The 461,373-nt window shown below is 48.4% G+C and carries 375 protein-coding genes, 27 tRNA genes, 3 rRNA genes, 2 pseudogenes, 1 riboswitch and 1 other annotated feature (2 of these 409 running past the window's edge); of the genes and pseudogenes, 143 read left to right on the top strand and 264 right to left on the bottom strand.

Going from position 1 to position 461,373, the window contains the following annotated elements:
* The 10 genes from SHEWANA3_RS08550 to uvrY all read right to left on the bottom strand — a co-directional run.
* Window positions 1–1,839: the 5' portion of a S8 family serine peptidase gene (locus SHEWANA3_RS08550; RefSeq protein WP_011716650.1), read on the bottom strand. It extends 144 nt beyond the left edge of the window; only the first 1,839 of its 1,983 coding nucleotides appear in the window; the start codon lies at window positions 1,837–1,839; the stop codon falls past the left edge of the window.
* A gap of 59 nt (window positions 1,840–1,898) precedes the next feature.
* Complete coding sequence (locus SHEWANA3_RS08545; RefSeq protein ID WP_011716649.1) at window positions 1,899–3,767, bottom strand: hypothetical protein; 1,869 nt, start codon at window positions 3,765–3,767, stop codon at window positions 1,899–1,901.
* Window positions 3,768–4,330: 563 nt separating this feature from the next.
* The gene (locus SHEWANA3_RS08540) at window positions 4,331–4,609 is read right to left on the bottom strand and encodes a hypothetical protein (RefSeq protein ID WP_011716648.1); all 279 of its coding nucleotides are present in this window, start codon (window positions 4,607–4,609) and stop codon (window positions 4,331–4,333) included.
* A 928-nt stretch (window positions 4,610–5,537) separates the two neighbouring features.
* Window positions 5,538–5,624, bottom strand: a tRNA-Leu gene (locus SHEWANA3_RS08535).
* A gap of 131 nt (window positions 5,625–5,755) precedes the next feature.
* Window positions 5,756–5,842, bottom strand: a tRNA-Leu gene (locus tag SHEWANA3_RS08530).
* Between the two features lie 48 nt (window positions 5,843–5,890).
* Window positions 5,891–5,964 (bottom strand) — tRNA-Cys (locus tag SHEWANA3_RS08525).
* Between the two features lie 20 nt (window positions 5,965–5,984).
* Window positions 5,985–6,060 (bottom strand) — tRNA-Gly (locus tag SHEWANA3_RS08520).
* A 210-nt stretch (window positions 6,061–6,270) separates the two neighbouring features.
* Window positions 6,271–6,819: a CDP-diacylglycerol--glycerol-3-phosphate 3-phosphatidyltransferase gene (gene pgsA, locus SHEWANA3_RS08515; protein ID WP_011625896.1), complete on the bottom strand. Its 549-nt coding sequence runs from the start codon at window positions 6,817–6,819 to the stop codon at window positions 6,271–6,273.
* Window positions 6,820–6,866: 47 nt separating this feature from the next.
* Window positions 6,867–8,696, bottom strand: a complete 1,830-nt coding sequence (uvrC, locus tag SHEWANA3_RS08510; protein WP_011716647.1) for an excinuclease ABC subunit UvrC — start codon at window positions 8,694–8,696, stop codon at window positions 6,867–6,869.
* A 109-nt stretch (window positions 8,697–8,805) separates the two neighbouring features.
* Entirely contained in the window at window positions 8,806–9,450 is a 645-nt protein-coding gene (gene uvrY, locus SHEWANA3_RS08505) for a UvrY/SirA/GacA family response regulator transcription factor (protein ID WP_011622328.1), read from the bottom strand.
* 231 nt (window positions 9,451–9,681) lie between these two features.
* On the opposite strand from uvrY, the gene SHEWANA3_RS23565 reads away from it, so the two are divergent.
* On the top strand, window positions 9,682–9,852 hold the full coding sequence (locus SHEWANA3_RS23565) for a hypothetical protein (protein WP_166485345.1): 171 nt from the start codon (window positions 9,682–9,684) through the stop codon (window positions 9,850–9,852).
* A gap of 110 nt (window positions 9,853–9,962) precedes the next feature.
* On the opposite strand, the gene SHEWANA3_RS08500 is transcribed toward SHEWANA3_RS23565, so the two are convergent.
* Together SHEWANA3_RS08500 and SHEWANA3_RS08495 are read right to left on the bottom strand one after the other, a co-directional pair.
* Window positions 9,963–10,053 (bottom strand) — tRNA-Ser (locus SHEWANA3_RS08500).
* A 669-nt stretch (window positions 10,054–10,722) separates the two neighbouring features.
* A tRNA-Ser gene (locus tag SHEWANA3_RS08495) sits at window positions 10,723–10,813 on the bottom strand.
* 221 nt (window positions 10,814–11,034) lie between these two features.
* Between SHEWANA3_RS08495 and SHEWANA3_RS08490 the strand changes: the two genes are divergently transcribed.
* Both SHEWANA3_RS08490 and fabA read left to right on the top strand, forming a co-directional pair.
* Window positions 11,035–12,768: an AAA family ATPase gene (locus SHEWANA3_RS08490; protein ID WP_041412597.1), complete on the top strand. Its 1,734-nt coding sequence runs from the start codon at window positions 11,035–11,037 to the stop codon at window positions 12,766–12,768.
* 74 nt (window positions 12,769–12,842) lie between these two features.
* A complete protein-coding gene (gene fabA / locus SHEWANA3_RS08485) occupies window positions 12,843–13,358 on the top strand; it encodes a bifunctional 3-hydroxydecanoyl-ACP dehydratase/trans-2-decenoyl-ACP isomerase (protein WP_011625892.1) in 516 nt (171 codons plus the stop codon).
* A gap of 107 nt (window positions 13,359–13,465) precedes the next feature.
* Here fabA and rmf read toward each other — a convergent pair whose 3' ends face one another.
* From rmf to rlmKL, 5 genes are all read right to left on the bottom strand, one after another.
* Window positions 13,466–13,642 carry a ribosome modulation factor gene (gene rmf / locus SHEWANA3_RS08480; RefSeq protein WP_011071969.1) on the bottom strand — a complete coding sequence of 59 codons (177 nt, stop codon included), beginning with the start codon at window positions 13,640–13,642 and terminating at the stop codon, window positions 13,466–13,468.
* A 187-nt stretch (window positions 13,643–13,829) separates the two neighbouring features.
* On the bottom strand, window positions 13,830–15,653 hold the full coding sequence (locus tag SHEWANA3_RS08475) for a DUF3466 family protein (RefSeq protein WP_011716645.1): 1,824 nt from the start codon (window positions 15,651–15,653) through the stop codon (window positions 13,830–13,832).
* Between the two features lie 27 nt (window positions 15,654–15,680).
* Entirely contained in the window at window positions 15,681–17,603 is a 1,923-nt protein-coding gene (locus SHEWANA3_RS08470) for an ABC transporter ATP-binding protein (protein WP_011716644.1), read from the bottom strand.
* A gap of 1 nt (window position 17,604) precedes the next feature.
* Window positions 17,605–17,844: a glutaredoxin family protein gene (locus SHEWANA3_RS08465; protein WP_011716643.1), complete on the bottom strand. Its 240-nt coding sequence runs from the start codon at window positions 17,842–17,844 to the stop codon at window positions 17,605–17,607.
* The gene (gene rlmKL / locus SHEWANA3_RS08460; protein WP_011716642.1) at window positions 17,837–19,978 is read right to left on the bottom strand and encodes a bifunctional 23S rRNA (guanine(2069)-N(7))-methyltransferase RlmK/23S rRNA (guanine(2445)-N(2))-methyltransferase RlmL; all 2,142 of its coding nucleotides are present in this window, start codon (window positions 19,976–19,978) and stop codon (window positions 17,837–17,839) included. The genes SHEWANA3_RS08465 and rlmKL overlap by 8 nt, the downstream gene beginning before the upstream one ends.
* A 257-nt stretch (window positions 19,979–20,235) precedes the next feature.
* Here rlmKL and SHEWANA3_RS08455 point away from each other — a divergent pair.
* The 7 genes from SHEWANA3_RS08455 to SHEWANA3_RS08425 all read left to right on the top strand — a co-directional run bounded on the left by SHEWANA3_RS08455 (window position 20,236) and on the right by SHEWANA3_RS08425 (window position 23,615).
* Window positions 20,236–20,312 (top strand) — tRNA-Met (locus SHEWANA3_RS08455).
* Between the two features lie 62 nt (window positions 20,313–20,374).
* A tRNA-Met gene (locus SHEWANA3_RS08450) sits at window positions 20,375–20,451 on the top strand.
* Between the two features lie 33 nt (window positions 20,452–20,484).
* Window positions 20,485–20,561 (top strand) — tRNA-Met (locus SHEWANA3_RS08445).
* A gap of 429 nt (window positions 20,562–20,990) precedes the next feature.
* Window positions 20,991–21,275 (top strand): J domain-containing protein, encoded by a 285-nt coding sequence (locus SHEWANA3_RS08440; protein ID WP_011622321.1) that lies wholly within the window; start codon window positions 20,991–20,993, stop codon window positions 21,273–21,275.
* Window positions 21,276–21,416: 141 nt separating this feature from the next.
* Window positions 21,417–21,950, top strand: coding sequence for a hypothetical protein (locus tag SHEWANA3_RS08435; RefSeq protein WP_041412985.1), 534 nt, complete (start codon window positions 21,417–21,419; stop codon window positions 21,948–21,950).
* Window positions 21,950–22,708: a hypothetical protein gene (locus SHEWANA3_RS08430; protein WP_011716641.1), complete on the top strand. Its 759-nt coding sequence runs from the start codon at window positions 21,950–21,952 to the stop codon at window positions 22,706–22,708. The genes SHEWANA3_RS08435 and SHEWANA3_RS08430 overlap by 1 nt, the downstream gene beginning before the upstream one ends.
* Window positions 22,709–22,718: 10 nt before the next feature.
* Window positions 22,719–23,615, top strand: a complete 897-nt coding sequence (locus SHEWANA3_RS08425) for a hypothetical protein (RefSeq protein ID WP_011716640.1) — start codon at window positions 22,719–22,721, stop codon at window positions 23,613–23,615.
* A gap of 58 nt (window positions 23,616–23,673) precedes the next feature.
* Here SHEWANA3_RS08425 and SHEWANA3_RS08420 read toward each other — a convergent pair whose 3' ends face one another.
* The 11 genes from SHEWANA3_RS08420 to SHEWANA3_RS08370 all read right to left on the bottom strand — a co-directional run bounded on the left by SHEWANA3_RS08420 (window position 23,674) and on the right by SHEWANA3_RS08370 (window position 35,989).
* A complete protein-coding gene (locus SHEWANA3_RS08420) occupies window positions 23,674–24,102 on the bottom strand; it encodes a DUF6678 family protein (RefSeq protein WP_011716639.1) in 429 nt (142 codons plus the stop codon).
* 231 nt (window positions 24,103–24,333) lie between these two features.
* Window positions 24,334–27,180, bottom strand: a complete 2,847-nt coding sequence (locus tag SHEWANA3_RS08415; RefSeq protein WP_011716638.1) for an ExeM/NucH family extracellular endonuclease — start codon at window positions 27,178–27,180, stop codon at window positions 24,334–24,336.
* Between the two features lie 239 nt (window positions 27,181–27,419).
* A complete protein-coding gene (locus SHEWANA3_RS08410) occupies window positions 27,420–27,935 on the bottom strand; it encodes a GDYXXLXY domain-containing protein (protein WP_011716637.1) in 516 nt (171 codons plus the stop codon).
* A complete protein-coding gene (locus SHEWANA3_RS08405; protein WP_011716636.1) occupies window positions 27,935–29,059 on the bottom strand; it encodes a DUF4401 domain-containing protein in 1,125 nt (374 codons plus the stop codon). The genes SHEWANA3_RS08410 and SHEWANA3_RS08405 overlap by 1 nt, the downstream gene beginning before the upstream one ends.
* The gene (locus SHEWANA3_RS08400) at window positions 29,052–30,116 is read right to left on the bottom strand and encodes a DUF2157 domain-containing protein (protein ID WP_011716635.1); all 1,065 of its coding nucleotides are present in this window, start codon (window positions 30,114–30,116) and stop codon (window positions 29,052–29,054) included. Before SHEWANA3_RS08400 ends, SHEWANA3_RS08405 begins: the two co-directional genes overlap by 8 nt.
* A gap of 235 nt (window positions 30,117–30,351) precedes the next feature.
* Window positions 30,352–30,738: a hypothetical protein gene (locus SHEWANA3_RS08395; RefSeq protein WP_011716634.1), complete on the bottom strand. Its 387-nt coding sequence runs from the start codon at window positions 30,736–30,738 to the stop codon at window positions 30,352–30,354.
* A 261-nt stretch (window positions 30,739–30,999) separates the two neighbouring features.
* Window positions 31,000–31,395: a hypothetical protein gene (locus SHEWANA3_RS08390; protein WP_011625878.1), complete on the bottom strand. Its 396-nt coding sequence runs from the start codon at window positions 31,393–31,395 to the stop codon at window positions 31,000–31,002.
* Between the two features lie 34 nt (window positions 31,396–31,429).
* Complete coding sequence (locus SHEWANA3_RS08385) at window positions 31,430–31,894, bottom strand: GNAT family N-acetyltransferase (RefSeq protein WP_011716633.1); 465 nt, start codon at window positions 31,892–31,894, stop codon at window positions 31,430–31,432.
* Window positions 31,895–31,976: 82 nt separating this feature from the next.
* Window positions 31,977–32,579, bottom strand: coding sequence for a GNAT family protein (locus SHEWANA3_RS08380; RefSeq protein WP_011716632.1), 603 nt, complete (start codon window positions 32,577–32,579; stop codon window positions 31,977–31,979).
* Between the two features lie 413 nt (window positions 32,580–32,992).
* On the bottom strand, window positions 32,993–33,616 hold the full coding sequence (locus tag SHEWANA3_RS08375) for a 2OG-Fe(II) oxygenase (protein WP_011716631.1): 624 nt from the start codon (window positions 33,614–33,616) through the stop codon (window positions 32,993–32,995).
* A gap of 225 nt (window positions 33,617–33,841) precedes the next feature.
* Complete coding sequence (locus SHEWANA3_RS08370) at window positions 33,842–35,989, bottom strand: M3 family metallopeptidase (RefSeq protein ID WP_011716630.1); 2,148 nt, start codon at window positions 35,987–35,989, stop codon at window positions 33,842–33,844.
* A 691-nt stretch (window positions 35,990–36,680) separates the two neighbouring features.
* On the opposite strand from SHEWANA3_RS08370, the gene SHEWANA3_RS08365 reads away from it, so the two are divergent.
* Both SHEWANA3_RS08365 and SHEWANA3_RS08360 read left to right on the top strand, forming a co-directional pair.
* Window positions 36,681–38,738, top strand: a complete 2,058-nt coding sequence (locus SHEWANA3_RS08365) for a bifunctional 2',3'-cyclic-nucleotide 2'-phosphodiesterase/3'-nucleotidase (protein ID WP_011716629.1) — start codon at window positions 36,681–36,683, stop codon at window positions 38,736–38,738.
* 226 nt (window positions 38,739–38,964) lie between these two features.
* Window positions 38,965–39,681 carry a DUF2057 domain-containing protein gene (locus SHEWANA3_RS08360; RefSeq protein ID WP_011716628.1) on the top strand — a complete coding sequence of 239 codons (717 nt, stop codon included), beginning with the start codon at window positions 38,965–38,967 and terminating at the stop codon, window positions 39,679–39,681.
* A gap of 262 nt (window positions 39,682–39,943) precedes the next feature.
* Here the strand turns inward: SHEWANA3_RS08360 and rrf are convergent.
* The 6 genes from rrf to gmhB form a co-directional block, all read right to left on the bottom strand.
* A 5S ribosomal RNA gene (rrf, locus tag SHEWANA3_RS08355) occupies window positions 39,944–40,059 on the bottom strand.
* A 177-nt stretch (window positions 40,060–40,236) separates the two neighbouring features.
* Window positions 40,237–43,129 (bottom strand): 23S ribosomal RNA (locus SHEWANA3_RS08350).
* A gap of 273 nt (window positions 43,130–43,402) precedes the next feature.
* Window positions 43,403–43,478, bottom strand: a tRNA-Ala gene (locus SHEWANA3_RS08345).
* Window positions 43,479–43,523: 45 nt separating this feature from the next.
* Window positions 43,524–43,600 (bottom strand) — tRNA-Ile (locus SHEWANA3_RS08340).
* 70 nt (window positions 43,601–43,670) lie between these two features.
* Window positions 43,671–45,213: ribosomal RNA gene (locus SHEWANA3_RS08335) — 16S ribosomal RNA — on the bottom strand.
* Together the 16S, 23S and 5S rRNA genes with 2 tRNA genes alongside form the textbook arrangement of a ribosomal RNA operon.
* Window positions 45,214–45,755: 542 nt before the next feature.
* Entirely contained in the window at window positions 45,756–46,307 is a 552-nt protein-coding gene (gmhB, locus tag SHEWANA3_RS08330) for a D-glycero-beta-D-manno-heptose 1,7-bisphosphate 7-phosphatase (protein WP_011716627.1), read from the bottom strand.
* 316 nt (window positions 46,308–46,623) lie between these two features.
* On the opposite strand from gmhB, the gene SHEWANA3_RS08325 reads away from it, so the two are divergent.
* Together SHEWANA3_RS08325 and SHEWANA3_RS08320 are read left to right on the top strand one after the other, a co-directional pair.
* On the top strand, window positions 46,624–47,295 hold the full coding sequence (locus SHEWANA3_RS08325) for a GntR family transcriptional regulator (protein ID WP_011716626.1): 672 nt from the start codon (window positions 46,624–46,626) through the stop codon (window positions 47,293–47,295).
* A gap of 92 nt (window positions 47,296–47,387) precedes the next feature.
* Window positions 47,388–48,452, top strand: coding sequence for a ketoacyl-ACP synthase III (locus SHEWANA3_RS08320; RefSeq protein ID WP_011716625.1), 1,065 nt, complete (start codon window positions 47,388–47,390; stop codon window positions 48,450–48,452).
* A gap of 42 nt (window positions 48,453–48,494) precedes the next feature.
* Here SHEWANA3_RS08320 and SHEWANA3_RS08315 read toward each other — a convergent pair whose 3' ends face one another.
* Window positions 48,495–49,094 carry a lecithin retinol acyltransferase family protein gene (locus tag SHEWANA3_RS08315; protein ID WP_011716624.1) on the bottom strand — a complete coding sequence of 200 codons (600 nt, stop codon included), beginning with the start codon at window positions 49,092–49,094 and terminating at the stop codon, window positions 48,495–48,497.
* A 578-nt stretch (window positions 49,095–49,672) separates the two neighbouring features.
* Entirely contained in the window at window positions 49,673–50,668 is a 996-nt protein-coding gene (locus tag SHEWANA3_RS08310; protein ID WP_011716623.1) for an NADP-dependent oxidoreductase, read from the bottom strand.
* A 236-nt stretch (window positions 50,669–50,904) separates the two neighbouring features.
* Between SHEWANA3_RS08310 and SHEWANA3_RS08305 the strand changes: the two genes are divergently transcribed.
* Window positions 50,905–51,330, top strand: coding sequence for a MarR family transcriptional regulator (locus SHEWANA3_RS08305; protein ID WP_011716622.1), 426 nt, complete (start codon window positions 50,905–50,907; stop codon window positions 51,328–51,330).
* Between the two features lie 142 nt (window positions 51,331–51,472).
* Here SHEWANA3_RS08305 and SHEWANA3_RS08300 read toward each other — a convergent pair whose 3' ends face one another.
* The 11 genes from SHEWANA3_RS08300 to smc form a co-directional block, all read right to left on the bottom strand.
* Window positions 51,473–52,159 carry an exonuclease domain-containing protein gene (locus SHEWANA3_RS08300; protein ID WP_011716621.1) on the bottom strand — a complete coding sequence of 229 codons (687 nt, stop codon included), beginning with the start codon at window positions 52,157–52,159 and terminating at the stop codon, window positions 51,473–51,475.
* Window positions 52,159–54,021, bottom strand: coding sequence for a DUF294 nucleotidyltransferase-like domain-containing protein (locus tag SHEWANA3_RS08295; protein ID WP_011716620.1), 1,863 nt, complete (start codon window positions 54,019–54,021; stop codon window positions 52,159–52,161). The genes SHEWANA3_RS08300 and SHEWANA3_RS08295 overlap by 1 nt, the downstream gene beginning before the upstream one ends.
* Before the next feature lie 162 nt (window positions 54,022–54,183).
* The gene (locus SHEWANA3_RS08290) at window positions 54,184–55,920 is read right to left on the bottom strand and encodes a sodium:solute symporter family protein (protein ID WP_011716619.1); all 1,737 of its coding nucleotides are present in this window, start codon (window positions 55,918–55,920) and stop codon (window positions 54,184–54,186) included.
* Between the two features lie 11 nt (window positions 55,921–55,931).
* Window positions 55,932–56,198 carry a DUF4212 domain-containing protein gene (locus SHEWANA3_RS08285; RefSeq protein ID WP_011622295.1) on the bottom strand — a complete coding sequence of 89 codons (267 nt, stop codon included), beginning with the start codon at window positions 56,196–56,198 and terminating at the stop codon, window positions 55,932–55,934.
* A gap of 712 nt (window positions 56,199–56,910) precedes the next feature.
* Window positions 56,911–57,534 (bottom strand): thiol:disulfide interchange protein DsbA/DsbL, encoded by a 624-nt coding sequence (locus tag SHEWANA3_RS08280; protein WP_041412596.1) that lies wholly within the window; start codon window positions 57,532–57,534, stop codon window positions 56,911–56,913.
* 130 nt (window positions 57,535–57,664) lie between these two features.
* Window positions 57,665–58,516: an SDR family oxidoreductase gene (locus tag SHEWANA3_RS08275; RefSeq protein ID WP_049795943.1), complete on the bottom strand. Its 852-nt coding sequence runs from the start codon at window positions 58,514–58,516 to the stop codon at window positions 57,665–57,667.
* 62 nt (window positions 58,517–58,578) lie between these two features.
* The gene (locus tag SHEWANA3_RS08270) at window positions 58,579–59,784 is read right to left on the bottom strand and encodes an HD-GYP domain-containing protein (protein ID WP_011716616.1); all 1,206 of its coding nucleotides are present in this window, start codon (window positions 59,782–59,784) and stop codon (window positions 58,579–58,581) included.
* A gap of 210 nt (window positions 59,785–59,994) precedes the next feature.
* The gene (locus tag SHEWANA3_RS08265) at window positions 59,995–60,483 is read right to left on the bottom strand and encodes a DUF2919 domain-containing protein (RefSeq protein ID WP_041412595.1); all 489 of its coding nucleotides are present in this window, start codon (window positions 60,481–60,483) and stop codon (window positions 59,995–59,997) included.
* Between the two features lie 231 nt (window positions 60,484–60,714).
* A complete protein-coding gene (ligA, locus tag SHEWANA3_RS08260) occupies window positions 60,715–62,784 on the bottom strand; it encodes an NAD-dependent DNA ligase LigA (protein ID WP_041412983.1) in 2,070 nt (689 codons plus the stop codon).
* A gap of 98 nt (window positions 62,785–62,882) precedes the next feature.
* Entirely contained in the window at window positions 62,883–63,923 is a 1,041-nt protein-coding gene (gene zipA / locus SHEWANA3_RS08255; RefSeq protein ID WP_011716613.1) for a cell division protein ZipA, read from the bottom strand.
* A 26-nt stretch (window positions 63,924–63,949) separates the two neighbouring features.
* Window positions 63,950–67,378, bottom strand: a complete 3,429-nt coding sequence (smc, locus tag SHEWANA3_RS08250) for a chromosome segregation protein SMC (RefSeq protein ID WP_011716612.1) — start codon at window positions 67,376–67,378, stop codon at window positions 63,950–63,952.
* Between the two features lie 241 nt (window positions 67,379–67,619).
* On the opposite strand from smc, the gene cysZ reads away from it, so the two are divergent.
* Together cysZ and SHEWANA3_RS08240 are read left to right on the top strand one after the other, a co-directional pair.
* A complete protein-coding gene (gene cysZ / locus SHEWANA3_RS08245; protein ID WP_011716611.1) occupies window positions 67,620–68,399 on the top strand; it encodes a sulfate transporter CysZ in 780 nt (259 codons plus the stop codon).
* A 128-nt stretch (window positions 68,400–68,527) separates the two neighbouring features.
* The gene (locus SHEWANA3_RS08240; protein WP_011716610.1) at window positions 68,528–70,927 is read left to right on the top strand and encodes a carbohydrate binding family 9 domain-containing protein; all 2,400 of its coding nucleotides are present in this window, start codon (window positions 68,528–68,530) and stop codon (window positions 70,925–70,927) included.
* Window positions 70,928–70,986: 59 nt separating this feature from the next.
* Here SHEWANA3_RS08240 and SHEWANA3_RS08235 read toward each other — a convergent pair whose 3' ends face one another.
* From SHEWANA3_RS08235 to SHEWANA3_RS08225, 3 genes are all read right to left on the bottom strand, one after another.
* Window positions 70,987–71,436, bottom strand: coding sequence for a hypothetical protein (locus SHEWANA3_RS08235; protein ID WP_011716609.1), 450 nt, complete (start codon window positions 71,434–71,436; stop codon window positions 70,987–70,989).
* Between the two features lie 170 nt (window positions 71,437–71,606).
* Window positions 71,607–72,734 (bottom strand): beta-ketoacyl-ACP synthase III, encoded by a 1,128-nt coding sequence (locus SHEWANA3_RS08230; protein WP_011716608.1) that lies wholly within the window; start codon window positions 72,732–72,734, stop codon window positions 71,607–71,609.
* Complete coding sequence (locus tag SHEWANA3_RS08225) at window positions 72,731–74,080, bottom strand: RDD family protein (RefSeq protein ID WP_011716607.1); 1,350 nt, start codon at window positions 74,078–74,080, stop codon at window positions 72,731–72,733. The genes SHEWANA3_RS08230 and SHEWANA3_RS08225 overlap by 4 nt, the downstream gene beginning before the upstream one ends.
* A gap of 245 nt (window positions 74,081–74,325) precedes the next feature.
* Between SHEWANA3_RS08225 and cysK the strand changes: the two genes are divergently transcribed.
* From cysK to SHEWANA3_RS08205, 4 genes are all read left to right on the top strand, one after another.
* Window positions 74,326–75,294 carry a cysteine synthase A gene (gene cysK, locus SHEWANA3_RS08220; protein ID WP_011622282.1) on the top strand — a complete coding sequence of 323 codons (969 nt, stop codon included), beginning with the start codon at window positions 74,326–74,328 and terminating at the stop codon, window positions 75,292–75,294.
* 213 nt (window positions 75,295–75,507) lie between these two features.
* Window positions 75,508–76,581 (top strand): methyltransferase, encoded by a 1,074-nt coding sequence (locus SHEWANA3_RS08215; protein ID WP_011716606.1) that lies wholly within the window; start codon window positions 75,508–75,510, stop codon window positions 76,579–76,581.
* 122 nt (window positions 76,582–76,703) lie between these two features.
* Window positions 76,704–77,693: a TDT family transporter gene (locus SHEWANA3_RS08210; RefSeq protein WP_011716605.1), complete on the top strand. Its 990-nt coding sequence runs from the start codon at window positions 76,704–76,706 to the stop codon at window positions 77,691–77,693.
* Window positions 77,694–78,358: 665 nt separating this feature from the next.
* Complete coding sequence (locus SHEWANA3_RS08205; protein WP_011716604.1) at window positions 78,359–81,010, top strand: TonB-dependent receptor; 2,652 nt, start codon at window positions 78,359–78,361, stop codon at window positions 81,008–81,010.
* Window positions 81,011–81,179: 169 nt separating this feature from the next.
* Here the strand turns inward: SHEWANA3_RS08205 and yfcC are convergent, their stop codons facing one another.
* Both yfcC and focA read right to left on the bottom strand, forming a co-directional pair.
* Window positions 81,180–82,748 carry a putative basic amino acid antiporter YfcC gene (gene yfcC / locus SHEWANA3_RS08200; RefSeq protein WP_011716603.1) on the bottom strand — a complete coding sequence of 523 codons (1,569 nt, stop codon included), beginning with the start codon at window positions 82,746–82,748 and terminating at the stop codon, window positions 81,180–81,182.
* Window positions 82,749–83,001: 253 nt separating this feature from the next.
* A complete protein-coding gene (gene focA, locus SHEWANA3_RS08195) occupies window positions 83,002–83,976 on the bottom strand; it encodes a formate transporter FocA (protein ID WP_011716602.1) in 975 nt (324 codons plus the stop codon).
* A gap of 1,017 nt (window positions 83,977–84,993) precedes the next feature.
* Here focA and pflB point away from each other — a divergent pair.
* Together pflB and pflA are read left to right on the top strand one after the other, a co-directional pair.
* Window positions 84,994–87,276: a formate C-acetyltransferase gene (gene pflB / locus SHEWANA3_RS08190; protein ID WP_011716601.1), complete on the top strand. Its 2,283-nt coding sequence runs from the start codon at window positions 84,994–84,996 to the stop codon at window positions 87,274–87,276.
* 63 nt (window positions 87,277–87,339) lie between these two features.
* Window positions 87,340–88,080: a pyruvate formate lyase 1-activating protein gene (gene pflA / locus SHEWANA3_RS08185; protein ID WP_011716600.1), complete on the top strand. Its 741-nt coding sequence runs from the start codon at window positions 87,340–87,342 to the stop codon at window positions 88,078–88,080.
* Window positions 88,081–88,095: 15 nt separating this feature from the next.
* On the opposite strand, the gene yfbV is transcribed toward pflA, so the two are convergent.
* Window positions 88,096–88,539, bottom strand: a complete 444-nt coding sequence (yfbV, locus tag SHEWANA3_RS08180; RefSeq protein ID WP_083757889.1) for a terminus macrodomain insulation protein YfbV — start codon at window positions 88,537–88,539, stop codon at window positions 88,096–88,098.
* Window positions 88,540–88,680: 141 nt separating this feature from the next.
* On the opposite strand from yfbV, the gene ackA reads away from it, so the two are divergent.
* Together ackA and pta are read left to right on the top strand one after the other, a co-directional pair.
* Entirely contained in the window at window positions 88,681–89,880 is a 1,200-nt protein-coding gene (gene ackA, locus SHEWANA3_RS08175; RefSeq protein WP_011716599.1) for an acetate kinase, read from the top strand.
* Window positions 89,881–90,002: 122 nt separating this feature from the next.
* A complete protein-coding gene (pta, locus tag SHEWANA3_RS08170; RefSeq protein WP_011716598.1) occupies window positions 90,003–92,156 on the top strand; it encodes a phosphate acetyltransferase in 2,154 nt (717 codons plus the stop codon).
* Between the two features lie 56 nt (window positions 92,157–92,212).
* Here pta and SHEWANA3_RS23150 read toward each other — a convergent pair.
* A protein-coding gene (locus SHEWANA3_RS23150) for an IS3 family transposase (RefSeq protein ID WP_086017233.1) occupies window positions 92,213–93,441 on the bottom strand; the annotation gives its coding sequence in 2 pieces (ribosomal slippage) (window positions 92,213–93,090 and window positions 93,090–93,441; 1,230 coding nt in all).
* A 486-nt stretch (window positions 93,442–93,927) separates the two neighbouring features.
* Between SHEWANA3_RS23150 and SHEWANA3_RS08155 the strand changes: the two genes are divergently transcribed.
* Window positions 93,928–94,362, top strand: coding sequence for a hypothetical protein (locus tag SHEWANA3_RS08155; RefSeq protein ID WP_011622271.1), 435 nt, complete (start codon window positions 93,928–93,930; stop codon window positions 94,360–94,362).
* 546 nt (window positions 94,363–94,908) lie between these two features.
* Entirely contained in the window at window positions 94,909–95,133 is a 225-nt protein-coding gene (locus SHEWANA3_RS08145; RefSeq protein ID WP_011622269.1) for a hypothetical protein, read from the top strand.
* Window positions 95,134–95,263: 130 nt separating this feature from the next.
* Here the strand turns inward: SHEWANA3_RS08145 and SHEWANA3_RS08140 are convergent, their stop codons facing one another.
* Together SHEWANA3_RS08140 and SHEWANA3_RS08135 are read right to left on the bottom strand one after the other, a co-directional pair.
* Complete coding sequence (locus SHEWANA3_RS08140) at window positions 95,264–96,175, bottom strand: class I SAM-dependent methyltransferase (protein WP_011716597.1); 912 nt, start codon at window positions 96,173–96,175, stop codon at window positions 95,264–95,266.
* Window positions 96,176–96,181: 6 nt separating this feature from the next.
* On the bottom strand, window positions 96,182–97,288 hold the full coding sequence (locus SHEWANA3_RS08135; protein WP_011716596.1) for an AI-2E family transporter: 1,107 nt from the start codon (window positions 97,286–97,288) through the stop codon (window positions 96,182–96,184).
* 97 nt (window positions 97,289–97,385) lie between these two features.
* Between SHEWANA3_RS08135 and folX the strand changes: the two genes are divergently transcribed.
* The 3 genes from folX (at window position 97,386) to gltS (ending at window position 100,504) form a co-directional block, all read left to right on the top strand.
* Window positions 97,386–97,751, top strand: coding sequence for a dihydroneopterin triphosphate 2'-epimerase (gene folX / locus SHEWANA3_RS08130; protein WP_011716595.1), 366 nt, complete (start codon window positions 97,386–97,388; stop codon window positions 97,749–97,751).
* Window positions 97,752–97,824: 73 nt separating this feature from the next.
* A complete protein-coding gene (locus SHEWANA3_RS08125; protein ID WP_011716594.1) occupies window positions 97,825–98,715 on the top strand; it encodes a TIGR01777 family oxidoreductase in 891 nt (296 codons plus the stop codon).
* Between the two features lie 565 nt (window positions 98,716–99,280).
* A complete protein-coding gene (gene gltS / locus SHEWANA3_RS08120) occupies window positions 99,281–100,504 on the top strand; it encodes a sodium/glutamate symporter (RefSeq protein ID WP_011716593.1) in 1,224 nt (407 codons plus the stop codon).
* 86 nt (window positions 100,505–100,590) lie between these two features.
* Here the strand turns inward: gltS and lepB are convergent, their stop codons facing one another.
* The 3 genes from lepB to SHEWANA3_RS08105 form a co-directional block, all read right to left on the bottom strand.
* Window positions 100,591–101,253 carry a signal peptidase I gene (lepB, locus tag SHEWANA3_RS08115; RefSeq protein ID WP_011716592.1) on the bottom strand — a complete coding sequence of 221 codons (663 nt, stop codon included), beginning with the start codon at window positions 101,251–101,253 and terminating at the stop codon, window positions 100,591–100,593.
* Between the two features lie 280 nt (window positions 101,254–101,533).
* On the bottom strand, window positions 101,534–104,035 hold the full coding sequence (locus SHEWANA3_RS08110; protein WP_011716591.1) for an FtsX-like permease family protein: 2,502 nt from the start codon (window positions 104,033–104,035) through the stop codon (window positions 101,534–101,536).
* 3 nt (window positions 104,036–104,038) lie between these two features.
* Entirely contained in the window at window positions 104,039–104,788 is a 750-nt protein-coding gene (locus SHEWANA3_RS08105; protein WP_011716590.1) for an ABC transporter ATP-binding protein, read from the bottom strand.
* A 52-nt stretch (window positions 104,789–104,840) separates the two neighbouring features.
* Here SHEWANA3_RS08105 and SHEWANA3_RS08100 point away from each other — a divergent pair, with 52 nt between their 5' ends.
* Window positions 104,841–105,440: an arylesterase gene (locus SHEWANA3_RS08100; RefSeq protein ID WP_011716589.1), complete on the top strand. Its 600-nt coding sequence runs from the start codon at window positions 104,841–104,843 to the stop codon at window positions 105,438–105,440.
* 144 nt (window positions 105,441–105,584) lie between these two features.
* Window positions 105,585–106,652 (top strand): DUF3083 family protein, encoded by a 1,068-nt coding sequence (locus tag SHEWANA3_RS08095; protein ID WP_011716588.1) that lies wholly within the window; start codon window positions 105,585–105,587, stop codon window positions 106,650–106,652.
* A 90-nt stretch (window positions 106,653–106,742) separates the two neighbouring features.
* Here SHEWANA3_RS08095 and SHEWANA3_RS08090 read toward each other — a convergent pair whose 3' ends face one another.
* Together SHEWANA3_RS08090 and mprF are read right to left on the bottom strand one after the other, a co-directional pair.
* Window positions 106,743–107,474 (bottom strand): AcvB/VirJ family lysyl-phosphatidylglycerol hydrolase, encoded by a 732-nt coding sequence (locus tag SHEWANA3_RS08090; protein WP_011716587.1) that lies wholly within the window; start codon window positions 107,472–107,474, stop codon window positions 106,743–106,745.
* A 7-nt stretch (window positions 107,475–107,481) separates the two neighbouring features.
* A complete protein-coding gene (gene mprF / locus SHEWANA3_RS08085; protein WP_011716586.1) occupies window positions 107,482–110,034 on the bottom strand; it encodes a bifunctional lysylphosphatidylglycerol flippase/synthetase MprF in 2,553 nt (850 codons plus the stop codon).
* A gap of 438 nt (window positions 110,035–110,472) precedes the next feature.
* Between mprF and SHEWANA3_RS08080 the strand changes: the two genes are divergently transcribed.
* The gene (locus tag SHEWANA3_RS08080; protein ID WP_011716585.1) at window positions 110,473–113,208 is read left to right on the top strand and encodes an SO2930 family diheme c-type cytochrome; all 2,736 of its coding nucleotides are present in this window, start codon (window positions 110,473–110,475) and stop codon (window positions 113,206–113,208) included.
* A gap of 138 nt (window positions 113,209–113,346) precedes the next feature.
* The gene (locus tag SHEWANA3_RS08075; protein WP_011716584.1) at window positions 113,347–114,531 is read left to right on the top strand and encodes an SO2930 family diheme c-type cytochrome; all 1,185 of its coding nucleotides are present in this window, start codon (window positions 113,347–113,349) and stop codon (window positions 114,529–114,531) included.
* Between the two features lie 140 nt (window positions 114,532–114,671).
* On the opposite strand, the gene SHEWANA3_RS08070 is transcribed toward SHEWANA3_RS08075, so the two are convergent.
* From SHEWANA3_RS08070 to SHEWANA3_RS08060, 3 genes are all read right to left on the bottom strand, one after another.
* Window positions 114,672–115,703 (bottom strand): AraC family transcriptional regulator, encoded by a 1,032-nt coding sequence (locus tag SHEWANA3_RS08070; protein WP_011716583.1) that lies wholly within the window; start codon window positions 115,701–115,703, stop codon window positions 114,672–114,674.
* A gap of 193 nt (window positions 115,704–115,896) precedes the next feature.
* Window positions 115,897–116,913 carry a protease SohB gene (sohB, locus tag SHEWANA3_RS08065; RefSeq protein ID WP_011716582.1) on the bottom strand — a complete coding sequence of 339 codons (1,017 nt, stop codon included), beginning with the start codon at window positions 116,911–116,913 and terminating at the stop codon, window positions 115,897–115,899.
* 112 nt (window positions 116,914–117,025) lie between these two features.
* Window positions 117,026–119,512, bottom strand: a complete 2,487-nt coding sequence (locus tag SHEWANA3_RS08060) for a VolA/Pla-1 family phospholipase (RefSeq protein ID WP_011716581.1) — start codon at window positions 119,510–119,512, stop codon at window positions 117,026–117,028.
* Between the two features lie 261 nt (window positions 119,513–119,773).
* Here SHEWANA3_RS08060 and SHEWANA3_RS08055 point away from each other — a divergent pair, with 261 nt between their 5' ends.
* Window positions 119,774–120,511, top strand: a complete 738-nt coding sequence (locus SHEWANA3_RS08055; RefSeq protein ID WP_011716580.1) for a YciK family oxidoreductase — start codon at window positions 119,774–119,776, stop codon at window positions 120,509–120,511.
* 97 nt (window positions 120,512–120,608) lie between these two features.
* On the opposite strand, the gene tnpA is transcribed toward SHEWANA3_RS08055, so the two are convergent.
* From tnpA to SHEWANA3_RS08020, 7 genes are all read right to left on the bottom strand, one after another.
* On the bottom strand, window positions 120,609–121,046 hold the full coding sequence (gene tnpA, locus SHEWANA3_RS08050; RefSeq protein WP_011716579.1) for an IS200/IS605-like element ISShes4 family transposase: 438 nt from the start codon (window positions 121,044–121,046) through the stop codon (window positions 120,609–120,611).
* Between the two features lie 151 nt (window positions 121,047–121,197).
* On the bottom strand, window positions 121,198–122,160 hold the full coding sequence (locus tag SHEWANA3_RS08045) for a hypothetical protein (protein WP_011716578.1): 963 nt from the start codon (window positions 122,158–122,160) through the stop codon (window positions 121,198–121,200).
* Window positions 122,161–122,273: 113 nt separating this feature from the next.
* A complete protein-coding gene (rluB, locus tag SHEWANA3_RS08040) occupies window positions 122,274–123,149 on the bottom strand; it encodes a 23S rRNA pseudouridine(2605) synthase RluB (protein WP_011716577.1) in 876 nt (291 codons plus the stop codon).
* Entirely contained in the window at window positions 123,142–123,738 is a 597-nt protein-coding gene (gene scpB, locus SHEWANA3_RS08035; protein ID WP_011622248.1) for an SMC-Scp complex subunit ScpB, read from the bottom strand. Before scpB ends, rluB begins: the two co-directional genes overlap by 8 nt.
* A gap of 3 nt (window positions 123,739–123,741) precedes the next feature.
* A complete protein-coding gene (locus SHEWANA3_RS08030) occupies window positions 123,742–124,530 on the bottom strand; it encodes a ScpA family protein (RefSeq protein ID WP_011716576.1) in 789 nt (262 codons plus the stop codon).
* Between the two features lie 189 nt (window positions 124,531–124,719).
* Window positions 124,720–125,340, bottom strand: a complete 621-nt coding sequence (locus tag SHEWANA3_RS08025; RefSeq protein ID WP_011716575.1) for an L-threonylcarbamoyladenylate synthase — start codon at window positions 125,338–125,340, stop codon at window positions 124,720–124,722.
* Window positions 125,337–126,197, bottom strand: coding sequence for a PHP domain-containing protein (locus tag SHEWANA3_RS08020; protein WP_011716574.1), 861 nt, complete (start codon window positions 126,195–126,197; stop codon window positions 125,337–125,339). The genes SHEWANA3_RS08025 and SHEWANA3_RS08020 overlap by 4 nt, the downstream gene beginning before the upstream one ends.
* A 210-nt stretch (window positions 126,198–126,407) precedes the next feature.
* Window positions 126,408–126,515 (top strand) — a sequence feature (Trp leader region).
* Window positions 126,516–126,566: 51 nt separating this feature from the next.
* Here SHEWANA3_RS08020 and SHEWANA3_RS08015 point away from each other — a divergent pair.
* The 6 genes from SHEWANA3_RS08015 to trpA all read left to right on the top strand — a co-directional run bounded on the left by SHEWANA3_RS08015 (window position 126,567) and on the right by trpA (window position 133,548).
* Window positions 126,567–128,258, top strand: coding sequence for an anthranilate synthase component 1 (locus SHEWANA3_RS08015; RefSeq protein WP_011716573.1), 1,692 nt, complete (start codon window positions 126,567–126,569; stop codon window positions 128,256–128,258).
* 10 nt (window positions 128,259–128,268) lie between these two features.
* Window positions 128,269–128,877 (top strand): aminodeoxychorismate/anthranilate synthase component II, encoded by a 609-nt coding sequence (locus SHEWANA3_RS08010; RefSeq protein WP_011716572.1) that lies wholly within the window; start codon window positions 128,269–128,271, stop codon window positions 128,875–128,877.
* Window positions 128,877–129,920 carry an anthranilate phosphoribosyltransferase gene (gene trpD, locus SHEWANA3_RS08005; RefSeq protein WP_011716571.1) on the top strand — a complete coding sequence of 348 codons (1,044 nt, stop codon included), beginning with the start codon at window positions 128,877–128,879 and terminating at the stop codon, window positions 129,918–129,920. The genes SHEWANA3_RS08010 and trpD overlap by 1 nt, the downstream gene beginning before the upstream one ends.
* Window positions 129,921–129,997: 77 nt before the next feature.
* The gene (trpCF, locus tag SHEWANA3_RS08000; protein ID WP_244096614.1) at window positions 129,998–131,407 is read left to right on the top strand and encodes a bifunctional indole-3-glycerol-phosphate synthase TrpC/phosphoribosylanthranilate isomerase TrpF; all 1,410 of its coding nucleotides are present in this window, start codon (window positions 129,998–130,000) and stop codon (window positions 131,405–131,407) included.
* 108 nt (window positions 131,408–131,515) lie between these two features.
* Window positions 131,516–132,706, top strand: a complete 1,191-nt coding sequence (trpB, locus tag SHEWANA3_RS07995; RefSeq protein ID WP_011622240.1) for a tryptophan synthase subunit beta — start codon at window positions 131,516–131,518, stop codon at window positions 132,704–132,706.
* A 5-nt stretch (window positions 132,707–132,711) separates the two neighbouring features.
* Window positions 132,712–133,548, top strand: a complete 837-nt coding sequence (gene trpA / locus SHEWANA3_RS07990; protein ID WP_011716569.1) for a tryptophan synthase subunit alpha — start codon at window positions 132,712–132,714, stop codon at window positions 133,546–133,548.
* A gap of 96 nt (window positions 133,549–133,644) precedes the next feature.
* Here the strand turns inward: trpA and SHEWANA3_RS07985 are convergent, their stop codons facing one another.
* Window positions 133,645–134,700, bottom strand: a complete 1,056-nt coding sequence (locus SHEWANA3_RS07985) for an alpha/beta hydrolase-fold protein (protein ID WP_011716568.1) — start codon at window positions 134,698–134,700, stop codon at window positions 133,645–133,647.
* 289 nt (window positions 134,701–134,989) lie between these two features.
* Between SHEWANA3_RS07985 and SHEWANA3_RS07980 the strand changes: the two genes are divergently transcribed.
* The 11 genes from SHEWANA3_RS07980 (at window position 134,990) to xthA (ending at window position 147,902) form a co-directional block, all read left to right on the top strand.
* The gene (locus tag SHEWANA3_RS07980; RefSeq protein ID WP_041412979.1) at window positions 134,990–136,918 is read left to right on the top strand and encodes a TonB-dependent receptor; all 1,929 of its coding nucleotides are present in this window, start codon (window positions 134,990–134,992) and stop codon (window positions 136,916–136,918) included.
* Between the two features lie 230 nt (window positions 136,919–137,148).
* Complete coding sequence (locus SHEWANA3_RS07975; protein ID WP_041412593.1) at window positions 137,149–137,574, top strand: hypothetical protein; 426 nt, start codon at window positions 137,149–137,151, stop codon at window positions 137,572–137,574.
* A 181-nt stretch (window positions 137,575–137,755) separates the two neighbouring features.
* Entirely contained in the window at window positions 137,756–138,037 is a 282-nt protein-coding gene (locus tag SHEWANA3_RS07970; RefSeq protein ID WP_011716565.1) for a DUF2798 domain-containing protein, read from the top strand.
* A gap of 579 nt (window positions 138,038–138,616) precedes the next feature.
* Window positions 138,617–140,107 carry a SidA/IucD/PvdA family monooxygenase gene (locus SHEWANA3_RS07965; protein ID WP_011716564.1) on the top strand — a complete coding sequence of 497 codons (1,491 nt, stop codon included), beginning with the start codon at window positions 138,617–138,619 and terminating at the stop codon, window positions 140,105–140,107.
* Entirely contained in the window at window positions 140,107–140,772 is a 666-nt protein-coding gene (locus tag SHEWANA3_RS07960; protein ID WP_011716563.1) for a GNAT family N-acetyltransferase, read from the top strand. Before SHEWANA3_RS07965 ends, SHEWANA3_RS07960 begins: the two co-directional genes overlap by 1 nt.
* On the top strand, window positions 140,769–142,664 hold the full coding sequence (locus SHEWANA3_RS07955; protein ID WP_011716562.1) for an IucA/IucC family siderophore biosynthesis protein: 1,896 nt from the start codon (window positions 140,769–140,771) through the stop codon (window positions 142,662–142,664). Before SHEWANA3_RS07960 ends, SHEWANA3_RS07955 begins: the two co-directional genes overlap by 4 nt.
* 84 nt (window positions 142,665–142,748) lie before the next feature.
* Window positions 142,749–144,962 (top strand): TonB-dependent siderophore receptor, encoded by a 2,214-nt coding sequence (locus SHEWANA3_RS07950; RefSeq protein WP_011716561.1) that lies wholly within the window; start codon window positions 142,749–142,751, stop codon window positions 144,960–144,962.
* Window positions 144,963–145,050: 88 nt separating this feature from the next.
* A complete protein-coding gene (gene fhuF, locus SHEWANA3_RS07945) occupies window positions 145,051–146,085 on the top strand; it encodes a siderophore-iron reductase FhuF (protein ID WP_011716560.1) in 1,035 nt (344 codons plus the stop codon).
* A 160-nt stretch (window positions 146,086–146,245) separates the two neighbouring features.
* Complete coding sequence (locus SHEWANA3_RS07940; protein ID WP_011716559.1) at window positions 146,246–146,791, top strand: septation protein A; 546 nt, start codon at window positions 146,246–146,248, stop codon at window positions 146,789–146,791.
* Window positions 146,791–147,090 carry a YciI family protein gene (locus tag SHEWANA3_RS07935; protein ID WP_011072939.1) on the top strand — a complete coding sequence of 100 codons (300 nt, stop codon included), beginning with the start codon at window positions 146,791–146,793 and terminating at the stop codon, window positions 147,088–147,090. The genes SHEWANA3_RS07940 and SHEWANA3_RS07935 overlap by 1 nt, the downstream gene beginning before the upstream one ends.
* On the top strand, window positions 147,090–147,902 hold the full coding sequence (xthA, locus tag SHEWANA3_RS07930; protein WP_011716558.1) for an exodeoxyribonuclease III: 813 nt from the start codon (window positions 147,090–147,092) through the stop codon (window positions 147,900–147,902). The genes SHEWANA3_RS07935 and xthA overlap by 1 nt, the downstream gene beginning before the upstream one ends.
* Window positions 147,903–148,141: 239 nt before the next feature.
* Here the strand turns inward: xthA and SHEWANA3_RS07925 are convergent, their stop codons facing one another.
* The 10 genes from SHEWANA3_RS07925 to SHEWANA3_RS07880 all read right to left on the bottom strand — a co-directional run bounded on the left by SHEWANA3_RS07925 (window position 148,142) and on the right by SHEWANA3_RS07880 (window position 158,039).
* Window positions 148,142–148,573, bottom strand: coding sequence for a nuclear transport factor 2 family protein (locus SHEWANA3_RS07925; RefSeq protein ID WP_011716557.1), 432 nt, complete (start codon window positions 148,571–148,573; stop codon window positions 148,142–148,144).
* A gap of 128 nt (window positions 148,574–148,701) precedes the next feature.
* A complete protein-coding gene (locus SHEWANA3_RS07920; RefSeq protein ID WP_011716556.1) occupies window positions 148,702–149,244 on the bottom strand; it encodes a GNAT family N-acetyltransferase in 543 nt (180 codons plus the stop codon).
* Window positions 149,245–149,456: 212 nt separating this feature from the next.
* Window positions 149,457–149,864: a hypothetical protein gene (locus SHEWANA3_RS07915; protein ID WP_011716555.1), complete on the bottom strand. Its 408-nt coding sequence runs from the start codon at window positions 149,862–149,864 to the stop codon at window positions 149,457–149,459.
* Between the two features lie 407 nt (window positions 149,865–150,271).
* Window positions 150,272–151,726 carry a methyl-accepting chemotaxis protein gene (locus SHEWANA3_RS07910; protein ID WP_011716554.1) on the bottom strand — a complete coding sequence of 485 codons (1,455 nt, stop codon included), beginning with the start codon at window positions 151,724–151,726 and terminating at the stop codon, window positions 150,272–150,274.
* A gap of 114 nt (window positions 151,727–151,840) precedes the next feature.
* Window positions 151,841–152,332: a DUF1097 domain-containing protein gene (locus SHEWANA3_RS07905; protein ID WP_011622224.1), complete on the bottom strand. Its 492-nt coding sequence runs from the start codon at window positions 152,330–152,332 to the stop codon at window positions 151,841–151,843.
* Between the two features lie 370 nt (window positions 152,333–152,702).
* Window positions 152,703–154,949 (bottom strand): molybdopterin cofactor-binding domain-containing protein, encoded by a 2,247-nt coding sequence (locus SHEWANA3_RS07900; RefSeq protein WP_011716553.1) that lies wholly within the window; start codon window positions 154,947–154,949, stop codon window positions 152,703–152,705.
* Window position 154,950: 1 nt separating this feature from the next.
* Complete coding sequence (locus SHEWANA3_RS07895) at window positions 154,951–155,448, bottom strand: (2Fe-2S)-binding protein (RefSeq protein ID WP_011625802.1); 498 nt, start codon at window positions 155,446–155,448, stop codon at window positions 154,951–154,953.
* A gap of 3 nt (window positions 155,449–155,451) precedes the next feature.
* Window positions 155,452–156,186 (bottom strand): nucleotidyltransferase family protein, encoded by a 735-nt coding sequence (locus SHEWANA3_RS07890; RefSeq protein WP_049795940.1) that lies wholly within the window; start codon window positions 156,184–156,186, stop codon window positions 155,452–155,454.
* Window positions 156,156–157,169 (bottom strand): XdhC/CoxI family protein, encoded by a 1,014-nt coding sequence (locus SHEWANA3_RS07885; RefSeq protein ID WP_011716551.1) that lies wholly within the window; start codon window positions 157,167–157,169, stop codon window positions 156,156–156,158. Before SHEWANA3_RS07885 ends, SHEWANA3_RS07890 begins: the two co-directional genes overlap by 31 nt.
* Window positions 157,170–157,394: 225 nt before the next feature.
* Entirely contained in the window at window positions 157,395–158,039 is a 645-nt protein-coding gene (locus tag SHEWANA3_RS07880; RefSeq protein ID WP_011716550.1) for an MBL fold metallo-hydrolase, read from the bottom strand.
* Window positions 158,040–158,218: 179 nt separating this feature from the next.
* Between SHEWANA3_RS07880 and SHEWANA3_RS07875 the strand changes: the two genes are divergently transcribed.
* Window positions 158,219–159,508 carry an alpha/beta fold hydrolase gene (locus SHEWANA3_RS07875; RefSeq protein WP_011716549.1) on the top strand — a complete coding sequence of 430 codons (1,290 nt, stop codon included), beginning with the start codon at window positions 158,219–158,221 and terminating at the stop codon, window positions 159,506–159,508.
* Between the two features lie 221 nt (window positions 159,509–159,729).
* Here the strand turns inward: SHEWANA3_RS07875 and SHEWANA3_RS07870 are convergent, their stop codons facing one another.
* Genes SHEWANA3_RS07870 through SHEWANA3_RS07860 form a run of 3 tightly spaced genes read right to left on the bottom strand, consistent with a single transcriptional unit; the run spans window position 159,730 to window position 163,382 of the window.
* A complete protein-coding gene (locus SHEWANA3_RS07870) occupies window positions 159,730–160,113 on the bottom strand; it encodes a cytochrome c3 family protein (protein WP_011716548.1) in 384 nt (127 codons plus the stop codon).
* A gap of 41 nt (window positions 160,114–160,154) precedes the next feature.
* Window positions 160,155–161,792: an aromatic amino acid ammonia-lyase gene (locus SHEWANA3_RS07865; RefSeq protein WP_011716547.1), complete on the bottom strand. Its 1,638-nt coding sequence runs from the start codon at window positions 161,790–161,792 to the stop codon at window positions 160,155–160,157.
* Between the two features lie 36 nt (window positions 161,793–161,828).
* Window positions 161,829–163,382 (bottom strand): flavocytochrome c, encoded by a 1,554-nt coding sequence (locus SHEWANA3_RS07860; RefSeq protein ID WP_011716546.1) that lies wholly within the window; start codon window positions 163,380–163,382, stop codon window positions 161,829–161,831.
* A gap of 165 nt (window positions 163,383–163,547) precedes the next feature.
* On the opposite strand from SHEWANA3_RS07860, the gene SHEWANA3_RS07855 reads away from it, so the two are divergent.
* The gene (locus tag SHEWANA3_RS07855) at window positions 163,548–165,074 is read left to right on the top strand and encodes a sigma-54 dependent transcriptional regulator (RefSeq protein ID WP_011716545.1); all 1,527 of its coding nucleotides are present in this window, start codon (window positions 163,548–163,550) and stop codon (window positions 165,072–165,074) included.
* Between the two features lie 89 nt (window positions 165,075–165,163).
* On the opposite strand, the gene SHEWANA3_RS07850 is transcribed toward SHEWANA3_RS07855, so the two are convergent.
* Both SHEWANA3_RS07850 and SHEWANA3_RS07845 read right to left on the bottom strand, forming a co-directional pair.
* Complete coding sequence (locus SHEWANA3_RS07850; protein WP_011716544.1) at window positions 165,164–166,333, bottom strand: porin; 1,170 nt, start codon at window positions 166,331–166,333, stop codon at window positions 165,164–165,166.
* A gap of 249 nt (window positions 166,334–166,582) precedes the next feature.
* Window positions 166,583–168,697 (bottom strand): DNA topoisomerase III, encoded by a 2,115-nt coding sequence (locus SHEWANA3_RS07845; RefSeq protein ID WP_011716543.1) that lies wholly within the window; start codon window positions 168,695–168,697, stop codon window positions 166,583–166,585.
* Between the two features lie 851 nt (window positions 168,698–169,548).
* Between SHEWANA3_RS07845 and SHEWANA3_RS07835 the strand changes: the two genes are divergently transcribed.
* A complete protein-coding gene (locus SHEWANA3_RS07835; protein WP_011716541.1) occupies window positions 169,549–171,033 on the top strand; it encodes an alanine/glycine:cation symporter family protein in 1,485 nt (494 codons plus the stop codon).
* A gap of 127 nt (window positions 171,034–171,160) precedes the next feature.
* On the opposite strand, the gene purF is transcribed toward SHEWANA3_RS07835, so the two are convergent.
* The 10 genes from purF to fabB form a co-directional block, all read right to left on the bottom strand.
* Window positions 171,161–172,675 carry an amidophosphoribosyltransferase gene (gene purF / locus SHEWANA3_RS07830; RefSeq protein WP_011716540.1) on the bottom strand — a complete coding sequence of 505 codons (1,515 nt, stop codon included), beginning with the start codon at window positions 172,673–172,675 and terminating at the stop codon, window positions 171,161–171,163.
* 180 nt (window positions 172,676–172,855) lie between these two features.
* Window positions 172,856–173,344 carry a CvpA family protein gene (locus tag SHEWANA3_RS07825; RefSeq protein ID WP_011716539.1) on the bottom strand — a complete coding sequence of 163 codons (489 nt, stop codon included), beginning with the start codon at window positions 173,342–173,344 and terminating at the stop codon, window positions 172,856–172,858.
* Window positions 173,345–173,454: 110 nt separating this feature from the next.
* On the bottom strand, window positions 173,455–174,279 hold the full coding sequence (gene dedD, locus SHEWANA3_RS07820) for a cell division protein DedD (protein ID WP_011716538.1): 825 nt from the start codon (window positions 174,277–174,279) through the stop codon (window positions 173,455–173,457).
* Window positions 174,272–175,570, bottom strand: coding sequence for a bifunctional tetrahydrofolate synthase/dihydrofolate synthase (gene folC, locus SHEWANA3_RS07815; protein ID WP_011716537.1), 1,299 nt, complete (start codon window positions 175,568–175,570; stop codon window positions 174,272–174,274). Before folC ends, dedD begins: the two co-directional genes overlap by 8 nt.
* Window positions 175,571–175,621: 51 nt before the next feature.
* Window positions 175,622–176,407 (bottom strand): tRNA pseudouridine(38-40) synthase TruA, encoded by a 786-nt coding sequence (gene truA, locus SHEWANA3_RS07810; protein ID WP_011716536.1) that lies wholly within the window; start codon window positions 176,405–176,407, stop codon window positions 175,622–175,624.
* 103 nt (window positions 176,408–176,510) lie between these two features.
* Complete coding sequence (locus tag SHEWANA3_RS07805; protein WP_011716535.1) at window positions 176,511–179,858, bottom strand: FimV/HubP family polar landmark protein; 3,348 nt, start codon at window positions 179,856–179,858, stop codon at window positions 176,511–176,513.
* Window positions 179,859–180,037: 179 nt separating this feature from the next.
* Complete coding sequence (locus tag SHEWANA3_RS07800) at window positions 180,038–181,054, bottom strand: aspartate-semialdehyde dehydrogenase (RefSeq protein ID WP_011716534.1); 1,017 nt, start codon at window positions 181,052–181,054, stop codon at window positions 180,038–180,040.
* A gap of 2 nt (window positions 181,055–181,056) precedes the next feature.
* A complete protein-coding gene (locus tag SHEWANA3_RS07795) occupies window positions 181,057–182,187 on the bottom strand; it encodes a 4-phosphoerythronate dehydrogenase (protein ID WP_011716533.1) in 1,131 nt (376 codons plus the stop codon).
* Window positions 182,184–182,402, bottom strand: a complete 219-nt coding sequence (locus SHEWANA3_RS23740) for a hypothetical protein (protein ID WP_244096613.1) — start codon at window positions 182,400–182,402, stop codon at window positions 182,184–182,186. Before SHEWANA3_RS23740 ends, SHEWANA3_RS07795 begins: the two co-directional genes overlap by 4 nt.
* A 215-nt stretch (window positions 182,403–182,617) precedes the next feature.
* Window positions 182,618–183,829, bottom strand: coding sequence for a beta-ketoacyl-ACP synthase I (gene fabB, locus SHEWANA3_RS07790; protein ID WP_041412592.1), 1,212 nt, complete (start codon window positions 183,827–183,829; stop codon window positions 182,618–182,620).
* A 138-nt stretch (window positions 183,830–183,967) separates the two neighbouring features.
* Here fabB and SHEWANA3_RS07785 point away from each other — a divergent pair, with 138 nt between their 5' ends.
* Window positions 183,968–186,061, top strand: coding sequence for a bifunctional tRNA (5-methylaminomethyl-2-thiouridine)(34)-methyltransferase MnmD/FAD-dependent 5-carboxymethylaminomethyl-2-thiouridine(34) oxidoreductase MnmC (locus SHEWANA3_RS07785; protein ID WP_041412591.1), 2,094 nt, complete (start codon window positions 183,968–183,970; stop codon window positions 186,059–186,061).
* Window positions 186,062–186,264: 203 nt separating this feature from the next.
* On the opposite strand, the gene SHEWANA3_RS07780 is transcribed toward SHEWANA3_RS07785, so the two are convergent.
* The 6 genes from SHEWANA3_RS07780 to prmB all read right to left on the bottom strand — a co-directional run bounded on the left by SHEWANA3_RS07780 (window position 186,265) and on the right by prmB (window position 191,813).
* Window positions 186,265–186,873 carry an RNA methyltransferase gene (locus SHEWANA3_RS07780; RefSeq protein WP_011716530.1) on the bottom strand — a complete coding sequence of 203 codons (609 nt, stop codon included), beginning with the start codon at window positions 186,871–186,873 and terminating at the stop codon, window positions 186,265–186,267.
* Between the two features lie 3 nt (window positions 186,874–186,876).
* On the bottom strand, window positions 186,877–187,158 hold the full coding sequence (locus SHEWANA3_RS07775; RefSeq protein WP_011716529.1) for a YfcL family protein: 282 nt from the start codon (window positions 187,156–187,158) through the stop codon (window positions 186,877–186,879).
* A gap of 55 nt (window positions 187,159–187,213) precedes the next feature.
* Window positions 187,214–188,356 (bottom strand): ATP-NAD kinase family protein, encoded by a 1,143-nt coding sequence (locus tag SHEWANA3_RS07770; protein WP_011716528.1) that lies wholly within the window; start codon window positions 188,354–188,356, stop codon window positions 187,214–187,216.
* Between the two features lie 64 nt (window positions 188,357–188,420).
* Window positions 188,421–189,590 carry an MFS transporter gene (locus tag SHEWANA3_RS07765; RefSeq protein ID WP_011716527.1) on the bottom strand — a complete coding sequence of 390 codons (1,170 nt, stop codon included), beginning with the start codon at window positions 189,588–189,590 and terminating at the stop codon, window positions 188,421–188,423.
* Window positions 189,591–189,659: 69 nt separating this feature from the next.
* On the bottom strand, window positions 189,660–190,754 hold the full coding sequence (aroC, locus tag SHEWANA3_RS07760; protein ID WP_011716526.1) for a chorismate synthase: 1,095 nt from the start codon (window positions 190,752–190,754) through the stop codon (window positions 189,660–189,662).
* A gap of 114 nt (window positions 190,755–190,868) precedes the next feature.
* Window positions 190,869–191,813, bottom strand: a complete 945-nt coding sequence (gene prmB / locus SHEWANA3_RS07755; RefSeq protein WP_011716525.1) for a 50S ribosomal protein L3 N(5)-glutamine methyltransferase — start codon at window positions 191,811–191,813, stop codon at window positions 190,869–190,871.
* Between the two features lie 80 nt (window positions 191,814–191,893).
* Here prmB and smrB point away from each other — a divergent pair, with 80 nt between their 5' ends.
* Entirely contained in the window at window positions 191,894–192,424 is a 531-nt protein-coding gene (gene smrB / locus SHEWANA3_RS07750) for an endonuclease SmrB (protein WP_011716524.1), read from the top strand.
* 65 nt (window positions 192,425–192,489) lie between these two features.
* Here smrB and sixA read toward each other — a convergent pair whose 3' ends face one another.
* Window positions 192,490–192,960: a phosphohistidine phosphatase SixA gene (gene sixA, locus SHEWANA3_RS07745; RefSeq protein ID WP_011625784.1), complete on the bottom strand. Its 471-nt coding sequence runs from the start codon at window positions 192,958–192,960 to the stop codon at window positions 192,490–192,492.
* A gap of 169 nt (window positions 192,961–193,129) precedes the next feature.
* Here sixA and SHEWANA3_RS07740 point away from each other — a divergent pair, with 169 nt between their 5' ends.
* The 4 genes from SHEWANA3_RS07740 (at window position 193,130) to SHEWANA3_RS07730 (ending at window position 201,168) form a co-directional block, all read left to right on the top strand.
* The gene (locus tag SHEWANA3_RS07740) at window positions 193,130–195,919 is read left to right on the top strand and encodes an insulinase family protein (protein WP_011716523.1); all 2,790 of its coding nucleotides are present in this window, start codon (window positions 193,130–193,132) and stop codon (window positions 195,917–195,919) included.
* A 34-nt stretch (window positions 195,920–195,953) separates the two neighbouring features.
* Complete coding sequence (locus SHEWANA3_RS23895; RefSeq protein ID WP_276207209.1) at window positions 195,954–196,082, top strand: hypothetical protein; 129 nt, start codon at window positions 195,954–195,956, stop codon at window positions 196,080–196,082.
* Window positions 196,083–196,205: 123 nt separating this feature from the next.
* On the top strand, window positions 196,206–200,474 hold the full coding sequence (locus SHEWANA3_RS07735) for an EAL domain-containing protein (protein ID WP_041412590.1): 4,269 nt from the start codon (window positions 196,206–196,208) through the stop codon (window positions 200,472–200,474).
* 106 nt (window positions 200,475–200,580) lie between these two features.
* Window positions 200,581–201,168, top strand: coding sequence for a hypothetical protein (locus tag SHEWANA3_RS07730; RefSeq protein ID WP_011716521.1), 588 nt, complete (start codon window positions 200,581–200,583; stop codon window positions 201,166–201,168).
* Window positions 201,169–201,914: 746 nt separating this feature from the next.
* Here SHEWANA3_RS07730 and fadJ read toward each other — a convergent pair.
* On the bottom strand, window positions 201,915–204,044 hold the full coding sequence (fadJ, locus tag SHEWANA3_RS07715) for a fatty acid oxidation complex subunit alpha FadJ (RefSeq protein ID WP_011716519.1): 2,130 nt from the start codon (window positions 204,042–204,044) through the stop codon (window positions 201,915–201,917).
* A gap of 5 nt (window positions 204,045–204,049) precedes the next feature.
* Window positions 204,050–205,360 (bottom strand): acetyl-CoA C-acyltransferase FadI, encoded by a 1,311-nt coding sequence (gene fadI, locus SHEWANA3_RS07710; RefSeq protein ID WP_011622190.1) that lies wholly within the window; start codon window positions 205,358–205,360, stop codon window positions 204,050–204,052.
* Between the two features lie 273 nt (window positions 205,361–205,633).
* Here fadI and SHEWANA3_RS07705 point away from each other — a divergent pair, with 273 nt between their 5' ends.
* The 17 genes from SHEWANA3_RS07705 to SHEWANA3_RS07625 all read left to right on the top strand — a co-directional run bounded on the left by SHEWANA3_RS07705 (window position 205,634) and on the right by SHEWANA3_RS07625 (window position 227,147).
* Entirely contained in the window at window positions 205,634–206,590 is a 957-nt protein-coding gene (locus SHEWANA3_RS07705) for a MoxR family ATPase (RefSeq protein ID WP_011622189.1), read from the top strand.
* A 72-nt stretch (window positions 206,591–206,662) separates the two neighbouring features.
* Window positions 206,663–207,631 carry a DUF58 domain-containing protein gene (locus SHEWANA3_RS07700; RefSeq protein ID WP_011716518.1) on the top strand — a complete coding sequence of 323 codons (969 nt, stop codon included), beginning with the start codon at window positions 206,663–206,665 and terminating at the stop codon, window positions 207,629–207,631.
* A 63-nt stretch (window positions 207,632–207,694) separates the two neighbouring features.
* A complete protein-coding gene (locus SHEWANA3_RS07695; protein WP_011716517.1) occupies window positions 207,695–208,288 on the top strand; it encodes a DUF4381 domain-containing protein in 594 nt (197 codons plus the stop codon).
* On the top strand, window positions 208,282–209,298 hold the full coding sequence (locus SHEWANA3_RS07690) for a VWA domain-containing protein (RefSeq protein ID WP_011716516.1): 1,017 nt from the start codon (window positions 208,282–208,284) through the stop codon (window positions 209,296–209,298). The genes SHEWANA3_RS07695 and SHEWANA3_RS07690 overlap by 7 nt, the downstream gene beginning before the upstream one ends.
* Window positions 209,298–211,370, top strand: coding sequence for a VWA domain-containing protein (locus SHEWANA3_RS07685; RefSeq protein WP_011716515.1), 2,073 nt, complete (start codon window positions 209,298–209,300; stop codon window positions 211,368–211,370). The genes SHEWANA3_RS07690 and SHEWANA3_RS07685 overlap by 1 nt, the downstream gene beginning before the upstream one ends.
* A complete protein-coding gene (locus SHEWANA3_RS07680) occupies window positions 211,364–213,025 on the top strand; it encodes a BatD family protein (RefSeq protein ID WP_011716514.1) in 1,662 nt (553 codons plus the stop codon). Before SHEWANA3_RS07685 ends, SHEWANA3_RS07680 begins: the two co-directional genes overlap by 7 nt.
* 93 nt (window positions 213,026–213,118) lie before the next feature.
* Window positions 213,119–213,682, top strand: coding sequence for a sigma-70 family RNA polymerase sigma factor (locus tag SHEWANA3_RS07675; RefSeq protein WP_011716513.1), 564 nt, complete (start codon window positions 213,119–213,121; stop codon window positions 213,680–213,682).
* Window positions 213,675–214,379: a DUF3379 domain-containing protein gene (locus SHEWANA3_RS07670; RefSeq protein WP_011716512.1), complete on the top strand. Its 705-nt coding sequence runs from the start codon at window positions 213,675–213,677 to the stop codon at window positions 214,377–214,379. The genes SHEWANA3_RS07675 and SHEWANA3_RS07670 overlap by 8 nt, the downstream gene beginning before the upstream one ends.
* A 158-nt stretch (window positions 214,380–214,537) precedes the next feature.
* Complete coding sequence (putP, locus tag SHEWANA3_RS07665) at window positions 214,538–215,989, top strand: sodium/proline symporter PutP (protein WP_011716511.1); 1,452 nt, start codon at window positions 214,538–214,540, stop codon at window positions 215,987–215,989.
* Window positions 215,990–216,329: 340 nt separating this feature from the next.
* The gene (locus SHEWANA3_RS07660) at window positions 216,330–217,616 is read left to right on the top strand and encodes an OmpP1/FadL family transporter (protein ID WP_011716510.1); all 1,287 of its coding nucleotides are present in this window, start codon (window positions 216,330–216,332) and stop codon (window positions 217,614–217,616) included.
* A 100-nt stretch (window positions 217,617–217,716) separates the two neighbouring features.
* Window positions 217,717–218,103, top strand: coding sequence for a VOC family protein (locus SHEWANA3_RS07655; RefSeq protein ID WP_011716509.1), 387 nt, complete (start codon window positions 217,717–217,719; stop codon window positions 218,101–218,103).
* A gap of 157 nt (window positions 218,104–218,260) precedes the next feature.
* A complete protein-coding gene (locus tag SHEWANA3_RS07650; RefSeq protein WP_041412588.1) occupies window positions 218,261–218,977 on the top strand; it encodes an SIMPL domain-containing protein in 717 nt (238 codons plus the stop codon).
* 182 nt (window positions 218,978–219,159) lie between these two features.
* Window positions 219,160–220,173, top strand: a complete 1,014-nt coding sequence (locus SHEWANA3_RS07645; RefSeq protein WP_011716507.1) for an efflux RND transporter periplasmic adaptor subunit — start codon at window positions 219,160–219,162, stop codon at window positions 220,171–220,173.
* Window positions 220,174–220,207: 34 nt separating this feature from the next.
* A complete protein-coding gene (locus SHEWANA3_RS07640; RefSeq protein ID WP_011716506.1) occupies window positions 220,208–223,438 on the top strand; it encodes an efflux RND transporter permease subunit in 3,231 nt (1,076 codons plus the stop codon).
* Between the two features lie 58 nt (window positions 223,439–223,496).
* Window positions 223,497–223,709: a DUF2892 domain-containing protein gene (locus SHEWANA3_RS07635; RefSeq protein WP_011716505.1), complete on the top strand. Its 213-nt coding sequence runs from the start codon at window positions 223,497–223,499 to the stop codon at window positions 223,707–223,709.
* A 25-nt stretch (window positions 223,710–223,734) separates the two neighbouring features.
* Window positions 223,735–224,133 carry a rhodanese-like domain-containing protein gene (locus SHEWANA3_RS07630; protein WP_011716504.1) on the top strand — a complete coding sequence of 133 codons (399 nt, stop codon included), beginning with the start codon at window positions 223,735–223,737 and terminating at the stop codon, window positions 224,131–224,133.
* A 584-nt stretch (window positions 224,134–224,717) separates the two neighbouring features.
* Window positions 224,718–227,147, top strand: a complete 2,430-nt coding sequence (locus SHEWANA3_RS07625) for a S8 family serine peptidase (RefSeq protein ID WP_011716503.1) — start codon at window positions 224,718–224,720, stop codon at window positions 227,145–227,147.
* 40 nt (window positions 227,148–227,187) lie between these two features.
* Here the strand turns inward: SHEWANA3_RS07625 and SHEWANA3_RS07620 are convergent, their stop codons facing one another.
* The 10 genes from SHEWANA3_RS07620 to SHEWANA3_RS07575 all read right to left on the bottom strand — a co-directional run bounded on the left by SHEWANA3_RS07620 (window position 227,188) and on the right by SHEWANA3_RS07575 (window position 235,747).
* Window positions 227,188–227,733 carry a YaeQ family protein gene (locus tag SHEWANA3_RS07620; RefSeq protein WP_011622172.1) on the bottom strand — a complete coding sequence of 182 codons (546 nt, stop codon included), beginning with the start codon at window positions 227,731–227,733 and terminating at the stop codon, window positions 227,188–227,190.
* Between the two features lie 86 nt (window positions 227,734–227,819).
* The gene (locus SHEWANA3_RS07615; RefSeq protein ID WP_011716502.1) at window positions 227,820–228,731 is read right to left on the bottom strand and encodes a bifunctional precorrin-2 dehydrogenase/sirohydrochlorin ferrochelatase; all 912 of its coding nucleotides are present in this window, start codon (window positions 228,729–228,731) and stop codon (window positions 227,820–227,822) included.
* A gap of 34 nt (window positions 228,732–228,765) precedes the next feature.
* A complete protein-coding gene (locus tag SHEWANA3_RS07610) occupies window positions 228,766–229,125 on the bottom strand; it encodes a rhodanese-like domain-containing protein (protein ID WP_011716501.1) in 360 nt (119 codons plus the stop codon).
* A gap of 269 nt (window positions 229,126–229,394) precedes the next feature.
* Window positions 229,395–229,712 carry a DUF2007 domain-containing protein gene (locus tag SHEWANA3_RS07605; protein ID WP_011622169.1) on the bottom strand — a complete coding sequence of 106 codons (318 nt, stop codon included), beginning with the start codon at window positions 229,710–229,712 and terminating at the stop codon, window positions 229,395–229,397.
* Window positions 229,713–229,968: 256 nt separating this feature from the next.
* The gene (secF, locus tag SHEWANA3_RS07600; protein ID WP_011622168.1) at window positions 229,969–230,916 is read right to left on the bottom strand and encodes a protein translocase subunit SecF; all 948 of its coding nucleotides are present in this window, start codon (window positions 230,914–230,916) and stop codon (window positions 229,969–229,971) included.
* A 12-nt stretch (window positions 230,917–230,928) separates the two neighbouring features.
* Window positions 230,929–232,779: a protein translocase subunit SecD gene (gene secD / locus SHEWANA3_RS07595; protein ID WP_011716500.1), complete on the bottom strand. Its 1,851-nt coding sequence runs from the start codon at window positions 232,777–232,779 to the stop codon at window positions 230,929–230,931.
* Window positions 232,780–232,796: 17 nt separating this feature from the next.
* Window positions 232,797–233,129: a preprotein translocase subunit YajC gene (gene yajC, locus SHEWANA3_RS07590; RefSeq protein ID WP_011622166.1), complete on the bottom strand. Its 333-nt coding sequence runs from the start codon at window positions 233,127–233,129 to the stop codon at window positions 232,797–232,799.
* 26 nt (window positions 233,130–233,155) lie between these two features.
* On the bottom strand, window positions 233,156–234,280 hold the full coding sequence (tgt, locus tag SHEWANA3_RS07585; protein WP_011622165.1) for a tRNA guanosine(34) transglycosylase Tgt: 1,125 nt from the start codon (window positions 234,278–234,280) through the stop codon (window positions 233,156–233,158).
* 161 nt (window positions 234,281–234,441) lie between these two features.
* Window positions 234,442–235,479, bottom strand: coding sequence for a tRNA preQ1(34) S-adenosylmethionine ribosyltransferase-isomerase QueA (gene queA, locus SHEWANA3_RS07580; protein WP_011716499.1), 1,038 nt, complete (start codon window positions 235,477–235,479; stop codon window positions 234,442–234,444).
* Window positions 235,480–235,543: 64 nt separating this feature from the next.
* Complete coding sequence (locus tag SHEWANA3_RS07575; protein WP_011622163.1) at window positions 235,544–235,747, bottom strand: hypothetical protein; 204 nt, start codon at window positions 235,745–235,747, stop codon at window positions 235,544–235,546.
* Between the two features lie 182 nt (window positions 235,748–235,929).
* On the opposite strand from SHEWANA3_RS07575, the gene SHEWANA3_RS07570 reads away from it, so the two are divergent.
* The 3 genes from SHEWANA3_RS07570 to SHEWANA3_RS07560 all read left to right on the top strand — a co-directional run bounded on the left by SHEWANA3_RS07570 (window position 235,930) and on the right by SHEWANA3_RS07560 (window position 238,041).
* The gene (locus tag SHEWANA3_RS07570) at window positions 235,930–236,556 is read left to right on the top strand and encodes an acyl carrier protein phosphodiesterase (RefSeq protein ID WP_011716498.1); all 627 of its coding nucleotides are present in this window, start codon (window positions 235,930–235,932) and stop codon (window positions 236,554–236,556) included.
* 145 nt (window positions 236,557–236,701) lie between these two features.
* On the top strand, window positions 236,702–237,256 hold the full coding sequence (locus SHEWANA3_RS07565; RefSeq protein ID WP_011716497.1) for a protein disulfide oxidoreductase: 555 nt from the start codon (window positions 236,702–236,704) through the stop codon (window positions 237,254–237,256).
* 113 nt (window positions 237,257–237,369) lie between these two features.
* A complete protein-coding gene (locus tag SHEWANA3_RS07560) occupies window positions 237,370–238,041 on the top strand; it encodes an RluA family pseudouridine synthase (RefSeq protein ID WP_011716496.1) in 672 nt (223 codons plus the stop codon).
* Window positions 238,042–238,152: 111 nt separating this feature from the next.
* Here the strand turns inward: SHEWANA3_RS07560 and SHEWANA3_RS07555 are convergent, their stop codons facing one another.
* Complete coding sequence (locus SHEWANA3_RS07555) at window positions 238,153–238,587, bottom strand: hypothetical protein (protein WP_011625756.1); 435 nt, start codon at window positions 238,585–238,587, stop codon at window positions 238,153–238,155.
* Window positions 238,588–238,923: 336 nt separating this feature from the next.
* Between SHEWANA3_RS07555 and SHEWANA3_RS07550 the strand changes: the two genes are divergently transcribed.
* A complete protein-coding gene (locus SHEWANA3_RS07550; RefSeq protein WP_011716495.1) occupies window positions 238,924–240,303 on the top strand; it encodes a Gfo/Idh/MocA family oxidoreductase in 1,380 nt (459 codons plus the stop codon).
* A 52-nt stretch (window positions 240,304–240,355) separates the two neighbouring features.
* Here the strand turns inward: SHEWANA3_RS07550 and SHEWANA3_RS07545 are convergent, their stop codons facing one another.
* The 8 genes from SHEWANA3_RS07545 to SHEWANA3_RS07510 all read right to left on the bottom strand — a co-directional run bounded on the left by SHEWANA3_RS07545 (window position 240,356) and on the right by SHEWANA3_RS07510 (window position 249,196).
* Window positions 240,356–240,880, bottom strand: a complete 525-nt coding sequence (locus SHEWANA3_RS07545; protein WP_011716494.1) for a CIA30 family protein — start codon at window positions 240,878–240,880, stop codon at window positions 240,356–240,358.
* A gap of 76 nt (window positions 240,881–240,956) precedes the next feature.
* Window positions 240,957–242,183: a serine/threonine transporter SstT gene (sstT, locus tag SHEWANA3_RS07540; RefSeq protein WP_011716493.1), complete on the bottom strand. Its 1,227-nt coding sequence runs from the start codon at window positions 242,181–242,183 to the stop codon at window positions 240,957–240,959.
* A 172-nt stretch (window positions 242,184–242,355) separates the two neighbouring features.
* On the bottom strand, window positions 242,356–243,255 hold the full coding sequence (locus SHEWANA3_RS07535; RefSeq protein ID WP_011716492.1) for a chemotaxis protein CheV: 900 nt from the start codon (window positions 243,253–243,255) through the stop codon (window positions 242,356–242,358).
* A gap of 91 nt (window positions 243,256–243,346) precedes the next feature.
* Window positions 243,347–244,981: a phospholipase D family protein gene (locus tag SHEWANA3_RS07530; protein WP_011716491.1), complete on the bottom strand. Its 1,635-nt coding sequence runs from the start codon at window positions 244,979–244,981 to the stop codon at window positions 243,347–243,349.
* Between the two features lie 34 nt (window positions 244,982–245,015).
* Complete coding sequence (locus SHEWANA3_RS07525; RefSeq protein ID WP_011716490.1) at window positions 245,016–245,486, bottom strand: dual specificity protein phosphatase family protein; 471 nt, start codon at window positions 245,484–245,486, stop codon at window positions 245,016–245,018.
* A gap of 65 nt (window positions 245,487–245,551) precedes the next feature.
* Window positions 245,552–246,835 carry a DEAD/DEAH box helicase gene (locus tag SHEWANA3_RS07520; RefSeq protein WP_011716489.1) on the bottom strand — a complete coding sequence of 428 codons (1,284 nt, stop codon included), beginning with the start codon at window positions 246,833–246,835 and terminating at the stop codon, window positions 245,552–245,554.
* A 37-nt stretch (window positions 246,836–246,872) separates the two neighbouring features.
* Complete coding sequence (locus SHEWANA3_RS07515) at window positions 246,873–247,439, bottom strand: methylated-DNA--[protein]-cysteine S-methyltransferase (RefSeq protein ID WP_011716488.1); 567 nt, start codon at window positions 247,437–247,439, stop codon at window positions 246,873–246,875.
* Between the two features lie 128 nt (window positions 247,440–247,567).
* On the bottom strand, window positions 247,568–249,196 hold the full coding sequence (locus SHEWANA3_RS07510; protein WP_011716487.1) for an AlkA N-terminal domain-containing protein: 1,629 nt from the start codon (window positions 249,194–249,196) through the stop codon (window positions 247,568–247,570).
* A 181-nt stretch (window positions 249,197–249,377) separates the two neighbouring features.
* Between SHEWANA3_RS07510 and SHEWANA3_RS07505 the strand changes: the two genes are divergently transcribed.
* Complete coding sequence (locus SHEWANA3_RS07505) at window positions 249,378–251,207, top strand: ABC transporter ATP-binding protein (RefSeq protein ID WP_011716486.1); 1,830 nt, start codon at window positions 249,378–249,380, stop codon at window positions 251,205–251,207.
* Between the two features lie 521 nt (window positions 251,208–251,728).
* Here SHEWANA3_RS07505 and SHEWANA3_RS07500 read toward each other — a convergent pair.
* The 10 genes from SHEWANA3_RS07500 to gltX all read right to left on the bottom strand — a co-directional run bounded on the left by SHEWANA3_RS07500 (window position 251,729) and on the right by gltX (window position 254,739).
* A tRNA-Glu gene (locus tag SHEWANA3_RS07500) sits at window positions 251,729–251,804 on the bottom strand.
* Between the two features lie 98 nt (window positions 251,805–251,902).
* Window positions 251,903–251,978 (bottom strand) — tRNA-Glu (locus tag SHEWANA3_RS07495).
* Between the two features lie 99 nt (window positions 251,979–252,077).
* Window positions 252,078–252,153: transfer RNA gene (locus SHEWANA3_RS07490), tRNA-Glu, on the bottom strand.
* 99 nt (window positions 252,154–252,252) lie between these two features.
* Window positions 252,253–252,328 (bottom strand) — tRNA-Glu (locus SHEWANA3_RS07485).
* Between the two features lie 99 nt (window positions 252,329–252,427).
* Window positions 252,428–252,503 (bottom strand) — tRNA-Glu (locus SHEWANA3_RS07480).
* 180 nt (window positions 252,504–252,683) lie between these two features.
* Window positions 252,684–252,759: transfer RNA gene (locus SHEWANA3_RS07475), tRNA-Glu, on the bottom strand.
* Window positions 252,760–252,823: 64 nt separating this feature from the next.
* Window positions 252,824–252,899: transfer RNA gene (locus tag SHEWANA3_RS07470), tRNA-Ala, on the bottom strand.
* A gap of 107 nt (window positions 252,900–253,006) precedes the next feature.
* Window positions 253,007–253,082: transfer RNA gene (locus tag SHEWANA3_RS07465), tRNA-Glu, on the bottom strand.
* 67 nt (window positions 253,083–253,149) lie between these two features.
* Window positions 253,150–253,225 (bottom strand) — tRNA-Ala (locus SHEWANA3_RS07460).
* A gap of 104 nt (window positions 253,226–253,329) precedes the next feature.
* The gene (gltX, locus tag SHEWANA3_RS07455) at window positions 253,330–254,739 is read right to left on the bottom strand and encodes a glutamate--tRNA ligase (RefSeq protein WP_011625747.1); all 1,410 of its coding nucleotides are present in this window, start codon (window positions 254,737–254,739) and stop codon (window positions 253,330–253,332) included.
* Window positions 254,740–255,327: 588 nt separating this feature from the next.
* Here gltX and SHEWANA3_RS07450 point away from each other — a divergent pair.
* The 12 genes from SHEWANA3_RS07450 to SHEWANA3_RS07395 all read left to right on the top strand — a co-directional run bounded on the left by SHEWANA3_RS07450 (window position 255,328) and on the right by SHEWANA3_RS07395 (window position 263,135).
* A tRNA-Val gene (locus SHEWANA3_RS07450) sits at window positions 255,328–255,403 on the top strand.
* Between the two features lie 48 nt (window positions 255,404–255,451).
* Window positions 255,452–255,527 (top strand) — tRNA-Val (locus tag SHEWANA3_RS07445).
* Between the two features lie 32 nt (window positions 255,528–255,559).
* Window positions 255,560–255,635, top strand: a tRNA-Val gene (locus SHEWANA3_RS07440).
* Window positions 255,636–255,676: 41 nt separating this feature from the next.
* A tRNA-Val gene (locus SHEWANA3_RS07435) sits at window positions 255,677–255,752 on the top strand.
* 25 nt (window positions 255,753–255,777) lie between these two features.
* Window positions 255,778–255,853 (top strand) — tRNA-Val (locus SHEWANA3_RS07430).
* 25 nt (window positions 255,854–255,878) lie between these two features.
* A tRNA-Val gene (locus tag SHEWANA3_RS07425) sits at window positions 255,879–255,954 on the top strand.
* 143 nt (window positions 255,955–256,097) lie between these two features.
* Window positions 256,098–256,328: a hypothetical protein gene (locus tag SHEWANA3_RS07420; protein ID WP_011716485.1), complete on the top strand. Its 231-nt coding sequence runs from the start codon at window positions 256,098–256,100 to the stop codon at window positions 256,326–256,328.
* 394 nt (window positions 256,329–256,722) lie between these two features.
* Window positions 256,723–257,745, top strand: a complete 1,023-nt coding sequence (locus SHEWANA3_RS07415; RefSeq protein WP_011716484.1) for a TRAP transporter substrate-binding protein — start codon at window positions 256,723–256,725, stop codon at window positions 257,743–257,745.
* A gap of 62 nt (window positions 257,746–257,807) precedes the next feature.
* A complete protein-coding gene (locus SHEWANA3_RS07410) occupies window positions 257,808–258,452 on the top strand; it encodes a TRAP transporter small permease (RefSeq protein ID WP_011716483.1) in 645 nt (214 codons plus the stop codon).
* A complete protein-coding gene (locus SHEWANA3_RS07405; RefSeq protein ID WP_011716482.1) occupies window positions 258,452–259,849 on the top strand; it encodes a TRAP transporter large permease subunit in 1,398 nt (465 codons plus the stop codon). Before SHEWANA3_RS07410 ends, SHEWANA3_RS07405 begins: the two co-directional genes overlap by 1 nt.
* 98 nt (window positions 259,850–259,947) lie before the next feature.
* The gene (locus tag SHEWANA3_RS07400) at window positions 259,948–261,759 is read left to right on the top strand and encodes an ATP-binding protein (protein WP_011716481.1); all 1,812 of its coding nucleotides are present in this window, start codon (window positions 259,948–259,950) and stop codon (window positions 261,757–261,759) included.
* Complete coding sequence (locus SHEWANA3_RS07395) at window positions 261,756–263,135, top strand: sigma-54 dependent transcriptional regulator (protein WP_011716480.1); 1,380 nt, start codon at window positions 261,756–261,758, stop codon at window positions 263,133–263,135. The genes SHEWANA3_RS07400 and SHEWANA3_RS07395 overlap by 4 nt, the downstream gene beginning before the upstream one ends.
* Before the next feature lie 125 nt (window positions 263,136–263,260).
* Here SHEWANA3_RS07395 and SHEWANA3_RS07390 read toward each other — a convergent pair whose 3' ends face one another.
* Together SHEWANA3_RS07390 and SHEWANA3_RS07385 are read right to left on the bottom strand one after the other, a co-directional pair.
* Window positions 263,261–266,332 carry a transglycosylase domain-containing protein gene (locus SHEWANA3_RS07390; protein WP_011716479.1) on the bottom strand — a complete coding sequence of 1,024 codons (3,072 nt, stop codon included), beginning with the start codon at window positions 266,330–266,332 and terminating at the stop codon, window positions 263,261–263,263.
* Between the two features lie 287 nt (window positions 266,333–266,619).
* Complete coding sequence (locus SHEWANA3_RS07385) at window positions 266,620–267,198, bottom strand: thymidine kinase (protein WP_011716478.1); 579 nt, start codon at window positions 267,196–267,198, stop codon at window positions 266,620–266,622.
* Window positions 267,199–267,737: 539 nt separating this feature from the next.
* On the opposite strand from SHEWANA3_RS07385, the gene SHEWANA3_RS07380 reads away from it, so the two are divergent.
* Together SHEWANA3_RS07380 and SHEWANA3_RS07375 are read left to right on the top strand one after the other, a co-directional pair.
* Window positions 267,738–269,828, top strand: a complete 2,091-nt coding sequence (locus SHEWANA3_RS07380; protein WP_011716477.1) for a cytochrome c3 family protein — start codon at window positions 267,738–267,740, stop codon at window positions 269,826–269,828.
* Between the two features lie 171 nt (window positions 269,829–269,999).
* The gene (locus tag SHEWANA3_RS07375; protein ID WP_011716476.1) at window positions 270,000–272,150 is read left to right on the top strand and encodes a M3 family metallopeptidase; all 2,151 of its coding nucleotides are present in this window, start codon (window positions 270,000–270,002) and stop codon (window positions 272,148–272,150) included.
* Window positions 272,151–272,265: 115 nt separating this feature from the next.
* Here the strand turns inward: SHEWANA3_RS07375 and SHEWANA3_RS07370 are convergent, their stop codons facing one another.
* The 3 genes from SHEWANA3_RS07370 to SHEWANA3_RS07360 form a co-directional block, all read right to left on the bottom strand.
* A complete protein-coding gene (locus tag SHEWANA3_RS07370) occupies window positions 272,266–273,834 on the bottom strand; it encodes a Na+/H+ antiporter NhaC family protein (protein WP_011716475.1) in 1,569 nt (522 codons plus the stop codon).
* 79 nt (window positions 273,835–273,913) lie between these two features.
* Window positions 273,914–274,110: riboswitch (Lysine riboswitch) on the bottom strand.
* 95 nt (window positions 274,111–274,205) lie between these two features.
* Complete coding sequence (locus SHEWANA3_RS07365) at window positions 274,206–275,132, bottom strand: FAD-binding protein (RefSeq protein WP_011716474.1); 927 nt, start codon at window positions 275,130–275,132, stop codon at window positions 274,206–274,208.
* Window positions 275,133–275,882: an electron transfer flavoprotein subunit beta/FixA family protein gene (locus SHEWANA3_RS07360; RefSeq protein ID WP_011716473.1), complete on the bottom strand. Its 750-nt coding sequence runs from the start codon at window positions 275,880–275,882 to the stop codon at window positions 275,133–275,135. It abuts the gene before it with no gap.
* Window positions 275,883–276,192: 310 nt separating this feature from the next.
* Here SHEWANA3_RS07360 and SHEWANA3_RS07355 point away from each other — a divergent pair, with 310 nt between their 5' ends.
* The 12 genes from SHEWANA3_RS07355 (at window position 276,193) to SHEWANA3_RS07300 (ending at window position 290,920) form a co-directional block, all read left to right on the top strand.
* Window positions 276,193–276,585, top strand: coding sequence for an H-NS family nucleoid-associated regulatory protein (locus SHEWANA3_RS07355; RefSeq protein ID WP_011716472.1), 393 nt, complete (start codon window positions 276,193–276,195; stop codon window positions 276,583–276,585).
* Window positions 276,586–276,784: 199 nt separating this feature from the next.
* Window positions 276,785–279,859 carry an amidohydrolase family protein gene (locus SHEWANA3_RS07350; protein WP_011716471.1) on the top strand — a complete coding sequence of 1,025 codons (3,075 nt, stop codon included), beginning with the start codon at window positions 276,785–276,787 and terminating at the stop codon, window positions 279,857–279,859.
* Window positions 279,859–281,148: an amidohydrolase family protein gene (locus SHEWANA3_RS07345; protein WP_011716470.1), complete on the top strand. Its 1,290-nt coding sequence runs from the start codon at window positions 279,859–279,861 to the stop codon at window positions 281,146–281,148. The genes SHEWANA3_RS07350 and SHEWANA3_RS07345 overlap by 1 nt, the downstream gene beginning before the upstream one ends.
* 77 nt (window positions 281,149–281,225) lie before the next feature.
* A complete protein-coding gene (gene rcsF, locus SHEWANA3_RS07340) occupies window positions 281,226–281,606 on the top strand; it encodes an Rcs stress response system protein RcsF (RefSeq protein WP_011716469.1) in 381 nt (126 codons plus the stop codon).
* Window positions 281,607–281,700: 94 nt separating this feature from the next.
* Entirely contained in the window at window positions 281,701–282,435 is a 735-nt protein-coding gene (tsaA, locus tag SHEWANA3_RS07335; protein ID WP_011716468.1) for a tRNA (N6-threonylcarbamoyladenosine(37)-N6)-methyltransferase TrmO, read from the top strand.
* Complete coding sequence (locus tag SHEWANA3_RS07330) at window positions 282,436–283,065, top strand: acyltransferase (protein WP_011716467.1); 630 nt, start codon at window positions 282,436–282,438, stop codon at window positions 283,063–283,065.
* Window positions 283,066–283,263: 198 nt separating this feature from the next.
* The gene (locus SHEWANA3_RS07325; protein WP_011716466.1) at window positions 283,264–284,976 is read left to right on the top strand and encodes a proline--tRNA ligase; all 1,713 of its coding nucleotides are present in this window, start codon (window positions 283,264–283,266) and stop codon (window positions 284,974–284,976) included.
* A gap of 263 nt (window positions 284,977–285,239) precedes the next feature.
* Window positions 285,240–286,364 (top strand): patatin-like phospholipase family protein, encoded by a 1,125-nt coding sequence (locus SHEWANA3_RS07320; protein ID WP_011716465.1) that lies wholly within the window; start codon window positions 285,240–285,242, stop codon window positions 286,362–286,364.
* A gap of 271 nt (window positions 286,365–286,635) precedes the next feature.
* Entirely contained in the window at window positions 286,636–286,884 is a 249-nt protein-coding gene (locus SHEWANA3_RS07315; RefSeq protein WP_011716464.1) for a hypothetical protein, read from the top strand.
* 151 nt (window positions 286,885–287,035) lie between these two features.
* Window positions 287,036–287,746, top strand: a complete 711-nt coding sequence (locus SHEWANA3_RS07310) for a YjbF family lipoprotein (protein ID WP_011716463.1) — start codon at window positions 287,036–287,038, stop codon at window positions 287,744–287,746.
* A 10-nt stretch (window positions 287,747–287,756) separates the two neighbouring features.
* Window positions 287,757–288,545: a capsule biosynthesis GfcC family protein gene (locus SHEWANA3_RS07305; RefSeq protein WP_011716462.1), complete on the top strand. Its 789-nt coding sequence runs from the start codon at window positions 287,757–287,759 to the stop codon at window positions 288,543–288,545.
* Complete coding sequence (locus SHEWANA3_RS07300) at window positions 288,545–290,920, top strand: YjbH domain-containing protein (protein WP_011716461.1); 2,376 nt, start codon at window positions 288,545–288,547, stop codon at window positions 290,918–290,920. The genes SHEWANA3_RS07305 and SHEWANA3_RS07300 overlap by 1 nt, the downstream gene beginning before the upstream one ends.
* 24 nt (window positions 290,921–290,944) lie before the next feature.
* Here the strand turns inward: SHEWANA3_RS07300 and rfbC (SHEWANA3_RS07295) are convergent, their stop codons facing one another.
* The 3 genes from rfbC (SHEWANA3_RS07295) to SHEWANA3_RS07285 all read right to left on the bottom strand — a co-directional run bounded on the left by rfbC (SHEWANA3_RS07295) (window position 290,945) and on the right by SHEWANA3_RS07285 (window position 293,840).
* A complete protein-coding gene (gene rfbC / locus SHEWANA3_RS07295; protein WP_011716460.1) occupies window positions 290,945–291,481 on the bottom strand; it encodes a dTDP-4-dehydrorhamnose 3,5-epimerase in 537 nt (178 codons plus the stop codon).
* A complete protein-coding gene (gene rfbA / locus SHEWANA3_RS07290) occupies window positions 291,468–292,358 on the bottom strand; it encodes a glucose-1-phosphate thymidylyltransferase RfbA (RefSeq protein ID WP_041412976.1) in 891 nt (296 codons plus the stop codon). The genes rfbC (SHEWANA3_RS07295) and rfbA (SHEWANA3_RS07290) overlap by 14 nt, the downstream gene beginning before the upstream one ends.
* Window positions 292,359–292,478: 120 nt before the next feature.
* A complete protein-coding gene (locus SHEWANA3_RS07285) occupies window positions 292,479–293,840 on the bottom strand; it encodes a GAF domain-containing sensor histidine kinase (protein WP_011716458.1) in 1,362 nt (453 codons plus the stop codon).
* Window positions 293,841–294,204: 364 nt separating this feature from the next.
* Between SHEWANA3_RS07285 and SHEWANA3_RS07280 the strand changes: the two genes are divergently transcribed.
* Both SHEWANA3_RS07280 and SHEWANA3_RS07275 read left to right on the top strand, forming a co-directional pair.
* Complete coding sequence (locus tag SHEWANA3_RS07280; RefSeq protein ID WP_041412975.1) at window positions 294,205–294,657, top strand: copper resistance protein NlpE; 453 nt, start codon at window positions 294,205–294,207, stop codon at window positions 294,655–294,657.
* Window positions 294,658–294,752: 95 nt separating this feature from the next.
* Complete coding sequence (locus tag SHEWANA3_RS07275; protein ID WP_011716456.1) at window positions 294,753–295,514, top strand: HutD family protein; 762 nt, start codon at window positions 294,753–294,755, stop codon at window positions 295,512–295,514.
* A 162-nt stretch (window positions 295,515–295,676) separates the two neighbouring features.
* On the opposite strand, the gene SHEWANA3_RS07270 is transcribed toward SHEWANA3_RS07275, so the two are convergent.
* The 14 genes from SHEWANA3_RS07270 to rfaH form a co-directional block, all read right to left on the bottom strand.
* Window positions 295,677–296,843 (bottom strand): nucleotide sugar dehydrogenase, encoded by a 1,167-nt coding sequence (locus SHEWANA3_RS07270; RefSeq protein WP_011716455.1) that lies wholly within the window; start codon window positions 296,841–296,843, stop codon window positions 295,677–295,679.
* Between the two features lie 42 nt (window positions 296,844–296,885).
* Complete coding sequence (locus SHEWANA3_RS07265) at window positions 296,886–297,656, bottom strand: alpha-1,2-fucosyltransferase (protein WP_011716454.1); 771 nt, start codon at window positions 297,654–297,656, stop codon at window positions 296,886–296,888.
* On the bottom strand, window positions 297,653–298,333 hold the full coding sequence (locus SHEWANA3_RS07260; protein WP_041412586.1) for a DUF2837 family protein: 681 nt from the start codon (window positions 298,331–298,333) through the stop codon (window positions 297,653–297,655). Before SHEWANA3_RS07260 ends, SHEWANA3_RS07265 begins: the two co-directional genes overlap by 4 nt.
* Window positions 298,327–299,082 (bottom strand): hypothetical protein, encoded by a 756-nt coding sequence (locus SHEWANA3_RS07255; RefSeq protein WP_011716452.1) that lies wholly within the window; start codon window positions 299,080–299,082, stop codon window positions 298,327–298,329. The genes SHEWANA3_RS07260 and SHEWANA3_RS07255 overlap by 7 nt, the downstream gene beginning before the upstream one ends.
* Before the next feature lie 94 nt (window positions 299,083–299,176).
* Window positions 299,177–300,421 carry an O-antigen polymerase gene (locus SHEWANA3_RS07250; RefSeq protein WP_011716451.1) on the bottom strand — a complete coding sequence of 415 codons (1,245 nt, stop codon included), beginning with the start codon at window positions 300,419–300,421 and terminating at the stop codon, window positions 299,177–299,179.
* Between the two features lie 117 nt (window positions 300,422–300,538).
* On the bottom strand, window positions 300,539–301,090 hold the full coding sequence (gene rfbC, locus SHEWANA3_RS07245) for a dTDP-4-dehydrorhamnose 3,5-epimerase (protein WP_011716450.1): 552 nt from the start codon (window positions 301,088–301,090) through the stop codon (window positions 300,539–300,541).
* Window positions 301,091–301,170: 80 nt separating this feature from the next.
* Window positions 301,171–302,046: a dTDP-4-dehydrorhamnose reductase gene (gene rfbD / locus SHEWANA3_RS07240; RefSeq protein WP_011716449.1), complete on the bottom strand. Its 876-nt coding sequence runs from the start codon at window positions 302,044–302,046 to the stop codon at window positions 301,171–301,173.
* Window positions 302,047–302,144: 98 nt separating this feature from the next.
* A complete protein-coding gene (rfbA, locus tag SHEWANA3_RS07235) occupies window positions 302,145–303,005 on the bottom strand; it encodes a glucose-1-phosphate thymidylyltransferase RfbA (protein ID WP_011716448.1) in 861 nt (286 codons plus the stop codon).
* A 70-nt stretch (window positions 303,006–303,075) separates the two neighbouring features.
* Window positions 303,076–304,155 (bottom strand): dTDP-glucose 4,6-dehydratase, encoded by a 1,080-nt coding sequence (rfbB, locus tag SHEWANA3_RS07230; protein WP_011716447.1) that lies wholly within the window; start codon window positions 304,153–304,155, stop codon window positions 303,076–303,078.
* Between the two features lie 12 nt (window positions 304,156–304,167).
* Window positions 304,168–304,917: a glycosyltransferase family 2 protein gene (locus SHEWANA3_RS07225; protein WP_011716446.1), complete on the bottom strand. Its 750-nt coding sequence runs from the start codon at window positions 304,915–304,917 to the stop codon at window positions 304,168–304,170.
* On the bottom strand, window positions 304,918–305,907 hold the full coding sequence (locus tag SHEWANA3_RS07220) for an exopolysaccharide biosynthesis polyprenyl glycosylphosphotransferase (RefSeq protein ID WP_011716445.1): 990 nt from the start codon (window positions 305,905–305,907) through the stop codon (window positions 304,918–304,920).
* 39 nt (window positions 305,908–305,946) lie between these two features.
* Window positions 305,947–306,903, bottom strand: a complete 957-nt coding sequence (locus SHEWANA3_RS07215; RefSeq protein WP_011716444.1) for a Wzz/FepE/Etk N-terminal domain-containing protein — start codon at window positions 306,901–306,903, stop codon at window positions 305,947–305,949.
* A gap of 240 nt (window positions 306,904–307,143) precedes the next feature.
* Entirely contained in the window at window positions 307,144–309,657 is a 2,514-nt protein-coding gene (locus SHEWANA3_RS07210; RefSeq protein WP_011716443.1) for an SLBB domain-containing protein, read from the bottom strand.
* Window positions 309,658–310,307: 650 nt separating this feature from the next.
* Window positions 310,308–310,808: a transcription/translation regulatory transformer protein RfaH gene (gene rfaH, locus SHEWANA3_RS07205; RefSeq protein WP_011716442.1), complete on the bottom strand. Its 501-nt coding sequence runs from the start codon at window positions 310,806–310,808 to the stop codon at window positions 310,308–310,310.
* A gap of 474 nt (window positions 310,809–311,282) precedes the next feature.
* On the opposite strand from rfaH, the gene SHEWANA3_RS07200 reads away from it, so the two are divergent.
* On the top strand, window positions 311,283–312,752 hold the full coding sequence (locus SHEWANA3_RS07200; RefSeq protein ID WP_011716441.1) for a peptide MFS transporter: 1,470 nt from the start codon (window positions 311,283–311,285) through the stop codon (window positions 312,750–312,752).
* A 191-nt stretch (window positions 312,753–312,943) separates the two neighbouring features.
* Here SHEWANA3_RS07200 and SHEWANA3_RS07195 read toward each other — a convergent pair whose 3' ends face one another.
* Window positions 312,944–314,047, bottom strand: coding sequence for a response regulator (locus SHEWANA3_RS07195; RefSeq protein ID WP_011716440.1), 1,104 nt, complete (start codon window positions 314,045–314,047; stop codon window positions 312,944–312,946).
* Between the two features lie 122 nt (window positions 314,048–314,169).
* On the bottom strand, window positions 314,170–314,955 hold the full coding sequence (locus tag SHEWANA3_RS07190; protein WP_011716439.1) for a VacJ family lipoprotein: 786 nt from the start codon (window positions 314,953–314,955) through the stop codon (window positions 314,170–314,172).
* 221 nt (window positions 314,956–315,176) lie between these two features.
* Between SHEWANA3_RS07190 and SHEWANA3_RS07185 the strand changes: the two genes are divergently transcribed.
* Both SHEWANA3_RS07185 and SHEWANA3_RS07180 read left to right on the top strand, forming a co-directional pair.
* Window positions 315,177–317,228 (top strand): flagellar hook-length control protein FliK, encoded by a 2,052-nt coding sequence (locus SHEWANA3_RS07185; RefSeq protein ID WP_011716438.1) that lies wholly within the window; start codon window positions 315,177–315,179, stop codon window positions 317,226–317,228.
* Window positions 317,229–317,243: 15 nt separating this feature from the next.
* Window positions 317,244–317,552 (top strand): EscU/YscU/HrcU family type III secretion system export apparatus switch protein, encoded by a 309-nt coding sequence (locus tag SHEWANA3_RS07180; RefSeq protein WP_041412974.1) that lies wholly within the window; start codon window positions 317,244–317,246, stop codon window positions 317,550–317,552.
* Between the two features lie 27 nt (window positions 317,553–317,579).
* On the opposite strand, the gene SHEWANA3_RS07175 is transcribed toward SHEWANA3_RS07180, so the two are convergent.
* The 50 genes from SHEWANA3_RS07175 to SHEWANA3_RS06930 form a co-directional block, all read right to left on the bottom strand.
* Window positions 317,580–317,978 (bottom strand): DUF2802 domain-containing protein, encoded by a 399-nt coding sequence (locus SHEWANA3_RS07175; RefSeq protein ID WP_011622093.1) that lies wholly within the window; start codon window positions 317,976–317,978, stop codon window positions 317,580–317,582.
* 154 nt (window positions 317,979–318,132) lie between these two features.
* Window positions 318,133–318,627: a chemotaxis protein CheW gene (locus tag SHEWANA3_RS07170; RefSeq protein ID WP_011073088.1), complete on the bottom strand. Its 495-nt coding sequence runs from the start codon at window positions 318,625–318,627 to the stop codon at window positions 318,133–318,135.
* A 7-nt stretch (window positions 318,628–318,634) separates the two neighbouring features.
* Window positions 318,635–319,642, bottom strand: coding sequence for a chemotaxis protein CheW (locus SHEWANA3_RS07165; RefSeq protein ID WP_011716436.1), 1,008 nt, complete (start codon window positions 319,640–319,642; stop codon window positions 318,635–318,637).
* Window positions 319,626–320,417, bottom strand: a complete 792-nt coding sequence (locus SHEWANA3_RS07160; RefSeq protein WP_011716435.1) for a ParA family protein — start codon at window positions 320,415–320,417, stop codon at window positions 319,626–319,628. The genes SHEWANA3_RS07165 and SHEWANA3_RS07160 overlap by 17 nt, the downstream gene beginning before the upstream one ends.
* Before the next feature lie 64 nt (window positions 320,418–320,481).
* Entirely contained in the window at window positions 320,482–320,997 is a 516-nt protein-coding gene (locus SHEWANA3_RS07155) for a hypothetical protein (RefSeq protein WP_041412972.1), read from the bottom strand.
* Window positions 320,998–321,010: 13 nt separating this feature from the next.
* On the bottom strand, window positions 321,011–322,135 hold the full coding sequence (locus SHEWANA3_RS07150; protein WP_011716433.1) for a chemotaxis response regulator protein-glutamate methylesterase: 1,125 nt from the start codon (window positions 322,133–322,135) through the stop codon (window positions 321,011–321,013).
* Between the two features lie 18 nt (window positions 322,136–322,153).
* Window positions 322,154–324,442: a chemotaxis protein CheA gene (locus tag SHEWANA3_RS07145; RefSeq protein WP_011716432.1), complete on the bottom strand. Its 2,289-nt coding sequence runs from the start codon at window positions 324,440–324,442 to the stop codon at window positions 322,154–322,156.
* Between the two features lie 15 nt (window positions 324,443–324,457).
* On the bottom strand, window positions 324,458–325,195 hold the full coding sequence (locus SHEWANA3_RS07140; RefSeq protein WP_011622087.1) for a protein phosphatase CheZ: 738 nt from the start codon (window positions 325,193–325,195) through the stop codon (window positions 324,458–324,460).
* 13 nt (window positions 325,196–325,208) lie between these two features.
* Complete coding sequence (cheY, locus tag SHEWANA3_RS07135; RefSeq protein ID WP_007649667.1) at window positions 325,209–325,592, bottom strand: chemotaxis response regulator CheY; 384 nt, start codon at window positions 325,590–325,592, stop codon at window positions 325,209–325,211.
* 47 nt (window positions 325,593–325,639) lie between these two features.
* On the bottom strand, window positions 325,640–326,353 hold the full coding sequence (locus SHEWANA3_RS07130) for an RNA polymerase sigma factor FliA (protein ID WP_011716431.1): 714 nt from the start codon (window positions 326,351–326,353) through the stop codon (window positions 325,640–325,642).
* Complete coding sequence (locus SHEWANA3_RS07125; RefSeq protein WP_011622085.1) at window positions 326,346–327,227, bottom strand: MinD/ParA family protein; 882 nt, start codon at window positions 327,225–327,227, stop codon at window positions 326,346–326,348. The genes SHEWANA3_RS07130 and SHEWANA3_RS07125 overlap by 8 nt, the downstream gene beginning before the upstream one ends.
* Before the next feature lie 4 nt (window positions 327,228–327,231).
* Window positions 327,232–328,608 carry a flagellar biosynthesis protein FlhF gene (gene flhF, locus SHEWANA3_RS07120; RefSeq protein WP_011716430.1) on the bottom strand — a complete coding sequence of 459 codons (1,377 nt, stop codon included), beginning with the start codon at window positions 328,606–328,608 and terminating at the stop codon, window positions 327,232–327,234.
* A gap of 11 nt (window positions 328,609–328,619) precedes the next feature.
* Window positions 328,620–330,719 carry a flagellar biosynthesis protein FlhA gene (gene flhA / locus SHEWANA3_RS07115; protein WP_011716429.1) on the bottom strand — a complete coding sequence of 700 codons (2,100 nt, stop codon included), beginning with the start codon at window positions 330,717–330,719 and terminating at the stop codon, window positions 328,620–328,622.
* Window positions 330,720–330,837: 118 nt separating this feature from the next.
* Window positions 330,838–331,968: a flagellar biosynthesis protein FlhB gene (flhB, locus tag SHEWANA3_RS07110; protein WP_011716428.1), complete on the bottom strand. Its 1,131-nt coding sequence runs from the start codon at window positions 331,966–331,968 to the stop codon at window positions 330,838–330,840.
* Between the two features lie 17 nt (window positions 331,969–331,985).
* On the bottom strand, window positions 331,986–332,783 hold the full coding sequence (gene fliR, locus SHEWANA3_RS07105; protein ID WP_011716427.1) for a flagellar biosynthetic protein FliR: 798 nt from the start codon (window positions 332,781–332,783) through the stop codon (window positions 331,986–331,988).
* Between the two features lie 4 nt (window positions 332,784–332,787).
* On the bottom strand, window positions 332,788–333,057 hold the full coding sequence (fliQ, locus tag SHEWANA3_RS07100) for a flagellar biosynthesis protein FliQ (protein ID WP_011622080.1): 270 nt from the start codon (window positions 333,055–333,057) through the stop codon (window positions 332,788–332,790).
* A 17-nt stretch (window positions 333,058–333,074) separates the two neighbouring features.
* Window positions 333,075–333,818, bottom strand: coding sequence for a flagellar type III secretion system pore protein FliP (gene fliP, locus SHEWANA3_RS07095; RefSeq protein WP_244096612.1), 744 nt, complete (start codon window positions 333,816–333,818; stop codon window positions 333,075–333,077).
* Window positions 333,818–334,225 carry a flagellar biosynthetic protein FliO gene (fliO, locus tag SHEWANA3_RS07090; RefSeq protein ID WP_011716425.1) on the bottom strand — a complete coding sequence of 136 codons (408 nt, stop codon included), beginning with the start codon at window positions 334,223–334,225 and terminating at the stop codon, window positions 333,818–333,820. The genes fliP and fliO overlap by 1 nt, the downstream gene beginning before the upstream one ends.
* A 33-nt stretch (window positions 334,226–334,258) precedes the next feature.
* Complete coding sequence (fliN, locus tag SHEWANA3_RS07085; protein WP_011716424.1) at window positions 334,259–334,633, bottom strand: flagellar motor switch protein FliN; 375 nt, start codon at window positions 334,631–334,633, stop codon at window positions 334,259–334,261.
* A 12-nt stretch (window positions 334,634–334,645) separates the two neighbouring features.
* Window positions 334,646–335,677, bottom strand: a complete 1,032-nt coding sequence (gene fliM, locus SHEWANA3_RS07080) for a flagellar motor switch protein FliM (protein ID WP_011716423.1) — start codon at window positions 335,675–335,677, stop codon at window positions 334,646–334,648.
* Between the two features lie 40 nt (window positions 335,678–335,717).
* Window positions 335,718–336,242, bottom strand: coding sequence for a flagellar basal body-associated protein FliL (gene fliL / locus SHEWANA3_RS07075; protein ID WP_011716422.1), 525 nt, complete (start codon window positions 336,240–336,242; stop codon window positions 335,718–335,720).
* A gap of 82 nt (window positions 336,243–336,324) precedes the next feature.
* Window positions 336,325–338,064, bottom strand: coding sequence for a flagellar hook-length control protein FliK (locus SHEWANA3_RS07070; protein WP_011716421.1), 1,740 nt, complete (start codon window positions 338,062–338,064; stop codon window positions 336,325–336,327).
* Window positions 338,065–338,223: 159 nt separating this feature from the next.
* Window positions 338,224–338,670, bottom strand: coding sequence for a flagellar export protein FliJ (fliJ, locus tag SHEWANA3_RS07065; RefSeq protein WP_011716420.1), 447 nt, complete (start codon window positions 338,668–338,670; stop codon window positions 338,224–338,226).
* Window positions 338,671–338,681: 11 nt separating this feature from the next.
* Window positions 338,682–340,019 carry a flagellar protein export ATPase FliI gene (gene fliI, locus SHEWANA3_RS07060; RefSeq protein ID WP_011716419.1) on the bottom strand — a complete coding sequence of 446 codons (1,338 nt, stop codon included), beginning with the start codon at window positions 340,017–340,019 and terminating at the stop codon, window positions 338,682–338,684.
* Window positions 339,988–340,950 (bottom strand): flagellar assembly protein FliH, encoded by a 963-nt coding sequence (fliH, locus tag SHEWANA3_RS07055; protein WP_011716418.1) that lies wholly within the window; start codon window positions 340,948–340,950, stop codon window positions 339,988–339,990. Before fliH ends, fliI begins: the two co-directional genes overlap by 32 nt.
* The gene (gene fliG, locus SHEWANA3_RS07050; protein WP_011716417.1) at window positions 340,937–341,983 is read right to left on the bottom strand and encodes a flagellar motor switch protein FliG; all 1,047 of its coding nucleotides are present in this window, start codon (window positions 341,981–341,983) and stop codon (window positions 340,937–340,939) included. Before fliG ends, fliH begins: the two co-directional genes overlap by 14 nt.
* Window positions 341,976–343,661, bottom strand: coding sequence for a flagellar basal-body MS-ring/collar protein FliF (fliF, locus tag SHEWANA3_RS07045; protein ID WP_011716416.1), 1,686 nt, complete (start codon window positions 343,659–343,661; stop codon window positions 341,976–341,978). Before fliF ends, fliG begins: the two co-directional genes overlap by 8 nt.
* Before the next feature lie 44 nt (window positions 343,662–343,705).
* Window positions 343,706–344,044 carry a flagellar hook-basal body complex protein FliE gene (fliE, locus tag SHEWANA3_RS07040; RefSeq protein ID WP_011716415.1) on the bottom strand — a complete coding sequence of 113 codons (339 nt, stop codon included), beginning with the start codon at window positions 344,042–344,044 and terminating at the stop codon, window positions 343,706–343,708.
* A gap of 175 nt (window positions 344,045–344,219) precedes the next feature.
* Window positions 344,220–345,560, bottom strand: coding sequence for a sigma-54 dependent transcriptional regulator (locus SHEWANA3_RS07035; RefSeq protein WP_011716414.1), 1,341 nt, complete (start codon window positions 345,558–345,560; stop codon window positions 344,220–344,222).
* Window positions 345,553–346,635 (bottom strand): ATP-binding protein, encoded by a 1,083-nt coding sequence (locus SHEWANA3_RS07030; RefSeq protein WP_011716413.1) that lies wholly within the window; start codon window positions 346,633–346,635, stop codon window positions 345,553–345,555. The genes SHEWANA3_RS07035 and SHEWANA3_RS07030 overlap by 8 nt, the downstream gene beginning before the upstream one ends.
* 108 nt (window positions 346,636–346,743) lie before the next feature.
* A complete protein-coding gene (locus tag SHEWANA3_RS07025) occupies window positions 346,744–348,177 on the bottom strand; it encodes a sigma-54 dependent transcriptional regulator (RefSeq protein ID WP_011716412.1) in 1,434 nt (477 codons plus the stop codon).
* A 286-nt stretch (window positions 348,178–348,463) separates the two neighbouring features.
* Window positions 348,464–348,877 carry a flagellar export chaperone FliS gene (gene fliS / locus SHEWANA3_RS07020; RefSeq protein WP_011716411.1) on the bottom strand — a complete coding sequence of 138 codons (414 nt, stop codon included), beginning with the start codon at window positions 348,875–348,877 and terminating at the stop codon, window positions 348,464–348,466.
* A gap of 6 nt (window positions 348,878–348,883) precedes the next feature.
* Window positions 348,884–349,213, bottom strand: a complete 330-nt coding sequence (locus tag SHEWANA3_RS07015) for a hypothetical protein (RefSeq protein ID WP_011716410.1) — start codon at window positions 349,211–349,213, stop codon at window positions 348,884–348,886.
* Between the two features lie 18 nt (window positions 349,214–349,231).
* Window positions 349,232–350,602 carry a flagellar filament capping protein FliD gene (fliD, locus tag SHEWANA3_RS07010; RefSeq protein ID WP_011716409.1) on the bottom strand — a complete coding sequence of 457 codons (1,371 nt, stop codon included), beginning with the start codon at window positions 350,600–350,602 and terminating at the stop codon, window positions 349,232–349,234.
* Between the two features lie 44 nt (window positions 350,603–350,646).
* Entirely contained in the window at window positions 350,647–351,033 is a 387-nt protein-coding gene (locus SHEWANA3_RS07005; protein WP_011716408.1) for a flagellar protein FlaG, read from the bottom strand.
* 130 nt (window positions 351,034–351,163) lie between these two features.
* Window positions 351,164–351,976, bottom strand: a complete 813-nt coding sequence (locus SHEWANA3_RS07000) for a flagellin (protein WP_011716407.1) — start codon at window positions 351,974–351,976, stop codon at window positions 351,164–351,166.
* Window positions 351,977–352,233: 257 nt separating this feature from the next.
* Entirely contained in the window at window positions 352,234–353,055 is an 822-nt protein-coding gene (locus SHEWANA3_RS06995) for a flagellin (protein WP_011716406.1), read from the bottom strand.
* A gap of 102 nt (window positions 353,056–353,157) precedes the next feature.
* On the bottom strand, window positions 353,158–354,369 hold the full coding sequence (gene flgL, locus SHEWANA3_RS06990; protein WP_011716405.1) for a flagellar hook-associated protein FlgL: 1,212 nt from the start codon (window positions 354,367–354,369) through the stop codon (window positions 353,158–353,160).
* Window positions 354,370–354,380: 11 nt separating this feature from the next.
* Window positions 354,381–356,306 (bottom strand): flagellar hook-associated protein FlgK, encoded by a 1,926-nt coding sequence (flgK, locus tag SHEWANA3_RS06985; RefSeq protein WP_011716404.1) that lies wholly within the window; start codon window positions 356,304–356,306, stop codon window positions 354,381–354,383.
* Window positions 356,307–356,346: 40 nt separating this feature from the next.
* Window positions 356,347–357,516, bottom strand: a complete 1,170-nt coding sequence (locus SHEWANA3_RS06980) for a flagellar assembly peptidoglycan hydrolase FlgJ (protein ID WP_011716403.1) — start codon at window positions 357,514–357,516, stop codon at window positions 356,347–356,349.
* 17 nt (window positions 357,517–357,533) lie between these two features.
* Entirely contained in the window at window positions 357,534–358,625 is a 1,092-nt protein-coding gene (locus SHEWANA3_RS06975; RefSeq protein ID WP_011716402.1) for a flagellar basal body P-ring protein FlgI, read from the bottom strand.
* Between the two features lie 11 nt (window positions 358,626–358,636).
* Complete coding sequence (flgH, locus tag SHEWANA3_RS06970) at window positions 358,637–359,311, bottom strand: flagellar basal body L-ring protein FlgH (protein ID WP_011716401.1); 675 nt, start codon at window positions 359,309–359,311, stop codon at window positions 358,637–358,639.
* Window positions 359,312–359,323: 12 nt separating this feature from the next.
* Window positions 359,324–360,112, bottom strand: coding sequence for a flagellar basal-body rod protein FlgG (flgG, locus tag SHEWANA3_RS06965; protein WP_011716400.1), 789 nt, complete (start codon window positions 360,110–360,112; stop codon window positions 359,324–359,326).
* Window positions 360,113–360,122: 10 nt separating this feature from the next.
* Window positions 360,123–360,866, bottom strand: coding sequence for a flagellar basal-body rod protein FlgF (gene flgF, locus SHEWANA3_RS06960; RefSeq protein WP_011716399.1), 744 nt, complete (start codon window positions 360,864–360,866; stop codon window positions 360,123–360,125).
* A gap of 171 nt (window positions 360,867–361,037) precedes the next feature.
* Window positions 361,038–362,399: a flagellar hook protein FlgE gene (gene flgE, locus SHEWANA3_RS06955; RefSeq protein WP_011716398.1), complete on the bottom strand. Its 1,362-nt coding sequence runs from the start codon at window positions 362,397–362,399 to the stop codon at window positions 361,038–361,040.
* A gap of 69 nt (window positions 362,400–362,468) precedes the next feature.
* Entirely contained in the window at window positions 362,469–363,248 is a 780-nt protein-coding gene (flgD, locus tag SHEWANA3_RS06950; protein WP_011716397.1) for a flagellar hook assembly protein FlgD, read from the bottom strand.
* Between the two features lie 24 nt (window positions 363,249–363,272).
* Entirely contained in the window at window positions 363,273–363,689 is a 417-nt protein-coding gene (gene flgC, locus SHEWANA3_RS06945) for a flagellar basal body rod protein FlgC (protein ID WP_011716396.1), read from the bottom strand.
* 2 nt (window positions 363,690–363,691) lie between these two features.
* Entirely contained in the window at window positions 363,692–364,096 is a 405-nt protein-coding gene (gene flgB / locus SHEWANA3_RS06940) for a flagellar basal body rod protein FlgB (protein WP_011716395.1), read from the bottom strand.
* 144 nt (window positions 364,097–364,240) lie between these two features.
* Window positions 364,241–365,080 carry a protein-glutamate O-methyltransferase CheR gene (locus tag SHEWANA3_RS06935; RefSeq protein ID WP_011716394.1) on the bottom strand — a complete coding sequence of 280 codons (840 nt, stop codon included), beginning with the start codon at window positions 365,078–365,080 and terminating at the stop codon, window positions 364,241–364,243.
* Between the two features lie 101 nt (window positions 365,081–365,181).
* Window positions 365,182–366,102: a chemotaxis protein CheV gene (locus tag SHEWANA3_RS06930; RefSeq protein WP_011716393.1), complete on the bottom strand. Its 921-nt coding sequence runs from the start codon at window positions 366,100–366,102 to the stop codon at window positions 365,182–365,184.
* Window positions 366,103–366,307: 205 nt separating this feature from the next.
* On the opposite strand from SHEWANA3_RS06930, the gene flgA reads away from it, so the two are divergent.
* From flgA to SHEWANA3_RS06915, 3 genes are all read left to right on the top strand, one after another.
* On the top strand, window positions 366,308–367,015 hold the full coding sequence (flgA, locus tag SHEWANA3_RS06925; protein ID WP_011716392.1) for a flagellar basal body P-ring formation chaperone FlgA: 708 nt from the start codon (window positions 366,308–366,310) through the stop codon (window positions 367,013–367,015).
* Between the two features lie 75 nt (window positions 367,016–367,090).
* Window positions 367,091–367,417: a flagellar biosynthesis anti-sigma factor FlgM gene (flgM, locus tag SHEWANA3_RS06920; RefSeq protein WP_011622043.1), complete on the top strand. Its 327-nt coding sequence runs from the start codon at window positions 367,091–367,093 to the stop codon at window positions 367,415–367,417.
* Window positions 367,418–367,419: 2 nt separating this feature from the next.
* The gene (locus SHEWANA3_RS06915) at window positions 367,420–367,845 is read left to right on the top strand and encodes a flagellar protein FlgN (protein WP_011716391.1); all 426 of its coding nucleotides are present in this window, start codon (window positions 367,420–367,422) and stop codon (window positions 367,843–367,845) included.
* Window positions 367,846–367,947: 102 nt separating this feature from the next.
* On the opposite strand, the gene SHEWANA3_RS06910 is transcribed toward SHEWANA3_RS06915, so the two are convergent.
* Window positions 367,948–368,397 (bottom strand): LPP20 family lipoprotein, encoded by a 450-nt coding sequence (locus SHEWANA3_RS06910; RefSeq protein WP_011625672.1) that lies wholly within the window; start codon window positions 368,395–368,397, stop codon window positions 367,948–367,950.
* Window positions 368,394–369,026, bottom strand: coding sequence for a FlgO family outer membrane protein (locus SHEWANA3_RS06905; RefSeq protein WP_011716390.1), 633 nt, complete (start codon window positions 369,024–369,026; stop codon window positions 368,394–368,396). Before SHEWANA3_RS06905 ends, SHEWANA3_RS06910 begins: the two co-directional genes overlap by 4 nt.
* Window positions 369,027–369,265: 239 nt before the next feature.
* On the opposite strand from SHEWANA3_RS06905, the gene SHEWANA3_RS06900 reads away from it, so the two are divergent.
* The 10 genes from SHEWANA3_RS06900 to pseI all read left to right on the top strand — a co-directional run bounded on the left by SHEWANA3_RS06900 (window position 369,266) and on the right by pseI (window position 379,563).
* A complete protein-coding gene (locus SHEWANA3_RS06900; protein WP_011716389.1) occupies window positions 369,266–370,432 on the top strand; it encodes a flagellar assembly protein FlgT in 1,167 nt (388 codons plus the stop codon).
* Window positions 370,433–370,487: 55 nt separating this feature from the next.
* Window positions 370,488–370,563, top strand: a tRNA-Arg gene (locus SHEWANA3_RS06895).
* Between the two features lie 1,571 nt (window positions 370,564–372,134).
* Entirely contained in the window at window positions 372,135–373,430 is a 1,296-nt protein-coding gene (locus tag SHEWANA3_RS06890; protein WP_011716387.1) for a 6-hydroxymethylpterin diphosphokinase MptE-like protein, read from the top strand.
* Window positions 373,427–373,705, top strand: coding sequence for a hypothetical protein (locus SHEWANA3_RS06885; protein WP_011716386.1), 279 nt, complete (start codon window positions 373,427–373,429; stop codon window positions 373,703–373,705). Before SHEWANA3_RS06890 ends, SHEWANA3_RS06885 begins: the two co-directional genes overlap by 4 nt.
* Before the next feature lie 36 nt (window positions 373,706–373,741).
* On the top strand, window positions 373,742–374,458 hold the full coding sequence (pseF, locus tag SHEWANA3_RS06880) for a pseudaminic acid cytidylyltransferase (protein WP_011716385.1): 717 nt from the start codon (window positions 373,742–373,744) through the stop codon (window positions 374,456–374,458).
* A gap of 5 nt (window positions 374,459–374,463) precedes the next feature.
* Complete coding sequence (pseG, locus tag SHEWANA3_RS23000; protein ID WP_011716384.1) at window positions 374,464–376,041, top strand: UDP-2,4-diacetamido-2,4,6-trideoxy-beta-L-altropyranose hydrolase; 1,578 nt, start codon at window positions 374,464–374,466, stop codon at window positions 376,039–376,041.
* Window positions 376,038–376,739, top strand: coding sequence for a WbqC family protein (locus SHEWANA3_RS06870; RefSeq protein ID WP_011716383.1), 702 nt, complete (start codon window positions 376,038–376,040; stop codon window positions 376,737–376,739). The genes pseG and SHEWANA3_RS06870 overlap by 4 nt, the downstream gene beginning before the upstream one ends.
* A 2-nt stretch (window positions 376,740–376,741) precedes the next feature.
* Complete coding sequence (locus SHEWANA3_RS06865; RefSeq protein ID WP_011716382.1) at window positions 376,742–377,635, top strand: class I SAM-dependent methyltransferase; 894 nt, start codon at window positions 376,742–376,744, stop codon at window positions 377,633–377,635.
* A gap of 1 nt (window position 377,636) precedes the next feature.
* On the top strand, window positions 377,637–378,449 hold the full coding sequence (locus tag SHEWANA3_RS06860; protein ID WP_011716381.1) for a phytanoyl-CoA dioxygenase family protein: 813 nt from the start codon (window positions 377,637–377,639) through the stop codon (window positions 378,447–378,449).
* A gap of 61 nt (window positions 378,450–378,510) precedes the next feature.
* The gene (pseI, locus tag SHEWANA3_RS06855) at window positions 378,511–379,563 is read left to right on the top strand and encodes a pseudaminic acid synthase (protein WP_011716380.1); all 1,053 of its coding nucleotides are present in this window, start codon (window positions 378,511–378,513) and stop codon (window positions 379,561–379,563) included.
* Between the two features lie 15 nt (window positions 379,564–379,578).
* Here the strand turns inward: pseI and pseC are convergent, their stop codons facing one another.
* Both pseC and pseB read right to left on the bottom strand, forming a co-directional pair.
* Window positions 379,579–380,721 (bottom strand): UDP-4-amino-4,6-dideoxy-N-acetyl-beta-L-altrosamine transaminase, encoded by a 1,143-nt coding sequence (gene pseC / locus SHEWANA3_RS06850; protein WP_011716379.1) that lies wholly within the window; start codon window positions 380,719–380,721, stop codon window positions 379,579–379,581.
* Entirely contained in the window at window positions 380,718–381,713 is a 996-nt protein-coding gene (gene pseB, locus SHEWANA3_RS06845; protein WP_011716378.1) for a UDP-N-acetylglucosamine 4,6-dehydratase (inverting), read from the bottom strand. The genes pseC and pseB overlap by 4 nt, the downstream gene beginning before the upstream one ends.
* Window positions 381,714–382,062: 349 nt before the next feature.
* Here pseB and SHEWANA3_RS06840 point away from each other — a divergent pair, with 349 nt between their 5' ends.
* The 3 genes from SHEWANA3_RS06840 to SHEWANA3_RS06830 all read left to right on the top strand — a co-directional run bounded on the left by SHEWANA3_RS06840 (window position 382,063) and on the right by SHEWANA3_RS06830 (window position 385,925).
* The gene (locus SHEWANA3_RS06840; protein WP_011716377.1) at window positions 382,063–384,534 is read left to right on the top strand and encodes a 6-hydroxymethylpterin diphosphokinase MptE-like protein; all 2,472 of its coding nucleotides are present in this window, start codon (window positions 382,063–382,065) and stop codon (window positions 384,532–384,534) included.
* A gap of 105 nt (window positions 384,535–384,639) precedes the next feature.
* Window positions 384,640–385,119: a DUF2947 domain-containing protein gene (locus tag SHEWANA3_RS06835; protein ID WP_011716376.1), complete on the top strand. Its 480-nt coding sequence runs from the start codon at window positions 384,640–384,642 to the stop codon at window positions 385,117–385,119.
* A gap of 245 nt (window positions 385,120–385,364) precedes the next feature.
* Complete coding sequence (locus SHEWANA3_RS06830) at window positions 385,365–385,925, top strand: chalcone isomerase family protein (RefSeq protein ID WP_011716375.1); 561 nt, start codon at window positions 385,365–385,367, stop codon at window positions 385,923–385,925.
* Here the strand turns inward: SHEWANA3_RS06830 and SHEWANA3_RS06825 are convergent, their stop codons facing one another.
* Both SHEWANA3_RS06825 and SHEWANA3_RS06820 read right to left on the bottom strand, forming a co-directional pair.
* Window positions 385,926–386,828 (bottom strand): DUF6268 family outer membrane beta-barrel protein, encoded by a 903-nt coding sequence (locus tag SHEWANA3_RS06825; RefSeq protein ID WP_049796048.1) that lies wholly within the window; start codon window positions 386,826–386,828, stop codon window positions 385,926–385,928.
* A 158-nt stretch (window positions 386,829–386,986) separates the two neighbouring features.
* Window positions 386,987–387,607 (bottom strand): TetR/AcrR family transcriptional regulator, encoded by a 621-nt coding sequence (locus SHEWANA3_RS06820; protein WP_011716373.1) that lies wholly within the window; start codon window positions 387,605–387,607, stop codon window positions 386,987–386,989.
* 137 nt (window positions 387,608–387,744) lie between these two features.
* On the opposite strand from SHEWANA3_RS06820, the gene SHEWANA3_RS06815 reads away from it, so the two are divergent.
* Together SHEWANA3_RS06815 and SHEWANA3_RS06810 are read left to right on the top strand one after the other, a co-directional pair.
* On the top strand, window positions 387,745–388,866 hold the full coding sequence (locus SHEWANA3_RS06815) for an efflux RND transporter periplasmic adaptor subunit (RefSeq protein ID WP_011716372.1): 1,122 nt from the start codon (window positions 387,745–387,747) through the stop codon (window positions 388,864–388,866).
* 2 nt (window positions 388,867–388,868) lie between these two features.
* Window positions 388,869–391,949: an efflux RND transporter permease subunit gene (locus SHEWANA3_RS06810; RefSeq protein WP_011716371.1), complete on the top strand. Its 3,081-nt coding sequence runs from the start codon at window positions 388,869–388,871 to the stop codon at window positions 391,947–391,949.
* Here the strand turns inward: SHEWANA3_RS06810 and SHEWANA3_RS06805 are convergent.
* Window positions 391,934–392,179, bottom strand: coding sequence for a YdcH family protein (locus SHEWANA3_RS06805; RefSeq protein WP_011716370.1), 246 nt, complete (start codon window positions 392,177–392,179; stop codon window positions 391,934–391,936). The genes SHEWANA3_RS06810 and SHEWANA3_RS06805 overlap by 16 nt on opposite strands.
* Window positions 392,180–392,438: 259 nt before the next feature.
* Here SHEWANA3_RS06805 and SHEWANA3_RS06800 point away from each other — a divergent pair, with 259 nt between their 5' ends.
* The gene (locus tag SHEWANA3_RS06800; protein WP_011716369.1) at window positions 392,439–394,442 is read left to right on the top strand and encodes a methyl-accepting chemotaxis protein; all 2,004 of its coding nucleotides are present in this window, start codon (window positions 392,439–392,441) and stop codon (window positions 394,440–394,442) included.
* A 735-nt stretch (window positions 394,443–395,177) separates the two neighbouring features.
* Here the strand turns inward: SHEWANA3_RS06800 and SHEWANA3_RS06795 are convergent.
* The 22 genes and pseudogenes from SHEWANA3_RS06795 to SHEWANA3_RS06690 form a co-directional block, all read right to left on the bottom strand.
* Window positions 395,178–395,423: a DUF2274 domain-containing protein gene (locus SHEWANA3_RS06795; RefSeq protein ID WP_011716368.1), complete on the bottom strand. Its 246-nt coding sequence runs from the start codon at window positions 395,421–395,423 to the stop codon at window positions 395,178–395,180.
* Complete coding sequence (locus SHEWANA3_RS06790) at window positions 395,420–396,700, bottom strand: TrbI/VirB10 family protein (protein WP_011716367.1); 1,281 nt, start codon at window positions 396,698–396,700, stop codon at window positions 395,420–395,422. Before SHEWANA3_RS06790 ends, SHEWANA3_RS06795 begins: the two co-directional genes overlap by 4 nt.
* Before the next feature lie 2 nt (window positions 396,701–396,702).
* Window positions 396,703–397,695: a P-type conjugative transfer protein TrbG gene (gene trbG / locus SHEWANA3_RS06785; protein ID WP_011716366.1), complete on the bottom strand. Its 993-nt coding sequence runs from the start codon at window positions 397,693–397,695 to the stop codon at window positions 396,703–396,705.
* Window positions 397,692–398,396, bottom strand: coding sequence for a conjugal transfer protein TrbF (gene trbF / locus SHEWANA3_RS06780; RefSeq protein ID WP_011716365.1), 705 nt, complete (start codon window positions 398,394–398,396; stop codon window positions 397,692–397,694). Before trbF ends, trbG begins: the two co-directional genes overlap by 4 nt.
* Before the next feature lie 18 nt (window positions 398,397–398,414).
* Window positions 398,415–399,797: a P-type conjugative transfer protein TrbL gene (gene trbL, locus SHEWANA3_RS06775; protein WP_011716364.1), complete on the bottom strand. Its 1,383-nt coding sequence runs from the start codon at window positions 399,795–399,797 to the stop codon at window positions 398,415–398,417.
* Window positions 399,794–400,111, bottom strand: a complete 318-nt coding sequence (locus SHEWANA3_RS06770; RefSeq protein WP_011716363.1) for a hypothetical protein — start codon at window positions 400,109–400,111, stop codon at window positions 399,794–399,796. The genes trbL and SHEWANA3_RS06770 overlap by 4 nt, the downstream gene beginning before the upstream one ends.
* Window positions 400,112–400,123: 12 nt before the next feature.
* Window positions 400,124–400,867, bottom strand: a complete 744-nt coding sequence (gene trbJ, locus SHEWANA3_RS06765; RefSeq protein WP_011716362.1) for a P-type conjugative transfer protein TrbJ — start codon at window positions 400,865–400,867, stop codon at window positions 400,124–400,126.
* On the bottom strand, window positions 400,864–403,314 hold the full coding sequence (gene trbE, locus SHEWANA3_RS06760; RefSeq protein WP_011716361.1) for a conjugal transfer protein TrbE: 2,451 nt from the start codon (window positions 403,312–403,314) through the stop codon (window positions 400,864–400,866). The genes trbJ and trbE overlap by 4 nt, the downstream gene beginning before the upstream one ends.
* 10 nt (window positions 403,315–403,324) lie before the next feature.
* Entirely contained in the window at window positions 403,325–403,594 is a 270-nt protein-coding gene (locus SHEWANA3_RS06755; protein WP_011716360.1) for a VirB3 family type IV secretion system protein, read from the bottom strand.
* Entirely contained in the window at window positions 403,591–403,977 is a 387-nt protein-coding gene (locus SHEWANA3_RS06750) for a TrbC/VirB2 family protein (protein ID WP_011716359.1), read from the bottom strand. The genes SHEWANA3_RS06755 and SHEWANA3_RS06750 overlap by 4 nt, the downstream gene beginning before the upstream one ends.
* Window positions 403,974–405,044: a P-type conjugative transfer ATPase TrbB gene (trbB, locus tag SHEWANA3_RS06745; RefSeq protein ID WP_011716358.1), complete on the bottom strand. Its 1,071-nt coding sequence runs from the start codon at window positions 405,042–405,044 to the stop codon at window positions 403,974–403,976. The genes SHEWANA3_RS06750 and trbB overlap by 4 nt, the downstream gene beginning before the upstream one ends.
* Entirely contained in the window at window positions 405,041–405,505 is a 465-nt protein-coding gene (locus SHEWANA3_RS06740) for a CopG family transcriptional regulator (RefSeq protein WP_011716357.1), read from the bottom strand. The genes trbB and SHEWANA3_RS06740 overlap by 4 nt, the downstream gene beginning before the upstream one ends.
* Window positions 405,502–407,499 (bottom strand): conjugal transfer protein TraG, encoded by a 1,998-nt coding sequence (locus SHEWANA3_RS06735; protein WP_011716356.1) that lies wholly within the window; start codon window positions 407,497–407,499, stop codon window positions 405,502–405,504. Before SHEWANA3_RS06735 ends, SHEWANA3_RS06740 begins: the two co-directional genes overlap by 4 nt.
* 233 nt (window positions 407,500–407,732) lie before the next feature.
* Window positions 407,733–407,996, bottom strand: coding sequence for an EexN family lipoprotein (locus SHEWANA3_RS06730; protein WP_011716355.1), 264 nt, complete (start codon window positions 407,994–407,996; stop codon window positions 407,733–407,735).
* A complete protein-coding gene (locus SHEWANA3_RS06725; RefSeq protein WP_011716354.1) occupies window positions 407,993–408,934 on the bottom strand; it encodes a LysR substrate-binding domain-containing protein in 942 nt (313 codons plus the stop codon). The genes SHEWANA3_RS06730 and SHEWANA3_RS06725 overlap by 4 nt, the downstream gene beginning before the upstream one ends.
* 9 nt (window positions 408,935–408,943) lie before the next feature.
* Complete coding sequence (locus SHEWANA3_RS06720; protein ID WP_049795906.1) at window positions 408,944–409,237, bottom strand: putative quinol monooxygenase; 294 nt, start codon at window positions 409,235–409,237, stop codon at window positions 408,944–408,946.
* The gene (locus tag SHEWANA3_RS06715; protein WP_011716353.1) at window positions 409,224–410,447 is read right to left on the bottom strand and encodes an MFS transporter; all 1,224 of its coding nucleotides are present in this window, start codon (window positions 410,445–410,447) and stop codon (window positions 409,224–409,226) included. The genes SHEWANA3_RS06720 and SHEWANA3_RS06715 overlap by 14 nt, the downstream gene beginning before the upstream one ends.
* Window positions 410,444–410,851 carry a heme-binding protein gene (locus tag SHEWANA3_RS06710; RefSeq protein WP_011716352.1) on the bottom strand — a complete coding sequence of 136 codons (408 nt, stop codon included), beginning with the start codon at window positions 410,849–410,851 and terminating at the stop codon, window positions 410,444–410,446. Before SHEWANA3_RS06710 ends, SHEWANA3_RS06715 begins: the two co-directional genes overlap by 4 nt.
* 84 nt (window positions 410,852–410,935) lie before the next feature.
* Window positions 410,936–411,655: an IclR family transcriptional regulator gene (locus tag SHEWANA3_RS06705; protein ID WP_041412585.1), complete on the bottom strand. Its 720-nt coding sequence runs from the start codon at window positions 411,653–411,655 to the stop codon at window positions 410,936–410,938.
* 315 nt (window positions 411,656–411,970) lie between these two features.
* Window positions 411,971–412,854, bottom strand: a pseudogene (locus tag SHEWANA3_RS06700) (SMP-30/gluconolactonase/LRE family protein).
* A 99-nt stretch (window positions 412,855–412,953) separates the two neighbouring features.
* Window positions 412,954–413,166: pseudogene (locus tag SHEWANA3_RS06695) on the bottom strand (LysR family transcriptional regulator); the annotation flags it as partial.
* Between the two features lie 14 nt (window positions 413,167–413,180).
* Complete coding sequence (locus SHEWANA3_RS06690; RefSeq protein ID WP_041412584.1) at window positions 413,181–414,635, bottom strand: MFS transporter; 1,455 nt, start codon at window positions 414,633–414,635, stop codon at window positions 413,181–413,183.
* 98 nt (window positions 414,636–414,733) lie between these two features.
* Between SHEWANA3_RS06690 and SHEWANA3_RS06685 the strand changes: the two genes are divergently transcribed.
* The gene (locus SHEWANA3_RS06685; protein WP_011716345.1) at window positions 414,734–415,528 is read left to right on the top strand and encodes a helix-turn-helix transcriptional regulator; all 795 of its coding nucleotides are present in this window, start codon (window positions 414,734–414,736) and stop codon (window positions 415,526–415,528) included.
* Here the strand turns inward: SHEWANA3_RS06685 and SHEWANA3_RS06680 are convergent.
* From SHEWANA3_RS06680 to SHEWANA3_RS06635, 9 genes are all read right to left on the bottom strand, one after another.
* Window positions 415,525–417,498, bottom strand: a complete 1,974-nt coding sequence (locus tag SHEWANA3_RS06680; protein ID WP_011716344.1) for a relaxase/mobilization nuclease and DUF3363 domain-containing protein — start codon at window positions 417,496–417,498, stop codon at window positions 415,525–415,527. The genes SHEWANA3_RS06685 and SHEWANA3_RS06680 overlap by 4 nt on opposite strands.
* Window positions 417,499–417,910: 412 nt before the next feature.
* Window positions 417,911–418,498, bottom strand: coding sequence for a S26 family signal peptidase (locus SHEWANA3_RS06670; RefSeq protein WP_011716343.1), 588 nt, complete (start codon window positions 418,496–418,498; stop codon window positions 417,911–417,913).
* Window positions 418,495–419,028, bottom strand: coding sequence for a DUF2840 domain-containing protein (locus SHEWANA3_RS06665; RefSeq protein WP_011716342.1), 534 nt, complete (start codon window positions 419,026–419,028; stop codon window positions 418,495–418,497). The genes SHEWANA3_RS06670 and SHEWANA3_RS06665 overlap by 4 nt, the downstream gene beginning before the upstream one ends.
* The gene (locus tag SHEWANA3_RS06660) at window positions 419,025–419,276 is read right to left on the bottom strand and encodes a hypothetical protein (RefSeq protein WP_011716341.1); all 252 of its coding nucleotides are present in this window, start codon (window positions 419,274–419,276) and stop codon (window positions 419,025–419,027) included. The genes SHEWANA3_RS06665 and SHEWANA3_RS06660 overlap by 4 nt, the downstream gene beginning before the upstream one ends.
* Window positions 419,273–419,911 (bottom strand): ParA family partition ATPase, encoded by a 639-nt coding sequence (gene parA, locus SHEWANA3_RS06655; protein ID WP_011716340.1) that lies wholly within the window; start codon window positions 419,909–419,911, stop codon window positions 419,273–419,275. Before parA ends, SHEWANA3_RS06660 begins: the two co-directional genes overlap by 4 nt.
* A 286-nt stretch (window positions 419,912–420,197) precedes the next feature.
* The gene (locus SHEWANA3_RS06650; RefSeq protein ID WP_011716339.1) at window positions 420,198–421,055 is read right to left on the bottom strand and encodes a replication initiator protein A; all 858 of its coding nucleotides are present in this window, start codon (window positions 421,053–421,055) and stop codon (window positions 420,198–420,200) included.
* Between the two features lie 26 nt (window positions 421,056–421,081).
* A complete protein-coding gene (locus SHEWANA3_RS06645) occupies window positions 421,082–421,366 on the bottom strand; it encodes a helix-turn-helix domain-containing protein (RefSeq protein ID WP_011716338.1) in 285 nt (94 codons plus the stop codon).
* Between the two features lie 83 nt (window positions 421,367–421,449).
* Window positions 421,450–422,247 (bottom strand): DUF2285 domain-containing protein, encoded by a 798-nt coding sequence (locus SHEWANA3_RS06640; RefSeq protein WP_011716337.1) that lies wholly within the window; start codon window positions 422,245–422,247, stop codon window positions 421,450–421,452.
* 322 nt (window positions 422,248–422,569) lie between these two features.
* Complete coding sequence (locus SHEWANA3_RS06635) at window positions 422,570–422,899, bottom strand: DUF2958 domain-containing protein (protein ID WP_011716336.1); 330 nt, start codon at window positions 422,897–422,899, stop codon at window positions 422,570–422,572.
* A gap of 285 nt (window positions 422,900–423,184) precedes the next feature.
* Here SHEWANA3_RS06635 and SHEWANA3_RS06625 point away from each other — a divergent pair, with 285 nt between their 5' ends.
* The 6 genes from SHEWANA3_RS06625 to SHEWANA3_RS06600 all read left to right on the top strand — a co-directional run bounded on the left by SHEWANA3_RS06625 (window position 423,185) and on the right by SHEWANA3_RS06600 (window position 431,470).
* Window positions 423,185–423,475, top strand: coding sequence for a helix-turn-helix transcriptional regulator (locus tag SHEWANA3_RS06625; RefSeq protein WP_011716335.1), 291 nt, complete (start codon window positions 423,185–423,187; stop codon window positions 423,473–423,475).
* The gene (locus SHEWANA3_RS06620; protein WP_011716334.1) at window positions 423,472–424,434 is read left to right on the top strand and encodes a patatin-like phospholipase family protein; all 963 of its coding nucleotides are present in this window, start codon (window positions 423,472–423,474) and stop codon (window positions 424,432–424,434) included. Before SHEWANA3_RS06625 ends, SHEWANA3_RS06620 begins: the two co-directional genes overlap by 4 nt.
* Window positions 424,435–424,446: 12 nt before the next feature.
* Complete coding sequence (locus SHEWANA3_RS06615; protein WP_011716333.1) at window positions 424,447–425,340, top strand: nucleotidyltransferase; 894 nt, start codon at window positions 424,447–424,449, stop codon at window positions 425,338–425,340.
* A 64-nt stretch (window positions 425,341–425,404) separates the two neighbouring features.
* On the top strand, window positions 425,405–427,150 hold the full coding sequence (locus tag SHEWANA3_RS06610) for a hypothetical protein (protein ID WP_011716332.1): 1,746 nt from the start codon (window positions 425,405–425,407) through the stop codon (window positions 427,148–427,150).
* A 75-nt stretch (window positions 427,151–427,225) separates the two neighbouring features.
* Complete coding sequence (locus SHEWANA3_RS06605; RefSeq protein WP_011716331.1) at window positions 427,226–430,510, top strand: AAA domain-containing protein; 3,285 nt, start codon at window positions 427,226–427,228, stop codon at window positions 430,508–430,510.
* A gap of 150 nt (window positions 430,511–430,660) precedes the next feature.
* The gene (locus tag SHEWANA3_RS06600; protein WP_011716330.1) at window positions 430,661–431,470 is read left to right on the top strand and encodes a hypothetical protein; all 810 of its coding nucleotides are present in this window, start codon (window positions 430,661–430,663) and stop codon (window positions 431,468–431,470) included.
* Window positions 431,471–431,513: 43 nt separating this feature from the next.
* Here SHEWANA3_RS06600 and radC read toward each other — a convergent pair whose 3' ends face one another.
* The 3 genes from radC to istA all read right to left on the bottom strand — a co-directional run bounded on the left by radC (window position 431,514) and on the right by istA (window position 434,639).
* Window positions 431,514–432,023 carry a DNA repair protein RadC gene (radC, locus tag SHEWANA3_RS06595; protein WP_011716329.1) on the bottom strand — a complete coding sequence of 170 codons (510 nt, stop codon included), beginning with the start codon at window positions 432,021–432,023 and terminating at the stop codon, window positions 431,514–431,516.
* A 304-nt stretch (window positions 432,024–432,327) separates the two neighbouring features.
* Window positions 432,328–433,083, bottom strand: a complete 756-nt coding sequence (gene istB / locus SHEWANA3_RS06590; RefSeq protein WP_000194037.1) for an IS21-like element ISAs29 family helper ATPase IstB — start codon at window positions 433,081–433,083, stop codon at window positions 432,328–432,330.
* 14 nt (window positions 433,084–433,097) lie between these two features.
* Window positions 433,098–434,639: an IS21-like element ISAs29 family transposase gene (istA, locus tag SHEWANA3_RS06585; protein WP_001274811.1), complete on the bottom strand. Its 1,542-nt coding sequence runs from the start codon at window positions 434,637–434,639 to the stop codon at window positions 433,098–433,100.
* 405 nt (window positions 434,640–435,044) lie between these two features.
* Between istA and SHEWANA3_RS06580 the strand changes: the two genes are divergently transcribed.
* On the top strand, window positions 435,045–435,611 hold the full coding sequence (locus SHEWANA3_RS06580) for an AAA family ATPase (RefSeq protein WP_041412581.1): 567 nt from the start codon (window positions 435,045–435,047) through the stop codon (window positions 435,609–435,611).
* Between the two features lie 165 nt (window positions 435,612–435,776).
* On the opposite strand, the gene SHEWANA3_RS06575 is transcribed toward SHEWANA3_RS06580, so the two are convergent.
* The 9 genes from SHEWANA3_RS06575 to purL all read right to left on the bottom strand — a co-directional run bounded on the left by SHEWANA3_RS06575 (window position 435,777) and on the right by purL (window position 448,148).
* The gene (locus SHEWANA3_RS06575; protein WP_011716327.1) at window positions 435,777–437,060 is read right to left on the bottom strand and encodes a hypothetical protein; all 1,284 of its coding nucleotides are present in this window, start codon (window positions 437,058–437,060) and stop codon (window positions 435,777–435,779) included.
* Between the two features lie 13 nt (window positions 437,061–437,073).
* The gene (locus tag SHEWANA3_RS06570) at window positions 437,074–437,892 is read right to left on the bottom strand and encodes a TIGR02391 family protein (protein WP_011716326.1); all 819 of its coding nucleotides are present in this window, start codon (window positions 437,890–437,892) and stop codon (window positions 437,074–437,076) included.
* 25 nt (window positions 437,893–437,917) lie between these two features.
* Window positions 437,918–438,223: a DNA-binding transcriptional regulator gene (locus tag SHEWANA3_RS06565; protein ID WP_011716325.1), complete on the bottom strand. Its 306-nt coding sequence runs from the start codon at window positions 438,221–438,223 to the stop codon at window positions 437,918–437,920.
* The gene (locus SHEWANA3_RS06560; RefSeq protein WP_011716324.1) at window positions 438,204–438,587 is read right to left on the bottom strand and encodes a type II toxin-antitoxin system RelE/ParE family toxin; all 384 of its coding nucleotides are present in this window, start codon (window positions 438,585–438,587) and stop codon (window positions 438,204–438,206) included. Before SHEWANA3_RS06560 ends, SHEWANA3_RS06565 begins: the two co-directional genes overlap by 20 nt.
* 160 nt (window positions 438,588–438,747) lie before the next feature.
* Window positions 438,748–439,947: a site-specific integrase gene (locus tag SHEWANA3_RS06555; protein ID WP_011716323.1), complete on the bottom strand. Its 1,200-nt coding sequence runs from the start codon at window positions 439,945–439,947 to the stop codon at window positions 438,748–438,750.
* A 231-nt stretch (window positions 439,948–440,178) separates the two neighbouring features.
* Window positions 440,179–440,295, bottom strand: coding sequence for a cytochrome bd-I oxidase subunit CydX (cydX, locus tag SHEWANA3_RS06550; RefSeq protein WP_011622029.1), 117 nt, complete (start codon window positions 440,293–440,295; stop codon window positions 440,179–440,181).
* Window positions 440,296–440,313: 18 nt separating this feature from the next.
* Window positions 440,314–441,453: a cytochrome d ubiquinol oxidase subunit II gene (cydB, locus tag SHEWANA3_RS06545; protein WP_011622028.1), complete on the bottom strand. Its 1,140-nt coding sequence runs from the start codon at window positions 441,451–441,453 to the stop codon at window positions 440,314–440,316.
* A gap of 15 nt (window positions 441,454–441,468) precedes the next feature.
* The gene (locus SHEWANA3_RS06540) at window positions 441,469–443,025 is read right to left on the bottom strand and encodes a cytochrome ubiquinol oxidase subunit I (RefSeq protein ID WP_011716322.1); all 1,557 of its coding nucleotides are present in this window, start codon (window positions 443,023–443,025) and stop codon (window positions 441,469–441,471) included.
* 1,241 nt (window positions 443,026–444,266) lie between these two features.
* Window positions 444,267–448,148 (bottom strand): phosphoribosylformylglycinamidine synthase, encoded by a 3,882-nt coding sequence (purL, locus tag SHEWANA3_RS06535; RefSeq protein ID WP_011716321.1) that lies wholly within the window; start codon window positions 448,146–448,148, stop codon window positions 444,267–444,269.
* Window positions 448,149–448,427: 279 nt separating this feature from the next.
* Here purL and mltF point away from each other — a divergent pair, with 279 nt between their 5' ends.
* Window positions 448,428–449,864: a membrane-bound lytic murein transglycosylase MltF gene (gene mltF, locus SHEWANA3_RS06530; RefSeq protein WP_011716320.1), complete on the top strand. Its 1,437-nt coding sequence runs from the start codon at window positions 448,428–448,430 to the stop codon at window positions 449,862–449,864.
* Between the two features lie 439 nt (window positions 449,865–450,303).
* Here mltF and tadA read toward each other — a convergent pair whose 3' ends face one another.
* The 4 genes from tadA to guaB form a co-directional block, all read right to left on the bottom strand.
* Window positions 450,304–450,972: a tRNA adenosine(34) deaminase TadA gene (gene tadA, locus SHEWANA3_RS06525; RefSeq protein WP_011716319.1), complete on the bottom strand. Its 669-nt coding sequence runs from the start codon at window positions 450,970–450,972 to the stop codon at window positions 450,304–450,306.
* 173 nt (window positions 450,973–451,145) lie between these two features.
* Window positions 451,146–454,946, bottom strand: a complete 3,801-nt coding sequence (locus SHEWANA3_RS06520; RefSeq protein WP_011716318.1) for a hypothetical protein — start codon at window positions 454,944–454,946, stop codon at window positions 451,146–451,148.
* A 362-nt stretch (window positions 454,947–455,308) separates the two neighbouring features.
* Entirely contained in the window at window positions 455,309–456,886 is a 1,578-nt protein-coding gene (gene guaA / locus SHEWANA3_RS06515) for a glutamine-hydrolyzing GMP synthase (protein WP_011622023.1), read from the bottom strand.
* Window positions 456,887–457,003: 117 nt separating this feature from the next.
* Complete coding sequence (gene guaB, locus SHEWANA3_RS06510; RefSeq protein WP_011716317.1) at window positions 457,004–458,470, bottom strand: IMP dehydrogenase; 1,467 nt, start codon at window positions 458,468–458,470, stop codon at window positions 457,004–457,006.
* A 122-nt stretch (window positions 458,471–458,592) separates the two neighbouring features.
* Here guaB and xseA point away from each other — a divergent pair, with 122 nt between their 5' ends.
* On the top strand, window positions 458,593–459,939 hold the full coding sequence (gene xseA / locus SHEWANA3_RS06505) for an exodeoxyribonuclease VII large subunit (RefSeq protein ID WP_011716316.1): 1,347 nt from the start codon (window positions 458,593–458,595) through the stop codon (window positions 459,937–459,939).
* Window positions 459,940–460,088: 149 nt separating this feature from the next.
* On the opposite strand, the gene der is transcribed toward xseA, so the two are convergent.
* Window positions 460,089–461,373 carry the 3' portion of a ribosome biogenesis GTPase Der gene (der, locus tag SHEWANA3_RS06500; protein ID WP_011622020.1) on the bottom strand. The gene runs 182 nt beyond the window's last position, so 1,285 of the gene's 1,467 nt are visible here — the last part of the coding sequence; its start codon lies beyond the right edge, outside the window; the stop codon is at window positions 460,089–460,091.

Here is a 461,373-nt window from a genome sequence, read left to right as displayed (position 1 = left end):
ATCAGTTTCAATTAAAGTTGAATTTGAAACTGTCATTGCTTCTGCAGCATTTGTTCCATATACTTCAAAATCAACACCTTTTGAATTTGATTGATAAACATCTTGCCAATCAAGTTTATACGTTGAACAAACATTATCCTTTCCATGTGAGCTGATCATTTTCTGAACATATTTATCACTTGCTCCATTCATTGAATGAGAAACAGTAGTTTTACCAACATGTAAAGTTTCATTATCAGCAGCTAACAAAGCTTCTTTAAAATTGATAATTCTGTTTTCTGGTGCATTTCTAAACATGTTAGTGGAATTACCCGCCTCATTCACATGAAATTTATTGCCAGAGTCATAAATAACATTGAAAATTTCATCAGGGTTTAAACTAGGGTTTTGCATCAACACCATAGAAACTAAACCAGATACAATAGGTGCTGAGTAACTCGTTCCTTGTCCTGTAGCATAGCAAGATTCAATACTACCTTGACAGTTTGTATCAATAAAATTTCTGTCAATATACGTTGTAGTTGTTACCTTGGGCAACGTCATATCTTCACCAATTGTTGACAATGTTCTTTTATCACTTAGGTAACTTGAGAAATATGATAGTTGTCCATGTACGTTATTTGACGACACAGGAATAACACCGTTACATGTTGCTGGCGTAAATATATCACCAGATACACCATCGTTACCTAATGCTGCAACAACCACAATACCTTTCTGTTTTGCATAATCTACAGCATCAGCAAAAGCATTGTATCCAACTTCACAAAGCTCATTTTTATTTGAGCCTAAGCTTAAATTGATCACATCAACAGGTTCAGAAATTGGTTCCAATCCTTCAAATGTGTCATCACTTTTAGCAGCCCAATAGATAGCTTTAATTAAATCAGATGTTAAAGCCGAACCTGTACAAGAATCGATAACTTTAACTGGTACAATATCAATATTTTCTGAACCTACTGCTGAGGCAATGCCTTTACCATTGTTTTGAATAGCAGCAATAGATGACGCTACACTAAGTCCATGACCGTTAATACAGATTTTATATTCTGTAGGATCATTTAGTTTTGTTTGTTCATTGTAAACAAATTTAGATGGCTTCCATGATTTATCTAATGCATTATTAGTTTGATCTCCAAGTGTTACAATGTTTGAAGCATCACACGTAGCATCCAATCCTGAGTTTGTGGGATCTTGCGTTAAACAATTCAAGGCTAAATTATACGCATAATTCCCTTCTGGAAAATAGTACATTGCTGATTTAATGAATTTTGCTTGTTCTTTTGGCGTTTCCATATCTTCATGTGGAAAATAACCAGAATCTAACACAGCTACTCTTGCTTTCCTGCCAAGATTATTTTTAAAAACTGATTTTGCTTCTAACGCTGAAGTTGCACCATTTGTAAAATCTTTTTGCGCATCATGGTAATATTCATTTTCAACAAGAGGATCTTTAAATTTATTCAAATCAATTGAATAAGTTATTGGATTCTTGGGCTTTAGAACAATGTTAGCTTGATTTAATTTTACAGGAATTGTAGTTTCATTTTTTTCAAAATGAATTTTAGTATTTTCCACAACAGAGGCAAATAATCCACTATCAGTTAATCTTGAAATCGTTAAATCAACATTATCTTCAACAACAATTACAGAATAACCTCCAAATGTTGTTCTTTCGAAAAATTTTACTTTTACATTGTTAACAAAAGAATCATCTTTCATTGAGTTTAATTGAGAAACATCATTCCACTTAACAATATAACTTGTGTCAGCAAATGTTGATGTTGATGCTATCAGTGAAGATAAAATCAAAATTTTCATCAGTTTTGATTTTTTCATTTTTTATCCCTTACTATATTATTCAACATTAAAACTATAAATCATATTTAAATTAACATCTAATGCATCAAAATATCATTTAAAAAATCATACTGTGTAGAGAAAATCCATTTCCCACTTACTTCATAAGAACCATAAGCAGTGTTACCAATAAATCTTGAGTATGAGCCATCACTTAACAACACTAATTTTTCTTGATTAAATAGATACATTGATGGATAAACATCATTAACCAATTCATTTAGAACGCCAATTGATTCAAATGGATCATCAATTCTAGCCTCAACCTCTAAGCTATTGTAGTTTATTATTTCATTAAATTCAGCTTCAATTTCTTTATCTTTTTGAAGTAAACCATTAAGAACAAAATGATATCTGTTTTCTAAAAAAGCAATCTTCTTAGTAATCATTTCATCATCAGATAATTGAATTTTTCTTTTATTACTTAAATAAATATCACTGTTGATTTTTTTAGAAAAAAACAATTCATCATTAAAATAGCTTGCTATTTTTTCATACTCAGCTGAGGCGTTAGCCAACTTTTTAAGTTCTTGTATTTTAGTATTCCAAACTGATTCAATGCTTCCTGAATTAATTGGTTTAATAAAAGTCGAAAATTGTGATGTTAGACCAGTTGAATCTTCAAATGAAATATTAATGGCAACCAATTCATTAGCAACACTAGGTATAGGTGTTACAGAAAAGCTATTTTTAGTTAAATCTTTAATACCTAAAGGATTCGTTGTGTTATATTCTGGAATAGAATACGAAACTTTTATAGCACTATTGATTTCATTGCCTCTACTAACAAAATATGTATTAATCAGAGATTCTTCACCGACTAATGGATATTTATTAGAAAGATCGTCTAAATATGAAACTGATGATTTGCTTGAAAAAGCTAAGAAAAGTTCTTTAGAAGATGATTCATTAGATTTTTCATCAACAACATTTAAAGTTACTGCAATTTGAATTTTTCCGTAAGTAGAATTAGGAATTCGCATTCTTGCTACACCAGAAACTTTATCGATATCAATAGAGAATTTTTTAATGATACTTGATTTATCAGTATCATTTAACGATGTCAAAAATCTTAATTTGTATGTAATATTTAACTGAGAAATATCACTATCTTCATCAGAAACAGTAAACACAAAATCTTCCATTGTCATTTCGTTAACGCTGAATGTAGGCGTATCCCCATACTCTGATGACCATGCAATAACTGGAGCTTTTGTTGGTTCAGGCGGTTGAACCACTGGTTTATCCATGACTGTTAATATAAATTCTTTTGTTGATGCCAATTTCCCATCACTTGCCGTCAGCGAAATAGTTACTGATATATCTCGTGTGATTTCTCCTGCTATCAACAATATCTGAGAATTTCCATTGTAACTAATAGTAATTATGGGATCAGACGAGGCTGTAGATAATGTAATTTCATCACCTTCCGTATCAGTTACAGTGAAGGGGAGTAGGATCTGTGCGTTTTCCTCCATTTGATATGTATCAGAGAGACCACTAATGACTGGTGCATTATTTTTTGTAATATTTAGGATAAACGACTTGCTAGAACTGGTTTGACCATCGCTAGCCGACAAGGTGACCGTGGTCGAAGTATTCTGATTTATATCTGCTGTAACCAACAGCAACTTTTGACCACTGAGGCTGGCTGTTACTGCTGCATTAGACGATATAACTGATAGTGTAATAGTATCTCCCTCTGCATCAGTCACACTGAAGGGAATGGTTAATTCTGCCCTCTCCATCATTCGATAAACGTCTGATAAGCCACTGATCACAGGCGCCGTATTCGAAGCAGATGGGGGCGTGGTATTATCGCCGTTATTATCGGAAGAATCGCCACCACCACATGCAGTGAGGACGAGCGCTAACAGCATGGATATATAAAAGTCTGTACGCTTCATAGACTATACTCTCAGATATGTTGTAGGTTTTGCTCTTAAATACTCAGTCACCACAGAAGGAACTTGAGTTTTCCATGCTTTCCGTATACGCCGTTGTCAAAGCAGGTTAAGCGCTTTTTAATCAATCATTGCAATTGGTTACATGGGTTCTAACTGCCTACAATGAGTAATTCAGTTGCTGTTTTCAAGCTACGAAGTTTGTTGAAAAAAGCGTAACGGCCGTGCCGAAATTTGAGAAGTGCATCAGAATTAACAGGTTTATTTCTCGACGGCAGGTTACCGACTACTTATCTATATGGAGTTACCAGTGAGTTAATCACCAGAAAAATCAGACGACTGTCGCCCCTGTTCAGGTCGACCTAGTTTGGTTGTGCGATACAGATTGCCTTGACTTCAGCCAAGGCAATAGGACACTTTGCTATTAATGTTAAAAGCATTACAGCATTTCACCGAATCGAGCGGATTGTGTGATGCAATGACATAATAATTTGGAAGTTAAACCCAAAATCTCCAGCAAATAATTGAAATACGATGCTCAATGGTTTTTTGATGAGTGAAATGAATCAACTTTCTTGACTTTCAGCTTTTCTAATTACTTCATTATTGAATGCAATTACGCCTTTATACCCCCAATACATTGAAAGTACATAGAGTATAAATGCTATAGGACTGGCAACAATAGTTATAGCAAGTATCACTACCAAGACAAAATTAATAATTCCGTATCCCACACTACCAGCGTACATCTGGCCTGCACCCGGTATTAAGAAACCCAGTACTAAAGCCGTGGTTGAGTTTTTCATCTCATTTTGTAACCGCGCAAGCTTAATTGCGTCATTCATTTGCTACTCTCCCATGATTGCATTGTATATCGTTTTATAAATTGCCATTTTATCTACATAACTTATTTTTAATTCATCTTGTAACAACAACCACTTACGATTTTTTGGTTCGAACATACATAATGAGAACTTTTGCATGCGGCCAGAAATAGTAAAAGATACGTATTTTTATAGATTTTCCGTAATGTGGTTTAGTGAAAAACTGGTGAATTTTCGTCAATGACTATTTTAACACTCGTTCTTGATGCCTTTATTCGTGTAACTCAAAGAAGGGACATACAGTCGAAAACAGTGGGGAGCTCCTCATTGCTTTCACAGATCGTCTACTCGATTCTGATTGCTGATCTGCGAAAGTCTAAGGCTAAAAAATGGCAGTGAGAAACTGCTGATGAGCCGCAAACCTCCTAGGCTTTACAGCAATTGCTTAGAATGGAGCAGGTATTGAAGAAACCGTTACTTGGCTATCATCATCAAGCATCTGTTTTCATAGAATATTTTATTTCGGCTCGTTGAAAGATATTTCCAACATATTAGGTATTTCGGAATCTTCGGCCGACAAAGACCTCTTTTTATTAAGAAATGCTTATCTGTACACCTTAACGATTAAACCTGATGGGGCCAGAATGGCTTCTCTTTACGAACATTATTCGCACATATTGGAACTTGCATTTGCCGAACAAGAGAGCTATCTGCAACCAATGAAGTGAGATGACAACGACTTTTATCAGCGTCTGCGTATTAGGCTTAATAAACACTAAATTAATGCAACCCATTTATTTTAGGCAGATCTTGAATAAGCTTCGGAGTAAATAAACCGATCCATTTTATTCCAACAGCATTTCCAAACAAACCTAGAAACAATCGCGTGCTGCAAATGCAAAAAAGCCCCGACTGATGTCGAGGCTTATTTACTATTCACTAAGAATAATGGTACCCGAGGCCAGACTTGAACTGGCACGCTGTTACCAGCGAGGGATTTTAAATCCCTTGTGTCTACCGATTCCACCACTCGGGCAAACTCTGAATATCGCAAGCACAGCTATTGATATTGTTAACTCTTTGCTTCGTTATTTTACTTATATTTCAAAAATATAATTAACGAAGTTTAACGCTTCAGCTCGCTTTGAGCCGTCACCATTATAATAATGGTACCCGAGGCCAGACTTGAACTGGCACGCTGTTACCAGCGAGGGATTTTAAATCCCTTGTGTCTACCGATTCCACCACTCGGGCAAACTCTTTATATTAACGACGGGAATCGTGTCATTAATATCTTGATTATGGAGGCGCGACCCGGAGTCGAACCGAGATCGACGGATTTGCAATCCGCAGCATAGCCATTCTGCCATCGCGCCATCTTTCCAATCATTTAGATTGGAGCGACATATCGGGTTCGAACCGATGACCTATACCTTGGCAAGGTATCGCTCTACCAACTGAGCTAATGTCGCATTTCGATTTCACACTCACTCAAAAAACAAGGCATCGTATTCACCTTATCAACTGAGCTTATGTTGCATCTCGTAGAGTTAAGATTTTGTTTTCACTTCGTCTCTCGTCTACGGGGAGGCATTCTACCTATTTACCATGCAGTGTCAACCGCTGTTTTATCGATAACTTACTGCTTGCGCACTAAATAATCTCTTTGATCTTTTATTGTGCTATTCAGCCGTTAAATCTTTCCAAGCGGCTAAAATGTAGCTCATCATTGACCAGAAGGTTAACACGGCAGCGATATATAACAGCACAAATGCCGCGGTGATCATGAGTGGGTTGTATTGCCAGATCAGGCCAATAATCGCCACCATCTGCGCCGCCGTTTTATATTTGCCGATCCAAGAAACCGCAACCGTCCCGCGCTTACCTAATTCAGCCATCCATTCACGTAGGGCTGAAATCACAATTTCGCGACCAATCATAAACAGTGCCGGCAACGTTAACCAAATATCGGCATATTGCTCCACCAGCAACACCAGCGCGGTGATCACCATTAGTTTATCGGCAACGGGATCGAGAAAAGCCCCAAAACGCGTGAGTTGCTTGAGTTTACGGGCGGCATAGCCATCCAAGGCATCGGTAATGGCGGCAAGCCAAAACACAAATGCAGCCACGAAGGGAGTCCAACTGTACGGCAGATAAAAGAGCACCACGAAGATGGGCAGTAAAAAAAGCCTAAAAAGGGTTAATGCTATAGGTAAGTTAAACGGCATGATCAAACCAGTTAGTCAAAAGCAGCGCCAATCTTGCCTTAAATTTATCACCCTCGCAATGCATCATGAATGGTTTGTGCCATTTCTATGCTAATACCGGGTACTTTCGCTAACTCGGCCACACTCGCGCCCTTCACTTCCTGTAAACCACCAAGATGTTGCAATAACGCCTTGCGCCGCTTAGGACCAATGCCAGGAATCGACTCGAGCGTCGAGGTGTTACGGGTTTTCTGGCGACGATTGCGATGGCCTGTAATCGCAAAGCGGTGGGACTCATCGCGAATATGTTGAATAAGGTGCAGCGCTGGCGAGTCATCCTCAAGGGAAAAGCTCGTTTCTGTGTCGCCGAAGATTAAGGTTTCAAGCCCGGGTTTACGGCTCTCCCCCTTTGCCACCCCAATCAGTTGCGGCGCTTTATCTAAATTGACGAATTTCTCATCCACTATTTGCTGGGCGATACGCAGCTGGCCCAAGCCACCGTCGATAAATAAGATGTCAGGAATTTTGCCGCTGGCATCGATTTTATCAAATCGGCGACTAATAGCTTGTTTCATCGCAGCATAATCATCGCCAGGTGTAATCCCTTCAATATTGTAGCGGCGGTATTCGGCCTTATGGGGCCCCTCGCGGTTAAACACCACGCAGGAGGCTACCGTGCTCTCCCCCATGGTATGGCTGATATCGAAACACTCCATCCGCTGAATTGGCGCATTAAGCTCGAGGATTTCCTCCAGCAAGACAAAACGCTGTTCAACGGTGTTTTTATGGGACAAACGCGTCATCACCGCATTGGTGGCATTGGTCAGCGCGAGGCGCAAAAAGCTTGCCCTGTCGGCGCGCACATTGGTTTTGATGCTGAACTTTTTATTTAACGCCTCAGAGACGGCCGCTTCTAACTCATGCAATTCTTCAAAGTGATGGCTTATCACCACTTCCTTAGGAATTGTGCGTTGAATATCGGCATTTAAATAAAACTGTAATAGGAAGGAACGTAAGACTTCTTCGATATCTGTTTGCGCGGGCACCGTTGGATAATAGCTGCGGCTACCAAAAATTTTACCTTCGCGGATAAATAATAGGTGAAAACACGCGATGCCCGAAGCGTAGTGCACACCGATAACATCCATATCCCCAGTATTACCTGAGACTTCTTGCTGCTCGGCCACCCGGCGTAGCGCCATAATTTGATCGCGAAAGCGCGCAGCTTGCTCATAGGCTTGCTGCCCGGCGGCCTCTTCCATCTTTGCCACAAGTTCACTGATGACTTGCTTATCTTTTCCCTTAAGGAACAAACTGGCGAGTTTAACCTGCTCGTCATACTCCGCATTACTGACCTTACCGACGCAAGGTGCACTGCAACGGGATAACTGGTACTGCAGGCAGGGACGAGTGCGGGATTTATAATAGAGATCATCACACTGGCGGATAGGAAACAGCTTTTGCATCAAGTGCAAACTTTCACGCACCGCGCCGCCATTAGGATAAGGCCCAAAGTAATAGCCCTTTTCCCGCTGCGGTCCGCGATGGTATGCGAGGCGTGGATGCTCGTGTTGGCTCAAGAAAATATAAGGGTATGACTTATCGTCCCGCAGTAACACATTGTATTTGGGCATGTACTGCTTGATATAGTCATTCTCAAGCAGCAGCGCATCGGTCTCGCTGTGGGTCAGCGTCACATCGATATGATGGATATGGGACACCAGCGCTTGGGTTTTCACATTCCCAAGGTTTTTACGGAAATAGGAGGATAAGCGCTTCTTAAGATCTTTGGCTTTACCCACATAGATGACGTCACCTTTGACGTCATACATGCGATAAACCCCAGCAGAGGATGAGACCATGCGTAAAAAACTCTGGGCGTTAAAACCTGTCGACATCGTTATAAACCCACTCTTTTACTCACGGTCTTCAACACAACTTGATAAATCGTCTTCACACTCACTGCTAACACTTAATTAATGCTAGATTCATTGACACAAGCGGCCACTAGAAATGGCCAGCGTCTAACATTTTATAACGGATCGCTAAACGGGTCAGCTCCACATCACCACTGATCCCAAGCTTCGCAAATAAGCGATAACGGTAGCTGTTAACGGTTTTGGGGCTTAAGTTGAGCTGCTCAGAAATATCATTGACCTTTTCACCATTGGTGATCATCAACATAATTTGCAGCTCACGCTCGGACAAGGCTTTAAACGGATTCTCATCGGCGGGATTGAATTGGCTCAATGCCATTTGTTGGGCAATTTCTGGAGATAAATAACGCTGACCACGGGAAACCTGACGTATCGCTTGCAGTACTTCGGGAGGTGTCGCCCCTTTGGTTAAATAACCAGACGCGCCCGCCTGCATCACTTTGCTGGGGAAAGGATCTTCAGTATGCACAGTTAACACAATAATCTTGGCATGGGGCTGATAACGTAAAATCTTACGCGTGGCTTCAAGCCCGCCCATCCCTGGCATATTCATGTCCATTAAGATGACATCGGCTTCATTTTGTCTCGCCCACTGTACCGCGGTTTCGCCATCAGGCGCTTCTCCCACGACTTTGATCCCACGTTCATCTTCTAAGATGCGGCGGATCCCAGTTCTTACAAGCTCATGGTCGTCAACTAAATATATCGATATCAACTTTTATCCACCTTTAACCAATGTCGACTAACACAGTGTAGTCAAATCAGAATACCGCAACCGGAATATAGGTTATCAGGGTAATTTAGCCCAACAATGGCATTTCGCAAAGCATAAAATGAATATTGTTAACTAGATGATATTTAAAGGAACAACGGACTCATTAACCCAGTTTAAATTCTGCACTTAAGGCGCTGCTGGTTTCGGTATTCACGGCAAATAACCAAGAGTATGCTCAACGCCGCAAGTTTTAAACACAATAGAATGGAAGGCCAAAATGCAAAAGACCGCGAATTGGTTAGCGGTCTTTGGATTGCATTTGACGGAGAAGCAGCGCTTAACATGATGAATCCAGCAGGGCAAATGGCAAAAATAAAAAAGCCATCATTGTTGATGGTTTAACTGTGGAATATTGCGGAGGCGCTGCGCTGAGAATAAGAAACCAGAGGGTTCAACTTCCGAAATGCCAAAAACAAAAAAGCCATCATTGCTGATGGCTTTTCCGTAGAATATGGCGGAGGAGCAGGGATTTGAACCCTGGGTGGGCTATAAACCCACGCCGGTTTTCAAGACCGGTGCATTAAACCACTCTGCCACCCCTCCGAACGAGCGAGATAATAGCTATCTCCCCTCTGGTTGTAAACCTAAATTTATTATTAATTGAATTGATTGGCGATTTGATACTCAGTCGTCGATAAAACCATCGCATAACGCCTATTCTTCAATCAAAAGCCGTGTTATCCCTAAATTAAGGTTGTACTTATAGCTACTTAGGCCAAAACACGCTGCGCTCAATACACTCGCCTCCTTTAACTCCTTTAACTCCTTTAACTCCTTTAACTCCTTTAATGCGACAGCACCTTAAAGTAGCCACTTTATATAGTCGAAATAAAAACTCGATAAAAAGTCACTCAAATCAAAGCGCGCTAAAGGCTTGTGAAGGCAAATTGCCGATGCTGATGACTGCACTCAGAAGTGGCTAAGAAGGTAGATATAAACCCTCAAGGCAAATATAAGTTCACTAAAAAATGCCGGGGGGACTTAAGCGAATGCTCCACATATAAGCCAAGGAAGTACTCAAGCAGGCTCTGCTCAGATGCAATATTAAATACAGAACAGAAAACTTGTGTGGACTTGAATGCAAAAAGGCCGCTAATGACTTAGCGGCCTTTCTAACAAATATGGCGTAGGAGCTGCACTTAGAATGAAGAACCCGGGTTCAAATTGTACAAACAAAAAAGCCATCATTGCTGATGGCTTTTCCGTAAAATATGGCGGAGGAGCAGGGATTTGAACCCTGGGTGGGCTATAAACCCACGCCGGTTTTCAAGACCGGTGCATTAAACCACTCTGCCACCCCTCCGAATGGCGCAAATAATATAAGCATCATCGGTGCTTGTAAACAGCAATTTTTCAATATTGTGTCAAATGCTCATCTTATGCTCACCAAGATGTTTTTTCAGGCAAATAGCCAACAAGTTTTCAGCAATATCTGAGTAAACCAACGCAAAAACACCTATACAGTAAGAGACTTGCTGTCTTGGTATGGTAAAATCGCGGTAACTTTTCATGGTAAATGCTTATATGAATTCACTCTTGATACCATCATCCTCACTCGCGCCTGAATTTAACCTTCCTACCCTGCCGCAATCGGCCACAGGGTTAAAAGCCCTGCTTTTAGGGCAAGAACGTGTATTGGATGCCTTTAAGTTACATAACGCCATTGCCGATCAACAGCTCTACCTCGCCGATTTTCCGGGCATCGACCGACAATTAATCATGCAAGCCCTAATGGAAACCGTCGAGCCCTTATCCAGTGCTTATTTAGTGGCGGCTCGGCCTGTAGAAAAAGCCATTCAGTTCCAATGGCAGTATGAAGCGCCGCTCGATAATCAAGGCGCCATTGCCGAGAAAAATGTCAGTTACCGTTACCTGAGTGGCAATATCCGCCGTGCCGATCTTCTTGGTCGCATGGTGCAATCGGCAAATGGCAGCAAATATCAACCCGGTGCACTGGCCCAGTGCCACTATGTGTTTATCTGCGCCGAATCACTGTGGAAACGCGAAGGCCTGTGGGATCTGGTCATGCAAATTCTGACGCAAAAATCCTATCAGATAAGCAACCACCTAAGCCCTATTCCGCTAAATTGTAAAATCATTCTGATTGGCGCAGGCTTAATCTACAGCCAAGTCCGCTCAGAAGACTGGCAATTTCAGCGCCACTTTAGTTTGCTGGCAGAGCTGGCAAGTGAACTCGATCTGACCCGCTTTAAAGAAGTGCAATATGCCAATTGGTTACAAGCCGTGGCTCAGAGTGTTGAGGTTGGTTTAGAGCAATCAAGCCTTGCGCCACTGTTTAGATACAGTTCGAGGTTGACCGAACATCAACGCCGTTTAAGCCTATCTATGCTCGATTTCGCCCAATTAATGGCTCAGGCTAAGGTTTATCGCGGCAAAGCCACTATCAATGCCGCCAGTGTTGAGCACGCACTCGAGCAAGCCAATTATCGCCATAACAGCTCTGAAGAATTTTCAGGGCAAAGTTTTGATGACAATTTCATAAATCTGCCAACTGAAGGCGCTATGGTAGGACAGATTAATGGCCTGACGGTGATCGATGCGATTGACCATAGTTATGGTGAACCCGCGCGGATCACTGCAACCGTGCATTATGGTGATGGCGAAGTAGCGGACATTGAAAGGAAGTCCGAGCTGGGTGGCAATATCCACGCCAAGGGCATGATGATCCTTTCTGCCTGTTTGTATCGTATCTTTGGTCGCGATGCTCCGCTACACCTTAATGCCAACATCGTATTCGAGCAGTCCTATCAAGAGATCGATGGTGATAGCGCCTCGCTCGCCGAGTATTGCTGTTTGATGTCGGCGATTGCCGAGCAGCCGATTATCCAGTCGCTCGCGATTACCGGCGCCTTAGATCAATTCGGCAATGTGCAAGCCATTGGCGGCATTAATGAGAAAATTGAAGGCTTCTTTAATCTTTGTGAGCGTCGCGGCTTAACTGGCGAACAGGGCGTGATTATGCCGAAGTCGAACGTTCTACAACTTAACCTCGCCCCAAAAGTGATAACAGCTGTAGGCAAAGGACAATTCCATATCTATGCGATTGAGCATATGGACGAAGCGGTGGAGCTGCTGATGCAGATGCCCGCAGGGGTTGCCAATGAAGATAATGACTTCCCAGAAGACTCCTTATACGGCTTAGTGCAAGAACGGCTCGATAAGTTGGCAGGAAATGGCGAGGAGGAGATTAGCTTAATGACGAGATTACTCGCAAAACTGGGATTATTTCGCCATTAATTAGCTGATCGGAGTTGTTTAGCTTACACGTGTTCGCTAATCTTGGCGGCTCTTATTGCTGGAGTAGTAAAACAATGAATAAAGCAAACAGTTTCAATAAAGAAGAACTCATCGCCTGTGGCCATGGGAATTTATTTGGTCCAAACTCGCCTCGCTTACCCGTCGATAATATGTTGATGATCGACCGGATCATTACCATTAACGATAACGGCGGTGAATTTGGCAAAGGTGAAATTGTTGCTGAACTCGATATTAATCCAGACCTATGGTTCTTTGGCTGCCACTTTATCAGCGATCCAGTGATGCCAGGTTGTTTAGGCTTAGACGCCATGTGGCAGTTAGTGGGTTTTTACCTCGGTTGGGAAGGCGCTGAGGGTAAAGGCCGCGCGCTGGGCGTAGGTGAAGTGAAATTTACCGGACAAGTTTTACCCGGTGCGAAAAAAGTGACCTATAAGCTAAATATCAAGCGTACTATTCATCGTAAGTTAGTCATGGGTATTGCCGATGCCATCCTTGAAGTGGATGGTCGTCAAATCTATAGCGCGACCGATTTAAAAGTTGGCGTGTTTAGCGATACATCGACCTTCTAATCACTGCTGTACCCTACACGACTCGATACAAAAATGCCCTCATCTGAGGGCAATTATGCTGCATTACTCTGTCTGTTCTGGGCTATTTAATCCACGAGAAACACTCGTTATTTATTAAATAGCCCATTAACTCGGCCATCCACACCTTCACGCCAGCCACCTAACCACTGTGACCGCGAATCAAGATTTGCATAAGGACAAAGCTCTTTAGAGCGGCCCCCAATACCAGCCTGGAATCCTTTGGAAAAAGCTCTGTCTAAACGATCTCGTTTTTGTCTTTTCATGCAAGCGTCCTCTGTTCTACGTGAAATAGAAGCAACAGCTTCATCCATAGAGATAGTGCTTTTCAGCCTCGAGATCAATCAAAAAATCGTCCATTTTATCGACTATTTATTAAACTATTGAGATCATGATTAAAAAAAATCGAGGCATTTTGCCTCGATTTTTTGAGTCTGAATTCAAGCTGAAAAATTAGCGAGTGCGGCGACGTAACCAGACTAAAGGTAACGCTAATAACCAAGCAAGAGAAGCGGCGCCTTTACGTTCGTAATTGCCTGTGTCAGTGCTGTCATCCACAGTACAAGCTTCACCATTAGTAGATGGCTTTAGCACCACCATACGCGGGATATAGGCTGTTACTGGGTCACCACTACCGCTAAGTTCAAACAGGGGAAGACCATTCTCACCTACGATAATATTGCCATCTGAGTCAAACTGGTAGGAAGGTTTACGAATAAAGGCAGTACCTACGATAGTGCCATCTTCATTAATGCTTGCGGCTTCAACAACGAGAATATCACTGTTGTAGCTTAGCACCTTACCAGTCCCATCCTGCACTTCGACCTGATGGCGAGTCCAATTACCATCAGAGCCCTTTTCAAAACCCTTAGACTCACAGGTCAGCAAGTTATTGAGGTTACTGAACTCCCCAGTAGATTTCTCATACAGGAAGCCCGCCTTAGGACGTGGTTTTTCCTTATCATAGGTGGTTTCAATATAACCAACAACTTGACCTTTATTATTGATATCTTTGGGTTTGCTAGATAGGTCCGTGGTAGTTGATGCAAAGTCATTTGGCGTAACATAAGCCACTTCAGGCGTATTGGTATCAAAGTAGAAGAACTTATCACGTAAATATCCTTGGATATAACTACGATAACTACCAACAAGAATACCGCTATCGTTCACATCATAGGCGATGGAGCTTGAAATAGAATCACCCATCGGGATCCAATGGTATTGATAGTTACCCTCGGCATCTTTGCTCCAATAAGCCGCATCTTGGCGTAATCTATCGGTATTGCCGTTACGGTACACGTGCGAGCGTCCGGCGACCACACCTTCATTATTTACACCCAACGCTTGGGCGGTAAAGGTCAGTGAATTGTCACTGGCTGGGGTTAACCCTAAAGGTAGAGCTGTACCCGTTGCAACACCATTGTCCAGTTGCCATACATAAGCACGGGTTTGGTACTGAATATTGCGCGTACCTTGAGTATTAGGGTATTGCTCGCGTTGAATACACACATCTAACGGTAACGTATTATCTGTGCCTAAACAGTAGGCTACGCGATCGCCACCGTATTTGCTGATATCGGTACTGGCATAACCAACAACCAAATTATTGTTGTTAACCGCCGTCGCCGCCGACCAGCCGCCTAACTCAACCGTTTTATCATCCTTCACATACTGAGTGTAAGGTGGCGGTAATGGGATTTCGCTATCGCCTACTTTGGCAACACCGCGATACTCATAATCTCGGTAATACCAGTAATCGGTCGTATCATCTGTAGTCGTATTTTCCGTTTTCTTTTCAGGGGCCGTCATGCTGCCCACTTTCACGCCAGCATCGTTGATGCCGTAGTAAAAGGTATCAACAGAGTTAACTACCGAAATATCGCTGGGTGCTGTAGTGCCATTGATACTATCGAAGGTCGGTAACCATGCACCAGCGGCACCATTTTGCGCGGCAACAAAAGCAAAGTTATTGGCAACAATAGCTGCCGTAATGGAGTAAGTAATGGTTTCCTCAGGGGCAATACCATCTTCAACGTCGATAACCCCACCTTCCACATCAGAAGTACTGAGTTTTTTCTTACCTTTAGCGATACCGACTAACTCATCGTTGGCATTCACGCCCAAGGCATAACCGTTTCGAGTGCCTTCGAGCGTACCTTGCAGATCATAATTATCAAGATTAACAATTTCATATACGGGTGCGGCATGGGCACTGTGTAATACGCCAAGGACACCTAAGGCAACCAAGGAGAGGGCTTTATCCAACTTTGACTTCATTAATTCTATTCCCATTTTATTATTGGTTTACTTCAGTGACTCAAGCTCTTCCCATCGCTCGAAGCAAACTTCCAATTGCTTTTCTTTATCCGCCAACAGGTTCAATACCGAATTGATTTTATCCTGTGTTTGGCTATAAAAATCTGGGCTTGCCACTGTGGTTTGCAATTCGAGGATTTCTGCCTCTAATGTTTCCATCAACTCAGGCATGGCCTCTAATTCACGCTGTAACTTATAGGACAGTTTTTTCGCGGCTTTGGCGGGCTCGGCCACTTTTACCTCAGCGGTTTTTACTGTCGCAGGAGCTTCGACCGTGTTTGGCTGACTAGGTTCCTCTGAATAAAACTTTGCCCCTTGATCAATTGCGTCTTGATAACCACCGACATACTCGCTCCAATGCCCATTACCCGCATACCACCAGCTGCTGGTGACAGTGTTATCGATAAAAGCCCTATCATGGCTCACAAGCAACAGTGTGCCTTGATACTCAGTCAGCAGCGACTCTAGCAATTCTAGGGTCTCAATATCAAGATCGTTTGTCGGTTCGTCGAGGATAATCAGGTTAGCCGGACGAATAAGTAACTTAGCCAGTAATAACCGATTCTTCTCACCGCCAGATAATGCCTTCACCGGCGTACGGGCGCGCATCGGCGAAAATAGGAAATCCTGCAGATAACTTAAGATATGACGGTCTTGACCATTAATGGTGATGGTCTTTTTACCCTCACCCACGTTGTCTTCAACGGTTTGCTCTGGATCCAGCGCCTCACGGTATTGGTCGAAATAGGCAATCTCTAACTTAGTGCCGACTTTCACCTCACCCGATTGGGGTTGTAACTTCTCAATCAACAGCTTGATAAGGGTCGATTTACCACAACCGTTCGGACCGATAAGTGCGATACGATCGCCTCGAAGTACCGTGGTATTAAAGTTTTTAACCAGATTTTTATCGGGCAGATTGTAGTTTAAGTCCTTCACATCAAAGACCAACTTACCCGAACGCTCGGTATCGGCCACCGCCATCTTGGCATTGCCCTGACGATTCAATCGCTCACTGCGTTCTTGACGCAGCGCCTTGAGTGCACGCACGCGGCCTTCGTTACGGGTACGACGAGCCTTAACCCCTTGGCGGATCCAGACTTCTTCTTCGGCTAATCGCTTATCGAATAAGGCGTTTTTCTCGGCTTCAACCCTTAACCATTCCTGCTTACCATCAAGATAAGCTTGGTAATTACCAGGCCATGAGGTCACCACGCCGCGGTCTAAATCGACGATGCGGGTCGCCATGCGGGCAATAAAGCCCCTATCGTGGCTGATAAACACGATAGCGCCTTGGAAATCCAGCAGGAATTTCTCCAGCCATTCGATGGTATCGATATCTAAATGGTTAGTCGGTTCATCGAGCAGCAATAAATCCGGCTCACTGACGAGGGCACGGGCAAGCGCTACTTTACGCTGCCAACCACCGGATAACTCACTTAAGGATTTATCGGGATCGAGGCCTAATAACTCACAGTTTTGTTTGATGCGCGAGTCAAGCTGCCAGCCATTGTGATGATCTAACGTTTCCTGCAGCTTTTGCATTTGATTAAGCATGCGCTCCATCAGCTCAGGTTCGGCATAAGCCACATCGTGGGACAGTTGATGGTATTGCTCTAACGCTTCACCGACTTCCTTTAAGCCTGCAGCGATATAAGAGTAAACCGAGCCCTGCTCCGCCTTTGGTGGATCTTGCTGCAAACGGCTGACTGTGACGCTGCCATCAATGTTGAATTCCCCTTCATCGAGCAGCACATCGCCGGATAAAATCTTCAATAGACTCGACTTGCCCGCACCGTTGCGGCCAACAATACACACTCGCTCGCCGCGCTCGATAGTAAAATCGGCATTTTGCAGCAGCGGAGTATAACCATAGGCTAACGAGCCATTATTGATACGAACCAGACTCAAACTAAGCTCCTAAAAATTCTTGTAATTGGGTAGCGTCAAAGGGCCAAAACAGGCAACGCTCATCCTCGGCCTTCACCACGGGAATACACACGCCATAACGTTCAGCTAAGGCTTCATCATCGCAAATATCGATGGCCGTAAAAGGCACCTCGGCGGCATTAAGCAATGCCGCAGCCTGTTCACATAAGTGACAGCCTTCGGTGTGGTATAGTATGTAACCCGCTTGCGGTACATTATGCATGGGTGATTAACCAAGTATTATGGATATGGGGATTGCGCTTGTAATCCATAGGCAAGGTCAGATCATCGATGTTTTCCACCTTGATTTTCATCTTGACCAAGGTGTCGGTGTCCATCTTAAACTTGCGTTTGTTGTTGGAGAACACTATCTCCCCATTTGGACTTAACAGCTTGATAAGCATGCCTAGTAAATTCACATGGTCACGCTGTACATCGAAGGAATCTTCCATCCGCTTAGAGTTAGAGAAGGTCGGCGGATCGATAAAAATCAAATCGTATTGCGCGGATTTATCGTGCGCACTATCGCGGATCCATTGCAAACAATCGGCCTGCACAAACTCATACTGCTTGCCACTGAGATCGTTTAACGCAAAGTTTTCCTTTGCCCACGCAAGATAAGTGTTGGACATATCAACCGTCGTGACCGACTTAGCACCGCCTAATGCGGCATGCACAGAGGCAGAACCTGTGTAGGAGAACAGGTTCAATACCCGGCGACCTTTCGATTTTTGTCCCACTAAACGGCGGGTTAATCTGTGATCGAGGAACAAGCCAGTATCCAAATAGCCTGTCAGGTTCAGCTTAAACTTAGCGCCATATTCGGTGGTGATAAGCTCAAGCTTACGCTCATCGAGCTTTTGATATTGATTGGTGCCCTTTTGACGCTCACGGGTCTTCATAGTGATCTTGTGCGGATCGACACCAATCGCAGCAGGCAGCGCCAAGAGCACATCGCTTAAACGACGTTTTGTCACGGCCTCAGGAATGCTGGCCGGCGCCATATATTCCTGCACCACGATATGATCTAAGTAGCGGTCGACCGCCACGTTATATTCGGGAATGTCGGCATCATATAAACGGTAGCTATCGATACCTTCTTTTTTCGCCCACTTTTCTAATTGCTTGGCGTTTTTCTTAATACGGTTAGCAAATGCTGGCGCGATATCGGCAATGTCTACTCCTTCCGGCAATACTGGCGTATCTCGGCGAGTGCTTTGCGCGTGCAAGGTATACAGGTTAAAGGCACACTCCAGCGCACCATTAAACATCTTCATCTGTTTATCGGCTTTGAGTTTCAGCGCCGAAATCAGCTCAATATCGCTACAGAGCATAGCCACTTTCCAGCCGCCAAACTCCTTTTTAAACTTGTCGCCTAATTGGTAATACAGCTGCAATAGCTCAGAAACACTGCCTAAACGCTCACCGTAGGGAGGGTTAGTAATCAGGTAACCTTCGGCGGCGGGCGGCTCGACATTGAGCGCATTAGCGACTTTAAAGTCAATCAGCTCAAATACACCGGCGTTTTGCGCATTGCGTTTTGCTAGGGCCACTAAGCGCGAATCGATATCCGAGCCGTAGAACTTCACGTCACAACGCTTTACACCTAAGGATGCGCGCGCCTTGGCCTCTTCTAAAATCTCATGCCATGTCGCTTTATCATGGCGGCGCCAATGCTCAAAACCAAAACGGCTGCGCTGCAACCCTGGAGCAATATCGGCAGCCATTAATGCGGCCTCAATCAGTACAGTACCACTGCCGCAGAAAGGATCGAGTAAGGTCGTTGGCGCGGCTTTCCAGCCACTGCGCACTAGCATGTTGGCGGCGAGGTTTTCTTTTAACGGTGCTTCACCGGTCGTAGAGCGATAACCGCGTTGATGCAAAGAAGGTCCCGAGAAGTTCATCGCAATGGTAATCACCCCATTACGGAAATGGGCGTCGATTTTAATGTCGGCATCGATACGGGCGACGTTTGGACGGGCATCACCGTCATCACGGAAACGGTCAACAATCGCATCTTTAATCTTTAACGCACCAAACTGGGTGTTGTTGATAAAGCCGCCAGTGCCGTGAAAATCGATACTAAAGGTGTTGCGATTGGAGAAATGAGCTGACCAATCAATACAATAAGCTGCGTTATATAATTGCTCCGCCGACTCACAGGGGCCCTTATAGATCACCAGCACGATACGGCTGGCCAAACGCGTCCACAGGGTAATACGGTAGGCTAAGGCAAGCGGCGCGGTAAAATAGACACCGGCAACACTCTCTTTAATCTCAGTCGCACCAAATTCTGTCAGTTCTTGGGCTAAGCTATATTCAAAGCCCTTAGGGGCGGCAGCAAAAAAATTAAGCATGGGATAATCAATACGCAGTCAAAATCAAAGCGACATTATACCTGTGAAGCGACATAAAAGATAAACAGTTATTAGCCGAAACTCGATTTAGTCAGGCAGTTACCACTCTCTTTACGACAGATAAGCGGGCCATATTGCCCAGATTGTCCGAAATTCCCCCATTACGATTCATAATTAAGCACTCGTTCATTTTTTTGAAATTCCTCCTTGCAATGCCACAGCACTGCCGTTATAGTTCGCCCCGCTTTAGAGACGGACGCGGGATGGAGCAGCTTGGTAGCTCGTCGGGCTCATAACCCGAAGGTCGTTGGTTCAAATCCAGCTCCCGCAACCAATTTAAAGCCAAGGTTATGATATTCAAAAGGATATCCAATCTTGTAAATCCTCAATATCGGACGCGGGATGGAGCAGCTTGGTAGCTCGTCGGGCTCATAACCCGAAGGTCGTTGGTTCAAATCCAGCTCCCGCAACCAATTGATGGATAACAAATAGAAGTAATAATCGGACGCGGGATGGAGCAGCTTGGTAGCTCGTCGGGCTCATAACCCGAAGGTCGTTGGTTCAAATCCAGCTCCCGCAACCAATTATCGACTTATTATCACTAGGCCAGCATTAAGCTGGTTTTTTTATGCCTAAAATTCACTTCTTGTGTATCTGATTCGTTTCAGCCAATGGTAACGACTCGCTCGTCGGGCTCTACTATCTATAAGCAACAGACGAAGTGGCTGGTTTAAATCCAGCACAAGTTGCTAGCCATCAACTCACTCAGTTTACTTATCTTTTCCCCCGCCCCTGTTTGGCTTTATATACCTTATCTCCAAAAGCGCCGGCGATTTTTATCAAGCCTAATAAATGCCACGATTTCAGTCATAAATGCCAACAGAGTCGTTTGCCGCCTAATGCGCATTTCTGCTATGATCCATCGCTGACTAATCATAATTCCACAAATTGACAGATAATCAGCACTTAGCTTTTATCTTGCGATACCAACCCATCGCCTGCAGGTACAAATATGATTAACCACTTTAGTGTGCTCGGTATCAAACCTAGCGCCAAAGAAGACGACATTAAAAAAGCCTATCGCCGGCTCTCAAATAAATACCATCCCGATAAGTTGTTAGGTGCCTCTGATGAAGAAAAAGAGCAAGCATCACAACAACTTGAGCGCGTTAAAAAAGCTTATGAAGTGCTCTCAGATCCCAAGCTTAGAAATGCGTTTATCCGAGACTTCAACAATGTGATCGTGACCGATCCCAATGGCGCGATGCGCGAATTGTGGGATCAATTTTACCCTTAAGCGGGTTATTTCCAGTGCAACACTGGGAGTGCCAAATTAATGAGCTTAGTTTGCCAAGCCCCTTAATTTGGACCTTTTATTGCAACACGGTTTATTTTGAGAAGCTGTTTGTTTGATAGCTTTTTATTTCGAGACATGCCCATGGCCAAAAAACTGAATATCTCACGCATTAATGAGCTTAAGACCAATGCCTACGACAATATCGAGTCCTATGATGACCCGGATACGCCCAAGGCACTAGAGCAATTTACCAGTCAAATCAAAAAAGTATTACAGGCTGACCCTAAAATGCTCGAGTCGGTACCCGAGTATCTGCCTGTAGCACTCTATGGCCGAGTAAAATTTCCAAGTGATGCCAAGCTCAAGTGGGCTCACTGGATTAATACCGCAACGCAGCCCGAGTGGGACGAGTTCAAGGTCACTATTGGCTTTAACAATGCCGATGTCCCCTTAGTGCAGGCGGTGCGCGCCTATTCAGAAGATTTATTGATTGAAAGCTGCGCCGTACTCTATTTACTGGAAAACCAAGGCAAAAGTGCACCAGCGCCTAAACGCAGCGCTGATGATGATTTTGAAGACGAAGACAGTGATTACGCCGACTATTCCGATGACGACGATGATGACGGCGAAGAGGAAGATGGCTACTACGATCACTACGATGATGAGGACCGCTAATGAACACTAGTCTCATTGAAATAACCGTTGCCGAGATTAAAGAACTCGCCGATGTCGAGCCAAAACAGGCCAGTAAACGTTTCGAACTCATCGCCACCACAATGAACGATGAGCAATTAGTCGAAGTCATTGAAAAAATGGATATTGTGACCCTGACGCAAATCAACAGTCACCACGATATCTCCTGCCCGTCAATTATGTCGGAGCTGATGACCCCTGAACAAATTCGCGACATCGTCTGTCAGCAACCTTTGTATTGGGAAGAAAAAATCAAGAATAATGCCGAAGAACTCATTCAGCATACCTTTGATTTTTTAACTTATTTAATTCGCATCCAAGACAGCGAAGAAAAACAAACCGCTATTTTAGAGTGCATTGCCGAAGATCCCGCAGGCCTCTTCTATCTGTCTATACCCTTTATCGAGATGATGTTGGGTGAGCGCCACGACGATGAAGACCACTTCAACGATTATTACGACGACGAGGAAGATACCGACACCGTCGGCTATGACAGTCGTGTCGACAGTGAAGAAGCCCATAGTTTAAGCCTAGATGACCCACGTAGTCTGATGGCGTTAATCCATGAGCTGGCACCCGATGTAGAAAAAGCCATTAAAAACCTGCTGCATAACGAAAGCTCTGGTTGGGAGATAATCATTAACAAGTTCGTCAATGAACTGGTTATCCAAGCGAAAGAGAAAAACCAAGTCACGGACGAATACGCAGAAGTGGATGATATGTTTAGCTTTTTAGATTAAGGATCCCTAGATGCAACTGGTACTGCGTGATTTAGACCAAGGCCCATACCTGAGCAAGGTGTTGGCCAAAGGCCAAGCAGACGACACCCTTAGTGGTGAGCAGCTCGCACAAATCAAATCTAAAGCCATTTTGATGAGCCTCAAATTGGCGGATAAGTTCTACAACAAGTACAAGATGCACTTACTGGAACAGGCGGCGCACGATGTGATTGGCGTCGTCAGTCTCGGATTAATGGAACTGTCTGATCAGGACCAACAGCAAGCGGTGCGTTTATTGCTCACCGCCGATGGCGTGGTCAAATGCTTCCAAAAGGGTTGGAGCATGCTCAGCGTCGTCAGCAAACATAAACTGGTGAATGGTAAGTCGCTCTATGGTGACGTGGATAAATTCCTGCTGGAACAAGTCTCTACGCCGCCAGACGCCGAAGAGTGGCTGGGGTATGAGGCCTACCAAGATGCATTGGCCGAGCACCAACGTCAGCAATCGATTGCGGCGCTAATGGCACAGTTTTATGCCCAAACCAGCTACGATCCTTTGGATTTCTTAAATCTAGAGAGCGTATTGGCCGAAGCCGTGTTGTATCGGATGTTGTTTGATAATGCCAAAGTCAGACAAGATTTGAAAAAGCGCATTGCTAAAATCAGCTTGCAGGACGAATGGTTTAGCCTCGAGTATATCGAGCAGCAAACCCAAAAAGCCCTGGCGGAACTCCCCGCAGAGCTGGCCGAGACCATCGGTAAAGATCTGGGTAAAAACTTTGCACCAGCATTGCTGCGTACATTGAATTTTGCGAAAAGCTACCGCGAACTGCTGCTGAGCGACGCCTCCCCTGAGCGTTTAGAAAGATTCGAACATAAAGAAGGACTCGTCGGCCTACTCGGCTGGCCGCTTTATATCGTGCTTTAATCCTTAGCGGGGCGCTAATCAATTAGCGCCCCGCTTTTTATCTACCATCAGAAGTTGCTTACGCTTCCTTTATCGTCTCGCCACCAGCTGCAATACAAAATACTGGCATAGCCGCATCGGGGCGAAGATAGCCCCAAATCCGGATCCCTTGAGCTTCTTTGCTGTAGGGGAGCCGATACTTGTGCAGTTGCGCCTCGATATAATCAGTAAAATCCGTAGTTTTTTCAGGTAGCAATCTGCCGCGGTGTTCTCTTTTGAGCGGATCAATCTCAAGCCATTCAATCCTCTCGCAAATTGCGAGTAACTCATCCCACCACACTGGCGTAAAACCTGGATTTGGCCCTTCATCTTCCAGTAGCTTGTAACGCACATGGGACACAAAATCCGGCTCTTCATGGAGTGCCTGCTCAAGCTGACGCCATTTAGTGAGGTTCATCACTGAGGTTAATTGATGCTGATTGAGGTACGTCAAGGTGTCTGCATTCATTGCAATGCGTCTGCTCCCTGTGAGTAAAAATCCATAAGTGGCGTCATCTTAGCTCAAGCGAATAGATACTTAAATCGACTTAGCTTGAATTTAAAGCACGCGATAGTCCGTTAATATAGGTTCGTTAATATAGTCAGTTAATATAGTCATTAAGTAAGTGATGAAGTAAGTGAATCAAAGTAAAAAAGCCTGCAATGCAGGCTTTTGATATTTAAAGAAAGAGGCTAACGCTTAACGGAACGTCAGTGACGTGGTATCCGTTAATTTATCATTGTCTTTCACGGTTAACTCGACCGTATGCAGCCCGCGGCGTGCTTGGCGAAACACAACAGGACCACTTGCACGGCTACCGTTATCAAACTTCCATTTATGCTGTTTAATCACGCCGTCAGTGTCATAGCTGGTCGAAATAAACATATCGACTAACCATAAATTGATGTGCTGAATTTGCGCCACGGGTGGCTTTTTCACGTTCTCAACCACCACAGACACCATTTGTGAGCTGCTATGGCTTAAACCGTCATTATCGGTCACTGTTAACGTCACTAGATAATCACCAGTTTGCGCATAGGTGTGGGATACCGACTCGCCCATGGCTTGGCTATTATCGCCAAAGTCCCACTCAGTAGAAACAATTTGGCCGTCGCTATCAATGGAGGTTGAAGTCAATTGCACACTCGCACCATTCACAAGCTGAGTGAAGCTGGCTTCAGGAGCCACGTTTTCCGCTTCGAGCAGGAGTGAAATCACCACAGGATCATGATCCGATGAGCGATAAGCATCACTGGCATAAAGGTCTTGCACCTGCGCAGCCGTCTTAAACTCTTCGTTGTAATCTAACACCCGTGGCTCGTCGGTATTGATATGCCACTCGGTCACATCCACGACTTTATCCACTAACGCGGTATTGGCCAGCGCATGGTCTAACTGCCCAGATTCACCCGAGAATACATAGGAATAAGGATTGGCTTTTTCAAGTTTTGCAAACAACTCGCTAAAGCCAGCGTTAGCCAATGCGCTTAGCGGATCTTCCTTGGCATAGGAGTTTAAGTCGCCGATCAGCAGTACGCCTTGCTCTGGATACTGCTCTGCAATCCACTGCCCCGCCGCCGTTGCTGCGCGGGTACGGGTAATATTGCAGTTACCTTGACCATCGTTCATATCTGGATCGCCAGCACACTCACTACCCTTAGATTTCAAGTGATTAACCGCAACGACTACACTCTCCTCACTGCCGTTTAGCACGAAGGCTTGAGTCAACATAGGGCGGTTTTTGCTGTCGTCGAATAGTGGCTGCCCGGCGTCATCTAAGGGAGAGTTCGCGCTGGATAAAATACGCGCGTCACCCTGAGGGCTCACTTTGTCACTGCGATAGATGAGACCGACGGTAATCGCATCCGTACCGATCGCACTTAAGTTGCTACCATTGACCTTTGGAATAACATAGGCATAGCGATTTTCACCCACGGCGGCATTGAGGCCCGCCACGAGATCGGCAATCGCCGAGTTGGCGCCAAAGCCATCGTTCTCGATTTCCATCAGACCAAACACATCGGCACTGGTCCCTACCATGGCGCTGACAATCTTCGCTTTTTGACGCTCAAACTCACTCAGGGTATTGGCACCGCGCGCAGTAGGGAAACCGCTGCCCTGTCCATCGCCATTAAAGTAGTTCAGTACGTTAAAGCTAGCGACTTTCAGGTTGCCGCCTTCGGCAAGCACTGGCGATTGTGGACGAGGGTTTTCTGCCACAAAATTAACTGGCTCAGTCGGCATAATGCGATAAAGATTAAAGCCATAGTGCATAACGCCCGTCAGACTCGTTGCTTTATCGCCCACACGCACAGTGTTTGAAGCGCTTAAACCTGGCGCCGGGAAAATCACAGGATCAGGGTTCTGCGCCGTTAAGCCATCGTCGAGTAAAATACTGTCTTTGAGATTGGCAGCAGTGACGGCTAAGGCATCTGTGCCTGGCGCGGCCACTTGCGTCCCAATAAAGTGACGGCTGCTACCGAGTGAAATTTCACCATAGCGGCCCAAGTTGTAGACTTCGTTCACCACCAGGTCTTGGCTAAAGCGGACGCGCATGCCTTCAAAGGGTTCAAAGTCATCGCTCGAATTCACAGGTAAGGTCACCACGGCGGCTGTCGGTAGGGTCTGACCTGCGGCGCACAGTTTATGATCGGCAACGGTAGTCAGTTCCGTTAAGCCTTGATATTCAGTGACTTTAGCTTTTAAGCGTACACGGTCGCCCGCCACATAACCCGTTGGCGCATTACCGGTATAAACAAACACCCCTTCCGAGGTTTGTGGATCGTTATCGGCTTCGTTATCGGCCATTTGCACGAAGATGCCCTTGAGGCCAGCTTCTTGGTTACTCACCACAATGGCTTCTACCACTAAGGTTTGTCCGTTTAACGGACTGACATTGGTCGAACCTTGCAGGGCATGGATAGGCGTTGAGGCTTCACCACAGGCTAGTGAACTCGGTGGCGGCTCAACAGGATCGGTGGGGGTGCCTGCGCTGAATTTGCCCAGATCCGAGATATCGTCTTTGGCAAAACCTAACCATGTATTAAAGGTGACAACATCATCAATAATGGTATCGGCGATTAGCTGTTCGGGATTGCGGCGCAGGGTATTGTCCTGCGTCGATAAATCACCACTGCCCCACTCACTGCCGGGATCTACGCCCACTTGGCCTAAGCTATCAATCACTTGGTCTTGATAGGTCAGCACAATGGCATCGTCACCATTGAAAAAACTCGCGCTGCTTTGTTGATTCGTCACCGCCAGAATATCGGCCGATGCATCATTATCAGCAACCACATGAGTCGCCCCTGCGGCTAAGGTGCCGGTCAGGGCGATAGTCGTGCCCACCGTTGTGCTACCATTAAAATAGAAGCGCAATTGATACTGGCTTAAATCGATGCTGCTGGCGGTTGGGTTGTATAACTCAATGGCTTTGTTGTTGCTGCTGCCTTCAACATATTCAGTAATAATCAGATTATCGGCAGCATGGGCAAACCCACACACGCCACTGATGGCTAACGCCAACAGCGTTTTGTTATTAAACATAATGACCCCTAATAAGTATCTTTTTTATATTGGTATTGAAGTTAAAGACTTACGATTTCACGAAGCGCTTAGCCTCGAAAACTGACGATACTATAGGGAATTAAGGTTACAAATTAGTTGCACGCAAGTTGCAACTTAAGACGGATATTTAGGCGGCGATTTAGCGGATTGGACTAGGAAAAATAGCGAAGATGGCGGGCATGGCTCACCATCTTGTTAAAGATCATCAGAGTAGCCCGTTATAGCGGCTGCAACTGCGCATCGAGTAGGCTGACTAACAACAATTCTCCCTTATCGCTAACTCTAAACTCGCCATACTTTGCTTGGCTGAAGTGGTCAGCTTGGCCCTCTTCGAAGAAGAAACTATTTGAGGCAAGCTTTACTCTATGATTACGCAGACGAAAATCTACCGTGAGTTGCTCAGCCGTTTTGGGTTGATCACGGTAAATACCAACAAAGTGCGCCACTTTTTGCGAGTCGAGCGTCAACAGCAGTTGCCCCTGCGTCATCCCTTCAGGCAGTGCGGCGCGCACCTCCTGCGCAATGGCATACTCCAAGGCCATGTAATCCCCCTGCATAATCGAGCGAGGATCCACTGGCGCTAAGGCAAAACGTACCACTTGGCCATCTTGTAATAACTGCTCAAACTGGGCTATTCGCCAGTTGATGCTTATCAGCAGTGCTGCGGCGGTAAACACCACTAAGACTAAGGCGCGCTTATGGAAACGGCTAAATGCTAAGGTCGCTTTATCCATTATGCTTGCTCCTTATGCTCAACCTGCACTTGCGTGATCGGAAAAAAGCGCCACATCAATAGCCTCGCGATAATAAGCACTCCGCCTAATCCCATTAAATACAGAGATTTAAGCATCAAAGTGGTCTCGAGGGAATAATAATAGCCCGCCGCAAACACTAGCCCGGAGGCGATACCCATCCCCTTAAGCCACGCCTCGTGCCCGTAGTGCCCCAACAATATCAGCAGCACTGCCGTTGATAAGCCCTCCATGGGGAAAGACAGTGCAGTAATGAGCACTAATCCTAAAAACGCAAATAATATGGCGGGATGGGTGAATGGAGTCTGCCATTGTTTACAAAGACTCAGGAGTAAAAAGCTGCAGATGGCAAACACGACCAGTAAATGAACTGCGGTTATCCCCGATTGCCAATCCACGGCATACAACTGCGAAAACTCGCTATCCAGACTAAACACATGCATAAGTTGAATGGTGAGCAGATTTGCACTGGTGGCAAAAATCCACATCCTCGCCCTTTGATAGTGGTGCCCAGTGCGGTGAAGATTGAGTAGCATAATGCTCGATAGCAATAGCCACAGCGTCGGCGTAAACGATAACAGATGCCACTCGGCCAACAGGCCGGTGACACAGACACTACAACCAAATGCAAATACCCACTGAGCCACAGCGTGCTTGATAATCCCCCAAAGCAGAAAAAACAATGCCGCCATGCTCAGATACCAAGCAAGATTGAACGCTTCGCCGAGTAAATCAAACAGCCCCCAAGCTAGAGCAAGCGTGCCGCTTAAACAGGAGGCAAAGGCAAACTGCTGCAAAAAGTGTTGTTGGCGCCCGCCCCAATATAAGGCAAGCCCTAAGCCTAAATAGCTGCCACCGATAAAAAGTGCCGTGCCCCCTTCGAATCGCCCCCACAGGCTATCGAAAAGTGACACCATAAAACCTAATAAGAACCAAGCGGCTATCCAGGCCGCACCAGCTTGCATCAGGGCGATATACCAGGGCATATCTTGGGATTCGGGCAACTCTGGGGTATTCACTGCGCCCTTGGCATATAAACTCTGCCACAAGGTTTGTACCTCAGATACGCCGCTTGTTTGCAGCGACTCATTAGGGTGCTTATTCATGGCTTAGCTCCTCATTCTCACTGGGAGTCTGCGTAGGCGAGATGCCCGCTTTAGCTTGCCGATGCAATCGCCTTAACACAGTGCTTAAGCCTGTGCTCGCTAAAATGATGTAAAGCCCAATCAACAAAAAGCCGCCAATGGGATCGCTATTGCGAAACAGCAGTTCGGTGAATAACGCCGCGCCGACGCTGATCAAGCTAAAACCACCCAATGCCAAGGGATAAACCTGCAATCGTTTGTGCCTGAACCACCAGAATCCAAACAATAGATGGCCAAAATAACCAACCCACACCGCAACCAGCAGCGGCTTAGTGTCGCTCGGCTCAAAAATCATCCAACACACCAGTAAGGTAAAGCACCCCATGGCCGTCAATGAACTCGCATACTCTACGAATGGCGCATGCCAACGTCTGCTGGTACTGCCGAGAAACACAAAACCGTAGTAGATGGTCAGATTAAGGACCACAAAGAGACATAACCACAACTGTTCATCCAGCCAGAGCAAAGTCGTATCGGCATACAACCCAAGGCTTAAATTAACTAGCCCCACCAGCAGTAACCATAGGCCATCAAAGCCTGCCACCCATGCGAAGGGCAAAATCGCAAGCGCCCAAATGGCGAACAGCTGCCAAGGATCGGCGCCAGTTTGATAAGTTTGCCCAACGAGGGCGAGCAGCCCACCCACTAACATGCTCACCACCAGCAGCGCAGCATTGGCAAGGGTTGCTCCGAACAGACAATGAGAAGGGTCAACGAGCTGCTTCGCTGCGCTGTGATAATACAACCAGACAAAGCTGACAAGGCTAATTAATAGCGCCGCTTCAATCAGCGCAAACTTGCTCATTCGCGCGAGCGACTGCCAGTTATAGGCAAAAAAGAAAATCACCCCGCAGGCAAAGCTTAACGCCCCCGCCCATTGTAAAAGCTGCGCTAATAAGCTGCGCCAACTGGCGGCATTGGGTGGTACGGATAACTGTCGATAGAGTTCATTTGCCTCGGTTGGCGTGATATGTCCCTGTTCCAACCATTCATAGACGTGCGAGGTAAGATGGCGCAATCTAAAATCTCCCTATTATTACCTGACGTTGACAGCGCAACTATCACTAAAAGCTACCACTAAGTGCTATCACTAAGTGCGCGACAAACCTACCAAGCAAATTTTCAAAGATAGTCCCTATTGTATTGATCAATAGAGCAAATAGATAAGTGAATCTTCAGCCTTATCCATAAATCAACCAAAGGGATATAGGTACTGTCTATTGGCTGGGGAAATCCTAGTTCAACGAACGCGTTTATACCTGCAGTGGACTCAGCACCGCAAGCAAGGCTATCAATAAAAAGACTAAGGATTGCAAACGGAGTCGCAGGCTGGCTTGAGGTGGGGATAACAACGCCACGTAAAACAGCCAAATGGCATACATACCGTAGTTAAGCCCCAAAAACAGCAATAGGCTATAGCCATACATTTCAGGAAGGAGTTTGAGCGCACACACCAAAAACACCGCGGTAGTGGATACATAGAATACCGATTGGCAATAAAATAGCGCGCTGAACCACTGCTTATCTGGCTCAGATAATGGCGCACTCATCAGCTTCGGCAGCCGCTTTTGTTTCCCCTCCAGTAAGTGGTAAACGCACACACCTGCGCTCAGGATTGATGCTATCGCCAAACTGATCATTGGTTATCTCTCGCCCTTATTCGCGGCCATTAGGCCCATGTTCATCTAGGGAGTAAGACCTGCCAAAGCGACGCTCTCTTACAACAGCCTTACTCTTAATGACAAAAGCTGTACGCTATTACACATAGCATGTGCCATGACACAGGTATCGGCGGAATCACATTCATAAAGACTAAATCATGCTAAACCACAGTAAATCTAAAAATAGACTTCAGATAACACAAAGGAGCCTCAGGCTCCTTTGTTTAACGCAGGCAAGGCTTACATGGTGGCCATGGTCCAGTAATCGAGGCGCTTTTGCGGATCGGCTAACAGGTTTTTACACTCTTCTTTGTATTTGCCCATTAGCGCACCTAAGTTACTTGAGCCGCCTAAACTCTGGATCTGGCGCGCTTTAGCGTCGGCCACCGCTTGAGTAACTTCGGCTTCTGACTGATACTTCTTCGCCAGATTTTCAGCCTCGACTTTAGAGGTTTTTAAGCGCTCACCCACAGCTTGCATTTGCGGGGCATTCATGGCACCAATGGCCTCGGAACTGATTTGATAATAAGCAGCACATTCAATGGCTTCTTTACTAAAGGCCTTTTCTGCCTCATCGGCGACTACGCTATGGCTCACGGTTAACATTAAGCCAGCAACGGCAAACGCTTTAAACATCTTGTTGTCCTTTTTATTAGCAATTAAGCATAAACTACTTAAGCAATGAGTGGATCTCAAGCTCGTAAGTTAAAAATTTCTGATCCCGCACAAACCCTAAGGCCTCATACAATCCCTGCGCGCGGACATTCTCCTTTTGGGTCTCCAGCACTAAGGCGCGAGCGCCTTGGGCTTTGGCATATTCCGCCGCCTGTTGCACCAACGCCCGACCGATGCCAACACAACGCGCATGCTGGGTGACAAACACATCGTTTAGGATAAAAATCGGCGCTAAACGCAGTGATGAAAAACTGGGATACAACTGCACAAACCCCAGCCCCATTCCCTCGGGGGAGCGCGCCATAAACACCACGGACGAGGCATCCTGCAAACGCGCACGAATAAACTGCTCCGCCGCGAGGACATCATCCTTACAGCCGTAAAACTGCCGATACTCATTAAATAACAGGGCAACCTCATGACTATGGGATACGTCAGCGCGAGAAATAATGTTTGCCATCGGCCTTTCCAACCTCAAATCTACATGCGTGTTGCGAGTCCAAATAGCGAATGACCATCGCCATTTGAAGCAGCAATCCGCCCTACTCTACTGGTCGCTGTTGTAAGCGAAATGCTAAGTTGTGTTTCACTGTGGCCCATTCGGAATCGATAATGGAATACACCACGGTATCGCGGATCGTGCCATCCTTGAGGATCTTATTGTTGCGCAGCACGCCATCTTGCTTGGCGCCGAGGCGGGCAATGGCTTGGCGAGAAGCCTGATTATGCCAATGGGTGCGAAACTCGACGGCAATGGCATCGAGGGTTTCGAATGCAAAGGTCAGCAGTAATAACTTGGATTCGGTATTGATCCCCGTGCGCTGGGCGCGCTTGGCATACCAAGTGTAACCAATCTCCAAATGGCGATGCTCGCTCTCCCAATGGCTGATACGGGTGCAGCCGACAATCTCACCTGAGAGACGGTCGCGCACCGCAAATGGGAAACTCTCTCCGCGTGCTTTCTCATCCAAGGCTTTAGTCACATAGGCTTTCATCTCGCTTGGCTCTGGCACGCTGGTAAACCATAAACGCCACAACTCGCCATCTGTCACAGCTAAACTCAAGGCGGCAACATGGGATAAAGAGAGGGGTTCTAGCACTACATGTTCACCCGTTAAACAACCTAAAAGATCGCGTTCGCCCACAGTATCGCCTCCATTAGCTGACTAAAAAGTGTGTCCTTGCGCACATTTTTTACTAGCCTAACATTAATCTAAAATAAAAAAACCTCTCTTTTCAATGTGATTTGATAATTTCATTCTAGGTGCTGACGCTAAGATTTTCTTAAGCTTCGCCTTAGAAAATGACATGTTAATGAATCGAATGAGACTGGTTCTGATGCCGCTAAATAACGCAGGGATCGAAAGAGTTCGGATAGTGATGCCCCTTTTAGCCTAGCGTCAGCGCAAACTAGCAAAAGAGAACGACTTAGGTATCGATTTGCCGGATGTCGATAACACCCCTTTAAGATCAAAAAAGCGCAGTGTTTACTTAGAAACACTGCGCCTTGAAATCATATTAAGCATTTCAGCAGCATCAAGCCTTTACGGCCCAATCATTAAAACCCGTGCACGCTATTACTCACCCTAAACCAACCAGCAATACTGTTGCGCTGGGCTAAGGTTCTACTCACCTCATGGGGGAAGCGCTCGCTTAAGAAAATCACAAAGTGACCCATCTTAGGCGCGATGCGTTCAATCTCATTATCGGTTTCATCGTAAATAATCAGCTCGCCGCAATCTGCTGGCGTCCAATCGGGATTTAAGAAAAACACCGTGGTTAAGATACGGTTTTGACTGCCTTTTAGCGCATCCACATGCTTCTTATAAAAGGCGCCGGGTTGGTACACGGCATAATGGCTTTCGTAGTCGAATAACCCCATAAATAATCGACGATTTAGGCCATCCTTTAACTGCGTCATCAAGTCTAAATAGAGGCTATCAGGTTCACTCTGCTCCTCCAGCCACTGGATCCTATCGCGGCGGATATCGGGGTTAAGCTGCTGCTCAGCGCCACGTCCAATCGAGGCCGCTTTGAGCTCATGTATTTCTGTTGCTTGGATTTTTTCCAATAATACTTGGCTAATGGGTTGAGGAATTAACTCGGGTAAAAAAATATAGCCTTTGTCTACCAAGGCGTCAGCGATCACATCCAGCACTGCTTCACTTAATTGCGAAACCATTAATGCTACATCCAATAATAAAAGGCTACGCTTTAGCTGTACTCAAGGGCTCAAAGGAGGGGGAACTGAGCCTGATTTTCGAGGGGCGTCGATACGGGATAAAGAAGCTATCCCACAGTCAAATTTGGCGGGATTTTAGAGTAAAGATTATCGAAAAACAATAGCGTAAAAAAAGGCTTGATAGGTTGCCCTACCAAGCCTTTGGCCCTTTTTACAATGAATCGTTTAATCGACTAAACCACGGCGCTTTAATAAGGCATCGGTCGTGGGTTTTTGACCGGTAAAGTGGATGTAATCCTGCATCAGATCTTCGCTGTTGCCTTTAGACAATACCGCATCACGGAACTTATCGCCGTTTTCGGCTTTTAAGCCACCATGTTGGCCCATATAGGCAAAGGCATCGGCGGCAAACACTTCCGTCCACAGGTAAGCGTAATAACCGGCAGAATAGCCACCCGAGAAGGCATGGCTAAAATAGCTCGACTTATAACGCGGTGGAATTGGCGCGAAATCGAGGCCGTGTTTGGCTAACACTTGATGCTCAAACTGTTCCACATCCTTATTTTGGGTGTCAGCACCAATCGAGTGCCATTCCATATCCAGTAATGCGGCCGCTAAATACTCAACAGTATCAAAACCTTGACCAAATTTATTCGATGCTAAGATTTTATCGAGTAAAGCTTTAGGAATAGGCTCACCAGTTTGGTAGTGCTTGGCGTAATTGGCAATGACCGCAGGGTCAATGTTCCAATCTTCGTTAACTTGAGACGGAAACTCCACAAAATCGCGCGCGGTAGAGGTACCTGCCACACTCGGGTATTTCACCTTGGAGAATAAACCGTGCACCGCATGACCAAATTCATGGAACATAGTGGTCACTTCATCGAAGGTCATCAAGGTTGGACCGTCGGCAGGTTTCGGGATATTCAGTGCGTTATACACCACAGGCTTAGTGCCTAGCAGGCCGCTTTGAGTGACAAACTCATCCATCCAAGCGCCGCCGCCCTTACCTTCACGGGCATAAGGGTCAAGATAGAACAGACCAATAGAGCTGTTGTCTTTATCGAAAACCTCAAAGGCGAGGACATCGCTATTCCATACTGGTAAATCGGTGCGCGGTTTAACGCTGATGCCGTAGAGTTTGTGCATCGCGAAGAACAAGCCATCCTTCAGCACAGAGTTAAATTCAAAGTAGGGTTTGATGCTGCTCTCATCGAGGGCGTACTTTTGCTGACGCACTTTCTCGGCGTAATAAGCCCAATCCCAAGGTTGTAATTCAAAATTACCGCCAGCCTTTTTGATTTCAGCTTGGATATCCGCCGCATCGGCCTTAGCGTGAGCCAACGCCTTAGGCGCCAAGTCATCTAAAATTTCATACACGGCGCTTGGCGTTTTAGCCATTTGGTCGGCCACGGCGTAGGCTGCCCAAGTATCAAAGCCGAGTAAATTGGCTTTCTTGGCGCGCAGCTGCGCCATCTTCACGATTAAAGGGCCATTACTGGCAACGGCGCGGTGAGCCGAGGTTTCCCAGACTTTTTGGCGCAGTTCGCGGTTATTTAAACTGGCTAAAATAGGCTGACGAGTCGTGTTCACTAAGGTAATCAGGTAACCCGTTTTACCCGCTGCCTGCGCTGCGGCCGCTAAGGTCGCGATTTCGCTGTCAGATAGACCGTCCAGTTGTGCCTTGTCGGTCACAACAATCACATCGTCTTTAAATGACTTTAAGCTGTTTTGGGAAAACTCAGTCGCAAGGGTCGCTAACTCAGCGTTAAAGTCTCGCATTTTGGCTTTATCGGCATCGGATAATTTGGCCCCTGCACGTACAAACTGCTCGTAATAAAACTCGACCAAGCGTTTATCTTCGGCATTTAACCCGGCACGTTGCTGATATACGGTTTCAACACGGGCAAATAAACTTGGATCTAAGTAAATGTTATCGCGGTGAGCCGATAGCTTAGGCGCTAAATCCGCCTCGGTCTTTTGAAAATCATCGTCGGAGATTAACCCCGCCAGATTGAAGAAGGTGCGTGACACTCGAGTTAACAACTCACCCGAGGTTTCCATGGCTAAAATCGTATTATCGAAGGTGGGCGCCTGTTTATTGGCAATAATGGCGGCAATTTCAGCTTCATGTTCTTTTATGCCCTGCGCAAACGCGGGGGCATAATCCGAACTCTTGATCAGATTAAACTGTGGAGCTTGATCCTGCAGTGGACTCTTACTCAATAACACATTGGTTGCATCAGCTTGAGTCGATGCAGCAGCTTGCGTCGCGACCGCATTGGCGGCCTCGGTATTGGCTGCCGGTTTTTCTGAGCAAGCGCCCAATAACAATGCCGCGGCCACGGCAGTAGTAATAACAGACTTACGCATAGGAACTCCCTAGAGTGTTACTGCCCTGTCTTTATATTTTTTAAGTGAAAGGTGCGAGTAACGGATTTTGGCTTCTCTTCCAACTGACGCATGCTTTGGGCGCCCGTTTTCAACGCACAACCTTAGCAAGTTAAGCGACCTTCGGCCAAGTTTTCGAAGCCAGGGATCGAGGGGAATTTGTATCTCTTTATGTGTGACTGCCGTCAAACTACGCAATCAAGGGCATTTGGTCTGCGATTGTGCGACGAGCGGCCATAGGTAAGGCGCAGAAACAATCAAGGTTTTAAATGATAGAATTTATTTTATAAATAAAAACTTAGGCGAAAACACTTCATAAAAATCGTCAACATTATCTCAAAGACTCATCGAATATCAGCACAGGCGAAATTCAATCAGCTAACAAATATTAATTATTCTTAATAAATAGCTGGCAACATCGAATTAACCAGCCGATGAATAAAAATACCGCAGCCATGGTGCACAAATTAATCAATCAAGCGCCTAGTCACAATTTGAAACAGCTTTTATCCAATTAATGTCACATTCAGATCATCAAATCTCTTTATAATCCCCGTCCGTTAACTGAATGACGCGACAACCTAACAGTTCTTTCGTTATGAATTAACAGGATGATGGGCATGTTCTCAAAAGAACATGTATTAGGGTCAAATAAATATAAATAGAGAAAACGATGTTAAATAAAAAACTACTCGCAGTGATGATCACTGCCGCCTTAGGCGTAAGCGCCTGTGGCTCGGATGATGAGCAAATCGTTCAAGCAGATTTACGTGTATTAGAAACCACGGATCTGCACACAAATATCATGGATTTCAACTACTACAGTGGTAAAGAAGACCCAACAATTGGTCTAGCTCGTACCGCAAGCCTTATCCATGCCGCCCGTAAAGAAGCCAAAAACAGTGTACTCGTAGATAACGGCGACCTGCTTCAAGGTAGCCCTATGGGTGACTACATGGCTAAAGTAGGCCTGCAAATGGGCGATGTTCACCCCGCCTATAAAGCGATGAATCTATTAGATTACGAAGTAGGTAATATCGGTAACCACGAATTTAACTATGGTTTAGATTTTTTAAATAAATCACTTCATGGTGCAGAATTCCCTTATATTAACGCCAACGTCTATTGTACCGACGATAATGGCTGCTGGAATGATGTGAAAAAAGGTGAGCATTTATTCACCCCTTATATCATTAAAGAAAAACAAATTGTCGATAGCGAAGGAAATAACCAAACCATTAAGATTGGTTATATTGGTTTTGTGCCACCACAAATCTTATTGTGGGATAAACAAAATCTGACCGGCAAAGTAACGGTTGAAGATATTGTGGCGACTGCCAAAAAATATGTGCCTGAAATGAAAGCAAAAGGCGCTGATTTGATTATCGCAATTCCACACTCTGGTATTGGTTCGACCGAAAATCCTGGCGATCCTATGGCAGAGAACGCAACCTATGCCTTGACCTATGTCGACGGTATTAATGCCATCCTCTTTGGTCACAGCCACTCTATTTTCCCCGATGCCAAATATGCCGACTTACCTAACACAGACGTGACTAAAGGCCTGTTAAATGGTGTGCCAGCCGTCATGCCTGGACGCTGGGGTGACAACTTAGGTGTGGTCGACTTTAAACTCGAGCGTAAAGACGGTAAGTGGTCTGTGCTTAGTGCCACCACTAAGGCACGTCCTATCTATGATGGTGCAACTAAAACACCATTAGTCGAAGCCGACGCCGCCATCCATGATGCTGTCGCTGCCGAGCACCAAGGAACACTCGCCTTCGTGGACGAGCCAATTGGGGTTGCTGCCGCCGATATGTATAGCTTCTTGACCTTAGTGCAAGACGATCCAACCGTACAAATCGTTTCTGACGCGCAAATTGCTAACGTTAAAGCCAAACTCCCCGAGGCATTAAAAGACCTGCCAGTTTTATCGGCTTCTGCACCATTCAAAGCCGGTGGTCGCCACGGTACAACCAGCGATGCAGACCAATATGTACAAGTGGATAAAGGCGCATTGACCTTTAAAAACGCCGCCGATCTTTACCTCTACCCCAACACTATGGTGGCGGTCAAAGCGACAGGTGCTGAATTGAAAGATTGGCTGGAGTGCTCGGTTAACCAATTCAATCAAATCGATCCAACCAAGACTACGCCGCAGGAATTAATCAACTGGGATGGTCACCCAACCTACAACTTCGACGTGCTCGATGGCTTGACCTACAAGATTGATGTGACTCAACCAAGCAAGTTCGACCGCGACTGCGCCGTCGTTAATGCCAATGCTAACCGTATCGTCGATTTAAGCTACACAGATACCAACGGTAAAGTCTTCACTGGCGAAGAGTTTGCGGCCAAAGAATTTATCGTGGCCTCAAATAACTACCGCGCCTTTGGTGGCAAGTTTGCCGGTACAGGCAGTGATCATGTGGTACTCGAACTGCCAGATACTAACCGTGAAGCCTTAGCGGCCTACATCACAGCGCAATCTAAGTTCAACGAAACCACAGGCAAGTATGAAGGCATGGTCAACCCAAGTGCTGACTACAACTGGGATTTCAAAACCATCAGCACCAATGTTGCGTTAGATATTCGCTTCCAGACCCAAGATAGCGATAAAGCCGCTGCCTTTATCGAAGCCAATAAACAACGCGAAATGACCAAGATTAGTAAAGATGAACTCGGTTTTGCCGTGTACCGCATCAACCTAAGCCAAGATAAAGCGAAGTAATTTGCGTTATTACACTTAGGTTAAGCCAATATCAGGCTAAACTCAGTCTCGTACTTAGACAAGAAAGGGCTCCCAGTGAGCCTTTTCTTTATTCAAGATCCCAACCAAATATCGATGAATGTATAGTGCTTTGAGTGTCCTTTGTGATCATCGGCTTAGCTCTCCACTTTGTGTTAACGGCTATCTCACTTATCATTAGTGCGTGATATCAACCAAGAGAAAGCCTATGAAATCCCCCTCTATCCTGTGCGCATCCGCCATACTGCTTGCCAGCCTGCAACCCGTTAGTGCCGAAGTTCTCCTGCAGCTACCAAGTGATGTCGAGCTGTTAACCGTGAATGGACAAAAGCCATTAAGCACCTCGCCAGTCACGCTGAGTGATGGATTGAACCAAATCGCGTTTCGCTACAATGCCCAGTACCGCAAACAGGCTAATTCGGTACGCTACCAATCGGACGTACTGATCATCCGCTTTAATGAAACCGACCAAGCATTACAGCTCAAACTGCCCAATATCGACTCGGCTAAAGCCGCAAAGCAGTTCGATGAGTCACCGTCAATCACGCTGTTAGATAAGCACAATCAAGCGATTAGCTTTGACCAAGACAGATTAGTGAAAAACGGGCTTCAGATAGGCCGAAACTTCGAGCAGGAAATCTTTCAATACAATCAAGGCCAACATCCCGCCTCGATAACGCTTGCTGCGGTGCAAAGCCAGCCTCAAGTATCAGCGACAACGAGAGCACCAACTCTGCAAGCCGCCACTTCAGCGCCATCAACAGCCGTAACCGCCAGTGCAGCCGCATCAACAGCTGCAGTAACACAAGACACAGCACCTGACTCGCCGACCCAAGCTGAAATCAGCCATATGCTGGATTATTGGTATCACCTCGCCGATGACGCCACCAAAGCAAAATTCAAGGCCAAAATTAACGAGCAATAAGCGTATTCGTAAGGTTTTGGCAGTAACAAGCGAGCAAGACACCTATCCAATACAGAAAGAGCAGCCTAGGTTGCTCTTTTTATTGGATCGAACAAAGCTCTTGGAACCACTATTTATCGTTCAAATCGATAAGCAGGCAATGAATGTGGTCTTCGCAGAGGCGAATAAAAGGAAGGAATAGAACATTGAAATGGAAACAGCACAAACAAAAAAGCCAGCTTATGCAGCTGGCTTTCTGCTCTCTTTACGAGAATATTTAGGTGCTTGGCGATGACCTACTCTCACATGGGGAGACCCCACACTACCATCGGCGCGATTGCGTTTCACTTCTGAGTTCGGGATGGGATCAGGTGGGACCACAATGCTATTGTCACCAAGCAAATTTGTTATTCACTACCCGTCTTATCTTGATGCAGGCAGTAAATTAAATTCGGAAAGCTGTTTGAGTTCACTTCTTAAGTGTTTGTATTCAAGCTAAGTACTGTACGACCTCCAGGGAAGGAGGAAGTACTGGAAAATGTCTGGAACATTTTCAGTAAAACCCATCTGGGTTGTATGGTTAAGCCTCTCGAGTCATTAGTATCAGTTAGCTCAACGCCTCACAACGCTTACACACCTGACCTATCAACGTCCTAGTCTCGAACGGCTCTTTAGTGGACTTAAAGTCCAAGGGATGACTCATCTTGGGGCTCGCTTCCCGCTTAGATGCTTTCAGCGGTTATCGATTCCGAACATAGCTACCGGGCAATGCCATTGGCATGACAACCCGAACACCAGCGGTTCGTTCACTCCGGTCCTCTCGTACTAGGAGCAACTCCCCTCAATCATCCAACGCCCACGGCAGATAGGGACCGAACTGTCTCACGACGTTCTGAACCCAGCTCGCGTACCACTTTAAATGGCGAACAGCCATACCCTTGGGACCGACTTCAGCCCCAGGATGTGATGAGCCGACATCGAGGTGCCAAACACCGCCGTCGATATGAACTCTTGGGCGGTATCAGCCTGTTATCCCCGGAGTACCTTTTATCCGTTGAGCGATGGCCCTTCCATTCAGAACCACCGGATCACTATGACCTACTTTCGTACCTGCTCGACGTGTCTGTCTCGCAGTTAAGCTGGCTTATGCCATTGCACTAACCGTACGATGTCCGACCGTACTTAGCCAACCTTCGTGCTCCTCCGTTACTCTTTGGGAGGAGACCGCCCCAGTCAAACTACCCACCAGGCACTGTCCTTAACCCCGATTAGGGGCCCAAGTTAGAACATCAACACTACAAGGGTGGTATTTCAAGGACGACTCCACGAGAACTAGCGTTCCCGCTTCAAAGTCTCCCACCTATCCTACACATGTAGGGTCAATGTTCAGTGCCAAGCTATAGTAAAGGTTCACGGGGTCTTTCCGTCTAGCCGCGGGTATACGGCATCTTCACCGCAATTTCAACTTCACTGAGTCTCGGCTGGAGACAGCGTGGCCATCATTACGCCATTCGTGCAGGTCGGAACTTACCCGACAAGGAATTTCGCTACCTTAGGACCGTTATAGTTACGGCCGCCGTTTACCGGGGCTTCGATCATGAGCTTCTCTTGCGATAACCCAATCAATTAACCTTCCGGCACCGGGCAGGCGTCACACCGTATACGTCATCTTGCGATTTTGCACAGTGCTGTGTTTTTGATAAACAGTTGCAGCCACCTGGTATCTGCGACTGCCGTCAGCTTAGGGAGCAAGTCCCATCACCAACAGCAGCGTACCTTCTCCCGAAGTTACGGTACCATTTTGCCTAGTTCCTTCAGCCGAGTTCTCTCAAGCGCCTTGGTATTCTCTACCCGACCACCTGTGTCGGTTTGGGGTACGATTCCCGCTAACCTGAAGCTTAGAAGATTTTCCTGGAAGCATGGCATCAACTACTTCATCCCCTTGGGGACTCGTCATCAGCTCTCAGTGTATAGTGACCCGGATTTGCCTAAGTCACCCACCTACCACCTTAAACGCGGACTACCAACGCCGCGCTAGCCTAGCCTTCTCCGTCTCTCCATCGCAGTTAGCGGAAGTACAGAAATATTAATCTGTTTCCCATCGACTACGCCTTTCGGCCTCGCCTTAGGGGTCGACTCACCCTGCCCCGATTAACGTTGGACAGGAACCCTTGGTCTTTCGGCGAGGGGGTTTTTCACCCCCTTTATCGTTACTCATGTCAGCATTCGCACTTCTGATACCTCCAGTGTGGGTTACCCCTTCACCTTCAACGGCTTACAGAACGCTCCTCTACCGCGCAACCCTAATGGATTGCACCCGTAGCTTCGGTGGTATGTTTAGCCCCGTTACATCTTCCGCGCAGGCCGACTCGACTAGTGAGCTATTACGCTTTCTTTAAATGATGGCTGCTTCTAAGCCAACATCCTAGCTGTCTAAGCCTTCCCACATCGTTTCCCACTTAACATACACTTTGGGACCTTAGCTGACGGTCTGGGTTGTTTCCCTTTTGACGACGGACGTTAGCACCCGCCGTCTGTCTCCCGGATAGCACTCTTTGGTATTCGGAGTTTGCAAAGGGTTGGTAAGTCGGGATGACCCCCTAGCCTTAACAGTGCTCTACCCCCAAAGGTGTTCGTCCGAGGCGCTACCTAAATAGCTTTCGAGGAGAACCAGATATCTCCCGGTTTGATTGGCCTTTCACCCCCAGCCACAAGTCATCCGCTAATTTTTCAACATTAGTCGGTTCGGTCCTCCAGTTGATGTTACTCAACCTTCAACCTGCCCATGGCTAGATCACCGGGTTTCGGGTCTACGCCTTGCAACTAAACGCGCAGTTAACACTCGGTTTCCCTACGGCTCCGCTATTCGCTTAACCTCGCTACAAAACGTAAGTCGCTGACCCATTATACAAAAGGTACGCAGTCACGGTCTCAAGAACCGCTCCCACTGCTTGTACGTATACGGTTTCAGGTTCTATTTCACTCCCCTCACAGGGGTTCTTTTCGCCTTTCCCTCACGGTACTGGTTCACTATCGGTCAGTCAGGAGTATTTAGCCTTGGAGGATGGTCCCCCCATATTCAAACAGGATATCACGTGTCCCGCCTTACTCGTTTTCATCAAAGGTTAGTTTTCGTGTACGGGGCTATCACCCTGTGCCGCTGGACTTTCCAGACCATTCCACTAACACCCCTCTGACTTAAGGGCTAATCCCCGTTCGCTCGCCGCTACTAGGGGAATCTCGGTTGATTTCTTTTCCTAAGGGTACTTAGATGTTTCAGTTCCCCTCGTTTGCCTCATGTAGCTATGTATTCACTACATGATGACCGCTTATGCGGCCGGGTTCCCCCATTCGGACATCGTTAGCTCAAATGCTTGTTACTAGCTCGCCAACGCTTTTCGCAAGTTACTACGTCCTTCATCGCCTCTGACTGCCAAGGCATCCACCGTATACGCTTAGTCGCTTAACCATACAACCCAAATGAGTTTCACATCACTTGCGTCGTTGCGACCAGCTGGTTTTACTTGTCTCATCTTCGACCAAGAAGATGGACTCGCCTTAGACTTGAATATTCAAGACACTTAAAAAGTGTTTTAAGAACTCAATTTTTTCGTATTAACACAACGACAGACATCATTGTATTAATTACTATCAGCTTTCCAAATTGTTAAAGAGCGGGCTTAAAAAAGCCAAAGATAATTTTTCAGTTTATCTTTGGCATCTCTAACCAGATTGCAGTAAATGGTGGAGCTATGCGGGATCGAACCGCAGACCTCCTGCGTGCAAGGCAGGCGCTCTCCCAGCTGAGCTATAGCCCCATTTACATGCAGTGCGAGTATCAGATGTCCCAACCCTCAAAGGATTGGTGGGTCAGAGTGGACTTGAACCACCGACCTCACCCTTATCAGGGGTGCGCTCTAACCAGCTGAGCTACAGACCCATCGTTTACTCTATCTTCTATCAAGCAAATCTGTGTGAACACTCAACAAACATCAAGTTAGTCGTATAGGTAAGGAGGTGATCCAGCCCCAGGTTCCCCTAGGGCTACCTTGTTACGACTTCACCCCAGTCATGAACCACAAAGTGGTGAGCGCCCTCCCGAAGGTTAAGCTACCCACTTCTTTTGCAGCCCACTCCCATGGTGTGACGGGCGGTGTGTACAAGGCCCGGGAACGTATTCACCGTGGCATTCTGATCCACGATTACTAGCGATTCCGACTTCATGGAGTCGAGTTGCAGACTCCAATCCGGACTACGACGAGCTTTGTGAGATTAGCTCCACCTCGCGGCTTTGCAACCCTCTGTACTCGCCATTGTAGCACGTGTGTAGCCCTACTCGTAAGGGCCATGATGACTTGACGTCGTCCCCACCTTCCTCCGGTTTATCACCGGCAGTCTCCCTAGAGTTCCCACCATTACGTGCTGGCAAATAAGGATAGGGGTTGCGCTCGTTGCGGGACTTAACCCAACATTTCACAACACGAGCTGACGACAGCCATGCAGCACCTGTCTCAGAGTTCCCGAAGGCACTAAGCTATCTCTAGCGAATTCTCTGGATGTCAAGAGTAGGTAAGGTTCTTCGCGTTGCATCGAATTAAACCACATGCTCCACCGCTTGTGCGGGCCCCCGTCAATTCATTTGAGTTTTAACCTTGCGGCCGTACTCCCCAGGCGGTCTACTTAATGCGTTAGCTTGAGAGCCCAGTGTTCAAGACACCAAACTCCGAGTAGACATCGTTTACGGCGTGGACTACCAGGGTATCTAATCCTGTTTGCTCCCCACGCTTTCGTGCCTGAGCGTCAGTCTTTGTCCAGGGGGCCGCCTTCGCCACCGGTATTCCTCCAGATCTCTACGCATTTCACCGCTACACCTGGAATTCTACCCCCCTCTACAAGACTCTAGTTTGCCAGTTCGAAATGCAATTCCCAGGTTGAGCCCGGGGCTTTCACATCTCGCTTAACAAACCGCCTGCGCACGCTTTACGCCCAGTAATTCCGATTAACGCTTGGACCCTCCGTATTACCGCGGCTGCTGGCACGGAGTTAGCCGGTCCTTCTTCTGTAGGTAACGTCACAGCTAGCAGGTATTAACTACTAACCTTTCCTCCCTACTGAAAGTGCTTTACAACCCGAAGGCCTTCTTCACACACGCGGCATGGCTGCATCAGGGTTTCCCCCATTGTGCAATATTCCCCACTGCTGCCTCCCGTAGGAGTCTGGGCCGTGTCTCAGTCCCAGTGTGGCTGATCATCCTCTCAGAACAGCTAGGGATCGTCGCCTTGGTGAGCCATTACCTCACCAACTAGCTAATCCCACCTAGGTTCATCCAATCGCGGAAGGCCCGAAGGTCCCCTCCTTTCCCCCGTAGGGCGTATGCGGTATTAGCAGTCGTTTCCAACTGTTATCCCCCACGACTGGGCAGATCCCTAGGCATTACTCACCCGTCCGCCGCTCGCCACCTCAGGAGTAAACTCCCTTGTGCTGCCGCTCGACTTGCATGTGTTAGGCCTGCCGCCAGCGTTCAATCTGAGCCATGATCAAACTCTTCAATTAAAAGTTTTGTGAACCCGAAGGTTCGGCTCAATGAATTCTGAATCGACTTAACTTAATAAGTCGTTGTACATATTGCTATGAACACTCATTCATTGATTTAAATTTTGATTACTCGCCAAACGGCAGAGTAATTTCGATTAACTCAACACCTGTGAGTGTCCACACAGATTTGCTTGATAAATTGTTAAAGAGCATGGTTATTTACCTTAAGCATTTAGCGCTTTTGGCTTTCACCGTTGACCCCGCTGGGCCAGTGGATGCGCATTATAGGGATGTCAGATTTTACCGCAACCCCTTAAGGCAAAATAATTAGAAAAAGCGAAGTGAGTGCGCATTTTTTAAACCAAACGTCGGTTTTAGCGCCTAAGTCGCTGTAATTTTCATCACTTTGACTATATCTATCACCTAGCTAACGCCGTTAGCATCGCTCACAAAGCAAAACGATAAAGCCAATACCGCACTTTTTTCTTGTTTAGCTCGCGCCTCAAGTTCAATCTTACAATTCGAATAGATTGATGCGCGCTTTAAGTAGCAAGGATAGGCTACTTCTTTAAAAATCCTGGCACATCGACAATGCTATCGAGCACCACAGAAGCCTCGCTATCATCAGCAATGGCTTTACCTGTACGGACGAGGATACGTGTCGGCACCCCTGCCGCTTTGGCCGCAAGCATATCGTCTGCTTTATCGCCCACCATCACCGACTGCGACAAATCGATTTTCAGGAATTTTGCCGCATCGAGTAGCATGCCTGGTTTTGGCTTACGGCAATCGCAATCGACTTTATATTCACCGAGACCTTTTTCATTATGGTGTGGGCAATAATAGATACCATCGAGGTCGACACCTTTATCGGCAAAGTTCCAATCCATCCATTCAGTGAGACTGTGGAATTGATCTTCGGTATACATGCCACGGGCAATCCCCGACTGATTGGTGACCACCACCAATTTGTATCCCATTTGCTTTAATGCAAGGCAAGCTTCAAACACACCTTCTATATATTCAAAGTCATCCACCTGATGCACATAACCATGATCTTTGTTGATCACACCATCACGGTCTAAAAATACGGCTCGATTGACTGTACCCACAGTACTACTCCACTCACTAAAAACGGCGCTTAATACGTAATTTCCCTATTATTCCATCCATTGCAAGAAATTGCACCGCGAAGTTGTCAGCGACATGACGTAGTTTGAACAAGTTCCGGCTTATCTCGCCCCAAGCGGGCGTTAAACAGTATTAAATCGTACTTATCCCGATGCATTTCGCCGATAAAATCGGCCGATAATGCTTTTTTAGGCTTAAGGGATGCGGTATTCAATCGAGCTTTTCCCTTTATTTGTGCTGTTTTTAACGGTAATCTTGCACGGATAACAATAAAACACCTAAAAATAGACGGTCATAATGAGTCGAACTACGCCTATAGTCCATAAAACCCGCACCCAATTAGTTGTAGAAGTGCTCAGAGAGAAAATTCTTTCGGGTGATATAGCCGCAGGAGAACCACTCAGACAAAGCGCCTTAGCCGAAGCCTTACATGTAAGCCGCATTCCCGTGAGAGAAGCCTTACTACAACTGGAGGCGGAGGGGCTGGTGAAGTTCGAACCCCATAAAGGGGCGACCGCGACCGAATTATCCGTTGAACAAGTGACTGAGCTTTTTGAATTACGCGCCATGATCGAAACCGATCTGCTCGCCAAAGCCATACCACGACTTCAAGAAGACGATTTAATACAAGCAGAACGCGTATTGGAGCAATTGGAATCGGCCTTTAAGCATGAAGATGCCGTCGCCAGTTGGAGTGAGCTAAATACACAGTTTCATACCTGTTTATATCAAGCCGCCAATCGTCCACATACGCTAGAGGTTGTCCACGGCCTCAATACTAACTGCGATAGATATATCCGTTTGCAATTGCTGCTCGCAGGAGGTATTCCCGCAGCAGAGCACGAGCACCGCGAACTGCTCAACTATTGCAAACAAAGAGAAACAGAGAAAGCCACGGCGTTGCTGCGACATCATATTTTGCATGCCGCAATGACAATTCGGGATCTCGTCGCCAAACAGGTGGTCTAGATCACGGACTGTCATTCGTTATACCGATAAGCTTTGTTGTCGATTTGAGGCAGCACTTCAGGTTCTGCCTTTTTTATTTGAGAGAAAACACCATGCAGTACGCCACTATCACTGGCTGGGGAAAATGTGTTCCTCCCGCCACTTTGACTAACGATGATCTTGCTACTTTTATCGAAACTTCCGATGAATGGATTAAAAGCCGTACCGGGATCAGCCAGCGTCATATCAGCCATGTGAATACCTCTGAGTTAGCATCGGTTGCCGCTAAACGCGCCCTTGCTGCGGCGGGCATTGACGGCAGCGAAATTGATATGATCATTTTAGCCAGCGCCAGCCCAGATACCTTGATCCCGAATATTGCCTCCACAGTACAGGCGAATATTGGTGCAAGTTGCGCAGCTTTCGATATCAACGCGGCCTGCAGTGGCTTTTTGTATGGCTTAGGCTTAGCCAGCTCACAGATCAAGAGTGGCCAATGCAAAAAAGTACTAGTAGTCGGTGCAGAGCGTTTATCTTTCTACCTCGATTGGTCACGCCGTGAAACCGCAGTACTGTTTGGTGATGGCGCGGGCGCGGTTGTTGTGGAAGCGACCGATGTGCCAGGCGGTGTGTTAGGCTATGAGCTGAATAACGACCCTGACGGTCGCGATATCCTAAAAGCCGGTTTTGGTACTGCGATGGATAGATTCTCCGCCGAATCCTTAGATTTTTATATTCAATTCGATGGCCAAGAAATCTTTAAACGTGCCATCAATGGTATGAATAAGTTAAGCACTCAAGTGCTGGAAAAATGTGGCGTCGATAAGGATGAAGTCGACTTAGTGATCCCACACCAAGCGAACGAGCGCATTATCGATACCCTCGTTAGCCGCATGAAGATCCCTAAAGAAAAAGCCTTCGTGAACATTGCTAACTATGGTAATACCTCTGCGGCCACTATTCCCATTGCCATCTGCGATGCATTGGAGAAAGGTTTAATTAAGCCAAATCAAACTATTTTGTCATGTGCCTTCGGTGCGGGGTTAACCTCAGCAGCGCTGCTATTGCAATGGGGCGAACGCGTAACACCAGTTCAAGTGAGCGATGCCCAGCTGCCACCTTGCGAGTTGAGTGGCATTGAGCTGGTTAAACGTGCAGTGGATTATTTCTGTAAGTAATAAATCCCGAACACAGATAAAAGGCCATCTTGGGATGGCCTTTTACATTTTTATCTCTTCAGGCACTCGACGCATTTCATCCCAGTAAATCCCCTGCTTAAAATAGCCTGCGAGTTTTTGATTTAATTCGTTAAAACTTTTTATGGCCACCTCCTCACCACACAAGCATGACCAGACGAATCGATGGCAGTTGTTGTCGAACAAATCGTATTCGCGGTATTGATAAATGGCCCGCTGGGCGCGGCTCACCATATCACTGGCAATCAGTGGTTGATGTTGATGATTACAGGCAATATAGATTTGGCTACCAGTGCGCCCCGCTAAAAAGCGCTTTACCGATACCGCCCTTATCAGCCCTGAGCCATGTAGCTCGACGAGGCAATCATCCGCCAACCAAATGCCCGTATGTTCAATGACCCCAAACACATAGCAGCAGACAATACTGCCTGGCTGCGGCGAGACTTGTTTAAAGCCCTTTTGCCACTGACTTGGCGCTGCGACCATGGCTTGGCTGCCCGTCGTTTGCCGTGGAGCCTTGCCTAATAAGCGGTCACGCTCAAGCTGCAGGCGCTTTTCACGCTCATCGGCGAGCAACAACGCCCCCATAGCCGCGCTGCCTAGCCAAAGTAACGGTAATGGCATCATCATCCCCTTATGGCATCACTTATCTGTAAAAGGCATCATTAAGAAATAGTAGGTTATGAAATAGCAGGTTAAGTAAGTCGGATGGAATTTGCGCCCCCTCATGCGCTCACCTTTGTTTAAGGCCTCATTCTTTAAACCCACCTTTCTTTAAACCGATAGTTCTAAAGAACTATCGTTCGGTCAGTATGCCTTAGCCTTTGAATTCTCACTAATAAGAGTGAAGTACAGTTTCACTTAATTGCCAAGTTTTCCGTAAAGCTCCCCAAGCAAGATACGGGGAACTTACCTTTTATCGGGTTACTGGTCGTTCAAAGACCTGTGGCTTTTTGCAGTGTAATGGGATAAGCGTGAATTAAAGATGAAATCGCTAGCCGGAGCACAAACTCAGCCGACTTGATTGTGAATAGAAAAACTGAAGCCCGAGTAACACAGGCTTCAGCTCAAACGGTAACTCTATTTGCGACAGCAAGTGGCATGCGCCGCAGCATGACTCACGCTTGACATGATCCACGACATCAAGGTGCATCGGATTTCACCTTTGCACCTCAATGGTTAGTCATAAAAGCCTAGCAAGATTAGAGTTTAACGAGCATTTTGCCTTTGTTTTTGCCTTCAAACAGGCCGATAAACGCCTCAGCAGCTTGGTCTAAACCATGATAAACGGTTTCTTGCGATTTCACTTTACCCGCTTGCAGCCACTGCGCCATTTGAGCGATGAATTCTTCAAACTGATCGAAGTAGTCCATCACAATAAAGCCCTGCATGGTTAACTTTTTAGTGTTGATGGCTAACAGATTACTTGGCCCCGAGACTGGTGCCTGCGCATTGTAATCGGCAATCATCCCACATACAGGAATGCGGCCATATTCGTTTAACACATTCAACGCGGCTTCAAGATGAGCGCCGCCGACATTCTCAAAATACACATCAATGCCATTAGGCGCCGCGTCGCGCAAAGCCTGAGTTAAATCAGTGACTTTTTTATAGTTAATCACGGCATCCACGCCCAAACTTTGAACCAATTCGGCCTTCTCATCCGAGCCAACCGAAGCAATCACTTTACAGCCATTAAGCTTAGCGATTTGACAGACAACCATACCGACAGCACCCGATGCGGCTGAAACAAATACAGTATCCGTTGGTTTTAACTTAGCGATTTGCATCAGCCCCACCCAAGCAGTTAATCCGGGCATGCCGATAACACCTAAAAAGTATTGCTCAGGAATATTCACCGCAGGCAATAAGGTGAGATCCTGCCCATCACTAATAAAGGCGCTGCGCCAACCGCTGATATGGCTCACTTTTGAACCTACTGGGAATTGTGGATTGAGTGACTCAATCACTTCGCCTATTGCCCCGCCGTCCATAACCGCATCAATCTGGAAGGGTGGAATGTAGGAATCCCTATCCATCATACGACCACGCATATAGGGATCGACCGACATCCAGGTGTTTTTAACCAACACTTCACCGGCTTTTAATGCGGGCAACGTCACCTCGACCTGTTTAAAGTTTGCCAGCGTCGGCATACCAACAGGGCGTGATGCTAAATGAATTTGACTGCTTATCATGGGATTAACCTCTATTACGTCGAACACACAGCAAACAGGGAGTGGAGTTATGTGTTGTCGACAATGAACCAATTTATTAGCTTGCAAATAGTTTGCGCACAAACTGTTTGCCAATAAACTACCCACAAGTGATACACAAATCAACCATTACGCCTAAAAATATTTTGCACACAAACTATTTTTACAGGGTGGAATTTGTTAACATCAGCCTTCATTGTTTATTCTGGGTACGCTTTATGGCTCAAAAATTATCAGACAACGTATGCTTTGCACTGTATTCGGCGACCAACTCATTAGTGCGAGCCTTTCGTCCCATCCTTGACGAGTATGATCTCACCTACCCCCAGTACATAGTGATGCACTCACTTTGGTACGTGAACGACGTCAGCCTCAAAGAATTGTCTAACGACACGCGTTTAGATCCCAGCACCTTAACGCCAATCGTTAAACGCTTGGAGTCAAAAGGATTACTCACCCGTAATTTATCCGAGTTGGATGAACGTAAAAAGGTCATTTCCCTCACCGATAAGGGCCGACAATTACAGGAAGAAGCGACTCAACTTACGGAGAAATTGGTGGCTCGCTCCAATATGAATGCTGAGCGTATCGAGGAATTACGTCGCTTATGTCTTGAATTAGAAGCAGATTTATCGAAAGACTAGCGAGCCGAATTAGCACGCTTTTAAAGCCTCCTTTTGTGAGCTCTCAATTCTAACGACATGCATCAGATTTAGAAATTCAATCTAAGAAGAGATTTCGGCGTAGAGGCGATCAAACGCAGCCTTTAGTGCGCTAACACACCGTTTAGCGTGAGTAAGCTAACAATTCCCCCACCTTTAGCTCATCGGCGCCGCCCATGCTTGCCACCTGCGCCAATAACAGTTCGCCGCAGGCCAGTGCGTCAGTCAGGGCGCTGTGGGCGCCATATATCGGCAATCCATACCGTTCTCGGCATGCCCCAAGCCTTAAGCTGCCTTCTTTAAGCACTGAGTGTTCGCGTAGCAAACGGTGTTTTTCCAGCAGTAGAGTATCAATCGCAGGCAGTACAATCGCTTGATGATAAATCGACAAGATATCTTGCTGTAAGAAACGGCAATCGAGGGGGGAATGGTGCGCGACCAATACATGACCACGGGTTTGAGCCACAAACCATGCCATCGCCTCTTCAATCGTCACCGCCTCGGTTAAATGATTATCGAGGATCCCATGGATGGTCGCACTCTGCCCTACACTACCCTGTATTTGCACCAGTTTTTGCTGCGCGCCCATCAAGGGAATCGCCCCATTTTCAATCGGCACTAGCCCAATACTTAAGATTTGGTCCTGTAAAGGGTTGAGGCCTGTCATCTCCAAATCCATCGCAATTAAGGGCGCCCGACTAATGGGTAACTCCAACAGCGGCACTAAGGATTGGTAATAATCCTTAAATAGCCGATGCTGGCAGCGTAGCGCACGCCAGCGCAGCTTAACGTTCACCCACCAAGGCCCCATTAAAAGCTCCGCATAAATTTCATCTTCATCCCCGACTGGGCATCATGGACCACCTTAAACGCATCCCGCAGTTGATGCCTCACCAAAGAAGATAGATGGCCGGGTAACAAATAATTGCTGATCTTAAGCCCCTGCGTATGTTGGTAGCCTTGATTCGATAAACGCATATGGGCAATAAATTCATGGGCATCGGCCAAATTAAGCGCATCCTTACGATTGAGAATATTGGCGTCCATCAGCGCCCGAATTCGTTTGGCGGTATTCACTTCCTTAATCCCAGCCGACAACGCATACACGCGGGCGATATCGTTGATTAACGCATTTCCTTTATGTTTTAAATCAATGCCTTTTACCTCACTGCCATCGCGCTCTAACACAAATTTTCGAAAAAAGCCTAAGGGCGGCGACTCGACGAGGGAATTGCCCGTCATCCCCGCAAGGAAAATATCATTGTCTTTGGTTTGTGCCAGCACTTTGTCCTGTAGGGCATCGAACAGGGATTGCGGGCCAAAGACTGAACGCATATCGAAGAAAATACTGGCATGCATCAATGCCTTAGGTTCTGGCGTGACCACCCACTTTTCAAAGACCTGCTGCCATTCGTTGAGTGACATCCGCCACAGGGGGTTTTGCGCCATGATATTACCGGGACAAAAAGCATAACCGCATTGATCCAGCCCTGCGCAAACTGCATGGGTCAAGGCATCGAAATAGCCTTTGGCGTAGTCGTCCATTTCTTCGGCCACCAGCAAGCCGTTATCTTGATCCGAACAAGCAGCTTGGTCTTGTCGCCCTTGCGAGCCAAAGGCTAACCAGCAAAACGCCATCGGCGCCTCACCGAGAATTTGCTGATTTAACACAATCAAGCGCCGCGTTAGTGCATCGGTGACCGAGGTCAATACCCGACCAATCTCCTCCGCTCTGGCATCGGCACTGATTAAATTTTGCAATAACAAGGGAATTTGTTTACTGACGCTAATGAGGCTGGCGAGATCACGCTGCCGCTCGATTTCACCAATCAGCAGCAGGGGCTGCGAACCTTGACCGCGCAAAATGTCGGTACTGGTCACCATGCCAATGGCTTTTACTTCCTCAGTATTTTGCTCATCGATGATCGGCAAGTGATGAATGTTATGCTCACTCATCAATAACATCGCCTCGAAAATCAATGCATTGGATGAAATCGAAATCGGCGATGTGGTCATAGCTTGATGCACGGCAATTCGGCCATCAAGCCCCGCGGCGAGCACCCGGTTACGCAGATCTTTATCGGTTAAAATCCCCACCAGCTTATGATTGTCCGTGACCAATAAGGACGAAACCCGCGAGTTACGCATCAAGAGCGCGGCTTGCGTGACGCTGGCATGGGCGTCGATCATAATTGGCGAAGATGACATTAAGGTACTGATACGACTAGTGGTTGTCAGATCTTTCGCCTTAAACCTCGCCTCGTGACGTAAACGCTTGGCAAAGGCACGGGTAAAAAATTTATCAAAGTGCCGACTCTCGCTTCGCAGTTGGTCAAACAATGCCTGCGGTAGGTGATACACCAAACTGTCTTCGAGAATAGCGACCCGGTTAACCACTTTCTCCCCAGACAATAGCGTCGAAAAGCCAAAAAACTCCCCTTCAGCGACCCTGTCCACTAGCACCCCTTCGGGATCCCGCACCTCAAAGGCGCCGCTGCGAACCAGATACAATTTCGGCGCATCGGCATCAAATTTCACAAACCCCGAGGCTTTACTGTAGTAACCAACGGTCACCGACTTAGCGCAACGCAGAATGGTCTCGTTGGGCAAAGTGTCGAAGGGAGCTGTGGATGTTAAAAACTGCACAACGGGTTGTAATTCGCTGGCGTTCATAGCAACACCTTATTTTAGGTGAATTTTATCCCACTATAGCGCGCCCAATTGTTGGGCCATATACGACTAAAGTCAGCCTTAAGCTTGCGCTGACCCCATTAAAACAAAAGGACGCTAATGCGTCCTTTTATCTTAATTTAGCTTAGCTAAACCCAGCAGTGATTAATGGCTGCTCGCTTCTCCCGCCCCTTTAGGGAAACGGATAGATTCAACCATATCTTGTACATGGGCAGGTGCCGCTGCGGTCACCTTACAGACGATAGCCGCCACCGCAAAGTTCACCACCATACCGACCATACCGATACCTTCTGGCGAAATACCGAGGAACCAGTTAGCCGCCACGTTAGCTGTTGGGTCCACAAACTTGAAGTAGATGATGTAACCCGCAGTGAACAGTAGACCGATAACCATACCTGCGATTGCACCTTCTTTGTTCATCGTCTTAGAGAAGATACCCATGATGATGGCTGGGAACAGAGAGGATGCCGCCAGACCAAAGGCGAACGCCACTACCGCTGCCACGAATCCTGGTGGGTTAACCCCGAAGTAACCCGCAATCACGATGCCGATACCGGCTGCCAGTCGAGCGTACATCAGCTCTTTCTTGTCAGAGATATTTGGCATCAGGTTCTTCTTCAGTAAGTCGTGTGATACTGAAGTCGAGATAACCAGTAACAGACCCGCAGAGGTAGATAACGCCGCTGCTAAACCACCCGCAGCTACCAGTGCGATAACCCAAGCTGGCAGATTCGCGATTTCTGGCGTTGCTAATACGATGATGTCGTTGTCGATCTTCATTTCGTTAGGGCTAGCAGCATCTTCCATTTTGCCTTTGGCATAGTAGATTTTGCCGTCGCCGTTTTTGTCATCCCATTTGATCAGACCGGTTTTTTCCCAGTTTTTGATCCAATCTGGCGCAGTTTCATAGGCAACACCCTTTTGATCTGGACCGTTAATGGTTTCGATCATATTGACGCGAGAGAATGCCGCCAATGCAGGAACTGTGGTGTACATGATGGCGATAAACACCAGCGCCCAACCGGCTGATACACGCGCATCTTTCACTTTAGGAACAGTAAAGAAACGCACGATAACGTGGGGTAAGCCCGCAGTACCCACCATCAAAGCGCCAGTAATACAGAACACGTCGATCATGCTCTTAGAGCCATCGGTATAAGGAGCAAAGCCTAAATCCACAGACAGATTGTTCAGTTTCTCTAACAGATAAACGCCAGAGTTATTCCCCGCAGCATCAAGTAACTGAGCACCGAAACCAATTTGAGGAATGATATGACCCGTCATCATCACAGATAAGAAGATTGCTGGCACCATAAAGGCGAAAATCAGTACGCAGTATTGGGCAACCTGAGTATAGGTAATACCCTTCATACCGCCGAGCACCGCGTAGAAGAACACCACAGCCATACCGATATACACGCCAGTGTCCACATCCACTTCGAGGAAGCGCGAGAAAACCACGCCCACACCGCGCATTTGGCCCGCGATGTAAGTAAAGCAGATGAAGATAGCGCAAATAACCGCGACCGTACGCGCCGCTTGCGAGTAGTAACGCTCACCCACGAAATCAGGCACAGTGAACTTACCAAATTTACGTAAGTACGGCGCCATACACAGGGCTAATAATACGTAACCGCCCGTCCAGCCCATCAGGTACACACTGCCGTCGTAACCGACGAAAGAGACAATACCCGCTAACGAAATAAAGGATGCTGCTGACATCCAGTCGGCTGCAGTCGCCATACCGTTCACTACAGGGTGAACACCGCCACCCGCAACATAAAACTCTTTAGTCGAACCCGCACGGGACCAAATCGCGATCCCAATGTAGAGCGCGAACGACAGCCCCACAATCAGATAAGTTAATCCTTGTACACCCATTTCCGTTCTCCTTAGTCTTCTTGTACGTTATATTTTTTATCTAAGGCGTTGGCTTTTGCCGCGTAGACAAAAATAAGCGCAACAAAGACATACATAGATCCCTGTTGAGCAAACCAGAAACCTAACTTGAAGCCCATGAAATGGATTTCATTGAGTACATCAACCAATAGAATGCCACATCCGAATGAGACTGCGGCCCAAATAGCCAATAGGCCTAAAACGAGACGTAAATTCTCATTCCAGTAACCTTTTGCTTTATCGTTGTTTTCAAATGCCATAGCGACTCCCCTGTGCTGTTTTATTTTTAAGTCTTGTTAAATCTAGCAACAGCTGGAGTGACCACAATCAAGACCTTAGTCTAATTTGCGAAGCGGCTCACATCCGGAAAAATCGAATAGCATTTAAAATCATAAAGTTAACAATGACTTTACATCTTGATGCAAAAGTTATTTTTTAAGCGGCTTAGACCAATGTCGAAGATCCTAAGGCTAGAAACCGACAAAATGACGTGCTAGATGACAGTAAGATACGACGATAGGTAACAGTAACTGGCTGTGATATAAACAAAATATCGTACTGCATTGGGGTTAATTGGTTGTCATAAACCCAATTGCTACAGCTCAGATGCCTCAGCAAAATGGCAAAAATAACCCAGCATAGCTGGGTTATTGGAAAACAGATCGGCGGGTAATACCAATCGTATTAAATATCTGTTCATTCAGCGGGAGTTAAACGGGCTTTAGACAAGGCGAAGGCTTGAAGGCATAGTGGCGCTCTGTCGAAAGCCTTAAACGCAGTATAAAGCCCGTTCAACCCCGCCCTTCGGGAGCCTCACAGGCATCTCACTCCCGTGTTACATTGACTTAAAAGGGAATAACCATTTCTTCGTCAATGCGCCTTGGATTGAGATGCCTGTGAGGCCCTGAACTGATTAGATATTTAATGTGATTGGTATAAGTTTACGCAGCCATAAACACAGTGATTAGCCTTTTATTTGGCGGCTAAGAATTTGACCAGCTCGGCCAATTCTTCAGGTGTATGCACCTTAGACGTCACTAAATAGCGGCCATTGACTAATAATGATGGCACGCCCTTAATACCCGATAATTCCGCCTGCGAGTCGTAATTCATCATAGTAAACTTCGCATCGACAGAGTTCATCGCCGCATCGACATCATCGGCCTTCGCGCCCTGAGCCACAAAGAAAGCTTTTACCTGTTCAGGGCGAGTAAATTGTTCACCCTTTTCATGGATTTGTTTAAAAATCGCTTCGTGCACTTGCTTGGTCATTTTCAGCTTTTGTGCAACAAAATAGGCTAATTGACTCAACTCCCACGCCGGACGTCCCGCGCCCACCGGCGTGCGCTCGAAGACCACATCCTTGCCTAAGAGTTTTACCGTGGAAGCGACAAAGGGTTCCTGCTTGTAGCAATGCGGGCAGTTATAGGAGAAGAACTCACGCAGCACAGGCTTTTGTGCTTCGTTGATCCCAGCGACAGTGACATAATCCTTCCCTTCTTCAAAACTCGCCGCCTGCAGTGCAAAGCTCGCACTTAACACCAATCCACAGGCCAGCGCCGCCAAAGGTCGAACAAAATTAGTTAGGCTTTTCATATTTTCTCTTCTTATTAGTAACTGCATCATTTAATCGTAAGTCGTTTGCGACACGCACAGGCCATTAAGATACCTCAAAATATGGCTAAGGTTCTTAAACATTTGTTAACAATAGGTGCTAAATCACCCACTAACAGGCCGTCAGCATTGCAAGGGGCGAAACAAACTGATACTCAAACCCCAGCTCGCGGACTATCGCATCTCCTAGAATGACTTTGCTGGCTTGTACCTGCTCATTAAATTGCGGCGCCACTAATCCCAAGGACTCGGCGGCAGCCACATAAAATTCACTTCTGGAAGGATGCTCTGGCGCACAAAGATTATAGATAGCAGCAACCTTCTCTCCCTTCGCCTTTGCAGCAATAATCAAGCTCACCGCCGTCACGCAGTCCTGCAAATGCACCAGATTGACCGCAACATTGCCGCCCGACACATCGGTTTTACCGGCAAAGAAGCGACCAGGATGACGTTTAGGTCCAACCAAGCCGGCAAAACGTACAATGCAACTATTCGGCTGGCGAGCAAATAAGGCTTCGGCATCCAATAACACCTGTGATGAAGCCGATTCCGCCTGCGCATCCGCTTCGGTCATCGACTTATCGAGGGAAGGGTAAACGCCTGTGGTGCTGATAAACACTATGCCTTGATAGTGCCAGCCCTGGGTTAGCGCAATTAACTGCTGTAATTCTTGAAGATAGGCACTATTGCCATGTTTTAGGCGCGGAGGAATATTGACGACAAGAAAGTCTGTCTGAAACAAGGCTTTTAAAGCCTGCGCATCTGGGAGTACATCGGCTTCATCCCCGAGTTGCAGTTGGAATCCATGGATCCCCGCCTCAGTGAGAGGTGCTAACTCCTCTGCGTGGCGTTTAGCACCAGTGACTCGGTAACCCGCTTGCACTAACTGCTTAGCGAGGGCAAAACCAAACCAACCACAACCGACAACCGCAACACTTTTTTGATCTGCCACTCTTAGCTCCATTTCCATTGACCGACAACCCAAGGTATTTCGGCCAATAGCATACGGAACTCAGGTGGCGTGATTCAAGCTTGGAACGAGCTAAAATAAAAACTAATGCCTTTATCCATTTGCAAGGTGCGGATCGCGCCCTCGGTTAACTCTTCCGCGCGAATGGTTTTTTGTACCGTCACCCCTTCATCACTTAAAAAGCGTAACGAGGCCTCGCTGCCATCTTCCTTACAGGCCCACACCTGCGGCTGACTCACCTCTTTGGTGGTCATGATCACCTTAGCAACAGTGTCGTCGGATAACTTGACGATAGTACCCGGCGGATAGATACCTAAAATCTTAACCAACACCGCAATTAAGGATTCGGCATGTTTACTCGCACGATTTTTAAATAAATAACCTAAAGCCACCTGCGGTGAAGACGCCTGCTCACCACTGAGCTGCTGATCGTAATCGTTCGCCAGACTCACTATTTGAGTGGTAATGGGGATTTTGGCCCCTGAGAGTCCATCGGGAAAACCTGAACCATCAATAAACTCATGGTGATGCAATACAATATTCAGCACTTCCTTTGGGAAAAGTCCCGAGCGATTCAGCATGTCATAACCAAAGTTCGGGTGCATTTGCAGGTAATTGGCCTCATGGGGAGTTAATGCGCCCCGTTTACGGCGGATCACATCCGGGACTTTGAGTTTGCCTATATCGTGGAACAGGCTCCCCAAGGCAATATCGCGCAGATCCCGCGCCGGCAAGTCGAGTGCCTGACCTATCATCATGGCTAATACTGCTACCGAGATGCCGTGTTGAGTCACACTGACATCTTTTTCATCCATTCCGACCAAAGTGAGGAAAGGTTTCTCGACCTCTTGCAGGTGGCTGAGTAAATCTTCTACTAAGGCGGCCGACAAGCGATAAGCGCCTTCTGGGTCGCTCACCACTTTGCCATACACATTGCGGCACTGGTTAACGCTCTCTAAAAAACGCCTCTGGCTAAAACGCATCGCCTTACGGGTATCGGCCTTTAAGTCGCGCTCCGGTGGTGCTTCTTCAATCTCCTCGACATTTTCCTCTTCATCCGTCGATTCGAGTTCATCACTACTGCCTGAGATCAGATACACATAGGGCACACCGAGTCCGCGGATCATCTCAATGTGAGCCGGACTACTGATATCCACACGGTTAAATAAAAAAGGGTGATTCGTCCATGACAAAGGCAACTTGACCCTCATGCCAAGTTGAAGTTCGGAAAGTAATAGTTTTCGTTGGGCTGCTTTTGCCACGCAATATGACTCCTTTCATGTACGCAAGACGCATCAAATTTTCGCTTCTTCGGTCGCACATTTAAGCTAAGTACATATAACTATAGATGATTCAACAAAATCAGTAAGCTATAAGTGAAAAAATGCTTATCAAACTGAGGGATAGTACACACAAATTATCCCTCAGTGATTAGATATTAGATAAAAAGCTGAAATTACAACGAGATGACCTTAGTCTTCTTTTACCGACGTCACAGTCTCTTTCGGCCAATCGGCGAGGTAATAGCTGAGACGTTTTGACTTGTAGACATACAAACCTGACCAGAACAACACTAAGGCGTCGAGGGCTAAACTCCAATGGAATAAAAATTGCCCATGGATTAATCGCTGCGCGAGTAAGGTCGCATCGAGTAATAATAAAATCCACAATCCCCATTTAAGCTGGACAAACACCGGGCGTAGCCAAGAGGGCGAGCGGCGACGCTCCGCCAGCACCACAACATAGAGCACCACAGCGCCCAGCCCCGCCGCGAGTGCGAGTAAAAAGTCAGACTTTTCGGGATAGAAGAGCCTGACTAATTCTGATCTATCACTGGCTTGGGTCAGAGAGGCAATAAAAATACACCAGCCACGGGCGAGAAAAGCCAAGATGGCATATAAAAAAATCGGTGGTTTGATATGGCCTTTATCATCGAGCCAAGTGATGTGACTAAAATTCAATCGCAATCCATTTAGTAAAAACTAAAGCAATATAAACAAGATGGTGGCGTAACGGCTAAATTCAATGGCTGGTGTGAATAATTCGTGCAAGCTTGTTACGTTTAAGTGTCACGCTCAAGTTTGCTAGGCTCAAGTTGTGTTATGCCAAGTTCACCACACAAACCACGGCCCCATATCTTAGCCATAAAAAAGCCCCGCAAGGCAGGGCTTTATCAATGAAGCGGCAGCGTGTTAGCTATTTGCTGCTAGAAGAGCCAACAACTCATCTTCACCAATCACTTTCACGCCAAGCTCCTGCGCTTTGGCAAGCTTAGAACCCGCCGCTTCACCCGCAACTAAGCAATCGGTATTTTTCGATACACTGCCCGCCACTTTGGCGCCTAAGGCCTGTAGTTGCGCCTTAGCATCGTTACGGTTGAGTTGATTTAAGGTGCCGGTTAGCACCCAAGTCTGCCCCTTCAACGGCTGCTCATCGGCGCTTGGTGCTGCAATCGCAGGCCAGTTGACGCCAGCCGCAATCAAGGCATCGATCACCTCTAGGTTATGGGGCTGGGCAAAGAAATGCGCCACATGCTGGGCAACCACTTCACCAATATCTTCAACTTGAATAAGTTGCTCAATAGTAGCTACACGCAGCGCCTCTAGGCTGCCAAAGTGAGTCGCCAGGTTCGCCGCCGTGGTCTCCCCCACCTCTCGAATGCCTAAGGCATAAAGGAAACGTGGCAAGGTGGTGGTTTTAGCCGCTTCAATCGCCAGCGCAAGATTGGTGGCCGACTTAATTCCCATACGGTCGAGCATGGTCATCATCGAGGCGGTGAGTTTAAATAAGTCCGCCGGGCTTTGAACCAGCTCCTTATCAATCAACTGCTCGACAATTTTATCGCCCATGCCGTCGATATCTAATGCCTTGCGGGAGGCAAAATGCTTGATCGCCTCTTTACGCTGCGCCTCACAGAATAAGCCGCCGCTACAACGGGCCACGGCTTCACCTTCTAATCGCTCAACCAAACTGCCGCAAACGGGGCAATGTTGCGGGAAGGCAATCGCCTTAGCATCTTCTGGGCGACGCTCGGGCACTATGGCGACAATTTGCGGGATCACATCACCGGCGCGGCGGATAATCACAGTATCACCCACCATTACACCTAAACGAGCGATTTCATCGGCATTGTGTAAGGTGGCGTTCGATACCGTCACGCCGCCGACAAACACAGGTTTTAAGCGCGCGACTGGAGTCACTGCGCCAGTGCGGCCGACCTGAAAATCTACGCCTTCGAGCAGGGTCATTTCTTCCTGTGCGGGGAACTTATAGGCAATCGCCCAACGGGGAGATTTGGCCACAAACCCTAAAGTTTGCTGCTGGGCGATATCGTTCACCTTCATCACCACGCCATCGATCTCAAAGGGTAAGTCGGCGCGGCGAGTCAATATATCTTGATAGTAGGCAAAGACTTGGCTGAGTTCGTCGCAGACTTTGATCTCGCTGCTGACTGGCAGCCCCCAAGATTTTAGTTGCTGCAATTGCTCGTAGTGCGTCTTAGCTAGCTCATGGGAAGTCGGCTCCACCACGCCTAAGGCATAGGCATAAAAAGACAGCGCCCGTGACGCGGTAATTTTACTGTCGAGCTGACGTAAGCTGCCCGCCGCCGCATTACGCGGATTGACGAACAGTTTTTCATCCTTTAAGCGTGCACGCTCATTTAGCGCCTCAAACGCCGCCTTGGGCATAAAGGCTTCGCCGCGCACTTCGACCAATTCGGGATAGTTGTCACCGCGCAGTTTGAGCGGAATCGACTTAATGGTTTTAACGTTTTCGGTAATATCTTCGCCCACGGTACCATCACCCCGAGTCGCAGCGCGCTCAAGCACACCATTGCGATACAAAATACTCACCGCCAAACCATCGAGTTTCGGCTCACAACAAAAACTCACTTCGCCAACTCTGTCGCTGACACGTTTATGAAACGCGCTAAAGTCTGCCTCATCGAAGGCATTATCGAGACTTAACATAGGTTTAAGGTGAGTGATTTGCTCAAACTTGGCCAGTGCCATACCGCCCACTCTTTGGGTGGGCGAGTCGGCAGCAACAAACTGAGGATACTCGGCCTCAAGCTGTTTCAGACGCTGCATTAATCTGTCGTATTCGGAGTCGGTAATGCTTGGCGCATCATCGACATAGTAACGAATATTGTGTTCATTCAGAGATTGGCAGAGCGCCTGCATTATTGGCTGCGCATTGTGTGGCGTGACAGCTTGAGAAAGCAGTTCAGATAGGCGTTTATCGAGTTGAATGTCTTGCATATTCATTATCCAGAATTCTTAAGCATCAAAAAGTTGCAAAAAATGAGGCCGCATTTAGCGGCCCCATCTGTCTATCACCGCGGTCTCGCGGCGTTGCATTAAGCGTTTGCGCGAATGCGATGTAAATAATCTTGCTTAGTAAACTCACCCCAAGGTTGACGCTGACCATCGAGCACCACCGCATCGATATCATCCGCCAATTGGCGCGCCGAGTTAAGCATGATGGAGAAGTTCATTAGCGCATCACCGTAGCAAGGTAAGGTCATAAAGAACACCACACCTTGGGTGCTGAATTGTTCCATATTATCTGGGTCAAAAAACCCAGGCTTTACCATATTTGCAATGGAGAACAACACCTTACCATTACCCGCATTATCCACATGGCGGTGGAAAATATTCATATCGCCATATTTAAAATTAAGGGTTAAGAAGCAAGGTAACAATTCGGCGCCATTAAGCTGCTGACCTTCCTTTGCCACTACGTGCAGCACTAATACATCGCGAGGCTCGCCTAAATCATCATCTGGCTGTTCAACGACTTGAGGTTGCTCTTCTTCATACGCCTCTTCCTCATCGAACAGGGCGGTTTGGGTAGGCATTTGCACCTGCGCACGTTGTTCTTCGGCGGCTTTTTGCGCCACCATGGCCGCATGGGATTGCCCTACATGGGCTTGAGCTAAATTGGCAGAATGGCCTGGTAATACGGGCTCTTGGCGTGATGCTTTAGGACCGCGGTGTTGCTCTTTGGCCGTGGGCGATTGCAGACTAAAATCAGGCTGCGCCATGCTTGGCTCTTGCTTAAATAGCGGCTTAGGTTCAACTTGCACGGGTTCAACGGGTTGCGGTTGTGCTTTGGCTTCTTGCTTTAAGTAAGGGTTAAACGCAGGTGCCTCTGGGGTATGGGCTTCATTCGCTTTACGGACTCTGACGGCACCTATCCCATCGGCGTCGAAACCATCGGCATCGACACGCTTAGGCGCACCCTCGCCTCGTTCGGCCTGCTTTTTATAGAAATTGCCCATTGGACTATCTTTCAATGACTTAGGTTGTTGTCTTCTGATAGACCAAAATCCATGCACCAGCACAGCAACTATGGCTATGGCGCCTAAAACGAACAATACTAGTTGCAAATCTTCCATTGGTTACCCTGTCTTTCTTCTAGTTATCAAGCGTCGGCCATTGCCACCGCTTGCTCTAAATCTACTGCGACTATACGGGATACACCCGGCTCATGCATAGTCACACCGATAAGTTGATCAGCCATCTCCATCGTAATTTTGTTATGGCTGATATAGATAAACTGTACGCTCTGCGACATTTCCTTCAATAATCGACAGAATCGTTCTACGTTGGCATCGTCTAAGGGCGCATCCACTTCGTCTAACATACAGAAGGGAGCTGGATTCAACCTGAAAATCGCGAATACCAATGATAAAGCCGTTAGGGCTTTTTCACCACCGGAAAGAAGATGGATTGTACTGTTCTTCTTACCTGGCGGCTGGGCCATGATGGTCACGCCCGTTTCTAATAAATCGTCTTCCGTCAGCGCTAAATACGCGCGTCCGCCACCGAATACCTTAGGGAATAAACGCCCTAGATCTTCGTTTACCGCATCAAATGTGGTCTTAAAGCGAGTGCGGGTCTCCTTATCGATTTTCCGAATGGCTTCCTCTAGGGTGGCCAGACCGTTATTTAGATCTTCATCTTGATGATCCAAATAGGATTTTCGCTCACTTTGTTGTTCGAATTCTTCGATCGCCGCGAGGTTTATCGCCCCTAAGCGGATAATTTTTTGGCGGATCTGATCCAAATCACGCTGCCACTTGTCGGGATGCCCATCCGCAGGCAGGGAATCGACAATCTGGGCGAGCACAATTTGTTGCTCTGACAGTGCAGCCAATTGGCTATCAGCCTGCCCTTTTAATCCCTCACGACGTAACTTTAACGTGCTGAGGCTTTGAGTCAAGCCCTCAAGCTTACCAAGCTCTTGTTTTTGCTTTAATCCTATACTGTTTAGCGTTTCAGTGAGCGAACTTTGTTGCGACCTGAGGCTTTTAAGTGCCTGTTGCTGACCCTGCTGTTGATTGAGTAACTGCGCCAGTTGTTCGCTGAGCTGTACCGTTTGCTGATCGCCCTCTTGTGCCGCTACGTTGGCAAGTTGGGCTGACAGTGTTTCCTTTGAGTGGACTAATTCACTGACACGTACCCGCTGTAATTCAATTTGTTCTGTGCTCACCGCCATCCGAGTGGTGACCGATTGCAGACTAGCATTGAGACTCGCTAAACGGCGCTCCGCATCACCAATTTGAGCCTTCAGGGCTTGATGGCGGGCCATATCCCCTTGCGCATCTTGGCTTTGTTGCTGTTGCTGCTCAAGGCTTACCTCTAGCGCCTCTGCCAGCTCATCCTCTTGCTCCGCAAGCAGCATTAACTGCTCAGCAAGCTCGGCTAACTCGGCCTGGGTTCGGGCAACGGTTTCAGCTAGTTGCCCCCGTTTAGCTTCACGCTGTTTGGCCTGAGCTTCTGCGTTATTAAGCTGGGTAGATTTGGTGGCTTTATCCAGCTGTAACTGGTGTAAGCGCTTGGTGCCTTGGCTTAAGCTGTCACGCACTTGAGTTAATTGCTGCGCTAATTCATCGAGCTTTGCCTGCTGTATGGCCTTCGCCTGCTCACACTCAGCGATGGCCTCGCTCAGCTGGGTTTGCTCTTTACTCAATTGCACCAAAGATTGGCTATTGTCTTGTTTAGCAATCAAAAAACCTTTGCCGAGCAAGTAACCGTCGGCGGTCACGATTCGCTCATCGGCCGCCAAGCTCGGCAGCTGTGCTTGCGCGCTGGCGAGATTATCGGCCCATTTGAGTCCCTTAAGCCAAGGGGCAAGGTTCAATTTAGCATCTAAGATGGGAGAGCCATCGAGATGCACATCCGCCGACAAGGCCGCATCGGCATAAAACCCTATCTCGTTGGCGTTAACACCCACGGGCAGCGTCATCAATCCCTGCAGCGCCAGTTCGGCTGCGGCTTCCCAGCCGTTTTCGACTTGAATGCTTTGCCACAGCTGCGGCTTATCACTTAACTCTTCTTGTTTCGCGAGCCATTGTTCAACCAGTTCGAAGCGTGCCCGCATCGAGGTTAAACGCTGTGATAATTGCTCAAACTCACCGCGTGCTACATCTAACGTGTGAGTAACGGCAGCCAAGGTTGATTCAAACCCTTGATTGATTTCAACTTGTTCAGCTAATGCTTGCTCTAACTGGGTAATCTCGTCATTAAGTGATGCGCTGTTATCTTCGAGGGCATGCGCATTAAGCGAGGCCAACTCTTGTTGTTGCTCTTGGTGGAGCTGGGTTTTATGGGCATTTAATTGCTGCTGATGAGCCAGTTTGCTGCGATGTAATTCTAATTGCAGCTTATGCTGAGCGACGGCCGCCGCCAGCACTCTGGCGCTTTCACTTTGCGCCTCACTGCGCGAAACACTCATCTCCCACTGGGCTTGCAGTTCATCCATCATTTCTTGCTGCAACTCATGTTGCGGCGCTAGTTGGCTAAGCTCCGCCTCAAGCGCTTGAAAGCTGGCTTGGTAAGCGGCTAATTTGGCTTGGTTTTGAATGATTTGCTCACTCAACTGCTCAAGCTGATTATGCAGCTGGGCGTCGCGCTGCTTTTGGCTCTGTAACTGTTGCTCAAGCTTGGCGATTTCGGTACCGGTCAGGTAATAGGCTTCGACCGCCTGCTGCTCCTGCTCGGCTAACTGCGAAAGTTTAAGTTGCAGCTCGGTGCTTTCTAACTCGCCGGTTTGCGCTAAGGACTGGGCAGCAGCTTGTTGCAGCTCGAGCGAGCTAATCTGCTCCGATAGACTCGCCATTTGGCTCTGCAGTTCTTGATAACGCATCACCAGCAGCTCGGCATGGGTTTTACGCTCAGCTTGTTTCAGCTCACGATATTGTTTTGCCGCCTTGGCCTGCTGACTGAGTTTTTCCAGTTGTTTAGCTAACTCGCTGCGAATATCCCCTAAACGCTCCAAGTTTTCACGGGTATGGCGGATACGGTTTTCCGTTTCACGCCGACGCTCTTTATAGCGAGAAATTCCCGCCGCTTCTTCAATAAAAGTACGTAAATCTTGGGGTTTAGATTCGATTAAACGTGAAATAGTGCCCTGTTCGATAATGGCGTAACTGCGCGGCCCAAGCCCAGTGCCCATAAATAGATCTGTGATGTCTTTACGGCGGCACTTTTGGCCATTGAGAAAATACCAAGACTCGCCGTCACGGCTCACCTGACGTTTTACCGAGATTTCTTCATAACTGGCGTATTGGCCCGCAAGGCGGCCCTCTTTATTTTCAAACACCAGCTCAACGCCCGCCACAGACACAGGTTTACGGGCGCTGGAGCCGTTAAAAATCACGTCACTCATGGAGTCGCCACGCAAATGTTTTGCCGAACTTTCGCCTAGCACCCAACGCACGGCGTCAATCACGTTGGACTTACCGCAGCCATTTGGGCCAATAATGGCGCTTAATGCCTGCAAAAACGGAATTTTGGTGGGATCGACAAACGACTTAAAGCCGGCAAGTTTTATTTGTTTTAATCTCATGGTGCCAGTTAGCGCGTCTCAGTATAAAAAGCCATCAGGGCGATGACTAATAGGGATGCAGGCCAATATTAGCCCGAGTCGTGTCATAGAATTCTGAGGCCAACTTTAGCAAAGCAGGCAGTATTTTGTAACGCTTTTTATTGAATTCATATGGCTTTTAGCTTGTCATCTCGTGACGAGTTGATCACAATCGCACTTATCTGTATCTCACGCTGTATCTCAACTTTTTTGGAATGACGATATGACACAGAAATCCTCCTCCCCTTCACAGGGTAAAAGTGGTGTGAATTATTTTCTCGATGGCTTTGGTTTAATCAAACGTAAAGGCCTGCGCACCTTTGTATTTATTCCCTTAATGATCAACTTAGTGCTGTTTGCGGCGGTTATCTATGTGGCGATTGGGCAGCTCGATGTGCTCTTCACTTGGATGAATGCCCAGCTTCCCGAATACTTAAGTTGGCTTAACTTTTTGCTCTGGCCGTTAGCGGTGACCACTATGTTGGTGATGCTGGCGTTTGTCTTTAGTTCGGTAATGAACTGGCTGGCCGCGCCCTTTAATGGTTTGCTGGCCGAAAAGGTCGAGCAGTTATTGACCGGCAAGCCGATGAATACGGGCTCGGGCATGGACGTCGTCAAAGACTTACCACGCATTCTTGGCCGTGAATGGATCAAACTCAAATACTATTTGCCCCGGGCGCTAGTATTTTTGCTGCTGTTTTTAGTGCCCATGGTGGGGCAAACCTTAGCGCCAATTTTGTGGTTTTTATTCAGCGCTTGGATGATGGCGATTCAATACTGCGACTATCCCTTCGATAACCACAAGGTGAGCTTCAAAGATATGCGCTTTGCCCTTAATCAAACCCGTGGCACCAGCTTTACCTTTGGTGCGACTGTGACCCTGTTTTCGATGATCCCTGTGGTGAACTTTATCGTGATGCCAGTGGCGATTTGTGGTGCCACCGCCATGTGGGTCGATAAATACCGCGAAGCTTACCGTAATCCTGTGGTTTCTCCCGAATAATCCCCCAAAGCACTGGATGCTCGCCATCCAGTGCCACCTGAGTTTTCAGCTATTTTAAATACAATTCTTGTAACAATTGCCCACTCTTGTTAACGCGCAATTTCTGGCACACTGCGCGCCATTTCAGAATGATTTGGGCCTTGTTGTTGAAGACGTTTCTCCCCTTAGTGTTATCGAGCGCAGTATTTCTCAGTTCGCCAAGCTTGGCGGGCTCTGCCAGCCAATTTCAATTAACGATTCCGACCTTAGAAGATGCCGCCAATATCGATGGCGAATTTGATGAGGCGGTGTGGCAGCACGCAGCGCAGGCAAAGCTAGGCTATGAGACTCAGCCTGGCGAAAACACGGCGGCACCCGTTTACACCGAGGCCAGAATCTATGCGACCCAAACCAGCCTATTTGTGGCCTTTACCGCCAAAGACAGTCAATCACAACATATTCGCGCCACACTCAAGGACAGGGATAATCTCTGGGGCGACGATCTGGTGGGGATCAAACTCGATACCTTTAACAATGCGCGTTTGGCCTATCAGTTTTTTATTAACCCACTGGGCGTGCAACTAGACTCGATAGAGAATGAGCTCACGGGCGAAGAGAGCGAAGCTTGGGATGGCATTTGGAAAACCGCCGGAAAAATCACCGCCGAGGGTTACCAAGTTGAAGTCGAGCTGCCATTACGGCTATTTAACTTTGACGATAAAAAGCCTATTCAAGAATGGGGATTTGAGCTGATCCGCTACTATCCACGCAATGAAAATCATCGCATCTCTACCCATAGAATCGATCGCAACATCAGTTGCCAGCTCTGTCAGCTCGGCGTCGCTACAGGCTTAGCCTCCGCCAAGCAAGGACAAGATCTGCAAATTACCCCGTCCTTTGTCGCCAATCGCAATGAACAAAAAAGCGCAAATGGTTGGCAAGCGGAGAGTAACTATGAGCCTGGGCTCGATTTGCGCTGGGGCATTAACTCGCGCACCTTGCTAAATGCCACCATAAATCCCGATTTCTCCCAGGTGGAGTCCGATGCTGGCCAGCTCGATATCAACAGCACTTTTGCGCTGTTTTTTGATGAGAAACGCCCCTTCTTCCTCGACAATAAAGACTACTTCGATACCCAAGTGAATCTGCTGCATACCCGCAATATTGTATCGCCGGACTATGGGCTAAAACTCACCAGCCAAACCGAGCAACACACTTGGGCATTGCTGGCCGCCAATGACAGCCAGACCACTTTTTTGATGCCGGGGAATTTAAGTTCTGAGGTTACCTCCTTAGCGGAGGAAAGCCTTAACTTGGCGGCGCGATACCGCTTCGACATGGATAAAACCTTCTCCTTTGGTGGGCTTATCACGGCCAAGAGCAGTGCAGACAATCAACTAACAGAATTTGCCGCGCAAAATGATTACCACAATTATGTCATGAGCTTAGATGCGAAATACCAACCGACAGCTCAGGATATTTTTACCGCTCAAGTCGCCCATTCGCAGACACGTTACCCTACGGCCCTGCACCAACAATTTTGTGGCAATGTGGAAGGAGAACTGACAGAAGGGCTACTCTGCGGCCAAACGCCGTTAAGCTGTGAGCTTGGCCAATGCCAAGTGAATGAGCAAGTGTTACGTAGCCAATCGGATCGGGATTTCAGTGGCGCCCTGTATCAACTGACCTATGAACACAACGCCCGCGATTGGTTCGCCTACGGCGAGTACCACGATGTGTCTCCCGATTTTCGCGCCGATTTAGGCTTTGTGGAAAAAATTGATTACCGCACCTTTATGGCCGGTGGTGGCTTAATTTGGTATCCCGAAACCGTATTTAACAAGATTAAATTCGGTGGCGACTGGGATATCACCCACAATCAAGCCGGGGAGCAGCTCGAGCAAGAGTTTGAAATTTTTTGGGAAATGTATGGCGCGCTGCAGAGTGAGCTATCCTTTGGGATAGAAACCCGTGAACGCGTCGGCCCACGCCATGACAGCGCGCAACTGGCGGTGTTAGATAACAGCAATCAATACCAAGAAACCCAAGGCTGGCTTTACGGCGCGATTACGCCCACCTCAGCCCTCAGCCTTGAGCTGGAGATCCACTATGGCGATGAGATTGATTTCCTTAACGATCGCTTAGGCACAAAAACCTTAATCAATCCGATGTTCAAATGGAAAATTGCCAACGGCCTGTCGGTGGATGTTTCCCATCAATATCAACATATGGAAATCGAGCAGGATAAACTCTTTACCGCAAATCTCTCGGATGTGCGCCTGCACTGGCAATTGAGTCTGCACAGCTTTATTCGCCTATCGAGCATTTACACCCAAATCGAGCGTAACCTTGCGCAGTATTTGTATTCGACACCCGATAGCGAAGCGGCACACTTAGGGAATGAAATCCTCTATGGCTACAAGCTCAATCCCCAGAGCGTGTTCTATTTGGGCTATTCCGACAGTTTAATCTCGGATGATGAGCTCACGCGGCTCACTCGGGATGAGAAGAGCTATTTTATGAAGCTAAGCTACGCCTGGTTGCTCTAGGCTGAAAGATTTTGCATAAAGCCCACAATAAGGCTTGTGGGCTTAAATCGAGATTCTAACTAAGACTCATAAATACCCAATAAGCTTGGGCTGGGAAGTGCAATCCCCATTGCGGTAAGCTCCATTCCCCAATGTCGCAGCAGCGCAAGATATGCCTGCTCAAAGGGATAGCGTGGCTTAAGGAATGCCCACTCAGAGGGAAAACACCATTCCTCCTCGCTCTCATCAATCGCTAAATAGGCGGCGAAATCATGCTTTGTCTCACTCAGCGCGGCGATTAGATTTGTCGCCATTGCAGCCCTGTGGGCTGAGGTAAATCCCGACTGTTCACCAAACTCATCAAACACATAAGCATCGTACAGCCCTTGCAGCTGCGCGGGATCTAAAGGATCGTAGCGATTGAGTGTTTCCCCGAGCGTTTCCTCACGGTCATAACAATTAAAGGCGCCAAGAAACCAGCCAGGATTGGGATGAAACGGAATATCCGAATCAGGGTAAAGAAGCGTCATGGTGACAGGTTCTCGTATCGGATCTGAGGCTTTAAAAAAGTGTTTTTTAGACAGCTAACTGCCTTGTTTGATTAAAGGCATTTTCGGCTAAGGTACCGCATCGAGCCGTTTAATCAATGTGCTGATATAAAAGCTCAGGCCCCATTGCTTGCAATGGGGCCTGAGTCGATTTAGCGTTTTTGCAAAATCACGCTACCGATGGAGTAACCCGCGCCAAAGGAACTTAATAGCCCTAAATCGCCCGCGTTAAAGTCAGCGGAATATTTATGGAAGGCAATCACAGAGCCAGCGGAGGCGGTATTGGCATACTCGTCGAGCACCACAGGTGCTTGCTCTGGCGTTACCTCATCCCCTAGCAGTTTTTTCACCACGAATTGGTTCATGTTGATGTTGGCTTGATGCAACCACAAACGTTTAAAGGACTGTGGTGTGAGGGATTGCTCGGCCAGATGCTCGTCTAAATGCTGATAAATCATCGGCAACAGCTCTTTAAAGACTTTGCGTCCCTGTTGGTGGAATAACTTATCCGCCTGATGCGCCGAGCTTGGGTCGCAGCGATTTAAAAAGCCGAAATTACTGCGAATATTGTTCGAGTAGTCAGTAAAACAACGGCTTGAAACAATGTTAAAGCCCTTATTGGCGGCCACTAGGCTTTGCTCTTCAAGCACCATAGCAGTCGCTACATCCCCGAAGATAAAGTGACTGTCACGGTCACGGTAGTTAACCTGCGCCGAACAAATTTCGGGGTTAATCACTAACACCCGTGACGCCGAGCCCGTCGCAATCGCATTGGCGGCGGCCACAATGGCAAAGGTGGCCGAAGAACAGGCAACCTGCATATCATAGCCATAGCCATAGCCACGGGTACCGAGTGCGCGCTGGATTTCAATCGCCATCGCAGGATAAGCGCGCTGCGTATAAGCACAGGCAACGATCACTAAATCGATTTGCTCGGCCTTCACATCCGCTTGCTTGAGCGCCATCACTGCCGCCTCAACCCCAATTTCGGCCTGCATAGATAACTCGTCACTGCTACGCTCAGGAATAAGCGGCATCATGATTTCAGGATCGAGAATACCGTCTTTAACCATCACATATCTGTGCTTGATGCCCGAGGCCTTCTCGATAAACTCACTGGAGGAATAAGACAGCGGCTCAACATGGCCCTGCTCAATTAACCCTGCATTTTCAAGGTTAAACATATCCACATAGGCGTTGAAGCTCTCCACCAAAGCTTCATTAGAAATACTGTGTGGCGGCGTAAATAAACCGCTGCCAGAAATAACGACCTGTTTCATAGGTGCTCCGAACGGGTGCTTGTTGTAAGGTGAGCAGACGTCGCATTATTCTGTGTTGGCACGGCGGCCAATGCGTGTTCAGCCTGCGCCTGTTGCTGCTCTATTTGTTGCTTTTTATGCATTTGCGCTAAGTCTATCACGACTGTGGAAGATATTTTATCTTGGATCCCCTGCCGATTGGCATCCCAAAATATCTGCATAAAGCCCAGTAAACCCGTCGTGAAGCCCGCCGCATAACCACCATAACGGCCAAATGCCCCCCAAAGGCTGATTTTAGCGCCATCGAGTTGGATAACGCGGATGCCTAAGAGTTTCTTCCCTAAGGTCTGACCATCAAATTTGGCAGTAAACACGGTGAAGTAAAATGCAGCCCAGCCAAAGCCTAAGCCCATATCGCTCATAAAGCCTTTGATCCACGCCAGCACACTGCGGGTGTCACTCTCTTCCTCGTCGGCGATGTCACTGTTGCGGCCTTCGGTTTTATGCGCAGGAATCAGATTGGCGTCTGGAGCTGAGGGAGCGTTTTCCATGGCCCCTCGAATATCGGTTTGAACGTTAGCTAATCCATCGGTTTGCGGTTCAGATACGGGAACTGCGTCAAGCTTGCCATCGGTCGATTGATTTACGAGCGACTGATTTGGCTGTGGCGGCTGTGATAATGTGCTTGAATCCTTGGTTGAATTTTTAGCTAAGCCCTTGGTGGAGTCTAGGGTGACTTCAAGCCCTTTCACCTCGGGCCAGAGGCTGCCCGCCATAATTTCATCACGTAACTGTGCTTTATCTGCATCGGATAAATCCGTGCTTGCTAAAGTCTCTAATACCATATCGCGGCGCTCAACTGCCGACATTCCCTCCATAGGCACATTCTCGAGCGTCTGAGTGTCGAGCGTCTGTTGCAAAGAATGGATCTGTTCACGGGCACAATCGGTATTTTCACAGAGTCCGAGGGAGACAAGACCTGGAATCGCCTTAACAACAGCATTGATATCTTGAGGGGCAGAGACCTTTTCGCGGGAAGTTTTACTCGATTGATGGAAATTCCACAAATTCCCCGCCGAGCTAAAGAGCATTAACCCCAGCATGGCCGCATACAGGCCCCATTTGAGTAAGCGGCCAAACTGACGACTGCGTTTCTCGATATAAATAATCCCCACCACCAGCAGAACAAACAGCCAATCCATTTGTTCGGCTAAAATAGTGATAAATAAACCGTCGATTAACATCGCCAATGCCCGCTTAAATGGCGTAGCTAACGGGGTATAAAGTACCGATTCGGCAATAGTGAATGCCTTAGGGGTGACCATAGTTCTTGGATCTTTGCCCAAGTCCGTTTGTTGTTGCTTCATAGTGTGGCAATCCGATTCCGATAGACGTTTTATAAGTGAAACATCAAGTGGTTATTCTTATTTACAGGTTATTTTTTATTGATGTTAGCAAGAGGTTAACACAGTTAAACCCACTGCCAATTGGGCTTTGCGAATAACAGGATTACCTTTAATAACCAAATCGAATAAAGAAGAACAAACAATCACTTCTAAATGCGCCACAGGCGATTATGATTCAATAGTGCAAACATAGGAGCAAGCAATCCATGAGCAAAATTTTCGAAGACAATTCATATACTATTGGCAATACTCCGTTAGTGCGTTTAAACCGCGTAAGCCAAGGTAAAGTGCTGGCAAAGGTCGAAGCACGTAATCCAAGTTTCAGTGTCAAATGCCGTATCGGTGCCAATATGATTTGGGATGCCGAGAAAAAAGGCCTGCTCACCAAAGATCACGAACTGATTGAGCCTACCTCTGGTAATACAGGGATTGCCTTAGCCTATGTGGCGGCCGCCCGTGGTTATAAACTGACGTTAACTATGCCAAATACTATGAGCTTAGAGCGTCGTAAACTGCTGAAAGCCTTAGGTGCAAACCTAGTGCTGACCGAAGGCGCAAAAGGCATGAAAGGTGCTATCGATAAAGCGGAAGAAATCCGTCAATCGGCGCCTGAAAAATACATTATGCTGCAGCAGTTTAATAACCCAGCAAACCCTGAAATCCATGAAAAAACCACTGGTCCAGAGATTTGGAACGATACCGATGGTGCAGTGGATGTGTTTGTTGCAGGCGTGGGTACTGGCGGTACTATCACAGGTGTAAGCCGTTACCTGAAGAAAGTCGCTGGCAAAGCCATTACTTCTGTCGCGGTAGAACCTGCTGATTCACCAGTTATCACCCAAACCTTAGCGGGATTACCAGTGCAACCTGGTCCACACAAAATTCAAGGTATTGGCGCAGGTTTTATCCCTGGTAACTTAGATCTTGAGTTAATCGATCGCGTTGAAACCGTCACCAACGATGAAGCCATCGACATGGCGCGCCGCTTAATGCAAGAAGAAGGCATTTTAGTCGGTATTTCTTCTGGCGCTGCTGTGGTTGCGGCGAACCGCATCGCGGCTCTGCCTGAATTTGCGGATAAAAACATTGTGGTTATCCTGCCTTCGGCTGCCGAGCGTTACTTATCTTCTGTACTGTTCCAAGGCCAGTTTGGCGACGAAGAGAACATTCAGTAATAAGTCGATTCGTCCGGCTAAAAATACCCAGCATTGTCTGGGTATTTTTATGGCCGAAATTGATGGGCAAACACGATTAACACCACTTCCCTCTCCTCCAAATCCGCATTTATTCACTAAGTTGGAGCTAGTTCATAGTTTTCCACCGCCGCTCTGACTTTTGCCGTTAACTTCGCTATAAAGATTGTATTCCTTTGTAAACTCAGCCAATTTATGTCCTTCTACCACACCCCAAAAGCCTTAAGCGCCTTCGATGCCAAATTTGAGGCGCAAAAAATCGCCTTTGGCCCCATTAGTTTTCAGGTTGCCCATTGCCTGCTGAAATTTGAAGTATTAGCCACCATTGACCAAGCAGGCGAACAAGGGCTGAGCATCGCCCAACTTGCGCAAACCAATGTGTTAAACGAGTATGCCCTTGGCGTCTTACTCGATATGGGACTGAGCATGGGGCTGGTATGGCTCAATGGTGATGCCTATGTGCTCGATAAAACAGGCTATTTTTTACTGCACGATGATATGGCGGCCATTAACCTCAACTTTGTGCAGGACGTGTGTTACCAGGGACTGTTTCAACTCGATAAGGCGCTAGTCGCGGGTAAACCCTCTGGCTTAGCGGTATTTGGCGATTGGCAAACGATTTACCCCGCCCTTAAGGATTTACCTGCTGAGGCTAAGGCCAGTTGGTTTGCCTTCGATCACTACTATTCTGATCACGCCTTTCCACAGATTTTACCCTTAGTATTTGCCCATTCTCCCAAACACTTAGTCGATATAGGCGGAAATACGGGTAAATGGGCACTAAGCTGCTGCGAGTTTAATCCAGAGGTTGAAGTCACCCTGATGGACTTCCCCGGCCAATTAGCCGTAGCCAAAGACAATGCCACCAAGCATGGCTTTGCCGAGCGGATCCACACCTTTGCCACCGATTTGCTCGATGAATCACGCCCCTTTGTCGAAGGCGCCGATACCTATTGGATGAGCCAGTTCCTCGATTGCTTCTCTCAAGAGCAAATCCTCAGCATCTTGCAACGCACCGCTCAGGCGATGACGCCGAACAGCCAGTTATTCATTGTCGAAACCTTCTGGGACAGACAACCCTCTGCAGCCTCAGCCTATTGCGTCAATGCGACAAGCTTGTACTTTACTGCGATGGCCAACGGTAATAGCCGTATGTACCACTCTAAGGACTTGATAAAGTTACTACATCAAGCGGGTTTATACGTCGATGAAGACACTGACAACCTTGGTCTTGGGCATACTTTGCTGCGTTGTAAACGCAAACCCTAAAGATTAATAAAATTTGAATCTCTGAATAAAATTAATCAATTTTATTTACCACACTCTCAGTCATACACTGGCATTAACAGACAGACACATCGAATTAATGTCAGTGTTGAGAGGTAACAAACATGACTTCAAAACGTAAACGTTGGACAGCACAGGCAGCAAAATTACCCAGCCCTATGGGCGGCCTCGCCCTCGCGATTGCAAGCTTGGGTTGGACTTGGGAGAGTGTGATGCCCTCACTCAATGGTTGGGGCCAACTGATGGGGGCTGTCATAGCCTCAGTCTTACTCATGCTGCTGGCTGCAAAATTTGTACTGCATCCCTCAGTGCTGAAGAACGAACTCAGCCATCCGGTTGTCGGTAGCGTGATCCCAACATTCGCCATGGCGTTAATGGTGGTTTCGAACCTACTCGGCCACTATTCCCCCCATGCAGGCTTAACCCTGTGGCTAGCGGCCATTGTTATCCATGTCCTCTTTTTAGGCGCCTTTATCTATTACCGCGCTATCGACTTCAAGCTCGAACATATGGTACCTAGCTGGTTTGTGCCACCCATTGGCATCATAGTGGCGGCAGTATCCTTCCCCAGTAATGGCGCGCCATGGTTAGTGAACTTGATCCTAGCCTTCGGCATGCTCACATATTTAGTCATGCTGCCATTGATGCTCTACCGATTAATCTTCTGTCAGGCAGTGCCCGATGCGGCTAAACCCACCATTGCCATCCTCGCCGCGCCAGCCAGTCTATCCTTAGCAGGCTACTTAACTGTGTGCGAGCAACCTTCGGTTGCCTTGGTAGCCGTATTGGCCAGCATTGCGGTATTGATGACTGCAGTGATTTATCTCGCTTTTTTCCATCTGCTCAAATTGCCCTTTAGCCCAGGCTATGCCGCTTTCACCTTTCCCATGGTGATCGGCGCGACAGCACTGTTTAAAACCGCCCACTGGCTCGCGCAATTTAGTCAAATGAGCGACCTCACTCAGTGGGTAAGGTTACTTGCGGACTTCGAACTCGGTGTTGCAACCATAGTCGTTTGTTATGTCGCACTCAGGTATTTAACTCATTATCTACCTAATCCTGCTCACATAATAGATAACACCACTACAGCTTAACCTACTCATAAGTATTAAAAACGCTTAGCATCGGGTGTCTATAACACATTCAAATCTCATGTCATAAAATATTTGCATGACAAAAGAAGTGAATTTAAATTCACTTCTTTTGTCTAGTTAAGTGCATTTTGCTAAAAAATCCCCATAAAATAGTTAGCTTAAATTAAAAACACAGAATACTTAAAATCCACTGAATAAAAGATATTCAACAACTAGTCAATAACCGTACAGCATCTACTGATTTAAGCTATTTTTAATACGGCACCAATAAAAATACAGTATTCAAAACCGTATAAACACCGAGGTTAAATAAAAATCTAAATATACAAAAAAAGTATGATTATTTTATTCTTACAAAAACTTTCAATTTTTACAAAATAAGAACAATTTATTAATATATATTCAAATTTAATGCTGATTTTATTGCCAAAATTGGTTTTAAACTTCTAAAAACCGCTAACACACTCACAAATAAAACCAACAAAAAACATTTAATTAACAATTAATGGTTAGGCATTGCAACTTACGCAAATTTACACTGTTGCACTTGTTATTTTCTTGTGGTTATATCTTGAGCCTAATTAAATAGGGCTCTATTTCTTAAAACGTTCCGTATTTAATTAAAATAACAATTAAACAAATAACAAGTGTTAAGGGAGAATGATATGCGCGCTAATTCGACATTAGCCAAAGCGGTTCGCTTTGCGTTAATTGGTGGTGCCACAACAGCAGCTTTATCTAGTACTGTTGTTTATGCTGCAGAGGATAACGCTAAGGTAGAACGTATTGAAGTAACAGGTTCCCGTATTCAAAGAACTGATATGGAATCAGCGTTACCTGTTACTGTTTTATCGGCCGAAGATATTGCCAAAACAGGTTTAAGTGATGTTTCTGCTGTTTTAGCACAAATGCCATTTAACACTGCTGGTAGTTTTATTAGTGATGCAGGTAGCTCTGCAAGTAACCATGCCAGTTCTGGTATGCGTGGTTTAGGTTCAAACCGTACGTTAACCCTGATCAACGGTCGCCGTATTGCGCCATCTGCAACCTTTGGTGGCGATTCAACGAACCTCAACTTAATCCCTATGGATGCAATCGAGCGTATTGAAATTTTACGTGACGGTGCATCAGCAATTTACGGTTCAGATGCTATCGGTGGTGTAATTAACATCATCCTGAAAAAAACCTTTGACGGTTTAGCATTCGACGCTAAGTTTGGTAGCCCAACTCAAGGTGGTAGAGATGAGAAATCAGCTTCTGTCACTTTCGGTAATACTAGCGATAAAAGCAGCAGCTTAGTGATCATCGAACACAAGCAATTTGATCCACTACAAGGTGGTCAACGTCCTCACTTAACGGCTAACTGGGATAAAAAATACGGTCGTAGTGGTTTATATGCGCCAGAAGGCACATATCGTCCAGTTGAATCTCGCCCGGTAAAAGGTGCTGATGGTACTTTCGGCACTCCTGTTTATACAGGTTTGCAAGTTCCAGGTAAGGACTGTCCAGCGGATCGTATTGTTACCAGCAAAGACGGTTCTGCTTGTGGTTTTAACCAATTTGATGGCACTGATTACCTACCAGATCAGACAAAAGACTCTGTATTCTCGAATATGACTTATCGCATTACCGATGAATTAGAGTGGTTTGGTCAAGCTATCGTTATGCGTGATAAATCCATCACCTCTTCAACTGCGCTATGGACTCCTAACTTATACATGGCAGCAGATAACCCATTAAACCCAACATTCGGTACCGCTAATGCATCTGAAGTGCAAGCCTATCACCGTTTGAAAGGGGTTGCAGACCGTAAAACAGAATTCGATTCAAACGTAGTTGATATCGTAACGGGTCTAAACCTTGAATTAGATGCAGGCTCTCTAAGCTGGTACGTACAATACTCAGATCAAATCGTGAACATTGAAACTGACTCTTACGTATTCGAAGATAAGTTACAAGAAGCAGTAGATAAAGGCTTGTACAACCCATTCGTTGAGGGTGGTAACGCAACCCAAGACACGTTAGACACCTTCTTACACACAGCTACTCGTAAAGCGACATCTAACACAACAGGTACTGGTATATCTTGGGCTGCACTGGCTCCAATTTCATTACCTGGTGGTGACTTAGGTTACGCAGTGGGTATGGAATACCAAAAAATCGAATACAAAGATACCCGTGATGCTCAACAAGCAGCAGGTAACGTATTAGGTACTTACGGCGGTGATTCTGCTGGTGATAGAAGCTATAAAGCAGCATTCGTTGAGTTGGAACTGCCAGTATTAGATCACTTAAACGTGAAACTAGCGAGCCGTTACGACCAATATAGCTTGCCAGATGTTGGTCAGCTTTCAAGCTCTGTAAACGTACGTTACGAAGCATTAGATAACCTAGTGTTACGTGCATCTTACGGCCAAGGCTTTAGAGCACCATCACTGGATGACTTGTTAGGCAAGCCAGCAACCAGTTATGACAGAATCACTGACACCACTCTGTGTCAAAGTCTGCCTGCTGATCAGAAAGACGGCAACCCAGCTTGTGAAGATAACCAATACCTACGTAAGAGTTCAGGTAACACAGAGCTAGATCCTGAGAAATCTGCTCAGTACTCTTTCGGTGCCGTATGGAATATCACTGAAAACATCGACTTAGTTGTTGATTATTACAACATCGAAATCACAGACCAAGTCAGCTACATCGATGCACAAACAATTGTGGATTTAGAAGCGATTGGTGGCTTAGGTGCTTATGACCCTAACTACATCTACGTCAAACGTAAAGCTGACGGTACCATCGATGAAATTGGCGCTGGCAACATCAACATGGATGGCGTACAAACATCAGGTCTTGACGTGTCATTCACCTCAAACTTCGATTTTGCTGAATTTGGTGCATTTAAGTTTGCGGTTGAAGGAACCTATGCTCTTGAATATACAGAGCAAGCAAGCCCGATTGCAAAACGTTATGACGTATTAGGCACTAAGGGTTATCCACCACTACGTTTCAATACAACATTTAGCTACGCCATTGATGACTTCTCAGCATCTTTGATTGCTAAATACATTGATTCTTATGATGGTGAAACTCCACAACAACAAGAAGTTGGCACAAATAAACAAGACTTCTCATCGTTCACTACGTGGGATCTGACATTGAACTACGACTTCGACAGCTATGGCAAAGTTACTGTTGGTGCTCGTAACTTGTTCGATGCGATGCCAACAGTTAACTACAGCTTAGGTTACCCTGGATACGATACTGACACCCATAACATCGTGGGCCGTGTAGTGTTTGCAGGATATAAAGTGAAATTCTAATTTCCCTATAGGAAGATAGAAAACCACACAAAAACGGCATCCTCGGATGCCGTTTTTTTATCTACTATTTAACCAAATAACTAAGTTAGCCTTTAGCGCCTATTTACCCGCAGCTTAAGATAAACCCCAGCGCCCAGCTAAATCCGCGCACCTAGTTAAATCCCCGTACCTAGTTAAATCCAAGATAGTGCGCGCCAATCACCAGCACGCTTGAGACCAACATCAGCAGCAACATAAAACGCCACACAAATTTCAGCCAGTTGCCCCAATCGACGCGGCATACGCCAAGGGTCGCCATTAAAGACGCTGAGGTGGGCACTATGATATTGGTGAGGCCATCGCCTAGCTGAAAGGCCAATACCGCCACTTGGCGCGTCACACCGACGATATCAGAGAGAGGTGCCATCAGTGGCATAGTCAATGCGGCCTGCCCTGAACCCGAGGTCACAAAAAAGTTGAATACGGATTGAAACAACAACATAAACCACGCCGAAAGTGCATCCGGCAGATGACCAATCACCCCGCCAGCGCTGTTCAGAATCGAATTAAGCACACTCGGTTCAGTCGGTGTACCGCCGCCAAGGAGCAGTAAAATCCCCGAGGCACATCCCACTAAAAGGGCTGGCTCTAACATGGTTTTAGCGCCATCCTTAAAACTCTGCGCGACCTTGTTAAGCGTTAAGCCATTGAGCTTAAACACGCAGCCAATAACGCCGGCCACCATACCCATGGTAAAAAACTGGCTGGCGATCTCAGGGATAAACCACGCTTTTGCCACAACGCCCCAAATCACCCACACCATAGTTAACACTAACAACAACAGCACCAACACATCCCCAAGATTAAAGCGGCTCTCGAGCTTCGTATTAGCATGGTGCTCACGGAAATAAGCATCGGACTGATAGCTATGGGAAATACTTGGTTGCTGTTGAATGCGATGGGCGTAACGCATGGTAAAAACGATGCCAAGCAATGTGAATCCGAGCCACATAGGGAAGCGAAACTCACTGCCTGAAAGAACCGGGATCCCCGCAATGCCCTGCGCAATTGCCACACTGAAAGGATTCATCCAAGAACTAGCGAAACCAATTTGGGTCGCCACATAGGTCACCATCACAGTGGTGATGCCGTCGTACCCTAAACGGATCATGAGTGGGCAGATGATAATCGCGAAGGCAATGGCCTCTTCTCCCATGCCAAACACGGCGCCGCCGAGGGAAAACAGCGTAAATATCACCGGAATGAATAACTTTTCATTGCCACGGGTTTTATCGATTAACTTTAAGATGCCGTTATCTATGGTGCCTGTGGCCATCACCACCCCGAAGGAGCCACCAATCACTAGCATAAACATGATCACGCCAATCGCGCTGCCCCATTTAGAACCCGAGGTTAAGCCCTCAAAGGCGAAGTTAAAAAAGCCAACCCCGCCCTCGCCTTTAAACAGTGCCACTGGTTGCAGCTTAGGCTCGCCCGCATCATCCAATTGATAGGCAAATGAATTAGGGTCGACTACTGTCCTCGCTTTATCGACACCTTCGGCCAGATAATGCACCTCTTGGGTTTGAAACGACCCAATCGGAATAAAGTAAGTCATTAATCCCGCAAGTAATGCCACAAAAAAGATGATCACTAAGGTATCGGGCATTTGAAAGGATGAGGGAGCGTGTGAAGCGGATGGTGCCATAGCAGTCTGAGCTGCTTCTGTTGGCTGAGTCGTCGAGGGTGGAGTCGTCATAGATGCGCCATTTTATGTCAAACGGAAAAGGCCGCACTATAAACTAAAGCGCTGTAAATCAGTACATAAAATCTTCATTCGCTTGCATGAATACGCAAAATGCTTACATCTATCACACCCAAGCAATCCACATAAAAATGTCAGCTACGGCGAATACAGCAAAAAAAGCCCAGTAACACTGGGCATTTTTTATAAGCCTAAGGCAAACAGTCACTCAAGGAACAATTATCACAAACCTAAGTAACTGACTCTCTTACTTACTTTCTTGGCTATTTTTCGCCTTTTCAGTATGCAGAGGCGATGCAAAAAAATGAGGTTGATGGGATTTTTGCGGATCGGGTAAGGCAATTTGACCTTGCTCAATCCACCAATAGCCAAGGCCAACGATCACGCCGCCACCGACAATGTTCCCTAAGGTAACGGGAATTAAGTTATTAAATACAAAGTTTGCCACGGTTAAATCGGCAAATTGCTCTTGGGTCACGCCTAAAGAAGCAAAAAACTCAGGGCTGGCGACCGACTGAATAGTGATCCCAAGCGGCACCATAAAAAGGTTTGCAATACTGTGCTCAAAGCCACTGCTGACAAACATGGCTACAGGGAGGATCAGTAAAATCGCTTTGGTTAGGGATTCGCGGCTGGCGAAGGTCATCCAAATACCCAGACACACCAACATGTTACATAAAATACCTAAGCTGAATGCCTGCACCCAAGTATGATGCAGCTTATGTTGCGACACTTTTAGCGCGTTTAAGCCCCAGTTACCGCCATCGAGCTCATACAAGCCCGCCGCCATGATCAAGCCAACCATTAACATGGCGCCGACGAAGTTGCCGATATACACGCGGCTCCAGCATTTGAGCAATTCACTGGTGGTCACCTGTTTTTGCGCCCATGCAACGCTGCTCAGCACCGAACTGGTAAACAGCTCGCCACCGCAAATCACCACCAAAATTAAACCTAAGCTGAAGGCAATCCCGCCCACCAGGCGCACTAAACCCCAGGCGCTATCACCGGCACCCGTAGTGACTGTCAGATAAAACACAAAGGCTAAGGCAATAAAAGCGCCAGCAAATACCGCTAAACCAAAGGATTGCCAAGGCGCCTTAACCACTTTGCTTTTGCCGTAAATTTCGGCTTGGTGATAACAACTAAAGTGTGAAGAAACCTGTATTGGCTCATGGCCAGTCGAGGATGTTTGTGGAGCGTTAGCATGTGAGTCTTTCATAACTGTACTCCCAAAACCGATAAACAAACGCGAACTTCCAACATAGGTCTCTCCTACAGCGCCCAGGCGCAGATCAAACCAATCAAAATTTACATTAAGACTTGCTTAAATGATGACTCACTAAAGTCACGCTTTGTAACATACAAATCGCATTGGCCGTGAAGCAGAGTTTGCCAAAGCGTGATGCTATTCACAGGTAAAATGTAAAATTTTTGAAGCCATAAACACAAAAGGTTAATTGGTCATACCAATTTTAGTCAGTTTTCACCTTTTTGCTATGGCGCTTTTAAAGCGCATTTTTAGGTAAGATTAAGCAGATTTAACCTTACAGAAGGCAGAGTTTCCATAATCTAGATGACGACTTGGTGACGAGCTCCTGTTCGCGCGGCATTCATTTAAGTAAAAACAATCATGTTTTCCATCCACTCAAATGAAACAATTTTATGTCGGCTTATTTCTATCAAACGCCCTACTACCGCCCAGCATTCCGTATAAACAAGCCTTTTGCGATAGCGGTTTTATCAGGCCAAAGGCCGCCTAAATCGTAAACAATCAAAATCAATCGATACGGTGATAGCTTTCGTCGGTTAAAAGCGCGACAGTCAATCAAATAAGCGATGACATTGGCCCATAATCGGCCAGCAAAAGCGTGCTTTAAACCTTATTGTGCTAAAAAAATGCTACCTTGCTAGCAAATTTGCGATTAACCGGGCACAAACTCGCCCGTTTAAGATGCGAGAGTATAAGAGCTATGTTAATATGCTCATGGATAATTGGTCTTACCAATTTATAAAGAGTTATCGATAACCGATAATCCAAGTTAAACGAATATTTGTCATCTTATCGGGTATCAATAGACAGACACTTGGCGCGATAAACATCCCCAAGTTCCAGTTCCCATCATAGGGCGTCATCTTGAAGGGAGCTTTAATCAGGAAATAGCGATTGGCCTATACTCAACATGGTTTGCCCCATGAGCGCCAATGACCTTTATCTCAACCAAAAGGTATTAGTACGATGACCGACAAAACTGAACTGTTTTCCAACGCATGGGAAGGTTTTACCCCTGGCGATTGGAAATCTGAAGTCAATGTACGTGACTTTATTCAACAAAACTATGCTCCCTATGAAGGTGACGAGTCATTCCTAGCCGGTGCCACCGAAGCCACAACTCAGTTGTGGGACAAAGTGATGGAAGGCATCAAGCAAGAAAACCGCACCCACGCGCCAGTTGATTTCGATACTAAGATGGTCTCTACCATCACTTCCCATGACGCGGGTTATATCAATAAAGATTTAGAAACTATCGTTGGTTTACAAACCGATGCGCCGCTCAAGCGCGCTATGTTACCTAACGGTGGTATTCGCATGGTTGAAGGCTCATGTGCCGCTTACAACCGCGAACTCGACGCCGATGTAAAATACATCTACTCAGAACTGCGTAAAACACACAACCAAGGCGTATTCGACGTCTACACCCCAGAAATCATGGCGTGCCGTAAATCCGGCGTATTAACTGGTTTACCCGATGCCTATGGTCGTGGTCGTATTATCGGTGACTATCGCCGCGTAGCGCTCTACGGTATCGACTTCTTAATGAAGGATAAATTTGCCCAGTTCAGCTCACTGCAAGCGCAGTTCGAAGCCGGCGAAGATTTATCTAACGTTATCCAACTGCGTGAAGAAATTGCCGAGCAGCACCGCGCTCTAGGTCAAATGAAGACCATGGCGGCTAAATACGGTTTCGATATTTCTCGCCCAGCCGCTAACGCCAAAGAAGCGATTCAATGGACATATTTTGGCTACTTAGCTGCGGTTAAGAGCCAAAACGGCGCAGCTATGTCTTTAGGCCGTACCTCATCTTTCCTCGATATCTACATCGAGCGCGATCTGAAAAACGGCACCATCACAGAGCAACAAGCTCAAGAAATGATTGACCATTTCGTGATGAAACTGCGTATGGTGCGTTTCCTACGTACTCCAGAATACGATGAGTTATTCTCAGGCGATCCTATTTGGGCAACTGAATCTATCGGCGGTATGGGCTTAGATGGCCGTACACTAGTGACCAAATCCAGCTTCCGTTTCTTAAACACCTTATACACTATGGGCCCAAGCCCAGAGCCAAACATCACTGTGCTCTGGTCTGACAAACTGCCTGTAGGCTTTAAAAAGTACTGCGCGAAAGTGTCTATCGACACCAGCTCTATCCAGTACGAAAACGATGACTTAATGCGCCCAGATTTCCAATCTGACGATTACGCTATCGCTTGCTGCGTGAGCCCAATGGTTGTGGGTAAACACATGCAGTTCTTCGGCGCCCGTGCAAACTTGGCAAAAACCATGTTGTATGCGATCAACGGCGGTGTTGACGAAAAACTGAAAATCCAAATCGCGCCAAAAGCCGCCCCAATCACCGACGAAGTGTTGAACTTCGATGACGTGATGAATCGTTTAGACGGCCTGATGGATTGGTTAGCGACGCAATATGTCACTGCGCTGAACTCTATTCACTACATGCACGACAAGTACTCCTACGAAGCTGCGCTAATGGCGCTGCACGACAGAGACGTTCGTCGTACCATGGCTTGTGGTATCGCAGGGCTTTCAATCGCGGCCGACTCACTGTCTGCCATCAAGTACGCTCAAGTTAAACCTGTGCGTGATGAAAACGGCATTGCCGTCGACTTTGAGATCAGCGGTGATTATCCAAAATTTGGTAACAACGACCCACGCGTCGACGATATCGCCTGTGACTTAGTTGAACGTTTTATGTCGAAGATCCGCGACCGTAAAATGTACCGCAACGCTATCCCAACTCAGTCAATTCTGACCATTACCTCTAACGTGGTTTATGGTAAGAAAACCGGTAACACGCCAGACGGTCGCCGTTCAGGTGCGCCATTTGCACCGGGTGCAAACCCAATGCACGGCCGTGATGAGAAAGGTGCGATTGCCTCGTTAACCTCAGTGGCAAAACTGCCTTTTGCCCACGCACAGGACGGTATCTCATACACCTTCTCCATCGTGCCTAATGCCTTAGGTAAAGATGAAGACGGTCGCCGTACTAACCTCGCGGCGTTGATGGACGGATATTTCGCCCACAACGAAGGACACGAAGGCGGTCAACACTTGAACGTTAACGTGATGAACCGTGAAATGCTTGAGGATGCGGTCGTTAACCCTGACAAGTATCCGCAACTGACCATCCGGGTATCGGGTTACGCAGTGCGCTTTAACTCTTTGACCCCAGAGCAGCAGCAAGACGTGATCACACGTACTTTCACAAAAGGTCTGTAAGCTAAATTAGGTAAGGCTGTAGTACAATGTGCTACAGCCTCACTTATTTCAACAGGAGTCACAATGGCAGTTACCGGTCGGATCCACTCAGTGGAATCCTTTGGCACAGTGGATGGTCCAGGCATACGGTTTATCACCTTTATGCAGGGCTGTTTAATGCGCTGTCAGTATTGTCATAACCGTGATACTTGGGATCTTGATGGTGGCAAGGAAGTACAGGTCGACGAGTTAATGAGCCAAATCATTAGCTACCGTCCCTTCCTAGATGCCAGCAACGGCGGTGTGACCGCCAGCGGTGGCGAAGCCATATTACAGGCGGAGTTTGTCGCCGAACTCTTTAAAGCCTGTAAAAAAGAAGGCATTCATACCTGTTTAGATACCAACGGCTTTGTGCGTAAGTACACGCCAGTGATTGATGAGCTACTCGATAATACCGATCTGGTGTTGCTCGATATCAAACAAATGAATGACGATAAACACATTGAACTGACTAAGGTCAGTAACCACAGAACGCTGCAATTTGCCGAGTATCTCGCCAAACGCAATCAGCCTACCTGGATACGTTATGTGGTCGTGGGTGGATTTACTGACGATGAAGCTTCGGCATTACAGCTGGCCGAATTTATCAAGCCCATGAAGAATATTGAAAAAGTTGAACTCCTGCCCTACCACGAACTGGGTAAACATAAGTGGGAAGCGATGGGAGAAACCTATCAACTCGATGGCGTTGCACCACCGAGTCGCGACACAATGGAAAAAATTAAAGCCGTGTTTAGCTCACAGGGGATTAATGCGGTGTATTAAGACGCCAAGGGAGGCTTAAAGCTCCTCCCAATAACTGGCATCTAAGCGCTCAAAGGCTATTTTTAAGATGAGCGCCATATCAAGGTAACACGCCTTAGCGCCCAAGGATTGGCAATGAATGCCCATGGCAGACAATTTCGCACTCAACTGATTACTCCAGTCGAACAGCGATAAAGGTAATGGATGGCGCGCACGCCAGCCTAACCACAATAAGCCCTGCAACGGCAGGCTAATAAAGAACAACGCGATTGTGAGAGCTTGGGGTAAAAACGCCCAACCATAGGTATAAATCTGACTCACACTCGCCAAAATCGCCAGCACTGGCATCACCAGAATGGCAAGCTGAGTGGCGCGTACCACCCGATACTCAGGAAAATATAAACCCAGTTGTCTAACCATAGGCCACGTCTTCATATAGCGACGACCATCACCTAAGGTTTTGAGAATATTGATACTCAATTTTAGACACCTACAACAGAGGAACACTGCTTTTACCATAGCACAATCTGGCACTGCGCCCCAAGACTGTGATGGCAAATTACGCAAGCGTTCCCAAGATTTTGAATCGTTAACTTAAACACAATGGCAAAAGGTTTACACATGTCTAATAAACTGGTTTTAGTACTCAATTGCGGTAGCTCTTCACTCAAATTTGCCGTCATTGACGCGCAAACAGGTGACGATCAGATCTCTGGCCTAGCCGAGTGTTTTGGCTTAGAAGACTCGCGCATTAAATGGAAAATCAACGGTGAAAAGCATGAATCCTCTTTAGGTGCATTTACCGCTCACCGCGAAGCCGTTGAATTTATTGTCAATAAAATCCTTGCTGGTCAACCTGAATTAGCCGCGCAGATCCAAGCCGTGGGTCACCGTATCGTACACGGCGGTGAGAAGTTCACTCGCTCTGTGATCATCGACGAGCATGTGATCAAAGGTATTGAAGAATGTTCTTCACTGGCGCCACTGCATAACCCAGCACACCTTATCGGTATTCGCGCGGCCATTGCATCTTTCCCTAAACTGCCACAAGTGGCGGTATTCGATACTGCATTCCACCAAAGCATGCCTGAGCGCGCGTACATCTACGCTCTACCATACAAGCTGTACCGTGAGCATGGTATTCGCCGTTATGGTATGCACGGCACTAGCCACCTGTTTGTGAGTCGTGAAGCCGCTAAAGTGTTGAACAAACCTTTAGAAGAAACCAATGTGATCTGCGCGCATTTAGGTAACGGCGCCTCGGTGACTGCGGTTAAAGGCGGTAAGAGCGTTGATACCTCAATGGGACTGACGCCGCTTGAAGGTTTAGTCATGGGTACTCGCTGTGGCGATCTCGACCCCTCTATCATCTACCACTTAGTGCACCAACTGGGTTACACACTGGAAGAAGTCAACAACCTGATGAACAAGCAAAGTGGTCTGCTAGGGATTTCTGAGCTGACCAACGATTGCCGTGGCATCGAAGAAGGTTATGCCGATGGTCACAAAGGCGCGACCTTAGCACTGGAAATCTTCTGCTACCGTCTGGCGAAATATATCGCGTCTTACACTGTGCCGCTCGGTCGTTTAGATGCCGTAGTCTTTACCGGTGGTATCGGCGAAAACTCCGACATCATCCGCGAGAAAGTGCTCAACATGCTGCAAATCTTCAATTTCCATGTGGATAGCGAGCGTAACAAAGCGGCCCGCTTCGGCAAGAAAGGCATCATCACCACTGACAACAGTACCGTTGCCATGGTCATCCCGACCAACGAAGAGTGGGTTATCGCCGAAGATTCGATTAAACTCATTACAAAATAATAAGATGATTCAAGCCGTTTGCTCAGCCAAACGGCTTTATTATTAGCGACCTACAGCTAAATAAACACAAGCAAAGCAGAGACGACTCACTCTGCCAAAAACCATCGAACTTAGAGGTTTTTATGTCTCGAAATATCATGTTAATCCCCATAGGCACTGGAGTTGGCCTGACCTCCTTAAGCCTAGGTATGGTGCGCGCGTTAGAGCGCCACGGGGTAAAAGTCCAATTCTTTAAACCCATTTCCCAGCTGCGTCCTAATGATAATGGCCCAGAGCGCTCAACCACGATTTTAAGCAAATCGCCCACGGTCAATCCGTTAGAGCCCTTCGACATGGCCCATGCCGAAGCACTGATCCGTGCCGATCAAACCGATGTGCTAATGGAGCAAATCATTGCCCGCGCCGCAGAATGCGCCAGCAATACCGAAACCCTGATTGTTGAAGGCCTAGTGCCAACCCGTAACCATCCCTTTGCCGACGATGTGAACTACGCCATCGCCAAGGCAATGGATGCGGACGTGATTTTCATTGCCACCCCCGGCAGCGACACCCCAACCGGCCTGATGAACCGCCTCGAAATTGCCTACAACTCGTGGGGCGGCAAAAACAACAAACGTCTTATTGGTGCCGTGATCAACAAGATTGGCGCACCGGTAGACGATGAAGGTCGCGCTCGCCCAGACTTATCGGAAGTGTTCGATCATCAAGGCGTACAACGCTCAGATGCGTCCATCATGTTCCAAATGCCAGGTAAGAGCCCACTGCGCATCTTAGGTAGCGTGCCTTACAACCTCGATTTGGTTGCGCCACGCGCATCGGATCTGGCGAAGCATTTACGTGCCCGCATTCTCAATGCCGGCGAGATGAACACCCGCCGTCTGCGTAAAGTCACCTTCTGCGCCCGCAGCTTGCCCAATATGGTCAACCACATTAAGACAGACTCACTGCTGGTGACCTCTGGCGATCGCTCCGATGTGATTGTGTCAGCGTGTCTCGCCGCCATGAACGGCGTGAAGATTGGTGCCCTACTGCTCACTGGTAGCTACGAGCCAGAGCCTGAAATTCTGAAACTGTGTGAACAGGCCTTCGAGACAGGTTTACCGGTATTCCTCATCGATACTAACACTTGGCAGACGTCATTAAATATCCAACGCTTCGACCACGAAGTGCCAGTGGATGATGCGGTACGTATCGATTTAGTCCAAGAGTACGTTGCCAGCCATATCGATCAGAGCTGGATTGAAAGCGTGACCAAAAACTCTCCAAGGGAACATCGTTTATCACCTCCCGCGTTCCGTTATAAGCTCACCGAACTTGCGCGCGCCGCCCACAAAACTGTGGTACTGCCTGAGGGTGATGAGCCACGTACCATCAAGGCCGCCGCGATATGTGCCGAACGGGGTATTGCGCGTTGCGTGCTGTTAGGTAAAAAAGATGAAATTCAACGTATTGCAGCACAGCAAGACGTTGTTCTGGGCGAAGGCGTTGTGATTGTCGACCCCGATGAAGTTCGCGATCGCTATGTTGAACCAATGCTCGATCTGCGTCGCAACAAAGGTTTGACTGAAGTCGTTGCCAAAGAACAATTAGAAGACAACATGGTGCTCGGCACTATGATGCTGGCGCAAAACGAAGTCGATGGTATCGTCTCTGGCGCGGTAAACACTACGGCCAATACGATTCGTCCGCCGCTGCAACTGATCAAAACCGCACCGGGTTCTAGCCTTGTTTCTTCCATCTTCTTTATGTTGATGCCAGACCAAGTGCTGGTTTACGGTGACTGTGCGATTAACCCCGATCCTAACGCTGAACAACTGGCCGATATCGCGATTCAATCGGCAGAATCTGCCAAGGCCTTCGGCATAGAACCAAGAGTGGCGATGATCAGCTACTCAACCGGTAACTCAGGTACTGGTTCAGATGTGGATAAAGTGCGTGAAGCGACCCGTATCGCGAAAGAAAAACGTCCTGATCTAGTAATCGACGGTCCACTGCAATACGATGCGGCCGTCATGCCAAACGTGGCTCGCTCTAAGGCGCCTAACAGCCCTGTTGCAGGTCAAGCGACTGTATTCGTGTTCCCAGATCTCAACACGGGTAACACCACTTACAAAGCTGTACAGCGTAGTGCTGACCTCATCAGTATTGGCCCCATGCTGCAAGGCATGCGTAAGCCTGTGAACGACTTATCCCGCGGCGCCTTAGTGGACGATATCGTCTACACTATCGCACTGACGGCGATTCAAGCGTCACAAAACGATGCCAGCAAAGCCTAATGTAGGCTGCTAAGGCTTAACAAAAGCTGTCTCGTCCTAAGATAGGTTGACAGTTTTTAGGCCAGCTCCAGTAGCTGGCCTTTTCTATTGTGCACCTGATTAGGGGAGTCCATATTCAAACTCAGATGCGGTCTCATATTGTTGTATATTGCTATCGATTCTCTAACAAGTATCTTCAGCTCCGCAAATGTCCTACATCGGTGCAGTAAAAACTCCTGCTTCAGTATGCCATTTACTCTTTCTGCTAATGCATTTTGGTAGCAATCATAACCATCCGTCATTGACGGCTGGATTTGGCTCGCCTGAAGCGCATTCTGATAAACGGCTGAGCAGTACTGTAAGCCTCTGTCTGAGTGATGCACCGCGTTGCCGATATAGCGCTTATCTTTGATGGCCATTTTTAACGCTTTCACCACACTCTCGGCTTTCATGTCTTTACTCACGTGATGACCGACTATTTTACGAGAACTGGCATCGGTGACCAGTGACAGGTAGTGCACACCTTGGTCTGACTCAAGATAGGTGATATCGCTGACCAGTACATGCCCTGCATCGTGCAGTCCCTCCTCTTTCAGCAGATTAGGATGCTTCTTCATCCAGTGTTTGCTGAACGTGGTTTTTGTGTAGCTTTTCTTCGGTTTAACCAGTAAACCTTCACTTCTCAAATAGGTAAAGAACCCATCTCGCCCGAGTTTAATATTGTGCTCAACCAACTTGGATTTTATCAACGTGTAGAGCTTACGGGCCCCTAACCTTGGCATATATTTACGCCAGTACTGGACCCAGTCTTTGATAACCGATAGCTCAGCTCTACGACTTTCCATTCGAGCAACTGCCTGATAAATACCTTGCCTCGACATACCCGCAGCACGACATGCGGCAGCGAGGTTTATTTCTCCGTTGCCTTTTGCTTGCCAGACGTACCGGATAAGTACTTTTTTCTGAGGCCAGCTCCATATTCATTGTCCATGATATCAACCATGCCATTGAGGATTTGGTTACGCAGTTTCTCTTCTGCTAACTCACGTTCAAGGCGCTTGATCGTTTCGGCAGGGGTTTCTTTTGATTTAGGCATAAGGGGATGTTGAAAAGGTTTCGACCAATCGAGTCTACCATGTTTTCTAAGCCAAACGAGAACCGTTGAACGGCCTTGAATACCAAAATGGGTTTGGGCTTGTTTGTACGTCATTTCGCCTTTTTCAACACGCTCTACAACGCCTAATTTAAAGGCTAAGGTGTAATCTCGTTGTGTGCGCTTACGGCTTGAGTTAATTAATGTTGTCATAAAGAAATCCTCTTTATGTCAACGTATTTCAGGACGGGACAAGCATTATCAAAAAAGCACTGAGCTCCTCAGTGCTTTTTTATTTCCGAAGGGAAAAGCTCACAAAACGGGTAGCATTAAACGCTTAAAATATCCTCAAAAGGTCATAAAAATGCTGTTTTGGGAAATTCACACGCTGTGAATAGACTGGGAAAATCTAAGAAAATATCCACAAGGAAATGCCTGGATAACGGCGTCACAGAAAAGCGTCACTTTTTAACCAGCAAATAAATCGATATACAATCAGCAACTTAAAAATTATCCCTCTAGTCTTCAACATAGTTGTCCACAGATTCTGTGGATAACCTAATGAAGTCATCCTTTCAGATATGCCACAGGCGGCCGATCCGAGTCAAGTCATTTTCGGCAGTGACCGCCATTATTACAAAACTTGAACATAGCCGCTAAAATCGCGATACTCATGACAAATTCCTATAACGAAAAGCCATGAGAACCTTATTTTTCCTTTCACTATTGTTTTTGTTTGGTTGTGGCGATGCTGGAGACAAAGAGCAGCACGTGCTCACTCCCGAAGAGGTAAGTCTCGGCTTTTTTAGCGCCATTTACGTTGACCGAGATGTGGAGAAAGCCAAGTTATATGTCGATGCTCCACTCAAAGAAGTCTTAACCCACTATTACATCGCCGCAGCGGTACAGCGTAATATGCTCGGCCTGTCGATGACCAATGTCGAAATGGAAATTGATGATATCGATATCGACTTTTTCCGTAAGTTCACCAAAGACGTCATGGTCGTTGTTAAAATGAAGGGCTTAAAGGGTGGACAGCCTTGGATTGATGACAGAACCATTCGCCTGCATAAAATTGGCGGCAAATGGATTATCGTTGAGTTCATGCCAGAAAAACGTAAGGTGAATGGCTAAACGGTTTTCCCCACTCTGCTTGCACTCCCACAACGGATAAAAAAATAGCAACCCTAGGGTTGCTATTTTCATGTGCTTGTATTTGTTACTTCAGACTCAGAATTCGCACTGTAAACCTTAGGTTTACAAGACTTAGACCGCTTCTTCTTCGCTCTGTGCAGGTAAAGACGTCATCACGTCGTCTTTAACTTGGTAGTAAGCGTTTTCGTATTCATGAACTTCCATAACAACTCCTGCTCGATTTTGTAAGGTCGCAAAGGCATGCCGTTCTATGCTGACATTTTGCCCATGAGGAAAGGGAATTTCCGTGGCGCTGAGTATACCAAAGCCAGATTAATAATTACAGAAAACTTTCAGTTTTGTTTCGATTTAAAAGATAAAAACGGTTTTTAACGCTTAAAAAAGCCGCAAAAACGTATCTCGAAATGAAAGCCTTTCAGCTGATATAGCCTAATGCACTAAAGGGCGCGTGCTTACAAACAAAGAATCTAGGAAGACGGGCACAAACTGCTATCAATTAAATAATGATGCGAGTAGGAGGTCGATATGAATGCCATCATTGAGTTTGAAGCCGCAAAACTCACTACCTTATTCAGCCACGGCGATATCTTGGGGATCCATATGTTTATGGATCAAATGAATATCCCGCTCGATGTACAGGATAAGCTCTATGCTGAAATTTCGGCGCTTAAGCACTTAGACCCACACAATGTCAGTCTCGCCATTGAACATCATGGACAATCGCAACTCTCAGAGCGACTAAGCTATTAACAGGCCAGTTAAGTAAAGATGAAATAAGGCGCGAAGCGACATCATTCGACGCCATCATAAAGCCTCTCAAGGGCTTATGATGGCATTTCATGACGGCGTTGTATGACAGCGTTTAATGAGACCAGAGGGCTTACGCCTTTAAGCGGTAGCGCAGCACCTTTAATGATTTCTCCTCAGAAACATCAACAAATGCGGCGGGATTGGGTAAGCGCTCAAGGAATTCGAGCGCGGGCGCTGCGTCTTCGACCTGCTGGCGCAAAAATTGAGTATCGAGTTCCGGTGCATTTAAGCAGAGTAGCACCTCGGCATTCTCGGCTAACAACTCGGGTAAATGCCTGATCAAACGCACGTAATCCTTAGTCGCCACGAAACTGCCCTTTTGATTACTCGGCGGATCGGCAACAACTATGTCATAGGGGCCTAACTTGCGTAACTTACCCCATGACTTAAAAATATCGTGCCCTAAGAAACGTGCGCCCGCGCTAAAGCCATTGAGAAGATGATTCTGCTTGCCTATGGCTAACGCGCCTTTACTCATGTCCATGTTCACGACTTCATCGGCGCCGCCCTGCAGTGCTGCCACCGAGAAACCACAGGTATAAGCAAACAAATTCAGCACTTTCTTATGGCGAGCATGGGCTCTGACCCATTCACGGCCATTGGCCATATCAAGGAACAAACCGTGGTTTTGTCCCCGCAATAAATGCACCTGAAACTGGGCGCCGTTCTCGGTGACCACATGGGGATCGGGCACCTCACCCGCCAGTACTTGGCTAAAGGTTTCGCCTGCACTGCGGTATTGATACACCAAGTTTAACAACCGATTGGGCTGTATCGCTTGCCAGCGCGCCGTAATCGCCTGTTGGCACTCGGCCAACTCAGCCGCATCGAGGGGAATAAAACTGGTCAATAACAATACTGGCGCGAACCAATCTAAACAAAGATGTTCGCAGCCAGGGTAATAACCACCGCGGCCATGGAATAATCGCGTGGCATCTTCACCGACTTCTATCGTCGCCAGTGCATCTATAAAACGTTGCATTATCTACTACTTATTATCTGTTGAATGGGTATCGACAGGTTCAGAAATCGGAGCGGTGCTTGTCGATTGGCTCACCAGTTTATCATCCACATCGTCGGATAATAAAATGGCTAACCAGCTACCACTCTTGCTGGATTCGAGGGCGATCTTGACGACCATGGTTAAGGGAACCGACAGCAACATGCCCACCGAGCCCAGCAACCAGCCCCAAAAAATTAATGATAAAAACACCACTAAGGTAGAAAGCCCAAGACCGCGGCCCATAAATTTAGGCTCGACCAGGTTGCCCATCACCATATTGGCAGCAACGTACAGCAGCGCAGTACCGCCAGCCGCTGCGGGGCCTAATTGGATAAAGGCCAGTAATACGGCGGGAATGGCCGCGATAATCGAGCCAATGTTGGGAATATAGTTGAATAAAAAGGCGATCACAGCCCAAAGCAGCGCGTAATCCACCCCAATCACCGCAAGCCCCACGCCGACAATCAAGCCCGTCGCTAAACTGACTAAGGTCTTGATCACCATATATTGATTCACCGATTGCAGAAAACGGTCAATCTGCTGCAAACGCATATCGGGATCGTCCAGTGCCAAGTGCAGTTTTTTCGGCAAAGATTGCGCCTCAAACAACATAAAGACGATGGTCAGAATGATCAGGAACAAATTCGCCATCACATTGCCGACACCCGAGAGCATATTGGTGGTCATAGACAACGCCATACCGGGGTCAAAATAGGCCAGCACTTGCTCCTTAGAGATTTGGATATTCAGCGCCTGCAACTTATGCAGCACCCAAGAAAACTGCTCCACCAGCTGGTCTCGATACTGCGGCAACTGCTTAGAAAACTCGTTAATGGAGCTGCCAACAAGGGAGGCGAGCCACAAGCCCATCAACACGATAAACCCCATCAACAGGATCACGGCGAGCCATTTAGGTACGCGGTATTTGGTCATCAAACCAATCGCCGGATTACAAATCACCGCAATAAAACTGGATAGTACAAAGGGAACAACAATCGGGCTGGCGGCCTTTATCCCTGCCAAAATAATCACCACAAAGGCCATGACGGCAAAACCTTTGTAAGCGGCAGACGGCGTATTGGAACGTGTCATGGCGTAAAAATCCTTCTTGATCTTAGATAAAGTTGTTAGGCTAGCCCAAGAAAAGTCTCAAACTCAATCACCTAAGCCATAAAACTAGATTGTCATTATGAAACCAGAAACCGCGATTATACGCATTAAAAACTTAAGACTGCGCACTTTTATCGGTATAAAAGAAGATGAAATCCAAAATCGGCAGGATGTGATCGTCAATGTCGTCATCCACTACTGTGCCGACAAGGCGCGCAACAGTGATAATGTCGACGATGCGCTGAATTATCGTACCATCACAAAAAAAATCATTGAGTTGATTGAAAACAATCGCTTCTCACTGCTCGAAAATCTCACCAGCCAGACATTAGCCATCGCCAGTGAGCATCCTTGGGTTGAATTTGCCAGTGTCGAAATCGATAAGCCACACGCCCTGCGCTTTGCCGATTCGGTGTCGATGGAGCTGTGTTACCAAAAACAGTAATAAAGTGATCCCCGCACGCCCGTTATCGTATATTGCTTATAATCAAAGAAAACCATCAACCAAGGACTCGACGATGAAGATATTGATAACGGGAGCTAGTGGGTTTATTGGTCAGCAGTTAGTCGCCCATTTAGCCAATCAGCATGAATTGGTCTTGCTCACCCGCCACCCCGGCACCAGTCGGCAACTATTAGGCCCGCAGCACCAATATCTCAGCACCTTAGATGAAGTTGATGATTTAAATCATATCGATGCGGTGATAAATCTCGCCGGCGAGCCCATTGTGGCTAAACGTTGGAGCGCGCAGCAAAAACAGCGCATCTGCGATAGCCGCTGGAATACCACGGCGCGACTGAGCCAACTGATTTTACACAGCTGCACCCCGCCCAAAGTGATGATAAGTGGCTCTGCCATTGGTTTTTATGGCCGCCAAGGTGCCATCCCCATCGATGAAACCGCAGCACCACACCCCGAATTTAGCCATGATATTTGTCAGGAATGGGAGCGACTCGCGCAGCAAGCCGCCACCAAAACCCGCGTCTGCATCCTACGCACGGGTATAGTGCTTGGCCATGGCGGCGCACTCGCGAAGATGTTGCCACCGTTTAAATTGGGGCTAGGTGGACCTATAGGCCACGGATGCCAGGGCATGAGTTGGATACACATTCAGGATATGGTGGCGCTGATAGACTTTTTACTCAACCATGACGAATGCGAGGGCATTTTCAATGCCACCGCGCCTAATCCTGTCAGTAACGCCGAGTTTGCCACCACCCTAGGTCGAGTATTAAATCGCCCGACCTTTATCACGACCCCAGCCGCGATGCTGCGACTCGCGATGGGCGAAATGGCGGAGTTACTTATCGAAGGGCAATTTGTGCTCCCCAAACATGCGCTAGATGCAGGGTTTAGCTTCCGTTTTGAGCGACTCGAACCTGCGCTAAGGGACGTACTCGCGAGTTAACAGTTTTTTCGACTCCGCCATTATCGGTAACTGGCTTGAGAATAAAATGTTACCAAGCGCAGAGTCGAGGGTTAACGCTATGCTGAATAATGGCTTGAAAATCAGAGATAAAAATCCCCTGTGGCGATTTATTTATCGACGTGATTTTTTGCAATGCAGCGCTCGCATCTGGCAACAGCCGAAAAACATAAATGCAACACAATGATTTTAAAGACAATTTAACGACATTGGCGCATTTTTCTGTTACACTCCCCACCTCTTGCTTATCGCTATTGACGTGTTAGCGCCCGCACTGAAGCACAGTTAACACTCCGAGCAAGTTCATTATCTTCAGTATCCGCACCCTCTGTCGCGATACTGATCAACTACACCAATACGGTTCATATTCGCGCTTAATACTCCTTCTCCAGTCTTGGGGATTGATAAGAATCTGTCCTTAGGTCGCGCGTTTAACACTTAGCATTAGATAATGCTAAATAACGAGATGGGTCGCCCTCACTCAGCTTGAATACAGCCAGCTTGAGTACAGCGGTATTCCCACACAAACCATTTGTAAGGAACTATCATGCACACCACTTATACAATTGGCGAACTCGAGTCGTTCTTAATTGCTATCTTCGTGCTGTTTATTGGCCATTCCATCAATCGCCATGTGCGTGTTTTTAGACAATACAATATTCCCGAACCTATCGTTGGCGGGCTAGTCGTCGCCGCCGTCGTGGCCTTTTTACATTTCCAAGACATCACCCTCGCCTTTAGTTTACCCATGCAAAATACCTTAATGCTGATGTTTTTCAGTACGATAGGTTTATCTGCAAACTATAAGCTACTGCTCAGTGGCGGCAAAAAAGTGTTTATCTTTTTAGGCGTCGCTTCGGTCTATATCGTCATTCAAAATGCTGTTGGGGTGAGTCTTGCAAGCCTCCTCGGTTTAGACCCCATCTTAGGCCTTATCGCAGGCTCAATTACGCTGTCAGGCGGCCATGGGACTGGCGTTGCCTGGTCACAAACCTTTGCCGAAAACTACGGCATCAACACCTTAGAGCTGGCCATGGCGGCGGCTACCTTTGGCTTAGTCATGGGCGGCATTATCGGCGGCCCCGTCGCGCAGCGATTAATTGGCAAACACAATCTGGTCTCAAGCTACGGCATGGGCCGTAAACACCACGCCACGCATCCTCAACTGGTCACCTACGATCAGCTCGAAGAAGACCAAGTCACCGCTAAGACAATCATCGAAACCCTGTTTGTACTGCTTATCTGCGTTGCTGGGGCGAAATGGTTTACTGTGCTTGTCAGCGAATATCAGCTGAATTGGCTCAAGATGCCGGACTTTGTCTATGCCCTGTTTCTTGGGGTGATCATCGCCAACATCACCGAAGTGACCCGAGGTTATAAACCCCATACCGAGAGTATCGATGTAATAGGCACTGTGGCACTGTCGTTATTTCTCTCTATGGCCTTGATGAACCTCAAATTGTGGGAAATTTTGGATCTGGCTATCCCACTACTGATTATCCTGCTAGTGCAAACCGCAGTGCTGGCGGTATTCGCCTATTTTGTGACCTTTAAAATCATGGGCAGCAACTATGACGCAGCGGTGATCACCGGCGGTCACTGTGGCTTTGGTATGGGCGCCACTCCTACGGCGGTGATGAATATGGGCGCACTGGTGTCACGCACAGGCCCCTCTCCTCAGGCCTTTATGGTGGTACCGATTGTCGGCGCCTTCTTTATCGATATAGTCAATTTAATTGTATTGCAGGGCTACCTCAGCTTTTTGATGTAAGAGTGCAACGCTTTATCATTAAACAAAAATGGCGCCGATAAGGGCGCCATTTTTATATCTCGTGAAGAGTGAAATCAAAGGACAAGTTAGAACGTGCGCATCATACGCTCTGGCCGCGGCAAGTAATAATCGTTGTAATCCAATGAGAAGACTACGGAGCTTGAGCGGCCAACAATCTCCTCTCTGGGCACAAAACCTATGACTCTTGAATCGGCACTGTTATCTCGATTGTCCCCTAGCGCCAAATACTGGTTATCAGGAACCGTAACTGGGCCAAAATTAGCCAGCTGCGAGGGCTGCGGATTAAGTCGAATACTGTGGGCTATGCCGAGTAGATCCTCCTGCCATTCGGTGACATTCTCCGGCGCATAGGCACTTAATGTTTGCTGTGTATATGCGAGTGGTTTGCCATTTAAATACAAGCGATTATCCCGCATCACCACTGTATCACCGGGTACGGCGATCACCCGCTTAATCAGCTTTTTATCGGCTTTTTTAGAGTCGAACACGATAATATCCCCACGTGTTGGATCCGCAAGTTTAACGAGTGGGATATGGGTAAATGGCACTCTGATATCGTAAGCCATCTTATTCACCAGAATGCGATCGCCCTCGACAATCGTCGGCAACATAGAACCTGTCGGCACTGTATTCCAATCGGCGACCGCGCTCCTGAACACCAGCATTAGGCTGATAAACAATAAAATGGAGCGATTATCTCTAAGTAATGTTCTTATTCTTTTAAACATTCTGTTTATCTCCCTGAGGCCAAAATCCAGTAATCTTTTCGTTTGATGACAATGCGAAGCTATCAATTGCCTGACGTAAGCAACGCTTGCTCGTTTAATAGACTCATCAATATCGGCAAAGTTCTTCGCGGATAACATCTTGGCTTTTTCCATTTGTAAGCCAATGTGACAAATGCTCAAACTTTGCCTCAACCTAAAACACTCAAATAATCGCCATTAAAAAAGTGGTTTAAAAATAATGGCATTACGGCATTTGTCTTAACCGCTAACGCACCTTAACTTAAGCGCCCGCTTTTAATAATTCGGCGCAGGATTGATTGAGCAATTGGCGGCAGCGCCAAACACCCAGCAGCGCAACTAACAAGGCACCGCAGACAGGGGCAATCCCCCACCAGGGCCAGTGCATATACACATTGAGTTCAAATACTTGGGTCTTTAACAGATACAGGGCAAATTCCGCCACTATCACTGCAAGCACCCCAGCTATGCCCCCCAGTAACGCAAATTCAAGCCCAGTGGCACTTCGCAGTAACCAGCCAGAAGCGCCAAAGGTGCGCAGCACTGCGAGTTCACGCTGGCGTGTCGCCATTCCCGCCTCAGTTTGCGCGATAAGCACTAAAGAACTGGCCAGTAAGACGAGAACCAAAACCAACGTCAGCGACAGGGACACCTGCTCAATAATCTGCCGCAATTGCCCTACCATAGCGCCGACATCGATAATCGACACCGTTGGGAACTGCTGGATAAGTTCGAGGATCACTGTGCTCTTCGGAGCATCACTCCCTTGCACATCCGTTTTTTTGTCGTCGAGGTAGAAGCTTGCCATCGAGGTATAGGCAAAGGGCGCCAGCGCTTCTTGAGTGAAGATCATAAAGAAGTTTGGCTGCATAGTTTCCCAGTGCACGGCACGGATACTGGCTACCTTGACCTTAAGCTCTTGGTTATCAATCATATAGGTCAGCGTATCGCCCAGCTTTAGCCCTAAACGCTCGGCAACACCTGACTCGACAGAAACCTCATCCGCCGCCTGATTAAAATGCCCTTCGACCAACTCGTTGTTGGCGGGCAAGGTATTGCGCCAGGTGAGATTAAGCTCGCGGGAGATCCCTACTCGCCCCTTCTCCCCCGCCTCGGCCTGCTCGTCGGAAATCAAGGTTTCACCATTGATTTGAGTCAAGCGGCCGCGAATCACGGGATAGATATCCGTGGCTGCTATGCCTTTTTGCGCCATAAAGTCATTTAATGGCTTAGCATCATCGGGGGCGATATTGACCAAGAAATAGTTGGGTGCATTCTCGGGCAGCTGTTTTTGCCACTCGTTCAGTAAATCTTGCCTCAGAGCCAAAATGGTCAGTAGTAATACCAAGGCCGCACTAAAGCCCACCAATTGCACCGCATTTTGCCGCGCGCGGCGGCGTAAACCCGCGAGTGCCAGTTGCAAGGGATTGGTGGTTTTCATGCCGACACTGTGACCAAGGCGGATCATCACAAAGCCTAAAATACTGAGCAATACGCCCAGTAGCAGCACAGCCGCAACTACTGTGAGTGTCAGCGCCCAGCTTTGGGAATACAAATATCCCAACAGTGCCATCGCCCCTAAACTGAGGAGTAAATGCAGCCACATGCCGAGCTGCAAACCTTCGAGCTGTCTTTGTAAGACCCGCAGTGGCGGAATCGCCAGCAGACGCATTAAAGGATAGGCCGAAAACATAAAGGCGCTGATAAGCCCAGTGCTGATCCCAAGCAGTAGCGGCCGAGTCAACGGCGGCGAATAGGCGGCGATTTCAGGGGGTAACAGTTGATTAATGCCTAAATCCAGCAGTGCCCCGCCGATTAACCCCAGCACAATGCCAAATAGTGTCACTAGCAGTAAATGGATACCGAATAGTCGACGAATTTGAGTTGATGAGGCGCCAAAGGTTTTAAGCATAGCCACCACATCATAATGACGTTGGCAGTAACGCTGGGCGGCAATCCCAATCGCGGCGCAGGCCAGCGCAATACCGAGCAAGCTTGCCAGCAGTAAAAAACGCTCCGCCCGCTTCACCGCGCCCGCTATCGGTGAGTCGCCAGACTGCACATCGACCCAGCGCTGGGAATTATTCAGCAGCGGTTTAACGCTATTCTCAAAGGCGCTTAAGGCGCTTTCTTCACCCACAAACTGATACAGATAAGTCACTCGGCTGCCGGGTTGAATAACCCCAGTCTTGGCGACATCTTCAATCCGCATTAACACCACGGGGGAAGAAGCGAATGGATTAAAACCCGCATCGGGTAAGCGGCTGATTTCTTGACTTAAACGAAACTCACTGTTGCCTAGCTCCAAGGTTTGCGGGTATCCCAAGAGTCCCCCTAAGCGACTCTCAAACCACACCTCATCGGCGTGGGGCAAGCCTTGAGCTTTTTCATCTTGGCCATTGGCCGCTTTAAGTTTTATGTCGCCCTTAAGTGGATAACCAGACTCAACCGCCCGCACTGTGACTAACTGAAACTTATCCCCCGCATACACCATGGAGTTAAATTGCATATTGGTCACATGCTTAAGACCAAGCTCGTCGGCCTTGGCCAGAATGCTGGCATCAATTTGAACGGGAGAATCGATAATACGATCGGCGGCGATAAACTGAGTCGCTTGCCCGTTTATCGCGACCTGCAAGCGCTCGCTGACTCGCGCTAGACCACTGACCGACAGCACCGCCAAGGTAATCGCGAGGATAATCAATAACAACTGCCCCTGTTGCAGCTCTCGCTTAAACAGGCGCCATGCCAAATTAAGCTCCATGGGTTAGGCCTCCTTGGCGCTTAATTCAAGGTTGTCATTCACGCTGTGCGATTGGGCCGAATCTAACTCTTCCTGTAAGTGGCCGTTGTCCATAACCAGTTGCCGTTGGCAGCGCTTCGCCAATTGCAAGTCGTGGGTGACCAGGATGAGCGTGGTGTGGCTCTCTTGGTTCAGCTCAAACAACATATCGGCAATTTTATGGCCGTTAACACTGTCCAAATTGCCGGTTGGCTCGTCGGCAAATAGCACCTTAGGTTCACAAATAAAGGCGCGGGCAATGGCCACCCTTTGCTGCTCGCCGCCGGATAATTGTTTAGGTAAATGGGTCAAACGGTGGGATAACCCCACGCGCCCCAGCATAGCCTCGGCCTTCTCCTTGGCATTTTTAACTCCAGCAAGCTCGGCAGGTAACATCACATTTTCGAGGGCAGTTAAGGTATCAACTAACATAAAAGATTGAAAAATAAAGCTCACTTTCTGCTTACGCAGCGCGGCTTTCTGTTCTTCATTGAGCGGTGATAGGGCTTGGCCATCGAGCCAAATCTCCCCCGACGTGGGGGTATCGAGCGCGGCGAGTAAGCCCAGCAGTGTCGATTTGCCCGAACCTGAGGGGCCTAATATCGCCACACTTTCCCCCTGCTTGACATCTAAGTTAATGCCCTTGAGGATAGTGAGCGAACCTTCCTGAGTAGTCACCGATTTTTCGAGGTTAACAACATTGATGGCACTGTTTTTTGAAACGACGTTAGACATAGGATCCTTCTTATACAAATCGTTCTTGCGTCAATCGCTAAGATGCAAGCCGATGGCAAAGGCCGTGAGCGCCTGCATCCTGTTAAGTCTGTTTATAACCACGCCAGTTCAGGCGGCGAAAGTGTTGATCCTCGGCGATAGCTTAGGTGCCAGCTATGGCATGTCGGAACAAGTAGGCTGGGTGGCGCTGCTGCAAAAAAATTTACCCGAGCATGAATTTACCAATGGTTCGGTGAGCGGTGAAACCACAGCGGGCGGTTTGCGTCGTTTGCCTGCGCTGCTCGATTCCGTGGCCCCCGATTTGGTGGTGGTCGAACTCGGTGGTAACGATGGTTTACGTGGATTCCCCCCGACGCAACTCAAAAATAACCTAATCCAAATCATTACCCTAGCTAAAAATAGCGGTGCTAAAGTGCTACTGACCGAAATCATGGTACCGCCTAACTATGGCCCTCGCTATACCCAAAAGTTCACCCAAGTGTATCAAGAGATTGCTAAAGACGAGGAGATTGCATTAATTCCCTTCTTTATGCAGGACATTGCTCCCCACCCTGAGTTAATGCAAAGGGACGGAATTCATCCCAATGAAAAGGCCCAAGAGAAGATCGCTACTTGGATGCAACCTTGGATTGAAAAAGCATTAACTCAATAAAATCGCTGCAATTTTAAGCTATTAAACAGCTTGCTGATGTAAAGTTGCATTTAAGCGATAAAAACATGCTCCAACGCAACATTAACGCCTGAGATAAACAGTAAAATTCGTGTTAGCAAATGGTTAACCCAACAAGGAGTCAATATGTCCCTTAGCCATCAGCAAAAAGTGTACATACCCAAGGAAGCTCGTACCAACCAGTACATCACCGCCGAAATTAAAGTCACGGATGAATTACTGGCGCAATACCCCGATTACCATAGCTGTTATCAAACCTTAAGCCGCATTATTTTTAACTTGGCAGAACAACACGATCTCCGTAACGTTCATGTGATCACTAACGATAAACTGCCAGTCGTGCGTTACCACACCGAAGCCTATTGTTTCCAAACCGCTGAACAAATTCTGTTTTTTTACAATCCCGCCTATCACGAGGCACAAAACCTGTTCTCCGAGGATAACTACCGCGCCCGCAAACTGCGTATTGTGTTCTTAGCGACTGGCGATGAGATCCGCAGCAACTCGGCCAATTTCCATACCCGAGTACGGGAACTCCTAAACGAATTAATGCCTAAGCTGCCGATTAAAGATCTCAAAGTGAAGATCCGCGACCATCAGCATTTATCCTATGATTTATTTGCTAAATCAAAAGGTAATAAAGAAACCTATGGTTATAAACTCAGAGCCATTGCACCAAGATACAAGGCCAGAAAATGTGACCTGCCTGAAAATGTCAGCTCACTCACCTATGTCACCGTCAGCCTGCCGCTGAGTCGCAAACTCAAACAAGGTTTACTACCCGACTCCGCAACGGACTTTAGCCCGTTATATCAACATCTTGAAGATAACTTCCTCAAGGCCGCAGCTAATAAGCAATTAACGCGATTGGCTATGATAGCCAACGGCTTAACCCCCTTAGTGCGGAACAGTAAGTTTGAGAAACTCGACAGCAAGGCCGAAGTGCAAATGATCGGTTTTGACCCGAACGCAACCGAGCAACAAGTGATCCGCCGCTGGGATGCCGACAACTTAGTCGAAGCCGCGCATTTTACTATCGTCGCGGGCGCCAAGGACTGTGATGACTCCGGCTATGGCCGTTTTATGAATAACGTCGAAGCCGCACTGAAAACCTTTGCCGCCGAGATTGGGCTAGATCCAGAGCGTGAAGATCTCGTGGTGCGCTTCCACCAGCACATTAGCTATCAGCTCTAGTCATTCGCTGTAGTACAACCTAAAACAAAGGGCGCATCTGCGCCCTTTTTATGTTTTATTCCAAAGCATTAGGCCATGCACTAAAGCGCGCTAACTTGGCTTTAGCCAACCTTTTATCAACTTGACCACTTTATCGTAATCATCGTCAAAACTGTGGCCACCGCTTAACTCCATCACAGTGACATTGGGCTGCTTAACCTCAGGGCATAAATGCAGCGGCGCATCGTCCTCTTTACCGTAGAGGCAAAGCATAGGCACAGTGGTTTGTTTGTTCACTTCGGGCAAGGTTAAGTAACGAGCCGATTGATTATCCGAGGTGACCATCTCGCTCACGTGGATTTCAAAATCCGAGGATTGTGAAGGAGAGAGCAGCACAGCCCCCAAGACATTCTTCCGATACCGCGCGGGCATCTCATTTAGCACAAAGGGGATAACTTCGGCCCCAAAGGAATAACCAATCAAAATCACTTTTTGCGTGCCAAATTCCGCCTGGTACTTGTCGATTATGGCTAAGGTATCTTGGGTGACATCTTTGGGATCTTTTTGTTTCCAATAGTATTTCAGCGAGCTCCAGCCGACCACAGGCCAGCCCTGCTGCTGTAAAATGCCCCCTACGGCTTTATCAAGGGTCGCCCAACCGCCATCGCCACTCAAAAAAATCACCAGCGGTGGTTTGGTATGGGATGATGCAGCGTTTACCTGAGTTGATGGTTCGACAGGCAACAGGGTCAGCCCCAGATTATCGGCAAACTCATCGGCAAAGGCGTTAGCAGTTGAACATAAAAGTAAAACGCTCAGTATCTTGATTAAGGATTTCGTCATCTCGCACCTACTTTTTAAATACGCCAGTTGCACCACGACTCGTTAAGGTCACCAAACTACCCACCACTACGGGTAAAGATAGCCCGCCATAACAAATCAAATACTTAGCTTCCCATCTTGGATTAAACTTATCCTTATACCTTCTAAGCCCCTGAAAGTTGTAAAATTTATTCCCCTTCTTATAAACCGTTTTGGCAAGCTTGGTCCAAAACGGTACCAAGGCTCTATCGGTTAATCCAGACATGGGCGCCATGCCAAGATTAAACTGCTGATATCCTTGCTGTTTGCCCCAAAGCAATAGCTCAGTAAACAAGAAGTCCATTATGTTGCTGCCCGATAAATTCGGCAGATAACGCATCAAATCAACGGAGAACTCCATTTTGGCGCCACTGGCCCACACATTGGAAAAAGCCACCAGCTCGCCATTCAAATACACTAAGGCCATTGGCGTAGCGCACAGGTAAGCGGCGGAGAAATAACCAACCGAAAATCCCTTCTCTCGCCCCTGTTTGGCTTTAAGCCAACTGGTTGAAATAGCCTCTAATGTTGGCAATAGACTCTGCACTTCACTGGCATCGACAACTTTAAAGCTCAAGCCTTCCCTTAATGCCTTGGCATGGCTCTGCCGCAAACTGCGATACTTACTCGACTGCAACTCAAATTCCGCTAAGGACACTATGGCCTCTTCGCCGAGTTTATACAGGCTCAACCCTTGCTCTAAAAAGTGGGGTAAATACTTTTGCGTCACTTGATAAAACACTGGCCAACCATCGTAGGCGTCACACAGCTCGCGAAACTGCCACAGGAGATCATCAAATTTATCTGGATTACCGATAGGATCGCCCATCACCACCCAACAATGTCCGGCGCGGGCATACATTAAGAAGGCATCTTTATCTTCATTAAATAACAGCGATTTATCTTGTACTAAGGCAAGATAACCGTGGCTACTCGGCGCATTGGCAACAATCTCCATGGCGCAGCTCAAGGCTGAGCTATCTAGGCGACTGGTATGGGGTTTTCGCACCGCAAGCACATAGCGAATGGCAAAGCCGAGCAGAATCGCGAGAGCTATCGCACCGCCCCGTAACGCACGGGACACATGGCTATCCTGCGAGAAGGTTAACCAGAGCGAATGGTCATAATCCACATCTTGGTAGGCAAAAAACAATACCCACACCATCAAAAATAACGCCGCGGCGAGGGATAATAACCAGCCGAAGGAATATTTAACACCCACAATCGAACCTTGGCGATAAAACACCTGTTCACAGGGCAGCATTAATAAATAGATAAGACCGAGTGCTAGGGAAATCTGCCACTCTGCACCCTTAAGCACAATAAAAACAATGGCTACTAATAACAACTTTTGGGTGAGTATGAAGGCTTTTTTATAACGCTTAAACAAGCCATGGGATAATAACAGTAGTAAAATACCACTGGCACTCAATATTAAGCTCGACAATTCGACTATCGGCAGCGGCACTATCTCCCCTAGCCAATGATATTTATGCACAATGGAAGGGTTAACCACTGACAGCAATAAAACTAACCCGACGGAAAACACACTAATGCTTAATAGTGGTGGCAATAACTGCCTGACAATATGTAAATCAATATTTATCTTAGATAATTTATCCTTATTATTTAATACCAAGCCTGCCACAAAATAAATCAGGGCCAGCATAAAAGGCACAATATAATAAATGACCCGATACACAATCACCGAGCCCAGTATTTGCTCAACGGGTAAATACTGGGATAAGGTCACTGTAACCACAGATTCAAAAACACCAATCCCTCCAGGCACATGGGCAAGCACCCCGATGGCATTCGCCACAAAGAAAATACTGAGCACTTGAAGGTAACTTAAACCATCCACCGCAGGCAGCAGGGAATAGAATAATGTTCCCACCACTAACCAATCGAGTGTCGAAACCACAAATTGCTTTAACGACTGAGACAGTACGGGAGGCGCAAACTCAAACCCACGAAAATAAATCGGTTTTTTACGCAATAGACTAAACAGAAAATAGCCTACGACACCGAGCAGCATCAGAACACCAAACACGCGGCTTAAGGAAAACAACCACGTCGGCAACGGCAAATCAGCCAGTTGCTGCGCCGGGAAGTTAATCAGCGCGATACCACAAATAAAGAAAAACCCGAGGAAAAAAGTCACCGAGCAGGCGAGCACTATTTGAGTAATTTGATTACCGGTTAACCCTAACTCTGAATAAAACTTATAGCGTATCGAAGTGCCTGTGAGTAATGAAAACCCTATGGTATTGGAAAAGGTAAAGGCTAAAAATGAAACGGGAGCGACCTTTTGATAACTTAATGATGAGCCAAGTTGTTTAATCGCAAGATAATCATACAAGGTCAACATTAAGTAGCTTGTCACAGTCAATGCAACGGCAAGCGCAAGCTGTGAAAATGAAAATAATTTAACCTCAGCCAAAATATCATTTAGTTGATAATCCTGCTCAAGGTTATACAAAAGCAATAACGAGACTGTGAATATTAGTAAGCTAATAATCACCCGAATGCGTCTCCCCATTTTCATCTCCACATATTATTAAGGGGCAAATCAAGGTTAATGGCTATTATTGATAAAGCATTAAATCTGAATTAACTTTAATTTATTATTAAGCACTGTTTTAGCGAAAGATTTTTAACATAGTGATTTTTGAGTGGCAATCAAATTAAGCGTTAACTAGATGATGTTTTATTCATCTTGTAACAAGTATGTTTTAATTTGCATTAATAATATCCAACCGCCTTATCTGAAGATAAAAACACCAGTAAAGGTATTCAGTTCCTCCCCAACCACTCACCCATATTTTGGGATAAGAATGTTGAGCTTAAATCGAGTCGCGTAAAACCATCCCCCTTTACCGCAGCGATAACTTGCACCATTTTGGCCATATTTCACATTGCCTTTTGCTGCCCCTAGCGCATTCTGTTAACGAAATAATAACAAAAAGCAGGAGCACCTATGTTCAACAAGACGACACACCCACTGGCGAAGAAGGGCGTTAAGGCGACACCACGCCACCTTTGGCCGAGTAACTCCCACAGGAATAAAGCTCAAAGTAAGGCGAATTGGCTGATGCCAACTGGGGTCGCCCTACTGATGGCTTTTAATCTCACGGGTTGTTTTTCTGACGATGATCCAGCACCAGAGGTCGTCACGCCCCCCGTAGTTCAGCCCCCTGAAACGGGCCCCACCTTCCCCGAAGGCGCCATCAAAATCCTTCGGGGGGATAATCTCACCACCCGTATTCAAGAAGCCTTAATCAACGCGCAAAGTGGCGCTGTGATTGTGCTACCAAAGGGCACCTTTAATATCGATTCAACATTACTGTTCGATGGCGACGTGGATGGGGATGGCAGTTATGCCAAAAACATCACTATCATGGGCTACGGGATGAAGGACACTATCCTCAATTTCGCCCAAGCCAACTCGGGGGATGGGATTTTCGTGCAAAATGCGCTGAACATTACCATTCAAGATATGTCGGTCAATGAGGCCAAAAACAATGGCATCAAGCTTAAAAATACCAATGGCATCATACTGCGCCGCGTGGGGGCGGTGTGGGAAGGTGAGCTCGACAAAGATAACGGCGCCTATGGTCTGTATCCCGTTGAGTGTGAAAACATTTTGATTGAAGACAGCTATGTCCGAGGAAGTGCCGATGCGGGGATTTATGTGGGCCAATCCCAATATATTGTGGTGCGCCGCAATATCGCCAAGGAGAACGTTGCCGGGATTGAAGTCGAAAACTCTAAGTATGCCGATGTGTATGACAACGAAGCCATGGGCAACACTGGCGGGATTTTAGTGTTCGACTTGCCGATCAACAACCACAGATACGGCTCTAGCGTGCGGATTTTCAACAACAAAGTGTATGACAACAACACGCCTAACTTCGCCAACGCCTCGGCCAACCCCGCAGGGGTGCATATAGTGCCGCCAGGCACAGGGGTGATTGTGCTGTCGACCGCCGATGTGGAAATCTTCAATAACGAAATTACCCACCACGATACCTTAGGGGTGACTGTCAGCAGCTTCTTTATTGCAGAACCCGACATGACCTCCTTTGTCGGCAACTATGGGCAACCAGGTCAAGCCATTGAAGATGGCTGGCGCCCAGTGCCGCGCAATATCTACTTGCACGATAACGTGATCACTGACTATGGCAGCAAGCCTAAAGGCTATTTAATTCAAGATATTATCCGCGCGTATGTCATCAGTCACGGCACCTTGCCCGGCGTGCTCTACGATGGCTTAGGGGAAATGCTTGCCAATAACGGCACCGCCGCTTACCTAGGTTTGAAAGAGGCACCCTTTGCCACAGATGGCAGCGATAACGTCTGCGCCAGTGATAACGGTGATGTGTCCTACGGCAGACTCTATGCCAACAGCAACACCGACATCAGTATCGCTGATGTGCAATACGAGAAGACTCAGAACAACCTACTGAAATGTACCCAGGTGAGCCTACCCGTGCACACAGTCACCTTCGCGGGCCAAGTGTTTGGCTGCGGAGTTGACGATAATACAGCGGGTTGTGATGGCGGCGTGCTCGTTGGCGGCGGAGGCACTATCGGTGAAGGCGAAGGTGGTTTAGTGGGTGATGGTGACCAAAGTCTTTGTCAGGCGACTGGGTCAAACGTCAGTTGGGATGCGCTGCTAAAAGCAAACTGCCCTAAACTGTCGGACTACAACCTGTTCAGCGATGCCAAAAACCCTACGACAGGGCCTAATTCGGGCGGTGTCCCTTACGATCTTAACACTCAGCTCTTTACCGACTACGCCAGTAAATACCGCTTTGTGTATTTGCCTTCGGGACAAAAAGCCAGTTACTCCGAAAACGAAGCGTTTGATTTCCCTGTGGGTAGCGTTATCGTCAAAACCTTTGCCTTGCCAAGCAACACCAGTAAGCGCGGGATCAGTAACGAGAGTTTGATTGAAACCCGTCTGCTAATCCATCGTCCAACGGGTTGGAGCGCCCTGCCCTATGTGTGGAATGCCGATAAGACAGATGCGACGCTGGCGAAAGCCGGTGCAATTAGCAGCCAAACCTTAAGCCATAAAGGGGAAAGCCTCACCTTTAACTACATGGTCCCGAGCATGAACCAATGTAAGCAGTGTCACCAGTTTAAGGCCGATGACAACAGCAACGCCGTGTTTGTACCTATTGGTCCTAAGGCGCGCCATTTAAACCGCAACTACAGCTATCAAGATGGCACCATGAACCAACTGCTGAAATGGGAAAGCCTAGGTATTTTGCAGGGATTACCAAATCTGAGCCAAGTACCACAAGTACCCGCCTACCACGATGGTGACGAAGCCACAGTCGCAAGCTTAAGCGATACCGCATTAATGCAAACGGCTAAGGGTTATCTCGACATCAACTGTGCCCATTGCCATAGACCCGAGGGCAACGCCTCTAACACCGGCCTTAAACTCGAGTACTGGCGTGGCTACAGCGATGATGCGGGTTTCTCCCACGGTACCTGTAAATCGCCCGTCGCCTATGGTGGTGGAAACTTAGGTTTCGACGTTGTGCCTGGCAATGCCGCAGAGTCCATCATGCACTTTAGAATGCAAAGCACGACCCCGGGCGATCGTATGCCTGAAATTGGTCGCAGCTTATCCCATGATGAAGGCGTGGCGCTGATCAGTGAATGGATAAAACGCCTGCCCGCAGCAAGCTGCTCGCACTAGCGTTATCGGTAACAGTGGGTGAAAGCAGGCTTGCAATCACCCACTTGCTTACCATTCCAAGACTGAGCAACACCCTGACAGAGAAGGCCGACTTAGGCCTTCTTATTGCAAGCAACAGCTTAAAGAGCGGATAATCCAATGAAAAACCGCCTAACACTCATCGCAATCTTCAGCTTAACGATGTTAGTAACAGCCTGTGGCGGCGGTGACAGCCAAAGCAACGACAATGGCCAAACGCCGACTCCGCCAACGACACCGACTGTACCGACAACGCCCACCAGTCTGTGCGTGAATACCACAGGGCAAGTTAACTGGCCCGCCTTAATGGCAGAGGACTGCCCAGAGTTAAGTCAATACGGGCTCTTTATCGACCCCGCAAACCCTACCGCGCAGCCGCAAGCACCGGGATTTGGTTATCAGCTCGCCACACAGCTTTTTTCTAATTACGCCAGTAAATACCGCTTTATCTATTTACCCGCAAGCAGCAGCATGCAATACCAAGCGCAGGAAGCATTCGAGTTTCCAACTAGCGCCGTACTGGTCAAAACCTTTGCTCTGCCACAGGATACGGCTATCAAAGGCATAGCCAATGAAACCCTTATCGAAACACGGCTATTGATAAAACGCCCCCAAGGCTGGACGAGTCTGGTTTATCAATGGCAACAAGGTGAAGCAAAGCTGCTAACCGCGGGCGCAAGCGTGCACCATACCCTGATTAATCAAGGTCAAAACCAAAGCTTCGATTACAACATTCCGAGCCGCGCCGAGTGCAAAATTTGCCACCAAATCAACCAAGATAACAGCAGCCAAATCATTCCGATTGGCCTTAAAGCCCATCTCTTGAATCGCGATATCATCGACCAAGGGCAAAGTGTCAATCAACTCAGTCTCTGGGCTAAACAAGGCAAGCTTGAGCTGTTACCCGAGTTAAGCCAAGTCGCTAAAACCTATGCCATAGACAACCTCCAAGCCGATTTAACCAGCCGTGCTAAGGGCTATTTAGATGTTAACTGCGCCCATTGCCACAGCGCCAAAGGCTATGCCAGCATCTCCGGCTTACGCCTTGGGTTTTATATCGACCATACCAGTTATCAATATGGGATCTGCAAACAACCACCCGGCTGGGATGGTGGCCCTAAAGGACTCGATTACGATATCGTCCCCGGCAATGCTGACCATTCGATTTTGCTCTATCGCCAAACGCTGTCAGAACCTAAGGACCGCATGCCGCCCATCGGCCGCAACCTTGAGCACCAAGAAGGCGTGGAATTAATTCGTCAATGGATAGATTCACTGGCACCGAGTTTAGGGAATTGTACTTAGATGGATGGCTAGCGGTTATCAACACTAGGAAGGAGATGCAGGCAATATGACTGTATCTCCAACCAACCGCCAAATGATTTAACTATGGTTTTAACGGCAAAACTGCGGCTTCAAGGGCAAAGTTCAGTCAATCGCCTTATTTAGTTAGCCCTTTCACCACCATTTAGCCGGCTAAAATATCCAGGCGGATGGCCAATCCAATGCTTAAAGGATTGACGAAAATGGCTAACATCGCTGTAGCCTAGGGTCTCGGCAATCGCCTCAATATCCAATTCGCTTGCTAAAATCAACTCGACCGCCCTTTGGCAACGCACCTGATCGACTAAACGTTGATAACTCGAACCAAGCTGTGCCAGCTTGCGCCGAAAACTGCGATCGCTCATATGCAGTTGCGCCGCCATATCATCTAAATGGAGCACTTGGGGAAAATGTTCGTTGATTGCCGCCAGCACGGTTTCGATAAAGGATGTGGTCGAGACAGCAGTGACCTTTTCGGCGTAGGCAGGGAAAGGATACTGGATAGCAAGCGCAAGATGGTTAAGGGAAATGCTCCATTCGTAATATTCGCAATTAAACTGCACTTGAGCACCGGTGGCTTCATTTAAAAAATAGCTGTCACGGACAGGTTCCGCCAAATGGATTTGCCTAAGCGTTATCGCCTCCCCCGTGAGCTCTCTGGCAAGCCCTAACAGCGAACCTATGCTGTGCAGAAATTGAAATCCATATTGTGCTTGGTCGATACGGCCAGTATTGAGCCAACGAATGCAAACACAGTCTTCCTCGAGGCGCACTAAGGTATCGGTAAAACTGCCAACCAGTTGGGGATGATTGACCACAAACTGCAGGCAGGCCTGTAAAGACGTTAGCTGTGCGAGATGGGGCAAGAGCACATCTAAACTACTCACCCGATAGCTCAGGCCTAATTTAGTGCCGATATCGGGGTCGCCGCCCTGCAAGCGTAAAAACTCCATTGCATATTCCACCTGCCACACAAACACAAACTGGCAATGATTGAGCTCTGCTTGGCCAACGCCGATATGCTCACAGACTTGCTGTAAGGCGTTTTCGCCTAACTGCGAGGCAATAAAATCGAGAATATTACGTAGCTCAAATGCGGGATAGGTTTGATCACCAACCATCAGGTTCGTCTTGTAGTCGACGCGCTGTAACATGGAAAATCCTTAATATGATTTGTTCAGCTTTTAATTCCCTAGGTGATTAGTTGTATAAGATCTCGCTTATTTTGAATAGTCTTAAACCAAACTTAATGTTAAAAAAATGTATTATTTTATTTCGCACCCGGACAAAACAAAAACGCCTGCATTTTCGCAGGCGTTTTCATCAGGATTGAGTTAGCTCGTCGGCTTACATGGGACGATTTTTCTCAACTAAGCGATTAAAAATCGCATTGACCGATAAGGACGCACCATGGGCGATTTTGTCGGCCAACTTCTTACGGACTTGATAGCGCAACTTGTAGACGGTACGTTCGCCAGCTAACTGCATTAACACATCATCACTGGTTGAAATCGCATCGATAAGGCCTAATTCAATCGCCTGTTGACCGTACCAATGTTCACCCGTGGCCACCTTTGCCAAGTCGAGCTGAGGACGATATTTGCTCACGAAAGCTTTAAACAATACATGGGTTTCTTCCAGCTCCTGTTGGAACTTCTGTCTGCCTTCGTCAGTATTCTCGCCAAAAACGGTTAAGGTGCGTTTAAAATCACCGGCCGTATGTTGCTCGTAGTCGATTTCATGTTTCTTCAATAAACGGTTGAAGTTAGGCAACTGGGCAACGACACCGATTGAGCCTACGATGGCGAATGGCGCGGCATACACTTTGTTTGCCACACAGGCCATCATATAACCACCGCTGGCAGCGACCTTATCCACGCAAATCGTTAATGGGATCTCTGCCTGACGCAGGCGGTCAAGCTGGCTAGAGGCTAAACCGTAGCCATGTACCATGCCTCCACCACTTTCGACATTCACCACCACTTCATCGCCCTTTTCGGCGATGGTTAAAATCGCGCTGATTTCTTCCCGCAGAGAAGCCACTTCGGCGGCATCAATACTGCCTTTAAAATCAATAACAAAAACTTTGCCTTTGCTGTCTTCTTCGGCCGTTTTTTCCTTTGCTTTTTCGTCTGCTTTCAGCTGTTTTTCGTAGGCTTTAAACTGCTTCTTCGACAGCAGTTCTTCCTTCAAGCTGTGTTTAAGCTCTTCCAGTTCTTCTGAAAGGTTGGTGATCCTCAGTTCACCTTTATCCGATTTGTGCTTCACCGTGGACGCGAGCACCACAATAATCACAGCTACAAGCGCAACCACAATCGTCACGGCTTTCGCTAAAAACATGCCATATTCGTATAGAAATTCCAAAGTACTCTCCGTTGGGGCCTAAGGTGATCCGGTTTAGTGCGCGCTATTCTAACAGCCTAAAGCGCCATAAAAAAACCCAGCAAAGGCTGGGTTTTTAGGATTTTACACGCGACTAGTTAGAACAGGTCGCGATCACGCTTGGATCAGTGACGAAAATAGTCGCTTCACCCTTACCTGCAGTCCATGCATAGGTCGCCACTTGCGTCTGCATCTCAACCGTTGCCGCAGCAGCCATACCATCCGTTGAACTCTTCTCGCTTGGATCAACAATTGAGCTATGATGACCCTTAGCAAAACGCACCGCACCAGAACCTTTGGTGGTTGCATCCACACAAGGCAGACCGATTGCCGAAATCAACGGCTCAGTGCCTGAGAGTGGGAAGTTATCCACGCGATTAGGTAACACTTGGTCAGGTAAGTTGCCGTTACCATCACCCGCAATTTCGATTAAATGTACGGGTAATCCTGTTTCTTTCAACATGCCTGCATGGTTAACCGGATCCGCCGAATCCACCGCCGTTTGCACCGCAAAGGCAAAGGTTGGAATAAACTGCGCGTAAACCCCTTGTACTAATGCCGCATATTCAGGGCTGCCTGGCTCGTATCCCGCAGTATTGGCCTTATCCACTAATGCTTGGAACGTCGATGAGGCAGTGACGTTGCTAAACAACACTGGTCCAAAGGTCGCAGAACCGGCAAATGCACCCGCTAAACCACCCGCTGGCGCCGCCAGAGAGACCGCATTGATGGCATAAGGGTTAGGTAGCGCTTCGCCCGTGCTTGGATTTTTCATGCCCGTGCTGGCATAAGTCGCAAAGTCGGTACCGACAATCGCACCCAAACTTAAGCCCTGTGCACTAATCTTGGAAATATCAAATAATTGCTTCTGTCCTGCCTGTGCAAGCCCCTGCGCTAAACCTGTTAAGGCTAAACGCACGCCAAGGTGATCCATAGTGGCCTGACGGAAGTTATCCCGCACCGACAGCGTGCTTGAGATATTCACGAAGACGAGTGGATTACCATTTTTAAAGGCATCAGGTGTACCAATCACGTTACCGAAGGAAGGGTCGGTTGCCGAAACTTCGTAAACCCCATCACCATTGGCATCGAACGAGCGGGCACCATGCAAAGGCATATCGATGGCCACCGTTGCCACACCCATAGCGGCATAGCTACCCGCATAGGCTAATGACATTTCCTTACCGCCGCCTAAACCATGCAATGCAATCGTCGTTGGCCAGCCAGAAGTCGGTGGTGTAAAGGTTAAACCTTGTTGCTGATAGAAGGCCGCGAGTTTGGTCGCATTCGGCATAGAAATCAGTACAGGTACCGTTTCATAACCTTTAATCGCAGGGATGGGGTTAAATTTGGTTAAATGCTTGGTTTTATCCGCAGCCGTTCCATCATCTAGCAACCAGGTTTTACCGGCCATCAAAGAAGGATTCGCTAACGCATCGGCAGGGTTAGCAATCCCATTGGCCACCGCCTGCATACCAAAGTTGGTTTGACTTAAGGTACCCGCTTGCAGCGCTAATAATACCGAAACTGGGCTATCGCCTTGGGCTTTCCAGCGGCCATTGATCAGCGGCTGACCTGCCGATGACAGGCAGCTGACTGAGGAGCAGTCACCGTAAATTGGCAATTTAATCTTAGCGGTATAAACGTCGGCTAAGCTTGAAACCACATAGACAGGATCATTTGCATTAGGTGGTAACCTTAACATATCTGCTACTGTAAACCCTGTAGGCGTTGGCATTTGCGCAAAACTTGGCGCATAAGGTGCGCCCTGTGCCATCAAGAGTTTTGTGGTTTCATAGACGTTTGCAACCGATTGAGTGGTAAACAAGCCTGAATAGGTAATGGTTGAAGTATCGACATTGTGTGCCGCTGCAATCCCTTTCTCATAGCTGTTGACTAAGGTTTGTAGCATCAATTGGTCAGGCGTTTCTAAGGGTAAGGTGTTGATATCCATCTTCAACGTACCATAGGTCGTTGAAGGGGCAATGCCTCGTCCCTCTGAATCTTGGATTAACTTGGTTGTCGCATAAATATAAGACTGACCGGCTTTAAGCGGTTTGAGTGGCACGATAACGACTTTATTACCCGATGCCATCGACACAAAATCCACACCAAATTGCAATTCGTCGCCGACTTTACAGGCAGATACTGACGGCTTAGTTGTACATTCAGGATCCGATGACAACGGCCCCCCCACAGTGGCCTCAAACATTCTCACTGCGCCCGGTTGAGCAACCGATGCCGCCATCAGGGTCAGTTGGGTGCCATCATGGTCTTTTGCTAAATCGATATCAATTGAAATGGGTGATGTGGTTGACCATCCATCTAAGGCACCAAGGGCAATTTGCGGATCGACATAGTTCCCCGAACTTTCACCCGGGATTGATAAGGTGCCATCCGTGGTGCCGCTGAACAGCAAATCATTAGGCAAAGGCACTTTAGCATTCGCGGGGTCAAACACCATATGGGATTCAGGGATGAGCGGCTCTGTCTTATCCTTGAGTTCGTTATAACTGTCCTCGCCACATCCTGTGAGGCCCAGTGCTGATGCAATCGCAACACACAAAATGAGTCTTTTCATTTTTTTTCCCCAAATCTTGTTGTAATAGTTTTGTTTTCCCCAAGAAATTAGTCACAATAGCGCAAAAGCTATGACTAATAGGGCTTATGTTAGCCCCTAACTCGTTTCAAGTTAACGTAAAAATATTGAGTTAGCCACAAGTTTGTCACAAACACTTTAGCTATTTATAACAAAGTTTCATTCATTTGTTTGAAACATGCGTTTAGCAATTCGGCGACTCTAGAAGTGGCGGGCATTTTCGCCAAGAGGAATAAAAGGCTCATGTTGGAATATCAAGCAGCAAAAGATTTACTCCAAGGTAAAACCATCCTGGTGACAGGCGCTGGCGCAGGTATCGGTCGCGCGGCGGCCATTGAATTTGCCAAACACGGTGCTACCGTGATTTTACTCGGTAAAACCGTCAAAAAACTCGAAGCCGTATACGATGTAATCGAACAGGCGGGTTACCCAACGCCAGCGATCGTGCCGTTGGATTTAAAAGGCGCCACCGAACAAAACTACCGCGATATGGCCGAAACCATTGGCGAGCAGTTTGGTCATTTAGATGGTTTACTGCACAACGCTAGTTTACTCGGCGCCTTAGGTCCGTTTGAACACATCGATATTCCATCACTCGAAGATGTACTTAAAGTCAACGTCACCTCACAGGTCATGCTGACCAAGGCCTTATTGCCTATTATGCGTCAAGCACCCAGTGCCTCGATTATCTTTACCTCAAGCAGTGTTGGCCGTCAGGGCCGCGCCTACTGGGGCCCCTATGCCTTCTCTAAATTTGCAACCGAAGGTATGATGCAAGTACTCGCCCACGAATGTGATGGCACTTCTGTACGCGTTAACAGCATTAATCCAGGTGCGACTCGCACCGAAATGCGTGCTAAAGCATACCCTGCCGAAAATCCATTAGATTTAAAAACGGCCGAAGAAATCATGCCAACTTACCTCTATTTAATGGGGCAAGATTCTAGCGAAATTAACGGTCAGCAATTTAACGCTCAATAAGCAATGCAGCTCTAACGCACGAATAGATAAAAGTAAAGAATCCGCCTTCTTAGAAGGCGGCTTTGATTTGCCCCTGGAAGGGGCTATTTCCTTACACCTACTTCATCTGTAGCGACAATTGAGCATCATGCTCTAGATCTTGCTTATCTTGATGGCGAACATAGCGTCTTATGATTTCCTCATTTACGCCTACCGTATCAACAAAATAACCCCTCGCCCAAAAGCTATTTCCCCATAACTTCTTGCGAGCATGAGGGAATTTGTTAAAAAGCCTTATTGCGCTCCTACCCTTCAATATCCCCATTAATGTGGATACTGACAACTTTGGGGGAATTATCACGACTAGATGCACATGATCTATCTGGACGTTTAATTCTAAGACCTCACAACTTTTCATATTGCATAGAATATAAATCGACCTGTAGAGCTCTTTACCAAGGTTACCTTTTAGAATTTTGAATCTGTACTTAGGCGTCCAAACGATATGATATTTACAACGCCAGTAAACATGTGATGAACTTCTGTAATCGCCCATGTTTCTCGTTTCCTCTTACTTGTGGTGAATAAGAAGGTCTCTTTTAACATGGGCGTTATTCAGGCTATAGCCTTAAGGGACAATCACCACCGCCAGAGGCGGTGGTTTTGGGATGACAATAAAGGGAGCCCTACGCTCCCTTTATTTTTGCTCAATCACTGAACCTAATCTTCGCAAAGTAAATCATCGTCTTATGCTTCTCTGGAGCCTCTCCATTATGGACTTGGCTCTTATCTGAAACCGATATCATTTCGTGACTTGAATAATAGCTCACGTAAAGATAACCCCCTTCGAGCACAACTCCAGCATAACTGGTATCGCCTTGCGAAGGTAAAGTAAGCCACTCGTGAATTGTGCCCGTCTCTTTATTTATCTCAATAAGTGCTGTGCGAACGCTTCCTTCATAAAGACGCACAACCGCCATCAAATGGGATTGATAAACAAACATCACCGGCCCACCAATGCGTTTATCGAGTGTTTGCCACGCCCATTGATTGAATGGCGGTAAACTATGGCCGAGTAAACCTAAAAACTCGTCACTCCACACGGGATCGCGCCTTAATAAACAAAAACAACTCCCTTGGTGAAATACGAGCGAGCTTTCATTTACATAGCCTTGATTATTAAACACTGACATCCAAGACTTGAACTGCTGTCCATCATCACTTTTATAGAGACGGGTATCCCCATCAGGCCCCGCTCGATACCCCACGCCATAGAGTGCATCTTGATGCTCAGTTAAGCGCCATAACCAATAACCTTTATCAGCGACCTCCTGTGCTTCAGACCAATGTACGCCATCCTTTGAGCGCCAAAGATAGGACTGTAAACCTGATTTATCGTGCTGAGTCCCCCCGCCCAATAACAATAATTCCCCTCTAAACTCAATTAACTTGCCATCGCGCAAATCCGCTCGAGTGGAAGTAAGCAGCGACATACTTTGCCACGTCCCACCAGCATCTTGAGAACGGAGAATACGTAAGGCGCCATCGGGAGAAACATGGGCGGAACCTTCCCTAAACACACAGAATAATGCGCCCTGAAATAAGACGAGATCGGTAAAGGCATTGTGTTCACCTTGGTCCCAAATTCGCTTGACCGATATTAACTCCATGGTTCATCTCCTCGTCATCTTTAGGTTTGTTATAGCATAACCGCTGGCCGCAGAAAGCAAAAAAGGCCGCATGCGGCCTTTTTACTGAGAGACTAAACATCACTCGAAAGATATTAACTACGCTGACGTGTTGGCTTAGCCTTAGGCGTCGCAGTCACTTTATGCTTGCGTACGGCGCGGCGAATTTTAGCACTCTTTACCTGAGCACGGGCCACGCTGTGTTTATCGGCGGCCAGCATAGTGCGAGTTTCAGGTTCAAGACCCGCTAATTGGCGCAGGTAGTTAACTTGCTCAATAGGCAATTCAACCCAGCCACCACGAGGCAGAGATTTAGGCAATTCCACCATACCGTAACGCACACGGATCAGACGGCTAACTTGCACCTCTTGGGATTCCCATAAACGACGCACTTCGCGGTTGCGGCCTTCACGTAAACATACGTGCCACCATTGGTTCATGCCCTCGCCGCCTGCGGCTTTGATGGCATCGAACTGCGCCATGCCGTCTTCTAACATTACGCCGGTACGCAGACGTTGTACCGCAGCCTCAGGCACCTCACCAAAGGTACGTACTGCGTATTCACGTTCAACTTCGTTAGAAGGGTGCATCAAACGGTTTGCTAATTCACCATCTGAGGTAAACAGCAATAAGCCTGAAGTGTTGATATCCAGACGGCCGACCGCAACCCAACGGGAGTCACGCACTTTCGGCAAACGGTCAAACACGGTTGGACGACCTTCAGGGTCTTTACGGCTACAAATCTCACCTTCGGGTTTGTGATAGGCGAGTACGCGGCAAATCACATCGTCAGCGGACTTAAGCGATACGGCTCTACCATCGATACGAACCTTCGCATCGGCTTCGATACGGTCGCCAAGATTGGCAATCACGCCATCAATACTAACTCGGCCTGCAGCAATCCATGCCTCCATCTCACGACGGGAGCCATGGCCTGCACGGGCCAAGACTTTCTGCAATTTTTCACTCATTAGTATCTTGCTCTTCTGACTGTTCAGGCGTTACTTTCAAACCTGAAAATACCGCCTGCAATGACTCAGTATCCGTAAGCGCAGGTAAATCCGCTAGGGTATCTAAGCCAAAATAGGCTAAAAATTCTAAGGTCGTGGCGTAGAGTGCGGGTCGCCCCGGGACTTCTTTATGGCCAACGACTTTAATCCAATGTCTATCTGACAAACTTTTAATGATATGGCTACTAATGGCCACACCTCGCACCTGCTCAATATCACCACGGGTCACGGGTTGACGATAGGCGATCACCGCCAAGGTCTCTAATGTTGCCCGCGAATACTTAGGTGCTTTTTCCTGCCACAGGGGTTGCAAAAAAGGACTCAGGACTTCCAAGGTCTGGAAGCGATAACCTCCAGCCACTTTCACAAGTTGAACACCCCGTTCCTGATAATCCTGCTGCAGCTCTTCCAATGCGGCTTTGATTTTGTCTCTGGAAACACTGAAATCCGCCAACACGGTTTCTTTCAACATTTTCACCGACAAGGGTTTCCCCAATACAAACAGACTCGCTTCAATAAGCTGTTTTAATTGAATTGGATTTATCTGCATCAATTAATAGGCCTTTACGTAAATAGTTGAAAACGGCTCTGTTTGGTACAATTCCACTAATAGTTCTTTGACCAATTCCATCAGCGCTAAAAAGGTCACCACCACACCGGCTCGGCCTTCTTCGACGCTAAATAAACGCTCAAAGGGCGTAAACGTCTCGCTATTAAGCATGGCTAAAATTTGGCTCATACGCTCGCGGGTCGATAACTGTTCACGCTTAACATGATGATCTTCATTGGCATCGATACGTCTAAGCACCTCGCCAAAGGCGCGGGCGATTTCAAATAACGATACATCTGGCGGGATCACCAAAGGTTTGATATTCGGTGAAGGTGCCGCGGTTGCTTGAAACACATCGCGTTCAAGCCGAGGTAAATCATCAATTTTTTGCGAGGCTTCTTTGATCACCTCATAGGCCTTCAATTGACGGATCAACTGGGCCCGTGGATCTTCCTCCACTTCATCTTCCGCCACCATACGCGGCAGCAGCAGCCGGGATTTAATCTCAGCCAGTGTTGCCGCCATGACCAAATAATCCGAGGCCAATTCGATACGCGCCTGAGTAAGCATCGCGATATATTCTAGATATTGCGCGGTGATCTGCGAAATGGGTAAATCGACAACATCTAATTTTTGCTTACGGATCAAATACAAAAGTAAGTCGAGCGGCCCTTCGAAGGACTCCAAGAACACTTCTAACGCCTCAGGTGGAATAAATAAATCCTGTGGCATTTCGGTCATCGCCTGACCGCGAACAACGGCTAAGGGTAAACTTTGTTGCGTGCCCTGCATCCGCTATCCCCATGTAAAACAATCGTTTTTAAACGGTTGTAGATGACTGACTCGAACCTGTACTGAGCGCGGCATAAGCTCGCTATGCAAGCGCCCCTACGCCAAACGCGCGATTATACCCGCAATTGAGCGGCGATAACACTGTCAAATGATGGTTTTATCGCCTCAATCTCTTAGGATAAATCGCGGTTAGAGAAAGGGGGTCACATCACCCGCGCCTTCACGCAGCACTTCGAAACCATCTTCCGACATATCAATGACCGTGGTCGGTTTTTCACCTAAATAACCGCCGTGAATAATCACATCCACTTGATGTTCTAACAGATCGCGAATGTGCTCAGGATCAGATTCAGCAAAATCACTATTTGGCATCACCAAACTGGTCGACATCAGCGGCGCATCTAACGCTTCGAGCAGAGCTAAGGCAATAATATTATCAGGCACGCGGATACCTATGGTTTTCTTCTTGTCATTTTGCAGACGACGGGGTACTTCCTTGCTCGCCTTAAAGATGAAAGTGTAAGGTCCAGGCGTGCAGCTTTTTAAGATGCGGTAGGCCTGATTATCCACCTTGGCATAGGTCGCTAACTCGGATAAGTCGCGGCACATTAACGAGAAATTATGGTCATGCTCGATTTGACGAATGCGGGTAATGCGCGTCATCGCGTCTTTCTCGCCAATCATACAACCGAGGGCATAGCCCGAATCGGTTGGATATACAATCACACCGCCGGACTTAAGCACAGCCACTGCTTGACTGATCAGGCGTACCTGTGGATTTACTTCGTGTACATAAAAAAACTGACTCATGGTCGTTCCACCCAAGATCCCGACTGCCAGACCCAATCAATACCTTGAGGCTGGTAGAGATTTTTACCTAGTTCAATCCAATTGCTTGGAAAGTGAAAATCACTCCCTATCGATGCAAGCAACTGATTTTGGACACTCAGCGCCACTAAATTTGCCCTGTCATCCACCGTTTGTTGGCCGAGTACCACTTCCATGGCATCCCCGCCTGCTTCTTTAAATTCTCGCACTAACCGCTTTAACCACTTGGCCGACAACTTATAACCGCTCGGATGGGCCAATACCGCAAGGCCGCCCGCGTTGTGGATCACCTCAATCGCGCTGGCCATATCGCCCCAATTATTGGGCACATAGCCGGTTTTACCACGAGCTAAATAGCGTTTGAACACACTTGGCATATCCACCGCATGGCCATTATCGGCAAGCCAGCGTGCATAGTGACCGCGGCTTATGGCAGCGCCAGCGGCGAGTTTTTTAGCGCCCTCATAGGCGCCTTCAATCCCGGCTTTAGCCAAACGATGGCCGATTTCTTCGGCACGCTGCTCACGCAACTCACGCTGATGCGCTAAAAAGCCTAATAACTCGGCATGGGTCTCATCAAAGTTGAGCGCCACTATGTGAATATCGTAACTATTCCAACGGGTTGAAATCTCAACCCCAGAAATCAGTTTTAACGGTTCGGCCTGCGCTTGATTGAAGGCGCGGGCTTCACCTAAGCCAGCAACCGTATCGTGATCCGTAATTGCAAATAACTGCACGCCCTTTTCAAGGGCTCTGGCGACCAGCTCGGACGGCGTGAGATGACCGTCGGATGCGGTCGTGTGGCTGTGCAAGTCAGCCAATATGCTTTGAGTATTCATGCCGTTATTGTACGTGAATTTAAGATGAAATGTGCATTTATCTCACACTTTATCGAGTAGGAATGGCATTCGGTACAGTGATTTAGCGGCGTGAATCCATCATTTTGAAAAATATTCAATTGACTTTCGACTCAGGCTCATGTTTTCTATAGCTCAACTAACGAATTATTGAGGCCCTTTTGAATGACTCAGATTAACGCTTCTTTCAACATCATTTGGTGGTGGTACTTCCCAACTTAGCGGGTGGTGTGAAGCTCTGTGCTCATTTGAAAGTAACAGAATCAACAAAAAAGCCCGCAGAAATGCGGGCTTTTTTGTTGGTGCGAAAAATGTCTGCAACGCGGTAAACGGATAAAAAGCGAGATAAGCATGACCCTAAAGACATTTAATCAGGTTACCCAAGTTGATGGCGCGCATTTTGCCCCGTCTCAACAGACATTCGCACGTTCGCATACGCTCAAGGCGACGCTGGCATATCATAGCGACCCACTGCGCCTGTACCAGCACATCACCCAAGATGTACCCCATACCATGTTGTTAGAATCGGCAGAAATCGACAGCAAGGAAAATCTTAAGAGCATGGTGATGACCCATGCGGCGCTGATGATCCGCTGCGATGGCTATCGTTTACGCTTTAGCGCACTGAGTGACAATGGCGTCAGTTTACTCGCCCCCATCGAGCAATTTTTTATTGCTCGTTCAAGCCAAACTCAATGCCAACGCGATGGCCACAACTTAGTGGTCACGCTGCAAAAGGACACTGAGCTTAAGGATGAAGATGCCCGCTTAAAATCCACCTCGCCCCTCGATGGTTTGCGCTTGTTTGTAAAGCATATCGACTGCGGCCAGACGCCAGCATTCGAAGACTTATTTTTAGGTGGCGTGCTCTCCTACGATTTGATTGATACCGTCGAGCCACTGCCTGAAGCACCAAATGGTGCAAATGATTGTCCTGATTATTTATTTTATCTCGCCGAAACCTTAATTCTTATCGATCACAAGCAAAAACACGCCGAGATCATCACTCACAACTTCAGTGAAGGCACTGAACAACATTTAGAGGTGACCCAAGCCTTAGCCGAGCGAGCAGAGAACATCAGCGCCCAATGTGAAGCCCTAGCCAAGAGTGCAACACCTGCACCCGCCCTCGTCGGCATAACGGCCACAGAGCAAGTGAATGTTAGTGATGATGACTTCAAGCAAACCGTTATTGATTTAAAAGAACACATTATTGCCGGCGACATCTTCCAAGTCGTGCCTTCACGCAGCTTTAGCCTGCCCTGCCCCGATACCTTGGGAGCTTACCGCGCACTACGTTTAACCAACCCCAGCCCCTATATGTTTTATTTCAGGGGCTATGACTTCACCCTGTTTGGCGCCTCGCCCGAGAGCGCGCTGAAATATGAAGCCAGCAATAATCAGGTCGAAGTCTACCCGATTGCAGGCACCCGTAAACGCGGCAAAACCGCCAGCGGCGAGATCGATTTCGACCTCGATAGCCGTATCGAACTCGAATTGCGTTTGGATAAAAAAGAGCTCTCCGAACATTTAATGTTGGTCGATTTAGCCCGTAACGATATCGCCCGTATCAGCCAAAGCGGCAGCCGCAAAGTGGCCGAGTTACTTAAAGTCGACCGTTATTCCCACGTCATGCACTTAGTCAGCCGCGTCACAGGTCAACTACGCCAAGACTTAGATGCACTCCACGCCTATCAGGCCTGTATGAATATGGGCACGCTAGTTGGCGCCCCGAAAGTGCGCGCCTCTCAATTGGTGCGTCAAGCAGAAAAGACCCGCCGCGGCAGCTACGGCGGCGCTGTGGGTTACCTCAACGCCCTTGGGGATATGGACACCTGTATCGTTATCCGCTCCGCCTTTGTGAAAAACGGCGTTGCCCATATCCAAGCGGGTGCTGGCGTGGTGTTTGATTCCGATCCGCAGAGTGAAGCCGATGAAACCCGCCAAAAGGCGCAGGCTGTGATTTCGGCCATCAAGATGGGCGCAGGCTTGGATGAAAGCCAGCAAGCAACTGCGACCACTACGACTGAACAACAAAGATAAGGAGCCCAAGATGAAACTCTATTTACTCGATAACTTCGACTCCTTTACCTACAACTTAGTCGACCAATTTAGAAGCCTTGGCTGTGAAGTGGTGATCTACCGTAACGATGTTGCCGCCGACTATATTGCCAACAAGCTGTTAGCGGAAACAGAGCCCAGCGCCTTAGTCCTATCGCCAGGCCCAGGTGCGCCCCATGAAGCGGGCTCCATGATGTCGCTGATCGACAAAGTCGCGGGCAAAGTGCCTATGCTTGGGATCTGCTTAGGCCATCAAGCCATGGTGGAATATTACGGTGGTAAAGTGGAGCGCGCGCCTTTTGTGGTGCACGGTAAAGCCAGCCCCACCTTCCATAATGGTACAGGTGTGTTTGCTAACTTGCCTTCGCCCTTACCTGTCGCCCGTTATCACAGCTTAGTCGCCACAAAAGTCCCCGATTGTCTTGAAGTGATTGCCACCACAGAAGAGATGCCAATGGCGATTTTGCATGCCGAGCACAGGGCGGTCGGTTTTCAGTTTCACCCAGAATCCATCTTAACCACCTTGGGCAGCACATTGTTAACCCAAACCTTACGCTTTTTGACTCAAGACATCGTCCACAATACCGCAGGAGCCCAATAATGAGCGCAACATCGATTCAGCCCCTGCTCGATATCTTGTTTCTGGGTAAAGCATTAACCCGCGAGCAAACCGCCAGCCTCTTTAGCACCCTTATCCAAGGTGAAATGAATGAGGCCGTGATGGCGGCAATGTTAATGGCCCTTAAAATTCGCGGCGAAACCATTGCCGAAATCAGTGGCGCCGCCGATGCGATGCGCGCCGCCGCCAAGCCATTCCCCTATCCAGCCTCAAGCCGTAGCCAAGGGATTATCGATATCGTCGGCACAGGTGGTGATGGTTTTAATACCATCAATATCTCCACCACAGCAGCCTTTGTCGCGGCAGCCGCTGGCGCCAAGGTCGCAAAACACGGTAATCGCTCGGTCTCGAGCAAATCGGGCTCTTCGGATTTACTCGCCCAATTTGGCATCGATTTAACCATGTCACCCGAGCTGGCGAGCCGTTGCCTGGAATCACTCAATCTGTGCTTCCTGTTTGCGCCCCACTACCATGGCGGTGTCAAACATGCGGTGCCTGTTCGCCAAGCGCTGAAAACTCGCACCTTATTCAATGTGTTAGGGCCATTGATTAACCCTGCGCGCCCAGAATTTATGTTGCTTGGGGTGTATAGCCCAGAGCTAGTGACGCCCATCGCCCGCGTACTGCAAGCCCTTGGTACGCAAAGAGCCATGGTGGTACACGGCAGTGGTTTAGATGAAGTAGCGCTCCATGGCAGCACGCAAGTCGCCGAACTTAAAGACGGTGAGATTATTGAATATCAACTAACGCCTGCGGATTTTGGCGTGCCACAAGCCCAAATTAGCGAGCTTGAAGGCGGAGAGCCCGCACAAAACGCCCAAATCACTCAATCTATTTTGCAAGGACAAGGCAGCGATGCCCACACCCATGCGGTTGCCATCAATGCAGGTTGTGCCTTATATCTGTGTGGCCTGTCGGACTCAGTCAAAGCTGGCACCGCCCTTGCGCTCAATACCATAAAAAGCGGCAAAGCCTTTGAATTACTGAATCAACTCGCTAAAGTCAGCAGCGAAGCACAGGAATAATGACCATGACACAGGTTCAACAACCCGACGCCCATCGCTCGGAAGATAATCAAGCATCGCAGGATGTAAGGGGTAGCATGCAAACCAGCACCGCAAAAGCCAACGTTTTAACCCGTATCGTCGATACTAAGGCCGCCCATATCGCCGCCCTTAAGTTGCGCTTTCCTGAAGACAGCTTAACCCCCAAGATTTCGGATCGTAGTCTATTTGCTGCCTTAAAAGCCCCGAAGGCGGGTTATATTTTAGAGTGTAAAAAAGCCAGTCCATCCAAAGGCTTAATCCGTAAAGACTTTGATGTCGAAGCCATCGCCTCGATTTATACCCAATATGCCGCTGGAATTTCAGTATTAACCGATGAGCAATTTTTCCAAGGGGACATTGACTATATCCCGAAAGTGCGGGCCAAAGTGAGCCAACCGATTCTGTGTAAAGACTTTTTTGTTGACGAATATCAAGTCAAGTTGGCCGCTCACCAGGGCGCCGATGCGATTCTGCTGATGCTTTCTGTGCTCGAGGATGAGCGATATCAGCAACTTGCCAGCGAGGCGGCCAAGTATCAACTCGATGTGCTGACGGAAGTCAGCAATGAGGAAGAACTGAAACGCGCCATCGCCTTAAACGCACCTATTATTGGCATTAATAACCGCAACTTACGGGATTTAAGTACCGATTTGGCCACCACAGAAGCCCTTGCGCCGCACATTGGCAGCGATCGCGTGGTGATCAGCGAATCGGGCATTTACACTAACGAACAAGTGCGCCGCTTAAGTCCGTTAGTCGATGGCTTCTTAGTCGGTAGCTCGATTATGGCCGAAGAAGACATTGATTTAGCCTGCCGTAAATTGATCTTCGGTCACAATAAAGTCTGTGGCCTCACCCGCCTTGAAGATATTCAAGCGGCGGCCACTGCCGGCGCCGTGTATGCAGGGCTGATTTTTGCTGAAAAATCGCCGCGCGCGCTCACCCAAGAGGCCGCAAAGCAGTTAGTACAGCAATACCGCGCCGCCAACTTGCCCGCCATTGAGTTTGTCGGCGTATTTGTAAACAGCACACCTGAGCTGATGGCGAGTGTCGCCCAAGAATGCAGCTTAGCCGCGCTGCAACTGCATGGCAGTGAGACGGAACTGGAAATTGCCGAATTGAGCCAATTGCTGCAACAGGCCGGACTGAACACCCAGATTTGGAAGGCGGTCAGTGTCGATGCGCAAAGCGGCGAGCTTGCTGCGATGCCAAGAGGTGTGCAGCGTTATCTTTTTGATAGCAAGAATGACGCAGGTTTTGGTGGCACAGGGCAAGCCTTTAATTGGCAACTCCCCATTGCCCATAAAGCCGAGGCCATGCTCGCGGGCGGCCTCAATGCTGACAATGCTGCCCGTGCCAATGCCCAAGGATTTTACGGTTTAGATTTTAACTCTGGCCTCGAAACGGCTCCCGGCGTTAAGTCGGCAGAGAAAATCCAAGCGGCATTTAGTCAACTACGACTCTAGACCAGCTTTTATAAAAACCTGTGCAAAGCACAGGCTAGCCAGAATTGAAACTCGATGGCGTTAACCTAAACCGCCATCGAAACAAATGAATAGGATAAGGAACAAGGTATGTCACAGTTAAAGCTTAACCCTTATTTCGGCGAATACGGCGGTATGTATGTGCCGCAGATTTTAGTCCCCGCCCTCAAGCAACTCGAAAACGCCTTTGTCGAAGCGCAGGCCGATGAATCCTTTCAAGCCGAGTTTACCGATCTACTGAAAAACTACGCGGGCCGCCCAACGGCACTGACCTTAACCCGCAATTTAAGCCCTAACCCTATGGTGAAAATCTACCTCAAGCGGGAAGATTTACTCCACGGCGGCGCCCATAAAACCAACCAGGTATTGGGCCAAGCATTATTGGCTAAACGTATGGGTAAAAAGGAGATTATTGCAGAAACCGGCGCAGGCCAACACGGTGTTGCCACCGCCCTTGCCTGTGCGCTACTGGGATTAAAGTGCAAAGTGTATATGGGCGCGAAAGACGTTGCCCGCCAATCACCTAACGTATTTAGAATGCGTTTGATGGGCGCAGAAGTCATTCCTGTCACCTCAGGCTCTGCCACCTTAAAAGATGCCTGTAACGAGGCGATGCGCGACTGGTCCGGCAGCTACGAAAAAGCCCACTATCTATTAGGCACAGCTGCAGGGCCGCACCCTTTCCCGACTATAGTGCGTGAGTTCCAACGTATGATAGGCGAAGAAACCAAGAAGCAAATGCTGGAGCGCGAAGGTCGTCTGCCCGATGCGGTGATCGCCTGTGTCGGCGGAGGCTCCAATGCTATCGGTATGTTTGCCGACTTTATTGATGAAACCAGTGTCGAGCTGATTGGGGTCGAACCCGCAGGTAAAGGCATCGATACCCATATGCACGGTGCGCCACTCAAACATGGCAAAACTGGGATTTTCTTTGGTATGAAGGCGCCCTTGATGCAGGACAGCGAAGGCCAAATCGAAGAATCCTATTCGATTTCGGCAGGCCTTGACTTCCCCTCCGTTGGCCCACAACACGCCCATTTGAACGCGATTGGCCGTGCGCGCTACGAATCGGCCACCGATGATGAAGCCCTAGAAGCCTTCCAATTATTGGCTCGCAGCGAAGGGATTATCCCTGCGCTCGAATCGGCCCACGCCCTCGCTTACGCCCTGCGCCTAGCGAAAGAGTGCACTAAAGAAACCATTTTGGTCGTTAACCTCTCGGGACGAGGCGATAAGGATATTTTCACTGTGTCAGACATTTTAAACGGTAAAGAGGAATAACAACGATGAGCAACACTGCAACCCAAACTATCCCTCAGCAAGGCGGCCGTTATCACGCAGCGTTTAGCCGTTTAAAAGCCGAAGGCCGCGGCGCCTTTGTGCCCTTTGTCACTTTGGGCGATCCAAGCCCTGAGCTGTCGCTGAAAATTATCGATACCTTAGTGCAAAATGGTGCCGATGCTCTGGAATTAGGTTTTCCCTTCTCCGATCCGCTAGCAGACGGCCCGGTGATCCAAGGCGCGAACCTCAGAGCCCTCGCCGCGGGTACGACGCCAACGCAGTGCTTCAACTTATTAGCGCAAATTCGCGCTAAATACCCAGAGCTGCCGATTGGATTATTGCTGTACGCGAACCTGGTATTCGCTAATGGCATCGATGCTTTTTATGCCAAAGCGCAGCAAGCGGGCGTGGACTCAGTGCTTATCGCCGATGTGCCAGTAGAAGAAGCGGCGCCTTTTATTCAAGCCGCTAAGGCCCACGGTATCGCGCCGATTTTTATCGCGCCGCCCAATGCCGATAGCGAAACCCTTGAAAAAGTGAGCCAAAGTGGCGAAGGCTATACCTATCTATTGTCCCGCGCCGGTGTCACTGGCACAGACACTAAGGCGGGTACGCCCGTTGAAGAAATTTTAGCTAAGCTGCAAGCATTCAATGCGCCGCCACCGCTATTAGGCTTTGGGATTGCCGAGCCAGCTCAAGTGAGCGCCGCAATCAAGGCGGGCGCAGCGGGCGCGATTTCTGGCTCGGCCGTGGTGAAAATTATCGAAGCTCATCAACAGGATGAAGCTAAGTTGCTGTCCACTTTAGGTGAATTTACCCGCGCCATGAAAGCGGCAACCTAATTAAACTACTGACCATCTGAGCATAGGCGTGTTTGCACCTGTGCTCAGTTGTTTCTAAGCGCTAAAAATGCCTCCAGCTCAGTTCGACAATCAGGTCTACCTCAGTGCCTCATTTGACTTAACATCAGCAAAATACGCTTTCAATGACTCAAGACTTTGTCTGCGATCGCTGAGCTGTTGTCTCTCGCTATATTGGATCAACTGCTCGAGGTATTGCTGAGGTGGAGTCACCCTCAAGCCAAAGCGCTCCGATAATAATTGATATTGGTCAATCACTTGCTGCTTACTAAACGTCTCGGCATAGATATCGATGGCGAAGTCTTTAAACAGATGGCGAATACCATCGTATAAACCTATATGACTCACACTCTGATGTGTCTCGTCGGGATAGTATTGGGCCGCAAAACTCAGCCCTTGAGGGGGACTTTTGGTCAGCTTGTCCGCAAAGGCCAAATTTAAATCTCTATGATAGGAAGACACGCCAAATCCCGGTGACAAGGGATTATTTGCAATCGCCATAAAGAGTTGTTTCTGCTTGAAATCGCCCTTTTCAACTCGGTTTTCGAGCTGAGTGAGGTAATGTGGGCTGTCAAACCACAGACTAGTATCAATGGCGATATAGGCCGAAAAAAGTTGCCTGTCGGTACGCAGCGCTTCCATCGCTAATAAGCCCCCAAAGGAGTGGCCCACCAACACATTAATACCATTGGTTCGCAGCTGACTATGTATGCTCGTCGCTAATTCCTGCTCGATAAAATCTAAAAATCGCCCCGCGCCCCCCGTTTGCTGGTATTTGGGATTGCCTTTTTTCCCACTCGGCAACACCAGCGTATGGGTCGGAGTGTAATCCCGCATCCTTTCGGTGTTATTAATGCCAACAATAATCATCTTAGGGATTTGCGGCATAGCGCCTTGACTTAAAAATTGCAGCAAGCTTGCCATATGATCAAATTGTTCATCTGCATCAAGTAGATAAACAACGGGATACGCCTCAGTCGCTTGTGCATATCCCTCAGGAAGTGCAATCAGATACTGCCGTGTTTCCTTAAGCAGTTTGGACTGCAATTGCTGGCTTTGATATTCCACCGCCGCAGTTGGCTGTGATATCACGCTCCCCATCAATAAACCGACTACAACTAAAAAGTATCGCATTGGGTACTGTTTCCTATTAGGAAGATATTGAATATTCGATGAAAACGCATTTAAGACGCTAATAATGCGCAGTCTGCATTGAGGGACAAGGCGACAATATTTCCCCTCCTCCATCCTGCTAAGTGACGTGAATCACATCATCTTCGATTACATTGTAAATGACAATTATTATCATTCAAAGAAATGAGTGATTGTGCTATTTTGGCGACCAGTTGAAATAGTCGATTTACAAAGATTTACCATTTTTGCTTTGTTAATTAATTAGATAATGGATATCGGGGGATTGAAATTGAGTAACCATAAAACGCTAAATCGTTTTCCTTTCGCACTGTTAGCACTCGCCTGTTCACTGCAACCACTCCTGTCGGCACAGGCCGATGACACAGAACTCGAACATATAGTGGTCACCGCCAGCGCTAAGGACCAACAGTTAAGTTCGGCGCCCGCCTCTATCTCTGTCATCGATGCCGAAGAGATTAAATTACTGCCCGTTAAAGATCTCGGCGACGTGCTGCGTGGCAGTGTCGGGGTCAACGTGGTCAGCGGTAACGCAGGACGTAACAGCCTCTATGTCCGTGGTATGGATGAAACCTATGTACTAATGCTCGTTAACGGCAAACGCGTGTCCTCCTCAAACGGCCTATGGCGCGGCGGTAACTTCGACATTACCGCAATTCCGATTGATGCAATCTCGCGGGTCGAAATTGTCCGTGGTCCAATGTCGGCACTCTACGGCTCAGACGCCGTTGGCGGGGTGATTAACGTGATCACTAAGGCGCCGACCGAGGATTGGCAGCTCACCCTCGATGCCGAATACAGTCAAATGCAAGAAGGGGATGGTGGCGATAGACAACGCTACAACGTGTTTACCTCGGGCAAATTGACCGATAGCTTAGGGCTGATGCTCACCGCCGAATCCGCAGAGCAGGATCTTTGGCAATTACCCGAAATCACGCCGACTTTTGATACCATAGAAGAGCGTAAAACCAAGAAACTCTACAGCGCACTCACTTGGCAGTTGGCTGACAATCAAACATTAGACTTTGATTATCAATATGATAAAGACAAAGTCCCCCTCACAACCTATGCTGAGAAATCAAAGCGCGAACAGCAAATCGAGCGCAATACCTTTGGCCTTACCCACAAGGCAGACTGGCAATGGGGCCAAACCCAGTTAGAGGCCAATCTCGAAGATTCTAAGCTCTACGACTACAACAGCCGTTACAGCCTGCAACCGCCCTTGGGTCGCCATATTGATGAAAAGAATACTAGCTTCAAAGCCACCAGCTTTTTCAGCCTATGGCAGCAGGACTTTACCTTAGGCGGCGAATACCATAAGACCGAGGTTGAAGATCCTGTTCAGTACCCCACAACTAAGGGTGACAGCGTCGACCAATACTCACTCTTCGCCCAAGATGAAATCGACTTCTTAGATGACTGGACGCTGACCTTAGGTGCCCGCTACGAAGATAATGAAAAGTATGGCAATAACCTCAGCCCGCGCGCCTATATTGTCTATCGTGCCACCGATAAACTGACCTTTAAAGGCGGTGTCGGCACGGCCTTTAGGGCTCCGGCATTATTTGAGTCATCGCCCACCTTTGCATCAGTCAGTTGCGGTGGCGCCTGCTCCGTGGTTGGTAATCCCGATCTCGACCCAGAAACCAGCGTAAACTATGAGTTCTCAGTGCTAATGAGTGATAACACCTGGGATATTTCGGCAACGGCCTACCATAATAAAGTCAAAGACTTAATCACTGTATCGACCTGGGATAGAGTGAGCCCGAGCCGGACTTATTACAATGAGTCCGAAGTGACTTTACAGGGGATAGAACTGACGGGCCGAATCGATTTGACCGAAGATCTCAGTCTTAAAGGCAACTACAGCTATCTAGATACGGAAAAAAGCGATGGCTCAGAGTTAAATGGACGTCCCGATCAAACCGCCAACCTTCAGCTCGATTGGCATATGACTGATGACTGGCAACTTTATGTCAGCGGTAACTATTTTGGTGACTACTTAGATAGCAGCGCGATAAAACGCAGTGGCTATAGCCGCTTCGATTTTGGCACCAGCTATCGGTTAACGGAAAACATCAAGCTACGCGCGGGTATGACCAACTTTACCAATGAGCAACCCGCTGAAGATTCCGACGGCACCACAGAAACCATTCTGCCGGGACGCGCCGTGTTCGCCGGGGTGACGTTAACGCTGTAATCGCCTTCTATTAGTGTTTCGCCACTGAAGGGCCAAATCATCGGATTTGGCCCTTTTCTTTCTCGCCTCCCACACTGCGACAACCAATGATGCCAAAGTAAGAACTCTCAGCTTCTTAAAACTGTCAAACCCAAGGCTTATATTGAGCGCTGAGTCGCATGTCTTAGCGAAAGAGATGTTAATATAGCGCCGGTAACATCGGCCGTTTTGTTATGGTAAATGGACTTTTTATGCAGTATCAAATCTATATTCTCGACGTCACCCCTTGGGGTTGTGGTTTTCAAGGTGAAGTGGCCGCCCAATGGGATAATGGCGCCCCGGTGTGGTTTTATTATCAGGGGAGCGATCAACAGGCTAAACAACGTTTTACCGTTAATCAGTGGGTTAAGGTTGAACTCTTCGGCCGCTTAGCCAAGGCAAACCTGCAGACCGACATCATTGAACACCGCCAGAGTCTGCACTTCCCTAAACATAATTGTCACTTTGAGGCATCCGGACAAATCGTTGAGATCACCCAAACGCCCGATGATACTGTGTATCTATTGCAATCTAGCCTTCCCCTACCCTTCGATAACGAACTGGGCACCTCTCCGATCTCCCGCGGTCATTGGGTCAATGTCACTGGGGAATTATGGGTGACTAACTGGCAAGATTAAGGCTAAGCTAGACTCCCTCCCTAAACCATGACTTTGCCTAACGAGACGGTGAATCATGGCTAAGCGTCAATGGCTTTTAGGCCACTTTGTCTCTAGAATGGCGAACAGGTTGTGCTTAAGGTATTAATGATTAAGCCTAATCTATACATTCTTTCGCCAGAGCAAATCCGATTGAGGCCCCATGTCCAGCTTAGATTCTGTACCCAATAAAAACCGTACGATTTTTGGTACTCCCAAATTACCCGCTAAATACGTTACGATTGTGATGCCGTTTTTTCTATCAATTTTAATGAGTTGCATCGTTTCAGGGATCAGCACCTTAAACGGTGTCGGTGCATCGGCGCAGTTTGTTGAGCTCTGGTTTAGCGCATGGTTTATCTCTTGGATTGTCGCCTTCCCGACTCTATTGATGGTGCTCCCCCTAGTGCGAAAGCTAACCGCCGCCTTTGTGCAATTACCTTAAACTCACTTCTGCGTTTAATGCCGTTAAAGCCATTTTCTAAAATGGCTTTTCTGTTTTTCCTCGCTTTACCCCTAAATCATCTAATAACCTAGTCAAGCGCTCGGATTTACAGTCGATTTACACTCAAGATTGGCTCACACTTTCGTTGCTTAAGCCTGCGTCCTCCAATCCCATCAGTCCGAAATAAATCCCTATTCAACTCAAATATAATTAACTGTTTTATTTTAAATAATTTTTAAAACATCTCCTTAAGCATAAGTTTTACACCATTTTTGCTACGGCAATTCCCTCGCTTACAAACCGTATTTCAGCCCTTTATTTCCCAGTCAAAAGTACGACTCCTCCGACAATAGGTAAATGAGAATGATTTGCATTTATAAATTTTGAAGTGCTAATTTATTCGCCGTTGCGCTGATGCAGTAATCCTCAGCTTATGCGCAACACATGGAACCGATCCTGATCCGCAAGATAAGGGAATGACTCACTCGGCTGAGATAGAGAGAACCACTCCTGGCTTGCCCATCAGCCGATGATGACAACCACAGTTTCGGTTGGCAGCTGGAACTTAAGGAGGCGTAAGTGACTACCCCAAAAAAGGAAAACGATCGCAGGATTCTCGATCTACTCGGTATCGGCATAGGTCCGTTCAATCTCGGATTAGCCGCCCTGAGTGAACCCATCGATGGCTTTAGCTGTTTGTTTCTTGATGCCAAAATCGAGTTTGACTGGCACCCGGGCATGCTGCTCAGCGCTTCTCGGCTGCAAACACCGTTTATGTCCGACTTAGTGACCATGGCCGATCCCACAAGTCGCTATAGTTACCTGAATTTTGCCAAGCAAACTGGCAGGCTGTATCCCTTTTATATCCGTGAAAACTTTTTCCTGCCGCGAAATGAGTATAACCAGTATTGTCAATGGGTTAGCAAACAGCTCTCCAATCTGAGATTCGGTTTTAAGGTCACCCAACTAGATTACAACGCCGGTGAAGGTATTTACCATGTTACGGGGGTTGATAGACGCAGCGGCCAGCCCCAAACCTATTTGTGCCGCAAACTGGTACTCGGCACGGGCACCACGCCCTACGTGCCAGACAATTGCCCGATGCACGATCCCCGCGTGATGCACAGCGCCAGCTATATGCAGCAGAAAACTTACCTGCAGAGCCAAAGCGCCATTACCGTGATCGGCAGTGGTCAAAGCGCGGCAGAAATCTTTTACGATCTGTTGCAAGATATTGATACCTATGGTTATCAATTAAATTGGATGACCCGCTCGCCACGCTTCTATCCGCTGGAATACACCAAACTCACCCTAGAAATGACTTCGCCAGATTATGTGGATTACTTCCACGAACTGTCGCCAGAGAAACGCAGCCGATTGATTGCAAATCAAAAATCCCTCTACAAGGGGATCAATGCCGAGTTAATCAACGATATTTATGATCTGCTTTACCAAAAACGTTTAGTCAGTGATATCCAATGCCAGCTGCTGACCAACGTGGCACTCGATAAGATAGAAACCTCGGGCGACAAGCTAACGCTCAAATTCAACCACTTCGAACAGGAATATGCCCTCGAGCAACAGACGGGCGCCGTCGTCTTAGGCACTGGCTATCAATATCGTTTACCCGAATTTATTCAAGGAATTAAATCACAAATTGAATTTGATGATCGCGGCCAACTCGCCATCCAGCGGGATTATGGCATCGATATCAGAGGCGATATTTTCATCCAAAATGCGGGCCTGCATACCCATGGCATCAGCTCACCGGATCTGGGCATGGGCTGCTATCGCAATGCGACGATTCTGCAAGCGGTTTTAGGTTACGCACCCTATCCGATTGAAGACAGTATCGCCTTCCAAACCTTCGACCCAACCAAGATCCGCGCGCAGCAAAACCAGCCCACCAGCAGCCCCCACTCAGCCATAACAGCCACACCAAGCAAGACGGTATCTTCGGCGGCGCAACCTACGCAGCATCGTAATGTTGAGCCACTGGCCGCGTTGCGGATAAGTCCTTCGGGCGGCAGCGTGTCGGTGTTGATGGCACCCCACAAGGAGGCGCAGTAATGGCCAGACATTGGAGTCGCCACTGTGTGGCCTCGCTCTCAACACCCATTGTGATTGATGAGTTTGTGTTTAAACCGCTCAATCTCCCGCAACACCTAGCTATGTTGCAGAGCTGGTTTAACCAAGACTATGCCCGCTTTTGGGGGATGCAGGGGATGAGTCTCGATGCACTTGCTGAGGCGTTGGCGCCAAGCGAGCACAAGGTTGCGCTAATAGGTGAATGGCAAGCCAAACCGCTGTTTATGGTGGAGTTGTACGATCCCGCCCAGGATGAAGTGGGTGAGCACTATGCCGTGGAGCGACTCGATTGCGGTATGCACCTCATCCTCGCGCCGCTTGAGGGTAAGCCCGTTCATGGCTTGTCCGGTCAAGTGATGCAGGCTATTGCTGAGCTCATTCTCGAAAAGCTTGCCTTTAAACGAATGGTTGTCGAGCCGGATCAGCAAAATCACAAAATCCACCGCTTAAACAGCCAAGTTGGGATCCGCTACCAAAAAGCCATTCAACTGCGCAGCAAAGCCGCATTCCTCGGTTTTTGTAGCGCCCAGAGTCGCCAATTAGCGCAAAAGACGAGCGCCCCTTTTATGCAATGCGCAGCAACTCAAACAACACATGCAACCCATGCAACCGCAGTTAACCCTATCACTTCGCAGGTAACCCGATGAACTTAGCCACTAACCGCGCATTACTCACGCCATTCACTCAAGCCGAATTCCCCACGCTGGAGGCCGCTGCCCACAGGCATGTTCCCGCCCACTTAATACCGGAATATTGGCAGGCGGCCAATCGCCATTTGGTGAAGAAAATTCTCTGTGAATTTACCCATGAGAAGATCATCACCTCACAGATATACCGCCAAGCGGCAGGCATCAATCACTATGAACTGAGGCTCAAGGACTGTACCTATTACTTCAGTGCGCGCCATTATCAGCTCGACCACCTTGAGATAGAAACCGGGTCGATTCGAGTCAGCAGCGCGGGCCAAGACAAGCCACTCGATGCCATGAGTTTGATTATCAAACTGAAAGATGCCTTGGGCATGAGTGAAACCCTGCTGCCAACCTATCTGGAGGAAATCACCAGTACCCTCTACAGCAAGGCCTACAAGTTGGCCCATCAAGCCATCCCCGCCGCAACACTCGCTAAGGCCGATTATCAAACCATTGAGGCGGGCATGACCGAGGGGCACCCAGTGTTTATCGCCAACAATGGCCGCATTGGTTTTGATATGCAGGACTATGACCAATTTGCCCCCGAGAGTCCCAGCGCGCTCCAGCTAGTGTGGATTGCAGTGCGTAAGGACAATACCACCTTCTCCGCCCTCGAAGGATTAGACCATGATAGCTTGTTAAAACAGGAGCTTGGCGAACAGTTCTCCGAGTTTCAACAACACTTAAGCGCACAGGGGCAAGCGGCCGACGGCTTTTATTTTATGCCCGTTCATCCTTGGCAGTGGCGCGAAAAAATTGCCCGCACTTTTGCTGGCGAAATCGCCGGCGGCGACATTATTTATCTCGGCGAAAGCCAAGATTGCTATCAAGTTCAACAATCGATCCGCACCTTCTTTAACTTAAGCGCGCCGCAAAAATGCTACGTCAAAACCGCGCTTTCTATCTTAAACATGGGCTTTATGCGTGGGCTTTCGCCGCTGTATATGAGCTGCACCCCGCAGATCAACGCTTGGGTGGCCGACCTTATCGAAAGCGACAGCTATTTTGCCGAACAAGGTTTTGTGATCCTCAAGGAAATCGCTGCAATTGGTTATCACCACAGATATTATGAAGAGGCACTCACCCAAGATAGCGCCTATAAGAAAATGCTGTCGGCGCTGTGGCGCGAGAGTCCGCTGCAGCACATTGAGCCGCAGCAAACCCTGATGACCATGGCGGCGTTATTACACGTCGATCATCAGGAGCAAGCCCTGCTTGCCGCCTTAATCACGCACTCGGGCTTAAGCGCCAAGGAGTGGGTCAAGCGCTATCTCAACCTCTACTTATCACCGCTATTGCACGCCTTCTTTGCCTACGATCTGGTGTTTATGCCCCATGGCGAGAACCTGATTTTAGTGCTCGATGCTGGCATCCCGGTCAAAATATTGATGAAGGATATCGGCGAAGAAGTCGCAGTACTCAACGGCAGCGAGCCACTGCCGCAAGAAGTACAGCGCCTTGCGGTCGAGCTTGAGGAAGAGATGAAGCTCAACTATATCTTGCTCGATATTTTCGACTGTATTTTCCGTTATTTAGCGCCAATTCTGGATAAGCAAACCGAGGTCAGCGAAGCGCTGTTTTGGGAGTTGGTGGCAGACAATGTGCGCGACTATCAAGCGCAGCATCCGCAGTTGGCGGACAAATTTGCACAATACGATCTCTTTAAAGACAGCTTCGTTCGCACTTGCCTGAATCGCATTCAGCTTAATAACAACCAGCAGATGATTGACCTAGCCGACCGGGAAAAAAATCTGCGCTTTGCGGGCGGGATTGATAATCCGCTGGCCGCCTTCAGGCAAAGCCATGCCTTTGGCTCAGCAAATCAGAAGCTCAAACCCAACCCCTAAATCACTTTTCACCTTGAGTGGGCCCGCGCCCACTCTGGGCACGCGTCTGTGCCTAAAAACAACCTAGTCAATCAAACAGCCTAAATGGAATTTAAGATCATTATTATGAAAACCTTCCCCCTCAACAGCCTCGCGGCGCACTGCCAACTCGCCATCACACGCCCTGAGCTTATCCTCTGCTCTGCCATACTCAGCATGCCCTATGCTTATGCCGATGCCAGCGATACCCAGAAAAAATCCACCAAAGACATTGAAATCATTAATGTCGTTGGCGCTAAGGATCTCCACGATAATCGCTACAAAACTCAGGCGATGAATACGGCAACGGGCTTAGATTTGTCCTATTTAGAGACGCCGCAATCCGTCACCTCTGTGACTAGCCAAATGATGCATGACCAGCAACTAAACAGCGTGATCGACGCCATGACTAGCGTAGCAGGCATCAACGCTCGGCCGATGGACAACGACAGGTACAGCATCAGCTCCCGCGGGATTGCGGTCACCAGTATTCTTTACGATGGCGTGCCCACCACCTATGACACCCGTTTTAACTACGGCGATAACCTTATCGATACCGCCATCTACGAGCGGGTGGAAATTGTACGTGGCGCCACAGGATTAATGACGGGTGCGGGTAATCCCTCGGCCGCGATTAACCTTATTCGTAAACGCCCGACACAAGAATTTATGGGCAGCACCTCAGTGAGTGTTGGCTCATGGAACAATCTGCGCGGCATGGTCGATTTATCAAGCGGCTTAAATGACAGTGGCAGCATTCGTGGCCGTGTTGTCGCCGCCTATCAGGATAAGGAATCCTTCCAAGACAGATATGAGCAGCAACGCACCACCCTCTATGGCATTGTTGAAGCCGATATTACCGCCAGCACATTGCTGACCTTAGGCGTGGATTATCAAGACACCACGCCCGAAGGCACTATGTCCGGCGGTCTGCCGCTGTTCCACAGTGATGGCAGCCGTACAAATTACGATCGCGCGACCTCCACCGCCCCCGATTGGGCCTCGGCGCATACCCAAGGACTCAATACCTTCGCCAGCCTTGAACATCGTTTTGATAACGGTTGGGAGCTAAAAGGCACCTACAGTTACGGCGATAACTCACTGAAATACGATGTACTCTGGGCTACGGGGTATCCCGATCCGGTAACAAACATAGGCGCAACCGCAGGCTCAATCGCCTATGTCGATGGTAGTCGTACCCAACATAACCTCGACTTACGGGCACAGGGAATGTTTGCCCTGTTTGGCCAAGAGCACCAGCTCACCTTTGGCTGGACGGGTCAGCGCCAAGAGTTTGCCAACCCTTACTATTATCCTACGGCCGCCGTACCGCCCTTAGGGGATTTTCGCGATCCCAACTTCCAGTATCCAAAACCTCAGTGGAAGGAGACTCACACCACGGGAACCTTCGGCGAAACCGAACAAAGCGCCGCCTATGTGGCCACGAAGCTTAATCTGACCGATGCCTTGGCATTGCTTGCGGGGCTGCGCCTGAACAAGTGGCAAACCGACCAAGATAACTTTGGCAGCATGTATGACTTTAAGGTCGACAATGAGCTCACCACCTATTTTGGCCTGACCTACGCACTCGGCGAGCAATACTCCCTCTACGCCAGTTATACGGATATTTTTGCGCCGCAAACCTTGCAGCGCATCGATGCCAGCTACATCGACCCCGTCAAAGGTAAAAACTACGAGGCGGGTATTAAGGCCAGCTTGATGGATGAAAGCTTAGATATGTCGTTGTCGGTATTTGAAATTCGCCAAGACAATGTTGGTGAACGCACTGGCGATGTGTTGCCGGGCACCACTATTCCAGTATATCGAGAGGTTAACAGCACTAAAACCCAAGGCTTTGAGTTTGAATCCACGGGCAAAATCACCGATGACTGGAATATCTACTTCGGCTACACCCAATTCAGCACCGATGACCCTAAGGGCAATCGCATCAACACCACTTCCCCTCGCCAGCAGCTAAAACTCTTTACCACTTATACCTTTAGCGGCGATTGGAACAAATTGCAGCTTGGCGCTGGGGTCAATTGGCAAAGCCGTGTCTACCAAACCGTGAACTCGCCCTTAGGCAGAGTCGAGGTTGAGCAAGACTCCTACGCGTTAGCCAGCTTAATGGCAAGTTATGCCTTTACCGAGCAGCTAAAGCTAAGCGCCAATGTGCACAACGCCTTAGATAAAACCTACTACAGCCAAGTGGGGCAATATAGCCAATTCCAATACGGCGCCCCACGCAGCATGAGTGTGAATTTGGATTATCGCTTCTAACGGACTGTCGATAACCAGTTGTTCATCAATGAAAACTGCGGTGAATAAACTCACCGCAGTTTAATCAATTCAAGCCTAAGGAGTGATTATGGCGCGCCAAGGAGAGTCAGCCCCAGCCTTAGCCAAGCTTTCCAGTGAGACTAAACCGAGTCGTAGCAAGCACTGCCAAACCAAGCGCTCGCAAAGTTTAAACACAGTGGGCGGCGTGCAAACAACCGACTTAACAGCGCTAAGCCCTGCGGATTTAACTCAAGTAGCCAAAGCGTTTAATCAACGACTGGCGCTGCGCGCCCCTTTTTATGCACAGCACTTTGTGGCAACCACCAAGCCCCAAGGACTCAGTATTGATACTTGGAGTCAGCCAGCCGTTTATCAGCAGCTATTACTGGATTTTGCCAAGGCCTATCCACCTTTGGCAAAAACCACATATTCCATCCCGTTAGAAAATATTCCCGAGCAGATATTGCTCAGCCATAGCCGTAACTCCAAAGCCCTGCACTCGCTCTGGGGGCAGTGGTATTTCGGTCTGTTAGTGCCACCCATGTTGGAGTGGATTATTAACGCGCCGCACTCGCTCGCCAGCCCCCTTGAGCAGATTGATATTGCACCTAAGCATTTTTACCTTAGGCCCCACGATTCGGGCAGAGTCGCAGGTTTTGAGTTTCAATTAACCTTAGCCCCCACTCCTAAGGTGAAAACCGCCATAGTGAAAGCCGCCAGAGTTAAAACCACGGTCTTAACGCCCCACCGCGAACGACGACTTATAAAGTGGATTCAACGCCATCTAATCCCTAGCGTTGAGCGATTAACCGGTTTAAGCCCAACACCCACCAAGCTGTATTGGAGCCATTTAGGCTACCTTATTCACTGGTATTTAGGCGAAATCGCATTGCAAAATATTGAATTTGAACGCATTAAGTCGCTGCTTTTTAACACAAAATCCTTTGAAGATGGTGAGGCTAATCCACTCTATAACAGCATTAACCTGCTGCCCGCCTCAGCAGCTCACTCAGACAATATTCGCCGCGTGTGCTGCTTAAGGTATCAACTCGCTAATAGTCATCGCTGCGGCGATTGCCCGTTGGCCACGCGCGCCCAAGCCAAACGTGCCGCACAAGCTTAGCCTTATCGGTCAGGCACTCTTACTTATAAGGGCTACATGGATTGCAACAGCCGTTCGCGCCGCTTTCATGCAACAGTTAGCAATCGGTCACCTTTCACGGCTTTTTCCCTCTAGCCCCCCGTGCTACACTCAAGCCCACGTCTTCTTAACACGATTATTTATGAAACAACTGCTTGATTTTCTGCCCCTCATTATCTTTTTTGCCGTCTATAAATTTTTCGATATTTATATCGCCAGTGGCGCCTTAATCGCAGCCACCGCACTGCAATTAGTCGTGACCTATGCGCTGTACAAAAAATTGGAGAAGATGCACCTTATTACCTTCGCTATGGTGACAGTGTTTGGCACACTCACCTTAGTGTTCCATGACGATGCCTTTATCAAGTGGAAAGTCACTATTATTTATGCTTTATTTGCCCTAGCTCTTGGCGTGAGCCAGCTACTCAACAAGTCGATTTTAAAGTCCATGTTGGGTAAAGAGATGAAGGTGGCCGATAAGATTTGGGCACACGTAACTTGGTACTGGGTGAGCTTTTTTGCCATCTGTGGCCTAGTCAATATCTATGTCGCCTTTAGACTGCCGTTAGAAACTTGGGTGAACTTTAAAGTGTTTGGCCTTACCGCCTTAACCCTGATTAATACCGTTATCACCGTCTTTTACCTTTATAAACATCTTCCCGAAGATCAACGCAAGGAACTCAAATAATGTGGTATATGATTTCAGCTCAAGATGTTGAGAACAGCTTAGAAAAACGTTTAGCGGCGCGCCCTGCGCATTTAGCTCGCTTACAGGAACTGGCCGATGAAGGTCGTTTGCTGGTTGCGGGTCCACACCCCGCTATCGATAGCGAAAACCCAGGCGATGCGGGGTTTAGCGGCTCATTAGTGGTTGCGGATTTCGATTCGTTAGCCACGGCTCAAGCCTGGGCAGATGCTGATCCTTACTTCGCGGCGGGCGTATATCAAAGCGTTGTGGTTAAACCCTTTAAACGAGTTCTCCCTTAATGAAAATCGTTTCTTTCAATATCAATGGATTGCGTTCTCGCCTGCATCAATTGCAAGCGTTAATCGACAGCCATCAGCCCGACATTATCGGCCTGCAAGAAACCAAAGTGCACGATGAAGCCTTCCCGCTCGCCGAAGTCGAGGCCATGGGCTATCACGTGCATTACCACGGTGGCAAGGCGCACTATGGCGTAGCCATGCTCTCCAAAGTCGCCCCACTTAAGGTGCAAAAGGGTTTTGCAACTGATGAAGAAGATGCGCAGCGCCGCATGATTATCGGTACCTTTGCTCAGGCAAATGGCCACCCGCTAACTGTGTTGAATGGTTATTTTCCTCAGGGCGAAAGCATCGACCATCCGACAAAGTACCCTGCTAAGCGCAAGTTTTATCAGGATTTAATGGCGCATTTGCACGCTAATCATAGCAACGATGAAGATATCGCCATCATTGGGGATATCAATATTTCGCCCATCGATTTGGATATCGGCATCGGTGAAGTTAACCGCAAACGTTGGCTAAAAACCGGCAAATGCAGCTTCCAACCCGAAGAGCGTGAATGGCTCAAGACCCTGCAAGGTTGGGGATTGGTGGATACCTTCCGTCAACTGCACCCCGACCGCTGCGAGCGTTATTCATGGTTCGATTACCGCAGCAAAGGCTTCGATGATAACCGTGGCCTACGCATCGATGTGATCTTAGCGACGCCGTCACTGGCCGCACGTTTAGTTGAATCCGACGTCGATTACGAGCTGCGCGGTATCGACAAACCCTCAGATCACGCGCCAATTTGGAGCACCTTTAAAGAAGCCTAACTCGATTGAGTGACTACTTTAATCGATATAAAAAACATCGGCCTAGGCCGATGTTTTTTTGTTATAGAGTCCAATAAAGTACCCATCTAATGTCACTGCCGGATAATGATCTGGATCAGCCGCCGATAACGCGTTTAATGTATTGAGTAATTCCGTTATCCTTGTCACAACATACTCCATTGCGAAGACTTGTTCTCGATCATGGTTTAACGTACTGCTCACCTACACAATGCTACTCATTAGGCCTGCTGTTGACCTGACAATACAGAGCTCCTCGCTACATCGAGGCTTGGGAAGTCAGGGTCGACGTACACGTACATGCGACTAATAAGATGGTCAGTAAACTCAAAAACACTGCAAAAACGACCAGTTGAAATTTTGTTGTCTGGCCAAACGGTGCCATCACTCATGACCCCACCTTCTTGCCCTTCAACGATAACTGTATTGCCAGACACTGTGATGTTAAAACCGTCGATATCATGCCAAATACTGCTAAGTGAACTGCCGATGCGATTGCCAAACTCAACTAAGCTGTCCTTGCCCATAGCACGTCCAAATTTGGGGAAGAAAAAGTCTACCTCTTCGCTAAATAAATCTAAGTAACTCGCATCACCCGCATCAACTTTCTTAAAGTATTCAATAGCAAGCTTAACTAATGCATCCTTTTCCATCATTATTCCTGTATCTATGCTGATTTTTAAACAAAATTCCATCTAGCGGGGCACTAAAGAGTCCATGACAATATAGAGTCAAACCACGGATATTTCTGACATTAACCACTTGTTCAAATCAGTTGCCCTCAGGCTCTTAAATCTTCAGCAAGTAATCCATAAAGAGCAGAATCCGAGATAACGCTACTCACCTCCCAGCGCTGCCTTAGATGACCTTCTTTGATAAACCCCATACGCTCCAACACCTTGGCAGAAGAAACATTCTCTGGGTCAATCTCGGCTTCAATTCGACGCAAACCTAATGTATTGAATGCAAATTTAATTAATGCTGTCCCAGCCTCGGAAACGATGCCTTTTCCCCAATATTTGGGGCTTATTCCAAATCCAATTTCAGCTCGCTTTGACTCTTTGTCATAATTAAAGAGCATCACTTTACCTAGCAGTTCACCACTATGTTTTTTATAAACCCCTAAAGTCATTCCGCGGAAATCACACATGGAGTCGGAACTATTATTTATAAATGCAGCGGCATCATCTAATGATCGCCAAGGAGGAGTATTCCAATATTTCATCACCTCTGGATCGGAAAAAATGTCAAATAATGCTTTAGAGTCATCTTCATTAAATGCTCTAAGAACTAAACGTTCTGTTTCAATTTTTATTCCTAACATTAAAGCTATCCATTTACTGTTTAAGTTGGAAATGCACACGGAGTCACTATATTCAGAGAGATTTGTTTAGTTTATCAAAAACATAGCTACTGAATAGATAGTGAAATAAGGCCATTAGACTCTTGCGGCATTAGGCAATATTCGGCTAAAGGAGCATAACTTAATCACTTTTAAAAGGCAGATATTGAGCTTGGCAAATCAACCTCATTCCGCTAATTCAAAGCTTGATAATCAAGACTGCCATTGTAATACAGCCGGATTTCAATCATCTCTATTTGCTGTTTTAGTAATGACAAGCGTTCTATTAACCAGAGATAGCCAATTTTATAGGCCGTCTGCAATAATGCGATCAATTCATCTTCTGGCGTATGCGCTTCATCAATGTCCAAGATACGGTACCAGTCGAAGGATTTAAAATGAGCAATCGTGTCAGACTCAAGCTCGGCCGTTAATAGCCATGAACCATTCATCATAGATGCTATATCAACAAAAAAATCGCAGTAAGCTTCACCTTGAGTATGGGATAAATTCGCATATTCCCTCACCAAGCCATCAAATTCCTCTCGGTAGCCATCAAGTGTGTCTTTAACCACGCAGGCGGCTCTCTCAACCCTTTGCATATGTTCGTCAAATCTCTCTTATGCCTTCGCCCCTAATCACAGGGGATATAAGGCTGATAACCTACCCCAGTTTCAGCGCCTCTCCAACGGTATTTTGATAATGAAACCAAAGTCACGCTTTAGACTGATGAAGTATTTACCTTTTAGTAACAATGAGTTGAATTTAAACCAAGCTGTAGTTTCAATGCTAAGCGGCTAAATGAATGTCTGTAAGGCTTTGGTTCACTTTGGCGTGTCTCGGCCAAAGGCAATAACGATAGCGGATGTAAATGACATAAAAAATGGCGACTGCATTAGATGCAACCGCCATTTGGATTTGGATATTTGGATTTGCCTCGCCAGCGAACCACTCTTTCGCTGTTATGCTAATGAAATCCAATCGAATTCACCCACATAAAAGCCGCGGCTTAGCTAGTGCGGTACTGTTTAAGGATCCCTTCGAGTTCAACCGAGGCATGTTGCAAATCATGCGCTAGGGTGACACTGCGCTGCGCCGTTTGTTTAATGGTATCGGATTGATGACGGATCTCATTGAGTTGGCCAGCAATATCACGGGCGGCAACGCTCTGCTCTTCCGCCGATGCAGCAATCTGGCTACTCATATCGAATACAGCATTAACCGATTGTGCCATCCCTTCGACATCGTCGCCCACGGCAATAATGGCGCTGCGGCCTTCATCGGCGCGGTCCACAATCTCAGTGGTGATATTGGAGAGCTGACGAGTGCCCGATTGCAATCCTTCGATCATCGCTTGGATCTCAACTGTCGCTTGTTGAGTCCGTCCCGCTAAGGTACGAACTTCATCGGCAACCACCGCAAAACCACGGCCTTGCTCACCCGCACGGGCAGCTTCAATCGCCGCATTCAGCGCCAGCAAATTGGTCTGCTCGGAAATACTGTTGATGGTCGTCACTACGGCATCGATACCCGCCGCATCCTTAGATAACTGTTCCACCGACGAAAATGCTGCGCCAATCTTGGTTGAGAGCTGCCCGATACTGTCCACCGTGTGGCTAATACGTCCTTGGCTGGCACTCATTTGGCTGGCGTTATCTTTGGTCTGGAGCGAGGTGTTGCTGGCATTGACCGACACTTCTTCAATCGCCGAAGTCATCTGCGCCATGGCCACGGCAACTGAGTCTAAAAATTGATGCTGGGCACCAATTAACTCGCCACTGCTTTTGGCCTGTTGATTAAACTCATCAGCGGCGAGGGAGAGCGTCTGCGCATTGCTGCGGATAGCACTCACCATTTCGCTCATGTTATCGGCGCAGCGGTCGATTTCGCGAGCGATTAAGCTGAAGTCATCGGTGCCGAAAAAGTTTAATCTAAAACTTAGGTCACCATCGGCTAAGCGTTTGATGGCCATGTACATATCCCACAGACCACCGCCGAGGGAGGTTGAAATCCAGTAGCTGAGTTGGAATAAGGGCAATAAACCGATTAACGCGAGCCAAAACATTAAGTTGGCATCGCTACGCCCCTCGCTTTCCCATTGAGCAACATTTTGCGACAGCTCGAGTGCGCCGCCTGATCCCACGCTGGCACTGGCAGTCACATTATCCCTTTGGCGCAGCGCCTCTGTTTGGCGAGTGACAACACTTAAACCATTGTCACGGGCAAACTGTGACAGGGCATCACCCTGCAATTTTTGCGCATTCGCGACTTGGGCAAAGGCATCGACGGTCGCCTGTACCCGAGCCAAAGAGGCGGCTTCGAGGTTACGGTGAGCATGTTGGTAATTGACGAGTGCAACGGCGGCGGTGATCAGCGCCACCATAGAACAGACAACCCAAAACTTTCCGTTGAGACTGAATTTGATCAATATGGCATCAATGGTGCGAAACTGGATTTGTTTCATCTTGATATTTCCTAAGACCTAAAGGCTATCGGGTACTAAATCAGCATTATAGCTCATCTATTCCATCACTTTTTTACCGCATAGGCATCATCTGCAGATTAAAACATGATGAATTTAATCGGCACTGGCGATTTCAGAACCTGTTGATGCTGACCATTTTTGGCGAAGAGTAACTAACTGCGCCGTCAACAAACTCATGCAAAAACCTAACAGCGCGCCCAACACTAAGGATGGCACAATATTGGCGACATCCCCTGCCATGGCAAAGGTAATACAACAGCCAATAAAGGCACCGGGAATAAAGCTTAATTTTTGATAACTGGCCTGCAGGCACATTGCCGAGGTCGCGATACCCGTAAACAGATAACCTGCCACAGGCGATACGAAGAAACTGCTACCGCTGATAATGAGCCAAGCCCAAAACACACCGGAGAGATTGGTGCACCACGCCATCATCACGCCTTGAAAACCGGCCTTCGGCTGAGCAAAGAAAGTGCTACAACCTAAAAAGCCAATCCAAGTAACGAGATGAAAGGCATCTGCGATACCACACCAGACAGCGGCTAATAGCCCCGCCGAAATAGCGACTTGCCAACGATTTTCCATGATGCCCCCTTTGTATTGTGTTCACGGAAGTTAATACTCAAATGTGCTTAAGGTGCGGCTGTATTATGGTGTTATAGCGCCCTTCACTTCCGTGTCGATCAATTTTTAGTAGGGATCTGCAATCGAAAACAGACTCACAGGCCGACTAGGAACCGATTCAAATGAATGTGTACGCGAGTCCGCATACCTTAGGTCACTTGAGTAAACATATTGGTTAAATTACCTCTATTCTGGTAACAAAAACCTGATCTATTGCTAATTTTCGGCATTAATGCCCGTAAATTTGCTAACAAGCAATTTATTTGTGGTAAAAAAACGAAAAAAGCGCTTGTTAGGCGCTTTTTTGCTCACTCAGGTGTCGTTTACAGCATCACACCTTTAACTGTTTATTAACCGGCAGGTCGCGGATCCTAAGGCCTGTTGCGGCAAATATCGCGTTGGTCAGGCTAGGTGCCACTGGCGGTACGCCTGGCTCCCCCACTCCCGCAGGCGGTGCATCCGAGTCGATAATGATGACCTCCATCTCTGGCACTTGGGGTAAACGTAGAAGCGGATAATCATGGAAGTTAGACTGCATCACCTTACCCTGTTGGTAACTGATCTCCCCCATTAGCGCCAAGCTTAACCCAAAGACTATCGCGCCTTCAGTCTGCGCTTTCACCCTGTCGGGGTTAACCACAGTGCCGGCATCAATCGCAGCAATGGCATTAAGCACTTTAAGTTGTTTATCCTCACCGACCTCAACCCGCATCGCCACCGCCACCACACTCACAAAGCTGCGGTGCACCGCAAAGCCCCAACCTTGATTCTTACCCGCTTTAGGCGCCTTGGCTTGGGCTTGTTCAACCGCCTCAATCACCTTGAGATAACGGCCAACATCAACGGGGTGACGAGTTAAGTCTTCGCCATAGTTGCCATATTTAAAGCCTTGGTTCTCAAAGGTCTCTCGCCTCGCTTGACCCAGTAAGCTACGCCACATATCGGGGCAAGATAACTTGGCTTTATGGGCCATTTCATCGACAAAACTGCCCACGCCAAACCCATGTTGAATGTTGCATACCGAGCGCATCCAACCAATCCGGCTATGGGCGCTGGCCTTAACGGCCTCGTAGCGTAAATTGGCGAGGGCAAAGGGCACATCGACAAAACCTAAATCCAACTCACCGCCGGATGGATATTCGACGCCCTCGGCAAAGGTGGAGCTTATCGACGGGAAGCCCGTACGCGCCAGTAGCGCCGTGGGTTTGTTATTGGCATCGAACAAGGCCTGATAACACTGGGCACTGATGGCGTGATAATAACCGTTTTGGATTTCATCCTCACGGCTCCAACTCACCTTTACCGGCCGTTTGAATTGCTTGGAGAGTAGCGCCGCCTCCACACTGAAATCCGGTTTGGACTTGCGCCCAAAGCCGCCGCCCAGCAGCGTCACATTCACTTTCACCGCATCTTCGGCAATACCTAAGGCCACAGCCACATTTTGCTGGGTACTCTGCGGTGTTTGTGTCGATGCCCAAATTTCACAGCCCTTCTCGGTCACATTAGCGGTGGCCACGGGTGGCTCAATGGAGGAATGGATAAGATAAGGCACGGTATAAATCGCCTTAAGGGTATCGTCCTTCGGCCAGGCTTTTACCTCATCCCCAACTTGACGTACCACCTTGCCAGGGGCTTGTACCTTGTCCACCAGCTCTTGCAGGTAGGTTTTAGAATCGTGGCTGCTGTTGGCAGACTGAGTCCAGCTCACTTGCAAGGCTTTACGTCCCTGTAGCGCGCTCCAAGTATTTGTCGCCACCACAGCTACGCCGCCTAGGGCTTGAAAAGCGGGAGCGCCCTTGGACGTTGGCAAACGGTACACATCGACCACCCCCGCTACTTTGCGCGCCGCACTATCGTCAAGACTTGCCACATCGCTCCCCAATACGGGTGGGCGCATAATGCTGGCATAAAGCATGTTATCCACTTGGATATCATAGCCATAGACAGCCTTACCCGTGAGCATGGCCTGCATATCGACTATCTGACGCGAAGCCCCAATTTGCTTGAAATCCTTAACCGCCTTTAACCGCAGCGAATCGGCCGTGGGCAGTGGTAATCCCGCCGCATCGAGGGCTAATTCACCAAAGCGCGCAGCACGGCCAGATTTGGCATGCAGCACTTGATGATCTTTGGCCTGCACTTCACTCACGGGGACTTTCCAGCGGGCTGCGGCGGCTTGCTCAAGCATGGTTCGAGCCATCGCGCCCATCTCGCGCATACGGTCATAGTTTTCGCGGATACTGCGACTACCATCAGTATTTTGGCTAGCGTAGCGTTTATCGGCGAGCCCTTGAATAGGCACAATTTTATCCCAATCGGCCTCCAGTTCTTCGGCCAAGATTTGTAAAATCCCAGTGCGGATCCCCTGACCCATTTCGGAGCGGTGGCAGGTCAAATAGACCTTGTCATCCTCACCGATGGCGATAAACAGATTGAGCCGCGCCTGCTGATCCTGCGCCAATGCCATTGGGCTCCAACTGAGGCCACTCGCCCCCAGGGCGAGGCCGCCCCCGACTGCGCCGAAGAGTTTTAACACATCGCGGCGACTGATATTTTCAACTGCGGTGAATGTACTCATCTTAGCCCTCCTGTTTGGCATAGCTTTGCAGCGCCGCTTTTATCCGAGGATAGGTACCGCAGCGACACAAATTACCCGACATGGCAGCATCGATTTGCTCCGCCGATGGTTTTGGATGCTGAGTGACTAAGGCCGCAGCCGACATTAATTGCCCGGCCTGACAATAACCACACTGGGGCACATTGTGTTCGGCCCAAGCATTTTTAAGCTTTTGATTATCCAGCCCTTCAATCGTGGTCAGTTGTTTGCCTTGCGCCTGGGATACGCTGGTTAAACAGGCGCGCACAGGTTGACCATCTAAATGCACAGTACACGCGCCGCAGAGCCCGGCGCCGCAGCCATATTTAGTGCCCGTTAAGCCTAAAATATCCCGTAACGCCCAGAGGATAGGCATATTCGGATCCGCATTTAAGGTAAAAGATCTGCCGTTAATGGTCAGGTTTTGGGAAGGCATCGCAAGACTCTGGTCCTTTGCCGCCTCCGAGGATGGTATTGCCATAACTCACTCCTTAAGTGCCAACCACAACGCAAGATCGGCTTTAGTATCAATATCAATCGCGGCATGGGGTAAGGGAACAGCCACGAGCTCACCCACATTTGCCAGTTGTTTTAAGATGGATTTGGCGCCGCGATCACCTGTCAAATCCGTTAATAAATCGAGTATTGAGGCATTAAAAATAGCAGGGGCGCCTAATTCATCCAACTTATCTTGTCCATTCAAGGTCCCTGCTTCGTTCGCATAAAGCGCGGCCACAGATTGCTGACTCATCTGCCAAGTCTCAATCAACTGCCGATAGTCTTCAAATGTCAGCGCGACCTGATCCGCTAAGGTGAGTAACATGCCATCAAACTGCTGCGCTTTTGCATAATCCGCCGCGACTCGCAGCGACGATGACAAACCCGTCTGCCAGTCGGCATTATGCAGTAGCGTGAATTGATTCGCCCCAAGAGCCTCAAGTTGAGGGCGCAGCTCGTTAGCATGAGCACCGAGCACCACCAGCAGCGAAACGCTGACTTGATTGGATGCCCCTATTACCAATGGCGCCGAGGTGAAACGAGCCAGACGATCGATATGGTGTTGTAAGATGCTTTGCCCGCTATTTGCATTTGAGGACGTCGATAATGGCTGCGCCAGTTTAATCCCCTGAAATCGCCTGCTCTCACCCGCGGCCAGCACGACAATTAACAGCCGTTGGCGACTCAGCATTAAGGCATGATCCCATCGAGGGTCGAACATGGCGCGCCGTGTAGCACCCCATGGCATTGGGCTAAAATGCTCAATGCCACAGCGCAGGGTAACTCGCCGCCAAGCGCTAGCCCCGCAGGCGCCGAGAAGTAACCGCTAAATGAGTCTGTACTGAGGTCGGCCATCGCCAACACTTTGTCCCGCCTATGGGCAGGCCCCAAGAGTGCAACATATTTAAGATCATAAGCTTGAATGGCTTTAAGCGTTGCGGCATCCAAGTTCAAGTTATGGTGCATCACAACGGCACAGTCCAACTGCGCGATAAGCCCTTCGACCTCATCAAGGCCTTGCTTAACGATATGGGCGTGGGGAAAATCGGCAGTTCGCGCATACGCGGTGCGAGTATCAAATACGCTTACCTGCCAACCTAAACTATGGGCAATTGCCGCCACAGGCTGGGCATCAATTCCGCCGCCAAAAATCCCTAAATGAAATCGCGGTCTTAAGGGCATGATTAACATATCCCCTTCGGGAGCGCTGAATATCCCTGATTTTGCAAAATCTGCAGTGGGAAAAGGTGCGTTATCCACCGAATAAAACTGCGCCGAGTAACTGCGAGCATCACTGCCTGCAGGTGCGAGAGGCAATTGATAAAACCCTGATTGCCTCTTACGCAGCGCTTTTGCTACTTCGACAAGTCCTAGGTCGTGATTTTCTTTTAGTAGTGGGATCAACATGATATCGACTTTACCACCACAACCTAAGCGGTAGCTGGCATCGGACTCATCCGTCGCATCGTAGGTGACGCAGGCAATCTGTTGCGACTGCATGGCATTTTGCGCATAGCGACGCAGATCCGCCTCTAAACAACCACCGCTTAATATCCCAGCGCCTTGGCCAAATTCATGGAACAGCATCATGGCGCCGGGTTTACGGTAGGACGAGCCTTGAATATGAGTGATCACCGCCAGCACCCAGGCATCATCGGCTAAGGGCAACCAATGCTCTAATAAGTCTTCAATTTGCTGAACCATGCACAACACTCCATGCTTGCACCTGCGACTAGAGAGATGAGTGAAGCCAATAAATGACATTCGACTTAACAAGTTAACAAAGCTGAACTCGCATTGATAGGGGAAATGGTGAACAAAATATTGCGGCGAACGAAACGAAGATAGGCGGCAATGGCAGCGAAAGTGAATGGGCTAAATGGATTGCTCGCGACGCATGGGCATGCGTCGCGATGAAGAAGCGTCTACCTAGAGTAATAATTGATCGGCCACAAAGGGGTTGTGTTCGCGCTCTTCCCCAAAGGTCGACATAGGACCATGGCCAGGAATAAATTCCACATCCGCCCCTAAAGGCCAGAGTTTAGTGGTAATGGATTGGATTAAATCCTGATGATTAGATTGCGGAAAATCCGTACGGCCAATCGAGCTCCTAAACAGAATATCGCCCACCCAAGCCAGATGCGCGTCCGCAGAATAAAATGCCACGTGTCCCGGAGTATGCCCAGGGCAATGCAACACTTTTAAGCTTTGCTCACCCACAGTGACTACATCGCCATCCTGCAAATATTGCTCTGGCTCAAAGGCATCACAGTGGGGAAACCCAAAGTTTTGGCTCTGCTTGGGCAGATTATCAATCCAAAACTTATCCGCTACATGGGGGCCCACTATGGGCACATTTGTTTGCTGGGCTAATGATTTAGCGCCACCCACATGATCAATATGACCATGAGTGAGTAAGATTTTTTGGAGGGTGAGCCCCAATTTGTTCATTTCGCCTAGAATACGGTCGACATTCCCTCCCGGATCGACAACCGCAGCACGCTTCGTTTTTTCACACCAGATCAAGCTGCAATTCTGCTGGAAAGGTGTCACAGGAATAATTTGGTACTTCATAGCTTCAATCTCGTGTTATCCATAGCCGATAGATTACGCTAAGAGGCTTATCATGGCTCAAATTTTTACAATAAAAATTGATCTTGACCAAAGGCGAATCAAATAATCCTAACTTGCGACAACAGGGCTTTTGTATACAATCTGCCATAAACAACAGACCCTACCCTTAAGGTTAATTGATGAAACCCGATATGATGCTCGCCGGTGTCCTCGCCAAAAAACACACATTCAACCTGCCACTTGATTATCAACAACCGATTGGTGAACAGATCAGTGTGTTCGCGCGGGAGCTCTGCGCCATTGAAAATAAAGATAAAAAACTACCTTATATCGTCTTTTTTCAGGGTGGCCCCGGCTTTGCTGCCATGCGCCCAGCGAATAACAGCGGTTGGATCCGCCGCGCACTCAAAGAGTTTAGAGTATTATTGCTCGACCAACGGGGAACTGGGCTTTCTAGCCCCATTAATTACCAAAGCCTCGGGCACTTAACGCCTGAACAGCAGGCCGATTATTTAAGCCATTTTAGGGCCGACAATATCGTCCGCGATGCCGAATCAATTCGCGCCCAGCTCTGCCCCGCCGACAAGTGGGCGATTCTAGGTCAAAGCTTTGGTGGTTTCTGCGTGCTTCATTATTTAAGCGCCGCGCCTCAGGGCGTGAGTGAAGCCTATATCACCGGCGGCATTCCTTCCCTTACGCGCAGCAGTGATGAAGTCTATCAGGCTACCTATCAGCGCGTACTCGCCAAGAATAAAGACTTCTTCCAGCGCTTCCACGATGCGCAGCATCTCGTGACACGCCTCACCAAACATTTACTCGAGCACCCAGTGCAGTTAGCCACGGGCGAGCGCCTCACGGTTGAAATGTTGCAGCTGCTCGGCATTAACTTGGGCATGGAGCAAGGCCCAGAGTCGGTTTACTATTTGCTTGAACAAGCACTAGTGCACTCGCCCCAAGGTGATTATGTCAACCCACTGTTTTTAAATCATTTCGGCCAATTGCTCGACTATAACACCAACCCAATTTTTGCCCTGTTACACGAGGCCATCTACTGCCAACACAGTGCGTCACAGTGGTCTGCCCATAGGGTGCGTGAACAGTATCCGGCCTTTAACTATCAAGTCGGTAAGCCTTTCCTGTTTACTGGCGAGATGATTTACCCTTGGATGTTTGAGCAATTTAGCCATTTAGCCCCACTCCAAGCCGCGGCCAATCTCCTTGCCCATAAAACGGACTGGCCGGCGTTATACAATCTTGAGCAGCTCAGCCAGAACCGCGTCCCAGTTGCGGCCGCGATTTACAGCGAAGATATGTATGTCGAGATGGACTACAGCCTAGAAACCGCCAAACAAGTAGCTCATCTAAGATATTGGTTAACCTCGGAATATGAGCACAATGGCATTCGAATGGATGGCGAGCGGATCTTAGATAAGCTCATCAGTCTCAACCGCGGTGACAGCTTAAGATAAATGTTAATTTTAAGGGTTAATTAAGTAAAAGCTGTCATTGTGTGCTGGCTCCTCATCCATATGAGTGATTTTGGCTACAACATTCAACGACCAATTTTCCGTAAGAGTAATCCGTATTGGCTTACTCTTTTTTTTGCCTAAAAAAATGCACTCAACCGGGTTGAGTGCATGACAAAGATAGTCAAAAAAAGCAGGGGAGCGAGTTTCTAATCGAGATGAAATTAACGTTTCATCTGAGGATAAGTAAATTCATGGCATTGATTGCAATAGACTTTACTTTCTTTGTGTTCCTGATGGCAGTAAGTACATGGCAGATCAGTGCCGTAGTGCAGACTGTCATGAGGATTAGGCTCAACCGAATGGCCCGCATCGGCTGGACGCTCAGTCAGCTTAGCCACCTCCTCAGGTGAACCATGGCAACTACTGCAACTCGCTGCATCGGGAACGGTTTTACGTTTTGCATCACCGTGGCATGCCGCGCAATCGACTTTACCATCGGCTCCTGTCATCACCTCTTTATGGTAATCCTTGATATTCAATGCATTAGCGGCCATAGGCGTTGCCAGCACGACACCGAGTAATAGAATAAATACGGGTTTTAACATCAGAGTCTTCCTAGGCGGGGCATCGCGCCCCGCATCGTAGATTAATAGTTTGCAATAAAGTCAGTTGACGCTTGGATATCGGGGGTAAACGGACGGTCCTTGGCGACAAAAGGCACTTTTTCACGGTAGGCCTTGTACATGGCTTGCGTGGCCTTGCCGAGTTGTAGCTCTGGGTGAGCTTGCTTACGTAAATCAATCGCTTGAGTAGAGTGCAACAGTTCTAAACCGTAGATGACTCGGGTGTTATCCACGATTTGGATCAGGTTATCCGACGCCAACTTAAGGTTAGTGAAGGTATCTTCAATCCCGCCGGCGATAGAGATCCCATCGAAGGAGACTGGCGTGGCTAACTGCTTATTGCGCACTTGCATATCCACAAAGGCTTTTTGAATCGCACCGAAGGCATGGCCTTGATTCTCCGGAGCACTCAGGAAGCGCGTCAGCTTAGTAAAGTGCTCATCGGACAGATGAATGGTACGCATCACACTGTTATGGGACACATGGGTCAGGGCCACACTCAGGTTTTGCACCGCGAGTGCCACAGGCAGCGGCTCAAAGTTTGTGGTAGGGAACACACCGCCCTGCCCTTCGACCAAATATTTAGCCACTTGTGGGAACTGGGCATACTGGTTCGACGCGCCCACAATCACGGCTGGGTTATCGTCCGAATGGTTGATTTGGATATTGATCACTTCAACTAATGAAGCTAGGGCCTGCTCGGCGCCTGCAAAGGTGTAAGCCGTGGTTCTAAAGCTTAATGGATCCTGTAATGGACGCTCATCGTTAAGCTGCCATAAATAGCTACCATCGAGCTGCTTGAGAATGTCACTGGTGGCCGATTTAATGTAAGGGAACGGCCGAATGTCGTTGGTTTGCGGCAAGAATGGCGCCACGTTACCGTTTAATCCCTCAAGGCTTAAGCCAAAGACGGTGGGCGATACGGACAACAATTGCTTCGCCTCACGGTAACCTTGCATGGCATAGGCGACTGCAAAGGCATTGTTAGACAAAATCGATAGCGCGTCTTTCCCCATAGGCGCTAAGGGCGTGATCCCCGCATCTGCCATCGCCTCTTTACTGCTCACACGCTGACCTTTGTAGAACACCTCCCATTCACCAATCATGGCTAAACCGACATGGGATGACAGCAGAATATCCGCTTCACCTACCGTGCCCTTGGCTGGGATCACAGGGGTCAGTCCCTGATTAAGATAGGCTTCATAAAGCTCGGCCACCACAGGTTGCACACCGGTTTGTCCGGCCAACATGGTATTTAACCGCACGGCTAAGGCTAAGCGTGTTAAGCGGATGGGCGCGGCTTCACCGACACCGGCACTGTGGGCACGCAGGGTGCTGAGGTTAAAGCTTCGAGAGGCGTCGAGCACGGCATCACTCAACTTACCGTTAGCATCGAACAGCTTGTGATCTTTGTTTAGCCCAACGCCCACGGTTAAGCCATACACAGGTTTGCCCAGACGCGCCGCTTCCATCAGTAGTGCGTTGGCTTTCACGAGTTGGGTCTTGGCCTGAGGTGCAATCTTCACTTTTGCACCATCGGCAATTGCCCAGGCTTGGTCTTGGGTTAAATGTTTACCATCGAGTACAACTTGCTCCATCGCGAGCGCGCTGCCTGAAAGTAGACTCAAGGTGAGTGAGGCCATCAATATGGATTTATTCATTATCATTCTCCAACATTTTATTATTTTTGATAAAAACTAAACTTGCTTGAGCGTCACAGCACTCGCCGCGGCGCAGTTACGACCGGCATTACGCCCAGTGACAACCCCTTCGGCCACAGCACAGGCGCCTAAACGGCTGGCACCATGGATACCGCCCGTGGCTTCGCCTGCGGCATATAATCCGGGAATGGCTTTATTACTGACCAAATGCAGCACTTCGGATTGGGTATTCACCTTCACGCCGCCCATGCAGTAATGCACCTTCGGCCACATGCGCACCGCATACCAAGGCCCTTTATCGAGCACTATCGCCTCCTGCATAGGGCGGTCGAACTCTTTATCTACCCCTGTTTTTACCGCTTCATTCCAACGCGCCACCTGCGCCTTTAATGCCTTAGCTGGCATGCCGTAAATCGTGGCCAGTTCGTCTAAGGTCTCGGCCTTGCTGATGACCTTGTATTTCAGACCCCAATCTAAGGTCTGTGCCTTACTGGCTCCGGCAGCATTAGTAAAACCAATGGGATAGACAGGCTGTCCTTTCTCATCCCGTCGGGTCATGATGGCGTCTGCACGGGCTTTACGGTCGGCTAATTCATTGAAGAAACGCTCTCCGGTGCGCACATCCACCACAATGCCGTGGGGATAGGTGGCGATAGTGTTGAACTGGGAAGCCGTGCCAAAGCCCTTCTCGTCGGGGGATGCCCATGGGCCAAGCTGAATTTGGTCTAAATGAATGGGATTGGCCCCAATGAGCATCATCTGCTTGAGCGCTTCAGAGGTAGCACCTGCATGGTTGGTTGAATCTAAATCACTATTTAACTCAGGTAATTGCATCATGCGGTATTCAATATCGCGACCAAAACCGCCAGTCGCCATAATCACGCCACGGCGCGCACCGATTCTAGATATTTTACCCGTGCGCTCATTGGGAAAATAAAAACCTTCGCGAACTTCGACACCGATCACCCGTCCGGCCTCATCTTGTACAAAGCCTTCGAGCTTGGTCTGATTTTTCATGATGACGCCCTTGTCTCGGGCAGCTTTAATTAGGGGGCGAATAATGCCAGCGCCTGAACTTTCAACGGTTTGTAGCACTCGTTGTACCGAGTGGCCGCCAAAGTGCTGTACAAAAGGTTTCCAGTTCACGCCGTAATCGATCAGCCACTGGCAGGATTCTGCGGTGCCGTTACATACCAGTTTGAGCATTTCCACATCGTTCATGCCGCGACCAGCCCGCAGCATGTCCGCCACCATGGCATCGACCGAATCTTCAATCCCTGCCTGCTTTTGTAGGGCAGAACCTGCTACCGCCATCGCGCCGCCGTTGATGGTCGAGTTGCCACCAAACACGGGCATCTTATCGATAACCATCACGCTCACGCCGGCTTCTCTGGCCTGCAACGCCGCAGACATGCCCGCAAAACCGCTGCCTACCACGAGCACATCGACAATTTCATCGAAGTTAATAGGAGCCAAGTCACAGCTGGCAGAGCTAGGCAACGCGATACTCGCCCCGAGCCCTGCGGCCATGACCATACCGCCCTTTAATAATTGTCGACGCCCCGAATTAATACCTTGGGTTTTACTCATGCTGATTTCCTTCAATAATCATTGGAACTTGTCAGCGTGAAAGTGCAGATGCTGTGCCAAGCACCTAAAAAGAGGTATTTATGCGGTGAACTTTGATTGCAGGCACAAAATCACGAAATATAAAGATCTACAATCACGATACTTAGTGATTAACTTGAAATATCAATGGAAAAACACTTCTATTACGAATCAACCCTAAGACTCTGTAGCAGTCTGCAGCTCGAAAAATCGTTGCACAGTTACTTCGAGTTTATTCGGAATGAACTGCCTATTGACGGGCTATTTGTGAATATTTTTCGCAAACAATTTAATGATATACAGTTTATCGCCCATGTTGATGATAGCCATTGCTGCACGTTAGATAAGCGCATCCAAATTCCTGAGAAGATGGCGCAATACTTAGAAGATCCCGAGCGACCAAGGGTTAGAATTGTTAACGACATAGAGCATGATCCTGTCACCTCTTTAGTCGCACCACAGGTGATTAAAGACATTCGCTCGGTGATTATTCTGCGAATGTCGATAGAAAATACCCACCTTGGGATAGTTGGCTTTTATGCCAAAAGCACTGGAGTGTTTAGGCCCCGCCATGCCGACTTAATCGCGCCGCATATGCAAAACCTAGCACTGATCACGGCGCTGAATTTAAGGGATCGCAACTTACTCAAAGAGAACGAAGCGCTCTCGAAGCAAAACGTGAGTCTGCGTCGTACCTTAGATATTCAAAATGGCGTGGTTGGCGCCAATTCTGGCCTGAAACAGGTCATGCAACAGGTGCAATCTATCGCCAAAATCAACACCACAGTGTTAATGCTTGGGGAAACGGGCTGCGGCAAGGAAGTCATCGCCAACGCCATTCACGAATTGTCGGAGCGCTCGGGTAAGCCTTTTATCAAGGTAAACTGCGGCGCCATCCCAGATACCTTGATTGACTCCGAGCTTTTTGGTTATGAAAAAGGCGCATTTACCGGCGCCGATTCGCGCAAAGTTGGCTACTTCGAGCAGGCCAACGGCGGCACCATTTTCTTAGATGAGATAGGGGAATTGCCGCTTTCGGCTCAAGTTCGACTACTTAGGGTACTGCAAAATAGTTGTATCACCCGCGTTGGCGGTCACGATGCGGTTCAGCTCGATATTCGTATTGTGGCCGCAACCCACAGAAACCTTCAGGCCATGGTGCACAGAGAAGTGTTTCGCGAGGATCTCTGGTATCGGCTGGCGATTTTCCCCATCGAGATCCCATCACTCAGACAAAGACGCACAGATATACCTCTGCTGGTACAACATTTTATCGAGCAGCTCAGTGCCAAATTCAATTTACCGCAGCTGCCAAGAATCGCCCCAGAACAACTGAATATTCTCAACCAATATGGTTGGCCAGGGAATGTGCGCGAACTCATTAATGTGCTCGAGCGCGCCATCATTCAGCACCCTGCAGGGCCGCTGGATTTTAGTTTTCTAGCACCAAAGAGCCTCGAAGCCGTTAAAACGCCATCCAATCAAACCGTGATTATCGATCCAAGTCATGCCAGCGATAAGCTGGTGCCGCTGGAAGTGATGACCAAAAAATACATCAGCCATGCCTTAAGGATCACGGGGGGTAAACTCTATGGCCCAGGCGGCGCCGCCGAGTTGCTGGATATCAATGCCAATACCCTGCGCAGTAAAATGAAGAAGTTAGGGATTGTGTAATGCATTGATAAGAAATGGATAGTTATGGAAAAGGCCACAATATGTGGCCTTTGCTTTATGTGCTTTTTTAGCGCAATCAGTCGTCGAACTTAGAAGAAATAACGAATACCAACGGCATAGTTGTTATCCTGCAGATCTTCGTAGGCTTTATCGTCCATATCGCTGAAATCGATTTTGGCTTCAGCATACATAATAGTGTCGCGGCTATAACGATAATGCAGGCCTAACACGGCAAATTGGCGGGTCCATTTACCTTGGATGACGGTGTTTTCATCGGTGTCCAAATCTTGGTAAGTCAGCAATAAGCTAGGTACGAATCCGTTATCGTAGTGATAGGCAACAATAAATTCGGCGCCAGTTGAGTCGTAGAGATCGCCACCCACTAACTCGTTTTGCTCACTCTTATGGGCGTTAAAACCGACATACAGGCCGTCGGCATCACGACCCGGCGCATATTGGTAGAAGCTGCCGTATTGGGCGCCGATACCGATGATTTGATTGGTATTATCGACGTCTTTACCCGCAAGATTGCCGGTGAAGTCACCGCGGTTAAAGCCCGCTAACACCTTAAATTTGTCGGTGAAATAGTAAGTAGCACTCGCACCATAGCTAGGATCGAAGCTCAGCTCAGACCCATCGTTTAAGGCGTTTCCTAAATTGTCATAGAGCGCCACATCGCTATTTTGCTTAGAGGCGTATTGCACCGCGATATGCAGATTGCCAAAGGTATTACGGTATTGCAGCGCTGCATCGGCACGCCCCGCGCCAGTGAGGCCGCCATCGCCAAAGGTATAAGCACCGACAGACCAGCCGGTAAAGGCATTGAGCACGTCAGTGGTGTAAGCCACATCATAATAAGCCCCCCACTGCTTACCAAAGGTGAGCGAGCCCCATTTGTCGTGCGACATGCCGACATAACCTAAACGGTTAAAGAGGAAATCTGAGGTTTTTGAAGCCGATAACTGACCACCACCTTGACCTTGGGTATAGATCAGGCCATCGTCACTGGTGACCATGTTAATGCCCCATTCGGTATGGGCAAAGGAGCGCCAACCATTTTTCTCTTGGCGGTCGAAACGAAATCCCACGCGGGAAAAGTTATCAATTACTGAAGTTTCGTGGCCATCGTTTAACGCCGCAAAGCCTAGCCAGCCCATCATATTGACGCTATTGGTTTGATCGTTATACAGCTCGACCGCTTGCGTTGTACCAGACAACAGCACCGCAGGGATCATCACTGCTAGCAATTTCTTTTTCATATCATCTACACCTTTTAATTCAGCTAAATCATAAATAATCATATGATTTAATTGGCTTATTATATTCTCCAGCCAACACACAGCAGTTTGCATGCCACGGCGCTGAAAAGCTGAATTTGAAGGTGTTTTTTAGAAGTGGATCCGCCAATCACGAAATATCGTGATTGGCGGTAATTAAATATCGCGGAATAAATTAAATATCGTTACCAAATCCCGTGGTTTAGCGACAGTTTGATCACATATGTGTCATCAAGCTTGGGCAGGCACTTTGCTCGTTCGCCGCCTAGGGGCAGTCGGTTTAGCTGTCGTGGAGGTAGAAGATGCTGCGGCCGAATTGCTAGCATTCCCTTTTTTAGCGCCCGTTCCGGCTTTTTTCCCGCCTGCAGCGCCTCTGGTTCCGGCTTTTCGATAACCGGACTTTTTAGTCGCGGCACGCTTAAAGCCCTGCCCTTTTAAGCCATTGAGGGCTGAGGGTAATTGAGCGCCTGCATTTTCGATTAAGTTATTTAGCGTCCCCAGCAGTGGCTGCATAAACCCGTGATATGAGATTTCTTTATGGCAGATACCGTTTAGGCTTGCCTCCCACAGCGCCGTCATATCGGGTGTCGTGGCGCTAATGGGTAAACTATTGATTAAACCCTTGCCTATCTCAGTGGCCACAATCGACTTCCCCTGACGCTGAATAAAGCCTCGCTTAAACAGCAGCTCAATAATGCCTGCGCGAGTCGCTTCCGTACCTAAGCCATCGGTTTCCTTTAAAATTTTGCGGATCTCGGGATCTGTCACATAACGGTTAATCCCTGTCATAGCACTCAGCAAGGTCGCATCGGTAAAGGCTTTGGGGGGTTGAGTTTGCTTCTCGACTAATTCACCTTGGTGACAATGAAGCACTTGCCCTAAGGTAAGCGGCGGTAGTTGACCAACATATTCTCCTTCCTCTGCGTCCTTATCGCCTTGCGCAAAACTCGCTGCGGATGATGCGTCTTTTCGTTCGTTCTCTTCTCTGGCAAACAGTTGTTTCCAACCGAGGGACTTATCCTGTTTTGCCTTAGTTTTAAAAAGACCACCTTCGATCGTCACCTCGACCGCAGTTTCACTGTAGCAATAGGCGGGGTAAAACTGTGCCAAATACTGGCGAGCAATATGCAGATAAAGCTGTCTTTCCCGCTGGCTTAAACCAGCTAGATTGGGCTGTTTTTCCGTTGGAATAATGGCGTGATGGGCATCGACTTTTTTATCATCCCACGCCTTAGATTTAAGCCGAGGATTCGGCGCCTCAGCGTGTGCGACTAACTCGGGCGCACCACCCATGATGGCCGCTAATACCCCGCTTGCAAGCGCATGCTGCTCTGTGGGCAAATAACGGCTGTCTGAGCGTGGATAGGTGATTAGCTTATGGCGCTCGTATAAGCTCTGGCAGGTATCGAGCACGTCCTTCGCGCTCATACCAAAGCGCTTGGCGGCATCGATTTGCAGCGCCGATAAACTGTAGGGTAAAGGCGGATTCTGCTGCTTATCCTTAGTGCTTAACTGGGTTACTTTGGCGGGTTTATCGGTGATCCGCCGCACCACATTTTGCGCTAAGCCCTTAGCGAGCACGCGCCCTTCCTCATCCATATAGGGTAAACAAGCTTCACTGGGTTGCCACTTCGCCGTAAAAGTCTGATCTTTGTCCGTCACTAAGTGAGCCAGAACCTCATAAAAAGGCTTAGATTGAAAGTTCGCGATTTCTTCATCGCGGCGCACGATAAGCCCAAGCAGTGGTGTCTGTACTCGACCGACCGATAGTACGCCTTGATAGCCGACCTTTTTCCCTTGAATAGTGTAGGCCCGAGTCATATTCATGCCATAGAGCCAATCGGCGCGGCTTCGGGCAAGTGCCGAAGTCGACAAAGGAATAAACTCACGGTTACTGCGTAGCTGCGACAGGGCACGTTTCACCGCCTGCGGGTTTAAGTCACTGATAAGGAGTCGCTGCGTTTGCTGTAATTTATCGCCCGTCACGCCCAAATAGGCGATCACTTCATCAACCAATAGCTGCCCTTCACGGTCGGGATCGCCAGCGTTCACTAGCGTATCGGCCTGTTTAACCAGTTTTTTAAGTACTGTGAGTTGGCTTCGGGTCGCGGCCTTAGGTTTAAGCTGCCACTTCTCGGGCACTATGGGTAAATGCTCAAACTTCCACGATTTAAACTCGGGATTATAGGCATCGGGCTCGGCCTGTTCGAGCAAGTGCCCCACACACCAAGACACACAGTTGCCCTGGGCGTCTTCAATAAACCCGTCACCTTTTTTGTGGGGTTTAGGCAGCACATCGGCAATTGCACGCCCAAGGCTTGGTTTTTCAGCAATATAGAGGATCATATCTACATTAAACACTGGATATAATTACAGTGTAATTTAGCCCAAAGCAGACAAGAGTGCAAACCGCCGTTTTATCTTGATGGCCGATTTAACTCGCTCTGCGGCAATGGAACACTAAAGCTGTGTAAATTTAGTTGAGAATAATTCTCATCTAAAACTAAAATCCCTTGCATCGGTTACGAGGAATTGAGAAAAAGAGATGAATACACTGACCTTACCAAGCCCTACACCCCCCGTCTTTAAGCCTGCGCTTGCCTTAAGATTCAATCAATTAGTGATCTTCCACAGCCTGTTATTGCTGGCGTTAAGTCTACTTTGTGAAATGGGGCTAAAAAGGCTTGGGCTTGAGACACCTTACCTTTCTTGGGGAGTTTTCCTGTATTTGCCCGTGGCAGTAAGCCTATCTTTGCTATTAAAACATAGGGTTAGCCGACGCAGTCTGGTATGGCTTTTCGGACTATGGATGCTGTTATGGCTGGTAATGTAAGCCCCGTTTTTAAGCCTTGCACTGATACCCACACCTACATCCGCTTCGGCAAAAATAAAGAGTGCCGCCCCAAACACCTTGCCCCGCCTTTACTCCTACATCCCGACTGTCAAACTCAGTTAGTAATCTAGTCAGTTAACGCACCGCTAAACCCCTGCTCAGTAAAGCCACCAAATAAAGAACGTTAAATTATCAATTATTTAACAACTTTAGCTATGAAGCGGCTCAAAAAGCCGTTATGTTGAAGCTCTTGGGCGTGCGCACACGTCTTAACCTTAGGCCAAATTGGCCGTTTAGTACCCAAACTTACAAGCAAATATCTTAAAAACTCTGCAAAAACAACAGAATATTGGAGTTAAATTATATGAATGAGATTGTTAATGCGGTCAACAATATCGTTTGGAGCCCCGCACTCGTTTATCTTTGCCTCGGTGTAGGACTCTTTTTCTCCCTGCGCTCACGTTTCCTACAGTTACGCCATTTACCCGAAATGATCCGTTTAATGTTTGATGGTAAGAGCACTGATGCTGGTGTGTCTTCCTTCCAAGCCTTAGCCATGACTTTAGCAGGTCGTGTGGGAACCGGAAACATTGCCGGTGTCGCCACGGCGATTACCTTCGGCGGTCCGGGGGCATTGTTTTGGATGTGGATGGTAGCGTTTCTTGGCGCCAGCTCCGCATTCGTCGAATCCACCTTAGGCCAAGTCTACAAAGAAAAAATCAATGGAGAGTATCGCGGCGGCCCCGCCTTTTACATTGAAAAAGGCTTAGGCATGAAGTGGTACGCTTGGACATTTGCCATTGCGACCATTTTTGCCTGCGGAATTTTACTGCCTGGCGTGCAAGCCAACTCGATTGGTTCGAGCCTAAAAACCGCCTTCGATATCGACCCTAACGTCACCGCCGCTATCCTCGCTATGCTGTTAGGGTTCATTATCTTTGGTGGCGTAAAACGTATTGCCCACTTTGCCAGTACCGTAGTGCCCTTTATGGCACTGGGTTATATCATTGTCGCCTGCGTGATTATTGCCCTTAACATTGGTCAGCTGCCCGATATTATTATGTTGATCCTAAAAAGTGCCTTCGGACTCGATGCGGGCTTTGGTGCGATTTTGGGTCTTGCGATTATGTGGGGGGTAAAACGTGGTATTTACTCAAACGAAGCGGGCCAAGGTACTGGGCCGCACGCTTCTTCTGCCGCCGCCGTGAGCCACCCTGCCAAACAAGGTTTAGTGCAAGCCTTCTCAGTGTATGTCGATACCCTATTTGTCTGTTCAGCTACCGGCTTTATGCTACTGATCACGGGTTTGTATAATGTGCAGGGCCCAGATGGCGCCGCGCTGTATACTGGGATTGCGGGCGTCGCAGCAGGCCCAGGTTATGTGCAAACCGCAATGGAAAGCATGATGCCAGGCTTTGGTAATATGTTCGTTGCCGTCGCGCTGTTCTTCTTCGCCTTCACCACCATTGTGGCCTACTACTATATCGCCGAAACCAACATAGCCTATATCAATCGCAAGGCGAATCGTCCTTGGCTCACAGTGGTGCTGAAAGTGGTGCTGATGGCATCAACTGTTTATGGCACAGTGAAAACCGCCGATTTGGCCTGGGGCATGGGTGACATTGGTGTGGGACTGATGGCATGGCTAAACATCATCGCCATTATTCTGCTGCAACGCATCGCCTTTACTTGCCTGAAGGATTATGAGTCGCAACAGAAACAAGGGGTTGAGCCGTTGTTCGATCCTGAAAAACTCGGTATTCCCCACGCAGACTATTGGGTTGAACGCAAAAATGCGCAGGATGAACTAGCGCAGAGTCAATCCAGCGAGACTCCTAAAATCTCCTAAGGATTGCAGCTCCCAATAAAAAAGCCAGTGACTTATCACTGGCTTTTTTATTGTGCATTTTAAAGTGTGCCCACTTAACGCCAAGCACACTCTTTTATCTTAAGAATTTCATCTTAAGAATTTCGTCTTATGGATGGCAAACGTTGTGTAACTCTAAGTTAGTGCCAATGTCTTTATTACGGTCGGCCTTGGCATCGTCGTTACGTAACTGAGTTAAGTGGTCGAGGTAAGATTGGTCAACATCGTTAGTGATGTAGTGACCGTCGAACACTGAGGTTTCGAAACGTTTGATCTCTGGGTTTTCCATTCTCACCGCTTCAACCAGATCCGGCAGATTTTGGAAGATAATGCCATCGGCGCCAATCAGCTTAGCAATTTCATCGGCATCACGACCGTGGGCAATCAGCTCATTCGAGGTTGGCATATCGATACCATAAACGTTCGGGAAACGGATTTCCGGTGCCGCCGAGGCAAAGTACACTTTCTTAGCACCCGCTTCACGCGCCATCTCAATGATTTGCTCCGACGTGGTACCACGCACGATAGAGTCATCGACTAACAAAACGTTCTTACCTTTAAACTCAGTGTTGATGGCATTGAGTTTACGGCGTACCGATTTTTTACGCTCCTGTTGACCAGGCATAATAAAGGTGCGGCCGATATAACGGTTCTTCACAAAACCTTGGCGGTAAGGTAAGTCCATGCAACGGGCGATTTCTAATGCGATATCGCATGAGGTTTCAGGAATAGGGATCACCACGTCGATATCATGGTCGTACCATTCTTTTTTGATCTTTTCACCGAGCTTAGCCCCCATGTTTACGCGGCTGGCGTAAACAGAGACGTTGTCGATAGTCGAATCTGGACGGGCAAAATACACGAATTCGAAGATACAAGGTGAGTAGCTTGGCTCTTTCGCGCATTGGCGAGTGTAAAGCTGGCCATCGAGAGAGATATAAATCGCTTCGCCTGGCGCCACATCACGCATCACTTCAAAACCCACGGCATCGAGGGCCACGCTCTCAGAGGCCACCATGTACTCAGTACCGGTTGGGGTTTCGTGCTTACCTAATACCAGTGGACGAATACCGAATGGATCGCGAAATGCCACCAGACCTTGACCGATAATCATGGCCACAACCGCATAGGCGCCACGGGCTTGCTCGTGCACTTTGGCGATAGTGTCGAACACTTCGTCAGGCGTCAGCATTAAGCTAGTGGTTTTTTGCAGCTCATCGGCCAGCAGGTTTAATAATACTTCTGAGTCGGATGTGGTGTTCACATGGCGACGTTTTTTGATCAGGCCTTCAGCTAATTCAACCGTGTTGGTTAAGTTACCGTTATGGGCTAATGAAATCCCAAATGGCGAGTTAACATAGAAAGGCTGCGCTTCTGACGCGCTGGAACTGCCTGCAGTAGGATAACGTACGTGGCCAATACCTGCATTGCCCTGTAGGCGTTGCATGTGTTTGACTTCAAATACATCTTTGACCAGACCATTGGCTTTACGTAGTCTGAAAGCACCACGATCAACGGTCACAATACCTGCCGCATCCTGACCTCTGTGTTGAAGCACGGTCAGTGCGTCATAAATGGTCTGATTAACCGATGATTGGCCAACTATTCCGACGATACCACACATGGGTAAGCTTCCTCATTGTAAGATGTTCTATGCCCTTTCATGTTGAAATATAAGTAAAAGACGAAGTAAATCCCCAGCCATACGGCTTAAGTGCTTCATCTCAGTGTTGAGTCAGTGGCCTTAGGCTTCGGACTCAACCTTACTTATCCTCCATCACTTAGGATAAATTTATTGTCTTTTTTATAGTTTGGGTACAAAGCTGGAGGTGTTTTCCAAATAGTGAAAGAACCATTGGATCACAACGCCAAATTCGGGCACTAGTACAGAGTCCTTCCACCATTGGGTGTTGGGTGAGCCTGTAAAAGCATCCATAAAAAACAGCAGCGCACTGACGATCAGCGCGCCCCTAATGGCACCGAAACACAGACCTAAGAGTCTGTCAGTGCCAGATAATCCGGTTTTAACCACTAGTTGCCCAATGATGTAATTGATGAGGGCGCCGAGTATTAAGGTGGTGATAAAAAGAATAGCAATGGAGACCCCATTGCGTAGCACCTCATCGTTCATTTGCGTGAGATAAACGGCGAGGTCTTGGTAAAATTGGCTGGCAACAAAGAAAGCCGCGAACCATACCACTAACGACATGGCTTCTTTGGCAAATCCACGGATCAGACTGATAAGAGTCGATAACCCGATAACGAAGATGATAGCGTAATCAATCCAAACCATTGAGATGGCTTTCCAGCATAGGCTTTAAGACGGCGCGATTCTACCAGAGACTGAAACGATTCTCACCCCTAGCGAGGTAAATAAATTATTTCAGTCCCTGCTGAATGGCATTAAGATTCCAAGGGATTAAAAGGCACAATCCGGCCTTTCAAACGGGTTAGAGTTTCAATTTCTTCCTGCATTTTCTTCAGCTTAGCTTCGGAAACATCGGGTCCCACAAACACTTTCGTCAATACGCCATCCTTAGGCGTGTCTGGAATTGTGTACGCCTTGTAACCACTTTTACGTAACTGCGCCACCAGCGCTTTTACGTTGGCGGCATTGCTAAATGCGCCTAGTTGCAGGGTAAGTCCAGGTTTTAATGAATCGCGGCTGACCACTTTAATGCCATCGTCTTTGGCAGGTTTTGCAGATTCTGTTTTCGCGGTTTCGGCTTTAGGCTTGTCCGTTTTCGCGACTACGGTTGGCTTGGTTTCTGGCTTTTTGGTTTCTGTTTTAGTTGGAGTCGGCTTTGGCGTCTCTTTCTTCGGTTCGGCCTTAGCGGTCTCGGTTTTCGCAGGCGCTTTCACCTCAGGCTTAGTTTCCGCTTTTGCCGTCTGTGGTTTGGCGGTCTCTTTCACCGCTTCCGACTTAGGCTCGACTTTTGCCGCAGGCGCGTCTTTGACATCAGTATTGACCGCCTGCGCTAACGCCGCCTCATCATTCGGAGAAGCCTCTTCGGGTAAAGCACCTTCGCCATCCACATCTTGGGTGGACAACACCTCAAACATATCATCGGCGTTTTGCTGCGCTATCGCGGCTGGACGCAGGGGAATTTCGGCAAATTGTTCCTCTTGACGCTCCTTCTTGCCATCTAAAATATCCGGCAGAAAAATCACCCCGAGGGCGACCAGCACCACAGTGCCGACTAATCGATTATGAAACTGGCTAGACAAAACGGTTATCCTGCTTAAAGAGAGACTTAAAACCTGCCACAGTGTAAAAGGAGCCAAACACAATTACCACATCATCGGGCTGAATTTGCGCTTTTAATGCCGTCCATGCCGCGGCGATATCGCCAAACTCATGGGCCTTAGTGTCTTGCGCTAAGGTTTGGCGCAGCAGGCTTGCATTCGCGCCGCGCTCCCCCTGTAAACTCACTAAGTACCAAGTATCGATTAAGGGCGAAATCACAGGCAATACGCCAGCAATGTCCTTATCCTTTAGCATGCCGCACAGGGCAAACACTCGCTTCCCCGTCACCATTGGCGTGAGCTGCTTGACTAAAAAGCGCGCCGCATGGGGATTGTGGGCCACATCGAGTAAAATCAGCGGCTGCTCGTTAACTTGCTCTAAACGCCCGGTTAAGCGCGCACTGCTGATGCCTTTGTCAATGATATCGGCGGTAATATGCGGCCAGCCATGCTCAACAATCGCAATCACAGTCGCGGCGTTCGGCAATGGCAGTGTCGGCAAACTCAGCTGCTTAAGGTTGAATACTTGGCCTTGGTAATCCCACGTCTGGCCATCTTGCTGATAACTAAACTCCTCGCCCACACGATAGAGCTTGGCGCCAACATCTTGGGCGACATCATTGACCGTATGGGGTAAGTTTGGCTCGCCGACAATCGCAGGGCGACCTTGGCGAAAAATGCCCGCCTTTTCACGGCCGACCAGCTCGCGGGTATTGCCCAAATAGGCCTCGTGGTCTAAATCGATGGACGTCACCACGCTGATATCGGCATCAATCATGTTGGTGGCATCCAAACGGCCGCCAAGACCGACTTCTAAGATCACCACATCCAACTTGGCCGCTTTAAACAGAATTAAGCCCGCCAAGGTGGCATATTCGAAGAAGGTCAGCGAAATCTCGCCGCGCGCTGCCTCAATTTGTTCAAAGGCAGCAACAAAGGCTTCATCGCTGGCGTCCTGACCGTTAATGCGCACCCTTTCGTTGTACTTGAGCATATGGGGCGAGCTGTAGACGCCCACCGTCAGACCAGATAAACGCAGGATATTCTCGAGCATGGCGCAGGTGGTGCCTTTACCATTGGTGCCCCCTACAGTGACCACTTTGCTAGGCCCGAGATCCAATAATTGCAGGCGCGCGGCAACCTTTGAAACCCGGGTTAATCCCATATCGATTTCGGTTGGGTGAATCGATAATAAATAATCTAACCATTGTGTCAGTGGCGCATTGGCACTCGGCACAGTTAAAGATGTCTGCTCTGTCGGGGCTGTGGTCATCTGTTCTTTCCTTCCTTCGATACGCGCTTCACTTAACGAGCAAAGCGGCGATTAATCCAGCATAAACAATGGCCCTAAAGCCAACTTAGGCAGTTGATACTGCTCGGGATACGTCACATCGACTAAATAGAGCCCATTGGGTTTAGCGGTGGCCGCCGCTTGATTTCTGTCTTTAAGGGCCAGTAAATCCGCCATCCAGGTCAATGGTTGGTTGCCTAGGCCGATTTCCAGCAGGGAGCCCACAATGTTACGCACCATATGGTGCAAGAAGGCGTTAGCAGAAATATCGACAATCACATACATCCCCTGACGCGTCACTTTAACGCTGTGCACATTGCGAAACGGGGTTTTCGATTGACATTGAATAGCGCGAAAACTGGTAAAGTCCTGCTCACCCAGCAACGCCTGCGCCGCAACATGCATTTTATCGGTGTCGATATCACCGTGGTAATGGCTCACGCCGTGACGTAGGATCCCGGGGCGAAAATTATGATTGTAAATCACATAGCGATAACGTCTGGCCGTGGCGGAAAAGCGGGCATGGAAAGTATCATCCACCTCTTTTGCCCAGCGAACGGCGATATTATCGGGCAAATTGGCATTCACCCCTAAGGTCCACGCGCCTTCGTTACGTATGGCATTAGTCTCGAAATGCACCACCTGCCCCGTTGCATGAACGCCGGCATCGGTTCGCCCCGCACAGAACAAGCTGATGGGTTCGTTCGCCACCTTAGATAAGGCTTGTTCTAATTGCCCTTGTACTGAATCGACTTCGGCCTGACGCTGCCAACCGAAATAACCACTTCCGTCATATTCAATACCTAATGCAATCCGCATCCACACATCCTCACAGTTAATTTAGCGGCGCATTTTATCACAGCAGCCCACAAAAAAAACGGCGCTCTGCGCGCCGTTAGTGTGAAATCAAGCCCCTTAAGGATTAACCCATCTCTTTAAGTAAACGGGCCGCTTCTTCTTGCTGACGCTCGTTACCGTCGATTTGGACTTCCCGTAGCAATGCTTTAGCACTGTCACTGTCATCGATTTCGATATAGGCACGGGCTAAATCGAGCTTGGCATTGACTGAATTTTCCTCATCGTCCACGTCGATCATGGCAGCATCGCCAATCAGCGCGCCCACATCACTCATCTCAACATCCATTTCGGGATAAAGATCTGTCTCAGTATTGTCTTGCTCAGCATCGTTAAGCAGTTTCTCGATATCGATATAACCATGCTCGTTTTGGAAGTTAGTTAAATCATGCTCTGGAACAAACTTCTTCGACTTGCGGGATTCCTGCGCATCGAGGGCGGCTAAGGCCTCATCGACGGTGAGCGTGTGTTCATCATCGAGGGCAAAGCTATCCTCAGGCGTTAATACCTCTTCCTCTTCGGGTTCGGTATTGGTGCTAAAGGCGGCAAGCACGCTGTCATCGCTTAAATCGACATCATCGGTATCGTCTTTTAAATCAAACTCGCGGCCCAAATCCAGCTCATCGTCGAGGTTAAACTCAGTGCTCGCAGCTGTATTTTTGGCATCAACCTCTGGTTTCGCATCTGGCGCAAACTCCAGCGGTTGACGTTTAGTGCCCTGCACTGGTACAGGATCTAAAGGCAAATCGGTTTCCGGTTTGACCAGCGTTTCCGCCTTAGGCGTAGGCGCAAAATTCAGTTCGGTATCCCAATCGAGCACATGGGGATCTTTAGTCTTATTGGCCTTTAAGTCATTGAAGAAAGATGACTCTTTTTCCTTCGCACTTGCTGCAGCCGCTACTGATGCGGCGACAGCGGCACCCGCCAGTGCCGGCGCGATATCGTCAGTATCTTCATCAAAGCCTGTAAACTTAGGTTCTGCGGCAGCGTTATCCGCACTGTCTTGGTTATCCGCAATCTCTTCGCTCAGCTCGAAAGTATCGTCTGTGCCATCAATGGCATGGGCGGCACCAATGCCCTTGAGTAAATCTTCTTCCTCGTCTTTTTCTTCTGGCTCGACATGCGTGGTTTCTAAGTCGAAGTTAAAGTCGTCGGCATCAGCCTCGGCTTGTTCTGGCACATCGAACTCGGCTAAGAGTGAATCGAGGTCGTCATCAGCCATCGACAGGTCTTCAGGTAATGCGGCTTCGAGTTCGGTGGCGATGTCATCGCGCTCAAGGGCGGCTTCAACTTGAGCCATATCCTCGGCCTCAGCATCGTCGGCTCCAGTAACGTCGGCAGCAGCCTCTTCGACGAGCGCTTCTTGCGTGTTAAAGCCTGCCAATAACTGGTCGAGGTCTTCATCGCTCGTTGGTAAGTCGGGAGCGAGTTCATCATCCAACTCGGCAGCAATCGCCGCGGCGACTTCAGGATCGGGCTGCGCGGGAGCATCAAAGCTGGCAAGAAGCGCATCGATATCATCGGATTCGCTTACGCCTATATCAGTTAAGTCATCATCGAGCTCGGCGGCAATTTCATCGCTTAAATCGGGTTCGGGCGCGGCGGGTTTATCAAAATCTGCCAGTAAAGCATCAATATCATCGGTTTGCGCGACGCCTAACTCGGCTAAGTCATCATCCAACTCGGCGGCAATTTCATCGCCGAGATCGTCAGCTGCTTCTGCTGGTGCCTGAGCATCATCGGTCAGTAAGGCATCAAGATCCTCATCGGCCGCTGTGGCAGGCTCGTTAACCTCGGGCTGGTTAAAGCCTGCGAGTAACGCATCGATATCATCGTCGGCTGGCGCTGCGTCGTTTTCAAGCTCAGAATCGAGTTCGGCGGCAATCGCGGCGGCTAAATCTTCATCCTCAGCGGCGGGCTCTGGTTCAGCAGGTAAATCGAAACCGGCTAATTCGTCGAGTTCGTCAAGCCCGGCAGCAGTGGCTTGAGCTTCCTGCGGGGTATCTTCTTCATCAGAGCCTAATCCAGCCAGCAGTGCATCGAGATCTTCTTCCTCCAGAATATTGCCGGATGCGGCTTTTTCTTCGGCAAAAGCTTCGGCTTCCTCTTGATCACCCATGGCCTCAGCCCAGAGATCGTCTAGAGACTGGCCTTCTTCCTCTTCAAACTGAGGTTCAGTGCTAACACCTGGGTCAATAAACATTTCTGATGCCATGTCCATCTGTTCATGGCTATCGGTCATTTCCTGCTCGGGTTGCAGGTCGACACTGCCGACATCGAGTAAACTGTCGATGGAATCGGCATGGTCAGTATCTAAATGCACCGCCATGTCGCTAAGATCATCATCGTCCATCGCCAGCACAGACGCACTCGCCACGCCAGCCGCACCCGCGGCCATCATAGCCGCCTGCTGCACTTCTAGCTCGCGGCGCTCTTTATTGCGTTTACGGCGTAATAGCCAGAAGACGAGGACCAGTAGCAATAATGCGGGGATCACCGCCGCCGCAACGAGGAGTAGCGGATTACTCATCAGGTTGCGCCACAGATCATCGGGCTCTGCTGGCATGGCAGGTTCGTCTGTTGTCGCGGTCTCTGGCGTTTGTGCAGCCTCAACCTCGGCTTTAAGGGCAAGGTTTTGCTTCTTGCTGGCCTGCAGAGTTTCTTCTAATACCGCAATCTGTTGATTTAATTCTTCAACCTTAGCTTTGAGTGTCTCAACATCGGTATTTCTCACCGCGAGTTGATCTTGCGCTCTGGCTAACTCGTCAGTCAGGGATAAATTCTTGCTCTCCGCCGCTTCGAGGCGTGCATTGATATCCGAGCTCACCATCTTAGGCGCGGTTGGCGTCGCAGCTACTTCCGCTTTAGTCACTGTTGCCGCTTCAGGCTTCACCTCGGCCTTAGGGGGCGTATCCACCTTAGGTTTAGGCTGTGCCACGGTCTGAGTCGGTGCAGCTGGCTTAGTCGCAGGTTTGGTTTCTACCCTAGGCGTGGCTTTAGCGCCAGAACGGGCCTGCTTATCGCTGCGTTCGGCGCGGGCAATGGCCAGACTATTGGGAATGGCGAGCATCACTTCTTTCGAAGGGATCAGCAAAATCATGCCACGTTCGAGGCTGTTATAACTGTCGGAGTTAAACGCATGGGGGTTAGCATCAAATACCGCGGCCATCACCTGATAAACACTGACGCTGGCATCGGGACGGACTTTTTGCGCAATGCTCCAGAAAGTGTCCTTAGAGGTCGTTGGTCCATATTGATGATTGACCTGACGGATCTGTCCGTCTGGCCCCATGATTTTTAAAGGTTTTATTTTGGGAGTATCAGCAGCTATCGCAGGATCAATAAAAGAGGTCGTGGAAGAAACAGCTAAAACGGTGGCCATCAGGCCCACAAGATACGAAGTGCGAAATTTCATCAATCCTTCCCTTTGAAGCGCTATTTAAGTTATCTCGCTGATAACAGGCTTTAGGCAATTGTATTTATTGAGATTACTATAAACTAGAAATCCCAGCCCTGCTACTGTTCACAATTGTAAAACAAAAAAAGCCTGCTGGCAGCAGGCTTTTTCACTGGGCATCAATTGCCACTTAAGAGTTAGTAATAGTCTCTCACTAAAATCTCAGCAATTTGCACACTGTTTAAGGCTGCGCCTTTACGGATATTGTCCGATACCACCCAAAGGTTAATACCATGAGAATGGGAAATATCCTTACGCACACGGCCCACATAAACCGGATCGGTACCCGCTGCATGGGTCACAGCCGTTGGATATTCGTCATCGGATTCGAACAATACCACTCCTTCGGCATCGCGCAGTAAAGCTTTAATATCTTCTGCATCCGCAGGTTGACGCGTCTCGATATGTACGGCTTCAGAGTGACCATAGAAGACTGGTACACGCACGGCCGTTGCGTTAACGAGGATTTCGTCATCACCGAAAATCTTCTGGGTTTCCCAGACCATTTTCATTTCTTCTTTGGTGTAGCCGTTATCCATAAATTTATCGATTTGCGGCAATACGTTAAACGCGATTTGCTTTGGATAAACTTCAGCGTCAGCAGGCAGACCTTGCAGCAACTTAGTGCATTGTTTTGCCAGTTCTTCAATCGCCTTTTTACCTGTACCAGAGACAGACTGATAGGTCGCGACGTTAATACGGCTGATACCGTAAGTGTCGTAAATCGGTTTTAGAGCCACCAACATTTGGATGGTCGAGCAGTTCGGGTTCGCAATGATATTACGGTTGCGGAAATCGGCAATCGCATGGGGGTTAACCTCAGGCACAACCAATGGAATATCAATGTCATAGCGGAAGTGAGAGGTGTTATCGATCACCACACAACCCGCTTCAGCGGCAATAGGCGCCCACTTGGCCGAGACATCACCACCAGCAGAGAAGAAGCCTAACTGCGCTTGACTCCAATCGAAGGTTTCGACGTCCAAAATGGTAACTTGTTTGCCATGGAAGCTGACCGTTTCACCGGCGCTACGGCTACTGGCTAAAGGATATAAGTTCGCAACCGGGAAGTTACGCTCTTCGAGGATCTCAATCATTGTTTGACCCACTGCACCCGATGCACCTAAAACGACAACATTAAATTCCTGCGACATAATTACCGACCGACTCCTGAAAAACCTAAATTGGACAACCAATCTACCTCAGATTGGCCGTGATAAGCCAGCGCCAATGCACTAAATTCGCGCCTATGTTTGTGATTTTTTCTCATAGTGTCGAAACCATTCGACCTTGCAAAGCCATTTCGGAATACGGCATCGTCATCACGCAGGTCGTAGACGAATCTCGCCAGCTGTAATAAGGCTTTTTCATCGGGGGCTTGTTCGAGTTCAACCGCCTTAAAATGAAATGGAGGCAATAGCTCGGATAAGCGTTTAGTGGCCGGAATGGCTAGCAACTCACACAACTTTTGGTACAGCATAAAAGTGCCACGTGCCTTACCTTCTAAGCTGTAACCGGCGATATGCGGGGTCGCAAACTCCGCAAAAGGCACCAGCTCCGGCATGGGATTTGGCTCCCCTTCCCATACATCGAGCACCAATTTAAGGTCATCCCTTTGCTCTTTGACCTTAATTAAGGCTTGGTTATCAATCACATCACCACGACAACAGTTCAGCAGCCAGGTATTGGGTTTAAGACTCATCATGCGCGCTTCATCGAATAAATGCAGCGTTTTATGCTCGCCAGTGCGAGTGATGGGCACATGTAAGCTGATGATATCCGCTTCATGTAATAGGGTCTCAAGGCTCACAAAATGACGGGGATCGCCTTCGGCCGCTTTGATGGGGTCATTGAGTAATACCTTAATGCCGTAGGCTTCGAGGCATTTGGCCGTCGCGCTACCAGTATTGCCTGCACCGACAATTCCCACGACCTTGCCCTTGAGCGGCGAATTAAACCGCGCCGCCAGTTCTAACATCGCAATAAAGGCAAACTCCCCGACAGCGGTCGCATTACAGCCGGGCGCATTCGAAAAGGGGATGCCACGCCCGGCAAGGTAAGCCAGATCCACATGGTCCGTCCCAATGGTGGCACTGCCGACAAACTTAAGTTTCGAATTGGCATCTAACAATGCAGCATTGACTCGGGTGACAGAGCGCACCAGCAGTACATCGGCATCTTGCACCTGCTCAGGCGTCAGCGTGCGACCATTGACTGGGATTATCTCGCCTAACGCCCCAAATAAGGGTTCGACATAGGGCATATTTTCATCGACAACAATCTTCATGGGGACCTTTCTGATAAAAATGGGCTAGAGAGTGAGTAGCCAAGGATTCTAGCAAGACTCTGATCATAAACCCAATCCTTGAGTCGCATTATACCAATCGTATTAAATATCTGTTCATTCAGCGGGAGTTCAACACGCTTTAGACAAGGCGAAGGCTTGAAGGCATAGTGGTGCTCTGTCGAAAGCCTTAAACGCAGTATAAAGCGCGTTGCTATACAGTGAACATCAGCCGCCCTTCGGGAGCCACACAGGCATCCCATTCCCTCGTTACATTGACTTAAAAGGGAATAACCATTTCTACATCAATGCGCCTTGGATTGATATGCCGAAGAGGCTCTGAACTGATTAGATATTTACTGTGATTGGTATTACTCAATTTCAGCCAATAAAAAAGGAAGCCTAGGCTTCCTTTTTTAACGAAAATAATGGCTTACTTATATTTACGCATCACTAATGTTGCGTTAGTGCCACCAAAACCAAAGCTGTTGCTCATGACAGTGTTTAACTCTGCATCGCGGTATTCACGCACGATTGGCATGTCCTTCGCAGCTTCATCTAAGTTATCGATGTTGATGCTAGGCGCAATAAAGCTGTTTTCCATCATGATCAAGCTGTAGATGGCTTCGTGTACACCCGCCGCGCCTAATGCATGACCAGTCATAGACTTAGTCGATGCAACTGGTGGGCACTTGTCTTTAAAGACTTCACGCAGTGCTTCTAACTCACGTACGTCACCGACTGGGGTAGAAGTACCGTGGGTGTTGATGAAATCAATTGGCGTGTCCACATCGGCCAGAGCCATTTGCATACAACGCACCGCACCTTCGCCAGACGGAGCAACCATGTCGTAACCGTCTGATGATGCGCCATAACCAATCACTTCAGCGTAAATCTTCGCGCCACGAGCCAGAGCATGCTCTAACTCTTCAACGATTAAGATGCCGCCGCCGCCGGAGATCACGAAACCATCACGGTCTGCATCATAGGTACGAGAGGCTTTTTCTGGAGTGTCGTTATATTTAGTCGACAGTGCGCCCATTGCATCGAAGCCCATGGTCAGGGTCCAATCCACTTCTTCCGAACCGCCCGCAAACACCATATCTTGCTTACCCATTTGGATAAGTTCAACGGCGTGACCGATACAGTGAGCACTGGTCGCACAGGCTGAACTGATTGAATAGTTCATGCCTTTGATTTTGAAGGGTGTCGCCAAACACGCGCTGGCAGTGCTCGACATAATGCGTGGCACAATATAAGGACCGACGCGTTTTACGCCTTTTTCGCGCAAAATATCCGCCGCTTGGACTTGGTTAGAAGACGAAGCGCCGCCTGTGCCCACAATCAAACCTACGCGAGGATTTGAATACTGCTCTTCAGTTAACTGAGCATCCTTAATGGCTTCTTGCATTGCAATGTAAGCATATGCCGCAGCATCGCCCATAAAACGCAGCGCTTTACGGTCAATCAGCTCAGAAGGATCTAATTTGATATTGCCCCATACATGACTGCGTAGTTGCATTTCTTCAAACTGAGCGGAATGTGTAATACCACTACGGCCCGCTTTAAGTGACTCAGTCACTTCTTGCTTGTTATTACCGATACTTGAAACAACACCCATTCCGGTGATCACGACTCTTTTCATTTTATTGCTATCCATTGTGTACATGTCAGTACCTACTTTTTGCTGAGCCAATAGTATCTGTTTTGCTTCAATTAAGTGGTCAGCTTTCCATAAAGGCGGGTAAAATAATGCCCAATATGAGACCGAGAGTATATTTCTTTGACTGCTAAGCCCCACAAATCTTGCCAATTTAAGCGTGATTACCCGCAATTGATCAACCTTTATCCCCCATGCGCGTTGACTACTGCACAGTCTCTGGACAATTTTACTCGCCTTCGACGCTCTCGCTTAACGACGCCATCAGCCCAACTCGGTCAGGAACTGTACGTCATGGGGCAATGGGGATTGGGCGATGGACTCGAGCTGCTCTCTTTACTGCATCACTGGCAAACGCAGACTCAAAGCAACACACGGCTGTTAGTGAAAGTGTTTGAGCCCAATCCCATTAACGATTACGAACTTAAATTACTTTGGGATCAATCGCAAAGCTTAATTTCCACGCCTCATTTACAACCGATTGCCAATGCCATCCTTAAGGCAAAACCTGCGCGCATTATAGGGTGCCAGAGATTAATCTTTGATGACGGCCGCATCACGGTCGATTTACATTTTGGCGACCTGCACACCTCACTCACCAATTTGCCCCACAGCCCTGCTCATCCTATTCAGCAATGGCTGGTTTTACCGCATTTGGCATCGCAGTTAAGCGGCAAACTAGCGTGGCAAATGGCGCGTTTAAGTGCCGATGATGCCCAGCTGATTGGGGTCAATTTGGCAGAAACCGTGCAGCAGCTTGCCCACAGCAGTGGCTTTAGCACCCTTAATGTCAGCCAAGATGCCTTGAATGGTGATGCAAGTGACGCACTGCCAAGCCAGATTATCACCGATGAGATTTTGCTCCATGAGCGCAAACTGCTGCGCCAACAAGCCGATACCGCTCAGGCATTTACCCCAAAACCTGCCACGCTCGCGGCTATAGATCACCCTGTTGCCATCGTCGGTGGCGGACTGGCCTCAGCGAACCTAATGCTATCCCTCGCCGAACGAGGCCAGAGTAGCACATTGTTTTGTAAGGATAATGAGTTAGGTCAAGGCGCATCAGGCAATCGTCAAGGAGCAATTTACCCCCTACTCACGCCTGAAAATGATGAGCTTAGCCGTTTTTTCCAACAGGCCTTTTTGTTCAGCCGCCGCCGTATTGAGGCGCTGAGCCAAGCGTCGATGATGGATACAAACGCCGCCCCTCATGTTACGGTGATTTCCCATGATTTTTGTGGGGTACTGCAAACGGGTCATGATGAGCGCAGCCAACAACGGCTGGATAAAATCATCCAAAGTCAGGACTGGCCGGCGGAAATCGCCTACGCCGTTGATGCGAATGAAGCCAACGAAATAGCCCAAATAGGTATTGATAAGGCTGGATTTTTTTATCCACTCGGAGGCTGGGTATGCCCATTTGAATACGCCAAGGCGGCGGTGGACAAGGCCTCGCAACTTGCCAATGTGCAGTGCCATTTCAATACCGAGATCACCGAAATTGAATGTGATGCACAGGCTTGGTATCTTCACAGTCAAGGCCAGCGTTTTGGACCATTCCGCCAACTCGTGCTCGCCAATGGCGCGCAGCTCACCCAATTTTCGGCCAGTGAGCGATTACAGATAAGTCCGTTTCGCGGCCAAGTGAGCCACGTCCCCGCCCAATTTAAATTGAGCCAATTGGCGACAGTGTTATGTGCGAACGGTTATCTCACGCCGAGTCATCAAGGCTTGCATTGCCTCGGCGCCAGTTATGTCAAAGCGGCAGAGCACTTCGATTTTTGCCCGCAGGAGCAACGGGAAAACCTCGGGAAAATGCAAGAAAGCTACCCCAACCAAGCCTGGGTTGACGATATCGATATCAGTGGCAATAGCGCTCGTGTCGGCGTGCGGATGGTGACGCGGGATCATTTCCCCATGATGGGCTGTGCGCCCGATGTGGCTGAAATATTGGCGCGCTATGAACTGCATCAACTCAATCAACAGCAGGCCGAACAAAGCAAGCATTATTGGCAAACAACCCCCGCGCCTATCCTCGATGGCCTTTATATTTTGGGTGGTTTAGGGTCGCGGGGATTAAGTTCAGGCCCCTTGGCGGCCGAATGCTTGGCGGCACAGTTAACCGGAGAGCCGCTGCCACTGGATTGGTCAACCTTAAATAAACTCAACCCCAATCGGATGTGGCTACGCAAATTACTAAAGGGGAAAGCGCTTTAATAAAAAGCGGTTTGGTAAAAAGTGCTTTAGTCAAGATAAGCATCGTGGTTTGAGTAAAGCCTGTGTAATTAAAACAAGGTTTATCATTAAGCGCTAATCAGCGCTTGCATCTTAACGCCCCAAAAATTGGCAGCCCAAAACAAAAAAGGATTAAGCAGTGCTTAATCCTTTTTTGTATTTCGACTGAGCATTGAGCGTTAACCCTAGAGCGAAGAACCCTGCTTAGTGGTTTTTACTCGGGTGCGATTATTGTTGTCGCGACTTTGGCGGATCAAGGCATCGCCATCGAACTCGGTCTGAGCAGATACCTGCTCGCGATGGGCTTTCGCCAATCTATCGTAAAGTAGCACATTGACCGAGGCCGCCAGATTCATACAGCCTACCGTAGGTACATACACTACGGCATCGGCTCTATCGATAATCTCTTGGCCAATGGTGCCATCCTCTGGGCCAAACACATAAAAGGCTTTCTCGGGATGCACAAACTCAGGCAAGGGTGTCGCCCCTAGAACTAAATCCACGCACACCAGCTTAGTGTCAGAGGGGAGCGCATCGAGTAAGGAGGCCACTCCAGTTAACGGAATGCGCTCGGCGGCGCTCTGCGTATCGGCGTTATACTGCTGCGGCCCACGGGCAGCATACTCATAGCGTTTGCCAGTGTAGAACACGGCATCGACACCATAACAGCCCGAAGCGCGCATAATGCCGCCCACATTGGTCGGGGTTTTCGGATTGACTAGACCGATATAAACCGCTTGCTGCACTTCAGGTTTTGCCATGGCATCAACCGAAGTAGTCGTGGATGAACTCATCAATTATGCCGCTAAATGACTAACAATCTTGCCATGTAATTGTGCCCACGCCGCTTCTACTAAGGCAAAATCGGCATCATTTAATTCTTGGCGCGCTAGGGCTAAACAGTCGGTCATTTTTTCAAGCAAGGCTTCTAGCGTGCTCTCGCCTTCGTCTTCGAGTTGCGATAACACCACCGCCACATGGCCTTGCAGATAACCGCAGGCAAATAAGGCATCGTCATCACCATGGCTCACTACCGACTCAATCCACTGTTCTAGTGCTTCTTCATACTGCTCTAACATCGGGTCAAACTCTCCAATAACGTATTTCGCCCAAATGGCCGCTGGCCCCTCGGTGCTATAAATCTGAATAGTCGGGGTTGGCCACCTGATACATTACATAATCATGGTAACCCGTCGTCACTTTGTAATAGCCACAAAGCTCACGATCTAATTGAGGGTCGCCACTATCCACAATTAAGGGTCGTCCTTCAAGTGCTTTTAGCTTAGTTTTTGTGGCGAGGATAATAATATTGTCCTTACCGAGGCGGCGGATAAGCTCTGGCGACAACTGCTGGTTGCCACGGCCGAGAATATGCCCCTGCCCGCCAATCAAGGTAATAACCAGTTTTGCTGGCTTATCTTGGGTAAAGTCGAGCAACTGCTTAGCGGTTAAATCACTCGCTACTAAGATTTTATCTTGGATTAGATCAACCCCCAGTAGGGTGTTATCGAGCCCAAGCTCTTCCATCACAAAGGCGACTGTACTGCCCGAGCCCATAATGTACAGCTCATCTTCCATCTGCTGGATAACATCGGCGGCAATGTCGGCGAGCACTAGCTCATCGACTTCTTTTCCACCCATTTTCACCGCTTGCACATAACGCGGCTCAGCAGGCACTAACAGCTCACCAAAACGTTTGGCGCGCACTGTGCCTTGGCGAAAGGCCACTTCATCGATATCCATCACATCGGCGCTCATCAGGCTGACTAACTCACCCTCGAGCAGCATTTTCACGACCATACCCGCAGCATGGGGTGTAATGCCGTAAACGCCCGAATGGATTTTTACCCCAGCCGGAACACCAAGCACGGGTAATTTATCGTCGATAACCGCTTGTTCAAACACGCTATACACATCACGCGCGGTGCCATCGCCCCCCGCAAACAGTAATAAATCCAACGGTTCGTTCAGTAAGGTACGAACAACTGCTTGGGTGTCGACGGCCTGGGTTTTCTCCGGAGTTTGATACACCACACGGGAGTTAAAACCTAAGGCGTTGGCGGCGTCTTCCCCCATCACACCGGAGGCGGTAATGATTTCGATATCATTAGCAAAAGGAACAATCACCTCTAAGGCTTGCATCATGCGTTTTATCGCCTTGGGCTCGGCACCTAAGGCGAGTGCCTGCTCAGCCACGCCATCGCTGCCTTTGAGCCCCACACTGCCACCTAAACCCGCCAGTGGATTGATGACTAAGCCTAAACGAAACCGGATCACCTTAACCTCTCTTGTTCATTATTTTAGTTTTTACAATGAGTTGTTTTTCACAATCAATATCAGCTTATGCCGCAACCGCTTGCGCCCTATCCTTAGGGATCAAAAATACCGCGAGCATAGCAGCAAAGGCACAGGCCGCCGCGAATACCCAAGACCACACAGCGCCGCTGCCATCGCCCCAGATATAACCGCAAATCCAAGTTCCGAGTGCGCCGCCAACCCCAAAGCTTAAGCTGGCATACAGGGCTTGCCCTTGACTGCGATGACTGGCATCAAAATGGCGGTGCACAAATTGAATCGAGGCCGCATGAGTCAAACCGAAGGTGAACGCATGCAGTACTTGGCTTAAGCCCAGTAATAACATGCTCTCAACGCCAAAGGCGACCAGCAACCAGCGCACGGCGGTCATGGCGATACTGACGACAAGCAAGGTATTAACGCCATAACGTCCAAGCAAGCGAGGCGCAAACATAAACATCACGATTTCGGCCATTGCACCGAAGGCGACAAAAATCCCCGCGGCTGCTTCGGTGTATCCCGCCTGCTTAAGATAGAGCACAAAGAAACCGTAAAAAGGCCCAGCGCTCATCTGTAATAACATCGCCGACACCATGAACCACAGAATGGGTTTAGTCCATTTGAGGGGCTGCCGCTCCTGCCCTTGAGGCCGCACTGCACGATTCGCAGGCAAGGGCAAGGCGCTGACCAGCATCCCAGTAAACAAAGCTAAACCAATATAAGGTAACACCTCGGTGCCCCATTGGCCGATGGCAAAACCAGCGCCGACCACTAAGCAGATATAGCCAATGCTGCCAAAACTGCGGATTTGCCCATAGCGGCTGGCATTTTCACCTAAAGTCTCAAGGGTGATCACCTCAAGCTGCGCCAAAATCGCATTCCAGAAGAAGGTATACAGCGCAAGGCTGAGCGCCATATACACAAAGCCACCGTGGTAGAAGAAACTCAAATACGCCAGCATTGCGGCGCCCGCACCCATCTTCACCAATTCGGAGCGCATGCCAGTGCGATCGGCCACCTTGGCCCACACATTGGGTGCCACGATACGGGTCGCCATTAAAATCGCGAGCAAAAAACCGATTTCTTGAGGGTTAAATCCACGGTTTTCGAAGAAGACCCCAAGGTAAGGGATCATAGTGCCGAGAATTGAAAAGAAGAAAAAATAACAGGCACATAGCCAGCGTAACTGCTGGCTTGTGCTAGAGATTGTTGGCATTAACGCATTCCATTTATTACACAGCCGCTATGCATTTTTATTCCATGCAGACTGTCTCATTCATCGCACCTATCTCATGCCGAGGATCGGAGTATGACTGCGAACATCCTGATTTTGAGCTCTGTGTCTTAACAGATGATCCATCAACACAATCGCCAGCATAGCTTCGGCGATCGGTACCGCGCGGATCCCGACACAGGGGTCGTGACGACCTTTAGTCACCACTTCCGCCATTTCCCCTTGGGCCGTCATGCTTTGGCCCGGCACACTGATACTCGAGGTGGGTTTTAATGCAATATGGGCAACAATGGGTTGACCCGATGAAATGCCGCCAAGTATGCCACCGGCATGATTTGATTCAAAACCCAGTGGCGACATTAAATCGCGACCTTCCGAGCCCTTTTGCGTCACAACGCCAAAACCATCACCGATTTCAACGCCTTTTACCGCGTTGATGCCCATTAAGGCATGGGCGATGTCGGCATCGAGCCTGTCAAACACGGGTTCGCCCAGTCCCACGGGAACACCAGTCGCTACTACAGAGATTTTGGCGCCAATGGAATCACCGGATTTTTTCAGCTCGCGCATATACTCATCCAGCGCCTCGAGCTTACTCGCATCGGGGAAGAAAAAGGCGTTCTGCTCGATTTGACTAAAATCGAGGGTTTCGGCACTAATCGGTCCAAGTTGCGACATATAGCCTTGGATACTAATGCCGTGCACTTGTTTTAAATACTTTTTCGCCACAGCACCCGCAGCAACGCGCATAGCAGTTTCGCGGGCAGATGAGCGGCCGCCACCACGGTAATCACGCAGGCCATACTTTTGCTGATAGGTGTAATCGGCGTGTCCTGGGCGGAATAAATCTTTGATATTCGAGTAATCTTGGCTGCGCTGATCGGTATTTTCGATCAGAAGCCCAATGGAAGTGCCCGTGGTTTTGCCTTCAAACACACCGGATAAGATCCGTACTTCATCAGGCTCACGGCGCGCTGTGGTATAACGGGATGTGCCAGGACGACGACGGTCTAAATCATGCTGCATATCGGCTTCGGTGAGTTCGAGCCCTGGTGGGCAACCATCAATAATACACCCGAGCGCCACACCGTGACTTTCACCAAAGGTAGTCACCACAAAATTTTGACCAATACTGTTTCCAGACATCCGCTTCTTACACCTTAAATGATTTGCTTATCGCTCCGCGCCCAGCAATGGCTGGACAATTCTTTTTCCCGCTGCAAGCCTAACTGGCAGCGGGAAAAGACTCAACCTAATTTATTATTGCGCGTCGCGATAAATAGCAAAAAGCGATTGATGTTCGACCAGTTGATCGCGAGTCAACACAAACACACCGTCTCCGCCGTGTTCAAAACTCACCCAAGTGAAAGGCACTTCAGGGAATTGCTCCATCAAATGCACCATAGAGTTACCCACCTCAACCACTAAAATGCCCGTTGGTGTCAGGTATTGGGCCGCATTCGCTAAAATGCGTTTGGTTAAATCGAGGCCATCACGACCCGAGGCTAAACCAATAGCTGGCTCATGGTGGTATTCATCTGGCATATCGCCGATATCTTCTTCATCCACATAGGGCGGATTAGAAACAATCAAATCATATTGTGGACCTTCAGGAATGGCTGAAAACAGATCCGATTGCATCGGGAAGACTCTGTCCATCACCCCTAAGGTTTCAACGTTGATTTGCGCCACATCGAGGGCATCTTCGCTGATATCCAGCGCATCGACCTCGGCCTCATCAAATTCGTAGGCACAGGCAATTGCGATACATCCACTGCCAGTACATAAATCTAAAATACGATTAACGGGTTTGCCGTATAACCAAGGGCCAAAGCGATTGGCAATCATCTCGGCGATAGGTGAACGTGGCACCAATACGCGCTCATCCACATAGAACTCAAGCCCTGCAAAGCGCGCTTTATTGGTTAAATAAGGCACTGGCAAACGTTCACGTACGCGGCGAATGATCAGCTCAACGATTTTGTGTTTTTCGCTGCTGGTTAAGTTACTTAAAATCACCTGTTGGCCGATTTCTTCGGGCAAGTGCAGCGCATGAAACACTAAGGCGATAGCCTCGTCCCACGCGTTATCCGTGCCGTGGCCATAGTACACATTGGCATCATTAAAGCGGCTCACCGCCCAACGCAACATGTCACCTATGGTGCGTAACTCTGTCACAGCTTCATCTACAAAGATCTTATCCAAAACGCTCTCCCGCTTGTTTGTTCGCAAACATTGTAACTGAACTCTATTCAGAAACCATAGGATTCAATAGAATACCCGCCATGAATAAAAACGATGATAAAGAAGGCATGGCGATGTTTTCGGCGCTGATCGAGGGGATAAAACCTATCGCCCAAGATAAGCGGCATTTTCGCACGCCCCTAAAAACCAAACAGGAAATTGAACTGAAAGAGCAGCAACTGCATGCTGACAGTTATTTCTCAGATACTTATCAACCTCTGCTGCCCGTTCAGGGGCCAATGCGTTGGCTCGACGAGGGTGTCGATAGTCTCGAGCTTAAACGCTTAAGACGCGGCGATTACCAACCGGATTTATTGCTAGACTTACACGGTTACCGCCAATCTGAGGCTAAACTCGAGCTCGCGGCGCTCATTCAAGCCTGCGTAAAACAGCAAAGCCAATGTTGTTGTGTGATGCACGGTTACGGCACTGGCATACTTAAACAGCAGGTGCCTATGTGGTTGGTGCAACATCCTAAGGTAAAAGCCTTTCATCAGGCCCCAAAAGAATGGGGTGGCGATGCGGCGCTGCTGGTGCTTATCGATATTGGCGACCAACCACATCGACGTTAATGGACATATTTATCCTCTAAAAACAAAGGGCCCACTAATGTGAGCCCTTTGTTTTATCAAAGAAATTAACTAATGCTGTGGGGCGCATGCTGCCAAACAATGCAGGCCTGCTCGGCATGTTTATCTATCAGAGTGATCCCCGAGGTGGCAAATAGGGGCGGCTCAACACCTGCAACTAACTCGCTGACCAAATAGCCTAAGAGCGGCATATGGGAAATCACCAGCACTTTATCGGCCTTGTACAGCTCGGCATAGGCAACAATTAAGGCGGCCACATTGGCGGGATCACCTGAAGGCACTAAATCATCCACGACCAACCATTTGCGAGGCTCGGGAAAATGTTGACTCAATTCTTGCCACGTTTGCTGCGCACGTAAATAAGGGCTGACCAAAACAAGATCAAAATCGCTGACACTTCGGGCTAACCAGTTACTCATTAAGACGGTATGGTGTCTTCCTAAATCGGTAAGCGTTCTGTCCCTATCCGACTGAGCATTAAATCCAGCGTCACCATGTCGCATCAAAAATAGCTGCATACTTCTCTCGCTACCCACACTTGTTTTTGTTTTATCCCAATTGTAGCCCTAAAATGGATTTCAACAAACCTTGTAAGGGTTAATCTTTAGTCGATAAACACAAGAGATATTTGCCAAAAACCATTAAGACTATCAATATATAACAAGCCATCGTTACCGGAGTGTCTCTTTGCAAGCCTCTCAGTCTATTTACAAAAGTCCAAACGATCATCGTCAGTACCGTTATCTCGTGTTAGATAATGCCCTGCGGGTATTATTGGTCGAAGATTTTGACGCCAGCCAAGCCGCCGCTTCCATGGCGGTGGCCGTAGGACATTTTGATGATCCTGTTGATAGACCCGGTATGGCGCACTTTTTAGAGCATATGCTCTTTTTAGGCACGGAAAAATTCCCCGATTCCGGCGAGTATCATGCCTTTATCAATCAGCATGGCGGCAGTAACAATGCTTGGACTGGCACAGAGCACACCAATTTCTTTTTTACCATCAACGCCGACGTGTTTGCCGACTCCCTAGACAGATTTAGCCAATTCTTTATCGCCCCCAAATTTGACCTCGACCTGGTCGATAGGGAGCGCCAAGCGATTGAATCTGAATTTAGTTTAAAGCTGAAGGACGACATCCGCCGCACCTATCAAGTGCTAAAAGAAACCGTTAATCAACAACATCCGTTTTCAAAGTTTTCCGTGGGCAATTTAGTCACGCTAGGCGGAGAACAGGCTCAGGTCAGAAGCGAGCTATTGGCGTTTTATCAAAGCCATTACAGTGCCAATTTAATGACGCTCTGTTTAGTCGCCCCTATGCCGTTAGATGAGCTTCAATCGCTTGCGGCCCAATATTTCAGTGCGGTCCGCAACTTAAATCTCGTCAAACAGTATCCTGATGTGCCGCTGTTTTCTGAAAACGAACTGCTTAAGCAAATCAATATTATCCCCTTAAAGGAACAAAAGCGTTTAAGTATCAGTTTTAACTTCCCAGGTATCGACCACTACTACAAACGCAAGCCGCTGACCTACATTAGCCATATCCTCGGCAATGAGAGTAAGGGCAGCCTGCTGTCGTATCTTAAAGAACAAGGTTTAGTGAATAACCTCTCCGCAGGCGGCGGAGTCAATGGCTATAACTTTAAGGACTACTGCATAGGTCTACAACTGACCGATAAAGGCGTGGCCAATATTGACGATATTGTCTGTAGCTGCTTTGAGTACATTGAGCTGATAAAAAACCAAGGCCTTGAGGATTGGCGCTATCTAGAACGAGCGAATTTGCTCAAAATGGCATTCCGCTATCAGGAGCAGGTGAAGTCCCTCGATTTAGCCAGCCACTTAAGCATCAACATGCACCACTACGAAGTGGAAGACTTAGTCTTTGGCGACTATCGCATGGATGGCTTAGATATTGATGAAACTCTTGATCTATTGCGCTTAATGACGCCGCAAAATATGCGCTTGCAACTCATAGCACAGTCCGTTAAGACCGACCGCAAAGCCAATTGGTATCATACGCCATACCAAGTCTTACCGATAAAACCCGAATCCCTTGCCCGTTGGCAAGTCACACACATTCGCCCTGAGCTGCAATTGCCCGCTGCCAATCCCTTTATCGTAGCCGATTCCATTGCCCGCCCCGATAAAAGTGAAGTCGCCGTACCCGTGATTGTCGCGGAATCAACGGGATACCGAATTTGGCATAAAAAAGACGATGAGTTTAATGTCCCGAAAGGCCATATGTATCTATCCCTCGATTCGGAGCAAGCGAGTAAAACCCCAAAACATGCTGCCCTCACCCGCTTATACGTTGAGATGCTGCTCGATTACTTGACTGAGCCCACTTACCAAGCGGAAGTCGCAGGGCTTAGCTATAACATTTACCCCCATCAGGGTGGGATCACCCTGCATTTGTCTGGTTTTACGGGGAATCAAGAAACGCTGTTAGCCCTGCTGATCCAAAAGGCGAGAGAACGTAATTTCACCGAAGAACGGTTTGCGTTAATTAAATCTCAGCTGCTACGTAGCTGGCAAAACCTCGCGCAAGCCAAGCCGATTTCGCAGCTATTCACTAGCCTGACCGCCACGCTGCAAAAACGCAGCTACGAGCCAGCGCGTATGGCGCAGATGCTTGAAAATATCACCTTAAATGATCTGCATAACCATGTACGCGCCTTTTACGAGAAGATTTACCTCGAAGGGCTGATTTATGGCGACTGGCTTGTGTCAGAGGCGCAAGCCTTAGGAAAACGACTGGAACATATCTTGTCCTTAGTCTCTAGCCCAAGCGCGGAGTCGACCCGTGAATTAATCAACTTAACCGGACAAGGCACCCTGCTTCGGGAATTGGCAATAGACCATCAAGACAGTGCGATTATTGTTTATTATCAATCTGCTTCAGCGACGCCAGAAAAAATGGCGCTGTTTAGCTTACTCAATCACACTATGTCTTCGACCTTCTTCCATGAACTACGCACCGAAAAACAATTGGGCTATATGGTAGGCACAGGTTATTTGCCACTCAATCGCCATCCGGGACTCATTTTCTATATTCAATCCCCGACAACGGGACCACTACATTTGTTAGAGGCAATCGATGAGTTTATCGCGGACTTTAATTATGCCGTGATGCAAATTACCAATGAAGAATGGGAAAGCACTAAACAGGGACTCATCAATCAAGTGATGGAACATGATGCTAACCTCAAAACCCGAGGCCAGCGTTATTGGGTGAGCGTGGGCAACCGTGATTACCAGTTTAATCAGCGTGAATTAGTGGTCGAGGAAATCAACAAACTCACTCGCCCAGACCTTATTAAGTTTATGATGCGAAAAATGCGCACTAAGCATAGCGACAGACTGGTGCTTTTTAGCACAGGCTCTGCCCATGCGGCGCAGTCAGAGCTTGAATCAGGCAATATGATTACCGATCTTAAACTCTTTAAACAAAACACTGAAAAGTTCAATTTTTGACAAGTTAGCACTTACGTAATGGTATTCATGTCATATGGGTAACCAACAAACAAAATCGCTAAATGCACGTAAATCTATAGTTGTATCTATTGTCAGTAAGCAAAAAACTGATGAAAAAGTTGGTAGAACAATGCCAATGCGTCAAGACAAAGTACAAAATTAGTCCATCTATATGCTATTAAAAGGATTTTTTACATTCTGGCTTTTGACAAAAGCTTCTATTTCTGGAAAAGTGATGTAACACAATTGTTTCATGGCATCCTCGGACAATACTAAGAACTACACTATGCCAAAAGCACTCTTACAAATAATCCTACTTAGTTGCTTATTTTTAAGCACTTTGATTTCATCTTTCTCTGCTTCAGCATTTTCGAGTGAAACCTCTCCCATAGTGATTTTACAGTCACAGTCATTTGGTGTCGCACAAGGTCTTTCACAAGGTACTGTAACTTCAATAGTTCAAGATAACGATGGCTATCTCTGGATAGGTACGCTTAACGGGCTTAACCGGTTTGATGGAAGAAATTTCAAACATTTTTATGCAGATGGAACAGATTCGGGCTTGCCTAGCTCATTTATTAGAAGTTTACAATTAGATAAGAATGGTGATCTTTACGTAGGTACTGATAATGGTTTAGCGATATATGATAAAAGTAAAGACTCATTCATAAAATACGGCCATCCACTTGAGAACAAACCTATTTGGAGCATAAATATATCAATAAATAGCCTAATCATTGGCACCGATAACTCAATAATAGAAATAACTGGGAAAAATAACTTTAATACATTAGCACAAGAAGGAATAGGAGAAATAAAGAAGTCCATAAAAATAGGTTATACTTACTTATTTAAAGACTATTCAGGAAAACTGTATGAGTTAAAGAACGGAAACTTAACTCTCATTAAAGAAAATGTTATAGATATTGAACAAAAAGATGCCAACACTCTCATACTATCTTCAAAGAATGGTCTTTTTGAATATGATGGAAACCTTGTAAAAAAAATAGATGACCGTGCATTTTCACAATTAGCCAAAAACAATGAGCTTATATATGGGATTTCCGAAAACAGTATCATTAACATTCTTACAAGAAAAATCATAGGATCATTATCCGAATACGCTCAAGATAAAGCAACTTACTTTTATGTGAACAAAAGTTACTTTTCGGTTGGTAGTGTTGACCAAGGATTTTCAATCATAAAAAGTCAAAGTAACTTAGTAAAACATACCACGCTCGCTAACGACAGCACTTGGCATATAACTAAAAACAAAAGTGGTTTCCTTGTATCATCAGATTCAGAATATATCTCTCTTTTCAATAATAATTTTCAAAAAGCAGTTGATTTCAATACCCATACAAAGGGATATAAATATGCGGTAATGAACGAAGGGAAACTTTTTTACGGAACTAGCTCTGGATTATTCGTTTTAGAAAACGAATCAGCTACTATGCTGAGTCAAGAAACTATCTCATCATTATCTAGTAATGATGATGGTTCAATCTTATCTGCTGGAACTCCAGATGGAAAAATATTGATAATTAAAGATTCTAATGTAATAAATACCTTTGACACACAAAGAGGGGAGCCGATTTTCGATATTGAAATAATATCTGAAAACCTGTTTTATGTGGCAAGTCAAGGTGGTTTAAGAAAATATGAGAATGGCAACGAAACTGTTGTCAGCGAACAATTAACTTACAGTATAGAAAAAGATAACAACAACATATTATTTGGAACTTCGTCAGCCCTAATGCGTTACAACACATTAACTGGCACAATAGAAAAAGTATTATCAAACAATAAAGAAATATATTCAATTGTTAGTGACATAGACTTCATTACGGTATCATCACTAGGTGAAGTCATTGTTTACAACAAAAAAAACCACTCTTCATATACATTAAATACATCAAATGGAAGTCAATATGAGTATAACTCTCCTAGTGCTATAAGAGTTAACGAATTTGTTCTATTGGCAGGAATAAATGGGATAAGTATTGTTTCTCCTGAAGAAGTTAATGAATACATAAAAAACCAAAAAGTCAGCAAAACTGAGATAACAAACTTTTCAGTTTTCAATATTTCACAAGAAAAAAATGGCAAATACTTAAGCCAACCAATTGATGTTACAAACGAAATAAAACTAAAATACTCTGAATATCCATTTTCTTTCGATTTCATATCTCCAATGTCAGATGAATTTGCTACAAGCTATTACTATAGAATGCAAGGACTTTCTGACACTTGGATTTATTCAAATGGGACTAATTCTGCAACTTACACGAACTTATCACCAGGAAAATACGTTTTTCAAGTTTATGCTATGAATAAACTTTCAGGAGATAAATCCCCTGAAAAAGAAGTAAATATTATAATAACTCCACCCTGGTGGTCTTCAACTCAAGCCAAAGTAATTTATTTCATTATTTTAATGCTTTTCACCCTCTTTGTTTTCAAAGCAATCCTACGTAAACGAGAAATTCAACGCCAAATTGCATTAAGCGAAGAACGCCTAAAACTTTCTTTATGGGGGAGTGGCGATGAAATGTGGGACTGGGATATTGAGACTGGCAATATTTTCCGTTCGAATATTTGGGGAGCATTGGAATTTCCGAGGGATGGTCACCGTTCTGGCAACAGTGATGAAGAGAGTAATATTCATCCCATGGAGCAAGAACGTGTAAGGGAAGCACTCAACAAACACTTCTACGGTGAAACTGATCATTTTGAAGCGGCCTATAGAGTTAAGGGCAAAGATGATAGCTGGATCTGGATCTTAGACCGAGCAAAAATTGTAGAAAGAGATGATAAAGATAATGCGCTGCGGATGACGGGCACAATAAAAAATATTAGCCAGTTCAAGCAAAAGGAAGAACAATTAAAACTGTTCGAAAAAGCCATTGAAAATATTTCCGAAGGTATGTTTATTCTCGACAGCGAATATCGATTTGTAGAGGTGAACGAAGCGTGCTGTAGAATATCTCAGCGTAATCGAACCGATTTTATTGGTAATCTGCTTACCTTCGATTTGTATCCGGAATCCTTTTCTAATCAAATTCGTACCATGTTAAAACAACAAGGCCGTTGGGCCAGCGAAGTCGAAGCCAGCCGTGGTGACAATAGTCATTTCCATATGGAGCTGACTATTGACGCCATTTACGATGAATTAGGTGAATTATCGCATTACGTAGGGGTATTTTCTGATATATCGAGACGTAAACAGCAAGAAGAAGAACTTCGTAAACTCACCAACAATGACCTATTAACGGGGCTGCCCAATCGCTCAAACTTGCAAGTCACATTAGGAAACTTGGTTAATAAAGAAATTACCCATGCCTTAATGGTACTCGACCTCGACAATTTTAAACGTATCAATGACTCCTTAGGCCATCAAATTGGCGATCAGTTACTCAAACTCGTCTCCATCAGAATTAAGTCAATTCTCCCTAAAAACACCAGTATCTATCGTCTAGGTGGCGATGAGTTTGCGATTGTACTCGATAAAACATCTGACATCAGTGCTTCTGCCGCGATTGCAGGACGAGTAATTGAAGCCTTTAAAACCATGTTTGAAATCGGTAATGAGCAGCTCGTTTTGGGCGTAAGTATTGGTATTGTTTTCTATCCTGAAGATGAACAGAGTGAGCAGGCACTTCTGAGAAAAGCCGATATTGCCATGTATCATGCTAAATCTGCTGGCGGTAATTGTTACCAATTCTACTCAGAATCCCTTAACCAACATGCGATTAAACAATTAGAAATTGAAAACCTCATTCGTGAAGGATTAAAAGAAGATTTATTTGAGGTGTATTATCAACCCAAAGTCGATCTTAAAAGTGGTCACGTCGCGGGGATGGAAGCCTTAGTCCGTTTAAATCATCCCACCCGTGGACTGATCCCACCGAATGATTTTATTCCCCTTGCGGAAGAAAATGGCCTTATTATTGAAATCGGTGAAATTGTACTTAGAAAAGCCTGTTTTGCGGCGCAGAAATGGCGTGAACAAGGGCTCTTCAAAGGAAGAGTCGCCGTCAATTTATCGTCACGTCAGTTTGCCCTACCCGATTTACAGCAACGCATAGAATCTATTTTACGCTTAACGCAATTACCGGCCTCTCACCTAGAACTCGAAATCACCGAAGGGACGGTTATTAAGCAGCCAGAAATGGCTATAACCGTTATGCAGCAATTAGCTAAGATGGGAGTGAGCCTCGCGTTGGATGACTTCGGTACGGGTTATTCTTCACTTTCTTACTTAAAACGGTTCCCAATTCATACGCTCAAAATCGATAAAGCCTTTGTCGATGATATTGATAAATCTGACCGAGATTTGAAGATGGTCGATTCAATCATTACCATCGCTCACAATATGGGTCTGTCGGTTGTCGGCGAAGGTGTAGAACAAGCCGCGCAGCTAAATATCCTTCGGGCCCTTAACTGCGAAGAAATACAAGGTTATATCTTTAGCAAAGCGATTAATGAAATTGAATTTACTCAATTGCTTCAAGATGATCGGAGTAAATTCATGCCCCACCACAAGATTATTTGATCATAAAATTATCTCTCAATCGGTAGTTTGAAACATTGGCACAACATCTGCATTAAGATGTTCAGAGTCAAAAAATAAAACATTATCAACTACCCTGAGAGATAAAATGATGAAAGGAATTCTAACTGCAGCAGCATTACTGTCTACAATCGGCTTTGTAACAACAGCCGCGGCCATTGAAACAACTGTAGAGAAAAGCCTTTCTCAAACTGTTGTATCATCCGAAGCGACTAAAGACGTTAATCCAGAAGTAGCTGGTCATCCATATGTAAAATTCAAATCACTAGAAGTCGCTGGCCATCCATATGTGAAATTCAAGCCACTTGAAGTCGCTGGCCATCCATATGTGAAATTCAAGCCACTTGAAGTTGCTGGCCATCCATATGTGAAGTTCAAGCCATTAGAAGTCGCTGGCCATCCATATGTGAAATTCAAGCCATTAGAAGTCGCTGGCCATCCATATGTGAAATTCAAGCCATTAGAAGTCGCTGGCCATCCATATGTGAAATTCAAGCCATTAGAAGTCGCTGGCCATCCATATGTGAAGTTCAAACCATTAGAAGTCGCTGGCCATCCATATGTTAAGTTCAAACCACTTGAAGTCGCTGGCCATCCATATGTGAAATTCAAGCCATTAGAAGTCGCTGGCCATCCATATGTGAAATTTGCTAATTCCAATACAGAAATCGCGTAATTAATCTTTAAATTGAGGTAATAAAATATGATTAACTCACTCAAAAAAGCACTTGGTTTCGCAAAGCCTGTTCGTAAAAAAGTGAAATTACCAGAAGGCTTAAACCACCTTGAAGTGATCCCTGCAAAGGGTTGGTGGAATTAATTTCCCCTTCAAGCGGAAATATACCGTTCACAGAGCCTAGAGCCATTTGCTAGCGCGTAGCCTAGGGCAATAAAAAAGGAGCTTTATGCTCCTTTTTTATTGCCCACATTTACGACAAATCATATCAACATTAAGCGGTTAGACTAGCGTCAGAAGTTCGGCGCATTCTGCTTAGCGCAATACGTTTATGGGAGGAAAACAGTGGAAACGCTAAGGGTCCCAGTATAAATCCCATTACAGCCCAATAGCTTACCGAAAGTCCTACTCTAAAAGCCGCAACGCCAAAACACCAGGAGCAACTCACCGACAAGGCGACAACCACATAAAACATGAATCCCACAGCAACCTCTTTATCGGCTAAGCCATTATGTGCAAATCAAAAAATAGCCGTTCTCAATATAAATAGACTCTGAGCGAGGCTATTTATCAGCACTAAGCAACATCTACACTGACGGTATCACGGCACAACTGCCGTAAATAGGGACGCCATAATACAAGATCACTCAAACAAATGTGAACATTTTTTAGGCAAAAATTAGCCTTGAGGCAATAAAAAAGCGGCATCATATTGCCGCTTTTTTAATCAACCTCTATTTGTGCACTTAGAAGAAACGAGCCTTTTCTGCCGCCATCGCCTTAAGACGTGGGCATGGCTCAAATCGGTCGCCGTATTGAGCTTGATAACGTTCCAGTATGTTGACCAAGTTATCGGCACCTAGGGTATCAATATAGTGGAATGGGCCACCTAAGAATGGTGGGAAACCAATACCGAAAATGGCGCCAATATCACCATCACGCGGGGAAGCAATAATGCCGTCATCTAAACAACGTACTGCTTCATTGAGCATTTGCACCACACAACGCTCGGCCACAGCACTTAAGTCTTTGTCCATACCTGGCTTGATGCCAAGTACTGCGTAAACACTTTCATCCACGGCTTTCTTCTTGCTCGACGCTTTATTGCCAGCAGCATATTGATAGAAACCTTTGCCATTTTTACGGCCTTTTCTATCATCGCTCAGTAACTTATCGAAGGCTGCTGGGGCTTTAAAGCGCTCGCCCAGTTCTTTTTCAAGGATTGGAGCGATTTTAGCACCGACATCGATACCCACTTCATCGAGCAAAGTGATAGGGCCAACGGGGAAACCGAACTTCACTAAGGCTTTGTCTAAGTGCTCAATACTCTGGCCTTCCAGCAGTAATTGTGCAGCTTCGTTCATATACAGCGCGAGGATACGGTTAACATAAAAACCGGCACCGTCTTGTACCACGATTGGCGTTTTACCCTGTTTGCGGGCAAAGGCCACTGTGGTGGCAATCGTCTCAGGAGACGTTTTCGCATGGGCAATCACTTCCACCAGCGGCATTTTTTCTACTGGTGAGAAATAATGTAAGCCAATCACATTTTCAGGACGGCTGGCCGCCTGTGCAATTTGGCCAATGGGTAAAGATGAGGTGTTAGATGCAAAAATCGTGTGCTCGCCGCATTCACGCTCAATATCTTTAACCATCTGATGTTTAAGCGCTAAATCCTCAAATACGGCTTCAACAACAATATCAGCGTCCTTAACGCCTTTATATTCGGTCGTCGTTGTCATCAGTGCCATTAAATTGTCGCGAACGGCCGGCGTCATATGACGACGTTTAACGCCTTTATCCAATAACTTATAGGCGTAAGAAAGCGCATTGCTTAAGCCCTTTTCGTTAATGTCTTTTACCCGCGCAGGAATTTTCGCCTTAGTCGTCGTGACCGAAGCAATACCACCGCCCATCAAACCGCCACCTAAGATCACGGCTTTTTTGACTTTACGTGGTGTCGCCCCTTCGGCGCCAGTTTCTTTCTTCATCTCTGTAGTGGCAAAGAAAATACTGCGCAGCGCCTCAGATTCTTTCGACACCACCAGCTCAGCAAAATGGCTGGCTTCCACCTCAAGCCCTTTCTGCATTCCCTTCGCCATACCTTGGCGCACGCAATCAATAATTTTTGCTGGTGCAGGATAGTTACCTTGGGTTTTCTTAACGACTTGCTTGGCAGCTTGATCGAAAATAATGTTACGACCAAACCCTGTGCCTTCGAGTAATTGATTAACCAGAGATTTTTTAACTGGTTTCGCCGTGCGCTTACCCGCGAGCGCCATCTCCACTGCGGTTTGCAGTAAAATTGTCTGTGGCACCACATCGTTAACTAAGCCCATCTTTAACGCTTGTTTAGGACGAATTTGTTTACCCGTCAACATCATATCCAGCGCAGTAGTGATCCCCACTAAACGAGGCAAACGCTGAGTACCGCCGCCACCGGGTAACAAACCGAGTTGCACTTCGGGTACGCCCAACATGGTCTTGCCGTCATCACTGCACACACGTTGATGGCAGGCAAGCGCAAGCTCAAGACCGCCCCCTAAACAGGCGCCATGTATCGCGGCAACCACAGGGATATTCAAGGCTTCTAACTCGTTAAACACCACATGCCCTTGCTGGGATAAGGCTTTCGCATCGCCCGCCGTTTGGCAAGCGTCGAGCATAGAAATATCCGCCCCAGCTACGAAGGAGTCTTTTTTACCCGAAATCAGCACTAGGCCACGGATACTGCTATCGCGTTTAATCTCAGACAGGATCTCACTGATCTCAGGGCCAAACTCTGCCTTGAGGGTATTCATGGTTTCGCCGGGTACGTCCATCATTAGAATGGCGATACCGTCTTCACGGCGGGTTAAATTAAATGTCTTTTCCATCGCCATTACTCCACTTCCACAATCATTGCAGCCCCTAAACCACCCGCAGCACAGGCCGTTGCTAGTCCCGTTCCGCCACCACGACGTTTAAGCTCACGACAAACCTGAGTGATTAAACGCGTACCTGTGGCCGCAAAAGGATGGCCGTAAGCTAAAGAGCCGCCGAGCACGTTAAATTTGCTCATATCGATTTCACCAATGGCACGATTGCGCCCTAATTTTTCTTCGGCAAATTTCTTTGAGGCAAACATCTGCATGTTCGCTAAGGTTTGTGCCGCAAAGGCTTCGTGCATTTCGATGAGGGTTAAATCTTCTAATTCCATGCCGGCGCGTTTTAATGCCAATGGCGTTGCGTAGGAAGGTCCCATCAACATGTCTTGCCAGACATCAATCGCGGTAAATGCGTAGCTCTTAATGTAACCAATAGGTTGATACCCCAAGGCTTTAGCACGGCCTTCACTCATCAAAATGATCGCCGAGGCGCCATCGGTCAGCGGTGTACTGTTCGCGGCGGTGACACTGCCATGCTTTTTATCGAAAGCGGGACGCAGTTTAGCGTAAGAGCTTAAATCGGAGTTTTCACGAATGTTATTATCGCGCTCGATAAACTGTTTGTAGGGGGGAACATGGGCCACCATCACTTCGTCACGTAGGTGACCTGAGGCCCACGTTTCACTCGCCAGCGTGTGGGAGCGGTGCGCCAGCGCATCTTGGTCAGCACGGCTGATATTATACGTTTTGGCCATTTGTTCAGCGGTTTGCCCCATGGACAATCCCGTAGAATACTCAGCAACGGCAGGTGGCACAGGCAATAAATCTTTGATGCCTAAACGACGGAAAATCTGTAGTTTTTGGCCAAAGCTGCGGGCTTTATTCAGATCGACTAAGGCATGGGCAAGTTTTTTAGATACCCCAATAGGCAATACCGAGGAAGAATCGGCGCCGCCGGCAATACCAATCTCAATATTGCCCGTCATGATTGACTCGGCCACATTCACCGCAGATTGAAAACTGGTCGCACAGGCGCGGGTCACGCTATAAGCATCGGTTGACACATCCATGCCGGTCCCTAACACGATTTCACGGGCAATGTTGGGTGCCGCTGGCATTTGTACCACCTGACCATACACCAGTTGCTCAATCAATTTAGGATCCAGTTCGCTACGGGCCAGCAGCTCGTTAACCACCATTTTGCCCATATCGAGCGCCGACACACCGTGGAATGCGGTCGCCTGTTTCGCAAATGGCGTTCTTAAGCCAGCCACAATGGCGATACGCTCACCCTTTGCGTTAGTTACCTGTTGTCTATCACTCATTTGTCACCCTCTTTATGTGCGCTATCGCTGAGAGATTTCAGGCGGCGCTATCGATTTCCATGTTTGCCCTGCTGTTTGGCACTAAAAAAGCCCAATAACAGGTCTGACCATTAAAGTGTGATCTGATTCTAACTTCTTGTCAGCAAGTTTTAAACACCTGTTTGTTTTTTTAACACTAGCCAAACCCTTAGGGAATTCTTTACCATATTCGTTGTCTATAGCCCACACACGTATTTTCAATCGATATTTTCAACCTAAAAAACGAGTAGCATCATGCCTTTGAGTCGCTTCCACGCATTACGCACTTACCTAAATAAGGTTGTTTTAGGGCAGCCAGTTTTGACCGAAAACCTGCTCATTGCCCTCATTGCCAATGGCCATTTATTAGTAGAAGGCCCACCAGGTCTTGCTAAAACCCGTGCGGTTAAAGCCCTCTGCGATGGTGTGGAAGGGGATTTTCACCGGATCCAATTTACCCCTGACCTGCTGCCCGCTGACCTTACGGGCACGGATATCTATCGCTCACAAACTGGCACCTTTGAATTTGAGGCGGGCCCGATTTTCCATAACCTGATCCTCGCCGATGAAATCAACCGTGCCCCCGCTAAAGTGCAATCGGCGTTATTAGAGGCCATGGCCGAAGGTCAAGTGACCGTTGGGAAAAACAGTTATAAGTTGCCGCCGCTCTTCCTCGTGATGGCAACACAAAACCCCTTAGAAAACGAAGGCACTTATCCGCTGCCCGAAGCCCAGCTCGACCGCTTTTTAATGCACTTGAATTTAGATTACCCAAGCGGTGACACTGAAATCGAAATTCTGCGCCAATCCCGTCAAGAAGCGCTCACCCATGAGTTGCCGACTGCGGAGCCGATTGCCCAGGCCGATATTTTTGCCGCCCGTGACGAAGCGATGGAAATTTATCTCGCCGAACCGCTAGAAAAATACATAGTCGAAATCATTATGGCGACCCGCCAACCCGCGCGTTACAGTGACGAGCTGGCAAAATGGTTAGAGTACGGTGTGAGCCCTCGCGCGACAATTTCGCTTGAGCGCTGCGCCCGTGCCAGAGCCTGGTTACACGAGCGCGATTTTGTCTCTCCCGAGGATATTCAAGCCGTTGCGCCCAATGTGTTAAGACACAGACTGCTGCTGAGTTATCAAGCGCAGGCCGAAGGTGTCAGTCGCGACCAAGTGATCAACCATATTTTGACCCAGGTGGCCGTCCCTTAATCGCATGGCAGGTCTGAATACACTGTCTGATAAATCCTAGGAAACTGAATCGCTTTGTATGAGTAGCTTTGAATGAATAACAGTGCGCTACACGCATCCCTACACAGTGACGGCAATCCACATGGCTTGCCATTGTTTGCCGACGGGCTGCATTTAACCGAGAAAGAACTGCTCGCCTGCCAGACGATTGCGCGGGCTATTCCTGAGCGTCACAGCCGGGCACGAGCCAATATGGCGGGACATCGCAGCAGTTTAATCAAAGGCCGCGGGATGGAATTTGCCGAAGTGCGTCACTATCAACAGGGCGACGATGTCCGCACCATAGACTGGCGCGTGACCGCCCGCACTGGGCAAACCCACACTAAGTTATTTATTGAGGAGCGCGAGCGCCCTATTCTGTTACTGCTCGATTTAAGCCAGAGCCTGTATTTTGGCTCGAGTTTATTATTGCAGTCGGTACAAGCGGGACATTTAGCGACCACCCTAGGTTGGAATGCCATCAACCACGGTGACAGACTCGGCGCCTTAATCGCCTGCGAATCTGAGCATCTAGAGTTAAAACCCCGCAGTCGCCGCCAAGGGATATTGCAGCTCATTTCAGGATTGCGCCGAGTGCACGAGCAACAACTCAATCAGCTCGGCAGTCATCCTCGGGATCCTGATCATATCCTGCGCGCATGCCAGCGCTTGCAACGTATCGCGAAACCGGGCTCATTGATTTGGATCATCACAGATGGCAGCCATTTTACGCCGCAATGTATCGCGCCGCTGACAGAACTTAAGCGCCATTGTGATATTGGCGCCTATCTGGTGACCGACCCACTCAGACAGGGCAACCTCAATTTACCCAAGCAGTTTAGTTTGCCCGTTCGCGAAGGGGACCAAGATCGAGTGCTGACTCGCGACAGTTATCAAGCATGGCTTGGGCAGCAACAACAGCAGCAAAATGACTTTATCGCCATGATGCAAAAGCTGAAGGTTCGTACCCAATTTATCGACGCGGGTTTACCCCTTGCGCAACAGTTAGCCTTACTGCAATAACAGCACGGCAAATAAGTGAGTAATAGTAGACAGTGCAACTTAAAGCATAAGTGAGTCCAAAGCGTGAACCCACAAACTCTAAATCCAGCCTTGGATAAGGCTGCCACGCCAAATCCCGCTTTGGCGGATTTACAAGATATTATTCTCCCCGACCCGATTGGGGCTTGGCCATGGGCCATAGGTTATTGGTTAGCACTCGCTATCCTGTTGGTTTTATTGATTGCCGCAATTCTTTGGCTCAAAAAACGTGCCGCCTACTTAGCGCCTAAAAAAGCCGCCCAAGGTTTATTTGCAGCACTTGATCCTCATTCAACCCAGTATCCCTCTGACGTGAATCAGCTGTTGAAGCGCACCGTCTTAAGTTATCTGCCAAGGGAAGTGATAGCAAAACTCGACGGCCCCGCATGGGCAACCTGGTTAGATAGCCATTTGCCCGCAAAGCAGCGCGGCCGCATTGGGCCCTTATTAGAAAAACGTCACCAAGCTAAACCACTCAGCGCCAAGGAGGCCCTTGAGTTACAGACCCTCGCCCGCAGCTGGTTTGCCTCAAAAGCCAAATTAAGCGCACCAGTAATGCACTCTACTGCAAACCAAAACCCAGCTACAACAGCAGTATTAACACCGGCTCCAGCTAAGCCTGCGGAGGAGCAATGTTAACAGTCGCATGGCCTTTGGCATTGATTTTACTGCCTTTACCTTTTATTTTTTGGCGTCGCCAAACGGTGCAAGCCGAAGGTGGCCGCCTGCAATTGCCCGGTATTAGTCAAACGGACAAGGCCAATATCACTAGCCACAGCCGCCAAAGCCGCAAACGTTATTGGTTGATGTGGAGCTTGTTAGTGCTTGCTATCGCCCGCCCACAATGGCTCGGCGATCCGATTGAACTACCAAGCCAAGGGCGGGATCTGATGCTGGCGGTGGATTTATCCGGCAGTATGCAGATTGAAGATATGGTGATTAACGGCAAAGTGGTCGACCGTTTTACCCTGATCCAACACGTGGTCAGTGAGTTTATTGAGCGTCGCAAAGGTGATCGTATCGGTTTGATTTTATTTGCCGATCACGCCTATCTACAGGCACCACTCACCCAAGATAGACGCTCTGTCGCCCAGTTTTTAAAGGAGGCGCAGATTGGCCTTGTCGGTAAACAAACGGCGATCGGCGAGTCGATTGCGCTCGCGGTCAAGCGCTTCGACAAAATGGATGAGAGTAACAGAGTCTTGATTTTATTGACTGACGGTTCAAATAACGCCGGTAATATCGAGCCTGAGCAAGCGGCACAAATCGCCGCTAATCGCAAAGTGACGATTTATACCGTGGGCGTGGGTGCCGATGTTATGGAAAGACGCACCCTGTTTGGTCGTGAGCGCGTCAATCCGTCGATGGATCTCGATGAAAACCAACTCAAGCATATTGCCGATGTTACCCATGGCCGCTATTTCCGCGCCCGTAACAGTCAAGAGCTGGAACAGATTTATCAAGAAATAGACAAACTGGAGCCCGTGAGTCGCGATCAACTCAGCTATCGTCCTCAAGCGGAACTATTCTATTGGCCGCTCGCCCTCGCGCTGCTCACCAGCATTTGGATAGCCTTAGGTCAGTTATCACTGTTTTCGCGGACTAAAAACCCTGTTCCATCTGCAACACCACGGGGGGATGTTCGTTAATGAGCCTGCATTTTATTCGTCCAGAATGGTTACTCGCCCTGTTGCCACTCGCCATCATCCTGTGGGCGCTGTGGCGCCAACACCAGAGTAATAGCGCCTGGAACCGTTATATTGCGCCGCACTTGGCCAAAATATTGGTTACAGAGGGCACGCAAAAATCCCGTCGACCATTGCATATCTTGGCTTTCACTTGGGTGATTGCCACCTTGGCCTTAGCTGGCCCAGCGCTCAATAAGCAAACCTTGCCGGTTTTTGCCGCCGAGCAAGGCCGAGTGTTGGTGATGGATATGTCCGTTTCCATGTTTGCCACCGATCTGGCACCCAACCGCTTAACCCAAACCAAGTTTCGGGCGACGGATTTGCTCCGCGGCTTAAAAGAAGGCGAAACTGGCCTGATTGCCTTCGCCGGCGATGCCTTTACCATAAGCCCGCTCACCCGAGACACGGGCACGCTGCTTAATTTATTACCCACTTTAAGCCCTGACATTATGCCCGTGTTGGGCTCAAACCTAGCGGCCGCGCTAACCCAAGCCAAAAATTTACTGGCGCAGGGCGGGCATCTACGGGGCGATATTATTGTGATGACAGATGGCATCACCCCGAGGCAATTCGATGAGGCTAACTCGGCCTTAGCCGGTAGCCAATATCGGCTCGCGATCATGGGATTTGGTAGCCCACAAGGCGCGCCAATCCGCTTACCCGATGGCCAATTACAGCGGGACAGCAGCAATGAAGTCGTTGTCGCCAAAACCGACTTTGGCTTGCTGCAAAAATTAGCCGATAACCATAATGGCATCATGATCCCCAATCGGGCCGATGGTCAGGATTTAGTGCAGTTGCAACATTGGTTAAGCGACAGTGGCGATGCCAAAGCCACGGATCTCGATGGGGAAACCTGGCAGGATCTCGGTCCTTACCTCGCCTTACTCTTACTCATCCCTGCCCTGCTGAGCTTTAGGCAAGGCATGCTCGCCAACTGGCTGCTGATGGGATTAGCTGGCCTATTGATCGGTGCTGCGCCGCAGAATGCCCATGCCAGTGCATGGGACTCGCTCTGGCACACCAAAGATCAACAGGCGATGCAGGCCTATCAAGCCGAAGATTACGCCAATGCCGCTCAAAAATTCGAAACGCCACAATGGCAAGGCGCAGCGCAGTACAAGGCCGGCGAGTACGAACAGGCGCTAAAAAACTTTGAGCAAGATAGCTCTGCTAATGGCCTGTACAATCAAGGCAACGCGCTGATGCAACTTGGTAAACCCGATAAAGCCAAGGAGCGTTATCAGGCCGCACTCGACAAGCAGCCCGATTTTCCACAGGCCAAAGCCAACCTTGAGTTAGCAGAGAAATTGCTGAACCAGCAACAATCGCAGCAAAATGCTGACAATCAAGAGAAGCAGTCTCAAGGCGATGAAAACCAACAGGGACAGAATCAGAACGATCAGCAGCAGGGACAAAACCAGCAGCAGGGTCAGCAGGGAGATCAACAATCCTCGCAAAACGACCAAGCTCAAGATCAGTCTCAAGAGCAGCAGTCCCAACAGCAAAATAATCCTGACCAAGCGGACGAAAAACCGTCGCAGGAGCAAGAGTCTTCATCCGAGCAGAGTAATCTTGAGCAAGGCGCACAGGATAAACAGCAAGCGAGTGATGATAAGGCCAAGCAAGATCAGCAAGATGCACAGCAGGAACAACAGCAGGCCGAGCAACAAGCCAATCAGCAAAACCGCGCCGATAACAATGCAGAAGATAAAGAAGAGCAAGCCAGCAACGAGGCCAAAATGCAGGCACAGGTCGAGGATGATAAGTCCAAAGCCGAGCAAGAACAGCAACAGGCCGTAGCGCAAAAAGCGGATAAAGAGAAACAGTCACAGGCGGATAAAAACCCAGATACCGCAATTGAGTCTGTTGAAGCGCCGCCGAGCAACAGCGAGCCTTTGCCCGCGGAGATGCAGCGAGCACTGCGGGGCGTGAGTGAAGATCCACAGGTGTTACTGCGTAACAAGATGCAACTCGAATATCAAAAACGCCGTCAAAATGGCCAAATATCAAGGGATAACGAACAGTGGTGATCAGACAATTTTTTATCCTCCTCACGCTTTGCATCGCGGTCATTCAGCCCGCCTTTGCCCTGAGCAAACTCGAGGCGTCGGTCGATCGCAATCCGGTGATGGAGGGAGAGTACTTTGTGCTCAATGTCAGTGCCGACGATGAGGTCGACACGGGTAAACTCGATACCTCCATCCTGCTTAAGGATTTCATCGTGGGTCGCACCAGCGTGAGCCGTAGCACCCAGATAATGAACTTCGATGCGGTTAAAGAAACTCGCTGGCAAGTACTGCTTGCCCCAAAGCAAAAGGGCCAACTCACTATTCCATCCTTTAGCATTGATGGCGTCAGCTCCGCCGAAATTCCCCTCAAGGTCGTCGAAGCGGGCGCACAACCTGAGCAGGCCAAAAATCTGTTTATCGATGCCAAAGTCTCGACCGATGAGGCCTACGTCGGCCAGCTTATCACCTACAAAGTGAAGCTCTACCTTGCGGTCGAACTGCAACGCGGTGTGCTCAATGCCCCCGTTATCGAAGGCGCGCAGATTAAGCAAATTGGCGAAGACAAGGACGGCTCGGAGATCATCGAAGGCCGTCGTTACCGCGTGATTGAACGCACCTATGGCATCATTCCCGACTTACCCGGCCAAGTGAACATCAAAGGCGCGACCTTTTCTGGCGATGTATTAGTGGAATCCCAACGCCGCGGCGGCATGTTTGGCTTTAACGAGAGCCGCCCAATGCAGGCTGGCGCGCCCTCCTTAAGCATTCAAGTCGAACCTGCGCCAACGAGCTTTCAAGGCCAATGGCTTGTGGCCGATTTAGTGGCCTTAAAAGAGAGTTTTCCTGAGGATGTAAAAGAGTTTACCGTCGGAAGCCCCATCACCCGCACGCTCACGTTATTGGCCTCCAACGCCGATGAGAATAGCCTGCCAGATATCGCCCAAAACCTGCCGCCAGAGCTCAAATCCTATCCCGAAAAACCTCAGCGTCAGAGCTTTGTGCGCGACGCGCAGATAGTGTCACAGTACAGTATTACCTCGGCTATCGTCCCCAGTAAGGCAGGCACTTTTACCTTACCCGAAGTGAAAGTACCTTGGTGGAATCCGCATCTTAAACGCCAAGAAATGGCAACCCTGCCCGCCCGTACCATTCAAGTAAAAGGTGGCGCCGTGGTCGATACGCCCATCGAACCCAACTGGCAGGCAAATACCAGCGAGAGCAGTGAAAGCCATTGGAGCGCGAATCTGTTCGCCCTGCTGTGGCTGGTGACATTAGTTGCTTGGGCCGTCACTTTTGTCGCTTGGCGACGCGCGCTTAAGCGCCAACCGACGGTCCATACACAAGTCGCCTCGCAACCGCTCGCTCTTGGCACAGGCATTAAGGGCTTAGAGCAAGCCTGCGCTAAAGGCAATGTCAGTGATATTTTGCAGCAATTGCAGCAATACTGTAGTGAGCAGGCCGCTCGCCCTATGACGCTCGATAAAATTGCGGCGCAGTCGAGCGAGTTAGCAGAGGCGATTCGTCAGCTGCAAGCCTTGGCCTACGGCGGCAAAGCCAATAGCGACGCCCAACTGGCAAGCGCTGTAAAAGCATTGTTAAGCGCGGTGAAAAGCGGCAAGCTACACCCTATGGCGCAGCAATCTACGCAATTACAACCGCTGAACCCCAATGGCTAAACAGAGACGGATAAATCAAAACGACGCACGGCTTAATCGAATGAGTAAGGTGTAATCTTTTGAATCGTAAAATAAAAAGAAAATATCGAAAAAATGTTTGCTAACTGGCGAAAGAAATCCGTCGAGCCTGCGGTCTCTTCTGACATGCTGAGCAAACAACGACGATACAATAGCCTAGTCAAGGCGCTGCACGCCGATATCTTCCGCTATGCCTTTTGGTTATGCGGCGATAAGCAGGTGGCAGAGGACATCACCCAAGAAACCTTCTTGCGGGCATGGCGCTCTTTAGATTCCCTACAGGATGATAAAGCGGCGAAGGCTTGGCTGATCACGATTCTGAGGCGCGAAAATGCCCGTCGATTCGAGCGCAAACAATTCGATTACGCCGATGTCGAGCAAGACAGCTTAGAAGATCACATCGCCTCCAGCACAGAAGAGCAAACTGAGCAATATTGGCTGAGGCGACAAATCGCTAAGCTGGATATTGAATATCGGGAACCCTTATTACTGCAATTGATTGGCGGTTTTAGTGGGGATGAAATCGCCCAACTATTGGAACTGAATCGTAATACCGTGATGACGCGTTTATTTCGGGCGAGGAACCAATTGAAAGAATTACTTGAGAAAACTGAGGTAAGAGGCCAATCCAATGGATGAGCTTAAATTTAGACGTCAAGCTTATGAAGATCCTCATAATCAAGATCCTGAGTTTGTTGCGCAAATGCAGGAAAGCGCAGAAAACCAAGCATTCGTCGCTGAGCTTAAAAGCTTAGACGCCAAACTCACCCACGCCTTAAAAGTGGATGTGCCAGAAGATTTAGCCGACAAGCTGATCCTGCGCCAACAATTGCAGCAGCACCATAAGCAGCGCCGTCAAACGGGCTTTTTGGTGGCCATGGCCGCGTCCATTGCCTTTATTGTGGGGATCAGTTTCAGCTTGTTGCGCTTAGGTCCGGTGGATTTAGCCGAGCATGCATTAGCCCATGTCTACCATGAAGGCGTGGCCTTGCAGGTGGATCAAAATGTCAACTTTAGCCAAGTGAACGCGCAGCTCGCCTCCTTAAAAAACCTCGGCCACGCTAAATTTACTGAGCAGCCCGGTAAGGTCTATTACACCTCTTACTGCGATTTTCAAGGGGTTAAGAGTCTGCACTTAGTGCTGCAAGCTGAAAAAGGCAAAGTCACTCTGTTTATTGTGCCGATTGAAAAACGCATGGTGCTGGACAACACCTTCGCCGACGGTAAATATCAAGGTATGGGCTTTGAGGCTGGTGATGCATACATTTTGCTTGTGGGTGAAGATAAGACCGACCTTAGCTTCGTAAAAGACGAAATCAAGAACACCTTTATCTAACCTATTAATATCAAATCCTTTCTTATGCCGACCTCCGATCTTTTCTCATGCTAGGAGGTCGGATTTCGGTCACATCTTTATCTACTAATGGGTTCTTGCTCAAACATCTGGTAGCATGCTTGCCACTTTTAATAATAACAAGATGGGATAAAGACAATATGACGATTGAAACCCCGATTTTAATCACATTTGTTGGCTATTTAGTATTGATGATGGGCATAGGATTTTGGGCTTACCGTGCCACCGATACTGTTGATGATTATATTTTAGGTGGCCGTAAAATGGGCCCCGCCGTAACCGCGCTCAGCGTGGGCGCCTCCGATATGTCAGGCTGGTTACTCTTAGGTTTACCCGGCGCCGTTTACTTAGGCGGCTTAGGCGAAGCTTGGATTGGTATCGGCTTAGTCGTCGGTGCTTGGCTTAACTGGTTGTTTGTGGCCAAACGTTTGCGCATTTACACTCAATTAGCGGACAACGCCCTCACCCTGCCCGACTTCTTCGAGAAACGTTTTCACGATAAACAGGGCTACCTCAAACTCGTCTCTGCGGTCACGATTCTGGTGTTTTTCACCTTCTATGCATCCTCTGGCATGGTGGGCGGCGCCATTCTGTTCGAAAAAGTCTTCGGACTCGATTACACCGTTGCCTTAGTCATTGGTTCGGCCATCATCGTGGGTTACACCTTTATTGGCGGCTTTTTTGCCGTGAGTTGGACCGACTTCTTCCAAGGCTGCTTGATGCTGATAGCCCTGCTGATCATCCCCTTTGCGGTGTTCTCGCACCCAGAGAGCCATGCGGGAATTGAGTCTATCGACCCGGCTATGCTGGCACTTATCAGTGACAAAACCACGGTAATTGGCTTGTTATCACTGCTGGCGTGGGGACTAGGTTATTTCGGCCAGCCACATATTTTGTCGCGCTTTATGGCCATTGGCACTGCCGATGCACTACCGCTGTCTCGCCGTATCGCCATGAGCTGGATGATGTTATCCCTCATCGGCGCTTTAGCCACAGGGTTAGCGGGTTCACTGTATTTTGCCAATCAACCACTCGCCAATGCCGAAACCGTGTTTATTCATTTAGCCCAAGCCGCCTTTAACCCTTGGATTGGGGGCTTGCTGATCGCCGCAATTCTATCGGCCATTATGAGTACCATTGATTCGCAGTTATTGGTGTGCTCGAGCGTCATCACCGAAGACTTTTACCGCAAGTGGTTGCGCCCTCAAGCCGACGATCGCGAGTTGATGATGGTAGGTCGTATGGGCGTGCTGGCCATTGCCGTGATCGCAGGCATCATTGCATTGAATCCTGAAAGCAGTGTATTAAGCCTTGTGAGCTATGCGTGGGCAGGTTTTGGCGCTGCCTTTGGCCCTGTGGTGCTCCTGTCACTCTTCTGGAAGCAATACAGCCGTAACGGTGCAATTGCTACCATTATTGTCGGCGCATTAACCGTGGTGATATGGAAGCAGCTCACAGGTGGCATTTTCGACCTATACGAAATCTTACCTGGATTTGTGTTTGCAATTATTGCAGGGGTTGTTGTGAGCAAGATGTCTCGCCCAGCAGAAACCATCACCGCAGAGTTTGAGCAATTTAAGTCCGCGTTGTAACAGCTGAAATAATTTCTGAGAACGTAAAAAGCGTACAAGTGTACGCTTTTTACAATTTGTATAAATTTATTAACCTTTCATCAGTTACAAAACGTTAACCTCAATTAAAACCTCGCCTTAAGATAAAAGCCAAAGATACCAAGCATCTGGCCCGACCATTCGTTCATGCTAAAGTATGACCCCGTTTTAATTAACTGTTTTTTAACAAAAATCAAATCTGGTCGGACTTGTTGAGGTTACACACAATCCCTAACATGCCGAAGATTATAAAAGGATTTGCGCGTTGTTCCGGCGACTAGGACCGAACAAAATCCAATACCAAAATAATGAGAGAATAATAATGAAATCATTCAACAAGACGCTGCTTGCCGTTGCAGTTGCACTGGCGAGCTCACAAACTTTCGCTTCGGGTTTCCAATTAAACAGCCAATCAGCTACAGGTATGGGCCGTGCTTTTGCTGGTGACGCAGTCATCGCCGATAACGCCTCTGTGTTATCGCGTAACCCAGCAGCGATGGCATTATTCGATAAAGATGCAATCTCTTTAGGCCTAACCTATGCCGATATTACTGTTGACGTTAAAGACGTTAACTTTGGCGGTGGCGCCTATGACTTAGGCAGTATCGACGATGCGGGTAGCTCTAAAGTTATCCCGAACATTTTCTACATCCACCCAATCGACGATAAATTCGCCGTGGGTTTTGCCGCATTCTCTAACTTCGGTACAGGTACTGACGCCAGCTCTTTGTCTAAGAACAAGCCTGCAGCACCTTTCGACCTACTCGGTGAAACTGAAGTCACTACAGTTAACTTCAACGCCAGCGTGTCATACCGCATCAACGATATGTTCAGCATCGGTGCGGGTTTGGATGCCGTCTACGGCGAAGGCCGCTTAACCCGTAATATGGGCACTACGCCTCTGGTTGACGTAGACGCTGATGGTTGGGCTTTCGGTGGTATCGTGGGTGCCACTGTTGAATTAAATAAAGATAACCGTTTCGGTATCAGCTACCGTTTCAGCCCAACCGTAAATGTTGAAGGCGATATCAATACTGTCTCGATGACAACCATTCCTGGTGTAGGTGCAGTACCAGTTACGACCAGTTTCGATAGCTTAGATGTACCGTTAGCGGATATTTTCCAAGTAGCCGGTTTCCATCAGATCACACCTAAGTTTGCACTGCACTACACTGCGCAGCACACCCAATGGGGCAACTTCGATCAAATCACTGCGAAAGACGGTACTGCAACGATTGCCGCTGTGGGTGTGACTCAACCCGTAGGTGACGTAGCCCTGAAAGAATACCAATGGAAAGATTCATGGTTATTCAGCGTAGGTGGTACATACACCATCAACGAACAATTCACTGTTCGTGCAGGTTATATGCATGACCAAGGCGTTGTGGACGAAATCAGCTCGATTTCATTCCCAGACTCTGACCGTAACTGGTACACAGCGGGTATGAGCTACCACATCAACCCACAAAACACCGTTGACTTAGGTATCGCGTACATTAAAGGTGAAGAAGTTCACCTGATCGAAAACAGCGCTATCACAGGCCCTGTGAACGCCGTAACTGAATCAAAAGGTATGTACTACTCAGTACAGTACAGCTACCAGTTCTAAGCTGTTTACGCCTCAAAAAAGCCGCATTTATGCGGCTTTTTTGTATCTTGCGTATTTATTGCCTAAAGTTAATCCATCCTTCCCTTGCACTGTCACCCTTATGGCAAAAGTCATTGGACTTGGTGGTATTTTTTTTAAAAGTACTGATCCCGTCGCGTTAGCCACTTGGTATCAAACCCATCTGCAAATACCGATTGAAAACTGGGGCGGCGCGGCTTTTTATCATAACGATAAACCCACGCCCGGTTACCATGTGTGGACCCCCTTCGACCATAACACTAGCTATTTTGCCCCGACTGATAAAAGCTTTATGGTCAATTTTATCGTTGACGATCTGGAGCAGGCCCTACAGCAAGTCTCTCAGGGCGGCGGTGAACAGATTGGGGAGATTGAAGACTCGGAATTTGGCCGTTTCGGTTGGTTTATCGACCCCGATGGCAATAAAGTCGAATTATGGCAGCCAAGTCCAACGCCGCCAGCCAATTAAGCCGTTCAGTTATAAGCCACTTTGCAACAACAGCTTTTCAATCCTGAATAGCAGCTGAGCATTTAGTATTAAGCGCTCAGCTTTGCGCCTTCACCTATGCCCAAAATCATCTAATTGCAGTATGGTAGCGAAAGGCATCCCATCGAGAGAATCAGTTATGCAAAAGAGTTACCTACTCCCCGCCCTCGTGCTTGGCGGTTTTTTATGTGCGGGCATGGTCTATGTAGGACAAAGCGCTAGCTCGGCGCTGTTAGAGATGAAAGCCCTAGAGCGCACAGTCACAGTTAAAGGGCTGGCCGAAAAGGAAGTGAAAGCCAATATCGCCATCTGGCCGATTAACTTCACCGAAGTCGACAATAACCTGCCTAAGCTCTACGACACAGTGCAGCAAAAAACCGACAGAGTGGTCGCCTTCCTCAAGGAACAGGGTTTTAGCGACAGCGAGATTACCGTATCGCTGCCGACGATAGAAGACAGGCAGGCCCAAGGCTACGTCGACCCGAACGTGAGGTATCGTTACTCGGCTAAGGTGAATCTTTCTGTCTATACCCCACAGATTGATTTAATGCTAAGCACGCGTAAGCAAATGATAAATTTGGTTAAAGAAGGCATTGCCATCGGTAGCCAAGATTATGAAAACCGCACCGAGTTTTTATTTACGGCGCTCAATGATGTGAAACCGACCATGGTGCAGGAAGCGACGCAAAATGCGCGGGAAGTGGCCGAAAAGTTTGCCAAGGACTCACAATCGCGTTTGGGTAAGATTAAGAGTGCCAGCCAAGGCCAGTTTACGATTTCCGATCGTGACAGCAGCACGCCTTACATAAAACAAATTCGCATTGTGTCTACGCTGACCTATTATTTAAACGACTGATATTTAAAGCAGGACAAAGACCTAAGAGTGATGACATGGCGATTGATGTAAGGGAAGATTCATTCGCCGTTTCCCTATATTAGCGAAATCGATTACATTAAATTTTTCTAATAAATATTGATTGCCTAATCAAAACAACTCCATTAGAATTTACTCATGAATTATTTTTGGGATGATTTGGTATGGCTGCAATCTCACGTACTCTATTCACATTATTCGTTTTTTCCCCCTTTGCCACCCAGGCTGCGCCCTTAGCGACCCTCGAGGTGATGAGCAAACCGTACGCGAATTGGGTGACCTTAGACGCCAGTATCGAGGCTGTCAAAGCGGCTACCGTCTCGGCGCAAACCTCAGGGCGTATCGTTAAGCTCAACTACGATGTTAATGATGTCGTGCCAGAAGGCGCGGCGTTACTCGAGATCACCAGCAAAGAGCAAGGCGCAGAACTGGCAAGCTATGAAGCCGATCTCGCCAAAGCAACAGCCCTGAATGTCGAGGCGCAGGCCCAATACAAACGCTATAAAGAACTCTTCCCCCAAGGCGCGATTTCAAAAGGCGCCATGGATGAAGCGACCGCCAATGCCAAGGCCGCCGAACAAGCCGTGAGTGCCGCCAAAGCTAGGGTTATCAAAGCCACTGAATCCCTCAAATATACTGTGGTATCGGCACCATTTAGCGGCATTGTCACCGAGCGTTTAGTCGAATTAGGCGAAACCGTCAGTGTCGGTCAGCCACTGCTATCGGGGTTTTCACCGAGCCAAATGCGCGCTATCACCCAAGTGCCACAGCGCTATATTCAGCAACTGAAAAACGCGCCTGAGTTTATGGTGCGCTTAAGTGATGGTCGTGAACTCACCTCCAAGGATCTCACCATCTTTAGCTTTGCCGACCCAGTGAGCCACAGCTATCAGGTACGGATTAACCTGCCAAAGGATGAGCCTAACCTTCAACCCGGTACTTGGGCCAAGGCGCTGTTTAAAAATGGCGAACGGGAAAAAATCCAACTGCCGACCTCGACGCTTATCACCATGAATGAGCTTAGCAGTGTCTACTTGAAAAAAGGCGAGCAATTTGTGCTCACCCAGGTGCGCGTCTCTGAGCCCGTCGGTGGTGAAGTAGAAGTCCTCGCGGGACTGCGAACCGGTGATATTGTCGCCATGGATGCTTACCAAGTGTTGCTTGAACAAAAGCAATAATTCCCTAGCGATATCAACTTGATGAGGTTGTTGAATGAAACACGCTACTGAATCTTCGACGTCACTTGGCATTTCGGGTCGGATTGCGGCCGCATTTCAAAACAGTGCCATTACGCCGCTGCTGGCACTGCTGGGTTTGTTACTCGGCTTATTTGCCATCTTAGTGACCCCAAAGGAAGAAGAACCGCAGATTGACGTCACTTTTGCCGACGTCTTTATCCCTTTCCCCGGCGCGACTCCGACCGAAGTCGAAAACTTAGTCACCCTGCCCGCAGAGCAAGTGATCTCTGAGCTCAAAGGGATAGACACGCTCTATTCTTTCTCCCAGCCCGATGGCGCGATGATCATTGTGATCTTTAAAGTCGGCGTAACCCGCAACGATGCCATTGTCAGCCTCTACAACCAGATTTATTCCAATATGGATAAACTGCCACAGGGGGCGGGTGTCGGCGAACCATTGATTAAACCCCGCGGTATCGATGATGTGCCGATTGTCAGCCTGACACTCTGGTCCAAGGACAAACAGGTCTCGGCCGAACAGTTGACCCATCTGGCGTTAGGACTTGAAACCGAAATCAAGCGGATCCCGGGTACGCGGGAGATTTACACCGTTGGCCAACATGAGATGGTGGCGAATGTGCGTATCGATCCCGCCAAGATGAACAGCTTTAATCTCACCTATGACAAGTTGAGACAGAGCCTGAATGACAATAATCACATCTCGATGCCTGCATCTTTAGTGCAAGGTAATCAAGAGATTAAGGTTCAAGCGGGTCAGTTTTTACAATCCATCGACGATGTAAAACAGCTGGTAGTGAGTATTTCTCAGGATAAGCAGGGTAAACCTATCCCCGTTTATTTGGCCGATACTGCCGACATCAGTTTAAAGAGTGATATTCCCACCCAAAGCGTTTGGCATAGCGACAAGACAGATATTTACCCCGCAGTAACCATAGCCATTGGTAAGCAGCCGGGGCAAAACGCCGTCGATATTGCCGATGCGACCCTCGCGCGCATTGCTAAGGTCAAGAATGTGTTGATCCCAAGCAATGTCGAAGTGACTGTTTCGCGCAACTATGGTGAAACGGCGGCGGATAAATCTAACACCCTTATTCTTAAGCTGATTTTTGCCACCAGCGCCGTTGTCGTATTGGTCTTTTTAACCATGGGCGCCCGCGAATCACTGGTGGTCGGTGTCGCCATTATTATCACCTTGGCGATCACCCTGTTCGCCTCCTGGGCGTGGGGATTTACCCTTAACCGAGTGTCACTATTCGCGCTGATTTTCTCCATCGGGATCTTGGTCGACGATGCCATTGTGGTGGTGGAGAATATCCACCGGCACATGGCGCTCGGTAAAAAATCCTTTAGCGAACTCATCCCCGTTGCGGTCGATGAAGTCGGCGGCCCGACGATTCTCGCCACCTTTACCGTTATCGCCGCCCTGCTGCCCATGGCATTTGTGTCGGGATTAATGGGTCCTTATATGAGCCCCATTCCCATCAACGCCAGTATGGGCATGCTGATTTCCCTTGTGGTCGCCTTTATGGTGACCCCATGGCTGAGTCGTAAGCTGCTCAAACACCACAGCGGTTCAGCCACTAATACCGCGCACAGCAGCGATGCCGATGCTCAGATGAACGAGAGCAAAATGGTGCGTCTGTTTACCCGTTTAATCGGTCCCTTTCTGCTAGGTAAAGGTGCCCGTAAAGCACGGATTGGACTTGCTGCTGGGGTCTTTGTGCTTATCGGTATCGCCGTGGCGCTGCCTGTGGGTCAGCTCGTAGTGTTAAAGATGCTGCCCTTCGATAATAAATCCGAGTTCCAAGTCATGGTGGATATGCCTGAAGGCACGCCAGTGGAGCAAACCCAGCGTGTCCTTCAGGATTTAAGTCGCTACCTGGCTACTGTGCCCGAGGTGGAACATTTGCAGCTCTATGCCGGCACCAATGCACCGATGAATTTTAACGGCTTAGTACGGCACTATTTTCTGCGCCATAGCCAAGAGCTTGGCGACATTCAGGTTAACTTAGTCGATAAAAAGCATCGCAAGCGTGATAGTCACAGCATTGCGCTGTCGGTACGTGAAGAATTACAGCATATCGGCGCTAAATATCAGGCCAATGTGAAAGTCGTCGAAGTGCCACCTGGCCCGCCAGTCTGGTCGCCGATTGTGGCCGAAGTCTATGGTCCAAGTCCTGCGATTCGCGAACAAGCGGCCTACGAGCTGCAGTCACTGTTCCGTGAGACTAAAGATGTGGTCGATATTGATATTTTCTTGCCCGCAGCGCAGCAAAAATGGCAGGTAATGATCGACCGTTCGAAAGCCAGTCTGATGGCCGTGCCCTACAGCAATATCGTTGATTTAATTGCAACTTCGGTTGGCGGTAAGGATGTAAGCTACTTGCATATCGCGCAGCAGAAGCAACCTGTGCCTATCCGCCTGCAACTGCAAGAAGGGGCTAAAATCGATTTAGAGCAAGTGCTGAATATGAAGCTACAGAGCCAAACGGGGCAATCAGTGCCCGTGTCTGAGCTGGTGACGATTAAGCGCGGTAAAATCGATGCTCCTATCATCCATAAGAATATGATCCCTATGGTGATGGTGGTTGCCGATATGGCCGGTCCGCTCGACAGTCCGCTCTATGGCATGTTCGACATGGCGGGTAAAATCGACGGCGAAGGTGGCTTAGGTTTCGATCAGCATTATATCCACCAACCAACCGGACTAGACTCAGTCGCCGTGCTTTGGGACGGAGAATGGAAGATCACCTACGAAACCTTCAGGGATATGGGCATTGCCTATGCCGTGGGGATGATTGCGATTTACTTATTGGTCGTTGCCCAATTTAGATCCTATCTGGTGCCGCTTATCATTATGGCGCCGATCCCACTGACAGTGATTGGGGTCATGCCGGGGCATGCCCTGCTCGGCGCGCAATTTACCGCGACATCTATGATTGGCATGATTGCCTTGGCGGGGATTATTGTCCGTAACTCGATATTATTAGTGGATTTTATCAATCAGGAAACCGCCTCAGGGGTTCCCTTTGAGCGGGCTGTCATCCACTCGGGCGCCGTACGGGCCAAACCCATTATGCTGACCGCTTTGGCGGCCATGATTGGCGCCCTGTTTATCCTGGACGACCCTATCTTCAACGGGCTTGCGATCAGTCTGATTTTCGGGATTTTTATCTCGACCTTACTGACCCTAATCGTTATTCCAGTGCTTTACTACGCGGCGATGAAAAATCGCATAACTTAACTCAAACAGCTGATTAACCCACAATAGGCAGCCATAGCGCTGCCTCTAGGAGCAACCTATGTCACTCGAACGCAGCATTATGGCTTTTGCCGGATTTATGGTGTTACTGTCTTTGGTGTTAACCGCTTTTGTACACCATAACTTTTTGTGGTTAACGGCCTTCGTTGGCGCTAACCTATTCCAAAGCGCTTTTACGGGTTTTTGCCCTGCGGCCATGGTATTACGCAAGCTAGGCGTCAAATCCGAGGCTGAAATCGCTAGACAAGGTTAATGCATATTTGCAAAGGAGAAAGTCAGTGTTCAACAAGTTACTGTGTCGCAGTAAAACCTTACTGGGGGTGGCCCTCTTGAGTCTGTCATCACTCGCCTTAGTCCCCAGCGCGGCAAGTGCCGCCGATCAAGAGCCCCAAGTGGCGTGGCAGAAAATCGCTGCTGGCGCTATGGTGCTCGATGTTCGCACCCCAGAGGAGTTTGCCGAAGGCCATTTAGCCAATGCGGTTAATATTCCCTTTGAGCAAGTCGCCGCTGAGTTTGCTAAGCGCGGTATCGCCAAAGATGCGCCCGTAGTGTTGTATTGCCGTAGTGGTCGACGCAGCAGTATCGCGACCGAAGCTTTAGTCGCAGCGGGTTACACTCAAACCTATAACGGTGGCGGTTATCAGACCTTAGCCGACGCTCAGCCGAAAACAGAATAATTCGCTGTTGAGATTTACGATGAAAAGCGCCCGTTGGCGCTTTTTTTGTATTTTGTTCTTTTCATTTACCCTGACACAGATATTTATCTGTCGTTTATGCTGTTAATGATATGCAAATAAGCCAATAAATTGGCAAACGACAAACTACCGACACTAAAATTCAATAAAACCGCATAATCAATCACTTGAATAAAATTCAACATCTTAACCAAACAGATAAAACTATTTTTGAAATTATTCATTCCAAAAAAATATATAAAGTAATTTCAATTAAATAACTTCACACCGTTTTAAAGATATCGCCATTTTTAGCGTAAAAATTCGCATTTGCTTATTCACCTTTTCCACATAAAAAAACATAAATATTTAAAAATATCGGTTACAACTTGTTACACATGAGTATTTATTCATTTTAAACGCTTATCAACACAGTTGTTTTTACCAACCACCATACCATTAACATTTAATTTACAAATACTTACCTCAAAGATAAATTCACTAACCGAGTAGCATCTGAGTCGTAGTTATTCTTTAAAAGCACAAAATAATAATGATTAACACTAAATTGAACATGGAAGAAAAACATGACAATCAATCGAACCACTAAGATAGCCCTGAGTTTATCTAGCTTAGCTATTGCGATCTCGGCAGGTGTTAATGCTGCCCCAGACGCACCAGGTTTTGCCGCAGCCAAACAAGCACAGACCTCTCCACTGCCAAAGCGCTATATCGTTAAATTTAAAAATGCCGATGCGCCAGCCTTGATGTCTGAAAGCAGCCTGCAGAGCAGCGATCAGCTTGCCACCACAATGAATTATCAGCCTCAAGTAGCTGAAATTAGCGCCCAGCACAGTGTGCTAAACAAGGCGCAAGCCAAAGAAATGAAGCGTATCGGCCGCAGTAACAGCTACTCAGTTAAGCTGGATAACAATGGCATTAAGGCATTAAGAGCCCGCGCCGATGTGGAATATGTGGAAGAAGACATGCCACGCCACCTGCTAAGCGAAACAACGCCTTGGGGACAAACCTTTGTGGGTGCAACCCAATTAAGCGACAGTCAGGCCGGCAACCGTACCATCTGTATTATCGACTCTGGTTATGACCGTGGTCATAGCGACTTAAGCGGAAACAATGTCACGGGCACCAACAACTCAGGTACAGGTAACTGGTACGAGCCAGGCAATAACAACGCCCATGGTACCCACGTTGCCGGTACTATCGCGGCGATCGCCAACAACGATGGCGTGATTGGCGTAATGCCAAATCAAAATGCCAACATCCATGTGATTAAAGTCTTTAACGAGGCTGGCTGGGGTTACTCCTCATCACTGGTGTCAGCAGTCGATACCTGTGTGGCGAATGGTGCAAACGTCGTCACCATGAGCTTAGGCGGCGCAGGTTCAAGCACTACCGAGCGTAACGCGTTAGCGGCTCACTACAATAACGGCGTACTGTTGATTGCCGCTGCCGGTAACGATGGTAACAATACCCACAGTTACCCTGCTTCGTACGATGCGGTGATGTCTGTGGCATCGGTCGATAATCATAAAGACCACTCAGCTTTCTCTCAGTACACCAACCAAGTTGAGATCTCGGGTCCTGGTGAAGCCATTCTCTCTACCGTTACCCGCGGTGAGGGTCGCTTAGCCGATATTACTATCGGTGGTCAGTCTTACTTCAACTCAGGCGTTGTGCCGCACAATCGCTTTACGCCATCGGGCACCAACTACGCGCCCAATCCATACAATGGCACGGCAACCGCAACCTTAGCCGAATGTACGGTTAGCGGCTCAACCTTCAACTGCGGCAACATGGCTAACAAGGTGTGTTTAGTTGAGCGTGTGGGTAACCAAGGCACTTCATACCCAGAAATCAACGCAGTAAAAGCCTGTAAGAATGCAGGTGCCAGCGCCGTTATCGTGTACAGTAACAGCGCCTTACCTGGGTTACAAAACCCCTTCTTGGTCGATGCGAACAGCGAAATCAACATGGTGTCAGTGTCTGTTGACCGTGCAACCGGTTTAGCACTGCGTAACCAGTTAGGTGCAACAGTGACCGTAAGCAACCAAGGCAATAAGGACTACGAGTACTACAACGGTACGTCGATGGCGACCCCGCACGTTTCTGGTGTGGCAACCTTAGTGTGGAGCTACCACCCAGAATGTAGCGCAGCTCAAGTACGTAACGCGCTCAAACAAACCGCTGAAGACTTAGGCACTGCAGGCCGTGATGACTACTATGGCTATGGTCTGGTCAATGCCGTTGCAGCGAAAACCTTCTTAGATGCTTCCTGTAATGGTCCAACGGATCCGGTTGACCCTACTCCAACTGACAGCGTGTTGGTGAACGGTGTGCCAAAAACCGGTCTAAGCGGCGCCGCCAGTGAAGAACTGCATTTCTCGTTTGAAGTGCCACAGGGTGCAACTAACTTAGGCTTTGTGATGAACGGTGGCACGGGTGATGCGGATCTGTACGTACAGTACGGCGCAGCGCCAACGACCTCAAACTACGATTGCCGTCCATATAAAGGTGGTAACAGTGAATCTTGCCCAATCAGCAACGTTCAATCTGGTACTTACTACGCGATGGTGAAAGGCTATTCAGCCTTTAGCGGTGTATCGTTAACCGCAAGCTACACAGCCCAAAGCGGTGGTGGTACTCCTACCACGCCAGCAAGTTACACCAATGCTGATAACTACAATATTCCTGATAACAAAACCGCAGGTATCACTAGCCCTATCACAGTCACTCGCACGGGTAACTCAGGCACTGTGACTGCCGTGGTGAATATTGTTCACCCTTACATTGGTGATTTAAAAGTGCAGCTCATCAGCCCTACAGGCCAAACAGCAACACTGCATAACAACACTGGCGCAGGCGCAGACAACATCAACAAGAGCTACACAGTTGATATGACTGGCGTGGAGTCAAGCGGTGTGTGGAAACTCAAAGCGGTTGATAGCGGCCGTGGCGACGTAGGCTATATCGATAGCTGGGAACTCAAATTCCAATAATCTTCGTCTAAACAAAGAGCCTGCAATTGCAGGCTCTTTTTTATTGGTCATCTTTCAGCATTTCGGGCTCGATAAGCACACTGTGCTCATTATCCGATAACCAGACTTGCCCTTCACTGATGGACGCCTGCAGCGACATAGTGCGGCTCACTAAGGCCTCCATCGCCGTCACCGACTCTTCGGCAATATTCCACACTTTAAGGTTTTTATAACGCTCTAGGGCCGCTTGATTCTGTTTCCACCAAATTGGAACACTGCGTCCGCCGTAGGTAAACAACTGTACCGCTTTTGCGCGACCGCTCGCCTTACGCAGCCATTTCTCATCGGCTTGGCCAAACTCAATCCACAGGTCCACTTCACCAGAGAGACTCTTGTCCCACAGCTCAGGCTCATCGTCGACGCACAATCCCTTAGTAAAACTTAAAGTCTCGGAAGCGTTTAGGATAAAGGCCAGCAGACGCACCATCATGCGGCCATCGGTCTCGGAGGGATGCTGCGCTAACGTCAGCTGATGATCTTGATAATAACCTCGGTCCATATCGGCGATCTGAAGATTGACCTTAAACACGGTCGCTTTGAGAGCCATAGTACATCCTAAACTTAACGATAAAAAAATAACGGCGAGTCTACCTAAGACTCGCCGTCAGCTCAAACAAACTGCGATAAAGAAGACTAAATCGCGCCGGGGCGTAAATGCTTCGCCACCGGGAAATGCGCCTTAAGTTGCGCAATCTTCTGGGTATCGGCGACCAACAACATCCGCGAGCCTTGCTCATATTCCCGGCTGATATCACTCAGCGCGGGAAGCGCTGCACGATTAGCATCGCGGCGCACCAGCTCGGCCAAGTCCTCGGCTAAACCTGCTTCGCTGTAAATCCAATCGAGGCGCTGTAATAACGGCATGGCCGCCAGCGGCAATAACTCGACGGGCGTAGCATCGTCCAATAACAGGATTTCCCCGCGGCTGACGATATGGTTAAAAGCATTCTGATAATGCTCGGGGGTTCGCGCATCAAATCTATCGCCATTGGTGTCGAAAAAGCGTTCCCAGAATAATCGGCGCGTCGCGGTTTTAGTGAGTCTTTGCTGCACTTCGAGACGCTTGTCGGCCACAAAGTCAAACAAGGGCTTAAGCGATTGCGGCAGGCTGGTCTCTAAACGAGCTCGAATGGTGCGCGCAAACACAGGCGCTGCACCCGCAGTGCTGATCGCCACCACAAGACGTCCCCTATCGACAATCGATGGGGTAATAAAGCGGCAATAGGCGGGATTATCCACGGCATTGACCCAAATTCCCCGCTCGGTAGCTAAGGTGGCTAATTCAGCATTGAGCTTATCGTTCGCGGTCGCTAAATAAATGAGATCGTAATTTTGAATATCGGCCTGCACCACGGGCCGCTCAGACAATAAAATCCTGCCTGCATCGGCATAGGCCTTTACCTCGGGATTCACCTCGGGGGCAATCACATGGATATTGGCTTCGGTACGCGTCAGCAAAGCCAGCTTACGACTGGCAACATCCCCCGCCCCCACTAACAGGACATTTAAATTCACAGTATCAATAAACAGCGGGAAATATTGCATGCCACTCGCCTATAAAAAGTAAAACCAGCCTAAATTACTCTTGCACCACGGGTAACTGGCGTTGGATCCAGCCCTTGTAACCACCAATCAAGGAGGCGACCTTTTGGTAGCCCATTAGCTGCAAACTGCTTGCCGCCAGCACTGAGCGAGCACCGCCCGCGCAGTAAAGCAATAGAGGCGTATGTTTATCGGGAAAGCGCTGTTCAATGTCGCGCTCAATAATGCCGCGGCTCATGTGCTTCGCCTGCGGCAGGTGATCCTGTAGCCATTCATTATCTTCGCGGACATCTATCAACACCCAAGCGTCATCGGCTTGATAGGCTTCAATACTCACTTCAACAACATGGGGACGAATCGATTCGACAAGGGCTGAAAAAGCACTGGATGGATGCATCAGATCCTCCTTAGATAAGGGATTGAATGACTTAGCTAATATGAATTGAAGTGTAATTCGCTACGCGGGGAGACGCAATCCTTGCGGTTAACGACATGTGACAATCGCGGACTTTATGAGCCAAAGCGTGCGTGAGGTGGAATCACCTCCCGTCCCTTAGCCTTGTTCGGGTAGCAGGTGCTTAACGCTGATAGCAAGCCGCATTGCCAGCGCTGTGAATTCAACGCTTCGCAGTGCTAGCGGTTTGAGGCCAAGTGTATGGGATAAGATTAGTTATGGCTTTCGCTGCGCTCGGCGCTGCAATGCCAACACAATTCAAAGTTGCCCTCGTTCATCTCATGGCATTGCACGCATTGCCACTGGGGACTCACGACGTCCAAGGCACTTAACTGGGCCTGTGCTTTTGCCAATTGCGACTCGCGCACCCAAAGCTCAATGTTATGCAGCCCAGCGGGCAACTCACCCACACCGCCTAATAAGGCCTCGCCACGTAACTCCACATGAATACCACAGGCTTCTAACAATCCCTTCCATGTGTGGGCCTGCAATAAATTTCCACCAGCAACTAACGTCTTACGTTCTTCCATGCGACATCCTACAACAATACTCTCTAGATATGGGCAGCCGACATCCTACTGTGAAATAACCGAGCCTGTCGAGCGCTGTTTTTTGCAGCAGTTGTTAATAAAATTAACATTTAGGTTTTACAGCATTAGTCACTATAAAGTTGTGAGTTTGCTAGCAGATTATCGGAAAGGTCAAAATCCACCGAAAAAAAAGCCACCTTTAAGGTGGCTTTTTTTTGAACAGTCGTGATACACGACCTCGAGTCTCAATGCCGGATTAAGGCATCATCGAAGGCTGGTCGGCGCCTTCTTTCTCGACTTCAACTGGCATCATATGCTCACGGCAAATGCCCAGTTTGATCGCAAGGTAACTTGCTACGTAGATAGAAGAATAGGTACCGACGAAAATACCCAACAAGAGTGCTGTCGCAAAACCGTGGATCATAGTGCCGCCCTTCAGGAACAGCGCCACAACGGTCACCAACGTCGTACCCGTAGTGATAATGGTACGGCTCATGGTTTGCGTGATAGAGACGTTGACCACTTCTTCTGGCTCGCTCTTACGCATCTTGAGGAAGTTTTCACGGATACGGTCAAACACAACGATGGTATCGTTGAGTGAGTAACCCACAACGGTTAACACGCCGGCTAATACGGTCAGGTCGAATTCCAGTTGGAACACAGAGAACACACCTAAGGTCACAATCACGTCGTGGGCAAGTGCAGCCACCGAACCGAACGCTAAACGCCATTCGAAACGGAAAGACACGTAGATCATGATACAGATAAGCGCGACCAATACCGCTAAACCGCCCTGTTCGGCCAGTTCTTTACCCACTTGAGGACCAACGAATTCAACACGTTTCTGTTGAACGCCCGCATCCACTTGTTGAGCCGCAGCCATGACAGATTTGACCTGTACATCGCTGCTCACGCCTTCTTTCACCGACAGACGCACTAATACGTCACGGCTCGAACCGAAGTTTTGCACCACCGCACCGTCTAATTCAGGCGCAGACAGCTTAGTACGCAGCACGTTTAAATCGACAGGTTGAGTAAACTCCATCTCAACCACAGTACCGCCGGTAAAGTCTAAGCCCCAGTTAATGCCTTTGGTCGCCAAGGACACCAGCGAACCAAATACCAAAATGGCAGACATGATACTGATAGGCAGCGCATGACGGAGGAAGTTAACCGTACGTTTTAAAGATAAAATTTCTAACATTATCGCTTCCCCTTAGATAGACAGCGTCTTCACGCGCTTACCGCCCCAAATCGCGTTCACGATTGCGCGGGTACCCACGATAGCGGTAAACATCGATGTAGCAATACCGATCATCAGGGTCACCGCGAAGCCTTTGATCGCGCCAGTACCGACGGCGAACAGGATCAGCGCTGTCAAGAAGGTAGTGATGTTAGCGTCAGCGATGGTAGAGAATGCGTTACCGTAACCTTCGTGAATCGCCTGCTGTACGCTACGACCTGCACGTAATTCTTCACGGATACGTTCGTAAATCAGTACGTTACCGTCAACCGCCATACCCACTGTTAACACCATACCCGCAATACCAGGCAGGGTTAATACGGCGCCAGGGATCATAGACATCACCCCAACCACCATCACTAAGTTGGCCGTCAAGGCTAAGTTAGCGATCAAGCCGAAACTACGGTAATAAACCAGCATGAAGATAAGTACGACTGCCATACCCCAAATCATGGCTTGCACACCGCTTTCGATGTTTTCCGCACCCAGGCTTGGGCCGATAGTACGTTCTTCCACAATCGATACGGGCGCAATCAGGGCACCAGCACGCAGCAGCAGTGCGAGGTTTTGTGCTTCACCATGACTTAAGCCGGTGATCACAAAGTTACGGCCTAAACGCGCTTGAATGGTCGCCACAGAAATCACTTCTTGGATTTTCTGCATCTTGACGCTGCCATCGGCGTTACGCTCACCGCTGTCTTTATATTCGATGAACAAGGTCGCCATCGGTTTACCGATATTGTCCTTAGTCACGTTAGAGAAAATGGTACCGCCTTTAGCATCGAGGTTGATGCTCACCTGTGGACGGCTATATTGGTCGAAGCTAGGTTGTGCGCCAGTGATATGATCACCCGTTAGCATCACTTCCTTCTTCAGTACCACTTGACCGCCTTCACGGCGTTGATACACCTCAGAACCCGCAGGTACACGGCCAGATTGCGCCGCATTGGGGTCAGCCTTATCGTCCACCATGTGGAATTCAATCGATGCCGTCGCACCTAAGATTTCCTTGGCGCGGGCAGTGTCTTGTACACCTGGCAGCTCAACGATAATACGCTCAGCACCTTGGCGTTGAACCACCGGCTCAGCTACCCCTAACTCGTTCACACGGTTACGGATAGTGGTAATGTTTTGCTGCAGCGCTTCTTCTTTAATCTGCTTAAGATAGGTTTCGCTCATGACGGCTTGCAGGGCAAAGTCTTCACCCTTGCTCACATCGCTGAACACCATATCGTTGCTGCGAGATTTTAAGAAACGTTCTGCACTGGCTAAACTTTCGGCATCACGGAATTTAATCTCGATACCTTGCGCATTGTTGCGAATGCCCGCGTAACGGATTTTTTCTTCACGTAATTGAGAACGGAAATCGGCCACTTTGGCCTCTTCCATCTTGCGGATGGCTTCGCCCATGTCCACTTCCATTAAGAAGTGCACACCACCACGAAGGTCCAGACCGAGTTTCATTGGGCTACCGCCCATAGACTCGAGCCACTGCGGGGTGGCAGGGGCAAGGTTGAGTGCCACAGTAAACTTGTCACCTAAGTCTTCGGCGATGGTTTCCTTGGCCAGCAACTGTTGATCCGCGTTTTGTACGCGAACCAACAATTGACCTTTTTCAAGCTCAGAGCGTTTTACCGCAATGCCCTTACTGGCTAACAGCTCGTTCACTCTGGCTTGGGTAGATGCCGTGACTTCAGCACCTCGAGTCGCCACTACTTGCACCGCATGATCTTCACCGAACAGGTTAGGTACGGCATAGAAACAACCTATGGCGATGACGAGCACCACCATAATGTTTTTCCACATTGGGTATTTATTTAACACGCCTGAGCCCTCTTGGCTTACAACGACTGGATAGAGCCCTTAGGCAATACAGCTGCAATGTAATCTTTTTTAATTGTAATTTGAGTCGTGTCGTTCAAGCTCAGTAACACGTAGTCATTTTCATCGCTGATCTTTGCAATCTTACCTAAGATACCGCCGCTGGTCAGGACTTCGTCGCCCTTGGTTAAAGATGACATCAGGTTCTTGTGCTCTTTAACACGCTTAGATTGCGGACGGAAAATCATGAAATAGAAAATCAGACCGAAAATCACCAGCATGAAAATCAATTCCATGGTGCCGCCACCCTGTGGAGCGCCTGCAGCATTTGCATATGCATTTGAAATGAACATAGTTTTCTCTTCTTATTAGCAAAAAATCAATCGACTAACTCTGGTACTTCACGACCTTGACTGGTATAGAAGTCCTTTACAAAGGCGTCTAATGTACCCGTCTCAATCGCCCCGCGCAAACCTTCCATTAACATTTGATAGTATCTCAAGTTGTGAATGGTGTTTAAACGCGCACCCAGAATCTCATTACAACGATCTAAATGGTAAAGGTATGCCCGTGAATAGTTTTTACAGGTATAACAATCACACTTAGGATCGAGCGGTGAAGTGTCATCACGATGACGCGCATTGCGGATCTTAATCACACCTTCACTGGTAAACAGATGACCGTTACGGGCGTTACGGGTTGGCATCACACAGTCAAACATGTCGATACCACGACGCACACCTTCTACTAAATCCTCTGGCTTACCGACCCCCATCAGATAGCGAGGCTTGTCCGCAGGAATTTGTGGACAGACATGCTCAAGAATGCGGTGCATGTCTTCCTTAGGCTCACCTACGGCCAAACCACCGACGGCATAACCGTCGAAACCAATTTCGACTAAGCCTTTTAAGCTCTCGTCGCGTAAATCTTCATAAACACTGCCTTGGATGATCCCGAATAATGAATTGGGGTTTTCCAGACGGTCGAACTCGTCGCGTGAACGCTTAGCCCAACGCAGTGACATCTGCATTGACTTGCGCGCTTCATCTTCTGTCGCCGGATACGGAGTACATTCGTCAAAAATCATCACCACATCACTGCCCAATGCATGTTGAATTTGCATTGATTTTTCAGGATCTAAGAAGATTTTCTCGCCATTAATTGGCGAACGGAAATGCACACCTTCTTCGGTAATTTTACGAATGTCACCCAAACTGAACACTTGGAAACCGCCCGAATCGGTCAGAATAGGACGCTGCCAGTTCATAAAATCGTGCAAGTCACCATGCTTACGCATGATTTCTTCGCCTGGACGTAACCACAGGTGGAAAGTGTTACCGAGCAGAATGTCCGCACCAGTAGCACGCACTTCTTCAGGCGTCATGCCTTTTACCGTGCCGTAAGTACCAACAGGCATAAAGGCTGGGGTTTCCACCGTGCCGCGTTCAAAAATCAAGCGACCACGGCGCGCACGGCCGTCGGTAGTGTCGAGTTCAAATTTCATAATTCACCTCGCCAGATAAACAGTCTGACTACATTTGTAATGGCACGCGCCATTTTGATTAACAATAGAGATAGGGGCAGATCCAAAAGGTTCAACCTTTGGCTGAAAAAAATTACCGCCCAAACTCAATGTGGGCGGCTATTTTAAAACAAAATCTTGGTCTAGTGAGCTTTTTTCGTCACAAACATGGCATCGCCATAGCTAAAGAAGCGATATTTTTGCGTGATTGCGTGTTGATACGCCGCCATAACATGATCAAAACCGGCAAAGGCACTGACCAACATAATGAGGGTCGATTCCGGCAGGTGGAAGTTAGTGATCATGGCATCGACGATTTGGAACTGATACCCAGGGTAGATAAAGATATCGGTATCGCCGCTAAAGGCTTTAAGTTCGCCTTCACTTGCACGGGCCGCACTCTCCAGTGAACGCACGGACGTCGTCCCCACAGCAACCACACGCTTGCCTGCCGCCTTGGTTTGGGCAATTAAATCCACCACATCCTGCGGCACATTGGCCCACTCGGAATGCATTTTGTGCTCGAGCACGTTATCGACGCGCACAGGCTGGAAGGTGCCAGCGCCGACGTGCAAGGTCACAAACGCGATATTCACGCCCTTGGCTTTTAAGGCATCGAGCATGGCATCGTCAAAGTGCAAGCCCGCCGTTGGCGCAGCAACCGCACCGGGGTTTTGGTTATACACGGTTTGATAGCGCTCTTTATCGGCATCCTCATCGGGACGGTCGATATAAGGCGGCAGTGGCATATGCCCTACCGCTTCGAGCACTTCTAAAATCGTCAGGTCGGATAAGAGTTCGAGCTCAAATAAGGCGTCATAGCGCGCTGCCATCTTCATCTCATAACCGCCATCGAGGTGGATAATGCTGTCCACCTTCGGGGATTTAGAGCTACGCACATGGGCGAGGATGCGCTTATCGTCGAGCATACGCTCAACTAAAATCTCGAGTTTGCCACCACTGGCCTTTTGGCCAAATAGACGCGCAGGGATTACCCGGGTATTGTTAAATACCATTAAATCGCCAGGATTAATCATCCCCAGCAGATCGGTAAACTGTTTATCAGCGAGCGTGCCAGTATTGCCATCTAGGGTTAACAGACGTGACGCATTGCGTTGCGCCATGGGATAACGAGCGATAAGTTCGTCGGGAAGATCGAAGGAAAAGTCTGTTACGCGCATGCAAAGGCCTCTAGATAGCTTAGAACGGCGGCTAGTCTATGGTTAGAGGCCAATAAGATCAAGATTACTTGTTCGCGATATCCATATCGGCGTCTGACTCATTTAGCACATTTGAGGCTAACGCATCATCGACATCATATTTAGGTCGAGTCCGCGAAAAATGATCCATACGAAAGCTATGTTGCTCATAGGGAATATCGACAAGCACTTTTTTACGCTTAGGGCGCTCGTCTTTACCGAGCATTTTGGTAAACCAGTTCCACATCATCCATGATCCTTAACAGGTTAATTGATTGGTGCATTTTCAGCCCATTGTTAGCATTTACCCTCCTGTTGAAACGCTAACGTAAGCACTCCCTTAGAAAAGCACACGATTTTTGCCTATTTGCGCTTTCCTCAGCGCGCCCGCCCATGATACCGTGAACTAACGCGATTAACCAAGCACAAAAAATGAACATTCTTACACACTTACATCTGGCCGAGATCAGTAAAACCCACCTAGGCGCCAATCTGGCAGGCAATTTTATCACCGCGCCAATCGATTCTGCGCCACAAGCACTTCGCCAAGGACTGTGGTTAAACCAAGAAATCAATCAGCTCTGCGCCACCCATGAACTGACCCAAGAGCTAATGGCCCTGTTCCCTGCCCAGTTAACAAGCATAGCAGCAGATTTGATGTTCGTAAGTTTCGATCATTATTTAGCCTACTACTGGGAAGAATATCATCACCTGCCGCTGCCCGAGTTTAGCCAAAAGGCCTATCGCGAACTGGCAGAATTTGCGACGCAAAGCGATGAGTATCACCCTCAGCCCTGTCTGAACCTCATCGCCGATATGCGCAGTCAAGATTGGTTAAACGCTTACGCCACACCTAAAGGCATTCAACAGGCCTTAGCACAACGGGCCAAAGGTCATCCGCACTGTGCCTTATTTAACGGCGCGGATAAACTGCTAGCGAAAATGCAGATAGAGACAGAAACCGCCTTTCGCACCTTTTACCCTCAGTTGATGGCCTACACCCGTATTTGGAGTCGTAAAACCCCGAGTGACTATCTACCTAATGGTTCTGCCGACTAGATTCTAACTCTGCGCGTAGCTCGAACTAAGCTCGGAGGTTGGCACAGACTCGAATAAGTGAATTAAGTGTTCAAGCCTTGTTTAAGCCTAAGCGTTTACCCTAACGCCTTTGCGATAACGCCTATTTAGTGAGGTTCCCGTCACAGTGACAACTGCAAACTCAAGCGCTAAACCAGCTCAAGCACTCAATTGGCGCCAAAAACTACAAAGCCCGCGCTTTTGGCTCAAACAACTTAGGGATCTTAGCATCATGGCGCTGGTGCTTTACGGCGTCAGCCTCTATTTGCAACGGGATATGATCACTGGCCAAGCACCAGTATTAAGCGGTATCGCGATTGATGGTAGCCAGCTTGCACTTAATTCGGCCCAGACAGAGCCAACATTAGTCTATTTCTGGGGCACTTGGTGCCCTGTGTGCCGCGTCACTTCCCCTATGGTTGAGAGTATCAGCCAAGACCATAATGTCATTTCAGTGGCGGTGGCTTCTGGCAGTGATCGCGAGATCCAGCACTATATGGACGAGCATCAGTATCACTTTCCGGTGCTAAACGATAACAAAGGTGAGCGAAGCACTCAGTGGGGCGCGATGGCATTTCCAGCCATTTATATTATCGATACCCAAGGGGAGATCCGTTATATCACCTCGGGAGTCACCTCGACTTGGGGCATGAAGTTCAGATTGTGGTTGGCACAGTTCTAGTTCTAGTTCTAGTTCAAGTTCAGTTATAACAGCCTCAGCAAACGCCAGCTCGAGAATATACTGCTTAGTGACTGATATTTTGCTAGTATGACCGCGCAAATGATGAGGATACGATGCAGATATTTGATTACCAGCCCCCTTCAGTCCCTTGGTTAGATCTTCGCTATCAAGATAGGGATTTGATCATTATTAATAAACCTTCTGGATTGTTGTCTAATCCCGGCCGAGCCGCACATACCTTCGATTGCGCCCTCACCCGGCTACAACGCTTGTATCCTGACACTATTCTCGTGCATCGACTCGATTGTGCTACCTCAGGCATTATGGTGTTTGCCCGCAACAAAAAGGCCGAGTCCCAGTTAAAAACCCAGTTCCAAGATAGGCAAAACGAGAAAGTGTATATCGCCGAAGTCATGGGGGGGATAGCAAAGGATGCAGGGATAATCGATTTAGCTATCGCGCCCGATCCCGAGCACCCGCCCTATCAAAAGACGCAAACGCCGGGAACGGCTGGCGCGAAGAGTGCTCTAACCCATTACCGAGTGCTAGAAAGACGCGAAAACAGCACCTTAGTCGAGTTAACGCCACAAACGGGCCGAACCCACCAACTGAGGGTGCATATGCTCGCCCTGGGGCATCCCATTCTTGGGGATGAATTTTATGGCGATGATGAGGTGATAAAGGCCAGACCGAGACTCTGTCTTCACGCCCAAAGTTTACGTTTTACCCATCCTTACTCGGGTAAAGCCATGCATTTTTACAGTAAGCATCCCTTCTCGGCTTAGCGCAAATAGTTAACCGCTAAAAAGACACGAGGTCGCCTTAAGCGACCTCGTATCAAGCAAACCGGGTTGGTGTTTGCCGATTTATTGATTAGCGTCTTTCACGGCGACTCATTAAGCCACGCGCTGATTGAAATCAATATCCGCCATCAACTTATCGACTTGGAAATAACTGCCCTGCTCATTGCAAAACTGCAGTTGCATGGCAGGCGTCACCATAAAATATTCACCGAAGAAGTTACCGCCGACATCTTCGACTTTTTGGCCTTGCGGCGTATCGGACAGACTCACTTCATCCAAACTATGGCAGCCATCGCTAAACCAGGTTTCTAAATAATATTTGTCCGCTTCTTTATAGAGGGTAATTTTGTCACCAAGCAGTGGACGCTCATCTAACCAACGACCAATAATTTCTCGATTTTGCATATCTGACTCCCGCCAATGAAGGCGACGGCGTTTTTCAATCCCAGACATCCTGATATCCTTATGCAATACCCACTCACCTAAAGTGAACGTCAGTTGTGGTAGTACATTAAGCATAGAACCCATTTACCGCTTTACTCCCCCGAGTCGCAAATTACCCCAAATCAACCACAAAATGTAACTTTTTGGTTAAATTAAATTTGCTAAACGTTTAAAAACTAAAAGATAATTTCGCCTGATTAATTAATCGGCAGTGTAGCTTAATTAGAAAATAAAAACGCGATCTTTATCACTATTTACCTATCGCTAAAGTAAAGATAAATACCTTATTTCACATCTTGCGCATTCATCCCCACGAATGAGGTTGTTACATCTTTTATTATTCACTCGGCTTGGGATTCTGATATAACAAACGGGATATACATTGCCCTACAAATAATCAAAAAATAATGCAGGAAGTTTATGCACAATATTCATCGCCGCCATTTTCTAAAAGCTGCGGGCGCCGTTACCGCAGGTCTGGTTACGGCCAATATTGCCCTCAATGCCAACGCCAGCAGCGTTGCCCCTAAACCCCGCGTTGGAAAATCCGTGATCGGACTTATCGCCCCAAAAATGGAGCTGGTTAGAGTCGGTTTTATCGGTGTGGGAGAGCGGGGTTTTAGCCATGTCGAACAATTCTGTCACTTAGAAGGCGTGGAACTTAAAGCCATTTGTGATACCCACCAAGCCGTTATCGATAGAGCCGTTGAGCATATCGTTAAACAAAACCGGCCAAAACCTGCGGTCTACACGGGGAATGATCTCAGCTATCGCGAACTGTTAAACCGCGATGATATCGATATTGTGATTATTTCAACCCCGTGGGAATGGCACGCTCCCATGGCCATAGATACCATGGAAAGTGGTAAACACGCCTTTGTGGAAGTGCCATTGGCACTGACGGTGGAAGAATGCTGGCAACTTGTCGACACCGCCGAACGCACCCAGAAAAACTGCATGATGATGGAGAACGTCAATTACGGCCGCGAAGAATTGATGGTGCTCAACATGGTGCGCCAAGGTGTGTTTGGCGAGCTGCTCCACGGTGAGGCGGCTTATATCCATGAGCTGCGCTGGCAAATGAAGGAAATCGACCATAAAACCGGTTCGTGGCGCACCTATTGGCACACCAAACGCAACGGTAACTTATATCCGACCCACGGCTTAGGGCCGATTTCTCAATATATGAACATCAACCGCGGTGATCGTTTCGATTATCTCACCTCCATGAGTTCACCCGCGCTCGGTCGCGCGCTGTATGCCAAACGAGAATTCCCTGCCGATCATGAGCGTAATCAGCTCAAGTACATCAATGGCGATATGAGCACTAGCCTGATTAAAACCGTTAAGGGCCGAACCATTATGGTTCAGCACGATACCACTACTCCTCGGCCCTACAGCCGCCATAATCTTATTCAAGGCACCAATGGCGTTTTTGCCGGATTCCCAAATCGGATTGCCGTTGAGCACGGCGGTTTTGGTAAGAGTTACCACGAGTGGGATATGGACATGCAAAAGTGGTATGACAAATACGATCATCCACTCTGGCAACGAATTGGTAAAGAAGCCGAAATCAACGGCGGTCACGGCGGGATGGATTTTGTGATGCTCTGGCGTATGGTCTATTGCCTACGTAACGGCGAGGCGCTCGATCAGGATGTGTACGATGGCGCCGCTTGGTCTGTGGTGAATATTTTAAGTGAGCAATCGCTGAATAACCGCAGCAACTCGGTCAACTTCCCCGACTTTACCCGCGGCGCGTGGGAGCATGCCACGCCATTGGGGATTGTCGGCGCCTAAATCACTCTAAATTGAGCGATTAACGTAAAGGGATACACTTAGGGTTATCCCTTTAATAGCAACCTATCGATTTAATCTTCAACGAAAAATCACCACTTTGCTGCGCACCAATCACCAGCCCTATGCTAGTCAAACGGCTTAAATCTATCGCAGCACGCTCAATCGGCTTACCACGGCACTGGGGATGAAACGCTGTAAAAGGGATTTCGATGCGTTGCCAGTGAATAATACTGCCACCGTTAACGCCAAAGGATTGATGCTTAGCATCGGGCATTGGCGCCTGATAAACCGTGCTCTGCGGCGTATCGGCATCCTTAAGGTTCACTTTGTAGTGCTTGCTTCTGTCGCGGTCGAGTTCGAGGTAAATCCCACTAAACTCGCCGACATCAAGCGGCGAAAACTCGCAGCGCACCGAGGCAAAGCCACCCCCATTGGCGAGCGACACATGGCCGCTAAACATCCCATAACCTAAAGGTGAGATGGTGAGCCTACTGCGTGACAGGCCACCCATCACGGTATCATTGACGCCATACCAAGACTTAGCCGCATCTAAGTCCTTAAAATCGAAAAGGATCATAACTACTCCCATAAAAAAAGCAGCCACCGTGGTGACTGCTCTTATGATACTTTTTCTACACTAACAACAGCACACTTTATCCAAGTTTAGCTTTGTTTTCAGCGGCTTCACAAGCTGCGGCGGTAAAAATCACATCCGTAGAGCTATTCAGTGCGGTTTCGGCCGCATCTTGGATAACCCCGATAATAAAGCCAACGGCAACCACTTGCATGGCCACATCATTGGAAATACCAAACAGGCTACAGGCCAGTGGAATAAGTAGTAACGAACCACCGGCCACACCCGATGCGCCACAGGCCGAAATTGCCGCCACGACACTCAGCAGTAACGCCGTTAATAAATCCACCTGAATCCCTAAGGTATGCGCCGCGGCTAAGGTCAGCACGGTGATGGTAATCGCCGCGCCGCCCATGTTGATGGTTGCACCTAGAGGAATAGAGACAGAATAGGTATCTTCATGCAGCTTTAACTTTTCACACAGCGCCATATTCACCGGAATGTTCGCCGCACTCGAGCGGGTGAAAAATGCGGTTACGCCACTTTCGCGCAGACAACGGATCACTAAAGGATAGGGATTACGTTTAATTTTCACGTAAACAATCAGCGGGTTAACAATCAAAGCTATGATAGCCATCGCGCCGAGTAACACGGCCAATAGCTTGGCGTAACCGGCAATGGCGGCAAAACCGGTTTCGGCAAAGGTTGCCGCCACCAGACCAAAAATACCGATAGGCGCTAAACGAATGATAAAACGCACCATTTGCGAAATACCGTGGCTCACATCGGCAAACACTTGCTTGGTCGAGTCGCTCGCATGGTGCAGGGCTAAACCTAAACCCACACCCCAAGCCAAAATGCCAATGTAGTTGCCCGTCATTAACGCATTGACTGGGTTATCAACCAGTTTAAAGAGTAAGGTATTGATCACTTCGCCAATGCCCTGCGGCGGGCTGGTGCCCTCAACGCCAGCGACCAACACTAAATTGGTTGGGAACATCATACTTAACACCACGGCGGTTAACGCAGCAGCGAAGGTGCCAAATAAGTACAGCACCACTATCGGACGCATATTGGTTTGAGTATTTTTCTTTTGATTGGCGATGGAAGACGCCACTAGGATAAACACCAGAATAGGTGCAATGGCTTTTAATGCACCTACGAAGAGACTTCCTAAAAACGCGACTTGCTTTGCGGCTTCATGTGAAAAACTGGCTAGACTCACACCAGCGATGATCCCCACGAGAATTTGCAGCACCAAACTGCCATTAGCCAACTTGGCTAACAAAGACGATTCTTGTTTCATTACTTAACCTATCGTTATTATATTTCGGCTGAGTTTCCCCACCCCACACCTTCAAAATCGAGGCCAATAAGGTTTTTATAGGATGTGATCGAACTTGTCTAGCTTTGCAGGGAAATAAGCCGATTAAATTACCCTGCCCCTGCAAAACCCTTACAAAAATCCAACATGGGGCCTAATTCGCCCGCGTAGCCGCTAAATCGGCGCCCCGCAGCATGGCTTCCACCAGCTCATGGGCATCAAACTTTGTCAGCGCCTCATTTGCGCCAACTTGGTGGGCTTGGCTGACGCTGATCTCGCTCGAAAGTGAGGTATGCAGAATGATATAAGCTTTGGCGAGAAGAGGATTGTCACGCACTTCAAACGCCAGCTCATAACCATCGAGTCCAGGCATTTCAATATCGCTGACCAGAATATCGATAGGATGATGCTCGGCGGCGGCCTGTTCCATAATCGAGAGCGCCTCTTTACCGTCTGGGGTCACAAAATAGGGAATGTTAATGCTATCGAGCGCATCGGAAAGTTGTTTGCGCGCGACCTTAGAATCATCCACCAGCAAAATACGCATGGGTTTTAACTTCTCGCGCTGCACGTCAGTTAAAATGGCGCGATTGGCCTCGGGCGCATCGGGGAAGACCTTCGACAGCAACAACTCAACGTCGAGTAACTGCACCAGCTGATTATCGTAACGTGTCACTCCGGTTAAAAAGGCATTACGGCCTAAATTAGCCGATGGCGCTTCAATATCGCGCCAATTGCACTCGATGATCTTATCAATCGCACGCACCAAAAAGCCGATAATCATCCGCTGACAATCGGTAATGATGATATAGCAATGTTGGCGCTCTTCATCGCTGATGGGGCGATAACCAATCGCTGCCGCCATATCTACCACAGGAATGGTATGGCCGCGAATCGTTGCGGCTCCCATGATAGTCGGATGAGATTGAGGAATTTTACTTAGCGGAGTGTAAGGCACTAACTCACGGATTTTAAGCGTGCCCAGAGCAAAGACCTGTGTTTGCGACAACCGAAACAGTAATAGCCCTTGGGACTGACTTGCCTTGCTTTTCATAAACCTAAATTCTCATTAACTATTCTGTTTTTATCATAACGGTTCACAAAATGAGTTGCGATAGCTAAAACCGCTATTTAGTCACCTTAGCTTATAACTGTGACTCTATTGGCAATAGCCCGAGAAAATCGGCGACAAAGATACGCCAAAATCCCGCGTCTGGCTCACTGTCGTAGCGCTGCTGCGCCCCATCGTCCCACCAGACGAGATCGCCATCCTCCAAGGCGAGTCGATAGGTATTCGTCGCGAGCTTCTCCTCAATATTATGGCTGACATGGCCACTCAATTGTGGCTGAGTGATCAACAATCCAAGCTCGGTATTCACCGCAGCAGAACGGGGATCAAAATTAAATGAGCCCACAAATATCTGATTATTATCAAATACAAATGATTTTGCGTGCAGGCTGCTTTTTGAGCTGCCATGCCAGCTGTGGGAGCGCTCCCCTGCCTGTGCTTTCACTTCGTAGATTTCGACGCCCGCGGCCAACAAGGTTTTTCGATATTGCTTATATCCCGCATGCACCGCCAGCACATCGGTCGCCGCCAGACTATTAGTAATGACTCGTACCCGCTTACCCGACTGCGCCAAAAGTGTGAGCAGATCGGTTCCCGATTGCGTCGGCACAAAATAAGGCGAAATGATGAGTAACTCGGACTCCACCTGCGTCAGGTAAGGTAATAACTGGCTGAGCAACCAAGTGGATTTATCGCCCTGCTGCAATTTATCGGGCGGGTCAACCAGCACTAAGGCTTTGCCCCAAAACCAAGTCATGCTATCGCTCTGCAAATTTGCCAATAATTGGCTTTCGGCTAAGCGCTTCACATATTCGCTGGATTTGGACTGTTCACGCTGTTCACTCACCCGCTGCGCCAGCGCCTCAAGCTCCGCATGCGTGGGATTATGGTCACTTAAGACTTCAATTGGATGGGTCGTGTCGGCATTCCAATATCGATCAAATTCGTCGGATACCTTAGGCACGGCATCACCCATGGCTAACAGGTCAAAGTCACCAAATTCGAGGTCACGATTCGCCGCAAAATACTCATCACCAATATTACGTCCACCAACAATGGTCATCACATTGTCCACTGTGAACGATTTATTGTGCATTCTGTGGTTTAAGCGACTAAAACCAAACAACATGGCAAGGCCGCGGTAATTACGCTCTGTGCTTGGGTTAAACAGCCGAATATTGATGTTAGGGTGGCGCGCGAGGGCGATTAGCTGCTCGTCCATGTCGGCACTGGTCATATCATCCAGCAATAAACGCACTCGCACCCCGCGATCCGCGGCATCCAATAAAAACCACGTCAGCAAGCGGCCGGTTTCATCATTACGATAAATATAATATTGCAGATCGATACTACTGACGGCGGACTCAATCAGCAACAAGCGAGCGACGAAGGCATCGACCCCATCACCGAGGGGAAACACCCCAGTTTGCTCGGAATGCTGCGCGATGGCGGTTTTTACCGCCTGATACAGGGTGGAGTTTTCGGCTAAGGGATAGGCTGTTTCAATTGATTTTGCGGGTAATTCTGCCATTGAGCTACAACCGTTAATCAACAGGAGCAAAAGCCCCCAAAAGGGAAGCGAGAGACGAAATACCATTTGTTTGACGGGATAACTCTTGCGTTGTTGCCCTATCTCCTTGGCAAGATGCTGAGCGATTGTGTTGGCGAAGGTGGCGCCACAATTGCGCGATGATATCCCTAATATCGTCACTAAATGGTATTCCTTATTTTATGAATTCAGATGGTTATTCCTGTAACGCATAGAGCACATCGAAGGCAAACTGATCCCAACCTTCGGCAGTAAACGCAATGTCGCGAATGCTGCGCACTTGGCTAACGGCATGCAAAGGCGCGGCGCCATTCACCATCAAGTAATAGGCCATAATAAGCCCTGTACGGTCTTTACCCGATCGGCAATGGATTAGCACGGGCAAGTTATCGGCTTCACACTGCTGAATAAAGGCCAGCGCCCGCGGTAACTGAGCAACACATATAGCAACATCCCCTTCCTGCGGCGGGACATTGCGGGAAAAAGGAATGCATTCATAACGCAGTCCGTGGTGCTTAAAACTGCCAGGCTCACAGCCCTCACCGCCATTCACAGATAACACCGCACGGATCCCCAAAGACTTAAGCTCGGCTAAATCCCAAGGGTCCTTGTTGGGGCCACTTCGACCCGCGATCTTGCCTTCAACTAACCAAAATAGATGCTGCATACTGCTCCCACAAACCAGATGCGAAGGGACATGAGATGCACTAAGCATAACTCACGTCCAAGGAATTAAGACTTTTTACCCCAAAATTCAAGGTTCGCCGCGGGTAACTGTTTACGCTTTTTCTTGCCGGTGCCTTCGGGTTTAGCCTGCGGTTTTTCCTGCGCTAACACTTCGAGTGGCATCTCGGCATTCGCTTCAAATCCTGGGATTTGTTCACGTACAAGTTTGATTTTGTTTTTCTTTTCTATCACGCCGAAGTGATGATATTCCTCATGTGAAATCAAGGTCACCGCCAAACCCGCCTCTCCCGCGCGGCCGCTACGGCCAATACGGTGCATATAATCGGCCGGACTTCTTGGTAAATCGAAGTTAATCACCACTGGGAGTTTATCAATATCAATACCGCGGGCTGCGATATCGGTCGCAATCAACACACTGATTTCACCACTTTTAAAACCATCGAGTACTCGAGTTCGCGCACCTTGCGCCTTATCGCCATGGAAGACTTCGGCACTGATCCCACGTTTAGACAGCTTCTGTGCGAGGTGATTACAGGTGTTTTTAGCACTGACAAAAATAAGCGCCTGCGACCACTGATGCTGTTTTATCAAGTGTGCCAACAGCGCCGTTTTTTGTTCACGGTTGACTGTGATAACGCGCTGTTCAATGGTGCTTTCTTGCTCACTTTGCAGATGATATTCAAGCGGTTGATGGAGTAATTTGGCCGTGAGTGCACGCACTTCTTCAGGGAATGTCGCCGAATATAATAAGGTTTGTTTCTTGGACGGCAGCGCCTCAAGCACTTGATTTAATTCATCAGTAAACCCAAGGCTTAGCATTCGGTCTGCTTCATCCAACACTAAGGCCGAGACGCGATTTAACTTAAGCGCATTGCTGGCTAATAAATCCAATAAACGGCCAGGCGTTGCCACCAACACATCGGCTCCCGCGCGTAAGCTTTGCATTTGCAGATTGACAGACACGCCACCAAACGCCGCAACTATCTTAAGTTGGCCATTGAAGTGAGAGGCATAGGATAAAAAGCTATCGGCAACTTGCTGCGCCAATTCGCGGGTTGGCACGAGTACCAAACAACGCACTTGGCCTGCCGATTTTTCCGCGGTTTTCGCCTCAAACAGGCGCTGTAATAACGGCACGGCAAAGGCGGCCGTTTTGCCTGAGCCCGTATTCGCCCCCGCTAATACGTCCCGTCCACTGAGCACGGCCGGAATAGTCGCCGCTTGTATGGGCGTAGGCGCCGCATAGGTCAGCTCAGAGAGTCGATTACACAGGGGCGCAATAATGCCAAGTTCGGCAAAGCTGGCAACGGAGGAAGAAGCTTGGGTCATAAAAAATTACATGGCTCATCAATAACAAATATGACCGCTATTCTAACGTAAAATCCGCCCCCTTGCTTGTCGATTCCAGCATTAACAGCTGTTGTTTCATCGTGAGTCCATAGGCATAACCAGTTAATTGGCCATTTTTACCAATGATACGGTGACAGGGCACAATAATCGCGATGGGATTGGCACCATTTGCGGCTCCCACCGCCCTGACGGCTTTGGGTCTGTCGATACGCTGGGCGATATCGCCATAACTGCAACTTTGCCCATAACCGACCTGTACCAGCGCCTGCCACACCTGCTGCTGAAATTCGGTTCCCTTAGGCGCTAAGCTTAAGTGGAACTCAGTTAGCTCACCGCGAAAATATTCCTGAAGCTGGGCCTTTGCCTGTTCAATATGGCTTTTAGCCCGCGTGAGTTCATCATCAGTTGCAACCTTTAGCGGGATCTCCGTTCGGCTCGACCCAACGACCGTTAAGTGGCTCAATCCGTAGGCATTGGCATTGAGTTGTAGTATGCCGACAGGGGTATTTAAGGTATCGACAACGCACGGCTGATAATCTTTAGCCGTTGGCGCGCTAATCAGTTGGGATATATTCGGGCTCATAATGGGTCTCGTAAACGGCTTTAGTACAGTGTTTTCGTACTGTGTTTCAAATAGTTAATAGTGGCTCTCATATGGAGCCTCGTCACTGGTTCCTAGTCACTGGAACAATAACGAGTGGCCTGAAATGCCTATGCATTGGACCACAGCTGGAAGGTCAAATAACTTCCCCAAGGGGCGATATCCGCACTCACCCGCTGTGCAAGCGCCGTATAATCCAGCTGTTTTACCGTTTCAATATCCAAGCCACTTTGCTCGGCAACACAGGCTAACAATTGTTTTTTAACAATTAAATCCGTGTGCAAGAAGATATTCGGATCGCCAAGTCCACGTAATTTGGCGTAGGCAATGGTCCAAGGGCCTATGCCTTTTACCCCAATCCACTCATCGACTGAGGCTTCGGGCTGCTCACAGATAAAGGCTGCAAGCGCATTGAGCGCCAGTTTGCGGGCACCGGGCATTTTAAGCTCATCGAGACTCGCATCACGAATCGCCTGCGGCGTAGGAAACAGGCGATATTCCCGTCCGTTTAAACTAAAGCACTCGCCATAGGCTTCGACCAATATATTCAGTAATTTAGTCGCCTGCACTACGCTCACCTGCTGACCTAAGACGGCTCGGCAACCCGCCTCAAACACCGCGCCTGCGCCGGGGATCCTAAGCCCGGATTTGCTACTGAGTTTAAGATCGGTCAAATGCTGAAGGTTGTGTTCAATCTTCTGCATATCTGCATCGAGATCTAAAATGCGCCGCACTTGGGTGATGAGCTTTTGTAGACCCGATAAGGGCGAGTCAGGCGTTAACGTCAGCGTGATTTTAAAGCGATGCAAAGGCGCCTCATGGACGATATGTACCACTGCGCGAATATCCTCAATTTGCAGGGTGCGGCCATACTCAAGTGGTATATTTGGGTCAATCGCCTCATGGAAGTGAGGGGCTACACTCTCACTAAACCATTCCATGCCTTCGACGGCGCGCAGGCGATAAAAGGCTAATTGCGCCGACCAATCGAGCGGCGGTCGATAATACTGATACAGACTCAAGCTGTGCGCTGGCATCTCCTGTGAACAAGCGAGTTCAGTACTCTCCCCGTCGTCTATTTTAATAGTCGATTTCTGACTGGATTTTCGCAACTGGGTGGGCGTTAATTGCAGCGCCTGCTGAAATGCCTCGTTAAAACGGCGAATACTGTTAAAGCCTGCGGCAAGGGCGACCTGAGTGATGGGCAACTGCGTCTGATGCAACAACTGCTTTGCGAACAATAACTGACGATAGAGGGCAAATTGTTTAGGTGAAGTGCCAAATCCTGCGGTAAATAATTTATTTAAATAACGGCTGCTGATCCCCAATTTGTCCGCCAAGGCCTCGACCGTTAATCCGTGCTCACCAGATAAGGCGCCAGCTTCAATCAAACCTATGGCTCTGTCTAGGGTTGTGTTAGTGCCTTTCCACGGATTAGAGCCAGGAGCACTGTCGGGGCGGCAACGTAGACAAGGCCTGAGTCCCGCCTGTGCAGCTTTAATGGCCGAGTCAAAATAACGCACATTTTCTTCCTTCGGCGCTACTGCTGGGCACACTGTTCGGCAATAAATCCCCGTACTTAACACGCCCACAAAGAACTTACCGTCAAAACGTGGATCGCGGCTCATGCGCGCTTCACGGCAAATCCCGGCGGATATTTGGCAATCCTGCGCGTCGCTTGATGTCGGCTCGGATGGCGGTTGTGGGGCTGAATTTTGGCTCACGCTTGTCTGCTTCATTTGGCTATCCGACACTCTTATTCACAATTTTGTACTTGTCGGTTACTGTACGTCACCCTATGCTAGCACACTCGCGGAAAACGGAACTGGATCATCGCGTGCTTTTAAAGTGCAAGATCCTATATGCTAGACACCTCGACGTTTTCCCCATCCACTTTTCTCAATAAAATAGAGTCAATTCATGTTTAAACGATTTGAATCTTGGGTTGAAGCCCTGCCCGATGGCGAACCAACCAAGCCGCCCACGGGGGTATATGCGTTTTGCCGCCATTACACTAAGGGCTATGAATTACCGCTTATATTAATGTCAGTGCTGACGGCATTAATCGCCATGCTCGAAGTCTCGCTCTTTGGCTTTATGGGGCAATTAGTCGATTGGTTAGTGAAAAAAAGCCCTGAGACGCTCTTTCAAGATGAAGGCTCGACGCTGTTATTAATGGGGCTGATGGTCCTAGTGGTGATGCCATTATTAGTGCTATTTCATGCGCTGATCATGCATCAAACCTTGCTGGGTAATTATCCCATGTCGATTCGTTGGCTTGCGCATCGCTATCTGCTCAAGCAAAGCGTGTCCTTCTATCAAAATGATTTTGCCGGCCGCATTGCCACTAAAGTGATGCAAACTTCCCTTGCGGTCCGTGAGACCGTCATGAAACTGCTCGATGTGCTGGTGTACATTTTAGTGTATTTCACCTCCATGCTGGTGATGGTGGCCAGTGCCGATGTTCGTCTGGTGATCCCCATGCTGATCTGGCTGGCGCTCTATATCGGTTTACAGTGGTATTTTGTGCCTAGGCTGAAAACAGTTTCGACTGAACAGGCCGATGCGCGCTCGACGATGACAGGACGCATTGTCGACAGTTACACCAATATCACCACGGTGAAACTCTTCGCCCATACGGATAAAGAAGCCGAGTATGCCAAGGCGAGTATGCGCAGTTTCCTCGACACTGTTTACCGCCAGATGCGCCTTGTCACGGGGATCAGTGTTAGTGTGCAAGTGATTAACTATATGCTCGCCTTCAGTATTGCCGCTGTGTCTATCCTGCTCTGGAGTGACAATGCCATCTCCGTTGGAGCGATTGCGATTGCCGTGAGTTTAGCGCTGCGTCTCAATGGCATGTCGCAATGGATCATGTGGGAAATCAGTTCGTTATTTGAAAATATCGGCACAGTAACCGATGGGATGAATACCCTTTCCAAGACAACACTTATCCAAGATTCGCCCAATGCCAACACTTTAGTGGTTGAGCAAGGACGTATCGATTTTAATCAGGTGAGTTTCCATTACGGCGAAGAAACTGGTGTTATTGAAGATCTGAACCTCAATATCAAAGCGGGCGAAAAGGTCGGTCTCGTTGGCCGCTCGGGCGCGGGTAAGTCCACGCTAGTGAACCTGTTGATGCGTTTTTACGATGTTGAGAAAGGCCAAATTTGTATCGATGGTCAAGATATTAAAGCGGTCAAGCAGGACTCACTGCGTTCACAGATTGGTATGGTGACCCAAGATACGTCTCTACTGCATCGCACTATTCGGGAGAATATTCTTTACGGTAATCCTGATGCGAGCGAAACCCAGCTCGAGCATGCAATAAAACAGGCTCAGGCCCATGATTTTATTAATGAACTGACCGATCCTAATGGCAACCATGGCTTAGATGCACAAGTGGGTGAACGTGGGGTTAAGCTCTCCGGCGGACAGAGACAGCGTATCGCGATTGCTCGGGTACTATTGAAAAATGCGCCGATTTTACTGCTCGATGAGGCAACTTCTGCCTTGGACTCCGAAGTGGAAGCTGCGATTCAGGAAAGCTTGTACGAATTGATGCAAGGAAAGACGGTGATCGCGATTGCCCATAGATTGTCTACTATCGCCGCGATGGACAGATTAATCGTGCTCGATCAAGGTCGTATCGTCGAACAAGGCAACCATCAAGAGTTGATTGCTGCTGGCGGTATCTATGCCCAGCTTTGGGCGCATCAAACTGGTGGCTTCCTCGGGGTTGAGTAGCTTTAAGCGTTTCTTAAGCTCACCACCTTGTACTTTGATTTGAAAAATCATTGAGCTTGGATGTACAAGGCGACCTCGAGTCGCCTTTTTATTTGGCTTTATTATTTGCGTTTGCTTTATTGGCTGGGGGGAGAGGCACAAAGAGTTAGTTGCAGGTAACTATCCCCCACAATCCCCTCAATCCTCAACAGGATCCGCATCCTCAACAATATCCGCAAACAGGCCCCTCTAAGTATGGTGCTCTGCTGAAATGAGACGCCATTTACTCTTATATAGGTACTGCGATTTGATAAGAGGTAAATACAGCAAAAAGTACCAACTCCCCTACTACCCCCCAAGACAAATAAACTGATACGATCTCAATAGAATAGGCTTATGGCTTATGGCTTATGGCTTATGGCTTATGGCTTATGGCTTATGGCTTATGGCTTATGGCAGGATAACGAATTTTAGATACAAAAAAACCACCTAATGGTGGCTTATTGTTCTCAACTAACATTAGCGATTAATCTTAGTTGAGGTGGTATCCCCTAGGGGATTCGAACCCCTGTTACCGCCGTGAAAGGGCGGTGTCCTAGGCCTCTAGACGAAGGGGACACAAGGACTTATGTTTTTCCTCATAACTGAGGTATTGCTATTTATCTCAAATAACTCGTTAGTCATTTGTGATAGCACCCTATCTTTAAGGGATAGAGTGGTATCCCCTAGGGGATTCGAACCCCTGTTACCGCCGTGAAAGGGCGGTGTCCTAGGCCTCTAGACGAAGGGGACACAAGGACCGATGTTTAGCCTCATCACTGAGGTCTTGCCGTTAACTCACAAATCACTCGCTAGTCATTTGTGATAGCACCCTATCTTTAAGGGATAGAGTGGTATCCCCTAGGGGATTCGAACCCCTGTTACCGCCGTGAAAGGGCGGTGTCCTAGGCCTCTAGACGAAGGGGACACAAGGACCGATATTTAGCCTCATCACTGAGGTCTGACTGTTAACTCACAAATCACTCGCTAGTCATTTGTGATAACACCCTATCTTTAAGGGATAGAGTGGTATCCCCTAGGGGATTCGAACCCCTGTTACCGCCGTGAAAGGGCGGTGTCCTAGGCCTCTAGACGAAGGGGACACAAGGACTGATGTTTAACCTCATCACTGAGGTCTTGCTGTTAACTCACAAATCACTCGTTAGTCATTTGTGATAGCACCCTATCTTTAAGGGATAGAGTGGTATCCCCTAGGGGATTCGAACCCCTGTTACCGCCGTGAAAGGGCGGTGTCCTAGGCCTCTAGACGAAGGGGACACAAGGACATATTAATTCGAATTTTCATCCCCGCTTAACATTGGCGGTATCCTAGGCGCACTTCTAAGAACAGAAGGAGACACAAGGACCGATATTTAGCCTCATCACTGAGGTCTTGCCGTTATCTCACAAATCACTCGCTAGTCATTTGTGATAGCACCCTATCTTTATGGGATAGGGTGGTATCCCCTAGGGGATTCGAACCCCTGTTACCGCCGTGAAAGGGCGGTGTCCTAGGCCTCTAGACGAAGGGGACACAAGGACATATTAATTTGAAAACTATTAATGACTAACAGTGCTCTCGCTTAATACGGCGAATTTGGTGGAGCTAGACGGGATCGAACCGTCGACCTCTTGCATGCCATGCAAGCGCTCTCCCAGCTGAGCTATAGCCCCAAATTCTTTCGACATGACTGATATTCAGTATATATCGCAGAAACTGGATTTGTTCTTACCAAACGACTCGTTAGTCATTTGCTAGGAACCCTATGTGATAAACATAGTGGTATCCCCTAGGGGATTCGAACCCCTGTTACCGCCGTGAAAGGGCGGTGTCCTAGGCCTCTAGACGAAGGGGACACAAGGACATATTAATTTAACTCACATTATTACTAATGCTTATCTCGCTTAATATCGGCGGTAAGTTTGGTGGAGCTAGACGGGATCGAACCGTCGACCTCTTGCATGCCATGCAAGCGCTCTCCCAGCTGAGCTATAGCCCCAAACTTATCAAGCTGTATTTAAGTGCACTACAAGCATTCGCTCGTCTGTGTCTCAACTACGGGGCGCATTCTATGCAGCGCACCTAAATGTGTCAACTCGTTTTTTAGGAATTTATTCTATCTGCTACAAATTCAATCGCTTTGGATATTCTTTGCTCAGAACGCGCCTTTCCTATTAAGAATAAGGTGATATCTAAGCCAGGAGACTGCCCTGCACCTGTCACAGCGACACGTAATGGCATACCCACTTTACCCATACCGACTTCTAATTCGGTCGCGGTAGCTTCAATCGCTTGGTGGATAGCTTCAACAGTCCACTCAGTTAATGCAGCCAGTTTTTGTTGCACTAATTGTAATGGCTCAAGCGCGACACCACGTAAGTGCTTTTTCGCTTGCTCAGCATCGAACTCTGCGAAGTCTTCATAGAAGTAGCGGCTAGAAGCGGCTAACTCTTTTAAAGTTTTAGCGCGTTCAGCCAATGCTGTTACTACCGCAGATAAAGCAGGGCCATTTGAGGTATCAATCTTTTGATCGTCCATGTGCCACTGTAAATGGCTAGCCACATATTCAGGATCAAGCGTCTTAATATAGTGTTGGTTTAACCAAACCAGTTTTTCGGTATTAAAAGCAGAAGGCGCTTTGTTGATGTCATCTAACTTAAAGAGCTGCTTCATTTCTTCTAAAGAGAACACTTCTTGATCGCCATGTGACCAACCTAAGCGAACTAAGTAGTTAAGCAGTGCTTCTGGTAGGTAACCATCATCACGGTATTGCATTACGCTTACCGCACCGTGACGCTTAGACAACTTGGCACCGTCATCCCCTAAAATCATCGACACGTGGGCATATTCAGGAATAGGCGCGCCTAATGCTTTAAGGATGTTGATTTGACGTGGCGTGTTGTTGATATGGTCTTCACCGCGAACCACACAGGTAATACCCATATCCCAATCGTCAACAACCACACAGAAGTTATAAGTCGGTACGCCATCGGTACGGGCAATGATCAGATCATCTAATGCATCGTTTGAAAACTCGATACGGCCACGGACATGGTCATCAAATACCACTGAACCGCCGATGGGGTTTTTAAAACGCACAACAAAAGGCTCATCAGTGTCACGCGCCGGCAAGTCACGGCAGCAACCATCGTATTTTTGGGCTTCGCCATTTGCCGCTTGTGCTTCTCTTAAAGCATCGATACGTTCACGCGAGCAATAACATTTATAAGCTGTGCCCTGCTCTAACATCTGCGCGATGATTTCGTTATAACGATCAAAACGCTTAGTTTGATAGTACGGGCCCTCGTCCCACGTCAGACCTAACCAGTTCATGCCCTCTAAAATGGCATCACAGGCAGCCTGAGTTGAACGTTCAATATCCGTATCTTCGATACGTAAAACAAACTCACCATTATTGGCACGAGCTTGTAACCAAGAATAAAGAGCTGTACGGGCACCGCCCACGTGCAAAAAGCCTGTTGGGCTGGGGGCAAAACGCGTCTTAGTTGTCATAATGGGACACTAACCTATATAAAGTCGTCTAGATAAAGACAATCACGGTAAAAAGTGGCCTTATTCTAGCAGCCTAAGTCTGCGCTGCAAATGGCACTGAGTGCAGGTATTGTAGATCCCCTCAAAGTATCTGCCCAAAGGTGAGCGCTTTAGATGGCTCTGATAAAAATGAGAATCCAGCATTCCATATCCGAAAACAAACACTCGAAAACCAAAGCCATGTAATTGAAGGATACGCATCTCTATTTAGAAACATACCATCGAAATTTAGCAAAATAGATGAAGAGAACGTCGCTGCGCCCTACTCCTTTATCATTTAAGCCGTATAGACAACACTCTTTAGCCTAAAAAAGCCGCAAACCCTCAAAAAAGAACGCTTAATGATGCGATAGGCTGACTTATTGGCAAGGTGAGCGCAAAAGCCTGAAAAGAAAATACCGACGAAATTGTCCAATAAAGTAACACTTTGAATGATGACATGATTAACATTAAGTCAATCCGAGCAAAAATAGCGCGACCAATGCTTTTTTCATTAAAAAGCGTTGACACTCGATCGAACCTCCCTATAATACGGCTCCACACAGCAGAGGTCGCTTAGCTCAGCTGGGAGAGCACCTCCCTTACAAGGAGGGGGTCACTGGTTCGATCCCAGTAGCGACCACCATGTGTTAAATGCAAATTTAATCATGGTATACAAGTTGTTATATGCCCGGGTCGCTTAGCTCAGCCGGGAGAGCACCTCCCTTACAAGGAGGGGGTCACTGGTTCGATCCCAGTAGCGACCACCATATACTTCTCATTCACTGTGTCGTCATTCTCCGGTCGCTTAGCTCAGCCGGGAGAGCACCTCCCTTACAAGGAGGGGGTCACTGGTTCGATCCCAGTAGCGACCACCATTTTTTTAGAATGACATTAAAATTTGTATTGAAAGAATTCCGGTCGCTTAGCTCAGCCGGGAGAGCACCTCCCTTACAAGGAGGGGGTCACTGGTTCGATCCCAGTAGCGACCACCATATTCTTCAGTACTGATTTACCCCGGGTCGCTTAGCTCAGCCGGGAGAGCACCTCCCTTACAAGGAGGGGGTCACTGGTTCGATCCCAGTAGCGACCACCATATTCTTCAGTATTGATTTACCCCGGGTCGCTTAGCTCAGCCGGGAGAGCACCTCCCTTACAAGGAGGGGGTCACTGGTTCGATCCCAGTAGCGACCACCATATTCCCCCAAAAACTTTACCCCTAGCTCAACTCAACTATGCTTGATCTTAATCAGCATCTGCTTAACTGAGTCTGTTACCCAGTATTTAATCCGATTAAACGCTGCTGATTGTTGCCTTAGGCATATTCGGAGATCAGCACTATGGCCAGCGTCAGTCAATCTGCATCCCTCACCAATATTGCAGCGTATTTAAAGCATACTCATGCCTGCGATGAACAAACCGCGCTGAGGGAAGCCCGTGAAGTCATGCGCAATCTCGTCAGCATGCGCCAAAAAGGTTTTATTACTGGCTGGTATTTCGATGAGCGCGGGCATTTGGAGTTACTTCCTAGTGATGAAATCCTTAAGCGAATTGGCGAAGATCACGGCTGACTGCCGCATTACTTCATCTTAGCCATCTCACCAATCCCCTGCTCTATAGTCATTTTTCAGCCAGCTTTTGATCTAAAAGCAACTTATTTTGCTCAGTTAATCATCAAGCTAAAAACCTCTGCTCATACCCCACAAAATGCAGTTTGGGTGGATTTCCACCCATAGCCAAAATCAACGTGAGCGAGATCTCACCCACAAAACTAAAAGCGTGACAAACGTCAAATGAACTACACTTTATTAACCAAACACTTACAGAGTGCATCGTAAGTTGGCGTGGTATTTGCCTTTATTAAGACAGACCTCAGGGAAATCAAGGCTGTATTCCTACTCACACTTGGTAACAAACTAACCAAGGCTGAGGACAAATCCTAACAACAGAAAAAGGAACTCAAAAATGACATTGAATCAACAAATGGGTATCACACGTCCATTAAAAACCGTCGCAAAAATGCTGGCACTGGCCTCAGTGTTTGCGACCAGCTTTAACGTGTTTGCGGCGCCCGTTGAAATCAAGTTCTCCCACGTGGTTGCAGAAAATACGCCAAAGGGTCAAATGGCGTTGAAGTTTAAAGAACTCGTTGAGCAACGTTTACCTGGTGAATATACGGTCAGTGTATTCCCTAACTCACAGTTATTTGGGGATAACAACGAGTTAGCGGCACTGCTCTTAAACGATGTGCAATTTGTCGCGCCTTCTCTCTCAAAATTTGAACGTTATACCAAACGCCTACAGGTTTTCGACCTGCCATTCCTGTTTAATGACATGGATGCAGTAAACCGTTTCCAACAAGGTGAAGCCGGTCAAGCACTGCTGAACTCAATGAGCCGTAAAGGTATTGTCGGTTTAGGTTATCTGCACAATGGTATGAAGCAGTTTTCTGCTAACACACCACTGAAACAACCTTCTGATGCTAAAGGCTTAAAATTCCGTGTAATGGCATCTGACGTATTAGCCGCCCAGTTTGATGCTGTGGGCGCCATTCCTGTGAAGAAACCATTCTCTGAAGTGTTTACCCTGCTGCAAACCCGTGCGATCGACGGTCAAGAAAACACTTGGTCTAACACCTACTCACAAAAATTCTATGAAGTTCAAAGCCAAATAACCGAAAGTAACCACGGCGTGCTGGACTACATGGTCGTAACCTCTGACGCCTTCTGGAAGAGCTTACCAGCGGATAAACGTAAAGTGATCAAAGAAGCCTTAGATGAATCTATCGCTTTAGGTAACAAGATCGCCGCTGAAAAAGATAACGAAGACAAGCAATTAATCCTTGATTCTAAACGTTCGCAACTGGTGACCTTAACGCCAGATGAGCGTCAAAAATGGATTGATGTAATGAAACCTGTTTGGGCGAAATTTGAAGACCAAGTAGGTAAAGATGTGATTGAAGCCGCTGTTGCTGCAAATAAACAATAATGAAATAAACCGCTTAACCTCTATTTGGGGTTAAGCGGTATTTGAGCGAGGGGAGTACAGCTGTGATATCGCGAATTTTTGGTTACTTTGAAGAAGGGGTGCTCAACCTCTTAATCACCTTAATGACACTCTTAGTGTTCACAGAGGTAGTGGCGCGGTTTTTCTTCAATACCGGTTTTTTATGGATCCAAGAACTGACCTTAACCCTTTGTGGTTGGTTTGTGCTTTTTGGTATGTCCTATGGGGTGAAAGTCGGTGCTCACATCGGTGTTGATGCGTTTGTAAAAAATCTGCCCCCTAAGGCTAAAAAGATCACTTCCCTAGTGACGGCATTGATTTGCTTAGCTTATTGCGGACTATTTTTAAAAGGTAGCTGGGAATATCTGTCACAGATGTACCAAATCGGCGTACCGATGGAAGATATTCACTTTCCTAAGTTCCTGTTAAACAGCTTAGATCCCGACTTTGCTTGGAACACCTTAAAGATTGATGTCGAAGACGGCGCTGTGCCCATTTGGTTATCCCAAAGCATTCTATTAATTGGTTTTAGCATGTTGACTTGGCGTTTCTTAGAACTGTTTATCGCCATCCTACGCAACCAAGTTTCTGGATTCCAATTTGCCGATGAAGCGAAAGAAAGCATGCATTTAATTGACGAAGCTGCTCAGCACGCACAACAAGAAACAGACAATAAGGAAGCGAAGTAATGGCCATTGCGACCCTCTTTACTGCCCTACTCGTCTGTATGTTTTTAGGTATGCCTATCGCGATTGCGTTAGGTTTCTCGAGCATGCTGACGATTTTATTCTTCTCCAACGACTCCCTCGCCTCAGTGGCGTTAAAACTTTATGAGTCATCGTCAGAGCACTATACCCTGCTGGCGATCCCCTTCTTTATTCTGTCCTCAGCCTTTCTGTCAACCGGTGGGGTGGCACGACGGATCATCGACTTTGCGATGGACAGTATCGGCCATATCCGTGGCGGTTTAGCCATGGCCTCTGTGATGGCCTGTATGTTGTTTGCCGCGGTATCGGGTTCATCTCCAGCAACTGTGGCCGCCATCGGTTCCATTGTTATCGTCGGTATGGTGAAAGCAGGTTACCCCGAAAAGTTTGCCGCCGGTGTGATTACCACTTCTGGCACCTTAGGGATTTTGATCCCCCCTTCAATCGTGATGCTAGTGTATGCGGCGGCGACGGAAGTCTCGGCTGCCAGAATGTTTATGGCGGGCTTAATCCCAGGTTTGATGATGGGTTTCCTGCTGATGATAGTGATTTATATCGTCGCCCGTTTTAAAAATCTGCCATCACGCCCCTTCCCTGGCTTTAAACAACTGGGGATTTCCAGTGCTAAAGCCTTAGGTGGTCTGGCGCTGATCATTATCGTGTTAGGTTCAATCTATGGCGGTGTAGCCAGTCCAACCGAAGCCTCTGCCGTAGCCTGTATGTATGCCTATTTCATTGCGGTATTTGGTTATCGCGATATTGGCCCATTGAAAAATGTCGCATGGCGTAACCCTAATGAGCCGATCCCCAGCGCCATTGTCCGTAACTTAGGCCATATGGCGCTCGGACTGATTAAAACCCCAATCGACAAAGAAATCCGCCATGTGGTGCGCGACGGGGCAAAGGTCAGCATCATGTTGCTGTTTATCATTGCCAACGCCATGCTATTCGCCCACGTGCTGACTACTGAGCGTATTCCCCATATCATTGCCGAACATATTGTGGGCATGGGCTTACCTGCGTGGGGCTTCTTAATCATTGTCAACTTACTGCTGTTAGCGGCGGGTAACTTTATGGAGCCATCGGCCATCGTGCTGATTATGGCGCCAATCTTGTTCCCGATTGCCACCCACTTAGGTATCGACCCTATCCACTTAGGCATCATCATGGTGGTGAACATGGAGATTGGTATGCTGACACCGCCGGTGGGGCTTAACCTCTTCGTGACGGCGGGGATCACAGGCCGCAGTATCGGCTGGGTGATCCAATCAGTACTACCTTGGTTAGCACTGATGTTGGCCTTCTTGGCGCTTATCACCTACGTGCCACAAATCTCCCTGTTCTTGCCAGAATTTCTGGATAAGCTCAACGGATATTAATCTCAAGGAATAAGGATTATTCCTTGATTCTAGATAGTTTTTAAGCGAGCCTACTCAGGCTCGCTTTGTTTTATTCAGTGTGGACAGGATTACCTGCTATGTTGCCCATGACGCCCAAGGCCAAACAACGTCTTTTAATGACCATAGTGCTACTTGCGGGCTTATTTGCCATCTTAAAATTGACCTACTGGGTGCACTTTCATCAGGGCAAAATTGAAATACAACAACAATCCGAGCGACAACTCAAAGAGCTGGTTAGCTTCTTAGATGGCGCCCTGTCGCGTTACGAGAGTATCCCCCACGTACTTTCAACTAACCCTATGCTCGCTAATGTGCTCAACGATCAACAAAACCCCAAGAAGGTGCAAGAGCTCAACCTGTACTTGGAAGAAATTCAGCATGTCACTGAGGCATCCGATATCTATCTTATCGACGCCCTAGGCATTGCGATTGCCGCCAGCAACTGGCAGCAGAGTTTTTCGTTTATCGGCAAAGACTACTCCTTCAGACCCTATTACACCGACGCGATTTCGGGCAATTTAGGCCGCTACTATGCGGTGGGCACCAGTTCGGATAAACGTGGTTTTTACTTCTCTTACCCTATTTATCAGCAAGGCGCCAAAGGCATTCTGGGCGCCATTATTGTAAAAGTGGATATCGCCGATATCGAGCAGCAAAGCACCAGCATTGCGATGGCGGGGCAATATCAATTCCTCATCAGCGACCCCGACGATATCGTATTTATCTCCAGTGTCGATGAATGGCGCTTAGCCTCACTCACGCCGCTAACTCAGGCCAAACAATATGCCTTAAATGCCTCAAAACGTTACGCGGAGCGGCCGATTGGCGAATTACTGATAAAGCCACAATATCAAGAAGATAGTCTGAGTAATGGCCATATCTATCAAATTCGCTCCGGCAACAGTCAGGCGCAATATATGGACACCCATCATTTGATGACCAAGGCGGGTTGGCGGGTGCATATTCTGGCGCCGATGAAACCCCTGCTCGAATCCATGCCCGCACTTATGCTGTTATCGGCCTCTATCTACTTACTGCTCGCCTTAGGCTTACTCTTTAGTAGCGAGCGGCGCCGCAACTTGCAACGTATGCAACTCGCCCAGAGTTTACTGGAGCAAAGAGTGGAAGAGCGCACCCAAGATCTGCAACAGGCCAATGATCGCCTCAAAGATACTCAGGATGAACTCATTCAAGCGGCTAAGTTGACCGTGATAGGTAGCCTATCCGCCAGTATCAACCATGAACTGAATCAACCCTTAGCCGCCCTTCGCAGCTATGCGCAAAATACCCAGACCTTCCTCGCCCGCAATATGCCGGATAAAGCCTCTGATAACCTTAAAATTATCATCGAACTGACCGACCGGTTAGCCGATATTGTCGGCCAATTTAAGAGTTTTACCCGTAAGAGCCAAGGCACGGATAGCGCGACCGATCTCAAGGGCTGTATCAAGCAAGCCCTGACCATAGTCCAGCCCGAAATCGACAAGCAAGGGGTTGAGCTCGATGTGCTGTTGCCAGAAGGCCAATATCAGGTTTGGGGTGATAAAGTGCGATTGCAGCAAGTGTTTGTGAATATTATGAGCAACGCGATTGTCGCCATGCAGCAATCTTCAAAACGGACACTGAGTATTAGGGTAAACTGTGCGGACAAGTTCTGTATCAGTATTCAGGACTCAGGCCCCGGGGTGCGCGAGAGCCAGATGGAGAAGATTTTCGAGCCCTATTTCACCACCAGCGAGCGTACAGGGCTTGGTCTGGGTTTATCCATTTCCCAGCGCATTATCGAGTCTATGCAGGGGCAAATTAATGTTGCCAATGCCGAGGACGGCGGCGCCATTTTCCATATTATTTTACCGATTTATTTAGCCGAGGAACGTCAGTCATCATGAGTCTGCCCAATTCAATTCAAGACTATAGCGTACTGATCATCGACGATGAGCCCCATATTGGCACAGTGCTCGTACAGCTTTTTGAGCTTGAAGGCATTAAAGCCTTCGCCACTACCGATCCCAAAGGGATTGCCAAATTACTCGACAGGGACTGGGCGGGCGTGGTGATTTCCGATGTGAATATGCCGCAACTCGATGGCATCAGCCTGATGCAACAAATTCGTCAACAGGACCCCGATTTACCCGTGGTGCTGCTCACAGGCTTTGGCGATATCGCCATGGCCGTCAATGCCTTAAAACAAGGTGCCTACGATTTTCTCGAAAAACCCTTTAACAACGAACACATGTTAGATGTGGTGAAACGCGCCTTAGATAAACGCAGTCTCACCCTAGAGAACCGTAAATTAAAGAAAGAGTTAGAAAGCCATAACGTGCCCGGGCCAAGAATATTAGGCCACAGTGTCGGCATTTTGCGCATGCGTCATATCATAGACCAAGTAATCGATACCCCCGCCGATGTGCTTATCGAAGGTGAAACGGGTACGGGTAAGGAATTGGTCGCCCGCTATCTACACGACCACAGCAGTCGCAATCAGGCCAACTTTGTCGCCATTAACTGCGGCGCGATTCCCGAAAACTTGATTGAGAGCGAACTCTTTGGCGCCGAAGCCGGAGCCTTTACCGGTGTCGATAAACTGCGTATCGGTAAGTTTGAGTATGCCAACGGCGGCACACTCTTTTTAGATGAAATCGAAAGCACGCCACTGTCGTTACAGGTCAAACTGCTGCGGGTGCTCGAAGATCGCAAGGTCGAGCGCTTAGGCTCCAATAAGAGCATTCATTTGGATATTCGAGTGATTGCCGCCACTAAGGTGGATTTAAAGTCCCTGTGCGACACCGGAGAGTTTCGCCAAGACTTGCTCTATCGCTTAAATCTGGTGACAGTGCCGATTCCACCACTCAGGGATCGCCGCGAAGATATTCCCTTATTATTCTTACATTTTGCCCGTATGGCTTCTGCACGTTACCACAAGGCGCTGATTGCCCTCAATGCCGAGCAGAATGCTATCCTCACCTCCCACGACTGGCCGGGTAATGTGCGTGAGCTGCGAAATCTGGCCGAACGTTATGTATTACTCGGTGGTGAAGCGGCCTTCGCCGGCAGCTTAGGTAATGCACCGAGCCTGCATACCAGTATGTCGCTGCTGCAACGGGTCGAGTTTTTTGAGCGGGTATTGATAGAAGAGGCCTTAAGCCATAACAAGGGCAGCATTAAGCAGACCATGGAACAACTCGAACTGCCGCGTAAAACCTTATACGACAAGATGCGTAAGTACGATTTAGACCGCAAACAATATATCAACGCTGACGAGTAATACTGTCGGTGCCAATAAAAACCCCGCAAACCGATTCACGGCTGCGGGGTTTGCTTTATCTAAGGAACCTCAAGCTAGCATTTCAATGCTGATGTATCAAAAACGCATATCGCAAAAGTGAGTCATTACTCATCCCGCACACACATGCCCTTCGAAGATTTCACATAAGGCGCGAGAATTGGCATCATGCCTTTCATCACTTGTAATGGCAGAGCCGAAGTAAAACTAAAATCGTCCGACTTACTGCCCGGCACAAACGCTGTTAAGGTGCCGAAGTAGTTATCGCCTAAGTAGAACACAAAAGTCGCGGTACGGTTCATCGCAGTGGTAGCCACTTTGCGGCCCTGCTGCATCTGAGTCACGATACGGTTATCACCCGTCCCCGTTTTACCACCAATTGCCAGCATCTCACCGTTGTCGTCGGTAAAGATGCCCTTAAGACGTCGTGCAGTACCGTTTTGAACGACGTTTGCCAGCGCCGCCTTTAAGGCTTGGGCGACTTCATGGCGCATCACTCGTTCACCTTGAGTATTTTGGTTTTCGAGCCGAACTTCATAGGGGGTTTCCTCGGCAAAGTGCAGTTGATTAATCCGCACCGTCGGTAAACGATAACCATCGTTTTGAATAATCCCCATCAATTCCGCCAGCGCCGCGGGTCTGTCACCCGAACTGCCAAGTGCCGAGCCTAAAGAAGGCACCATAGATTCAAATGGATAGCCTAAACGCGCCCAACGTTGATGAATGTCGAGGAAGGCTTCCACCTCCAGCATTACCTGTACCCGCACATCCCGCGCGTTTTTATGGCGCGTTCTGAACAACCAACGATAAACCTCTTGGCGCTCATATTTACTGGCCTCCTTCACATCGTTGAGATTAGCCTCAGGGTGTTGATTCAAGTAATCGAGCACCCATAGCTCGAGTGGATGCACCCGCGCAATATAACCTTGGTCAGGCAGATTATATTTTTCAGGGCCGTACTTGTTATACAGCTCTTTGATGCGCTTATCTGTGTAATTGTTTTGCGGCAAACGCTGCTGCAAGAAGGCCTTAAACGAGGCCACAGACTCATTAGGCTGCAAATAACGGTAAGCCGCAGTGAGCTGCTGCTCCGCTTGGGTTTGGCCATCGAAGAACAGCTCTAAACGCTCATTGGGCGCCACTTTCTTATATTTACGGTAGAACTTATTGACGAAGGTATTGCCTTCGCGGTCCGCAAACACCCGCAAATACTCCTCACGGCGTGGATCCTTATCGTTGCGCAGCAGACGCGCCATATTGCCTTCGTTTTGCATACTACTGCTGTAGTTGACTATGTCACGCATCAAACGAACGAAGGGTAAGTTGATGGAGTTTTGCAACGCCTCGTACATGGTCGGCACTTTAAAATCTTCTGATTTTTTAAAGTTATTAAACACATGTAAACCGCCACCCGTGAAGAATTGCTCATTCGGTGAGGCTGAGTATTCCCGTTGCAACGCCGCATCCAGCATGCGGTCGAGGCGTCTATCCGGATTCACAATCAAGTAATCAATCGCCCAGCGCGTGAGATGGTCGCGGGGTTCAATCTCAATCGACTCCAACTCAATGCCGTGTTTCTTCGAGTATTTGTCGTGGATCTCGGCAATGATCTCAAGGTAAGTTGCGAGCACCCTGAGTTTGGCCGTCGAGCCCAGCTCTAACTTACTGCCCTCGTTAATATCGAAGGGTTGGTCAGTACTGTCGGTTTGCACCCGCACACGGTTCGCCGTCTCGGTTTTTTCATAGAGGGTAAAACTGTAGAGCACGTTTTGCAGTTGGCTGGGTTCGAGTAATCGCTCACCTAAGAGGCCTACCTTCTCGGCCGTAGCGGCCTGCCCAAGACTGCGTAAGTAATGACTCACCTGTTGTTGTAAGTCGCTGTGCAAGCTGCTGTTGACGGTCAAATCGAGGCGGTCCAAATCATACAGGCCGACATTTAACATGCCCGCAGTACGAATGCGTATCGTATTAACGCCCTTATCCGCTCCCGACTGGGTATTACGTTGGGCTTTAGCCACCTTAAACTGCAGTTTTTGAGCAAGCGCTGCGTCTCTAAGTTGGCGGTCAATCAAATAGTATTGGCCGAGTAAACGAATATGGCTGTCGACCAGATTTTCTAAATCCTCATGTCCCTGTAACAAATAATAGGAAGGACGGCGCTGGGCAATCATCAAGGCCACCACTTGACGGAACACTTGGCCACGCTTAGCGGCATTGGCTTTGATTTGCGGCGAAGCAAGCAGTTTATTGGCGGTATCGAAATCGGTACCAAACCACGCCCACAGGCCATCGCCTATGCCATGTACTTCACCGTGGTTAGGCGCTGAGGATAAAGGCACAGTATTTAAATAATCTTGAATAATCCGCTTACGGGCAGGCTCAGTAATTTCCCCCTGCTGATAAACCCGCACTGTGGCCGAGCCAATTTGCAGCAGCTTATCCTTAATGCTTAAGGTTAACCCTTGGGAGGAATGGCGAAACTTCTCAATTTGCGTCGCCAGTGTACTGCCACCGGCGGTAGAAACATTCATCCCCACCATTTCAGCGATTTGACTCATCCCCGCCACAATAAAGCGTGGCCAGTCGATCACCGGATTAAGTTTAGGCTCAGTCGTCCACAGCTCGCGGTTTTCAATAAATAACAAGGTATTGACGATTTCATTGGGGATTTTATCGTCATCTTGGTACACACGTTTAGGATAAGCAAACTCATAGAGATCGGTATTGCGACAATCCAGCAGCGCTAACCCCGATTGCGCCTTCTCATGGTAAGGCGGGAAAAAGCCCATTTGGGCGTATTCCTGTAGCGCAGGGGAAAACTCCACTTGCTGCGTCACTTGGAAATTACGCTGAAGCAATCTATCGATGTACTGGGGCAACTTACTGTAGCCGTGACGTTCATCGAAGGGTCCGTAACTTGGATAGATAATTGACTGAGTGGGCTGATTTTTCAGCTCATAGGTCAAGGTCTGCGCATATTGATGAACATACTTAGACTGGAAATAAGAGGTTTTAACCTCTTGGCCAATTAAAATCGCCACACAGATAATCAGAATAAAAAACAGGAACCAGACACGCCCCTTAGATCTCGGCTTGCGCTGACGCTTAGCCTTAGGTTCGGGTTGTGGCGGACGAGGACGATAATTTTCGAATTGCATTTCTTGCGTAGAATTAGGCAAAACGGCTCCCAAAAATCACTTAACAAATCCTTTCTACGTGGGAAAGTTCCCAACCTATGCTCAACACATCCAGTATCAGGGCAAAACTCACACTTAAGTTCGTCCACTGTGCATGAGTCTGCAAATACATTCCTTTGCCTTCATTGAGCAAGACCTAACAACACAGGATCATTGCGTCTCTTGTTAGATCTCACCGTATTTTAATGAGTTGGCAGCGCGCCTCAAAGTGGTTAGCGCAAAAATACTTAGCAACTTATCGCAAGTGCTAACCGCGCTTGAGGCTTCAATCAATCCCAAATAAACTCACGAAAATGCTTACGGCAAACCGATTCGTAACTTTCATTACCGCCGATTGCCACCTGCTCACCTTCGCGCATCACTTTACCTTCACCATCAAGACGCACCACCATATTGGCTTTGCGTCCACAGTGACAAATGGTTTTCAGCTCGACTAACTTATCGGCCCATGCCAACAAATAATGACTGCCAGTGAAGAGTTCACCTTGGAAGTCGGTACGTAAACCATAGCACAAAACTGGGATATCAATTTTATCAACAACATAAGTAAGTTGTTTAACTTGCTCTTTGCTTAAGAATTGGCACTCGTCCACCAGCACACAGCTCAAATGATTCTGTTGGTGCGCCGTGGTGATCATGTCTATCAGATTGTCGTGGCTGCTAAATACCTGGGCATCGGTTTCAATACCAATACGTGATGCCACCTTACCTTTACCGTATCTGTCGTCGATAGAGGCCGTCATCACTAGGGTATTCATGCCGCGCTCGCGGTAGTTATAGGAAGATTGTAATAGAGAGGTGGATTTACCCGCATTCATTGCTGAATAGTAAAAATACAATTGCGCCAAAACGAATCCCTTTTTTAACTTAAATTTATTGTTTCTCTGTTGCCAGAGCTTATGGCGCCTAGTTTACCATTGCGCCGTGCCCTAACACACTAGGCCAATCTCAGCTTTTCTACTGAAATCCCAATCTTGTGGCTTCGAACGGATATTAAACCAACGACCTCTTCTACCTCGGCTTAACATGATTGTTCGTATTTCCGTCCAAACCAGAAAATAGTCATCAGACAAACCCTGTCACAGCCCAATTGTTACAATAAGCTTAATTTAACCTTAAATATTGTTTTATATAAGAAATGACACATTAACAAATATTTAAAATTGAGATCTACCTCCAAAGATATAGGCTAAAATGCGGTTTGGTTCAAAAAACAAACATTCCATTATCCGTAATATTTGCTCGAGACAAATGTACTCACAAAAACAAAAAAAGTTATTCGAACGCTTGCAAATTAAATCAGCGGCTCAAAGCACTAATCTCCCCTGCAAACTTTAGTGCTGCAATCCGTGCCTTTAAATGCGTATTGGATTAAATGGAGATTATGATGAGAATATTCACATCTAAAAAACTGGCATACCTAGTCGCAATCGCCCTAACTGGCGCTCTAGCAGGCTGTGGCAGTGATGGTAAAGACGGCGCACCAGGCCAACCCGGCGATCCAGGTCAACCCGGTAAGCCTGGAGACCCATGGACGCCACCACCAGTTACAAGTTCAGCGGTGACCAATGTTAAAGTACTGGGCTACAGCTTTGGCGAAGGCAGTATCACCTATGAATTTGAAGTCACCGACGAAAACGGCAACTTAGTCAATGGCCTGTTAAATGCAGAAGCTAAAGTCGCCGCCTTAACCGACAAAGGCTTTATCAATAACCGCGACGAAGCCGACATTAACAATGTCACCGACAACGTGCATATCGGCGGCGCTGCAACTCAAGCCACTGAAGGCGCTGAAATCAAGTCGCTAGGCGATGGTCATTACAGCTTTAAAGCTCCAATGAAAGGTGTCAACGCCAGTACTGAAGGCATCGTCTGGCTCAGAGTCGGCGGTAACAGCGAAAGCGGTATTGCGCGCTCTGCGCCAATGGTTGTGAATAAGCCTGAAGGCACGCATTCAACCACCACCGACAGTTGCTATGCTTGTCACGTCGATTACGCCACTAGCCCACGTCGCCATGCTAGCTATGTCGCTACAGGTATGGACAGCGAAGTCACTTTCGTTGAAGGCTGTTTGGTCTGTCACGGCTCGGTGAGCCGCGGCGCGAAAAATGCCGAAGGCTTCTCTATCGGCGGTTACGCCACCAATACACTGTCTAAAATTGGCCACATTAATCACCAGAAATTCACTAAAGATTTCAGCGTGATGAACTGTACTTCTTGCCACGTTGAAGCGCCAACCAATATCAGCGTTTCAGGCCCTGGTTGTATCGACTGCCACAACACTGGCGGCGTACCAGGTGCGATTGTGCCAAGTAACGGTGCCGATGTGCGCCCAATGCATGAAGGCAAAGAAGGCATTACCGAGCGTCAAGCTATCCGTGCTAAGTACCAAGTAACACTCTCAACCCCCGTTAAAGTAGATGATATTTCCACCTTAACCGACCACTATGCGCCCGATGGCTCAAGCGTAGCGAAAGCGGAACCCGGTTGGTGTACCACCATCACAGTGAAAGACACTGACGGCAACATCTTTAGCATTAAAGATAACTTCAACTACTCAGATCCTCTGGTATTTGATGCCAAGAAGCCGATTGTCTACGCTGGTGCCTATCTGCATGCTTATGACAACAACACCTTAGTAGGCCGCCCAGGTAACCGTACAAACTATTACTATGGTTACAACACCGATGGTACTAAGAATATCTGTCACCTACTGACGGATATCAGCGCAGTGAATGCTAACTATGCTTACTCTGCACGGGTCACCTTCAGCACCGCAGGCTGGATGGAATACGACGGTAATCAACGCTATCAAAGCAATGGTAACCTCAGAGCCAAGGGCTATGACGGTTCAATGGGTGTTTCTTTCACCGCCTACTCAGATGTAGTTAATCCAGTAAGTGCTGAGAAAGTATCTGGTTTTGAACGTCGCACTGTGATCAGCGATAACAGCTGTACGACTTGCCACAACGATGCCACCGCTTTCCACAAAAACGGTGCATTCGACCAAGGCGGTAACGGCTGTATTGCCTGCCACGATAACGGCATGGCTCGGACTTCGGCCACACTGGGTGCAGGTTTTGGTCCTATGATCCACAGCTGGCACTGGGGTAATGGTGCAAATGTTGGTGAGATGAAGGCCGACGGCACCCAAGCCAAGACAGCGAACGGCGCAGGCGCTATCAACCCAGTCACTAGCTGTGTTGCCTGTCACGAAACCGCTATTGATTTAAACAAAGTGCCAAATCAATACATTCTTGAACCCGGCAGCAAGATGACCAGCCCTGTTACCGCTAACTGTTATGCCTGCCATACTGGCGATGCAGTTAAAGCCCACATGGTGAGCAACGGTGGCGAGATCAGCGTGCCAGCCACTGGCGATTGGTTCAAGCAACCTACGGGTGAATCTTGTGCCGTGTGCCACAACACAGGTAGCAGCTCTGGTATCGACAAGTACCATAACTTTACCCGTAAATAACTAGTCGTCCCGCTATTTTCCCTGCAAGAAAATAGTTCAAGCGCCCTACGGTTGTAGGGCGCTTTTTTTGTTTACTTTTACTTACAACTTCACCCCATAGGTTTTCAGTCCTATTTAAGTTAGTAACGCTAGAGTCACAAAAAACTACAATTCTAAGGAAATCACTCAACTATGCGTAAAAGTTTTATTGCCATCGCCATTGGCGCCACTTTGATGACAGGCGCACTCGCAGGCTGCAGCACTCAAGATACTAAAGCGACGAATGTGACCGCAGTTCAAACCCAAAATCCTCTGTTCCAAGCCAGCACGCTGCAATACCAAGCGCCTGATTTTAGTGTCATTAAAGACGAGCATTTTCAGCCCGCATTAGAGCAAGGCATTAAAGAGCATTATCAAGAGATTTTGGCCATTGCCAACAATCCTGCCGCCCCAACCTTCGACAACACGATTGTCGCCATGGAAAAAAGCGGTGCCCTGCTGACCCGTGCATCGAGCGTGTTTTACAACCTCGCGGGTTCAAACAGCAATCCTGCCCTGCGTAAAATCCAAGGTGAGATGGCCCCGAAAATGGCAGCGCACTCAGATAACATCAACCTCAATCCAGCACTATTCGCCCGTATTGAAACTATTTATAACGACCGCAATAACTTAGGCTTAACGTCTGAAGCGGTACGTTTGGTTGAGGTGTATCACCAACGCTTTATCATGGCCGGTGCTAAACTGACCGATGAGCAGAAAGTGAAGATCCGTGCCCTGAACGAAGAACAATCGACGCTGACCAACGAGTTCTCACAACGTTTACTGCGCTTAACCAAAGAAATCGCCATCGTTGTCGATAACAAAGAGCAACTGGCGGGCCTGACTGACAGCGAAATCACCTCGGCAGCAAACGATGCCAAGGCCGCAGGCCACGAAGGTAAGTACTTAATCAACATCACCAACACCACTCGCCAGCCTGTTCTCGCCTCTTTAGAGAACCGTGAACTGCGCCAACGCATTTGGGAAGCCTCGGCAAACCGTGGCTTAACGGGTGAAAACGAAACCGCATCTTTAGTGTCTCGCCTTGCGCAATTACGTGCCGAGCGTGCCGCTCTATTAGGTTATGAAAACTGGGCCAGCTACCGCCTCGCGCCACAAATGGCAAAAACGCCTGAAGCGGTATACAGCATGTTTGGTTCAATGGTGCCTGCCGTCGTCGCTAATACCGAAAAAGAAGCTGCCGATATCCAAGCGATGATCGACAAGACTGGCGGCAAGTTTGAACTCGCGCCATGGGACTGGGAATTCTACGCTGAGAAGGTTCGCCAAGAGAAATACGCCCTCGATGCCAATAGCATTCGCCCTTATTTCGAATTTAACCGCGTACTCGAAGACGGTGTGTTCTACACCCTCAAAGAACTCTATGGCGTCACCTTAAAGCCGCGCCCAGATTTACCCGTGTACCACCCGGATGTGAAAGCCTACGAAATGTTTGATGCCGATGGTTCAAGCATGGCGATTTTCTACGCCGACTACTTTGCCCGTGAAGGCAAACGCGGCGGCGCATGGATGAGCTCGTTCGCGGGTCAATCCTTCCTCGAAGGCACTAAGCCTGTCGTGGTCAACGTGATGAACATTAAAAAGGCGCCAGAGGGACAACCGACCTTCGTCAGCTACAACGAAGTGACCACTATGTTCCACGAAATGGGCCATGGTACCCACGGTATGTTCTCTAAGGTGACTTACCCAAGCTTGGCGGGTACTTCTGTCTCCCGTGACTTTGTGGAATTCCCATCAACCTTCGAAGAAGACTGGGCAGCCCACCCTAAAGTGTTAGCCAACTACGCCAAACACTACGAAACAGGTAAGCCAATTCCCGATGATTTGCTGCAAAAACTGCTCAAATCCGGCAGCTTTAACCAAGGCTTCGATACCTTAGAGTATATGGCTGCGGCGCTCGTCGACATGGAATGGCACTCATTAAGCCCAGATGCCCCACTGCAAGATGTGGCGACATTTGAAGCCAATGCGCTGAAAAAACACGGCTTAAATATCACCGCCGTGCCACCACGTTATAAGTCAACTTACTTTGCCCACGCCTTCCCAGGTGGTTACTCAGCAAGTTACTACGCGTATATGTGGAGTGAAATTTTAGCGGCTGACGCCTTTGCCTATGTGCAAACCCAAGGTGGATTAAACCGTGAAATCGGTATGAAATACCGCAAGACAATTCGCGAAGTGGGCAACAGCATTGCGCCAATGGAAGCCTATAAGAACTTCCGTGGTCAAGAGCCTACCACCGAAGGGTTATTGAACCGCCGTGGACTCAACACCGCCCTGTAATTAGGGATGAGTGAACAATAAAAAATCAGCCAGCGTAATTGCTGGCTGATTTGTTTTTAGCGCTGGGTAAATTCACAGAGAAGACACGCGAATAAACAGCTCGCTTAAATTAGGCTTATTTCGCGTTGCTTTGTGATTTGAATCGTAACCACACAATGCTTAAGACAAACAGCACGCCACAGGTCAGCAGTCCCGCATTCACCGACTCAGTAAAGCCAAGCACTACGTAGCCCACCATGCTGATCAGTGCCACAATCACAGCGTAAGGCAGCTGAGTGACAACGTGGTCGATATGGTGACAGCTCGCGCCGGTTGACGACAGAATCGTGGTATCCGAAATCGGTGAGCAGTGGTCACCAAATACTGCGCCCGCCAAGACAGAAGCCAGCATAGGTAACATCATGGCAGTGTGGCTACCCATCGCCATATCGGCGGCAATCGGCAACATAATACCGAACGTGCCCCAACTGGTGCCGGTAGAAAACGCCGTCAGACCCGCTAACACAAACATCAACGCAGGTAAGAAGGCAAAGGGAATGTTTCCTGTGGCGAGGCTTGCCATAAACTTACCGGTCTCAAGCTGGCCAATCACGCCCGCGATGGTCCAAGCAAATAACAGGATATAAATCGCAGGCAGCATAGAGCGAGCGCCCTGCACCACGCCTTTGACGACCATCGACTTTTCGACGCCTTGCACTAGGTTAAGCACCAGCGCAACCGCTAAACCAATCAGTGCACCAAAGAACAGTGATGAACTCACATCGGTTTTTTCAAAAGCAGAAATAATATTAAATTCAATGCCTTCTTTCGTTAATACCTGGGCACCACTGTCGACCATAAAATACAGGGTCGCAAATACCAGCACAGTAATAGGTAAGAATAAACCGAGGATTTTACCCGTTTCGGCTTCGGGTAAATCGGCATTCGCCCCAGGCGGTAATCCTTTATTCTCGTCATATAAATTACCGCGCTGTGCATTTAATTCATGCTCACGCATAGGGCCAATATCCAAGCCCATAAATGCAACACAAAGTAATAATAATAAAGAGAAAATAGCGTAGAAATTCATAGGGATCATTTGAATAAACACACTCAAATGACCAGAATCAGCAAAACCGTGGGCGGTTAATATGCCGCCGATCAGCGCGATAATATAAGCGCCCCAACTGGATACCGGCGAAATAACGCAAACTGGCGCCGCCGTTGAATCTAATAAATAGGCTAACTTAGCGCGGGAAATATAATAACGGTCAGTGACGGGTCTGGCGACAGAGCCCACGACTAAGCTATTGAAATAATCGTCAATAAAGACAACACAACCTAAAAACATGGTCAGTAATTTGGCATCGCGTTTATTGCGAATATGCAGGCGCGCCCAATCGGCAAATGCCCTGGCACTCCCACTGACGGTAATTAATGCCGTGATCATCCCTAATACAATTAAAAAGCCGAGAATGTATAAATTCCAAGAATTTACGCCATCTTCTGACCAAAAAAGTCCTTTTACACTGTTAAATAAAAACTCACCGCTGGCCACAGGTGAAAATTGATTGAGTAATAACACCCCAATCACAATACCTAAACCGAGGGAAAGGAGAACGCGGCGAGTGAAAATCGCCAACACAATTGCGACCACAGGCGGCAGCAAAGAAAGTGCCGAATCGGCGTAACTTACTACAGTCATTGATTATTTCTTCGTCAAAATACGAATGGAGGGCGACTGAACTGGTGGGAAAAGGCAATAGATACCCAAGATCACCTGTCCTATCAGTAGCGCTCCATAGTAACTATTCCTAATATCCGTATCAGAAAATACTATGGCAGTGTTGTACCTATTCGGCACAACCCCAGCAGTTGATCGTGATAAATCAAACCACTTCGGCACCAAATCCTTTCGTGAACGATCAACGGAATCACCCTACTGATCACTACTGATATTTGGTGCGCCTCTACTTCTAAGAACGCCCATGCACGGGCGTGAGGCAGATAAAAACATAAGCGGCTAAGCAGTTGCCACCGCAAAGCCGCTTACTTTGACTTAGATCACGGATAAAATCAACCTAGAGTTGAAATCAACTCTGGAACGGCGTCGAACAGGTCGGCTTCGAGGCCATAATCGGCCACTTGGAAGATTGGCGCTTCAGGATCTTTGTTGATTGCCACAATCACCTTAGCGTCTTTCATCCCTGCTAAATGCTGAATCGCACCCGAAATCCCCACGGCGATGTAGAGATTTGGCGCCACAATCTTACCGGTTTGACCCACTTGCAGATCGTTAGGCACAAAACCTGCGTCAACCGCGGCGCGAGAAGCCCCAACCGCGGCACCGAGTTTGTCCGCCAATTGCTCTAACATACCGAAGTTTTCACCGCTGCCCATACCACGGCCACCAGAAACGATAATGCCCGCATTACCTAACTCTGGACGTGCTGAAACGGTCAATGATTGAGATACAAACTGGGTTTTGGCTTCAAATACTTTATCTAAGGTGGTCACGGCGGCACTGTTGCCCTGCGCCGCTGCATCGAAGGCACTGGCACGGACTGTCATCACTTTAATCGCGTCATGGCTTTGTACTGTCGCTAAAGCGTTACCCGCGTAAATCGGGCGAACAAAAGTATCACTGCTCACCACGCCAATCACTTCAGAAATTTGCGCAACGTCTAACAAGGCCGCCACACGTGGTAGCGTATCTTTGCCAGCGCTCGATGCTGCAGCCAAGATATGGCTGTAGTTTGGTGCTAAGTCCACCAACAATTTAGCTACGTTTTCGGCTAAATGCGCTTCATAGGCACTGTTATCGGCGACTAATACTTGAGCGACACCTTGTAAGGCTTGCGCGGCTTGTGCCACGGCGCCACATTGGTGACCTACCACCAATACATGCACATCATCACCAATGGCACACGCAGCGGTGACAACCTTTGCGGTATCCAGTTTCAGTGCCGCATTATCGTGTTCTGCTAATACTAAAATGGCCATTTAGATCACCTTCGCTTCATTCTTTAACTTTTCAACCAGCTCAGCTACCGACGCAACCATGATGCCCGCCTTACGTTCGGCAGGTGGCGTCACCTTCACCACAGTTTGATGGGCTTTTAGCGTCACACCTAAATCCGCAACAGTGAGCACATCTAATGGCTTACGTTTAGCTTTCATGATGTTAGGCAATGAAGCGTAACGAGGTTCGTTCAAACGTAAATCGGCAGTCACCACAGCTGGCAGCGGCAGACTTAAGGTTTGCATCCCGCCATCTATCTCGCGAGCCACTTGCACTGAATGACCTTCGACTTTGATTTCAGAAGCAAAAGTGGCTTGTGGCATATCCGTTAATGCCGCAAACATTTGGCCAGTTTGGTTATTATCGCCATCGATAGATTGCTTACCAAACAGCACTAATTGCGCTTGTTCTTTTTCTTGTACGGCTTTGAGTAATTTGGCAATCGATACTGGGGTTAACTCTTCTTCAGTATCAATGTGAATCGCACGGTCAGCACCTAGTGCTAACGCGGTACGCAATTGTTCTTGAACGGCTTTATTGCCGATACTGACGACCACTACTTCAGTAGCACTGCCCGCTTCTTTTAAACGAACCGCTTCTTCTACTGCAATTTCACAAAAAGGGTTCAACGCCATTTTGAGGTTTGCGGTATCAACGCTGGTGTTGTCAGCTTTTACCCTGACCTTCACATTGGCATCAACTACGCGCTTAACAGGCACCAATACTTTCATAGGGTTTCCTTCCTACAATTTCATGTACATGGACAAAACATTGGTCATCACCAATGCAGGATAGAGCCACTTTACGTCCTGTTAACGTTAACGTCAACCAAACTCAAACGCCTGTTTGCATTTTTTAAGACTGTGGTATTGGCCACATTTTTGAACACTTATCTGCCATATTTAAAAAGTTCAAAAATTAAATAATATTTAATTTCTGTTTATTGCATAATTTTATTTGATTCGAGCTATATTACTTTCTATCATTTAGCTGTTGTTCACCATTATCCTGTAATAAAAATAGAGTGGGACGAAAATAGATATGAGCGAATTTTTAGAGATATTAACTCACGGTCGTCGTTTTAAAGCTGCAGTAAAAGATCTCAGCATTGAAGAACTGCGAGATTTAGCGGCTAAGCTAGATAAAATTTTAGTTGAGCGTGAGTCAATGGCAGCAGAAGAGCAGCAAGCTATTGCTGCACGTAATGCTAAAATCGAAGAAATCCGCCAACAAATGGAAGCAGTTGGTTTATCAATCGACGACTTAGGTGGCGTTGCAGTTAAAGCTGCAGGTAAAAAACGCGCTCCACGTCCAGCAAAATACCAAATCGAAGTAAACGGCGAAGTGATCCAGTGGACTGGTCAAGGTCGTATGCCAACGGTATTTAAGAACGAAGTCAATAAAGGCCGTTCTATGGATGATTTCTTAATCTAATCCAATACCGTGCTGGTAATAGCCGTTTGCTATTACCACTGAGTAACATAAAAAAGCTCGCGCCCTGCGAGCTTTTTTATGCCTGAATGCCACCACCATTGCATTCAAGCAAATGCTTAAATTGCGTTACAATTCAGCTTTAGTATTTACATCTGCTTTAGGTTACTCTTTATTCCCCCTCCGTCTAAGTGAATAAAAAATGCAGATAAACAATAAGATAATAATAAGCTGCGGCATTATAAGTAGTTTTGTATCCCACAACATTTTTGCCGAGGCCAATCCCATCTCCCCCGTCAATAAGTTAACGGCCTTCACCAATGCTGAATTAATCATGGCGCCAGGGAAGCGACTCACAAATGCCACATTATTAGTTGAAAACAATCGGATCAAAGCCATTATTGAAAAAGGGGATATCCCAGCAGCGGCATTAAAAGTTGATCTCAGTGGTTATACTATCTATCCCGGTTTTATCGATCCCTTTACCGATTATGGTATCGAGTTTGAATATCCAAAATTGGGGCTGACTCGACCGGTATATGATATTAAGCGTATCGGCGGTAATGCGGAAAATGGCGCAATTCACGCTGAAAAAGAATGGTTTAATTACGTTTACCCAAATAAAGAACGCGCACGTGATTGGATCAATAACGGCTTTACCAGCGTACAAAGCAGTAAACTCGACGGTATTTTCCGCGGTACGGGTGTGAGCCTTTCATTAGCCGATAAAACCGCCAACGAGGTGATTTATCGCGCGCGCAGTCAACCTTTTATGGCCTTCGATAAAGGCACATCTGAACAAGACTACCCCAATTCTCTGATGGGCAGTATTGCACTTATCCGACAAACCTTTGCCGATGCTAACTGGTATAACCAAAATAAGCACAAATCGGTTAATAGTTCAGCAAATGCTCAAATTGAATTTAATATCGCCTTCGAACGCTTAGATAACTTAGCCGAGAAACAAATCGTCTTTGAAACAAAAAACCTCAACGATTTACTGCGCGCCGCTAACCTGCTCAAAGAACACCAGCAACCCGCCAACCTACTCGCAAGTGGTCAAGAATATGCGCGCATCAATGAATTAAAGGCCCTGAATTATCCCCTGATCCTACCGCTCAACTATCCGCAGGCACCGGATGTGGGCACCGATGATGCCGACCGTGAAGTCTCCCTTGCAGAACTCAGACAATGGGAACGCGCGCCCACAAACCCAGCAGCAGTGGCCAATGCGGGCATCCCCTTTGCCTTTACCCAATTTGGCATTAAGACCGAGGCGTTTTGGCCTCGCCTACGTCAAGCCATCGCGCAGGGATTAAGTGAGGACAATGCCCTCGCCGCGCTCACGACTCAAGCCGCCGAGATGGCGGGGACGGCTGACTTCGCCGGTAAACTTGCCCCCGGCTATATGGCCGACTTTGTGATTACCAAGGGCAATATCTTTAAGGATGGCCAGATTTATAGCGTCTGGCTGCAGGGCGAAGAGCAGTCCATTCGCTCACTCCCACAGGCTAAACTCTTGGGTGACTATCAGCTTACGTTGAATAATCTCACCTTAGATTTGAGCCTTGAAAAAACGGGCAAAGCAGGCAAAACCACCTTCCAAGGTCAGTTGAGCAGTGGCGAGAAGAGCATTGCACTCACCAATCTTAAGCTTGAAAACGACGGCCGCGTGAGCTTTAACGCCGATTTAAGCGATGCGGGCATACATGGCATCAGCCGTTTTACCCTCTGGCTCGCTAAAGATGGTATTCAAGGCCGTATGGTGGACGCCCAAAGTCGCAGCATTAATGTGGCGGGTATTGCTATCGCTTCGAGTCCAAAGACGGAACAAGAAGGCACGCCTAAAACCGATGCTGCACCAACCTTAGTGAGTCAACTCACCTACCCTAACGTTGCCTATGGTTTGAGCGAGGCACCCAAAGCCGAGAAACTCCATATTAAAAATGCCACCCTGTGGACCTCAGATAAACAGGGCATTTTAGAACATGCGGATCTGTTAATGGCCAATGGCCGAATTGAAAAAATCGGTCAGCAACTCAGCACACCTTCGGGTTATCAAGTTCTCGATGCAACGGGTAAACACTTAACTGCGGGTATCGTCGATGAGCATTCCCATATTGCGATCAATGGTGGTACCAACGAAGGCACTGACGCGGTCACTTCTGAAGTGCGGATTGGCGATGTGATCAATCCCGAAGATATCTCCATCTATCGCGCACTCGCAGGCGGCGTCACCAGCGCACAATTACTCCATGGCAGCGCTAACCCTATTGGTGGTCAATCCCAGTTAATCAAGATGAAATGGGGTGAAAGTGCCGAGCAGCTTAAATTTGCCAATGCCCCTGCCAGTATCAAATTCGCCCTTGGCGAAAACGTCAAACAGAGTAACTGGGGCGAGAAGTTTGTTCAGCGTTTCCCACAGACGCGCATGGGCGTAAAAGCCTTATTTGAAGAAACCTTCGATGCCGCAATCGCCTATGAGAAAGGGCTGAAGGACTATGATGACTTACGCAGCAGCGAGAAGAAGAAAACCATTGCACCACGTCCAAGCTATCGCCTACAGGCGGTCGCCGAAGTGTTAAAGCAGCAGCGTGATGTGCATATCCACTCCTATGTGCAGTCAGAAATATTGATGTTCTTGCGATTAGCCGAAGCCTATCACTTTAAGGTGCAAACCTTTACCCACGTACTCGAAGGTTACAAGGTTGCCAGTGAACTGGCCGCCCATGGCGCAGGCGCCTCGACCTTTGCCGATTGGTGGGCCTATAAGTTCGAAGTCTATGATGCGATTCCACAAAACGCCTGCCTGATGCAGAAACAGGGCGTGCTCACCAGCATCAACTCTGACGACTACGAAATGCAGCGCAGACTCAACCAAGAAGCGGCGAAGTCAATGATGTATTGCGATATGTCTAAAGAAGATGCCTGGAATATGGTGACCATCAACCCGGCGAAACAACTCAGGGTCGATGAGTACGTTGGCTCACTCACCCCAGGCAAAATGGCCGATATCGTGCTTTGGAACGCCGAGCCGCTGTCAATTTACGCCAAAGTGACGCAGGCTTGGGTCGAAGGCAAACGCTATTTCGATCGCGACCAAGACCAACTTGCCCAGCAGCAGGTCGTCGCAGAGCGCGCCGCCCTTATCCAAAAAATTCTCAGTAGTGATGATAACGCCAAGGCGGGTGAGAAAGTCACACCGCTTAACGAGCCACAATGGCACTGCGATACCCATTATCAAGCTTGGGGCCAACATCATCAGGGAGCAAAATAATGAAGCACTTACCCACTAGCTTGCTGCTGTCGACACTGGCTGTCGCGCTGTCAGCCCAGGCACATAATCTCGTCCCTGCGGCCAAGCAAACCCAGAGCGTGTTGATTAAAAATGCCACAGTGCATACCGTCAGCCAAGGGACATTAACCAATACCGATGTGTTGATTGAGCAAGGTAAAATTAGCGCCATCGGGCCACAGCTAAGCGTCAATGGCGCTGATAGCCAAGCGCAGGTCATCGATGCCACGGGTAAACACTTATACCCCGGCCTTATCGCACTCGATACCAGTCTCGGTTTAGTCGAAATCGAGATGGTGCGCCCAACCGTCGATAATGCAGAAGTCGGTGATTTTAATCCGCAAATTAGCGCGGCGACGGCTTACAACCCAGATTCAGAGTTATTGCCGACCATTCGTTACAATGGCATCACCCACGCCCAAATCGTCCCCAGTGGGGATGGATTAGCCGGCCAATCTGTGATCGTCGACCTCGATGCTTGGACGATTGAGGACGCCCTGCAACCAAGCGAAGGCCAATTCCATGTTTACTGGCCACAAATCAAGCGCATGCCTGAAGATGAAAAGGAAAAAGCCAAGGCCATAGAGAAAAATCAGCAGGCCATAGATAAACTGACCACAGCCTTTGAGGATGGCTATCGCTACTTTTTAAGTCATAAAGCAAAGGATTCGGCCAAGACAACCAATTTACGTTGGCAGGCCATGTTGCCCCTATACCAAGGCAAGGCCACGCTATTTGCCCATGCGGACAGCGTCAGCCAAATTGAGCAAGTCATTGCCCTGACTAAAAAATATCAATTTAAATTGGTGATTGTCGGAGGCTATGATGCGTGGCGATTAGCTTCAAGCTTGAGGGAAGTTAACGCCAGTGTGATTTACCCGCACACCCTGAGTCTGCCCAAACGAAAAGATGAACCTGTGGATTTACCCTTTAAAATCCCTTCGTTACTGGCAAGTGCAGGCATTCCCTATGCCCTTGGATTTTCATCGGATTGGAACAGTCGTAACCTTCCCTATGCCGCGGGCTACAGTGCCGCTTACGGCGTCACGCCCGAGCAAGCATTAAAATCGGTGACCTTAGATGCAGCAAAACTGCTGGGGATCACCGATTTAGGCGCCATAGCCATCGGTTATCAGGGCAGTGTTGTGCTGAGTGACGGGGATATCCTCGACCCTATAAGCAACAAAATTAATGCGATCTGGATTGAAGGACGGCAAATAGATCTGAATAATCGCCACCAGCAGCTTTATCAAAAGTATCTTAAGCGCTAGAATTTGCTCAGATAAATCGCTCGATAACGCGCAGTCCGTTGGACTGCGCTTATTTACCCTTACTCTCAGGTCAAACCATGAAAATCATCCTCTCAAGTGCATTAGTGCTAATGCTTAGCGCCTGTGCCAGCGATTACAGTTTTAACAGCAATTTGGACGGCGAGGCGATTAATGACTACTTCAAGGCGGGCGATGTCACGCTGTTTGAGGGCGATAGTTTGCCTAAAGGTCATTACGAATTAAAAGGTTTGGTACAGGGCGAATCATGCCAAGCCGATGTGAATGCAGTGCCCGCTTCCTTAAGTGAAGCAAGAACCGAAGCCCGCCGCGCGGCGGCCGATAAAGGCGCCAATGGCATCATCATCAAACAATGCGTAATGATGGAAGAAGCAGCCCAAGGCTGCGTCAGCCGCGCCCTCTGCGTTGGCCAAGCCATCAAAATGACCTCTGCCGACTAGTTCAAAGCGTGTATACTGCACGCCAATATTGATGTACTTAGCAACCTAGACCATCGGCGTTTGGGTTGTTGTCCTTGCTTTAGGTATTTTTTGCATGACATTTACCAACCAAATTACCGCTGTGGCCACCTGCCGTACCCCCTACAAACAAAAATTTGGCATTCCAAGGCAACCTGGTTTGGTGGAAGCACGCGGTTATGTTGAGCTGGAAGGCCATATCAATCATCTCGACGCCGTGCGTGGCATCGAGCAATATTCCCACCTTTGGCTGCTGTTTTGTTTCCATGAAAATCTCGCCCAAGGCTGGAAAACCACCGTACGCCCACCGCGTTTAGGCGGTAATGAAAAACTCGGTGTATTCGCAACCCGCTCGACTTTTCGCCCAAACGGCATTGGCCAATCCGTGGTAAAACTCCACCGAGTGGTGCAACGTAAAGGCAAAGTATGCCTGGAGATTTCAGGCATGGATCTTGTCGATGGCACGCCGATTATCGATATAAAGCCCTATATTCCCTTCTCAGATTCGATTGAAGGTGCCGTCGGCGGTATCGCTCAAGAAGCGCCTAAGCTGATTAGCGTGGTTTTTTCCGAGCTCGCGGCAACGCAGATTAACGCCTATAGCAAACAGGACGCTTATACTGATTTGGCCGAACTTATCCGCGGCGTACTCGGACAAGACCCTCGCCCTGCCTATAAAAAAGCCAAGGATGATCCCAAGCTATATCAAGTGGCTTTGTATGACTTAGATATCTTTTGGCGGATGGCGGTTGATGAGGATGATCGGGAATATATTCAAGTGCTCGAACTCAAACCGGGGAAATGTGGCTAAATGCAGACGCTAAACACAACCGCATTGCCTGATTATCAGAGCCAACACAAAAAGCGTCTGTCTTGGATGCCCTGGCTGTATTTTTCACTCAAAGAAAAACACTTAGTCTGGGCTAAACCTTGGCAGGATGAAATTCAAACCAACCTTTGCGCCCTCGAAACCGTCACCATTGGTGATAACTGTTTTATCGCCCCCGAGGCACAATTATTTGCTGAGCCCAATCGCGATATCAAGATAGGTAATCATTGCATGATTGCCGCCGAATGTTTTTTACATGGCCCTATTACCCTTGGTAACGAAGTCGCCATCAATCATGGCTGCTCCTTCGATGGCGGTCGAGTGGGGATTCAAATTGGCTCCCAAACTCGCATTGCTAATCATGTCACTATCTATGCCTTTAATCATGGCATGGCGCCCGATACGCCCATTTATCAACAAGCCTCCCACTCTAAAGGCGTCGTGATAGGTAAAGATGTTTGGATTGGCGCACAGGCCGGGATAGTTGATGGTGTCACCATTGGCGACCATGCGGTGATTGGCATGGGCTGTATTGTCACCAAAGATGTCCCCGCATGGGCTATCGTCGCCGGTAATCCTGCACGGGTGATTGGCGATCGGCGAAATAAGTAAGCAGCGACGAGAATCTAGATACGAGCAATGACGAAGTCGCACCCTAACGGCGCAGCGCTTATCTTTGCTTTATCGGTTATCCAGCATCAAAAATGCTATTTGTCTCCCAGCTAGTTGAATTTAACCTAAATCCATAGGTGACATCATCAAAGCAGGTGATAAAATGGCGCCCATTCAACTCAAATTTGGACATCGGTAATGCGCGTTAGCAAATACCTACTTTCTACTCAAAAAGAAACACCTGCGAATGCAGAAGTCATCAGCCATCAGTTAATGCTACGTGCGGGTATGATCCGCCGTAACGCTTCAGGTCTATACAGCTATCTGCCCACGGGCCTGCGTGTATTGCGTAAAGTCGAAGCCATTGTTCGTGAAGAAATGAACAAAGCGGGCGCGATTGAAATCCTAATGCCTATGGTGCAACCGGCTGATTTATGGGTAGAAACGGGTCGCTGGGACAAATTTGGTCCTGAACTACTGCGTTTTAAAGACCGTCATAACCGTGACTTCGTGCTGGGGCCAACCCACGAAGAAGTGATCACCGACTTAATCCGTAAAGAAGTCAGCTCTTACAAGCAATTACCGCTGAATCTTTACCAAATCCAGACCAAATTCCGTGACGAAGTCCGCCCACGTTTCGGGGTGATGCGTTCGCGCGAATTCCTGATGAAAGATGCGTATTCTTTCCATCTTGACGTGGATACCATGAATGAAACCTATGAGGCCATGTATCAAGCCTATAGCAACATTCTGTCGCGCATGGGCTTAGCCTTCCGCCCTGTTTTAGCGGACACAGGTTCTATCGGTGGCAGCATGTCACACGAGTTCCATGTATTGGCGCAAAGCGGTGAAGACTTAATCGCCTACTCTACTGGCAGCGACTATGCCGCTAACATCGAGAAAGCCGAATCGCCAATGCCAACCGAAGCGCGTGGCGCGGCAACAGAAGCATTACGTTTAGTCGATACCCCAAATGCGAAAACCATTGCCGAGTTAGTTGAGCAATTCGGTTTGGATATCACTAAGACAGTGAAAACCTTGATTGTGAAAGGTGCGACGGAAGAAGCACCGCTGGTAGCGCTGATTGTACGTGGCGACCACGAGCTGAACGAAATCAAGGCAGACAAGCTAGATTTAGTGGCATCACCATTAGAATTTGCCCCAGAAGCCCTGATCCGTGATGCCATTGGCGCAGGTCCTGGCTCATTAGGTCCTGTCGGCCTGAATATGCCTGTCATCATCGACCACAGCGTTAGCGTAATGAGCGACTTCGCCGCCGGCGCAAACCTTGATGACAAACACTACTTTGGCATCAACTGGGAGCGCGATCTGCCTCTGGCACAAGCAGCCGATATCCGTAACGTGGTTGAAGGCGAGCCAACACCTGATGGTTTAGGTACTTACGCGATGGCGCGTGGTATCGAAGTGGGTCATATCTTCCAACTCGGTACTAACTATTCTAAATCGATGAATGCGACTGTTCTCGATGAGAACGGTAAATCACAAGTGCTGCTGATGGGTTGTTACGGTGTGGGCGTGAGCCGTATCGTGGCGGCAGCCATTGAGCAAAACTTCGATGATCGCGGCATTGTATGGCCAGAAGCCATTGCCCCATTCAGTGTAGGCATTCTGCCAATGAATATGCACAAATCACACCGCGTGACCGATATCGCCGAGCAGTTATACAAAGACTTAAGTGCTGTGGGTATCGATGTGCTATTGGATGACCGTAAAGAGCGCCCAGGCGTCATGTTCGCCGATATGGAACTGATTGGTATTCCACACACTGTGGTGATTGGCGATCGCAATATCGACGCTGGCGTATTTGAATACAAAAACCGCCGCACCGGTGAAAAGCAAGATGTGCCATTCGACCAAATCGTCGATTTCTTAAAAAATCTGCAAGCTTAAGCGAAGGCTTACTGCGCCGAACTTAGTGCGCCGACACAGTCCGTTTGAGCAGATGCTTAAATAAGATTCTCGCGATATAAATGCAAACGCACTTGAGTCTCCCTCAAGTGCGTTTTTTATTCCCGCCCCAAAAACAGATTGCCTTCTACGAGCCCACTCAAGACAAACTAAAGAAATGTCATTGAGATAACAGCTCAGACTTGCTTTTTTAGATAAGGCATTGCTTTAATAAAATCATAATAACAAGTCGTTGAGTCATAAGATTGCCAACATCAACAGCATTAGTTCTCGGTGGCGGTGGCGCTCGGGCCGCCTATCAAGTGGGAGTGTTAAAAGCACTGGTCCAGCTTTATCCGCGCAACCATGGCGTGCCCTTTAAAATCATTTGTGGCACCTCTGCGGGCGCCATTAATGGCACCTCCATCGCCACCCACGCCTCCTGCTTTCATTTAGGCGTCAAAAAACTAGAGTGGGTTTGGCGCCATTTTGAAACGAGAAAGGTATATCGCGCCTCCATCCCAGGCGTGTTAAGTCATTTAGCCAAGATGGCGCTCAAGGGCCTGCAAGATGATAAGGTGAATACCGACGCGGGTAGCCTACTCGATAACGAGCCTTTACGGCATTTACTGAATGAACTTATCGATTTTAAGAGAATCGATCGCAATATCCGCAACGGTGCATTGACGGCGCTCAGTGTCGATACCTCGTGCTATAACAACTCGCGCTCGGTGACGTTTTTTCAAGCGGCCAGGGATATTGAAAACTGGACTCGCGCTAGGCGCAGCGGTGAGAGACGGATGTTAAATACCGAACATCTTTTGGCAAGCTCGGCGATCCCTATGGTGTTTCCGTCGATTAAACTCAATCAAGCTTATTATGGTGATGGCTCAGTCCACCAACTCGCGCCGCTCTCAAGCCCAATTCATTTAGGCGCCAATAAGCTATTAGTAATCAACCTAGACAGTCCCCATAAGCATTTTCCTATGGAGCTAGAATATCACCCGAAGACAGCGACCATTGCTGGTCATCTGCTGGATACTATCTTTTCCGATACCTTAAATAGCGATCTTGAGCGCCTAGAGCGGATTAATCACACGCTGTCGCTTATTCCCGAAGAGAGCCGTACTCAACTGTCATTACATCCCATACAGACCCTAGTGATAAAACCCAGTGAAGACTTAAGTAAAATCGCCGCCCGTTTCTATGATGATATGCCTTGGGCGATTAAAACCTTACTGGGCTTTATCGGTATCGACAGGCAGTCAGACTCAAGTATTGTGTCCTATCTTTTGTTTGAAAAGTCCTACACCAGCGCCTTGATCGAATTAGGCTATAAAGACGGTATGGCTCAAATGGATGAAATAAAAGCATTTTTTAATCTGACATGAGGATGGCTTAAGACTTGTTACAAACGGCCAAATAAATCGATTTGAAGCACCACCTTCTGCGTGGTATAAAATAGGAGTAGCCTAAGAGTTATCCCGTGAATGTGGCAAACCCATTCTAAATTAAGGATTATTTGAAGGCGAATCGGCAGCAAATCAGTCTAAAGTTTGAATAGCGAAACAGATTTAACATTGATCATTTAAGTTGAATCGCCTATCATGCTGTACTAGATTAGCTAAAAATTAGGTTAATTTTTTCTAAAAGGGAATCACGATGAAAAAAACTTCATTAGCACTTATTGCTGCTATTTCAATGTTAGGTTCAGTTGCTGCTAATGCTAACCCAACGACTGGTGGAACGACTACTGGTGGTACTACGAGTGGCGGCGCTACTGGTACTATTGTTGCGGGTAGTATCGCAGCAGGGGCAGTTGTAACAGGAGCGTTAGTTGCTGCAAATGGTTCAGATGGCAACCCTGTCACAACATCTAACAGCAACTCTACATCAGTGTCATCTAACTAATCATTAGTTAGTACATATCGCTAATAACCGCCTTCTGGCGGTTGTTTTTTTTAGGGTATTTAAATTTCCTAATCAAAATAGTGAAAACTTGAAATCATCTCGCCATATATTTACATTGGTTATCTATCATTATTGAGAATAAGCAACTCGGATGCGTGTATATAAAAAACTCCTCCCCTTTTTTGCCATTTCGGCAATAATTGCAGGGCTCTCGGGCTGTAGCCAACGAATTAATGCTCTGAACGAAACCGCCAAACTCGCCTTTTTAGGAAGTGAGGATGTTGTTCTCCCCCCTGAGCAAATATCTGCAAATCCCTATGCCAGCATCTATGTAAAAATTGAAGATACACCTCAGGCATTTGTGGTGCTAGCTTTTGCTGAACCTAAAACTAGTCTATCTGCAGTAAAAAAGGTACCTGAAGCACTAGAGCTTAAATGGTTATCTGCGGATAAAGGTATGTTAGTTACGGTAAACGGCCGCTTAGTCAAAACCCACAATCTACTCACTGGTAATTTAAGTGCGGTTGAAAGTGATGACCCGGACCCTTTGCTACTAGGTTTGCACTTAAGCAATACACCCAAATTCTGGACTCGTACACTGGACTGGCAACCCGGTTATCATTATGGCTACAAAGCAAAGTCAGAATTTAAATTGATTGCCGAAGAGAATATTCTAATCAATGGCTTTCCTACGCAAGCCCTACATTTTAGTGAATATGTCTCTGTGGATACCCTCAATATCCAATACCAAAATGATTTTTGGCTAGATCCACAAAATGGTAACGTCCTTAAGAGTCGTCAAAAGATTGCACCTAATCTGCCATTTATTGACATCACATTACTAAAGCCTTTTGCGGCATAGTGGAGCCATAATGAGATCCTATATAACACCTGTGGCTTTACTGCTCAGTACCTTGTCTTTATCAACAGCCCAAGCAAATATCCAACTTTATGTCAGTATATCTTCGACTAAAGAGCCGCTGGTACAAATAACCTATCCCACGACAATCCGAGTTGGCCAAGCTGTACAAGATGGTTTAGCACAACTCCCCCTTTATAATCAGAGTGCTAAAAGCGAAGAAATACCGATTTACTGGTTAGGTGCAGCTCTACTGGACATTCACAATACAGCGGCACTGGAAACGACTCGTCAGCAAGTGTTACAAAAATTAGCCAATATGGGCCAGCAGGCAGACAACAATAGTCAGTATATTGCTAAGCTCTCCAAGTTTGCACAATTTCTGCGTAATATAAAACTTGGACAAAGAGTTAATCAGCCATTAGATCTCGATTTAATTCGTATTACCGATGCCTACAATCCCATAATTGATGGTCAATTTTTATTAGTGTTGCCTCCACGCCCAAGCACAGTGACAGTGGTTGGTGCAGTATCACAAACTGGTGAGCAAGCGTGGCAATCTCAAACAAGTAGCAGAGAATATCTTCAACAGGCTGGTTTATTGGAAAATGCTGAAAATAGCTTTGTTTGGATTATCCAACCCGATGGTAACGCTATTCGACAACCCATTGCCTATTGGAATCATCAGGCCCAGGATATAGCTCCAGGCGCCACACTCTTCGTTGAGTTTTCAGGCCTTTTTGATGACTATTCCACATTAAACAACAACATCATTGAATTACTCAAAAATCGGGCTCTGTAATGAAAAACTCGACTCCCACTTTTCCCTCTTTCGGGCGTTTATCAGCGCTATCTTTAGCACTGCTACCATTATTACACGTTAGCGCCGATGAATTTTCTTACCCAACATCGTTGCCTTCACAGTCTGACTTTGGTGGTGTAGGTTTAATGCAAATGCCAACAGGCCGTATGACGCCTGAAGGTGAATTTAACTTTGCCACGACTTACAACGATGACTATCAGCATTTTAGCGCTTCAGTGCAGCTCTTCCCTTGGTTTGAAACAACAATACGCTACACCCTAGTACAAGACCTGCTTTACAGTAGCGACCCCAACTTTAGTGGTAATACTAAATACACGGATAAAGGCATAGACTTTAAAGTTCGTCTACTCGAAGAAAGTAACTGGCTGCCTGAAACCTCTATTGGGGTGAGGGACTTTGGTGGCACTGGTTTATTTGATGGTGAATTTGTTGCTGCGACAAAGCGCGTCGGTCCACTCGATTTTACTCTAGGTATAGGTTGGGGCTATATCGGCAATAGCGGTAATCTCACTTCCGATAAAAAAGATCTTAATTACAACTGTGATAGAGATACTTCTTATGGGGGTAAAGGTGGCACTGTTGATTACCAGCGTTGGTTTAAGGGCTGCGCATCCCTCTTTGGTGGCGTTGAATATCAGACTCCTTGGGAACCTTTACGTTTGAAAGTCGAATACGATGGTAACGACTATCAATCAGACTTTCCCGTTGTTCGTGGTGGTATAGATATGCCTCAGGACAGCAAGTTTAACTATGGAATGCTCTATCGTTTTGGAGACTGGGGCGATCTACATTTAAGTTATGAGCGTGGCAATACTTGGACACTTGGCTTTAGTCTGCAGACCAATTTTAATACCTTGTCACAGATTAAACGAGATCCAAAGGCAGCTAAATATAAGCCACTTCCTGCCGCGCCATTAACCCTTACGCAAACAGAATCCTCTGCTCAAGTAAACACACTAAGAGCCGAACAAGCGACTGTGAGTACAGAAACTTCAACGCATAAATCAGAAGTGCAAAATGATGAAGTAGCAAATCTAGAGCTTGTAAATGCATCCAGTCAGACTGCTGCGAATCCCCTGGTGGATTGGAATAAAATTGCTCAGGATTTACAAACTATTGCTGGTTACGCAAACGCCAAAATTTACCTTGATAATGACAGTATTACCGTTGTAGGTGAACAGACAAAATTCCGCGATAGAAATGAAGCGCATAAAAGAGCTGCCACCATTCTAGCCAACAATACTGATGCCAACTTTATTAAAGAGTATCGACTAATTGAGACTCGTTATAGCCAACCAATAACGGAAACCCGTATTGATGCTCAGAAGTTTGCCAAAGTCGCAAGTTATGGCTATCTCAATGCCAAAGTCACTGATGCTAGTGTTGTGAGTATTCCAAGCTTACCTCAGGGACAACTAGTCAATAATACTGATAAAGATTGGCTAGATAAGCTTAGTTTTGATGTTTCGCCTACCATGTCCCAATCCTTCGGCGGTTCCGAAGGGTTTTATATGTTTAGTATTGGAATGACTGGCAGTGCAAGTTACCGATTTACCGATAACTTTGAGTTTTCAAGCTCTCTTTATCTTAACCTCTACGATAACTTTGATAAGTTTTTATACGAAGTTCCACCCGATGGCACTGACTTAAAACGTGTTCGCACCCTGGTTCGTCAATATATTCATGATAATCCTGTACGAGTGAATAACCTGCAACTAACCTGGATGGATAATTTAACCGATAACATTTCTTTCCAAGCCTACGGCGGCTATTTAGAAATGATGTATGGTGGTGTGGGCACAGAGGTTCTCTATCGACCACTTAACAGCCAATGGGCTTTTGGGGTTGATGTGAATTATGTTAAGCAGCGCGATCCAGACAGCATGCTAGGCTTCTTTGAAGATGAGCATCAATTTGACTCACTCACTAACCGCCCCTATCGAGTGCAAACGGGTACGGTAACAGGACACGCATCAATCTATTATCAACCTGACTGGTTCCCCAATACTTTACTGAGAATCAGTGCCGGCCAGTATTTGGCCGAGGATAAAGGAGTAACAGTTGATTTCTCAAAACAATTCGATAGTGGGGTGATTGTTGGCGCTTTCGCCACTAAGACTAATCTTTCATCAGAGGAGTATGGTGAGGGCAGTTTTACTAAAGGCTTCTACGTGTCGATTCCATTTGACTTGATGACCATTAAATCAACCCATAGCCGGGCGACAATCAGTTGGATGCCACTGACACGCGATGGTGGTCAAACATTAGGGCGCAAGTACAGTCTATATGATGTAATGGATGCTAGAGATCCTTGGTTCACACGCGCAAGCATCACAAGTGAGTCTGTCAAATAACGCAAACAAAATGCCGCTAGTACCTTAGGCGCTAGCGGCAGCATCCCTTTCAGACAGAATCGGCGTTTCATTTAGCAGCGGCCAGTCAATCGCAAACTCGGCACTATTCCATGCCAGCACATATTCATCATCTGGCGCGTAATAATCAGTGCAGCGATAAAGCACATCGGCATATTCACTCAACACATAAAATCCATGAGCAAAGCTAGGCGGGATCCACATTTGCAAATGGTTATCAGCAGAGAGCACACGCCCTACCCATTTACCATAGGTTTTAGATTGCGGGCGAATATCCACAGCGACATCAAAAATACTGCCAGCACACACGCGAACTAACTTTCCCTGCGGATGCTCACGTTGGTAGTGCAAGCCACGTAATACGTGTTGTTGTGATCGGCTAAAGTTATCTTGGACTAACTCCTGCACCTTTAATCCTCTACTTTTCAAACACTCGGAGAAAAACGATTGTCTAAAGGTTTCCATAAAAAAACCGCGTTCATCACCAAAAACTTGAGGTTCGAACACCAATACTTCTGCAAGCTCGGTTTCAATGCACTTCATTGAACACCTGCTTATTTAATAAGCCCAAAAGATACTCACCATAACCGCTTTTAAGCAAAGGTTGTGCTAAAGCGGTAAGCTGCGCAGCATCTATCCAACCAGAATGAAAAGCAACCTCTTCAGGGCAGTTCACTTTCAACCCTTGGCGTTTCTCTATGGCAGCAATAAATTGTGTTGCTTCAGCCATCGCATCCGGCGTTCCCGTATCGAGCCAAGCAGTGCCCCGCCCCATTATTTCTACCTGCAATTCCCCCAGCAGAAGATATTGATTGATTAGATCAACGATCTCCAACTCGCCCCGCGCCGAAGGCATTACTTTTTTAGCCCACTCACTAGCCCTATTATCAAAGAAATACAATCCAGGAATAGCATAGGAAGAACGCGCAACTCGGGGTTTCTCTTCGATAGAAATCGCTTTTCCGCTCATATCAAATTCGACAACACCGTAGGCATTCGGATTAGCCACATGGTAGCCAAAAACGGTCGCCCCCACTTCGAGTAGAGAAGCTCTATACAAGTTTGTGCTCAGTTGTTGCCCGTAAAATAAGTTATCGCCCAGAATCAACGCACAGGCCTCTCCCGCCAAAAAAGCCTCTCCGATAATAAGTGCTTCGGCTAATCCCTTTGGAGAAGGCTGTACCGCATATTCAAGCTGAATGCCCCAACAGTGACCATCACCAAGCAATGCCTGAAAAAGAGGCAAATCAGCGCGAGTACAGATAATCAGAATCTCTTTTATGCCCGCCTGCATTAAGGTAACAAGTGGATAATAAATCATTGGCTTATCGTAAATAGGCAATAATTGCTTACATACAACCTGTGTCATCGGATATAGGCGAGAACCGGTCCCGCCCGCCAATAAAATGCCTTTTCTCATTGATATATCAAGGATTAGTGAGTCAAAGTGAAGGGATGATTGTAGCATATAAATGCCGATAAAGCTGAATGGCACGAGGTCTTCAACAAGATCGCATTGTCGCCTAAACAATATCTAAGCTTATTTCTCAGGGATCTGTATTTCGACCTTCACACCTTGATCTGGGGATGAGGCTAGCAAAATGGTGCCATGAAGTTTTTGCGTCACCAGATTATAAATAATAGACATACCAAGACCTGTGCCGCCGTCTTTACGTGCGGTAGTGAAAAAAGGCTCGAAGGCTTTCAGTTTAACCTCATCGCTCATCCCTACCCCATTATCTTGATACTGCATACAAATGTTCGAGTCTTGTTTTTGTACTCGAATAGTGATGCTTTTATCCCCCGTAAAACTCTCAGGAAATCCATGGCGAAAGCTATTGGCCACTAAATTAGTGAAAATCTGTGCGATGGCACCAGGGTAAGATTCGATAAAGATGTCGTCATCAAGCTCCACGTTCAAGACAATATTCTTCTTACGCATTAGCGGCCTTAATGAGCTGAAAATTTGGAAAATATAGGTCTTTAAATTAAACCGCTCACGTTCTAGCACCGATTGGTCTGCGGCGGTGCGCTTAAAGTTATGGACTAACTCCGCTGCTCGCGAAAGATTGCGCTCAATCAACCCTAAACCATCCTGCATGGTATTGATAAAGGATAAAAATTTATCCTCATCCAACTCGTTTTGCTCAAAAGCCGTTTTCAGCAGTGCCACTTCATCTAAACAATGGGTTACGGATGTCACGGCAATCCCTAGAGGCGTATTGACCTCGTGCGCAACCCCTGCAACCAAACTTCCTAAAGCCGCCATTTTCTCGTTTTCAACTAAATGGTGTTGTATTGAGCGTAAATCCGATAATGCAGTTTCAAGTTCTTGCGTTCGCTGCTCAACCTGGACCTCCAAATCCGCATTAATAGCCTTTAATTGATGCTGATAATCCAAAATTTCCTTTGCGCTCATCGCTCGGCCGAATAAATCGGCCAAAGCAGAAGCAAAGGCTCTTTCGTCACGCGTCCATTCTCGAGGCACACCTTGATGCTCGGAGCAGATAATGCCGACCATTTTTCCGCGATGACGTATGGGACTATCTAACAGAGAACTAATACGATTAGGGACTAAGTAGGCACTAACAAACTCATGGGTCGCCCCATCTGTTTGCGCATGATTCGCGACAATAGCGCGCTCATTATCTAATAGACTGAAATAATGTGGATAATCCTGCCGAGTTAATATCAACGCCTCTTGCCTGTGCATATTATCGAGCAGGTAAAAGCAATGCATACTTTGGTGATCTTCACTCCATAACCAAATGCCAGCACGGGTGATTTTTAACCCTTGGCACACAGATGTCACGATAAGTTGTGAGGCCTCAACAAGATCGCCACCATCAATAATGGATGAACGGCTTACATCGAATAAAATCCTGTCTAACATACGTGTCATAATGCAGATTTACCCCGCGTGGTACCGCCTGACTTAAAAATGAGGCAATAAACTTGGTGACCTAAGCTTAAGTGGTTCTCTTTAGTATAGATTCAATCTGCAAACACACTAGTTGAGATGCACTCGCTAGTTACAATTGGTTTTGCAGATCAATGCCTACTGCTGCTTTGCCTAAACTCGCCGATAAAAAATCACCCAACACTTAGCACATTTTTTGCTGAACTCGTAATGAAGTTCAAACACATAAAGTCCGTCTTTAACATTAAGACACTCAAAGAAACACCAGACATAAATAAGGTTGGAACCCGTAATGATGGCGGTTATCATCACACGACAGTCAATTAATCAAACGGTTAAGATCAATATGAAACTTTCACAGATATCACTCGCCCTTCTCGCTTTAATGATTACCGCATGCAGTGAGCCAGCTAAGACAGTGGCTAATGAGCCTGTCGCTGCGCCACATCAAGATACGCAAACAAACCTACCACTTGGCGATACCAGCCAAAATGCGCTTGATTGGCCCGGAGTATATGAAGGCGTTATCCCCTGTGCAAGTTGCGAAGGGATCCAAACCACACTCACGCTCCAAGCGGATAATAGCTTTGAATTAAAGAGTATTTACTTGGGTAAAGATGAGTCCATCTTTAAAGTGGCAGGAAAATTTGACTGGGATAGCAATGGCTCAAAAATCACCTTATCCGATGGCACTAAATACTTGGTAGGAGAAAACCAACTGTTTATGTTAGATATGGAAGGTAATCGGGTAAGTGGCGAACTAGCAGATCATTACATTTTGAAGAAGAAAGAGATTTAGCTGTAAACGCAGTAGCTGCGATACGCCACTGCATTATGCGCCGAAGTAGGTATCCTCTGTACTGAAACAATCCATAATAAAAAGAGAAGCTTAAATTGAATCCCAATATCCGGATCATCCGTTATGAAGAATGCGAATCGAGCTTATGGAAAAACGGTGGTGGCAGCACTAAGCAACTGTTGATATGGCCAAAGGGGGCAGATCTCAGCAACTTTGATTTTAGGATCAGCATCGCCACCATTTCGAGCGATGCTCCCTTCTCACTCTTCCACGGCATCGATAGACAGCTATGTATATTGGAAGGTGAAGGGGTAAGACTACACATCAAGGGGAATGATTTAGGGCAATCGGATGAAATCGTTCTGCGCCCGAACGATCCTCCATTGTGCTTTAGCGGGGAAACTCAAATAGAGAGCAAACTATTAGATAGCCAGATCCTAGACTTTAATGTGATGACGAGGCGCGGAAAATACCGCTCACGTATTGAACCGCTGGAATTGGATGGCCCCTTCAGTCTTGAACCCACCAAAACCAGTCGTGAAGATAATGTCCATCAACAAACGAACCCACACAACAACGAACTACAACAATGGTTATTATGCCTTGAACCGCTGAACCTTTTTTATCAGGGACAAACTATTCAACTTAAACGTTACGATATGATGCAATGCCTACAATGGCCAGATTCAAAAACGCAGCTGTCAGAAATACATCCACAAGAAGGTACTGCTCTCAAAGCACCCCTTTCAAACGCTGAACGACCAGAAGTTGAGCATACAGATATAAAAAACCAGCACCGAATTCGCAATAAACAATGTCAGGTACTGCGCATCATTATAATAAGGAACGATATATGAAGAGTTAAGTTATAGTGTCTAGAGAAGCACTTTGAGACGCTTCAAAAATAGTAAATCCTTACCACCGATTGCAAAACTGATACCCAAAAGAGGCGTAGAAAAAAACTCATAAAAAGCCGAATACACTCCGGCCTTTAAATAAGATAGCAAATGAAATAATTGTTAATCACTACCAAATAAATCGCGTGTATATAGTTTATCAGCAACATCTGCGAGTTCATTAGCCATACGATTAGAAACAATCACATCCGCTTTCGCTTTAAATTCAGCAAGGTCAGTTATAACCCTCGAGTGGAAAAACTCCGACTCATTTAAAACGGGTTCATAAATGACAACTTCAATCCCCTTAGCCTTAATACGCTTCATTATGCCTTGAATGCTCGAAGCTCTAAAATTATCGGAACCAGCCTTCATGATCAGTCGATAAATGCCGACAACTTTAGGATTACGACTTAAAATAGAATCCGCGATAAAATCTTTACGCGTAGTGTTCGACTCAACAATCGCGCCAATAATACTATTAGGTACATCGGCGTAATTGGCTCTAAGTTGCTTGGTATCTTTAGGCAAACAATAACCACCATACCCAAACGACGGATTATTGTAATGATTTCCAATACGAGGATCTAAACATACACCCTCGATAATTTGACGAGTGTTTAAACCATGGGCTTCAGCGTAAGTATCAAGCTCATTAAAGTAAGCAACACGCATCGCGAGATATGTATTAGAGAATAATTTAACCGCTTCAGCTTCAATAGAATCAGTAAATAACACTTGAATATCTTGTTTAATCGCACCTTGCACTAATAAATTTGCAAAAACTTCAGCGCGTTCTGAGCGTTCACCAACAATGATACGTGATGGGTGCAAATTATCATAAAGTGCCTTACCCTCGCGCAAAAACTCAGGTGAAAAAAGAATATTATCACAATTGTATTTTTGTTTAACTTTAGCGGTAAACCCAACAGGAACCGTAGACTTAATCACCATAACAGCATTCGGATTAATCATTAAAACATCTTGAATAACAGATTCAACAGATGAAGTATTAAAATAATTAGTCTTTGGATCATAATCTGTTGGTGTGGCAATAATAACAAAGTCAGCATCTTGATATGCAAGTTGTCTATCTAAAGTCGCAGTTAAATCAAGTTCATAATTAGCTAAAAAATATTCAATTTCAGCATCAACAATCGGAGACTTACGATTATTAATTAATTCAACTTTATAATCAACAACATCGACTGCGGTCACTTTATGATTCTGCGCTAAGAGTACAGAATTTGATAAACCTACATAACCTGTACCGGCTATAGCAATCTTCATAGCATCTAACTCCCCAAAAAAACAAATATCTCTTGACACTAACTAAAATTCAGAATAATAAAAAACATTATTCTGCTCACCTAAAAAGCCTGCCCATTTAGCGAAAGTTGATTGAGACAAGATCTTATTTTTAGCAGAAAATAGATATTTAAAATTGCTCACAGGATCTGGAGTATGAATTTCATCAAAAATGCAGATACCTTCCAAGAGTTTAGTAGCATAAACAACATCATCTGTTATCAAGTGAAATACTGGATTAGGAATCACAAGCTTAATTTCAGAGATTGATTTTTTATAATACTCTCTATCAGATCCACTGGACAAACCAATCCTTACAAATTCTCCACCTCTAACATTTATAACAACCAAATTAGAAGGCAAATCAATAAATAGATCGTCTCTCAGTATAGGCTTCAAAATATCCTTATAATCAAATCTAATAGCTACTTTTTCAAAATAACCGTCTAAAACTAAATTCTTAGGTAAATTTCTGTCTGACAATATTGATTCATCGATGCAATCTGATATAAAACCAAACCTTGACAAATCTAATTTAATTTTTTTTGCAATTTTCGGAATTCTATATTTAAGAATAGGAAATTCGCCATATTCAACAAAGTTTGATATTTTTTTTTGAGATATAACAATATCAAGAAGCACCCCCCAAAACTCATTGTAAGTTGACATTCCGCTAGTATCAATTTTAATTTTATCAAAATCGAATCTTTCTCTAAGATAATAAGCGAAAGCAAATTGATACAATTGATTACCAAGCCCACCAACCAAACGTAAATAGATTACTCTTTCATTCATAACAATCCCAAAAAGCCAAAAAACAATGTTAATAAAATAGATGAAAATAATCTCCCATAAATAAAACTTACTATAGCAGATAATGCATTCCCAATATTTTCATCACAATTCCTTGCTAAAACTGGATCTACCAAGAAAGCATGAATCAAAGTGCCAAACATAGTAATAAAAGCCGACATCTGGACAATCATCGCTCTATTATCAATAAAAATAGTAGCTAAATAATTTACAATTAAAATACCACTAGCTGTCATTAAAAATGAAAAACTCGAGCACAAAACTAACTTTTTATTAACCGTAATTTTAAAAAATGATTTAGCAAAGTCATTTTTTACACCTGATGACAAAGTTTCTCTATTCAAAAGATGATATATTTTAAAGATAAATTCGGTAACTCTCACGTTAAAACTTATCAGTAAAAATACAAAAACAAGCAAAAAAGTCAAAAAACCTATATATGCTATGCTTTTTGAGTCAATACCATTATCTATTAGTAAACCAAGTAAAGGCGCAGAGATTAAAATGAAAAATCGACCGAGAGTTGCGAGCCTTACATGCGAAGAGTAACCTAAAGCTGGTTCATCGTATAGCGAGCCTACATATCGAAGCCAAACACCTAAAGACTCCACAATAATTGACATGGCTATAAAAATAGCGACAACAAATGATATTACCATCTTGATAACCAATTAATGAACGAAGGGCGCCATATATTCAAGAACTGCCTTTTTGAACTAATTAAGCTGCCTGTTGCTGCATGCGCATCATGCTTATAAATAATTTTTGTTTTAACAAAGGCACATTTATACTTTTCCATATAAGAACCAAACTCTAGTTCTTCAGAATATAAAAATGATTTATCATTAAAAATCAACTCTCCATTTGCAATACATTTTCCATTAAAAGTAAAAAGAGAACCATGTAAAGTCCATATATCGCTAGGTAAAAAACCAATTAATTTTAGAATAATAGTATTACACAGCAAGAAAAATACCAAGTCTGTTTTTAAAGTGATTCTATGTAAAAATAAAAATTTCTTTTGCAGTTTAGTCAAAAATGGATTTCTATTCCTACTCCCCTCTAAAGCAGTAGATATATAAACATATCTCCCATCATGATAATTTTCAGGAATGTGTTCATATATTATGTCTAGATTACCAACAAAAAAAACAGAATTACAATAGTCTAAATTCTGTTTACAATAGCTCAATGCATGATTTAATGCACGACCATATCCGACATTATCGATTTCTAACAAAGTTATATTATATTCAGCTGAAATAGATCTTATCTTATTAAGCTCGCTGATTGATTTAAAATTATTAACGATAATGATAACCGCATCCATATCAAAACGTCTAATATTTTCGACCCAGCCAGAAACAAGGTTACTTGTCCCATAATTTACAGCAATAAATATTTTCATTTAAATTTACACCACTTAAAATTTGAGGAAGATTTTTGTATTTGCAATTTATGCCCCTTTTGTGCAGAGTTGCACTCTAAATGTTAGTTTTTAGTCATTTAAACTTAACAAAAAACAATGAAGCTAGAGAAAAACAAAAAAAGGAAAATAATATTGTATTGTACACAAAAATACTGGTCACAAAAGACCAACACAAATACACGGTTATTCCAACACAGCATATAAATAGAACGCCCTTAAATTGCATATGCTTAGTCTTAATAAAAAATGAGAAAATCAGGCCAAATATTGTATAAACAACAAAAACACCCAATATTGAATAATCTTCAATTAATGGCCTCAAGCTAGTATATATATTTGTTAAACGTCCTTCACCAATATCGGTCGCAACGTATATTCCTGAATCTCGCTCCTTAACACCTATTAAATCGGATATACCAGCCAATGTGCTAAAACCTAAATTAGGTTTTGTGTATAAATCATAAGCATCAATCCAATTTGAAAATGCAGAAATATGGCCGATAAACCATGTAAGAAGATGATTAACAATATTTAAAAAATCATAATCTTCTTTTCCGCCACGAAATATCTGTATAACAAGAAAAAAACCAAATATTAAAAAAAACACAGAAAGCAACTTGAATATAATAGGAATCGAAATTGCAATTAACTTTCCAGACTTTAAGTATTGAGATGTAACGAAATAGGATGAAAAAAAGCAAAATGACATCATCATCATTCCTGCTCTTGCAGCCATTAAAAAACTGTCAAGCAGTGCAATCAAAAAAAGTAATACAGCTAAAAAATAATAATGTTTTATACTATTACATTTAACAGACTTAGTTCCAACTAAAAAACCAACAGTAAACATTGCATAGTAGCAAAAAATAGAACCTATTTTGTACTGGATAGTTAGAACTTGAGTTCCAGAATATCGCTCTAGCGCACTAGAGTTTGCAATACTTAAATAATTTGACAAACTAAAATCAGCAAGCTGAGATAGTGAAAAATTACTTAAAACACCGACAAGGTAAAATGGAATTGAAATATAAATCGTATTCAATAATATTTTCTTCTTAATAACAACCGCGTTGACTCGATTATTAGGAAGAGATTTCAATGGGAGTAACCCTATTTGAAGTGAGAGTATACTACTATATAACACTATAAAACCATAAATACTCCACTTCAAACCAAGAATATCTACAATAAAAAATGGATATATAAAAATTAATTCTAAAAATAAAGGCAAAATGTAACCTATATTTCTAGAACCATTAAAATACTTTAAAAATGTAATTCTAAGAATTATAACTGAAACAATTAAAAAATATAACACATTAGGTTCTCATCGTATGAGATAAAGCTAAAATAAACCTGCAACATCTACACTAAATAACATAACAATAAGCCAACCTTATAGATGCATTTGCAACTAATCTTATCAGTTATATTATTAAAGATACTGAATTTTATCAAATGGTATTCCATTTGAGTCTTTAGATGAAAGCAATACTCTTTCAGTTTCGGGGATAGGCCAATCAATCTGAAGATTAGAATCATTCCATATTAAACATTTTTCATAATTTGGATTATAGTATTTCGTGCATTTATAGACAAATTCACATTCATTAGAAATAACATAGAAACCATGAGCAAAACCTTCTGGTATCCATAACTGGCGCTTATTTTCTGCAGAAAGATACTCTCCAACCCATTGTCCGAATGTGGGCGAGTCCTTACGGATGTCAACTGCTACATCAAATACCTCACCACTAATCACTCTAACTAATTTACCTTGAGTATCTTTAGTTTGATAATGCAACCCTCGGAGTATACCCCTTTTAGATTTTGAGTGATTATCCTGTACAAAAGTAGTAGACTTACCCGTTACTAAATTTTCAAATTGCTTCTGGTTCCAAGTCTCCATGAAAAAACCACGTTCATCACCAAACACTTTTGGTTCAATTACTTTTACATCTGGAATTTTAGTATTAATTATCTTCATATAATTAGTGTATAGTTAATCTTTAATTTAATTGTTAATACCGGGGATGAGTTAGAAGTGAAATAAGCAACTAATATGATTTAAAAATAACCCATTAAGTTATTTAAAGCCGATTGCCAGTCGCAGGGCTTAACACCAAAGGTTTGCTCAATTTTTCGACAACTCAATTTAGAGTTAGCAGGACGTTTAACAGGGGTCGGGTATTGTTCAGAGGATATGCCGTTTATTAGCATATCTTTACTAACGAGCTTCTGAGCCTTGGCCTGCTTAAAGATCTGACAGGAAAATTGATACCAACTAACATGAGGCAACCCAGAAAAATGATAAATCCCATAGTGAGTATTGCCTGCATACAGCGCTTGGGCTATTTCAATAAGTGTATTGGCGATATCACCAGCATAGGTTGGGCCACCAAATTGATCAGCCACAACGCCAAGTTCATCACGGGATTGCGCTAATCGAAGCATGGTTTTTATAAAGTTATTACCAGTTTCGCAAAATACCCAAGCAGTTCGCATAATAATATGACGCGGGCAAGCTGCAGCAACAGCAAGTTCGCCTGCGAGTTTGCTTTTACCATATATTCCTTGCGGTGCAACTTCATCAGTTTCAACATACTCACCAACTTTATCACCTGCAAATACATAGTCGGTTGAGATATGTAGTATGGTTGCACCAACACTATTGGCGGCTTGGGCTAAAAATTGTGGACCATCACGGTTAATGGCATATGAAAGTTCGACTTCTTGCTCTGCTTTATCAACAGCCGTGTGCGCCGCTGCATTAATAATGGCATCTGGTTTGAATTCACTAACCAGTTTGTTTACTGCTTCATAGTCAGTAATATCGAGCTGCTCACGATCTACAGCCAAAAATTCAATCTCTGGTATCTGGTTTAAGAGTTTTACTAGGCAGCTACCTACTTGGCCATTACTTCCGGTGACTAATATTTTCATAGTGTTGAATTGTTAATTGTGAGGTGTAAGTAAATGCTGAATGCTGAATGCTGAATGCTGAGACAGAAAACTCAACATTCAACACAAAGCAATCAAGACTACTTTAAGTGTGCTAAATACTGACCATAGTCATTTTTAAGCATGGGTTTCGCGAGTTCTTTAAGTTGATCTGCAGTTAACCAGCCATTTCGATAGGCAATTTCTTCTAAACAAGCTACTTTTAAGCCCTGAACGTGCTCAATGGTTTGCACAAAAGAGGATGCTTCATGCAGACTCTCATGAGTTCCAGTGTCTAACCAAGCAAAGCCACGACCAAGAAGCTCAACATTTAACTCACCGGCCTTGAGATACATTTCATTAAGAGTAGTGATCTCAAGCTCACCGCGATGTGAAGGCTTAACCTGTTTCGCCAGTTCCACCACTTTATTGTCGTAAAAATAGAGTCCTGTTACTGCATAAGATGATTTAGGTTTGAGTGGTTTTTCCTCAATAGAAACCGCCTTCATCTCAGCATCGAATTCCACAACCCCAAAACGCTCAGGATCTTTTACTTGATAGCCGAAAACAGTAGCCCCAGTTTGGCGATTCGCAGCATTTTTAAGTGTCTTTGAAAAAGATTGACCATAAAAAATATTATCACCAAGCACCAAACACACATTTGAGTTACCGATAAATTCTTCACCGATGATAAAAGCTTGAGCTAAACCGTCAGGAAAGGGTTGAACGGCATAACTCAAGTTGATGCCAAAATCTGACCCATTACCTAATAATCGTTTAAAGCTATCGTTATCTTCTGGGGTGGTAATAATCAATACATCTCGAATTCCGGCTAGCATTAGTGTAGATAAAGGATAGTAAATCATTGGTTTATCATAAATTGGGAGCAGTTGTTTTGACACACCTCGAGTAAGTGGATACAACCGTGTACCAGAACCGCCAGCTAAAATAATTCCTTTCATTTAAATCAAGTTCCTAGGTAAATAGGCCCTAGGTGAAAACTAGGACTTTAAAATAAAGTTGTTAAAGTGATTAAATACCTAAACGCTCACGCTGATAGGTGCCGTCTTGTACATGCTGGCACCATTCTTGGTTAGCTAAATACCATTCGATGGTTTTACGTAAGCCAGTTTCGAAAGTTTCTTGGGGCTGCCAATTTAGTTCTGCACTCATTTTACTTGCATCAATGGCATAACGGCGATCATGGCCAGGCCTATCGGTCACAAAAGTAATTTGCTCGGCATAAGGCGTAGCTTTGGGCACTAATGAATCTAAGATACTACAAATGGTTTTCACCACCTCTATGTTCTGCTTCTCATTATGACCACCAATATTGTAGGTTTCACCAACTTTACCTTCGGTAACGACTTTGTATAACGCACGAGCATGGTCTTCAACATATAACCAATCACGGATTTGATCACCTTTACCGTAAATAGGTAATGACTTACCTTCAAGTGCATTGAGAATTACCAGAGGGATCAACTTTTCAGGAAAATGATAAGGACCATAGTTATTTGAGCAGTTTGTCACTATGGTTGGAAATCCGTAGGTACGAAGCCAAGCTCGTACCAGATGGTCACTTGAAGCTTTAGAGGCTGAATATGGGCTGCTCGGAGCATAAGGCGTCGTCTCGGTAAATAAAGGCAGGTATTGATTTACTGCTTGTCCTTCTTGCTCATCCGGATGTGGCAAATCACCATAGACTTCATCAGTTGAAATATGGTGAAAACGGAATGCAGCTTTACGTTCAGCATCGAGTTGTGTCCAATATTGACGAGCGGCTTCGAGTAATATGTAAGTCCCCACAATATTAGTTTGGATAAAATCGCTAGGGCCAGTGATTGAGCGATCTACATGAGATTCTGCAGCTAGATGCATAACAGCATCGGGTTGGTATTGTGAAAAAACTCTCTCGAGTGTTGCACGATCACAAATATCGACTTGCTCGAAGTTATACCGTGGATTAGTGCTAACCAATTTTAAGGATTCTAAATTTCCAGCGTACGTCAGTTTATCTACGTTAATTACGCTGTCATTGGTGTTCATTATTATGTGTCGAATCACAGCCGAACCAATAAAACCAGCACCACCTGTTACTAAAATTTTCATTTAATTACTCTTTCATATTCTACTTTTCAAGAAGCCTTTATAGGCATATAAAATAAAACATTTAATCGTTTTAAAAAAGTTCAAACCAAGTACATCTCGATAGAAAGCCCACTGCCATTTCAAAATGTTTAATTTATTTTTTGTCATACCTGTATCGACACGATATTTAGCTAAAACATCACTAATACCATAGGCCATATCGATGTCTTCTAAAATATTGAGCCACAGGCCCATATCTTGTCTTTTCCGTATTAGTGGCATATAGCGTTTACCTAATACTTTCGCGTTATATATAGCAGTTAAACAACCAATTACATTGCCCGTCAACAATTCCTCATAAGTAACTGAACTTGGAGGTATAATTACCCCTCCATCTCCCTCACGACTAAACTTCTGATATGCACTGTACGATAATAAAACATTATTTAACTTCATAAAGGCAATCTGGGTGGATAATTTATCTGAAAACCATAAGTCATCAGAATCAAGAAATGCAATATAAATGCCTTTTGAATTTTCAATACTATTATTACGTGAAGCACCTGCGCCAGAATTTACATCTAACTCAAATAACTTGATTCGACTATCTTTAGCACAATATGAGCGTACTATATCTCTAGTATTATCAACAGATACATCATCTGTAATTAACAATTCCCAATTTTGATATGTTTGAGAGATAACTGACTCTATACTTTCAGCAATAGTTTTAGCTGAGTTATAGCTGGGCATGATAATCGATACTAATGGTTGCTCTTGCATTTATCGTCCCATGCCAAATAAAACAACTTTAATTGTTTTAAGTAAAATTTTCACATCTAATAAAGTACTGTGGTGTTTAATATAAAAAATATCATACTTATGCTTCCAAACCGCATCCTCAACAGAAGCACCGTATGGATAACTGACTTGGGCGAGACCCGTTACACCGGGTTTAACTGCGTGGCGGAAGCGATAATAAGGAATTTCTTGTTCTAATTCTGCAATAAAGACCTCACGCTCTGGTCTCGGACCAACAATCGACATTTCACCTTTCAGAATATTGATGATCTGCGGTAATTCATCGATGCGGGTCTTACGAATAAAGTTACCTACTTTTGTAACACGAGCATCATTTTGAGTAGCCCATTGCGCACCAGACTTTTCAGCATCATTACGCATAGAACGAAATTTAATCACTTCAAATTCGTCATTATATTGTCCTGTACGTCGCTGTTTATAAAATACTGGCCCTGGACTTTCTAACTTAATCGCCAATGCTGTAAGTAATCCGACAGGTATTGCTACAGTACAAAGCAGAAACGCCGCAAATAAATCAACAACTCTTTTAGCTAATTGAGTACGCTTTGTCGATAAAATGGAAAAAGCTTTCTGATGTAGAAAATAGCCACTATGTAGTAATCGGACCTCAGTATAGCCAAGTCTTTCATCAAGATAGCTAACTAAAGGCTCTACCCAAGCACCAAGTTCAGTCGCTTTGACAAGAAACTGTCTCTGTTCTTTAGTCAAACGCGCGCTTTCAAAATGACAAATAACCTTACAACTCAAATCAGTAATGCTGTAATCATTGACAACCATATCAAAGCTGTAGTCATCAATAATTTGACCAATCTCTAATTCTCTATCCACAGGACAATAGACATAAATAAGCAGCTGATTTAGCACCTGATACTTTGACTTGAAACGCTTCGCAACTGTTTTAATCGGCTGAAACTCATGAGTGTCAACCGTTTCATTAACTCGTATATTCATAGATTAAACCAAATTAATAGGGGGTCTAGGATCTAGAGCTTACTCTTTTCTCATAAAATGCCTTACCAGCACTAACATCAAACCTAACATACCGCCGAGCATGGTGCCTAAAACGCAAATTAATGCACGTTTGGGTTTAGCCTTTTCTTCAGGCGCTAATGCGGGATCGATAGTTTTAAATACATATTCGTCGCGCACTTCAGCAAACATAATGGTTTTTGCCTGCTCTTCAATCAGCTTATAAAGTACAGTTTTAATATCGGCAACATTGGTTAAAGCGATTTGCTTATTTAAAAACTCAGTACTGCGGTGCGCTTCTGCAACATCACGTTCCTTCATCACTTTATTAATATCTTGAATTAACCAAGTGACCCATTGCTGGGCAACTGTTGGTGATAAGTGCTCAATTGAAATAGTTACCATACCTGATTCTTTATCTTTATTCGCTGCAAAAATCTTGCTGAATTCTTTATAGGCTTCTTGCATTGAAGGCACAGGTTTAAATGGTGGTTCGACATCGCGCACCCAGGTATTGGTTTGCTCGTTATATAGCTCAGAGTCATAAATAATTTTATCTGCATCCCTATCCCATTTTTTTGCGGCCATTAAATTAGCAAGAATATTATGCTTTTGAATAAACTCACTGGTAAATTGGCGGGATTTTAATACTTCAATTGCAAGCTGGGTTTTATCAGTACTACCTTTAGCGCCGAGGTTAACCCCAGCAAGACTTGCTAAACCACCAAACTGTGATGCCAAGGCGCTTAAGCCACCGCCCTGCTCCTCTGATGCTGGCGCCAACAAAGCTTCGGATTTATAGATATTGGGTTGCAAAATAGCAAAGGCGACAGAGGCAATCGCAAAAACAGCGGTTATGGCAATAATGAGCCATTTGCCTTGCCAGATGACGGCAAAAAGCTCACGAAGATCGATTTCGTCATCTTGCACTTGAGGAAATCTGGCGTCTTTCATATATTGATTTAATTCATTAGACATCTAAAACTTATCTCGTTGTGTAAGTTCTCATAAACTGTTGGGGGTTATCGTTGACGGTTGACGGAACGTTCGCAAGCTCACTAACGGAACGCTCGATAACTGCTCCTACGTTATTCTGCTTCCTGCATCCATGCAGTCGTTCGCCTACGGTAAGGGCAAAAACTAAGAGCGCTGCGTTTACCGTGAGAGCTAAGCCCGTTCCGTTATCCTATTAACATCCGTGAGCCACGAAGTGGCGTTCTAAATCCCCGATATTGCGGATACAGCGACGGCGGTGTTGTAGATAATGCTCGTAACTTGAGTCCACAACGTTAGATTATCTTTGTATTCGGTATCTAATGGTACAACTATGGTGTCACCAGGTTCCATTGAGCTACCGCCAGTAAACCACAATGAAGATTCTGGCATTTGTACCGAGCCATCAGCTTTTAATATATAAGTGCGAGATTCATCAGCACGTTTACGTGGACCGCCGGATAACGCTAGATATTGTTCAAACGTTAATCCAGTTTTAAAGCGATGAGTACTTGGATGCTGCACTTGCCCCATTACTGATACTGTTTGATTTATAGCAGGAACATATAAGGCATCAGAATCTTCCAACATTAAATCAGCACTTTCGATGCCTAATTCAATCGCATTAACATCGACGACTAAGCGACCAACTGTTTTAACGTTTTCCAATTGATTTAACATCATTTGTGCATCGTTATAACCAATGGTAGGCGTATCTTTGGTCAAGGCTTTTGCAGCAATCTCCCGGCGCAATTCATCGGCAAGCTTTGCAAGTTCTTGCTGTTCTTTTTGTTGGATCGATTTGCGTAAAAAGACTGCACTGCGTGGTGCAGCATCACTCGTCATACCACCAGCACGGGCAAGCACTTGTTTTAAGGTTTCGCCGCGCTGGATACTGTAAGTGCCAGGGAATTTAACTTCACCTTTAATGGTGACCCAGCGAGTTTCTTGCCAGTCTGGCAACGTACGTACGGTTAAGATGTCACGGCTTTGCAGTTTGATATTGGCTGCCGGATCATTTTGCATAACGCGATCCAAGCTAAGCTGTACATGTTCTACTTTAACCCCATTTTGCTCAGACACTTGTTGACGAGTCAGCTCTGCTGATAGGGTATATGCACCTTCTTCTAGCCCGCCTGCAGCTATAAGTAACTCTTTAACATCGGCATTAACCGTTATTGGATACTGACCAGGGAAGCGTACATTCCCATTGATATTAACCAGTTTAGCGGCATCGCCAAAACGGCTTTGCTCTTTTAGCTTTTTAATAATGGGCTTAAGCAGCGATTCACGATCGGCATAGTCAAATACAATGACCGAATCTCGTGGTTTTAGTGTGGGGTTGTAATGTGATTTTGGCTCACCAATTGCGCGACCGAGGTTGATGCGCTCGACTTCGATATCACCACGTTGGTTGATTTCTCTTACCAATAAGCTGTAATCCAAATCTGCGGAGATGGTTAAATCCCCCCAAATGGAAGGCAATAAATCGGCAACTGTTAGCCCATTTGTCCATTGATATTTACCTGGGCGGATTACTGCACCCGAGACCGTAATAGCATTATCAATACGGCTTGAAGCAGAGCGAACATTAAGTAAATCGCCATTTTTCGCTAACGTACTTAAGCCTGAATTTTCGGTTAAATCAACACTTACCACGGTTTTTACCGCTTCACGACTATAACGTTCAATGGTACTGGCTTTGGGATATGCACCTGGGTTTAAACCACTAGCCATATTAATCACATCGGCCATGGTTTCGTTATTTTTAAGCTCGTAAATAGCAGGGCGACGCACTTCACCTATAACACTCACTGTCCCCCCAGTAGATGGAACAAATACCACATCACCGGATTGTAAACGCATATCGCCTGACGCATCGCCGCGAAGCAATAAATCATATAAGTCTAAACGGCCAATAGTTTTACCAGAGCGCTTTAATTGGATATCACGCAAGCTACCGATTTGGTTTACGCCACCCGAGATAAACAGCGCTTGAGTAATGGTCGATAAACTCGACACAGTGTAAGAGCCAGGTTTGTAAGCATCACCAGCCACAAAAATCCGGATTGAACGCAACTCACCCATAGTGATATTGGACTCAATACCTATCATGCTTTGGCTGATTTTTTGTTGTAATAGCTCGCGTGTTTCAGCAAAGGTTAAGCCTACTAGTGAGATAGGCCCCAAGTTAGGGAATTGCACTGCACCATCACGGCCCACGGTTAACGTGAACTGATTATTTTCTTTACCAAAAAACTGCACATTTAAGGTATCACCTGGGCCCATCATGTATTCAGCAGGCACTGGTACGTCAGAAACGGGAGCAAACGTACTTGGAGAACCAGCAAATAAGTCATAGCCAAAGCGTTTTAGCTGATCTTCTTTTTTGCTTTCAATCGCTTCAACCTTAGCTTCCGTTTTGGTTGCCTGGTTAAGTTTATCGTCCTCAGATTGATCGATGACGTTATTACCAGTTTCCGTTCGTGGCGTAACTACAGTTGGGTTTTCAACAACAGTAGCAGTAGTTGAGGACCCCGTAATCATTGACGGATCAATACCGTATTGGCGAGCTAAACGTTCTTGCTCTGACTTAGGTAGTTGTTTGAATTGTTCTATCATCTGCGGAGAGGGCGTAATAGCTTGCGCCGATGTGCCCATCAATATCGTGGCAGTGATGCCTACTAATATTGCGGTTTTGGGAACCGCTTTGATGTATTTTTTGAATTGTTGTAACACCAGATATCTCCGATTGGGTAAAAATGATGGAAAACATTAAAAACTTTAAAGGCTGATTGGGTTTCGCCCAGCGAGAAGATTGTACTTAAGCTAACTTGCGAGCGTTGCAGAACGGCGCGTTGAGCTATAATCTTGAGGCCGAACACCAACTAAGCAGCAGCGCAATTCATCGAAACCTAACACGCTACCAATCTGCGTGCCAGACAGAAACCTTCTGCATTCTTCGCTTAACGAATGAAGCTATCGATTTGATGTCATTCAGACACGCTACCGCCCATGGATTACGGTCTCCAAAATCCCCTTCGCAACGCGAAAAACCTTATTTTTCAATTGGTCACACTAAGCTTCGCACCAATTTCAAATTCTATTAGAACCTAAATCCAAGTAGAACTTAACTTCAAGCATGGTTAAGGATAGCACTCAGAAAGGATATGATTTATCACATATCCTAATTAAATCATGAGCGTACTCTCTTACCGCTAAAATGCTGTACAAAATGATACTTCTTTATTTCTATTAAAGGCGCAAAATCCCGCACCAAAACTGAAACATATATTTTACATATTACACTGCAGAGAATTTAAGCATTGCTAAGGCTAATCCGCTATTTTAGCGAATAACTTAAGTAAGATACTCAATTTCAAAGCACTCTATAGTCTCACTACAGAATCCTGAGGAACAGTAACGACTTTGCTCTGCCCCATAATATTGAACAATACATGACAGCGCTTGTTCGGGCATTTCTCTTGAAAAATGCCTTCTAAATCCACAAAAGGGCCGTCTTTAAAGCGAATTTTTTCCCCGGTTTTTAGTTCTAATTCATGGTCTAAAACCGCTTGGGAAGGCGTTAATTCTTTCATGCGAATGGCGTGAATAATACGATCGTCAATGGGAGTCATTTTTTCCTGACAGTTGACGATACGGCTCACTCCACGAGTAGAGTTGACCTGCTTAACACTGGTTTGGCTTGGGTCGAAATTGATGAACAGATAATTTGGGAATAGAGGTACGCGACAGATCCGCTTCTGCCCGCGTTGAGATTTTTCTTCAGAAACCATCGGTAAGTATGTCTCTAAATTTTGAAGCGCTAAGTTCTGTTGTGCCCTCGCTTCACTTCGAGGTTTACAATACAAAAGGTACCATGCCTTCATCTACTAATCTCACTACCCTATGTTAAGTGACGTCCATTCACGGCTCGCAATCATAGCAAAGTTGTGAATAGGGATGGAAGCAGTTTTTTGGCGCAAAAGGATTGCCGCTCGGTATATGAACAATAACGACTTATATTAGTAAAATCAGCATTAATCGGCCTTTGCCGTAAGTTGCAGATAATCTCACCAGTTAGCAAGCCAAAATTGACTTTAGCCACTTTTAAAGGGTATATAAGGTGGGATTTTAGCGAAATCGTTCAATTTAATGCTATAAAATATTACTTTTATTATAAGAACGTAACAATAACTCATACCAAAGCCGCCGTAATTCAACAAGTTACTCTTGCTTTAAAGCTTCAGTAAACCAACGAATTCACAGTGGATAAATGAGAAGAGCAACAACCATTTTTCTGTGGTGACATCATCCTGTTACAGGGGCGCCACAGGCAATCACGAGCTTAAGGTGGAAACTTCATGAGCGTAGCAAAACCACAAGGGACGATGCTTGGTCATCCCAAGGGCCTGTTCCTTCTATTTACAACAGAACTGTGGGAACGTTTTAGTTATTACGCAATGCGCGCCATTTTGGTGCTGTATTTAGTGGACAAAGTGCAGAGTGAAGGGGGACACGGTTTAGGTTGGACGCAAGCCGATGCGATTTCACTCTATGGTACATTCACTGGCCTAGTTTACTTAACGCCGCTTATCGGTGGCTGGTTAGCAGACACCTTTTTAGGCCAACGCCGCGCGATTATGATTGGCGGTACTTTAATGGCCGCAGGTCAATTTATTCTCGGTACGCCGCACGCTTGGGTACCTGGTATGGAAACCGAAGTTTTCTATGTCGGCTTAGGAACCTTGATCTTAGGTAACGGCCTATTCAAGCCGAATATCTCTACCATGGTAGGCGATCTGTACGAAGAAGGTGATCATCGCCGTGACGGTGCATTCACCATTTTCTATATGGGGATCAACGTCGGTGCTTTCCTATCGGGTATTATCGTAGGTTCTGTGGTGGCGGCTTATGATGGCAACTTCCAAGCCGGCTTTATCTGTGCCGGTATTGGTATGATCCTGTCATTAATCATCCAACTTGTGTTTGCGCAAAAGCTACTTGGTGATATCGGTAGAACCCCAGCTGCTAAGCTTGAAAAGCAAAAAGCGGCAGAAAAAGGCGAAGTTCGCAAAGAGCCACTCACCAAAGTTGAGCGTGACCGTATTAAAGTCATCATGGTGATGGGCTTATTTACCATCATCTTCTGGGCGGGGTTTGAACAAGCTGGCGGCTTGATGAACCTGTTCACGAATGACTTTACCGACCGTATGATCGGTACTTGGGAAGTTCCTACCACTTGGTTCCAATCCTTGAACGCGATGTTTATCGTGATTTTTGCACCTGTTGTAGCCTCGATTTGGGTACGCTTAGGTAAGAATGAACCAAACTCGCCTGTTAAGTTTGCTTTAGGCTTAGTGCTATTAGCCGTTGGCTTCTTATTCATGATCGGTGCCGTTGTTGAGATGGGTGGCGATGCTTCAGCGAAATCGAGCATGTGGTGGTTAGTCGGTGCTTATTTCTTCCACACCATGGGTGAGCTTTGCTTATCACCAATTGGTTTATCTATGGTGACTAAGCTAGCCCCATTACGTATAGCTTCATTAATGATGGGTTCTTGGTTCCTGTTCGTTGCTGCAGCTAACAAGATTGGTGGCGTAGTGGGTTCATTCATCGGCCACGGCGGTGAAAAAGAAGAACAACTCGCCAATGCAATGGCCATTTTCTCGGGTATCGCGATTACTGCAGCACTTTCTGGTGTGGTCTTATACTTCATGGCCGACAAACTTGTGGATTGGATGCATGGTGCAGAAAGCAAGCATCACAACGAAGCTGAAGCGTTAGAAGATGAAATCGCCGTTACCGGTGAGCATGAAGCGATCAAACGTTAATTTGCGTTAGGTTCAATCAATAAAAAACGCTGCCATGGCAGCGTTTTTTATTTGTAACTTAGATAATTAACATAAGCGTCGAGCTAATTTCCGATAACATTTTAGATTAAAAGTCGATATCGCCAACCTTCATATTCGTTATCATAGGTACGCACAAAGTCACTGTAGTGGCATAGTGAACTGGGCCACAGTTATAGGCTTAATTGCAGAAAGCCACCCGCGGGTAACTGCGGATCATATACAAGGCCTTTAAATTGGTTTTCTAAAAGTTGCTGCTTGTGTTCTGGCTCACTGGTTGCGATACAAAGCTGCTCCTGCGGCAATATAGTGCGAAACTGAATGCTCGGCTTGCCCCAATCTAACATCCCCAATTGCAAGCTCTCAGAAAGCGCTAATGGACTCAAACCTTCATCATTACGCAAATAGCACCTAAGACCCTTACCTGCTTGCGCAATCGCGGCGCGATAGCGTGTTAATTCGATAGCGACATAAATAATATCGACTGTAATATCGAGGCCAGATTTGACTAAACGTTCGTTCAAATAACTCAACATATTGAAGGGCTCGATAATGGTCTTACTTTGGCCGCTACGATAACTTTTGAGCTTTTGGTTAACAAAACTGCGCAGCAACACACAGGCAAAAGCCGCTCTATTGTCTTCGGGATAGAGATGGGCCATGTACATAATGAGGTAGTCACTGCCCACCATAGTGGAATCAATAAAGTAACTGCTTATATCGCTACTCTTAAACAGACTGTAATCCACTTTGGCCGTGGGATAGCTAATGTTAGAGGCAGGAAACAGCTGCTGCTGAACTTGCTTAGCCGCCTCAACACTTTGTTCTAACAGAACCAAGTTATCCTTGAGTTCTTGATTAGATAAAGCATCAAACTCTGCTTGAGTCACATCATCGGAATGGTGTCGTTGCAACCCCTGTTTTATGGCTTGTTCGATGATAAATAAATCGGGGACGGGTTTAACGAGATAATCACAGGCACCAACACGCAGGGCTTCAACGACATCCGCCATTACGTTATTACCAGAGACCACAATTGAAGGCACCAGCGGCTCTAATTTACTCATTTCCTTGAGCATATCGAGTCCACCGAGTTTAGGCATGCTGAGATCGGCAAGAATAATATCGAAACGTTGTTGCTTAAAAATATACAGTCCCTGCTCACCATCGCAGGCCTGCACTACTTTGGCACCGCGCCCAATCAGAAAAGTGGCGACGATTTGCCTAAAGACCGGGTCGTCTTCGACCCAAAGAATAGAAACATCATTTAACGCCATAAAGATTCCCGAATAACATTCATTGCGATAGCAATAACTCAATCATGACATCGGAAGAATCATTCAATACGGCAAGGGCTTGGCTGCAAAAAAGGATTTACAGCCAAGTACAGCGCATAAGCTTACTCAAGTTCCTGCATGTACTGATCGAGCAACTCATCATCTTCTTGTTTTTGAGGAACATTGCCATCATAGACTTTATAGTCCATGTGTTGTAAGTACGCATCTTTCACAAAGGTATAGGGATCGAGCGCATTATCAACAAGCCTTTCTTGGTCAATCGCCGATGCTCTCGCATGAAGACTCTTAAGTCCCCATTTAACAATGGATTGCCACACTGTTAGCTCAGATAGTGGAAAGTATAGACCATCAACCCAATCCGACGCGAGTTCTCGCACTACATAGGGGCCGGCAAAAGGAGCCATAAAATACGGTCCGTTTGGCACGCCGTAGTAGCCTAACACTTCGTTAAATTCATCTTGCTTGCGTGGCATCCCCATCATATCGGCCACATCGAATACCCCGAGTAACCCGATTGTGGTGTTCACCGTAAAACGGCCGCCAGCATTTGCCGCCCAACCCCATTTACCCTGTAAGGCATTGTTAACTAGGCTACTCGGTTCTTCCAAATTCTGTACGAAGTTGTTTATCCCCGTTTTGGCGGGCAATGGCAGATAATCGTTATATCCATGTGCGACAGGACGATAAATATACCGATCCAAATACAGATAGTTGAAATCCCACATTGCACGGTTAAATCCCTCAAAGGGATCACGCGGATCATCGTAAGTAATCTTAACCGTTGAAGCCGTATCCTTTGGAGTAGTCTCAGGTACAGTCGCCTCTGCCCCATACACCTTAGGCAGTAATGCAAATCCTAAAAGTACCCCTAGCCATTTCAACTTCATATTGCTCTCTTAAATAAATGTACTGCTTAGATATCGAGTTTTGCTAAAGTGACCAAGGACAAGTGACGATAAAAGATCATTCACCTGAGTGGCATACTCTAGTATGACAGAGAAACTGTCGTTGTTTTTACAAAGCGCATAAGCATACTTGGCAAAACATTTTGGTCAATTGTTAATTTTTCAAAATAGCGTGCCGTTAGATACACCAACAAGGGCCTCACATGGAGTCGATTCCACTTATTAACACCGCCAATGCGCAATTAATCACTTCAGGGACATCAAACGATGCCACCAGCGCGACTCCGCGGCCAATTCCTGCTGAGGTACAGGTTTCTCCCGAAGGCGACAGTATTATTCTAAACGGTACAGAATATAATTTAAAGCTTGTTAATGCACAGCAACGGCAAGCCTTGATTGTGGCAAGTAGCTTTTTAGTGAATCCAATCCCCACAGAGTCCAGCCAAACTGCCACCCCATCCAATGCACAACTAGTCACCTTAGGGGCGGTACTGACACTGAAATTACCCGATGCCATTGCCCAACTTGCGCAGCAAAATGGCATTTCCTTGGATAAGCTCTATACCCTAGCGGCACGGCCACAGGGATATCCGCTGCCCAATGTCACTGTTACAACAAAAGAATTTCAATTTGCGAACGGAACTGTGGTACCACAGGATCCAGGCACTCGACTCAGCACAGGAGAATATCAAGCCAAGATTAGTCTTGCTCAAGGAAGGCCTATTTTAGTCCTGACCCCCATACTGAGCAAACTCGAAATCCACATTGGCGCGCCAATAAATGAAACTCAACTTCCCATAATTGATAAACAAGCAGCTAATGTGGTCATTACTAAAACTGAGCCTGCTCAGATAATTGCTGCATTTTTACGTAAACTTGAAGGAATTGCGCCACAGGCCGAGCCATCAAATGCAGCGAAGCATAGCAATCAAGTACTTGTTTCTTCTGAGAGTAAAGCTGCCAATATGCTAGCTCCTTCTTCCGCAACAGATATGCCAAGCATCAAAGTCAATGTATCGGCCGCGAATCCTCAAACCAGTCTACAAGCCAATACTGAACCTAAGCTGACTGTTGTAAGTCAAACGTTAAATACTGCGGCGCAATCGCAAGAAACTTCCCAAAATCAGCAAAAAGCACAAGTGCTGGATGCTAAGACGTTAGAATCCAAGGCCTTTGAATCAAAGCCTTTTGAATCTAAGCCACTAGAATTTAAACCTTTAGAGGCTAAAACTATGGCATCGGGGGCGAGCAATCTCGATAGCAATCGAAATTCGCTTTTAGCAGCCAAGGCTCAACAGGATCTCCCCCCTACAAGTTCCACTAAAACTGGCTTAGTCGGTAACGAGTTGCCGCTGAGTCTCAAACCACAGGCAATGGAGGCTCAATTAGGCGAAAAAACAAATAAGTCCACCGAGGCACAAATCAGTGTCAATGAAGTGCTACAAAAGGCCTTTACCAAGGCTGGCGCACTACCGTTAGAACAAATGCTAACGCGAGGGGGAGCCAATCTTGCGGCCGAGCTTTTAAAACACTTACCGCATTTGGGCCCACCAACATTAGGTCAGTTAAGCGATCCTGGGGAGTTAAAAGACACTATGTTTGGGCTTTCAGCCTTAAATCTTGCGACGCCACAACTTAATCAAGCCGCGATATTTATGAACGCCAGCGCGATCACCTCATTATTTCAATTGCTACTGGGGTTTAGGGCTAATAACGCCAATAATACCGTCAGCCAGAAGTTGGCAGATTACCTAGAGCAATTACAGGCTAAAACGGGTTTATCGACCAATCAGCTTGGACAATTGAGTAAAGCCGGAGGGCTTGAAAGCATGGGCCAACTGGCCTCGAGCTTACACCTTTATCAGCAGGCAAGCGGCGAAAACAACGGCAATCTGGTATGGTTTTTTGCCCTGCCCTATGGGATCAATCAACGGCATGAACAGCTCGAAGGAAAATTTGAACGAGATGCCAATGATGACGAACAACAAAAGCACAAAGGTTGGCATCTGCAATTGAAGTTTAATCTTGCACAGGGGCCGCTGCTGATTTCGGCACGCTTCCATCAGCAAGTGTTAGATATTCAATTTAAAGGTAATAGCCAACAACTGCTTAATCGTGTCGATAATTTTCTAGCACCTCTAGGTCAAAAATTATCCCAGCTAGGCTTTACGCCAGGTGAGCTTTCAACGCAAATAGCCCAAGTGCCGGCGACACTGCTCCCGGGCGATCATTTTTTAGTGAAAATACGTGCTTAAAATCGAGAACGAATGATGAATGAAGAACCCAAAACCCAGCAAGCCGTCGCCTTAAGTTACGATGGGAAAAATGCCCCTAAAGTTGTGGCGTCCGGGGAAGGATTAGTTGCGGATGAGATTATTGCGCTTGCCAAAGCGTCAGGTGTTTTCATTCATCAAGATCCTCACCTGAGCAATTTTTTAAGATTACTCGAATTAGGCGAGGAAATTCCGAAAGAACTTTATCTGCTGATCGCAGAACTGATTGCATTTGTGTACATGCTGGATGGCAAATTTCCTGAGCAGTGGAATAACATGCACAAGAAAATTGTAGAGAAAGCTTAAAAATAAGGACGATGCGACTTTGTCTGCCTATTTTCGATGAAGGCGAATTAACAGCTCAGCCTCAGCTTTAGGTAACTCACACTCTTTAATCAGTTCGTCCACCCCCGCGCCTAACGCGACCATTTTCATCGCTCGGGTATAGAGTTTGGCTTGAGGATCCTGCTGCGTCGACTCTTCGATACGCTCGGATTGTTGATGTAAGCGCTTCTCAAGCTCGATAACACGTCGCCCCATGCCGATAGTGCCACTGCGAAGCTCCTGCAACTCCCGTTTAAAGGACTCACGTTGGCGATCGCCTTCTTTGACCAGCACGGTTAACGCTTCAACTTTACTGCGCAACTTACTCAATTGTTTTTGGAGATAAAGGACTAACCCTAAACACGCAATCACATAAACTAAGGCTGCGATTAAAAATTCATCGCCCATTAATCATCCTTACGCATCACAATAAACTGAAATCAACAATACAATAGGCTCACCAAACGGCAATCAAAATGATTAAACAATGGCAAAATGAACCGTTTGTATAGTGAAAAGCAAGGACGACAGATTAGCTAATCTGTCGTCTCATCATGGAAGCTTAGAGCTGATTTAACTCAGCCCATTCTTCATCGGATAATAACTTGTCTAAGTCAACAAGGATCAGTAGCTCGTTATCGCGATTGCTCACGCCTTGGATAAACTTGGCGCTTTCTTCAGTGCCGACATTCGGGGCATTATCAATTTCAGAACGGCGCAAATAAACCACTTCGGCCACACTATCCACCAAAATACCGATAACTTGTTTTTCAGCTTCGATAATCACGATACGAGTCGAATCATCCACTTCCGCCGATTGCAGGCCAAAACGTGAGCGAGTATCGATAACGGTCACCACATTGCCGCGCAGGTTAATGATCCCTAATACGTAATGGGGTGCGCCAGGCACAGGGGCAATCTCGGTGTAACGCAACACCTCTTGCACCTGCATCACATTGATACCATAAGTTTCGTTGTCTAACTTAAAGGTAACCCATTGCAATACTGCATCATCTTTACTTGCAGCCACGGCCGCGACATTTCTTGTATCTTTCATGTTTACCTCAACCAATGGAGTCCTGACAGCCTAAACCCGCATCAAGCATTTCAACTAAGGCTTGTACGTGCAAAATGCCACACATTTGTTCTTTCACTACACCAGCTAACCAAGGACGTTTCCCGGCTTTGCTGCGCCAGTTTACTTGCGATTTATTAATTTTTACTGCATTAACGAGAGACTCACAAGCTAATCCCCAATTACTGCCTTCTAATAATACAAGATATTGATAATTTACCGATTGCGCCAGTTTATCCGTGTATTTTTCTGGCATCACCCATGCACAGGTATCAACCAGATTTAACTGCTCTTCCCTATGGGTTTGCACCCCTAAAAACCAAGAAGGGCGACCGATAATATGATTAATCCGCTCAACCTTAACGATCCCACCCAGACTCACTAAAGGCACAGCTAAGGTTAACCCTGCCACTTTAAAGAATAGTACTTGAAACTCATCATCGAGTACTTCTTGCAGGTCTTTTGTGATACTTGGAGGGGCAAACCCCACCTGAGTCTCGGGTGTTGTCTCAATGATTATCTCGTCATCTACGACAGTGGATGGCTGCTCAATGGTGACGCTAGCGTCGCATTCGGGTAGCGAAGAGATACTCTCTTGGATCTCCTCAGGCACCTTATCCATCTCGGGCGCGACTTCGCTCAACACTTCCGCAGGCTTATCCTCAATCACCACCGTTTTTAATACCGGCGCGAGGAGTTTCTCCAAAGCCTGCTTATTAACTAACGGCGCTGGCTCATCAAGATGAGGCATATTACTGACAGACTTTGCCTTCTGCGGCTGCACTTCAGCAGCAATGGTCACACTCGCGTGCACTTTAGCCTGACTGTGCTCGGCTAAAATGGCGTCATCGAGTAATTGTGCTTCATTTTTTTTGCCAACCAGTGGTGCCACAACCTCATGTTGAGGCGCACTCGGGGAATCCACAGCTTTGCAGTCTTCTTCATGCAGCAATAATTCAAAAAAATCAAAAACAGTTTCATCAACCGATTTTGACATGGCCAAACTCCCCAGCTAAAAGAAAATCTAATAATCGCTCGTAAGCTTTTACGCCACGACTGCCGCTTGCATAATGGGAAGCGGGTAAATGTGCCAAACTGGCGTCTCTAAATTTAGTATCTACTGGGATCACATCTCGCCAAAGGCTGTCGCCATATTGTTCACTCAGCACCTGCAAGGCAGCAGGTGATGCCTTGGTACGTTTATCGTACATAGTGGGTACAACAGTATAGCTATAACGGGTTTTCTTTGACCGCCCCATGATTTCCATGGTTTTGACCATGCGCTCGAGCCCTTTTATGGCCAAAAACTCGGTTTGCACTGGGATCACTATGTGTTGACTGGCCGCCAGCGCGTTCACCATTAATACCCCTAACACGGGTGGACAGTCGATTATCGCCACATCGTATTCATCGGCAACCAGAGCCAATAAATTACGCAGCACTAACCCCATGCCCTCTTGATGTCCTAGGGCTCTGTCTAGCGTGGCTAACGCCATCGTAGCGGGCAGTAAATCTAAACCATCGACTAAGGTGGGCACTATGTGGGATTTCACTAAGTCTGTCGTCAGACTCTTATGCGCCACAAACACGTCAAATAGCGAACCAGGAACCTCTTCAGAGTCAATGCCAAGATAATAACCAAGCGATGCATGGGGATCGGTATCAATCATCAGTACACGTTTACCCCGTTTAGTGAGCGCACCCGCTAAACTGGCTACTGAAGTGGTTTTTCCAACCCCACCTTTTTGATTCGCAATGGTCCAGACTTTCAAAGAACTGACCTCTTTAATGTTGATTCTCGGCTATTTATCATGCCCGTTTGAGCAACGACAAGCACTACTCGCCTTCCCTTGTGGTCACTCTTATGCCGCCGTTAGGCAAACTAATGACTTTGACCCCATCGGCATTTTCTGAAATCACCACGGGAACATTACTCGACTGAGGTTGTGCTTCCGTAGCAGCAGCCGATGAAGCTTCTGTACGCAGAGACTCAGGCACGGGATCGACAGCAGTTTGCTGCTGCGACGGTTTATCCTCTACCGGTTTCTCAAGCGTCGGCGGAATTTTTGCATCGGATGCCGAGAACGCCTCAGGGCCCAGCGTCACCGCCTTTTGCTCTCCCGGTGAAGCCAACTTTAACATTGCTTTGGTTTGATCCGGATGGGAAGCGAGCCAAGACGCAATCGCCTGTGCCTGTTCATCCGGCACCATGAGCAAAATCTGTGTCGACTCCAATCGCTTTACATCATCGCGTAATGCAGTGATTTTTCGATGATAGTCGAGACTTAACGCGCCGAGGCACAATATAGCGATCGCCATTAACACTATGATAAGCACAATATTTGTGCTTATCGGTGTTTTCGACTTAGCCACGCGCAGACTCTTTTAAAATCGACTCCGCCATGTTATCCAGAGAAATTGACTGAGTGGCGATACCCGCACTGGCCACCGCCTGCGGCATACCATAAACCACGCAGCTGGCCTCATCCTGAGCCCAAATAGTCGCGCCCACCGATTTCAGCATACGCGCACCTTCGCGGCCGTCAGCTCCCATGCCCGTCAGCACGACCGCCAGCACATCCCCGCCATAGGCTTTAGATGCTGAGGCAAAGGTAATGTCGACGCAGGGTTTGTAATTCATCTCAGCGCTACCCGCCAAGACTTTAACACGGCCAGTAACACCAGCGCGCTCAACCATCATTTGCATTCCACCTGGCGCAAGATAAGCGCAACCTGGACGCAATACATCACCATTAGCCGCTTCTTTCACTTCAATCTTACACAAACCGTTTAAACGGTTCGCAAAAGCGGGGGTGAAAGCCGCAGGCATATGCTGGATAAGCAAAATAGGATGAGGATAATTTGCTGGGAACTGAGTCAAAATCTTCTGCAAGGCGACAGGCCCGCCAGTCGATGTGCCAATCAGCAATAATTTATATTGCTTACCACTTGGACGAATCGAGGTTGCAGGTGAAGAACGCACAGGCGCTGGCGCAGGTTGCGCATGGGTAGCAGCGCCGCCTAATACGGTACTCGCACTCTGGCGAGGTGGCGGCGTAGGCGCCGTTGGACGCACCGTCGGGCGGAAAATCCGGCGACGACCTAAGGCTTTAACCCTTTGCTGCAATAATAGAATTGCTTCGTCTTTATTGGTCGCAATATCTTCAAAGCGCTTAGGTAAGAAATCGAGCGCCCCCGCATCGAGGGCATCTAGCGTGGCTTTGGCGCCATCGTGGGTCAATGAAGAAAACATCAAAATTGGTGTTGGACATTTCGCCATGATCTCACGCACGGCCGTAATACCGTCCATGACAGGCATTTCAATATCCATTGTAATGACTTGAGGATTTAGCTCGGCAGCCATCTTCACCGCTTCGGCCCCGTTAGAGGCCGTCGCGATCACTTCCAGTTCAGGATCTTGATTGACTATTTCACTAACACGTCGTCTAAAAAAACTTGAGTCATCAACGACTAATACTTTAATGGCCATTCCATTCCTTATTGGAAACTAACTTTTATTTTTCGCATAATGCTTTAATAACCCTGGGACATCCAAGATGAGGGCGATGCCACCGTCGGATGTGATTGTCGCCCCCGCCATACCTGGCGTGCCATGCAACAATGCACCCAAGGGTTTAATCACCACTTCTTCTTGTCCAATTAAAGCATCAACAACAAAACCAATTTGCATCATTCCCAGCTGTACAATCACCACATGGCCATGTTTCTTGTCACCATGTTTAAAGTTGGTTCTATTGCGATGTAACCACTGCTCCAGATAGAAAAGCGGTACGGCCTTGTTGCGGACAATCACAGTAAGTTGTCCATCGACAATATTGGTCTTGGTGAGATCGAGATGGAAAATCTCATTCACACTGGATAAAGGCAACGCAAACACCTGCTTGGCAACGTCCACCATTAAGGTAGGCATAATCGCCAAGGTCAGCGGCACTTTAATCTCAAGTACGGTGCCCTTGCCTTTCATCGAGTCGATATGCACGGTTCCGTTAAGTTGGGTAATACGGGTTTTCACCACGTCCATCCCAACACCACGGCCGGAAATATCTGAAATCTCCACTTTCGTCGAGAAGCCAGGCGCAAAAATCAGGTTATAAGCTTCGCTGTCGGTCATCCGCGCCGCGGTATCCTCATCGAGTACCCCACGCTTGATGGCAATTTGCTTCAACTTTTCAGGATCCATACCCGCGCCATCGTCTTCAATTTTCAGCAGGATATGATCACCCTCTTGGCTTGCAGACAGAGTGATGGTGCCTGTTCTAGGTTTGCCGCTGGCCTCACGATCATTAGGCATCTCAATGCCATGATCTACTGAGTTACGCACTAAGTGCACTAACGGATCGGCAAGCGCCTCGACTAAGTTTTTATCGAGGTCCGTCTCTTCGCCCACGAGGACTAAATCAATTTCTTTATTCAGAGTACGAGCTAAATCGCGTACAACCCGAGGGAAGCGACCAAAGACTTTCTTGATGGGTTGCATACGCGTTTTCATCACCGCGCCCTGCAAATCCGCTGTCACCAAGTCTAAATTCGCTAGCGCCTTAGACATTTCTTCGTCATCACGACTAATACCTAAGCTCAATAAGCGGTTACGCACTAACACTAACTCGCCGACCATGTTCATGATTTGGTCGAGTCTCGCGGTATCGACGCGAACAGTTGTCTCGCCCTGAGGTACGTTAGCAGACGCTGCTGCCGCTGCTTTAGCAGGGGCTTTTTCAGCAACCGCCACATCAGTTTTGGCTTTTACCGCAGGAGGTGTTGCTGGTGTAGCAACACTGGCTTTGGGAGCGGCAGGAGTTGAAGGCGCTGCGGCACTTGGAGGCGCTTTAGCGGGCTCGGTTTTAGCTGGAGCAGATTCGGCTTTCGCAGTCACTTTTGCAGGTGCACCGCCTTTACCGTGTAACTCATCGAGGAGACGCTCGAACTCATCTTCAGTGATTTCGTCCGAATCAACCGCTGGAGCGGCAGGTTTGGGTGCCGCGGCAACTGCTTCAGCTTTTGGCTTGGCAGGCTCTTCCACTTTACCTTTAAACTTACCAGAACCGTGCAGCTCATCGAGCAGCGCTTCAAACTCGTCATCGGTGATATCATCGCTTGCGCTTGCAGATGTCGCTTGAGGCTTATTTTGCACAGCAGGGGCAGCATCGGCTTGTGGAGCAGAAACTCCGGGACCTTTTCCGGCGCCGTGCAGCGCATCGAGTAATGCTTCAAACTCCGCTTCATCGATTTCATCGATACTGGAATCTGAAAGCTCTGATTTCTCAATCGGCATGTCTTCAACAGCGGCAACTTCAAACACAGTTTCTATGACAGGTTCGGGCTCAGGTTCTGGTTCAGGCAATGGTTCAACTTCGGCACTGCTTTGACCCGATTCGGAAGGAAGCGGCTCACCGGAGCTGAGCATTTTCAATTTAGCCAATAATGCAGGATCTGCTGGGTCTTGTTGCTCGCCTTGTTGGGTTTGAGCAAACATAGTGTTAATCGCATCGACAGCCTGAAGAATGATGTCCATTAACTCGGCGGAGACACTGCGCTTGCCTGTGCGTAATAAATCGAAGGTGTTCTCTGCTTCGTGACAGACATCCACCATGGGAGTGAGACTAAGGAAACCCGCACCGCCCTTTACAGTATGAAACCCCCTGAAAATGGCATTTAGCAAGTTAGTATCATCAGGATTGTTTTCAAGCGCGACCAGCTGCTCTTGCAGCAACTCAAGAATTTCGCCCGCTTCAATTAAAAAGTCCTGGAGTATCTCTTCATCTACATCAAAGGCCATCAAATTGACTCCCAGTTAGAAACCCAGACTCGACAGCAGATCATCGACTTCATCTTGACCGGTAACGACGTCTTGACGAAGCTCGGCATTCATTATCGGTCCTTCAGCTTCAATATTATTTTTCTGAGTAATCTGACTCTCAATCACGGGTTGCTCACCAAATACTGTCAGCATAGACACCAGATTACTTTCAACTTCCATCACTAGATCGATCACCCGCCGGATCATTTGTCCAGTCAGGTCCTGAAAATCCTGCGCCATCAAAATCTGGTTGAGCAATTCGCGTAAGCGATTGGAATCCAATTCGCTACGTGACATCAAATGCTGCACATTGTGGCAAAGCGCTTTAAAATCGCTCAGAGCGATTTCACGGCGCATCAATTTGTCCCAAGAAGGCATCACTTGTTGAATATTCGCCGTTAATGCATTCGCGAGCGGCAAGCACTCTTCTACCGCATCCATGGTTTTATTCGCTGCTTGCTCGGTCATGTCAATGACATAACTTAGCCGTTCCTTAGCATCGGGAATTTCGGTATTCGCAAGTTCAACCAAACGATTATCAACTTGGAAATCCATTAATGCGCTGTGAAGTTGCCTTGTAAGTTTACCAACTTCATCAAAGAGCTCCCGTTGAAGTGGAGCCGCGAGTTCCCTAAATAAATCATCTGCTTGAGCTTGTTCATTCGCGCTTAATAGTTCAACTAAACGCTGAGCCTTCTCGAGCGTAATGAGCCCTGATGTTTGTGACTTCATAGCTCATCCCTGCTTAAGCGAGTCGTTCGAATATTTTATCTAACTTCTCTTTAAGTGTTGCTGCGGTAAAAGGTTTAACCACATAGCCGTTAACACCGGCTTGTGCGGCAGCAATAATTTGTTCACGTTTTGCTTCAGCGGTAACCATTAATACGGGTAAATGCTTAAGGGAATCGTCAGCCCGAATAGCCTTCAGCAAATCAATACCCTGCATTCCTGGCATGTTCCAGTCTGTCACGACAAAATCAAAGTCGCCCTTTTGTAACATAGGCAGCGCAGTTGAGCCGTCGTCTGCTTCTTGGGTATTGTTAAAGCCCAAGTCTCGCAACAAGTTCTTGATGATACGTCTCATTGTCGAAAAGTCATCAACGATGAGAATCTTCATATTCTTGTCCAAGGTTTCCTCCGGTGAGCCGACATTCTGTGCTCAATAAATAATTATACTTATGTCCAATGCTTGAGTTTGCCTTTGAGCCGCAACATTGCCTGACTTAATATCTGGCTAACTCGCGATTCACTTACCTCAAGAATGGCGCCAATTTCTTTTAAATTCAATGCTTCATCGTAGTATAACGATAGCACTAGCGCATCTCTTTCGGGCAATAATTTTATCGCCTCAACTAGTGCTGAATGAAACTGGGTTTCTGCTAACGCTTCATATGTACCATCACTGACATTATCGCTCGAAGTGAGTATATCCTGCGATACGCCTAAGTCTTCTATCCCTATGATTTTACCAACAGAAACATCGTTAAGAATATGATGGTACTCATCGAGCGTCATATCAAGTTTTTCTGCAATTTCTGTGTCGCGTGCATCACGACCCAACACTTGCTCTAACTCATCAATGGCTTGAGCTACTCGACGATTATTTCGATGAACAGAACGGGGAACCCAGTCGCCACGACGGATCTCATCCAACATGGCGCCACGGATCCGTATGCCGGCGAAGGTTTCAAACTTTGCACCTTTGCCACCATCAAACTTGGATGATGCTTCTAATAACCCCATCATCCCCGCTTGAAGCAAGTCATCGAGCTGCACTGAGGCAGGTAATCTGGCGAGCAAGTGATGTGCAATTCTTTTAACCAACGGTGCATACTGTTCAACGATTGACGTTTTACTGTCTAAACAAGTATACGCTGCGGCTTTATTCACTCGTTTTTTCCTCTTGAAAATCTGGTCGCTGAACTAAACGCTCAACGAAAAACTCCAAATGCCCACCAGGTTGCTGTGGTACTGGCCAGCTCATGATTTTATTCGCTAAGCCATGGTACGCAATCGCAGCAGGAGACTTAGGATAAGCCTCAACCACTAACTTTTGTTTACGCACTGATTTGCGAAGGTTTTCATCAAACGGAATGGTCGCAACCAGTTCGAGTGCCACGTCCAAGAATCTGTCGGTCACTTTACTGAGTTTAGCAAACAATTCCATACCTTCGCGCAAACTGCGCACCATATTAGCAACAATTTTAAAGCGGAAAACGCCGTGTTCACGGCTGAGAATTTTGATTAACGCATAGGCGTCAGTGATAGAAGTTGGCTCGTCACAAACAACCACCAACACATCCTGTGAGGCACGGGAGAAACTGAGTACCATGTCAGAAATCCCCGCGGCAGTATCCACGATGAGGATATCAAACTGGGTACGCATCTCACTAAAAGCACGAATTAAGCCCGCATGTTGCGCAGGGCTCAACTCTACCATGCCTTGAGTTCCTGAGGTCGCAGGGACAATGCCTATGCCCTTAGGTCCTCGGACGATAATATCATCCAGCTCAGCATCGCCAGAGAGTACGTGGGAAAGGTTACGTTCAGCACGGATCCCTAACATGACATCGACGTTTGCTAAGCCTAAGTCGGCATCAAGCACTAAGACACGCTTGCCCTTTTCGGCTAATGCTACTGCGGTATTGATAGACACGCTGGTTTTACCCACGCCACCTTTACCACCCGTAACCGCGATTACTTTCACTTTTTCGTTATAGGGTTGATTCATCATACGTAAACCACTTGCTTGATCCAGGGTCATAACTCTACTCAAATGCACAGGTCATATTATCTGACCACGCTGTGTCTGGTAACGATTGTTGTTCAGTGTTTTCTAAGGCCGCTAACGCCTGCTCTGCGAGCAATAAAGTATCGGCAACTTTCATATCTTCGGGCACTCGCTGCCCATCCGTAACATAACTTAATGGCAACCCACTTTGGATCAACACACTTAATGCACCCGCTAACGACACGGACTCATCGAGCTTGGTGAGTACAACACCAGATAATGGAATGCGTTTAAAGTGATTTACAGCATCCTGTAGCACACGGCGCTGTCCTGTGGCAGACAGTACCAGATAACTGCGGATAGGTATTCTGCTATTTGCAGTTAAATTATCAAGTTGCTGGTAAAGCCGCATATCTCGTTGGCCCATTCCTGCGGTATCTATCAATACTAGCTTGCGATTTCTGAACTGATACAGTATTTGCTCTAGCTCAGCAAGATCATGGGCTTGCTTAACTGGGCATCCCATAATTTTGCCATAGGTGGCCAATTGCTCATAAGCGCCAATACGATAATGATCTGTCGTGATCAAGGCGACTTGATCCGCACCATGATGGGCAGCGAAACGAGCCGCTAATTTGGCTAAGGAAGTGGTTTTGCCTACACCCGTTGGGCCAACCAGCGCCACAACACCACCTTGCTTAACGATATCATCACCTTGATTATCAAGCATATTCGCTAGACTTTGTGGCAAGGCACGAACTAATTCTGCCGGGGTATAGTGTTGACTAAGCGCCGCTAACTTGTTCGCGACCGCAGGCGAAAACTCCGCTTCCAGTAACTTTGACTCCAGCATGGCACCCACAGGATCGATACGCTTTTTGTGTTCAGTCATCAGCGCAGACACTTGATGAGTAAGCAAATTGCGTAAGGATGCTAACTCATCACGCATCGCTTCAATATCCGCATTTTGCTTCTGTGAAACCTGCGGCTTCTTATCGAAAGTCTGTCCCATATCTCGGCGTTCAGCTTTTGGCACTGCAGGAGCTTGTAGACCTTGTGCCCACGCAGGCAATTCGGCGTCTTGCTGTTGATGGGTGAGCTGTTGGTTTAAACGGCTTTGTTGCTTCTCGAGCAATGCTTGGAGAGAGTCCGCTGGCGCCGAGGGTTTAAGCTTAGTTTCAGCGCGAATCGGCGCTTTAGCACCGAGCGACACTAAATCATCACTCACATCCATAAAAGTCGGTGCAGTTGCAGGCGCCTTCGCTTTGGGCTCGTCATAGTCAACGGCGGCCACAATCTCAATGCCGCCATTCACTTTTTTATTCGACATAATCACGGCATCGGAGCCGAGCGTGTCCTTCACTTGGGCCAGTGCAGCACGCATGTCTTTGGCAAAAAAACGTTTAATCTTCACTTATGCGTCCTCTACTGGCCGACAGCAGACACTATGCGTATTTGCTTTTCATCGGGGATTTCTTGATAAGAAATCACTCTGAGATTAGGAATAGTATATTTAACAAAGCGAGACAGTGTCGCACGTAACATACCTGACGTTAGCAAAATAGCGGGCTGACCAACCATTTCTTGCTTTTGAGCGGCATCCGCTAAGGATTGCTGCATACGCTCGGCAAGACCGGGTTCGATATTGGGACCATCGCCACCGGTTGCTTGCATTGATTGATGCAACATCTGTTCCAACTCTGGCGCCAAAGTTATGACAGGTATTTCAAGTTCAGGACCCGAGATCTCTTGAACTATCATGCGCTTCAATGCAATACGCACGGCCGCCGTTAACACTTCGGTATCGTTACTCTTAGTGCCGTATTCTAACAAAGTTTGCACTATGGTACGCAAGTCTCTGACAGAAACTCCTTCATTTAATAGGTTTTGCATCACTTTTACGACATTTCCGAGCGGCATCACATCAGGAATAAAGCCATCCACCAGCTTAGGCGAATGCTTGGCAAGCATATCCATCAGTTGTTGCACTTCTTCGTAGCCTAAGAGTTTCGCCGCATTATTCGTCAAAATCTGGCTGATATGGGTTGCCACCACTGTCGCAGCATCCACCACGGTATAACCTAAGGTTTGTGCATGTTCGCGCAGCTCAGGGGCAATCCACACAGCTTCGAGACCAAAGGCTGGGTCCCGGGTTTCGATACCATCGAGCTTACCGTAAACTTGGCCTGGGTTGATGGCAAGTTCGCAGTCATGGCGAATATCCGCCTCACCAACTACCACGCCCATTAACGAGATGCGGTAGGCATTGGGTGATAAATCGAGGTTGTCGCGAATATGCACCGCAGGCACCAAGAAGCCCAGTTCTTGCGAAAGTTTTTTACGTACCCCTTTGATCCGACTCAGTAACTCTCCACCTTGGCCCTTATCGACCAATGGGATCAAACGGTATCCCACTTCTAGACCGATAGTGTCAACATGGTGCACATCGTCCCAGCTAAGTTCTTTAGGTTCTCTTTCGGCTCTTTCCGTTGGGCCCGTTTTGACTTGCTCAAGGGCTTTGGCACGTTTGGCTTCATTACGTTTGAAGATAAAGTAAGCGGCACCGGCGGTGATCACGGCAAAGCTTAAAAACGCCATATGTGGCATGCCAGGCACAATACCCATCACAAAGAGTACGCCAGCCGCAATACTGAGCGACTTGTGACTGTCAAACATCTGACTGATCAGCATCTGGCCCATGTCGCCAGATTCATTTTGACGGGTCACCATCAACGCCGCGGCAATTGACAGTAATAAACCAGGGATTTGCGCGACGAGACCGTCACCAATGGTTAACAGGGTATAAATTTCAACGGCTTGGGAGAATGTCAAACCGTGCTGCACAATCCCGATAATAAACCCACCGAGAATGTTGATCACCAAGATCATAATACCGGCAATCGCATCGCCCTTCACAAATTTAGACGCACCGTCCATTGCGCCATAGAAGTCGGCTTCGCGGGTCACCTCGGCGCGTCTGGTTCTGGCTTGATCCTGATTAATAATACCTGCGTTCAAATCGGCATCGATGGCCATTTGCTTACCGGGCATCGCATCTAAGGTAAAGCGAGCACTCACCTCGGCAATACGGCCAGCACCTTTAGTCACAACGGCAAAGTTGATAATAATCAAAATGATAAATACGACTAAACCGACAGCATAGTTACCGCCAATCACCACGGAGCCGAAGGCCTCGATCACCTTACCCGCGGCATCACCACCATTGTGACCTTCGAGTAACACCACTCGGGTCGATGCCACGTTAAGTGCGAGTCGTAGCAGTGTTGCAACTAGTAAAACAGTTGGAAACGCAGCAAAGTCTAAGGGTCTGTCGGTATAAATCGCGACAAGAAGAACAATCAAAGCCAAGGCAATGTTAAAGGAGAATAAAACGTCGAGTAGAAACGGCGGGATAGGTAATACAATCATGGCCAATGCCGCAAGCACTAACATTGGTGTACCTATGCCCTTGAAAGAGCTCAGTTTCAACTGTTTTACTTGGCCTAGGGAGGCTTTAACATCCATTCACAGATACCTAAACTTTGACGTATAACAACCTGAAAGCAAAAAGCGCGCCAACCGCTAGCGCTTCTTGTTGTGGGTTTATCTTTGTGAACTATTTCTTCGGTAACCTAACACTTAACTAGTGTTTTAGATCGTCAGGAATGGGTTGATTAACAGGGATAGGGATAGGTTTACGACCACGACCTTTTTGGTACTGGCGTAACTGGAACACATAAGCCAGTACCTGCGCCACCGCAGTAAATAGGCCCTCAGGGATCTGCTGCTCAAGCTTAGTGGTGTGATAAATGGCTCGCGCCAGCGGTGGCGCCGAGACAATCGCAATATTATGTGCCCTTGCCACTTCGCGGATTTTAAACGCGACTTCATCCACTCCTTTAGCGATAACAAAAGGCGCTGCAGAGCGCTTTACATCGTACTTAATGGCCACCGCATAATGTTCAGGGTTTACCACAATCACATCCGCATTGGGGACTTCGGCCATCATGCGCCGCTGCGCTAACTCACGCTGCATTTGCCGTACTCGCCCTTTGACCTCGGGTTTACCTTCGGTATCTTTGTACTCGTCTTTGACTTCCTGCTTAGTCATTTTCAGCTGTTTGTTGTGGTTCCAGATCTGAAACGGCACATCGATGACCACTATGACCAAGACGGAGGAGCAAAGCAGAATAAACATCCACACCAATAAATCCAGCGCATGATGGACGTTACCGGGGAGATGATCGGCAGATAGGAGCAGAATATCGTTGAAATAATGACTGAGTAGCAAATAAGCCGCGATAGCCACCACGGAGAACTTAGCAATCCCTTTGGTTAATTCAACCAAGGCCTGCACACCAAACATCCGCTTAAAGCCTGCAATCGGGCTCATCTTACTGGCTTTAGGCATCATGGCTTGGGTGGAGAAATTCATCCCTCCAAGGGATACGTTACCGATAAATGCCACCACCACAATCAGTAACATAATCTTGAGTAACGGCCAGCCAATCTCGCTTCCCACGACTCCCCATACATTAAACATCTGGTTCGTATCGAAAATCGCTGCGCGCTCCATGGTAAATACACGCTCGAATACGTTGGATAGGGCTTTCGCTATTCCAGGTCCGAGCATATATAAGCCAGTCGCCGCCGAGAGTAACACGGTCGCAGTACCTAACTCTTTTGAACGGGCTACCTGCCCTTTTTCTCGCGCCTGTTCGAGGCGCCTCCCGGTGGGTTCCTCGCTGCGTTCGCCGCTACTTTCTTCAGCCATTACGCGTTCCTATCCGGTTAGAATATGCCATTGGCTTGACACTGAAGCCCTAAAATATCGCAAAGCAAAAGCTGTGCCGACGCCCAGACTTCTTCGAAATGGGCCATTACGGGAGTCAAGGTCAACCATAAAATCAGCAGTCCACCAATCATAGTGATGGGGAAACCTATCGAGAAAATGTTCAGCTGCGGCGCGGCGCGGGTCATTACCCCAAAGGATAAGTTAACAAGTAGTAAGGCAATAATCGCCGAGAGCGACATAGTCAGTGCCGCGCCAAACATATAGGAGCCCCATTCAGCCAGCGAGCGATAACTTGTCAAGGTTAATCCTTGATTCGAAATCGGTAAGGTCTCAAAACTGGCGACAAGCATGCGGATCATCAACAGGTGTCCATCGACGGCGAGAAAAATCAACGTTGCGAGTAACAAAAAGAAGTTACCTATCACTGGCGTTTGTTGACCAGAGCCAGGGTCAACCATAGAAGCAAAACCTAAACTGGTTTGCATACCAATGATCTGGCCCGTTAACACAAAGGTTTGCATCACCATTTGGGTCACAAAACCCATGGCGACACCAATAATAATTTGCTGAGCGGTAATAAAAACAGCGCTTAAGGAAAAGAGTTCGGCATCCTTTACGGGGGGCAAAACTGGCGCAATGGCAAGCGTGATGGTAACGGCTAACAGTAAACGGACTCGAGTCGGGGTTGTTGTAGCACCAAACACCACCATGACCATCAACATGCTGGTCACACGAAACAATGGCCACATGTAAGAGGCGATGGTTTGCATTAAGGTGTCGAGCAGCAGCTCCATGGACTTAACCCACCACTTGGGGAATGCGGTTAACCATTTCGATAAAGAAATCCATCAGGGTTTGGACTAACCAGTGTCCCATGACCATCAAGGCCAGTAAGGTCACTATCAATCGAGGTAAAAAGCTTAAAGTCTGTTCGTTAATTGAGGTCGCGGCTTGAAACACCGCCACAATTAAGCCAATGCCGAGCCCAGGCAGAACAATAGCCGAAACCATCATCACAATAACGGCTAGAGCTTCGCGAAAAATATCGATTAGCGCTTCTGGCGTCATCTCAGTACTCCGCCTGTCTAACCGAAGCTATTGGCTAAGGTGCCCATCACAAGCCCCCAGCCATCAACAAGTACAAACAGCATAATTTTAAAGGGCAATGACACAATCATCGGCGAGAGCATCATCATACCCATGGCCATCAAGATACTGGCCACCACGAGATCGAGCACCAAGAAAGGCACAAACAACATAAAGCCAATTTGAAAGGCGGTTTTCAGTTCGCTGGTAATAAAAGCTGGCACCAACACGCTCATTGGCGCTTCTTCTGGGGAATTAATGTTTTGATACCCAGAGATATCGATAAAGGTTTTCAGATCTGTGGTACGCACTTGCCCTAACATAAATGCCCGTAATGGCTCTTTGCCCTTATCGAAGGCCTGTTGCAGCGTGAGCTGCTCATCGATATAAGGTTTTACCCCTTGATCATAAATTTTGTCGAACACCGGCGCCATAATGAAAAAGGTCATAAACAGGCTCATGCCAATCAAAACTTGGTTAGAAGGGGTCTGTTGTAAACCAATGGCTTGGCGCAAAATCGATAGCACCACTATGATGCGGGTAAAGGAGGTCAACATAATGACCATTGCTGGGATAAAGCTCAGCGAGGTCATTAGCAACAGGATCTGCATGGTCACCGAATATTCGGTCGAACCATCGGCGGCGGTTTTTACGGTTACCGCTGGCAATACACCATCGGCCGCGCCCACCGATGCGGCAAACAACAGGGTACTGACCCCAATAAAGGTGAGTATGTACTTCATCATTGTTTTAATTTCGCCTGCCGTAGCTTGTCCGCAAAGGAAGTGGACTCAATTTCGATAGGTTCAGCTAATTTATCAATTAAATTAACCTGTTGCCCGCTAACACCCAACAAATACTGCTGCTCGCCGACCTGAACGAGTACCAAACGCTCCTTCTGTCCAAGCGATGTTACCGCGAGGGTTTTCAGCACACTGTGATTTGTCGGCACCAAATTAAATCGCCGCAGCAGATACGCTAAAGCGAAGATAAGCAATAACACTAAAATAAGACCGCCAAGCATGCTCGCTGCGGCGGCCATTTGCGAAGGTTCAGCCACTTTCGTTGCTGTCGCGGTACTTTCGTTAGCAACGCCAGCAACACTCGCCTGAGTTGCTACTACTAGACTGAGAATTACCGATGTGCTCATCTCGCTCCTTCAGGCTTCGTGTTTATCGTTGAATTACTTAAGCTTTTTAATCCGCTCAGTTTGACTGATCACATCCGTTAGGCGGATACCAAACTTATCGTTAACCACAACCACTTCGCCATGGGCGATAAGTGTGCCATTGACCATCACATCTAGCGGCTCACCCGCCACCCTGTCCAACTCCACGACAGAACCTTGGTTCAGCTGCAGCAGGTTACGAATGCTGATATAGCTGCGACCAACTTCCATCGAAATCGTCACAGGGATATCTAAAATAGTGTCTAGTTTGGCGGCTTCGGCCTTACTAATTGGCTGTGACTCGTCTACAAGCTCGTCAAGGTCAATGGCATTAGCCTCTTCCAATGCCTGTTCGGCCATGGCTGCTGCCCAATCATCATCTGTACTCATCTCACTTCACCTTTATAATTCGGATATGTCTCTGGCTTTGCCTTTACGTGTCACTAATTGCAGTTCGGATTTGACCGTTTCAGGACGTGGGATTTTTTCGTAAATTTTAAGTGCTAGATTATCGCGTGAACGCCCCATTTTACAGCGATACGTCGGTAAGTCTTCGATTTTCATCATAATGTATTCAGGCAGCTCGATTGGAATAATATCCCCGGCCTTGAAGTTCATGACGTCTTTGAGTGTGAGTTCATGTTCAACCACACTGGCATCAAACCCGACTTTCACATCCATAATTTCGTCATGCAGCGCCTGTGACCAACGCATGTCAGTGTCTTGTTTATCACTCTGCACACCGGCATCAAGTAGTTCACGGATAGGTTCAATCATCGAATACGGCATAGTGATATGGAAGTCACCGCCGCCGCCATCCACCTCGATATGGAAGGAGTTAATCACCACCACTTCAGTTGGACTGACGATGTTGGCCATCGCGGGGTTGACTTCGGAGTCTAAATAATCAAACTCCACATCCATCACCGGCGCCCACGCATCTTTATAGTCTTCAAAGATAATCTTAAGCAAAAGTTGCACGATGCGACGCTCGGTCGGGGTAAACTCCCGCCCTTCAATCTTGGCATGGAAACGGCCATCGCCGCCAAAAAAGTTGTCCACCAGAATAAACACTAAACGCGCTTCCATGGTGATCAGTGCCGTACCTTTTAAGGGATGAAAGCGCACCATGTTCAAGCTGGTCGGGACGAATAAGGTGTGTACGTACTCACCAAATTTCAGCATTTGCACGCCGTTAATCGACACTTCGGCTGCACGACGCATCATGTTGAACATGCTGATCCGCAGATGGCGGGCAAAACGCTCATTCACAATTTCGAGCGTGGGCATACGGCCACGCACGATGCGGTCTTGGGAGGAAAAGTCGTAGGAGCGAGCTTCCAGCCCCGCGGCATCAAGCTCATTATCCTCTTCGACGTCATCGACTCCGTGTAAGAGCGCATCAATTTCGTCCTGGCTTAATAAATCACTCACAGTATTGTCTTCGCCTCTTTAAGGTGCTGAAGATAAAAGGTTATTGCATTACAAAACCGGTAAAGAGTACTTTCTCAACCACTTTACGTCCGGTCACGGATTGCAAGGTATTTTGCACGCTCAGCAGCGCTAATTGCCGCAATTCATCTTTACCCGCCTGAGTGCTCAATTTTTGTACATCGGCACCACTAAAGGTGGTTAACAGCGCATCTTCAATCAATGGAATGTGTTTTTGGGTCAACACATCATCGTCTTGGCCTCTAACCATCAATTGCACTTTAATTTCAACAAGACGAGCGCGATCTGGCCCAGGGAGATTAAATAAAAAGGGTCGTGGCATTGGTACATAGGCCGCCATTGCCGCATCGGCGGCTGGAGTGGTCGATTCAGTAGGCGCAGTCCCTTCAGCCGATGCCGCAGGGGCTTCATCACTGCTACCGAGGAAAAACCACAGCGCACCACCTATTAATAGTGCCGCTAAGACTCCCGCACCGATAAAAATAAACTTCTTCTTACTTTTAGGCGCTTCGGTGCTTTCAAGTTCTAGTGATTCTTCCTTGGCCATTTTATGTACTCTTTAATTGGCTAAATGCGGGAATGGATTAGGATGCGGATTATAATCCGCATTATTACTATAGGTTACCTTCTTAAGCGTAATAATCTATACCTGAATTTAAACTAGTTGCTTGATTTAAACCTAAATCTAGCTCTTCTGCCGAGAAATCATCCACATTTCCACCACTCGAACCACCCGCTTCACCAAATCCCCCCTCCCGGCGTTGACCATGGTCACCTTGAGAAACATGACTGTCGGCCAATTGCATGCCTTGTTCCTGTAATAATTCACGCAGGCGGGGAATGGCTTGTTCGACCACATCACGGGTTTGCGATTGTGTGACATGGAACTGCACTTGTGTCTGGTCGCCATGGACTTGCACTTTAACCAACATATGCCCAAGTTCTGGCGGATCTAATCGGATTTCCGCCTGTTGGATCCCTTGGCTCACCATAGTCACCAATTGCTGCTTCATCACAGGTGAAAAGCGCTGGATCATCTCCTGCATTTGGTTTTGAGTTTCTACACCTTGGCGCAAAGAAAGCTGCACTTGAGGAATATCTTGACGCTGGGTTGCCGGCGTTGCCAAAGAATGCAGTGAAGGTACCGCTTTAAACTCCACTGGCTTAAACTCGCTGTCCGCCTCTTCACTGCCAGAACTTAAAGCAGCAACCCGGCTATCTTGCTGCGCATCGAGAGTAACCGCCAACTTAGCGTCTTTTAGCAAAAAGCCTGCTGAAATCTCGGCGCGGGATGGGTTGTCGTCAGTAAAGCTCGGTTCTATGGCTGTGGTCCCTGATACATTAGTCGCAGCATTAGTGCCTAAGGTATTAAGATCGTTAGTATTCGTGGCTGCTGCGGTATTCACTTGCAACGTACCTGCATCACTTGAAGCGCTGGCCGCTTTGATTGATATTTGATTATCAACGGCTTGGGATACCATACTTTGGGGTGCAAGAACTTTATCTGCTGGCTGCGTCGACACATTTATCGCCTTAGCGCCAATCTCTGTTGCACCAAGCTCTTTTGCCCCTAACAAAGGCTCACCCTCAATGGGTAAAATATGATTTTCGGGCGGTTTAACGAACTTTTCGCTGCGCAGACCTGTAAGTATCGCTGCATCATCAATCAAAAGCGAATCATCAACTGAGGTACCCGGAGTATCTGTTTCCGCCACAGTCGCGGCCGCAACCAAAGCATCAACATCAACAGCAAGGATCTGTGGTTCTACACTCTCAGTATCAGCAACATCTGCCGCGTTCTGTTGTGAGACTTGCTGCTGTAATAACTGAGCGGTGACTTGCGCAGTATTTTGTCCAACTGACTTTGAGGCAACTGACTCAGAGTCTGGTGTTTCTGAACTCACATCCACTTTTGCATTGCCAATGCTTGTGTTGGAGGCCTCGACAAACTTAGCCATTTCATTGGAAAAAGTGCCGTCAACGATAGAACTGTCGGCCTGAGATTGATCATCGACCAATAACGAGGTTGAGTCGGCATCTTTCATTGCCGTGATATCGGCCTCAAGCGGCAAAGACTCGCCCGGAGCTGCCGCTTGCTTCATCTCATTTGCCATACCAATCTGGGCGAAAATCAAGCTGATATCGGCTTCATCACCGGTATTGGTATCGTCAGTGCTGGCTTCCGCTTTAGCAGATTTGACAGCCACATCCTGAGATACAGGGGTTTTAGTCGAGGTGGATGATACGGATGTAACTGAAGCCAACGCTGCAGAAAAGTCTTCACTATTAGTATCTTGAGTCAATGCTTTACTCGAGCTAGCGCTGTTTTTCGCGCTTGGCGCTAATAGGATATTGTTCATTTGTTGCATATCAGCTCCTAAACTTTCACCCCAAGAAATAAAAACATGCGGGCAAACGTCAATTTATGCGGCTTTGGCCATATCTGGCATAAAGCAAGCAAATAAAGTGCCAACAAATGGAGGTTACTGATTGAAGAAACAACTTAAACAAGCAATCGCGAGCTTGGGTTAGGGTTTATTGCGGCGAAAAAACTGCTGAGAGGCAAATTCATCGGTCATCTTTTGCTCTTTCTTCAACTCAAGAGCTTGGCGTTTTTTCTCTTTATTATCTAAGAGTAGTTCTACCGCCTTGCGTTTCTTCTGCTTCTCGAGCCAATGCTGCTGACGATAATTTTTTTGCTTCTCCCCATCGGCGACCACACGATTTTGCTGCGCAATGGCCTCATCGATTTGGCGGATAAAACGGTGGAATTGGTGATAATGGCTGGCGCTGATGGCTTGTCCCTGCTGAGACTGCATCTGCTTCATATAGTCCAAGCGATAATTATTGAGTGCATCCAACTGATTTTGGCGCTTTTGACACTCTAGTTGCGCCGACTTTAGCAGCAGCGCGGCCTGCTCCTCTGCATCGAGGGCTAATTTCAACACCAGCAATAAGGGATCGGCATTCGCCATAACAGTCTCGATTATTTACATTGTGCCGCGAGTTGCCCAAGCATGACTTGGCTATCGGCAAAACTAAAGGCATCACGCATGGTCTGCCGTAAGAAGGCATTCATCGCAGGTTGCAGGCGTATAGCGTTATCGATTCGCGGATCGCTGCCTTGGGCATAGGCACCAATCGAAATCAGATCCTTATTCTGTTGATAGAGGGAATAAGTCTGCTTGACGCGGCGCATGGCTTCTAAGTGCTCGTTCGAAATCACCATTGGGGCCACACGGCTGATCGAAGCTTCAATATCGATTGCAGGATAATGCCCAGAATCCGCCAGTGAGCGAGATAGCACAATATGGCCATCGAGGATCGCCCGAGATGCATCGGCAATCGGATCCTGTTGATCGTCGCCCTCGGTCAGCACAGTATAAAATGCGGTGATTGAACCTTGTCCAGGCCCGCCATTACCCGCCCGCTCAACCAAACGCGGCAATTTAGCAAATACCGAAGGTGGATAACCTTTAGTCGCCGGAGGTTCACCTACGGCCAGAGCAATCTCACGCTGCGCTTGGGCGTAACGAGTCAGACTATCCATTAATAACAATACGTTATAGCCTAAATCACGAAAATACTCAGCGATACGAGTCGAAGTTTCACAGGCGCGAAGGCGCATCAAGGGTGAGGTATCGGCGGGCGCCGCCACCACAACTGAGCGTGCTCTCCCCTTTTCACCGAGGATTTCTTCAATAAATTCTTTAACTTCGCGGCCACGCTCCCCGACGAGCCCCACCACAATGATGTCAGCTGTCGTGCCCCGGGTCATCATCCCTAACAGCACACTCTTACCCACACCCGAGCCAGCAAATAGGCCCATACGTTGGCCTTTACCAACGGTGAGCATGGCATTGATGGCGCGCACGCCCACATCGAGTGGTTCGGTGATCGCACGGCGAGAAAGTGGGTTGATGGCGTTACTGTGCCTTGGCGCCTGCTGTTCGGTCGATAATGCGCCAAGACCGTCTAACGGCACACCATTGCCGTCGAGCACGCGTCCCAAGAGGGATAAGCCCACGCTCAGCCCCGCCTGCTCACCGAGGGGGACGACACGGGCGCCTGGTAACACGCCGCGTAATTCCTCAATCGGCATAAGGTACAGCAGTTCATCGTCAAAACCGACGACTTCGGCAATCAACTCTCCTGCCATGGTTTCGATAGAGCACAGGCTACCCACGGGCGCACGGCAACCACTCGCCTCTAAGGTTAAACCTACCACACGCACCAGTTGACCACTGGCGACGGCTCGAAACGGCGGGACTTTATCGATGCAATGATTCAATTTATTCAGCAGTTGATGGCGGCGATTTTGCATCTTGCTCTCCATCAGCTTGCGACTCTGTACTCAGGGACTCGGTGCTCTGCGCCTCGTCACCTAGCTCTGAACTCGATCCCCGTTTTGCAGCGTTTTCCTCATCGAGAACCGCTTGGCGCTGTTGCTGCTGGTGACTCAAATGGGACTGTTGATTACGTAAGGACTCAAACACCGCATCGATGCGCGAGGACAGGGTTAAGTCCACCAGCGAGCGTTGGCTGCTGATAATACAATCCCCAGAATTTAAGCTGGGATCGGCCTCTAACTGCCACTGATTACGGTTCAATTGGGTACTGGAATATAGCTGCTCCACCAAGGCAACATCATCGGGATGCATGCGAATACTGACGCTTTGCTCCTTGATTGGCAGAGATTCGACCCCTAAACGTAGCGCCGACAGGATTTGTTCTGGATGAGTTTTAAGTTCATGACCAATCACAGATTTGGCCAGCGCCATAGTGAGTGTCATTAAGGAATGTTCAATATCGCCATCGAGTAATTGCAATGGCTTTTCAAATTGGCTTAACAGTCCTTCGAAGCGGCTGACTAATGCCTTGGCTTCAGCAAGCCCAGCCTCAAGCCCTTGCTCATGACCTTGGGCTAGGCCCTCGGTATGGCCTTGCTCTAAACCTTCGAGTCTGCCCTGCTCCAGTCCTTCGGCATAACCTTGCGTCTTACCTTCGTTAAAACCTTCTTCTTCGGCTTGAGCGCGAATATCTTCAATTTCCGCCATGGTGGGTGGCGCAATGGTTTCGGCGGCCACCGCCTTCGGCGCTTGCTGCGGCGAATAACCAAAGAGGTTTGAAATACTCACCTCTTCGGTTTGGGTCACATCGGGTAATTGCCAATGGCTGAACTCGATCTCCGAGTCGCTCACCACCCGATGGGACAATTTATTGTCGCTATTGTCACTCCGATTAGAGGAACTCATCGCCGCCACCGCCGCCTAACATGATTTCACCGCTGTCACTTAATCGACGCGCAATTGACAGAATTTCTTTTTGGGCGATTTCCACTTCGCTGATCCGGATTGGGCCCATGGCCTCTAAATCGTCACGCAGCAATTCGGCAGCCCGTTTCGACATATTGCCCAATATTTTGTCTTTGAGCTGATCATCTGCGCCTTTCAGCGCCTTCATCAATACATCCTGCTGCACTTCACGCAGCAAGGTTTGGATACCACGGTCGTCCACATCGATCAGGTTTTCGAATACGAACATTAAGTCTTGGATTTGCTGCGCCATTTCCTCATCGGTTTCGCGCATGGTTTCCATCAACTGACTTTCGACACCCGTATCGAGGTAGTTCATAATGTTGGCCGCCGCCTTTAGGCCGCCCATCTTCGCTGCTTGCGCGCCGCCTTGACCGGCGAATTGTTTCTCCATGATGTCGTTTAATTCCTGCAATGCCGCAGGTTGCACTTCTTCAAGGTTAGCAATACGCATCATTAAGTCTAAGCGGGTATTCTCTGGGAACTGGCCGAAAATTTCCGCCGCTTGATCTGGCTCTAAATACGATAAAACAATGGTTTGGATCTGTGGATGTTCGTTTTGGATGATAGTCGCGACTTGGCGCGCATCCATCCATTTAAGCGAGTCCAAACCTTTGGCGCCGCTGCCCATGATAATTTGTTCAATCAAATTACCGGCTTTGTCTTCACCTAGAGCCGCGGTTAACGCCTTACGGACGAACTCTTCGCTGTTAAAGCCAATAGAAGAATACTTTTGAATATCATCGAGAAACAGCTTATGCACTCCGATGACTTTTTCCTGCCCAAAGTCTTCCATGGCCGCCATCGCCATACCGACCTTTTGCACTTGTTTAGGTTCTAAGTGCTTTAAAATAGAGGCGGCATCGGCTTCACTCAAACTTAACAGTAAAATCGCCGTTTTTTCGATGCCACTGAGATCCTTAATATTGAAACTTGAGGTTTCAGCGGCGTCTTTTGATTTATTCTCAGCCATTGTCTTGTAACCAGTTTTTCACGACTTGGGTTGAAAGCTCGGGCTCATTGGCCACAAGCGCACGGATAGCTTTAATCATATCATCATCTTTATGCAGATTAGGGATAAGAATTGAGCCATCGTCGGCATAACTATACTCTGCTTCTTTGGTATTGAGCATCCCTAAGGTGTCGGCAGCGTATTGATCCTCAATCTCGGCCAGCTCATTACCCAATCTTGAATCTTCAGGCATGTTCACACTGTCTGGGTAGATTAAGCGTTTCAGCATTGGGCGCACCACAGCAAGGATCAGCACTAAGATAACTAAGGCACCGATACCTAACTTAACGGCACGCCAGAACCAAGGCTGTTCCCAAAGCTCAGGCGCAGGTACATCTTCAACCAATTGATCCATAAAGGGAACAGTGACCACCTCTAAAACATCACCACGCTGCGCGCTAAAGCCTACCGCGCCTTCCAGTAAACGGCGGATATTGGTGAGCTCTTGCTCAGTGCGGGCAACGCGCGCCACTTGACCATTTTCACCCGCAGCACCCGGTTTAAAGTCCACGGCTACTGACACACTGACGCGGCGCACTACGCCAATTTGCTGACGGGTATGGCTGATGGTGGTATCTAACTCAAAATTACGGGTCGCTTCGCGGTGCGAGTTACCTGCCGTCACGCTTTCTGTCGCCTTGGTCGCATCCTGAGGAATATTTGACTCCATCGGAGGTTGGTTCGACAACGCGCCAGGAATACCGCCAGTTGAACCGCCTGTCGAATTATTCTCAACAGTCATTTCGCTACGCAGCGACGGTAAGTCAGGGTTAAAACGTTTAGCGGTTTGCTCAACCGCGGTGAAATCCATGCTCACATCCACTTGGGAGGTGAAATTATCTGGGCCAAGGATGGGCGAGAGAATCGAATCAATCTTGGTTCGGTATTCGGCTTCTTTTTGTTGAACCAACTCAAGCTCGCGGCGCGCCCTGGCAGAGATGCCATCTTGGCTGCCAGAGTTCAGTAAACGGCCGTTAGAATCTGTGACGGTAACGCGAGATGGCTCTAAGCCCTGAACCGCAGAAGCGACGATATCAACGATGGCATCAACTTCACCTTGGCCTAAGCCACCACGGCGAGTGTTAATTACAACTGTTGCACTTGGCTGAGAAGTATTACGGGCAAATACGTTTTCTTTGGGGAGTGCCAAAATCACTTTAGCGCGGCTTACGCTTTGTAACTGTTCAATCGCGCGGGCAAGGTTTTCTTCTTGGCTATGCTTGAGGCGAGCCTGTTCCATTCTTTGGCTCACACCAAAACCACTGTCTTGGGTAAGAAAGTCTTGGGTCGATGCAGCAGGACTATTAACCCCTGCACGGCTAAGCATCATTTTGACTTCTTGGTATTTATCTTCTGGTACTTTAACAACATCAACTTCGATCTGATATTTGATCTTGTTTTTATCAAGTACATCGAGTACTTGCACCATTTCCTGAGTTTCCATTTTACCCAATGGACGGTACTCAGGCTCCTGTGCCCAGATCATGACAAACACGGCGAGCGCCAAACAAATGGCTAATGCTAGAATCATGGTGATTTGACGCATCATATCGACGCCACCGAGACTCCCCAGCACGCCGGATTTATTTTCCTGTTGGACCCCTTGGTCCATTACGCCGGCGTTTGATCCGACAATCATTTCTGTGCTCACGATTCGTACCTGCTAATTGCGTTATTCAAGGCCTAAACAGGCATGCTCATTATTTCTTTATAAGCTTCAACGAGCTTATTGCGCACTTGTACAGTGGCTTCAAAGGCAACACTGGCCTTTTCGCGGGCGATAACAGTATCAGACAAGCTCACGGTGGTATCACCCATTTCTAAGCGAGTCGAGAGGTTAGATGAGGTTGACTGCAAACCACTCACATTACCAATGGCTTGTGAAAGTAGCTGGCCAAAGTCAGCACCACTGGTGTTATTCACTTGCTGCACAATATTATTAGGTGAAATCCCAAAAGAGGGTTTGATTTCACCTTGAAGTGACTGCATTTCTTGCAGTAATGAATTCGCGCCAATTTGCATGTCGTGCTCCCCATCGTCGAGTTATTGACGATTAAACTCTCAAGATAACGAGGATATGCAAAACTACGGCCAAGTTTTTACTTGGCCGAGCTAAAAAGAATTGCAGAGGTCATAGGTGTGAAATCGCCAAAGGATAACCAGTGGCGATGGTGCTAGAAAGGTTGCAAAACTCGACTTAGTTAGGCAATTGAATCCCCATATCGCGCATTCTGGCCATCTTGTATCTTAAGGTGCGCGCGCTGATCCCTAGTTTCTCAGCAACCAACTTACGGCTGCCTTGGCATTGCGCTAGGGTTTCGAGAATGATCACATGTTCCTGCGCCTTTAACTCTTCACCTAACCCCTCTGGCTCACTGCAATATTCAGCATCATCGGATGATAACGGCACATCTTGAGCATCAATAATAATGTCATTGGCAGTAATCACCGTACCTGATCGCAAAATCAAGGCTCGCTGCACAACGTTATCGAGCTCTCGCACATTACCTGGCCAGCGATGGCCAAGTAAACGGCGGCATGCGGCCTCATCAAATTCGGGTACGTCGATGATACTCAGTGCCTTTGCGTGTTTTGTGAGTAAATGCCGAGCTAAGGGTAAAATATCCGCAGGCCGTTGATTCAGCGCAGGCCACGTCAATGGAAACACGTTAATGCGATAATAGAGATCTTCCCTAAATTGCCCCGCGGCAACTACGGCTTTTAAATCACGATTTGAGGTTGCTAGCACTCTCACATCCAGCTTGATGGTTTTACGGCCGCCTAACCGCTCTACTTCACGCTCTTGCAATACGCGCAGCAGTTTGGCCTGTAACCCTAAATCCATCTCTGAAATTTCATCGAGTAATAAAGTTCCGCCCTGTGCTTGTTCGAATTTACCGGGGCAAGCTTGGTAAGCACCGGTAAAGGCGCCCTTTTCATAACCAAATAATGTGGCTTCAAGCATATTCTCGGGGATGGCCGCACAGTTGATGGCCACAAAGGCCTCGTCAGCACGGCTACTATGTTGATGAATATAACGGGCTAACACTTCTTTACCCGAACCACTTGGCCCAAGGATCATCACAGAAGCATCGGATGCTGCCACCCGCTGTGCCAGAGACAAGAGCGCAAGACTCTTTTCATCGGCAACCACAGGTTGATCGCTATTTTGTTTGAGTGGTAAATAGCGGGAAACTTGATTGAGCAACACCTCTGGAGCGAAGGGTTTTGCCAGATAATCGACGGCGCCCAATTTAATTGCACTGACAGCACTGCCTATAGTGGCGTACGCCGTCATTAACAGCACGGGCAATTTGGGATGATGTTGCTGTAAGTAATTTAATAAGCCTAAGCCGCCAATCCCCTGCATTTGCACATCGCTGATCACAAGATCAAATTGATGTTGTTTTAGTACGATTATGGCTTCTTCACCTGATGCCACATCAATACAGTCGTATTGCGCCAACATTAAGGTATCGAGCAAAGCCTCACGCAGGGAGGCATCGTCTTCGACTAAGAGTAATTTGGCTTCAGACATAGGGTTTCTCCAGCGGCAATACAGCAGCCGATTTCGCCTGCGGGAAGGTTAGCGACACAGTACAACCCTTATTGGGCATGCAGCTTAATTGCAGTTGGCCGCCATGATTACGCACCACAGACTGTACAACGGCTAAGCCTAAACCAGTCCCCTGAGCTTTAGTGGTAAAGAAAGGTTCCAACACTTTTTGCTGCATTTTGGCATCCAATCCTTTGCCATTATCGATAACATTGAGATGTAACTGTTCATTGCTATCACTAGCAACGATTTGGATCTGCGTAGCCCCGGCTTCAAGACTGTTCATCACGAGGTTATTGACGGCTGAACTGAGCGCATTCACATTCGCCAGCATTAAGCTATTAGAAATATTGGTTACCGCCAGTTCAGCGCCATGCTTAGCAACTATTGGTTCACAGTTAGCAACAACATTCTCGATAACATCATTAAGATTAATCAGTTCGCCCAGCTCATCTTGACGTCCTTTGGCCATCAGCAGCATATCGTTCACTTGGCGTTCAAGCTCATTGAGTCTATCCACTAATTTCTGCTGAAATTTTGCCTTAGCAGATTCCGATAATTTGGGACTGGCCAGATTAGCAGCATAGAGCAGTGCAGCCGACAGTGGAGTCCGCACCTGATGCGCCAGCGTCGCGACCATTTTGCCGAGGGCTGACAGGCGCTGCAGATGGGAAAGATTCTTTTGCAGTAGACGAGTTTCGGTCAGATCCGTCAGCACAATTAATTGGCCAGGTTCCGGCGTTAATGGGGTAATCGCAAATTTGACTCGGCGGCCATTGCGTAATGAGACTTCATGGCCATCATCGTCCTGTGGCGCAAACGCCGTATGGATCACATCAATCCAGCGGGCGCCGCATAACGACTGCTCCAGCAATTCGACGGCAACGGGGTTTGCATCAGTGACAATACCATCACCGTTCAAAATCACCACGCCAGAGGGCATAGCCTGTAAAATATGCTCCATCCGATTGGACATATTGGCGGCCTCACGCAGTTGGTTCCATTGTTTGCTAGTGTGCTTGAATGTTTCAATTTGCGCTAGTGGATGAGCAGACATAGTCACTCCGTCAAAAAATTGCTTATGACGGAGTGCTTGCAGATTCTATGCCAAATTAAGAAATGAATTTAGATAGATAAAACAATAAGATAAATAACATCAAAATGACTATTCTTTCGTCATTCCGTACTTACGCATTTTCTCAACCAAGGTAGTACGGCGAATACCGAGCATTTCTGCAGCACGCGCAACGACGTTATCCTGCAGCTCTAACGCCTGGCGAATCATATCGATTTCAAGCTCTGCCAGCAGATCCTTGAGGTTAACGCCTTCAGGTGGTAACTCACTGGGGAAACGCGTTTCAGGAATTTCAACTGGCTCTTCGCTGGTGAAAATCGAAGCGAGCGCATCACGCTCCTGTTGCTCTTCACTCATTTCAACACAGTATTCTGGCACATCAATGTGGCGATATTTAACAGGCAGATCGTTAACATCAACTAAGCCACCTGGATACAAGATTGTGAGGCGCTCAACTAAGTTAGATAATTCTCGAACGTTACCTGACCAAGCATGTTCTTTTAACGATTCAATAGCACGCTGAGTAAAACGAACTTTGCCACGTCCCTCGTTATAGACACGACTCACTAACTCTTGCAGCAGTAAAGGAACATCATCCTTACGCTCACTTAATGCTGGCATTTCGATCGGGAAGACGTTAAGGCGGTAATAAAGATCTTCACGGAACTCATTGCTGCTGATCATAGTTTCAAGATCCCTATGGGTTGCCGCTACGACACGTACATCAGCATTAATCGTTTTAGTTCCCCCAACACGCTCAAAGACACGTTCTTGCAACACGCGCAGCAATTTTACCTGCATTTGCAAAGGCATATCGCCAATTTCATCGAGGAACAGCGTGCCACCTTCGGCAAGTTCGAAACGGCCCTTACGAGAACTAATTGCCCCAGTAAAAGAGCCCTTTTCATGGCCAAATAATTCACTCTCCAATAACTCAGGCGGAATCGCGCCACAGTTAACCGGAATAAAAGGACCATCTCGGCGCTCAGATAAATAATGAATGTTCCGAGCAACCACTTCCTTACCCGTCCCCGACTGACCCAGGACTAATACAGTGGCATCAGAGGTGGCGACTTGGCTAATCAAGTGACGCACATTGGCAATGCCTTCACTACGACCCACTAAGCTACGAAACAGTTTGGTTTGATTTGCACTGGTTGGGACTTGTGGACGTTTGACTTGCCCATAAACCTGACAAAAATGCAGGAGTTCGGTTAGTTGTGGGTAGTTTAATGGCTCTTCAATGTGACCCAGTACATTCGACACTTGCAGATCATCTACATTGCCAAATAACAAAATGGGTTGCCATGGGTACTGACTCGCAAGTGACTTGAGAGCATCAGCTGGCATGTTATCAGCAGTGACCACTAAAGCGCGGAACCGGGTATCTTGCAGACAAAGACTTAACTTTTCGATGGCGACGATTTCAATCTGCTCACCCAAAAATTCAAAAATGCAACACAGGCGACTTAAGCGCTCTGATGGGGTTCCGACAAGTAAAATTCGTTGATCTGTTTGCATCATTCAGTAGGCCGTAAAGCTCTAATATGTATTAATTTGCATTAATTATTTTATGATTAGTTGCTGTAAAAGCTTAACAAATTCAATGTAACAATCTGTGCCACCATCACTACTGTGATGAATATTGTATTATCAGCAGTCGAGAAGCAAGCCTCGAATGCCGATTCTGCCAAACTGAATTGATTTTAGTTCATTTAAGCTATGATTCTAGCTAAAAAGGTCAATTAATTGACACAAGACAAAAAAGACGCACTTTAGGGTGCGTCTTTTTTATTACTTAAAAGTAGGGTTAACGAGCTTCTTCAGTATGGGAAGATATATTGTGTTTATCTACAGGGATGGCATCCCACCCTTCTTTGATGGTTCGTAAAATATCACAAACATCATCAATGGCCTTTACATCGTTATTGAGGTTAGCTTCAGAAATCTTACGTAACATAAAATCGTATAACTCACTCAAATTTTTAGCTATTTGCCCACCAGCATCCATATTTAAACTATTACTCAATCCTGTAATAATTCCAATAGCCTTACTGATATAAATACCCTTATTGACTAAATCATTTTGTTCGATAGCGTAACGGCTCTGAGCCAAGCGTTGTAATGCCCCTGCAAACATCAGCTGAATAATGCGATGTGGTGAAGCTACAGTGATCTCACTTTCTAACGAAACCTTACGATATGATTGCAGCGATCCTCTCATAAATACCTACCTGTTTGAATCTATTGTCTCGTAAACACTGATCTGGCGCTTATTCTTACTGCCCGCATGTAATAATGCTTGCCTGTCCGCCATGATGTGATTTGCCTTAATAGTGAACTCTTTAGTGAGGTCAAGCTGACACTGAAGATAATCAGCGTCCGTCATGCTAGCATCAGCCACTAATACATTGAGTAAAAGTTGACGCTCTCCAACGAGTACCTGCAAATTTGACACCAACTCGTCAGTTTGAGGATATTCTGCGGGGATGCGAGTTAACTGATTCAATGTGTCGCTGAGCGTTATATTAAGTTCATTAAGTTCATTAAGTTGTTTCACTAGACGTTTCCTTACTTACTAACTCTTTTTAACTACTCCAGGAAGCGAGTTTAAACTAGCAAGTAAAGCACTACTCTGCTGGTTAAGTTGTCCTACGACAAGATCCATTGCATTAAACTGTTTTGTTAAACGGGCAGTTAACTGGTCCATTTTAAGAGTAAAAGCTTCTCTTTGTTCTGCTAACCTACTTTGCTGATTAGTATAACTTGTCTCTCTATCTGCAATCACGCCTCGGGATTTAACATAGCTTTCAGAAACATCGTAAAACCGATTAGCTAAGCCTTTTTCTGGTGTAGCAAAGAGAGCTTCAACACTAGACATATCCTCAGAAAGCACTTTATCAAGCTTAGTATCATCAATAGATAACTTACCATATCTATCTGTTGTGATACCTATATCATACAAAGCTATAGAACCACCATCTTCGGTAGGCACTCGTTCGCTCGCAATACTACGGAGTTGTGATTCAATCGAACGGATCATCGAGTCGCCCTGCAATGCCGCTGCAGTATTTGTATCTTGATCGTAGGATGACAGCTTATCGACCGTTGTAACTAAGCTATTGTAGGCATCAACAAATGCCTTAACGTTTGTTTTAACTGCATCGTTATCTTGTTCTATTTTGAGTGAAGTGGTTTTAGTAAGATCAGCATCTGTTAACTGTAAAGTCACACCTGTAATCGCATTCTTAACTTCATTAGTTTGCGAGGTGACTTTTTGATTATCAATGTAGAGGACAGCATTTTTTGCATCTTGAAGCGTTGTGGTATTCATTGCATCAAACATATTGCTAAGGCCAGAGCCTGTGGTATCTGTAGCCGTGATGCTGATTTGGTTATCTTCGCCAGATTTATCGGAACTAAAAACTAATCGACTTCCGGCGTCACTGGTTATAACGGTGGCAGTGACACCGACATTATCGGGTGCTTCATTGACTTTTTTCGCTATCGCATCAAGAGAATCCGTTGCCGATACGTCCACGGAAAAATTATTACCATTGACCCCAAAAGCTAGACTTCCCTCACCAACACCTAATGCAGGATCAGTTACATTCGTTCCAGCAATTTTATGATTGACAGCGAGCTGTTCAACTTTAATAGCATAACTACCTGTTTGAGCTGTTTTATCAGCAGTTGCAGTTATATATGTACTATTACTAACGGATATTTTGCGTTGATTTAAAGCGTCGCCAGTTTGTAATTTTTTTACGGCATCCTGAAATGTCGTCAGTGCGCTTTTTAAGGTTCCCATAGCAGAAACCTCAGCTTTAATGCTGTCTTCTTGTGCTTTAAACATTGCTTCTTTAGGAGTTTTTTCAGCATCCACTAATACTTTTACAATGTTATCAACATCTAACCCTGAACCAATACCTGTCGCTGTTAATGCCATATAAACCTCTTACCTATCAACGGATATATAAAATTGTGTGAATTTTAAGCCTCTGTTTTCATCAAAAGCCCAGTCACTTCAGACAGTTTTTCGGCTAACTTGAGCGCTTCCTCACTGGGCATCTGCCTAATCACATCACCCGTATCTCTATCCAACACAGTGACGACGGCTTGACCAGAGTTTTCATCTACTTTAAAAGCAAGTCCTTTACGCATCATTGACATCATATCAGAAAGCTCAGATGCCACTTGAGTTAACTTTCTTGGATTTTGTTCATTCTCTGCCGCACTCTGCTCTGTAGACTGTTCAACCGCAGATACGGCAGCATCGCGTTTTAATTCAACATCCGCCGTAGGTGCTTTCAGTGGTACTTGAGCCAAATCAACACGGTTTGAAGCCGCCATTGATGTGCTTGCTATATTAATATCCATAGCGATACCTCACCATCTTAAGCATTTGTCTTTAACTGCCTAACAAACACTATAACTTTAATGACCATTTATGTGGCAAAGGGAGATCCGTCGCCGAACCTCCCTTAGAGCCTTATACTTCAGTATGTTATTAAAGTAGTGATAAGGCCACTTGAGGTAATTGGTTAGCTTGTGCCAACATCGCAGAACCCGTTTGTTGTAACACTTGGTTCTTGGTCATTTGCGATGTTTCTTTCGCAAAATCCACATCCACAATACGACTCTTCGCATCAGCAATGTTGGCCTGAGTGTTAGCACTATTACTGATGTTATAGGCTAAACGGTTTTGCTTAGCACCAAGATCCGCACGCTGACTATCAATGGTTTTAATTGCAGCATCAATCGCAGCCAGTGCAGAGGCTCTGGCAGAGCCTGTAATATCTAAACTATCAACCTTTAATGCTGATGCAGTGGTTTTTGCCACAGAAATCGTAATATCTTCACCTGATTGGTGCCCTACTTGGAAAGTCTTACCAGAGAAAGTGCCATCAAGTAATTTAGTACTACCAAAGGCCGTATTATCACCGATCTCAGTGATTTCTAATGCTAACTGATCAATCTCTTTTTGTATTGCATCTAAGTCATCGGTACTGTTGGCACCGTTTTCCGATTGAACAGTTAAGTCACGCATACGTTGCAACATGTTAGTTTGTTCTTGCATCGCACCTTCAGAAATTTGGGCGATAGAGATAGCATCGTTAGCGTTACGCATACCCACTTCTAAGCCACGAACCTGACTATTTAAGCGGTTAGAAATAGCTAAACCTGCTGCGTCGTCTTTTGCGCTATTAATGCGAAGACCACTGGATAAACGTTCCATTGAAGTGGCCAAACCGCTAGCGGAAGTATTTAAGTTTTTCTGTGCTTTTAAAGATGTAACGTTTGTGTTTACTGTAATGGCCATGATCGTTTCCTCTTTATACCTGGCTTGTCTAAACTTGCCTGTCTACTTAAGCCAGGCGGGTCTTAGTGGTTACAGTATATTTAACGGCAGCATCTTTTTTATCTTTAGGATTATTTTTAAAAAAATTTAACTTTATATAAAAGCAATATTTTCAATAACATAAAAAACGTATAAAAACACTTTGCCTACTATATCTCCTTTTTTAGGAGACAGTAGGCAAAAGCAACGTCCTGTATTGATATGTTCAGCTTAGTAAATTATCCCAGTAGTGACAGCGCAACTTGAGGCAATTGGTTAGCTTGAGCTAACATTGCAGACCCCGTTTGTTGTAATACTTGGTTTTTCGTCATTACTGAGGTTTCTTTTGCAAAGTCTACATCCACAATGCGGCTCTTAGCATCGGCAACGTTGGCTTGAGTGTTCGCGCTGTTGCTGATGTTATAAGCTAAACGGTTTTGTTTAGCGCCTAAGTTTGCACGTTGGTTATCAATGGTTTTTATCGCTGCATCAATGTTTGCTAGCGCAGTGGAACGACCTCCTGCGCTAGCAATAGCTAATGCGTTGACAGATAAACTCCCGGCATTAGTAGTACCAACGGAAATAGTGATATCTTCACCTTCTTGGTGACCCACTTGGAACGTTTTACCCGTTGAAAATAGGCCAGTCATCAGTAGAGTATTACCAAAAGCGGTGCTGTCACCAATGGCAGTAATTTCTTCAGATAATTGATTGATCTCTTTTTGTATTGCATCTAAATCATCGGTACTATTTGCACCGTTTTCAGCTTGTACAGTCAAGTCACGCATACGCTGCAACATGTTAGTTTGTTCTTGCATCGCACCTTCAGCGATTTGAGCAATAGAAATCGCATCGTTAGCATTACGCATGCCCACATCTAGGCCACGAACTTGGCTATTTAAGCGGTTAGAAATAGCTAGACCAGCAGCGTCATCTTTCGCACTGTTAATACGCAGACCGCTCGATAGACGTTCCATAGAGGTTGCTAAACCACTACTGGATGTATTTAAATTTTTCTGTGCCTTCATCGAAGTCACGTTGGTATTAACTGTAATAGCCATAGTATTTTCCTCTTCTAAGTATCTTGCCAAGACTTCGAAGCTTGGCCATTTCCAATCTTGAAACTACCAGTGCATTTAGGCTATTACACCTAAAAATCACGATTAAATATAATCAAACAGGGAAACAGAACCCACCTTACTAAACACGCTAGAGACTGCGTTCAATGCAAGCTGCTGCTTTGCAAATTCCGTAATCGCTGACGCGTAATCAAGATCCTCAAGTAGAGAAAGAGCAGATGTATTCAACACTTGTTCCTCGATGTGAGTATCTTTGTAGCTTTCAACGGCTTTCAGATTATTCCCCGCCACACTTCTGGCAGAACTGATCTGATTGACACCACTATCGATGTCATTCAATATCTGTGCCAACTGAGATCGACCTTGAGGTGTGTTAGCTGAATTAGGATCTTCAATTAATGCGATCGCACGACTGATTGTATCGAAAATGCTGACTTCAGACTGTGGCTCCATGGTGAAACTATCGCCAGCGCTGGGTTTTCCAGAAATGTTGACTTCAATACCATTAAAACTTACAGGGGTTGCCGCATCAAAATTAGCAATGTTCGCCACTGGATTATTGGCTGAATCAAGTACTTGTAAATTGGTTCCACCAGAACCATTATCTGAAAAATTAAATGTATATGTATCAGCTAGATAAGTTGCTGGATCAGCAATCTTCGCCGTTTTAACACTAAACTCGCCCTGCTGGCTGGCCAAATAATTGACACTATAATCGCCAAGTCCATTGGGGGCTTTCATAAAAGCGGTGTCGCCAGGGACATTAGTTCCTAGTGCAACGCCAGACTGCACTAAACTATTTCGAATGCCAGAATCACCGCTATAAACTATTTTGGGTGGTGTAGAGTTATCGAAAGCAAAAGGCTCTTTATCAGTGCTGTAGCCAGAAAACATATAATTGCCAGATTCATCCTTACTATTGGCAATAGATAAGAGTTCTTCTAAGCTGCCTTTCATTTCATCGGCAATCATTTGCCGCTCAGAATCCGCGAGAGTGCCGTTTACCGCTCGCATAACTTGTTCACGTATGGAAGATGCCAGATTTTCGGCACTCCCCAACTTACTTTCAGTTACTGCTAATCGATTAGTCGCGTAGTCAATATTCTTCATAAATTGATCGACTAAGGCATTGCGTTGATTCAGGTTATCGATACCTAGCGCCGCGACAGGATCATCACCTGCAGTATTGACTTTTTTGCCACTACTGAGCTGTTCGAGGATCTTGCTAGTTGCCGTTTGCTTTTGCAGTACACTCGTAATGCTTTGATTAAAGATCTGCGCGGATGATAGTCGCATGATTAAATCTCCTAACGCACTGAAGTTAATAGGGTGTCAAAAATTTGTTGTGCCGTAGTCATGATACGGGCTGAGGCTTGATAAGCTTGTTGAAAACGCATTAAATTGGCGGCTTCTTCATCTAAGTTGACGCCCGATTCGCTTTCTACTCTGGCATAGGCTTGTTGGTAAATAGCCTCTGCAGACCCTACACGCACTTCGGCCGCTTTTGTCTTACTGCCTATGTCAATTTTTGTATTTTCAAATACATCCGCTAAGGTTGACTTCCCCCCATTCATCACTTTACTTTCACTCAATTTGGCCATAGCAACGGCGTTAGAGTTGTCGCCTTCAGCAAAGGCTAGGTTAAAGGTAAATCTGTCATTACTGGCGGCTGCGGTACTATCAACTTCAAAGGTAAAACCAAAGGCACTTATACTTGGGGGAGTATAAGGAGCGGCAGCGCCAAGGGAGGTTCCGGAGGCATCAAATGCTTCATAGGTTGGAGGTATCGCGGTGGTATCGAGCTGGATCGTCAATTCACTGCCAGTAATAGGAAAATTGGCTGCACTGCGATTCGTAATTTGCGTCAACTTAACTTGGGTATTACCTGAGTTCGCTGCATCAGCGGTTATTTTAGGCGAAGCGGCGGCAATGCCTTTTGGATCCGTCATTTCAACGGTAATGCCGTTAGCGGCGCCCGCAGTAGGGCGAATAACAAAGCGATCACCTGAAGCCATCGCCCCAGCTTTAATATCGATTGAAAATCCAGCACCACCTTCTAAGGTCGACCCATTTAAGGTCAGTGGTGTAATTACCCCGGTTTCTGTATCCCTTAATTCATAGGAGGCCGGCGCAGTAAAAGATAACTCATATGAGCCACCCGTTAATAAACGCGTATCATCAATATTCACACCTAAAGTTGCGTTACCAGTATTGTTTGAATAGCCACCAACACGACCCAATGACATTAAAGGATCATTAATATCCCTAAAGATATTCGATCCAACTTGACCATTGAGATCAAATCCTTGAGCTTGCATTTTATTGAAGTTATCAGCAATCCCTAGGGCTAACTGATCGAGCTCGTGACTTGCCGGAATTAATGTTTGATCACGGTACTCAAACAGCGCACCTAATTGCCCGCCTAATTTACTCGGATCGGCAGCAACACTTTGTGAGCCAATACTTGACGTCAATTGCAATTCATTGGGAAATGGATCTCCAGTTTTAGTATCCATCGTCATGGCGATTTCACCGGAAACCAACATCACCGAGCCGCCCAACATAATGCTTTTGGCACCATTCTCTTGAGGAATAACATTCACTTGAGCATATTGGCTTAGCTCTTGAATGAGCGCATCTTGTTTATCGAGTAACATGGCATCTTGATTTGGCGATTTCATCAGCTCGAGATTTAAATTAGCCAACTCCTTACTAATCTCGTTGATACGCTTAGTCATACCTGTGATCTGATCATTAGTTTGCGTCATCTGGCCATTTAAGCTCGATTGCATCTGATTCAAACTATTAGCCAATTGTTTAGCATCGTTTAGGGTTGAACTACGAATACCTAAGTCAGCGGGCAAATCCGCGAGACTGTTTAATCCAGTAAAAAGAGAGTTTAAGCTCTGAGGTACCATTTTACCGATTTGAGAAAACAGTTGATCGAGCTCACTGAGTTTGCCATAACTCGCTTCAGCACCACTTAGGGTTGTTTGTCCAATACGTAATTCTCTTGCCGCATAGTCGTTGTAAATACGTTTTACATCATCAACGTAAGTCCCCGTGCCATAAAAACTATTACCAAGCCGTTGTGACTCTAGCGTCGACTGGGTTGCCACCTGCCTGTGATAACCTGCGGTATTCGCGTTGGCAATGTTATTACTGGTAACCCCAAGTTGCGACTGCGAGGCTAGCACCCCAGTACGAGCAATATTTAATAGGTCAATCGCCATTAGCCGACACTCCTCAGAACTAATAACCTATGAAGATTTATCATTTGTCTTCTCCTTGCAGTATCGACTTAAGCTCTTGGCTTATTGTCTGCATCACTTTAATGACTTTCTCAGCATATTTTGGATCGGTGGCATAGCCCGCATCCTGCAATGCACGAATAAATTGGGTTGGTGAAGCGGCGACTTTTTTAGCATCTTGATAACGCTCACCCTCAGCAATAAAGGTGACAAAATCGTTAAAACTATGTTCAAAATCAGTGTAAACGCGAAAATCGGCTTTTTGTCTAACGGCAATACCCTGCTCGAATTCCAAGGTACTCACGTTAGCCTTATCCCCAAGCCAACGGCGATCAGCCTTAATGTTGAATAGGTTGTGACTAGGTGCACCATTGCTACCTCGTACAATTTTCTGTCCCCAACCGGTTTCGAGCGCCGACTGCGCCAGTAGCACTTCAGGTTGGGTACCCAAAGCCTTAGCCGCTTTTTCTGCATGGGGATACAAGGTCGCCAAAAACTCTTCCCGACTACCAAATTTGAGTGTCTTTTGGGTTTCTCTAAATGCCACTGTCGGCAAAATCTGGCCGCTAATTACAGGCTCAATGGGCGATAGTGGTTGCTCTGACCAGGTTGGTTTGGGTGTACTAACCGCTAATGAAGGTGCTGGCGTGTCGATATCCAATGACGAGGCCACATCATCTGGCCTATCTGACTCAAAGGTTGGACGAACAATATAGGCTGGGATGCCTGCAGAAGTGCTTGCAGAAGTGCTTGCAGTCGTTGCTGAAGCATTAAGCACATCTTGGGTTGCCGTATTTTGCGCTGGAACACTCAATGCTTTATCGCCTTGCAGCAATTTTTCGCCGCCATCACTACGTAATACAGAGGCAGGAATATGCTGGCTAGACTCAGGTGATAACTGTTGCACCATCATGTCGGCAAGACCTAACACACCTTTATCCGACAAATCGACCGACAATTGCTGATCACGCATTTGCTCATAAAACTTAGTGTATTGGCTATTGAGGGGACTATCCGATTCAAATACCGCATTAGCATCGCGCATGCTTTTCATCAACATTTGCACGAAAATGCCTTCAAATTGTTGGGCAACTTGTTTTAAAGTGCCCTTCTCATCCTTCTGTGCCTGGGCGCGAAGTGAATCTAGCCCGCCCAGGTCAAGAAAATGTGATGAACTTGAAAGCTTTTCCATAATTTTCCCGACAGAAATTAGATGATGATAAGCTCACCATGCAAAGCACCTGCCACTTTTAATGCTTCTAGGATAGCAAGTACATCTGAAGGTGCTGCACCCACTAAGTTGACGGCTCTGACCAACTCATCCAGAGTGGTTCCCGGGCTAAACATAAACATGCGGCGATCACTTTCATTGACACCTATAGTGGTGTTGGCAGTCACTACGGTTTCACCATTAGCCAATGCATTAGGTTGAGAGACTTGTGTCGCTTCAGCAATTGTCACGGTTAAACCACCATGGGTTACTGCAGCAGGCAATAATTTAACGTGTTGACCCACTACTATGGTTCCAGTTCGAGAATTAACAATCACCTTGGCCGACTCTTCTGCAGGAATAACATCCAGATTTTCTAGGGTTGCAAGGAAGGATACGCGTTGTGAGACATCTCGTGGAGCACTCACTTGAACTGATGTTGCATCCAGTGGGCGCGCCATATCGGGACCGAGTAAATCATTAATAGCATCAGCCATCCGTTGAGCCGTTGAAAAATCGGCGCGGCGCAGATTAAACGTCAAATAATCGCCACTTGAAAATGGCGTTGCTACACTACGCTCGACTATCGCACCATTTGGAATACGGCCTACTGTAGGGGTATTTTGAATGACTTTAGAGCCATCCAAACCTTCTGCACTAAAACCACTAACCACTAAACTCCCTTGGGCAATAGCGTACACATTACCATCGACCCCTTTGAGGAACGTCTGCAATAGCGTGCCACCACGCAGGCTTTTGGCCTCGCCTAAACTAGATACAGTAACATCTAATTGTTGCCCAGGTTTAATAAACGCAGGCATATCGGCGTGAACGGCCACTACGGCTACGTTTTTGATTTTAGGTCTAAAATTATCTGGTAAATTGATCCCGAAATTTTTCAACATCGTTGTAAAGGTTTGCTCGGTATAATTGGTTTTCTCGCCAGTACCGGGTAAACCAACAACCAAGCCATAACCAATTAACTGGTTACTGCGAACCCCCTGAACATTAGCAATATCTTTAATTCTTTCGGCCTGACTAGGTAGAGAAAGCACTAACATGGCAAGTGCGACAATCAGTCTATATTTCATGATTTGACTCCTCAGAAAGGCCACCAATCGCTCATAAAGAACTGGCTTAACCAGCCCACTTTTTGCGCTTCGGCGAAAGTACCAGTACCGCTATATTGAATACGCGCATTGGCCATACGGGTTGAATCAATGGTGTTATCTGGCTTGATATCCTGCGAGCGTACAATACCGGTCACGCGAATAAACTCATCACCATTGTTGATTGAAATCCACTTTTCACCGCGCACAACTAAGTTACCGTTATTGAGCACTTGCATAATATTGGCGGAGATACTGCCATCTAAGCTATTGCTTTGATCTGCATCGGATTCACGCTTAGTATTCATGCTGTCTTTGTAGCGTAAATCGAGGGGAATACCGCCTAAAGACACATTGCTCCCACCGGCATAAATGGGATCGAGTGTCATATCAGAACCTTTTTTGATCTGATTACCGGCACTCTTTTTCGCCTGAGTCGCTTCTTTCAACACGATAGTGATAATGTCACCGACTTTATGGGCACGAATATCCGAGTAAAGACTCGCCGCTTGGCTATCTTGGTAAATCGACCCCGTTGCAGCAATTTTAGTCGGTGGTGCTTCGGGATAAACTGGGGCATAGAAGGGATCATCCGCAATCGGCTTCTTTGGAGTTGAACTACATGCCGCCAGCAAGAGCGTACTAGCCAATAGTAGATATCTAGCCATGATCATGTGCCTCTATAGATTCTGATTCACATAAGCCAGCATCTGATCGACCGCCGAAATCACTTTGGAGTTCATCTCGTAGATCCGCTGACTTTCAATGAGGTTAACTAGCTCTTCGGTCACGTTCACGTTAGAGGTTTCTAACGCACCTTGACGAATCGCTCCCATACCATCAAGTGATGCAGTGCCTTGAATAGGCGTACCACTCGCACCAGTTTCGGTGTATAGGTTTTGTCCCATAGGATCTAAACCCGACGGGTTAATAAAGTCGGTCATACTGAGCTGCCCAACGACTTGGTTTTCCGCCGCACCTGGTGTTTTTACCGAGACTTCCCCTTCAGCAGAGACAGTAATACTGGTTGCATCCTCAGGAATAGTGATCGCAGGTTGCAACACATAACCCGAACCCGGTGTGACAATTTGCCCAGTATCATCTAAGGTAAATTGACCATTACGGGTATAAGCCGTAGTCCCATCGGGGAGCTGCACTTCGAAAAATCCTGGGCCTTCAATCATCAAATCGAGCGAGTTATCCGTGGTCAGCATATTGCCTTGGGTAAACATTTTTTGGGTGGCTACCACCTTGGTACCCGCACCAATGTTCAAACCGTTTGGCAACTTAGTGTTAGAGGCGCTGATCCCACCCGCTTGGTTAACAGTTTGATAAAGTAAGTCCTCAAATACCGCGCGGCTTTTTTTATAGCCCACAGTGCTGGCGTTAGCGACGTTGTTTGAAATCACCGCAATATCGGTTTGCTGTGCGTCTAAGCCAGTTTTACTAATCCATAACGCTGGATGCATAATTTATCTCCTAACTAATCCGCATTAATGAGGATGAAGCGCGGTCATTTTCTTCCGCGGTTTTCATCATCTTCACTTGCAATTCAAATTGTCGCTGTAGGTCGATTAAGGACACCATCTCATCCACGGGGTTGACGTTACTGCCCTCTACAGCACCACTTTCAACAAATACACTAGGATCGGCAGGCGCCGGATCACCGGATACCAAACGGAACAACCCATCCTCGCCGCGCATCATTTGTGCATTGCCGGGGTTTACCAACTTTAATCTTCCAACCTCTTCGACGACTTCTGTCGTCGCACCTTGAGGACGAACAGAGATAATCCCATCCTGTGAAATAGTGACCTTTTCAATTGGCAGCGGTAACACAATCGGTCCGGCATCACCCATCACGGGATTACCACGGTCGTTATGCAATAAACCTGTTGAGTCAAAACTGAGACTGCCAGAACGGGTATAAGCTTCACTACCATCCTGTGCTTGCACGGCAAACCAACCGTCACCTTTAATGGCAACGTCAAGATCGCGTCCAGTAGATTTAATCGGGCCCGAACGAAAATTGGCGGAGGGGGTTTCAACCATGGCAAAGACCCTTGTCGGCAATCCTTCACCAAAGGCTTGCATCGATCTGGCTTGCGCCATATCCGACTTAAATCCATCGGTATTGGCGTTAGCTAAGTTGTTGGCACGCAAAGCCAACTCATTCATATTTTGCTTAGCGCCGCTCATGGAGATATAAAGGAATTTGTCCACAGACTGCTCCGTCAAAGTTTCAACCTGATAATAGCAAAGCAAGCATCATGCCAATAAAATAAGCAGCTAGTTAACTGATAAATTAGGAGATTTTAATAAACGAATGAATGCACAACAGAAAGAGGCTAAGTGTTGCCGCTTGCGGCAACACTTAGCAGAGGCAAGATTAACTTAACGAATTTGCAGAACAGTTTGTTGCAGAGTGTTATTCACTTCCAGCGTACGTGAGTTGGCTTGGAAGTTACGTTGTGCCGAAATCAAATCCACCAGCTCAGTCGTCAAGTCAATGTTAGATTGCTCTAACGCTGAAGAACTGAGACTACCAAACGTACCACTGTTAGGCTCACCAGCCAGCGCAGGACCTGACGATAAACTGGCTTTCCACGAGGTATTACCCACTTGTGTCAACCCTTGTTCGTTTGCAAAGCGAACTAAAGCAACGCGGGCTAATGGCACTGTTGAACCATTGGAGTAACTGGCAGTGATCAAACCATCTTCACCAATTTCGACATTGGTTAAACGCCCTACTGTGGTACCGTCCTGTGACAATTCAGTGGCGGCAAAGGGAGCTGAATATTGGGTTGGTGCATTAAATTTAATAATCACGGCTTGAGTGCCATCAGCACCAGGGCCTAACACGCCAGCGCCGCCAACCCCTAACGTTTCGGTGGCGACGACTGCCGGATCACTCCCAGTATACACACCGACGGAGTTAAACTTCAGAACCGACCCCTTCCAGCCGCCAGCCGTTTGAGCTGTGCCAGAGGCATCGGGAGTGCCATCACCATTGGTGTCAGTCTGATATGTACCAGCAGGGCCAGAAATATCAACTTGTTTACCATCAATGGCATAGTATGCAACCCAGTTGTTTTCACCATTATATGAGCCATTATTTGGTTTGACGAAATAGGTCGTCATGATATGTGGCTCACCCAGAGAGTCATAAATCGTCATGGATGTCACACTGTTATAGGTTTTGGAGTCTAACGGATCAAAAGCAGCAGGGTCGAGTGAACCTTCTTTTGCATTTAAATTCATCTGCAAAGTCACGTTTTCAGTTTGAACAGGGCTACCCGCAGTATCAGGAATTTGTACTGGCTTAGCTGTCGTTAAACTGACAGAAGTGGAGTTACCATCTTTATCCACTGGGAAGGTTTGCAAATAATTACCAGCAGAGTCAACCATATAATTATTTTTGTCGACTTTGAAAGCACCTGCCCGAGTAAACTGATGATCCAAGGTACCTATCTCGGACGCAGTTACAAAAAAGCCACCGCCTTTAATCGCTAAATCTAACGAGTTATTCGTCAGTTGCAAACTACCTTGGTGGAATTGCTGCGCCACTTGGCTCGTAGCCACACCACCACCCACAGCGGTTTTTGAGTTTGAGAAAATTGAATTAGCGTAAACATCCGCAAATTCAGCACGCGACTCTTTAAAGCCAATGGTGTTAGCATTCGCGATATTGTTCGCCGTAGTGTTCAAATCTTTCTGCGCAGCAGAAATGCCACTCAATGCAATGTTAAACGACATAATTCACCTCTACATTTGCTCAATTCAATGATGGACAAGTGTGATGTCCATTTACAATCTTGATAACGATTAAACTTCACTAATCGCAAGTACATCCGACAGCTTAAAGGCCATTCCACCCTTGAGATTCAAAATGGCGCCAGTCGCTGCAGTACCTAAAGAAACACTGGTAACATGCGCATAGGTCGATACAGCTAACGCTTGTGATTTATCATTCACCAAACCCGATGCTTTAATCGAGTAATTACCTGCAGCAACGGGTTCTCCTTTATCATTCAAACCATCCCACTTGACATCAGTGTTACCACCCTTACTACCATCAACAGTAAATGTTCTAACGACTTGCCCTTTATCATCTTCGATTCGAACATTAATGACGGGAATTTTCTCGGAAGTACTGATCACACCATTTAAGCCTGGGCTTTCTGCAGAGATATAACCCGTATCTGTCGGTAACAGCACTTTTCGCCCAACTAATCCCGATGCTTGCAAAGCTTGGCTTGATGTCATCACACTGTTTAAATTAACGATTTGATCATTTAACTTAGAAATGCCATCGACAGTAGAAAAAGATGCCATCTGTGCAATCATCTGGTCGTTATCAACGGGCTTAAAGGGATCCTGCATCGATAACTGCTGGCTGAGTAATGAGAAAAAATCCTCTTGAGTGAGCTGCTGACTCTTAGCCTCTGGAACAGCAGAACTAGTCGGCAAACGTAATCCATCCAAAAATGGATTGCCGGTAGAATTAGTCGACGTCTTGGTGTTATTGGTTGATACCGTATTCGATTGAGTGTTTGTTTGAGTCAGCTGCGATGAGGTTTGACTCAGTTGGTTAATGAGGCTCACAACGTACCTCCTAAATAACGCATATTATTTACCCATCCCAAGTGTTTGTTGCAGCATAGATTTTGCCGCCTCAGCCACTTGAACATTCATCTGATATGAGCGAGAAGCTGAAATCATGTCAGCCATTTCTTCCATGACATTCACATTTGGTTTGTAAATAAAGCCATCAGCATCCGCCATCGGATGATCCGGCGAATACTCTTTTAATAGGGGCTTATCACTCTCGACTATGCCTTTCACCGTGACACCTTGGGAAGCTTGTTGCTGACTTTGCGCCTTGGCCATTTCGGCTTCAAAAATGGGATGACGAGAACGGTAAGTTTTATCTACACTGCTGGAGACTGAATCTGCGTTAGCAATGTTACTCGCGGTAGTATTTAGCCGCAGAGACTGGGCTGACATGCCAGACCCCGCAACATCGAAGATATTAAATAAACTCATGATTAATCCCCTCTCAGCGCTTTTTTCATGCCGCTAAACTTACTGTCCAAAAATCCCAGAGACATTTGATATTCGAGCGCATTTTGCATAAATGCCGACTGTTCCTGTTGAATATCCACTGTATTGCCATCTCCAGTATCTGGCTGATTTGGCACACGGAACTTCACGTATTGTCCCGTTAACTGTGCGAGGCCAAAATGCTGCTCATCGCCTGTCATCTCAAGGCTATTGCGTTGCTGTTGCTGGGTTTTCGCAATATTTAAGGCCGCAGAAAAATCGACGTCACGGGCTTTATAATGTGGCGTATCGGCGTTTGCGATGTTGCTTGAAATTACTTCGGCACGCTCGGCACGTATCCCCAAAGTAAATTGGTGCACACCTAGTGCCTTATCAAAATTAATCGCCATAAAATTGCCTCCATCGTGACTCTCACGGGAACAAAGCAATTCATGTGCCAAAAAACAGAAACTATCAGAAATGTGTAGAAAAGGGGTTTGACGGGGTAAAAAATTACCGACTCATGTCGGTAATTTTTATTTAATATCATAATATTAAGTCTTTTTCTGGTAATAGATACCCGGGTTGCAACGAACCATATCAAATTCATCCGTCAGACCCGCAATCGACTCTGACGCGCCGAGAAAGAGTATGCCCTTCGGATTTAAAGCGGCAGCGAATTGCCGCAAAATTTTTGCTTTTGCCTCTGGGGCAAAATAGATCAGCACATTTCGACAGAAGATAATGTCGAACTTGCCGAGTAAGGTGTAACTCTCAAGTAAGTTATGGGCGCGAAAATTGACTAAACGCTTAACGTTATCCTTAACTCGCATGTTGCCAGAGGGCAAAGCATCAAAAAACTGGCGCTTACGTTCCTCGGATAAACCACGCGCTAGCGCCAAACTATCGTATTCGGCATTTTTGCAACGTTCCAACATCGAAGGTGAAAGATCGGTTGCTTGAATCGAGGCGCCGCCCGGCAAAGCTCCCGGCTTCTTCTGTTGATATTCTAAGATAGTCATTGCCAACGAATAAGGCTCTTGGCCAGACGAGCAGGCAGCGGACCATATTTTTAATGGACGCCCCAACTTACTGTATTCAGGTAACAACACATTATTGAGCAACTCAAACGGATAACGGTCACGAAACCATAAGGTTTCATTGGTAGTCATGGCGTCGATCACTTCTGCCCGTAAGGCTCGCTCCGTGGGCTTCATCGAATGTTTTACCACATCGGATAACGAAGGCAGATTATATTTGCCCATCAAGGGAGCAAGACGGCTACGTACTAGGTATTGTTTATTTTCCCCCAGTACGATGCCGCTGTGTTGTTCTAGGAACAACCTAAATTGATTATATTCGGCTTCAGCGAGTGATTTGTCAGGCACATTCACGTCCTAGATCCTATAGCAAGCACCCAAATAAGTGCCAACAATCATGTAATAAGGGCTAGATTATAGCGTAAAGCGCTACTAGGCACTAACCCACACTTTCACTACAAACTTAAATGCTTGTTCACTGCTGCCGCTAATTCATCAGGATTGAATTTCGCGATAAAGTCGTTGGCGCCTACTTTTTGCACCATGGCCTGGTTGAACACGCCGCTGAGTGAGGTATGTAAAACGACCTTAATATGCTTAAGTTTTGGATCGTCGCGGATTTCTGCCGTTAAGGTATAACCATCCATTTCAGGCATTTCGATATCAGAAATAATTAATGGGATCTCTTCGGCGACATTGTTCATTTCACCAGCAATCGCCTTTAACTTGTCCAATGCCTCGCGGCCATCTTTTGCCGTATCAATCTGTAAGTTTAATGATTCCAACGCGCGAATAATCTGTTTACGAGCCACAGCCGAATCATCAATCACCATGATGTGATAATGCTGACTTCTATCGATAGTGAGCTGCTCATTGACTTCTTCACTAATCGCGGTTTTTACTGGGGAGATTTCATCAAGAATCTTTTCAACATCGAGAATTTCGACTAACTCGCCTTCAATTTCAGTCACCGCCGTCAAATAGGAATAACGGCCAGCACCTTGCGGTGGCGGCATAATAGCTTCCCAATTCATGTTGATGATACGTTCAACTGAACTGACCAAGAAACCTTGCACGCTGCGGTTATATTCTGAAATGATAATAAAGCAATTTTCGGTACTCGCGAGCGGACGTCCGCCAGTTGCGGCACTTAAATCGATCACTGAAATGGTCGTTCCGCGAATATGTGCCACCCCTTTGACGTAGGGATTAAGTTTAGGCAAGGCCGTTAATGGTGGACACTGCAGAACCTCTTTCACTTTGAATACGTTAATCCCAAAACGTTGACGACCATTCAACTTAAATAGCAATAGTTCTAGTCGGTTTTGACCTACGAGTTGGGTGCGTTTGTTGACTGAATCAAGAATACTCGACATAACTCTGCCTTGTTGTTCTGTTTATGTACGGCCATAAAACTCGTTTGAGTATAGGCATATTAATTGCTTGCGTCTTGTTATCCATAACCATAGTTGAAACTGAGTCAAACTTCTGACACGAAATTTTGGCCTTAACGACACAGGACAGTTTCACGTTTGATAAAAGTATAGGTGCATTCTGGCGTTACAAGCTAGTCTCTTCATTATGAAAGTAAATTTAGTATATTTTTTATGTGTTATCGCATTATTTCTCACCTCGGCGGCCAATGCAGCTCCCGAGGTACCTAGCGTATCGGCGATATCAGAGTTAGCTAAAGCCCTTATTAATGAAAAGATTTCAGTGCCAGCGAATGCCAAAGTGGAAATCGCTCCCCAACCTATCGACAACCGACTACTGCCAGCACAATGCGCATCCCCAATAAAAGTTGAACTAGCATCCGATAGGGAAATCAGCCGCAACAACACAGTAAAAGTCAGCTGTGATACACCTGATTTGGCCTACCCTTGGCAGATTTTTATGTCGGTGCGTGTTGATATTCTGTTCCCTGTGGTCGTTGCCAGCGAAACACTGGCGCCAGGGGAGTTAATCAGTCCGACTCAGGTTGAAATCCGTTATATTGATCAAAATAGTTTACGCGGAATGCAATTTAGCGATACCAGCCAACTTTCAGGCGTACGGGTTAAACGCCGTGTTGCCAAAAATTTTCCCATTTTTGCCAACAACCTTTGCTTTGTCTGTAAGAATGATTCAGTGTCGATTTATGTCCGTTCCAGTAATTTTGTGCTAAAAACCGTGGGTGAAGCACTGCAAGATGGTAATATTGGTGACCAAATTAGGGTCAAAAATAGCAGCTCAAACAAGGAACTAGATGCTATAGTCACAGCCATTGGCGAAGTCGAAGTTAGAATGTAAAATAAGCTAAAGCTTTTCGTTGGGCTGCCGATACCCCAGTTAAGAAATCCCGTATACACGACGCTGGAGCCTAAAATGGCAATTGATATTAGCAAATTTAACGCCGGAGCGGCCGCGCAAGTCCGTTCAAACAGTACTAAAAAGAGCAGTGAAAGCGAGCAATCGACTCAGGTTGCGGCCAAATCGACTCAACAAAAAGGTGACTCTGTTGTCATTACGGCTCAAGCTCAACAGCTACAAGGAGCTCAAACCAAAATGGCCAGCCTACCTGAAGTCGACCAAAAGAAAGTCGCTGAAATTAAGCAAGCGATTGCCGAAGGTCGCTATAAAATTGATCCCGAAAAGTTGGCGGCCAACATTGCCAGCTTCGAAGCTGAATTGAATGACCTCAATAAAGAGTAACTATGACAGAAATAGCTAAACTGGTAGATCAACAACACGCCCATTTGGCTGTTCTTAAACAGATTATTCTTAAGGAAAAAGGCGCTTTGGTTGACCAAAACGCCGATTTGCTTTTATCGCTTGCGGAGCAAAAATCAACATGCCTGCAAGAACTCAAGGCCAACGATGACTTACTGGCCAATCACAGCGATAAATCCTTACTCTCCTCGCAAGTAGAACTATCCCATAAAATGGCCGCCGTAAAAGAGGCCCTTGCCGAATGTAAGGATCTTAACGCTCAAAATGCCAGTCTCATCGAGATGAATTTGGCGAGTCTAAACCGTTTTGCCCAAGCCTTACAGGCGAGCCGAAACGCGACCACTCTGACTTATAACGATAAAGGCAGAACTTCGACCCTTTCTAGCTTAGGCAATGATTTAAAAGCATAAGTCGAGCAGTAAATAGTAAACGGGATATAAAAAAAGCCGCGCTAAAACTGAGTGCGGCTTTTGTTTATTGGTACTGCAAGGACTAGTCACCCTGCCCTAGTGCTAAAAATAGGTAACGTCTTTAATTCTTTGTGGGCGGCTCTGCTGTTGGTAAATTTGCCATACCTTGGCAAAATCAAGCTCCAACTCAGTGACATAGTGATCCCCTGCCGGATAGCTTTTTACCACTCTCGCGCCGCGGATCACCCCAGTCACAGAAGCTTTAACATTGTCATCTGTCAGCATCCAATCACTGACACTGCTATTGGCGGTGATCTTTTGTCCATACACTTGTTCAGCCAGTTCACGATAAGCCACAATTTTTGAGGCCTGCATCGCCATCAATACTCGTTGGGACTGCTCTTTAGCCGGTTGAGTCGCAAGCGGGGCATAACCTATGGCCGTCAGCTTAGGAAAACTGCTTGGCGGTACATCTTCCCACTGAACATATTTATCTTTGGCAGCACACCCTGTTAGTAGGAGCGCCGCAACAATGAATAGGTAGCGTTTCATTTTCCATCTCCTAGCACTCGCACTTCATTCATACCAGGGCTCGACTGGCGGTATAAAATCCCATCCTGAGAGATAACTTGCTCTGAAGGCTGCATGTAATTGCTCAACTCTTTTTGGGTCACATAGGTTTGAGAGGCTGACACCACGCGGTTATTACTCAAGGTAACAATCCGAGTGTTGATTGCCATGCCATTGGTCGTGGGGCTCATCGTCGATACCACAATATGGTCAACGGGTAAGTTGGTCGAAAGCTTTTGCCAATCGCGCGTCAAAATAAAATCGCCATCAGCCGTCACACTCAGCCCATCACCTAAATTCAAATCCACCACATTAAACATAAAGCTATGCAAAGACGTCATCAGCCCTTGCTGGAGCTGCTGCGCCAGCGCATTGGTGCTACTCAAGTCCCCCACTAACACAGGCGTGGCAACAACGATAGGTTGGTCGGGACGCAAGGCATCATTCTGCTTGACTAACTCAGTCACAATGCGCTGCGCTAGATGATTAATTGTCGCCGTAGGCGGCAAACCATTGCCGTCAGCTAAGCTAGGTTTGGGCGGTGCCACGGGTTTAGTCGCACACCCAACCAGCACTAACAGTGCCAGAGGAATGAATGCACGCTTAAGCATAGGAGTAACCTCGTCATCAGTATCAATGTGGCCCAGTGGGAGCCGCAATCTTTGCCATAAAACAAGCAAGTATTAGACCAAGTCAAAATATTGCGCTTAATGAACTCTTCAGATTATCGACAAATCTATTGATAACTTTATCCCTATACCACGATAAATCAGGCATACAATTTGCTTGGAGCCATAAAGCACCGCCAGTAAACTGACTCATCCTAGCAATTTTAGTTAAGGGCTTATTGATGAACATACTAAGAAAGAACTTGCTCATAATCAGCAGCCTACTGCTATTTGCTGCACAGGCAAACGCCGAATGGGTCGAGGCCAGTGGAGAAGCGGTGATCACCAATGGCAACATCGCCCAAGCACGTGAAGAAGCCATCAATCAAGCGGTGAGTTATGCCACGCTCAGTACCGGTATCCAAATCACCAGCGAACAGCAAACGACTAACGGCAACTTAACGCAAAACAGCTTTGCGATTAATCGTTATGCCCAGGCGATTAGCATTCAATTGGTGAGCGAGCGTATTCAAGGCAATAAAATCTATGTATCCCTCAGGCTCGATCTCAATGATGATCCAACCCAGCAATGCCCGGCAGGCCAATTAAAGGCCGCCATCTTAATTCCCCAAGCGCAAATAAAAGACCGAGCACAGTTACGCTACGGACAATTATCGGGATTTGAAGAAGTCATCTCCGAGAAACTGGGTAATAGTATTGATGGCTACTCATCTACTGGTTTTAGCCATATCCATGCCAAAGAACGGCTTGATATCGCACAAGAATTGGTCGATATCCGTGGCTATCGACTCCCAAGCTGGTTGAGTGAAATCACCGATAGCCAATATATTTTATTGCCACAAATCATTGATATATCGACTGAGCCTGTGCAATCTACCTTTATGGGATGGTGGGATGAAGCGCCACTCAGACAATTCCAATTTAAACTCAGTCTCTTTCACGGCATTAGCGGCGAGGAAGTGTGGAGCAAAACCTACAGTACCTCTGCCCCGTGGGAGTTTGAAGAACAGGCCATCATAGCCCCTAATAGTGACCGATTTTGGCGTTCATCCTATGGCAGAAATATCAGCCAAATCATGCAAGAAGCAACTCGAGATATAGACAACACGCTCAATTGCAGACCATTATTGGGGCAAGTCGTCAGCCGTCAAGGCGATAGAATTATCCTCAACTTAGGTCGCAAACACGGCATTCGAGTTGGCGATAAATTCCAGGTCGTGTTACAACAAAACTTACCCGATAGACTCAACGAAATGCGTGCCGTCGCCACCAAGAGCCGAGCAACGGTAAAAATCGAACAAGTTAGCGAAGAAAGTGCAACCGCGATCCTCGTTGACCAAAATGCGGCTTACAATGTACAGATAAACGACATCGCGCTTAAGATTTAACCAACTAAATCATAAACCTTTTAATCAAAGATAAAACCAGTATAATCACTGGCGTCTCTTCATAGCTCAACAGGATAGAGCAGCCGCCTCCTAAGCGGCCGATCGGGGTTCGAGTCCCTGTGGAGAGACCATAAGTCATTTCTTACCTATAAAATTCAATTGGTTACGAAAAACCCAAAAGTCCTGTGCCGCCATAGGAATGTCATTTTTTAGAATTTTTCGTAACTTTTTCAAAAATCCCCTTTTCACTCATTTCATCCGGTTACTTGACTATCACGTTCATTTCCGTTAGCTATCTTAGATTTAGAAAATTGATACGTATCGAATGGAAGCTGTAGAAGTCATCGGAACCAATACTTCTGGACATATTGCTAAATGAGTAAACTCGCCTATTGAGGTGGAGCGTGTTAACAAAGAAACCCCGTAAAATCCATACAAGAATTCAAAGTTTGGGCTTTGAACCGTACTGATAAAATTGGTATAGTGGTAACCACTCACCAACTAAGTTCTTGTAAATCAAAAGTCTAAGTTCATCAAACCCAATATCGAAAAAAAATACAACCGCTATGTAAGCTGAAATCACTTGGCTTAAACGCCAATTAGTAAAGCAAGTTGAAAATTTGAAAATCCTAAAAAAGCAGCCACCAACTTTCGAAAGGAACCAAAGTAGCCAAATTTGAGTTAATCCTCGAACATCAACACCGCTTTTCTCTTTATCCGATGGTAGCTGTGATCAGGAGTGGGAATTATGCTATGGCACTGAGTCCTAGAGCGATTCAACGTATGGCCCTTTATACGTGGATTTAGGCTCCCTTTGACGATTCAATGGAACTCTACGGCGCGGGACACATTCAGTGGGATTTAGGAAGACTATTTATGTAAGATGGGTATTAAAACCATTATGCTAGCATCTCAAACCGATAATTGTTGCCAAAGGCTGCTAAGATATTTATGGTGACAACCGACAGTAATCATAATTATCGGTTCTAGCAAATCGGCTAGAATAGAACTTTATTGCTGACGCGCAAAATTAGGAATGAGCTGCCAATATTACCTATATAAACCAGTGAGAGGATAGCCCTATCTGTTTGTAACCATTGTTCTTTACTATCGAGCCGTTTTGGATTAGTTGATGGCAAGCAGAATAACAGTGGAGCCTATTTATGAGGTATTGAAGATAGCCCGATTCCGCTGAGAATTTCCTACGGACGTGATTATTAAAAAATGCCTGAGACAGCTAATACTACGCAAATGATAACCTTACTTTACTTTAAAGGTGTCAGATTGTACAAAGTATGAGCAACAAAGGGAGCTGCAGGGATAATGTTTGTGTGGAAAGTTCCTTCCACACGTTAAAAATTAAGGCGCTACAAGACGTAACGCTCATGACTTGTCCTCAAATCAAACTAACAGTATTTGAGTACAAAGTTGATTACAATCGAACCAAACAGCATAGTGCTCCTATTTATTCAGTCCAGAAAGTTTTGAATTAAAATGCGTACTTCGCAAAGCGTCCAATATTACGGCAGTCAGATCATTAGGTCTCTATCAACTTAAAATGACAAAGAGTATTTGCCAACATCGCCATCCAAATCAGGGATTTCAGTTATCTTAAATATGCATTATTAGATTTTATCAAATCAAATGAAAGCCATCTAACTGCTTGCAACAAAGTAAAAACTTTTTCGTAGGAACGTGCTCCATGACTGATTTACTACAACAGAATATGGCTATTATCCGCCGTCGCTGGCCGGAAGTGGCTCAGACCATGGACGCAGCAAATCCCGACAGCCTGGATGCCATGTTGGTGACAGGTGCCAATCACACTATCAGCGTTAACGGTATCCAGCTCAGCAGCTGTTATAATCGCTTGGCCGAAGCGGAACTTATGATAAATCAGCTTCCAGCTTGGTGCAGCACCGTTTCTGTTTATGGGGTCGGCATGGGTGATGTACCCACCTTGCTCTCTGATAACAAACACTTGGAACATATTCGTATCTGCCCGCTCAATTTGAATCTGTTAGTTTTGTTGCTCAGCTACACAGATCAAAGCGAGTGGTTAAGCGATCTGCGGGTAGTACTGGAACCCAATCCCCGGCAAGATGAGCTGGCGCAGCATTACATTGCAATAATATCTGATCTGCAGCTCATCAGTGACCATAACGCCAGACTGCGTGATCTGTTGATGTTTCATAATAATCTTGCGTTTGCCAACAAGCGGCACAAACCTGAAGATGTGAAATTTCAGCGCAGGTTGGCAGACAATCTTGAGACCATAAAACAGGATCCCGATGCTGCATCACTAAGCTTGCTCTTTCAACCAAGCAAGACTTTGGTTATAGGTACGGGTCCGTCGCTGGAACAGCATTATGATTATTTGAGGGCACAAATGGCATTACCCTTGGCAACACGGCCCCTGATGATAGCTGTAGATACGGCATTAAAAGCCTTGGTCAACGAAAATATCATTCCGGATATTGTCATAAGCTTGGATTACAACATTTCTCTTGCTCACTTGCCCGAAGTGCTTCCGGAAAAAGTTAAATTGGTCTATTTTCCCAGGTCTCAGCCACAGGTATTGCATGCCTGGCCCGGGGAGCGCTTCGCTGCCTATTCGCTCAATGAAACCTATGATGAACTCAACAGCCGCTATCCCAAGCTGCGCTTGTTTGCCAATGGCAGTGTCATACATCCGGCCATTGACTTGGCGGTATACCTGAAGAGTAAACAAATCATCTTATTTGGTTGTGACTTCTGTTATCCCAAAAACAAGACCCATGCCTTCTGGCCCGAGGGCAAGCTCGGGCCCTCAATAACAGACTCCAAACACCACTGGGTCATCAACGGGCATGGAGATAAAGTGATTACTCACTTGAATTTCCGTGGTTATTTACTCGCACTGGAACACTATATCCGCACAAAACCAGAGGTGGCATTTTATAACTCGAGTCTGGAAGGCGCCGCCATTAAAGGAACCCTTTATCTGGAGTGTAAATGATGAAAAATGATATCAATACAGTCCTGATCCCCAAGTTGATAAGTACAGCCCATAAATTGAGATTAGGTCAGGAAGCCGATGGTTCAAGCGATTTTGGTGAATGCATTGTCTTAATCACCACCATACTGCCGGAACTGCAGAACACCAAGGCCATGATGACCTTGTTTCGACACATGCTCGCCACTCAGGAAAGGCATGATTGGCTGGCGCTGGCTGACTGCCTAGAATATGAATTACCCTTACAATTACAACAGCAGGCCACAGATCAAATCTGAAGCCTTGCTATTTGCAGAATTGCAGAGAGTCCAGTTATGAAAATTGCCATAATTCCAGCCAGAGGCGGCAGTAAAAGAATACCAGGGAAAAATATTCGTCTGTTCCATGACAAACCCATTATTGTGTGGTCCATCGAGGCGGCACTTGCCAGCGGTTGCTTTGATAAAGTCATTGTTTCTACTGATGATCCAAATATTACCGACATTGCGATTCAGGCCGGTGCAGAAGCCCCCTTTATGCGACCAGCTGAATTATCAGACGATATGACAGGAACCATGGCGGTGATCCGCCATGCCATCCACTGGCTAAATGGCACCTTGTCTCGGCAAAGTGGGGATATGGAGCTTACCCATGTGTGTTGTATATATGCCACGGCCCCCTTCATCAGCGCCGAAGACATCAAAATTGGCTTGCAGAAGCTGACTAGTGGTGAAAACGACTACGCCCTGGCCGTCACCAATTTTGAATTTCCCATTCAACGTGCAGTGATACTCAATGCACAACATCAGCTTGAAATGTTACAACCCAACCACTTCATGACCCGCTCACAGGATCTGCCAATTGCATACCACGATGCAGGACAATTTTGCTGGGGAACCACTGCAGCCTGGCTGCAACAGAAGGCCATCTTCACCAGCCCAACAGCACCGGTGTTTATTCCCAGTTATAGAGTGCAGGATGTTGATACCGAAGACGATTGGATAAGAGCTGAACTCATGTTCAAAGCCATTTATACTATGCAGGGTGTGTGAGGCCAATGGTGGATAATTTACAGGCAGCGTTATCAGACAGCCAGACCGTTGTTTTTCGCACAGACTCAAGCCGGAGCATAGGTTATGGACATGTTATGCGCTGCCTTACGCTGGCAATGGCCTTAAAACAGCAGGGTTGCCAATGCTATTTCATATGCCGTGATCTACTCAATAATCACAGCGCTTTGGTCGAACAACATGGCTTTGTGTTGGTGCTATTACCCCGGGATACATATCTGAGTCCAGAAAATGATACCTCAGAGCCACGTCACTGCAGCTTGCTGGAGACAAGTTGGCAGCATGACATCAGCCAATGTGTTTCACATTTTAATGTAATCAAACCAGATATTATTGTTGTCGATCATTATGCTCTTGATGAAAAATGGGAAACACAAGCCAAGGCATATTGCAAAAAGCTGATGGTTATCGATGACCTGGCAGACAGGATGCATAGATGCGATATATTACTCGACTACAACTTGAGCGTTAAATCCAACGCATATAAAACTTGGGTTCCTCAAAAGTGCCAATTACTACTTGGTGGAAAATATGTCTTGCTGCGAGACGAATTCAAGCAGTGGCAATATTTGAGTATCCAAAGGCGCATTTCCAAACGGCTCGAGACAATTCTCGTTACGTTCGGCGGGATAGACAGCGACAACAACAGCGAAAAGGTCTTACAGGTCATTAAAGACACACCATTGTTGGCCCTGAAACGAATAGACGTTGTAGTCAGCGCCAATGCACCCCATTTGTCATCCTTGCAATCTGCCGCACAAGCCATGCAAATCGAAACCCACATCCATACCAATGTAAATAACATGGCAGAGCTTATGGCAGTCGCTGATCTCGCCATTGGCTCGGGAGGGGGCTGCACTTACGAAAGATTGTTTATGAAATTGCCCTCGTTATTGATGCCTATTGCCGACAATCAGGTTACCCCCTTACTTTCCATGAGCCAATTAGGCCTCTTTGAGCTGTTTTTAAATTTTAATGAACTCTCAATAAAACTTGGACGCTATTGTTCACATCCCCTGCCTTTGGTTGCGGCGCCAGTGCTGTTTGGTGCACCTCTGGTGTGTCAAAACCTATTGGCCAAAGAGGTTACCTTGGCCGATGTGAAACCGCTGGATATCAGACGAACCTTCCATTGGTTGCAAGATGTAACACTAAGGGGGCAGTTTGTACAAACCAAAGCCCCTGTCAAAGCATCGCACTTTATCTATTGGCGAGCATTGCTCAAAGATCAAACCCAATATACCTTCAGCATCCTTCAACAAGGACGGCACGTGGGTAACCTAGGTATTAAACACCTAAACGTGCAACGGAGCGAAGCCGAGCTGTGGATCTACATTGGCGTACAAACCGAACAGAATAAAGGTTTGGGAACCATAGCCTTGACATTGCTGGAAAACATCATTAAACACACTCTGCTCATTAATAACATTGTGATCCATGTAGCTAAAGACAATAGCCCAGCACTGTCGTTTTACAATAAACTGGGATATGTGATCTGCGATGACAAACTGATCGCTGCGGAATTTTCCGAAAAAAATGTACTACAAATGAGAAAAGTATTATGAAATGCGCCATTATGCAACCGACTTTTTTGCCTTGGAGTGGCTACTTTAACTTAATGGCCGAGGTGGATGTGTTTGTCTTTCTCGATGATGCCCAGTTTCAAAAAAGCTCTTGGCATAACCGCAATCGTATTCCTTTGAATAATATGCCTAATTGGCTAACAGTACCGGTACGGCACCAACACTTGGATCAAACATTGCTTGCAACACGTCTTGACAATAAGACTCACTGGCGTGAAAAAATGACAAGAATGCTCGAACAGACCTATGCCAAACACGCTTTTAATTCTGAACTGTACTGTTTCATCAATCTCATATCAAACGACAACCACACCTCGCTTGCCGAATTAAATATTGCTCTCATTGAAATGATGGCTCAAAAATTAAGTATTCAATGTAAAACTATAAGATCCAGTGAACTCGATATTCCCGGTGTGAGGACGCGGAGATTATTGTCGATTCTGCATGAAATTAAAGCGACTGAGTACTTATCTCCACAGGGGGCAAGGGAGTATCTAACAGCTGATGATTTTACTGGTCAAACTGATATCCAATTATCTTTTCAGGAGTTCTTACCGCAGGTATATCCTCAAAGAAAAACTAATCACTTTATCGAAAAGCTTTCAATGCTGGATGTGGTAATGAATATCGGTTGGTCTAATTCAAAAGCTTACATAACACAAAATTATTCAGGTAATTGATCATGAAACAAGAAAACAACTTCACCCTTAAACCTCATCCGGATTATGGTTTTCTTCAAGTGACGCCGATGCCAACAACAGCGGAAATAGATCAATTTTACGCCAACGAATTTTACTCGAACGACTATAAAAATTTCAATAACTCCTCCCTTGAAGTGCAACTTATAGACAAAGAGTTTTGGGAAGGAACATGGAACGATCAAGCTAAAATAATCGAGTCACAGCTTGGAGTTTCCATGGACGAGATTGAAATTCTCGACGTCGGTTGTGGTTGGGGACAGGCATTAAGTTATTTCAAACAATTGGGAGCCAGCTGCTATGGATTTGATCCTGCCAAAGAGGCGGTTGAATATGGCATCAGCCAAGGACTAAACGTAAAGCATTGCGGGGTCGAAAGCATGAATGCCTTCAACAACAAGCAATTTGACGTTGTCATGCTTAACAACGTCTTGGAGCATCTTGCCGATCCAGTTAAGATACTTACCGAGATAAGAAGCAAGGTTCTCAAACAAGGTGGGTTACTCATAATCACTGTGCCGAATGATTTCAATACGCTGCAGGTTACAGCACAGAAATTGCTTAACATGCAACAATGGTGGGTTTCTCCCCCTGCACATCTCAACTATTTCTCACGTGCATCTTTGCAGTCATTGTTGGCAGGATGCCATTTCCAAAATGAACTAGCCATCGCGTCTTTCCCCTTGGAAATGTTTTTATTGATGGGAGACAATTACTTGAATAACAGAAACATAGGGAAAGCCTGCCACCAACGCAGGGTACAGTTTGAACTTAATTTGCGAAAACTGGGCGAAGAGCAAACGCTTCAACAGTTTTACCGATCACTGGCCGATGCTAATTTGGGTCGCCAAATCACTTGTTATGCGAAGGCCATATAACATGAAGGCGTATATTGAACATTTCCTGAATCATGGTTACGTCTTATTACCCAATATACTTACAGCGGAGGAATGCAAGCATTTCAGGGCACTGCTTGAAGCAAATTATCAAAAATATGCTCCTCAGTATGCCAATGCTTCCTCTACAGCGGGTACGCTTTCAGATAAATCCACAGAAAAAGTGGTATTTAATCTCCACAATAAATCCATGGACTGGTTCAGACTGTTTGAGCATCCCGATGTATTGGCACTGCTGGATGTGGTACTTAAACAAGGCTCATATAACAATAATGAACCCTATTACCTGAACAATATATCTGCACGTTGTCCATTGAAAGGCAATCCAGGGCAGCAGTTGCATGTCGACAGCGCTTTACCCGGAGTGAATTACTGCTTAAAAGCCAATGCAGTCTGGTTACTGGATGATTTTACACCCTCCAATGGCGCAACACGCTTGGTACCAGGCAGCCACACATGGACCGAATTCCCTGAGAATGGCAAACAACATCCCAATGAAATATTGATCACGGGCCAACAAGGTGGAGTGCTGATCTTTAACGCCAATATGTGGCATGGGGGAGGAGCAAATATGACAGATGTCAGCCGCTGGGCACTGCTGCTAGGATACGCAAGATGGTTTATCAAACCGTCATTCGACTTTATGCAAAATACTCCCGAGCATATCTACAATCGAATGAGTGACGCCCAAAGACGATTGCTGGGTTTTCATTTAGTGCCCCCAAAAGATGAATTCACGCGCCTGCGGCGAATAGGCAACACGCCAGAATGGCCAGCGCCTTATGAATTGTCCTAGCCTGATGCTCGGCATACAAGAACAGATTGACACTTATGTCTTAATTTTTTAAAGGCTTTTTATGACTCATCCAATGATTTCAATTTCAGGTCGGAAAATAGGCATAGATTATCCTCCGTATATTGTTGCCGAACTGTCGGCCAACCATAACGGTGATATTGAGCGCGCCAAACAGATTATTGCCATGGCGAAGCGCTGCAACGCCGATGCCATCAAGCTGCAAACCTACAGCGCCGATACCATCACCTTAAACTCAAAAAAAGAAGAGTTTATGATCCGCGGTGGTTTATGGGATGGAAAAAGTCTTTATGAACTCTATCAATGGGCACAAATGCCCTGGGAGTGGCATAAGCCTTTATTTGATTATGCACGCAACCTAGGTATCACTATTTTCAGCTCACCGTTCGACAACACCGCCGTTGATCTGCTGGAGGATTTGAATGCACCCGTCTATAAGGTCGCGTCATTTGAGGCCATTGATCTACCGCTGATAAAATACATTGCTGGCACCGGAAAACCTATGATTATCTCCACAGGCATGGCCAACAGAGATGAAATAGCAGAAGCCGTAGAGGCGGCCCGCAGCGGAGGTTGTAACGAACTGGCTTTACTGCATTGTGTCAGCAGCTATCCAGCACCTTCGTCCGAATACAATTTAAAAACCATTGCCGATTTAGCAAAACGCTTCAATGTCGTCGGCGGATTATCCGACCATACCATAGACAATGTCACTGCAGTAACCTCCGTGGCAGTTGGTGCAGCCATAATAGAAAAACACGTAACATTGGATCGAAACTCTGGCGGGCCGGACGACAGTTTCTCCATTGAGGAGGTGGAATTAGAGCGTCTGTGCACAGATGCCAAAATAGCCTGGCAGGCACTGGGGAAAGTGGACTATTCGCAGCAAAACAGCGAAAAAGCAACCATAAAATATCGACGTTCCCTATACATAGTTAATGACAAAAAGGCTGGAGAGCTGATACTACAAGAAGATATTCGAAGTGTGAGGCCAGGATTTGGTTTGGCACCCAAATTCTATGAGCAAATCATAGGCCGTAAACTGACAACCGATGTCAGCGTAAACTCGCCTGTCAGCTGGTCAATGTTTGAGTGACCTGCTCAGCATGGGCTAGAGGGCTTTCGACAAGGTCTCAATAACATAGGCTTGCTGCTCCTCGGTTAGCCCGGGAAACAATGGCAAACTGAGGATGCGGCTATAAAAATCTTCCGCTACTGGGAACTGTCCTTGCTTGAATCCTTTGTTCATGTAGAAAGGCTGCAGATGCACAGGAAAGTAATGAACATGCACCTGAATTCCGGCAGCCCTCATATCATCGAAAATGTGTTTTCTGTGAGACTTGTCCCGCAGGCAGATAATCAGCAAATGCCAAGCACTGTCGGAACCGGCCAAGGATTCCAAACAATGGCAAAGGCTTGACAATCCCTGACGATATCGGTTGGCCAGCTCGTTACGACGCTTAACAAAAGCATCGATGCGTTTCATCTGGGACACACCTAACGCCGCCTGCAGCTCAGTCATACGGTAGTTAAACCCCAGCTCATGCTGTTCGTAATACCAGTCCCCTTCATTTGGTCTTAGCATCTGCTGCGGCAACCTAACTATCCCGTGGCTGCGAAGCAGTCTCAACTTTTCGGCCAGCTCAGCGCTGTTGGTCATGGCCATACCACCTTCGGCACAGGTGATTATCTTGACCGGGTGAAAGCTGAATACAGTGATGTCCGAGTAATAACAACTTCCGAGTTTATGCCCTTGGAAACCGCCACCTATACCATGGGAGGCGTCCTCTATGACCCTGAAACCATATTCAGCAGCGAGCGATGCTATTGCGGCCATATCGCAGCTGTGGCCACACAGATGTACTGGAATGACAACTTTGGGCAAAGTTCCTGTCACTTTTGCTTGGGCAAGTTTGATGGCGAGAGCCTGGGAACACATGTTGCCCGTGGCAGGGTCCACATCGACAAAATCCACTTCAGCGCCACAGTACAGGGCGCAATTGGCCGAGGCGACGAAAGTGATGGGCGAGGTCCATACCAAATCGCCCTGCCCAATCCCCAATGCGAGACAGGCAATATGCAAGGCAGAGGTTGCACTGTTAACAGCGACACCGAAATTAGCACCTGTATAGTCACAGACGGCATTTTCAAATTCCGGAACCTTGGGTCCCTGGGTCAAAAAATCTGACTCAAGCACCTCAACCACAGCTGCAATATCGGTACTGTCAATATCCTGTCTGCCATAGGGGATCATGCTAAAGCGTCCATATCAAGGATCTCATTCACATTCAAAAAATGACTGTTGTTTCCGGAGTTATATTCAAAACCGGCAGCCACCAACGTGCCTTTCTCTCCAAGGGAATTGGTAGAAAAATCCGTTTCACGTCCAAAAAACTTGATGCTAGGAGTAATCACAAAATGGTCGTCAAATTCTATGGTGTGGTGCGAATCATCCCCTGGACACATTACCTCATGCATTTTTTCCCCTGGACGAATTCCTACAATCTTTTGTTCTAAACTCGGTCCATAGGCTGCAGCAAGATCGGTAATACGAATAGAAGGAATTTTTGGCACGAAGATCTCCCCCCCTTGCATACGGGAAAAATTCTTTAGCACAAAATCGACACCCTCTTGAAGGGTGATCCAGAATCGCGTCATATCTGGATGAGTAATAGGTAGCGAAGTGGCTCCATTTGCAATTAATTGCTTAAAGAAAGGAACTACTGAACCTCTCGATCCCACGACGTTACCGTAGCGGACTGCAGCGAATCGTGTTTTACCATCTCCGACGACGTTGTTTGCAGCAACAAACAGCTTATCTGACGCTAACTTTGTCGCGCCATAGAGATTAATCGGGCTTGCCGCTTTATCAGTTGATAGTGCAATAACCTTGACAACATTATTACTGATTGCAGCCCGAATGACATTTTCAGCCCCATGGATGTTAGTTTTAATACACTCCATAGGATTATATTCTGCCGCAGGTACCTGCTTAAGTGCGGCAGCGTGGATTACAAAATCCACATCTTTAAATGCTTGTTTGAGACGGTCACCATCACGCACATCGCCAATGAAATAACGCATACAAGGAGCATTAAAGACCTGCTGCATCTCATATTGCTTTAGTTCATCACGGGAGAAAATGATCAAGCGTTTTGGCTTATATCGTTCAAGAATGGTTTTGGTGTATTTTTGTCCAAATGACCCTGTGCCACCAGTAATCAAAATTGTTTTATTATCAAACATAGAGTTCCCCACTCAAGATTGTTAGCTTCAATTAACTACTTGCGACACTTATGATTAAATACATCAGTACGGTAACCATACAAGATTCTTGCCAACTCTGTGCATAAACACATGTTGACAACATGGTGTAACCAATGAAGCCTATTATAGGCAACTATATATAATATATGTAGTTTTTCATAGTTCAATTGCGATTAGGGTAACATTTGTCCGCTTTTCATTTTCGACTAGAGTTACATGAACTGCGTCAATTAACCGTTGGTATAGAGATTGCTTGCAAGCATCGCGATGACATAGTCTCATGTAGTTATAACCACTAGCTTCAATTGCTCATTAGGGTAAGAATTCCATGCAATTACAATCTAACATTTTGAATAATTTTGCTATTAGTCGCTTTAATGAGTACTACTTACCCAGTGTCAATCGCAATACATTCGAGGGAATCGACTCAAGAACCTTCTACGATAGGAAATTTGGAACACTTTTCAACCAAAAAGATAAGTTAAACATAATTATCGGTATGGACTCAGGTCTGCTGGCTAACTATATACTTGAACTAAAAGAAGGTATTCCAGATGGTAGTAAATTTGTTTTTATTGAATTATCTACTATTTTACCTTTATTACTCATTGATATTCCTAGTAAGTTGAGAAGTAAACTCGTTATCATTGATGAATCTGGCTTAGATGAACTATTTAAGCAAGATGATATCAAACTCTTCATTGCAAAAGGTGAATACTGGTTAATTCCTTCATCTTCTGTATCCTCTCGTCATATTGATGATTACAACACATTACTAAACACTGTTGAATCTAGATTACAGAATGAATATTTTGACAACAGCGTTAACTTTACACAAAAAATATTTGTAAGAACTCAATTAGAAAACATTGCAGATAATCATACGCAAGCAAAAGAACTTAGAAATACACATAGACAAATGACTTGCATTGTTATCGCGGGTGGTCCATCACTTGATGATGCCATTCAATGGATAAAGGAAAATCAAAATAGTTTATATGTAATCGCTGTATCAAGGATAGCAGGAAAGCTTGCAAGGTTTGGTATAAATGTTGATATTGTTGTCTGTGTAGACCCTCAAGATTTTAGCTTTGATGTCAGTAGAGGTATGTTTGAATTAAACGAGGAGTCACTACTTGTACACTCATATCACGTCAATCCTAAAGTATTATCTCAATGGCAAGGTGATTGTTATTATATGGGGCAACGTTTTCCTTGGAATAATGATAAAGACTTTGACAACATACCGACTGTCGGACCAACAGTCACGAATAGTGCAGTACGTTTGGCTATAGAAATGGGATTCAAGCAGGTCTTGTTAAGTGGCGTGGATTTTTGTTATTCAAAATCTGGATATAGTCACGCCAGCGGTACAGTTGAAGCAAGTTTGGGGCCGAGTTTAGGGCACGATACATTATGGGTAAGCACTTATGACGGTTACCAAGCAGAGACCTTAATCCAACTTAAGCAAGCAATGGAGTCACTTGAAAATGAAGCAAAAACCTACCCTCATGTTGATATAATCAATTTATCATCAAATGCAGCATGTATTGAGGGAATTACCCATCAACCCACAAAAGAAATAACACTTCCCCCTCTAGAGAAAAGCAAACTACTATCGGATAGTCAATTTAACACTATAAAAGAAAATGACCTAAACAAAGCTTATTTTGAGTGTAAAAAAATTAGAAATGAACTTATCAAGTTACAGTATTTAATCACTGAGGCAAAAAAACTCGCGTCAAAACTTAACTTAGACTCAAAAAAATCATCAAGCACTCTTGAAAAAATAGATAAAATTGAGTTAAAAATAAACAAAAAATATAAAAATCTATCTCAGCTAATCAAGTTTTATGGTTACTTCGAATTCTCTAAATTCTTAACAACTCGAGAGATAGAAAGCTGGACGCAACCGCAAATAAACCAAATGACAGAAAGATACTATGAGGCATTTTTGTCTAGCTGTGTTCAAGTTTTTAAACTAGTAGAAAGTGCTTGTAACAAACTGCAAGATAGAATAAACGAGCTGAAAACTACTCCATTTAATACATTAGCAGAGCAATGGAAAAGAGATAATCAACCAGGAAGGTGCTTTATATGGAAAAGGATGCATCCTGACTATTCATTCTCAGCAGATGAAAAATTACTTTGGACGAAACTAAATAATCTATACCAGCTTAGCTTAACTCAAGTGAGACAAGTCTATGTTGAAGCACTTAATACAGGCTCCGCAATGGAGCACGTTTATACTAAAATATTGCGATTGAACAAATCGAAAAGTCATCAAGGCTTAGCATTATTAACTCATAACCTTATGCCTTTAACCGAAAAAGATCCAGAAGCTAAGCGGCTATACCATCTTGCATTATCGTTTCAACTTTGTCTTGAACAGCAACCTCAACAAGCATTAGATGCATTGCTTGCATTACCCGAAGAACTCTGTACGGAAATGGAGTTAAAGCACATTATTTTACTTGCACTGAAATTAGGTAAACTTGAGCTTGCGGAAGATACCCTTGTCAAAATTTTGACCCACAGTGACGAGTACATACCGCAGTATGCGCATATCCTTAAGCTCCGGGGAAAAATCCAAGAGTCAGTCAACGTCTATCTAGACTACTTAGAAAAATATCCTTCAGATACGCAGACTTGGATAAAACTTGGTTTATTCATGGTTGAGCTAGGTCAAGCGGAGGGAGCACACACCGCGTTTTCAAATGCCTTGAATGTCGATCCGGATAATCAGGTGGCACAGCATTATGTGGCCGAACTAACCCGTATCATCACTGAAGCTCAATAGACTATGGTTCCGAGCGGCAATATCTCCGCTCGGTGGTTTTATTATTAGCACATCACATCTTATAATGAGCCCGTTTCAATTTTCCCATTTCCTAGGAGACCTTTTTTGGCTCATACCTATATACCTTTAGATACCTATCGCCGTAAGTGGATTTTTAACCACAAGGACTTGCCTGTAAGCGATGATGACAAGACTGGCATTCTGCCGCTGACGGACAAAAGCGCCATGCTGGTTTGGAATCAGTGGATTAGCAATAAAAGTAGCCGCGCCGAGCAGTTTACTAAAGGGGATTGGGCCGCTAAAGCCAACGCATGGGTCAAAACGGATCATTGGCAGAGTGCGTGGGACCGTGAAGATAATAGCCTACCCGAGATGTTGGCCGAGTTTATCCAGTGGCCAGATGATACTCAGGTCTATTTTTGCTACGAAAAATATCAAGTGATTGAGACTCGTTGGGATGTCTTTGTCCGCAACTGGAAGTGCTTTCTGTTTTTCGATGATGGCCCAATTCTGATCTCCCCTAAGCAAAAACAAGCGGTGATGTTTGAGCAAAATGGCCAATATAAATTAGGTATACGTGGCTAACCACGTCAGCCAATAAGTCGAATGACTCGAACAAAGAATTCCGACTTTTTGCTTTCTTAAGGTATCCCTCAAAAGAAAGCTGCCCAACTTGATTTACCTCCTAAGCGATAGCTTGAACAGATTAGGCTATCGCTCCTCTTTGGTTTCGATTAGTATCGCTTGGCAATCAACAGATAATCTTCGTTTGAGCCGTCAATCCCATGGATACGCTCAACGACCATAACTAAAAAAATATGAGGTGTATGATGAAGTTACTCTCAACCCTGACACTAACTACCGCTTTGCTTTTTCCACTATTCACCCAAGCTAAAGAAGTCTCTGGTGTCCAAGTCGCCGATACCATCACGCTCGACGCTCAGGCGCTGCAATTGAATGGCGTTGGTGTTCGCAGCAAGTTCTTTATGGATTTGTATGTGGGTAGTCTATATGTGCCCACCCCGAGCAAAACCATGACTGAGGTCATCAATGCCCCGGTTGCGGCGATTCGACTCAATATTACGTCAGGAATGATTACTTCCGAGAAAATGCGTGATGCGATAACCGAAGGTTTTGAGCACGCGACCGCCGATAATACGACCGACATTCAGCCACAAATTGACGCCTTTATGGCGTTATTTAAGGATGAAATCAAAGAAGGCGACCAATTCACCTTGGTCGCCAACAAAAGCCGTGGCGTTACCGCCTATAAAAATGGCCAAGAACAAGCCACGATTGAAGGGGAAATGTTCCGCCAAGCCTTACTCAAAATTTGGCTAGGGGAAAAACCAGCCCAGAAGAGCCTCAAAGAGGCCATGCTGGGCCAGTAATTAAAATCGGAACTCGAGATCCAAGGCGGCTGCGCCTTGGTTATCCATATCGAGCGCCGCTTGATGGGTGACTTCCAATTCACCATTGAAGTAGTAACCCGCGTAAAGATTCAGCGCAATAGCCGGCGTAGCTTGCCAACCGGCACGCAGATAACTCACCCACTCGTTAGTCTCTACCACGGTATCCTTATCGGCGACTAAAAATCGCTCGGTGCGACGTGAATTACCAAAGCCAACATTCCATGCAGGGCTCACTTGATAACTCAGCTCCAAACCCGCAGGGCCACTAAATCCCGCTTGGGATGGGTTCGCTAACCGCCAACGATCATTAATCTGCCAACTCACCGCCAGATAAGGCATAGTGCGTACTTCATCAATATCGTTTAAATACGCAACGCCAAAACCGAGCATATTGCCCGACTCGAAGGCATACATGGCCGACGCAACCACACCATAACTCTGCGCATGGCTCGCCGATGCGGTATCGGCATAGGCATATTGAAGTTGTGGCGACAACATAAAGGACCAATGCTTATCCATCCGATAGCTAAGGGATAGGCCCGCGCGATAACGGTCGATATTTTCCCAGGTTTCACCCGCATCACTAAACAGGCCAGCGGCGTTATTCGCCCCCGTTAAACGGATATTGCGCCAATCGTAATCAAGCCTATCGTAACCGACACGCATTCCAATAGACCACTGTTTATCTAGGGGAATATTGACGCTGGCGTTGAGTAATAAGCTGTCCCGCTGCAACTCTGTATCGCCATTGGCAACCGATGCACTCTGGGTACTAATCTGCGATACGCTCAGCTTAAATGGTTTATATTGCGCTGGTTGACGCGCCTCAGCCGCGGACACGGCATAACTTAAAAAAGGCGTTAATCCCAATCCTATATACATTAGGCTGGGCTTTATGCTGACTCGAGAATCAAGTGATTTAGTCACGCCTGCTCCTTGCGTTACTGTTAAGTCATTTGTTGCGGATAATACGCTCGATTTCAAACAAAAGTAAACTCTTTTCGAAGAAGATACAAACTGATACCAACCGCTTAATGTTGTTACACTCGGTAGGCTTTTAAGAACATCTCGGCACAACCCCGAATATACTGCTCACGCTCCCCCAATAAGCTCTCCGTCTCCAGTCCCAGCTCTAACCTGAGTTTCAACTCACCAAACAACATTAAACACAAACGTACCGCGCAGTGATGCGGTTGTGAAAAGCGATACACTCCAAGCGCTTCAACCGCCCCTAAATATTTTGTCAGCATCGCAAGCATATGCTGTGGCCCCGCCTCAAAAAACAACCTTGAAACTTCAGGGTGGCTCTCAGATTGCGCCACACAGGCTTTAAATACGGTAATCGCCTCAGGGCTAACAATCATCTCACCAAATTGCAGCGCAAATTCGGTGAGGGTAGCTTCGGGTTGACTTGGATTGCTGAGTAAGTCGGCATTTAGGTTGTGACCAACGCATTTGGATTCAATCGCCGCCACAAACAAATCATCTTTACTGCCGTAATGGGAGTACACCGTTTGTTTGGACACGCCCGCCTGTTTCGCCACTTCATCCATGCTGGTATGGGGAAACCCCTGGCGGCAAAACAAGTCAATGGCCGCCACCAGCACTTGCTGTTTCTTTTGTTCACTGCGGCTCATCGGAATATCGGAGGACTGAGTCATATCTTCACTCAAGGTAGCAACATAATTAATTCGTATTAGTTAAGCATAAAATAGACTAGACAGTCTAGTTCCGCACAACTAGACTAGCAAGTCTAGTTACATAAAATTAACTTTAAGCTTACAACGGAAGGATTCAAATGGATCGAGCTGCCCGACGTTCTTGGCGTGCATTTTACCTTTGCGTGATTGCCGTCTCCACCTTAACGGCCTGTCAAAAGGAAGTGACAGAGCATGCCAACGCCACGCAATTGCAAACCGTGACGACGGCGCCACTGCGCTTGTCGACTAGCTATCAGAGTGAACAAGTATTCACTGGCACGATCCGCGCCGGCAATACCACGGGTGTCGGCTTCGAACTATCGGGTAAGCTGAGTGAGCTAACTGTCGATAGCGGCGCTAAGGTGACGCAAGGGCAAGTATTGGCCAAGCTCGATACCCGTTTGCTCGATGCAGAGCATCAGGAGATCCAAGCTAGCCTTGCGCAAACCCAAGCCGATGTTGACCTTGCCACCAGCACCCTCAACCGAAATCTTGAGCTAAAAAAATCGGGTTATGTCTCAGAGCAGTTACTCGACGAGAACCGCACACAACTGGCGAGTCTCGAAGCCGCCAAAAAACGATTATTGGCCTCGCAGCGGGCAAACCAACTAAAACGCGATAAATCACAGCTACTTGCGCCCTTCGACGGCATAATCAGCCAACGACAACACAATCTAGGGGAAGTGGTCGCCGCAGGCAGCCCAGTGTTTACCTTAGTCGGCAGTGTGAATACCGAAGCCTATATCGGTGTTCCGGTCGCGGTCGCTCAGCAATTCGTCAATGGGCAGAATGTGACTGTGAGCGTGCATAATCAGCAATTTATCGCCAAGATCGCCGGGATCAGTGCCGAGGTAAACCCCATTAGTCGCACCCTGCAGCTAAGGATCAGCCTGCCGGAACATGCCAATGTGATCAACGGTGAAATCGCCTATTTGCATCAACAACAAACCGTCGAGCAAGCGGGCTATTGGGTGCCAGTATCGGCACTTATCGATGGGATCCGCGGCCGCTGGAATATCTATGTAACCACGCCGCCTTCACATTCAACAACCGATAGCATTTCAACTCAGATAGAGCGTCGCGATGTCGATATCCTCTACACCACTCAAGATATGGCCTACATTCAAGGCGCGATTAAGGCCGACGAACAGTATGTGACTCAAGGCTTACATAAGTTAGTGGTGGGCCAAGCCGTTTCTTCCATCGCATCGACGAGGTAATCATGATTAAAGCCTTCGTCGAAAATGGTCGCTTAGTCAGCCTAGTGATCGCCCTACTGCTGGTCGCGGGATTTGGCGCAATGTCCAGTTTGCCACGCACCGAAGATCCACACATCACCAACCGATTTGCGTCTGTCATCACCCCTTATCCCGGCGCCTCCGCCGAGCGGGTCGAGGCGCTTGTCACCGAAGTATTAGAGAATCAATTGCGTCGACTTGAGGAAATTAAGCTTATTCAATCCACCTCAAGACCCGGTATTTCGGTGATCCAGTTGGAGCTTAAAGATACCGTCACTGACACAGATCCTGTCTGGTCTAGGGCGCGGGATCTATTAGCCGATGCCAGAAACACCCTCCCCGATGGCATACAAACACCGACCTTAGACGATCAAGTCGGCTACGCCTACACCGCCATTTTAAGCCTAGTGTGGAACGATAGCAGTCAACCGCGGGTGGATATGCTCAACCGCTACGCCAAGGAATTACAGAGCAGGCTCAGGCTCTTATCCGGCACCGACTTCGTTAAACTTTACGGCGCGCCCGAGGAGGAAATCCTGGTTCAGCTCGATGGCTATAAGATGAGCCAATTGCAATTAACGCCGGGAACCATAGCGAAAATCTTAAGCAGCGCCGACAGTAAAATTGCCGCGGGCGAGATTAATAACAATCACTTTCGCGCCCTCGTCGAAGTCTCGGGTGAGCTCGATTCCCAAAGCCGTATTCGCCAAGTGCCACTCAAGGTGGATGCGCAGGGACAAATTATTCGTTTAGGGGATATCGCCCACATCAGCCGTCAACCTAAAACCCCCGCTGACAGTATCGCCCTAGTCGATGGCGAGCAGGGCGTGTTTGTTGCGGCGCGCATGCTCAACAATACCCGCGTCGATATCTGGCAAGGACAAGTCAAACAGCTGGTCGATGAGTTCAATCAGGAGCTGCCGGCCAATATCAAAGTGCAATGGCTTTTTGAGCAAAACAGCTACACCAGCGAACGTCTCGGCGGATTAATCGTCAACCTATTACAAGGGTTTGTGATTATTCTGGCGGTCTTACTGCTGACCTTAGGCTTAAGAAACGCGATTATCGTTGCGCTGTCACTCCCCCTGACCGCCCTCTTCACCTTGGCCTGTATGAAATATATCGGCCTACCCATTCATCAAATGTCGGTCACAGGACTAGTCGTCGCCCTTGGGATCATGGTGGACAATGCCATTGTGATCGTCGATGCTATCGCCCAGCGTCGCCAGCAGGGGATGAGTCGCTTAAGCGCGGTAAGTGAGACCTTACATCACCTCTGGCTACCCTTAGCCGGGTCAACCATTACCACAATTTTAGCCTTCGCCCCTATCGTGCTGATGCCGGGTGCGGCGGGGGAATTTGTTGGTGGCATAGCCATGTCGGTGATGTTTGCCCTGCTGGGTTCCTATGTGATTTCCCATACTTTGATCGCGGGCCTTGCGGGACGCTTTAGCCTCGAAGGTAAACATCCTGTCTGGTACCAACATGGCATCAACGTGCCTTTAGTAAGTGGTTACTTTCAAGCAAGCCTAAGATTTGCGTTAAATCGCCCATTACTGAGCGCTACGTTTATCGGGATAATTCCCCTGCTAGGGTTTTATGCTTCCGGCAAAATGACTGAGCAGTTTTTCCCGCCGTCGGATCGGGATATGTTCCAAATTGAGCTGTATCTCGCGCCCCATGTCAGCCTCGAAAACACCTTAAACCAAGTGCAGTTGATGGATAAGCAATTGCATCAAATCGAGGGCATCATCCAAGTCGATTGGGTTGTAGGCGGCAATACGCCTTCGTTTTATTACAACCTAACTCAGCGCCAACAGGGAGCCACCAACTATGCTCAGGCCATGGTGAAAGCCAGTGACTTTGAGCGCGCTAACGCCCTCATACCTGAGCTGCAGCAAACCTTAGATAAGGCCTTTCCCGAAGCACAGGTGTTAGTGCGTAAACTTGAGCAAGGCCCGCCCTTTAATGCGCCAGTCGAGTTAATGATTTTTGGCCCTAACCTTGAAACCTTACGCTCACTCGGCGATGAAGTGCGCAATATCCTAGCCGCCACGCCCGATGTACTTCATACCCGCGCAACTCTAAGCGCTGGCGCTCCTAAGGTGTGGCTACAAGTGAATGAAGATGCGAGTTTGATCAGTGGATTAACTCTGACGGATATCGCCAGACAAGTTCAAATGGCGACTACGGGCGTTATCGGCGGCAGTGTGCTCGAACAGACAGAGTCTTTGCCGATTCGAGTCCGTTTGGGCGACACCAGCCGCGAGCAAGCCAGTCGCCTCTCAGAAATTCAGCTTGTGACCCCCTCAGGCACAGCCGTGCCTTTGTCTGCGCTGTCCCACAATGAGGTGCAAGTCAGTCGCGGGGCGATCCCTAGGCGTAATGGTCAACGCGTCAACACGATTGAAGCCTATATCGTCAGCGGCGTATTGCCCGCTCAAGTATTAAACGATGTGAAAGCTAAAGTCGCGGCGATTTCGCTCCCTGCGGGTTATCGAATTGAAATCGGTGGTGAAAGCGCTAAACGTAATGAGGCGGTCGGCAATCTGCTCTCCAATCTGATTTTGGTCGTTACCCTGCTGCTGGCCACTGTCGTCTTGTCCTTTAACTCCTTTAGGCTTACAGCGATTATTTTACTGAGCGCATTACAGTCGGCGGGGCTTGGGTTACTTGCGGTGTATGTGTTTGGTTATCCCTTTGGCTTTCCAGTCATCATCGCCCTACTCGGCCTAATGGGGCTTGCGATCAACGCGGCGATTGTGATTTTGGCCGAGCTGGAAGATACCGACAATGCCCGAGCGGGTGATAAAGAGGTGATCATCACCACGGTCAGCAGCTGCGGTCGTCATATCAGTTCGACCACTATCACCACGGTCGGCGGGTTTATTCCGCTGATTATTGCAGGTGGTGGCTTCTGGCCTCCCTTTGCCATCGCAATTGCCGGCGGGACGTTACTCACGACGTTGCTGTCGCTCGTCTGGGTGCCAACCATGTATCTGTTGCTGATGAAAACGCGCCGCACGGCTCCAACACCAGCGTTATCGTCTCAAATCGCATCATGAACAAGGTATTGATATAACTTATCTTTAAGATGGAGTCGTTCTAATTTTAAGGCAACAAAGTGCTCATCATCGGTGGGCACTTTGGTTAATTCAAGGGCGCGGATTTTATGGTCTAGCTCATGGTAGCGCTCCGCCATAGTGGCAAAAACGGTATTGCTCGTTTTAAGCTTTTGAATATTTTCGACAAAATCTGGGAACTCATAAACCAATGCGTGATTTTCGCCTAGCATAGTGTCACTCCTTGTTTCTGGTATCGACTCAATCGCAGTAAACCATAGGGATACTTCCGTTTAGTCCCTCAACGCTCGCCTTACGCCACTCTTCCTACCACTCAAATGTATATTCCTATCGACTAAAATAGAGACTGGTCTACACTGGTATCTGTGAGCGAACTATTTATAAATAATAGAAAATCTTAGACCCATATCAAGACCACGACGTAAAAGTTCGGTTACATTAGCGTTAACCTTTACCCTATAGGATCGTACAATGAACTATAAAAATTGGCCTATTGCGAAACAGATTGGTGCCCTCGCTTTTATCCTTACCCTGATCATTTTCTGCATACTGAGTACCCTCTCCTACAAATCCGCGTCAAACGTGCTCGAAGATAAAGGCATCAGTGCCATGAAAGCCGAGATGCACGCCGTCTCCGACATGCTGGAACTGCAATACGATAGCTTGCTGCAACTAGCAAGACGCAATGCCGATGTCTTTAAGGAAATGTACCCCGGCCAATTTAGTCGCCCAGATAAAACCGTGAATGTACTCGGCGTCAGCACACCTGCGTTACTACATGAAAAAGAACAAATTAACTCGTCAAAGAGTAAAGTTGACCGCTTTGCCAACCTCACAGGCGGAACCGCCACTGTGTTTGTGCGCGATGGGGATGACTTTGTCCGGATTGCGTCCTCGTTAAAAAAGGCCGATGGTAGCCGAGCCCTCGGTACCTTCCTCGGTAAAACCCATCCCGGTTATCCAACACTTATCAAAGGTGAAGTTTACGAAGGCTACGCCAAACTCTTCGGTAAAGACTACATGACAGTCTATCGCCCAATTAAAGATGCCCAAGGGCAAGTGATTGGGATCTTATATATCGGCTTTGAAATCACTCAATCCCTCACACAGTTACAAGCCGCGGTGAATAAAATCACCCTAGAAGAAACCGGTAGCTTCCTGCTGATGCGCAAAGCCGACAATGTGTTGGTCGCCAATCCCAAATTTAATGCGGGCGAGCCAGTAACTGAGTCCATGCTCGATGGATTAACCCTTAGCCAAGCCACACAGGATCAATCGGAGTTTCGCTACACTAACAGTAAAAACCAACCTATGTTTGCCTACACCCAAACGGTAAATGGGTGGAATTGGATGTTGATTGGTCAAGTGAATGCAAACGAATTAAATGAAGAGAGCCTACTGCTACTCACCATCAACGCCATAGTGGCGGTCACAGGTATTGTGCTTATTACCGTACTGCTATCCTTTGTGCTAATCCGCTCACTCAAGCCTTTGCATGCGCTGCAGCGCCATATGGAAATCCTCGGCACGGGGGACTTTAGTCATCCGCTTCCACCATCGGCCTACGATAGTCAAAACGAGGTCGACAAGATCACCACCAGCGTGTCGACCATGTCATCGGAATTGCGACAATTAATCAGTGCACTGCAAGCCTCAGTGCAAAGCATTGAACAACAAGCCTCCAAAGCACAGCGGATTGCTAAGCAAAACGGTGAAGAAGCCCAGGCATTGATGCAACAAACGGATCAAATCGCCACCGCGATTGAAGAAATGTCCACCTCCATCCGCGATGTCGCCAACCACGCTCAAGATGGTGCGAACCAGAGCCAACAAGTGGATCTCGCTGCCAAAGAAGGCCAACAGCAACAAACCCAAGTGGTGCAGGATCTGTTGAAACTAAGCCAACAACTCAGTAGTAGCCATCAGGCCGTCGAAAAAGTCAGCCAAGAGAGTGAGGCTATCAGTAAAGTCACCGAGGTGATTAACAGCATTGCCGAACAAACCAACCTGCTCGCACTCAACGCGGCCATTGAAGCGGCCCGCGCAGGGGAACAGGGCCGAGGCTTTGCCGTGGTCGCCGATGAGGTGCGAACCTTAGCCCAGCGGACACAATCCTCCATTCTGGAAATTTCGCAAACCATTGATAAGCTACAATCTCAAGTGAAAACGACCACCAGCCAAATGGCGCAGAGCCACCAGCTGGGTATCGCCTCGGCGAATCAAGGGGAAGAAACCGGCAAGCAGCTGGAGGAAATCACCCGCAGAATTGGCGAACTGGCGATTAGCTCACGCAATATTGCTTCGGCGACTGAGCAGCAAAGCAGCGTTGCCCAAGAGATCACTCATAATCTGCACCAGATAAGCGAACTGGCGAATGAAGGTGAGCACAGAGCAGCCGAAACAGTAAACTCGGCGAATGATCTATCCTCCCTCGCCGTCGCGCTTAAACAACAAATCAGCCAATTTAAGGCCTAAATCAAATCATTGCTTTACTAAGATACCGCCCACTTGGGCGGTATTTTTTTACTTTTCAACTTAAGTTACATCTATTCAATTAAGTCGACATTGCTAAATCCATGCAGCAAAACTGCAAGGTAAACCACGCTAAACGCCTATCGCGTTAGTGCTACTTCATGCTCGAGCAACGTGCTGGCTTTGGCTTTGGCTTTGGCTTTGGCTTTGGCTTTGGCTTTGGCTTTGGCTTTGGCTTTGGCAATTGAGCATAAGCTTTCAGATAAGCTTGAACTAACGCTTTAATAAGCTGTGGGGTTTATCGAGACTGTGCGGCTAAAACAAATTGAGCCCTGTTTCTTATGGAACCCCGCTGCTAACTTCTTGCTTGTTGCTTGTTGCTTGTTGCTTGTTGTGGCACAACATATTTCAGCAAATCAAGTCACCTTAGCGAATCCCTTAAACTTAATAACGTGGTAATAAAAAATGTCCGCTGTCAAGTCGTTAGTGCGGACATGCAACGGTACGAAAGGTCTTGTGGGGCAATAGGTTAGGCCAGATTTCGGCCTCGGTGTGCTCTTACCGCGTTTTGAGCTAGGTGCCGCATAGGCGCTTCGCGGAAGCAAGCCTAGGAGCGGCGGAGCGGGCAAGGTCGCACCGCCATCATAGCCCGGCCTATCGCAAGCCACCGCTCAAAGCGAAAGCGCAGCCCTTGGGCTGCGCTTTCATCGTGGGCGGATGGTAGAGGCGTCCGCATCGTCAACTCGGCTTCGGCGGGGCGGCCTTGCCTGCCCCTCCTTTTCTGAATCCCCGATCCCCCGCCATGAACGCTTCCAGCATGTGCGGGATCAGCGTCGCCGCATCGACTGCCTCGCCATACGCCTGCGCGTGCAGCGCGGCGTAGCGGTCGAGGTCGGTTTTAAGACTGGCCGGGCAGGCAAAGGTGAGCTTGACGCTTTCGGTCTTGGGCAGCGGCCCCAGCCGCAGCTTCTTGGTTGTGCTCATCGTGAAGTCCCCCGATTGAAGAACAGCGGCTGGTACGGCCGCAACACCAAGTCGCGGTTGACGATGATCCGCACCGGCAGGCCGGGCCGTTGGGTCAAGGTGGGCTGGATGTTGAGGTTGCGCCGGGTCACTTCCTGGCCGATTTGATTCACCGTGTCCTGCAAACTGTCACGCCCGGCGATGATGACGCGATCGCCATCTTGTCGATTCTCCGGCGCGGCCAGTTCGGCGCCGACGCCCAGCAGGGTCGTCAGCGCCGCACCGGCAAAGATGCGGCCCCAGTGGTAGTCCACATCGTCTTCCAGGCCGGCATAGCCGGCCGGATCTGCGCCGGCCAGATTGTCGAGCGTCAACGAAGACGTGTCCGGCAGAATGATCCGATTCCAGACGACTTGAACGCGGCTCTGCCCGTAACTGACCTGGCTGTTGTATTTGCCCAGGATGCGCGAACCCTGCGGGATCAGCAGGAAACGCCCGGTGGCCGTGTCATAGACCGGCTCTGTCACAGTGGCGATCACGTCGCCGGGCAAGTCCGACTTGATGCCCGTCACCAGCGCTCCGGCAACCACCGTTCCGGCCATGACCTGATACGGCGAAGCCGGCAGGGTCAGGTTGCCGGAATTGCGGGTTTCCGTAGAGCCGCCTTTCAGGAAAGCCTCCTTCTGGTCTTGCCGGTTCTGCACGGCGGTCGGATCGGCAGGCTGGGCCGCCGTCGAGGCCGGCCCGGCGGCCATCGGGTCGAACGCCGCATTGGCGGCGAAGCCCGGCGCGGTGGCGGCCTGCGACTGCGCGACCGGCGCGGCCGCCTGCGCACCCGAGCGGAAGAACACGGACGATGCTGCGGCAGCTTCGGCTTCCTTGCGCAGCGCATCGTTCGGGTCGTGGCCGGGAGCCGCGTAGGCGGCTGTCACCGGCTGCTGCGACTTCACGATGGCCGGGCCGAGGTCGCCCGGCAGCGGCGGCCCCAGCTCGGGTACATCGTGCGGCAAGGCTGGCGGCAGCTTCGAGTAGTCCGTCGGTAGCGCATCCAGCCCTTCGGACTTCGAGACGCGATCGACGTTGTAAAGCTCGGTTTGCTCGCCCGTACCGCGCCGATGCGGTTGCAGCGACCAGATCGTGGCCCCAAGCACGGCGACCGACAGGCCGCCCGCGAGGATGGCCAGCGTGCGCCGGTTCAGGCGCGTGACCGGACGCGGCTGGGCACGCAGCGCCACAGCCTCGGGCGCCACCTTGCCCGCCGGCGGAGCGGCGAGGTCGGGAGTGTCATCCTGGCTCATGGTCAGTTCCTCCGCGCCACGCCATCGGTGCGCTCGATCCGCACCACGTCGCCGCCATCGCCGCCCAGCCGCAGTTCGGCCGCGCCGAACAGGCGATCCACGATGTAGTACGGCGAGCGGAAACGATAATTCACCAGTTGCCCGTCGCCCTGCACGCCGATGACGAACAGCGGCGGCAGCTCGCCCTGGGCAATGCCCGCCGGAAACTGGATATAGACCTTCTCGCCGTCATCGAAGGCACGCAGCGGCTTCCACGGCGGGTTGCTGCCCGATACCGCGTAACGGAAGCGGATCTTCTCCAACGCCAGGCCGGTATCGACTGGCGCGGCGGCGCTGGCCGCCTGCGACTGGCGCTGCAAGGCCAGCATCCGGTCGCGTGGATAGTCCCAGGATACCGAGGCCATCCATGCCTTTTCCGTTGAGGTCAGCTCCAGCAGGTAGGTGCGCCGGCTGGTGGTGATGACCAGATTGGTTTTCAGGCCCGAGCGGATGGGCTTGACCAGCACATTAACGCGCAGCGCGTCGCTGCTGCCGCTGGACGTGTCGCCCACGATCCAGCGCACGGTATCGCCGGCGGCGACCGTCACCAGTTCCTCGCCCGGCTGGAGCGAAACCACGGTCACGCGCCCCGGCGAGGCATAGACCTGATAAAGCGCACCATCGGTGAAAGGCCACACCTGGATAGCATTGACGTAGCCCTCGCGTGTGGGTGCGATGCGTGCCTCGGCGTTGGCACGGGAAACACGTACCTTCTCGTCGGCTGGCTCCGGCGCAGCCGGGGCCGCATCGACCTCCGGCAGTGGCTTCAACTGCGCCGGCAACGCCAGCGGCTCGGGGACGGCGACGACTTCCACCGGCGCGAGCGGTTCGGGCAGCGGCTGGGCCAGCACTGACTCATCAAGTGAGATGGTCGGCGGCGGCTTGCCCTGCGAGGCGCAGCCCGCGAGGGCAAGCAGGATCAACGGCAAAGCGTGAAAGCGGAAAGGCAGGTTCATGGCTTGGCTCCTTCGGAAGAATCCAGTTCGCGGCTCCACGACAGGCCGTTGACGTAGATACCCAACGGGTTCTTGCGCAGGCGCTGTTCGGTGCGCGGGGTTTGCAGGACGGTGGAAAGCACGGCGTTCCAGCGTTCGGTGCCAGCGGGTGCGCCATTGACGAACCGTTGCTCCGTCCAGCGCACGTTGAAAGACGTGTCGCTGGCACGCACCACGCTGGTGATCTGCACCGTCACCGATTCCTTGCCGATGCGAGCGAATGGATCATTGGTGCGGGCGTAGTCGTTGAGCACGGCCGCGCCCCGGTCGGTGGTGTAGTCGTAGGCATCGAGCCAGTTTTGCCGCACGACGATGGGGTCGATGGACAGCGAGCGCACCAGGCTGACGAAGCGTGCCAGGTGGTGCGCGATCTGCGCATCGGCGGGCCGGTACGGCGTGGCGGCCTCGCCCACGGCGCGAACCTGTCCGGCCTGATCGACCTCGATGACGTAAGGCGTCACGATGGACTGCGCCGAGCGCCATACCAGGCCACCGGCCATCAGTAGCGCGAGCACCAGGCAGCCGAAGGCCATCAGCCGCCAGTTCTTGGCCTGCACGCGGGCCGAGCCGATACGCTCGTCCCACACCTGGGCGGCGGCTTGATACGGGGTGGCAGGCTGCGGCGTATCGGCGTAGCGCACCTGCGGTCGTTTGAATCGCATGGGTGTTCTCCTTGAGGGTCAGGTATCGGAATCGCGCAGGCTCGGGCCTTGCCCTGAGCCGCCGCCGTCGCCACCGCGCAGCGTGTGGGCGGTGGTGGTCGCGGCATGGGTGATCTGCTGGCGGCGGTGCATCCGCTTGGCCCAGGCGGGTTGCTCTTGCTTCTGCGAGTTGGCAGCGCCGTCTGCGGCCTCGCTTGCGGCGGATTGGCCCGCCGCGGCTGCACCGGCATCGTCCGAAGATCCGTTCCAGCCGGCACGAAAGGAACTGGTCATCTTCTGCCCTGCTGCGGAAGCACCAGAAGCGACGCGGCGGCTGGCGGCCTGTGCGCTGGTCTTGGCGACATTGCCAAGGCCAGCCGCCGCGCCTTTGGCCCCGCCGCCCGCAGCGGTGGAACCCGCCTGGAACGCCGACCGCGCGTTGCCAGCCGCTGAGGTGGCGGCACGCGCCCCGGCACCGGCCAGCTTCGCGGCGGCTGGCGCCATGCGTGCCCCGGCGGCTACGGCGGCGCCCACGCCGGTCGCGGCGGCACCGATGGCGACGCCCGTGCCGACAGCGCCGACAGCAGCACCGGCCATCGCGCCCGCGCCAAGCTGAGGCGCACCGGACACCAGGCCGGTGGCGATGCCGGGGCCGAAGATGCCCAGCGCCAGCAGCGCGAGCGAGGCCAGCATCACGACCAGCGCATGGTCGATGGATGGTTCATCGGGATGCGCTTGGAACTCGGCGAACAGACCCGAACCGATGCCGACGATGACGGCCAGCACCAAGACTTTGATGCCCGAAGACACCACGTTGCCGAGCACCTTTTCCGCCAGGAAGCTCGTCTTGTTCCACAGCGCGAACGGCACCAGCACGAAGCCGGCGAGCGTGGTCAGCTTGAACTCGATCAGCGTGATGAAAAGCTGCACCGCCAGCACGAAGAAGCAGAGGATCACCACCAGCCAGGCGAGGAACATCACCACGATGGGGTCGATGTTCACGAACACCTCGGGGAACCCGGCCATGTCCCCGATCTGTTCCAGAATCGGTGCTCCTGCGTCAATGCCGGTTTTCGCCAGCCGCCCCGGCTGAAGAAAATTCTCCATCGTGATGGCCGATCCGGTGGCCGTGATTCCCAGGCCGGCGAACGAGCGGAACACGATGCTCGCCAGCCAGTTGAAGTTGCCGATGATGTAGGCGAAGGCGCCGACGTAGAGCACCTTGCGCAGCAGCTTGGCGATCACGTCCTCGCCCTGGCCGGTGGCGTGGCTCATGGCCCAGTACAGTCCCGCGATCGTCATGTCGATGACGATGAGCGTGGCGGTGAGAAACGCCACTTCGCCTTGTAGCAGCCCGAAGCCCGAGTCGATGTAGCGCGAGAACGTATCGAGGAAACGGTCGATGATGGTCACGTCGTTCATGGCGTGTTCTCCGGCGAGGTGAGCGGCGCTGGCATGTCGTCGGTGGGCGTGTCGAAGCTCGGCGGAATCGGCGGCAGTTCGGCCAGCGATTCGTATTCGTCCGGCCCGGTGTGGCCGGCGAAGAAGCGTCGCCGGAAGGCTTCGGCGGCGGCGCGGCAGGCGTCCTCGCCTACGGTTTGCCGATCAGCCGCGCATTGCCCGCGTAGCTCCTTGAGCCGCACGGGGTCGGCGGCCAGGGCGTCGGCCAAGTTCTCGACCGGCTGCTGGCCGCAAGCGGTCAGCAGCACGGCCAGCAGGACGGAAGCGCATCGCATGGCCGCCCCCCGTCAGTTGTTGTAGAAGTTGACGGACTGCGGCGTGTACGGTGTGCCGGTGCCGAGGAAGCGCCGCCGCACTTCGCGGGCGCGTTCGGTCGCCGCCGCCTGCCGCGCCAGTTCCAGCGAAGCGGCCCGGTCTTGCGTGATCTGGAGCTGCTGCGCCTGGATCGACTGCTTGGCCTGCAAGGCGAGAAGCTGATTCGTCGCCTGCATGGCTTGCAGCGCGCCGGTGGCCGACTGGCTCTGGCTCACGAGGTCGGCCAGCGCACTTTCGTCTTGAGCAAGGTTTTGCGACACCTGCGCCTGCATCCGCATCGCGGTGTGCAGACCGTTCAAGGTGTTCTGCCAGCGTTCGCGGGCGTCCTGCGCCATGCGGTCGCCGCTGATAGTGGCGGCATATTGCTCCGGGTACAGGCGGGCGAACGTGGCGTCCATGCTCTGCACGTCGTAGGCCAGGCCGCGTGCCTCGGCGATCAGGCGCTCAGTGGTGGCGAGCGTCGAGCGCAGCCGATTGACGATGTTGAAGTCCAGCTTCGCCAGATTGCGCGCCTGGTTCATCAGCATCTGCGCTTCGTTCTGGAGCTGGTTGATCTGGTTGTTGATCTGCTCCAGCGTGCGGATGGCTGTCAGCGTGTTCTGCACGAAGTTCGACGGGTCGAACACCGTCAGCGCGGACGCGGGCTGCACGGCCAGCAGCGATACCGACAGCACGGCGGCGAGCGAGACGGACAGCAAACGGGGCTTAGTCTTCATGGTGAAACCTCCAGTGGTTGGGAGTTGAGAAACGAAGCGGCCGCCGGTGAGGACGGCAGCAGGTCGGCGGCCCAGTCGAGGCCGCGATGGCGCAGCCACGCGCCGGTGAAGCCGGGGGCGCCGGCCTGCGTCAACACGCGGTCGATGTCGCGTTGGTCTTGAGGGGTGGATGCGCCCGCGAAGGCGAGCGCCAACGGCCCCAGGTCGAGGTCGAATAGGCGGTTGCCGAGACGCGACTGGTAGTAGTAGTCGCGCTTGGGCTGCGCGGTGGCGACGATCTCGATCTGCCGGCTGTTGAGCCCGAAACCCTCATAGATCGTGCGAATCTGCGGCTCGGTCGCCTGCGGGTTAGGCAAGAAAATCCGACTGGCGCAGCTCTCGATGATCGCGGGCGCGATGGTCGAGTCCTTGATGTCTGCCAGGCTCTGCGTGGCGAAGATGACGCTGACGTTCTTTTTCCTGAGCGTCTTGAGCCATTGCCGGATGCGGGCCGCGAAAGATGGCTCATCGAGGAACAGCCAGGCTTCATCCAGAATCAGCAGCGTGGGCGCACCATCGAAACGCTCATCGAAGCGGGCGAACAGGTAGCGCAGCACCGCTTGCACGGCGGCGGGGCTGTGCATCAGTTCTTCCATCTCGAAGCCCTGCACGTCGGCCATGCCCAGCCGGTCGCGGTCGGCGTCCAGCAGCTTGCCGTGGGCGCCGCCAAGCACATAGGGCGACAGCGCTTGCCGTAGCGCGTTCGATTGCAGCAGCACGGAAAGCCCGGTCAGCGTGCGCTGTTCCACCGGCGCACCGGCGAGGCTACCCAGCGCCGACCAGATGGCTGCCTTCTCGTCGGGGCCGACGGTCACGCCTTCGTGCAGTAGCCGGCCTTCCACCCATTCAGCCGCCCAGGTGCGGTAGCCCTCGCTGTCGATACGGGCCAACGGCTGAAAGGCGATGCCGCCATCGGCGCCGAGGTCGTAGTGTTCGCCGCCGAGGCCGAGGATGGTGGCACGCATGGAGCGGCCCATGTCGAAGGCGAAGATCCGCGAGCCGAAGTAGCGCCGGAACTGCATGGCCAGAATGGCAAGCAGTACCGACTTGCCCATGCCGGTCGGCCCGGCGACCAGTGTGTGGCCCACGTCGCCGATGTGCGTGACCAAGCGAAAAGGCGTCGCGCCATCGGTGCGGGTGACGATCAGCGGCGGGCCGTCCAGATGGTCGTTCTTCTCCGGCCCGGCCCACACCGCCGACAGCGGCATCATGTGCGCCAGGTTCAGCGTCGAGAAGATGGGCTGGCGCACGTTCGCGTAAGCGTTGCCGGGGATGGACGACAGCCAGGCATCGACCGCGTTCAAGGTTTCGGGAATCGTCACGAAGCCCCGACCCTGGATGACGCGCTCCACCATGCGCAGCTTCTCGTCGGCCACTGCCGGGTCGGCGTCGAGCACTGTCACCGTGGCGGTGAGATAGCCGAACGCGACTTGATCGCTGCCCAACTCCTGCAAGGCCGCATCGGCGTCGGCGGCCTTGTTGCTGGCGTCGGTATCCACCAGCGGGCTTTCCTGCTGGAAGATCGTTTCGCGCAGCAGTGCGACGACGTTCTTGCGCTTGGCGAACCACTGGCGGCGCAGGCGGCCGAGTTCCTTTTCGGCCTCGGCTTTGTCCATGCAGAGAAAGCGTGTGCTCCAGCGGTAGCCAAAGCCCAGGCGGTTGAGGTCGTCCAGAATCCCCGGCCAGGTCGAGGTCGGAAAGCCACGCACCGACACCACCCGCAGGTGCTGGTCGCCCAGCATCGGCGCAAGGCCACCGACCAGGGCGCAGTCGGCCAGTAGCGCGTCGATATGGAACGGTACTTCGGGTACGCCGAGCCGGTAGCGCCGCGTCGAAACCGTCGCGTGCAGGCCGGTCAGCGTGTCGTCGTCATCGAGCCAGGCGATTTCCGGCATCACGCCATCGAGCAGATCGAACACGCGATCGGTTTCAGCCACGAAGGCATCGAGCCGACCACGCCAGTCCACGCCGTCGCCGGGCGAGTTCTCGTAGAGCAGCTTGGCAGCGCGGGCGCGCGATTCCTCCGGCGGGAGAAACACCATCGTCAGGTGATAACCGCTCTCGAAGTGATGGCCCGATTCCTCGAAGGCGGCGCGGCGTTCCTCGTCCACCAACCAGGACAGCGGCTCGGGAAAATCCGAGTGCGGATAGCCCGCAGCCGGTCGGCGCTCGGCCTCGATGAACAAGGCCCAGCCCGAACCCAGGCGGCGCAGCGCGTTGTTGAGCCGCGCGGATGCGGCGATCAACTCGCCTTGCGTGGCGCTGTCCAAGTCCGGCCCGCGAAAACGTGCCGTGCGCTGGAAAGAGCCATCCTTGTTCAGCACAACGCCCGGCGCGATCAGCCCGGCCCAGGGAAGCCAGTCGGCCAGCAGCGCGGGCCGCTGGCGGTATTCGGCAAGGTTCAGCATGGCATCGTCCTCACACGTCCAGCAGCGGCTTGTGCTTGATGTGCCGGGCGAAGACCTGCATGAACTGCGGATCGACACGCGCGCCCCATACGGCCAGCGAATGGCCGACGATCCAGAGCACCACGCCGGGAATCCACAGTTGCAGGCCCAGCCCCACGGCGGCGGCCAGCGTGCCGTTCGCAATGGCGACCGTGCGCGGCGCACCACCAAGCAGGATTGGCTCGGTCAGCGAGCGATGCAGCGGCACCTCGAAGCCGGGAAGATCGTTGGCCGTGCTCATACGACGGCCCCGCCGGAGAAGCTGAAGAACGACAGGAAGAACGAGGACGCGGCGAACGCAATGGACAGACCGAAGACGATCTGGATCAGTTTGCGAAAGCCTCCCGACGTGTCGCCGAAGGCGAGCGCGAGGCCCGTGGCGATGATGATGATGACCGCGACGATGCGTGCGACCGGCCCCTGAATCGACTCCAAGATCGACTGCAACGGCCCCTCCCACGGCATCGAGGAACCGGCGGCCTGCGCCGTATCCGCCAGGAACAGCAGCAGTGCGGCCAGCAGCAGCCCCTGCCCCGCAGGGCGCGCGAGGCTGCGCAGCCGCATGAGACCGGACAGGTGGGGAAGCGGATTTACGGAAAAGCGGAAAGCATGGGCGTGTGTCATGGCAGTTCTCCAGGTTGGTCAGGGGACGGGGGAAGCGCAGCGGCGTCGGCTGCGAGCGGAAGCGGGATCAATTCGGGAAACGGCGTTTCCAGCGCGTCCGCCAGGCGATAGCCGGTGCCGTCGAAGCCGACGACACGGGCGATGGTTTCGACGTGGCGCTTGCGGCCACGTCCGGCGATGTGGATGACGACGTTGACCGCCTCGGCGATCAGCGCCCGTGGCGGATTCACTGCGACTTCGAGGATCAACTGTTCGAGGCGCAGCAAAGCGCCTAGCGCGGAACCGGCGTGGATGGTGGCGATGCCGCCGGGGTGGCCTGTTCCCCACACTTTGATGAGGTCGAGGGCTTCGCCGCCGCGTACTTCGCCGACGACGACGCGATCCGGGCGCAGGCGCATCGTGGCGCGCACCAGTTCCTGCATCGACACCACGCCCGCACGGGTGCGCAGCGGCACATGGTCACGGGCTGCGCATTGCAGCTCGATGGTGTCTTCGAGCACCAGCACGCGGTCGCCGGTGGCGGCGATCTCGGCCAGCAAAGCGTTGGCGAGGGTGGTCTTGCCGGTACTGGTGCCGCCGGCGATCAGTACGTTCTGGCGCTCGCGCACGGCGCGGCGCAGGAAGTCCGCCTGGCCAGCGGTCAGGATGCCGTCGGCCACATACTGATCCAGGCCGATGATGTTCACGGCACGCTTGCGCAGCGCGAAGGCCGGGCCGGGAGCGGCTGGCGGCAAGATGCCCTCGAAGCGTTCGCCCGTCTCCGGCAGCTCGGCGGTTAGCAGCGGCTGGCCGCGATGCACTTCCGCACCGACGTGCGCAGCCACCAGGCGGATGATGCGTTCGCCATCGGCTTCGGGCAGTTCCACGCCCAGCGGTGCGCGGCCCGACGACAGCCGATCCACCCATAGGGTGCGGTCGGGGTTGAGCATGATTTCCACCACGTCCGGGTCTTCGAGCGCGGTGGCAATCAGCGGCCCCATTGCCGTGCGCAGCATCTGGATTCGTCGATCCAGTGAGGTTGCGGCGGACGAACGAGGTTGAGGCGGGATCTGCGGAACGGCGCTCATGAGGCCCGCTCCCGCGCTTCGGCCAGCGCCACCGCGTCATCCAGTCGCATCGGGTCGGGATGCAGCTCCTCCACCACGTCGCGCACCAGGCTGCGCCCGCGCAGCAGATGGCGGCCGAGCTGTTCGACGAACTGCTCGAAGCGTGCCTTGCCCTGGGCGCGAGCCGCTTCTTGATGGGCCTCGGGAACCGGCGTGCTGACGGTGAGGAAGTAGCGGATGAACAGCGCCAGCGTTTCGATCTGGATGTTCTGGTCGCGCTCCAGGCGTTCGGCCTGCCGTGACAAGCGATCCAGTCGCTTGGCGATGGCGGCCTCGCGCTGGTCGCCTGCGTCCGGCGACAGCCAGGACGCCAGCGCCGCCGCGACGATGGACGACTTGGACACGCCTTTCTTGGCGGCCAGTTCTTCCAGGCGCTTGGCGTGCTCGTGCTGAATGAACAGGTTGAGGCGGTATTGGCTCATAAGTCGATTCCGTCGTTGGGGTCGAGGGAAGCCAGCCGGGCCGTGCGCTGCATGGCCGGGTCGAGCTGGCCGGGAAGCGGCAGCGGCAGGTCGTCGTCATCGAGCAGCGCGAGGTCGGAAGCGTGTGCGTCCGGCTCGGGGTCGTAGGCGACGGTTTCGGAGAGTTCGGGCTGGCGGCGCAGGCCGCCGTCGTCGGCGCCGCCGGGGTCATCGGCGGATGCCGTGGCCAGCGCCACAGGCACGGTCGGGATCGCCAGGTCGCCCCAGTCGTCGAGCCGCGATGGCGGCGCGTCGGCGTACTGCCCGGCTGCCAGCGTGGGCGGCGGTAGTACGCGGCGCTTGAAGTTGGCGTCGGCGTAGTAGCGCAATTTCTTCGCCTTGATCGGCGCGACGCTGGACACCATCACCACCGATTCGTCTGGCGGAAGCTGCATCACTTCGCCAGGCGTCAGCAGTGGCCGTGCGGTTTCCTGCCGTGACACCATCAGATGGCCCAACCACGGCGCGAGCCGGTGGCCGGCATAGTTGCGCTGCGCGCGCAGTTCGGTGGCGGTGCCCAACGTCTCGGAAATGCGCTTGGCGGTACGCTCGTCGTTGGTGGCAAACGTCACTCGTACATGGCAGTTGTCCAGAATCGAATGGTTCTGCCCATACGCCTTGTCGATCTGGTTCAGGCTTTGCGCGATGAGGAAGCTGCGGATGCCGTAGCCGGCCATAAAAGCCAGAGCAGTCTCAAAGAAATCGAGCCGGCCAAGCGCCGGGAACTCATCGAGCATTAGCAGCAGCTTGTGGCGCCTTTGAATGCCGTCAGAGCCATCGAGTGACTCCGTGAGCCGACGCCCTATCTGGTTGAGGATCAGCCGGATAAGCGGTTTAGTCCGGCTGATGTCCGATGGCGGTACCACCAGGTACAACGAAACAGGGTGCTCGGCCGCAATAAGATCAGCGATGCGCCAGTCACAGCGTGACGTGACTTCTGCCACCGTGGGGTCACGGTACAACCCCAGGAAGGACATAGCAGTGGAGAGCACACCCGAACGCTCATTGTCTGCCTTGTTGAGAACTTCCCGTGCAGCAGAAGCCACCACTGGATGCGGCTTATCGCCCAAGTGCTTCGTCGTCATCATCCGGTGCAGGGCCAGTTCGAACGGGCACGCCGGATCGGACAGGAAATTGGCGACACCGCACAGCGTTTTGTCTTCGCCTGCATAAAGCACATGCAGGATGGCACCCACTAGCAGCGCATGACTGGTTTTTTCCCAGTGATTGCGACGCTCTAGCGCGCCTTCGGGATCAACCAGGATGTCGGCAATGTTTTGCACGTCGCGCACTTCATGCGCGCCACGCCGTACTTCCAGCAACGGGTTGTAGCCGGCCGAGTTCGAATCGGTGGGATTGAACAGTAGGCAGTGTGAGAAGCGCGAACGCCAGCCGGCAGTGAGCTGCCAGTTCTCACCTTTGATGTCGTGGATAACCACAGAGGCGGGCCAAGACAGTAGCGTTGGGACGACAAGACCAACACCCTTGCCGGAGCGCGTCGGTGCGAAGGCGAGTACATGTTCTGGACCTTCATGGCGCAGGTATTGGTCGTTGTGCAGCCCGAGAAAAACACCCATCGGCTCGGACAGTTTGGCCTTACGGATATCGGAGGCGTTGGCCCAGCGTGCTGACCCATAGGTGGTGACCCGCTTGGATTGCCGAGAACGCCATACCGACATGGTGATGGCAACGACGACGGCCATCAGGCCACTGCAGGCGGCAATCGCTCCACCGGTGTCGAAAACTTCCGGCGCGTAAGCGCCAAAGAAGAACCACCATTCGAATAATTTCCAAGGGGGATAAACCGGTGTGCCGAAGAGATCAAACCAAGGCAAACCGAGGCGTAGCTGATAGCCCAGAGCGGCGGCAGTCCATTGTGTGGCTCCCCACACACCGGCGATCACGATGCCGAAAACGGCAGCGATCTGCCCAAACAGTACGCCCTGAGCTTGCATTGGCTGGCCTCCAGTATTCCCGCGTTAATTCTTCGGTCAATCACGACACGAGAATGTGCCGCATAACGCGAGGATCAGTGCCAGGCCGGTGCCGGTCAAAGACTGTTATCAGAACCAAGATGATGCAAAAAACATCGTTTCATGCAGGGAAAAAGGCAGGAAAAACACCGCAAGCATGAGCGCATTGCGGCGTGTTAGTAAAAAAAGCGAACTATGTTGGTAAGTATTGACCGTCAGAACCTGGGCGACTCCTCCGGCGGGGTGTAAGGCGTACCCCCTTCGCCAAAGAAGCGCTGGTTCGTAGCCTCGGCGACTCGGTTGCACAGCACATCGCCCAACTGAGCGCGTTCCGTTTTGCACTGCTGGCGTAACTCCTTCAGCCGCGCGGGATCAGCAGCCAGTTCTTCCACAGTCAACACGTCGGCCTGTCGAGGCGAGTCCGACTGACCGCATCCGGCCAATGTCGCGACCAGTAATAATGGGACGATCTGCTTCATAGTTCGATTTCCTCCTGATCGGATTCGGGCGGTGGCACTAGCCTGACGCCCTCAGGCGATTCGATAGCCTGTACCCGCTCGATGAAACGGGCCAGCACTTCCGAGGTCTCCGCTTCCCGATGCAGCAGATACGTTGTCAGCATCGGCGAACGGCCCGCTAGTGGCCGAGCGACCACACCAGATTCGCGGCTGGAAGCGATATGCGGCGCGCCCGCCAGGCCCAGAGCAAAGCCGGCTGACACCAGCGCCATCATCAGGTCGCAGGAGGCCACGCGCTCGGCGATCAAGGGTTCTTGCTCCGCACGCCGCAACACACGTTCGACCTGGCGTGTATGGCCCTCACATACCTTGGGATCACATAGCACCAGTGGATAGCGCAGCACTTCATCGAGAGGAATGCGTTTATGTATCAGCAATGGATGCCGGGCTGGTACTGCGACCATGAGCGGATCGTGCCACACCGCCTCTACGGTGATGCCGTCACCCACGTCATCGGATTGTGCGAATCCCACGTCATACAGGTCGTCCTGCAACCCCTTGATCTGCTGCGACAGCGGCACCTCGAAGAATCTGAGTTCAACTTCCGGTTCCTCCTGTCTGCAAAGCGCCAGCAAGATCGGTAGACGCGATGGTGTGATGCCGTCGGACAACGCGATGCGCAGCTGTCCGTGAAAGCCATTGGCTGCAGCCTTCACGCTGTCGCGCGCCTGCTCCAAAGCAGTGAAGACGCGCGGCACATGCTCCAAAAACAGTTTGCCTGCCCGTGTCAACCGTGTGCTGCGGCTGGTGCGGACGAATAACTGCTCGCCCAAGTCTTCTTCCAGTTCTTTGATAGCACGTGACAGCGGTGACTGTTCGATGTGCAGTTTCTCCGCCGCACGAGCGAAGTGGAGTTCGTCAGCAACGGCAAGGAAGCAACGAAGGTGGCGAAGTTCCATGCCGTATCCTCATTCCTGAAACCAGGAGATCCGCTGAAGTTCCACGGACTCGCAACATGCTTGCACACGCGCCACGCCTTCCAAGTAATGCGGCGTCGTTTCGTGCCTGCTCAACGAATCATTGTCGGCCCAACGCTCCACAAGGAAGAAGCGGTTGACCGACGCCTGTCCCTGCGCCAAACGATATTCCAAGCAGCCCGGCTCCGTCAGACTGTTATTGCGTAAGAACATCAGTACATCTCGCAATTCTTCAATGCGTTTCTCATGTGCCCGCATAGATACTAGCAATTCAACTGGAGACATTTCGGCCCTCCTGAGAAAGAGGCAACTTCGTTGCAATGGGCTGGTTGTTCTTGCGCACGAGCCATAACAGAGGCAATTGCGCTAGTAGCACAAGTGCCACGCCGGCCCACGGCGTCATATCCATTTGCTCCTGGGCCACTAGGCCACTGCCCAATGTTTCACCCAGAGTAATGCCGAGATTGAAAGCTGAGATGTTCAACGCAGAAGCGAAATCCACCGCGCGTGGAGTCCAGCGTCCAGCCGTCTCCAGCATGCCTGCCTGGAATCCCGGCGACATGCCGAAAGCCAGCACGCCCCAAACAAACAACAGCGGCACCATCACCCACTTCAACGGCAACGCCACGGCCAATGCCACCAGCACCAGAAGTAGTCCGGCTAGCATACGCCTTAGCGCCACCGGCCAACCCAAACTGGCCGCCCAACGCCCGCCTGCAAGATTGCCGACCAGCGTCGCGACACCGAACACCACCAGCAGCAAGCTGACCGTATGGGTCGAAAAACCAGTGATGTCTGTCAGGATCGGGTTAATGAAGGTGAAGGTGGCAAAACTCGCACCGAACCCGAGTACAGTTATAGCCATCATCGCTAGGATCGGCGCACTGGCAAGTGCCGCCAGTTGCGTGCCTACCGGGCCAGTCGCTTGCGTCGGCAGCGCCGGCACCCATCGTGCGGTTGCGAGAAACGCCAGACCCGCCAACCCAGCCACGGCGAAGAACGGAAGACGCCAGCCCAGCGCGTTGCCGATCAGGCTGCCTAGCGGCACGCCAACCACCATCGCTAGGGTGAGACCTGCGAACATCATCGCTATGGCGCGACTAGCCTGGCCTTTCGGCGCCAACCGCGCCGCGACGGTGGCGCCGATGGCGAAAAAACTGCCATGTGCCACCGCAGTCAGGATGCGTCCGGCCAGCAGCAGCTCATAGCTGGCCGATAGTGCCGATATCAGATTACCTGCCAAGAACACCGCTACCAAAGCCATTAGTAGTGGCTTGCGTGGTAGGCGCGCTAAGGTCAAGACGACTATGGGTGTACCGACCGCAAGCGCCAGCGCATACAAACCAACTAGCCCTCCAGCACGTGCCAATGGGACATTCAGATCATCAGCGATGGCTGGCAGAATGCCGACCACGATGAACTCGGCCACGCCAATGGCGAAGGCCGTGACCGCCAGCGCCCAGACACCAGGATGGGTACGATGAGTCTGTTTCATAAGCTCCTTCCCGCCGCTTGCAAGGCAATAATCTGATCTGCTTCGACCGTGGCCCCCGCCACGCCGACGGCACCAATCGTGCGGCCGAGCTCGTCATGAAGCACAACGCCGCCGCCAAAGCTGATCAGGCCGCCATTGGTTGCCTCCAGCGTGTAGATCGCCCCGCCCGGCTGGGCGGCCGCACCAAGCTCTAGGCTGTCGGTACGGAATAGCGCTGCTGTACGAGCTTTCTTGATGGAGACGTCTATAGCACCGGGAACCGCGCCATCCATGCTCAGGAAGCCCTGTAGCAGACCAGCATCGTTCACGACGGCGATGTTGATGGCGAAACCCTGTTCGCGTGCGATCACCAGGGCACGTTCTATGACACTTTGGATAGTGGCTTCGCTTAGGAATAGCGACATAACAAAAACTCCTTGGAAGTTAAAAGAGTCTTCTATTATTTCTTCGCATCCACGTCGCGGGAAGGTGCTGAGACTAACCAGAGGCTAAAGTTTGATTATGTCGAACATATCGCGCATAAAGGTTGTAGCTAGCTTGCACAGTACGGGTTCTCGTAGCCGCTGAGAGGGACCAGCGATACCCAAAGCAGCGACGACGTGTCCCTGTCGCCGCAGGGGGAGCGCCAGACAGTTCAGGCCGAGCTCGGCCCCTTCCAAATCCAGTGCGTAGCCTGTTTCTTTGATGGATTGCAGTTCTTGCTCTAGTGAGGCAGGTAGTGATCCCGCTCGCCGAAGACTGCGCGCCAGGTTCGAATCATGAGCCAGAAAGATCTTCCCGATGGCCGAGGTGGTCAGTCCTTCGCGGCGTCCACGCGGACTGGCCACGCGCAGACTGCCTTTACCTTCCACCGCGTCGATATAGAGATATTCGCGAGTCCCGCAAGGCACGGCCAAGTAGCAAGTCTCGTTACTGCGATTCGCCAGCTCTTGCAGTGCGGAGGCGAAGACCGTGCGCAGTGCCGCGTCGGCATCGGCCAGCGGCTGTGCTAACTCGCGCAGCCGCAGCCCCAAGACGTAGCGGGTACCGTGGCGTGACACGTAGCCCATTGCCGCCAGCGTATTGAGCAGGCCATGCAGAGTGCTCTTACTTAGACCGAGTTGACACGACAGATCGACCAAACGTGCTTCGCCGCCCGCTGCTGCAATGGCTTCGAGTAGTAGCATCGCCCGCTCCACGGATTGGATGCGCCGATTTTCGTTGATCATTGACATAAGAGAACTGGCACGCGCCACCTCCAAAATGGCATATCAATTAAGTTCGATATTATAGAATATTTACGATGACATACCTACTAGATGACATACCTACTATTGGATTGAGTAGACATTGGCTTCTAAATTCGAGATTGTAGGGCCGATGGAGGTGGTCGATTTGCTACCGCCCCCCTGATAGGATCGCGCCACACCGTGTAATTTGACACTTTCTCAATCAGCAATCACAAACCAAACCCATTTCTTGAACACATTTTTTCTACTTTCACACGATCCAACCTAGCAAGACCTTGATCCAGAGGCACACTGTCACTCCTTGAAAAGATAACGTCGAATACCAGGGATTTCGGGATGTACGGCGTACAGATCCCCAGCGTCTGGATAATCGGCCAGTTCCAAGGATGTCATGGCAAAACGTGCCGTGGTGATGTACAAGGTGTCCAACTCTTCTCCGCCGAAGCAGCAACTAGTGGGACGGGGCACGGGCATGTTGATTCGATTACTCAGATTTCCGATACTGTCGCAACGTAGCAAGCATCCACCATTGAACTGGCAGACCCACACCTCTCCCGCTATATCCAAGGCAATACCATCAGGGCGCCCCAAATTAGCCGGAGTTTCGGCGAATAATGTCACGGTCCCGATTGAACCTTCAGCCGAATAATCGGCACGAAAGATCGAACGTGCCACGGAATCGACGAAGAATAGTGTGCGCCCATCTTCCGACTAGACCAGGCCGTTGGGCGGCGCCATGTCCCGGAGGATCACCTGAGTATTCAGCTCGCTGTCGTAGCGATACAGTACTCCGGTCTTGCGGCTCGGCCCCTCATCCATAAGGCCAGTGACAAAGCGTCCCTGCGGATCGCAAGCGCCATTATTGAAGCGATAACTCACTCCGTCATGGACATCGTTAGAGTGCATATATACCTCGCCACTATCGACGTCGAGCATAGCAACGCTGGCGTTCTCGGCGAAGATCAGATTGCCTTTATCGATCTGCGCTAAGGCACCGGTGCGCGTCGTGATAGATAGATGGCCTCCACTCGTGCTTGCGGGGTCAGAACGAGGATCTTCCCACCGGAAATATCGACAAAATATAAAAGCCCCTTGCGCGCATCCCAGACTGGACTCTCGCCAAGATCGGCACGGACATGGGCGACCTTTCGCAGGCCATGATCGCCACTCGTTGCCAAATTCCTTGATGCGCCTCCAGTTCCGGGCAACGACTTCTACGCTGTCACATTCGACCCGTGCCAGATCCGTGGGACAAAAGACGCCGGGGTTCTCGCAGAAACGCGTGGCACATGCTCCAAAAACAATTTACCGGCCCGTGTCAGTCGCGTGCTGCGGCTGGTATGGACGAACAGCTGTTCACCCAGGTCTGCTTCCAGCTCTTTGATGGCACGCGATAGCGGCGACTGCTCAATATGCAGTCGTTCAGCAGCACGAGCGAAGTGTAGTTCTTCGGCCACGGCCAGAAGGCAACGCAGATGCCGACATTCCATTAACTCCTCTTTTGCTAGCTAGCCGACCTTTGCGACCTTGCCAGAATAAGCAACAAAAAGCATATAAGTAGCGCGGCACCCAAGTTGTAGAGCATTCCCGAGACAAAGGCCGAAGCGTATTGGTCCGCTTGCGCTAACGCACCGTTACTTGCGGTCAACGCCGTCCCGAACAGGATGCCGACTATGGCTACACCCAATGCAGCACCGACCTGCTGAACAGTGGAAATCACACCAGACGCCATACCAGCTTGGTTCTCCTTTACAAAGCCCAGTACCAGGTTCAGTAGTGGCGTCATTATTAAACCCTGACCAGCTCCGACTATGATTAACACGGGAATCAACGTTACCGGCAGCAGCTCTGCGCCAGCCATCTGCACTTGCGTAATCAGCAGCCCGATGGAAATCGCGTAGACCAACGCGCCTGCGACGATAGCGCGCGCTCCCCATAGTGCCACTAGCCGGGGTGCGGTTAGTGATGCCAAGACGAAGCCCACGCTGCATGGTGCGAAGATGCTGCCCGCGACGAAGGGGTCAAGCCCCAAACCGGTTTGCACCAGCAAGGCAAAGGACAAAAAGAATGAGCTGGATGTGGAATAGACTAGCAGAACCAACAAGGCTCCCAGCGCAAAGCGACGCTGCCTCATCAGTTGCATATCCACTAACGGAAAACGTCCGGCGATTCGCTGACGCTCCTGATACCGATAAAACGTCACCATCAGCGCTACGGCGCCGCCTAAGCTCCACAGGCTCCAGGCAGGCCAGCCTTGCCCAGGCCCCTCAATCAGCGGCACCAGCAAGAGTGCCAGCCCACTACTGACCAGTATCACACCACTCCAATCCAGTGCCGGGCTTTGCTCGGCTCTGGACTCGGGAATGCAAGATGCTGCGGTGATCGCGAACAGCCCGATAGGTACGTTGATGAGGAAGATCGTACGCCAGCTTAATCCGAACAGATCGGCATGCACCAGCCAACCACCCAGCACCTGGCCAGCGATGGCGGCCAGGCCCAGCGTCATACCCAGCAAGCCAAAGGCGCGCCGACTATCGTCGCCGTCGAAATTCACGCGAATGGAAGCATAGACCTGCGGGAACAGTAATGCAGCAGCTAGGCCCTGCAACACGCGCGCAACGATCAAAATTTCTGCGCTGGGGGCTAACCCACACATCGCCGATGCCAACGTGAATCCCGCCATACCAACGATGAATAACCGGCGGCGACCAAACAAATCGCCTAATCGTCCGCCCATAATAAGCAATACACCGAAGGCCAGTTCATAACCCGCGACGATAAAGCCAATCTGCGCAAAGCTCGCCCCCAAGTTTGCTTGCATGCTGGGGATGGCCACATTGACCACAAACAGGTCAAAGATGGTGACGAAGCCAGCCAGCAACAGGACGGACAACCCGAGCCATGGGGGACGTCTGGCAGGGGCGGTACAGGTTGTGAAAAGATGAGAATCATCGTTCATATTGCATCTCCATCGCGATAAAGCGATCATTCTCAAACCCTTTTTAAACAAGTACAATTTAACAACTTATGCTATTACTAAAAGCAACGAGATAAACTATGCGCACCTTGAAACGAACTCGCGACGAACTCGGGGCTTTTTTGCGCGCACGTCGTGAACGGTTATCGCCCACTGATTTAGGCCTCCCTAGTGGAGGACGTCGGCGTACGCCAGGGCTTCGCAGAGAGGAGGTGGCAGCACTCGCCGGTGTTGGGCTGACTTGGTATACATGGCTGGAGCAAGGCCGTGACATAGGCGTGTCAGCCACGTTCCTGGACAATTTGGCAAGGGTACTGAAGCTAGATGCAGCAGAGCGCCGCCACCTGTATCTGTTGGCCCACGAACGCCCACCAGCCGAACCAGGCAAAACCTGGTGCGTGCTGCCGCCACTGGTGCGACGTTTGATGCTCGACTTGCCGCACCCCGCCTTCGTGCTCAACCTGCGCTGGGACGTGCTGGGCTTCAATGCGCCAGCTGATGCACTGTTCGGCTTTGGCAAGCACGCCCCCGAACGTCGCAACCTGCTATGGATGCTGTTTACCGATTCCGTCCTGCACGAGCGCGTGGACGCCTGGGAAGAGCAAGCCCAGCAAATGCTGTCGAGCTTTCGTCTCGATTTCGCCCGAGCCACCCAGGAAGTAGACATCCATGAATTGGTGGACGAGCTGAAACGGGTGTCGCCGGAATTCAAAATGTGGTGGCGAGCGCACGATGTGCACGCCCCCTGTAACGGCGTGCGCGATTTTAAACTGGATGGTGAGGTGGTTGAATTTGAGCACACTTCGTTGACCATCGACGCAGAACGCCATCTGCGCTTGGTGGTCTATGCGAAAGTCGAGACAACAGCTTACTAAGCGATGGTTGGCCCTCTCTGCCGCCCAATCTCCCACGACACCCCACCACCACGTACAGTCGCGGCGATCTGCTGACCCAGCCGCTGCTCGATCACCGGCTTCCACGGCACCAGGCTGAACCCCATACCGTCATCGAGCATGGCGTAGCGTCCACTGGCAAGCATGACGTTGCGCCGGTAGATCCCCGCCACGCGCTGCCCATCGGCCACGGGGCGATGCTCCAGGCCGGTATCGGCGACAATGTCCTGCGCGGCTCGTGCCAGTTCCCGATTGCGCAGCGTCGCCAACAAGTTGCGCGCCAGGATCACACCCAGCCCGCGTCGATGGGCCAGCCCCTGTTCTTCGAGGAAGTCGGCTCGTTCCTGCAACGCTTCCTTCACCTCTCCACCAAAGCCTATGTCACTGAATCCTCGACCACCGCCGATTAGTTGCTGGTCAAGCCAAGTAGCGCCGATCACGCGCGCCTGACGTTCGATGGGCAGGTGCGATTTCAGCTCCACCGCCACACCGCCCAGACGCTGAGTATCATACTGACGCCCACGCTCAGGCAGGTCGCCCGGCACCTTCCATAGCCCCTCGGCCACGCGCTCCACAATGCCCACACGACGTAACGCTTCCAGGCGACGAACATGGGCTGCGACGATTTCTTGTGGGTCGCGCCCAGCCTTGGTTCGGCCTTGTTCGATGACTAGGTGATGGTCTGTGCGGTACAGGCCGTCGCTTGCCAGTTCCGCGATGTTGCGGTCGGCCGAACGTAGTTCAGCAGAACAGCGCACTTCCACCACGGCCCCGGTGGGATAGTTCGTCAACTCGTCACTGGTGTTGAGTGAAATGTAATGGGCCTTGCCATCCACGCCGTCAATCACCAAATAACCCCGGTCGCGCAGCTCATCGGCGAGTCCTTTACCAGCCACACGCCCGATGACACTGCGCCCGCTCTCACCCGGTTCAAAGACGGTCAGTTCTCGTGAAAGGCCGCTCATGGACCTTTGCAGGGTGCGGATGATATCGCCACGTTCACCCAGGGCACGCAATGTCTTCTCAGCATCGGCGTGAATGTTCCAGGTGCCGGGCTGTATCTCGTCCGCCAAGCCCAGGCGCTGCAAGTGTTGCAAGCGACCAATGAGCAGTTGTCTCTGACGTTGCAACGCCGGGTCGATAAAGCGTTCGATCTGCACCCGGTGGTCATCGCCAGCCTCTCGTTGCAGCGTGCGATCCAGGCTCGTCCACCGCTCCTGTTCCACCTCGCGTCGCAAGGTCTGCTGGATCTCCAGTTCAGTGCGCCGCCCCAGCCATTCCGTCGCCAGTTCGGCGGCGCGATGGCGGAAGCCGTGGGCGATGTAGTCGCCGGCGATGATGAGGTCTTTGCCAGTGTCGTCACGCCCACGCACAACCAGATGCGTGTGTGGGTTGTCAGTATTCCAGTGATCCACTGCCACCCAATCCAGCTGCGTGCCTAGATCAGCTTCCATCCGGCTCATCAGATGACGTGTGTAAGTGCGTAGATCACCTAGCTCAGCTCCATCCTCGGGCGAAAGGATGAAACGGAAATGGTGCCGGTCGCCCTGACAGCGTTCCTTGAAAGCGTCGAGATCGGCCTCGTCGATCTGCGGCCCATAGGCTCGGCCTGGCTCACCATTACGCCCCGCTCCGTCGCGCTCGATATAGCGCAGGTGCTTCCCCAGCGACTGCGGGCTAGCCCGGCGCTGATTGACCAGCAGGGTTTTGATAGTGACACGGCGCGAGAACGGCGTCAGTGAAGAGCCCGTAAAGCGTGCGGCGGTATGGCCACGCCCCAAACGTGAGCCGGGCCGCTGGCCAGCGCTACCCGCCGATGTCTGACGGCGTGCCGAGGATTTGCCCCCACTGGCTTTGCCTGTCTGCTTGAGCACTTTGGAAACAAAGCCCTGTCCCCGGTGCTTTGGCGCATTGGGACGGATACGAAAATCATCATCGTGGTAGTCACTCATGGCTGAGTCTCTAGAAAGCTGTGGCGTGTTCCGTCGCGTAAAGCACGCCGATAAATCAACATCAGTGCGGGTTTCGCGCTCCTCACGGCACCGTGGCAACGCCGCGATGTGCCGCGCCACCCACACGTGCAGACTGACTTTACGGACGGCCAGGTGCCGCCCCCTTTTGTCTTGCCTTCCGCCTTTGCCCTTCGCTGTCGCTCCGGGCAGCGGCGGACCGGGGGCGCGGTGCTGCTGGCAACCAGCGCGCCGGCGAACACAGCCACGACCACAGGCCGGGCATGTTCGAGGCAAGACGCCTGCACGTTGGAAGGCAGCGCGGATGCGCTCGCACTACACGCGCGATAGCACGGCGACGCGCCATCAAGGAGGAGATTCGATGGCACAATGAAGCGCAGTAAATCGGCCGCTATCATTGACGTTTCTCCAGCCAAACAGGGCTCGCAATACCGATCACGGCGGACACGCTGACCGGGCCGAAATAGCGGCTGTCAAACGACGCCGGGTTGGTCACACTCAACAGGAACAGTTCGCCAGGTTGAAGCTGTCGGCAGTGCGGCCAGGCTTGCAGCTCCCGGCCAAGCCGATCGGTGTGCAACAGAGCGGCCACCGGTACACCGTCGATGCGTACCTGATCGGCCGAAATGCATACATGTTGTGGTGCGACTGCACCCACACGTTTCAGCAATGGAATGTGGTCTGGCAGGTAACCACGCTGCGCGGCGAGCACAGCCGTTTCTGGCGGCAATGTGGTCAGGACGATGCTGCCGACTTCCGCCCTATGTGATAGCGAGTCGGAGGGGTGGTGCAGCGGATCGAGGCGATACCAGCCTACTGCCACGCTGTCAGACGGGTTGTAGATCAGGCGTGGCAACGGCTGCACGAAGGACGCCCAAGCCAATGCAGCCAAGCCGCAGACGGAAAGAACTATCAGTAAGATGTGCACGCTCAGGCGCGAGCGAGAACGCGATGCGGGGCCAGCAGTAGAAGCAGCGGTCATTGCAGCGCCCTCCCGGCCAGCCAGGCGGCATGCCGCTCGGCGGTGTACTCAGGCAACGGCAAACGCGCAGCAAGCCTATTGGCGAGCGTACGCCAATACGCGGGCGGCACCGTTGCCGGTGCAATACCTTGTGCCTCGATAGCGTCGATGCGCTCCAGCATAGTGCGCACCCTGTGGTCGCCTTGCGTGTGCAGCAGAAGACGCGCGCCGGGCTTCACACCAGGGATACGCTGCATGGCATCTCGCGGCAGACCAGACTGCATCACCATGAGTTGCCAACGCACAGTGCCGTAGTCATTAGCCTGCCAGCGGATGCGGCAGAATATGGCGTTTGGCAGGAACACCGCCACGCGCCGCCAGCGATCGAATCGAATGATGCGTACGGGTTCACCGAAGCGCAGGTAAAGCTTGAAGCGGGATTCGAGATAGGCCAGCGAGACGCGCGTCAGCGGTGCGCTGTCGGCCTGGCCGGGGAACGAGGCGAGCGGCGGTCGCGATGCAACTGGTGCCGTCGAAGGTTGTGTGTTCATGATGGGTTCTCCGGGAACTCGCGTTCCAGCAAGGCACGCAGCAACTCGGCCACGGTCACGCCCTGCGTGAAGGCTGAGACCTTGATGCGCGCCCGCATGGCGGGCGTGATATCGAGGGTCAATCGAGCGGTGTAGACATCGCCCTTGTTGAGTGCGTCGGCGTCGCCTTGGCGAATCCATGCCTCCGCCTGTGGATTGGCGGGAGGACGCGCACCGATGCCGACGCGTTTGCTGTGCGCCTTGCTCATAACGGCCACCGCAGCAGTTCATCCACCAGCGCCGTGATTTCACGTGCGGCGATGCTTTTTGGCGACGTTTCGCGTGCCAATCGGCCAGCGGTCACGCTGTCGGCGAAAACGATACGCTGGCGCACTTCAGCGCGCAGTACGGGCAACGGCTGTCCGGCCAGTGCCTGTCGTGCTTCACGTCCGATTACCGTGGTGCTGACGCGCCGATTGATGACGAAGGCCGCAGTTAGCTGCGGGCGGAACATGTGTGCCTCGCGGATCAACGCCATCATCTCGGTAGAAGCCCATAGGTCGTAGGGGCTCGGTTGCACCGGGATCAGTACCCGCTCGGCCGCCAGCAGTGCGGAGCGTGCCAAGGCGGCAATCCGGGGCGGGCCATCGATGATGACGTGATCGGCTCTTCTGGCGAGTTCTGGCGCCTCTTGATGCAAGGTCTCACGGGCGAGACCCACGGCACTGAACAGCCTGGGCAAACCTTGCTGGCTTCGGCGCTGTGTCCAGTCCAGTGATGATCCTTGCGGATCGGCATCCAGCAGGATGACGTTCTGACCGCGCAGCGCGAGTTCACCGGCGATGTGGGTAGCGAGCGTGGTCTTGCCTACGCCGCCTTTCTGGTTGAGCAAAGCAACGATCATGGCGCGGCCCTCCGTACAGGAAAGCAATACCTTGAAAAGCCTGAAAAACGCTTTTGCCGTTGCTGGTTGACGGTTATCCACCGCTTCAATAAGTGTTTATTATTATTGGTTAGATAATTTTTTAAGTTAGATACAAAGTTAAGGGCTAAAAAAGTATTTATAAAACAGTTTGTTAGACTAAATTCTCGCGGCTGATAGCACGATACCTGTGCGCCTGATAGCACGAGTCTTAGCGCGCCCGATAGCACGAGCCCGTTCACAGCTTGTTCTGCTGCCATCCCCAGACTTATCCCCGTGCCGTTTGCGGCACGGGCCGGAAGGCGAGAATCTCTGGTTCGCCGGGCCAGCGCTCGATGGACAGCTCGTAACCAGGCAGTGACTGCTTGGCTACCAGGGCGCGCAGATCGCGTGCAAAATCGCGCGGCTGCGCCAAGCTGCCGGACTTGCGATACAGGTAAGGAACATCGAACTGCCAACCGTTTGCCTGCCGACCACCATGCTTGCGTACCAGTCGGTACAGCCAGCGCTCTATACCGCCGGTGAGCCGGAAATATGTCGGGTCGATGGTCAATACCAGTGCAGCATCGAGTACGCCCGCATAGAACCAGTCCGGCAAGATCAGCTCGATGCCTAGCGGCTTGCCGTTGGCATCGGCCAGTTCTTTCCACTCGTTGATCCAGGAAAACCGGTGCAGGCGCCGCCCGGTGGTCTCGCGGATGGAGGTGGCCACCGTGGTCGATTGCAGCCGGTCGAATGCGGCTTTGAGGCGCTGGTAGTCGCGCAGCGACGTACCGCGCCCGATAAAGCGCAGGATCTCGTAGGGCGTGGCCTGCATTCGACGTGACGGCTGGATGCCCGCATCGCGGGCTTCGACAATCTGGCTGGCGGCCCAGATCAATATATCGGCATCCCAGATAGTGGCGATGCCGTGTTCCTGCGTGCCCTCGACACGAATGGTGATCTTGCCGCTGCGAAAGTCGATCGGCGCCGTGCGCCGCGACTTTGCCAGCGAGAAGAACGGATAGGCCATCAAGTCCTGGGCGTCGCGCGGTGCCATATCCTCGGCCGGCAGTGCGCGGAACAGGTCGAGCTGCTCTCGCTGCTGCGTTGGCCGCTGCCGGAGTGGCAGCGATGGACTGGACATGGCGACGGCCACCGGCGAGCTGTCGATCAGCGGCCATCACGGTAGTCACCCGCGTGGCGTTCGGCGTATTCGGGGTCGGAGGTGGCCTCGTAGCTGCGCGCATCGGCCCACGCATCAAGATCGGCCACAGCGTACATGACACGGCGGCCGAACTTGCGGAACTTCGGCCCGCCGCCGATCACGCGCTGCTTTTCCAGCGTACGCGGCGACAGGCGTAGATATTCGGCGGCTTCGTCGTTGGTTAGGTAGCGTTGTGGCTGCGAGGGCGCAGCGGCAGTAACGGCGGCAGGTCGTAAAGGAGCGGGTCGCATGGGATGTACCTCCATCGGTTGAAAACGTCCGGCCACACAGCGCGGCCGGATGGAGGCAGTCTCAAGAAACATGGGGCTCTTGTTCAGGGACGTTTTGCGGTAACCGCAGCGCGTCCCTGCTCAACGGGAGGAAGTTGCACCAAGCGGCGATAGCCGCCGCGCATCAGCGCATTACCCCGGCGAACCAACCGGCGCACGCGGGCGCGCAAGGCGCTGTCGGCATGCCAGTCATCGGCGACGGCATCGACCCCGAACAGCCCTTCGGCTACTTCACGCAATGACGCGCCCGCCAAGGTCGCGTCGAGTGCCTGCAAGGTGTGTAGTTCCAACAGAGGCGCCAGAGATGGCCGAGGCCCCGTCAGCGCGACAGGAGGGATGCCGGTGACGGTTGCCAGCTTACTCAGCGAGGCCGACAACGCCTGGCAGCGTGCGCGGGACATGCCGGATGCTCGAATGGCATAGGCGTAAGCCATGCCATCGGCCAGGTCGGGCGCCAAAGCGAAGCGCAGACAGGCACCCGGCCAGCGGGCCACCAGTATCAATCGCCTCCCATCATGAATCAGGTGCTTGTGGCCCGGAAGGCGCCAAAGCGTGAAGACTTCCGTATCGAGCGGCGGGTCGACATCTGGATAGAGTTGGAGCACTGCATCGTGATCGGGAAACCAGGCTGGATGCGCGTCGCGCGCATCCAGCGCCGGGTTTTCCAGCAGGCGTAAGCCCCAGCGCAGCGCCGCGTCCGATCGGCGCCGACAGCGTAGCCAGTCTTGGCGATAGTCAGGATGACGGCGCAGGTATTCCCACGCCAGCGCGGGGCCATCTAAGTGCAGAGCATAGAGATAGGCCGCCGCTGGATACCAATACTCAGAGCTGCGATCAGCCATGGCGCAACCTCCCTCGGCTTGAGGTACGTCGCCACGGCGGATACTCGTGCTATGGAGCGATCATCGAAACGTCATAGATAAAGCGATAAACTAATAGTATCAGGGACGACTGTCTCCAAGGCGTTGCAGACTTCCTCCAAATGCGACGACGGCTAGCCCCAAAATGGCGTGCCGCATCGGCCAGCCTGCCAAAAGCCGCGCCAGACATCATGACCGTTTCGATCAGGTGCGCACCATTTCGATGCAAGGTCGGCCATTGAGACCCAACCGGTCTGAGGCCAGACCCAAAAAGACACAATGCGCTGGCGTTGTCTCTGATTGTTCAGTCGATGATCGAGCCGTTCTCCTCAGCTAGCCGCAGGTATTCCGACAGCCGGCGCACCGGCTGGAAGTAGCGATCGCGCATCACGGGCTGCCGGTGCGGCCCAACCATGGACGCCAGATCAGACAGCTTCACCGCTCCCAACTCAGGCATCCCGATCCCCAGGTCGATCAGGCCGTGGGCTGTGTCCCCGTCAGCAGGATCGAGCGAGGCCAACAGCCAGGTAGCGTGCGCATCCGGGGTGAACAGGCGCACCACTGGTATTGGGTCCAGGGAGTCGCCGTTGGTGATCAATTGTGCACGCTCCGCGTCAGTGATGAGCAGAGTCATGGTCGCACGCCTTCCCCAAAAGAACAGAACCACCAAACCGCGTCACCATTTGTACGTGAAAACTCAAAAGCGCAACCCCACGAATCAGCCGAAGCGTAGAAGCGTGAAGGCGCATTGGAGTAAGTCTGGAAAGGCACAAATACGACTCCTCGAATTTGGCGAGATCCGCAAAAGCGGATTTCTGTAAAAGCACGAAACGGGGGATTATCACCAAATGAACACTATAGATTGTAGCCCTATAGGACGCAATAGGTTGTCATCTTGGTTTTTAAGAGGAAACCATAGGTGGCAGCAGAATACTCATTGGCGAGGGCGTTGAAAGCAGTCAGGAAAGCGCGTGGCTTGAGCCAAGAAGCGTTTTCCGACGTGTCGAGCCGCACCTACATGAGTACCTTGGAGCGCGACCTGAAAAGCCCGACCCTCAGCAAGCTGGCCGAGCTGTGCGAGGTGATGGAGGTGCATCCGCTTACGTTACTAACGCTGGCTTATACAGAGAACGACCAGCACAAAACTAGCCAGTTGCTGGATCAAGTCCAGCGTGAATTGGATGCGATCGTTGAGGGTAAAAAGGAATGAGCGACGCCACCTCCTCCTCATCGCTCTCCAAGGAATACGCTAGCGACAACGTATGCCGTGTCCTTGCTCTTGATGGCGGTGGCGCAAAGGGCTTTTATACACTGGGCGTTCTCAAGGAAATTGAGGCCATGCTTGGATGCCCACTATACAAGCGGTTCGACCTTGTGTTCGGCACGAGCACTGGGGCGATCATTGCTGCACTCATCGCTCTAGGATATGAAGTAGACCAGATACACGCCCTCTACACCGCGCATGTGCCGCGGGTTATGTCCAGCCGATCAGCTTCAGAAAGAACAGCAGCACTTCAAGATTTGGCGAAGGAAGTATTTACAGACAAGACTTTTGAAGATGTCAAGACGGGTATCGGTATCGTCGCTACCCGTTGGATGACCGAGCGTCCCATGATCTTCAAGGGTAGCGTTGCGCAGGCACATGGCCGCAAGGGAACCTTCAGTCCTGGATTCGGAGTCAGCATTGCTGACGCAGTGCAAGCGTCTTGTTCGGCCTATCCATTTTTCAATAGGAAGACGGTCGTCACTGCAGCCGGCGACAAGATCGAATTGATCGATGGAGGCTATTGCGCAAACAATCCCACCCTTTTTGCAGTAGCAGACGCGACTGTCGCCTTAGAAATGGAACGCAAAGATATTCGGGTCGTGAACGTCGGCGTCGGTACTTACCCTGAACCAAAGCCGGGATTACTGATGCGGATAGCCAAAAAATGGCTTGCCGTCCAGTTGCTTCAGAAGACGCTTGAGATTAACACTCAATCAATGGATCAGTTGCGCAACATTCTATTCAATGACATTCCAACAATTCGTATCAGCGATACCTTTGAGCGCCCAGAAATGGCGACAGACTTGCTTGAGCACGACCTTGATAAATTGAATCTCCTTCGACAGCGCGGCAGTGAATCGTTCGCAGCGCATGAGGCACAGCTAAAGGAGTTTTTGATATGAGGGAGGCAGAGCATGGGAATACCTGAGTCACAGCTCGAAGTCTGGTCCCACCAAGGATCTATCAAGCAGTCAGCTGCAACCTACCATAGCATCAAAGATGCACTGGAGACTGCGAGTGCTGCGTACCACGGCAAGAACTATCAGGTGTTCCTGCAAGGCTCCTATGGAAACGATACAAACATCTACTCCGAAAGCGATGTGGATGTGGTCATACGACTCGATGATGTTTACTACACCGATTTGACATCGCTTTCGCCTGAAGATAAAGCGATATATGACCAGGCACGTATTCCGGCCACTTACGCATATGACCAGTACAAGAAGGATGTAATTAAGGCGCTTACTGACCGTTTTGGCTCTGACGTCAAGGTCGGAGACAAGGCCATTGCCGTAGCGGCGAATGGTAGCAGACGGAAAGCCGATGTCATCGCAGCGATGCAGTTCCGGCATTATTGGAATTTCAAGAGCAGCCAAGATGCGCAGTACACCGAGGGCATCTGTTTCTTCAATGGAGCAGGAGAACGCATTGCCAACTATCCGAAGCAGCACTCGCAAAACCTGACCGCCAAGCATCAGGACAGCAACCAATGGCTCAAACCTATGGTTCGCGTCCTGAAGAATATTAGAAGCAAGCTCGTTGATAACGGCACATTGCAACCTGGAGTCGCCCCGTCCTACTTCTTGGAAGGCTTGCTCTATAACGTCCCGAACGACAAATTCAGCTCCAGTTATGCGGACGCCTTCGTCGACGCAATAAATTGGATTCAGAATGAAGCGGACAAGACTAAATTAGTGTGTGCCAATGAGCAGTACTACCTGCTCCGCAGTGGAGCGCCCAATTGTTGGGAAAGCGCTGACGCGGACACATTTATCAACGCCAGCATTGACCTCTGGAATACTTGGTGAGGCACGCCAAAAAACAAGCATTCGCCGCTAGGACAATGCGGCCTGCAAGTAGGTGGAGTTAGGAATGGGCGGTCGCGTCATCAACCTTTTCATGTGGGGATACCAAGACAGCTACAGAATTCGGATTCAGTTGCTAGCTCGCAATGTCCTTAGGGAGTTGGGCGCACCTGCAGAGGCAGAAGTGCTTCTTGTTGGAGCACGAAGACCTAATAGCGAAAACCGGAATCCGGTTTGCGTCGAGCCAGAAGCGGGAAAATGGCCCCTGTCGCTATTTGATGGCTTGCTCGATTCAGTCGAATCGACTTACCTCAACCACGATATGCAGAACCTTTTTTATGGTGACGAGGCAAGTATGCGGGACAAGCCTGAATGGATGCGCCGAGATTCGGTACGCATATCTGTTGGGCAGGCTCTCAAGGTCTTCGATGCCGAGCACGACGTGGCTTCGTTCTGTGGCGAAGTCAGACGCATTGATGATTACTACATTACCCCGGTCATACAGATTCCAAACGCAACTTTTGTGCAGTTCCCGCCGTTGCCTTCAAAGCCTGTTGATAAAGGACAACAAGGAAGTGGGCTTCGCAGTTTGATACATGCAGCGATGTATGCAGTTCTTCATGAGGCTACTGAAGAGTTGCAGAGCCCTCAGCCTGGACGATTTATCCAAAACAGTATGAGAGATGCAGAAGAAATCGTACGCATTGCTGCGAAGAATTTCCTGCATACTCCAGGACTCTCAATCGAGAAGCGGTATATTCATGCCGATCTTTTCGATGTAATGAACCTTATCTCATCTCTCATGTATGAAGGGGCGAAAGGTGTTGGTCAGCTTACTCTCGTCGACCCCGAGAACGATGCGATCGAATTCCTAGCAAAGTTTGCTCAGCCGGTTCCTTTTCGTGAGCCACGATGGGCGCGGAAGGTCTTGCAGATGGCGACAACAGGTGTTGGCATCATTGCAGACAGTCAGCGCATTTACGGACTTGGTAAGCTGAGGGATCCGCACGATTTCAGCGCACAGGATGCGTTCACAGTTGCTTTTATCGATCACTATCACTGGGAGCTGCGTTGTGGCAATCAAGTACTGCTGCGCAGTCACTATGCTGTGCCCAAGCTTCCGCAGGAACCTTTCGACAAGGCTGCCTTCCTCTCAAACTATACTCGCCTGTTTCCACAAGCTTCACGGGAAAATGGATTGCACCTATGGAGCCTATTGCTGGCCCAGACTAGACAAGATTACGGCAGCATGATTGTCGTCGCTGCCGACGCAGCCAGCGAAGCACGACGGCTTAGAAAGCAGGGTACCTGTATAGATCCAACCTTGCTTTCTGAATCGTTGATGCAGAGTGTCAGTGGAATCGACGGTACCATACTGCTCGACCCCTCTGGCTTTTGCCATGCCATCGGGATCATTCTCGATGGCGAGGCGACCGATCAATGTACGCCTTCAAGGGGCTCTCGATACAATTCCGGCGTTCGCTACGTAACAGCGAGCTGTCCCAGAAGGCTTGCCATTGTCGTATCTGATGATCGCACCGTCGACATTATTCCTCGGCTCCGACCGCTGGTTAGCCGTGCGAAGATAGAACAGCATATAGCTCGGTTAGAAGCGGCGACACTCGACAACTATCACGATTCTCGAAACTGGCTGGACGAACATCGGTTTTACATCAATAACGAGCAATGCTCTCGGATCAACAATGCAATCGAAAGATTGGATGCTCTTCCGAAGGAAGTGGGCTTGATCTACATCGGAACGGAAAAGTTTGAATCTCATCCCGAGATGGATGAAAGCTATCTTACTGACTAGCCGATTACTGCCGCGCGATGGAGGCGTAAGCTCCACTGCAATGGGCCTCACCAACTGTAGGAATAGGAAAGAGTTTTGAAAGTAGAGGAAAGCATTGTCCGGTATTGGCATGCCGTTGAGTTGCTGCAACCGCAGTCTGCCCCTAAGTTGAAGAAACGCAGCAGTTCCTACGGTGCGTTCATTCACAACACGCCCATAGGGAATCCTATCCCTCCTTGGTCAACGGCAAGTATTGTTGCAAAGCAAAAATTGCCCAAGCGGCGCGTCTGGAGCCACACACTCTTTGCCCATATCTATGACAGTCGGCGTATCACTGAACACCTCAAGGAAGTCTATGGCGCTGATCAGGGCTATCGTGAGCCACAGTATCGAGAGTCGGCCCTATTCGCAGCGAAATTCACTATGACTGGTCAGTTCGTCGATGACAGTTTCGTGCTCTCCAGCGAAGCATGGTTTCTGGGGCGGGTGTTGACGGGAAAGGATTGGACCAGAGGGTTTGAGGAGGACCAAACAGCCATCGGCGATCATGTGAAAGTGCTGTTCGAGGGTCAGGTATCCAGCGGAGCGCTGCGTGAACTGACACACTGGATTCTCCAATACATCGGCGTAGCGGGTTTCTTTGGTGACATGGACGGCCACGTATTTCGCTTTCGCTCCCAGCCTGTCAATCCCAACAAGCCAGAGTCGGAAGACGATCCACTCAATAGCTTTCTGCTCGATGATCTCGCCAACGTCGCCGACAGCATCATCAAGGGAGGAAAAAGCAATCCGTTAGATCAATACTTATATCGACACGATGCACGACTACGATTGCAAATAGACAATGATCGCGAATCGCTACCACTAATCGATCGATTGATGCCAGACGCCTATCCCACGAGCTGCTGGCCCTCGGAACAGCATCTGGGGCTGGTGCATTCCCAGCAGTTGGCTGTCAATACGATCCTCGCCACGCTTGGCAACGGACAAGGACTGTTGGGCATCAATGGCCCCCCAGGCACAGGCAAGACGACGCTGCTGCGTGATTTGATTGCCACCATTGTTACCAGCCGGGCCGATGTGCTCGCCAAGCTACCCCGCGCCTCCGATGGGTTTGTCCGAAACGGACGCGAAGCAGCCAATGATGGCGGTAAGGAACAGTCGTGCTTCAAACTCGATCCAGCTCTGTATGGCTTCGAGATCGTTGTGGCTTCGTCCAATAACGGCGCGGTGGAAAACGTCACGCTCGAATTACCCCAGCGCGACAAGATCGACGAGAGCTGGCTGCCCGAGGCGGAGTATTTCGCCGAGCTGGGCGAACTGGTGAGTGGAAAACCTGCGTGGGGATTGATTTCCGGTGCGCTGGGTAGCAAAACGCGGCGAACCAAGTTCGTGGAGCGCTACTTCTATGGTCAGCGCCCGTTCGGCAGCGACGACAAGGCGGACCCTGACGCCGAAGATGAGGCCGAATTAGATGATGAATTTGGCGATGCTGTAAATACCTTGTTTTCTACGCCTTCCACGGTAGAGGAAAAGTTTGGTGCAAGCGAGGAGAGCGACGAGGCACCGGCGGACAAGGAAGAAGGACCGAAAGGCTTTCTCGGATGGCTCAGTGCATGCGCTGAGGTCAACAAGACTCGCTCCCCGGAACAACGCCAAGCCTTGTGGCAGGAAGCCATCGCCGATTATGAGGCTGCCAAGACAGAGGTGCGCAGAACGTGTGCTGCTGCCAATCGCATCCGCGAGCTGATCCAAGCCCTCTGCAAGACAAGAAAGCAGGTCGCGGAGCAATCTGAAGCGCTACGCACTCTTGAAAGTAAACTGGCTGATGCGGTCAATCAACTCTCTCGCCTGGATGCCGAAGAGAACCGTCCTGCCAGCATGGCGCTGAAACAGTGCTTGTATGAACTTGAGGTGCATCAAGCACGAAAGCCGGGATTTTGGGCGAAAGTTTTCAGTTTTTGGGGCGCGCAGCGAGACTGGGATGCTAAGCGGAAACGGCTCGAAAGCCACCACGACTTGGCCAAATCCGAGTTTAGCCGGATAGCACGCCTCACCAAGCAACTGGGTGCTTCGCGGGAGAGCTTAGAAAAGCACACCGCCGATACGCGACGTGCGCTTCAACGCTTGCGCAGCCAATGCCAAGCACACATGCAAGATGCCATCGACGTGGCAAGGGAAGGCCAAGCCGATCACCTGCTCGCATGGCTGGAAGACGGCGCTATTGGTCGCGGCGATGCCATCGAGCTGGCCGAGCCTTGGCGCTTTGAAGGCTGGCGCCAAGCGCGGGCCCGCGTCTTCATTCAGGCACTCAAGCTTCATCGGGTGTTCTTTGAATTGGAAGCATCCCGTATGCGCTCAAATCTGTTTCTCATCAACGGAATGTTGACTGGCACCCGCTACCACGGCATCTCGCGTGACGCTATTCGCTCTGCCTGGGCGTCGCTGTTCATGGTCGTGCCGGTATTGAGTAGCACCTTCGCGTCGTTTGCGCGCTCATTCGGCTCGTTGGGGGGCGGCGATATTGGCTGGCTGTTGGTGGACGAGGCTGGCCAGGCATCACCCCAAGCAGCTGTCGGCGCGTTATGGCGGTCCCGGCGTGCATTGCTGGTGGGCGATCCGCTTCAACTCAAGCCGATCGTCACCGTCTCCGATGCCGTGCTCGAACATATGCGTACACGCTACCAAGTCGATACACACTGGCTCCCCAATCGACAATCCGCACAGACACTGGCTGATGAAGCTACCCGCTGGGGGCGCATGGCTGGACCGACCGATGGCAAGACTTGGGTAGGATTACCGTTGGTTGTTCACCGACGCTGCGACAAACCCATGTATGCGCTCGCTAATCGCATCGCCTATGACGGAGCGATGGTGTATGGAACCCTCACACCGCGCCCCGACAAGGAAACACCTGCCAGCTTCCTGACAGGATGGATTCAAGCCAGCGGGGCGTCACAAGACAACTGGGTACCAGCCGAAGGCAAGGCCCTTCAGGATCTGCTTACGCTGTTGCATAGGGATGGCGTGAAGGCTGAAGACATTGCGGTCATCACCCCGTACAAAGCCGTCCAAGAAAATCTTAAAAGCATGCTCTCTGACAAGATGATATCCGGCACTATCCATACCATGCAGGGCAAGGAAGCACCTATTGTCATTTTGGTGCTGGGCGGGAATACGGCTGGCTCGGGAGCCCGCAATTGGGCAGTTTCGGAGCCGAATCTTTTGAATGTAGCGGCAACGCGCGCCAAACGACGCCTCTATGTGATTGGCGACAGAAACGACTGGAAGAATCGAGCGTTGTTTTGTGATGTCATGGATCTGTTACCACTGCAGACCACTTCGGAGCGCGAGCAGGAACAGATGCCAATTTCCCCTTAGTCGCCCACTCGAACCGATGAGGGCGATCATAGTGTAGTTGGTGAGTGGTATGGAGGTACCTCAACGTCTATTAAATAGTGTTTGCTGAGATACCGACGAATTCGCTTTGACTCAATATGCTGTGGAGCACTACAACATTGAGGATCGACCATGAGTTCAACAGGAACAATGAATCCACAGCAGATCTGCGAAGACTTTCTCCGAAAGGAAATTCGTTACAACAGTGAACACCATATCCTGCCAAGCGAAAGCGCCGTCGCGGATCGGCTGCTAGATCGCGGGATTGAGATGAAGCACGTCTATGAAGAACTGCATGAAAAGCTTCACCTGCACCCACCAGCACTCTCGCTTCTCCTTGGTTTGGTTCTGAGTGCAGCCGCTTTCTGGAGCCCGGAGAAAATACAGAGAGCGCGAACTGCGCGAGACGATCTCACCAAGACCAATCACCAAATTGCAAAGAAGGCGACAGAGTTAGCAATGCTGCTGGAGCGACGTTCTGACCTGCATAATACATCTGGCTTTAGTAGTGATACTCACTATCACGTCTGCGACGTGCTTGAGGCGGCCTCCCAGCACAATTATCTATTCACGTCCTATGTACAAGATCACCTGGATGCTTTGAGAGGACAATTTGACCTCAAGTACTGGCCTTCACTGAGCGAATTTTTGCAGGTATTAGCATTAGATGCGAAGACCGCCAACACGACTGCAACGGATCCCTTGACCGCTGCCGCAACTGCGGCAGTCCGTGCATCCAAGGCAGATTTTTTCAAAGCGCTGTTCGCCGCTATTGAGGAGAACTGCGCCGATAATTACGGCCGCTTACCAAACGGCTTCAAGCTTTCCGACCGGGCACTGGCCTCACTAGGCAACTGCGCATTGGATCTTGACCCCGACGACTTGGTCGATGATGCATATATCAAACGATTCCGGCAGCGTGAACGCAGTGGAGCCAAGTAGCAAAGTCCGGCGAAGCAAAAAAAGGGGGCCGAAGCCCCCTGGGTCAGATCAGGCCACGTTCGGCAAAGGACATAGTATCGCTACCGGCGACAATGACATGATCCAGCGAGCGTACATCCACCAGAGCCAGAGCCTCCTTGAGCCGATTGGTGATGGCTTCATCGGCACGGCTCGGCTCGGAATTTCCGCTGGGGTGATTATGCGAGAATATCACCGCCGCCGCATTGAGCCTCAGGGCCTCCTTGACCACCTCGCGTGGATACACCGAAGCACTGTCGATGGTGCCCCTGAACATCTCGGTGTATTCGATCAAGCGATGCTGCGAGTCTAGGAACAGTACTGCGAAGACTTCGTGCTCGAAACCAGCCAGCTTGGCACACAGGTACTCTTTGACAAGTGTTGGTGAGGTGAAGGACATACCACGCTGTATTTTCTGGTCGATGACCTGACGCGCGGCGTCAAGAATCTGATCTACCGACGCCGGCAGGTAGCGCCCTTGTGCGTCACGGACCAGCAGAGAGGAATCGAACGAGGAAAAGGACAGTTGTGTCATGATCGTGCTCCGGTTGCTCGGGCGGAATTGCCCGGAACCGGCGTCAGCACGGCGCAGCGCAAGCTGTCACAGGGTCATGAACGGCCATGGCCGCAAGCGTGCGAGCACGCGCAGCCCTTGACGGCGAGAACGCCGTGGTACGGTGAAGGGAACAGTAAGACCGCCCATACCCTACCCACTACATACACTCGCCCTTGGCAAGCGGAGCGCGCAGGCCCTTATGGTGCGTATTCCGGCGAAGTTGAACAGCCATTCCGGCCAACGTGAACACCCTGATCCTTAACGCGCTCACGTCACCCCGTTTCTAACTCGAGTGTTCAGATTGGGTCAACTCACTTCTCCTCTTTCTCATCGATTCTCCCTTCAGTGACAGCCGGTGAGCGTTGTGCATCAGCCGGTCCAGGATCGCATCTGCCAGAGTGTTGTCCCCCAAGCTCGCGTACCACTCTTCCGTTGGCAGCTGACTGACCACGACCGTCGAGTATTTCCCGTACCGATCATCCATGATCTCCAGCAGGGCGTTGCGCTGCTCGGCATTCACCGCTTCCAGTCCCCAGTCATCCAGGATCAGCAGCTCTATCCTTGCCAGTTGACCCAGCAGTCTGGCGTAACTGCCATCTACCTTGGCCTGGCTCAGCTCAAGTAGCAGACGCGGCAGCCGGTAGTAACGAGTGCTGTGCCCCTGCTGACAGGCTTGGTAGCCCAGCGCACAGGCTAGGTAGGTTTTTCCGCAGCCACAGGGGCCGGTAATGAGCAGGTTCTGGCCCCGGCGCAGCCACTCTCCTTGGGCCAGGTTTGCCACCTGTGACCGCTCCAGGTTGCGTGCAGACTGGTAGTCCACCTCTTGCACCGTGGCCTGGAGTTTGAGCCTCGCCTGCTTGACCAGCCGAGCTTGTTTACGCTGCTCCCGGCTCAGTTGTTCGTGTTCGACCAGCAGGCTTAGCCGCTCGATGAAGGGCAGCCCTTCGTAGGTACTTGCCTGTTCCAGTTGTTGTTGCACGGCATCCGCCATGCCGGTCAGTTTCAGGTGTCTCAAGCGGGTCAGCGTTTGTTGGGTCATGGGACGTATCCTCTTTAGTGGAAGCTCTGGGGGCCACGGATGTTCTCGTGCTCTTGCGGTAACTCTGGGTAGCTCAGCGGGCTTGCGGGCAGTTGGTCGCGGCCACTGGTCAGCACCGACTTGAGCTGTTTGAGTCGCACCAGACCTTCCCGGTTGGCCAACTGGCAACAGGCTTCAACCCGTGATGGCGGATACTCCCGGCTAAGACTCAGCAGCCCCAGGCAGAGTCGGTATGCCTGCTCGGCATGGGCTTTCTCTTCCAACCGTTCGCTAACCCAGCACAAGGTGCTCGGTCCGATGTCAGCAGCCCACTGTTTAAGACGCCCTGGGGTCCAGCGTTGCTGCTTGCTGTGACGTTCCGGCATGTGCTCAGGGAGCGTGCTCATCCCCGGGATGGTTTTACGTGGATGGCTCGCGACCAGCTGTTGCTGGTGATAGACCTGAAGCAGGGTATCGCCCGCATGGAGCTCCAGTTGCTGACCCACATACTGGTGTGGCACCGAGTAATGGTGCTGCTCATAACTGACGTGATAGTCGATGTTGACCTTGACCGTTTTGATGGCGACATAGCGATAGGGATGCACCGGCAGTGGTCCCAGTGCCGGGCGGTCCAACTGCTCAAATGCGTCACGTCGGTTACCGGGCAGTTGCTTGAACGGACGCTCGTTGAGTTCGTTCAGCAAGGCACGGATGCACTGGTTGAGTTCGGCAAGCGAGAAGAAGGTCTGATGGCGTAGACGGGCCAGGATCCAGCGCTCGACGATCTGCACACCCACCTCCGCCTTGGCCTTGTCCTTGGGCTTGTAAGGACGAGCTGGCATCACCGCCACCTGATAGTGCTCGGCCAACTGCTGGTAGCTGGGGTTGAGCTCGGGATCGTATCGGCAAGCCTTGCTGACACCGCTCTTGAGGTTGTCGGGGATCAGCAGTGCCGGTGTCCCGCCGAAAAACTCAAAGGCACGGACATGGCTTTGCAGCCAGTCCGGCAGTGACTGTGACCAGGTGGCCTCGGCAAAGGTGTAGTTGGACGCACCGAGCACGGCGACAAAGACTTGTGCCTGACGGACCTCACCCGTGGTCGGCGACACGATGGGCACCGTGGGCCCGCAGTAGTCGATAAAGAGCTTTTCCCCCGCCTTGTGGATCTGGCGCATGGAGCGCTTTTGCAACTGACACCAGGACTTGTAACGGTCACAGAACTGGGAGTAGCTGTAACAGCTATTGGGATAGCGCTGGGTGTACTCCTCCCAGAGCAGCTGTTTGGAGACCCCCTTGCGCTTGAGCTCCTGATGGACAGAGGGCCAATCCGGCACAACATGGCGGGCCGAGATGGTGGTATCGGCCTGCGGATAGAACAGGGCAGCCAGTCGGCCATCATCAAGCTCGGTAGGTAAGGGCCAGGTAAGGCCGAGCGCCTGGGCACTTTTGAGGAGTTTCTGGATGGAGCCGACACTGACCTTGGTACAGATACTGATTTGGCGAACAGAGAGGTCAGCTTCCAGCCGCAGTCGCAGTACTTCACGAATTTTACGCATTGCAATCCTCTTGGCAGACATAGGCTCTTCCCTGGCAAAAGGGAGAGCGTATCAAAGGTTTTTAAATCAATGCGTTAAGGATGATTCCGGTGAATGTGAACAGTGATTCCGGGATGTTGAACACTGTTTCCGGAAAGGAGGGGCGAAGTGTTCAGGTTGAACCGGAATGAGCGTTCACATTGGTCCGGAAATGGTGTTCACGTTGAATCGGAATTGGTGTTCATGATCGGCCGGAATATGCATATGGGCCGGAGGTGTCAGGGATCAAAGCCGGATGGCCGCGATTCGGTACGAAGCGCGGGGCGTAGCCCGCGAGCCCGACGGCGGCACGCCGGGATGAAAAGCTTAGGTGTGAGTAAACTTTAATGAGCATCCAGATTAATCGTTTGATGAATGACTCTTACAGAAAGGAGCTTAAACATACCCGTGATTCAGAGAAAGAGCACGACAACAACGCCTGAAAAACGCTTCGTCATCACCGGCGGCCCCGGATCGGGAAAAAGCACCTTGCTTGAAGCACTTGTTTCTGTGGGAATCATGCATATGCCTGAGGCCGGGAGAGCCATCATTCAGAATCAAGTGGCCATCGAAGGCGACGCGCTGCCTTGGAGAAATAGAGAGGCCTTCGCAGAGTTGATGCTCAGCTGGGAGCTGCGCTCTTGGCATGAAGCGGCTGAGTTCGCCGGACCTGTGCTGTTCGATAGGGGAGTACCCGATGTGATCGGCTATAGGCGAGTCGCTGGCCTCTCCGTACCGGGCCATGTACGGCGCGCCGCCGAGCAGTTTCGTTATGCGTCGACGGTGTTCGTGGCACCTCCGTGGGAAGCTATCTTCGCTGGCGACGCCGAACGCAAACAGAGCTTTTCTGAGGCGATGGCCACCTGGGAAACGATGGTCGCCACTTATACCGAGCTGGGTTATACCCTTATCGAATTGCCCCGTGTCAGTATCGACAAGCGTGTAGCTTTCGTGCGCGAAAAATTGGAATGCTGAATTAAGCCTTGGAAGAACTTGAGAGGCGCCCTTATCAACCAAGTAATCCGGACACCCACTTTAAATAGCGTTCTGTATGCCAAGATCGCATGGTGCCAAGCAACATGCAGCGTCAGTCACGTAGTAAAGCCTGGCTTGGCTACGCCGGAGTGCTTATAAGGGGTTTCACATCTCGTGGCGGGCTGCTGTGTGATTACGTCTGAGATCCGAAACTACGGCGATCAATCTATTGACCGGCTCGGCCAATCGTTTCGGTAATACACGATGCTCGGAAAAGATTTTTTCATTGGCAATCCAGCGCTTCGCAACCCATATATCGTCTTCGGGATGATTGTTGTCCACACCGTTGCAATACTTGTAGCCAACAAGTGCATCGGTATGCGATAGCAGGATACGCGCCATGGTCATGTGGAAGCGGTGCGCCTGAAGATCTGCTGGCCCCTTGGGGCGAGGAAGCGTCAGGCGAAGACATTTCTGATCATTGAAGTCCCTCCAGTCAGGCCCAACAACCTGCCCGGCACGCTCCAGCATCTTGCGAGCCTGGTCGTTCTTACCATTGACTATCGCCACAGCAACAGTTCCCTTCGAATACTCCAGCTTTTCAGCCAGCAGATTCATCCAGTTCACCAGTTTGTTCAGCGTTTTATCGTCGGCAAACACCAGGAACTGATGGCGCTGCTCGTCGTCGAGAAACGCCGGCAATTGCGCATAGAGTGGGTATAGCAAGTCATGGAGATAGATGTAGGTCTGCCGGCGCCCTTGCTCATGGCTGCGTGTGGTCGCAGTCAATACCCGCTGTGCCCACTCCGGCGTAAGTTCGGGCAGGGTCATTTCGGTGATATCGATGGAGATGAGTGGGAAACCGAGAGACTTTCCGATCAGCGCCTTGCGACCGTCAAAGGCGTGGCCAAGTTCGATTTCAACACCGCCAAGCACCATCGGCTCAGCCTGGACCGGCGGCCCAAGCACAGCCACATCGAGCCTGAACTTGCTGCCGAAAGGCGTCTCCAGGGGATGCTCCGTTGCCACTCGGTCGGCGCCAAGCAGCAAGTTCCCCTCCAGCGAATAATCCGATGAGTCCACATCCTTGAACGCCCAGGGCATAGCAAGTCCAGCACGCAAACGCCTTGAGAGTTCGTCCGCGACAAGTTCTTTCGCCCGCCGGTGTTCTGGGCTTTCTTGCACAACACGCCCCCGGCTGGCCTCTTCATCATCGAAGTGCGCTTTAGGGTTAAAGGTGTGTTGGGCAGGGAGTACCCGAAAATGGGATCGCCGACGCAATTTCCCATTTTCAAAAGAGGGGCTGACCCACGTCACCATCTGTCGCGATCCGTCGGGAGAGACTAATGGCCAAAGCTTGCGTGCATGTTCACGGCTTCGTACATCACGTGCCAAGATTGTGGTTTGGAAAATTCCTTTCCGGGAGAAAACTACAATCGCCTCGTCCATTTTCTCTCCCCGGTTACGCCGATACGGCAGTTAGTCTCGTGGCGCCATCCAACTTACGATGAATCAGCGATACCAGCGTCAGGATGTCCAAGGCGTCCTGTTCGGACATAGGCCAATTCGTTTTCGCGGCATGGGCAAGCGGATTGCGTACCGCTCCAAACAGACCGATCAGCAGGTTCACAAAGCCTTTCTGCTCGCTTTTTTCAGACTCCGTACTCAGCGCCTTCAAGACAAGTACAGGTTGCTGACCGCCAAATGCCTTATTCACAAGGTCAGCACCATCGCCACTCAGCCCCGAGAGCTGGCGAATCCGCTCGGCAACGCCCTTGGTCGCTTCAAATACCGCGTGAAAATAGTTCTCGTCCATGAGTTCTACGCGACAGTAGTTCAGGACTTCTACATGTACAGCGCGACTTTCCAGCGCCGCCTTGAGTCGCCCGGCTCGTGCACGGGCTTCGTCCAGCGTATTGGCCTTATCGGCATATCCGACTTTGCCATCTTCACGCACGTAGAAACCCGAGAACGCCAAAACAACATTGAGTTCATCACGGCGCCAAGCAAATGTTCCGGGATCGCTTGCGTAACTCACCGGATTCATCGCGCGATTGATGAACATGATGAGATGGTTGCCAACCTGATGCTGGTTCTGAGCGCCTGCCAACGCATTGAACAGCCGTTTCCACTTGGTCATATCTGGTGAGGGGTCGGCTACCTGGGTTTCTTGCAACAAACGCCCGATTTGCGTGCCGGTCAGACCTTGTGCCGTATCGGCAAGAACGCGGCAGGCAGCTTCCAGGTGCTGAGAACTGAATGGGGCAATTTGTGACGCCACTATCTACATCTCCGTCGCACACTCATCAGATAATGGCCTGCAAGCCTTTGTCGGCGATGACATTAAGCAGCTTGAGCGCAGGACCGGCTGGACGCGTTTCGCCTTGTTCCCACTTGCGCACCGTCGAGGCGGTGGTGTGCAGATGATGAGCGAACACTGGCTGACTGAAGTGCAGTCCCTCACGCAGACGTTTAATGTCGTCAGCACTGAACTCGCGTACTGGCGGCGGACAGATCTCGTCAAACTCGCGCATCGTCACCTTGCTGATTGCGCCAGCGTTGTGCAATGCGTCCAGGTCACCGCGCAGGGATTCAATGATTTTGCTCGTCACAACACACCTCCAGTAAAACACCCGCCTGCAATGCCTTTACCAACTCTTTGGCTGATAGCTCCAGAAATACCTTGCCAGCATATTGCAGCGCTTTTTTCTCGTCTCGCGTGATGTTCGCCTTGTCGCTTTTCGGGAACCCATGCAGAAATACATAACGGTGGCCAACACGGGCCGACAATAATGTGCGGTAGCCACCGCTCTTACCTGCACCTGGGCGGGCGACTCGTTTTTTGTAGAGGTGGCCGCCCAAGTCGGCATCAATCAGTCCACTTTCCATTTCTTGGACCGCCTTGCAAAGAGCCGCATCGGACAGTTTCTCGCCTGTCTGCCATCGCGCAAAGTCTTTTCGCTTCAAGACGTTCATACTCGCTCACCATCAAAACTATACCCGTAACGGGCATGATTGTCTAGCCCTTGCAAGTGGCAGGTTGCCACTCGCCCCTAGAGACCGTCCATGCCCAATAGCCGTAACAGCGTTGCGACTATTGGATCGGCAAACCGAAACGCCGCGATATTGAGCCTGCTCATACTGCGGTTTCCTTCACGCGCGACGCTCCTGTAATCGTCTTGCGCCGGTTCGCCACCAGTTCAGCTGCTTGACGCACCGGATCGTCCTCGGTGTGGATATAGCGCATGAACATGGTCACCGTCTTATGCGCGGTCAGCACCATGCCGACCTTGACCGGGATACCCGAGTTAGCGATGTCGGTAGCCGAGCGGTGGCGGATGCCGTGGGTGCCAACGTGAGGTACGCCAGCCGCTTTGAGCGTCCGGGTCCAACCGCCGTAGTACTCCCCATAGGTCAAGTGGGTAAGCGGGTTGCGCGGCGACGGCAGGACATAACGTGCACCGGGCTGCCGAGGCGCAGTGGAAAGCAGCCGATAGGCTTCCTCGCTCATGGGTTTGGACATACCACCGGTCTTGCTGTCGGGCCAGACCACCCGGCGGTTCTCCAGGTCAATCCATTCCCATTCGAGTAGCACGATTTCGGAGCGCCGGGCAGCAAACTCGAATTGCAGACGGATCGCCAACGGGACGACATAGGGCACCAAGCCCTCGGCCTCGATTTGGTCAAGGTGCTTGAATAGCTTGACCATCTCTTCGTCAGTAATGAGGCGGGTTGTCTTGCCGCCGGTGTACAGCGGAATGTGTCGGCACGGGTTAGAGCCATCCGTGCGGTAGCCCCAAATCTCAGCAAGGTTGAACATCTTACGCAGGACGGACAGAGCTTTATTAGCCTCGCCTGGCTTATAGTCAAGCTTCTTCATCATCGCCGCCACGTCAGCGCGCTTCACATCCTGTACCTTCATACGACCCAGGATTGGAATGATGTTGCGGTCAATATTGCCTTGGTAGCCTCTCTGAGTGCTGGGTTTGTTGCGGTGCCTGGAGTAGTCCTCCATGAACTTCACACACAGTTCCTTGACCGTCGGCGCTTTGCGCGCTTCGGCCTTGGCAGCTCCGGGATCGCCACCCCGGCGTACCTCAGCCAACCAACTCTGTGCCAATGAGCGGGCTTGCTCAACGGTCAATTCTCCGTACAAACCCAATGCAGGCTTGCGCCGCTCGCCGGCGTTCGTCCGATACTGGAGCATGAAGACTTTGCGACCGGCAGGTGTAATCTTGCACAGGAAGCCGGGAACGAGGGTGTCACGCAGTTCGACGGGCTGTGCTTGGGGTTTTGCCGCATCGATTGCGGACTTGGTGAGCTTGATCTTGGCCATAGCTGACTCCTTGGAAAGACCCGTTTCCAGGAGCCTGTTAGGAGCCAAACGGATGGAAGCCGGGTCAAGTTTCGGAAAGCACCGGCATATGATGAATTAGCCTAAGTTATTGATAAACCAGCTGTAGCGAGCTTAGGCGTAGTCCAGCGAAGTACGGTGCTGGAGTCATGGTGAAATAAAAAACCCCGCAGTTGCGGGGTTTTAAAGGGTTCAGCTATAGGAGGTTAGCTATTACTCAGCGTCATCGCTTGAGCGGTCCATGTTCTCCGTGTTTTCAAGCCACAGGGCGTTGATCACACCAAAAGAACAGGCTAACAAAACCCCTAATATCCACGTGAAATACCACATAGTAGATGCTCCTTAATTCTAATAGAGTGAGGCTTTGTTATCTTCAATATGTTTGCGGTTTAAGCGGCCAAACATCTTGAAGTAAGTCCATACAGTGTAACTTAACACGATTGGAACGAAGATAATCGCCGCCCAAGTCATTACAGTTAATGTCATTTCACTCGCAGTCGCATCCCACATGGTTAAGCTCACGTTAGGATCTAATGAAGATGGCATAACGAATGGGAACATTGCTGCACCACAAGTTAAGATCACCATAGCCACTGTCAGCGAGCTAAATAAGAACGCAAAACCTGAACGATTTAAGCGGCTCACTAGGATAACCAGCAGTGGTAATGCCACACCTAATACTGGGAACAGCATAGTAATAGGATACTTATCATAGTTGGCTAACCAAGCGCCAGACTCAACCGCAACGGTTTTCAGCGTTGGGTTAGACAGTGCATGGTGGTCAAGGGTTGAAGTGATAACATAACCATCAATACCATTGGCTAACCACACACCCGCAGCGGCAAATAATACTGCCACTAACAGTGCACATAGCTGAGTCGCATTCGCGGCACGTACACGCAGCTCACCGTCGGTCTTCATTTGTAACCAAGCAGCGCCTTGCATCATAAACATGCTCACGCTCACTAAGCCTGCCAGTAAACCGAATGGGTTCAACAGGCCAAATAAACCACCGTGATAAGTCGCACGCAGGAACTCATCGAAATTGAATGGCACACCTTGGAGTAAGTTACCGAAGGCCACACCGATGATCAGCGGTGGAATAAAGCCACCACAGAACAACGCCCAGTCCCACGACTTACGCCATTTTGGATTTTCAATCTTAGAGCGATAGTCAAATCCTACAGGACGAGTGTACAAGGCAAACAGTACTAACATCATGGCCACATAGAAGCCAGAGAAAGACACTGCATACACCATAGGCCATGCAGCAAACAAGGCACCACCTGCGGTGATTAACCATACTTGGTTACCGTCCCAATGGGGAGCAATGGTGTTGACCATAATACGACGCTCAGTATCGTCTTTACCGATAATCGGTAAAAGTGCACCCACGCCCATGTCAAAACCGTCAGTGACCGCAAATCCGATGAACAGTACGCCGATCAGAGCCCACCAGATAACTCTCAATATTTCATAATCAAACATAATGAAATCCTCTGCTTAGGCTTCTAGTTTCTCGAAGTGATAACGACCAGTCTTTAAACTGCTAGGGCCAAGACGGGCAAACTTAAGCATCAAGAATATCTCGATCACCAGCAGCACAGTGTAGAACAGTGAAATCGAAATAATACTGAACCACAGATCCCCAGTCGTTAAACTCGAAGCAGACATAAAGGTCGGCAGCACCTCAGAGATGGTCCAAGGTTGACGGCCATATTCCGCCACAAACCAACCACACTCGATCGCAATCCAAGGTAATGGCAAGCTAAAGAGTGCTGCTTTAAGTACCCATTTCTTCTCTTCGATCTGATGACGTGTGCTTTGCCAGAAGGCTGCAGCGAACACAAACAACATCACAAAGCCTAAGCCAACCATCACACGGAAGCTCCAGAAAATCGGTGCCACATTCGGGATAGAATCCTTCGCTGCCGCTTTGATTTGCTCTTCTGTCGCATCTACAACATTGTCGGTGTAACGCTTCAGCAGTAAGCCGTAACCTAAGTCAACTTTCGCCGCTTCGAACGCGTCACGTAACTCTGGAGACTTATCACCAGCGCGCAGTTTCACCAGCATCTCGTAAGCTTTCATACCGTTGCGGATACGTACTTCGTGTTCAGCCACTAAGTCACGTAGGCCTGTTACTTCTTCATCTAAAGAACGTGTTGCTACGATACCCATAGCGTAAGGGATCTTAACCGCGAAATCGGTGTGCATGGTTTCTTGATTTGGGAAACCAACTGCAGTAAAGGCTGCAGGAGCAGGTTCTGTATGCCACTCAGCTTCAATTGCCGCTAACTTAACGCGCTGCGCTTCACCCACTTTATAGCCTGATTCGTCACCCAGAACGATAACAGACAGGATAGACGCCATACCGAAGCTGGCTGCAATCGCAAATGAACGACGTGCAAAAGGTAAGTCACGTTTCTTCAGAATGTAGTAAGAGCTGATCGCTAATACGAACATTGCGCCAGTCACATAGCCAGAAGCCACAGTGTGAACAAACTTCACCTGTGCAACAGGGTTGAAGATAACATCAGCGAAGCTGGTCATTTCCATACGCATGGTTTCGTAATTGAATACGCTACCCACAGGGTTTTGCATCCAACCGTTTGCCACCAGAATCCATAATGCGGAGAAGTTGGAACCAAAGGCTACCAACCAGGTTGTCGCTAAGTGTTGACGCTTAGAGAAACGATCCCAACCGAAGAAGAACATACCCACGAAGGTCGATTCTAAGAAGAACGCCATTAATCCTTCAATGGCCAGTGGTGCACCAAAGATGTCACCCACATAGTGCGAATAATAAGACCAGTTAGTACCAAACTGGAATTCCATCGCTAAACCCGTTGAAACACCCAAGGCAAAGTTGATACCAAACAACTTACCCCAGAACTTAGTCATATCTTTATAAATTTGTTTATCAGTCATCACATAGAGTGATTCCATGATAGCCAGCAAAAATGCCAACCCCAAGGTTAAGGGAACAAACAGGAAGTGATACATGGCTGTCAGCGCAAACTGCAACCGTGATAGCTCAACAACCTCTTCAACAATCATCGGTGACTCCTTACGTGGTGCGTCCAATTGCTACGACTACTTGAGCCATTCGTAGCAAGTGCCTTTGTAGGATAGTGAGTTTTCATTTTGTGTTTATAGCTGAATTCAGTATAAACCGTTAAATTTCATCTTTTTCATTACATCGAAGCAGCAAGGCTTAAAAATCCCCTTTTCCCTCGCATACTGAGACCCTAGTCACACTATCGCTCGGCTTTGAGACTTTCACCTCACCACCCAATCCTACAAATGATCCCATCGATATAAATATCAGATAGTTAAGATATTTAATCGCTTTCATTTGTGAGTATTTTATACCACCCGCCTTTGATTCAAATCAATCAAACTCAGGGCTTTAGATGGGTTTTGCAACGGGGCACACACTTCACTTTTACCCACTGTTGACAGAGTCATAATTATGGGGTAGAGAACACGCCAAGCTAAACTAAAAAGTTAGTTTTTACCAACTTGAGCAAAAATCTAATGGATAAGCAGCAAAAATCACCAAAAACAAATTAAAAACAATATTTACACTAATAAAACATTACCAATACCATTATTATTTAAATAATTAGATATATAAAAATCATGCACTTAATTCACAAAAATCTTTAAAGCCGGAATATTTCAAAACCAAAATCAATTAGTTTTACTAATGATAAAATGTATTTTTTCTCGTTTGAGAAGACGGCTTAAGCTGGTTAATATATCTCCTGTGTTAAGGAGACGGTTTGATGTGACTGGTGAAGCGCCCCAGGCAAGCCAAACTCCGCGCACATAGGTATAACTTTGGTGTGGAGAAAGAGATATGACAAACTTATTTGAACGTCTGGTTAACAGCTATAAGCGTGTTTTTGTTGAACTTTATACAGCTCGTGAGCTGTAATCGTTCACCGCTTACTCTGAAATAATACTGATTTGATTTGAAGTTTTGTTAGCGCAAAACGAGCCCCCTTCTCGATGAGTTGGGGGCTTTTTGCTTTTATGTCTTGAGAATACGGGCAAGTACAGTGACTAAATTAAAGCAAGTCAGTTTTGTTTCACTTGTGTGAACTACTTATTAAGGGGTATTTAGTCTTTAAGATTGATATTTTTGAACTTCATTTTATTAGGTTTAACAAATATAAGACTAAGATCTTAAAATACCTTATCTTTTTTAAAGATGCGTTTTATATATAAAAAAGGAGCGAAAAATTTCGCTCCTTTTTTTACTCACTTAAGTCGTGGTTTTCTCAATAAAAACCTTAGCCTAAGTTAACTCGCGCATTGCGGAACATACGCATCCATGGGCTGTCTTCACCCCAGTTATCTGGGTGCCAAGAGTTTGCAACCGTTCTAAATACACGCTCAGGATGTGGCATCATCAGTGTCACACGGCCATCGGTAGTACAGATACCGGTTAAACCGTTTGGCGAACCGTTCGGGTTTTGTGGGTATTGGGTGGCAATTTCACCTTTACCATTCACAAAACGCAGCGCGATAGTGCCAGAAGCCTCAGCTAAGGCCAGCGCCTGCGCACTAGCAAACTCTGCATGTCCTTCACCGTGGGACACGGCGATAGGCATACGTGAACCCGCCATACCTTGGAAGAACAGTGATGGACTTTGCTGCACTTCAACTAAGCTGAAACGCGCTTCGAAACGCTCAGAGCGGTTACGCACGAAACGTGGCCAGTGCTCGCTACCAGGAATGATTTCCTTCAGGTTCGACAGCATTTGGCAACCGTTACACACACCGAGGGCAAAGCTTGAGTCGCGCTCGAAGAAGCGTGAGAACTCATCGCGAGCACGGGCGTTGAACAGGATAGACTTAGCCCAACCTTCACCCGCACCTAATACGTCACCGTAGGAGAAGCCACCACAGGCCACCAGACCTTGGAACTCTTCGAGGCTAATGCGGCCTGACAGAATGTCAGACATATGCACGTCACGGCTCTCAAAACCTGCGCGGTCAAACGCGGCCGCCATTTCCACATGGGAGTTAACGCCCTGCTCGCGCAGAATAGCCATCTTAGGTGCAGCACCTTTGAGGATGTACGGCGCAGCAACGTCTTCACTTGGATCGAAGCTTAAGTTAACCGTTAAACCTAAGTCGGTTTCATCCTGTTTGAGCTTAAACTCTTCTAATGCGCAGGCTGGGTTATCACGCAGCGCTTGCATACGGTAAGTGGTTTCAGACCATAAAGTACGCAGTGCAACACGTGTCTCGCTGAACACTTCACGCGCACCATCTTTAATGGTTACGCGTTGGTCATTCGCCAGAGTACCAATCATGTGGCAAGGTACGCCTGCTTGGGCGAATTGCGCAGCGATAAGCTCGGCATCAGCGCGGCTCACTTGCAGTACGCCACCGAGTTCTTCATTGAATAGACGTTCAACGTCAGTACCTTGCAGTGCACTTAAGTCGATAGCAAGACCCGTGTTACCCGCAAAGGCCATTTCCACTAACGTCGTGAATAAACCACCGTCACTGCGGTCGTGGTATGCAATAACCGACTTCTTCGCCACCAGCTTTTGCATGGTTTCGAAGAAACCACGTAACAGAGCTGCATCGTCTAAGTCTGGCGCGATATCGCCTAACTCACCGTAAACCTGTGCCAAACAAGAACCGCCTAAACGATTTTTGCCAGCGCCTAAGTCGACTAATAACAGCGAGGTTTCGCCTTTATCACTGCGAAGTTCAGGCGTTACCGTGTTACGGATATCCTGCACCACACCGAAGGCAGAAATGACCAACGACATAGGTGCCGTCACGGTTTTGTTCGCGCCGTCTTGCTGCCATGCGGTTTTCATCGACATGGAGTCTTTACCGACAGGAATGGTCAGGCTCAGTTCTGGACACAGCTCTTCACCCACGGCCTTAACCGCTTCATAAAGACCCGCATCTTCGCCAGGGTGGCCCGCGGCAGACATCCAGTTAGCCGACAGTTTGATACGTTTGAACGAACCAATATCCGCACCCGCGATGTTCATAATCGATTCGGCAACCGCCATACGGGCAGAGGCGCCAAAATCGAGCAGTGCCAGCGGCGTACGTTCACCCATAGACATGGCTTCACCAGCATAGGTATCAAAGCTTGCCGCCGTTACCGCGCAATCAGCCACAGGGACTTGCCATGGGCCAACCATTTGGTCACGGTTTACTAGACCCGTTACCGTGCGGTCACCAATGGTGATAAGGAAGGTTTTGTCCGCCACAGTTGGCAGGCTAAGAATGCGTTTGACCGCTTCTTTCACATCGATGTTGCTTTGCTCAAGTGCAGGTGAAACTGCCTTAGCGGATACCACATTACGGCTCATCTTAGGTGCTTTACCTAATAACACCTCGAGTGGTAAATCGATAGGATTGTTATCGAAATGGCTGTCAGCTAGGGTTAAATGCTGCTCTTGCGTTGCCTCGCCCACTACCGCAAACGGTGCGCGCTCACGCTCACAAATCGCAGTAAATAACGGCAGGTCTTCGGCAGCAACCGAAAGCACATAACGTTCCTGCGATTCGTTACACCAGATCTCCAGCGGGCTCATGCCCGGCTCGTCCGATGGCACGTTGCGCAGATTGAAGATACCACCACGGCCGCCATCGTTAACTAACTCAGGGAAAGCGTTAGATAAACCACCCGCGCCCACGTCGTGGATAAATTGGATCGGGTTTTTATCGCCTAATTGCCAGCAGCGGTCGATCACTTCTTGACAGCGGCGTTCCATTTCTGGGTTTTCACGCTGAACCGACGCAAAGTCTAAATCTTCGCTCGATTGACCCGACGCCATAGAAGAGGCAGCGCCGCCGCCAAGACCAATGTTCATCGCAGGGCCACCGAGTACGATAAGCTTAGCACCGACGGTGATTTCGCCTTTTTGTACGTGCTCTTCGCGGATGTTACCTAAACCACCGGCTAACATGATGGGCTTGTGATAACCACGGACTTCTACGCCGTTGTGGCTTGAGACTTCTTGCTCATAGGTACGGAAGTAACCTAACAGGGCTGGACGACCAAACTCGTTGTTAAACGCCGCGCCGCCAAGTGGGCCTTCGGTCATGATATCCAGCGCACTGACGATACGCTCAGGCTTACCGTAGTTGCCTTCCCATGGTTGTACAAAACCTGGGATTTTTAAATTCGATACGCTAAAGCCAGTTAAACCCGCTTTAGGTTTAGAGCCACGACCGGTTGCACCTTCGTCGCGGATCTCACCACCTGAACCCGTCGCCGCACCAGGGTATGGACTGATTGCCGTAGGATGGTTGTGGGTTTCCACTTTCATCAGTACGTGCATTGGTTCAGTGTGATAGCTGTAAACACCGTTTGGATCGGGGAAGAAACGTCCCGCAACCGAACCTTCCATCACAGCGGCGTTATCTTTATAGGCAGATAACACGTGGTCTGGTGTAGTTTCAAAGGTGTTTTTAATCATCTTGAACAGAGACTTAGGCTGCGCCTCGCCATCAATTGTCCAATCTGCGTTAAAAATCTTGTGACGGCAGTGCTCTGAGTTAGCCTGAGCAAACATCATCAGTTCAATATCGTTTGGATTACGGTTCAAACGCACAAAGTTTTCGACAAGATAATCGATTTCATCTTCGGCGAGCGCCAGACCCATTTCGACGTTGGCCACTTCAAGTGCACGGCGGCCTTCAGCCAATACGTTCACACTCTTGAAAGGCGCAGGTTCAGTGCGCTTAAACAGCACATCGGCCTTAGCAAAATCGTCCAGAACCACTTCAACCATACGGTCGTGCAATAACCCTTTGAGGGTTTGTTGCTGCTCGACAGTCAAAGTGTCTGACTCCACATAATAGGCAACACCACGCTCTAAGCGCTTCACTTTACCTAAACCACAATTGTGGGCGATATCAGTGGCTTTAGAAGACCATGGAGAAATTGTGCCGGGACGGGGAGTAACAAACAGGAGTGAACCTTGGGGGGTATGGGCTTCGATAGCAGGTCCATAGGTGAGAATTTTTTCAAGTTGCTCGCGCTCATTGGTCTCAAGCAACTCGCTCAAATCCGCTAAATGAACATACTCAGCATAGATTTGGCGTACCGGAAGCGCAGCGTTTACGCAGGCCTCCATTAGCTTTTGCACTCTAAACGTCGAGAGTGCTGGGGCTCCGCGGATGATCTCCATCACGTCAATTCACCTTATATTTATAATTGCAGGGGTCAGAGATGGCGCTATTATAAGGAAATGTCTGTCACAAATCACCTGTGACCTTACGTAAAACAGTGTTTCCTATTAAGATAAAAAGCGGCCCTTTTCCCCTCCTTCGTATTCCATGCGATACGATTTTTTTACGTAATTGGCGACAAACGGATATAATCACAGCAATGTCAGCCAGTTTATCCTTGTTACCTCACTGACCTTCTACTGTTCATCATTTTGATTTTATTTAATAAAGTGTGTTTAATGACTCGATTTCTGTTCGCGATTATCTTAGGTTTCTTACTGACGGCTTGTCAGCAAGTGACCGTGGAAGAAACAGAATATGTCCCCCATAAACTCACCGAATTAAGGGTCGGCACCCTTTATGGCCCGCAAATTTATATGACCTCGGGCCAAGGCAACAGCGGCTTCGATTACGATATGGCAGTGCTCTTTGCCGAGTATCTCGATGTGCCCTTAAAAATGGTGCCCTACACCAACCGTGCCGAACTCTATGATGCACTTAAAAAAAACGAGATTGATATTATTGCCGCGGGGATGACTGAAACCCCAGCGCGGCGCGAACAATTCCGTTTAGGCCCGCCGCTGTATCGCGTCAATCAAGTACTGGTTTACCGTGAAGGCATGCCAACACCCAAAGATATCACTGACTTAAAAGGCAAAATTACTGTAATTGCCGACTCTTCTTTTGTGGAAACCTTGACGCAATTACAGAAACGTCATCCGACGCTGGTGTGGGATCAAGTCACAGATAAAGACAGCGAAGAGCTGCTGGCGATGATCGCCAACAAGGAAATCGACTACACCATCGCCGACTCGAGCAGCGTGCAGATTAACCGCCGCTATTTACCGGATCTACGTTCGGGGCTCGTGCTAGAAGAAAAGCTCGATGTGGTTTGGTTGCTCCCCCCCACACACAGTGACGGCTTGATGAGTCAGTTATTGGCGTTTTGGCACCAAGAAAAACTCGCCGGTACCCTCGATCATCTTAATGAAAAGTACTTTGGCCACGTTAAGCGTTTCGACTATATCGATACCCGCGCCTTCCTGCGCGCCATCGAAACCGTATTGCCTCGTTATCGTCAGCTTTTCGAAACCCACGCTGGTGACTTAGATTGGCGTAAATTGGCGGCAACCAGTTATCAAGAGTCACATTGGAATCCTAATGCCCGCTCACCCACTGGGGTGCGCGGCATGATGATGTTAACGCAGCCGACCGCCAAAGAAATTGGCATTACAAATCGACTCGATGCGGAAGAAAGTATTCGCGGCGGCGCCGCTTATTTACGGGATATGATCAACCGTCTGCCCGAGTCTATCCCCGAGAGTCAACGCATGTGGTTTGCGCTGGCCTCTTACAATATCGGTTATGCCCATGTGGAAGACGCCCGTAAACTCGCTGAGTCCATGGAGCTGAATCCTAACGCCTGGCGGGATCTTAAAAAAGTATTGCCACTACTGCAAAAGCGTAAATATTACCAAAAGACTCGCTACGGCTATGCCCGTGGTAGCGAAGCCGTGCATTACGTCGACAGCATCCGCCGTTATTACGACACCTTAGTCTGGGTCGATAATCAGTCTAAACAGCAAAATAGCGATGAGGAAGAACCAAGCGACCTCGCCTCGGAAGATGGCCCAGCGCCAGTGCCCGGCACCCTCAGCCCTGATAAGCCGAAATAGCCCTAACCGCTTCCCCCTCAATAACTTGACTTGCGCCGCAGCCTTGCTTTTTTACGGCTTTCAAACCACGATTTTAATCTTAGATTAAGCCAATACAGGCTAAAGTGAGCTAGCTTTGGGCTAAAAACGCTGCTTTATAGAGCAGATGCATCGAGGGGGATTGCCGCCTGAGATCTCTGCTGATACTGTCATAGTGACAGGTCAATATAATAATCATTGCGCGTTAACCCATAGCCGTTAACCAAAGCAAAAAAGCCTTAACCTAGACAATAACAAGATACAAAACGGGGTCTATATGAGAAGAAAAACCATCAATAACAGCGCATCACGCCGTCGCACCACACTGAAAATTCGCCATCGCCGAGTGCTGAATCGCCACAAACTGTTTTTTACGTTTATCCAAGCCCAAGACTAACGCTTAGGCGAGTCCCCAAACTCCTTAGGATAGCGTCCCCTGCTGCGCCTTTTGAGCCTGTTTTAAAGCCTTCTTTTCCTCCCTGCGACGTTTAAAAAAGCGGCTCAATTGGTCAGCACAGTCCTGCGCTAACACCCCAGATGTGACCTCAACTTGATGATTAAAGGCTGGATGCTGCAAGAGATTAAGCACGGTTCCTGCGGCGCCCGTCTTCTCATCTTTCGCCCCAAATACCACGCGGGCAATCCGGCTATGCACCATGGCACCGGCGCACATCGCACAAGGCTCAAGAGTTACGTAAAGAGTGGTATCGAGGAGTCGATAGTTTTCAATCGTTTGCCCCGCTGCTCGCAAGCACTGAATTTCAGCATGGGCGCAGGGGTCGTGCTCACTGATAGACAAGTTATATCCGGCCGCGATTTGCTGACCACCTTTGACTAAAACCGCCCCCACTGGTACTTCACCCGCTGCTTCGGCCTTTTCAGCCATACTCATCGCGACACGCATCCAATGTTCATCGACTCGAGCTTGTTCAATATCCGCTTGATTGAGACTCGCTTGATTGAGACAAGGTTGCTCGCCAATTAGCACATTACCACTAGCTTCATCAGAGCCAAGTTCATCAGAGCCAAGTTCATCGGAGCTAAGCGTCTTCGCATGCAAGGTTTTTGGATTCAGTTTTGTCTGCTCCACTTAAGGATTCTCTTCAATCAACAATTTAGGCAATTATACCCATAACCAATAAAAAAGGCGCACTTGGCGCCTTCACTGGGTAAGGATTGAGCCCTTTCGATCGTTGCTTGAGTAGATAGTGGGCTTTCATCTCTCTCGGGATTGGACCTGCAAAATTCGGATTAGAGTAACCTTTATTCAAACCTTTGCTCGCGCTCCATATCCTCCCGCTGTTCTCGCTCTTTCTGGCGCTCGATTAGTTGAACCAAGTTTGCAGAGAGTGTTTTAGCTGCGGCCGCAATATCTGATCTTTCATGTTCAACCAACTTTCTAATGGCATCCGTTCCAGGTTGCATTGCGTTTGCTCGGCTACCAGAAGTAACACGTTCAGCAAATGCCTCCAGAACAGCTTCAGGTTCAGGAGATGCTTCCAGCAGTCTGAGAGCTGACTCTGACATAATAACTGCCCCCTGATTTCCATCCTGTTCCCAGAGACTAATACCCGCCGCTAACATCGCCCACACTTTGGAATCGTTTCTGGCTCTGCACCATTCAATCAACACGTCCACATCGATTTTGGCGAGAATTGACTGGTCCACGCTATGCAGAATAAAGAACTGTCGCAGATGTTGTTGCTCTTCAGTGCCCTCAAAAACACGATTCAGGAATGCTGTTGGCATTAATGCCGCAGTCGACGCAATGGTGTTTTCGCATGAATAAATGTATCCATAGTTGTCATCTACAACAGTAAATATGGTATCCAACCACTCTTGCTTTGCGGCCTCATTGCCATTAAAGCGTAACGCAGCACTGATCACACGCTCCATTCGGTAATCCCTGCAACCACTATAATCGTCATGATTTTTTGAGAGACTCAAAATCGCAGCTCTTAAACCTATTTGTCGAAAGTCGGGACCAAGTGTATCAACTGTACCATCTAACCTCATGCTTAGCGCCTCAAGCACCACATCATCACCGTTCGGTTTACTCAGGAGCCGTCGCGCGAGTTCGATAATACTGGCTTTAGGCAAGTGCGCATACTCGTCCCTCCAAAGGATTGGTTCATACATGCTAGGTTGAATATCAGGATCATCCAGAATTGTCATACAACGATCTAGGTCGGTTTCTGTAAATTTTCCCCAAGGGTGTAAATTAACTAAGGCCTGTCGAAGCTTAGGATGTTGCGCGCACTGATCGAGTAACTCTTGGGCTAGAACTGTATCGATAGAGTCCACCTCTTTGATGAAACCACCAAAAACAGCAATATCCATCCTCCCCCTAGGCAAAGGTGCCAGTTGCTCAACAAGTTGTCGCCAACCCGCTAGCAAATCATGCATCCCCTTAGCTAATCCTCTTCCGAACGTATAGATATTCGGCATCCAATCATTGGAAAACAAGCTTGGCCCCAGCTCATCAAGTTTATGACCTGATATCGCAAACTCCTCACCTAATTGCAGCGCCTTGGCTTCAAGCAGTTTCCTAGCCTCATCATATTTGTTGATGTTGTCATGAGCAAAATTGGCCAATGCCCAATAATCCTGCCTATTACTCAACACATAAGTCAGGATTGCCGGAATTAAGTCATGGGGCTCTAGATCTTTCTCCAAGGCGGCAAGATTATCTGGTAGCAGTGCACGCTTTGTATAATCGAAATAGATCACTGACTGGATGGCTTTCCAACCTTCGCCCCAAGGCTTATGAGCATGAAGCTTACGGGCCGCATCGTTCAGCTTTTCCCTCATTGCAACTTGTCGCCACATTCCTCGAAATGCATTTGCCATAATCTGCCTTGCAGGAACTTCAAGAGTTAGATCGCCAGAAGTGCCCAATTTTAGGGCCTTGTCGATAAAAGCACTACGCCACTGCACCAACTGTTCTTGATTGGGGTGAAGTCCATTGTCTCTAGGCCGAGCACCAAACTCGTTTAACCCTGACCCACTCCACCGCGCTTCTAAGGCAGTAGAGAGCATCCTTAAACCCAGCGACCTACGTCCAGCAACACTTGATGAAAGACATTCATTCATGATCGCAACGCGCTGTTCTAAAGTAGCGTGGGTGCCAGAGAGATATGCTTGGAAGAACTTTGTTATCTGGTTTCGCACCGAGGTGTTATTATTACTTTCCTCTTCTAAATCAGCCAGATGAATGAGCAATCTAATGCACCGTTCAAAGGAGATCTGTTCATACGCGAGTAATAGCAGAAGATTGATAATTGACGTTCGCCGAGATTTATAACCCGGTTTCATGCCTTCAAAATCAGAGGAGATAAGTACCGCTTCAATCCTGTCGAGCAGAACTTCAGGCGCTACTGGTGCAATATAATCCAGCATTCGTGCCGATATATCGTCTAATTCTGTTATCCGCCCCAGCAACCCATCGGGTTGAAGCCAAGTTTCAACGATCTCTTTCGCCACAGGATGATCGTGCAACAGCCCTAACCTGTGCGCGAAAGACATGAGTATGCGTTGACGACCGGAGGCTTCAAAGGTCGCCCTGAGTTGCTCAACTGGAATGCTATCAAGTGCCAATGCAGCCAGCCTATTGGCAACGGCATGGGGTAAAATGGCCCGCCAATGGGCCCTCTTTTGTACGATATGGCGATCTGATAACTTGCTTGTTGCTCGAAACAACTGGCTTACGGAATACCCCGAGATAGAACCCAATACCCCCAGTTCGCTTTGTCCTTCCTCAGCCGTTGAGACCGAAAATGAATAGACTAGAGACAATATTTCAGCCTGCTCCCGTAGACTATCATCCGGATTGTTTCGCTGTTCAAACAAACGGTTAAATAACTGTGCATCTGAAAGCTGGGCCAGACTTTCACCTTCCTCAACCCTCTCGGCAATAGCCAGAGATACCCTCGCATTGCCATCAGAAAACTCTGCTATTCGGCGGGCGTTATTTCGACCGATATTGGGAAAACGACGGAGAAGAAGCTGTTCGGCAACCTCAGGCCCCACCGCTTCAATTTGGATGACCTCAGTGGTCTGAGGCTTGTCATCTCTAATGTCATACTCAACGGTAATAAGGCTTATCGTACCTTTAGCCGCTACTTTACTGGCTAGAAGTGTGTGCAATTCAGAAGGGCAATTATCAAGGATCATAATGGCCCGTCGCCCCTCAGCAATCAGTCGTTCCAGCATTGCTGTTGCAGAGGGCTCTGGGTTTTCACCGGTATCCACATAAACTGCGATAGTCCGATCGAGCGCATCTTCGCCGACTGATTCATCGAAAAGAGCCTGTACAATTCGGGTCTTTCCAACACCGGATAATCCCGTAATACGGACAGCTTTATTGGTTGAGCGAATCAGCTCACGCATTGGCCCGATAGCATCCTGAATAGCTAGCTGTTGCCCTTTTCCTGATGGCAGAGTAATTGTCACCCCTGGTGCTGAAATCAAGGTATCTTCTGACCCCTGAGGCGGATTACTCCAAGCCCCATATGGCTGCCACCCAGAATATCCCTGACCGAGTATTTTTTGGGCCCAGAGCATGACTGACGGGTGCTGCCGCAACCATTGCGCCAATTTCGAGCGGTCGTAAAAATCCAAGTGAATATTAGAGTGATTAGGTTCATCCGCTACCGCATACTGCATTGCTTGCAGGCGATCCACTTTCATAAGAGGAGAACAATCATCACCCAAGCTGACGATGATATAGCTCCCTCCTTTTGCCACTTGCTCAGAGATCGTCGGTGATAATGCTCCATCAGTAGTCATTTCTGAGGTTATCGCAGCCCTCGGCATTGGATGCTTTTTGGCTTGAAAAATCGTATCAGGTCTTTCAATAAAGCCAGAGCTCATTTGCTCGACCGGTACTTTAACGTGCACATCGATACCGCCGTCGGGAGCATTTATAGAGCCTGACCAGTGTACATAAGCAGGGCTATGACCGTGGGTTGCAATTTCCGCCTCAGCAAGGCGCGCTATTAACTCTTCAAGCTGGGTATCAGAGAGCCGGAGTAATTCGTCTTTCTCAATATCAAAAATTGTCACGGTAATCCTCAGCAGAACATCTTGTTAACTCTATCTAGAGCAAGATAATTTTATTGGATAATAACGAATTCGATAATAGCAGCTCTTAGTGCATGATTAAAAAGAAGTTTAAGGAGGAAACTTTATAAAATTAGATATGCTAACTCGCATAGTGATACACACCCCGCATTGATAAGAAAGCGCTGTCTTATATTATTACAAGATCAAAGGACTGAAGTTTACGTCCGAAGCGATAATGAACCACTTAAGATTTTTGGCTCACCTTATTTTTAGGTAAATACCCTCATCCCAATAAAAATGCCAATCAATTAAGTGACTGGCATTGAGTTAAATCATTATATTATTAGCTATTTATGTTTGAGCTATTCCCACTCGATAGTTGCAGGTGGCTTACCTGAAATATCGTAAACCACACGGGATATGCCGTCGATTTCGTTGATGATACGGTTAGACACACGGCCTAAGAAATCGTATGGCAAGTGCGCCCAGTGAGCGGTCATAAAGTCGATGGTTTCAACGGCGCGCAGTGACACCACCCAATCGTATTTACGGCCATCGCCCATCACACCGACAGAGCGAACGGGTAAGAACACGGTAAAGGCTTGGCTGACTTTGTTATAAAGATCAGCTTTATGCAGCTCTTCGATGAAAATCGCATCGGCGCGGCGCAGCAAATCGCAGTATTCTTTCTTCACTTCGCCCAGTACACGCACGCCTAAACCAGGGCCTGGGAACGGGTGGCGGTAAAGCATGTTGTATGGCAGACCTAGCTCAAGGCCAATCTTACGCACTTCGTCTTTAAAGAGTTCGCGCAGAGGCTCAACCAGACCTAACTCCATATCGTCTGGCAGACCGCCAACGTTATGGTGCGACTTAATCACATGGGCTTTACCTGTGGCGCTGCCAGCAGATTCAATCACGTCTGGGTAGATGGTGCCTTGGGCTAACCATTTAGCGTTAACGCATTTCTTGGCTTCTTCGTCGAAGATCTCAACGAATACACGGCCGATGATTTTACGTTTCGCTTCTGGATCGGCTTCGCCTTTCAGCGCGTCAAGGAAGCGGTTTTCCGCATCGACGTGAACAATGTTCAGACCGAAATGATCACCAAACATTTCCATGACTTGCTTCGCTTCGTTTAAACGCAGTAAGCCGTTATCAACAAATACGCAGGTCAGTTTTTTGCCAATTGCGCGGTGCAGCAGCATGGCCACTACCGATGAATCCACACCACCAGACAGGCCTAAAATCACTTCGTCGTCGCCAACTTGCTTTTTCAAGCGTTCGATAGCGTCTTCGATGATTGAAGAAGGTTTCCAGTTGGCCGCACAGCCGCAGATATCTAAGGCAAAGTGCGACAGCATACGCATGCCCTGGCGGGTATGGGTTACTTCAGGGTGGAACTGCACGCCGTAGAAACGTTTTTCCTCACAAGACATGGCCGCAAATGGGCAAGTGTCAGTTTTAGCAACGGCCACAAAACCTTCTGGGATAGCCGAAACTTTATCGCCATGGCTCATCCACACATCGAGCAGCGATTTGCCATCGGCACTGACTGCGTCTTCGATATCTTTAAACAGAGCCGATTGCGCTAACATTTCGATTTGAGCGTAGCCGAACTCGCCTTCACCCACGCCTTGAATCACTTTACCGCCCAGCTGCTCAGACATGGTTTGCATGCCGTAGCAGATCCCTAAAACGGGTACGCCAGCATTGAACACATATTCAGGTGCACGGGGAGAGTTGTCGGCAGTAACACTTTCTGGGCCGCCAGCGAGGATAATCCCGTTAGGGGCAAACTCACGGATTTGGGCTTCGGTCACATCCCACGCCCATAACTCACAGTAAACACCAATTTCACGGATACGACGGGCAATTAGCTGGGTGTACTGAGATCCAAAGTCGAGGATCAGTATCTTATGCTCATGAATATCGCTCATGGATAACCTTTATCTCATCTATTGTTTTAACTTAGCTCAAGACTGCGAGGTTCAATCTTGAGGGCATACAAATCTTAATAACGGGGCGGCTTATCGCCGCCCCGTCATCACAAACGTTTACGCACCTGAACGGTAGTTTGGCGCTTCTTTAGTGATGGTCACATCGTGAACGTGGGACTCGCCCATGCCCGCAGACGTTACTTTCACAAACTGCGCTTTTTCGTTCAGTTCTTGGATCGTGGCACAGCCTGTTAAGCCCATGCATGAACGCAGACCGCCCATATGCTGATGGATGATTTCCTTAAGCTTGCCTTTGTAAGGTACACGACCTTCAATGCCTTCTGGCACCAGCTTGTCGGCAGCATTATCAGATTGGAAATAACGGTCAGAAGAACCTTGAGACATGGCGCCTAAAGAACCCATACCGCGGTATGACTTATAGGCACGGCCTTGGTAGAGTTCGGTTTCGCCCGGCGCTTCGTCGGTACCCGCAAACATTGAACCCGCCATGATGCATGATGCACCTGCGGCTAAGGCTTTGGCTAAGTCACCGGAGAAACGCACACCGCCGTCGGCGATAACTGGGATCCCTAAACCTTTTACAGCTTCGGCAGCGTCAGACACTGCGGTAATTTGTGGCACGCCCACACCCGTCACGATACGTGTGGTACAGATAGAACCAGGGCCAATACCCACTTTAACCGCGTTAACGCCAGCTTCAACTAGGGCTAATGCGCCTTCAGCTGTTGCCACGTTACCACCGATGATTTGCAGTTCTGGGTATTTAGCGCGGGTTTCACGGATACGTTGCAACACGCCTTCAGAGTGGCCGTGAGAAGAATCGATCAGCAGCACGTCAACACCGGCTTTCACCAGCGCATCGACACGCTCTTCGTTACCAGCACCAGCACCTACGGCGGCGCCCACACGTAAACGACCTAATTCGTCTTTACAGGCATTCGGCTTACGCTCAGCTTTTTCGAAGTCTTTTACTGTGATTAAGCCTTTCAGCTTGAAGTTATCGTCGACAACTAACACTTTTTCGATACGGTTTGAGTGCATTAATTTTTGCACTTCATCTAACTTAGTGCCTTCCGCAACAGTGACTAAACGCGCTTTTGGCGTCATCACTTCTTCTACGGTTTTGCTCCAGTCAGTCACGAAACGTACGTCACGGCCAGTGATGATACCCACCAATTCGTTGGCTTCGTTTACCACAGGGTAACCCGCAAAACCATTCTTCGCGGTCAGCACTTTAAGATCCGCCAGCGTAGTTGAAGGCGTTACCGTCACAGGTTGTTGCACCACACCCGCTTCGTAAATTTTTACTTTACGAACTTCTTCGGCCTGCTTTTCTATGCTCATGTTTTTATGAATAAAACCTAAGCCACCTTCCTGTGCCATGGCGATAGCAAGACGCGCTTCGGTCACAGTGTCCATAGCGGCAGACACAAGCGGAATATTCAGTTCAATGGTATTAGTCAGGCGAGTTTTAAGGATGGCGGTGTTTGGGAGTACAGTCGAATGCGCAGGAACAAGTAACACATCGTCAAAGGTTAGCGCTTCTTTAATTAAACGTAGCATAGGCAACATCTCCCCAGTTGAGTAGGATTTTAGAGGTGAAATATTGCGGCGGGATTATACCTTGCATCTGGGGAGCGGTAAATGGAAAATAGTGAAAAAATCCCATTTGCACGAGAAAACACATGCAAGTCCCTAAAAATAATATTTATACCGTCTCACGCCTTAATGGTGAAGTCAGGCAAATTCTCGAGGGACAACTGGGAAAAGTCTGGTTAAATGGTGAAATTTCCAACTTTTCGGCCCCCAGTTCAGGACATTGGTATTTAACCCTTAAGGATCATTATTCCCAAATTCGCTGCGCCATGTTCAAGGGGCGCAACCAAAGCGTGAGCTTTAAACCTGTGAATGGTCAGCAGGTGCTCGTGAAAGGCGCCATCAGCGTGTACGAGCCTAGAGGCGACTATCAATTATTGATTGAATCTATGCTCCCCGCAGGGGATGGCTTACTGGCACAGCAATTTGAAGCGCTCAAAATGAAGCTCGCAGCGCAGGGATTATTTGCCGCCGACACTAAACGTCAGTTACCGAAAAATATTCAACGTATTGGGGTCATCACCTCCCCTACTGGCGCGGCTATCCGTGATGTGTTGCATGTGCTTGCCCGCCGTGACCCTTCCATCGAAGTGATTATTTATCCGACACAAGTACAGGGTGAAAATGCGGATATGAATATCTGCCAAGCCATCAATATCGCCAACCAACGGCTCGAGGTCGATGTATTACTGCTCACCCGCGGCGGCGGCTCACTCGAAGATTTATGGTGTTTTAATAGCGAAGCGCTCGCCCATACCATCTACAACAGCGCTTTACCCGTTGTCAGCGCCGTAGGCCATGAAGTCGACACTACCATTAGTGACTATGTGGCCGACGTTCGCGCCCCGACGCCTTCTGCGGGCGCAGAGCTACTGTCTCAGGATAGCGACAATAAGAGCCAACGCTTAGCCACTGTACTCTCGCGCCTCAAACAGAGCGCGAGCCACTATCAGCTCAAGCAGGAAAAACGCTTAAGTTTGCTCGAACACAGACTGCAACGCTTGGATCCTAAGCGCACCTTGCAACAATTTGAGCAGCGTTTCGATGAGATGCAATTACGGCTCGAAGCCGCATTGTCTAACAAACTGCACGGTTTAAGTCGCCGTCAGCAGCAACTGGCAAATCGCCTCGAGCAGCAATCTCCAAAGCACAAGCTCGCACTCGAGACCAATAGGTTGAGCTATTTAGCGACGCGTTTGCAGGATGCTATGCAAGATACCCTCAACCAAAGCGAGCAGCGGATCACATATGCCGCCCATCAATTGGAAACGGTTAGTCCATTAGCTACTTTGAGCCGGGGTTACAGCATCACCACAGATGCAAATAACCAAGTCATAGACAATGCCGCCCAGCTGAGTGTGGGCGATAAGATAAACACTCGCCTACGCCATGGACAAGTGCAGTCGACTGTGACGCAAATAACCGATGAAAGCTAAAACTAAATGGCCTTAAGGCTCAACGTCTAAGCCCATAACCATAAAGCATTTTATCTAAACAAGACTTATGATTGCGCCCTAAAATACGCCAATAAAAAAGGAACCCTAGGGTTCCTTTTTTATGTTCCGCTTAAGCCAATAGCACAGATTTACTTTGTCTTGCGATCTTTAATATGGCTCAGTGCGCGCTTACGACGACGCTCTTGGCTCATGGTCAGCTTTTCAACCTTGTTTTCAAACGGGTTATCACCCTCTTGGAAACGCAGCTGAATTGGCGTACCGACCACTTTTAATGAACGACGGAAGTAGTTCATCATGTAGCGCTTGTAAGAATCCGGTAGCTTGCTGACTTGGTTACCGTGAATAACCACAATTGGCGGGTTATAACCACCGGCGTGGGCGTATTTCAGTTTCACACGGCGACCGTTCACCAATGGTGGCTGATGGTCATCCTGCGACATTTGCATAATGCGGGTCAGCATAGAGGTGCTCACGCGGCGAGTCGCACTGTCGTAAGCTTCTTCAATCGACTCAAACAGATGGCCAACGCCCGTACCATGTAGCGCCGAAATAAAGTGAATACGAGCAAAGTCGATAAAGCCTAAACGGCGGTCGAGTTCACTCTTAACCCGGTCTTTAATGCCCTGATCGATACCGTCCCACTTGTTGACGGCGATAACTAAGGCGCGGCCCGCGTTCAAAGCAAAACCTAATAGACCTAAATCCTGCTCGGCAATCCCTTCACGGGCATCGATGATCAGCAGCACAACGTTGGCATCTTCAACCGCTTTTAGGGTTTTGATCACCGAGAATTTTTCAATCACTTCATGGACTTTACTGCGGCGACGCACACCAGCTGTATCGATAATCACGTATTCGCGGCCATCGCGTTCCATCGGAATGTAAATACTGTCGCGAGTGGTGCCCGGCTCGTCGTAAACCACCACACGCTCTTCACCTAAAATACGGTTAGTCAGCGTCGATTTACCTACGTTAGGCTTACCGATAATCGCAAGCTTAATCGGTAAATCCTGCAGACGCTTCTGCTCGGCTTCGGCTTCTTCTTCGGTGTACTGACGCTCGTCGACCTCTTCCTCTTCGCCTTGGCGTTCAATCCCCATCGCTTCAGCATAAGGAGTTAAGGCGTACTCAATCATGTTGGTCACGCCGCGGCCTTGGGCGGCAGCCATTTGGTAGACCTCACCTAAACCTAACGACCAAAACTCGGCGCAGGCAGAATCGGCATCGATACCGTCAATCTTGTTAGCGACCACGAAAGTGGTTTTTTGACGGCTACGTAAGTGTTGAGCGATAGACAAATCCGCGGCGGTTAAGCCCGCGCGCGCATCGGTCATAAATAAGACAACATCGGCTTCTTCGATAGCGGCAAGGGACTGCTCGGCCATCTTAGTTTCGATCCCCTCTTCGGTGCCG

It is taken from the genome of Shewanella sp. ANA-3 (assembly GCF_000203935.1).
In the GTDB taxonomy this organism is placed as follows: domain Bacteria; phylum Pseudomonadota; class Gammaproteobacteria; order Enterobacterales; family Shewanellaceae; genus Shewanella.
Note: the sequence above shows the minus strand (reverse complement) of the source record. Positions and strands in the feature narration are given on the sequence as shown.

What these genes read in the sequence shown, in the direction of transcription:
- SHEWANA3_RS08545 (WP_011716649.1), bottom strand. Translation starts at nt 3,767, where the DNA reads ATGAAGCGTACAGACTTTTATATATCCATGCTGTTAGCGCTCGTCCTC.
- SHEWANA3_RS08540 (WP_011716648.1), bottom strand. Translation starts at nt 4,609, where the DNA reads ATGAATGACGCAATTAAGCTTGCGCGGTTACAAAATGAGATGAAAAAC.
- pgsA (WP_011625896.1), bottom strand. Translation starts at nt 6,819, where the DNA reads ATGCCGTTTAACTTACCTATAGCATTAACCCTTTTTAGGCTTTTTTTA.
- uvrC (WP_011716647.1), bottom strand. Translation starts at nt 8,696, where the DNA reads ATGTCGACAGGTTTTAACGCCCAGAGTTTTTTACGCATGGTCTCATCC.
- SHEWANA3_RS23565 (WP_166485345.1), top strand. Translation starts at nt 9,682, where the DNA reads ATGCTCAACGCCGCAAGTTTTAAACACAATAGAATGGAAGGCCAAAAT.
- SHEWANA3_RS08490 (WP_041412597.1), top strand. Translation starts at nt 11,035, where the DNA reads ATGAATTCACTCTTGATACCATCATCCTCACTCGCGCCTGAATTTAAC.
- fabA (WP_011625892.1), top strand. Translation starts at nt 12,843, where the DNA reads ATGAATAAAGCAAACAGTTTCAATAAAGAAGAACTCATCGCCTGTGGC.
- rmf (WP_011071969.1), bottom strand. Translation starts at nt 13,642, where the DNA reads ATGAAAAGACAAAAACGAGATCGTTTAGACAGAGCTTTTTCCAAAGGA.
- SHEWANA3_RS08475 (WP_011716645.1), bottom strand. Translation starts at nt 15,653, where the DNA reads ATGAAGTCAAAGTTGGATAAAGCCCTCTCCTTGGTTGCCTTAGGTGTC.
- SHEWANA3_RS08465 (WP_011716643.1), bottom strand. Translation starts at nt 17,844, where the DNA reads ATGCATAATGTACCGCAAGCGGGTTACATACTATACCACACCGAAGGC.
- rlmKL (WP_011716642.1), bottom strand. Translation starts at nt 19,978, where the DNA reads ATGCTTAATTTTTTTGCTGCCGCCCCTAAGGGCTTTGAATATAGCTTA.
- SHEWANA3_RS08440 (WP_011622321.1), top strand. Translation starts at nt 20,991, where the DNA reads ATGATTAACCACTTTAGTGTGCTCGGTATCAAACCTAGCGCCAAAGAA.
- SHEWANA3_RS08435 (WP_041412985.1), top strand. Translation starts at nt 21,417, where the DNA reads ATGGCCAAAAAACTGAATATCTCACGCATTAATGAGCTTAAGACCAAT.
- SHEWANA3_RS08430 (WP_011716641.1), top strand. Translation starts at nt 21,950, where the DNA reads ATGAACACTAGTCTCATTGAAATAACCGTTGCCGAGATTAAAGAACTC.
- SHEWANA3_RS08425 (WP_011716640.1), top strand. Translation starts at nt 22,719, where the DNA reads ATGCAACTGGTACTGCGTGATTTAGACCAAGGCCCATACCTGAGCAAG.
- SHEWANA3_RS08420 (WP_011716639.1), bottom strand. Translation starts at nt 24,102, where the DNA reads ATGAATGCAGACACCTTGACGTACCTCAATCAGCATCAATTAACCTCA.
- SHEWANA3_RS08415 (WP_011716638.1), bottom strand. Translation starts at nt 27,180, where the DNA reads ATGTTTAATAACAAAACGCTGTTGGCGTTAGCCATCAGTGGCGTGTGT.
- SHEWANA3_RS08410 (WP_011716637.1), bottom strand. Translation starts at nt 27,935, where the DNA reads ATGGATAAAGCGACCTTAGCATTTAGCCGTTTCCATAAGCGCGCCTTA.
- SHEWANA3_RS08405 (WP_011716636.1), bottom strand. Translation starts at nt 29,059, where the DNA reads ATGAATAAGCACCCTAATGAGTCGCTGCAAACAAGCGGCGTATCTGAG.
- SHEWANA3_RS08395 (WP_011716634.1), bottom strand. Translation starts at nt 30,738, where the DNA reads ATGATCAGTTTGGCGATAGCATCAATCCTGAGCGCAGGTGTGTGCGTT.
- SHEWANA3_RS08390 (WP_011625878.1), bottom strand. Translation starts at nt 31,395, where the DNA reads ATGTTTAAAGCGTTTGCCGTTGCTGGCTTAATGTTAACCGTGAGCCAT.
- SHEWANA3_RS08385 (WP_011716633.1), bottom strand. Translation starts at nt 31,894, where the DNA reads ATGGCAAACATTATTTCTCGCGCTGACGTATCCCATAGTCATGAGGTT.
- SHEWANA3_RS08375 (WP_011716631.1), bottom strand. Translation starts at nt 33,616, where the DNA reads ATGGTTTCGCAATTAAGTGAAGCAGTGCTGGATGTGATCGCTGACGCC.
- SHEWANA3_RS08370 (WP_011716630.1), bottom strand. Translation starts at nt 35,989, where the DNA reads ATGCGTAAGTCTGTTATTACTACTGCCGTGGCCGCGGCATTGTTATTG.
- SHEWANA3_RS08365 (WP_011716629.1), top strand. Translation starts at nt 36,681, where the DNA reads ATGTTAAATAAAAAACTACTCGCAGTGATGATCACTGCCGCCTTAGGC.
- SHEWANA3_RS08360 (WP_011716628.1), top strand. Translation starts at nt 38,965, where the DNA reads ATGAAATCCCCCTCTATCCTGTGCGCATCCGCCATACTGCTTGCCAGC.
- SHEWANA3_RS08325 (WP_011716626.1), top strand. Translation starts at nt 46,624, where the DNA reads ATGAGTCGAACTACGCCTATAGTCCATAAAACCCGCACCCAATTAGTT.
- SHEWANA3_RS08320 (WP_011716625.1), top strand. Translation starts at nt 47,388, where the DNA reads ATGCAGTACGCCACTATCACTGGCTGGGGAAAATGTGTTCCTCCCGCC.
- SHEWANA3_RS08315 (WP_011716624.1), bottom strand. Translation starts at nt 49,094, where the DNA reads ATGCCATTACCGTTACTTTGGCTAGGCAGCGCGGCTATGGGGGCGTTG.
- SHEWANA3_RS08310 (WP_011716623.1), bottom strand. Translation starts at nt 50,668, where the DNA reads ATGATAAGCAGTCAAATTCATTTAGCATCACGCCCTGTTGGTATGCCG.
- SHEWANA3_RS08305 (WP_011716622.1), top strand. Translation starts at nt 50,905, where the DNA reads ATGGCTCAAAAATTATCAGACAACGTATGCTTTGCACTGTATTCGGCG.
- SHEWANA3_RS08300 (WP_011716621.1), bottom strand. Translation starts at nt 52,159, where the DNA reads ATGGGGCCTTGGTGGGTGAACGTTAAGCTGCGCTGGCGTGCGCTACGC.
- SHEWANA3_RS08295 (WP_011716620.1), bottom strand. Translation starts at nt 54,021, where the DNA reads ATGAACGCCAGCGAATTACAACCCGTTGTGCAGTTTTTAACATCCACA.
- SHEWANA3_RS08290 (WP_011716619.1), bottom strand. Translation starts at nt 55,920, where the DNA reads ATGGGTGTACAAGGATTAACTTATCTGATTGTGGGGCTGTCGTTCGCG.
- SHEWANA3_RS08285 (WP_011622295.1), bottom strand. Translation starts at nt 56,198, where the DNA reads ATGGCATTTGAAAACAACGATAAAGCAAAAGGTTACTGGAATGAGAAT.
- SHEWANA3_RS08280 (WP_041412596.1), bottom strand. Translation starts at nt 57,534, where the DNA reads ATGAAAAGCCTAACTAATTTTGTTCGACCTTTGGCGGCGCTGGCCTGT.
- SHEWANA3_RS08275 (WP_049795943.1), bottom strand. Translation starts at nt 58,516, where the DNA reads ATGGAGCTAAGAGTGGCAGATCAAAAAAGTGTTGCGGTTGTCGGTTGT.
- ligA (WP_041412983.1), bottom strand. Translation starts at nt 62,784, where the DNA reads ATGCAAGACATTCAACTCGATAAACGCCTATCTGAACTGCTTTCTCAA.
- zipA (WP_011716613.1), bottom strand. Translation starts at nt 63,923, where the DNA reads ATGGAAGATTTGCAACTAGTATTGTTCGTTTTAGGCGCCATAGCCATA.
- smc (WP_011716612.1), bottom strand. Translation starts at nt 67,378, where the DNA reads ATGAGATTAAAACAAATAAAACTTGCCGGCTTTAAGTCGTTTGTCGAT.
- cysZ (WP_011716611.1), top strand. Translation starts at nt 67,620, where the DNA reads ATGACACAGAAATCCTCCTCCCCTTCACAGGGTAAAAGTGGTGTGAAT.
- SHEWANA3_RS08240 (WP_011716610.1), top strand. Translation starts at nt 68,528, where the DNA reads ATGATTTGGGCCTTGTTGTTGAAGACGTTTCTCCCCTTAGTGTTATCG.
- SHEWANA3_RS08235 (WP_011716609.1), bottom strand. Translation starts at nt 71,436, where the DNA reads ATGACGCTTCTTTACCCTGATTCGGATATTCCGTTTCATCCCAATCCT.
- SHEWANA3_RS08230 (WP_011716608.1), bottom strand. Translation starts at nt 72,734, where the DNA reads ATGAAACAGGTCGTTATTTCTGGCAGCGGTTTATTTACGCCGCCACAC.
- SHEWANA3_RS08225 (WP_011716607.1), bottom strand. Translation starts at nt 74,080, where the DNA reads ATGAAGCAACAACAAACGGACTTGGGCAAAGATCCAAGAACTATGGTC.
- cysK (WP_011622282.1), top strand. Translation starts at nt 74,326, where the DNA reads ATGAGCAAAATTTTCGAAGACAATTCATATACTATTGGCAATACTCCG.
- SHEWANA3_RS08215 (WP_011716606.1), top strand. Translation starts at nt 75,508, where the DNA reads ATGTCCTTCTACCACACCCCAAAAGCCTTAAGCGCCTTCGATGCCAAA.
- SHEWANA3_RS08210 (WP_011716605.1), top strand. Translation starts at nt 76,704, where the DNA reads ATGACTTCAAAACGTAAACGTTGGACAGCACAGGCAGCAAAATTACCC.
- SHEWANA3_RS08205 (WP_011716604.1), top strand. Translation starts at nt 78,359, where the DNA reads ATGCGCGCTAATTCGACATTAGCCAAAGCGGTTCGCTTTGCGTTAATT.
- yfcC (WP_011716603.1), bottom strand. Translation starts at nt 82,748, where the DNA reads ATGACGACTCCACCCTCGACGACTCAGCCAACAGAAGCAGCTCAGACT.
- focA (WP_011716602.1), bottom strand. Translation starts at nt 83,976, where the DNA reads ATGAAAGACTCACATGCTAACGCTCCACAAACATCCTCGACTGGCCAT.
- pflB (WP_011716601.1), top strand. Translation starts at nt 84,994, where the DNA reads ATGACCGACAAAACTGAACTGTTTTCCAACGCATGGGAAGGTTTTACC.
- pflA (WP_011716600.1), top strand. Translation starts at nt 87,340, where the DNA reads ATGGCAGTTACCGGTCGGATCCACTCAGTGGAATCCTTTGGCACAGTG.
- ackA (WP_011716599.1), top strand. Translation starts at nt 88,681, where the DNA reads ATGTCTAATAAACTGGTTTTAGTACTCAATTGCGGTAGCTCTTCACTC.
- pta (WP_011716598.1), top strand. Translation starts at nt 90,003, where the DNA reads ATGTCTCGAAATATCATGTTAATCCCCATAGGCACTGGAGTTGGCCTG.
- SHEWANA3_RS08155 (WP_011622271.1), top strand. Translation starts at nt 93,928, where the DNA reads ATGAGAACCTTATTTTTCCTTTCACTATTGTTTTTGTTTGGTTGTGGC.
- SHEWANA3_RS08145 (WP_011622269.1), top strand. Translation starts at nt 94,909, where the DNA reads ATGAATGCCATCATTGAGTTTGAAGCCGCAAAACTCACTACCTTATTC.
- SHEWANA3_RS08140 (WP_011716597.1), bottom strand. Translation starts at nt 96,175, where the DNA reads ATGCAACGTTTTATAGATGCACTGGCGACGATAGAAGTCGGTGAAGAT.
- SHEWANA3_RS08135 (WP_011716596.1), bottom strand. Translation starts at nt 97,288, where the DNA reads ATGACACGTTCCAATACGCCGTCTGCCGCTTACAAAGGTTTTGCCGTC.
- folX (WP_011716595.1), top strand. Translation starts at nt 97,386, where the DNA reads ATGAAACCAGAAACCGCGATTATACGCATTAAAAACTTAAGACTGCGC.
- SHEWANA3_RS08125 (WP_011716594.1), top strand. Translation starts at nt 97,825, where the DNA reads ATGAAGATATTGATAACGGGAGCTAGTGGGTTTATTGGTCAGCAGTTA.
- gltS (WP_011716593.1), top strand. Translation starts at nt 99,281, where the DNA reads ATGCACACCACTTATACAATTGGCGAACTCGAGTCGTTCTTAATTGCT.
- lepB (WP_011716592.1), bottom strand. Translation starts at nt 101,253, where the DNA reads ATGTTTAAAAGAATAAGAACATTACTTAGAGATAATCGCTCCATTTTA.
- SHEWANA3_RS08110 (WP_011716591.1), bottom strand. Translation starts at nt 104,035, where the DNA reads ATGGAGCTTAATTTGGCATGGCGCCTGTTTAAGCGAGAGCTGCAACAG.
- SHEWANA3_RS08105 (WP_011716590.1), bottom strand. Translation starts at nt 104,788, where the DNA reads ATGTCTAACGTCGTTTCAAAAAACAGTGCCATCAATGTTGTTAACCTC.
- SHEWANA3_RS08100 (WP_011716589.1), top strand. Translation starts at nt 104,841, where the DNA reads ATGGCAAAGGCCGTGAGCGCCTGCATCCTGTTAAGTCTGTTTATAACC.
- SHEWANA3_RS08095 (WP_011716588.1), top strand. Translation starts at nt 105,585, where the DNA reads ATGTCCCTTAGCCATCAGCAAAAAGTGTACATACCCAAGGAAGCTCGT.
- SHEWANA3_RS08090 (WP_011716587.1), bottom strand. Translation starts at nt 107,474, where the DNA reads ATGACGAAATCCTTAATCAAGATACTGAGCGTTTTACTTTTATGTTCA.
- mprF (WP_011716586.1), bottom strand. Translation starts at nt 110,034, where the DNA reads ATGGGGAGACGCATTCGGGTGATTATTAGCTTACTAATATTCACAGTC.
- SHEWANA3_RS08080 (WP_011716585.1), top strand. Translation starts at nt 110,473, where the DNA reads ATGTTCAACAAGACGACACACCCACTGGCGAAGAAGGGCGTTAAGGCG.
- SHEWANA3_RS08075 (WP_011716584.1), top strand. Translation starts at nt 113,347, where the DNA reads ATGAAAAACCGCCTAACACTCATCGCAATCTTCAGCTTAACGATGTTA.
- SHEWANA3_RS08070 (WP_011716583.1), bottom strand. Translation starts at nt 115,703, where the DNA reads ATGTTACAGCGCGTCGACTACAAGACGAACCTGATGGTTGGTGATCAA.
- SHEWANA3_RS08060 (WP_011716581.1), bottom strand. Translation starts at nt 119,512, where the DNA reads ATGAAAAGACTCATTTTGTGTGTTGCGATTGCATCAGCACTGGGCCTC.
- SHEWANA3_RS08055 (WP_011716580.1), top strand. Translation starts at nt 119,774, where the DNA reads ATGTTGGAATATCAAGCAGCAAAAGATTTACTCCAAGGTAAAACCATC.
- tnpA (WP_011716579.1), bottom strand. Translation starts at nt 121,046, where the DNA reads ATGGGCGATTACAGAAGTTCATCACATGTTTACTGGCGTTGTAAATAT.
- SHEWANA3_RS08045 (WP_011716578.1), bottom strand. Translation starts at nt 122,160, where the DNA reads ATGGAGTTAATATCGGTCAAGCGAATTTGGGACCAAGGTGAACACAAT.
- rluB (WP_011716577.1), bottom strand. Translation starts at nt 123,149, where the DNA reads ATGAGTGAAAAATTGCAGAAAGTCTTGGCCCGTGCAGGCCATGGCTCC.
- scpB (WP_011622248.1), bottom strand. Translation starts at nt 123,738, where the DNA reads ATGCAGATAAATCCAATTCAATTAAAACAGCTTATTGAAGCGAGTCTG.
- SHEWANA3_RS08030 (WP_011716576.1), bottom strand. Translation starts at nt 124,530, where the DNA reads ATGCAGGGCACGCAACAAAGTTTACCCTTAGCCGTTGTTCGCGGTCAG.
- SHEWANA3_RS08025 (WP_011716575.1), bottom strand. Translation starts at nt 125,340, where the DNA reads ATGAGTCAGTTTTTTTATGTACACGAAGTAAATCCACAGGTACGCCTG.
- SHEWANA3_RS08020 (WP_011716574.1), bottom strand. Translation starts at nt 126,197, where the DNA reads ATGAATACTCAAAGCATATTGGCTGACTTGCACAGCCACACGACCGCA.
- SHEWANA3_RS08015 (WP_011716573.1), top strand. Translation starts at nt 126,567, where the DNA reads ATGACCCTAAAGACATTTAATCAGGTTACCCAAGTTGATGGCGCGCAT.
- SHEWANA3_RS08010 (WP_011716572.1), top strand. Translation starts at nt 128,269, where the DNA reads ATGAAACTCTATTTACTCGATAACTTCGACTCCTTTACCTACAACTTA.
- trpD (WP_011716571.1), top strand. Translation starts at nt 128,877, where the DNA reads ATGAGCGCAACATCGATTCAGCCCCTGCTCGATATCTTGTTTCTGGGT.
- trpCF (WP_244096614.1), top strand. Translation starts at nt 129,998, where the DNA reads ATGCAAACCAGCACCGCAAAAGCCAACGTTTTAACCCGTATCGTCGAT.
- trpB (WP_011622240.1), top strand. Translation starts at nt 131,516, where the DNA reads ATGTCACAGTTAAAGCTTAACCCTTATTTCGGCGAATACGGCGGTATG.
- trpA (WP_011716569.1), top strand. Translation starts at nt 132,712, where the DNA reads ATGAGCAACACTGCAACCCAAACTATCCCTCAGCAAGGCGGCCGTTAT.
- SHEWANA3_RS07985 (WP_011716568.1), bottom strand. Translation starts at nt 134,700, where the DNA reads ATGCGATACTTTTTAGTTGTAGTCGGTTTATTGATGGGGAGCGTGATA.
- SHEWANA3_RS07975 (WP_041412593.1), top strand. Translation starts at nt 137,149, where the DNA reads ATGCAGTATCAAATCTATATTCTCGACGTCACCCCTTGGGGTTGTGGT.
- SHEWANA3_RS07970 (WP_011716565.1), top strand. Translation starts at nt 137,756, where the DNA reads ATGTCCAGCTTAGATTCTGTACCCAATAAAAACCGTACGATTTTTGGT.
- SHEWANA3_RS07960 (WP_011716563.1), top strand. Translation starts at nt 140,107, where the DNA reads ATGGCCAGACATTGGAGTCGCCACTGTGTGGCCTCGCTCTCAACACCC.
- SHEWANA3_RS07955 (WP_011716562.1), top strand. Translation starts at nt 140,769, where the DNA reads ATGAACTTAGCCACTAACCGCGCATTACTCACGCCATTCACTCAAGCC.
- SHEWANA3_RS07950 (WP_011716561.1), top strand. Translation starts at nt 142,749, where the DNA reads ATGGAATTTAAGATCATTATTATGAAAACCTTCCCCCTCAACAGCCTC.
- fhuF (WP_011716560.1), top strand. Translation starts at nt 145,051, where the DNA reads ATGGCGCGCCAAGGAGAGTCAGCCCCAGCCTTAGCCAAGCTTTCCAGT.
- SHEWANA3_RS07940 (WP_011716559.1), top strand. Translation starts at nt 146,246, where the DNA reads ATGAAACAACTGCTTGATTTTCTGCCCCTCATTATCTTTTTTGCCGTC.
- SHEWANA3_RS07935 (WP_011072939.1), top strand. Translation starts at nt 146,791, where the DNA reads ATGTGGTATATGATTTCAGCTCAAGATGTTGAGAACAGCTTAGAAAAA.
- xthA (WP_011716558.1), top strand. Translation starts at nt 147,090, where the DNA reads ATGAAAATCGTTTCTTTCAATATCAATGGATTGCGTTCTCGCCTGCAT.
- SHEWANA3_RS07925 (WP_011716557.1), bottom strand. Translation starts at nt 148,573, where the DNA reads ATGGAAAAGGATGCATTAGTTAAGCTTGCTATTGAATACTTTAAGAAA.
- SHEWANA3_RS07920 (WP_011716556.1), bottom strand. Translation starts at nt 149,244, where the DNA reads ATGTTAGGAATAAAAATTGAAACAGAACGTTTAGTTCTTAGAGCATTT.
- SHEWANA3_RS07915 (WP_011716555.1), bottom strand. Translation starts at nt 149,864, where the DNA reads ATGCAAAGGGTTGAGAGAGCCGCCTGCGTGGTTAAAGACACACTTGAT.
- SHEWANA3_RS07910 (WP_011716554.1), bottom strand. Translation starts at nt 151,726, where the DNA reads ATGAAACAAATCCAGTTTCGCACCATTGATGCCATATTGATCAAATTC.
- SHEWANA3_RS07905 (WP_011622224.1), bottom strand. Translation starts at nt 152,332, where the DNA reads ATGGAAAATCGTTGGCAAGTCGCTATTTCGGCGGGGCTATTAGCCGCT.
- SHEWANA3_RS07900 (WP_011716553.1), bottom strand. Translation starts at nt 154,949, where the DNA reads ATGAGTACATTCACCGCAGTTGAAAATATCAGTCGCCGCGATGTGTTA.
- SHEWANA3_RS07895 (WP_011625802.1), bottom strand. Translation starts at nt 155,448, where the DNA reads ATGGCAATACCATCCTCGGAGGCGGCAAAGGACCAGAGTCTTGCGATG.
- SHEWANA3_RS07890 (WP_049795940.1), bottom strand. Translation starts at nt 156,186, where the DNA reads ATGTTCGACCCTCGATGGGATCATGCCTTAATGCTGAGTCGCCAACGG.
- SHEWANA3_RS07885 (WP_011716551.1), bottom strand. Translation starts at nt 157,169, where the DNA reads ATGGTTCAGCAAATTGAAGACTTATTAGAGCATTGGTTGCCCTTAGCC.
- SHEWANA3_RS07880 (WP_011716550.1), bottom strand. Translation starts at nt 158,039, where the DNA reads ATGAAGTACCAAATTATTCCTGTGACACCTTTCCAGCAGAATTGCAGC.
- SHEWANA3_RS07875 (WP_011716549.1), top strand. Translation starts at nt 158,219, where the DNA reads ATGAAACCCGATATGATGCTCGCCGGTGTCCTCGCCAAAAAACACACA.
- SHEWANA3_RS07870 (WP_011716548.1), bottom strand. Translation starts at nt 160,113, where the DNA reads ATGTTAAAACCCGTATTTATTCTATTACTCGGTGTCGTGCTGGCAACG.
- SHEWANA3_RS07865 (WP_011716547.1), bottom strand. Translation starts at nt 161,792, where the DNA reads ATGAATAAATCCATATTGATGGCCTCACTCACCTTGAGTCTACTTTCA.
- SHEWANA3_RS07860 (WP_011716546.1), bottom strand. Translation starts at nt 163,382, where the DNA reads ATGAGTAAAACCCAAGGTATTAATTCGGGGCGTCGACAATTATTAAAG.
- SHEWANA3_RS07855 (WP_011716545.1), top strand. Translation starts at nt 163,548, where the DNA reads ATGGAAAAACACTTCTATTACGAATCAACCCTAAGACTCTGTAGCAGT.
- SHEWANA3_RS07850 (WP_011716544.1), bottom strand. Translation starts at nt 166,333, where the DNA reads ATGAAAAAGAAATTGCTAGCAGTGATGATCCCTGCGGTGCTGTTGTCT.
- SHEWANA3_RS07845 (WP_011716543.1), bottom strand. Translation starts at nt 168,697, where the DNA reads ATGATCCTCTATATTGCTGAAAAACCAAGCCTTGGGCGTGCAATTGCC.
- SHEWANA3_RS07835 (WP_011716541.1), top strand. Translation starts at nt 169,549, where the DNA reads ATGAATGAGATTGTTAATGCGGTCAACAATATCGTTTGGAGCCCCGCA.
- purF (WP_011716540.1), bottom strand. Translation starts at nt 172,675, where the DNA reads ATGTGTGGTATCGTCGGAATAGTTGGCCAATCATCGGTTAATCAGACC.
- SHEWANA3_RS07825 (WP_011716539.1), bottom strand. Translation starts at nt 173,344, where the DNA reads ATGGTTTGGATTGATTACGCTATCATCTTCGTTATCGGGTTATCGACT.
- folC (WP_011716537.1), bottom strand. Translation starts at nt 175,570, where the DNA reads ATGACCACAGCCCCGACAGAGCAGACATCTTTAACTGTGCCGAGTGCC.
- truA (WP_011716536.1), bottom strand. Translation starts at nt 176,407, where the DNA reads ATGCGGATTGCATTAGGTATTGAATATGACGGAAGTGGTTATTTCGGT.
- SHEWANA3_RS07805 (WP_011716535.1), bottom strand. Translation starts at nt 179,858, where the DNA reads ATGAAATTTCGCACTTCGTATCTTGTGGGCCTGATGGCCACCGTTTTA.
- SHEWANA3_RS07800 (WP_011716534.1), bottom strand. Translation starts at nt 181,054, where the DNA reads ATGTCGCAGGAATTTAATGTTGTCGTTTTAGGTGCATCGGGTGCAGTG.
- SHEWANA3_RS07795 (WP_011716533.1), bottom strand. Translation starts at nt 182,187, where the DNA reads ATGAAGATTGTTGTCGATGAAAATATGCCCTATGTCGAACCCTTATTT.
- fabB (WP_041412592.1), bottom strand. Translation starts at nt 183,829, where the DNA reads ATGAAAAGAGTCGTGATCACCGGAATGGGTGTTGTTTCAAGTATCGGT.
- SHEWANA3_RS07780 (WP_011716530.1), bottom strand. Translation starts at nt 186,873, where the DNA reads ATGAGTTCATCCACGACTACTTCGGTTGATGCCATGGCAAAACCTGAA.
- SHEWANA3_RS07775 (WP_011716529.1), bottom strand. Translation starts at nt 187,158, where the DNA reads ATGTTAGAGCAGTATGAAGAAGCACTAGAACAGTGGATTGAGTCGGTA.
- SHEWANA3_RS07765 (WP_011716527.1), bottom strand. Translation starts at nt 189,590, where the DNA reads ATGCCAACAATCTCTAGCACAAGCCAGCAGTTACGCTGGCTATGTGCC.
- aroC (WP_011716526.1), bottom strand. Translation starts at nt 190,754, where the DNA reads ATGTCTGGAAACAGTATTGGTCAAAATTTTGTGGTGACTACCTTTGGT.
- smrB (WP_011716524.1), top strand. Translation starts at nt 191,894, where the DNA reads ATGAATAAAAACGATGATAAAGAAGGCATGGCGATGTTTTCGGCGCTG.
- sixA (WP_011625784.1), bottom strand. Translation starts at nt 192,960, where the DNA reads ATGCAGCTATTTTTGATGCGACATGGTGACGCTGGATTTAATGCTCAG.
- SHEWANA3_RS23895 (WP_276207209.1), top strand. Translation starts at nt 195,954, where the DNA reads ATGGGTAACCAACAAACAAAATCGCTAAATGCACGTAAATCTATAGTT.
- SHEWANA3_RS07735 (WP_041412590.1), top strand. Translation starts at nt 196,206, where the DNA reads ATGCCAAAAGCACTCTTACAAATAATCCTACTTAGTTGCTTATTTTTA.
- SHEWANA3_RS07730 (WP_011716521.1), top strand. Translation starts at nt 200,581, where the DNA reads ATGATGAAAGGAATTCTAACTGCAGCAGCATTACTGTCTACAATCGGC.
- fadJ (WP_011716519.1), bottom strand. Translation starts at nt 204,044, where the DNA reads ATGGAAAAGACATTTAATTTAACCCGCCGTGAAGACGGTATCGCCATT.
- fadI (WP_011622190.1), bottom strand. Translation starts at nt 205,360, where the DNA reads ATGAGTGATAGACAACAGGTAACTAACGCAAAGGGTGAGCGTATCGCC.
- SHEWANA3_RS07705 (WP_011622189.1), top strand. Translation starts at nt 205,634, where the DNA reads ATGCCTTTGAGTCGCTTCCACGCATTACGCACTTACCTAAATAAGGTT.
- SHEWANA3_RS07700 (WP_011716518.1), top strand. Translation starts at nt 206,663, where the DNA reads ATGAATAACAGTGCGCTACACGCATCCCTACACAGTGACGGCAATCCA.
- SHEWANA3_RS07690 (WP_011716516.1), top strand. Translation starts at nt 208,282, where the DNA reads ATGTTAACAGTCGCATGGCCTTTGGCATTGATTTTACTGCCTTTACCT.
- SHEWANA3_RS07685 (WP_011716515.1), top strand. Translation starts at nt 209,298, where the DNA reads ATGAGCCTGCATTTTATTCGTCCAGAATGGTTACTCGCCCTGTTGCCA.
- SHEWANA3_RS07675 (WP_011716513.1), top strand. Translation starts at nt 213,119, where the DNA reads ATGTTTGCTAACTGGCGAAAGAAATCCGTCGAGCCTGCGGTCTCTTCT.
- SHEWANA3_RS07670 (WP_011716512.1), top strand. Translation starts at nt 213,675, where the DNA reads ATGGATGAGCTTAAATTTAGACGTCAAGCTTATGAAGATCCTCATAAT.
- putP (WP_011716511.1), top strand. Translation starts at nt 214,538, where the DNA reads ATGACGATTGAAACCCCGATTTTAATCACATTTGTTGGCTATTTAGTA.
- SHEWANA3_RS07660 (WP_011716510.1), top strand. Translation starts at nt 216,330, where the DNA reads ATGAAATCATTCAACAAGACGCTGCTTGCCGTTGCAGTTGCACTGGCG.
- SHEWANA3_RS07655 (WP_011716509.1), top strand. Translation starts at nt 217,717, where the DNA reads ATGGCAAAAGTCATTGGACTTGGTGGTATTTTTTTTAAAAGTACTGAT.
- SHEWANA3_RS07650 (WP_041412588.1), top strand. Translation starts at nt 218,261, where the DNA reads ATGCAAAAGAGTTACCTACTCCCCGCCCTCGTGCTTGGCGGTTTTTTA.
- SHEWANA3_RS07645 (WP_011716507.1), top strand. Translation starts at nt 219,160, where the DNA reads ATGGCTGCAATCTCACGTACTCTATTCACATTATTCGTTTTTTCCCCC.
- SHEWANA3_RS07640 (WP_011716506.1), top strand. Translation starts at nt 220,208, where the DNA reads ATGAAACACGCTACTGAATCTTCGACGTCACTTGGCATTTCGGGTCGG.
- SHEWANA3_RS07635 (WP_011716505.1), top strand. Translation starts at nt 223,497, where the DNA reads ATGTCACTCGAACGCAGCATTATGGCTTTTGCCGGATTTATGGTGTTA.
- SHEWANA3_RS07625 (WP_011716503.1), top strand. Translation starts at nt 224,718, where the DNA reads ATGACAATCAATCGAACCACTAAGATAGCCCTGAGTTTATCTAGCTTA.
- SHEWANA3_RS07620 (WP_011622172.1), bottom strand. Translation starts at nt 227,733, where the DNA reads ATGGCTCTCAAAGCGACCGTGTTTAAGGTCAATCTTCAGATCGCCGAT.
- SHEWANA3_RS07615 (WP_011716502.1), bottom strand. Translation starts at nt 228,731, where the DNA reads ATGCAATATTTCCCGCTGTTTATTGATACTGTGAATTTAAATGTCCTG.
- SHEWANA3_RS07610 (WP_011716501.1), bottom strand. Translation starts at nt 229,125, where the DNA reads ATGCATCCATCCAGTGCTTTTTCAGCCCTTGTCGAATCGATTCGTCCC.
- SHEWANA3_RS07605 (WP_011622169.1), bottom strand. Translation starts at nt 229,712, where the DNA reads ATGGAAGAACGTAAGACGTTAGTTGCTGGTGGAAATTTATTGCAGGCC.
- secF (WP_011622168.1), bottom strand. Translation starts at nt 230,916, where the DNA reads ATGTTAGAAATTTTATCTTTAAAACGTACGGTTAACTTCCTCCGTCAT.
- yajC (WP_011622166.1), bottom strand. Translation starts at nt 233,129, where the DNA reads ATGTTCATTTCAAATGCATATGCAAATGCTGCAGGCGCTCCACAGGGT.
- tgt (WP_011622165.1), bottom strand. Translation starts at nt 234,280, where the DNA reads ATGAAATTTGAACTCGACACTACCGACGGCCGTGCGCGCCGTGGTCGC.
- queA (WP_011716499.1), bottom strand. Translation starts at nt 235,479, where the DNA reads ATGCGCGTAACAGACTTTTCCTTCGATCTTCCCGACGAACTTATCGCT.
- SHEWANA3_RS07575 (WP_011622163.1), bottom strand. Translation starts at nt 235,747, where the DNA reads ATGATGTGGAACTGGTTTACCAAAATGCTCGGTAAAGACGAGCGCCCT.
- SHEWANA3_RS07570 (WP_011716498.1), top strand. Translation starts at nt 235,930, where the DNA reads ATGAACATTCTTACACACTTACATCTGGCCGAGATCAGTAAAACCCAC.
- SHEWANA3_RS07560 (WP_011716496.1), top strand. Translation starts at nt 237,370, where the DNA reads ATGCAGATATTTGATTACCAGCCCCCTTCAGTCCCTTGGTTAGATCTT.
- SHEWANA3_RS07555 (WP_011625756.1), bottom strand. Translation starts at nt 238,587, where the DNA reads ATGGGTTCTATGCTTAATGTACTACCACAACTGACGTTCACTTTAGGT.
- SHEWANA3_RS07550 (WP_011716495.1), top strand. Translation starts at nt 238,924, where the DNA reads ATGCACAATATTCATCGCCGCCATTTTCTAAAAGCTGCGGGCGCCGTT.
- SHEWANA3_RS07545 (WP_011716494.1), bottom strand. Translation starts at nt 240,880, where the DNA reads ATGATCCTTTTCGATTTTAAGGACTTAGATGCGGCTAAGTCTTGGTAT.
- sstT (WP_011716493.1), bottom strand. Translation starts at nt 242,183, where the DNA reads ATGAAACAAGAATCGTCTTTGTTAGCCAAGTTGGCTAATGGCAGTTTG.
- SHEWANA3_RS07535 (WP_011716492.1), bottom strand. Translation starts at nt 243,255, where the DNA reads ATGAAAAGCAAGGCAAGTCAGTCCCAAGGGCTATTACTGTTTCGGTTG.
- SHEWANA3_RS07525 (WP_011716490.1), bottom strand. Translation starts at nt 245,486, where the DNA reads ATGCAGCATCTATTTTGGTTAGTTGAAGGCAAGATCGCGGGTCGAAGT.
- SHEWANA3_RS07520 (WP_011716489.1), bottom strand. Translation starts at nt 246,835, where the DNA reads ATGACCCAAGCTTCTTCCTCCGTTGCCAGCTTTGCCGAACTTGGCATT.
- SHEWANA3_RS07515 (WP_011716488.1), bottom strand. Translation starts at nt 247,439, where the DNA reads ATGAGCCCGAATATATCCCAACTGATTAGCGCGCCAACGGCTAAAGAT.
- SHEWANA3_RS07510 (WP_011716487.1), bottom strand. Translation starts at nt 249,196, where the DNA reads ATGAAGCAGACAAGCGTGAGCCAAAATTCAGCCCCACAACCGCCATCC.
- SHEWANA3_RS07505 (WP_011716486.1), top strand. Translation starts at nt 249,378, where the DNA reads ATGTTTAAACGATTTGAATCTTGGGTTGAAGCCCTGCCCGATGGCGAA.
- gltX (WP_011625747.1), bottom strand. Translation starts at nt 254,739, where the DNA reads ATGACAACTAAGACGCGTTTTGCCCCCAGCCCAACAGGCTTTTTGCAC.
- SHEWANA3_RS07420 (WP_011716485.1), top strand. Translation starts at nt 256,098, where the DNA reads ATGGCCAGCGTCAGTCAATCTGCATCCCTCACCAATATTGCAGCGTAT.
- SHEWANA3_RS07415 (WP_011716484.1), top strand. Translation starts at nt 256,723, where the DNA reads ATGACATTGAATCAACAAATGGGTATCACACGTCCATTAAAAACCGTC.
- SHEWANA3_RS07405 (WP_011716482.1), top strand. Translation starts at nt 258,452, where the DNA reads ATGGCCATTGCGACCCTCTTTACTGCCCTACTCGTCTGTATGTTTTTA.
- SHEWANA3_RS07400 (WP_011716481.1), top strand. Translation starts at nt 259,948, where the DNA reads ATGTTGCCCATGACGCCCAAGGCCAAACAACGTCTTTTAATGACCATA.
- SHEWANA3_RS07395 (WP_011716480.1), top strand. Translation starts at nt 261,756, where the DNA reads ATGAGTCTGCCCAATTCAATTCAAGACTATAGCGTACTGATCATCGAC.
- SHEWANA3_RS07380 (WP_011716477.1), top strand. Translation starts at nt 267,738, where the DNA reads ATGAGAATATTCACATCTAAAAAACTGGCATACCTAGTCGCAATCGCC.
- SHEWANA3_RS07375 (WP_011716476.1), top strand. Translation starts at nt 270,000, where the DNA reads ATGCGTAAAAGTTTTATTGCCATCGCCATTGGCGCCACTTTGATGACA.
- SHEWANA3_RS07370 (WP_011716475.1), bottom strand. Translation starts at nt 273,834, where the DNA reads ATGACTGTAGTAAGTTACGCCGATTCGGCACTTTCTTTGCTGCCGCCT.
- SHEWANA3_RS07365 (WP_011716474.1), bottom strand. Translation starts at nt 275,132, where the DNA reads ATGGCCATTTTAGTATTAGCAGAACACGATAATGCGGCACTGAAACTG.
- SHEWANA3_RS07360 (WP_011716473.1), bottom strand. Translation starts at nt 275,882, where the DNA reads ATGAAAGTATTGGTGCCTGTTAAGCGCGTAGTTGATGCCAATGTGAAG.
- SHEWANA3_RS07355 (WP_011716472.1), top strand. Translation starts at nt 276,193, where the DNA reads ATGAGCGAATTTTTAGAGATATTAACTCACGGTCGTCGTTTTAAAGCT.
- SHEWANA3_RS07350 (WP_011716471.1), top strand. Translation starts at nt 276,785, where the DNA reads ATGCAGATAAACAATAAGATAATAATAAGCTGCGGCATTATAAGTAGT.
- SHEWANA3_RS07345 (WP_011716470.1), top strand. Translation starts at nt 279,859, where the DNA reads ATGAAGCACTTACCCACTAGCTTGCTGCTGTCGACACTGGCTGTCGCG.
- rcsF (WP_011716469.1), top strand. Translation starts at nt 281,226, where the DNA reads ATGAAAATCATCCTCTCAAGTGCATTAGTGCTAATGCTTAGCGCCTGT.
- tsaA (WP_011716468.1), top strand. Translation starts at nt 281,701, where the DNA reads ATGACATTTACCAACCAAATTACCGCTGTGGCCACCTGCCGTACCCCC.
- SHEWANA3_RS07330 (WP_011716467.1), top strand. Translation starts at nt 282,436, where the DNA reads ATGCAGACGCTAAACACAACCGCATTGCCTGATTATCAGAGCCAACAC.
- SHEWANA3_RS07325 (WP_011716466.1), top strand. Translation starts at nt 283,264, where the DNA reads ATGCGCGTTAGCAAATACCTACTTTCTACTCAAAAAGAAACACCTGCG.
- SHEWANA3_RS07315 (WP_011716464.1), top strand. Translation starts at nt 286,636, where the DNA reads ATGAAAAAAACTTCATTAGCACTTATTGCTGCTATTTCAATGTTAGGT.
- SHEWANA3_RS07310 (WP_011716463.1), top strand. Translation starts at nt 287,036, where the DNA reads ATGCGTGTATATAAAAAACTCCTCCCCTTTTTTGCCATTTCGGCAATA.
- SHEWANA3_RS07305 (WP_011716462.1), top strand. Translation starts at nt 287,757, where the DNA reads ATGAGATCCTATATAACACCTGTGGCTTTACTGCTCAGTACCTTGTCT.
- SHEWANA3_RS07300 (WP_011716461.1), top strand. Translation starts at nt 288,545, where the DNA reads ATGAAAAACTCGACTCCCACTTTTCCCTCTTTCGGGCGTTTATCAGCG.
- rfbC (WP_011716460.1), bottom strand. Translation starts at nt 291,481, where the DNA reads ATGAAGTGCATTGAAACCGAGCTTGCAGAAGTATTGGTGTTCGAACCT.
- rfbA (WP_041412976.1), bottom strand. Translation starts at nt 292,358, where the DNA reads ATGAGAAAAGGCATTTTATTGGCGGGCGGGACCGGTTCTCGCCTATAT.
- SHEWANA3_RS07285 (WP_011716458.1), bottom strand. Translation starts at nt 293,840, where the DNA reads ATGACACGTATGTTAGACAGGATTTTATTCGATGTAAGCCGTTCATCC.
- SHEWANA3_RS07280 (WP_041412975.1), top strand. Translation starts at nt 294,205, where the DNA reads ATGAAACTTTCACAGATATCACTCGCCCTTCTCGCTTTAATGATTACC.
- SHEWANA3_RS07270 (WP_011716455.1), bottom strand. Translation starts at nt 296,843, where the DNA reads ATGAAGATTGCTATAGCCGGTACAGGTTATGTAGGTTTATCAAATTCT.
- SHEWANA3_RS07265 (WP_011716454.1), bottom strand. Translation starts at nt 297,656, where the DNA reads ATGAATGAAAGAGTAATCTATTTACGTTTGGTTGGTGGGCTTGGTAAT.
- SHEWANA3_RS07260 (WP_041412586.1), bottom strand. Translation starts at nt 298,333, where the DNA reads ATGGTAATATCATTTGTTGTCGCTATTTTTATAGCCATGTCAATTATT.
- SHEWANA3_RS07255 (WP_011716452.1), bottom strand. Translation starts at nt 299,082, where the DNA reads ATGAAAATATTTATTGCTGTAAATTATGGGACAAGTAACCTTGTTTCT.
- rfbC (WP_011716450.1), bottom strand. Translation starts at nt 301,090, where the DNA reads ATGAAGATAATTAATACTAAAATTCCAGATGTAAAAGTAATTGAACCA.
- rfbD (WP_011716449.1), bottom strand. Translation starts at nt 302,046, where the DNA reads ATGAAAATATTAGTCACCGGAAGTAATGGCCAAGTAGGTAGCTGCCTA.
- rfbA (WP_011716448.1), bottom strand. Translation starts at nt 303,005, where the DNA reads ATGAAAGGAATTATTTTAGCTGGCGGTTCTGGTACACGGTTGTATCCA.
- rfbB (WP_011716447.1), bottom strand. Translation starts at nt 304,155, where the DNA reads ATGAAAATTTTAGTAACAGGTGGTGCTGGTTTTATTGGTTCGGCTGTG.
- SHEWANA3_RS07225 (WP_011716446.1), bottom strand. Translation starts at nt 304,917, where the DNA reads ATGCAAGAGCAACCATTAGTATCGATTATCATGCCCAGCTATAACTCA.
- SHEWANA3_RS07220 (WP_011716445.1), bottom strand. Translation starts at nt 305,907, where the DNA reads ATGAATATACGAGTTAATGAAACGGTTGACACTCATGAGTTTCAGCCG.
- SHEWANA3_RS07215 (WP_011716444.1), bottom strand. Translation starts at nt 306,903, where the DNA reads ATGTCTAATGAATTAAATCAATATATGAAAGACGCCAGATTTCCTCAA.
- rfaH (WP_011716442.1), bottom strand. Translation starts at nt 310,808, where the DNA reads ATGAAGGCATGGTACCTTTTGTATTGTAAACCTCGAAGTGAAGCGAGG.
- SHEWANA3_RS07200 (WP_011716441.1), top strand. Translation starts at nt 311,283, where the DNA reads ATGAGCGTAGCAAAACCACAAGGGACGATGCTTGGTCATCCCAAGGGC.
- SHEWANA3_RS07195 (WP_011716440.1), bottom strand. Translation starts at nt 314,047, where the DNA reads ATGGCGTTAAATGATGTTTCTATTCTTTGGGTCGAAGACGACCCGGTC.
- SHEWANA3_RS07190 (WP_011716439.1), bottom strand. Translation starts at nt 314,955, where the DNA reads ATGAAGTTGAAATGGCTAGGGGTACTTTTAGGATTTGCATTACTGCCT.
- SHEWANA3_RS07185 (WP_011716438.1), top strand. Translation starts at nt 315,177, where the DNA reads ATGGAGTCGATTCCACTTATTAACACCGCCAATGCGCAATTAATCACT.
- SHEWANA3_RS07180 (WP_041412974.1), top strand. Translation starts at nt 317,244, where the DNA reads ATGAATGAAGAACCCAAAACCCAGCAAGCCGTCGCCTTAAGTTACGAT.
- SHEWANA3_RS07175 (WP_011622093.1), bottom strand. Translation starts at nt 317,978, where the DNA reads ATGGGCGATGAATTTTTAATCGCAGCCTTAGTTTATGTGATTGCGTGT.
- SHEWANA3_RS07170 (WP_011073088.1), bottom strand. Translation starts at nt 318,627, where the DNA reads ATGAAAGATACAAGAAATGTCGCGGCCGTGGCTGCAAGTAAAGATGAT.
- SHEWANA3_RS07165 (WP_011716436.1), bottom strand. Translation starts at nt 319,642, where the DNA reads ATGTCAAAATCGGTTGATGAAACTGTTTTTGATTTTTTTGAATTATTG.
- SHEWANA3_RS07150 (WP_011716433.1), bottom strand. Translation starts at nt 322,135, where the DNA reads ATGGCCATTAAAGTATTAGTCGTTGATGACTCAAGTTTTTTTAGACGA.
- SHEWANA3_RS07145 (WP_011716432.1), bottom strand. Translation starts at nt 324,442, where the DNA reads ATGGCCTTTGATGTAGATGAAGAGATACTCCAGGACTTTTTAATTGAA.
- SHEWANA3_RS07140 (WP_011622087.1), bottom strand. Translation starts at nt 325,195, where the DNA reads ATGAAGTCACAAACATCAGGGCTCATTACGCTCGAGAAGGCTCAGCGT.
- SHEWANA3_RS07125 (WP_011622085.1), bottom strand. Translation starts at nt 327,227, where the DNA reads ATGACCCTGGATCAAGCAAGTGGTTTACGTATGATGAATCAACCCTAT.
- flhA (WP_011716429.1), bottom strand. Translation starts at nt 330,719, where the DNA reads ATGGATGTTAAAGCCTCCCTAGGCCAAGTAAAACAGTTGAAACTGAGC.
- flhB (WP_011716428.1), bottom strand. Translation starts at nt 331,968, where the DNA reads ATGGCTGAAGAAAGTAGCGGCGAACGCAGCGAGGAACCCACCGGGAGG.
- fliR (WP_011716427.1), bottom strand. Translation starts at nt 332,783, where the DNA reads ATGGAGCTGCTGCTCGACACCTTAATGCAAACCATCGCCTCTTACATG.
- fliQ (WP_011622080.1), bottom strand. Translation starts at nt 333,057, where the DNA reads ATGACGCCAGAAGCGCTAATCGATATTTTTCGCGAAGCTCTAGCCGTT.
- fliP (WP_244096612.1), bottom strand. Translation starts at nt 333,818, where the DNA reads ATGAAGTACATACTCACCTTTATTGGGGTCAGTACCCTGTTGTTTGCC.
- fliO (WP_011716425.1), bottom strand. Translation starts at nt 334,225, where the DNA reads ATGAGCACATCGGTAATTCTCAGTCTAGTAGTAGCAACTCAGGCGAGT.
- fliN (WP_011716424.1), bottom strand. Translation starts at nt 334,633, where the DNA reads ATGAGTACAGATGATGATTGGGCAGCAGCCATGGCCGAACAGGCATTG.
- fliL (WP_011716422.1), bottom strand. Translation starts at nt 336,242, where the DNA reads ATGGCCAAGGAAGAATCACTAGAACTTGAAAGCACCGAAGCGCCTAAA.
- SHEWANA3_RS07070 (WP_011716421.1), bottom strand. Translation starts at nt 338,064, where the DNA reads ATGCAACAAATGAACAATATCCTATTAGCGCCAAGCGCGAAAAACAGC.
- fliJ (WP_011716420.1), bottom strand. Translation starts at nt 338,670, where the DNA reads ATGGCGAATGCCGATCCCTTATTGCTGGTGTTGAAATTAGCCCTCGAT.
- fliI (WP_011716419.1), bottom strand. Translation starts at nt 340,019, where the DNA reads ATGCAAAATCGCCGCCATCAACTGCTGAATAAATTGAATCATTGCATC.
- fliH (WP_011716418.1), bottom strand. Translation starts at nt 340,950, where the DNA reads ATGAGTTCCTCTAATCGGAGTGACAATAGCGACAATAAATTGTCCCAT.
- fliG (WP_011716417.1), bottom strand. Translation starts at nt 341,983, where the DNA reads ATGGCTGAGAATAAATCAAAAGACGCCGCTGAAACCTCAAGTTTCAAT.
- fliF (WP_011716416.1), bottom strand. Translation starts at nt 343,661, where the DNA reads ATGATTGTCGGATCAAACGCCGGCGTAATGGACCAAGGGGTCCAACAG.
- fliE (WP_011716415.1), bottom strand. Translation starts at nt 344,044, where the DNA reads ATGCAAATTGGCGCGAATTCATTACTGCAAGAAATGCAGTCACTTCAA.
- SHEWANA3_RS07035 (WP_011716414.1), bottom strand. Translation starts at nt 345,560, where the DNA reads ATGTCTGAAGCCAAATTACTCTTAGTCGAAGACGATGCCTCCCTGCGT.
- SHEWANA3_RS07030 (WP_011716413.1), bottom strand. Translation starts at nt 346,635, where the DNA reads ATGTCTGCTCATCCACTAGCGCAAATTGAAACATTCAAGCACACTAGC.
- SHEWANA3_RS07025 (WP_011716412.1), bottom strand. Translation starts at nt 348,177, where the DNA reads ATGATGCAAACAGATCAACGAATTTTACTTGTCGGAACCCCATCAGAG.
- fliS (WP_011716411.1), bottom strand. Translation starts at nt 348,877, where the DNA reads ATGAGAGGATCGCTGCAATCATATCGTAAGGTTTCGTTAGAAAGTGAG.
- fliD (WP_011716409.1), bottom strand. Translation starts at nt 350,602, where the DNA reads ATGGCATTAACAGCGACAGGTATTGGTTCAGGGTTAGATGTTGATAAC.
- SHEWANA3_RS07005 (WP_011716408.1), bottom strand. Translation starts at nt 351,033, where the DNA reads ATGGATATTAATATAGCAAGCACATCAATGGCGGCTTCAAACCGTGTT.
- SHEWANA3_RS07000 (WP_011716407.1), bottom strand. Translation starts at nt 351,976, where the DNA reads ATGGCCATTACAGTAAACACAAACGTTACATCTTTAAAAGCACAGAAA.
- SHEWANA3_RS06995 (WP_011716406.1), bottom strand. Translation starts at nt 353,055, where the DNA reads ATGGCTATTACAGTTAATACCAACGTGACTTCGATGAAGGCACAGAAA.
- flgL (WP_011716405.1), bottom strand. Translation starts at nt 354,369, where the DNA reads ATGCGACTATCATCCGCGCAGATCTTTAATCAAAGCATTACGAGTGTA.
- flgK (WP_011716404.1), bottom strand. Translation starts at nt 356,306, where the DNA reads ATGGCGATTGACCTATTAAATATTGCTCGTACTGGGGTGCTAGCCTCG.
- SHEWANA3_RS06980 (WP_011716403.1), bottom strand. Translation starts at nt 357,516, where the DNA reads ATGGAAAAGCTTTCAAGTTCATCACATTTTCTTGACCTGGGCGGGCTA.
- SHEWANA3_RS06975 (WP_011716402.1), bottom strand. Translation starts at nt 358,625, where the DNA reads ATGAAATATAGACTGATTGTCGCACTTGCCATGTTAGTGCTTTCTCTA.
- flgH (WP_011716401.1), bottom strand. Translation starts at nt 359,311, where the DNA reads ATGGCTAGATATCTACTATTGGCTAGTACGCTCTTGCTGGCGGCATGT.
- flgG (WP_011716400.1), bottom strand. Translation starts at nt 360,112, where the DNA reads ATGCATCCAGCGTTATGGATTAGTAAAACTGGCTTAGACGCACAGCAA.
- flgE (WP_011716398.1), bottom strand. Translation starts at nt 362,399, where the DNA reads ATGTCGTTTAACATTGCATTGAGTGGCATTTCTGCTGCGCAGAAAGAT.
- flgC (WP_011716396.1), bottom strand. Translation starts at nt 363,689, where the DNA reads ATGAGTTTATTTAATATCTTCGATGTTGCGGGGTCTGGCATGTCAGCC.
- flgB (WP_011716395.1), bottom strand. Translation starts at nt 364,096, where the DNA reads ATGGCGATTAATTTTGATAAGGCACTAGGTGTGCACCAATTTACTTTG.
- SHEWANA3_RS06930 (WP_011716393.1), bottom strand. Translation starts at nt 366,102, where the DNA reads ATGTCGAGTATTCTTGATTCAGTCAACAAACGCACCCAACTCGTAGGT.
- flgA (WP_011716392.1), top strand. Translation starts at nt 366,308, where the DNA reads ATGAAAGTAAATTTAGTATATTTTTTATGTGTTATCGCATTATTTCTC.
- flgM (WP_011622043.1), top strand. Translation starts at nt 367,091, where the DNA reads ATGGCAATTGATATTAGCAAATTTAACGCCGGAGCGGCCGCGCAAGTC.
- SHEWANA3_RS06915 (WP_011716391.1), top strand. Translation starts at nt 367,420, where the DNA reads ATGACAGAAATAGCTAAACTGGTAGATCAACAACACGCCCATTTGGCT.
- SHEWANA3_RS06910 (WP_011625672.1), bottom strand. Translation starts at nt 368,397, where the DNA reads ATGAAACGCTACCTATTCATTGTTGCGGCGCTCCTACTAACAGGGTGT.
- SHEWANA3_RS06905 (WP_011716390.1), bottom strand. Translation starts at nt 369,026, where the DNA reads ATGCTTAAGCGTGCATTCATTCCTCTGGCACTGTTAGTGCTGGTTGGG.
- SHEWANA3_RS06900 (WP_011716389.1), top strand. Translation starts at nt 369,266, where the DNA reads ATGAACATACTAAGAAAGAACTTGCTCATAATCAGCAGCCTACTGCTA.
- SHEWANA3_RS06890 (WP_011716387.1), top strand. Translation starts at nt 372,135, where the DNA reads ATGACTGATTTACTACAACAGAATATGGCTATTATCCGCCGTCGCTGG.
- SHEWANA3_RS06885 (WP_011716386.1), top strand. Translation starts at nt 373,427, where the DNA reads ATGATGAAAAATGATATCAATACAGTCCTGATCCCCAAGTTGATAAGT.
- pseF (WP_011716385.1), top strand. Translation starts at nt 373,742, where the DNA reads ATGAAAATTGCCATAATTCCAGCCAGAGGCGGCAGTAAAAGAATACCA.
- pseG (WP_011716384.1), top strand. Translation starts at nt 374,464, where the DNA reads ATGGTGGATAATTTACAGGCAGCGTTATCAGACAGCCAGACCGTTGTT.
- SHEWANA3_RS06870 (WP_011716383.1), top strand. Translation starts at nt 376,038, where the DNA reads ATGAAATGCGCCATTATGCAACCGACTTTTTTGCCTTGGAGTGGCTAC.
- SHEWANA3_RS06865 (WP_011716382.1), top strand. Translation starts at nt 376,742, where the DNA reads ATGAAACAAGAAAACAACTTCACCCTTAAACCTCATCCGGATTATGGT.
- SHEWANA3_RS06860 (WP_011716381.1), top strand. Translation starts at nt 377,637, where the DNA reads ATGAAGGCGTATATTGAACATTTCCTGAATCATGGTTACGTCTTATTA.
- pseI (WP_011716380.1), top strand. Translation starts at nt 378,511, where the DNA reads ATGACTCATCCAATGATTTCAATTTCAGGTCGGAAAATAGGCATAGAT.
- pseC (WP_011716379.1), bottom strand. Translation starts at nt 380,721, where the DNA reads ATGATCCCCTATGGCAGACAGGATATTGACAGTACCGATATTGCAGCT.
- pseB (WP_011716378.1), bottom strand. Translation starts at nt 381,713, where the DNA reads ATGTTTGATAATAAAACAATTTTGATTACTGGTGGCACAGGGTCATTT.
- SHEWANA3_RS06840 (WP_011716377.1), top strand. Translation starts at nt 382,063, where the DNA reads ATGCAATTACAATCTAACATTTTGAATAATTTTGCTATTAGTCGCTTT.
- SHEWANA3_RS06830 (WP_011716375.1), top strand. Translation starts at nt 385,365, where the DNA reads ATGAAGTTACTCTCAACCCTGACACTAACTACCGCTTTGCTTTTTCCA.
- SHEWANA3_RS06825 (WP_049796048.1), bottom strand. Translation starts at nt 386,828, where the DNA reads ATGTATATAGGATTGGGATTAACGCCTTTTTTAAGTTATGCCGTGTCC.
- SHEWANA3_RS06820 (WP_011716373.1), bottom strand. Translation starts at nt 387,607, where the DNA reads ATGACTCAGTCCTCCGATATTCCGATGAGCCGCAGTGAACAAAAGAAA.
- SHEWANA3_RS06815 (WP_011716372.1), top strand. Translation starts at nt 387,745, where the DNA reads ATGGATCGAGCTGCCCGACGTTCTTGGCGTGCATTTTACCTTTGCGTG.
- SHEWANA3_RS06810 (WP_011716371.1), top strand. Translation starts at nt 388,869, where the DNA reads ATGATTAAAGCCTTCGTCGAAAATGGTCGCTTAGTCAGCCTAGTGATC.
- SHEWANA3_RS06805 (WP_011716370.1), bottom strand. Translation starts at nt 392,179, where the DNA reads ATGCTAGGCGAAAATCACGCATTGGTTTATGAGTTCCCAGATTTTGTC.
- SHEWANA3_RS06800 (WP_011716369.1), top strand. Translation starts at nt 392,439, where the DNA reads ATGAACTATAAAAATTGGCCTATTGCGAAACAGATTGGTGCCCTCGCT.
- SHEWANA3_RS06795 (WP_011716368.1), bottom strand. Translation starts at nt 395,423, where the DNA reads ATGAGCACAACCAAGAAGCTGCGGCTGGGGCCGCTGCCCAAGACCGAA.
- SHEWANA3_RS06790 (WP_011716367.1), bottom strand. Translation starts at nt 396,700, where the DNA reads ATGAGCCAGGATGACACTCCCGACCTCGCCGCTCCGCCGGCGGGCAAG.
- trbG (WP_011716366.1), bottom strand. Translation starts at nt 397,695, where the DNA reads ATGAACCTGCCTTTCCGCTTTCACGCTTTGCCGTTGATCCTGCTTGCC.
- trbF (WP_011716365.1), bottom strand. Translation starts at nt 398,396, where the DNA reads ATGCGATTCAAACGACCGCAGGTGCGCTACGCCGATACGCCGCAGCCT.
- trbL (WP_011716364.1), bottom strand. Translation starts at nt 399,797, where the DNA reads ATGAACGACGTGACCATCATCGACCGTTTCCTCGATACGTTCTCGCGC.
- SHEWANA3_RS06770 (WP_011716363.1), bottom strand. Translation starts at nt 400,111, where the DNA reads ATGCGATGCGCTTCCGTCCTGCTGGCCGTGCTGCTGACCGCTTGCGGC.
- trbJ (WP_011716362.1), bottom strand. Translation starts at nt 400,867, where the DNA reads ATGAAGACTAAGCCCCGTTTGCTGTCCGTCTCGCTCGCCGCCGTGCTG.
- trbE (WP_011716361.1), bottom strand. Translation starts at nt 403,314, where the DNA reads ATGCTGAACCTTGCCGAATACCGCCAGCGGCCCGCGCTGCTGGCCGAC.
- SHEWANA3_RS06755 (WP_011716360.1), bottom strand. Translation starts at nt 403,594, where the DNA reads ATGAGCACGGCCAACGATCTTCCCGGCTTCGAGGTGCCGCTGCATCGC.
- SHEWANA3_RS06750 (WP_011716359.1), bottom strand. Translation starts at nt 403,977, where the DNA reads ATGACACACGCCCATGCTTTCCGCTTTTCCGTAAATCCGCTTCCCCAC.
- trbB (WP_011716358.1), bottom strand. Translation starts at nt 405,044, where the DNA reads ATGAGCGCCGTTCCGCAGATCCCGCCTCAACCTCGTTCGTCCGCCGCA.
- SHEWANA3_RS06740 (WP_011716357.1), bottom strand. Translation starts at nt 405,505, where the DNA reads ATGAGCCAATACCGCCTCAACCTGTTCATTCAGCACGAGCACGCCAAG.
- SHEWANA3_RS06735 (WP_011716356.1), bottom strand. Translation starts at nt 407,499, where the DNA reads ATGCAAGCTCAGGGCGTACTGTTTGGGCAGATCGCTGCCGTTTTCGGC.
- SHEWANA3_RS06730 (WP_011716355.1), bottom strand. Translation starts at nt 407,996, where the DNA reads ATGAAGCAGATCGTCCCATTATTACTGGTCGCGACATTGGCCGGATGC.
- SHEWANA3_RS06725 (WP_011716354.1), bottom strand. Translation starts at nt 408,934, where the DNA reads ATGGAACTTCGCCACCTTCGTTGCTTCCTTGCCGTTGCTGACGAACTC.
- SHEWANA3_RS06720 (WP_049795906.1), bottom strand. Translation starts at nt 409,237, where the DNA reads ATGTCTCCAGTTGAATTGCTAGTATCTATGCGGGCACATGAGAAACGC.
- SHEWANA3_RS06715 (WP_011716353.1), bottom strand. Translation starts at nt 410,447, where the DNA reads ATGAAACAGACTCATCGTACCCATCCTGGTGTCTGGGCGCTGGCGGTC.
- SHEWANA3_RS06710 (WP_011716352.1), bottom strand. Translation starts at nt 410,851, where the DNA reads ATGTCGCTATTCCTAAGCGAAGCCACTATCCAAAGTGTCATAGAACGT.
- SHEWANA3_RS06705 (WP_041412585.1), bottom strand. Translation starts at nt 411,655, where the DNA reads ATGATCAACGAAAATCGGCGCATCCAATCCGTGGAGCGGGCGATGCTA.
- SHEWANA3_RS06690 (WP_041412584.1), bottom strand. Translation starts at nt 414,635, where the DNA reads ATGAACGATGATTCTCATCTTTTCACAACCTGTACCGCCCCTGCCAGA.
- SHEWANA3_RS06685 (WP_011716345.1), top strand. Translation starts at nt 414,734, where the DNA reads ATGCGCACCTTGAAACGAACTCGCGACGAACTCGGGGCTTTTTTGCGC.
- SHEWANA3_RS06680 (WP_011716344.1), bottom strand. Translation starts at nt 417,498, where the DNA reads ATGAGTGACTACCACGATGATGATTTTCGTATCCGTCCCAATGCGCCA.
- SHEWANA3_RS06670 (WP_011716343.1), bottom strand. Translation starts at nt 418,498, where the DNA reads ATGACCGCTGCTTCTACTGCTGGCCCCGCATCGCGTTCTCGCTCGCGC.
- SHEWANA3_RS06665 (WP_011716342.1), bottom strand. Translation starts at nt 419,028, where the DNA reads ATGAACACACAACCTTCGACGGCACCAGTTGCATCGCGACCGCCGCTC.
- SHEWANA3_RS06660 (WP_011716341.1), bottom strand. Translation starts at nt 419,276, where the DNA reads ATGAGCAAGGCGCACAGCAAACGCGTCGGCATCGGTGCGCGTCCTCCC.
- parA (WP_011716340.1), bottom strand. Translation starts at nt 419,911, where the DNA reads ATGATCGTTGCTTTGCTCAACCAGAAAGGCGGCGTAGGCAAGACCACG.
- SHEWANA3_RS06650 (WP_011716339.1), bottom strand. Translation starts at nt 421,055, where the DNA reads ATGTCCAGTCCATCGCTGCCACTCCGGCAGCGGCCAACGCAGCAGCGA.
- SHEWANA3_RS06645 (WP_011716338.1), bottom strand. Translation starts at nt 421,366, where the DNA reads ATGCGACCCGCTCCTTTACGACCTGCCGCCGTTACTGCCGCTGCGCCC.
- SHEWANA3_RS06640 (WP_011716337.1), bottom strand. Translation starts at nt 422,247, where the DNA reads ATGGCTGATCGCAGCTCTGAGTATTGGTATCCAGCGGCGGCCTATCTC.
- SHEWANA3_RS06635 (WP_011716336.1), bottom strand. Translation starts at nt 422,899, where the DNA reads ATGACTCTGCTCATCACTGACGCGGAGCGTGCACAATTGATCACCAAC.
- SHEWANA3_RS06620 (WP_011716334.1), top strand. Translation starts at nt 423,472, where the DNA reads ATGAGCGACGCCACCTCCTCCTCATCGCTCTCCAAGGAATACGCTAGC.
- SHEWANA3_RS06615 (WP_011716333.1), top strand. Translation starts at nt 424,447, where the DNA reads ATGGGAATACCTGAGTCACAGCTCGAAGTCTGGTCCCACCAAGGATCT.
- SHEWANA3_RS06610 (WP_011716332.1), top strand. Translation starts at nt 425,405, where the DNA reads ATGGGCGGTCGCGTCATCAACCTTTTCATGTGGGGATACCAAGACAGC.
- SHEWANA3_RS06600 (WP_011716330.1), top strand. Translation starts at nt 430,661, where the DNA reads ATGAGTTCAACAGGAACAATGAATCCACAGCAGATCTGCGAAGACTTT.
- radC (WP_011716329.1), bottom strand. Translation starts at nt 432,023, where the DNA reads ATGACACAACTGTCCTTTTCCTCGTTCGATTCCTCTCTGCTGGTCCGT.
- istB (WP_000194037.1), bottom strand. Translation starts at nt 433,083, where the DNA reads ATGACCCAACAAACGCTGACCCGCTTGAGACACCTGAAACTGACCGGC.
- istA (WP_001274811.1), bottom strand. Translation starts at nt 434,639, where the DNA reads ATGTCTGCCAAGAGGATTGCAATGCGTAAAATTCGTGAAGTACTGCGA.
- SHEWANA3_RS06575 (WP_011716327.1), bottom strand. Translation starts at nt 437,060, where the DNA reads ATGGACGAGGCGATTGTAGTTTTCTCCCGGAAAGGAATTTTCCAAACC.
- SHEWANA3_RS06560 (WP_011716324.1), bottom strand. Translation starts at nt 438,587, where the DNA reads ATGAACGTCTTGAAGCGAAAAGACTTTGCGCGATGGCAGACAGGCGAG.
- SHEWANA3_RS06555 (WP_011716323.1), bottom strand. Translation starts at nt 439,947, where the DNA reads ATGGCCAAGATCAAGCTCACCAAGTCCGCAATCGATGCGGCAAAACCC.
- cydX (WP_011622029.1), bottom strand. Translation starts at nt 440,295, where the DNA reads ATGTGGTATTTCACGTGGATATTAGGGGTTTTGTTAGCCTGTTCTTTT.
- cydB (WP_011622028.1), bottom strand. Translation starts at nt 441,453, where the DNA reads ATGTTTGATTATGAAATATTGAGAGTTATCTGGTGGGCTCTGATCGGC.
- SHEWANA3_RS06540 (WP_011716322.1), bottom strand. Translation starts at nt 443,025, where the DNA reads ATGATTGTTGAAGAGGTTGTTGAGCTATCACGGTTGCAGTTTGCGCTG.
- purL (WP_011716321.1), bottom strand. Translation starts at nt 448,148, where the DNA reads ATGGAGATCATCCGCGGAGCCCCAGCACTCTCGACGTTTAGAGTGCAA.
- mltF (WP_011716320.1), top strand. Translation starts at nt 448,428, where the DNA reads ATGACTCGATTTCTGTTCGCGATTATCTTAGGTTTCTTACTGACGGCT.
- guaA (WP_011622023.1), bottom strand. Translation starts at nt 456,886, where the DNA reads ATGAGCGATATTCATGAGCATAAGATACTGATCCTCGACTTTGGATCT.
- guaB (WP_011716317.1), bottom strand. Translation starts at nt 458,470, where the DNA reads ATGCTACGTTTAATTAAAGAAGCGCTAACCTTTGACGATGTGTTACTT.
- xseA (WP_011716316.1), top strand. Translation starts at nt 458,593, where the DNA reads ATGCAAGTCCCTAAAAATAATATTTATACCGTCTCACGCCTTAATGGT.